This window comes from Vibrio syngnathi (assembly GCF_002119525.1).
In the GTDB taxonomy this organism is placed as follows: domain Bacteria; phylum Pseudomonadota; class Gammaproteobacteria; order Enterobacterales; family Vibrionaceae; genus Vibrio; species Vibrio syngnathi.
Window position 1 is genome coordinate 1,441,788 of record NZ_CP017916.1, and the last position, 461,373, is coordinate 1,903,160.

Below are 461,373 nucleotides of genomic sequence, written 5' to 3' on the forward strand. Positions count from 1 at the left end.
ATGAGAAAAATACTACTCGGATCGACTCGTATTTAGAATTTTAATCTACATATGTGTCGGTTGTCTTGAAGGTTGCTAAGCGTATAGGGAGAGTGCTATCAATAAACGATGTGTTGGCTCGATGGGGTGGGGAAGAGTTCGTTTTACTGCTTACTGGTACCCAATATCCAGACGAACAATTGAAATCAGCTTAGTACGCAATACAGCTTAAATGAACCTAAGCGAATAGGAGTGTTATCAACTCCTATTCGCTTAGTTTTTATGTTATTTGTTAAGAGTCTTACTTAGCGATACCTTCTAACATTTCAACCAGTTCGCCTTCTGTGGCTGGTTCGCGAGCGAGCTCAATGACTGCTGAAGCGCCACCTTTTAACATATAAGCTTGAGTTCCACAGTGGTCATAATGGAACCACTTACCATCGACACACACATCGGTATAACATCTTGGGTCTTGTTTGAGTTCCATAGTAATTTCCCTATTAACATTTGCCTAACGTTTTTAATGCTAGTTGGTCACAACTTGGTGCGATTTGATCTGAATCAATTTAATATGTAATTGATGATTTGATTATTAAATAGGAGATGTGCGTCTTGAACTGTCGAAGCCGATAAAGAGACCGCCTCTGACGATTAAAGCGTTCAAAGGTCATGATTCCAATTCGCAGCTCTGCTTCTTTTGCTTGCCACGTGACGCTTTTCTACATACGCTAACCACTCTCTTAATCCCTATACAAATGTGATTGTGTTGGAAAATGACTAATATCTTTATCGTTGTAATTGTTCTAGTTGTGTTCTTTTACTTTATTCAAAACTATCTAGTAAAAAATGATGACACCAAAGATCATGCTTATCAGAAGAAAGGCTCGTTAATGTCGGCGCAACAAGCGACATTCTATAACGCGCTTAAATCTGCTGTGGGTAACCATGGGGAAGTATTTGCTAAAGTGAGCATGTCTAACGTTGTTATCCCTGCTAAGGCAAATAATAAAAAGAATTGGTTTATCGCGAACAACAAAATATCACGTAGTTATTTTGACTTTGTAGTGTGCGACCCTCGAACGTTAGAGCCACGCGTAATCATCGAATTGGACAATGGGAAAGAGCTTAATAAAGGAAAGGTTGATCGCGAGAAGCTATTGATGCACGTTTGTAAATCGGCAGGCCTTCCACTTATTGGCGCTTCAATTAAGCACAGTTATCAAGTGAGCCGTTTGAAGAGGTTACTGGCAGCACACATTGATTTGATCGAGCCATCTAAAGAAGTTCGATTCTGTAAGAAATGTAGCAGCCCTATGATCATCAAACTGGCAAGCCATGGCGACTATAAAGGCCGACGCTTCTTCACATGTAGCCGTCAACCTAACTGTACTTATACCGAGAACTACAATGTCGTGTTCGACATGGACGATGATTCTAACTAATATCGCGCGCCAAAGTGCTCAGTAAAGGGATAAAAGACACGAAGCATGCTGATGTCTGTAATCATCGAAGTTGAACTTAAATGTGACCTACTTCAAGCCATTGATCTACTTTGTGTTTAAATTTTATTCTGATTGATGTTTTTAAAAGCAAACGAACAGTTTTGTGCAAATTTATCCTTGCACGCATCCAAATCACTCGCTATTATCCATCTCGTTCTGAAGCATTAGCCGCTTAATGAAATGGTTAGTTAAGTTTCACAGCATTGCCCGCTTAGCTCAGTTGGTTAGAGTACTTGCATGACATGCAAGGTGTCACTGGTTCGAGTCCAGTAGCGGGCACCAAATTCAAAAAGAAAGCCCACCTAGTGTGGGCTTTTTTGTGCCTGTAATTCCTTGTTTTATCAGAATCTTAGCTATTTCTTGGTCCCAAGAGATCCCATGATGTGTTGTAAAATCCACCGTTTAAAGTAATCTCTGAAGTAGTCTTTTAAGATCTAAGCAATTTCGAGGTTACTTCAGGGGGTTACGATGGCGAAAAAGGTACAGCCTTTAACGGCTACTCAAATCAAACAAGCAAAGCCTAAAGAGAAAGAATATAATTTGGGTGACGGTGATGGATTATCATTGAAGATTAAGCCTATAGGAACAAAACTATGGCGTTTTTCTTATTATCACCCTATCTCACGAAAGCGCTTGAACCTAGCCTTAGGTAAGTACCCTGATATCTCCCTAGCCAAAGCAAGAACTAAAGCGATTGAGGCAAGAGAGCTTCTTGCAGACGGTATTGATCCTAAAGAGCATCGTGATAATACGCTTAGAACAAAGCAGCTCGAGCTATCAAACACATTGCAAGCAGTATTTGATGACTGGATTGAAGTTAAGAAAACAAGCGTCAAAGAGCAAACGGCTAAGAAATTAAAGCAACGTATTGAGAAGTACCTCTTACCTGACCTAGGTAAGTTTCCTCTTGGTGATATAACAGCCCCTCAAGCGATCAAAACAATTAAACCCATTGCGAACCAAGGTAAATTAGAAACAGTAGGGCGCTTGTGTCGCAACCTCAATGAGATAATGACCTTTGCAGTAAATACTGGTGTGATTGAGCACAACAAGCTCGCAGGCATTGGTAAAGCCTTTGAAACAGCTAAGGTGACCAATCAAGCTTCGTTAACTCCTGATGAACTTCCTGAACTCCTCAAAACAATCAACTACGCGTCAATTAAACCTATCACTCGCTGCTTGCTAGAATGGCAACTTCACACCATGACAAGACCTGCTGAAACGGCCGGGGCACGTTGGGATGAAATTGATAGAGAAAATATGCTTTGGATCATTCCTGCTGAACGAATGAAAAAGGGAAGAGTACACACTGTTCCTTTAACAAAACAAACTTTAGACCTATTAGAAACGATTGATTTCATTACAGGGGATAGTGAATTCCTTTTCCCGGCAGACAAAAGTAACAACAATCACATCAACAAAGAGACTGCAAATAAAGCATTAGTAAGAATGGGCATGAAGGGCAGGCAAACTTCTCACGGTTTACGCGCATTAGCCAGTACCACTCTAAATGAACAGAATTTTGATCCAGACATTATTGAAGCTGCACTTTCTCATGTAGATAGAGATAAGGTAAGAAGCGCATACAACCGTACTGATTACCTTGAACGTCGTAAAGTTCTCATGGCGTGGTGGAGTGATCACATTGAAGAAGCTGCAAAGGGAAGCTTGTCGATGAGTGGTAAGAAGAGCCTTAAGGTTGTGGGTTAACAGGTGTATGTAATTTGAACTCAGTAAATTTATGTTACGGCGTCACAAGTTGCCTTTACTGAATTTAGAGGCTGGGTATAGGTATAGGTATAGGGTAAGGCTTTTCTATGGTGCATATAACCTAAATAATTTCAGACATATGTCATTTAAGTGAAATCCATTCACTTGTAAGGTATCAATATGTCAAACGTAACCGCTCGTTTAATTCGTCTCAATGAAGTACTAGTTATGACTGGCTTATCAAGGTCGGGAATGTATCGCTCTATAGAAAAACAGCAGTTTCCATCACAGGTGCCTATTGGTGACAGAGCTGTCGCTTGGGGAGAAAGTGAGGTTCAAGACTGGATTCTTGATAGGATAGTTAGTCGTTGATTCGTGATGTGATGGAGAGTGAATAACTCTCCATTTTGGACCTGAATGTTGGCTGTGTATTTAAAGTTATTATTAATCAATGGTTTATTTTGTTTAATGGGTTGTGGTGTTGAGCAATAACCACCACTTTAACCACCATATGGTAGCTTTGTGTCTCATAGCTTTTCAAACTCATTTCTAATGAGTATTTCTATGGTTTCGTTGATCTTCAGCCCTTTATGTTCAGCTAAGCTATCAAGTTTTTGCTTAGTTTTCTCTGTCATGCTAATGCTGTAGGCTTTCTTTCCCTCTTTCTTGTCTTTGTCTCGGAATTTTTTTTGACTCCAGGCCCGTTTCATCCCCCCAATGATTAGCGCCTTTCGATCTGGTCTATCGTGTAACATATCAAATAAGGCGATGGCGGTATTTTTAAGGTCATGATCATTGGTTGGAATCCAAACTTCTTGAACTAGTTGGTGATCAAACTTTTCGATGTATGACCATGCCCAAACGAACTGTTCGGCGTTGTTTTTACTAAACCAGTTAACAATGCGTCTATCATCAAGAATAATCTTCCATTCAGTTAATAGTGCTTCAATTATTCTCTTTTGCTCAAGAAGACTTAACTCAGAATGATGAAAACTCTCAACGATATCCTTTCGTCTATCATGAAGGTTATTGCTCGTGTTTCTGAAGGATTGTGCACATAACTGTCCGTAACGAGGCTTTGTTTCTAGGTCTAAATCAATGATATCTAGGTTTAAGCCAAACCCTACACCTGTGTCGGAGCCTGCTTTAGGTCTATTACGTCTTCTACGTTTACCACTTTTAGACTTTAAGTAGCACCAAACCCAGTTACAAAGACGCTCATCTGACTTATCTAGCCACAAAAAACCTTCGCTATTTAGCTGATCCTTTTGGAACTCAGCCTGCATTTGTTTTATCTGGCTATAACTGATGTTCCCTATTGTCTTCTGATATGAAATTTCCTGGTTCAGAGACTTTAAGCATTCTTGTACGGTTTCGAAGCTCTCTACCGTTTTAAAATTTGAACCTTTAATCGCATTACTCAAGTAGTTGATATAGAAATTGCATTCACGGGTTGAGTGAGCCGTTAACGGTTCTATAGGTGCATAAAAAGCCATAGTTGATATGTGACGTTATTTATATTAATGGTCCTCAATGTATAGCATTTTTATTATTACTGTGTAGTGTTTTTCGTAATTTATTGGTTGTTTATGGTGATTTATTAGTGTTTTAATAGTGAGATTTTAGTTGTTTTTAAGTGAATTAATTGTATATATTTTCATTGATTTTCAAATTTGAATCCTTGTAGTAACTGGAATTGAACAGGAAAAATGTACATAAAAATGGATAACTTGAGAGTGAATTTCATACTTTGTGCGACAGATGGGGTGTTGTCAGAACTGGTTTGTGACCTAGTAACAAGCCAATTTTAAGTGACGGTATGGTTAGTATATGTAGGTAAAGGAACCACCTCGGAGGGTTATACCTACCTTAAGTAGGTTAGGTTATAAGGTAAAAAAATATGTGAGAAGAGAATCCTGTAGATGAACAACACAGGAATCAATCTCATGAAGAAATCTACCTACCAAGGACTACCAACATTAGGCTCATCCTATGAGCTTAATAACGATTACTTAGAAGTTATCCGTGTGCCAATGGACAATGCTATGGATGAGTACCCGAGGGTTTTTGCTGTTAGGTTTGACCTTCGTCAACCCAAAGGTGATTTGATTGACTGTCTTAGCCGTGATGAAATCTTGGGTAATGATGCTTTAGGCATTCAACGTACAGATTTAGCTACTCGATTTGTTCAGTCGTTCAAGGCCAAAATTAAGGCGCATGAACGAAGGTGTCACCGAAAAGGGGTAAGAGTTTATCCTTGTACCGTTAGGTTCGTGTGGGTTAGAGAGCGTGATAAATCGGAACATGACCACTATCACTTTGTCTTATTCTTGAATGAAGATCGTTTTGGGAGGCTGGGCAATACTACAAGACTAGGCTCTCTAGCATGGACTATCACTAGTGCTTGGGCCAGTGCACTGAATTGTGATGTTGGCACTATCCGCCGTCTTGTACACTTCCCTGACAATGCTTGTTATCTCCTAGATCGAAAGAGCAATGATATTATTAAAGAATTTAAAGACTTATTTCATAGGCTCAGCTATTTTGCCAAGTATGCCACGAAGCATTATGATGAAGGTCATCGCTGTATAGGCCGAAGTAACCGTTAGATGTAACTAAGGTCTTTAGAATGCGAAAAAGGGGGGAGTGAATCCCCTTAACCTTTGTGACGATGTTTTAAGTCCCATACACGCCACTGACTGGCTTGAATGTGCACACGAGCGTCACGCTTAAGCTGAGTCAATGTGAAGGTGCTTGAGAACATGTCATCGTCTAGACAGTGGCTACAGAACTGATGGCAGTTTTCATTTAGCAGGGAATAGCCTGTTTGTACGCCTAACATGCTTTCTGCTATTTGAGCACAAGACTCACTCCCAACGGCACTACCTTGTACATTGCAACTGATATAAATGGAAATGGCTGTAGTGTCTGCTAGAAACTGACGAATCGATACGGCTTCGATAAGACCTTTCCTATTGCGATGGATGATATGCCCATCTCCCACGTAGACACCTGAATGTTCAGCAGAACCAAATGCGAGATCGCAATACACAATGCTGCCTCTTTCTGGAGCCTGAGTTGTATGAAAGAGATTGTCTGCAAGACTTCTCCCTAATTGAGTTAGCCCTAGGGCTCCTAGTATTTTTAGTGGATTCATTATGAGCCTGCAATAAAAAAGCCCTGAGTTCTGATCTCAGGGCTTATGGTATGAACGTGGTTTTTTATTGAATGTTGGTGTTGAAGAGTTCTTCTGTTAATTCTTAATCCAATATCGAATGACTTACTTAATATTGCGGTTTCAATAACCTCTGAGCTCAATGTTTATAAGGGATCGTCGCTCCCGCCCCCTCACGAAATGTTCATTCTTAAAGTTCAAGAGAAACAAAATCTTGATCGACTTCATCTTGAGTGATGCCGATATAGCGAAGCGTCACGCCTCCAGATGTGTGACGAAGCATTTTCATGACACGGCCTATATCCTTTGTGGATTGGTAAAGGAAAGTAGCCTTGCGTCTTTCTCATCGAGTGAGTACCTAAAGCGATATTCAGCTCTTGGCCTACTTGCTGAAATGCCATTGACACAGCGCGTCGCGAGATTGGCTGGGGGGGGGTGTTTTTCAGTTGTTGGCATCTGTGGGATTGAAACAAGTAGATGTGGTCGGGATGTTGCTCTCTTAATCTAGCAATGTGCTGCTGCGCTTTGGTATTGAGTTGAATGTTGGCTATTTTGCCCGTTTTACTTTCACGAATAATGAGTCGGTCCTGATGAATGTCTTCAAATCTAATCGACAACAAATCAGAAATTCGCAGTGCTAAGTTTAATCCGATATGCCACGCATCGGTCATTTGTGGATGACAACGAATACTCAATAGATGACCAACCATACGTATCGTGTCATCGTCTTCGATTGCTTGGACCTCAGCCATAGTCTGCTTCCTTTTTTGTCTGTAGTCAGGTGTTTTGGGAAGCACAGAGCCGACGATATTAAAGAACCCTTACTGTATAAGGGATGGAAGCTTCCCGTTTTAACAATATGGGAAGCAGGCTCGTTTTGGCTCTGTGCTGGTGGTTATGTTGAATGTTTGTGATATGAAGTGGAGCGGGACGGGTAGTGGATAGGGTTGCTACGAGTGATGATTAACTGTACTCAACCTGAACTTGGTCGTAGGCGTTCATTTCTACATAAGCTAGAAAGTTACACTCCCACATTTCATATAGCTCGGTTGTTTCTTGCAGGTACATACCAAGCCATCCGCTGAAACGAGCGAAAGCGACGTTGTTAGCAAAATCAAAAGCCAAGTCAGGAACGAGCTCTGGTGTACCGGTTTCCACATAAACAAGGTCAGTGATTTCAATAAGCGCGATATGGCTATCTTTGACATCCACCGTAATAGAGACAGGGTGAAAGCCGCCGTCTTTTGGGTGGTAGCTTGAATCTTGAAAACGGATGGTCATTTTTCCTCGGTAATTAACATCATCAATAGAGCGTTTGATTAGGTCTTTCAATTGATGTGAAGGTTTGGCACGCTTGCATGCGAATAGAGCCAGATTGGCAGCTTGATTCATAGGGACCTCTTTGAAGTAAGTTAGGATTAACGAACGGATGTGATGTTGATTGAGATAGCAGGTTGCGTGATGAGAGTGTGAGTGATGGTTTTAAGCCAACTAGCAAGTAAGGCTTGTACTTCTGGCCGTTGTAAGTTGCACTGCTTAATCTCTGGGTGATAGAACCAACACCTCGCGAAGTTGAAATACAGCGATAACTCTTTTTGTGGCTTACCAGTAACCATCACATCAAAGGTGGCAATAAAGCGAAGTTGCCAAGGTGTTTTGCTTGATGTTCGCTCCAATTGAATTTCGATTGGCTGAAAGCGACTATTGATATCTTTAGAGCGTATGTTTAACGCTACCCGCTCGACTGTATTCGGGATGACGTTTTCAGACATAAGTGCTTCAAGAAAACAATGCATGGGACTAACGAGTTCATCATTTAGCCCTGAGATAAAAAACTTATTCATACCCACCCCTTTTCTGCAAATGACACACAATTCTCACCCACAACGATGTGGTCCAATACTCGGATATCCACCAGCTTTAGTGCATCCACTAGCCTCCGCGTAATGCGTCTATCAGCCTGAGAGGGCTCGGCAATACCTGAAGGGTGGTTGTGAGCAAAAACCACCGCAGCAGCATTGTGGTTTAGTGCAGCCTTGAGTACTTCACGTGGATAGATTGAGGCCGCATCAATGGTGCCAAAGAACAGTTCTTCAAAACTGATCAACTGATGTTGGTTATCAAGAAACATCACAGCAAATACTTCGCGGTCGTGAGCCCCTAACTTGAGCTTTAAGTACTTTTTAACATTGGTGGGGTTAGTGAAGGTGCCTTCTCGTTTGTATTTTGCAGCCAGTGCTTCGGCTGCACGTTCTAGCAGTTCATTCAACTCTGAGGTTTTAAATGGGTAGTCGTGTTGGTTGTTAGAGTTACGCATAAGAGCTCCTTGGATCATCTGTTTGATTATGCGTACTGATGAAATATATCTGAGAACATTTTGAATTGGAGTGTGAAGGAGGAGTATTTCCAGAGACAGGTAAAAAATAACTCTCTTGCCGTTGTTATGTAGCAACCGCAATAAAGCGACGAATGAACAATTAACACAATCAGCTGGTGCAAAGGATGTATCGGCTTTGTAGTCTCTGGAGAGTAAAAAAATGAACAAAGAAATTTATGTAGAAGCAGCCACCGCAGAGAAGCGAAGAGGACGACTCTCTGCTGGGGTAGGGCTGGTTGTATTCGATGACTATGAAAGAATAACGGATGAAGACTGGTTGTTCCTTGATAGCATCGTAGACCGTAATTACGCAGAGTTATCAGCACTTGCTTTTGGGCTAGAGTGTGCTTGTGATGGCGATACTATTTATTCAAGCAGTGACTATTGCGTTGATGGTTTTAATGACTGGCTTGATGGTTGGAAACGTCGAAATTGGCGTAAAGCCAATAAAAAGCCGATAGCTCATCAAGACCTTTGGGAGTTAGTGGATAAACGAAGTAAAGATAAGCAAGTTGAGGTGAGAAAAGTCGCTGCTTGCTCCGCAGGAAAAAATGCCGCTTATAGATACGCTCTCGCAGTGGTGAATGGCCAGTTATAACGATAATGAATCACTTGTTGGCTCAGCCAACAAGTGATTGCTTTTGTGTGGTCATCGGATCTTAATGCCTTGGGACGTGTTTGATGATTGGAAATTAGTTGGTTCACTTAATCTGCAAAATTCAATAGGTAAATAGTTGGAGATAAAAACGGTATTTTTCTACGTGTCAGTCAATCCCATGGGAACACACAGCATAGGAGGATGTCCCATGAGATTTCTAAAACTAAAAGAAGTAATGCAAAAGACCGCACTTAGCCGTTCAGCTATTTACCGTAAGATGAATGATGATGAGTTTCCCAAATCCATTGGCTTAGGGGATAGGGCCGTGGCCTGGGTGGAAGGTGAAGTCGATGAGTGGATGGAAGAGTGTTTACAACAACGATGAATTTTGAATTACAGGAAGGCCCTAAGAGTAAATAACAATCTAAAAATATTCTCTCCAATCACCTCGCCGATTTTTATAGTCCTGATTACTAAGATGTAACTGTCTTAATCAACCAGGAGCTATACCATGACGGAATCTAAGAAACCTTTAACGCAAACTGATGTTCGCCGCATACAGTCAACCACGGCGAAAGCCAACGGAGGCAAAACTCCTAAAGGCAGCTTTGCAGCCAAAGCCCAGAGTGTCGTAGATAAGCGTTCTAAATAACTAATTTTGGCATAGGGTCGGTTTACGGCCCTATGAAGGAGTTTATATGCGAAGAATGAGCAAAGATAAGGATATCAATAAGTTTGTACTTTCATTAGTGAAATTGAGCTGCTGGACAGCTGTCCGTGGTACCAAACATATTGCATTGTTATCACCTTTAGGTAAACGTATAACCATACCTTCCACTCCCAGTGACCGACGGGCTTACATTAACTTCAAGAAAGACATTCTAAGGATAATCAGCAATGAAGCTGCTTCACAAAAAACGAGCTAAGCCGTATCCCACTATTCAGTGCTTACTGCGAGAAGTCGCTATTGCATTTGATGTAAAAACAGCTAGTGACGAAGATGACAGCAGGCGTGCTGCGAAGCAACTTGATGATAGCTGCAAAGTAGAAGAATTGAGCATCGACAAGTATCACGCGATATTGTCGTTGAACATTCTGAACCCAATAAGACAAACCTTTGATGACGAGATTTCAGCGAGAGTTGAAAACTTTTTGTCTAACTTACTCAAACGTTATGCTGATTGGATGAAAAACTATCCATTGGATTCTCTTTCTGTTGAGCAGGCGAATGAACTGTTTGAGCGCACCCAGTTTTTTGAAAACCTTGTGCTGAGCTGCTTTTTGAATGAAGAGGAAGCTCTCTGTCTGCCAGATGACATGGAGCTAACCTTATTTAATCCGGATATGCTTCCATTACTTCAAAGCTGTTTCGATGACAAGGATATGAAGGACCGCTTACGAATGTGGTGGAATGGAACTGAACTACCTTCTTTTCGTTTTGTGATGGGGATGGATAGTGCAGCTGATCACGCTTTATCGGACGAATCATGGAGAATGATAAAGTGGGGTATCATTAGCTCGCGTTTTGTTCGCTATATACAATCATGTTCGACGTTTACTAACGTATCACTTTCACATGCAAAAACCTTTCTGCATGCTAACAAGAATGACAGTACAAACCATCATGAGTTCTGTGAACAGGTCAGTTCATTGAAACAGTGGTACGAGGCAGTCAGTTATACATCAAAGTCTGTGTCTCACAAGAACGAGTTTGAAAAGCGGTTAGCAAATTTGGAGCGGGCGATAGAAGGGCTTCCTAGCGAGATAGAGGCTGATCATTATCTACTTTGGTACAAAGCTAGGCATTCGATTTGGTCTGGGGAGCTAACCGAAGCGAACGAGTACTATCAGCAAGCGTTTACAGCGGCTTTGTATCGGGAGCATTCAAAAGCAGTGCTAGGAGAGATCATCAAAGAGTCATTGTTGGTCGCCGCTCACCAAGCTAGGCCAGATTTAGTTTTTCTCAAGAGATTAAAAACGGCACAAATTTACTTTTTCAATGAGCTGATGCCAGCAAGGTACCTGGAAGAAGGTTCAGGAAAATACCAGGTTCTAGCTAACAACGAAGTGGAGGCTTATCGCACTGAATTTAAGCGCTATTTCCCTGATGAACATTGTTACCCAGGAATTAAATGGTCGGTATACAAGCAAAAAGTCGGTTATGTTCTAGAAGATATCGACTCTTACGATCACGCTGACTCTAAGCGAAAGAAAATTGAAATTGGTCTGGAAGGGGGAGCTAAGCGAAAGACGACACCACTTATCTATGCTTGTTTAAATAACGACGTTGAGAAAGTTGAAGAGCTGCTTAATTCAGGTGCAAGCGTTAATGCTCTTTCGGAAGTGGGCGAGTCCCCGCTATTGATTGCTTTAGCGAATATTGATTTTAGTGAGCCGACGTCTCTACTTGACGACTCAATTTTCAATCTTGTCTCAGAGTATGCGCACAGTGAGAAAACTCTAAATACAGTCTCTACACGAAAAATGAGCTTTCCTTTGTTTGCCGCGGTTGAGAGTGGTCGTCCAGACGTAGTGAAAAAGCTGCTATCGATGAACAAGGAAATCACTATCGATCTGAAGGGGAGCATTGAATATCAAACGCCGCTGTATGCATGTTTGGGTATGCTGGCAATGACCAAGAATCCTAAGCAGTTTAGGGAAAAACTTATGGCGGTGCCAAGTGAAGAGGCAGTGAACCAACTTAGGCCCTTATTCGTAGGGATGAATTCACCATTCAACGCAGAATTAAGTTCTCATTTGAGCGCTCAACAGCTGGACCCCAAGTTTCTTGCTGTGATGGACGCTATATTTGAATATGTTCAGGCACGGTTTCCCAAGACTTCATCTGTGCGTCACATTGCTAGAATCCTATTAAATGCTGGTGCGAATCCAAACGTTGAAGTTGTTAAAAATGGCATGCGTTACACGCCATTAATGTTGGCTTCAGAACTTAATGAGCTAAAACTGTTCAAAAAAATGATTGAACACGGTGGAGATTGAAAAAAAACGTATACGGCACCGGTTGGCACATCTTTCTCTAAAAGAGCTATTGATTGTTTAGATATCGCGGAACACTTCGAGGCAGGTGATGTGAAACGGTATATAGAAAACAACCTAACTGGAAATCAGGTGGGTTAAGAGGGCGTAGACTATTTGTAGAAGGCATTATAGATACAATTAGAGCAGTTTGTTTTGTAATGAATGTGATTAGATCGTTTAGCTGATTGATTTAAATGCGAATATCTGGTGTAACTGTTCACGAAAATCGTGTTGCTCTGACGTTATGGCGGCTTCCAAGGTCTGAGTAATGCCCAGTCGCTCTGGAAGCTGCCGTTAATTTATTGTGTTCGAGAACTGATTAACTTAATTTTTAAACCCGAGAGTAGTTACTCGAGAACATTTATACGGTGACTATCAATGATTCATAACTTTGGATGGGGAGTGATACAGCATTTTCATTTTCTAAGCATTTAACGACACCGTCGACATCCACATCATTGAATATTGCTTTATTGGTGCTAGATATATCAATAACAAGGTGCCCGTTGTCATTTTCTGTTTTGCCTTTAAACAGCAGTATTCGTTCCAGAGATATGTCGTTCAATCTTTCTTGATTACCAACTAACTCCAGTATATCGCAGTAGCCGTTAAACTTAGGAAATAAGACGATAGATCCGAACACGTATTCGTCAAAGTGGTTACTATGACTGGCTTTTTCAACTCTTCTATTGCTACGAAGACGGTGTCTTAATTCATTGGGAGAGCTGCTTGGACTGTCTTGGCTCTTTTCTTCTGACATCAAATCAATACGAGATTTAAACCCAGCAATTATCATTTCGTCTTCAGTAGACTTAGGCTGACGAACTTCCCAGTTTTTGACATAACTCTTTTTCATTAATTGATTACGATATTGATGAGTTTTATACGATATATTTTTGCAACTATATGAAGAAAATGAATCGGTTAGGAAGTGACCGTATTCAGCAGAAGCGATAAATTGTGAAAATAGCCCCTCAGCTGAGGTGCTGAGTTCAATTTGATGTTCCTCATTTCCTAAATCTATATCGTCTAGAAGCTCATCTTGTAGAACGGGTACGAAAACCTGATTGGTAAGAAAAATGTTTTTTATATCAAAAGATAAGTCCTGCTTAATCCAAGACTGAGAGCGGGGTGATAGCGTAAATTGTTGTTTTGACCAATTTAATACATCATCTTCGTTTGGCATCATTCGTACTATATCTTTGAAAAACAAAAGCCCCGTAGAGTGCCAATGTTCAACTCGAACTATAGTGTTTGTTTCTAACTCGTCCCAAAATAGACTAGGTGTTGAAGATGTACAGATATCTTCAGAAACAGGCAACCCGCAAAAGTGAGATGATGTACGATTTTTCTTCTTGATGGGGATAAAATCGAGTAGAGATAAGTAATTATTATGGTAGTTGGCTTCTGGGTGAATGTTTGAAGTTAAGAGAAAAAGCTTCATTGAGTAAGAAGGCGTTTGTAGGTTTCGTTTGTATTCTCTAACCTTTTCGAGTGCTTTTAATGGGGTTTGATAAACTTCGCTATTAAACTTTAGACGATCAGAAGAATTCGATAACTGGCAATTCAAGGCGTCATAATGTTTGAGGGCATTGTTGAGCATAAAACTATTGTTAGCCAAGTGCTGACGGTATTTTTCTTTCCATAGCTCTGCAGTAAAACCACATTTATTAATAGCTATGAGTGCGAGTTCTACCTTATGCAGCGATGTTATCACTTGCTCTTCGACTTCCTCATAGAAGGACTTGTTGTGCTCAAATGCAAGCTCTTTGTTTTTATCTTCGTCGAACACTAGCTTGTTGTTGGATATTGAGAGAGAAGGGCAGTCAAAGCAATTAAAGCCAACTGTTATCTTTGTTTGTAATTTCTCTGCCGAAGTTTCGTCGGTCTGATAATTATCGAATGCTAATTGAATATTTTTTGTTGTAGAAGAAGATAGCTCGGCTCCATATATGGATAAGTGATTCTTAGGTTTCTGGTGCCAATATTTTAGCTTACTCAAGCTATCGGTTAACGCTTGAATCCCTTCGTTCAACTCTACGTAATGGTGTACGGACTCTTCCCATTTCAAGGTCAGGCTTTGTTTAAATTCGTATTCTGCTAGCTTCGAGTTGAGTTGAAGACTTTGTTCTTCTAAGTGCTCTTGTGTTTTACTGATGTCGATAGATTTTTGCGCCAGCATAATGGCAATGATTGCTCCTGCCGCTGTAATTGGAAGCCCAAGTAGGAGGTTCCACAGTCCAGTTATACTGGATAACTTCTCCTCTATTGTTGCAGTCGAATAGGAACTACTAATATAAAGAGTAAATAAAACAGCTATCACTGAAACCAAAAAGAACAGTGAAAAACCTCGGATCAGATTGTTGGTTATCTTTCTATTACTAGCCATAGCTCTACTTTTCCAATTCCAAGATATCTATTTATTGTTTGACCTGTCTTAGAAAGAAAGTGTAATGATATAAATTGCGGCGCATTTCACTAAATGCTAGTTATGGCTTGAGCATTGGCCGTCAGGAGGGTGATTCAAAAAGTACTAACCACTATTAGGAGTATTTCCTAAAGATGTGTTTTCGATGATGCTGCAAAAAATGATCATGTTGGGGGAAGCACCAACGAAGCGTCATAGTGGGTGAAATATTCAGTTTTTCGACGTCATTTGATGTTAATTGTGGTGATAACATAATCAGACCATCACGATCAAAAGATATGTAGCCTTTATCAAAAGCAGTATCTAAGTTTGGGGTAAGCAATAATCCATTTGTCATATCTATCGCTTCGGATACGGAGCAGTCACGCCAAGGTTTGATGTGGGATGCAACAAGAAAATCCGTGTTATCGAATCCTGTGACCGAACAACTTTTCCAATGATGAATGAGCCGAGATCGAAATAATCCTTGCCCGATACGCGCTTGAATGGTTATCTCTCTATCTTTTTCTGACAAAGTATCGAGCTGAGCCTGCATCATTTCTAAATCTGTTATTACGTTATTTGGAGCGATAGGAGTGACCCATTTTAACTCTTCTAGAGCTTCTGCCACCTGATCTTTTAATACCCACGTGAAGTGACCATTGATATTTGTTTCATCAGCCGCTGTACAAATGGTATATGTCCAAATAGGTACTCCATTTTTTTGTTGTTCAGGTGTGTGCTGGAGGACAAGGCTTAGCTCATGAGCAAAGCTGCCGTACTGCTCATTACCCGTCATGTAATTTTCGTACCCTGCAGCTTTAGCTAATTGAATAGCTGTTATTTTTCTGTCTTCGGCTCGATAGTTTGCCTTCAGCATTTTAATACCGTTCTGTATTTTTTTTGAGGAGCTTGTAGAAAGCTCCTTAAGCGCTTGTGCAATTTTTGTTGAGTTGTGTGTCATGGTCGACCTCTTTGTTTTATTCGTTATCGATATCATGGTCAATGAACCCCCCTAAATTGGATGATTTATCAACATGGCCTGTAGAGTCATTTGAGATACTCATTGGGGTCTATATAGAGGTTAGTATGCTTGTCCTCATTAGCTTAGAAAATGACAGGTTTTATGACATCAGCGAGGGCGACCGGGAGAAGGGTGAGTGAGTTAGCGTGTTCTTATTGAAAGTGATACCAAAAAGTCGGGTTCTAATTGCTAGCACAGATAGGTGATGTTCCATCTAGAACATCACCTATCTTATCGGGCTGTCTCGAACGAACCTTGATTTATATAGGTAGACTTTCGTCAAAGTGAGCAGTCAATTGATAGGCTTCTGGTTGTTCTTTTAGCAGCTTTTGGTCTTGTATGACGCCCATGCGTCGCAAGTAATAACTGACTAAAGCTCCACGAGTTACTATTTCCATCTTCTTGTTTTTCATAGCGTAGTCGTCAGCAACAACAACTTGTTGTTGCTCAGACAAGTAAGGATTAGGTGTAATCGTCAACTTAACTTGATGGTTCCAGTTGTCATCATGTTCTCGCATTTTTGGTGACTTATCCATTAAGTCAGGTTCGTTCCTAAAGCGACTTAACACGAAATCTCGAAATCCATTTTTCTCTTCACAATATGCTCTTACATGCCACCTGATCCCATCATAGACTAAACTGTGAGGTGCAATAATTCGACCTCGAACCTCAGGTGTAGAGAGTGATACATAGTCAATATCGACGCGAAGGTTAGCCCTTGCTGCCGCGATTAACCCTCGAACAATGCTTGGTGATATAGCCCTTTCAGGGACGTTCAATACGGTCGATTGAGCTTCCCCCCAATTAAAGAACTCAAAGGTCTCTTCTTGGTTATATTGCTGATGAAGCATAAGTAGATACTCATGAGCAGTGCCTTGAGTAAACAAAGGCTTAAAGTTGTCTGCTGGCCTATAGCCTTTAATTGTCCTATCCAGTATCAATTGACCTTGCTCAGTTAAGCTAATGTACTTGTTGATATCTCTAGAAGCTTGTTGTCTCCCTATGTGAAAAGCATCACATAGGTGATTTGTCGTCAGTCGACCCTCCCAAAGAGCAATTATCTCAATTAGTCGAAATCGTACTTTTTGGTCCCATTTGATATCTGCTTGACTCATGTTCGTGCTCATAAATGTTACATGTTGATGTATACAGTATATACATGTAGCAAAAAAGTACATATATTTATTGTGGATACTAGTTGAGTTACTTTCTGGGAATAATGTTAAATGACCCGCTCAACTCGTTTGATTATTACGACGCAGAATAAATATTTTGCGATAGTGGGTAACGCGAAAATACAGAGTAAGGTTATTTGTATGTCACAACAGAAAAACACCCTCTTAAAGGTCATTGTGAATAAATCACATTTTGAAGATAGACTCGTTGAAGTTAAGTCAGATGGCCACACACTATTTACCGGTGAGAACGGGGATGGGAAGTCAACCACACTAAGCCTTTACGGTGCTTTCTATGGCGCAGAGCCAAGTAAGCTTGTTGATAGAGATGCGGGGAAACTTCCTTTCGTTAAGTATTATTTGCCTCAAAGTAAGTCATTCATTGCTTATGAGTATTTAAAAAAGGGCCAGTCTAAGGTTGCCTTTATATACAAGAACGGATCAAATGGTATTGCTTACCGTTTTGCGGATATATCTGCGGAAGAGTTATTATCGAAACAAAACATTAGTGCACTCGACCATGATTATGGAAGTACTAGAGACTGGTTGTCGCAGCACATTAAAAAGCAAGTGCATGTGAGTCAACCAATCACGACGACCCAGGACTACCGATGTATCATTCAAAATAACCGTTCTCAACTTGGTAAGCGACGAAACTCAAACGGACAATTACTCACCATCGCGCAACGCTACTCGTTGTGTGATCCTGAACATTCTATGTTGCACATTGATGTTCTTGTGTCGACGATGATGCGTAACAACAACATGCTCGAAAACTTCCGCCGTATGATCACAGATGCTTTTATTGCTCCTAAAGTGTCACTTTCAAAATCTCCATATAACAAAGCGGATATCGATCACCTAGACGCCTTGAAAGCCATCCGTGAACTAGAAAAACACCAAAAGACGTTTGATAACGCACTAATGCTAAGTCAGCGTATGGATGATTTATACACTGAAGCCGCAAATGTCCTCAACCAGATGTTGAGTAAGTGCGACTCTGAAATTCAACGTAGAGCTGAAATCTCTGAACAGTTAGATGTGGCACAAAAGCGGCTAAGAGAGTTCACAGAAAAAGCAGAGATTCGTCGTTTAGAGCTTAATGAATCATTGAATGACATTAGGAGAAACCTTCAATCAATTGATCGTGACCTTACGTCTATTCACCAGAAGCGCGAACGATTTGAGATAAAAGAGTGTATTCAAAAAGTGATCTCTGAGCGTGACCAATCTGAAGTAATCCGAGCTCAACATCGTCAAGCGCTCGATCATTTGAAGATTCTTCGTAAAGGCTTTGAATCAGAAGAAAAGCAATTGGAATCTGAACTTCAAAAACTAGACAACCAGCATTTAAAAATGGCGAACGAAATTTACAGAAAGGTTGATTTACACAAAGAAGAATTTCGAAAATTTCAAGATGATACGAAAGCAGTTGTGAAGCAGGCTGAATCTGAACATCTAAAAAATATTACAGAGATCAACAAGAAGTACCGTAACTTAAGTTTAGAGGCTGCAGCTAACTTAAGCGATGCAAGGATTGGCGTTGAGCGTGCTGGTAATATAACTCTAGAACAAAAGAATGAGCTAGAGTCGTACCAACGAAAAATCAACTCAATTAGAGATGACATAAATGAAGAACATCAAAATCTCAATGTTGCCAACGACAAGGTTATTTCGCTTACTAAAATTCATGAAAGCCTACTTAATGACATTGATACGGCAGTAAAAACGAAAGCTAGTTATCAAGCAAAGATCAATAAGATTCAAGAGCTCTTGAATCCTGCGTCAAATACTTTTGCAGCGTTTTTGAATAATGAAGTTGCAGATTGGAAGTCGACCGTGGGTAAAACGATCAATCCAGCTCTGCTATCTAACACTAAGCTGTCTCCACAGTTGGGCGATAATTACCAATATAATCAACATTTGATCCACGGTATTGAACTTGATTTGTCTAGTGTCAATTCTGAATTTTCTCGAGAAGAGGAGCAGTTAATTGATGATTTACAAACCCTAGAAGCAAAAATCGCAAGTACTACGAAAACAGAAAAAGAGCATATACGGCAAGCTCGAGAAGCCTATAGCGAACTTTCAGGTTTTAAACAAATGGTGTTGGTGGCAAACGACGTTATTAACAAACACAATGAGAACGTTAAGCGATTTCAACTTCAGCTCGATAATAATAAACAAGTGTTTGCAGAAGAAGCACGAGACCGAGTTGTGGAAGCAAAGAAGTTCGTAAATGAATGTGAACTTAGAGTGAGTCAAACCTCAACTGCGCACGACGACAATATTGCTAACGTAACTAACACGTACAACAATACTATTTTGCAAATCGAATCAGATGCAACACTGAAAGAGTCTGAGATAGAAGCTGCGATAGACGGCCTTGAAGAAAGCGCTAAAAAAGACAAGAAGGTAACGAACCAACGTAAGTCTCATCTGAAGGCTGTTCATGCTGATAAGTTAAAGTCTGATGGTATTGACCCTGCGGTTATTTCAGAGGCTAGAGAAGTTGTTGCTCAACTAGAATACCGCATTGATTGTATTGATAAATCACATGACCTTATTTCGGAGTACAACACTTGGTTAGCTAAGGATTGGAGTCGTGTAGACACGCTTACTCGTGAAGAGAAAGACCTTAACGATCGTGAGCAAGAGGCTGTTCGCCTAATTGGAGGCCACACTAAGAAGAAAGCTGAAGACGAAACAAAACATAACGTTGTGATCACTCAATTGAATAAAGAAAAGAATTGCTGCAATACTAACATTGACGAATTGGAGAAAGCGGCAACTCGACTGAAAGACATCATTTTGCAAGAGTATGTCACTAAAGATGCCTCATTAGAGCTAGTGAGTGTTGAAGTTGTGATTAGCCAGTCTAGTGATTTAGTCAAACAAATTAGCTCAAATCGCGATGCAATCATTAAAAGTGTAGACAAGGTTACAGAGGTTTTGAGTGAACTTGGCACAACGAATGATATTTCACAATTCTGGGAAGAGGTAAAGCGAAAGCGTAAACAAGAATTAGCTCAGAACTCACCGGAAAAGGCTTTTGGTAGTGATTTTAAAGTAGCATTGTTGCCGTCACTCGACCAATTAATCAACGTTGTGATACCTGAAAAGCAATCCATTATCCTTGAAGCTATTCGTTCTGTATCGATGAAGTACTCTAATTTTTATCTCACACTTGAAGACACGAACAAGAAAATTCGCGCAGTATCAAATTTGCTTGGTCGGTCGGTAGGAACGTCAAATCCATTTCCTGCTATTGAGGAAGTGCAACTTGGTGTTGTAAGTAAAATCGAGAAATTCGAGAGCTGGGATTCATTGGGAACATTTAACAACGAATGGGAAAAATGGGCTGAAGCTACAACAGCAACCGTCCCAAGTGATGCGTTTATTAAAACTTTTGAGTCTGCATACCGCTCATTATCACTCCTGAAGCTTAACACGAGCTTAAGTTCACTAGTTGATCTCGAAATCCGTATGACCGAGAACGGTACGCAACGAACTATACGTAACGATTCTGATTTGGCTGGAGTAAGTAGTGAGGGGATTTCGAAACTAGCTGTTATCGTCGTTTTTTGCGGGATGGTCCGCTATTTATGTCCAGACCCGCAGACCATAATCCACTGGCCTGTCGATGAACTAGGAAAAATTTCGCTTTCCAATACTCGCCTTCTGTTCAATATGATGTCGGATAAAGGCATAACGCTTATCACCGCAGAACCTAACTACCGTAGGGAAATGCTGAAGTATTACGTTAACAAACTTCATATTGACCGACGTTATGGGGTAATGACTTATGTAGACGTTCGTAAAAATCGGGATTCAAGTCGACTGTTCTCGGTAGTTAACACCCAATCAGAGAAGGAGGCTTGATATGTCTGGCTTTGAAAGAACCGTTGAACTACTTATGCAAGAGGAAGTAATTTGTAATACGGCTTACAGTGCTGAATTTGCATTCTTGACCGACAACATCAAGCGAAGTGAGGTCGATCAGTATCTACGCCAAATAGGGCGCTCATTGGAAAAAACAAGTGATAACCTTGGTTATCTAATGGTCTTTTCGAACTTAGATGACAGCGCCAAGAAACGACGTGTCACCGCTCAGTTTAAGAAAATTGAGAGTGAACTATCAACACTTGTGGATTGGTTGTGCTTTGCACGTAACATTGATGAAAACTCTAATCCAATCAGTGCTGGAGAAAGAATAACCGAGTCAGAGCTACTTGCTGCAATTGAAGCGTCTAGACCTCTAGCTGAACAGCTTACTTCCATCGCGAATAAGCTTGGCCGATCTATAAAATCTCGAGAGGTCAAAAGGAAGCTGACCTCGGTTCTTAATTACCTTACTGACACGGGTTATTTTGTTCAGTTAAACACTACAGGCTCGGTGTACGAGGCGACTGCAAAATGGTCATTTTTGTACGATGTACTTGAATTTTATAATCAAAGACACGCAATTGACACTAGCGAACAAAGCAAGGTAACTCTTGAAGAATCTCAACAACAGTTAGAGCTCTAAGTATGAATCGACAACATGAATCGAAACGTGCACTTTCAGCGCTCAGCAATCACTGGGAAGCTATTGATTCGGCATGTTATGAGAGTGGGGGAATCATCCCTAACACTGAAGAGGGGGAAGTTGTATCTAAGGCACTCCTTTCCTCAAAACTTGCTTATCTCACTGATGATGATGTGGGTGTTCAGATTCACTCATCGGTCAAAAAGGTACTGAACCGAGCGACTTCTAGCATCCGATTTAGAGAAAAACATGGTGAGTTCTCTGGCTTTATAGAGTCCATTGATTTTGCAATTGGTCATTATAGGTCGACGAAGCATAACGACGTGATGCATGAAGAGGCGTTTGACGAAGTGCGTGATATTGTCGTAGAAATGATGGACGCACTAACCGAAGCGACACAGATGTTCCACCATGTAGTTAATAATGAATTCTCGACAGTTTATGATGTTGACAGCAAGATCCAACAGATCACTCGATGCAAGAACGAAGTAATCCGGCTGAATGACATTCTCGAGAAACTCTCGGTTAAACATTTACGTGAATGGGTAGTAACCGATCTGCGCCTTGAAGGCCTGATCATGAAGCGCTTAAAGGCAAGTGTCGATGAAGCCTTGAACGATATTGGTGTTTCTAACCGTAAATTGGTGGAAATGCTTCTTAAAATCCAACGAAATGAAGATCGAAAAAAGAAAAATCGAATTATCGACGTCTCAAAAATTCTCCTCGGTGATAATGGTGCATTCTCAAATCCGCTTATCGATCCTGACGACTTACCAGACAATTTATGGGTAGGTGGGGCCTTGGAGATTGGTGGGTACCCATCGATTTACACCAACTTTGACTGCGAAGAACTAAATGACATTGTTCAGTCTGTCGCTAGTCAATCTCAAAATAATACGCCCGAACCGGTTATAGAGAAATCGAACGCGACTGAAGACAGTCGGGGGGTAACTAAGTCAATTGAGATTGATGAGATTGATGAGACTCTTGAAGATTTGTTCTCAGCTCTTGGAGTTGGTGCTATCAAAGACGTGGTGACATCATCTGTAGATATTCGAGAACGTCTAGAACTAGATATTCCTGTTGATGAGTGGTTAATGCTTATCGCAACCTACATTAGTGCACAGGGGAAAGTCTCTATGCCGCAATATCATGTTGAATATGATTCCCATGTCTCCATGCCGCTTGACGGTAACTTGCAAGTGACAGACATTAAGTTTGTAAGGAAGTAGCATGAACATCAAAGTCGTTATGCTCGCTAAAAAAATCGTAACCTTACGATTAAAAATGTTTCCTGTCTCTAAAGCGTCTGATCAGCTCGTGAGCGAAACTGGCATCGTGCATTATAGAGCCAAAGGTCAGTACATGATTACGCAAGATGAACTCTCTGAGATAGAGCGCTATTATGATGAATATTTGGGTGGTTCATTACGATTGTTTACCCAAGAATCTAACCGGATTGATGCCTCGAAAGTATCCAGTGATGAGAAATCTGCAAAAGGAGGCGTCTTCGAGGCACTTCTTTCCATCGTACCGCTTTGTGAACTTCATTTAACTTCGGGCGTTATTTCTAAAGATATCAAAGCTATCATTTCCGTCCCTTTTGAAAGTCTTATTATTGATAAGATCGACAAGTTGGTGGTGATCGAAAACTCAGAACTTCTAGTTCAAAGCAGTAGATTGATGCAAACACTACCTAATGAGTGGCAAACAGGTACTCTATTGGTTTATCGGGGACATGGGGAAAGTCAGAAGCAAATTAAATCATTACTAGAAAGTCTTCGCTCTAAAACTCAGGTCGGGTTCTACTTCGACTATGACTTGTCAGGAATGAAGCTCATCAACACATTGATGAGGTATGTGGATTGCCAAGCGAGTATCATTACCCCGCGTTTCACTAACGAACAACTTAAACGCTTAACGAGTAAAATTAATTATGCCAAGCAGTACATTGAAGGTACACAACTGTTAACTAAGACATACGACTCCGATGTGGATTTTGAGAAAGTCATCCATCAAACAACCCAAAACTTGTTGAATAGTGAGCTTTCGGTGACGCAAGAAAGCTTAGTCGCACATGATATAGAATTAGTAAGTAATCCACTAAATTGGAATGAAACAGGCTGATATTAAAACTGATTAACCAGCAAGCTGTGGTATGAAGGTTATATAGTCAACTGACATAATGGCGTTAGTTCGAAACTTTTCTTTTTTTTACTCAGATCAGCACTAGTTTTTAAGTTCTGTCGGGGTACATTTCTTTAATCTGCATGTTGAAAAATCTTCAGAAGATCAATCGTAAAACAGTCCATATCTATTGTAATGACAAGCTTGATTCATGGCTGTTAGCTAACTCTATGAATTAACTAACAGTCTCAAAAGTAGTAAGATGCTAACTTAGTTGCATTTAAGATTGACCAGCATTGGCGAGAAAGGAACTTTTGAGTGGAAAAAAGTAATTTTGAGTTTTTAAAGCATCATGACGAATTACTGTTTCGGTTAGCAAACCGTGCAGAGCAATGTTTTGTTCCTGATCCAAATACCACACTGGTTAAGATACGCCAACTGGGTGAAGCATTAGCGCAAAACGTCGCTGCGCGCATAGGTGTCCAATACGGCAAAGATGAAAGTGGGCGGGATATCAGACAAGTCGACCTCTTACGTAATCTTGAGTATAAGTTGACCCTAGACCAGCGTATCAATGACTCTTTCCACACTATTAGAAAGCTTGGAAACACGGCCAATCATGACTTCACTTCATCGAGTCACCGTGATGCACTAAAAGCATTAGTATTAGGACACGCCCTTAGTGCCTGGTATCACACCCTATTTGGTGGGGCTCATGCCAAAGGTTTTAAACCACAACCCTTTATAAAACCTGAAGACCCATCTGATCATGTACGTAAGTTAGAAGAAAAACTACAAGCGTTAGAAGTTACCCAGCAGCGAACCTCAGAGCGTCTGAAAGTTGCTGAACAGCTCAAACAAGTTGAAGCAGAAAAAACCGCAGCCTTGAAAAGCCGAGCCGAGCAAATGCAGGCAGAAAGCCAGCTTTGGGAGGAAGTGGCGACTGAGCATGAGGATACGTTAACTCAATATCGTAAGAAGATGGACGAGGCCAATCTAATTTATCTGGCTGAATTCAACCAACAAGACAAACAAGCTCAAGCCAAAGTTATTGAGCTTGTTGAAAAGTCGCGTCTTGAATTAAATGAACAAGAGACGCGCGTGCTTATCGATGAACAACTTAATGATGCACAATGGACAACAGATACGGTTAACTTAAGATATTCAAAAGGGGCAAGGCCTGTAGCTAACGAAAACCGTGCTATTGCTGAATGGCCAACTTCATCTGGGCCTGCGGACTATGTGTTGTTCTCAGGTCTAACGCCTGTTGCTGTGGTGGAAGCTAAAAAGAGCGCTAAGAACGTATATGGTGCAATTGATCAAGCTAAGCGTTATGCAAAAGGGCTAACAGAGAAAGGTGGGATCACCATTGAAACGACTTACGGAGAGTTTCAAGTTCCGATTGTTTTTGCTACTAATGGCCGCCCCTATTTAGAACAGTTAGAACAAGAAAGTGGTATCTGGTTTTTAGATGTACGTGACAGCACCAACCGACGTCGTGCCCTAAAAGGTTGGTACACACCGCAAGAAATCAAAACGTACTTAAGACAAACACCACAACAGGCTAACAAAGACCTGATGGATATGAGTTTTGATTTTAAATTGAAGCTGCGTGATTATCAGGTTGATGCGATTAAATCTGTTGAAAAGACCATTAGGGAGGGGCGAGACCGGGCATTAATTGCTATGGCAACAGGTACGGGTAAAACAAAAACTTGTATAGCATTGTCGTATCGGTTACTTGCTAAAGAGCGTTTTCGCCGTATTTTATTTTTGGTTGATAGATCGGCTCTAGGAGAGCAAGCAACTTCTGATTTTAAAACGGTTCAAATGCAAGAAATGCTGACATTTGATGACGACTTCTCTGTGCTAGGTATGGAAATGGATAAACTTCCTATAGCCAAACCCGAAGACGATACCAAGGTGCATGTTGCGACCGTACAAGGCTTAGTTAAACGTATTTTGTACCCGAACGATGGTGATACCAAGCCGGGGGTTGGCCAATACGACTGCATTGTGGTTGATGAATGCCACCGTGGCTACCTGCTTGACAGAATATTAAGCGATACCGAATTAGAGTTTCGTGATCAAAAGGATTACCAATCTAAGTACCGTGCCGTTCTAGAATACTTTGACGCTTTCAAAATAGGTTTAACCGCGACACCAGCGCTGCACACAGTAGATATTTTTGGTGAACCTATTTTCAGTTACAGTTATACCGAAGCTGTACTAGATGGCTATTTGAACGATCACCTCCCACCTGTTCGTATTCATACTAAGCTAGCAGAACAGGGCATTCATTACGAAGTGAATGACGAAGTTCAAGCTTACAATGTTGAAGACAACACGGTAGAGAAGTACAACACGCCGGATGAGCTCGATTTCGACGTATCTCAGTTTAACCGTAAGGTCATTAGCCCAAGCTTTACCAAACAAGTAACTAAGTGGTTGATTGAAAGTGATGCCATTAGCCCTTATTCAGAAGCAAAAACCTTAATCTTTTGTGTTACCGACAAACATGCCGATCAGGTAGTCGAGGCATTAAAAGAAGCGTGTGAACATTATCATGGTGAAGTGGAAGATGATGCCATTCAAAAGATCACTGGAGCCAGTGATAAACCACTAGAAAAAATCCGCCTGTTTAAAAATGATCGCCTGCCCAACATCGCCGTCACGGTTGATTTATTAACAACAGGTATCGATGTACCAAGAATTTGCAATCTGGTCTTCCTCCGCCGAGTGAATAGTCGAATTCTATTTGAACAGATGCTTGGCCGTGCAACCCGCTTGTGTGATGAAATTGGTAAAGGGCCATTTAAAATCTACGACGCCGTAGATATCTATACCCAGTTAGAAGACGTCAATAGCATGAAGCCCGTCGTCACTAACGTGAACGTGACCTTTACTGAACTTGAAAATGAGATGGCGCAAGTGGATGAAGATGACCTACAAACGCTCGCCAAAAATCAATTCATCGCTAAGCTGCAAGTGAAACGTCGCCACTTAACCGACAACCAGCGTGAGAACTTTGAAACTATTGTTGGTCAATCGCCAGAAGATTTTATTCAAGATTTGAAAAAACGACCGTTAAATGAAGTGGCGCAATGGTTTACCAATCACCCAGGTTTAGGTGAGTTACTCGATGCCAAAGTCACAGGCGGAGGAAGCCGTCCACCAGTCATTATTTCAGAGCATGATGATGAAGTGACAGGCATTACTACAGGTTACGGCGATGGCCAAAAACCTGCCGATTATCTGCAAGCATTCACCGACTTTGTTAAAGCGAATAGCAACCGATTGATTGCTATTCAAACAGTCGTGCAAAAACCTTGGGAATTAACAAGAAAAAGCTTAAAAGAATTGGCGCTAGAGCTTGAAAAGAACCGCTTTAGAGAACAAGATCTGCAAGTTGCGTGGAACGAAGTGAAAAACGAAGAAATTGCCGCCAGAATCATTGGCTTTATTCGTCAAGCCGCATTGGGCGAAGCTCTCATTCCATTTGACCAGCGTGTCGATAAAGCATTAGCGACCATGTTAGCTAGCCAGCAATGGAAGACACCACAAAAGCAGTGGTTAGAGCTTATTGCCAAGCAAATGAAGGCCACCACCATTGTTGACTTGCCCGCATTAGACCAAGGCATTTTTAAACAGCAACAAGGTGGTATTAAACGCGCCAACAAACTCTTTGAACAGCCTATAGAGGATGTTCTACTCCAATTTAACAAAGCACTGTGGCTAGCCCCTCAATCGGAAGCGCCGCAGCAAGCAAAAACAGCGTAACGCTGTGAAACCCAGAAAGGTATTGTATTAATGAGCACTCAAGATCTCGTCGCCAAACTTTGGAATTTATGTAACTTACTGCGTGACGACGGCGTGACCTATCACGAATACCTTAATGAGTTAACCTATCTGGTTTTCTTAAAAATGGTCGATGAAACAGGCCAAGATGAACTGCTACCAGAAGGTTATCGTTGGGAAAATTTAGAAAAGTATAATTCAGCCACTCGTTTAGAAGAGTACCAACAACTACTTCTTCATTTGGGCTCAAATGGTTCACTGATCACCAAAGCAATTTTTAAAAGTGCCAATACCGTTATTCGTAAACCTGCCACACTAAACAAACTGGTTGTTGAGATTGATAAGCTTGATTGGTACAGCGCGAAAACCGAAGGTTTAGGCGACATGTACGAAGGCTTGTTAGAAATCAACGCAGGTGAGAAAAAATCCGGTGCAGGGCAATACTTCACACCACGAGTGCTTATCGATGTGATGATTGAGCTAATGAAGCCAAACCTAGATGATGTAATTGTTGACCCAACTGCAGGTACCGGCGGCTTCTTAATCAGTGCGCACAACTACCTAAAAGAGAACAATGATATTGACGGGTTAGATACTCTGCCATATGACAAATATCAACACGACACTTTTTTCGGTATGGAATTGGTGCCAGATACGCGACGCCTCGCCATGATGAATCTGATGTTGCATGACCTAGCTGTCGATGATGAAAACTCAGGTATTCTATTTGGTGATACTTTATCTAATGAAGGTAAAGCTCTACCACCAGCCAGCCTAATTTTAGCTAACCCACCATTTGGTACTAAACAAGGTGGTGGCGTACCAACTCGCGATGATTTGGTTCATTACACCAGTAACAAGCAGCTCGCGTTCTTACACTTGATGTACCACAAAATGCTTAAACCGGGTGGTCGTGCAGCAGTGGTATTGCCAGACAACGTTTTGTTTGAAGGCTCTGTCGGGCAAACCATCCGTAAAGATTTGATGGAGAAGTGTAATCTACACACCATTCTGCGTTTGCCAACTGGTATCTTCTACGCCGCAGGGGTAAAAACTAATGTGTTGTTCTTCTCTAAATCTGAAGATGTAAAACAAGATAAAGCTCAAACCAAGAATGTATGGGTGTATGACCTACGCTCTAACATGCCTAAATTTGGCAAACGTACCGTACTGACCAAAAAGCACTTTGAAGAGTTTTACCAAGCGGTAGGCAGCGATTTAACTCAGGTAGATGAGGAAGCTCGCAAAGCGTTTATCAGTAGCCATAAAGACGACGCGGATGGTTGCCGCTTACGTTGTTTTAGCCGTGACGAGATAAAAACTAAAGATGAATCACTTGATCTAAGTTGGATTCGTGATGAAAACAATGAAGACGCTTCAAAGCTGCCTGCGCCAGATGTGCTGATTAATGAAGCACTGGTTGAAATGGCAGGGGCAATGGAAGAGCTAAAAGCGATTTTGGTGGATTTGGATTCAGCGGAAAGAGACGAGGTGACTCTGTGAGTGACTTACCGAAGGGGTGGGCTGACACTACTATTTCAGATATAACTGATTACGTACAACGAGGGAAAGGTCCCAAGTACGCTGAAAAAAACTCGTTTCCAGTTGTGAATCAGAAGGCTGTTAGATGGTTTGGTCTTCAGGAAGAACATTTGAAATATGTTCGAGAAGATACTTGGGATAAGTACACTCCTGAAAGATTTATTCAGGTCGGTGATATTCTGTGGAACTCTACAGGCACTGGTACCATTGGCAGAGCTTGTCTTTTAGATGAAGCTGAAGCAAATAAAGCAAAAGTTGTTGATAGTCACGTGACTATTGTACGACCTAATACCCACATTGAACCTCGCTATTTGTTTGCCTGGATACGTTCACCAAAGGTTCAGCATGGTATCTCGTCTCTTTCTACTGGCACAACGAATCAAGTTGAGTTAAGTAAGTCTAGAGTACTTGAAACAAAAATACCTCTTGCCCCGCTAAACGAACAAATCCGAATTGCCAACAAGTTAGATTCTATTCTTGCTAAGGTCGATAAGGCCCAAGCTCGTTTAGACAAGATTCCTGCAATTCTAAAACGTTTCCGTCAATCGGTATTGGCAGGCGCAACGTCTGGGGAGTTGACGAAAGCGTGGCGGGAAAGTAAAGACTTACATTGGGAGGTTACTTCGTTTGGTAAACTTATCAAAAACGGCCCGCAAAATGGAATTTACAAACCATCAAAGCTCTACGGAAGTGGAACTAAAATTATTCGTATTGACGGTTTCTATGATGGAAAATTGTCACCATGGGAATCGATTAAATCTGTGCAGTTAGAAAACGACGAGCTAGCTAAATGGAAACTAAAAGTTGATGATATTTTGATTAATCGAGTAAATAGTATTGAGTATTTAGGGAAATGTGGTCACGTAGATTCTTTGCCTGAGGATGCGGTATTTGAGAGTAATATTATGAGAGTTGAGCTAGACAAGTCGCTTGCCAACCCTCTATTCATTAAACATTTCTTATCTAGCCCAATAGGTCTCATGCGATTAAGGGCGAATGCGAAACATGCAGTAAATCAAGCGAGTATTAATCAAACTGACGTAAAATCGGTAGAGATTCATTTACCAAACATAGAAGAGCAAAAGTTAATAGTGGAACTAGTTGAAGCTTTTTTAGATAAGGCCAATAAAGTAGAGAAGCAGTACCTAGACGCGAAAGCTCGTTTAGATCGTCTAACACAATCGATATTAGCCAAAGCCTTCCGAGGTGAGTTGGTGCCGCAAGATCCAACCGATGAACCGGCAGAACAACTGCTAGAGCGTATATTGAAAGAACGTGAGCAGGTCGCACCTAAAAAGACGACTCGAAAACGTACAACAAAAGCTAAAACGGCAGAGAAAGGATAATACAAGCAATGAATCAATCACTCTCGTTAATTAACATCGAAGCCAACAACTTTAAGTCGTTGGTGGATTTTTCACTGCCGTTTAGTAAGTTTAATTGTCTTGTAGGTTTAAACGGCTCGGGTAAATCGACGGTATTGCAGTTTATTGATTTCCTATCACAGCAAGTGAGTGGTGACATTGATGAGTGGTTGGATAGCCGTCAATGGAGTGCTAAAGATCTTAATTCAACGCTTACTAAGCAATCCAATATTACTTTTACAGTAGAACTTTCTTACTCGGGTAAACCCGTTATTTGGGAAGGCAGTTTCAACCGCAAAGAGTTGTATTGTACGACTGAGAAAATAACTTGGAGTGGTAAAACACTGCTTAATGTTGCTGATGGTAAGTTCTCATTACCAACAGAGGATCTTCAAGCACCTATAACCTTTGATTATCAAGGTTCGATACTGTCTCAACTAAGAAAAAATCAGCTACCGTTTGAATTAGAAGAGTTTAAAAACTTCTTCAAAGAGTTGAATGCATTAGACATGCTTTCCCCAGATATGTTGCGTGACCAACACATCAGCGGTAAGACCCTAGGCGCTGGCGGTAAGATGCTCTCAAGCTTTATCAGCAACATGACCAAAGATGAGAAATCGAACTTAGTCTCCACTCTTAAAGGTTTGTATCCAAATTTAGTCAAAGTGGATGCAACGGTTCAAAAATCAGCAGGTACAGTAAGGCTTGAGATAGAAGAAAAGTTCGGAAAGAAGACCATAAAAACAGAAGCAAGACACATTAACGATGGCTTGCTTCGCTTTATGGCTATTTTTGCTCAGTTAACCAAAAAGCAAAGTGCGTTACTACTTGATGAGATTGAAAACGGAGTGAACCCAGAGCTGATCGAAAAGCTGGTGGACAGCTTAGTGGCGGCAAACACCCAAGTCATTGTTACCACTCATAGCCCAATGATTCTTAACTACATGGAAGATGATGTCGCTAAAACAGGCGTTGTTTATCTGTATAAGAATAAAACAGGTGCAACCCAAGCGATTCGACTGTTTGACATCCCCTCTATGCAACGCAAGTTGAAGTTTATGGGACCAGGCGAAGCTTACGAAGACACCATGCTTGAGAATCTAGCCTCTGAAATTACCACATTAGAAAACGCAATTGTCCAAGATACTGACAGCTAATAGGAGCATAAAGCATGTATTTAGTTGTTAGTGGTGAAGGCGAAACCGACATCGGAAAAAGCAATGAGGCGATAGGTCCACTCAGTAAACTGATTGATAAGTATATTGAGCCGTATTCTGGATTCTCACTGTTAGAAGCAGGAATGCTAGACGTTGTTCATGAGACTCGAATTACAGAAATCTCACGTGATAGAAAAATAATCAAGCCTTTATCAAGGCGCGGTAAAAAGACTCAGCACGAAACTCGTGAGTTTTACAGTGCTGCCCGTGCTCTAGCCTATGTAGCACAGAGCGCGGATGTTCAGCCAAGCCTAGCGGTTTTGTTCCACGATTCAGACAGCAATAAATGGCCTGATTACAATACTAAACGTCTTTCAATGGAACACGGCTTTGAAGCTCAAGAGTTTGAAAATGGCGTGCCTTTTGTCGCTCAGCCTAAGTCAGAAGCTTGGTTACTCTGTGCACTGAAAAACGGCTATCAGAACTGCGCTGCATTTGAAGGGCGTTCTGGTAATGATGATTCGCCAAACTCGTTAAAGAAAGAGTTAGAAGCCTTTTTGGAAGAGCCTGCTACTCGTGTAAAGCTTAACGAGCTCGTAGACAACGGGCGCATAGACCTAGCTCAAGTCACCGATATGAAATCGATGACCGATTTCCAAGAGTCGATGAAAGAAGTACTAGGGCGCATGTTAGGTAGGCGAATCGAATAGAAACTTTCATCATTAAATAATAAGAACAAAAATGAGATTAAATAGGCTTAAGTTAGTTGGTCGATACAAATCGATTGTTGGTACAGAAGAAGAACCTTTCATTTACACCTTTAAACCTAATAGCGATGGCTATTCGCCTATATGCTTAGTTGGCTTAAACGGTTCCGGAAAATCAAACTTCATTGAACTAATCGCTGATATCTTTGGCTACGCCGATAGGTACTTTAACCCGCAGTACGAATGTGCCGAAGACCTCACCTATGATTTTGAAATTGATTATCAAACTGTTGTAGATGGACATGATTTTTTCATCAAAATCAAAAGCATCAGTTCCAAAGCGAAAATGTACTCCTATCAAGATATTGAGTACATAGATTTTCTTTCATTTGGCAATGTTCAAGAAGGTCGCTTTCAGGCGATGGTGGCGACAGAAAATATCGATAATGAACATGAACGATTTCTTCCTGATAATGTACTTGCTTATTCATCCGGTAATAACCAAGGATTAAGTTCGGTTTTTGCTAAAGCTCAACTTAGTTTCTATAACGTTGTTAGAAAGCAGGGCGTATTTCACCGAGAATATGCAAAAAGATTTGATAACTTGATGGCTCTTGAAGAAGGGCTTAATGAGAAGCAAATTGTTGAGTTACGTGAGTACATAAGTAACAGTTTTGACCGTTATCAAAACTTGTTTAAACCACCAGTGCTATTTGAAGGTGAAGTTGATATAGATTTTCCCCTTGCATCAATTAAAGCTGATCTCCCTATTGGAAAGTTCACAGATCATGCTGCTAATCAGTTGTTCTTCATATCACTAATGGTCAACGAACGTGCCGAATTTAAGCAATTCTTGAATGATTACACGAGTATCGCAGCATTGGAGTCATTTGAGATTGATTTGCGACTGTCGGAGTACCGAGATTTAGATTTCATTAAAGCTGAAGTTATACGACTGCAGCAACTTAGCTGTGATAGTTCGAAGTTCAATGATGATACTCTCAACGGTGTTCTGAAGTTTGAAGTTAACCAAGACTTTTTCGAGAGAATAGAAACCCTGTATCTTGAGCGTTCAATGTTTCTAGATAACTTGATGTTTATCAACCAAATGGTGGCTAAGCGGTGGAGCAGAGACGAAAAACGAACATTGAAAACGAGTTGCTACGAGCGAAATGTGCCTAATATTACAGGTGGTTTAGCGCCAATTCGTTTCGTTAATACAAAGGTTAGGTTAATTAATCCAAATACTGTGACGCTCTATGACCGGCTCAGTGATGGCGAGCATCAGCTCATTCAAATTATCGGTTCCTTAATACTATTCGGTGACCAACAATCCTTGTTTATCCTTGATGAACCAGAAAGTCATTTCAATCCTGAGTGGCGTATCGAGTTTGTCGATATCATTAACAAGTACGTTGGCTTATCAAAGTTAGAGCTAATCATCTCAACACATTCTCCGTTTGTCCTTTCTGCATGTAAATCTGAGCGCGTGCTGCACTTTCAGAAAAATCCTGACGGACGTGTGGCTATTCAATCTCTGGGGAATGTTGAAACTTACGGGGCTTCCTTTGATTCTTTGCTCGCGTCTGTATTTGATTTGGATGTGTTAATTTCTAAGAAACCGCTGTCTGAGCTTAGAGCTGCTTTACGAGCCTATGATGAAGGGTTAATGGACGAGCTGGAAACGCTAAAGTGGCTTGAGTCATATGGTGATTCATTTGAAGTGAACTTCAGGAGAAATCAGCTGAAGCATAAGTTAGCTGACAACGACAGAGGTGATGACTAATGCTTTGGCCTGTAGTTAAACCACCTCAGTCATCATTGTATTGGTTAGATGAAGTACATAAAGGCTTTTATCGCCGGATGTTTCAGGGAAATAACTTCACTAGCTGCTTTCCAGTTACTTTCAATGGTGTGCTTACTGGAAGTGTAGAGACACAAAAGCGATTTTCTGATGTATTCGATGAATATCAAGGCTTATCAGCGGAGTTACAACAAGAATTTGAGCGCTTGTTTTTAAATCAAATTCAGTGTTTGTCATTTATGGGGAATACTCGTCATGTCGTAATTGGCCCTGCAGAGCAACTGACTGAGATATGGAGCAAATCCAAATTACTTGGAGGTTATCTGTATAACACTACTTTAGGTCTTGCTTGCTATAAGACTGCGGCTGGTGATCGAAATCATGGCATGGATGAACATTATGCAAGCTACAAAGAACTAAATGGCCTTGTCTGCTGTTTTTGTGGTACCGAAGAGATGATGGAAGAGCGCAATGTAGAACCGGAAGAAGGTGCGATCAGCGATGATGAGAAGCAGTGGAGAGCATCTTACGACCACTATCTACCCAAAAAACACTATCCATTTTTAGCGGTAGACTTCAATAATCTTGTTCCTTGCTGTCAAAAGTGTAATGAAAAAGCAAAAGGTGAGCTTGATGTTCTTCATTGTGACGATGTTAGAACGTTAGCGCTTGATGCATATACCGACCAAGTTCCAGTTTTACTTCAGGCTTCTTATGACTGCATTGAAGGTACCTACAAGATGGTCGTCGATATTGAAGATACAGACGATCTACTTGCAGAAAAAGCTGACACATGGAATAGAACCTTTCAAGTTTTACCTCGAGTCAACAGGCGTTTGAATAACTTTAACAGGTCTTGGTTAGGACCGTTGTTGAATCGTGTTGGGGATGTACATCAGGCAAAAGCTGCATTAAATGATGAGGTTATTCGCTGTAGTCAAGACAAGAAAGATGAAAGAGAAGCCTATTTTAAAGCTCTTTGTTTTCAGGTGATAGCAAGTAAGCCTGATAGTGATATTTCATCGTATGTCGATGCGATCCGTCAATCCTATGCTAGGAGACGTATTTAAATGGCAATATTTTGCGGTGACGATAATTCTTCTTATTTAATTGAAAGTGCGTCCAAATTTAAAGATCTGTGTCTTATTCAAGGACAATCACTTTTTACGGATCAAGCAGTATGGAATTCAGCGGCGTGCAATGAACTTATTCAGTTTTTTGTTGAAAATTTAGAAGAAGGTGAGGGCAACTTCTTAGCAAAGCTAGAAACCCAACTGGATAATGCTTCACCTGAAGCAAAGCTATTGGCGGCAGAGATGCTGTGGTTGATGTTTTTATGTCCTAGTAGTGCCGGACCTGCTTCTAAGCGAACCAGTATTGAACGTGTTTTTTCCTGGAGCTGCTTTGAGTTTAAAGATGGAGTAAGGGACAAATATTTGTCTGATGAGGCATTGACAGGAATAGGTAATACTGGAGCTGCATATCAAACGGGCCGATGGCGAGAACTGGTATATTTTATTCGGTTGCTAGAAAAACTTTTCGAGTTGGATAAAAGTGAAAGAACAACTTTGCTAGCGAGTCGTACAGCATTTTCAAACTGGTTAAACGAAATCCCCGGGAATGATAAACGACAATTCCGCCACATGATTTTATATCTGTTTTACCCTGAAGAGCAGGAGCGAATTTTCGGTGGTGGACATAGGCAATCATTGCTTGAGACGTTTTTGAATATTACGCCATCTCAGTATAGAAGAATGTCACCTCTTGATATCGATAATCGATTGTTAGATATACGAACTCAGTTTGAAAAAGAGTATGGGACAAAAGAGCTTGATTACTACGTTGAGCCATTAAGCTCAAGGTGGGGTCAAGAAAGCTCTGAAGAGCCTAATGAGATAAAAGAACCTGGACAGGGGTATAAAGTGAAAATTAACGACGTAAACCAAACGCTAAATACAATTCTGTACGGACCTCCGGGCACAGGTAAAACCTACAATACGATCAATAAAGCTTTAGAGATTGTTGACCCTGAATTTTACCATCAAAATAACGATGATCGAGCTGCCATCAAGAAGCGATTCGATGAGCTATTAAACAGTAACCGCATTGGCTTTGTTACTTTTCACCAAAGTTTTAGTTACGAAGATTTTGTTGAAGGCCTGAAAGCGACGACTGAAAATAATCAGGTTAACTACGAAATTGAAGACGGTATCTTCAAGCGCTTATGTGAATCTGCTCGTGCGAAACCGACGATAAAAGCAGATCAAGACCATGTTGATATTAGTGGCCGTAACATCTGGAAGATGTCGTTAGGTGATATCGCTGGTGATGATGCCTTTATCTATCAGCAATGTATCGATAATAGCTGTGTTCTGTTGGGTTATGGCTATGATATCGACTTCTCCCATGCCAATGACCGTAAACAAGTCGCTCAAACCTATCGCAGTAATGGGGTAGAAATTGAGAACGAGAGCTATGACTATCAAGTCACATCGGTCAATAAATTTAAGAATGAGATGAGCATTGGTGATTTGATTGTCGTCTCGGACGGGAATCGTAAGTTTCGTGCTATTGCAGAAATTACCAGTGATTACTACTTTGACAACTCTTCGGTTGATGATGTTAGTTATTCTCAAGCAAGGAAAGTAACATGGCATAGAGTATACGAACCGTCACTACCAGTTGATGAATTATTCAAGAAAAACCTGTCTCAAATGACTTTGTATCGATTGTATGACACGACCATTGATACAGAAAAACTTCGAGCTATATTACAAGGTGGTGGTGATTCAGATAACGTTGCACCTGGCCGCACGGTAGGTAAGTATCAGATTGAATCAATTTCTGATGAGCTGATTACTATTAGAAAGCCTAATGGTTCTGAGCTTCCAATGCCCAAATCGATTGTTGACGAGCTTTGTGATTTGGTTCGTTCTGGTGATGTTTCTGTTGACGATATTAAGCATAAAAGGGTGTTTGATAAAGTAAACACCTTGATGGAGAAGTTCCTAGTAAATGGCTACCCTAATGTTCTCGGGCCGTTAGTGGAAGGAATAGTTAGCAAGGGAATATCCTTATCAAATCAAGCCTCTTCAGACAAGAGGGTGCTGATTATTGATGAAATCAACCGAGGTAACATTTCCAACATATTCGGTGAGTTAATCACTTTGATTGAGCCAAGCAAGAGGGCGGGTGGTAAAGAAGCGCTATCGGTTAAGTTGCCATATTCAAAAGAGGCTTTTTCAGTTCCTGACAACTTACACATCATTGGCACGATGAACACGGCTGATAAGTCGTTGGCTCAGCTAGACATTGCGCTGCGTCGCCGTTTTCAGTTTGAAGAAATGATGACGAACTATGAACTGCTTGCAACTATCCCACTATTCGATGGTATTGATATTAAGCAGATGGTTGAAACCATCAACAAACGAATAGAGTTACTGTACGACCGTGAACACACAATAGGACATAGCTTCTTTTTATCGTTAGTTGAAGAGCCGTCGATTGAAAAACTGTCAAAAATTATGGAGCTGGAAATTCTTCCTCTTCTAGAAGAGTATTTCTTTGAGGATTGGGAACGGGTAGCGATGGTGTTGGGAGATCACCTTAAAGCGGATCAGAGCTTACGTTTTGTAATTGAACAATTTGACGTGAATGAAGTCGCTCAGTTAATGGGTGATGATTGGGATCAAACGGGTATACAGCCTTATGTTAGAAACGATCAAGCTTTTAACGCTGCCGCTGCATATATTGGTATCTATTCTTAATGTTTAGTAGGAATCATGACTCTGTGATTGCTGTCCGTGAGTTCGGCTTGTTACTCAATGGTGGTGATAAGTCGAGTATTGATTGCCAGTCAATACCGAGTAAAGCGTTTGAGTGGTTGTTGGTCAATGGACAGAGTAATAGTCAAGAGTCAGTCGATCTCATCAAGGTCAAAAAGCAAGGTCGTTCAATTGCTCTGCAAGTTATCAATTATGTTGGGGTATTAGAAACGCCTTGCGGCACCCGGATTGAAATTCTTCCTAAAATATCAGAGAAGGAAGATAACCAAACAGCCACGAAAGTACTCCTCAAGATGCTTTCAACGGTCCATAAACTTAACATGCATAGGTTTGAAAACTCTTCGCTACAAACGTTAAAAAGACCATTGTTTGAAATATTGATTGGTTATTTTTTGAAAGATGTTTCGGATGTCATTAAGAAAGGGATTCGAAGCCAGTACACAAGAGTTCAAGATCGTAAACCTTACTTAAAAGGTCAGTTACAAACATCAAAGCAAATAAACCAACGACCGGGTTGCTTAAATAGCTTTCACATTGCTTACGATGAATTTTCTCCAGACAGAGCAGAAAATAGATTGATACGCTCTGCACTGAGTCAGGTGATGAAGTGGTCAAAAAATAGTGACAACTTACGCTTAGGAAGTGAATTACAATTCGCTCTTGATGATATTCCGCACTCAGGAAACCATGCATTAGATTTTCGTCAATGGTCCAATGAACGATCTTTAATTCATTATCGAACTGTGAAGCCTTGGTGCGAGTTGATTTTAAGTTACCAATCACCAGTATCCCTTTCTGGGCAACATAATGGAATTTCGATGCTTTTCCCTATGGAGAATCTCTTTGAGCGCTATGTAGCGATTAAACTAGGGAAATCATTGCCACATTCTCTTGGGTTGAAAACCCAAGCGAGTAGTTGCTCGTTAGTCACACATACGCCCCGTTCAGGAAAATCTCAAGAGTGGTTTAGGCTCAAGCCTGATATTGTTGTTAGCGAGAAAAGCTCGCATGATCCGCTTTATGTAGCCGATACCAAGTGGAAGCGAATTAACGAGAAGCAAGCAACGGCTAAGCAGAAGTATGGGGTTAGCCAGTCTGACATGTATCAAATGTTCGCCTATGGTCAAAATTATTTAGGTGGCTCAGGCGTGATCTATCTTATCTACCCTGCATATGAGCACTTTAATGAATCTCTACCGCCATTTAGATTTGATGAGAACCTGTCGGTAAGGGTAATCCCTTATGATCTCATTAACGATGAGTGTGAGCTGTTGGGTGTTGAGTTGCCGCTAGAGTTTTCAGCGCCTAAGCTTTCGAGCTAAATTACGTATATCGTTATTTACTCGATTAGACTGAAGTACTAAATCAAGAGCATCGAGCTCTCTACCGTTGTCAAAGATCAACTTTGCGTTTCCGATTCGAATGGCTGCACCAGCTTCATTGCTGACTTTTTGCCTTACAAGAGTTTCAATGGCATCTGCGCGTGAAATCCTTCCAGTAGTGAAATTTTGGAAAAGCTCATAGTTGGATACAAAAGCGGCCTTGCCAACGGATTTTAATTTTTTGTCTAGTTCGATGTCGTCCATGTGATGCTCCATATTTTATGCGATTAAGCTTTGATAGAATTATAGTCGGTTTCTAGTAACCATCAGGATATAGCAGGATGCAAAACCCTGATTCTTTCTGATAGAACAGCTCCTTTGAAATCAGTGTTTTCTGAAGTAACACCAGAAGTAACATATTAAAAATCGATGTTGATTATTTTTTATGTTAATCAAAAGGATAGGTTAGATAGTCGAGTCCAGTAGCGACCACATTATACGAAAGAGCCCACCTAGTGTGGGCTTTTTTGTGTCTGTCGCCTTTCAGCCAAAACAACCGCTTTAGCTGAAATACTCGATAGAGCTCTAACCTCGAATGATCATTTGCTCACGCTCAGGGCCTACTGATACCATCACAATTGGCACACCCATCAACTCTTCGATACGCGTAACGTAATCTTGTGCTGCTTGAGGAAGGCTCTCAAATGTGCGGCAGCCCGTGATGTCTTCATCCCAACCTGCCATATCTTCATATACCGGCTTTAGTTCAGCCGTTTGTGGCCAAATCGGGTTTTCAGTGTGCTCACCAGAGTAAGCGGTACAGATCTTAAGTTCAGATAAACCAGACAGGCAATCAATCTTAGTCAGTGCGATTTCAGTCGCGGCTTGTAGGTCAACGCCGTTGCGAGTTGCTACCGCATCAAAGTAGCCCATATCACGTGGGCGACCCGTTGTTGCGCCATATTCGTTAGAGCTTTCGCGGAAGCTGTCTTGCTCTTCCATTGCAGTCACTAGCGTACCAGTACCAACAGATGAGCTGAACGATTTAGCAACAGCAATAACGCGCTCAGGGCGAAGGGCAGGTAGACCACTACCGATACCCGCGTAAGCTGCGGTTACATTAGAAGACGTCGTCCAAGGGTATTCACCGTAGACAAGGTCACGACCTGCGCCTAGCTGAGCTTCAAACAGTAGGTTCGCGTCTTGCGATTGCAGTGCTTTTAGCGGCTCAGTCACGTTGCAAATGAATGGGCGCCAAGCTTTAGTCACTTCAAGGAGCCACTCTGTCATTTCAGAAGCAGTCTGAGTGAAGTCACATTGTGGGTATAGCGCTTTAAGTTGAGGCATCTTCCAATCAAGCAGGAATTGAATGCGCTGCTGTAAAATCTCAGGTTGATTCAGCCAACCGACAAGAATGCCTTTCTTCATTACACGGTCACCGTACGCTGGTGCAATACCTTGACGTGTTGAGCCATAAGCACCATCGCCTAAACGCTCTTCTTCAAGCGTGTCTTCAAGCGCGTGTAAAGGTAGACACAACGTTGCACGGTCTGAAATCGCCATTTTCACTGTGATGCCAGCCGCTTGTACTTCTGCAATCTCTTGAGTTAGCGCAGCAGGGCTGATCACCATGCCAGGGCCAAGAACTGCCGTACAATCAGGATTAAAAATACCACTCGGTAGTTGGTGCAGTTTGAATGTACCGAAGTCGTTTACTACGGTATGACCGGCATTGTTTCCGCCTTGAAAGCGAATGCTAGCAGAAGCTTGGTCTGCTAAAAAATCAACGATACGGCCTTTGCCTTCGTCGCCCCAGTTTGCGCCTACAACAACAATAGATGGCATAATTTTTCTCCTGACTGATTGAGAAATCATGTTATGCCTACAATGTGGATAAGAGAAATTAATTATCTTTATTATCTTGATAAGGATTCCATATATCCTTAAAGTCTTAACCCATAAGCGAGATTCCCTATCACGTTCGTTCCTCACTGTAGGGAATGACGATAATTGGTAGAGAAACTGTAAAACAACCGTCATTCCAGAACCGAGGAACGAGGTATCTGGAATCTCAAGTCACAAGCGAGATTCCTTATTACGTTCGTCCCTCACTGTAGGGAATGACGATAATTGGTAGAGAAACTGTAAAACAACCGTCATTCCAGAACCGAGGAACGAGGTATCTGGAATCTCAAGTCACAAGCGAGATTCCTTATTACGTTCGTCCCTCACTTTAGGGAATGACGATAATTGGTAGAGAAACTGTAAAACAACCGTCATTCCAGAACCGAGGAACGAGGTATCTGGAATCTCAAGTCACAAGCGAGATTCCTTATTACGTTCGTCCCTCACTTTAGGGAATGACGATAATTGGTAGAGAAACTGTAAAACAACCGTCATTCCAGAACCGAGGAACGAGGTATCTGGAATCCCAAGTCACAAGTGAGATTCCTTATTACGTTCGTCCCTCACTTTAGGGAATGACGGGTGGGGTAGCCCCTCACTGTAAGGAACGATGTGAGTAACACTAGAGAGAGAAAATGATGCTCGATATTAATTTGTTGAAGACGTTTGTGACGCTAGCGGAATATAAGCATTTTGGGAAAGCGGCCAATGCACTGCACATGACACAACCCAATGTGAGTTTGCACCTAAAACAACTGGAACAACAAACACGCATAAAGTTGATAGAGAGAAGCCCTTTTCAATTGACTCAAGCGGGTGAACGGCTATTGGAAACAAGCCAAAGAACGCTACTCGAACTGCAGATTTGTCAGGCTGATCTCAATGCGATTAACGACCTCAAAATAGGTACATTAACTATTGCCGTGAGTGACATCATTTCCCGGTTTTTGTTGATTCGCCCATTCCAGAAGTTTAAAGCACAGTATCCGGGTATCGACCTTACGCTATTGAATACCACGTCATCTCAGGCATCGAGTTTAGTTAAAAATGCTCAAGCGGATATTGGTTTTGTTATCGCAAAAGAACAGCACAACGAGTCGTTGTATTTCACAAAGCTGCAAGAGCTTTCTTGGTGCGCGTTAGGCGATGGGTTTGATATTCAAGGCTCTGATAGTTTGCCAAAAAGTGATCTCACGGATGTTGATACCGAGCTCACATTGATTCTACTTGGCCATGATACGAGAACCCGTGATTTCATTGATGAAGGTTTACCAAGCCTTAATTTACCCAATCACAGAGTAATGGAAGTAGGGAGTGTCGACGCTCAAATCGACTGGGCAGAAGCGGGATTTGGCGTTGCCATCATTCCTGAATTTGCGATATCCACCAAGCAGCATCTGAATTCAAAAATTACACCATTGACGAATTTCTCTAGCACGAGCCTTGGTTATATCGTGAGGCAGAATCAAGTCTTGTCTAAAGCGACCAAGCAGTTATTAGGTTGGGTGAATGATGAGATTACCCAGTTGCAAAACCAATAACTCCATCTGATCTACCTAAGCCCACCTCGTGTGGGCTTTTTTGTGTCTGCAAAGCGCAACTGTTTCTCCACCCAATAGGCTATCGAGCTAATTAGAGCTCCCCATCTTACTCCCCCAAATCAGAACCTTAAAATTCATCGTTGACAATGTTTGATAATCAAACTAAATTTCACTTATTGGCTTGATGGTCAAACTACTTGTTGGTCAAAGTAGTTTTTGAGCAAGATCGATCAGTAACGACTCCTAACATTGAACACACGAGCTAAGGACGCCATTTTGAGTTTTCCAACACGTCACCAACACAACTTTTCTTCACATAACAGCCAAGGTGAAAAGCGTACTTTCTACGTTCTCTTGTTAACTATCATCACCATGGTTGTCGAGATCGTTGCCGGTACTATTTACGGCTCTATGGCGTTACTTGCTGATGGTTGGCATATGGGGACGCATGCTGCGGCGTTTGGCATCACCTTATTTGCATACCGATATGCGAAGAAACATGCCGAGAGCGAACGTTTCTCTTTTGGTACTGGCAAAGTCAGCGTGCTAGGGGGCTATACCAGCGCGATTGCGTTGGGGATTGTGGCATTGTTGATGCTGGTGGAATCGGTACATCGCTTGTTTAACCCACAAGCAATTCAGTTCAATGAAGCGATCATCGTTGCTTGTATTGGTTTAACCGTGAATGTAGTGAGTATGTTTTTACTCGGCGATCACCATCATGATCACGGACACGAGCATGGTCATGATCATAGTAAGAACCATGGCCATTCGCACGGTCATTCACATAGTCATGATCACGACAGCGACCATGGTCATAAACATGTTGAGCATCACGGACACCATCATGATCACAATCTACGCGCAGCCTACATGCATGTGTTGGCGGATACTTTGACGTCTCTGCTTGCGATTGTTGCGCTGCTATTTGGTAAGTTTTACGGTTGGAACTGGTTAGATGCAGCAATGGGAATGGTTGGCGCATTCGTGATTGCCAAGTGGACGATGAACCTTATGAAACAAACCAGCCCAATCCTGCTGGATGAGAATATCGACCAAGATTATCGTGACTCAGTGACCGAAACCTTAACGCCTTATGCGTCGGTAACCGATTTCCATATGTGGAAGGTGAGTGGACATCACTATTCAGCAGCGATTACTCTTGAATCAAACAGTGACAAAACCGTCTCTGAATATAAACAAATGCTCGCCAAGTTTGATAAGATTAATCATCTTACTCTTGAAGTGCATTCAAACGACCATGCGAAATATAGAACAGCTTAACCAAATACTGACTGAGTTCTACGATAAAATGTCTTCGTGGGAGCAGTCTGTTGTCAAAGAGACAGGTTATTCCCTTGCTCAAGTACACACCATTGAAGTGCTCGGTATGCATGGCGCGTTAAGAATGAAAGAGCTCGCTGAAAAGTTGGGTATCACCACGGGTACGCTTACCGTTCAAATCGAAAAGTTGGTTAAAGCTGAATTGATTGAGCGGCATGAACACCCAACAGATCGTCGTGCGATTGTGGTTGCTTTGACTGATGAAGGGCAGAAGATACACGTTCACCACAACCAGCTTCACTTGAATTTGGTTAATGGACTAACACAAGACATCGAAGAAGATGAGAAAGCGGTGTTATTGAAGTGCCTAACCAAGATGGTGAAAGCGTTTTAGTCAGCCTTGAGTTCGCATTCTAACTCTTTAGCTGCAAAGCGATTGACTAGAAAATCAAAAAATGGACCTGACTCGAATTGAGTGGGTCCATTTTTTCGCCGTTTACGCTCTACTGTACAATCATCAATAGACGGATTCACTGTTTAAAAACTACAAGTCAAAATCTCCAATATTACTCTTCGTTCTTGAACCTCTGATGAGCCAAAAAAATGTCATTCACAACCGTTAGTTCAATAATTGCTCAAAGTGTTTTAATTCAAAGCTTTAATAGCAAGGCGTTCAGCTATTTATACTCCGTCAAATACCTGTCTCTCAGTTTTATAATTCAACTAATGTGTATGTAACAAAAGTGTGTTATTGATTGATTCGTCGTTAATGGGAATGAGCCTTCTCTGTTTAAATGTATTGATAATGTCACTACTGGCGGGCAGGGCCGCTGCAAAAACTCAACCTCATTAATGATAAAAAAATCATAACAATAACTCGATCGCACTAGCCGTATATCCATGCTTTGATGCGATCAATTAGATACTCATAGTTAATTTAGTAAAGACGAGCCACGTATATGAATATAAAGAAAAAGCTCTATTCGTTGGGGATGTTCTCCATCTTCGGCATGATTTCATTGTTGTTTACCACATCGCAATTTGCAGACACCACAGCTCAAATGAGCGAAGCCAAACAAATCACCAAAGAACTTGAAGTGCGACTACTTAATCTTCGCCGTAACGAGAAAGATTTCTTGCTGCGTAGTGATATGAAATACCTCGACAAGTTTGACGTAAACTACAACAAATTCTTAGCGTCTGAATCTGAGCTTAATGCTGTGCTGAATGATTTGGGTTTGGCCAACAGTACGCATTTGCGTGAAGATATCGAAACGTACCACACAAGCTTTGTTAACCTTGTTAAAGCCAACCAAGTGTATGGACTAGCACGAGACAAAGGCTTGCTTGGAGAATTTCATGCTGTACTCGATAACATAAGTGCTTCAGCAAGCGCTGAACAAAAAATCGAACTGTATTTCTTCAATGATCTGATTGAAAAGGGCGAGTTCGACCCAAGTGTACTGTCTATTACTTCTAATACAGGAAGCTCAGCTGCTTTGATAGACGCAGCTCGTCAAGTAGTGGATCAGAAACGAGTGATAGGGTTAAAGCACAACGAAGGTCTGCTTGGGCAAGCTCGTTCGGGTTCTCATGCTATCGAAACTCAATTTAAAGAATTCTCAGCGGTATTGGACCAAGAAACCCAACAAGAGATGGACAAGCTATCGCTGATCAACAACACCCTTTGCGTCACACTGTTAGTGGCGATCATTCTATTCAGCTGGTTAATCGTGCGTTCAATCATCGGTAAGATTGAATCTCTACTTACTGTGATCCGTAATATTGTCGACTCGAACGACGTGTCTATTCGTGCGACGGAGAATGGCAAAGACGAACTCGGTACGCTAGGCGAATACTTCAATCAACTGCTAGACCAACTTGAAGGGTTGATTGCGACGTCTCAATCTAAGTCACATCAGTTGACACAAAGTACGTCGAGCATGCATGACGAGCTGGAATCGGTCATCAAACAGTTCGAAGTTCAGGCAAACCACACCTCAACAATGACAACTTCAGTGCAAGAGATGGTACTGACTATTGGGGAGATATCAGAAAGTACATCGGTTGCCGCTGAAGGTGTTCATCAAGCGAAAATGAATGCCGATAAAGGTCGTGAAGTGGTGGTCGATACCATCAATAACATTACCCAGTTGTCTGAACGCCTTTCAAGTAGCCAAGATTCGATTAGTTCTTTGAATCACCATGTCGATCAAATTGGTAGTGCCGTTAACATTATCCAAGGTATTGCGGAACAAACTAACTTATTGGCACTGAACGCAGCCATCGAAGCCGCTCGTGCTGGTGAGCAAGGTCGTGGCTTCGCAGTTGTTGCGGATGAAGTCCGAGCTCTTGCAAGCAGAACGCATCAATCGACCACTGAAATCACCAGTGTAGTAACTGCAATCCAGAGCCAAATGAATGCTTCTATGACAGAGATTGGCGAGTGTAACCAACAAGGCCAGCTGACACTTAAAGATTCAGAAGAGCTGGATGCAAGCTTGCAACTGATCTTGAGTGATATGGAAAGCATTCAGGGCAACTCAGAACGCATTGCTTCAGCGATTGAGGAGCAGGGTGCTGTGATGGCGCAAGTGAGTGACTCGATCACTGAGTTGAATACTATCTCGAATGATAACAACGCTTCGGCGCAGCATTGCTTAGTTGAAGTCGATAAAGTAGCCGAGCAAGCGAACGATATGGATCAAGCGGTAGCGCAGTTCAAGACGTCGTAAGATCAAAGAGCGGCTATAAACCAAAGCCGTGAATTATGTCAAACCAAAGACGTGAGTTCTTAGAAACCAAAGGCGTGAATTATTCGCGCCTTTTTTATGCCTGAAGGGTAGGCAAGTGCCTGAATCGATAGAAATAAGAATAAGGCATTACAAAATAGACTTAAGTATCTGTGGAATAAAACTAAAATAATGACAAACTATCGAAGAAACGTTAAATCTTACGGAAGAGGAACAGCATGCACTACGACGTATTCAATGGAGACGCAGACGGTATTATCGCCTTGTTACAACTGCGATTAAGTGAACCGAGAGAGAGCGTACTCGTGACCGGTGTAAAGCGTGATATTAAGTTAGTTTCTCAAGTTGCCAGTCAAATCATAGAGCCTGGCACACCAAATGAGGTCTCTTCCGTTACTGTTCTTGATGTGTCGATGGAGAAAAACCTGCCAGCATTGCGCTCACTGTTAGATGCCAATATCGATGTGTTTTATTGCGATCACCATCGAACAGGGGACGTACCAATCTCTGATCATTTAGAGACTCTGATTGATACAGCGCCAGAGAGCTGCACGAGTTTACTGATTAACCAGAAGCTGAAAGGTGCACACGTAGCCTGGGCAATCGCGGCGGCCTTTGGTGACAATTTAAAAACAGTGGCCGCACAGCTAGCAGATGAAAATGGATTCGAGCAATCACAAATTGAGTTCTTAGAAGAGCTAGGTACCTTGGTTAATTACAACGGCTACGGTACATCACTGAGCGATTTGCACTTCACGCCAGTTGAGCTCTACCAAACCCTTTATCAATATCCGAATCCGTTTGATCTTTTGGATGACACAGACTCGGTGTTTTATCGATTACGAGCGGCTTACCAAAATGACCGCCAGCAACTATCAAACCTTGCCCCTATTTATGAAAGTGCAGTAACACGTGTGTTTGAACTGCCTGGTGAGACTTGGGCAAGGCGTATCAGCGGTGTATTTGGCAATGAGATCGTGAATCAAGATCCAAACCGAGCACAAGCAGTATTAACGAAAAACCAAGATGGCGAATCTTATACAGTTAGTCTAAGAGCACCACTATCTAATAGAACGGGCGCAGACGAAATTTGCTCAAGCTTTGTAACTGGCGGAGGGAGGAAAGCAGCGGCTGGTATTAATCAACTTAGTGAGCTTGATAGAGGGAATTTCATTTCACTGTTGGACGCTTATTATTCGCCGAGTGTTGAGCGCTAACGAAAATAGTAGCCAGAGTGAATAGGGGAAAGAGAGGTCATTTGGCCTCTCTTTTTTGTCTCTCAAGTTATCTAAACCAGGCTTTCAACCCCCTATTTATCGTCAAAGTCGGCACTGCACATGACATAAGATAAAAATAAGAGTGATTATCAATTGTATTAATTATGAAGAAGTAGCACTATACTTATATTGAATTTTCCGCACTCTAAATATCCCAATAATGAATCTTGCCCAAGTTGACCTAAACCTACTCGTCATTCTTAAACACCTTCTTGAAGAGAAGCACGTATCAAACACTGCGTTGGCGCTGGATATGAGCCAACCGACGGTGAGTCGTTCGCTACAAAAACTACGAACGGTATTCAACGATGATTTATTGGTACGCGCAGCCTATGGTTATGAGTTAACCCCGAAAGCAGAAGTCATTAAGCAAGATCTCAACTCCGTTCTCGCACGTTTAGAGAAACTGGTTCACGGAGACGTATTTGAACCGCAGACGAGCAATAGTACCGTTCGGTTCTTTGGCTTGGTTCCACAAGTGTCGCATTTGTTACCAAAAGTCGTCACGCAGATCCGCAAGCAAGCGCCGAACATGACTATTGATATAGATTCAATCCCTAAACGTCACTTTGAACCTTTGCTATCGGGAGATGCTCACTTTGTACTGTCGACGCATGAGCCGTTAAGCTCAGAACAAAATCTGTATCGAATGTTCGTGATCAGCCGCGATTATCGGTTATTAATGAGCAAAGACCACCCGTTAGCAGATAAAGAGATCACCGTTGATGATTTATTGAATAGCCAACTCGGCCAGATCTCACTGCAAGGGGATAAAAAGCTCTCGATTGAAAGTCGTTTCAAAGATTTGGGCTTGATCGATAAGCAGCGTCAGTTATCAATACCTATCCAACTGTCTAACTTTAACGTCGCACCAGATATGGCTGAAGCGACCGATATCATCTTTCACCTACCAACTCCTTTCGCTCAACAAGCAGCAAAACAGAGAAACCTTGTTTGTAAACGCGTACCCAAAGCGATCAGGAGCCCATCAGAAGATGTGTATCTCTACTGGCATAAACGTTTCCACAATGACCCTATGTGTCGTTGGATTCGTGAACTATTTAAAGAGACATACTCCTAAACCATCTGGCAGATGAATGCTATTTGTCTAATGCTAATGAAATGAATATAGGTTAAATCCTTTATTTGAAAAATGAATAATCATAATAAATTTTCAACATGAAACTTTCGTTGATTGGAGTGGTGACTGGTTGTTTAATGCAAACCATTATCATTACTAATTACATATAAGAATAAATATCATGTCTGAGAAATCTCTTCTGATTCGCAAGTCTCTTTTGGTTCGCAAACACCTTATAGTTCGCAAGCCTCTTTTGATTCGTAAACCCCTTTCGATCGCAGTAGCTGTTATTTGTACCTCACTTTCGGCTAACGTGTTAGCGCAAGAAAAACCGCAAGCTACAGATGAACAAATGGTTGTTACGGCAACTCGTACTGAAATGGCTCTAAAGCAAGCGCCAGCGTCAATGTCGGTTATCACAGCTCAAGACATCGAAGATAGCCCTGGTATCACCTTGGCAGATATCGTTGCTGAATCAACGAGTGTGGAATCTGATTTTGATAGCACACGCGCTGGCCGTCAGATGATCTCTATTCGTGGTATGGATTCAGACTACACGCTTATCATGGTTAACGGCCGCCGTTTAAGTTCAGCAAGTGCCATCATCCGTGGTAACGATTTCGATCTTTCCACTATTCCTGCTGAATCAATCGAACGCGTTGAAATCATCCGCGGCCCAATGTCTGCACTTTATGGTTCAGATGGCATGGGTGGCACAATCAACATCATCACCAAAGCTCCGGAAAATGACTGGAGCTCAACGATTAATATGGACACTTCATCTCCATTAGACGGAGATGGTGGGGAAGAATATTCAGTTGGTTTTACCACGTCCGGTGCATTGATTGATGATGAATTGTTTGCACGTTTCTCGTTAAATCAAACCTCGCGTGACGCATGGCAGCCGTATACAGGTAATGGTCGAGAGAACATTACCGCTCTTGAAGAGCGCGACACCTTAAGTTTGCTAGCCAACCTGGCGTGGAATGTTACAGACAACCAAACGATTGATTTAGATCTTGGCTATAGTGACGATAAACGTGATGGTTTAGCCGAACACGCTACAGGTTCTAACCTAGTCGATAGTAAGGTGGTACGTAACAGTCAAGCGATTACACACAGCGGCTTTTGGAGCTGGGGTGATACACAAGTTCGTTACTCTCGTGAAAACGTGACAGATAATGATGCAGCTGATCTAGGTAACAATTACAGTAGTGATGTAGAAGAGCTAACTCAAATAGTAGAAGCATCAGCGACGACTTATCTTGGTGAGAGTCACACCGTAACTTTTGGTATGGACTACCAGTTGAGCGAATTAACCAACAAAGAAAACTTGATCAACGGTACATCAGAAGCGTACCAAGGTGCCTTGTTTGTTCAAGACCAGTGGCTGATGACTGAACAACTCACCGCAACCATTGGTGGACGTTTAGATAAGCACGAATGGTACGGTGAAGAATTCAGTCCGCGTGTGTACTTGGTTCACCAAACGACCAATGATCTCATCATCAAAGGTGGTGTGGGTAAGGCTTTCAAAGCACCTTCGTTGACTCAAAACCAAGCCGACTACACAGTTAATAGCTGCAAGGGAGCGTGCGATTTATATGGCAACGAAAACCTGAAGCCTGAAACGAGCTTGAACTATGAAATTGCAGCAATATACAACCAACCACGTTGGAATGTTGAAGGTGCCTTGTTCCGCAACGAAATCAACGATCTTATTGATCGCGATGAAACCTACTGCGAGAACGGCGGAGTGTTTGAATCGGGTAAAGGGTGCGCGGACAGTTCTAGCTCTACTGGCTATGTGAAAGGCAAGCGTACTTATACCAATGTATCTGAGGCGGTGGTTCAAGGTGCTGAACTTACGGGTCAATTCCAGATTACCGATGAGTGGGGCGTGTCTGGTAACTACACCTTCTTAGACACAGAAGATAAGTCAACGGGTGAAGAACTGCTTGAGCGTTACAAGCATTCAGGTTTAGTTAAACTGAACTGGAGCCCGACTTTCGACTTAAATACGTTCATTAGTGCGCGCTACCGTGGCGAGCGTAATATCGAAAGCGACTTAAAGCAAGACGCATACACAACACTGAGCATCGGTACTGTGTATAACGTTAATGACTCTGTTCGACTACGCGCTGGTATTACTAACTTGACTGATGAAGCTGTATCTCAAGAGCTAGAGAGCATGGGTTATGTTGAAGAGCCACGTACTTACTACGTAGGTATGACAGCGGACTTCTAATCAATCTCTGTTTGATTCGTTAGAAAGATACATATAAAAACGAAGAATCCACATTGGCTAGGTACTCTATAAAGAGAACGGCGAGTGTGGGTTCTTTTTTGTGTGCTTGTATCGGTTTAATTCGTTTGGAATTGGTTTACCTAGATTTTTACACAAGTGACCAAAGCATTACCTGATTTGCTATCCCAAGGCAGCAGCTTGTCATAATCGTGCTCAAAAATATGAACCTCGAAGTAGGGCTTCAATATCTCGATCAATTCCTTAAACGAGAATGCCACCATCGGATGTTCGTCATTCCATATCTGAGTTTCACCGGCAGTCGTTTTTTCGATGCTTAGCTTTAACGTTTGCTTGCTACCTTCGCCGGAGTAATACCAACCTGAGCGAAAGGTAAAGTCATCGTGTTCTTGGTTTGCAGTATGTCGAACAAACAAGTCATTGCTGATCTTCTCTTTATCAACCACGTTGAAGCAGAAGACACCTTCGGGTTTCAAAGCTCGGTGCACGCTTGCAATGCACTCTTTTAGCCTCTCAATACCGTCGTTGTAATGGATTGAATACAAAAAACAGGTGATCAAGTCGAGTGGCTCCGAGACTTCAAAGTTACTCATGTTCTGAACCGAAAAATTTGCTTCAGGACAACGAACTTGAGCGATATCAAGCATTGGCGCGTTGAGATCGAGTCCATTGCTTTGGTAACCAAAATCGATAAAGTGATGAACGTGTGGACCAGTGCCACAAGCTAAGTCGAGGTGAGTCTTTCCACCATTTCCGAAAATTTGATGTAGCCTACGTACGCAGTTACTTTGCGCTTGATAGTCAATATCAACACACATTAAATCGTAGTAACCGGATAGGTCGGTATAAAGTGCGTTGGAAGAAATAGTAGCTGACATATTGGCGGACATAAGTGCCTACAGCATGAGCTGAAAAAATTGGGGTGGCGCATCATATACCGAAATGTCGAAATCGCAATCAAATTTTCGGTCAATGAAAGCGTTTATTTTCTAACTTATGATGATTTTAAATGGCACTGGTTAAAGGAACATTTAAGTTTCCAACAACATCAGTATGCATTTCATCGCTATTCACTTTGCTCTGACTACTCATTCGTTAACTGAAACAGGTATTGCTCTCTCGGTGTAGCGACCACATTGGGGTTGTAGAAGACTTTTATGACGAGACTAGATAGCAAAAACATGCTATCTAAGTAAGTTAAGTATGACATTTATAATTTCATGATTAACCGCTAGTTTTACTGGTTCGAACCGAATTTTTGAAAAGGAATTAATTCAATAAATTAGGTCGATAATTAAAGCCAAATCACTCAAGCTAAACAAGCACACTGAACAAGGAGAGTTGAGACAATGACATCAGCATTAAATGCACAGGATTCAATGGAAAATGGAACAACATTGGAAACCAGTACTTCAATAGAAATTAGGCTTGATGATTTATCGGGTGGGGAAGTCATTGTGCTACTTGAAGAGCACCTTGCCGATATGTACGCAACTTCGCCAGCCGAAAGCGTTCATGCATTAGATCTGGATGGGCTCAAGTCGCCAGAGATTACCTTTTTCAGCGCTTGGAAAGACAGCCAACTGCTTGGGTGTGTCGCCATTAAAGAGCTTGATACACAACACGCTGAACTCAAATCGATGAGAACCTCGCAGTTTGCAAGAAAGTCCGGTGTCGCAAGCAAGCTATTGCAACACGTTTTGGATACGGCGACCGCTCGCCAGTATCGACGCATTAGCCTAGAAACAGGATCGGAAGACTACTTTAAGCCAGCGCGTAATTTGTATCAAAAATTTGGCTTCGGTTACTGTGAACCTTTTGCTGATTATGTGTTAGATCCTCACAGTCAGTTCATGAGTGTTGAGTTACGTTAAGAGGCTAACCTTTGATGCCGACTTATTTTTCAGGTTTTACTCTTGGGCTTTCGCTTATCCTCGCGATCGGATCTCAAAATGCATTTGTTTTAAAGCAAGGGCTTAAGAACCAACACGTATTGGCAGTTTGCGCTGTGTGTGCTATTTCTGATGCCTTACTCATTAGTTTTGGTGTGACAGGCTTTGGTGCAATCGTTAAGCAGTTCCCACAAATTGAACAGTTCGCCCGTTATGGTGGGGCTACCTTTTTAGGTGTTTACTCATTTTTGAGTTTTCGCTCAGCATTTACCGAAAACCATGCATTAGAAGCCAGTGCAGAAAACAAAGACTCGTTAACCAAAGCGATTGCAATGTGTTTGGCGTTCACTTGGCTTAATCCGCATGTGTATTTGGATACTGTGGTATTGCTGGGTTCTATTTCAACTCAATATCAACCTAATCAAATGTTGTTTGGCGCTGGTGCCGTATCGGCGTCGTTTGTGTTCTTCTTTTCGCTTGGATATGGCGCACGCTTCTTGGCTCCAATGTTTAAGAACCCGAGAGCGTGGAAGGTATTGGAATTTGTCGTTGGGGTCATTATGGCTTCTATTGCAATATCTTTGATCGTTTAGCTCCAAGATATTCCGAAAACAGTAAATAAAACTCACACTATTAATCGATAGCGTGAGTTTTTTGTATTTTTGGGGAAGGTATAACTGGTGTGTCCAAGCGCTACTCTGAACGTTGGTTGTTGTTTAACCTTTTGATTATAAGTGATTTTTATTGGTTTTTATAATCAAAAATATTATGGGTTTACTTCGTTTTTTAGTTGGCTACTTTATTAAATCTCATAAATAAGACACAGTTAAATACTTTAATTATTTGCTTGATGAATGAATATTGTCGTGTTAATTTTCCTATCGCCCCGCAAATGAACAGTGTTTTATTGTTTGTTAGGAGTCGCTTGAATAATTTATATTGAACAGTATCGCAACCGTTGGAATAGTGTCGGAAACCTATTAATAGTTGATGAACGGTGCTGTAAGACAAACTAAAAAAGGGTATTTTCATGCTTAAATCATCATTTCTATTGGGTCTAGTCGGCTTGGTTTCACTCCCTACATTCGCTGCTGATATTGAAGGTGGTCCATACATTGGTGCTGGCCTTGGTGTATATCAAGATTCAGACACTGACGGTGGCGCTGATTTAGATGCTGAAAGCATGGGGTACAGCCTTTACGGTGGTTATCAATTTAACCGCATTGTTGGTATTGAGCTTGGTTACACGGATTACGCTGACTATGAACTATTGGGCAAAAAGAAGCTTTCACCAACGGCTCTTTCTGTTGCTGCAAACGTAGGTTACACATTTGATAATTCAATTCGTCCGTTTGTAACAGCAGGTTTGAGCTATGTTGATCTGAACTCTAGTAACGGCGCTTACTATGGCGACGATTCGGGTACAGGCTTCCATTTTGGTATTGGTGTTGAATACACGCCTGTAGAAAACCTAACACTTCGTCTGATCTCGCAAGCAGATGCTGTGAATATTGAAACTTACACCTACAGTTTCAATGGCAACAAACTCCGTACAAGTAGCAGAGATGTAGCGTTTAGCACAGTAACATTGGGCGCTTCTTACAATTTCTAATGACCTCTGCAAAATAGCTTACCGCTAGTATTCGTGGACACCTAAAAACCGCTCTAACTTTGAGCGGTTTTTTTATGTCAAAAATAACGATTGGTCAGATTCTGAACTAGGTTGGCACAAAACCTGAAATTAGTTGCTTTTCACAAGCTTATAAAAGGGAATTGTGAGAACTATTTTGGTAGTTGATAGGTATTTTGGTAAATTAGAAGTATTACAGACTTCCAGTGAGCAGCAATGAAGATTCTTCACACGTCAGATTGGCACCTTGGCCAAAACTTCTACAATAAAAGCCGTAAGAATGAACATGAACAGTTCTTACAATGGTTACTTGAGCAAGTTACAGAGCACGACATCGACGCGATCATTGTTGCTGGCGACATTTTCGATACCAGCACACCGCCGAGTTACGCTCGTGAGATGTATAACAAGTTCGTGGTCGATTCGAACAAGATCGGCTGCCAATTGGTGTTATTAGGTGGAAATCACGATTCCGTTTCTGTATTAAAAGAGACACAACAGCTGCTCAAATACATGGGCGCAGACGTAATTCCTAATACCAATGAAGATCATGCGACTCAGGTTGTCGAACTAAAAGGCAAGAACGGCGATGTAGAAGCGCTGGTTTGTGCCATTCCTTTTATTCGCCCTCGCGATGTATTGACTAGTCAGGCGGGTGTCACTGGCGTTGAGCGTCAGAAGCAGCTTGGCGATGCAATCAAACAGCACTACCAAAGTGTTTATGATGCCGCTGTAGAAAAACGTGCGACGTTTGAAAACAGTGAGCACATGCCGATTATCGCTACGGGTCATTTAACGGCGATGGGCGTTCAACAATCGGATTCGGTACGCGACATCTATGTTGGTAACCTTGATGGTTTTGCCGCTGATGGCTTCCCAGACGCAGATTATATTGCACTTGGTCATATCCACCGCCCACAAGTGGTAGCAAAGCGTGAATACATTCGTTACTGCGGCTCACCAATTCCATTAAGCTTTGATGAACTTAAATCTCAAAAGCAGGTATGTGTGGTTGAGTTTATTGAGGGCGAGCGCACCATTTCTCAATTGCCAGTTCCAACGTTCCAACCCCTAGCTGAAATCAAAGGCGACTTGAGCGAGATCGAATCTCAACTGAATCAATATATAGGCTTAGATAGCGACCAAAGCGTGTGGTTATCGATAGAAGTGCAAGCGCAAGATTACTTGTCGGATCTTCAAGAACGTATGCGCGCACTAACCGAAGGTTTGAATGTGGAAGTGCTTCAATTGCGCCGCGCAAGAGAACGCCGTAACCAAGCTTTAGAGCAAGAGTCGGCAGAAACACTGTCAGAATTGAGCCCGATGGACGTGTTTACGAAGCGTATTGCCTTAGAAGAATTTGAAACCGATTCTGAAAAAGCGCGTTTAGAGCGCATGACGGTGAAGTTTAAACAAGTGATGGTTGAAGTGTCTGAGAGCGCTCAAGCGCCAAACAAAGTAGAAGAGTAACCAGTATGAAGATTTTAAGCCTAGAATTTGAAAACCTGAACTCTTTGAAAGGACGTTGGAAGCTCGATTTTACCCAATCACCGTTTGCGGAAAATGGCTTGTTTGCGATTACTGGCCCAACAGGGGCGGGTAAAACCACCATTCTTGACGCGATTTGTTTGGCATTGTTCCACCGCACGCCGCGTTTGAAAAGTATCGCCAAAGGCAACAACGAATTAATGACGCGTGGCACGGGTGAGTGTTTTGCTGAACTGGAGTTTGAAGTACAGGGCAAAACGTATCGCTCTAACTTCCACCAAAAGCGAGCTCGTGGAAAACACGATGGCGCATTACAAACACCAACGTGCGAATTTGCGGATGCGGACACCGACAAAGTCTTAGAGACCATGCTGACCAAGAAGACCAAGTTAGTGGAGCAGGTAACCGGTCTCGATTTCTCACGCTTCACTAAATCGATTATGTTGTCTCAGGGTGAGTTTGCGGCGTTCTTAAATGCCAATGCTAACGACCGTGCCGAGCTACTTGAAGAGCTGACGGGTACAGAAGTCTATAGCCTGATCTCTGAGCGCATCTACGATCATTTCAAGTCGAGTGAAGAGTCGCTTAATCACCTTAAAGCGAAAGCAGAAGGTGTGAGCTTACTGTCTGAAGAGCAAATCAAAGAGCTAACCGCAGAACGAGAAACGCTAGAAGCCGAGCAGAAGCGTTTAGCCGAGCAATTAAAAGAGTGGCAAGCGCATCTAAGCTGGTGGAAAGACGTGACCAAAGCTGAGCAAACTATTGCGGCCAGTGAGCACGACCTTAAAAGCACTCAAGATGAACTAGACCGTAACCAACCTTCACTAGAGCGTTTGGCAAACAGTGAGCCGGCTGAAAAGCTGCGCCCAATGCACAAAGATTTAAAGCGTTGCGAACAAGAGGTAAACACCACTCAAGCTAACCTAGATAACAGCACCAAGTTACTTGAAGCTCGTGATGCAGAAAAGAAAGACGCGCAAACTCAACTGACTCAAAGCAGTGACGCTGTTCAGAAGATAAAAACCGAACAACAAGATCAAGAGAAGATCATTGAACAGGTTCGTCCTCTAGATAACCAAATTGCCGTACTCAAAGATAAGCAAACGGCGGCCGTTAATGCAGCGAATAAGCTAAACGAGCAACACACGCAGCAGCGTAATCAACAGGTCGATTTAGTTCAAAAAACTGATGCACTGAAGCAACAATATCAACTCAGCACTGAGTACTTAAATACGCATCAAGCTGACCAACATCTGGAAAAATACTTAGGTCAATGGCAAGCAAAGGTAGAGCAAGTTCGTACCCTTGAGCGTCAGCATTCAGAACAACTAAATTCAGCGAAGCAAGCTTTGTCTGCGGTTGATGCACAGCAAACGATCATCAAATCTGCGCAAGAAGCTAAAGTCACGCAAGATAAAACTTTAGCTGAATTGGTTGTGCTAGAGAGTAGTGCAAAGCAACAGTGGGAAGCCTTGCAAGGCAATACCAGTGAGCAAGTGTTGAATGCGCAAAAAGATCTGTTGGAGTTTTGGAATCGCAATACGCACTCATTACTTGAGATCAATCGTGGTTTCCTAAATGCCCAACAACAACTGCACGCAAAAACACAGGCTCATCAAACGAACACTCAGAAAGTCGACAAGCTTTCGAAAGAGCGTGAAGTGTTGGTGGATCGATATAAAGAGAGAGAGACGTCTCTTGAACGATTAACGCGTTTGATTGATCAAGAAGGCGAATTGGCAAAATACCGAGCAGCTTTAGAATCGGGATCTGAGTGCCCATTGTGTGGTTCAACTGACCATTCGATTGAACAGTCGCAAGACATTGCAAATTTGGTTGCTCAAAAAGAGCGTGAAAAGCATGAGTTAGCGATCATCAAGAAAGACGGTCAAGAGCATCGTCAACAGCTAGATTCTCTTGCCCCTATGGTTGCGGCGCTTAACGATGACATTCGACGTGCGCAAGCGGATATTCAGCAGGCTCAACTGAACTGGCAAGGTGTAATCGGCAAGCTTCAACAGAGCTTATCGGATTTCGTTGGCACGGCTCCTGAATTGGCGCTGCTAACGATTAATGATTTAGGTAATGAAGCTACAGTCGCGACCTTTGCTCAGCAGTGTGAAGTTCAACTAAGTCAGAGCTCACAGCAACTCAAAGCGTTGGCTGATGCTAAAGCGCATTACGCCGAAGCTGAGAAACAACGCTTGTCTGTAAGTGTTATGGCTGACAAGGCGCAGTCTAACCTTGAACTGGCCGAGCAACGCTTAGCGGATCTGAATAAGCAAAACCACAACACAAATGAACAAGTGGCTCAGATAGCTCAAGCGAAAGAACAGCAATGGAACGCTTTGAAAGAGAGCATTGTTCAAACGGCTATCGAAGCACCTGAACTTGAGCATATTGATGATTGGTTTACTGCGAAATCGCAAGCATCAAGCACATGGCAGCAAACTAAACAGCAACAGGCCGATATTGAGAAGCAACTGATTACTCAAAGTGCCGAACTGAAAACCTTAGATGACAAGCTAAGTAGCGCAGAGAAAGAGCTCGCGACACTGACGCAACAGAGTGAGTCTTTAGTGTCAGAACTCACTCGTGTAACGGCTGAAAGAACAGAGTTGTTTGGTGACAAAGACATTCAAGCCACCAGCAATGCGATGAAGCAAAAAGTCACTGAAGCGGTAAATGCATTTGATGCCGCGCAGTTAGTGCTTAACCGTTGCGAGCTGGAACATCGAACTGAGCAAACCAAACACATTAGCTTCTCTGAAGCGTTGACCAGTAAGCAGTCAAGTTACACACAAGCGATAAATGCTTGGCTAGAAGCGCTGAAAATTAGCCCATTTGAAGATGAGGCTAATTTTGAAGCAGCGTTGTTAGACGAAGAAGTTAGAACTCAACTTCAAAGCCTGAAGAAGTCTTTAGATGAAGCGATTGTCAGTGCGAATACAAGGTTGAACACAGCTAAAGCGGCGCAAGTGGAGCTACAAAACCACGAAAATGCTAAAGCATGGCAAGAGCAAGACCAACAGCAAGTTGAACAAGCGACCACTGAGTGTCAAAACGCACAACAAAGCCATGCGACCAAGATCGGCGCGATTTCTGCCAATCTAGAAACGGATAGTCAGAATCGTAGTAATCAGCAAGATCTGTTCAAGCAGATCGACGAGCAGCAGGTCGAGTTTGATGATATTTCACGTCTGAACTCACTTATCGGCTCTAAGAACGGCGACAAGTTCCGTAAGTTTGCCCAAGGTCTAACACTAGAGAATTTGGTGTACCTTGCGAACAAGCAGCTGCAGCGTTTGCATGGTCGTTATGAGCTAAAACGTAAAGCCGATGATGGCTTAGAACTGCAAGTGCTCGACACATGGCAGGGCGATGTGATGCGTGACACTAAGACTTTGTCGGGCGGCGAAAGCTTCTTGGTGAGTTTGGCGTTGGCATTAGCGCTTTCTGATCTTGTGAGCTACAAAACCAGTATTGATTCTCTGTTTCTAGATGAGGGTTTCGGAACGCTCGATAGTGACACATTGGACATTGCCCTAAACGCGCTCGATAACCTGAATGCGTCTGGCAAGATGATTGGTGTCATTAGTCACGTTGAAGCGCTGAAAGAGCGAGTACCCGTTCAGCTTAAAGTAACAAAACACTCTGGCTTAGGTGTGAGTGAGATGGAGAAGCAGTATAAGGTTGTGACTTAGATTTAGCTGTATTCATAAATAATAATGATCGTCATTCCCTAAAGCGAGGAACGAGCGTAATAGGGAATCTAGCTTTGTCATTGATACAGCAGATCCGCTATTCAGTCGTTCCTCCTTTTCGAGGATGACGGAGTCGCGGTCGTCATCAATCATTTTTCGTACTCGCTAACACATGGAACTAACATAATAATTATCGTCATTCACTAAAGCGAGGGACGAGCGTAATAGGGAATCTAGCTTTGTTCGTGATACAGCAGATCCCCGACTCAGTCGCTCCTCCTTCTCGAGGATGACGGAGTCGGGAGCTGTCATCAATCATGTCTCGTACTCCCTAACACATGGAACTAACATAATAATTATCGTCATTCACTAAAGCGAGGGAGGAGCGTAATAGGGAATCTAGCTTTGTCATTGATACAGCAGATCCGCTATTCAGTCGTTCCTCCTTCTCGAGGATGACGGAGTCGGGAGCTGTCATCAATCATGTCTCGTACTCCCTAACACATGGAACGAACATAATAATTATCGTCATTCACTAAAGCGAGGGACGAGCGTAATAGGGAATCTAGCTTTGTTCGTGATACAGCAGATCCCCGACTCAGTCGTTCCTCCTTCTCGAGGATGACGGAGTCGGGAGCTGTCATCAATCATTTCTCGTACTCGCTAACACATGGGACGAACATAATAATTATCGTCATTCACTAAAGCGAGGGACGAGCGTAATAGGGAATCTAGCTTTGTTCGTGATACAGCAGATCCCCGATTCAGTCGTTCCTCCTTCTCGAGGATGACGGAGTCGGGAGCTGTCATCAATCATTTCTCGTACTCGCTAACACATGGGACGAACATAATAATTATCGTCATTCAATAAAGCGAGGGAGGAGCGTAATAGGGAATCTAGCTTTGTCATTGATACAGCAGATCCGCTATTCAGTCGTTCCTCCTTTTCGAGGATGACGGAGTCGCGGTCGTCATCAATCATTTTTCGTACTCGCTAACACATGGAACTAACATAATAATGATCGTCATTCCCTAAAGTGAGGAACGAGCGTAATAGGGAATCTCTAGTAAACGCAGGAAGTGGACTCATCGAAAAGGAAACGGACATGCACAAGAAACCCCATTTACCAACTAAGACATGTCCTATTTGCCAAAAGCCTTTCTCATGGCGTAAAAAGTGGCAGCGCTGTTGGGATGACGTGATCTACTGTTCTGAACGTTGTCGTCGTCATAAGCCAACTTTGGCGTAATTTCTGTTCGTTTTTAGAACACGTTAATAGTTTCGTCATTCATTTCTTAAGTTAATATTTCTATCTGTAAGACAACTAATGTATAAAGGCGGCATGAAGATACCTAAAAGAATACAGCCCTTAGTTGACGATGGTTTAGTCGACGAGGTGACAAGCCAATTAATGAGTGGCAAAGAAGCGTCAGTGTACATAGTACGCTGCGGCGATACGATCCGTTGTGCCAAGGTATATAAGGAAATTAGCCAACGCAGCTTCAAAAAAGCGACCGCGTATCGTGAAGGCCGAAAAGTCCGAAACAGCCGCCGTGCTAGAGCCATGGAAAAAGGCTCTGGATTTGGTCGAGAACAGCAAGAGAAAGTGTGGCAAAACGCTGAAGTTGATGCCTTATATAAACTAGCTGAAGCGGGCGTTCGTGTGCCTGTGCCTTATGGCTGTTTTGATGGCGTGTTGCTCATGGAACTGGTCACTGACGATGATGGTTATGTTGCGCCACGTTTGAACGATGTCGTGATGTCAGCAGAGCAAGCAATCGAAGATCACGCCGTAATGATGACTTACGTGGTTAAAATGCTTTGCGTTGGTTTGATCCATGGTGACTTGTCTGAGTTCAACGTATTGGTGGATGAGTACGGCCCAGTAATTATCGATTTACCGCAAGCGGTTGATGCTTCGGCGAACAACAACGCTGAGTGGATGTTGGCTCGTGATATCAATAACATCCGTGATTATTATGCTCAGTTTGCCCCTGAATTGGCAAAAACCGAGTATGCCAAGGAAATGTGGGCTTTATACGAGAAAGGCGACTTGAAGCCAGATAGTAAGCTGACGGGCGAGTTTACGGAAACGGACGATTTGGCTGATATCGAAGCCATTATGCAAGAGATAGATGCTGCGCGAGTTGAAGAACAACACCGACGTGAACGTGTTAAAGAAGAAAAAGATGGTGTCGATGATAGCAAGTTCAATTGGGCTGAGTAATCGTGATGATCAGTTTTGATCTTTAGTTAAATGTCAGTCAAAACGCCTTAATAAACTAAGGCGTTCTTTCAAAAAAACAACCCGATAGAGCTTCAACTCTGTTGGGTTTTTTATTTCCTGAAACAGGTATTAACTACCAACTAAGTTGCTCACCATCATAAGCGTAGAAGTCCCCACTGTTATCCGGTGTCGCAGTGCGAATGATATCGACTAATTGATGGGCGACATAGCTAGACTCAAACAACTTACCCTCAGGGACATTGGTCTGAAAAGGCTTCGACAGAGCTGTGTTTGTTGTGCCTGGGTGTAGAGCCAACACGGTGCCTTTCTTAAGGGTACGCTGCCATTCAATCGACATGGTTTTAATGAACATGTTGAGGGCTGCTTTCGATGAGCGATAGCTATACCAGCCGCCTAAGCGGTTATCTGAAATGCTACCGACTTTGGCTGACACTACAGCAAACTTTGGATTGTCACTGGCTTTAAGAATTGGCGTGAAGTGTTTTGCCAGCAATAAACTGGGTAGGGTATTCACAGAGATGTTTTTCAGGAAAAATTCAGGGTCAATGGACGACAAGTTCTTCTCTGGACCAAGTTCAGGTGTATGAAGCATACCCACGCAGTTTATCAACCAATCAAGTTGGTCAAACTCAGAACTCAAGCGCTTGATATCCGCTTCGTCGGTGGCGTCGACTTTGTGCCAGTTTAAGCGGCTGTTTTCTAGTTCAGGTTGTTGAGAGTGGTAAGTTGCGTCGACATGTACATCCAGAAAATCAAACCGAGAGAGCTCAGATAATAGGTGTTTAACCACAGCGAAACCAATACCGCCACTTCCACCGACCACCAATATATGTAATCTGAGTTGCTCCACCATTATAAGTTCTCCAAGTTTGTGATTCGTTGTTCAGCGGTATCGAGAATCGCTTGTTGATCTTGCTCGGCCATATTGTCCCAAGAGCGATATAACATGCCCATGCGTGGGTTACGGTTTAACGCATCGCGGTGTTGGTTCATGAAGCGCCAATACAAGCTGTTGTATGGACAAGAACTATCGCCACTGCGTTCTTTAATTTGGTAATGACAGCCTTTGCAGTAGTCGCTCATGCGATTAATGTAAGAACCGCTGGCAGAGTATGGTTTGGTTCCGACGATCCCGCCATCCGCAAACAGTGCCATACCTCGCGTATTTGGCATTTCGACCCACTCAATCGCGTCGACGTAAATACCAAGGTACCAACTATCGACTTGGTCGGGGTCTATGCCCGTAATTAAGCAGAAGTTGCCGGTGATCATTAATCTTTGGATGTGATGCGCGTAAGCAAACTCAAGGGACTGGTCAATCGCGTGCTTCATGCAATTCATTTTGGTTTGTCCGTCCCAAAAGTAATGAGGCAGCTTATTGGTTGCTGAATAATGGTTTTTATTGGCGTACGCAGGCATGTTTGCCCAATAGACGGCGCGTATGTACTCTCTCCAACCTAGAATTTGGCGCACGAACCCTTCGACTTGAGCAATATCGATAGTTGGTTTTTCGTGAGAACTGGATGCTTGATAGGTCGACAGTGCAGCATCAATCACTTCGTTAGGGTTCAGCAGTTTACTGTTCAACGAAAAGGAGAGACGGCTATGATACAAGCTCCATTTAGAGTCGTGCTCTGTAGTCATCGCATCTTGAAACTGCCCAAATAACGGTAAGCAAACTTGGCAGAAGTGCGCGAGTAAAGACAAGCTTTGTGCGCGGTTAACTGGCCATAATAATTGGTCGCCAACTTCACCAATGGTTTTAACTTGATGACGTTCGATGCGTTCTAAAATCGCGGAAATGTCGTTGGCAAACATCAGAGGTTGAGGCAGGCTTTCAATGTCTTGTTTCTTGAGTTTCTTTCGATTGCTCGCATCGTAATTCCATTTGCCGCCAACTGGCTTTCCGTCTTCTAGCAAAATGTCGAAGCGCTTTCTCATTCGGCGATAGAAGTGTTCCATCATGATGTGTTTGTCTTTAGGAAACTGGGTTTCAATCTCGTCAAACGGAAAAAGGAAGTGTTCCGTATCACAACAACCTTTGGTCGTATTAGTGAGCTTTAGCTTGTTCATCTGCTCTAAAAGGCGATATTCATCTGGCCTTTGATATTCGAATTTCTGTGCGCCGAATTCGTGTACGTAGTGTTGCAACAGAGCATCGAGATTTTCAAATTGAGTCGTGTCATCCAGAGTGAGGTGGAGTACCTGATGACCTTGTTGTTTGAGCTCGTCGGCAAAGTAGTCCATCGCAGAGAAAAAAGCAGCCACCTTTTGGATGTGCGATGCAACGTAGTCAGTCTCCTGCTTAAGTTCGGCAATGATATAAATGACGTCGTCATCAACTTGTTGAAACCAAGAGTGCTGGATATTGAGTTGGTCGCCTAAGATAAGGCGCACGGTTTTAAAGTTCATAACACATCCTGATTGTTGGTTAAGACAGGTTCTTTGCTTCTAACAGCCCACTTGTTGATTAACGCATGGTCTGGATCGTACATATCCGTTTGAATAGCCAAGTCTAAATAGTGCGATTTGTTAATTATTAGACGCTTACGAGTTGATAAGCTGACAAGATCACAAATGATTGTTTTAAAAAGGTAATGACTGAACTAAGCGTAAAGAAGGGGGGGATCGGGGGGCAAGCCAACCAATAATACCGATAGAGGTTGGCAATACAGGACGTTTTAAAATTTCGAACTGCAGTAGCTAATCCATTGGAACAATTAGAATATCGACAGGAGATGTGTCGATGATCTGTTTCGAATGGGAAATGATTTTATGCCAAAAGTCATGGTGATGGCCACATAGCAATAGGTCGACGCCGTTTACTTCGATGGTGTTTTTGAGCTTATCGTTCAAATCCCCCGTTCCTACGAATATGTGCTTGATTGGGTGTTTAGCGTAGGCCTCAAACTCTTTCAAATGTTTAACGGAATCTTCATTGATCGGTAAGTCACCTTCATTCCCCTGAATATCGACGAGTTCTGGGTAAATCTCTCCATGCGTGCCGTCGATATAAACAAATGAAATGCCAGCCTCCAGTTTGTCTGCGAAGAAGGTCGCTCGATCAATCAGAATCTTAGTGTCGTCAGACATTTCAACTGCGACCAGAATATGTCGGTATTCCATAATTAAAGCCTCGTGTTATCAATTATATAACAAGCATAGTTTCTGTTAGCACAAATGATATCGAAGATGTCTCATATTACGAAAAATCATCATTCAATGATCTTCTAAGCACTATCGTATTTATATCGCTTTGATTGATAAGAAATTTACAAAAGGTTGTTATAGTAGAGTGCGTTCGATACTCACAAGAGTCGCTATGGATATGCTCAGTAGTGGCTTTGCTTCGAACGACAGACTAACACGCCATAACGAAGAGGCATCAATGACAGCACTACTAACCATTCCCACTCGAACATTAGGTTTCGACTACGATATTGAGATCCGAGATTGGTCTCAAAAGCTGGTCGGCTTTCATGTGTTTGAAGATGGTAGACGACCGCTTGATGGGGGGATTGGGCTGAGCCTCAACCTTGTTGAACAGTTTGATGTTAATGGTCGTTGGTTAGATTCGTTGCCGGCGCGTTATCGTGAAATTACTGACGACTTTCCAGAGTACCAATACCAGATGCTGTGGCTTGCAGCGAACACCTATGAAGCCGCGCAATTGCTTGAATTAAGGCCTGTTATTTTGGCTTTGATCTGCATGAAACACAGTGTCGATAACAAAAAAGCATTGCAACTGAGTCGTTTAGGGCAAAAGAAGATCTTAGCTAAACTCGGCTTAGACAGTAGTAAAGCAACGCTCAAGTTTATCGACAAGTTAGAGCTTCATTACAACGTTGGTGATGAGCTTGACCACATTGTTCGCATTCTCGAGCCATTGCAAAGACGTGTACTTAAATTTAAGCATTACTCAAAAGTTGGGTACACAGCGCTGCGTTTGGACCAAGTTCATCCATTTCTAACTGGCAGTCGATTAGGGATTGCCATGGTTGAAGAGGGCAGGCTCAATGCCCCTTCAAAGATGGCGATGTTCCAAGACGCGATACTATTGGGGCAAGATTTGGAGATGGATGATCCACTGCGTGCTATCACAAGTCAAAACTCCTTTGCGATGTTCGAACAACTTCACGATCGATGGACAGAGCAACGTCAACTGCGCCGTTTAGAGGGTAACCGCCCAATGGATAAAGACATTCCTTACCCGGTTCCTTTGCTAGGTAACGACAATATTCATCCGCTTACTGATTACTACGACCTTGAAAAAGAAGGCATGGAGCAAAAACACTGCATTGGTGTTTATCACAATCGAATCATGAGCGACCGCTATGTGGTATTTCGCATGTTCAAACCTCAGCGTTTAACCATAGGTTTACGTCGTGTCCCGAGCAAAGCGTTTCCGTTTGAGATTGACCAAATTTGCGGAAAACGAAATGCACCGCCATCCGAGTCGGCTCGCCAAGTCATCCATGACTGGTTAGAAGCGAGTAAGCAAAACTATCCTAAGCAATAGCCATGAAGTAGAAGGAATAGCTGGATGTTTCAACAAGGCGATTTATGTCCGCATTGTGGTTTGATTATTGTCATGCCAACAGATTTGCAAGCCGAATGCTTAGGGTGTGGCGAAGAAATCAATCAAGACCCTGCAGACGATTACGACGAAGAAGAGTAACTTTACCTACACTGATATAAACCAAGGCTAGGATGGCCAAATTACTCCCTTTCAAAGGACGGAAACATGCAGAAAGTAATCTTTAGAAATTGCGATGAAAGTTCGCCATATTGGAGTGAATTAGAGCGCTTGCTTCAAAGTGAATGGTCTGATTTCCAGTTTAGGGATACCTATAAAGAAAATGTACAACTCCCTCCAGTAATAGTAGTACTGCGAGATAATGTGGTCATTGGTGGATTGGCGTATTCCCACTTTCAGGAACCTCATCAAGTTCGGGATGTGGTGTGGATCAACGCAGTGTTTGTTGACCCTCTATGGCGTGGGCAAGGCATTGCGAGTGAATTGATTAATCGTGGTGTAAAACAGGCTTCTTCTACAGTACAAACTCAACTGTACGTGTACACCAATGTAATGGAACTCTACCAAGGGTTAGGTTGGTCAGTCGTCGATATCGACTCAGAAGCAAACCATAAAGTGATGAGTATAGATCTTATTCGATAAGCTCAGAGCAAAGCCGACTATTAGGTTATCTACCTATCGAGTATTGAACCTATCTCTTTATCAACAAGTTTAATCCTGTTAAATTTTCGTTTGAAAAAGTGCCCATATCGCCTTTTAATCAAACAACTCGCTGTTGATTAAAACGATCAAGACGATTTATTGCAGCAGTTGTTGAGCACAAAGCCTATATTGACTAGAATGACGCACTTTTTTTATTTACGTACATACAGGTAATGAACATGAGCGATACTAATTCAAGACCAGCTTTACCAGATCATCTTGCAGGTAACCCACGCAGCCCACACCACGTTGCTGAGTGTTTCGAATACCCAATCGGCATTCGTCTAAATGGTAAAGAGCGTACTGATGTTGAAGAATACTGCATCAGCGAAGGTTGGGTTAAGATCCCTTCTCCAAAAGCGCTAGATCGCTTTGGTCAGCCAATGCTTATTACTCTAAAAGGCTCTGTAGAAGCTTTTTACATCGAAGAATAATCGCTTTGTGTGACGCGCTAATGCTTCGTGTAGTTAGCAAATGTTTTGCCTAATTAGCAAACATAAAGTCACTAAGAGTTATTACTTGAAAGGGTCTAGAGAAATCTAGGCCCTTTTTGTTTGCATTAATGCTGGCGAACTTGTTTAACCAATAACCACCTCCATAACTTCACAAAGCTTATTAAACTTGTCGACGTCTACTATGCATACGTAGGAATAATGCGCTTACTGCTGGTTGATTTATGTTCGCTCGCTCGTTTTGGGTTGATTCACATTCGAAATTACTGCTGATAAATTAACCCATCAAAAACAAAAACATGAAGCGTAGTCTAATTAAATTAAACTAAAGTGCTGTATTTAAGGTTATTTTTTGTTAATGGCTATCTCTATCACAGAAAATAATCCTGAAGCACATACAATTCCCAGGCTTTCGAATGAGCGCTACACTTTTTTCGTTCGAGCATTTTATTTCTATCGCCCAATACACATGAGGTTCCTATGTTTGGAATATTCAAACCTATGGCGCATATCGATCGCTTATCTACCGATAAGATCGATAGCACCTACACACGATTACGATGGCAGCTTTTTCTCGGTATCTTTGTTGGTTATGCGGGGTACTATTTAGTCCGCAAAAACTTCAGTTTGGCGATGCCATACCTGATTGAACAAGGGTACAGTCGAGGAGAGCTAGGGATTGCTTTAGCTGCAGTATCCATCGCTTACGGTTTATCTAAGTTTTTAATGGGCAGTGTTTCTGATCGCTCTAATCCTCGTTATTTTCTCAGTGGCGGCTTGTTAATGTCGGCATTGGTCATGTTCTGCTTCGGATTCATGCCATGGGCGACAGGCAGCATCACTGCGATGTTTATTCTGCTGTTCTTGAATGGTTGGTTTCAGGGCATGGGCTGGCCAGCTTGTGGGCGAACCATGGTTCACTGGTGGTCACGCAAAGAACGTGGCGAGATCGTATCGGTATGGAACGTTGCTCACAACGTGGGCGGCGGCTTGATTGGCCCGATGTTCTTATTGGGACTGTGGGCTTTTAACGATGATTGGCGAACCGCTTTTTATGTTCCTGCATTTTTTGCCACTCTCGTTGCTATCTTCGTTTGGTTTACGGTAAGAGACACGCCTCAATCTTGTGGACTACCACCGATTGAAGAACACAAAGACGATTACCCAGACGACTACGATACGTCTCACGAGAAAGAAATGACGGCGAAAGAGATCTTCTTTAAGTACGTTTTCTCTAACAAGTTACTGTGGTCAATCGCGATTGCTAACGCGTTTGTATACCTTATCCGCTATGGCGTACTCGATTGGGCTCCAGTTTACTTAAAAGAAGCAAAAGACTTCTCAGTAGATAAATCTTCTTGGGCCTATTTCCTGTATGAGTGGGCAGGTATTCCTGGGACGTTATTGTGTGGTTGGATTTCAGATAAATTGTTCAAAGGTCGACGCGCTCCAGCAGGGATCCTGTTTATGGTTCTCGTAACTGTTGCAGTATTGGTGTACTGGCTAAATCCGGCAGGTAACCCAACGGTTGATATGCTGGCACTTATCGCGATTGGTTTCCTTATCTATGGACCAGTAATGCTAATTGGCTTGTATGCACTTGAACTTGCACCTAAGAAAGCGGCGGGAACAGCAGCTGGCTTAACCGGTTTGTTTGGTTACCTAGGCGGGGCAGTTGCTGCCAATGCCGTGCTTGGTTTCATGGTTGACCATTACGGCTGGGATGGCGGCTTCATGATTTTGGTCGGAGCTTGTGTTGCTTCAATAATTTGTCTGCTTTACGCCTTCCTCGGTGAGCGCGCACACCATAAACAAAAAGATCTCGAACGAGAGAAAGAAGCTCTAACTCAGTAGTTTATTAGCTGAACCACACCATACTAATAACAACAGAGGCAGGTATATCCTGCTTCTGTTTTATCAAGGGAAACAATAATGAAAACAACGTAACTGTCTCTGACTTTATTAGCACTTAGCTTATCTGCAAATGCGTTCGCTGACCCTTTAGTGATTGCACATCGCGGTGCTTCTGGTTATTTACCCGAGCATACATTACCGGCTAAAGCACTCGCTTACGCAATGAAACCTGACTACATCGAACAAGATGTCGTGATGACAAAAGATGACCAATTGGTGGTACTGCATGATCACTATTTAGATCGCGTCACTGATGTTGCTGACCGATTTCCAGACCGTGCACGAGCAGATGGCCGCTATTACGCGATTGATTTTACGCTTGCCGAGATCAAATCATTAAAAGTGACTGAAGGCTTTAACCTAGATGACCAAGGTAATCGAGTGGCTGGGTTCCCAGCACGCTTCTCTATGTGGCAGTCTGATTTTCGTGTTGCCACATTTGCAGAAGAAATTGAATTGATCCAAGGTCTAAACAAGACGCTCGGTTATGACGTGGGCATCTATCCTGAAATTAAAGCACCTTGGTTCCATCGTCACGAAGGCAAAGACATCTCTAAAGCTGTGCTTGCCACCTTGCAACAATATGGGTATCTATCGAAAGACGACAAGGTGTACTTGCAGTGTTTCGACGCCAATGAACTTCAACGCATCAATGATGAACTTATGCCAGCGATGGAAATGGATCTTAAGCTCGTTCAGTTGGTGGCTTATACAGATTGGAATGAAACCATGACTTACAAGGGCGATAAAGCGACGCCGTACAGCTATGACTGGATGTTTGAGAAGGGCGGAATGGCAAAAGTCGCTAGCTATGCTGATGGCATTGGTCCTTGGAAACCTATGCTGGTGGACGATGCATCAACCAAAGATAACATCATTATTAAACCATTGATGAAGTCAGCAAAAGACGCGGGCTTAGATGTTCACCCGTACACGTTCCGTGCTGACCCAGGAAGAATCCCAGCTTATGCTGATAACTTTGATGGCATGTTGGACGTTTTCTACAACCAAGTCAAAGTCGATGGTGTGTTTACCGACTTCCCGGACAAAGCGGTCGACTTCTTGAACCGTTAATTTCCTTCTCAGTTACGAGGTACTAGTAACGAGATACGAAGAGCTAAAAGCACAGCCTAAAGGCGCTTTTAGCTCTTTTTACTTTTTGGCTCTTCTTGTACTGGCCTCGAAATCCTACCCATACTCTTCTTTCTCAGCCCACATTTTGATATTCACTCGGTTTACAGCAATAACCTGACTTGATAGGTTACTCCCAATGCAGCCAGATGCTTAATCTATAAGTATTTATCGGCTCAACCTAATATTGAATTTGGAAAGATCATGGAAGAAAGAAGCCAAGCTTATCTTGATAGCTACCTCAACACATTGCCAGCAGACGTTGCCTCGCAATACACCTCCTTTAGTGCTGATTATTACTGCGCCGACGAGTACAACGCCAACCTCTGCGCGCAGTTGATTTTAAAAGGTGAAAAACAGGCGTCCTGCGGCCTTGAACACTGGTATACCCATGAAGGCGAGACGAGACCCATCGTTGGTCACTTGCAAGTCGTCACCGATTGGGATGGTGAGCCCGTCTGTATTGTTGAGATCACGTCGGTGTCGTCGTGCAAATACAACGAAGTGAGTGCGGAGTTTGCTGCTGCAGAAGGCGAGGGGGACAAAACACTAGAATGGTGGAGAAAAGCACACTGGAACTTCTTCTCACGTGAATGTGAAGAACTCAAGATATCACCAAGTGAAGACATGTTACTTATGTTGGAGCGTTTCAAAGTGGTTTATCAGAAGCCCCAGTGAGTGCCATGTTGATTCGTAAGGCTTGGCACTTTAGCCTCCATTTGACTAACGCCAGAAGATTAACAATCACAAGGAGAGTGATGTGAAAATAGCGATATTGGATGACTACCAGAACGTCGTTAAAGACCTCGATTGCTTCAACAAACTCGAACAACACGATGTGACTGTATTTACCGAGACTTACTCAGAGCAAGAGCTCGTCGCTAAGTTGGTCCCGTTTGAAGCCATTGTGCTCATTCGTGAAAGAACCGAGATCACCGAATCTTTGTTATCGCAGCTCCCAAACATCAAGCTGATTAGCCAGACGGGCAAAGTGAGTAATCATATTAACGTTCAAATGTGTGAGCGTTTTGGCGTGAAAGTATTAGAAGGGCGCGGTTCACCTGTCGCACCCTCTGAATTATGCTGGGCGTTGATTATGGCTGCATCGCGCCACATTCCGACTTATGCTTCAAACCTTAAACAGAACCAGTGGCAGGATTCTGGCTCGTTAGGGTTAGGTCGAACTTTGAAGGGCTTGAAGCTAGGTATTTGGGGCTACGGAAAAATCGGAAAATGCATTGCACAATATGCCAAAGCATTTGGGATGTCTGTGGTAGTGTGGGGAAGCCAAGCTTCACGCGATCAAGCACAAGCAGATGGCTTCGGAGCTGCAATAACTAAACAAGACTTCTTTCGAGAGGTTGATGTGCTTTCTTTGCATTTGCGTTTGAATGATGTCACTAGAGGATGTGTTACGGCACACGACCTGAGCTTGATGAAGCCGGACTCACTGTTTGTGAACATCAGCCGTGCCGAGTTAGTTGAACCTATGGCCTTGTATCATGAACTACGCGAGATGCCGACCAAAACAGCTGCTATTGATGTGTTCGATTGTGAGCCAGTAACAACAGACGCCGAACCTCTATTATCCTTACCTAACGTCACGGCAACTCCACATTTGGGCTATGTTGAACAAAATAGCTACGAACTCTACTTCGATATCGCTTTCGACAACATTCTGTCCTATCAAAGAGATGGCAGTTAATGCCGCGATAGTTTTTAAAGGTGCGATGGCTAACGCAGGAGGCAAGATGACAAAGCTAATCGAATTAACAAAAGTAGTCTTATTCGACTGGGGCAATACGCTGATGGTCGATTTCCCAGACGCACAAGGGAAGATGTGTGACTGGGAAACCGTACAAGAAGTGAGTGGTGCTCGCGCATTACTGGCTGAACTCTCCCAAAATCACCAAATCTATGTTGCCACCAATGCTGGTGATTCTAGTGAAGACGACATCATTCGAGCCTTTGAGCGTGTTGGCCTTTCTCAATATATATTGGGTTACTTTTGTAAGGCGAGCATTGGTTTTTCTAAGTTCGATTCGGGCTTTTATCCTGCCATCATTACCAAACTCGGTGTTGCACCACAAGATATCACCATGGTAGGTGACACCTTAGACAAAGATATTTACCCAGCACTTGAAGCGGGTTTGAAAGCGGTGTGGTTGAACACAGAAGGCACTGCTCTTAAGTCAGGGCAACCGAATATCGTACAAGTTCAAAGCCTAAGCGAATTGTTGGAGAAGAGCCATGGATGATCATTCAGAGATCTGGTGCCAGTATTACCAAAAGGCACTAAGCAAACCTCATTTAAAGAGGACTGAGTTCGCAATTAAACTGAATGAGTCAGGCTTAAATGTTGCGATCGATTGTGGATGTGGAACAGGTAGTGATATCGCCTTTTTAGAACAGCAAGCGTATCAGGTGTACGGCTTCGACGTTAATCCTGATGCCATTGCACTATGTCGGGATCGTTTTGGTCGCAAATCTTTGGTCGAGATATCTGAAAGTGGATTTGAACACTATGATTACCCGAAATCTGGTGTAGTGATTGCTAATTCGAGTCTGTTTTTTGCTGAGCCAACCTGTTTTGACGAGGTTTGGCACAATATTGAAAACTGTCTTGAAGTGGGTGGCGTATTTGCGGGTGATTTCATGGGCGTTGATGACAGTTGGGCTCGTGGCTATCGAACCCCAACAACACCGTTAACGAAAGCCAAAGTACTCGGCTTGTTCAACGATTTCGAGATAGTTCGATTCCATGAGCGAGACGAACAAGCACTCACGTCGTTGGGTAGGATGAAGCATTGGCACACTTACTCGGTCGTTGCGATTAAGCGTCGTTAAATGGTCAGTAACTAAAACTTGTTTGGATGCTTGTCCTTTTTGACGCAAGCCTCTCATCTCTTTGCTGTTTAATCTTCTAAGCTAACTTTAGTTTCCACTATGAGGGCTAGATTATGAGCATCGAACGTCACGGAATATCGGTTGGAATTGAACGTGTTAGTGGTGAAATCATTGTTGTGTTTAAAGCGAAAGGCAAACTCACACATGATGACTATCAAGCCATGATGCCAATTCTAAATACCACGCTAGAAGAACTCGATTCATCGAAACTCAAGATGCTGGTTGACATCTCCACCTTAACGGGTTGGGAGTTACGTGCTGCTTGGGATGATTTCAAACTTGGATTAGAGCTCAATTCGAAGATAGACAAAATCGCGATTTATGGTGATAAAAGCTGGCAAGAATTCGCTTCAAAAGTAGGGAACTGGTTTGTGTCTGGTGAGATAAAATCATTCGAAGACCATGACTCTGCGCTTAAGTGGCTAGTCGATTGAGACTATTCGCGGGCAGCTAGAGAGCAGTTCGTAAACATCGCCAATGACAGTTGATGAGCATTGTCTCGAACGCTGTCATTTTTCGTTTTGGTTATGATATTTCCTATTCGATTCAATAGAGTATATTCATTGCAGCGTGTAACATACGCAGGCTTTGTTTGGTCGCGACTAATGGTGTGGCTAGATTCAGTAATAACGAGAATTAAAACAGAATAAGGTCTAACGACATGCATAAGGTAATTGATAAGCTGGCTTGGATATTCATTAAAGACGGCAAGTTGTTGATGGTGAGATCAAAAGGCAAAGAACTGTTCTACCTACCGGGTGGTAAGCGTGAAGCTGGCGAAAGTGACGAACAAGCACTGGTTCGCGAAATCAAAGAAGAGATCTCGGTCGATTTAGTGTCAGACTCCATCAAATACGTTGAGACCTTTACAGGCCAAGCTGATGGCAAAGCAGAAGGCGTATCGGTACAATTGACGTGTTATCTTGCTGATTATACGGGCGAACTGTCTCCAGATGCTGAAATCGAAGAGCTTAAATTTGTGGATGGCAACGACAGAGCGGTATGTTCATTGGCGGCACTGGTTGCGCTTGATTGGTTAGAAGCGAACCAGTATTTGGCTTAAGGTTTTAGCATCTATCAGCTGTATTAGTGCATATTAGCTAATGCTGAAAATTGATCTTCAAAAGATCATCGCTTACGAATAGCTTGAAGGGCGGCTGTCTTTCATCAACAGGTCGAGTTTCCTTTGAGCTTTCTTCGTGTCTTGTAAATCCACCACCTCAATCATTTCACACTCATCTCGTACCATCTCATTAATTAGGCTGGGATAGTGGCGGCAATCTTCAGGTCGGTCTAAGTAAATGCTGCACGTATATTTCGCCTGGGCATTTTTATCTTTTGTTGGAACAACTTCTAGGAAAGGGCAACGACTTAAACGTTCGCCAGATTTAGGATCAAACCAGATCTCACTACCGCGAACATATTCAAAGATGTCTGGGTTGAACAGCTCCCACAAATCAATCTCTTCTTGAGTCGCGGCAAGGTCACCATCTCCATATTTGATACAGCATTTTCCGCATTGATTACAATTTTTCATTAGTGACTTCATTGGTTGGTGAGCTTTTATCATTTTACCACTGATAGGCGTGGCACGTTGACTTTGTTGTTCATGGTTAAACTGCTTCGGGAAAGAAGCCTAAAATAGAAGTACTTAATATTGCTTTAACTACCTAACACTACTCCAAACAAGGCTGTAAACAGTGATACAATTTGCGCCTAGCAAGTTATTAAAACAAAGGCATAAAAATGAGAACCATATACACCACCGAAGGCGACATTAACGCAAAGAAACAGAAAGACGCTTACCCAAAGTTGGCGCTATGTGATCACTGCGTTCGAGACTATGTGGTGATTGCTCAAGGCGAACGTACCTACAAGCCATGCGCAAAATGTGGTGCAGACAATTAATGCGCCTCGATAAATACCTTTGTAAAAGCACAGACCTCACTAAGCCAGAAGCGATTGAACGAATTCATAATGGCGAGGTGAACGTAAACAGTGAGACTGTTACCGATGAATCGACTCAGGTTCATGAAAGCAACAACATATTGTTAAGTGGCACGCCTCTTCAGTTACGGGAATTTCGTTACCTCTTAATGCACAAGCCTGCGGGTACAATCTGTTCAAATATCGACGAAGTTTATCCTTCTCTGTTCAACTACATCGAGATAGACAAAGCATCAGAACTGCACATCGCAGGACGCTTAGATGCAGACACAACAGGCTTAGTCTTGATTACCGATGATGGGCGATGGTCATTCAACATCACGCTACCTACTAAGTCATGTAAGAAGGTGTATCGCGTGACATTGTCACGAGATATCAAAGATGATGTCGCTGGCAAGTTCAAAGCGGGCGTTAAATTGCAGGGCGAACAAAATCTGACGCGTCCGGCAGAACTCGAAGTAATTACCAGTAAAGAAGTGCTGTTGACCATTACAGAAGGTAAGTTTCATCAAGTGAAACGAATGTTTGCTGCGGTAGGGAATCGAGTTGTTGGCCTACACCGTGAACAGATTGGTGATGTTCGTTTAGATGTTGAAGCAGGCCAGTGGCGTTATTTAACCAAAGCCGAAGTCGACTCATTTCAGCAAGGCTCTGAATAAACGCCGTAACTACTTAAAGCGTTAAGCGTGTCAGCACCAGAACATCAACACTATAAGGATGTAGGATGGAAAACCTCAAAGTCTCAGAGATTAAGTCTTTCGTACCCGCGAAAGACTTCGATTTATCTAAGCGTTTTTACCAGTCAATCGGCTTCGAAGTGATGTCTGAATTTCACGATATCGCCTATCTGCGTCACGGCAGTTGTGCCTTCCTTCTGCAAAACTTTTATGAACCTGCGCACTGTCACAATTACATGATGCACTTGCTGGTTGAAGACGTAAAAAGTTGGTATCAACACATCCAAAACTCTAATGTAGTGTCGGAATTTGAAGTTACCGTTTCCGAGGTTGTTGAGCAGCCTTGGGGAATGCTTGAGTTTTGTATCACTGACCCAAGTGGTGTGTTGTGGCGTGTGGCCGAAAACATTAGACCGCGCTAATTCATCCAACTTGCATTGATAGTATGTCTAGGTTCACGGTGATTTTCTTAACCAGTTGCTAGAGTGACATTTCAATGAGCATGGAGGTTCTATAATGGGTACTGTAATCGGTTTGGTGATTCTAGTTGCGATAGATTGGTATCTTGTTCGTAAAACAGGGCTTCATATTCATAAATGGATCTCTAAAAAGTACGCCGCGTATCTGTCGGAGAAGGGGAACAAAAAATAGCCTTTCTTATTAAGTCATCGGTATAAAAAGCGTTATCGGCTATTCATTTACACACATTGCAGAGATTGGAGGATTCATGAAAGGTAAAGGAAAGTGCCTATGTGGCTCGGTTAAGTTGGAAGTAGAGTACGCCAGTAATGAATTGGGGGCTTGTCATTGTAATATGTGTAGAAATTGGTCTGGCGGTCCGATGTTAGTCATTGATTGCTCTGATTCCGTCAAAATATCAGGTGAATCAAATGTAGTGAGATATAAGTCGTCCGATTGGGCTGAGAGGGGGTTCTGCAGTAAATGTGGTACCCATTTGTTTTACTTTTTGGTGCCAAATAATCAGTATCATCTTCCTGTCGGTTTATTGATGTCTGGGGATGACTACAAATTAACTCATCAAATATTCATTGATGAAAAGCCCGAATACTACGAATTTAAAAATGAAACGCAAAATATGACTGGTGCAGAAGTATTTGCCCACTTTGAAAGTGGAGAGTAGCACTTAGTTTTTATTAGCTTAAGACTAATTCACACCGCTCGGCATTTTTTAGTTTCGGTCGAGTTTTGTGTTTGCGGTGTAATGGTTTCGGTTAGGTGGTGCTCACGCCTAACATCCCAGCATCAACCCCCAATTTGAAGTGCCTCGGAACTCGATTATGTGAACTCCTAATAACTGAATAGTTACTCTAATATACAATGAGTTTTCTAATGGCTCTTAGGGGGCGGAAATGGCAGATATGGCAATATCAAGCTACCTTGGCTGGTTGCTACTTCTTATCGGTTGTTATCCTTTCTTGCTTGTTGGTGTCAGTATGTTTTTCTATGATGCAGAGCGTAAACAAGCATTAAGGTGGTTGAATCGAGTTACTTTCCTATTGGCTGCATTCCTTCTTTACATGCATATGCAGACAGAAGTCATCTATGGTCGGGAACTGCTCGAAGCTTGGTATCGTAATAATCCAGAAGATAGACCTCAGTAGAAAGCTCATAACAAGTGCTTATCAGCATATACGTACGGTTTTTTTGACTGGTTAAAAGAGTTACTTAATGTTGGTTATTACTTAGGTTACCATTTAGCTCAGTATTGATTCCATATACAAAATTTTTGGACGAAGGTTATGAGAAAAATAGTATTAAACATTGTCTTACTATCGGTGTTTGTTGCGTCTTTATTTCTAACAATTTCATCAGCAATAGACATTTCAAAAGAAGTGACAGTAAAGCTCCATGAGTTTGATTGGAGTGGTGTCTCCGGTGTAATGGACATGGTCATGGTTATTTTAACTTTCGTCTTACTGGTTGGACTGAAACAAGGTTCGAAGTCTATTGAGGAATCGACCCGAAGTCGTAATGCCGAGTTGTTGAATTGGGCAATGGAAGAGATGTCAGCATTAAAACCTGCGATTAGGTTGGTGACTGACGCTCACAAAAGAGATCCTTATAGTCAGGTAACGAGTGAAATTAGTGTGGATTATTTATCGACATGGAGTAAAGAAGAATTACAAGCCGCTCAAGCCGTAAGTGTCGCGTTGCAGAGAATGGGGTACTTTGCTACTCATGATTTGGTATCAAAAAAACACTTTCTGAATCTTTGGGGCCCGTTATATCTATCATGTTGGTATTCACTCGAAGGCTGGGTCAAACATAAGCGACTTCAACTTGATGAACCCTTTGATATCGCTGATGGTGCTTACTCGAGATTGTACTTTGAAAAATACGCTATGTACTGTGAAGAAAAGTTACCGGCTTTGTTATTGAATAATACCAGGAAGCAGTTTGGCTTAGAGCCTTTAGTTCAACCGAAAGCCCATATCAAGTTGGGCATAAAATTGAAAGCAAGGCTCACAGAAAAGGTTGATATCTAACTATTCACCTCACAATACTTTTTGGAATCAAAGGGGCTTGTTAACGCGAACAACCCATAAATGCCAAGAGTGTAATGGCTGTTCGTATATTGAAGAATGTTTCTTCAAAGGGAGATATATGTGTAATGGAGAGAATAAGGGAATAACGAAAGTATTAATTGCGGGGGCTAGTGGATACATTGGCCGTCACGTTACATTATTATTCGAAAAAAGTGGCTTTGAAGTTTTCACATATGGCAGGGACAAAATCGTCACGCCTCTTTCCGTTGCTTCGCCCCTAGATAGGGACGATTTTGAAGACTACTTTGATGTGGTTGTGAATTGCGCGCGTCCACATTGGTCACAATTCTCAGCACATGAAATTGCCGATGTGGAGCAAAGGTTGCTCTCTGAGTTAGATCGACTTGCCGCTAAAGGTGCAACAAAGATACATACATCAGGTGTTTGGCTCTTTGGTAATGCCTCTAGCGCTGATTTGAGTCAATTTAGGCTGAAACCCTTGGAAGCCGTTAGATTAGATGTAGAAACAATACATAGCGCTACTAGAAATAGGTGGCACATCGTTTACTGTCCTAGTTTGGTTTATGGCGGTGAGGATTGTCAGCTAAAACGAATTGTAGAATCTTTCGCTAGCCAAACGATTCAAGTAGGTATGCCGTCTAAAGGCTATAACCAATATGTTCATGTCTACGACATTGCGAAGTTCTATTTACTTTTGGCGCAAGGACGAACCTTAGAAAAGCAGCATTTTATTGCAGAGACTCAAGGCTATAGCCCTGTAGAGTTTGCACAACTCTTACTGGCTGCGAAAGCTGTAACAAAAGTAAGTAAGATCAGTTGGGAAGAGTTTGAGTCAGCAAATGGTTCGATAGCCGCTAGTATCGAACAACTTAACCTCAAACTACCAATTAGTTATTCCTTTGAAGCGACTGAGTCTATTAGTGAATATATTGGAAATCACATATAGTTGAGTTTAGTCTTTTTCGGCGTCTTAGCTTCAGTTAGTCGGCAGCGTCACGTCAATTTCTTTAGCAACCGGCGTGAAGTTAATTCTAACGATCCGCAGGAATAGGTCTTTTTTTAGAACTTGAACTCGAGGTCAACGTTATCTTTGAGTTAGGTTTATGTCATTGAACGACAAGCGTGCGTCACACCTTTATATGGCGTGATGATTAGTTCAAACATGGAGTGAAAATATGAAGTCAGATTTTTCTAAATTAGCGACAACCGATTACGGGAACATATTAAGTAACGACCATTTTATTAACTTTAGCATTCGTCCTCTTTGGCAGAATATACCGCGAATTTGTGGGGAAGCGTTTACTGTTCAGTTAACGTCTGGTGATAATTTAATGCTTCATTCGGCAATATACGAAGCACCCAAAGGGTCCATTCTTGTAGTGGATGGAGTTGATTGCGAATATGCAGTAGCTGGCGGAAATGTATGTGCAGTCGCTAAGAGTCGTGGCATCAAAGGCTTTATTATTGATGGTGTCATTCGAGATTTGAGTGAAATTTCAGATATGAAGTTTCCAGTTTTTGCGAAAGGTGTTCATCCAGTACCGGGAAAGAAGGAAATTTATTCTGAATTGGGTGCTCCAATCACTTGCGGGGGAGCAAAGGTCTCTACGGGAGATATCATTGTTGCTGATGTAGAGGGTATTGTCGTTATTCCTAAATCAAGAAAAGATGAGGTGTTCTTAAAGGCTTCAAAGAAAGCAAACGACGAAGCTTCACTAACACTTGCTGAGTGGGAAATAAACCATAGGGCTAAAATAGCCCAAGCAATAACTTCTGCGAAACAAAATTCAGAAAGTTCTTTAAGCTGATTCGTGATACGCGGCATTTTTGCCGATTAACAAGCGTTAGACAATAACGAATCAATTCAAACATGGAGAAGAGAGTGAGCGTAAGGACTGCGACGAAAGAAGACTCAAGTGTTTTGTTAGAGTTTATTGAACAAAAAGCCGACTTTGACCGAAGTATGAAAGGGTTTAGCGGTGAAATCTCGACAACTATAGAGAAAATCGAACACACACTATTTGGTGATTACGCATTTGCCCATGCGTTAATATTGGAACGGAATAGTGAGCCATTTGGCTTCGCACTGTATCACTATCGATATTCATCCTTCAGTGGAGAGCCGTCAATCTGGCTTGACGACCTATTGGTTACAGGAAATCAAAGATCAAAAGGGTATGGTCGTGAGCTTATGCTGGCTTTAAAGTCACAAGCGGAGTCATCATTCGCCTCTCACATCTCATGGACGGCAAGTCCGCACAATAAGAAAGCGCATGAGTTCTATAAAAGGTTAGGTGCAGAGGTTGAGCGAATGGATGGTCAAAGGCCTTATTTCCGTTGGACAATGTACGATTCGTAAATGAATCAAAAGGGAACTATGACAATAACGACGTTGGTTGATGACTCTCGACTGGATAACAGGAAAGATTTAGCCGTTGAGCGCGGACTATCACTGTATATTGAAACTGAATCGCTAAAGATCTTGTTTGATATGGGCAGTGGCGATACGTTTTGTCAAAACGCACCATTACCGGGTGTTTAGGTCGCGATGAATAAACAAAAACTAAAGAACCTCATTCAACAAGTTCCTGGGCTAATCGAAACAGCCAACGTATGTCGTGAGGTGGGCTTGCCAAACTTCTATATTGCAGGCGGTGCTATCACTCAAATCATCTGGAATGATATCGAAAACAAACCGCTTCTAGACCAAGTCAAAGACTTCGATGTTGTCTATTTCAATAGTACCTCAGCTATCACCGAAGATGAGTTCAAAAACCGCATTCGTTCGCGGTTAAGTCATTGTGTCGACGTGGACGTTAAGAACCAAGCGACCATTCATGAGCGTTACGCTAAGAAGTTCGGTTGCTTCATTCAACCATACGATCGTGTTGAACAAGGTATCGAGTCTTGGCTTTCTGCGTTTGCTATCGGGTTTACTCTGGATGATTCAGACGATATAAAGTTGTTTGCCCCATACGGTGTAGAGGACGCGTTTGATATGCTGATTCAACCGAATAAGCGAGCAATGACAGAAGTAAACTACAACAAAATGACCGCTGGTTATAAGGCCCGATGGAAACAAGTAAAAGTGCTCCCTTGGGGTTGATTGATAGAGTATTCAGGAGTTTTAAGTGAGTCAGGAAGTAAGAGTAGGTGTCGCTGCGGTTATTCTACGTGAAGGACGAGTACTACTTGGAGAGCGAATTGGTTCTCATGGGGCTCATACGTGGGCAACGCCGGGCGGACACCTTGAATGGGGTGAGAGCATTGAAGAGTGTGCCAAACGCGAAACACTCGAAGAGACTGGCTTAGTTGTTAGTGCATTTGAGAAGCTGACTTTTACCAATGATATTTTTGAAAAAGAGAACAAGCACTATATAACGCTGTTTGTTGTTGCTTCTGACACTAGCGGCGAACCGCAGGTGACAGAACATGATAAATGTAAGCAATGGAAATGGTTTAAGCTAGATGAGTTACCTGAGCCACTGTTTCTTCCTCTGACGAATCTGTTGAGCGATCCGGTCATCCTTGGGAAGCTAGCGCAGTAAAACAGATTCTCCTCATATCTTTAATTGAATGACTAAAGGATCAATGATGACGTTACGAGTAGTTCCCGAGCTTTATTGTTTCGATATTAGTGTGAGTAAATCCTTCTTTGTCGATGTGTTAGGATTTGATGTGAAATACGAGAGCCCAGATGAAGAGTTTGTTTATCTAACGCTTGATGGTGTTGATGTGATGCTTGAAGGGATTGCGGGCAAAAGTCGAAAATGGCTTTCAGGTGATCTGGAGTTACCTTTAGGGCGTGGCATTAATTTTCAATGGGATGTTATCGACATCGCACCTCTATATCAGAGAGTTAACGAAAGCGCCGCTGATTCTATTTACTTAGCGTTAGAGTCAAAGTCTTATCAATGTGGGGATTCGATCGCGACTCAGAAGCAGTTCATCGTTCAAACCCCAGATGGTTATCTCTTTAGGTTCTGCCAAGATATTCGTTAACGCATGAATTTTATTGGTCATTTATTTATTGCGAGATAAGCTGCTAATTCTGGGATCGGGTGTCAACGACATTTAAACTCGATATCGAGCCCTTGGATGAGGCATCCGGCCAATATCAAAACAATCCTTGGAGTATTTAGAAATGTTGTTTTCTAGTCTGTCTAAACCATTGGGTCATGGCTCCGAGTTATGTTCTGAGCTACTCAATTTCTTAACCGAGCATAAGAGTGACTTCGAAGAAAAGTTAATCCCAGATCTGTCATACATCGATGATATGGCACATGTGGTGAACGGTATTAAAATCAAAGACGTTCTACACATCAATACGAATCTATACCGACTTCAATATTCGTTTGATTGGGAGCTGTTTCTAGGTTGTTCGGATAGGAACGAAACCGGCGTAGAGAATGGAAGTGTTCTATTTACGCTTGAGGATGATAACGTTCTTAATATCAACTTCCCAAACTACGGTTCTCGAGATACGAGCGATGAGTTTTAGTCGGTTTAGCTTAGGGTTATAGAAAAGGAAGAACAATGATAACTATCGACAGGCTTGAAGAATCACATGTGGCTCTAGTTCAGGCCATCCAACTCGCCGATGAACAGGTCAAGTTCGCTGGCACAGCTGCGGAGTTTTTATTAGACGGCAGTGAAACGACGCACTTGCACGTGATTAAGTCTAATAACGAAGTTGTTGGTTTCTTTAAGCTGGATATCGCTTACGCAGATTCTTATGAGTTTTGCCCTGAAGGAAGCATTGGGCTAAGAGCTTTTGTGCTTGATAAAAACCAGCAAGGTAAAGGTTTAGGAACAGGCTCGGTGAAGGCTTTGTTTCCGTATTTAAAAGCGAATTACTTAGCGTATGAGTCGATTTACTTAACCGTAAATTGCAAAAATCGCGCAGCATTCAACTGTTATAAGAAAGGCGGCTTCGAAGATACCAATGAACAGTATCTAGGTGGCGCAGCAGGCCCGCAATTTATCATGCGCGGTCAAATCGCTTAGTTACATAAAACAATTTTCCCGCAGCTAAAACCCCAACAAGGTATGTTATGAAACAGAATATTGTCCACATTGCACTCGTGGTAAAAGACTACGATGAAGCGCTTGATTTCTATGTAAACAAGCTTAAATTTGACCTCATCGAAGACACGTATCTACCAGAAGAAGACAAGCGCTGGGTTGTTGTTTCTCCACCAAATTCAACTGGTGTGAGCCTGTTACTTGCTAGAGCTTCCAAGCCAGAGCAACTTGATTTCATCGGTAACCAAGCTGGTGGACGCGTATTCCTATTCTTAAACACCGATGATTTCTGGCGTGATTACGAGCGCATGACGTCTTTGGGCATTAACTTTGTCCGAGAGCCTAAAGAGCAAGCCTACGGTACCGTTGCTGTGTTTGAAGACCTTTACGGTAACTTGTGGGATCTGCTCCAGTTAAACCCTGAACACCCTATGGCTAATAGGTAGGTAAGCTAAGGCTCATTCGTGTGTTGCTCAGCTCAATTAAAGGAGGCTCATCGTGGAAGAAATCAAAGGCATTCTGCAATTCATGGTCGAAATTGAAAAATTAAAGGATGTTCACCGACAAACAAAACCGGTTGGATTGGATCGATATGAAAACTCGGCCGAACACAGCTGGCACGTCTGTTTAAGCGCACTTATGCTGAAAGACTATGCCAATGAAGCAATCGATATTACGCGAGTGATGAAGATGCTGCTGATTCATGACCTTGGGGAAATTGATGCAGGCGATACCATCATTTACGCCAGCGAAACCGAAGAAAACAAGCTCAAAGAGAGAAGCTGCGTCGAGCGCTTGCTGAAATCACTGCCGAGCCATTCAAGAAGCGAGTATTTGGAATTATGGCTTGAATTCGAAGCGGGTGAGTCACCGGAAGCCAGGTTTGGTAAGGCGATCGATAGAGTGCCGCCTTTGCTTCATAATATCCATGGTGGGGGCCACAGTTGGAAGAAGCACAACATATCCAAAGACAAAGTACTGACCTTCAATGGCGAGCGTATTTCTAAAGGCAGTCGAGCTCTATGGCAAGAGTTAGAGGTGCAACTTGAAGGTGCTGCGGAGCAAGGATTGCTCAAGTAGCCCCCTTCCTGTGAGGAAGCTTGAACTCATAGTGATAATAAGACGGATTAGAAAGGTGAACCTTTCGGCAAACTGAGAATAGAAACGCGTCTATACTGAGGCTAACAACGTCACTGATTTTAGTAGCGGCGCTATGAATGTAAGTTTGATTCGGTTAAATATCAGAGGTGACGATGAAAAAATCACTACCACTATGCGCCATTTTACTCTCGGCATCATTTTCAGCTGCGGCTTCTGATGGTTTGATTAAATACCAAAGTAATTACTCAGTGAAAGAGACCGCTGACCGTTTTGAAGACATCGCCAAAAGCAAAGGGTTGACGTTGTTTGCGAGAATCGACCATCAGAAAAATGCGAGTAAGGTCGATCTTGAATTGAGACCAACGGAAGTCATCATCTTTGGTAACCCAAAAGTAGGGACACCATTAATGCAATGCGCTCAAGATGTCGCGATAGATTTACCGCAGAAGGTGTTAGTCACTGAGGATTCTAATAAAGAAGTATGGCTATCTTACAACGATCCTAATTACTTGGTAGAGCGTCACGCAATCAATGGCTGTGACGAAGTGGTTAAGAAGATCTCGGGTGTACTAAGCAAGCTTTCAGAAGCGACAGTGGCGAAAGCTGAATAACCGAGCCAATAAGCACTCATTTAGACCATTAATGGGTGCGACTTGACGATGATATAGCTTCCTAATCAACGTTTGGCTGCATTGACAACTAAGCAACAATATATAAAAGTAGTGTTATGAAACTGAATTTAGCGTCATCTAACCAACGAATTATCATTATTCCATAGGAATGGTGGGATTGTTGATGCGCTTTGTTTATCGAACCCACCCGTAAGGTGGGTTTTTTGTCGCTGTCTTATGGGTTTTATCTGAATAGAGGAAGTCATATGAAAAAGATCGCGGTTTTTGGCAAGCCTGGGAGCGAAAAGTCCACAATCAGCAAAGCGTTAGCACTAGCTACAGGGATAGAGCTTCACCAGTTGGACTCTATTGTTTATAAGGCCAACGGAGAGTTTGTTGAGCGTGAAGTGTTCGACCTAGCACACGACAACATAATCAATTCTGAAAGCTGGATCATCGATGGTTTTGGCCCTCTAAGCTCATTCAACACACGTTTAGAAGCCGCAGATACTTTGGTTTATATCGACCTTCCTTATCCAATTAACTACTGGTTTGTTACCAAGCGAATGCTCAAAGGGTTGTTCGTTAAACCTGAAGGTTGGCCTGATGGAAGCTCAGTGATAAAAGGCACGATACAAAGTTATAAGACACTAAAACTATGCCCGAAATTTTGGAATGACGACTTTAGAGCGCAGTTAGAATTACGCGCAAAAGAGAAAGAGGTTCATATCATCAGAAGCGTGAGTGAATTGAATAACTTTGTCCGCCAACACGTCACTTAGCAGGTGAGAGCTTACCTTTCTTTGAAACGCTTTAATTTGCTCATAACTTCATGAAAATATTTAGATTTAATTCAACATGTGGCATATTTGCCATGTGTTTAATTTGTGCTTTGAGTTAAGGCTATAGATATTATGTATGGAAGTGAGAAGACGAGAGCGTTCTGCTGTAACTGTAAGGAACTTACACTGCATAGGTACACGATGTTCAGTAGCCAAGTGCAAAAGGCACCACAAGCTGAAGATAAAGAACCGAGCTTACTCCAACGAATTTTATCGGAGTTTCTATCTTTTGGTGTAACAGGTTCGGGTGCGACAGGTGATTACAAATGTACCCAATGTGGAACATATCTGAATACACCAGACAACCTAGACTGAGTTTGTGAGTTTGGCTTAGGCAAATAAAAACGGGAAGACCTCAATGATCTTCCCGTTAGGTATTACTTAACTCATCGTGCTATTGGCAGTTTGAGTGAGAAGCCTTATGCACAACACTTCTTGTATTTCTTACCGCTACCGCAAGAACATGGGTCGTTACGGTTAGGTGTCTTTTCGAACGTCATTGTTTTTGGCTTGTTTAGCAACGTGTCGAACTCAAGCGTGTTTTCTTCTTTAGTTGCATCAACAGATACAGTAACAAAGATAGAATGCTCAGCCGCGATTGCTTCAACTTCTGCTTTACGAGCTTCAGTTTGAACCATTACCGCAACTGGTGACTCTTCAGTACCCACTTTAACATCGCGGTTTACATTGTAGCCAGCAAGAACGTGGTTCTGTCTTGTTTCGATACGGCCTTTGAAAAATAGTTTCGACATTGGGTACTCACAAAATTTGGGATGACGCTATTCCTATGCTAGGTAGCGTTATAGAGCGGGGGATTATACGCATATATTCCAATTGATAAAGCAGTGATGTGAGCAAAGTCTATTTGGTTTTTACCAAACAATGATTGAGTAGTCAGGAACTTGTTTGGTTTTTGGCTTAAACGTAATGATTTAGGGATGAGAGATGAGACCGAAAGACGTGGTATTAGGTTTTTGGGATGCAATGCGCAGTAATGATTTTGCCAAGGCAAGCGAATGGCTAGCCGCAGATTTTGAAGGCTATTGGCCTCAGTCATCTGAATTGACGGTAGGGCGCGACAACTTCACGGCAATTAACGCTGAATACCCAGCCAATGGTGTTTGGGAATTCACCCTCAATTCGATTGTCTGTGAAGGAGATTCCGTAGTAACGGACGTTTCGGTTACAGACAGTGTATTGAAAGCTCGGGTGATCACCTTTCACACGGTTGTTGATGGTTTAATTCAAAAGCAAACTGAGTTTTGGCCAGACCCATTCGAAGCGCCGGCGTGGCGATCGCAGTGGGTTGAGGTTGTATCGAGCAATTAGTTTGTATCGATACGATCAGTTTGTAACGAGTAATCAGGTTATATCGAACAATCAGGTGCATCGAAAAATCAGGTTATAACAAACAAGTGGCATTAGGAGGTTTCATTGAGCAAGGTTGTGATTGTAACAGGCGGAAGCCGAGGTATTGGCGCAGCGACGTCTAAATTATTGGCCAGTAAAGGCTATGCTGTATGCGTTAACTTCATACACAATGAGTCACGAGCTGAAGAGCTAGTGAACGAGATTCGCGAGCAGGGCGGAACCGCGATAAGCGTGCGTGCGGATGTTTCTGTTGAATCGGATGTGAAATCTTTGTTTGAGATTGCTCGTAACAAGCTAGGCCCAGTGACTCATTTGGTCAATAATGCCGGGATCTTGTTTACCCAGTCACCATTAGTTGACATCGAATTGGATCGCTTTGAAAAGGTGATGAAATCGAACGTATCAAGCTGCTTCTTGTGCAGTAAAGCCTTTATCAAACAAGCTGATGGTGCAGGTTCTATTGTGAATGTATCGTCTGCGGCTTCTAGAACAGGTGCGCCGTTTGAATATGTGGATTACGCAGCATCGAAAGGTGCGATGGATTCACTCACCAAAGGCTTATCGCTTGAATTGGCTTCACGCAATATCCGAGTGAATGGCGTAAGGCCAGGCTGTATTTATACTGAGATGCACGCAGATGGCGGAGAGCCTGATCGCGTAGACAGACTAGCTTCGCAGTTACCATTACAACGAGGTGGCACGCCAGAAGAGGTGGCGAACTCTATCGCGTGGTTACTGTCAGACGAAGCTTCTTATGTAACGGGATCATTCATTGATATTGCTGGCGGTCGATAGGGCACGTTGGCCTTTACACTAAGATAAACCAGTTAAAACCATAAACACGCGACAAAAGTACCTAACTAAAAGAACGAAACTAAGAGTACAAACATGAAAAACTATTTTGAAAGTCCGTTTGTCGGAAAGTCACTCAAAGAACAAGTGACCAACCCAAACATCATCGTGGGCGAGCACAGCTATTACTCGGGTTACTACCATAACCACAGCTTTGATGACTGTGCACGTTACCTATTACCGGATAGAACCGACATCGATAAGCTGATCATCGGTAGCTATTGCTCGATTGGATCTGGCGCTGTGTTTATGATGGCGGGCAACCAAGGCCACCAAAATCAGTGGGTGAGTACCTTCCCGTTCTTCTACCAAGACGACGAGAAGTTTGAAGATGCGATAGACGGCTTCGAACGCTCTGGTGATACCGTGATTGGTAACGATGTGTGGATTGGCACAGAAGCCATGATCATGAGTGGTGTTAAGGTCGGTGATGGAGCCATCATCGCAAGTCGAGCGGTTGTGACTAAAGACGTCGCGCCATACTCGATTGTGGGTTCAAACCCAGCGCGTCACATCCGTTATCGTTTCAATGAGACTGAAATCGCTCAGTTGCTAGAAATGAAATGGTGGGAGTGGAGCGAAGAACAAGTCAAAGGCGCAATGTCGTTGATGTGCTCTTCAGATATCGATGGGCTTTATCAATATTGGAAAGCGTTGTCTAAGCTTTAGTTTGTAGTTTGTAGTTTGTAGTTTGTAGTTTGTAGTTTGTAGATTACAGATTACAGATTACAGATTACAGGCAATTCGTGAAGAGTGAAAAATCAGTTTTAAGTTAACAAATTACTCAATAACTTTACTGTAAAAGCATCAATGTGATTTGGATAAATGATTGATTATATGCATGTTGCATAGTATGGCGTGTCGCATTAGCGTGGTGGATGAATTGGAGGGGTATTATGATTAGTTGCAACGATTACGATTATATTGAGATTGTGTGTATGCACCGATACCCAATCAAATTAACGCTGAAGTCTGGCGATCGGATTGAATGTGTCGGATTAGATACTCAACGCAATGATAGCCGTGAAGAGTGCATTAAGGTCAGTATTCAAGGTGTGGAACAACTTGTCGTACTCACTGATCTTGCCACACTAGAAGTCTGTGTCGACAACCCTCATTTTCAGCAAATTTCATTCAAAACGTCATAGGCTTTCAAATGAATAACACCATAGAGCAATGCTATTGCACCGCGTGCCGAGAAGACACACAACACGTCGTTGTGTTGGTCAGAAAGACGAGTGCATTTGCAGACAAACCTAACCAAAAGCGAAGCGAGTTTTGGGCAGGCATGATAAAAGGTTGGTTCCTTGGCCCATTTATCGCGTCGATGGATGAGTTTTCTCGTCACCTTATCTGTGAAAAGTGTGGCCACAAAGAGATACAAGATTAGTCGTGTTATTTTACAAAACATTGGATTCAATACAGTTAAAACGTCGATTGGCTTAGGAATAAAACGAATGAAAGTAGAAACGATTGAAGCCGTAAAGGCGTACGGGTTTTCAGTAAGAACCACTAATACCGATGAGATTGACCCAGAAAAAGCGAAGATAGGCCAATTATGGCAAGGTTTTTTCGATCAAGCTTTTCCTAAGCTGACACCAGATTCAAAAGTGTATGGTGTCTACACCAATTACCAATCGGATTTTACTGGTGAGTTTGATGTTATTGCATGTACCAATGCACTTACCGATAACAATTTAGATGACCTAGTCGAAACCGAAATTGAAGCAGGTAAGTACCTAACGTTTTCTGCTGAAGGTGAACTTCCTCAAGCGGTCATCGATTTATGGGGCGAAGTGTGGGCGTACTTCAACGCAGCAGATTGCCCACATGTTCGAACTTACACGACAGACTTTGAATTTTACAAAGGCGAAACGGCAGTCGAGATTTCGATAGCGATTCAGTGATCAGTTTAAAATAAACAAAAGGCTTAACTTAGACTCTAACATCCGGTTAAAGGACTGCAGTATCCAGTTAAGAGACAGTAGTTACCGGTAAAGAGACAGCTAAGCCTTTGAATATCTGTTATTACAAATAAGATACAGTGTCACGTAATTACCTTAATACCCACGCCTTATCTAACCCTGAATTTCCCTAGCTCACCCAAAATTCCCTTAAGTCACCCAAAAACACAATCTTGCTTGGTTTCATTCCACAAAGGGTATTGCTTCATGACTTGAGTGTAGAGCTTACTTTCCAAGTGCGCTCTTAACCAACGTCCTACGTTTTGATATTCAGATTGCACAAACCACTTCTTCTCGACTCTTACGAACTGGCTAACAAACGGCATCACGGCAAAATCGGCTAAGCTTGGGGTTTCTCCAAAAAAGTAGGGCTGATCGGTGAGTAGCGCTTCTAACTGACGAATGAACGCTTCGCAGGCTTGTCGACGTTGTTCCGTATCGATGTTTCGGTAACGAACAGACGCACGATACTTTTCTAAGTGACCAATAAACTCATCATCGTTAACTTTAATGAGCTGGTGGACTTGTTGGCCAAGTGTTGGGTTACTTGAACGCAGAAGATCTTGAGGATCGTTTTGTTGAAGCGCCCAGTTCATCACATCTAAGCTCTGTTCGATGATTTGACCATCAGGCAATACCAATACTGGAACAGTGCCTTTTGGCGAACTGGCCAATAGTTCGCTAGGCTTATCTTTGGTAACAATTTCTCGAAGTAACACTTTCTGCTGTGATAGTGCGATGCCCATCCTTCCTCGCATAGCGTAAGGGCAGCGTCTTAAAGAATAAAGGATAGGTAAATCGAATTCGTTTGGCATTATTGAGGTCATTTAGTTTGGAAAGTGTTGTTAGGTGGTAAAGAGATCGTGTTGTAGGTAGAATACGCGCCTTAAAAATTATAAGTAAGTGAGCGACTTCAAAAATGAGCAGAAAGATTGAGTTATTAGCCCCAGGTGGCGATGTAGAGGCGATTAAAGCAGCTATCGTAGCGGGTGCTAATGCGGTTTATTGCGGTTTAGACACCTTCAACGCTCGTAACAGAGCCTCTAACCTTTCGTTAGATGAGTTGAATGGTGTGATTCGCCTTGCTCATGAATATGGTTGTGAAGTGTTTCTGACTCTTAACGTTGTGCTGCTGGAGCATGAAATTAAGAGCATCACTAAACTGTTGAACCAGCTTGTGAACACTAAGCTTGATGGCATCATCGTCCAAGATCTTGGTTTGTTCGATTTGGTGAAAAAGCATTTCCCATCGTTAGATGTTCACGCATCGACTCAGTTAACGACACACAACGAAGGCCAGATTAAGTTCTTGTCTAAAATTGGCGCAACACGCGTTAACTTGTCTCGTGAATTGAATCTGCCAGAAATCAAAATGCTGACGGAAGTAGCACACGACCACGATGTATTGACTGAAGTGTTTGTACATGGCGCTTTGTGTATCGCATTCTCTGGCCAATGTTACTCAAGCTCAGTAAGTGTGGGTAACTCAGGTAACCGTGGCCGTTGTAGCCAAGCATGTCGTGATGAATACGAAATCACTGATGCAGGAAACAAGTTTCCACTGAACCTGAAAGATAATTCAGCGTACTACGACCTACCTGAATTGGTTGATGCGAAAGTCGACTCATTGAAAGTTGAAGGCCGTATCAAAGGCGCACATTACGTATACACAGTGGTTGATACGTGGCGCAAACAGATTGATAGCTTTGTAGAAAGTGGTTTGTTGATCGAAGACGATTCAAACCTGCACAAAGTATTCAACCGTGATTTCACCAACTCTTTCCTTAAGGGCAACCTAACGAAAGACATGTTCATTGATAATCCTCGTGACAACAGCATGAACTACGCCGTTGATAAAGCGACGAAAGAGAACAATGAAATCTCAGTGGTACAAATTCAAGAAGTGACCAGCGATCTTTATGAAGCGAAAAATGCCCTAGGCAGTGAAATGCGCGACAAGATCGAGTTCCTTGATATTCGTAAAACCCCCGTGTCATTGTCGTTTAACGCTAAGGTGGGTCAACCATTTACGGTGACAGTGAACACACCAAAAGAAAACTTTACGGTTCAATCTCAATCATTATTGGCAACAGCTAAAGAGACTGCGATTACTCAGGCGTTACTTGAGAAGCGTTTCAAATCAGTGAAGAGTGCTGTTCATACGCTTGAAAACTGTAACTACGACAACTTAGATGAAGGTCTGATTCTTCCTTTGAAAGAAGTGTCGGTCTTAAAAGACGAAATCGATTTCATCTTAAACGGTTCTGTGAAAGTGATTAAGCACGTTGAAGTGCCAGCACTGCCTCAGCAACCAAAGGTTAACGAGAAGCCAACCATGTCGATGCTTATCGCTGATGTGGAAGACTTGCACCTGTGTGACGTAACTGACGCGGATGTTTACTTCAAACTGCCGGAAAGCTTCAAGAAGCGTTGTAACAAGTACATCGACATCTTGGCAGCCAACCCACGTTTGATTCCTTGGTTCCCTGCAGTATTAATCGGCAAAGATTACGACGAAGCGGTTCGTATTCTTGAAGAGATCAAGCCAGCTCGCATCGTGACCAACAACACGGGTATTGCTTACAAAGCTTACGAGATGGGTATCGAGTGGGTTGCAGGCCCTTTCATGAACACCACGAACTCTCACGCACTGGTTACGCTGAAAGAAGAGCTGAACTGTGCTGGTGCTTTCATTTCGAACGAGATCAACAAAGGTCAGATTCGTCATATTCGCCGCCCAGAGAACTTCAAACTGTTCTACAGCATCTACCACCCAATCTTGATGATGACCAGCCGCCAGTGTTTCTTCCAAAGAACCGTGGGTTGTAACAAGCCAAGCATTGAAGCGGGTTGTATGTTGAAGTGTGAGAAAGCGACCACGATTACTAACGTGAAAGGCATCTCTTTTGCGGTAGATAAACAAAAGGGTGGCTACCCAAGCATTTACAACCACGAGCAGTTCTTAAACCATGACGCTGTAACGGATTTCTCTGGTCTGTTCGACGAATTTTTCATCGACCTAACTAACATCGGTGCGGGTTCGAAAGAAGTACAAGACAAAGCTGAGCTAATCAAGCATTTCCAAGGTTTGATTAACGGTGTTGATGGTTCACAACAGAACCTAGAGCAAATGGTTGAAGTTCGTACTAACGCTCAATACGTGCAAGGTTTATAGGGTTTAAGGTCTATAGGGTTCAAGATTTGCAGTCTGCAAAGTCTGCAAGCTTCTAGGTTTATAGACCTCAAGGTTTAAAGTAATACGAACCAATAAATAGAAAAAAAGAGGCCACTCAATTGAGTGGCCTCTTTATGTTTAGGTCTCTTTTATGCTTAGGCCTTTTAAGAAGCATAAACGAGATCGGAATTTAGTTGACGTATGACGTTTATTCCGTCACGGCTTCTTGTTTGAAGCATGGGCTTTTCAACGTGTTCATCTTTTCAATTTCGTTGGTTAAGCGCAGCGAGAGCAGGGCTTTTTGGTTTGAAGCAAAATCAAACATCACGATAGTCGCGGTGCCTATGGTCGTCAGTTTCTGTTGAGCCTTACTGACAATCGCGTATTCCATGGTGAATCGGTCGTCTTGAATGTCTGTAACACGAGAACCAATCATCAGCGTGTCTGGATAAGTGACCGGGCGGAAATATTTACAATAAGTGTCGCCAAGAACAGGGCCAACTTTGGTAATCGCCATCTCTTCCATCAGCTCGACGTGCTTGAAAAAGTCTAAGCGAGCGGTTTCGAAATAGCGAAAATATACGGCGTTATTAACGTGATTGAGTGCGTCCATTTCTCCCCAAGCGACAGGGATTTCTGTTACTACCGGGTAGTCAGATAATAGTGCTTCCATGCGAACTCTCTTATTGTTATTTACTTACCCTTCATCGGGATAAGTTGTTATTGGAATAAAAACCCTACCGTTAAATTAACAAAACTGCAACACGTGTGATTTAAGTTTTTGAAGCTTGAAACCACACAATGTCAGGGACTTAGTCTGTCGTGAACCAATGACTCGAACGCTTTTGCTCTGTAACTTAACTACTGAGGTGTTTGAATTGCAGTTCAACCAATCGTTGGTACAGTTCACAGCTATTGATGAGCGACTGGTGGTCTCCGATGTCTACTAGCTGTCCTTTATCGAGTACTGCAATTTGGTCGGCGTGTTTAATTGTTGATAAACGGTGCGCGATAATGATGGTTGTTCTGCCACGCATTAATTCTTCCAAAGCTTGTTGAACATGATGTTCACTTTCGCTGTCTAGCGCACTGGTTGCTTCATCCAATAATAGAATATTCGGGTCTTTTAAGATGGCTCGTGCGATGGCAATACGCTGACGCTGACCGCCAGACAATCTCACGCCACGTTCACCAAGAAAGCTGTGATAGCCTTCAGGTAGGTTTTGAATGAACTCGTGTGCGTGCGCTTTTTTCGCCGCTTCGATAACTTGCTCGTCCGTTGCTTCTGGGTTTCCGTATCGGATGTTATGGAACACATCGTTACTGAACAGGGCGGGTTGCTGAGGTACAAGCGCCATCTGCTTTCTTAATTCATTCGGATCAAACTGATTCAGTTCAACACCGCCTAACGTTACTTTGCCCAATTGTGGGTCGTAGAAACGTTGTAGCAGTTCAAATAGGGTGGTTTTACCTGCGCCAGACGGGCCAACCAGTGCCAATACTCTGCCTTCATGGGCAGTAAGCGTGAGGTTGCTTGTTGCGGGCTGGTCGGGTCTTGATGGGTAACAGAAGGTCACATCATCAAAAGCGACTTCTGGCGTTACGTTAGCAAGCGAGGTTGGGTTCGTAACTGGCGCAACAATATGGCTTTCAACTTGTAGAATTTCAATTAATCGTTCTGTCGCACCTGCCGCACGTTGCAATTCACCCATCACTTCAGAAATCGTACCTAATGACGAAGCGACCATAATGGCATAGAAGACAAACGCCGCTAAGTCACCCGCAGACATAGTGCCGTTGATGACATCGCTGCCGCCAACCCAAAGCATGCCTGCAATCGCACTGAACACGATAACAATCACACCAGAGATAAGAATCGCGCGTTGTTTTACGCGCTGGCGACCAATCTCATAAGCCTTTTCCACTTCAACAGCGAATGACGCTTTCTCTTGCGCTTCTCGGCTGTAACTTTGAACTGTCTTGATGTGTTCAATCGCTTCGCCCGCATAAGAACCAACATCAGACATGGAATCTTGGCTTTGGCGAGATAAGGCTCTTACACGTCGACCGTATACCAAAATAGGAATCAGGATAAATGGCACCGAGGCCAATACAATCAATGTCAGCTTAATATTGGTCGCAAACAGCATGATGATCGCACCAATACACATCAACGCGCTGCGCATCGCCATCGAGAACGACGAACCTATGATGCTTTGAAGCAGAGTGGTATCCGTGGTGATTCGCGACATGATGTCGCCACTGCCATTGGTTTCGAAGTAACTCGGGTGCAGCGTCACGACATGATTGAAAACCGACAAACGAATATCCGCACTCACGCGCTCTCCAACAGAAGAAACCAAATAGAAGCGGAAGAAAGTACCAATCGAGATCAACACGACTACGACCATGATGAACTGAATTGCGCTGCCTAAATCTGAGAGTGATTGTTGGCTAAAACCTTGGTCGATAAGAAGGCGAATACCGTGTCCGACTGAAAGGGTTAAGCTCGCCGTGAAGATCAACGCGATCAAAGCAGCAATCACACGGCCTTTATAGGGCTGAATAAATTTGCTGAGCTCGAACAGAATACTGAGGCTTTTTTTCTCAGGTTTGGGTTCTGGCGCTTTTTGAGTCGATCGCTGAGTCTGTCGCTGGTTCGAGTCGAGCGTAGAAGAGACATCGTTTTGCATATGACTGCCTTAATGTGTTGTCGCTTTAAGAATAGAAGACTTGTTGTATGTACTTGTAACGAATTAAGTGCTAGTCGTTCGTAAACGTTTGTTGCTTACAAGAGAAACCATTAAAGCACGCATCGCTGACTGATGCTTCTTAGGATACTCAATTTTCGGACTTTGATGCCTAGCAAGTGAGGAAGTCGACACTGTTGACAAGGAACATTAAGCATTTAATGAGGCTTAAAAACACAGATAACATGAACTGTTTAACTTTGATTTTTATGCAGGCAGGCATGAGCCAATAGCGAATGGGTTCCACTGGTTTTTAGATCGAATACTGATTTTATAATTTGAAGATAAACGTTTGCTTTGATGTCGATATCAAGATTATCAGTAACTTGTGGTTTTTAGTTGTAAGACCAGTTATAGCGACTGTTTTTTGTTCAACTCTCGTTACAAAAATTCAACAAAATAGTTTTTTATACATTTTTCTTGCATAAAACCTCGAATTGAATAGAATAACCAACAAATGACAATTAATGCAGTATTGTGGCATGAATATTCAAGTAAAGAGCATCAACAAATCATACGGTAATACCCAAGTTCTTCATGACATCAGCTTTGACTGTGAAAGTGGCGAAACCTTGGTATTGCTTGGCCCAAGCGGCGCGGGCAAGAGTTCATTACTGCGTGTATTGAACCTGTTAGAAATCGCGGACAACGGCGAATTGGACATTGCGAACGAGCAATTCGATTTTTCAAGCCAGATCCAAGAAAAGCAGGGGCTTAAACTTCGTCGTAAAGTTGGCATGGTGTTCCAACAATACAACTTGTGGCCACATATGACGGTGATGGAAAACTTAATTGAAGCTCCCACCAAAGTCGCGGGTTTAGATAAGCAAGAAGCGATTAAGCAAGCTCAAGAAGTACTAAAGACACTTCAACTTGCCGACAAAGCAGACGCTTGGCCACTTCAACTGTCTGGTGGTCAACAACAGCGTGTTGCGATTGCACGTGCGCTGATGATGAAACCGGATGTGTTGTTGTTTGATGAACCAACAGCGGCGCTTGATCCTGAGATCACCAACCAAGTTGTGAGCATTATTAAAGAATTAAGCGTAACGGGCATTACTCAAGTGGTTGTGACGCACGAAGTTGATTTCGCGAAGAAGATTGCTAGCCACGTTCTGTATCTAGAGAAAGGGTACATCGTTGAACACGGCACCAGCGATTCATTCGTTAATCCGCAGACACCTGAGTTTGCCGAGTATTTGACTCACTAGATTAGCTTACTCATCAAAAGTAGGCTCATTAAGACCAAGTTAAGTCACTAGATTAGTGGGTCATTAAACCTGAGTTAACGCATTGGATTCACATAACCCACAAGATTCAGCTAATTTACTTGATTCGGCTAATCACAACACAATTTAGTCAAACATAGATTCAGTTAAAACAAATCAAATTATAAAAATGGCCACAGGTCAAAATCACACAGATTCGGAGTAACAAAATGAAAAAGATTCTACTAGCTTCACTTATCGGCCTTTCTTCTGCAGGCATGGCTGTTAATGCATCGGCACAAGACGAAATCAAATTCGCAATGGAAGCAACTTACGCACCATTCGAATACATGGACGAGAACAACCAAATCCAAGGTTTTGACGTAGACCTAGCAAACGCACTTTGTGAAGAGATGAAAGCAACGTGTACTTTCCACAACCAAGCATTCGATAGCTTGATCCCTGCACTTAAATTCAAACGTTACGATGCCGCTATCTCGGCAATGGACATCACAGAAGCGCGTCTTAAACAAGTGAACTTCTCTAACGCTTACTACGACAACTCAGCAGCATTCATCTCTATTGAAGGTAAAGTTGCAGACCAAGCAGCACTAGAAGGTAAGCGTGTTGGTGTTCAAAACGGTTCAACTCACCAAAGCTTCCTACTTGAGCAAATGGCTGGCGTAACAGCGGTTCCTTACTCAAGCTACCAAGATGCATTCATCGACATGAAAAACGGTCGTATTGATTCTGTATTCGGTGACACAGCCGTTGTAGCAGAATGGTTCAAGAAAGAAGACAACCTAACGTACGTTGGCGACCAAGTAACGAACCAAGAGTACTTCGGTAACGGCTTTGGCATCGCAGTAAACAAGAGCAACCAAGAACTTGTAGATCAGCTTAACGTTGCACTTGCAGCAGTGAAAGCGAACGGCGAATACGACAAGATCTTCAACAAGTACTTCGGTAAGTAATTTATGGAATTAACGGGTTACTCTTTAGGGCTCGTCGAAGCAAGCTGGATGACTGTTCAGCTTGCATTCGTAAGCCTATTGGTTGGATTGGTTCTAGCAGTTTTGTTTGCAAGTGGCGAGATGTCTCGTCGTATTGCAATCAAATGGCCAACGACTGCATTTGTGACGATTGTTCGTGGTTTACCAGAAATTCTGGTCGTGCTGTTTATCTATTTTGGTTCGACACAAGTTCTGTTCATGATCACTGGCGACTTCATAGAAGTGAGCCCGTTCTTATCTGGTGTTGTTGCACTGTCACTTATCTTTGCTTCTTACGCTTCGCAAACCATCCGTGGTGCTTTGAAAGCAGTAAGCAAAGGGCAGAGAGAAGCAGCAAGCGCGCTTGGTATCTCTCAATCGCGTTCATTCTTTCGTATAGTTTTACCTCAAGCGGTAAGACACGCGCTACCAGGGTTAACCAACCAATGGTTAGTGTTACTAAAAGACACTGCATTAGTATCGCTGATTGGCGTAACGGATTTGTTGAAACAAGCACAACTGACATCCGCTGCAACGCACGAAGCATTTACTTGGTACGCGACAGCAGCAGCAATCTACTTGGTCATCACTTTAATCACACAAAGATTGGTAAAAGTGATTGATGGTAAGTTTTCTATTCAAGGTTTGGGTAACAAAGGGGCAATGGCATGAATCAACAATACCTCTCTCAAATGCTTGAAGGCTTAGTGACCAGTCTTCAACTCACAGGCGCTTCATTGCTTGTTGGTTGTATCTTGTCGTTGCTGATGACGGTAACGCTAATCCTAAGAGTACCGGCGATTCACTGGTTCACTCGTGGCGTCATCACGCTGTTTACCGGCACACCATTGTTGGTTCAGATCTTCTTGGTGTATTACGGCCCGGGTCAATTCGATTGGATTCGTGATAGCTTCCTATGGACTTGGTTAAGACAACCTTGGTTCTGTGCAATGTTAGCACTCGCATTGAACACCGCGGCATACAGCACGCTACTGTTCAGAGGTGCATTTAACGCGATTCCAGCAGGGCAGTGGGAAGCATGTCGCGCATTAGGCATGGACAAAATTGCGACGCTTAAAGTGTTACTGCCATACGCACTACGTCGCGCGGTTCCAGCTTACTCGAACGAAGTGATTCTAGTTTTCAAAGGTACGTCACTGGCAAGCACCATCACCATCATGGACTTGATGGGCTACGCTCAGCGTATTAACGGCCAAACCTACGACACGCTCACCGTGTTCGGCATTGCTGGTGCATTTTACTTAGCAGTAAACGGCGTATTAACGCTAATCTTCCGTCAGGTAGAGAAGAAAGCCCTCGCATTCGAAGCCGCGTAAGCTAGCCACTCACAAGCTTAACTAACGTATAAAGCCTGCCATTTATGTTCGCATAAAAGGCAGGCTTTTTTGTGTTTTGCGGCATGCTCATGGGAACTGTGTTTATATCCAGCAGGAGGGATTTTTGCGCAATTCATACTATATGGAAATATTCTGCATTTTGTCATTCAATGAGCCTATCTATGTTTTAAGTCACTGAAATACTGTGATTAGTCGTGATAGATTACCGCGCATATGAGACTAGATAGAATAATTCTGTATTTAAATGCAGAATTTTTCTGTTTAAGAACTGTTGAACTAAGCCGCTTCGCGGAGGACTTTCCTCTCACTTATCCGATAGACCAAACTTATGATGTATCCATAGATTAAGGAATACATCATGAGCCCATTAAGACAACAACTTATCGATGAAATGGCGGTTCGCCGTTTTTCTCCGAAAACCCATGCTAGCTATTTACGTTGGGTTAAAGATCTATCTACTACTTACGATCTATCTCCCGATTTACTTACCGATCAACAGATTAGTGCGTATTTGCGCACGCTCATTAAAGAGCGGAACTTAAGTAGCAGTACTTGTGCTCAAGCGTTGAATGCCATCTTGTTCTTTTATCGTGCCGTTTTGAATAGGGAATTTGAAGAGCGACTGGTTCCCCCGATTAAACGTGCCAGTAAAATACCGGAGCTGCTTAATCGCGAGGAAGTAAGAAGTATCATTAGTCATTGTCGAAGTCTTAAATATCAGACCGCACTTGAAATGTGTTACGGGTGTGGCCTACGTGTCAGTGAGGTCGTCGGCTTGTACGTGAAAGACATCGATGGTGCGGCGAAACGACTGCACATTCATTGTGGTAAAGGTAAAAAAGATCGCTTTGTTCCACTGGGTGATAGCCAACTGAATCATCTTCGAAATTACTGGCGTCATTATCACCCAACCGTAGTGCTGTTTCCCAGCCTAGAGCCCGAAAAGCCATTGGGTATTAGCTCTTTGCAGAAGTGCTTCAAAGCAGCAAAAGTTGAGGCAAACGTCAGAAAATTAGGAGGAATACACGCCTTGAGGCACGCTTATGCGACTCATCAGCTCGAATCGGGCATGCCTTTGAATGTTCTGCAGCGTTACCTCGGACATTCGAATATCAAAACGACATTGAGGTACACCCATTGGATAGGTCATCACAACGAAAGCTCGGACGGAAGTAAGTTCGACTTAGTTGCTCAACTATGGGAGGAGAGCGAATGAACGCATTATCTCCTTACCAAGCCGTATTAACACAAGGCTTAGAAGAGCTTGATAAAAGCAAAGTCACACCGAGACAGTGGCAAGTGCTTAACCATTTAAGAGACTGCCGAACGGAGCGTATGGGCAGTTACGACTGGCGTTGTCAGCAATGTGGCCATGAAACTCGTTGGTACTGTTCTTGTCGAGATCGTCATTGCCCCAATTGCCAAGAGCAGATGAGACAGCAATGGCTAACAAAGCGAAGCCAAGATATTTTACCTGTGGCCTACCATCATATGGTTTTTACCTTACCTCACGAGTTCAATGCTCTGGTTAAAGCGCATCCTAAGGTGGTTTATCAATGCTTGTTTCATTCAGTGTGGGCAACATTATGCGCGTTTGCTAATGAGCGGCATCACCTTGTCGGTCAACTTGGAGCATTAATGGTTCTTCATACTTGGGGAAGAAATCTGAGTCAACATACTCATATTCATTGCCTACTACCGAGTGGGGTGCTTACAAAAGATCGGCAATGGCAACCGACAAGAAAAGAGAGTTACCTGCTCCCGGTTAAAGCCTTATCCGTTCGCTTTAAGAAAGAGATGTTATGTCGAGTAAGCGAGTTAATAGCAACGCACAGTAATTTATTAGAGGAAGCCGCTAGTAAGAGATGGGTTGTGTACAGTAAACCTGTACTCCACGAGCCTACAGCGGTAGTGGGTTATCTATCTCGGTATTGCAATCGTATCGGGTTAAATCCCAACCAATTAAGTTATAACGTGGATGGCCGTATCACGATGAGTTACAAAGACTACCGAACCAATGGGACGCAAAGAATGTGTTGTAATGCGGGTGAGTTACTTCGACGCTTACTTTTACATGTGTTGCCTAAAGGGCTAATGCGAATACGCTACTATGGCTTTCTAGCTAATGCTGTGCGGGTAAAAGCGATAGCGGAAATTAGGCAAAGCTTACGAAAGCGACCCGCAGAGAAATCGGAAGTGCTGAAAGAGAAAGCTTGTTGTCCGAACTGCCATAGCAACAGCATGGTACTCGTGTGCATCAATATTAGACCTAGGATAGTTGTTTCAGAGCACCGACTGACCTAGTTGTCTGATTGTAATGAATAAAATTATCGTTGTGTTATGGCGAGAGAGGGGCATTGTTCGCTTTTAAAAAGATTATGCAACGGGTATAGTCGCAGTAGATAAATTGGTGGCTAGAAGTGAAAAATGGACGGCTGACGGGGTACCGGTCTTAATGATAATAGTGGAACGTAAGTCAGTCCTAAAAAGCAAATTCCATAGATAGAAGCGGCCAAGTCCAACAGGTATTTATCCATTGTGCTACGACAACGGATAAATACTTAAGTGTTAGCCCTCAAGGAGTATTCATGAGCACATGGAAGTTATCCATTAAGCCTGATAGTGAATCAGGATTTAATCCATTCAATTTATGTAAAGAGAAATCACTTCTTGGTGTTGGCTGGTCAGGTGCATACAAGAGTGAGCAAGCATCATCCCTATCAGAAGCAAAAAAACTCGTTAAGGATCACTTTGATAATTGGCCATATGCTTTAAAGAAATTACTTGAAGAAGTAAAAAATGGTGATCATGTCTGGTTACATCAGCAGGGAAGTTATTATCTGTGTAGAGCCAAAGACGAAATTGTTTTTGGCAATGAGATAGATGAAAAGTTTGTTGATTACGATTTAGGTCATGCAAGAAAAGCTGACTGGGTCGAAGTTCCCGAAATATTTGTTTCTGGAGTAGTCCAGCGTGGAACAATAGCTCCAAAAATGATTCAGCGAATTTATATAAGTGAAAATGAAAAAAAGTGCCATGACGTTATTTTTGAAAAGCTAATAATAAACAATAATTGGCTTCCTGACATTGATGAATCATTATTAACCCAAAAGCTAGGTTTAATGGATAAGCAAGACTTGTTCTCAATTATGACTCCAGATGAAATTGAAGATATGGTTTCGTCATACCTGCAAGATGAAGGTTGGATTCTAGTCAAGTCGACTTGCTTTAGAAGTAAGCCAATGTTCGAATTCTCTATGGTAAATAAGAAATCTAAAGTCTGTTATGTTCAAGTGAAATCGGGTAAGTATCCGGATCCGTTGCCTCCTACTAATTACGAACAATTTACGTCATTAAATAAAACAATTATTCTATTTTCTACTAATCCGAGTGCTTACCCTGGAGAATGTGTAAAAGACGTAATTTGTTTGTCTCAGGAAAAAATGTTTACTTGGTTACTTGCAAATACTTGGTCAATGACCGAACCATTAAAATTAAAGCTTTGGATGAACCTTTGTGAAAAGGGCTAACAAGGCACTTAAACGGAACTAAAACAGTTGGTTAGGTTCCGCTTCGCTACACATTATAACCAACAATTTTAGTCCGCTTAGTGCGGCGTTAGCTTTTCAGAGGAATTAAATGAGTTCGATAGATATTCAATTCTGGTCAATGATCGGTACGTGGGTTGCAAGTGTTGGTACAGTTTCTGCTGTGATCACATCTTTGTGGTTTGCTTATAATCAGAACAAAATTAAACTACGCATTACAGTTCGACATATGCAATTAGTAAGCCGAACCGAGGAAAACGCCCCAGATCACTGTGTGATTAAAATTGTTAATCTGAGTAATAAGCCAGCTAAGATTGAAAGCATAGGATGGAGAGCTGGCTTTTGGAAAAACAAGGTTAGTTTCATTCAAATGTTCAAGCTACCTGGTTTTGACGATTTACCAAAAGTTTTAGCTGAGGGAGAGGACGCAACATTTGCAGTCCCGTTTCGCTATAAAGGAAATGACGAAGACTGGATTGTTCGTTTTCCTAAATCAGTTACTGAAACTTCTAAGTTTAATCTTTACTCATTGAAACTGTGGGTTCATACGACACAAGGGCAGACCTTTGCAGTAAAACCAGATAAAGGTCTAGTTGAACAGTTAAAAAAATCACTACAAAGCTAACAAACAATTTAAGAGTGATTCAGCACGCTTGGCATTTTTGGTTTGAGTCGAGTTCAGTGATTATGGTGGTCAAACTGAGTGTCGTGGTTGCGTGCTTCACACCTTAATTGGGCGTTAGAACTCTCGCGGAGATAAGTGTTGTCTAATTTAAAACTATTCATTTTGGTTTGTATTATTTTACCAATACTAGGGTTTGGTTACTGCACTAATCACATCTCTAGAATGGAAGATGAAACATTAATTATTGCTGAGATGATTACTGATAAATGTAATAAGAATAAAATTTGCCCACAGAGTATTGAAGGCTGGGAGAAGTTAAGTGAAAATCGCTATAGAAAAGATGGTTTTAATTTTAACCCTAGCTTCCCACCAGGCAGTGAAAGTGATTTTAGATTATTTTATCATTTTGCACCTGATTGGGATTTCTTTGTCTATGGTGGAGTTGGAAAGGAAATTACATCAGAAAAACAAGGCTATATAGAGTTCTAACAAGGCGTTTAAACGGAACAAAAACAGTGGGTTACGTTTCGCTTCGCTACACATTATAACCCACAATTTTTGTCCGCTTAACGCGGCGTTAAATTTATTGGAGTTCAACATTGGATGTATAATTTGTTTGTGACAGCTGAAGATGGAGCCTGGGAGCGGAATCATTATCAATACGATCGAAGTCGATTTCTTGAATACACAAACCAAAATCTATCTGAAGCACTTAAAAATCTTAATGAATCAAATATTGATTTACTAAAAAGCTATCCATGCCTCTTTGCCTACGAAGGGGCGAGAAGCGACGTTTACATTGGATACTTAACGTCGATCAAAGAGCGAAATAGAACAGTATTAATTGAATTTCAAATTTCTCAAGATATTGAACCTATACCATTCGCCCAAATTGAGCCAATTGCAGATCTTCTAGATATACGCGGTTGGGAAATGAATCGAACTCATTGGGCGGTAAAAGATGAGGATCTTTTCGCAAGATTAAAAAATCAAGGTATCCCTTTAAACAATGTTCAAGACATTTCTAAATCGGGTAAACCTACAGCGGAAAAGTCACAGTCTCCTACAATTACAAAGCTACAGGGTTTTATAAAAAAAGTGTTGTCTTATCAACATGAAAAAGATCGTGAGATTTTCTATCGCGGTCATTCGAGTAAAGATCAATACAAACTTGAGCCATCACTGTTCAGGAAAGACAAAGAGGGTAACTATCTATATCGTGATGTAGAACACATTATTTTCCGAGAGCTTTTGGTATCAAACTCAGCTGATTTTTCGTCAGATATCTACACCTTAGATCGACTAGTTAGAATGCAGCATTATTCGTTACCGACAAGGTTGTTAGATATAACATCTAACCCTCTGATTGCACTGTATTTCGCATGTAAAGGATCCTCTGAAGAGTCTGGTGAAGTTATAATATTTTCCGTTAAAAGGGAGAGCGTAAAGTATTTTGACTCTGATGTTGCTAGTTGTATATCTAATCTTTCAAGGCTACCCAAGTCTGAGAAGGATAAGATTGATTTCAATTTGGATATTGAAGACTTTAATGAGCAGAAATCGGTTAGAAGGCTCTTACACTTTATAAAAGAAGAAAAGCCATTTTTTGAACCAATTATAGATCCAAAAGATATGAGAAAAGTCATTTGTGTAAAAGGGAAAAAGAGCAATGACAGAATAACCTCTCAATCAGGAGCTTTTTTATTGTTCGGTCACGAAGTGATATTTGACGAAAAAGGTACAGAAGAAATTGAAGTATTAAGGATTACAATAACTAACAAAACTGTACTATTGAAGGAGCTGGATCTACTAAATATTAATGAAAGTACAGTATTCCCATACATTGAAAACTCAGCCCGCTACGTCGCTGATAAATATAAATTTAACAAGGCGTTTAAGAGTGATTCGTAACGCGTGGCATTTTTACTTTGCATTAATTCCTGTGTTTAAGGTGCAATGCAGAGGCTTCGGTATTGCGTTACTCACACCTTAACGCGGCGTTATATTGTTTTTTAATTTAGGGGTAATAATTGAAATTACATCATCATAAACTGCTTAAACTCATATTAGCCAATCGAGAGGCTAGTTTAGAGGATTTAAGCAAAGCTATTGACGTAAAACATAATGATTACAAAGATTATTTTCCTTTAGCTTGTCTTGTAGTTAGTGGTTACATTAGTTGTGATCTGCGTAATTCATCAGGTAAGCCATATGACGAAAAATTACTTGCCTCTATATTTTATTCAAAAGTATCTGGCGAGGAACAGGTTAACAATTATCATAATAGCAGTGGCCGTAAAGGTTATGGAAGTAAGTTATTTACAATGACAGCAAAAACTCAATTGTATTTTGATGAGCTTCGAGCGAAGCGAGTTGAAAGGATGTTTACGGCACTAATTAGTATCATCGTTGGTGTTTCATCAGCATTAATTACATTGGCTATTAAGAGTAATATTTGAGCTGTGAGTAATCAATATAACGAATAAGGATTAAGGTGTTGCGCAGCCAACACTAAATACCGAATGTTGAACAAGCCCGAAGCCACTTTACTAAGTAAATTGTGTAATTGAGTTTGAAGGGCATATCGCCTTGATTCTTTTCTTAAGACGAGTGAGGCCAAGATAAGGTTGCGATAGCAATTTTATCAACTAGTTAGCTATTTTTCGTTTCTTTCTTCGTCACATCTCTTCTGTTTTCTCTAATGCCATTATTCTTATTATCGATGCCTTTCAGCTAAGTGGGTGGGCTCGTTCCGAAACACGGCGTGTATTGGTCTTACTTTTTTATAGCTAAAGGTTGCTGTGTCGTCGGTGACGATACTAGCGTCATGTCCCCCGTTGATTGAGTATTCTTACTCAATAATGTGCACCACCACACGCTTCGACGTCTATACGTACGAGTTGCATATTTGCTATTGTAGTCAGTAGTTTATAGCGAGTTACTGACTTCTGAAGTATAACTTTACCATCTGGGTCTACGGCATGAAGACTAAAGTCGTTTTTAGTTAGAGCGATGCCTTTAAGTATCGTTCTAATAACAAATTTAAGTCGACTGTGTAGTGGTAGCGTTGTCAGCTACTTAATTGGGTGAAAGGGGATGTGACCAATGGAAGAATTGATAGCCCAATATACAGGTGCAAACGAAGATGAAAGGTTAACTCGGCAATATATTGCTCAGTTAGAGTTTGATACTACGATACATAAACTCACACCTTATTTACTTAAAGGGAAATCAGTATGTGAGTTAGGAGCAGCAACGGGGCGCTATTCCTTACATTTTGCGAAATTAGGTTGTGATGTTACAGCAGTAGAACTTGTGCCTGACCAAGTGAAGATTTTAAATACTAAAGCAAAATCTGAAGGTATTGAGTTGAAAGTGTTTGAGGGTAATGCTTGTGATGTGTCATTTATCGAAAGTAGTTCTCAAGACGTTTGTGTAATTCTTGGGCCTTTGTACCACCTAAAAACTCTGCATGAAAGAGAGCTTGCGGTTAATGAAGCACTAAGGATTTTAAAGCCAAATGGTGTACTAGCCATAGCTTATATTTCACGTTTCTTTGTCGCTGGTATGTTTGCCCAACAATTTCCAGAACTAGTCACTCCGGAGGTGCTTTTAGAGTTAAATAACCATGGCACGGTTTCAAACTCTAAAGCCGATAGTTTTTTCAAGGTCGGGTATTTCGCAACGCCTAGTGAAATTGAAAATCTTGTAAACAAAAATGGGTTTAATGTAATTGGACACGCAGCAACAGATGGATTTGGACGTTACATATCTAACGGTGTTAATAACTTTGCGCCATCTCAATATCAGACATGGTTAGATTATCATTTGGCAACTTGCGACGAAGCAAGCCTTTTGGGATCAAGTAATCATGGTTTAGTGATCGCTAGAAAAGCCAGTTCACAAAGCAGTTAAGTCGGATTCATAAGCGTGTGCCGATTCCGTTTCGCTTCATTATGGCACACGTACACTCACCGTTTATTGGGACGTTAGCTGTTCTATAGGTCTCAGAGGGAATATGTTTAAATTCGTAAGGTTGATAGTGCTATCAAATTTATTAGCACTACTTATAGTGGTTACTTTCGAGTATTTCACAGGCTATTTGAAACTATCATTTTCAAGTGATTATGCGTTCTATTCAATGCTAATCCTTCTTGCTTTGGGTTCGCTTTTGTCTTTTTCCGGTCATAAGGTCGGATATAGTGACCCTAGTAACATGGCTGGCGTTTCTGCTAGTTCGCTAATTGAAAACGAGTCTCCTAAATCAACCATTGTGACAAAATTAGAGAGTACGTCTGTTGGGAACAGCTTATTGATCGCTAGTTTGTTTCCACTACTTTATTGCCTGCTATCGTAGCCATCACCTAACAAATTGTTCGACTGTTTGGTCACGTAAACTCTTAGAGGGAACACCAGCGATTCGATGAGTCAGATTCATGATCAATATGGATTATTGGGCACTATGGTTTTACTTCACGATGAAAAAGGAATTTTCGATGTTTAAAATTGAGACAAAGCGGCTGATTATTAGGGATATGAACCCTAGCGATGAAAGAGCCTTCGTGGCGATGTCTCAAGACGCTAAATATCAGCGTTTTTATGATGAAAGTGACTGTGACCCTGGTAAATATAAAGAGTTAACCAACTTGTTTATAGCTCAGGCTTCTGAAGAACCAAGGAAATCATATCAACTCGCTGTTGAAGACAAGAGCACTGGCCAGTTCATTGGCACTGTTTGTTTGCGTCTAGAAGATAATCAACAAGCTTCAATGGGATGTGCGTTTTCAAGATTATCTCAAGGTAATAAGTTAAGCCATGAAGCGGCTCTCGCTTTGGCTGGTTTTGGTTTTTCAACATTGGGCGTACACCGCATTTATGCAGAGACAATCAGTAAGAATTTACCTGCCATTAAGCTCTGTAAGTCTTTAGGTATGCGCCAAGAAGCACATTTTAGAGAGCATCGTTTTTTCAAAGGGCGGTGGTGGGATACCGTCGTTCTGGCTGTCCTGCGAACCGAATGGGTCAAGGCATTGCCAAGTGGTTAATGTAGAATCGATGTGTTTTACAAACAAGGCTCCGATTCAGAACGAGGTTATTCTGCTTTGATACTGTGATACTTTGGTTCGGTAGTATCAAGGTGATGCTACTTGGTTTGGGGGAGTCTGCCTTCATTACTTGCCTCGATTATTTAAAAAGGCCGCAGTAAGATAACGGTTGGCTAGGTAATTGGTTGTTCGTTGTCTATAGGAGTTATAACTGTGTTTTATAGTAAGGAATACAACAAGGGGTTGCTGCTGATCCTTGTTTCGATAAGTGCTTTCATTGTCGTTACGTCTGATAATAACTCCGGAACATTCATCGCTCACGCCATCAACGGGTTAATTGCTTTGCTCTTTTTCTCCATGACAATTGAGGTCAAAGGCAATGTATTGAGCTGGTACTTCGGCTTTGGTTTTTGGCGTAAGAATGTTGAAGTGTCAGACATAACGGAGACATCGTTTTATCAAAGCAAGTGGTATCAAGGTATTGGCATCCGCATGTTGAGCGATGGTTGGTTGTATAATGCATCGGTAGGTTCAGCGCTGAAGTTAAGTTTAAGCAATGGAAAGCATGTTTACATTGGTTGTAAGGATGCTGACGGTTTAAAGGCGGCCTTAAAAGCTGCTAACGAACAGATAACTCAAAAGTGATTTACGAGGCTTGGCACTTTTCGTTTAAAGTTGGACTAATGTTTAAGGTCGTATGGTTTAAGTTAGCGGCACTTTAATATCGCAACAAGTCAATCGGAGGTTCGATGGACAAAGCAATCAAAATACATTTCGACGAGTACCCCGATGATGTTCGAGTTCGGCTCGAAGAGTTACGAGCGTTAATTTTTGAACTTTCCTCTGATTTGGAGTTAGGTGAAGTCGAAGAGTCTCTGAAATGGGGCGAGCCGAGTTACAGCGTTAAGACGGGCAGCCCAATCCGAATTGACTGGAAATTGAAATCACCAAACAACTATTACTTGTTCTTTAACTGTCAAACAAAGCTAATCGACACATTCAGAGAATTGCACGATGGCACGCTGACATTTCAGGGTAATAGGGCAATCGTCTTGAACCTAACTGAACCACTTCCCAAGGCACCGATTAAGCAGTGCTTAGAGCTAGCCTTAACTTATCAACAACGAAAACATCTACCGCTTCTTGGCGCGTAATTCTTACGTGCTGTCACGTGCTTAACTGAATGTGATTAGAATTTGAAAAGTACGCCTGCCACTGATTTACAAGGCTTGGCACTTCTCGTTTAATGTAGGTTAGTGTTTAACGTCTTACGGTTTAGGTTAGTGGCGTTGCTCGGACCGTAAAGTGGTATGTGGACAGGGAAAGTTATGAATCAACAAGAAGCCTTTATAGGATTTGCGGTCTATGGGGTTATCAGTAGTTTAATCGGATTTTTTACGTTTTTTATTATCAAAGATGCAAAGTACAAACAAACATTGTGGACTTTGGAGTCTGTTATGTTTGGTATCTTCGCGATTGGTTTTATCTATTGTTCAGGTGGTAATGGGCCAGAATTGTTGGTCTGGATTCCGCTTGTTACTTTAATGTCTATTTACAATGTCCACTCTTTGAAATTTTGTGGTTCTTGTGGAAAAACTAACGTAAGAAAAAGCGGATTATCATCCATAAAATCATGTAGTGAATGTGGTAATACTTTATAGTGAAGCAACGACATAACAAGACGTTAGTGTCATCTTGAGTTTCAGCTTAAAAAGGAAGTTGTATGAATTTAGATAAAGCTAAAAAACGCATCGCAAAGCAGGTCAAAAAAGGCGACAACGGATACCCAAAAATCACGTTAGCGTATTACGGAGCAACCAAAGATCTCGCTACGGAAGTTGCGGTTCAATTTATGTTGGGTGAGAGCGATGGTGTTCAAGAAGAGCGTTTCTCTTGCGAAACAGAAATTCGAGATAATGAGCTAATCCAAACAACGTTACTCAAGATAATCGAGCGCGCAAATGTTAACTCAGTGATTGAAGTTGAAGGCGTGACGGTTCTTTAGTTATGAATATCTAGCTTTGATTCTGAGTCTCTGTTTTAAGGCAATTCTTATTTCTGTTAGCTTGATTAGTAAATCGGTAAAGGTAAGTTGTGATTGAATTTAAAACGGTCGGGCTTTTTGTACTTACGGCGGTCGCCGAGATTGTAGGGTGTTATCTACCTTATCTTTGGTTGAGAGAAGACAAGAGCATTTGGTTATTGATTCCTGCTGCGATAAGCCTGGCGTTATTTGCTTGGTTATTGACGCTTCATCCTACCGCGACAGGGCGTGTTTATGCGGCCTATGGCGGTGTGTATATTTCTGTTGCCCTGATATGGCTGTGGCTTGTTGATGGCGAAAAGCCAACAACGTGGGATCTGGTTGGTGGCTCAGTTGCACTACTCGGTATGGCGATTATTATGTTTGGCCCTCGAAACGCGTAGTGCATGCATTGAGATGACAGGAAGAGATTAAACCATGAAAAAGGTTGATTGGCACAAGAATCAGATTGATGACAGTACCGTCATAACGGACAGCTACAAAACGACTCAGAACGTGCGTCGATATTTTAAGTCCAAGCTTGGTGAGCAGTTTAAATTCGACCGTGATTTTATGCAGTGGATGAATAATGCGACAGGGTTGACTATGGGTGATGCCTTGCAAGAGTGGGCGAAGCGTAATCAAGTCGATAGTTAAGCTTTACGAGAATACAGTAAAATACCTACCCACAAAAATACCGCCGATAATATCGGCGGTATTTTTTATTGAGCTTATCGTTCATGTTCTTAGGGCAATTGCCCTAGTTGATTGAAGCTAAATCGACTGTGTCAATCTCACCTTTTTGCTCATTAGCTACTTTCCAATCTCCACCTAAGGCTTTATACACCGCAATCGTGGTGTTGGCGGTTTGCAGTTTGGCAGCCACTTGGCGATCTTGCATCGCTTTTTGTTGTCTTTGTGCGTCTAACACCGACAAGTAATCGACTAGGCCGGCTTTATAGAGTGACTTTGCTTTGCTCACTGCATTATCGACGGCGAGGGTGGCTTCATCGATGCGCTTTTGGTTTTCTTGGCTACGGCCATAGGCAAACAAGCTTGAATCGACTTCCGCAAAGGCGCTATCAACTGAGTGTTGATAATTAAGCGCTGCAGAACGGAACCTTGCTTCGTTCATTTCCACCATGGCTTCGCCTCGGCCACCATCGAATACATTCCAACTTATGCCTGCAGATGCCGCCCAACCGAATGAGTCGCTACTGAACAGATCATCAAAACTTCCGGCTGTCACTCCTGGCGTACCCGTTAGGAAGAATTTTGGATAGCGATTGGCAATGCTTGCACCAAGTTCTTCGTTAATGGCTGCCATTTCGCGTTCTGCAATTCGGATATCTGGGCGTCGTTCTAATAATTCAGAAGGTAAGCCTGTCGGAATTACATCGTTCATTCGCGAAAGGGTGAATTCACCGACTAAACGTTGGTTTACGCTCGTGAGTGATTCGCCTAACAACACCGCCATACGTTGTTTGTGAACTTGCTCTGCTATTTCAAGTTGAGGAACAATAGATTCAGTCGCCGCAAGCATGGCTTTGGCTTGAGCAAGATCTAACTCCGAGCCGTAGCCGCTGCGAACAACTTTGGTGACCAGTTCTAAAGTCTGCTTTTGGTCGGCAATGTTCTCTAGTGCGATCGCTTTTCGCTCTTGAGCGCCGCGATATTGCAGGTAGTTGTGAATGACATCGGCAGTGATCAAGGTATTCAAACCCGATTGGAATATCTCGGCTTGTTCCACTCGAATGGTCGCGGCGTTGGATTGCTTATCGATACGTCCAAACAAGTCCATTTCCCATGCGATGCTTGCACCTAAGAATCCGCCATCATGTTGCGCTTCCAGCAAAGACATCCCCGTAGCCGATTCAACCGCATCAGAGGCGCCAAATACCGGGCCGAGTAGGGAGTCGTTCTCACTTAACTGGTAGTTGTAATAACCGCCTCCGACATTGATGGTCGGGACTTTGAATGACTCCACAACGCTTTTATATGAGTTAGCCATGCTGATGCGTTCGGCGGCCAGTTTAAGTGGGATGTTCTGGCTTTGAACATCGGCCACTAATTGATTGAGCGTTGGATCATTGAACTGCATCCACCAATGATTGTGCTGTTCATTTTGGCTCACGCCGTCTTGGTTTACATCACCTTGGCTATATAAGAAGGTCTCAGCCATGGTCGTTTGTGGTTCTTCGTAATCGGGGCCAACCGCACAACCTGTCAGCAACAACGCGAGGGCAATAGGAGCCACTTTAAACTTCGTTAATGGATACATGTTTATTGCTCCTTGTTGAATGAGGTTGGAGTGCCGCTGTTTGTAGATTGAGGTGTTGCATCGAGCACGATCACAGCGTCTTTGATGGCTTCTGCTACCGTCTTCTTTTCTTCGGTTCGATAGAAAAGCTTGTACAGCACAGGCATTATGAACAAAGACAATACCGTTGCTGCAGCCAAGCCACCGATAATGGTTGCCGCCATCTGGTCAAACAGTAGGTCACTGAGCAGCGGGATCATGCCTAGTGCTGTGGTGAGTGCGCCCATTGAGATAGCCATAGTACGGTTAACGGTTGCTTCTTTGATGGCATCAGATAGTGAGCGACCATTTTTACGTTCAAGTTCAATTTGGTCCATCAATACAATACCGTTCTTGATGATCATACCGGTCAAGGTTACCGCGCCAATCAGCGCCATGAAGCCGAACGGTTTATCCAGCAGTAACAAGCTGAATGTTGCACCCGTCGCCGCAAGCGGTAGGGTGGTGAAGATGATCACTGGTTGTTTGAAGCCGTTAAACATCGCAACCAGGATAATTACCATTAACAACATCGCTTTAGGTAGCTGCTTAAGAATATCGCTGACGGCTTTGTGCTCGTCGTAATATTCGCCACCCCATTCCAAGTGGTAACCGTGTGGAAGGTGGATGGATTCAATTTGCGCTTTAACGGCATTTCTTACTGCTGCTGGTGTGGTGTAACGACCAACGCCAGCTTGTGCAGTGATGGTTTTTACTCGGTCACGACGCCAGATCATGGTCTCTTCACTGGTAAGCTCAAATCCATCGATGACTTGACCAAGTGGAACGCTGTGGATGCCCAACAAAGAGCGAACCGGCAAAGTTTCTAGCGATTGAATAGAGCTTTCTGTACCACGCAGTTGAATCGTCACCAGTTCGTCGTTTAAGTTCATACGACCCAGCGGCATGCCTTCTGACGCACGTTTCATCGCGAATGCAATGTCTGCGCGGTTAATACCTGCAAGGCGCATCTTGTCTTGGTTGATGACAGGTTCTAACACTTTGCTCTTTTGACGCCAGTCGTCACGAACGTACTTGGTGTCTGGGTGTTGAGCGAATATAGCTTTCGCTTGCTCTGCTAATCCATGAAGCACCTCGACATCTGGGCCGGAGAAGCGCGCTTCAACACTGAATTTATCCGCCGTCGCCAATTTTAAGCTTATAAAGCGAGGATCGGCATTTGGAAACTCCTCCATTAACCATTTATCACCACGTGCAATCAACGGGCTGAGTGAAAGGAAATCGGTCGCGTTAATCAATATCTGACCGTAAGCCGGGTCAAACGGTTCTGGCTCTATAGTCACTGAGAAGCGAGGAGCACCTGCGCCAACATAGGTTGAAATACTGTCGACTTCCGGCTGTTCTAACAACCATTGCTCGATGCGCTTCATATCCTCTGAGGTTTGTTCAACCTTGGCACCATTTGGAAGCCAGTAATCCAAGAACAGAATAGGTCTGTCGGCTTGTGGAATAAAGTTAACGGCAATGTTCGGGATAGCCAGTGCCGTCACTAAAATCAGCGGAATAAGCCCCGTCAGTGCTTTGAGTGGGTTGTCTACTGTCCAGTTTACGCTTTTACGGTATAAGCTCACTTTGGTGTCGTCAGCTTGCTTAGTTGGCTTGATAAAGAACCAACACATCAAGGCTGTGAACGTCATCGCGACTAGCCAAGACAGCAACAGTGAAGAGGCGATGATAAGGAATACTGAACTAGCGAACTCAGCGGCATCTGTTTTTGAAAAGATAACAGGGCTCGCACCCATGATAGCGATAACTGTTGCGCCAAAGAGTGGTGTTGCTGTCTCTTTAACAGAGTCAATTGCGGCTTTGGTGCGGTCGATGCCTTTGTTGATTTTCACGATCATCATATCGGTGATGACAATGGCGTTATCCACCAGCATGCCGAGGGCAAGAATGAAGGTACCTAGCGAAACTCGGTGTAAATCAATTGAAGTCATGTTCATGTAGGTAAGGGTCAGCAAGATAGTCAGCAGTAAGCTTGAGCCGACAATAGTTGCGCTTTTTAGCCCCATGAATATAGACAGGACGATGAATACAATCGCGACACTCTCTAGCAAGTTGCTTACGAAGTTGTCGATCGATTTTTGAACTTCTTCCGGCTGGTTAGCAACTGTCGCAATATCAACACCTAACGGCAGGGTTGCTTGAAAATCGCTGACGATTTGATTGATTTCATCACCAAGTGATACCACGTTTACGCCGGTGACTGGGCTCATCGCTAATGTGACTGCAGGTACGCCGTTGTAGCGGTTCTCTGTCATCATTGGCTCTTGGTAGCCCATTGTGACGTCTGCAATATCGCCTAAGCGGATTAAGCTGGTTCCTAATTCACTCACGCCGCCTTTGATCATCAGGTTTTTGATGTCGTCTAATGAACCAAACTCACTCGACTGTTGAACTCGGATTCGTTCAGTTCCTGCTGAAAACTTACCGGCATCGAAGGCCATGTTTTGCGTATTCAGCTGCGACCAAACTTGTGTGATAGATAGGCCGTATTGCGCTAACCTTTCATCTGGGATGTCGATATGAACAACGCGTGGCTGAACGCCGTGTAATTCGATCTTCTTAATACCATCGACGGTTTTAATTCGACGTTGCAACTCTTCTGCGTAACGTCTTAGTTCAGCAGGGGATGCATCTTTACTGTGGATAGAGAAAAGCATGCCGTAGACTTCAGAAAACTCATCTTGTACGACACTGATCTGTGCAGTCGAAGGCAGTAACAGCTTCATGTCAGATACTTTGCGGCGCAATAAGTCCCACTCTTGAGGAAGTGCCTTTGAATTAAGAGATTCTTTGAGATCGACAAACACCATCGACATGCCAGGCCGAGACAGTGAACGAAGTCGGTTTAATGATCCCATCTCCTGCAGTTTAGTTTCGACGGTATCCGTAACTTGCTGTTCCACTTCTTCAGCGGAAGCGCCGGGATAGAGTGTTACTACGACGGCCGTTTTGATGGTAAAGCTTGGATCTTCGAGCTTGCCAAGATCAAAGTAAGAAAATAGGCCTGCGATGACACTCAATGCAGTGAAAAACAGGATGAAGGTACGTTGTTTGATGGCTAAATCAGCTAGATTCATCATGATTTACCTACAGACTCTTAACTTGAATATCGGAGAAGTGTTGGCCTTCCATGACGTACTGAGCACCACTCACCACGACGAAATCGCCATCGTTGAGCGTTGATTCAACACATACGGTATTTTGGGACATCGAAACCACGTCCACAGTCACGCCATGAGCTTGTTCGTTCTTAACCGTGAACACTTGCTCGATGCCAGATTGATTCACCAACGCTGAATACGGTAAACAGAAATTACTGCTAGCGTCGCCAAGTTGAGTTGTCAGTGTGACGGCTTTTCCTGGCAATACTGACATATTGGTTGTCTCTACATGGTAAGTAACCGCGTAGGTTTGTTTAATAGGGTGAGGTGACGTTGCAATTTCAGCGGTGTACCCAATCAATTTTTCCTCTGAGCCATACCAATTGATAACAGCGGTTTGATTCGGCTTGAATTCATGAATCAAGTTTTCTGGGACTTGGATTTTAACTTCGAGCTGATCAGGATTGTGAATAGTGAAAGCCGAAATGCCCGGCAGGACTTGTTCAAACTGATCGAAGTTCGATGCCGCAACCACACCATCAAAGGGGGCGAGTAGTTGGGTATAACGAATCGAATCTTTCGCATGGCGTATGTTCTGTTCCACGACTTTAACCGCCGCTTCACTTCTTTCGTAACCGCTGATTGCACGATCCAGATTAACATCGGCAATCGCGTTGTCAGCAATGGCTTGTTTCACTCGAGCAAGTTCAGCCTTAGCTAGCTTGTGTGCGGATTTTGCTTCAAGAGAGCGAGCTTGTAACTCTTCCAACGCGACTTGGTAATCATGAGGGTCTAACTGCGCAAGTGGTTGGCCTTTCTTTACTGACTCACCAACCGAGACCATCATTGTTTGAATCGTGCCAGGCACACGAAATGCGACGCCAGCCGTTTGTGATGATTGCAATTTACCGGTGAAGGATTTTTCAACCTGATGAGAAAGAGGCTCAAGTTGGATCACTTGAATCGGTCGTGTTTGTTTTTGAGGCGCTGTCGCCTCTGAGGTATTACAACCAAACAGGGCGGTTAGGCTTAGTGCGATGACTGTATATTTGAAAATAGGCGTCTGTTGAAATATCGACGAACGCTGAAAAATAGATGAATGTTGAGATATAGGCTTCATGGATTACTCCTGTCAATTTATGGAGTAATTCTATCTTTCAGTCTTGTTTAGATAATCTAGTCTACACGCGAAACACTGTCACATTACTCGTTACAATAGCTATAGTTTTGGAAGTTCTTGTAATAAAAAATCAATCAAAAGCTGCGCGGAATGGCTTAACGCTTTCCGCTGAGGGTAGAGCAGCCATGCTTCTTCTCTTTGAAGATTCTCGTCGGGGAATAGGTTAATCAAGGTGCCGTCTTTGAGTTGTTGTCTTACCAAGAGTTCTGGTAACAACGCGATGCCTCTATGTCGAATTACGCCGCCTTTCACGAAGCCAATGCTGTCGCTGACGACCGAAGGTTCAACTTTGATGGTGTGATCTTTGATCTCCCATTGTTTATCGATGTCGCTACTTGGCCACCTGAAGCAAACAAATGGGTAATTGGTGAGCTCTCTTAGGTTTGAGGGCTTACCTTGTTTCTCTAGAAACTCAGGGCTTGCGACAAAAATACGTTGCAGAACCATCACTTTACGAGCAACCACGTTAGCGTCGCTCAACGTACCACCATGCATCGCGAGGTCTAACCCTTGACGGTACATGTCGACAAAGCCGTTGCTAATGTTGCGAATATCGAGCTCAACCTTAGGGTACATATCTTGGAATTTAAACAGAGTCGACTGCATGATGTCGCTGGTTTCAGGTAATAGACCAATCTTAATTTGCCCGTGTGCAACTTCTGAAAGGTTGGAAGCGACATAATTCGCTTTGTCGAGCGCACTTAATGCATTGAGGAGTTCTTTGTAATACAACTCGCCAGATTTGGTTAAGGATAGGCTTCGTGTGGTTCTAAAGAACAGTTGAATGCCGAGAGACTTCTCAAGGTCATTAATTCTACGGCTAACGTTAGCTCGGGGAAGGTCAAGTGCATTGGCGGCGGCAGTAAAACTACCCAGCTCGACGACAGTGGTAAATAACTTAAGATCTACGATTTTCATAATGATAGGTTCGAATATGAGGTTGAGTGTCTAACCGATATCGTATATCAAACTGCACATTAAATCGAAAACAACAAACCATGATTAAGTATTTATTAGCGCTGTATCAGAAGTTTTAACGTAATGTTCAAATGGCAGTGTGCTCCACCATTCAAGAACGACCTTACTTATGCTTACATTTTGCTAAAACCAGAGAATAACCAACTTTTGAAGACATGCATGAGCGACGGTTGCATAGAAAGTAAAACACCGTAGTACAGAGTTATGGAAAAGGAACAGAGTGCGCCTAGTTTAATAGTGTTTTTAATCAACAGGTTGCTGTGAACTGTTTTTGTTCAGGTAAATCAGGCGAGTGAATAAATATTGCCTTAAAAAACAATAAATAATACTTAGCTAAGTCGTGAGCATATAGCGTGTAAATTTGAGTCGTTCTCCTAATAGATCCAATCAATAAGTATGGCGTTTATTTAAAAATTTTCATGATGTAATATCTTCGCGAATAAAATGTTTGAGACTACTTATGTATAATTTATCTATGAAAATGAAGATGCTTTTGTCCGCGATTGTACCTGCGATATTGGTTGCGATTGTGACTCTAGTGATTGTTGTTAACTCCCAACTATCGGCACTTGAATACGAAGTACAAGATTACCAAACTGTTCTAACTGATGAGCGTAAGAACAATATTGAGATGCAGCTACTATTGCTCAATCTGTAGTTGAAGATGTAGTACGACGTTTTGGTACAGGGCAAGAAGCACAAGAAGCCGTTAGATTTGCTTTAAAAGAAGCACGTTTTTCTAATGGCAGCGGCTACTTCTTTGTATTCGACGAAAATGACCACTACATTGTTCACAGCCTAAAGCCACAACTTGAAGGTAAGAATGGCGGTGGTTTAAAAGATCCTAATGGTATCAAAATCACGGTTCGCCTACATGAACAGGCAACTAGAGGTGGTGGTTTCATCGAATACATTTATGACAAGCCAGGATCGTCTGTCCCTCAACCTAAAATTGCGTACGCTGCGCCTATTTCCGGAACAGGTTGGTTCTTAGGAACGGGTCTTTATATTGATGATATTGCTAAGGCTACAGAGGTTTACCGTCAAGAAGCCAGTGAGCGTATGGAACAGCAAATAGCAACAATTGTCATTACGGCACTTGGGTTAGTTGCCCTAACTTGTCTTATCATGTCTTATGTCGCATCACGCATGATTGCCCCAATCAAAGATATGCTAAATACCTTTATCGACATTGCGAATGGTGAAGGTGATCTTACCCATAGAATTAATGTGTCGGGTACAGATGAAATTGGTCAATTAGGTAAAGCGTTTAACCAGTTTGTCGGCAAGCTTCACAATATTATTACTGAGGTTTCGAAAGCTACAAATAATGTTACGACGGCCACTGATCAAATAAGTAGCCAGACGGTTCATCTAAGTAATCAACTTCAAGAGCACAACCACGAGACAGAACAGGTGGTGACAGCGGTTACAGAGATGAGTAGTACAGCAAACGAAGTGGCACAAAGTGCTCATCAAGTGGCTAGCGCAACGAATGAAGCTAACAATGACGCTCATAATGCACAAAACCTTGTGCAAAAGTCGACGCAATCTATTGGCTCTTTAGAACAGAATGTCGTAACCACGAGTCAACACATGAATTCACTTCACGACCAGTCTAAAAAGATAGACGGTGTGTTACAGGTGATTGGCGAGATTGCAGAACAAACTAACTTACTAGCGCTAAACGCCGCAATCGAAGCTGCACGAGCAGGTGAGCAAGGTCGAGGTTTTGCTGTAGTAGCTGATGAAGTACGTAACCTTGCAAGTAGAACTCAAGGTAGTACGTTAGAGATTAAGACCATGCTTGATGAACTTCATAAGTTGGTTGAACAAGCAGTATCTTCGATGGGTGAAAGTAGCAATACATGTCAGGACGTTGTAACTTCATCAAATGATATTTCTGCTGGTTTAAATAATGTTAGTACCGCTGTAGCCTCAATCAATGCAATGACCGACCATATAGCAACTGCGGCAACAGAGCAGAGCTCAGTAACGGAAGAGATAAACCGTAACTTGGTGACTATACGTGACATTGTTAGTTCACTGCTGATATCGAGTGAAACATCAAGTACCGCTGTGGATGAACTTAAACAGGCTGGTGGGCAACTAAGCCAACTTGTTGGTCAATTTAAGCTTTAGATACTAAATAAGCATAAACACTCCAGTATAAATTAAGAGTGGCGACCGATTGTTAAGCAATTTGGTCGCCACTTTCTATCCTATAAGCTAGAACCTAAAACCAAGAACTAAATATCCTAAAGTAGTCTATAAAAATAACAGCCTTCACTTCACCGCGAACACATCCCACCTATTGCCCACGTCCATCGACCATTACTATGATTGTTTTAGAAATGATGGCGAGATCAGCAGCAATCCAAGACTTAACAGAACATAGACTTAATGCGTAACTGTGGTCAAAACCGACTTTACGACGTACATCATCAATACAGGTATCATAGCCTTGGTTCACTTGTGCAAGCCCCGTAATACCGGGCATTACGCCGTAGGTACGGTCAGCAAAGTAAGGGATTTCGTTCTCTAATTTGGTGTAAAAAGTAGGGCGTTCAGGGCGTGGGCCAATTAGAGACATTTCACCTTTCAATACATTGATCAGTTGTGGCAGTTCATCAAGTCGGGTTTTTCTTAAAAAGCGGCCAACGGGTGTGATGCGTGGGTCATTCGCTGTAGCCCAAACAGCACCAGAACGCGTTTCTGCATCTTCGTACATACTACGGAATTTCATGATCTCAAAGATTTCCATTTTCTCCGGTGTCGATTTACCAACACGCAGTTGACGGTAGAAAATCGGGCCACGAGAAGTGAGTGCAATCGCCATCGCAATCAGTGGAAATACGGGCGCTAGGAAAATCAAAGCAATCAGTGAGCTCACGAAATCGAAAGTACGTTTAGCACGTGAGATTTTGTATTGGTATAGGTTTTGGGTAGATAGCTGTTCAATGTTCATCATAATAAGTCCTTAATGATTCGCTCGTGTCCAAGGTGAGTTTTCTAGTCCGATTAGGTAACGAATGCCACCAATGAAGTTGGCATAGTGTCCAACTATCAAATAAGAGATTAATGAAATAGGTTTGTTTACGAGACGTTTTGGCAAGATGCAGCCAAGTACGCCAATGGTATAAACGGCAACTTGAGCCCATAACAGCGCTTCAAATACCAAGTAGTTGTTAAGTAAGATTGAGCACACCAAGCACACAATCATTAAATATGGAGTGAGTAGACGAAGTCCTTTTCCTGAGAAGAACGCAAACGCGATGCCTTTGAACTTCGGGCTAAACAAGCCAAACAATCGAATCGCTTGTTGCATGTTACCCGCTGAAATACGAAGTCTTCTTTTGAAATCTGTTTCTAAATTTGATTCTTCTAGTTCCAGTGCGACCATTTGTGTTTCGTATTCTGCAATGTAACCTTGTTTAACGATTTGCATCGGTAGAATGAAATCATCATTGATGGTGTTGAGTGGCAGTAGTTCAAATAGGTGTGTTCTGAACAAGTAGAAAGCGCCATGAGAACCTAGGCTCGAACCTAATGAAGCCTCTGACTCTTTAACCGCGGTTTGATACTGCCAATAGGTGTTTTCACCTTCGTTACCGGTTGGGCAAAGTTGGTACGTTGCGTTTACCACACCAACCTTGTCACTTTCAAAATGAGCAGCTGCAATAAGCAGTGCGTCCAATGAAATCAGGGCTGATACATCACTTAGCGCCGTGATGTCGCTATTTATGTTCGTCACTTCTTCATTGATAACCGCGACTTTACCGCGGTTTAATTGATGGTCATGTATCTCAAAATAAACATCACTGCACATCGCTTCTTGGATTGTCATTTGAGCAATTTCGACCGTGTCATCAGTACAACCATCACAAGCGATAATGACCTGCAGTTTCTTTTTTGGGTAATCGAGTGAGGCAAGGTTACGAATTTTATCTGCGATCCACTGTTCTTCGTTAAATGCAGGAACAAGAACGGTGATGCTCGGTAATGTGCAATCTTGTTGTTCATCTTTGTAACAACGATGGCTTTCTTCAATTTGACGCGATGGCTGGCTTTTCGCGTACCAGCGTAGTAGTAAAGGATAGGCAGCGTGATGATAGACAATCAACGCACCTGAAAACAGACAAAGTCCCGCTAGTAACCAGTCGATCATGCGTATGCTCCTTCTGAGATGTCGTTGTAAGACGAAACCATTTTGATGATATCGAAGTTGTCGAGAACGTAACGACGAGGTGATAAAAAGCGTTCATTTTGTTTTTCTAATAGCGCACTGGCTAATCCGGCAATGCTGCCACTTTTGACGAGGGAACTGCTGATGGGACATAAGGTTTCGTCAACCGCACCGACATTCATCGCGACGGTTGGAATGTTACATGCTTGGGCTTCGAGTGTAGAAAGAGGAAGCCCTTCGTGGCGTGAAGGTAGGCAGAAGGTATCCAGCGCTCCGTAAAAGGTGGTCATGTCATCCACTAAGCCAAGAAAGATCACACGTTCGCTGAGATTCAAGCGGTCAGTGAGTTGTTCTAGTTGATTGCGTTTTGAACCATCACCAGCCAGTGCGACAACGGTGTTTGATGGCAGTAGAGCAAGTGCCTTAATCAGCTGGTCTTGACCTTTCACGTGCTCTAATCGCCCCGCACAACCAATGATGTATTTGTCGGTTGGTAGGTTGTGCTTTGCTCTCGCGTCTGCTTTTGACATCGGTTTAAATTTCTCACAATCTACGCCGTTTTTAATCGTGATGATATTGCTGTATGAAAAGGCAGAGCGAAGTTGGTTGTAAACACGGGTTGCATCAGCCACTAACGTTGGTTGAGCCGCTTTCAATGCAAGGGCTTGTAAGCGACGACGTTTGTTATTTTTCAAATGCCAAGCATCATGCTCGGTATGAATTCGATTAGGAACCCCAGTTACACGGGCAGCGTAACCCGCGTAGAGCAGTGGGCCAATATGGTGGGTATGAACCACATCGGGTCTAATCCCATTAAATGCTTTAATCAATTTGATGATGATATTGAATTGTACGCCTGGCGCTTTATCCAAAAAGACGATTTGATTTTGGTACTGCTTCAATTTTGGCCAGTTGTTTATAGAGTCTTGTTTTGTTCCTTCTAAACTGACAATCAACACTTGGTCTGTTGGTTTAGCAAGGCGCAGCAAATCTAACGTTAGGGTTTCTAATCCGCCGGGAGCGAGGTGCTGAACAACGTGTATGATCTTTTTACCATGCTTCGTTAAATGCGTATTCATAATTTGGACCCTGCCTTTATAATTCTTGTTTCGCCTTTCTGACATTTTTCTTGAAGTAACTTCTTTAAAACGTTTGACTACAAAGGAGATTGCAGGAGTTGTGCCAATTAAATAATTGTTATATTCCAATGATTTATGACTAATTGTTCTAGGGCGGTTTTCATTTCTCAAAATGGGAATCAAAACAGAATTCGAATGAATGGCTGTTTGAATCGTGGTGTTAAATCAGAGGAAAGGTCTGGGGAAACCTCAAGCGGCGTTAGAACTTGGATCTTTAGACAAAAAAAACGCCAAACAAGTGCTGGCGTTGAGTGTTTTGAAGTCTCGAAGCTAAGAAGTTTGTAAGCTAGGAAGCTAGCGAGTTAAAAATGGCTTTGAAGTTACTAGCTCATTTTAGGGATCACCGTAATCACTGGGACGCCTAAGATCTCTTCGATTTCGTCTTTACGCTTGATTGAAGAGTCAAACAGCTCGAACAATACCGCCAGACCAATGCCCAATCCGATGCCCGCAACAAATCCAGCCAGAATAAAGATAAAAGTCGGCATGTTAGATTTCATGCTAGGCGTGAAAGGCAAATCGATAATCTTCACACGTTTGTTTTGCTCGAATACACCAAGCGAACCCGTTAGCTGAGCCATTTCATAGCGCTCTGTCAGTTCATCGTATAGTTGACGCTTGATTTCAACTTGACGTTTAAGGCGGTACATCTCTTTGGCATTTTCACCGAAGTTATTCGCCTTGTGTTCTAATTCGAAAATCATAGTGCGAAGGCTTTTGGTCTCTTCAGTTAAAGACTCAAAGCGAGCACGAACCAGTTGCAGGCTGTGTAATTGAGTGACCAGAAGAGGTTGGGTATCAGAAAGTTTGTTCAGTGTCGTGCTACTTGCGATGTCCCAAAGCTGGTCGCTGTTCATCGTTGGCTGGGTTACCTCGAGCAAACTCTTACGTTCATTCTCTAGTCTGTCTAACTCACGCACTTTAGCTTGCACAGCACTGTGCTTGTCCGTGTATTTTGCTTGTAACAAGGTTAGGTCGCTTCGAATGTCGATGATCTGGTCTTCTAATTTACCAATCACAGGGTTGGTTCGTGATAGTTGTTGGTCGATTGACCCTAAGCTTTTTTCAACACCGGATAACTCAGCTTCTTTTTCCGCCAGTGTTTGTTTGAGTGAAGCTAAGCGATTCAAGCTTTGGCTTTGTACCTCAGGTGTCGATTGCACGTTTTCATTTATGTACAAGGCTAATGCTTCTTCCGCTTTTTCGAGTTCGATACGACGCTTGTCTATGTGAATTTTCAAGAAATTACTGGAGTCTTCAATCGACGAACGTTCCGGCGCTAACAATTGTTCAATGAAATGTTCACTTACTGAGCGCAGCGTCGCTTCCATTTCATTTGGTGTGTTGGAGGTTAAGCTTATCTTTAGAAAATCTTTTCCAAGCTGAGTCACCGATAAACGCTGAGACAGGTCTGTAATGATCTCTTGTTTCTTAATTTCAGGCATATCTGGCGTGGTTAGTTGCAGTTCATCAGCGACTGAGTAAAGTACATGTCGACTGTGAAGCAGTGTTCTCAATGCGTTAAGTCGGTCTTTGAGCATGGTCGAAACGGCGATGTCTTCCAAGAATGGATTCATCTTGGCCGTTTCTTGAATCAACATACTGGTATGCGCGTCATATTTAGTTGGAGCCAACTTACTCACACCAAAGCCTACAAATGGCAAAATAAGCATTGGTAGAACGATAACGTAGCGTTGGCGCCACATGGCATTGATGATGGCCAATAACCGCAATTTCAGATTATTCATAATAGCTCCAACATCCAATGTACGAAGTTACCACGGTTCTGCCAACTCTCTTGTTCGACGACAGAGATAGGTGAATTGCTCAGTTGGCGCGCATGGTCAAGCGCCCAAATCATTTGATTTGCACTGCCTACAGTCGTTACGTGCTCTTGGTATGGAACTAAAGCAGGGAATGGCGTTGTGATAATTGGCGTGCCGGCCGCAAGGTATTCCATTAGTTTAAGTGGGCTGCAAGCTCGGATCTGCTCGTTATCAACAAACGGCAATAAGCTCACATCCCAGTGTTGAGAATAGCTCGGTAATGTGTGGTGTGGACGTGGACCTAGGTAGTGTACGTTACTCAACTTAGGCAGCATGAGCGTATCAAGCTCGTTTGGGCCAATGAAAACAAAATCCCATTCCGGCATTGCATTCGCAACATGATCAATCATTTCATAATCAAGCCACTTAGAAAGGCTGCCATAAAAACCAGCAATAGGGCGGTGGTTACTTGGTAAATCTTTTGCTCTTGGTGCTGGTGTTGAAAATAGGTTTACATCGACACCATGTGGTAGCAAGTGTGCTTTATGCTTTGGAAACTTATCCATCAACTTTTTGCTGGCCGCGAATATAAGAGTCGCTTTGTCGATCAACTCCAATTCGTGTTGCGCTACCGTGTCATGATCAACACCTGCCAAGGCACTGAAATCGTCGCCGCAGTAATAAACCACAGATGACTCACCTAAGTGTCCGCACAAATCAACAGCGGTCGGAAGTGAAGTCCACAGGATAGGCGAATTAAGATTAAGTCCAGCAATAACCGGTTTTAGTTGGTGTAACATCATTTGCTGAGCCAACTTTCTAGAAAACTTAGAAGCAGGCGCAGGAATGGTCTTCAAGTTCACGATGGTAATGTTGTCGTGTCCCTCAGAGTCGAGCATGTTTTGAGTCACGGCTTTGGTTTTGCCAAACAATTTGTTGAACGCTCGGGTTGCATCTTTAGCGGACAGCTTAGGTTGTCTTAGACCAATAGAGTTGACCCATAAGACTTTGTGCTGCTTAGCAAGATGACGAACTAAATGTTGAGTCGATGAAGGTAGGCCGCCAAAGTCTTCACCAAATACGATTAAATCACGCATGGTCACCTCCATGAGTCTCTAACGAATCGAATACATCGGATTCAGTCACTTCAACGGATTTAATATGACCGACAACTCGAGCTGGGTTACCGCCTGCGATTGCAAAAGCAGGGATGTTCTTTGTTACCACGCTACCTGCGGCTATTACGGCACCTTCGCCGATAGTCACGCCGCCTTTAACGGTCACATTGGTGCCTAGCCACACATCTTGTTCAAGAATGATGTTGCCAATTTGCTGAGGATCATCGCCTTCACCTTGAGCGCGACGCTTTGCATCTAGCGGGTGACCAGAATATCCAAACAGAAATGCACCGCCAGCGATACGTACGTTGTCAGAGATAACGACTCTACCTCCAACTGCGATAGTCGACTGCCAACCGATGTCGACATTATTACCAATTGACAGTAGTGGGTGTTCCAAGCCTTCTAATGGCTGTGTGCAACCTGAAAACGTGGTGTGGCCAGAGATGCGGCAGTTATCGCCAATTGAGATTTGTACCGGACCGCTGACGAAAGGGAGGCCACCATATAAATACAGGCGTTTGCCACATTGAGCGACACGACCTTTGAACGCTGGCGTCCAGTAGAAGAATCGCGTAAAACCAGCAACCAAATTCACCACAAGCTTGTGTGCTTGGTATAGGCAACGATTAAGTAGTTGGGGGGTAGGTAGCTCTGCGCTTCTGATGTTTTTCAAAATGATAAACACATTTCTAATTCGAGAATTAGGATGAAATTTAAGCCAATGTTTGAATTGATGAATAGTTACTGACGTCATAATGAAAATCCTCTTTTTTGTTATATAGAAGTACTTTCATATATTGTGCCATTTAATAAATTCTTTATTTTCAATTGGTTACAAAGTGTCTTTTAGCTTTTCTCATTTTGACAGGCAGTATGAGATACGTTCGCAACCGCGACAATCAATGCGGAGAGGATATAGATAGGCCAGTTGAAGCCTTGTGTTAGGAAGGTGCCCGAGACGATGGTGCCAATCAGTCCAGCATATACGGCGTAAGCTGCGGCATTCAGATTTGGGTCGATTGCGTTAGTCGTCTCTGAAAGCTGTTTGAGTGTCGAGCGTATTGTTTTGATTAGTGAACCAATCAATATCAGAAAGATAATCAACCCTAGAAATCCAGTTTCAGCAAGCACGCCAAACCAAGTACTGTGAACCGCATGGTTTAATCCATCCCAGTGCGAACTATAAAAGAAGTAGTTAGAAAAGAAATTGTCTAGGCCGACCCCGGTTAAAGGGTTATCCAATGCCATTTTGAACGCGGCTTCCCATGCGTAAATCCGACCCATTGCTGATTCATCGACCCCTTGCTCAGCAGCGCCGCCTGATGCTCTGTCTGAAATCCCAGCAACAAAGTAAAGGCCAATCGCACCGATAGCGCCCAAAGTAATCAACAGTGATTTTGAACGGATTACCTTGAACGCAAAAATCCCGACCACAGCTAGCGCACCAAGTAATCCACCACGGCTTTGGGTTGCAACGATAGCGGCAAGTAATAATACAGCGACACCAATACTCAATACACGTTTGAGAGCATGAATGCCATGGGTGGTTGTCTGACTGAGCGCAAACGCAAGTGGAAACAAGAGAACCAGTGCTAAATCATTAGGGTCTCCTAACATTGAGCCAAAATCACGGCCAATAGTGACACGTGATCCTTCTACTAATCCGATACCATTGATTGAGTTATTGATGGCAATAAGTGCGACTAATGAACCAGCCATCATGATGATTGTCGATGTCTTTGCTAAATTTTCGACGCTGTTGACCAGCCACACAATAGCGAGTGTCATCACCATTATTTTCCAATACACGCCTTTGAATTCAGCTATCGCTATTGGACGGTTAGACGCAAAGATCAGACCGATAAAGACGAGAGTCCAAAATATGGCGAGCCAGCTCAATGTAGGGTGCCAGAATATTTTAAGCTCTTTGCTGATGAAGGCGTGCCAGAGTAAAGCGGAAAGCGCGCCAAGCGAGAGTAACAGAGGTATTTTTAACGAATAGAGCTGGGGGATCGCTTCGTGGATTCGAAAAAATGAAAAGACGACGAACAGTATCACCATCCAAAAGGTCTTATTAATGACAAACATTCCAGCCAAAGGAACAAGGGCTAGCGCAACAATAACTGCTGGATGTGGCACAAAGTACCAGACAATTCCAAGCCCGACACACAAGGCGCTGATCGTGATGATGACTGGCAATCTATTTGCTTGAGGGGTGATCATTGTCATCTCTATTGCTGAGTAAACTATTCATGGCAGCTCGCTATCGTTATATATTTGAAAGTCGCATTGACGCCTGATGTTAAAGATTGCAAAGCGAGTGCCAGCTATGATTTTTGTTTAACGCTTTGATTTGTTGATGGATTGTTAAGTGAGGAATTAGCATTGAGGTGAGTTTTTCATTTTGAGAATCAGTATAAGACTGACTAGAACGGCTAAGTTATCCAGCTAAAATAACCAGTTAAGTACTAAGACGAGTATTAACGGACGAGTTGATAGATTTCCAATAACTGCGGGACAACGGCTTGTGGCGAGTATTGGTTTTTGACGGTTTCTATCGCGTTATTCTTGAGGGAGTCACGTTGTTCGTGAGTCAATGACATCCATGAGGATAAATGCTGTTCTAGAACTAACGCGGTTTCTGAATCAGATTCTGAATTGGCGAGGTAGCCATTAACTTGATGCTCGATGAGTTGAGGCAAGTTACCAACGGAGGTGGCGAGAACGGGAATGCCGCGAATCATGGCTTCTAATGCTGCCATCGGCAAGCCTTCGAAACGGGAAGGGATGATTAATAGATCGATTTGGCTCCAAACGTCATCCATATTGGTTTGATGCCCATGAAAGGTAACATTATCAGGCTGCGATTTAACTAAGACGTCCATTTCTGGCCCGTCCCCAAATAGCTCAAACTGGACCTCAGGAAACTGTTTAGCTAATGCGACAAATCTATCCGGTGCTTTTTCGTGGCTTAATCGGCCCACAAAACCAACATGGAATGGGGCTGATGAAGGGGAGTTTGTTAACCTGGTTGGGACTTTAACAAAGTTATTCAATTGATGGGTTTTACTCGGTACTTTTGCTTTAATCTTCTCACTGACCACAAGCGACTGATCAGAAAGAAAGCTGCTGTAACGATCGAGCCAGTCATAAAGCCATACTTTGCCAGTTGGGGTTTCACCTGCATGATAAGTAGTGATTTGTTTGGTATTGCTTAAACGAGGTGAGAGTTTTATGAGCTTGCTGACCAAACTGGCTTTGTAGCCATGAGCATGGATAAGCCTTGGCTGATAATGTTGAACTGCACGCTTAAGCTGTGTCGCGCTATTACTGCTTGAATCCGCACAGCCAGAGGCTAAATCGGAGAGGTAACTATAAGGGATGTTCAGCGTATTCAACTTGTCAACGATGATCGCTTCAGGATTAAACTTAGTCAAAAGAACAATTCTAACGGCTTCTGAATACTGAGCGCTTTCAGATATCAGGCCTTGTGCTAATTCTAAAACATGCGTCTCTATACCTCCGAAGGTTTGGCTGTCGATTAACAGCCAAATCTCGTGAAGGTTTATGTTGAGTACACCTTGGCTAGGCTTGATTGTACTCATCTTCCGATTCCCAAGCCTGTTTCTTACGATAAACGGTAGAAGGGCTAAGCTCTAACAACACAGCAGCGTTTAACACATTCCCATCGCAATGATTGATGGCGTGTTGAATGGCTTCGCGCTCTATTTGCCACATTGGACGAATAGCACCTTCGCTTGTTGTAAATGTGGGCGTCATCGGGTCGTTGTTAGAGGGAACAACTGACGATGACTCCAACTCTTCAGGGGTAATAGGTGGCAACTTAGCTTCTGGTGGTTCAACAACAGCAGGTTGGGGCGCCGCTACTCTAATTGGTGTCACTGATTTCGAGGTTGGTGCTGCCTCTATTTTATTAATCGGAGGCGGTAACATGTCTTTGGTCACGCTCGTTTCATTGTTCAACACCACGATGTTACGGATGATGTTTTGCAACTGACGCACGTTGCCTGGCCACACATAACGTTTAAATAGATTCTGCGTTTCTTTGTCTATGGATTTGAACTTCTTCTTGTCTTGCTTCGCATACAGCTTCAAAAAGTGATTAGCTAAAGTCACAATGTCACTTCCTCGTTCACGAAGCGGTGGCATCTCGATAGGCACAACGTGAACACGATAGTAAAGGTCTTCTCTAAAGCGTCCTTCTTCGACCTCAACCAGTGGGTCGCGGTTGGTTGCACAGATAATTCTGACATCCACTTTAATCTCGCGGTTGCCACCGAGTGGGGTAAACGTACCGGTTTGTAAAAATCGTAGGAGCTTCTTCTGCATCTCCAGTTCCATTTCACAAAGCTCATCGAGAAATAGGGTACCGCCGTGTGCTTGCATCGCTGCACCTTTACGGTCGGCAGTTGCTCCGGTAAATGCACCTTTAACGTGACCAAAGATTTCACTCTCCATTAGGTCTCGAGGGATAGCACCACAGTTAATAGCAACGAAGGGCTTGCCGTTACGCTGGCTCTCCTGATGAATAGCTTCCGCACACACTTCTTTACCCGTACCACTTTCGCCGTTAATAAACACGCTAGCAGTGGTTGGTGCTACCGAATCTATGATCTTGTAAACCGCCTGCATAGGTAGGCAAGAGCCGATGAAATTATGAAAACGGTCACGATCGAACTTGCTTTGCATGTCATCAACGAGGTTCTCTAGCTTAGCTCGTTTCAAATGCAAGCGGACAGAGGTCTTAAGTCGATCGGCTTGAATTGGCTTTTCCAAGAAGTCTTCCGCACCGCGCTGGATGAGGTCTACAGCAATATTAACTGAGCCATGTGCTGTCGCGATAATGACGGCGGTTGGTATTTCACTTTCGCTAATCCAATCTAGTACTTCTTCACCTGGCATGTCGGGCAGCTTAAGATCGAGAATAACAAGCTGTGGTGAGTGCCTTTCAATGAAGATCTTAGCTTCCGCGCCGGTTTCGACGTGGAAAATATCGTAGGGCTCGTCTTTTACGTACTGCTTGTAGAGTACGGCGAGTGATGTGGAGTCTTCAACTAACAATACCTTAGGGCGCATTGTGTATTCCTTTTGAAACTTTATCCTAACCAATCAATAACATAGTGATATGTATCCATCAATACGAGTTTTGTGTAATTGTTATCTACCGCATGCAATCTCTTAACAAACTATAGGTGTACTTCTCGCGTTGTTGGTCACGACGGAGTGCATGTTAATGGTTACTATATTGATAACCACTATATTGATAACGACTATGTTGAGTTTTTATCTTATGCCTATGATGAACATCCAAAGTTAACTGAAGCCTGCCTCTTTTCTTTCTAGTAAGGCTTTGATTGAGCGCTCTGCGAGTTCTAATAATTCGTCAACTTGTCGAAATGCCGCATCATGATTCTGTTCTAAACATTGCTTCTCTAAGGCGCGAGCTAACTCACCCAAAGGGCGATTACCTAATGAGAGTGCGGTGCTGCCGAGAGTGTGGACCTCGAACTCTAGTGTTTGAGCGTCGTTCTGAATGGCAACCTCTTTTATGGCGACCAAGCGTGTTTGTGATTCTTCGACATAATGGTCGATCAAGATCGGGATAATGTCCGCACTGGTATCTCGAATCATTTGCTCTAGAACGCTTTCATCAACAAGCTCGCTAACTTCTTGTGAGTTTGGATCTGCGGGTGTGTCTGACGTTACAGTGGTATTCATCAAACTAAGTCCTTTTGTTGAGCGTACTAATAAGTTCTAGTCATTTTCTAGAATAATTTCAACTGCTTGCCGTATAAACAGAGCAATTAATTACCATCTCGTTCATATTGCTACTGGGTTTGTGACAAACCTAACGGACTGATTTAATTCTGTTTTTACTTATTAAATATAAACTTAGGTGCCTATAAAGTGTAAGGTGCGGATAGAGAACAGAAGAAAACGAGGCCGATACAAATAAAAAGACCACTGCAGTGAATTAACAACAGTGGTCTTGGAGGGGGTTAAGTAGAGTAGGCTACTCTAAATAACGAAAAATAGTACTACGAAGCTTTATCAATCTTTGGCTTTGGGTCAGCTTCTACTTCTTCCTCGCTACTTTCAGAGAAGATGTCAGCAACAGCGCTTCTCTCTAATTCGCCCTTCAGATTTCCATCTTCGTCGACAACTGGAAGGGAGTAGTCACAAGACATAGTGTCTGGAAGTACTTCTTCAATGACCGCATCAGGTAAAACAGCAGGAACCTCTTCGTAAATCTCATCGCTGAAGTCATGAACAGAGGCATCTTCAACCGCGTCTTGTAAGCTCTCTTGAGTCACCAAGCCTTGATAGCCTTCATCCGTTACGTGATAAGCGTAATCATTTTTCAGCATCTTCATTTGTGCCAGAGCACCTTCAATCGTTTCTGAAGTGATTCGATACAGAGGAGGCTGCATAACGGTTTCAACCGTCAACGCACGAGCACGGTTTACATCTTTAACGAACGCCTCGACATAGTCATCGGCAGGATTAAGCAAAATCTCATGTGGCGTACCTTGTTGTACCAACTCGCCATCTTTCAAAATTGCGATTCGATCGCCGAGACGGAGTGCTTCATCCAAATCGTGGGTGATGAAAACAATCGTCTTATGAAGCTTCTCTTGCAGTTCAATGAGCTGATCTTGCATTTCACTTCGAATCAAAGGATCGAGTGCCGAAAAGGCTTCGTCCATTAATAAGATTTCAGCGTTAGTACACAGTGCTCGCGAAAGCCCAACACGTTGTTGTTGACCGCCAGAAAGCTGGGCAGGGTACTGCTTGCCGTAACCTTTCAACCCCACCGTTTCTAACCATTCATTGGCTTTCGCTAAACGGTCTTCTTTTTTGATGCCTTGTACTTCCAACCCGTACGCAACGTTTTCAACCACGGTGCGATGAGGCATTAAGCCAAAGCGTTGGAATACCATCGACATTTTATGACGGCGGAACTCTTCTAATTGCTTGGTGTTGAGGCTCATTACATCAATGCCTTCAACCATGATTTTACCCTGCGTTGGGTCAATTAAACGGTTGAAGTGGCGAATTAGAGTCGATTTACCTGAACCAGAAAGCCCCATGATAACGAAGATTTCTCCGCGGTTAATCTCGAGGTTAATCTCTTTTAAACCAACGGTATGACCTGTATCGGCAAGGATTTCATCTTTATGTTCACCGTTATGGACTCGGTTCATTACAGACATTGGTTTCGGTCCAAACACTTTGTATAGGCCACTAATCTCAATCAATGGTTTAGTCATGCTTGAATCCTCCTAAATGCGCATTAGTTCTTCTTGCGTACGCCTGTGAAGCTCGGTCAAAAAGGATTGCTAGGGCAACAATGGCGAAACCATTCATCAAGCCTAATGTGAAGTATTGGTTGGTGATGGATTTAAGAACCGGTTGTCCTAGGCCTTTCACACCAATCATGGATGCGATAACAACCATAGACAGTGCCATCATGATGGTTTGGTTGATACCCGCCATGATCGTTGGCATCGCTAGAGGGAGTTGAACGCCCCATAAACGTTGTTTTTTGCTCGCACCAAAAGCGGTAGCTGCTTCAAGAACTTCTTTGTCGACCAAGCGTATGCCTAGGTTGGTTAAACGAATCACGGGTGGGATAGCGTAGATAACCACGGCGATCAGCCCTGGAATTTTACCGATGCCGAGTAACATCACCACTGGGATCAAGTAAACGAATGCCGGCATGGTTTGCATAATATCAAGCATCGGCGTAACGATTGACTGAGCTCGATTTGAACGAGCCATCGCAATACCAATCGGAATGCCTAAGAATATCGAAACCAAGGTACAAACAGTGATGATACTGAGCGTCCGCATGGTGTCTTCCCACATTCCAAAGTAACCAATAAGGAGCAGAGAAACGACACAACCTAACGCCAGTTTCCAAGAACGACTTGCAGCATAGACAAGGCTAGTACAAACGGCGAGGACTATAATCCAAGGGGTTGAGATAAGAAGTTTTTCAAACCAAACAAGGAATGAAAGAAGAGGGTCAAATAGAGATTCAATCATTTCACCGTATTCACGAGAGAATTCACGGTATGCGCCATCTAGCGTCTTTTTTATGGTTCGTAAATCAGCGCGTTCCATCTCTGGAAAGCTTGATAACCAATTGGTGTCAGCCATTTTATATCCTTATAGTTCGGAGCCACTTGTTCATGCGATGAGGTATCGCCTATGAAAAGGGCTCCGAATCATGAATAACATCAAGTATAGCGACGTTATTTCCGTATTATTGAAGCGTAATTGCTTGTTATTAAACCAAGCTCTTACAGCTCTGCTTCAACTTTCTTAGCCACTTCTTGAGAAACCCATGGGTGCCATATTTCCGGGAACTCACTCAAGAAATGGATACTCACTTCTTCACCATCCGCTTGGTTGTCTTCCATCCAAGCAAGAAGTGAGTTCATTTTGTCGTTAGTGAAACCACGTTTAGTGAAGTAGTCGTAAGCCTCTGGTGCTCTCGATGCGAAGTCTTCTGTAGTGACGGTGTGCACTGGTGAAGGCGGGTACATGGTCGCTTTAGGTGAATCACAGTCTTCTTTAGTGGTACAAGTTAGGAACTCTTGTTCATTAACACCACTGCCAAAGTCAACTTTAACCATGTCGTATTTACCTAGAACGGCCGTTGGCGCCCAGTAGTAACCAAACCAAGCTTCTTCGCGCTCGTAAGCTTTTGCGATAGAGCCAGATAAGCCGGCACTCGAGCCCGGATCAACAATCGTGAAACCGCTGTCTTCGAGCTCAAGAGCGTTAAACAAGTTTCCGGCGCTGATCTGACAGTTCCAGCCCGCTGGGCAACTGTAGAATGCTGATGCATCTGGGTCTTCAGGGTGCTTAAACAAGCTAGCGTTTTTACGTACACCTTCGATGGTTGCGATCTCTGGGTATTGTTTAACTAAGTAAGCTGGAACCCAAAAGCCTTCTTCACCGCCATTCACAAGTGCTTTACCTGCGTAGCGAAGACGTTTTTCTTGGACACCCTTATCCAATGCATCTTTTAAGCTGTTGCTCCAAAGTTCAGGTGCTACATCAGGCTGGCCTTTTTCAATCATGGATGTGCCTGTTGGCATGGTGTCGCCAGGGATAAGTTCGGCATCACAGCCGTAACCATGTTCTAGGATGAATTGGTCAATATTGGCGATCAATGTTGCAGAGTTCCAGTTCATATCTGCGATTGTTACGCTGCCACATTCTCCAGCGTTAGCATTACCGCTGGCTGCTGCTACTAACAAAAATACGGAGCTTAACTTGTATTTCATATTGAGTTTCCTTTCTCTTTAATAATACAACTAAGGTAACCAAGGTAAATTGATTATCTAAATTGCTCGATGGTGATCCTTTCCGTGTATTTGAACCATTTGAGCAGAAGGAGGGATGGGGGAAGTTTGAATAGATAAACGTGCAAAGTAAGTGAAGTGTGATTTGCCAATTCATCCACTGCGTTTCAACAGCCATCGGATAACTTTGTCAAACTATTACAAATTCGTCAAAAACCACCTCTATTTATAATCTTAGGGAATAATCGTACGAATTCCATCTTTGATGCGATTTACATGGCACTTTAACCGTCTGTGTCACATTACCGCTAAAGTTAGGCATGGGGCTGTTGATTTCTGAAGGGATTTAAAGGTGGTAAGACCATGGTTGGCGTGTGTGAAATGCGTTGAATTGTTTTTAAAATCTTATTTTCAATAATAATTTCGCCAAAAACACCAAATTTGGTTTTGGGGTATTTAGAGCTGTCGCTGCATGAAATTTAATAGGTATGTGGCTGTCATGGTATCAATGACAGCTATACAGTTGCGTAAGAAACCTATAGTTGTACAAGAAAACTATCGTTGTACAAAAAAGCTATCTTGGCACAGAAAAGTTACATCGGCAGATTTAAAAACTCATTTTGATACAGCTTATTTGCCAAGCTATCGCGAAGTTTAGTGGGAAGGAATTTCATTCGATTGATTTGTCTTACCAACTCTTGTGCAAAGCTAGGTGTTTGTTTCATGTTCATCACACTGCCCATTAGATTAATACTCTGTGCATCAAGCAGCTTTTTCGCTTGTTCTAGGTGGTGACTTGACGTTTCACCATAGGCGACAACCATCAATGTGCTGTCACAGGCACTCGCAACAGACTGCGCAGGAATGTTGCCTTTGTTTATGTTGAGAAGCGGTGAGGTATCAATGATGACTCGATCGTATTTCTCTAGCCATTTATTCACCACTTTTTGTAACGTTGTCGGATCTTTATAAGCAAGCTGTGTTGATGCAATTTGAGGTGCTGGGACACCGATAAACGTACGATGAGACTCAACATGTTCAATTAACTGTCCCTGTTGATTGTCTTCCAACATGTTCAAATCTTTGAAAGCTGGGTTATATAAATTAAGGTCAACATAAAGTGTTGAATGACCGGCAAGAAGAAAGCGCTCGGCTAATGCAGTGGCAATGGACGTTACCCCGTCACCTGAATGACAAGCGGTCACACAAATCGATTTCTGTCCGTTTAGTTCAGAAGCCAAATACAGTTGCTCAACTTCGGCATGGGTCGCTGAAATAGTCATTATAAAGCTCCTATTAAAACAATCGTGGTAGTTAGACGAAGTATGTCTTCTAGACCTACTCGAGCCTTTTCCATAAAGCTTTCACGTCGATCTGGGATGTAAATTGTGTCGCCTGCACGAAGTACAGGTAGATTGTAAATATTGGCCGTTTTGCTGAACTCAACAAGGTCGAAGGTACGAGCTTGACCTTGGCAGCAAGACATATTGACAATGGTAATCTTCTCTACAAAAGCATTTTCAGTCGGGCCAGATGCCTCAGCCAAAATGTCTAAAATGGTCATGTTGTCGTTGAATACATAACGACCTGGATTGTTGATCGCGCCAAGAACACGAACTGTTTCTTCTTTGGGTGTATCCAACCAGTTCTTCCCTTTCTCTGGGATGTAAATGGTGTCACCGGTGGTTACGTTTGGCAGTAATGATTCATCACCCGTTTCAAAGTACAGCGATAGATTGAGTTTGCTTACTTTAGAGTAGGTTTTATCGCGGTGCGTTACACGCACGTTGTGTATATCGGCGTCCTTAGTAGGCCCGTCAGCTGCAGACAAAATGTCAAGAAAGTGCATGTCTTTGGTGAAGCGATAACGACCGGGAGCATTAACTTGTCCAAAAATGTAAATCGAAGCATCAGAACTTTGGCGAACCCACTGTGACTTATTGTCTGAAGGGTCTTGTGGTAAGTCGTGAACGCGAACGATAGAGCCTGCACGAATTTGCGGCATCAAATCTCGTGGTGCGCCATTTCTGATGAAATCATCAAGATTAAACACAACTAGCTTTCTACCGGTCACAACTTCAATTTTTGATGTATCAGCGCGTAGCGTAGGGCCGCCGACGTGAGCTAATAATCCCATGAAGTTCATTTCATCTGACCATTCAATACGGCCAGGTCGATTCACTTCACCAATAACGTTAACCGCTCTGTCTGGCGCGATCTTCAACCAAGACTTCTCGTTCATGTCAGTTTTCTCTGGAACGAAAATAGCGTCACCGGCTTTAATGCTTGGAGGATTAGAGTTAGGTAGGCCTTCTGTGTAAGCCGCTAAATCGAACTTAAGCACTTGACCATCTGCTTTGATCACACGTATTTGTCGTGACTCAGCAAATCGAGTCGGACCGCCAGCATTGGCAAGGATATCCATGAAGGTAGCGTCTCTTTTTCCTTCAAAAGCACCGGGAGCGGCTACTTCACCCATAACGTAAACCATGTTTGCGCCGGACTTGATCTCTTCTTCTTGCTTAGGCACGAAAATGGTCGCACCCGGGCGTAAGATTGGAAGCAGGCTTTCGTCACCAGAATCTAAATAACGTTTAAGATTGAACAGCGTCGGTGTGTTATTTGAAATCACACGAATTTGCTCAACACTGGCATAGCGAGTTACGCCGCCCGAACGCATTAGTACGTCGACAAGGTCGGTGTTCTCTTTATAAGTGAATGACCCCGGTGCATTTACCTCGCCAAATACTTTAATGGAATTACGAGAATCTGCACTGTCGCCAGAGTTAGCCAGCTTTGCGGCGTCAAACTCTTGCTCGATGTTACCGACTAGTGGAGAAGCAGGAACAAAAAGCGAATCCAATGATTGCAGAGTAGGTAGCGTTGATTCGTCACCTGAATCAAGGAAACGTTTGTAGTTAAACTCTTTCTTATCGGCGCCTCGCTTAAGAATCAATTTGTCCAGTTGCGCGCCTGGGCGTAATCCACCCGCTGCGTAAAGCGCCATTTGGATGCTAGAACCCAATGCCAGTGTGTATTCGCCAGGCTGTTCTACATAACCCTGAACGTAAATAATGATTTGTTGTTCTTTGACGTACACCGAAGCGTTAGAAAGATCTTTATAAGCGGTTGCCAACGACTCTAAAACAACTGTATTAAGTTGCTCACTATCATAACCGGCCACAAATACGGCGCCCACTTCAGGAAGGGTAATGCGGCCACGTTTATCGACTTGGAATCCTGTGTTTAACGTGCTTTCTCCGGGGACGTTAACTTGGATAAGATCACCGACCTGAACTGCGTCTGAAAACTCTTCGCTCGCATTCACGACATTCGTAAAGCTTAGCGATAGGGTGATGATAAAAGCGATCAATAATTTCATAATCCACCTCCCATTTTCTCGGCATTTTTAGGGGAGATAACTTCGATGCTGACTCGACGGTTAGTTAATCGCGTACCGTCCGATTCACCTTCAAAAAGAGGAACGGTTTCACCAACAGATACCGCTTTGATTCGTTGAGCACCTAAGCCAAAAATAGTTAGGTAGCGTTCGACTTGTTTCGCTCGTCCAAGTGCTAACTTATCGTTGTATTCTTCGGCACCCGTTGCATCAGCGTGGCCGGTAACAACAAGGTCTAGAGATTTATGTTCTTTTAGTAGTGTGGTCGCCTCGGCAAGTCGCCCCATGTACTTTGGGTTAACTTCGGTAGAGTTCTCTGCAAATTGGTTGTCAACATTAAGCAGGTCATACAACTGTTCGATAACCGACAATTGCATTCTAAATTGGTTTTCATTTTTTGGTGGTTCACAGCGGGCTTGTGAGGTCACATAGTCCAGTTGGACTTCAAGTTCATTTAAGCGTTTTCTTTGAATGACTAGGTCGTTGGCTGCATCTAGAAGCAAGCCACCTTGCAGTTCACGAGCGATACGATTTTGCTTCTCTATCGCTTGCACAACAGCAGCGGGGAAGCACCAACGTGCGCCTTCTTGAATCAAGGCATCAAGATGTAATTTAGCCAGTTGCCAATCAAAACGTAGTCCGTGTTCAGGACCAAGAGGTTCGTCTGGCATGACAGGAGAAAAGTCGGAATTTTGATAGTTGATAGAATCATAACTTTCAGCCAAACCCCCTGAGCCTTGTTCAGGATAGCTAGTACAGCCACCCAGAACGAGAGCGGACAGAGAAAGGGCTATGTAGTTTTTCAGTATTTTCATGCCAACGTCCTATGTTTTTACTTTTTATTATTATGTTTTGTTACTTCTAGCTTAGTGGATCTTCATGAATTTGTAGGATTTTTTGAATTTACTGGGATAGCGTGACCTATGCGTAACAGGTTCATAATTTCAAGAGGCTGGCCAGTCACATTTTCAAGTCGCATGTTGCGTTCACGCTCAGTTAAACGTTTAAACATGTAAACAATCGCGCCAACACCAGATGAATCTAAAAACTCAACTTGGCTAAAATCAACTTCGATTTCAGGATGGCTATCGTTGGAAATTACATCATCAATGTCGGTCTGAGCATCTCGACTGCCTGCTGCATCAAGATCACCGAAGATAGAAAGCGTCAGTGTCGTTGTATTTAAATCAATCTTACGTAGTTCCATAGCGATATCTCCTTTTGAGTATGTTTGAACAATTGCACTGAATGTGCCAACTTTTATATTGTTATTTTTCAGCGACTTATATTTACCACTAATTCCCATCTCAAATTGAGAAAAGGCGTTTCTCAATTTGAGAACTAAAAATGGGTGAACATTTGAGACTCATAAGTCATTAGTTATGTGAATGAAAATGAAAGCTAAATAAGGTTGGCGTGTCGATCGCATCTTCTATGAAAGGTTGTCTAACAGCGTGTTAGAACACTTAGGATTAAAGGAATTTGTTGACCACAACAGTTATCAATACGGAGCAGGTGATGAGATTAACTAAATTGGCGATAGCAACTCTATGGGCGTGTTCGCTTTCTTCTCATTCATCCTATTTACCTCCCGACCATTTGGTACTGGCCAATACATACCAACAAGGCATTGATGTTTCTGAATACTGGAAAAGTGAAAAGCTTGATGGGATTCGTGCTCTTTGGGACGGACAACACCTTTATACTCGAAACGGAAATCGCATTTACTCACCGAAGTGGTTTACAAAAAAATTGCCAAAGGTGCACCTTGAAGGGGAGTTGTGGGCAGGTAGAGGTAAGTTCCATCTAGTCCAATCGACTGTTCTCGACCATACGCCCAGTGACGTAGCGTGGCGCCAAATAGATTTCATGTTGTTTGATATGCCAGAGGCTACTGGCAATTATCAAAAGCGCTATTACAACATATTACATTGGGTAAGCGTGATTGGAGAACGTCATGTCAGCTACATCGAACATGTACCGATTCAAAATGAAGAAGCTCTGTTTTATCAATTAGACAATGTCGATGAACGTAATGGCGAAGGTTTGATGCTCAGAAAAATTACCAGTCGTTATCAAGCAGGTCGAAGTAATGACCTGTTAAAACTGAAAAGGCATCACGATGCCGAAGCCACAGTTATTGGCTACAAAGGCGGGACAGGTAAGTATAAAGGGATGATGGGTTCGATTTTGGTTCACACGGAAGAGGGTGTGGAATTTTATATTGGAAGCGGGTTCAGTGATAAAATGAGACTCGCACCGCCTGAGATCGGCAGCCGTATTACCTTTCGCTACAATGGCTTTACTCAAAATGGAAAACCCAAGTTTGCGCGCTTTGTTCGAGAAAAGAGTGAGTATTAAGGCATACTAATTTGTCTGCGAAAACAAACGATCGCACCCTAAATTTTACACCCATAAACTAAAAGAGCTCTGAAAATCAGAGCTCTTTTTAGTATTCAATATCTGGGATATCGGTTGAGTGAGTTAGAACTCAGCGAGAGCTAAATTCTAACTGCACATCGTCGTCTTGTTTGTGCATCCAGTGTAGACGCATACCTAGCATAATAGCTGCTGACGTTAGACCGACAATGAACCCAACCCAGAAGCCGTGCGCGCCCATAGGCTCAACAATCCAATTTTTCATTCCTAAAATGTAGCCAATAGGCAGACCAAGCAACCAGTAAGCAACGAAAGTAATGTTGAAGATCGAACGCATGTCTTTGTATCCACGCAAAGCCCCTGCAGCGATAACTTGGATTGCGTCAGTACATTGATAAACTGCAGCGAACAATAGTAATTGCATTGCAACAGTAATTACCGCCGTATTCTCTGTGTACAGTAACGAAACTTGCTCTCTGAACAATACAGTTAATGCCGCTGTCATAAAGGCGGTTACCAAGCCGACGATGATACCCACGTGTGTTGCAATTTTCGCACCTTCAGTGTTGTTTTCACCAAGCTTATGGCCAACACGAATACTCACGGCGGCACCAATACTCATTGGTATCATAAATATCAGTGACGAGAAGTTAATTGCAACCTGGTGTGCGGCGACAACCAAAGACCCAAGAGGGGCAACCAACAAAGAAACAACAGCGAATAGCGTTACCTCAAAGAAGATAGCAGCAGCAACTGGAAAGCCAAGTTTAAACAAACGAATTTGTGCTTTGAGCTGAGGCTTGTGGAACGTACCGAAGATATTGATTCTAGCCAAACGCTTTGATGTTAAAACGTAAGCGAACAGCAGAGCAAACATCACCCAATATACGATAGCCGTTGCAACGCCACAGCCAACGCCACCCAGAGCGGGAGCGCCAAGTTTTCCGTATACGAACATCCAGTTAAGCGGGATGTTTAATAGCAAGCCAATAAAACCAATCACCATTGCAGGCTTAGTTAAAGACATACCATCAGTAAAACTTCTCAATGTTTGGAACAGCAAAAACGCAGGCACAGCAAACATCACCGCGTTCATATAGCCGATGGTCTTTTCCGCCATAAGTTGCTCAATGTCCATCCACTCCAATATCAGCTGCGTTTGGAAAAGCACGCCAATGATAGGTAACGAGATGACGAGAGCCAAAAATACACCTTGCTGAATCTCAAATGGAATTTTTACTTGGCGGCCTGAACCATTCAGTTGTGCAACAACAGGAACCAACGCCATCAAAAGACCCACACCAAATAGTATTGATGGTAGCCAGATACTTGCAGCAATCGACACCGCCGCCATATCAATAGCACTTACGCCACCGGCCATAACAGTATCGACAAACCCCATTCCAGTTTGTGCCACAGATGCGATCAATACTGGGGTCGCAAGTTTGATTAGATTCGAGGATTCTTCTTTGTAACGATGCACAAACAACTCCAAATAAGAGGGAAAATTAGAATAATAGTGTAGGAAAGGACATTCTGAAGGAATCAGAGACAATGATCTTAAGCTTCCACTGGACGAATCATAAAGAAATGTCACAATAACTGCTATGAAAAACTGTTACTAAAGGAATCTTATGTTTACAGGTATCGTTCAAGGCATGGCAACACTGGTTGCTATGAACAAAAAAGAGTCGTTTCAAACTCATACCATTGAGCTAAGCGATGAAATGATTGAAGGATTAGCCATTGGTGCTTCAGTAGCTCATAACGGTTGTTGCTTAACGGTAACGGAAATTTCGGGCAATCAGATTGCTTTTGATTTAATGCAAGCGACATTGCGATTGACGAACTTAGGCCAACTGAATGTTGGTGACAAAGTGAATGTTGAGCGTGCAGCAAAGTTTGGTGACGAAATTGGCGGGCATAGTATGTCTGGTCACATTACGTTGATGGCGAACCTAGTGGACGTAGTTAAGACAGAAAACAATCGCACGCTTTGGTTCGAGCTACCGCAAGAGTCAATGAAGTATGTGTTAAGCAAGGGTTACATTGGCGTCGATGGTTGTTCATTGACGATTGGTGAAGTGGAAGAGAACCGTTTCTCTGTTCACCTTATCCCTGAAACGCTAAATCGTACTTTGTTTGGTGGCCGTGAAGTGGGTGACCAAGTCAACATTGAATTTGATCCGCAAACGCAGGCGATTGTTGATACTGTTGAACGTGTATTAGCAAACCAGAAGTCGTAGTGACGGTTTATCAATAGCATTTGCCCCCAGAGCGACACTAAGTAAAAGCCGAAAATATTAAAAAGATCACATCAGGTGCTCTTTTTTGCGTTTTGGCTTGGTCTATGAATAGCTTTCATTTTGTCTCAACAAGCAAAGGCAACACTTAGAAAACTTGTTCATCGTCTGCATCAATTGACAGATGGATTCTATCTCTCAATTCATCTACCTGCATGTCGAGATGAATGGCGTTGCAACATGCTGGACAATCGTCATAAAAATCTTGGCTCCCATTAGAAGCATCAAGTGTTATGCTGATTGCATGCCCACAATGGGGGCAGGAAACATGTTTTTCTGTGTATTTATGCATCGCGAACTCTCCTCACTGTAACTTGTACCAATCGTAGTAGCTTATATAGAAGCGATATCTAACGTTGCAACTTATATCGATCGTAGTAGCTAGCTGTGATTGGTATTAAACGGCCTGTATCTTCTGAATACACGCCTCAGTTTGTGCTAAATATTCGCCGCCAAATTGATTGCAGTGGTTAAGAAGATGGTACAAGTTGTAAATGTCTTTCCGATCAGTATAGCCAACGTCGAGGGGATTGACGCTCTGGTAACCTTCATAAAACTCTTTCGGAAAACCTGCAAACAATTCGGTCAACGCTAAGTCACATTCATGATCGCCCCAATAACATGCGGGGTCGTAACAGATTGGCCCAAAGGCTGAGTTAGCAACATTACCGTTCCAAAGGTCGCCATGAAGCAAAGAAGGGCGAGGGTTGTGGCCAGCTAGACGCATATTAACTACATCAACAATGTCATCGATATCACCGAATTCGATGCCTTTTTCTTTTAACAATTGAAGTTGGAAGCCAATGCGTTGCTCAGAGAAAAAGCGCCCCCATTTCTTGTGCCAAGGGTTGGGTTGAAGGGTGCTACCAATATAATTGTCTTGGTCACAACCAAACTCTTTCTGTTCACCCCATTGATGTAATTGGGCAAGTTGAACGCCAAAGTCATAGCTATTATTGCTTGTTTCAAGCGGCTTAGTTGGCAAGTAATTTAGAATAATGAATGAGCATTCTTTGGTTTTGCCAATCAGTACCAACTCAGGCACATAAACGGTGGAGGTTTCTCTTAACAAGCGCAAGTTCTCAGCTTCGATTTCAAACTTAGGTAAAAATTCTCGCTGATTCACTTTTACAAAGTAGCGTTCATTACCATCGCTGATCATATAGCAATCGTTAATGTCACCACCAGAAACCTTGTTACGTTCAGTAATCTGAAAGTTAAATAGAAGAGTATCTGAAAGTTGTTGAGAAATGGCCTGCCACATAGGAAATCCTCAAAGACTGAAAGTTAAAAAGATTGAAGGTTATGAATACTGTTTGTTTATTAGCAATAGTTTAGGATAAATCTGAGCAATTTATAGACGTACTCGTCAATGTTCTTATCTCTTCTGCACCGTATGTAGAATCAATTGGCTGATTTGTGAACTCGAACTGATTCAAGCCCTTTGAAATACAAACAGAAATCAAGAACAACGTAGTGAAATAGTTTGGAACTAATCTCACGGCATGATGATTTTCATACAATAGAATCGCAGAAATAGGTTGAGATTATTTTTCACTATATTTTAGGTGTGTTTGGTGAAGTTAGGGTGTTTTGATTGAAATTTAAGCTTAAATGCTAACTCGGATCACTTTAATACAGTTTTTAGTAATAAAGAGATGACAAACAGACTCATATACATAGTATTAGGTAGGTACATATTAATCTGCTCTTGAGCTTAAACGGAGATTTATTGTGGTTGTAGAAACCGATGGCTATTTAGCTTTAATCGAACACTTATCATTTAACTTGAATGTCTTTACTAATACTAATGGCGATACAGGCAATGAAAGTGTAGAAGACATCATCACTGACATGATATCCACGAACATCATGGCTATTTTCGAGCAAAACCCAGAGTTACATTCGAGCGTTAGATTTCAACTTTTGAAAGAAGCGGATTCAGTGGTAGCTGATTTAGGTGAAGTGTTAGCTGGTGTATGGGCAAAGAAAGCGACTAACGAACAAATAGTATTCCTAGATGAATACATCGCATTAGTGAAAAATCTGTTTGATAGTGCTGTCGCTAAATACGACTAACTATTTATTTGTACATTTGCCTTAGTAAACAGTGATAGGCGTTTAAATCGCTATAAACGCCTAAAGTGCCAAAACTTAGAAGCCCAGTAAGGGTTATCCAACCTCGATATAATGACACCTTTCGATGTAGAAGCATGTAGGAATTGATTGTTTCCTAAATATACACCGACGTGTCGTACCGTCATCGAAGTCTTGAAAAATACCAAATCACCGCTTGTTGCCTCCCCGTAATCTACTTCTTGTCCCTTCTTACTTTGATCTTTTGTGGTTCTTGGTAGAGCTTGCTGGGTCGCTTTCTGCACGGCGATTTGAACAAATGCGGAGCAATCAACGCCTCGAAATGATGTCCCACCAAAATGGTATGGCACACCTTTCCACTGCTCATACACTCTCATATACGCATTGGTCGTCGATTGCTCGGACTTTGACAGCGGTTTCTGTGCAGTTTGACGAAGCTGAGAAGGCGATGGAGACGCGCTACAAGCGACCAATGTCGTAAAAGTTATTGTAACCAAAGCCATTTTTATGATTTTCATATGTAACTCTTCTGACAAAAAACTGAAATATAAACGTCATCAAGGACTTCTAGTATACGGACTAAGTTAAGGATATCTCTTTTCGCAGTCAAACTGGATTTCATATGCCCGACACAAATTTATCAATAAAACCCTCACGTTATACATTCTCGCTCATTCAAACCGTCACTGCTGTATTTATTTCCATTCTTTTGCTCGTTATCTTTTTATCTATGGTCAGTATCCGAGGCGTCGATCGGGTCGGGGGACATTTTGAAGCACTGTCAGAACAAGCATTACCTCTCGCATTACATAACGCTGAATTAACACAAAGCGTGTTGGAGCAGGTAAAACTTCTTACTTATAGCACCCAGTCTACCGATCTCAATACGCTTAACTCGACTCGCAGCGCAATCGACGAGTTAGTCGCCGAAAGTAACCAAACGTTAGAGGAACTCCTTTTTTTATCCCAATCTTTTGCTGACGTAATTTCTGTTGAACAAAAACAAAATCTAACTGAGAACATGGTGACCTTACAATTGATGGCTAGCCAAGTGTTGTCGTCTCAAATTGAAATTCAGAATAAGCAAAACCTCATAGATAGCCAAGTCACCGCGTTTCGTTATGGCGTGAGTTCTATTGGTCCAGAAATGAATCGCATCAGCTCTTTCCTCGTTCAGAACAATCCTGAAGCGTACGATGCGGCAAACCGATTCACAGCGAGTGCTTCTGCAATGGCGAATACTTTCTTAATGCTAATGATGCAATCGGACTTAGAAAAAGCAGAAGACGAATACAGAGAGCTTAGAAATCGAATCGCAGGCATTAACCTAGCGTATGACGACTTTTCTGAATGGCACCCTGACATTGTAGAGTTCGCAAGCTTAACGGCGCCTTATGAGATGGTTCAAGCTGGCTTCGCTGACAACGGCGTATTAAGACAAATCCTGCAAAAGCTAAAACTTGTCGAGCAACAAGAAGCCGACTTAGATAAAGTCATTCATCTGGCTAACACAGTGATAGGTACCTTAAATCAACTGTCGAACACCGCTTCCATTTTGATTGATGAAAGCGAGTTTGTGGTCAATCAGACAATAGCAACGATAGACAAAGTACTATTTATAAGTGGATTAGTGATAACGGCCATCATTTCTATTTCATGGTTCGTATTGCGTCGCTGGGTGAACAAAGGACTCAGAAACATTACTCACCAAATGAGCTTACTCGCGGAACACGATTTTTCAACACAAAGTCAATTAGTTGGCCCATTGGAATTGCAAGTTATCGCATCAAAACTTAATTGTGTTGTCGACTCAACCGCTGATTCGGTGCGTTTGGTAACACGAAACTGTGAAACGCTTTATCAAACAGCGGAAGTAAGCCACGACGCTGCAGAGCAAACTAACTCAAGCTTACACGAGCAAAATGAATCACTACAGAACATGATTACCACCATTACAGAGCTTGAAGCATCGATTGGTGAAATTGCTCGTATCTCTAACGCCTCGAATGATGACGCCCAACTTGCTGAAAATGAGTCAGTGACAGGGAGCCAAGTTATTGGACTTAACCAACAGCGACTGCATGCACTAGAACACTCTCTAAGCATGAATGAAGAATCGATGGCCGACTTAGACGGACGTGTTAAACAGATTCGCGAAATGGTCGACATGATCAGTGGCATTGCTGACAACACTAACTTACTCGCATTGAATGCAGCAATAGAAGCCGCTCGAGCAGGAGATCAAGGCCGAGGCTTTGCAGTGGTTGCCGATGAAGTCAGAAAACTAGCCAGCGATACTTCTCAGCAAACCACTAATATTCGAGATATGATGAATGAATTGGTGGCTGCAGCTGATCGCTCACGGGCGTCTGTAACGGAATCGAGAAATGAAATGGCGAATGCTCTGGAAACCAGTGGCGATGTAAAACAAGCCTTTGAGAAAATCGAATTCGCGGTTACCCAGATCAAAGGACGTGTTGAGCAAATCATGGTGGCTACCGAGCAACAAGCTCGTGCGACAGTCGACGTAACGCATTCAATCACCCGAGTATCTGAACAAGGTGAAAATACGAAGTTACAACTTGAATCCATGATTGAAAGTTCAGAGCAAGTCGGTGAGATAGCAGGGCACCAACAAGCTATGCTTCACAAGTACATCCTGAAATAAATGATCGTGTTTGAGTAAATGAGTGGGCTGAGTTAAGCCGGACAGCACAAGGGTTGAAGCACTAGCTACGCCTAAACTCCTATTGATACAAAAACGCCCTTAAGTTTTCACAAGAATCTAAGGGCGTTTTTGGGGAATTAAGTAAGTTCGATCTCAATACAAGCTTGAAACTCAGGTGTATTAGAACCTAGTCTTTCGTTGCAGGGAATCGTGCAAATGGCTGACGTAGCATCAGATCTAACCGTTGTTCTTTACCATCTTGTATCTCTGGCACGCCGATATGAACGTTATCATGACCAAGCTTGGGTTGAGCGCGGTAAGTCTTAAACCAAACATCCCACACCGATAAAAAGAAGCCAAAGTTTGAGTGTGTTTCTTTCACGATGACCGAGTGATGAACGCGGTGCATGTCTGGTGTCACAATCACTTTTCTCAATCGCTTATCAATCCACAGTGGCAGACGCGCATTGCTGTGGTTAAACATCGCACTGGCATTAAGAACAATTTCAAAGATAACGACCGCGATGACAGGTACACCAAGCACGATCACCAAACTCACTTTAATCAGCATTGAAAGGATCATTTCAATTGGATGAAAACGAGTTCCGGTTGTGACATCAATATCGAGATCCGCATGATGAACTCGGTGTAATTTCCATAGCCATGAAACACGATGAAACACCAAGTGTTGCAGGTAAATAGCGCAATCTAACAGTAAAACACAGATCAGAATGGTGAGTTCTTTCGGAAGTGACAGGGTATTGAACAGACCCCATTGGTGTTCTTGTGCGATAACCGCCGCTTGAAATGCTGCGATTGGAATTAGAGTGGCTAATAGAAAGCTGTTCAAAGCAACCAACGCAAAGTTGTTACCCCAGCGAAACCATTTGCTTTGAGTCAGTGTTTTCCGGGGAAATCGGTACTCCCAAAGCGCACACAATCCAAAAACGACAATAAAACAAACAAGGCGAAGCAGGGATGGGTCTTGCATGGGGATTCCTTCTATCATTCTAAGGACACTGTAAGTACAATCGTGCCACTTTTCTAGATCTATCGTTATTGTCCATGAGAATCCACGCTTTTCACCGTTTATATCAACATCGTTTGTCCATTGCTACCAAACCGTTTAACGCGCGCGGGTGTAAAGTGGTTCGATGTGAGTTCTGTAAAATCAAACAAGACAGCTGTATCTGTGCACATCAACCAGACGTAAATACGAACGTCGCGACTATGTTGATCTTGTCAGACAACGAAATATTAAAACCAAGTAACACTGGTCGATTGATTCTCGATACAGTAAAAGACAGTTACGCTTACCTATGGCATCGCACAGAGCCAAATCAAGAAATGTTGGATGTCTTAAAAGATGACAACTATCAAGCTGTTGTAGTGTTCCCCGAAGACTATACAGATGACAAATCGCGCGTGGTTCAAAACCTGCCACAAATGCGTGACCCAAACAAAACACTATTGCTGATCTTTATTGATGGTAGCTGGCGCGAGGCTCGTCGAATTTTTCGTCGCTCAGAATATCTGCAAGATTTACCTGTGTTATCGATTGAGCCTGAGTCAGTTTCTCAATACATGATGCGAAAGTCAGACAACGAACAACATCTTTCGACAGCCGAAGTGGCGAGCTTGGTTTTGAAACAGGCTGGTGAAGAGCAGGGTGCCAAGACTTTACAACTATGGTTTGAGACATTTCGGGAAAGTTACATGTTAAGTAAGACACGTTATAAGTCGGATCCAACCAAACCAAGCCTGAATGCTTTCATAGATCATACTAAAAGTGAGACGTCACTCTAACCTTTAACCGCTTTGTGCTGACTTGTTGTTCAAACAAACTCAAACACGGGATAAGTTTGTCATCTATCACGGTTTGTAGGGGGAGTGTTATGGATAATGCTCTTTAGTTGTTTATTTACAAAAATTTATTTGCCCGAATTTAGGGAAAAATTGGAGAGATTTCATGTATTACGGCTTCGATGTTGGCGGCACAAAGATTGAGTTTGGTGCGTTCAATGAAAAACTTGAGCGAGTAGCGACAGAACGCGTACCAACGCCCACTGAAGATTATCAACTGCTACTTGATACAATTGCCGGTTTGGTAAAGAAGTACGACAACGAATTTTCTTGCGAAGGCAAAATTGGTCTTGGGCTTCCTGGAATGGAAGATGCTGACGACGGCACAATGTTGGTTGTTAACGTACCAGCTTCAACAGGGAAACCACTACGCAAAGACTTAGAAGCACTGATTGGTCGTAGCGTGAAAATTGAAAATGATGCGAACTGTTTTGCGCTTTCAGAAGCGTGGGATGATGAGCTTAAAGATGAACCATCAGTAGCAGGCCTAATTTTAGGTACTGGCTTTGGTGGCGGTTTAGTTTACGAAGGCAAAGTATTCTCTGGCCGTAATCACGTTGCAGGTGAGTTAGGCCATATGCGTCTTCCTCTTGATGCTTGGTTCCACCTTGGCGACAACGCACCTCTGTTAGGTTGTGGTTGTGGCAAGAAAGGTTGTTTAGACAGCTATTTATCAGGTCGTGGCTTCGAACTGATTTACGAGCACTACTTCGGTGAGAAGAAGAAAGCGATTGAGATCATCCAGGCTTACAATGAAGGTGAAGCACAAGCCGCTGAACACGTAGACCGTTTCATGGAACTACTGGCTATATGTTTTGCGAACCTGTTTACGGGTCTTGACCCACATGTAGTTGCTCTGGGTGGTGGTCTTTCAAACTTCGAACTTATCTACGAAGAAATGCCAAAGCGTATTCCTAAATATCTGTTGTCTGTAGCGAAATGTCCGAAGATCATCAAAGCGAAACACGGTGATTCAGGCGGTGTTCGTGGCGCTGCATTCCTTAACATTAAGTAATCGTTACTTACGTTAAGATAGTTAAGGTTAGATAGTCAAAAGCATAAATAAAAATGCCGCAATCTCGAAAGAGGTTGCGGCATTTTTTATTGTTCGGTGTTTTCGTTTCTTTAGCTCTTAACTTCTTAGCTTTTAACTCTTAACTCTAAAGTGAAAACGAAAAGCTAGAAGCTACAGATCGAGAAAAATAAGCCAGAGGGCTTACTTCTTCTTTTTACCAACACCAAGGTTGTCTTTTTGCTTCAACGTAAGCTTAGTAAAGCCAAGCTTGCGGAAATAGTTATCTTGGTAGTTACGAACCGCTTTAGTATCAGAAATAAACTCAAGCTGTTGCTCAGTTTTTAGGTACTCAGTGATGTCGATACCTTCGGCTGCAGCGACAGCTTCTTGGATCGTGCGGTGTTCTTGTTTTGAAAACAGTAACTCTTTGTCTTCGTCTTTGTAAGTGTACAGAATGGTACGAGCCATGGTGCTCTCCAATAGAATTATTACTTTGCGCGCACTCTACATAAAAACAGTACGTGGCTCAAGGTTATGATAAAAAATCTTAAGATTATCGTTCTAAACGTTTGGCGTCATTTAAGCTTTTGTCTTTAAGGAAACGAACAGGTTGTTTTTCACGAAACAAACACAAAAGAAAGCCCCTCAACATCGAAAGCTCGATAGAAGGGGCTTCATCTATGTCTTGGCGAAGATCTTCCAAAGCAATTAAAAAGCAGCTAAGTTAATTAAAGATCTGGTAAGTCAATTTAGGTCTCATTGAACCTTAAATTAAACACGCCCTTGAAGAGGAATGATCGTCACTGTTTCGCCGACTTTCACGGTATCAACCGCTGGCGAGATTTCGATTAAGCAGTTCGCTTCGCTCATTGAACGTAGAATACCTGAACCTTGCTTACCGGTTGTTTTTACTTCAAGCACGCCTGATTCGTTCATTGAGAACACACCACGGCTGAACTCAGTACGACCTTGACGAGAACGTAATTGCTCAGTTGCTATCGCGTTCGCTTTCACTGGTGTCCAGTTAGTTTGACCTTGTAGCTTGCGGATTGCAGGTTCTACAAAGTTAATGAACGACACCATCACGGCTACTGGGTTGCCCGGTAAACCGAAGAAAGGTTTGTCTTCAATTTTTCCGTAAGCAAGAGGGCGACCTGGACGCATGTTGATACGCCAGAAGTTAATCTCGCCCAGCTTATCTAACGCGAGTTTGATGTAGTCAGCATCACCAACAGACACGCCACCAGACGTCAGAACCATATCAGTTTCTAAAGAAGCAGAATGCAGTACATCCATCATCTTTTGTTCGTCATCTTCAATGATGCCGTAATCGACGATGTCACAGCCGAGCTTTTGAAGCATGCCAATAATCGTAAAACGGTTCGAGTCGTAGATAGAGTTTGGTTTTTGCTCGCTACCCGGCGCCTGAACTTCATCGCCCGTAGAGAACACGCCCACTTTAACTTTACGCAGAACAGGGCAGGTGCCAAAACCTAACGACGCCATCATGCCCATTTCAGGTGCTTCAATGCGGGTGCCTCGTGTAAAGACGGGTTGGCCGATCTCTAAATCTTCACCTGCCATACGGACATTTTGTCCAACAGAAATTTTAGCATCAGGGAAGCGAACTTTGGCGCCATCTTGCACGGCTTGCTCACGCATCACAACAACATCAACGCCATCTGGCATTGGTGCACCCGTCATGATCTTAACAGCTTCACCTTGTTGAACGGTTTTGTCGTAGCTGTGACCAGCCATAACTTCAGCAACAATGTTGTAGCTATCCAATTCAAGATCTTCACTACGAATCGCGTAGCCATCCATTGCAGAATTAGTATTCTGTGGGACGTTGATTGGCGAGATCACATCTTCAGCCAACACACGACCGTAGCCTTGCAGTAATTCAACACTCTCTGTGAGATCAAGCGCGTCAATGCTATCAACAATCTTTTGTTGGCCCTGAGTTACGGTTAAACCTGCAGGAGAGAACGAATCACAACACACGGCAGGCGTGTTGTCTTTTGACTCTGAACACGACGCTGTTTTGTTTCTTGTCGATGAAGAGGCGAATGAGTGAGCATATTTGATAATAAAATCACGAATCGCTTCTAAGTCATTGATCGCCATTTGAGGCAGGTCAGATTCAACGTGGCTATCAGCAGCAATAGCAATGATGTTGTCATCGTTTTGGTACAACCAAGGTTTACCCACTTCATCACGGTGAAGCTCGATTTTAGGGAAAGCAATGTTCTTACAGCCTTCAACCAAAATTAGATCAAGTGTGTTGGTATCAAAGCGAGTCAACAGGTAATCAAAATCGGCTTCCGCTTCTGGAGTCTCAGTCATCATCACGTGACGGTTTCGAGAAGCTATCAGCATTTGATTTGCGCCCGCTTTGCGTAAACGGTAGCTGTCTTTACCCGGCTTATCGACATCGAAATCGTGGTGGGCGTGCTTAAGAACACCGACTTTTAAACCCGCATTAGTCAGCAGAGGCAGCAACGCTTCAAGTACGGTTGTTTTGCCTGTGCCACTGTAAGCAGCAAACCCCAATAGAGGAAGGTTAGGGCGTTGTTTAGAATCTTTCATTATTGAAGCGTTCCGAATTGGGTGAGTTCTTCTGGCGTGTTTAGATTCACAAAGCAGTTAGGAGAATCGCTAAAATCAACGTATTCGGTGACACACTCTTTGTATAGCAAGATAATTTTACGATCACCACGTTCCAAAAACGCTTCTAACTTTGGTAGAACACGTTTGTGGAATAGGGTGAATACTGGTTGCTTAAATTCGCCATCATGCGCGACAAGAATGTCGCTGTCTTCTTTTACTGCTGCACAAAAACGCTCAACAAGGTCGTCACTGATTTGAGGGCTGTCGCAAGGAACAAAGCCTACCCAATCTGTGGTCGCGTTTTTAAGGCCAGCGTGAATCCCACCCAAAGGGCCTGGGTAGTCAGGGAAAGAATCGGACACAACCGGTGCAAATGCTTGGTAACTGTCTAAGTTACGGTTGGCATTGATGCTAATGCTGACATCTTGTTGAGACAGCTTGTTTATAACGTATTGAATAAGCGGAGAACCGTTGAGCTCAACGAGTCCTTTATCTTTTCCGCCCATACGGCTGGCTTGTCCGCCAGCCAAAATAACCCAACTAGTTTGCGTTGGAAGCAGCATAAATATTCTCTTGTGCTTTATCTTTCTGAATAACTTGCAGAAGCGGCGATTCGGTCAAAGTATTGTCTTTGATCCACCATTGCTTCTTACATAAGTCGGTTAACGCGTTAGTTTGGTGACTAGTAATGACTAAACTTGCGCCTCTCTGAAGAAGATCTTCGGCCATAATCACCAATCTTTCAATAGATTCTTTGTCTAAAGAAGCACTTGGTTCATCCATAAGTAAAATTGAAGGCTTAAGAATCCAAGCTCGTGCCATTGCAACGCGTTGGCGCTCACCACCAGACAACACAGAAATGTGCTCATCTGCCAGGGTTTCTAAACCTACCATTCTCAACGCATTAATTATTTGAGCTCGCTTATCTTTTTGACTCTCTTTATTAAAGCGAATGCCATAAGCGACATTTTGGTACACCGAACCATCAAAAAGATAAGGGGTTTGATGCAGATAAATGATGTCTTTGAATTTGAGCCTAGGGAATAGGCTCTGCTGCCAGTTTTGTGTCGGAGACTGAATGCGGCCAGAACTTGGCTGAATCAATCCAGATAATATTTTAAGTAGAGTCGTTTTACCCACGCCATTATCCCCTTTGAGGTAAATGGCATCGTTAGGGCCGATTGACAATTCAGGGATATGGAACAAAACACGCTCTTTGTAGCGCATTGAAATCTGCTGCGTTGTTATTTTTATACTCATGACAGCGTTCCTAAGTTCTCAAGTAGCCTTTTCCTCTCACACTGGAAAGGAAAAAGTTAAGGGCTAATGCCAATGCTAATAAAACCATACCAAGTGCCACACCTTGAGCGAATGCGCCTTTGTGGCTTTCCATTGCGATAGCTGTTGGGATATTTCTTGTCATCCCCATAATGTTGCCACCAACCATCATTGAACAACCAACCTCAGTGACGATACGAGAAAAGGCAGCGATAGTTGCAGCTAAAAGAGGGAAGCGCGTTTCCCAAATTAAGGTACATGCCACACGTGTTGTTGATACGCCAAGCGTGCGCGCCGTTTCAACCGCTCGGCGGTCACTGGCCTGCAGAGCACCGTGCATCATCGCAACTAGGATAGGAAAACAGATCAGCATCTGACCTAAAATCATCGCCTTTTGGGTAAACAGCAATTGCCAATCACCGAGCGGGCCGGAACGAGAAAGCATCATGTACATCAACAAACCAATAACCACAGTCGGTATCGCTTGTAGGGTGTTGATCACCGATAACAATGCCCATTTCCCGGGGAACTCAGTATAAGCCAATAAGAAAGCCAAAAGGATTGCAGGAACAATCACTAATGAGATGGCGGACAAAGATACGCTGAAGGATACCGCGACGATTTGCCACAATTCGTGGTCAAAACTCACGAGTAGGTTCATTGCATCAATCGTTGTTTGCCATAGGGTCATGATGTATCTCGTTTAAAGCGACAATAAGTCTTAAAAAGTAATGCTGATATTTGGGTAATAGCTGACACTGGATTAATGATACGGGGTGAGTCAGCTATTCATTGTTTTCGAGTTCACTATTCACCCTGTAAGAATAGTGCAATGACGACTACTCTGCGCTAGCAACAAACAGTTGTTTACCGTGAAGTTTAAAGTCGTTAATCAGCTTCTGACCTTTAGGGTTAACCAGCCAATCACTGAATACTTTCGCTGCTTGGTAGTTGATGCTTGGGTAGCGTTCTGGGTTAACAAGAATCACTTGGTAAGGGTTAAATAGGTTTTTGTCGCCTTGGAACAACACTTTAAGGTCAAGTTTGTTTTGGTAAGCCAACCAAGTACCACGGTCTGTCATGGTGTAGCCTTGCATTTCAGACGCCATATTCAGAGTTGGGCCCATTCCTTGACCAACGCTGCGATAGCCGCCGAAGTTTGGCTCCATATTAGTTTGCGCCCAAATACCCATCTCTTTCTTATGAGTACCAGAGTCGTCCCCACGAGAAACAAACGTCACGTTGTTGTTCGCGATTGCTTTAAACACATCAGCCACTGCTTTTTGAGATTCAATCTTCGCAGGATCGCTTTGTGGGCCAACGATAACAAAATCGTTGTACATCAGCTTACGAGGTAAAACGCCGTAACCCTTTTCAACGAAATTCGCTTCTGCCTTTGGTGCATGGGTCATAACCAAATCAACATCGCCGTTTTCACCCATGCGAAGTGATTTACCTGTACCTGCTGCGAGAACATCGACCTTAATACCAGAGTCTTTTTCGAACTCAGGTAACAAGTAGTCCAGTAAGCCTGAGTGGTAGGTACTTGTGGTTGTTGCCAATTTGATATGAGTGATGTCTTCTGCGCTACTAGCCGTGTAACTGACGATAGATAGAGCTGCAATAGTTAGAGGAATTGCTTTCATTATTACTATGTCCATTTTGTTATAAATGAATGACATGCCTCCATTTTTAAAGGGCTCGAAGAAGGGCATGTGCATAAGACGCTAATTGCTGTAATTAGGAATCTACACCTTATAAGCAATCTTAATGCCAATAAATAGTGCATCAGATTTCATTAAATTGCTGTTATTTCAAACGAAACTGCGTCATTTACCCCGTTAAAATAAATCAAAACATGAGCTAGGACAAAATGTCGCACATTGCCCCTGTCGTACAAAAGGTTAATTGGTACACTCTGTCCCAACTTTCCCCAGCGGCTAATCATTATGTCTTTACCTAGTTCACCTGCATCGAACCTAAACCCCAGCACATTGACTCAATATCAAGCATTTTCCGTCTTGGTCGTGGACGATGAAGTTGGGATGCAGGCTATTCTAAAGAAAGCTCTGGGTAAGTTCTTTGGCAAGGTATCGAGTGCCGGATCCGTTGAAGAAGCAGAAATACTGCGTTCGAGCGAGCACTTTGATCTGATCGTTCTTGATATCAACCTGCCAGGACGTTCTGGTATTGAGTGGGAAGAAGCGTTTAACGACAACGACAAACGTGCCGATGTTATTTTCATGACTGGCTATGCCGATCTAGAGATGACCATATCCGCGCTTAAGCTTGGCGCTTCAGATTTCATTCTTAAGCCGTTCAACTTAGAACAGATGATACAAGCTGTTCTACGTTGTATGGATAAGCGACTTGATCAAAGAATGCAATACGCGTTGAAGCGTGATGTTAGCCGTCATATCAAGACGGAGTTGATTGGTAATTCAGACAAAACTAAGCAGCTTAAATTGCTGATCAGTCAATTCGCACCGTCTCGAGCATCAGTGCTTATAGAAGGTGAGTCGGGTACAGGTAAAGAGTTAGTTGCTCGTGGTGTACATGAAGCCAGCAAAAGAACAGGGCCATTCGTGCCAATCAACTGTGGCGCAATTGCGCCTGAACTTCTAGAAAGTGAGCTATTCGGGCATACCTCTGGCGCATTTACCGGCGCTAAGAAAAACCGTGAAGGTCTATTCAGAGTCGCAAGTGGCGGTACCTTGTTCCTCGATGAAATCGGTGAAATGCCACTGCCAATGCAAGCAGCGCTGTTGCGTGTGTTAGAGCAACGCACTATTCGTCCTGTCGGTAGCGAGAAAGAAATTGCTGTTGACGTACGAGTAGTGGCAGCGACTAACCGAAACCTTCAAGAAGAGGTCGAAAAAGGGCACTTCCGTCGCGATCTGTTCTACCGACTCAATGTGCTTAAAATCGATGTTGTGCCATTAAGAGAACGTCCATCGGATCTGATTGAGCTAGTTCCATATTTCACTCGTTTGTTATCTACTGAGCTGGGTGTGCCCATCCCAAACTGGGCGCATGAAGATATTTTGGCGATGAATGAATACGAATGGCCAGGCAATATCCGTGAACTAAAGAACTTAGTTGAAAGATGCATTCTTTTAGACAAGCCACCAGCGCACTATTGGCGCGAAATTAATGGCGATCCTGCGCCCACCTGCATTTCAGTGACGGTGTCACATGGTGCGGAAATACCAAACTTGAATAACGTAGACGCTGCTGAGGGTTACCCAAACACTTGGACACTCAAGGAAGTAGAAAAATCTCACATCGAACAACTGGTGAGTTTCCATGATGGTAACAAATCTGCAGCAGCGAGAGATCTCGGTGTGGCGCGTAAAACACTAGAGCGTAAGTACAAAGATTGGAACACAGAAGGCTCTGAATATGCCGATTAGACGTCATTGGTGGACTAAGTGGGCGTTCCGGTTCAAAACCATGGTGCGTTATCGTCTGTTATTTTTGACGTCAGCGCCGATCATCTTAACGTTATGTGCTCTGGTTGCGATCACTTTGTATTGGTCGGTTCATTATACGTGGCAGGGGGCATTGATCGATGTTGATGAGCGTTTGGATGTTGCCGACAACAGTATCCATCTCATTCAAAACCAACAGGCCTACAACGTTCAAGCATTTGCTGAGTCTTATAACTTCCGACTAAAGCTCACGAGTGATATTCCTCAAAAAGAGCTCACTCGTTGGGTCTCTGAAAACAAATCTCGCTATGAACTCGATTTTTTGCGTTGGCGAAGCGTTGAGAGTATGAAAAAAAAGCTTGAATACCTCAACCTAACACACAAAGAGTCATTCTTTAGTGTATTGAGCAAAAATGAACTCAACGATCTAGACCAAAACCTAGCAAGGCAAGCCGAAGTTCCAATGCTCAATAGCCAAAACGTTGAAACTCGGGGTTTGGTTAGCCGCACCGTTGTGTCGATTCGAGATGAGAATGACCAAGTAATTGGCTTTCTAGACGGTGGTATCCTACTCAACAACAGTACTCAGTTAGTTGATCAGATCAGCAACTTGATCTATCCGCAACGTGATGGTTTTAACCGCCGTATTGGTACGGTTACCGTATTCCTTGATGATCTGCGCGTTAGCACTAATGTGCCATTAAGCAGTGAAGAAAGTGCGGGGCGCGCAATAGGCACTCGCGTTTCGCATGAGGTTCACTCAAAAGTGTTAAACGAGGGCAAAGAGTGGTTGGATCGTGCTTACGTTTACGACGCTTGGTACATCACCGCGTATCAACCAATTCATGACCAATTCGATAACGTCATCGGCATGCTTTATACCGGCTATCTAATCTGGCCACTCGTAGAGACGTATCTGACTAACCTTGGTGAAATCAGCATCACCATCATATTACTGCTGTTAGCTTCAGGTTTGATCGTACACCGTGGTGCACGCGATCTTTTCAACCCAATTGAACGAATCCATAAAGTTGTAAAGCTCGTCCAAATGGGGCAAGACAAGCGAATCGGAACGTTGGGTTTGGATGATCAACACGAACTTACGTTGCTTGCGAAACAGTTCGACAAAATGTTAGATCTGCTCCACGAGCGTAATCAAGAGATTCAACAAGCGGCGTCTGAACTCGAATGTAAGGTTCACTCTCGTACCGCCAGTTTGAAAGAGAAAACTGAAGAACTCGAACTGCACATCCAGCTTCTCAACCAAGCTAGAGATAAGCTGGTAGTCAACGAAAAATTAGCCGCGTTAGGTGAGTTAACCGCAGGTATTGCTCATGAAATCAATAACCCGACAGCCGTAATTCTTGGCAACGTTGAACTAATGAAGTTTGAACTCGGCGATGAAATGAGCCGTGTAGACGAAGAAGTCCACGCCATTATGGAGCAGATTGACCGAATCCGAAATATCACACGAAGCTTGCTTCAATACAGTCGACACGGCGGTGTACAAGACGAAATTACGTGGCAACATATCAATCCAATAGTGGATGAAAGTATTACGCTCGTAAAAACAGGCGCGAAAAAGAAAGGCATTGTCTACGTATCACAACTGCATGCTAAAACGTCTGTCGAAGTTAACCGCAACCAATTGCTGCAAATTCTAGTGAACCTGCAAATGAACGCGATTCACGCGATGGACGGACAGGGCACATTGACTATCTCAAGTGAAGACTGGGTTGAAAATGGTGTGTCTCATGGTGCGATCGTTCATGTTGAAGATGAGGGCTGTGGTATTAAGGAAGAACAACTGAAACGTATTTTCTCGCCTTTCTATACCACCAAAAGAGACGGCACAGGCTTAGGTTTGTCCGTTTCTCAAAGTATTTTGAGCCAAACGGGTGGCGAAATACGAGTTGAATCCGAAGTAGGTAAAGGAAGTCGCTTTAGTATCTATCTTCAGCAAAAAGCCACACCGCAGTTGTTGGTGTCTAACCTTTAATCAAAGTTTGAACCACAAAGACATAAAAAAACACCTCCGCACTTAAGGTAAGTTCGGAGGTGTTTTTATTTATGGCTAATCATTTGAAATGAATACAAGCCATTTCAAACGATTACGAGCGCCCAAAACATGAAAAGCGTTAAGCCTAATGCGCTGCCACTGAAATCTTCGGTGGGTTGATGTTGTGCTTCTTAAACTCTTTCATCACACGCAGGGTAATGTCGGTTTCAAACAATTTCTCATACGCGGTGTCCACCACATAAGCCTTACACGTCAACTGTATCGCTAGGTAGTTGTCGGTAATCGTCTGTTTAACCAGAACCGTTACAGGCTTTGGTAAGTGTATGTAACGACTTGAAGACGCGGCTTCTTGAATCAGGTCGCGGGCTAGGGTGATGTCTTCATTCATACCGACGTAAAACGGAATCACCACTTGCATGTCCAATGCGCCATAGTTACCACTGGTGGTCACTTCATTTAAGAACTTGTTATTCGGGATCGTAATGATGTCGTCATTTAGGGTTCTCATTCGAACAGAACGTAAACCAATGGTAATGATGTCACCATAGTTACCTTCAAACGTGACGCGGTCACCAACTTGAAAGGGTCTGTCAATCATCACAGTGATGCCAGCGATAAACGATGCTGCCAAGTCTTTAAGCGCAAAGCCGACCGACACGGCGAGGGTACCACCAATCAAAGCTAAGATTTGGTCGTTGATTCTAAAGCTCATCATGAACACGATAAGACCGGTGCTGACGTAGATAAAGAACTGAGTAAACGATTGCAGCTTTTGTAGCAGCATTCGATATTGCACGAACTGACTACCAAAACTGGTCACCAACGAATTGATGAACTTGAGCAACAACCACATTGCGGCAATAACGATCATGGAGAAGAACACGCCGCTCCATCGCACCAAGCTCGCTATCTTAGATATGTTTTCTACGTTAGCTAACTCTTCCGTCGCAAAGGTCGGGAAACTGACAGCACTTGCCAAGCCAACAAATAGTAGGATAAATAACTTCTTCATTTTACTTCACCAGTAGATGTTGACGATCAAGAACGTTAGTAATGTGGCGGAACCAGTGCTCGGAAATTCGAGCCTTTTCTTCATGCCAACCAATATAACCACGGCTTTCAAAGTAACGCAGAATCCCCGTTATCTCTGCCGTGCTCAGCTGTGTACATTCAGACAACACTTCTGGAGAAGCGATTTCCAGTTGCACAATAGAACGCAGTACAGCCAACATAGGTTTCGGCATATTCTCCAGTTCCTGCGCTTCAGGAACGTGGAACAAACGTACCACGGCTTGATCTGTCTCTTTATTGCGGTTCAAAGAGAGCCTAAAGAAACGCAGCGCAACGGTAGGGTTGCCATCAGAGTAGTGCCACAAGATTCGATAGAAGCCTTGGCGTGCACGATCTTCCTCGCTCATGTCATCTTGGTCCCATTGCTTAGGGACAACTAAGCCATCAAAAGACAACGGCTTCTCAAGCTCTGTATTGATACGGCTATTTAGAAGTTCACCCACTTGTTTCTCTGTCCAACGCGGAAGGAAGCACACCAAATCAAACAGCAGACGCTCGCCACGCGCTCGATCAACAAATCGCCAGCTTGATTTGGCAATCGATATCACGACACGGTGATTCTTTTTAGAACGACGCAGAAGGTTGGTCAGACGAATCAAATCAGACAGGCCACCGACCATTGGTTTCACCAGTCGTTGTGCGTTGTCTATCGCAATCAAGTAAGTGGTATTGCTCTTACGCAGGTGCGCTAAGATCTGAATCTCAGTCGCTTCTTCTTCCAAGCCGATGCTCACGGCTAAATGCGCTAAGAGCTCTTGATAACCCGCGTAAGGGCAACTTACATATACGGGCTCAGCGTTAGATACTTTGTGCAGCAAGGTATAAAGCAGCGTTGTCGCGCCCACACCACGCTCGCCTGAAACAATACAGATAGCTGGGCTGTCTGACATCAAATATCGAGACAATTGCTTAACCTCGTCACCGGCATAGTCAATCAACGTACTGTCTATATTACCCGGCAGAATGTATTCATACGTTTGATCCCCTTTGATTCGAACCAAGTTTTGCTGATTCTTATCAAGGTCAGACTGCTTAGCCACTTCGATTCTAAACAGATACGCTAAAGCTTGACTAAATAGCGTGTAGTTAGACAGCAAGGCCATGATGCGGTGTTGGAAGTTGTAAACGCTCAGCCACACGATACCAATGGCCGTCGCCAGTATATTAAGTAACAAGGTATCTTTACGGTTTACCGCCCAATTCACCCATACCGGACGATCAGAAATGTGTTGAAGTGTATCAAAGACCTTCGCTCTCCATAACCTGAGCACTGACACCGTAACCAATACAAACCAGAAAAACAGGGCGCTATATATCCAACTATAAATCGTGCCTTTACCTAGCGTAATGCTCGATATCTGTAGAATCACCCCCGCAACAATGAAGCTCCACACATAACGGCGAATAGTTGATAGGCGCAGCGCGATCACTTCTTGATTGGATGTACGACCTAAACGGTAGGCAAATTCCAAAATAAAGCTGATGGCAATCGAACCACCGAGAATCCACCATGTGAATATTTCGAGGAAAATCAGGTGTTGCAAGCTAGGGATGTTTGAAAGCACTCTCAATGAAAGCGTGATGGCAATTAGCCAAGCAATCGCACGTTCAGCGCGGCTGATGTACCAAATGACACGAACCAAGAAAGGAGGGGTCGTTTTCGCTTCAAGAAAGTTAATTCGAAACAACTCAATTAAGCGAGTGCTGTTAGCAAGCCACCACACTAAACCGAAATAGATGAATAACACTTTTAACGACGCACCAATCACAGGTACGGGCGAAATAAAGATATCGTTAACTAACGCCTTGAAGCTTCGGATTTGGAAGTATGCAAGATACTCAATATTGAGCTTAGTTAATTCCCACTCTTGCTTGAACTGGGTGACACCATAAGGGCCAAAGCCGGTTAAGCGTTCTTTGTTCGCAGAGTTCGTCTGTTCTAGAAGATGCTGTTTACTGACGTTTAAGTTATTCAATGTGACGTAGCTAGTTTGAACGGCAAACCATTGATCAGCGTCGTTGTTATCTCTATAAGCTTTTATCTGTTGCTCGAAGGTTTTGATTTCCAATTTCTGAACACGCAGAACTTCGGCAAGCAAAATATTAACTTGGCGTTTGTCCGATTGTTCCATGAAAAGGGGATCGGGTAGAGAATCAATACGCTTATCCAGATCAATCGCTATATTGGATACCTGCGGTTGAGATTGTAAGTCATATTCCAAGTTGGCATGACTAGGCCAAGAGAGAATGGTCAAAGTGAGGATTAACAAGCGCGATAGTGAACGCATAAAAGTCTCTTAGAATTATGAGGTTAGGATTACTATAGTTAGATAATCTGACTTTGTGAAATCCAACCCTGTATCGGGGGCGAGTACTTTATTCCTGTTTCAACCGATTTTTTCATGAAATTGTCAGGGATTAGGCTAGTCTTGGCTATGTCTGTTGCTGCTTTGATCGGGTTGGTTTTACTGTAACTGATTAGCATACGATATATTCAATGGTCGGCATGATTTGGGACGTTATATCTCTCCCATTTTAGGGCGCTGTTTGATATTTTGTTTTCCCTGAAAATCAGCGGCTTTTCGTCGATAAATAGAAAATCAAAAGTGTGAGTCAGCTCAAACTATGATTTGGTTGGGTTATCACTACTTAATCGCGGGTAATTGCAATCAAGACTTGCAGTTAAAGCCCCGAAGAAGTAACGTTGCGGCGTTTTTCACATTAAAAAGGTAACGGCATTGATCTCCACAGCAAATATCACCCAACAATTCGGCGCTAAGCCACTTTTCGAAAATATTTCAGTTAAGTTCGGCGAAGGCAACCGCTACGGTTTAATCGGCGCGAATGGCTGTGGTAAATCGACGTTCATGAAGATCCTATCGGGTGAACTTGAGCCAAGTGCTGGTAACGTAAGCTACGATCCAAACGAGCGCGTTGCAAAGCTAAACCAAGACCAATTTGCTTACGAAGAATTCACGGTAATCGACACGGTTATCATGGGTCACAAAGAGCTTTGGGCTATAAAACAAGAACGTGACCGTATTTACTCGCTTCCAGAAATGAGCGAAGAAGATGGCATGAAAGTGGCTGACCTTGAAGTTCAGTTCGCTGAAATGGACGGCTACATGGCAGAAGCTAAAGCCGGTGAGCTTCTTCTTGCGGTAGGTATTGAAGAATCAATGCATTTCGGTCTGATGAGCGAAGTCGCACCAGGTTGGAAACTTCGTGTTCTATTGTCTCAAGTACTGTTTGCAGACCCGCATATCATGCTTCTTGACGAACCAACGAACAACCTGGATATGGACACTATTAAGTGGTTGGAAGATACGCTAAACCAACGTAACTGCACAATGATCATCATTTCGCACGACCGTCACTTCCTAAACTCTGTTTGTACACACATGGCTGACCTTGATTACGGCGAACTTCGTCTATTCCCTGGTAACTACGATGAGTACATGACGGCTGCGACTCAAGCTCGTGAACGTCTACTGTCTGACAACGCTAAGAAGAAAGCACAAATTGCTGAACTTCAAACGTTCGTATCTCGCTTCTCTGCTAACGCATCTAAAGCGAAGCAAGCAACGTCTCGTGCTAAGCAGATCGATAAGATCCAACTAGACGAAGTTAAAGCATCTAGCCGTCAAAACCCATTCATCCGTTTTGAACAGTCTAAAGAGCTATTCCGTAACGCACTTGTGGTTGAAAACCTATCTCAAGGTTTTGAAGAAGACCTATACAACAAGTTCGACGGTATTTTCGAAGTAGGTGAGCGTGTTGCTATCATCGGTGAAAACGGTGTAGGTAAAACAACACTACTTAACACACTAGCTGGCGCTCTTGAGCCACGCACTGGTGAGTACAAGTGGTCTGAAAACTCAAACATCGGTTACTACGCTCAAGATCACGCTCACGATTTCGAAACAGACATGAACCTGTTTGACTGGATGAGCCAATGGCGCCAAGAAGGCGAAGACGAGCAGGTTGTTCGTGGTTTCCTAGGTCGTATGTTGTTTGGTCAAGACGACATTAAGAAATCTGTAAAGGTTATCTCTGGTGGTGAGCAAGGTCGTATGCTTCTTGGTAAGATCATGATGCATAAACCAAACATCCTGCTAATGGATGAGCCAACAAACCACATGGATATGGAATCTATCGAAGCGCTTAACTTGGCTCTTGAGAACTACAAAGGCACATTGTTCTTCGTATCTCACGACCGTGTATTCGTAGACTCGCTTGCAACTCGTATCCTTGAAATCAAAGATGGCAAGATCAACGATTTCCGCGGTACTTACGCAGAATTATTGAAAGCACGCGGCTAAGCTTTAAGTTAGCCTTAGCTTTCAACTCAATACGTTGGAAACTAAGCCAAAAGCCAAAAGCTATAAACTGAAAATTAAAAACGCCGTCATACTGAAAAGCATGACGGCGTTTTTGTATCTAACTAAGTTTCTATGTATCTATCCTTGACGAATCACTAACTCTTTACATCAGAACTTTACAATTAGAAGCGGTTAGTGAATCACCAATCAAACTTACGCTTTTTTTCCGACTGCTGATTATTCACCTTTCACATCAAAATCAATCTTCTCTGCGCCAGTGAACACTTGGAAACGCAGGCCTTTAGCGCGGGCAATAGTCGTGATACCAAATTTCTGAGCCAAATCTAAGCCCATTTGCGTTACGCCAGAACGTGATAGCAGAACTGGGATACCCATCTGTGCGACCTTGATAACCATTTCTGACGTCAAACGACCTGTTGTATAGAAGATCTTATCATCACCTGACTCTTTGTTAAGCCACATCTCACCAGCCAATGTATCAACGGCATTGTGTCGGCCAACATCTTCAACAAACGATAGAACTTTGTCGTCTTTACAAACCGCGCAACCATGGACTGCGCCAGCTTTCTTGTAGGTATCGTTGTAATGAGTCAATGCTTCAAGCGCAGTGTAGATTTCAGATTGCTTAATCTTGTTTTGAGGCACTTGGTAATCTTCCAACTGCTTCATTACGTTGCCATACATGGTTCCCTGACCGCAGCCCGAGGTCACTGTCTTCTTCTTAAGCGCTTGCTCAAGTTGGCTCGTGTCTTCTTTGGTGATGACTGCAGCAGAACTGGTTTCCCAATCGATGATGATAGATTCAACCGCTTCTGGATCTGAAAGGAAGCTTTGGTTCTTCAAATAACCCAAGACTAAAGATTCAGGGCGCGAGCCGAGTGTCATCAGGGTTACGATCTCTTTCCAGTTCAACATAACGGTAAGAGGGCGTTCGCAAGCGATCTGTTTAGTTAGTTTCTCACCATATTCGTCGAACACTTCAACTTCGATTGTCTGAAGTGGGTTTTCGCTGGTCTTTATTATGTTTGGTTTTACCACAGTCACATCCTACTTAATGAGATAGCGATTTTAAGAGATAAGAAGTTAACAAGAGGGTCTAACGCCGTTCTTGTTCATCGATTCTTTAGCTCATGCTTAAAGCAAATCTCATTCCAAAATAACGGGTATTCAGGAAAACATGAAGCATTTGATTAAAATAGCGCAAAATATGGGAGTTCACCGAGTGGAGTTGTCTGAAATAACCAGTATCGACTAACGTTATAGTGACAACTTGATAACGAACGCTATAGATACGCTCTCGCAGTTAATCCGTATTGGCGTGTTTATTGCTTTATGGGGTGTATATGATTGCGCACAGTACAAAATGTCCTAAGTGCATTCAGGCCGAAGAAAATCAATTGGGTGAAGTATGTCTGAGATAAAAGAATTCAAAGAACAATATGAAAAAACAGAAGCAGCTTGGCCAATCGGTGTCCAAAGAATAGAAAAAGAGATCAAAACAGGTATCTGGGTAACGACGCAATGGGAATTGACCGGGTTTGAACTGTCGCCAGAAGACGATGCCCAAGACGTTTGTTTACTCCAATTACATAAAGACGAGCGTACAGACTATCGATTCAACCTAAGCTCTCAGCAACCTAAGCTTTTCTTAGTAATGGATAATGTCGATTCTGATGTTAAGCCCGTCATTCAGTTACTTACTGCCTCACAAACCGTTGCAGGGCAATACATGGACGGTGACAACCAAGTGCTTTCCTACGACATTCCATTACCAGTACAAGCTTGGATGGAAGCGTTCATCGGTCGTCATGGCGAGTTATTAGAAACAAGACGTAAGAAACGCAAAGGCGCGGGAAGATCAAATGGCAACTAACTTCTTTAGTCGTTGGTCTCAACGAAAGCTTGATGAATCCACTGACGAACCTTGGGAAGTAGAGCAAACACTGGAAGCAACAGCACTCACTCCCTCTGATTCTTCATCTTCTGAGATTTCACCTGCTGATCTTTCGTCTGAAATGGAATCAGCAACGCCTCAGTCTTTAGAGAGTGAAACTTTAGAAACCAATGAAGAAGTTCACGCTGCTGACACTCAAGGTTCCGTACCAGAAGCCACTGAAGATTTGTCTGTAGCTCAATTATTGGTTTCAGAAGCATCAGAAAGCGTAAAAAAAGCGGCATTGCGTAAATTATTCCTCTCAGAAGAATTCAACGTTCGTGATGGTTTAGATGATTACGACGACGATTACAGTAATTTGAAGTCTCTTTCTGAAGGGGTTGCGGAAACCTTACGAGATTGGGTTAAAGATAAGACGGAAGAAGAAACCACACCAGAAGAAGAGCAAGTCATTGATAATAAAGATGAGGGTGACGTTTTAGAAGGTACTGAAAGCGATCTTGAGGTATCTGATAATGAATTTGAAACGTCAGAAAGTGCCGAAATAACCGAACAAGAAAGAGATCTGTATAAAAACACAGTATCAGATGATAACGCTACAATGTCAGACGAGGCTGACCTGAAAGAGATGGGACAAAATATACCACACAAAGAATAGGTACATTTTGACTAAATACTCAATGAACCGCTTGAGACAAAATGTCCCAAGCGGTTTTTTTATACGCACAATAAACGCTATAAAGAATTAAATTATTGATATATAAGGCTTATTGAATTGGCATGGCATTTGCTAAATAACGTTTATTATCAACTTTTTTGTAGATAGACGAATTCATAGTCTGACGAGCGGGATACTGGCTAAAGGGTTAGTTGTTAACGGATTACTCAGCAAGTTCTCTATCGCTTACTACAATGAAGGTTGAACAGATTATCCATGTCCAAAGATGGAACTGAGCAATGCTTAAACAATTATTAGAACAAGCAACTTCAAATAACGCTAAAGCAAGACTGTATGCATTTGAAAATACAGTTGAGTTAACAAATCTGATTCCACCTACTGTTAGCTACGAAAGCGGCGGTAATACTCTTATTATTGGTCCAACTGCGATCATCGAAAGTGCTGCGGCTCAATTACCTCAATTGACGAGCTTAACCTTATTGTCGACAGACGGCGAAAAGGGCAAAAACCCAGAACTGTACTTCGCGAATTCGGTTCAAGTATCCGGTTTCCTTGGCACGTTTGAAGTTGTGATTGAGAGTAAAGGCACATCAAGCAACTTGGCGAAAATCGCGATTAATCACGATTGTTTCGATGTTGTTCTAGACCTATGTCTGAATAGCTGCATGACAGAAGAAGTGCCTGTACCGGGTTATTACCCAGTGGGCCGAGGCTATCCAAAACTGGCCGAAGCACTGGAAGAGATTCCAACGCTAATGGGTACATTTGATAAGCCTAAGTTCTTCCGTTTAGACACTGACCTTTGTGCGCACAGTTCTCGTGGCGTAAAAGGGTGTGAACGCTGTGTTGACGCTTGTCCTGCTGGCGCACTATCAAGTGAAGGCTCAGACAAAACAGGTCACAAGATCGAGATTAACCCTTATCTATGTCAAGGCGTAGGAACTTGTGCAACAAGCTGTCCTACAGAAGCGATTACCTATGCGCTTCCAAGCCCTGACGATACTCAAAAGTTCATTGAACGTACGCTAGCTAACTATGAACATGCGGGCGGTCTGGATCCAATCGTACTTATCTGTAGCTCTCGTCATGAGACTTACAATGTAATGGCGCTAAAAGCACTACCAGATAACGTTATTCCAATCGTGGTTGAAGAACTGCCTTCTATTGGTATTGATACTTGGTTTGCAGCGCTAGTGAATGGCGCAACTCAGGTTCTGTTTGCTGCTTCTCGTTTTATGCCAGAGACGATCATTCGTGTTCTGAATAACGAAGTAGGGATTGCTCAAGAGCTACTAGACCAAATCGGTGTTCCAAAAGAAACCATCGATATCCTGTATTTAGAATCTCTACGTGAAGGGCCTCCAACACTGTGCGTTGATTCTTTCGACCTTGCACTTGGCGATCTTCAAGGCAATAAACGTCAACGTCTGTTCACAGCACTCGATGCGATGTCTTCGTCTCGTATCCCAGTTGAAAACATTGTTGAACTTCCTTCGAATGCACCATACGGCACGGTTTCGTGTGAAAGCAAAGATTGTACTTTGTGTATGAGTTGTGTGGCGGTGTGTCCTACACGTGCTCTTCATACCGATGGCGCCTCTCCATCCCTTAAGTTTGTCGAACAAGACTGTATTCAATGTGGTCTGTGTGAAAAGGCATGTCCTGAGAATGTTCTTACTCTGACTCCTCGTATGAATTGGGTGAAAGAGGAACGTCAGAACGCTGTTGTGATTCATGAAGAGAAAGCCGCGGAATGTTTACGTTGTCATAAACCATTCGCACCGCAGTCTATGATTGACATGTTACAAAATAAGTTACGCGGTCACTCTCATTTCTCAGATGAGACAGCAATTAATCGTATTGCGATGTGTGAAGACTGCCGTGTGGTAGACATGTTCGATTCAATGGCTCAAGACCCATTGAAACAATTGAAATACTAGGAGTTGGCCTTGGATACTAATTTGGATCAGGCACAAGAGCCTGAGCTCGCAAAAGAATTAAAGCAAGAACAGACACTAAGAACTGAAATCTATCTGGTTCTTTCTGCATTGTTTCGTAGCGCACCTTCTGAAGAGGTGATCGACTTTCTCAAGACGCTAGACATTGAAGCGTCTGAGAGTGCGATGCAAAAGGCTTGGATTGCGATTCAACAAGCCGCAACCGAATCAAACCGCGAAGCACTAGAAGATGAGTATCAAAATCTTTTCATTGGCATTGGCCGCGGAGAGATTGTTCCATTTGGCTCTTGGCATAGAACTGGCGCCATGATGGAAAAACCATTAGCAGAGATTCGTCATGACCTAGAGCTTTTAGGCATTGAACGTGATGATCAAGTGAAAGAACCAGAAGATCATATTGCTGCATTGTGTGAAGTAATGGCGATGCTAACCGGCGAAGAAGAAGCGCTTCAACAAGCCGTTTTCAATAAGCATCTTGGCCCTTGGTTTAACTCTTTTACACGTCAGCTTGAAAGTGCAGAAAGTGCGAACTTCTACAAATCGGCAGCTCAGCTGTGTGAAGCATTCTTAACGTTGGAGCAAGTTTGTTTCAGCGTGAACACAAAAAGCAGTAAACACAAATTAAAGATTGATGTGAAAAACGTCACTGATTACGAGTAATCGAGCAGTACGCGATTATATCGATAGAGGGGCATTAAGCCTCCAAAAAGATCTACCGTAAGGTAAGGAAGCAATGATGAAAGATAATAAAGAGATAAACACAAGCCGTAGAGACTTACTCAAAGGTTTAACGACTGCAGCCGTCGCTGGAGCCGTTGTCGCTGGAACAACCAAAGTGGCAACTGCTTCAGAAACGGTTGAAATGCCTGAAAAAGACGTGAAGAAGACGGGCTATCGTGAAACGCAACATATTCGCGATTACTACGACACACTTTAGGAGATAACGGATGAAACTTGTCAAACGCTCCGATAGTGTGAGCAAAGAAACCAATCAACTAGGTGTGTCTCGTCGCGCCTTCATGAAAAACACTTCACTTGCTGCTGGTGGCGCGGTTGTAGGCGCAAGTCTATTCGCTCCGGGCATGATGAAGAAAGCACAAGCTAAATCAGTCGATCCAGAAGCGAAAACAGAAGTGAAACGTACTATCTGTTCTCACTGTTCTGTGGGTTGTGGTATCTACGCTGAAGTTCAAAACGGTGTTTGGACAGGTCAAGAGCCTGCTTTCGATCACCCATTTAATGCTGGTGGACACTGCGCGAAAGGTGCTGCACTGCGTGAGCACGGCCACGGTGAACGTCGTCTTAAGTACCCAATGAAATTGGAAGGCGGTAAGTGGAAGAAACTTTCTTGGGAACAAGCGATTGAAGAGATCGGTAACAAAGCGCTAGAACTTCGTAAAGAGTCTGGTCCTGATTCCGTTTACTTCCTAGGTAGTGCGAAACACAGTAACGAGCAAGCTTACGCATTCCGTAAGATGGCGTCGCTTTGGGGCACCAATAACGTTGACCACCAAGCGCGTATTTGTCACTCAACCACAGTAGCCGGTGTTGCAAACACTTGGGGTTACGGTGCGATGACCAACTCGTTCAATGACATGCACAACTGTAAGTCGATGCTGTTCATTGGTTCAAACCCTGCAGAAGCTCACCCGGTTGCGATGCAACACATCCTAATCGCGAAAGAGAAGAACAACTGTAAGATCGTTGTTGCGGATCCTCGTCGTACGCGTACTGCTGCGAAATCTGATCACTATGTTTCTCTGCGCCCGGGGTCAGATGTTGCGTTTATCTGGGGTCTGTTATGGCATGTCTTTGCTAACAAGTGGGAAGACCAAGAATTCATCCGCCAACGGGTATTCGGCATGGACGAGATCCGTGAAGAAGTTGCGAAGTGGAACCCAGCAGAAGTTGAGCGTGTAACAGGCGTTAGCGAAGAAGACGTTTACCACACAGCAAAACTGCTTTCAGAAAACCGTCCGGGTTGTATCGTTTGGTGTATGGGTGGTACTCAACATACTACGGGTAACAACAACACACGTGCTTACTGTGTCCTTGAGCTTGCGCTAGGTAACATCGGTAAATCAGGTGGCGGTGCAAATATTTTCCGTGGTCACGATAACGTACAAGGCGCAACTGACCTTGGCGTACTATCAGACACGTTGCCGGGTTACTACGGCTTGTCTGAAGGTTCGTGGCGCCATTGGTCTAAAGTTTGGGATATCGACTTTGACTGGGTTAAAGGACGTTTCGACGACAACGCATACGGTGGTCAAAAACCAATGAACAGTGCAGGTATTCCTGTCTCTCGTTGGGTTGATGGCGTGCTTGAAGACAAAGACAAGATTCGTCAACGCGAAAACATCCGCGCCATGTTGTACTGGGGTCACGCGGTGAACTCTCAGACTCGTGGTCCAGAGATGAAGAAGGCGATGCAGAAGCTGGATATGATGGTTATCGTTGACCCATACCCAACAGTCGCGGCAGTAATGAACGATCGTACTGATGGCGTTTACTTGCTTCCAGCAACCACTCAATTTGAAACCTACGGCAGTGTAACGGCATCAAACCGTTCTCTACAGTGGCGTGACAAGGTTGTTGATCCTCTGTTCGAATCAAAGCCTGACCATGAAATCATGTACCTTCTTTCTAAGAAGCTTGGTTTCTCTGATCAGCTGTTCAAAAACATCCGTGTTGAGAACAACCAACCATTGATTGAAGACATCACTCGTGAATTCAACAAAGGTATGTGGACGATCGGTTACACAGGTCAAAGCCCAGAGCGTTTGAAAGAACACCAACAAAATTGGCACACGTTCCACAAAACAACGCTTGCTGCAGAAGGTGGCCCAGCAAATGGCGAGACTTACGGTCTGCCTTGGCCATGTTGGGGCAACCCAGAAATGAAACACCCAGGTACGCATATCCTTTACGATACGTCTAAACCTGTTGCAGAGGGTGGCGGTAACTTCCGTACGCGTTTCGGTGTGGAATTTGAAGGTCAAAACCTATTGGCTGAAGACAGCTACTCGAAAGGCAGCGAAATCAAAGATGGTTACCCAGAGTTCAGTGACAAACTGCTGAAGCAACTGGGTTGGTGGGACGACCTAACAGCAGAAGAAAAAGCCTCTGCTGAAGGTAAAAACTGGAAGACTGACGTTTCTGGTGGCATCCAACGTGTTGCTATCAAGCATGGTTGTATTCCGTTTGGTAATGCGAAAGCGCGTGCGATTGTTTGGACATTCCCAGACCGAGTTCCACTGCACCGTGAACCACTTTACACACCACGTCGCGACTTAGTTGCTGACTACCCAACGTGGGATGACAAGGAAGCAATCTTCCGTGTTCCTACGCTGTACAAATCCATTCAAGACCAAGACAAGTCTGGTGAGTACCCGATTATTCTGACTTCTGGTCGTCTGGTTGAGTACGAAGGAGGTGGTGAAGAAACCCGTTCAAACCCATGGCTAGCCGAACTTCAACAAGAGATGTTCGTTGAAGTGAACCCGAAAGACGCGAACGACCTTGGCTTCAAAGATGGTGATGACGTTTGGGTTGAAGGTGCAGAGAAAGGCCGAATCAAGGTGAAAGCGATGGTCACTCGTCGTGTTAAACCGGGTTTAGCGTTCTTGCCGTTCCACTTCGGTGGTAAGTTCGAAGGCGAAGATCTGCGTTCTAAGTACCCAGAAGGCACTGATCCTTACGTTATTGGTGAAGCAGCCAATACAGCAACCACATATGGTTACGACCCTGTCACGTTGATGCAGGAAACGAAAGTAACCCTTTGTAATATTCGTAAAGCGTAAGGAGTCTTAAAATGGCTAGAATGAAATTTCTTTGTGACACCAAACGTTGTATCGAATGTAACGGTTGTGTCACTGCATGTAAGAACGAAAATGATGATGCTCTGGAATGGGGTATTCAACGTCGCCGCGTTGTAACACTGAACGATGGTGAACCGGGTGAAAACTCTATCTCAGTAGCGTGTATGCACTGTACTGATGCACCTTGTATGGCAGTTTGCCCAGCAGACTGTTTTGAACATACAGAAGACGGCATCGTACTTCACAATAAAGATCTATGTATCGGTTGTGGTTACTGCTTGTTTGCTTGTCCGTTTGGCGCACCTCAATTCCCTAAACAGGAAGCCTTTGGTGAGCGCGGTAAGATGGACAAATGTACCTTCTGTGCTGGCGGCCCTGAAACAGAGCCAGGTTCTGTGGAAGAGCGTCAGAAGTACGGTGCGAACCGTATTGCGGAAGGCAAGTTACCAATGTGTGCTTCGCTTTGTTCGACAAAAGCGCTGCTTGCAGGTGATGCTGAGCAAGTCTCTGATATCTTCCGTCAGCGTGTTGTAGAACGCGGTGCGAAGGGTGCTGGCTGGACAGACGGCAACGACCTTTCTTACGATGCGATGAAGAGCTAGGTAGGAGAGACATATGCTTACAATGTTTAAGCGTCTCTTCCTTGTTGTGCTGCCGATGTTGGCAGCACTAACAATGCTGTCTCCTATGAGCCATGCATCAGAGACTAACGCTTCACAAACTCAATCGAGTAGTGCAGAAAGAGAAATCACACAACTTGCTGGCGCTGATTTTTGGCGACAAGTAAGAAACGGTGAAGAAGGTTACACCACATCTCAGTCTGCTGAGCACGGTGTGTTGATCAGTGCACCAGGCCAAACGTGGTACATATTGAAAGAGAAGTGGATGTCACCAGCGGGTGCTGTCGCTATCTTTGGCAGTATTGCTTTCGTTACCTTAATGTACGTTGTAATTGGCCCCTTAATGCTGAGTGCGCCAAGAACGGGTCGTAAGATCAAACGTTGGTCACGACTGGACCGCGCCTTGCACTGGAGTATGGCGTTTACCTTCTTAACACTGGCTTTCAGTGGTTTGATGTTGGTTTACGGCAAGCACTTTTTGAAGCCGTACATTCCAACTGACCTTTGGGGCTTTATCGTTCTATTGGCGAAGCAATACCACAACTACATCGGCCCGATTTTCTATGTGCTGTTGATGGCTGTACTTATCAAGTGGTGGCGCAAGTCGATCTTCAAAATGGTCGATATCCAGTGGTTCATAAAACTGGGTGGTATGGTCGGGAAACATAAAGGTTCTCATCCATCTGCAGAGTTTTCGAACGCAGGTGAGAAAGCGCTATTCTGGCTATTGATTGTTATGGGTAGTGTCGCTGCGATCAGTGGCTTGGTTTTGGACTTCCCAATCTTCGGTCAAACCCGTCGTGATATGGAGCTTTCGAACTTAGTTCACATGCTTGCTGCTCTGATCCTTATCTGTGGTTTTGTGTTCCACATCTATATTGGCTTGTTCGGTATGGAAGGCGCACTAGAAGGCATGGTAACCGGTGAAGTCGATGAAACTTGGGCTAAAGAGCACCATGACCTTTGGTACAAAGAAGTGATGGAACAAGAAAAAAACAGCGTTGAACAAAGCGCTAACGTAGCAACAGAGAAAACGGAAGGGGTGAATAAGAATGAACAAACCTCATAAGGGTATTTGGGTTGCTTACATCCTAAGCTGCTTTACCCCATTTACTTGTCTTCTGTCTGGTGTGATTGCCATCGTCTACGCGGGCTATCGATTAGATAAAGGCGAAGACGGCGAAGTAGTGGATACCCATTACTATGGCTTGATTCGCTCATTCTTCTTGAACTTAACGTTCTTTGTCGTGCTTATCGTCACGGTAGCGACCTCTAATGGCGTGTTGATCGGTGTGAACGATTACTGGTATCAAAACCATATTATCGATGACATCGCTTACTATATTCCATATGTGGGCATGTTGTTTGGTGGTGTTGCGATTGTGGTTTGGTTTATTCGTATGTATCAAGGTATGCAGCGTTTAAGTCAAAACCTACCGCAAAATCCGACAACAGGACCAAACCTGTAGTGAGTATCAGACGAACTAGATAACAACTTATCTAGAGGCGATTTACTCAAAACAACCATCGTATAGAAAGCCCAGTGATTCGAGTCACTGGGTTTTTTTTGTCTCCCAGAACAAGAAGCTAGTTAACTGAGAAGAAGATTTTTGGTGAATTCTTCAGAATGTTTGGGGTAGTTCTAAAACCGAACCAAGCTTGATATTGACCGCTCCAATATGGTGCAACTCCCTCAATTGGTGCAATTAATTTTAAATATCCCATCACCTAAAATATCCAAAAAAGTGCACTGGTAATTTAAGCCTCATAAAATCAAAGATTTAAATTAAAAGCTTGTTGCACGAAAATTACGTGAGCGTGTTGGAACGCATCTTGCGTTTACTGTTGAGTCTTTAATTAATTACGGCATCAATTCGCACGGTTCTAGTGCAATTGAGACAAAGCTAAGGGAGAGAGCTTTAATGAGTCAAACGGTTACCCAAGTTCATAGCGCAGTACAGAGCTTGACGCAGAGTTCAGATACTCTGTTTTTATTATTAGGCGCCATCATGGTCTTCTTAATGCATGCTGGTTTTGCTTTTTTAGAAGTCGGTACAGTAAGGAAGAAAAACCAAGTGAACGCGCTGGTTAAGATCCTCTCGGACTTTGGTGTCTCCGCGATAGCTTATTTCTTTATCGGTTACTGGGTGGCTTACGGTGCGCATTTCTTTGCAGATGCAGAAACCTTATCGCAAGGTAATGGTTACGAGCTGGTGAAGTTTTTCTTCTTGATGACGTTTGCAGCCGCCATTCCTGCGATTGTTTCTGGTGGTATTGCAGAACGCGCCCGTTTCTACCCAATCTTGATTGCGACACTATTTACCGTTGGTTTCATCTACCCGTTTTTTGAAGGCATCATTTGGAATGGTAACTTTGGCTTCCAAGCATGGCTAGAAGGCAAGTTTGGTTACGGATTCCATGACTTCGCAGGCTCTGTAGTAGTTCACGGCGTTGGCGGTTGGATTGCTTTGGTCGCGGTTTACTTCTTAGGTATGCGTAAAGGCCGTATTCGTGCAGGTAAACACACTAACTTCGCACCATCTAACATCCCATTCTTAGCACTAGGTTCTTGGATCTTATGTGTGGGTTGGTTTGGCTTTAACGTGATGTCAGCTCAAGCAATCAACGGCATCAGTGGCTTGGTTGCAATGAACTCATTAATGGCGATGGTCGGCGGCATTCTAGCGGCTTTAGTCGCAGGCAAAAATGACCCAGGCTTCATCCATAACGGTCCTTTGGCTGGCTTAGTCGCAATTTGTGCCGGTTCTGACTTAATGCACCCATTAGGCGCTTTGGTGACTGGCGGCGTGGCAGGCGCTTTGTTCGTTTACCTATTTACCTACATGCAAAACAAAACACAGATTGATGATGTACTGGGTGTATGGCCTCTACACGGCGTGTGCGGTGCTTGGGGTGGCATTGCAGCAGGTATCTTTGGTCAACAAGCATTCTGGGGGTTAGGGGGCGTGAGTTTTACCGCTCAGGTGATTGGGACACTAGCGGGCATTACGGTAGCTTTAATCGGTGCATTGGTTGTCTACGGTGTGTTGAGCAAGGTAACGGGTCTAAGGCTAAGTGAAGAAGACGAGTTTAATGGCGCGGATCTTTCAATCCATAAGATCTCGTCTATCAACGAAGACTAACGTTGTTCGCCTTGATGAGTTCAAGCTATATCACTTAGACATCAGTGAAACAAAACTAAGCGGCTTCGGTCGCTTTTTTTGTTTCTGTGAAAAGCGAAACAGAGGGTTTAAGTAAGATCGGCAACCATTATCAAGCGAGTTATGTCACAAATAGCCAATGAATTCAGTTGGCTAAGACTATGGTCTAATCCCTAAAACTATTGTTGGAATTTGAACAGTGCTAAGCTGTTACCAAGTGACATATTGAAAAGGACGTTATATGCATTTCCCATATCGAAATATCGTAATTCTTACTGGCGCCGGCATCTCTGCGGAGTCGGGGATACAAACATTCCGAGCACAAGACGGATTATGGGAAAACCATAAAATCGAAGATGTAGCAACACCTGAAGGTTTTGCAAAAGATCCTGATCTTGTACAAGCGTTTTACAACAAGCGTCGTCATGGATTACAGAGTGAAAGTATCTTTCCAAATTCAGCACACAAGGCGCTCGGTGAGCTTGAAGACAAACTTGATGGCAAAGTGACAATCATCACTCAGAACATCGACAACCTGCACGAGAGAGGGGGTAGCAACAACATTATCCACATGCATGGTGAGCTTCTTAAGGCTCGTTGTAGCGAATCAAACCAAGTTCTAGAGCACAAAGACGACATCCATACCGGTGAATTGTGCCACTGCTGTCAAATTCCAGCGCAAATGCGACCTCATATTGTGTGGTTTGGCGAGATGCCTTTGAGAATGGGTGACATCTATTCAGCACTCGAAGAAGCAGATCTCTTTATCTCTATCGGAACTTCAGGGGTAGTCTATCCTGCTGCAGGATTTGTACATGATGCGAAGATGCACGGTGCGCATACCATCGAGATAAATCTCGAACCGAGTGCGGTTGAGAGTGAGTTTGAAGAGAAGCGTTACGGCAAGGCGAGTATCGAGGTACCTAAGCTAGTCGGTGAGCTGTTATGCTCAGAGAAGGGGTCTCTAACCGCCTGAACCCAATGCCAATAAGCTTATTGATCCGTTTAAGCTTGGAACTTTAAATACCGTGACAATTAGCGATCAACATTCAACATTCAACAATGGCAAACTAACGTTACTTAAGGAAAGGTCTAGTCGTATGTTTGCCTTTGTGTCTCTATATTCGGGCAAGACATGCACCAAGAGTTTTGAACAGGCCGTTGAGCTTTTTTCATTTTGTACATCGCCTTATCGGATTCAACCAATGCCTGTTTAAAATTATCTCGGTTGGTCACTTCGATACCGTAAGAAAAATTGATGTTCTCTCCATGCAGTAGGTTAGTCACTTGGTTGACAAACTCGCCACCACGACCGAGTTGAGCTGTTGCAACAAACTCATCGCCACCCACTCTAAACACCATTTCATCTTCCAAAGCAGTTTGCCTCAGAGCCTGAGAGAACCGAACAATCATTAAGTCTCCAACGTTGTGGCCTTTAAGGTCATTTGCCTCTTTTAGCCCATCTAAGTCGAAGTAAATGAGATCAAACTCAGCAAGTTTGATTGCGTCGAATTTCTTGCGGTTATACAAGCCAGTAAGCTCGTCCTGTTTACCTTGGTCTTTGATTTTGCTCGTTAATTCAGTAATACCAAAAGCGATCAATAGAAAGGCTATTTGTAGCAGTCCATCTTCCAAGAAGGTATCTATTAGTTCGTTTTGGTCGGCCCATTCATCAAGATACTTAAGCTCGGTTGATACGTCATAAAAAAGGTTAAAAATGAGCAATAGAGCGCCGTAGCGAAGGGCTTTGTGGGGACGAATTGAATGACGTGCAACATAATAGATGTACATAGTGATCACGAGGGTATTTGTTTCGAAAAACAAATCATAGTTTGAGTCAATATGAATAAATGAGCTCAAGCCAAGCATCAAAAATGACGCCAAAAGCATAAAAGTCACAACTAACAGGATAGGGTTTGCTCGCATATGTAATCGCACTTCGTATTGTTTGCTTTATCCTATATAAATCCTGAATAAAAATAAAGCGGCTTACGCCGCTTTATTTAACTTATTAGCAACAACTAAGTTATTGCTAATAAGCAATTCAGTTGCTAGTAAACAAGTTAGTTGTCTACTTTAAGTTTTTGGAAGTACTCGTCATAAATAACGCTCGCTTCACCTACTTCATCTTGCCAAACGCCGTTATCCATCACGGATTGCGGTGGGAAAACGTTCTTATCTTCAGCAAACTCTTTAGGAAGAAGAGGGTAAGCTGTTTTAACTGGCGTAGGGTAACCGATCTCTAGAGCAATCTTAGCGGCATTTTCAGGACGAAGAAGGAAGTCGATCATCTTGTGTGCCGCTTCAGTGTTCTTAGCACCTGCTGGAATCGCTAGACTGTCCATCCAGAAAATAGTCCCTTTCTCAGGCCAGATGATGTCAATCGTTGCACCTTCTTGGCGTGCCATGTAAGCAGAACCATTCCAAAGCATACCAAGAGACACTTCACCCGCTAGGTAAGGGTTTGCTGGGAAATCTGAGTTAAATACCAATACGTTTGGCATTAGTTTACGAAGTTCTTCGTAGGCTTCTTTGATTTCTTCAGGGTTAGTCGTGTTTGGAGAGTAACCCAGTTTAGATAGAGCTATATGGAAAACCTCACGAGAGTCATCCATCATCATCAGTTGACCTTCCCACTGTGTATCCCACAGATCGCCCCAGTTTTTAACTGAAGACTTGTCTAGCATATCTGAGTTGATACCAATACCCGTTGCGCCCCAGATGTATGGGATCGAGTAGTTGTTGCTTGGGTCAAATGGCTTATCTAAGTAATTTGGATCCAAATCTGCAAAGTGGCTTAGCTTAGTTTTATCAAGCTCTTGAAGCATGCCTTCTTTACGCATCTTAGAAACGAAGTAAGTAGAAGGAACGACCAAGTCGTAACCCGTACCTTGAGTTTTTAACTTAGCGTACATGCTTTCGTTAGACTCATAAGTCGAGTAGTAGACTTTAATGCCTGTCTCTTCTGTGAAGTCTTCTAGTACTTCATTTGGAATATATTCAGACCAGTTGTAAAAATACAGTTCTTGGTCAGCTGCGAAAGAGGGTGTAGAAAGTAAAGTAGCAGCACACAATGCGCCGGTATACAGTGTTTTTTTCATTACTGTTCCGTTCATTTGTTTGATTTGGAGCTGGGTATTGAACCCAAAGTAAATGGATTTCTAAAAATCGCGCTATATTATAGCAGTGATATAACAAAATAGGCAGCCTAAGCTGCCTATTCATTGATATTCTTATTTTTTACTTATTGATGATCTAACTAGTTTTGTTAAGTAAACCAGTTACTTATTGGCCTCTGTTGACCGGAGCAATAAGATAACGAACTCGCTTACTGACCGGCTTTAAGCTTCATGAAGTAATCTTCGTACTTCACTGTCTTGTCGCCAACCGCGGCTTGCCATTCAACACGGTCAAGGTCTTCTTGCGACGGGAACAGAGCAGGGCTGTCTTTGAACTTCTCGTTTGACGCTTTAACGGCTGTTAGGTAACCAGTGTCACGAGAGATTTGCTCAGCGATTTCTGGGTGAAGTAGGAAGTCGATCATCTTATGAGCTGCTTCTACGTTTACTGCGCCAGAACTGATAGAAAAGTTATCAACCCAACCGATGCCGCCTTCTTTAGGGAAAACCAGTTTAATCGGCAGACCTTCATTTTGCGCAGCAGCAGCTGAGCCGTTCCAAAGCATACCAAGACCGACTTCACCAGACATGTATGGCGCGCCAGGGTTATCTGAGTTAAATACAAGAACGTTCGGCATTAGTTTTTTTAGCTCAGCGTACGCTTCGTCGATCTCTTTTTCGTTAGTTGTGTTACCAGAGTAACCTAACTTGCGCAGTGCGATGTGGAACACTTCTCGCGTGTCGTCCATCATCATAAGTTGACCGTCAAGCTCTGGCTTCCATAAATCAGCCCAGCTTTGGAAATCTTCTGGATCGTACATGTCTGTGTTAACAGCAAGACCTGTGATCGCCACTACGTGTGGAATAGAGTAGTCGTTGTTCGGGTCATATGGCTTATCTAGGTAGTTTGTATCTAGATTCTTGAAATTGTTCAGCTTGGTTTTGTCGATCTTTTGAAGCATGCCTTCGTCGCGCATTTTAGACACGAAGTAGGTCGATGGAACCACAAGGTCGTAACCTTTGTTGTGTGTTTTCAATTTGGCATACAAAGTCTCATTAGACTCGTAAGTCGAGTAAATCACTTTGATGCCCGTTTCATCCGTGAACTGTTCTAAGATCTCACTGTTGATGTAAGGTCCCCAGTTCATGAATACCAATTCTTTGTCATCTTTTGCAAACGATGGTGCAGATAACATTGAAAGCGCACATGCACTACCAGCTAATAGAGTAGCCCATTTTTTCATTGACGTTAGCTCCAAACTAAACGTTGCCTAAAGGCAGTAGATAGAAAAACAGAATGGCAATTTACCATTCTGTTTATGAATAACACTTTTGTTAAACTTGAATCTTATCAAGTCCGTCTCAGTAAAGAGTAGGAGACTTACTTGATTTTCTCTCTCGCTAACAACTGAGAAATAATCACCAGTATTAACGACACCACTAACATCACTGTTGCTAGGGCGTTGACCTCTGGAGATATACCGACTTTAACCATCGAGTAAATCTTCAGTGGCAAGATTTCGTAAGTTGGACCTGTTACGAAAGAGCTGATGATCACATCGTCCAAAGACAGAGTGAAGCTCAATAACCACCCCGCAGCAACCGCTGGCTTAGCAAGAGGCAGGATGATCTGTTTTAGAATCGTCCACTCACTTGCACCTAAGTCTTTTGCTGCTTCTAGCATCTTCACATCAAAGCCATTCAAGCGACTGTAAACCGTTACCACAACGAACGGTAAACAGAAAGTAATGTGCGCTGCAAGTAGGGTAAAGAACCCAAGTTGCACACCCATAACCAAGAATAGCGCAAGAAGCGAAATCGCCATTACGATATCTGGTGACATCATCACGATGAACAACATGCCATTGACGATGCCTTTACCTTTAAATTGGTAACGGAATAGGGCAACGGCTGTCAGGCTCCCGACAATCGTTGCGGCAGTCGCTGAGAACACCGCTACGTTGATCGAATGCCACGCAGCCTGCATTAGGCTGTCGTTGTTAATCAGTGCGTCATACCACTTGGTGGTAAAACCACCCCATTTCATGCCGAATTTATTGGCATTAAATGAGTTTGCAATCAATACGATAATAGGTAGGTATAGAAAAGCGTATACCAGCGCCATAAAGCTGAACTTAACTGTGCGACCCATTAGTCTAGCTCCACTTTCTTATTCAATAACTTGCCTGCACGGTAGTAGGCATAAAGCATCACAGCCATTGCCACGGTCAGTGCAATACTCGTCGCAGCGCCAAACGGCCAGTCCCGAGCATTAAGTACTTGGCTCTTAATCACGTTACCAATCAGCAGGTTCTTTGCTCCGCCTAATAGGTCAGAGATGTAGAACATACCTAACGCGGGCAATAACACTAATAAACAACCGCCGACAATACCTGGCATAGTCAGTGGTAACACGACTTTCAATAGCGTTTGCAGTTTGTTCGCACCTAAATCTTTAGCCGCTTCTAGGTACGTATCGTCCAGTTTTTCAATCGCTGAATACAGCGGCAGAATCATGAATGGAAGTAGGATATACACCAAACCAATCATTACTGCGGTTTCTGAGTACATGATGCGTAGCGGCTTATCAATAATATCTAACGCTAACAAACCTTTGTTCAGAACCCCTTGAGTACCCAAAACCACTTTTAATCCGTAAGTACGAATCAAAGAATTTGTCCAGAATGGTACAATCACTAGGAACAGCATAATTGGACGCCACTTCGCAGGCATTTTTGCCACGATATAGGCGAACGGGTAACCAATAATTAAACAAAGCAGGGTAGCAACGATTGCCATATAGAAAGAGTGCATCAGCACTTTAAAATACAGCGGATCAGCCAAACGCACATAGTTATCGAGAGTAAAAGTCATCTCAATCAAGTTAGCTTCATCACGAGTTAAGAAACTAGTACCGATGATCATGATGTTTGGAATCATCACGAACAGCACTAACCAACCTGTGATTAAAGCAACAATTGCGTTTTGTAAATTAAACTTCTTGCTCATCTTCTAATACCACTTCCCAGCTCTCAACCCAAGTTACTGCAACTTTTTGGCCCAGTGAGTGATCAACATCAGGGTCATCTTCGTTGAAGAATTCACTAACCATGACACGCATACCCGACTCAAGTTCTACGACTGAATCTAGTGTCATGCCTTTATAGGTTCGCTCGACAATGTGGCCAACAATACCGCGTTGCTCAGACTCTTTAATTTCTTCGATACGAAGATCTTCAGGGCGAAGCAATACTTGCAGTTTTTGACCCGGTGTTACGTCTTTATCGTGATAGATAATGGACTCTTCACCTTCGATTGTCGCAACAATGCGTTTTTCATCTTGACGAGATTTCGCTGTCGCTTCGAATACGTTAATTTCACCAATGAAACGAGCAACAAATAAGTTCTTAGGCTCTTCGTAAATTTCTCTTGGTGTTCCATCTTGTTCAATCACACCATCACGCATAACAATAATACGATCAGACATAGACAATGCTTCTTCCTGGTCATGCGTTACAAAAATGAACGTGATACCAAGTTGGCGTTGCAGTTGTTTAAGTTCGATTTGCATCTGTTTACGTAGTTTGTAATCAAGAGCAGATAGAGACTCATCCAACAAGAGAACTTTAGGCTTATTAACGACAGCACGAGCGATTGCGATACGTTGCTGTTGGCCACCAGATAGCTGGTGTGGCTTTCGTTGTGCCATTTGTTCTAAGCGCACCATTTTCAAAGCATCCATTACACGAGGTTCAATCTCACTGCTTGGAACTTTCTGCATGCGTAAGCCAAATGCCACATTGTCGAAAACGGTCATATGCGGGAATAGGGCATAGCTTTGGAAAACAGTGTTTACATGCCTTTGTTCAGCAGGAACTTGGGTTACGTTCTGTCCAGCTAATAGTATTTCGCCACTATCCGCCGTTTCAAAACCCGCAATCATTCTTAGCACGGTTGTTTTACCACAACCTGATGGGCCTAAAATCGTGAGAAACTCACCATGATTTACGTTTAAATCCAGATTGCCGATGACTTCCTTACCATCGAAACTTTTACTGATGCCAGTTAGCTGTACTACTGGCTTACCTACTGATTTTTTAGCGTTCAACGTCTGTTTTTCTCCACCTTGGTTCTATTTGAGACCTGTTGCTATACACCTCTAAGGCGCGCATCATAATCACCAAAAACGTGAATTCAAAGCATTTTTTATCTTTCGAAGACAAAAAAATTCGTAGGTAAAAGTAAACATCCTTTACCATACTGTTATTTGTTGGGTTTACACCCTAATAAGTGTCTAATTATTAACCATTAAGACGTAAAAGCAAGCCTTGTTACAGATTCATATTTTAGTTTGCATCCGACATATGGGTATAATGAAGGTAATTTTTTATCAATAAGTTAGGTGCCTTCGTTTAGTTGGCGCACCTAGGTATCAATATGAACAACGACATCGAAAAAGATTTTAATTTGGGCGGTAGTATCGACCGTGCACTTTCCGGCGATTATGAGCTCAAAGCAACGGCTGTATTCCAAGAGGCTTGGAAACATACGATAAGTCACTTTCTTTCGTTTTCCCCTGCGATTGTTGCGCTGATGTTCGTACAATTGGCTATCTTTTATATCGCACTAAAACTGCAACTTGGTGACCCTGCAGTGATCTTAGATGCGGTAATCGACCCTGAGGCCTTTACACCCCAGATCGTTGAATCGATTTTCATTGCGAATTTTAGCTATGAAGTCGTCAGTGCACCTATCTATGCCGGCATCTGTTTAATGGCAATGAGCCATGCTGCAGGTCTTCAAACTAAAGTGCGCCACATAGGCAAAGGTTTGCAATTTACGATCCCCGTTATTCTAGTGACTTTGTTCAGCCTAATGCTTCAAGGTATTGCAGGGATGATTCTGCCATTTCTGTCTATCTACTTCTCACTCGCGTTCAGTAATTCAATTCTGCTGATTTGTGATAAGAAAGTACCACCAATGCAATCGCTGCTGCTTTCTCTGAGAGCAGTAAATAAGAAGATCTTCGTGGTCGCGTCTATCTACCTAATCGTCATGCTGATGTTCATCGTAGCGGCGATGATGTACGGCATTGGTTTGATCTTCGTTCTTCCATTCTTCTTCCACGTGAAAGGGATTGTTTACCGTGAAATGTTTGGCATCAAACTGAAGGTGATTGCATCAGACCGCCCGATGAGCGATGACGATAATAACGACGGAAGCAATGGCGGCGACAGTAACAGTAACGATCGTAACAAAAACAAGAATCCTCAGGTGTTTGATGCGTAATAACAACAAAGGCAGCGCGAGTAAATCTCTTGCGCTCAAAGTTACGGCACTGGCACTCGTGGGCTCTATCTCACTGATTGGCCCATACCTTTACCAAGAAGAAGAGTGCCGACGCTCGGCAGACCAAAGTTCAAATGCATCAAGTGAATTTGGTGATTTGACCGTAGCTTCAGATCGACCAAATTTTGCAGCTATCGAAGATGTGGACAAGAAAAAAGAGACCTTCTTTTCTTACCTCCGTCCTAGCATCAACATCGAGAACAAGCGAATTACCAAAGAGCGTGCGTTTTTAACCAAGATCTCTGAGTCAGGCATTACAAATATTGATTCAGAAGACGTGTCGTATGCGAAAAGGCTAGGGAAGTTATACAGCTTGCCAGTGCCATCTTCAGGATTAGACCAAGCTTGGCTTACGGAAATGCTTAGTCGCGTAAACGTACTGCCAGAGGCGCTGGTACTGACACAGGCTGCTAATGAATCAGCTTGGGGGACATCACGTTTCGCCACCAAAGCAAACAACTATTTCGGACATTGGTGTTACAGCAAAGGTTGTGGCCTTGTTCCGCTACAACGTAACGAAGGCAGCTCGCATGAAGTGGCTACATTCTCTTCAAGCCAAGAATCAGTTCATCGTTACTTCATGAACCTTAATCGTAACCGTGCCTATGCAGATTTAAGAGCCATTCGTGCGCAACTGGCAGCAAATGGTTATGATCTGTTAACCAAAGAAACGGCGACCGAATTGACCAATGGCTTGTTAAAATATTCTGAGCGAGGTTCAGACTATGTGACTGATTTACAAGCTATGATCCGTCACAACAAGGTATACTGGAAAAAGTAACTCATTTGGATATCCGTTTGATTGACTTCTTTAGTCAGTTTGACACCAAGCAATATCACAAAAGAGCAGCTCATTGGCTGCTCTTTCTATTTATAAACGCTCAACTTCAACAAGATTATAATAATGAAAAAGACAGCAATCGCTTTATTAGCCACTTTAAGTTTTGGGGTTTCTCTTCCAGCTTCGGCGCAAGAATACATGTTCACGTATTCTAAACTCTATACTCAGCTGAAAAACAACACCAAAGAAGGGCACGATGATGTCAAAGTTGCGGTGTTCTTTGTTGACCAACAAGCACAGAAAACCTGTCACATCAGCAAAGCTTGGATGGAAAAAGAAGAGCACTATGAAGAGCTAAAAGTGTCTGCTGCGAATGAGCTCCTTCTACCTGTAGATCAAAACCTACGTTCAGCAAACCCTCTTATCTTTGTACAAACCCAAGAACAAGAATGTGCATATTCGCTCGTTGTAATGACTCAAAAGCCTTTAGCTGGAACTGTTGAAGTTACACAGCTAGAAAGCCTGTTACCGCAGATGCAAGCGATGCTAGAAGACGTCAGCGGCATGTTCTCTAGTTGGTTCACTCCTGATATCCAAGGGTTAACGTTGGAGTTCAATGACAAGCTTGAAGGCAACATTGCTCTATCTAACGGTAAACAGATCCCAATTAAAGAAGGGCGTGCTAAATTCACCTTAGAAGAGTTGAATGGAAGTGACAGCATCACTTTTCCAGAGCCAACGGTTCGCGTATTACCGTACATTCCCGCGCAATAAGTCTAGCTAGAAGCACTCCCTACGCTTTGAGGGAGTAATTCTTAAGCAGTCTGATCTTTTAGAGAAGGCTGCTTTTCTTTGTCTACTATACAAACCTCGAATTTGTTAAGACGCGTTTATCTAACCGTTTAGAGAGCTTAAAGCTCAAAAGAAGCGGAATCTTTCCAATACTCAGCTTGTTAATCCTGCCGTTACTATTTCAACATCAAATAAAAATCCGTATAATCCACGCCCTAAAACAGTCCCACTAGCAATCTACAGTCGGTAATACGACGGTGTGAGAGTCGCAATGAACCAAAACGAAAATAAAAAAGAAACACTTGAATTCAACAAGCTTCAGAAACGTCTGAGACGAAATGTTGGAAATGCCATCGTTGACTACAACATGATCGAAGAGAATGACGTAGTAATGGCGTGCATTAGTGGCGGTAAAGATTCATTTGCGATGCTAGATATTTTGCTACGTTTACGTGAAGCTGCACCTATCAAATTCGATGTTGTTGCCGTAAACCTAGACCAAAAACAACCTGGTTTTCCTGAGCACATTCTTCCTGAATACTTCGAAACTCTGAACATTCCTTACTACATCGTAGATAAAGATACGTACTCCGTAGTCAAAGAGAAAGTGCCAGAGGGTAAAACAACTTGTGGTCTATGTTCTCGTCTTCGTCGTGGTACTTTGTACTCGTTTGCAGAGAAAATTGGGGCGACTAAGATTGCTCTTGGCCACCACCTAGACGATATTGTAGAGACGATGTTCCTGAACATGTTCCACGGTGCACGCTTGAAAGCAATGCCGCCAAAATTGCGCTCTGATGATGGCCGTAACGTTGTTATTCGTCCACTGACTTATTGTCGTGAAACGGACTTAATCCAATACGCAGAGCACCTAGAGTTCCCAATCATTCCTTGTAACCTGTGTGGCTCTCAAGAGAACCTACAGCGCCAGAACATTAAAGCGATGTTGATTGATTGGGATAAGAAGACGCCAGGTCGTGTTGAGAAGATCTTCAAGTCAATTCAGAACGTAAGTCCAAGCCAACTGGCTGACCGAGAACTGTTTGATTTCGTAAACCTTCCACTAGACCGTAGTGAAGATCGCAAGGCCTACGAATTCGAAGAAGCTGAAATTTCCTCATCAAATATTGATGAATCAATGTTCATCGACGTGACTAACGTATAACGAGATATTCGCGATTCTGTATTTGGAATGGCGGAAGATCTAAATAAGAACGCCTCAAGCAGTGCTTGAGGCGTTCTTTTATGATTTTAAATCAGCTATAGGGTATTAACCTATAGACAAATTGGGATCAAGTGGACTTACGTAACCCGACGGTTTAAGAGCAAGTACGTCACAGTTAATCTTGTCGATTACATGTTCCGCAGTATTACCAATAAACACAGCAGACAATCCAGTACGGCCGGTTGTACCAAGAATCACCATAGCAGCGTTGTTTTCAGACGCGACACGAGGAATAACATCTTCTGGCAAGCCTTGCTCAACAACAGTTTGCTCTTCACTCATACCGTGTTTCTGGCGCAACGCTTTCATCGCTGTTAAGTGATGACCACGAACCGCGTCAGTGTAAGAGGTTGGGTCAAACTCTGGTAGCTCGATTGTGATATTAGCAGGTGTCACCGGATAAGCGTTTACCAATAGCGGCTCAGCATCTAAACGACCTGTGATTTCAAGTAACCTGTCGACCATCGTATCATTGAGCTCTAAGTGAGCTTCGGTTTCAGAGCCTACATGAACTGAAGCGTAAATCTTCGCGTGTTCTGGCCAGAAATCATTTTTAACCAATAGCACTGGGCTAGGGCATTTTCTCAATAAGTGCCAGTCGGTAGGAGTAAAGATGACAGATTCTAAGGTATCGTGCTTACGCGTACCTTTGATTAGGATGTCATGCTCGCCACTGTAAACCTCTGCAATGATCGCTTCATACGGGCGGTTATGCCAAACCACTTGCACGTTAAATTCAATGGAATCATCAAGGTAAGGAGCCGCCACTTTATTCATCCAAATTTCACGTTGATGAATTACGCCTTTACGCATTGCGTCTCTTTCATCGACAGAGAGCATAGACGTCATGTCATACGAGAAATCGTAGATCGATAAAAAGAAAGTGATGTGGCTTGTTGATGTGCTTTTCTTGGCAAGTTGGATAGCACGAACTAGAGCAGGTTGCTCATCGTGATTAATGTCTGCGACAACTAAAATTTTGTTATAGATACTCATAACTAAGCCTACTTTTCAGACCGAACATATAAATAATGTAGCGTAGTTATGGAGAGAATAAGAGAAATATAAGAGGTTTTAAGAGAGAAACATGATGTAGCTCATTATTGAACTACATCATTGATATCTAGACTATTCTTTTGAAACGCCAGCAAGTTCCATCAACGCATCGTGATCTTCGATAGTGATATATTTACCTTTAACGCTCAAGATATCTGCTTTTTGGAAGCGACCTAAAAGACGGCTAATTGTTTCAACAGTCAAACCAAGGTAGTTACCAATATCGCCACGAGTCATCGTTAGGCGAAACTCACGTGGGCTGAAGCCACGTTGAGAGAAACGAGTAGAAAGGTTGTAAAGGAATGCAGCAAGACGCTCTTCCGCGTTCTTCTTAGAAAGAAGCAGAATCATTTCTTGGTCACCTTTAATCTCATTACTCATCAGACGCATAATTTGCTGACGCAATTTAGGCATTTTTCCTGATAGGTCGTCGAGAATTTCGTATGGAATTTCACATACCATAGAAGTTTCTAACGCTTGTGCGAAACTAGGGTGCATGTCACCAGTAATCGCATCGAAGCCAACAAGATCGCCCGCTAGATGGAATGCAGTAATCTGCTCATCACCTTGCTCGGTAATAGTGTAGCTCTTGATCGTTCCAGAGCGAATAGCGTATAGAGATTTAAGCTCGTCACCGGCTTTAAATAACTCTTGGCCTTTTTGGATAGGCTTTTTTCTCTCAATGATCTGATCAAGTTGATCGAGTTCAGATTCATTCAAAGTAAACGGAATACAGAGCTGGCTAATACTACAATCCTGGCAATGGATCGCACAGCCGCCAGACTGAACACGTTTCGTCACAGGCTTTTCAGAAATCATAACAATCTTTCACTATTTGATATACGTCAATATTTTAGCATTCCTTAATCCTAAAGGGTAGTAAAAAAACCGGATTAAAGACGCCACTATACGGTATAAATAATAAGCTGTAGCGCCATATAACCGGTATACAAGCCGTAAATGAGGATTAAAATTGCACCAAACTGGCGAAATAAGTCAGCTTGTTGCAGTTTTATGAGGAAATTTGCACCCATTCCAACCGTGAGCATCGCAGGAAGGGTTCCTAAACCGAAAGCAAGCATGATACCCGCTCCGTTATACCAACTTCCTGATACGGCTGCCCAAGTCAACATAGAATAAACAAGGCCACATGGTAACCAGCCCCAAATGAAACCAAATGGTAGAGCGTGGCTAGGGTGCTTTAAGGGTAGAAATGATTTACCTAAAGGAGAGATGTAGCGCCATAGCTTCTGTCCAACCTTTTCAAAGAACAACAAGCCGAACCACCACTTACCGATATACAAACCCAAGACGATCATAAAGCCAGCAGCAAATAACCGCAGCCAACCTAGCAAAGCATTGAGATCGCTCAACTGACCTATCGATGAGATTGCACCACCAATAACACCGCCAATCACGGCGTAGCTTAGTAAGCGTCCTAGGTTATAAAGCAGGGGAATGACAGGGGAAGGTTTACTGTTGCCAATTGAAAGCAGCGATGCAATGCCACCACACATTCCCATGCAGTGACCTGCGCCAATCAACCCAACAACAAAGGCTCCGATCCAATCAGGCGTCATCGTTCTTTTTGTCTAAGTTAGTTTGGTTTTCTACGTTAGCTTGCTCGGTCTTAACCGGTTTACTCTCAGAATGATGATGAGCATTAGTGTCTTCATCAAACAGAATATTGTGGCCTTGACGCTCAAGGTCTTCAAACTGTTCGCTCTTAACGGCCCATAGAAAGATACCGACAGCGATGCACACAAGTACGATCGCAATTGGAATAAGTATGTATAAACTTTCCATTATTTACCTTGCTCTTTTAAAAGCCTTAACGAGTTAGACACAACAATAATAGAGCTAGCAGACATGCCAACAACAGCAATGTATGGAGCAACCAAACCAGCAACGGCCAATGGAAGAATAAGTAAGTTATACCCCAACGACCACGCTAAGTTTTCACGGATTATCTTACGCGTTTTAAGCGCCAATGTACGAGATTTAAGTAATCTATCGAGTTTATCACCCAATAACACCATATCCGCTGAGGCTTTTGCCACGTCGGTACCGCCACCCATCGCAACCGAAAGGTGTGCACCTGCAAGAATAGGCGCATCGTTAATACCGTCACCAACCATCATGGTGATATCACTTGCGTCTCTAGAGTTCAGATACGCCAGTTTGTCTTCCGGCTTTGCGTTAGCAACAATGTCAGTAATGCCGATCTCTTCAGCAACAGGTTTCGCGTTAATTAAAGAATCGCCAGTCAGCAGCGTGGTTTTGATTCCCGCTTCTTTGAATTGCTTAATGAACTCGATACTTTCTTTACGAATAGGGTCTTCATAAGTGAATGTTGCGATATGTCGACCAGACATCGACAAGTAAATACCATTGCTTTCGGACGGCTGAGCTTCACCTAGAATGAACTCACTACTACCAATCGCCACTTCTTGCCCATTCCACTCGCCTGTAATGCCCGAACCAATCACGTTGTTCACCGACTCGACTTCGATATCATCTGAAGTATGAGTTTTGAACGCTTTCGCAATAGGGTGGTTAGCATGTTGCTCTAGGCTCGCCGCTACTTTCAAACAGGTGTATTTATCAAGTTCGGCGAAGGTTTCGACTTGGCTGATACGAATATCACCCTCGGTCAATGTACCTGTTTTATCTATGATCAAGTGATTCACTTTACACAAGGTTTCAAACACATGGCCTTTGCGCAGCAAGATGCCGAAGTTACCCATACGAGAGGTTGAACACGTAATCGCGGTTGGCGTTGCAAGCGAGAGAGCACAAGGGCAGGTCGCCACTAATACTGAAAGCATGATCCAGAAAGCATCTTCTGGTCTAGTTTGATGCCAGTAGAACCAAGTACCAAATGAGATAATTAAGATAACTGCGACAAAGTATCGAGCCACCACATCGGCGATTTCAGCGATGCGTGGTTTTGATAGCTGCGCTTCATCTTGTAGACGAACGATATTGGAAATCACTGAATCCGCTTTTGAGGTCATCACTTCCAATTCAAACGATTCATCACCATTCAATGTACCAGCAAAGACGGTATCGCCTTCATTCTTAACCACATGAATCGATTCGCCAGTCAGCATCGATTCATCAATATGAACTCTACCAGACAGTACTTTACCATCCGCAGGGATATGTTCACCGGGTAGAACCCGAATCTGATCGCCGACTTTCAATGTTTTAACTGGGACTTGTTCACCGTCTAATGTTGTCGCCATAGCTGGAACCAGCTTAAGCAGGTTACCACTCGCGGCGGCTGCTTTACGACGAGCGCGCATTTCAAGGAAACGCCCCAGTAATAGGAAGAAGGTGAACATCGAGATAGATTCAAAGAACACTTCGCCTTTTTCGGTTACCGTCGCCACCAAACTTGCAACGTAGGCAAACAACAAAGCTATCGACACGGGTACATCCATACCCAATGTTCGGCCTTTGATACTACGCCAGGCGTTAATATAGAAAGGTAATGCAGAGTAGAGCAGAACCGGTGTTGCAAAGATTAAGCTCACCCAACGGAAGTAGCTTTTGAATTCGGGCTCTAGGTTACCAAAGACTTCAAGATAAAGCGCCACAGCCAGCATCATGACCTGCATGGTTGCTAGCCCAGCTACACCAAGACGATAAAGGTAGTTCTTCATCGAACGATGATAAGCGGCTTCTTGTTGATCAGCCTCGAATGGTGCAGCTTTGTAGCCCAACCTATGAATCGCGGATAGCAATTCGCTCAGTTTGACCTGAGTGTTGTCCCAACTGAGCAGAGCACGGTTGGTCGTGGTATTAACACGAATACTCACAACGCCAAGCTTTGAAGAAACTTGCTTCTCAATAAGCCAGGCACAAGCCGCACAAGAGACGCCTTCTAGTGACAATGTCACCTCAGAGGTGTTTTCAGAGTTACGAACGAACTCAAGTTGAACATCTTCATTGTCATAATGGCTAAGAGCCAGAAGTTGCTCTGGCACCAAGTCGGCTTTTTCAGCCGGGGCAGTACGGTATTGGTAATAAGAGACCAAACCGCTATCTATGATTGTCTGGGCTACGGTTTCGCAACCCGGACAACACATCGGACGAACCGATCCTAAAATTTCCACTTTAAAATCCGTTTCCGCTGGTACATCTTCACCGCAGTGATAACAGGATTCACACATAAGCTTTAGTTCGTTAGTTGAGTAGGAGTATCAATAGGGAAGTTCATGCGACCTTGCACTAACCATTCAGAATCATGCGGAGAAAGCTCAATAAACCATGGTCCTTGCATTTCGTGATCCAAAGTCATGGTGTAGTTGCCTTTCGCATCTGCTGTCAGTAGTTGAGTGAAATCGCGGTCAGGCAGCGTTCTGTGAACAAACATTGCGTTAATCGCAGGGAAATGATCAAGTTTACCTTTCTCAAGAGTAATGATAACGGAGTTACCTTTCTCATTAACTGAAGCTGAAAGGCCGAGTTCCTTTGCAATATTTACTTTTGAAATGTCGACATTAATGCCTTTTCCTTTTTTATAGTAATCCTCAGTCACTAAGTCTACAGAGTTCTGTGTGAACACAATAACCGTCATGATGGTCCAAATAACTACTGTCGCTGGCAACGCGATTAAGAACCACGGCCAAAACTGTTTATACCAAGGCTTTACCATAAAAAAGATCTCAAAAAAGAATAAAAAGAAGGGGTTATAAAATAAAGGAAAGACAGCCTCTTAGAAAGAGGCTGTTATTGAAATGTTACTTATTATCTGAGTTGCTTAAGCTCCACACGTATGATGAAACCAGTTGTACTTTATCCTCGCCTAGAATGTCTTTCCAAGCAGGCATAACGCCAGAGCGTCCGTACATTACTGTTTCCGTCACAGCAGCGCGAGAATCGCCAAACAACCAATCGCGGTCGGTCAGGTCAGGTGCACCTACAGCAGGGTTACCTTTACCGTCTGTACCGTGACATGCAGCACATACAACAAAGCGTGCTTTACCTGCTTCAGCTTCACGAGCATTCACACTACGTCCAGAAAGGCTAAGCGTGTAGCTAACCACTTCTTTAACGCCTTGCTCACCAAGTGCATCTTTCCAGCCAGGCATTTGGCCAACACGACCATGCATGATTGTTGTCACGATAGCTTGTGGTTCACCACCATATAGCCACGCGTCATCAGTTAGGTTAGGAAAACCTTTTTGACCACGAGCATCAGAGCCGTGACACTGAGAACAGTTTTGCAAGAATAAACGTTGGCCCACTTTAATTGCGTCAGCATCTGATGCAATGTCAGGGACAGAACGTAAACCATTTTCGTCGTGAGCTAGCTTTTTGAATGCTTCACCAAAGTAGGTGTTTGCGTCATCAAGCTCTTTCGCGTACTCGTCTAACTGTTTGTTCGCTTGAGCTGCAGCAATTGAAGAACGAGACTCTTCAATACTACGAACTTCTTGGTTTGAACTTGTCCAACCTAGTAGACCTTTAAAGTTGCCAAGGCCTGGGTAAAGAGCAAGGTAAACCGCTGCAAACACAATCGTACTGATGAAAAGGTATGTCCACCATTTTGGTAGTGGGTTGTTAAGCTCACGAATACCATCGTATTCATGGCCCATATCATGACCTTCTTCTACGCCAGTTCGATCTTTAAAACACCAACGAAGCAAGACAGCACAACCAATTAGGGTACCAATCGTAATCGCACTAACCCAGATACTCCAGAATGTACTCATTACTTTGTCACTCCTTGATTTTTAGAACTTGTTGCCGGCTCGTCGTCTGCAAACACTAGGTTCGCATCTTCGTCGAAACGTGATTTACGATTCTTGCCGTATGCCCACCAAACGATGCCGATGAAGCAAGCAAAAACAGTAACGGTCCAAACACTTTGAAATGTAATAACGTCCATAATTATTCCTTATTTCATTGCGTGGCCAAGCGATTGAAGGTAAGCGATGATTGCATCCATCTCTGTTTTTCCTTCAACATCTTGTTTAGCGTTAGCAATTTGTTCGTCTGTGTAAGGAACACCAAACTGATTACGGAAGAGTTCAAGCTTCTGTTGAGTCAATTTGCCATCAAGTACATTTTCAGCAAGCCATGGGAAACCAGGCATGTTTGATTCAGGAACAAGTTCACGAGGGTCGATAAGGTGAACACGGTGCCACTCATCAGAGTAACGATCACCAACACGCGCTAGATCAGGACCAGTACGCTTAGAACCCCATAGGAATGGGTGTTCCCAAACGCTTTCGCCAGCTACAGAGTAGTGACCGTAACGTTCAGTTTCAGAGCGGAAAGGACGAATCATTTGGCTGTGACATACGTTACAACCTTCGCGGATATAAATATCACGACCTTCCATTTCCAGAGCAGAGTAAACGCGTAGGTTTTCTACAGGTTCAGTCGTCTGCTTTTGGAAAATAAGAGGGGTAATTTCTACTAAAGCACCAAAACTGATAGCAATAACGATCAAGATCGCCAGTAGGCCAACGTTCTTCTCTACCAACTCATGGCGATTATTTGAATTTGAGCTCATTCTAAATCTCCTTAAGCCGGTTGAGGGATAGCTTTAAGGCTATCTTTAGGTGCAGAAACAGTTTTGTACGTGTTGTATGCCATTAAGAACATACCAGATAGGAAGATGAAGCCCCCTAAGAAACGTACAAAGTAGAACGGGTAAGATGCTTCTACAGATTCAACGAAGCTGTAAGTTAATGTACCGTCAGAGTTAACCGCACGCCACATCAGGCCTTGCATCACACCAGAGATCCACATTGCAACAATGTAGAAAACCGTACCAATCGTTGCTAACCAGAAGTGAACATTGATTAGAGATACAGAGTACATACGCTCTTGACCAAATAGTTTAGGAACTAAGTGGTAAACCGAACCGATAGAAACCATCGCAACCCAACCTAGCGCACCAGAGTGAACGTGACCGATAGTCCAGTCCGTGTAGTGAGACAGTGCGTTAACCGTTTTGATTGCCATCATTGGGCCTTCGAAAGTCGACATGCCGTAGAATGATAGAGAAACGATTAGGAAACGTAGGATAGGGTCGTAGCGTAGCTTATGCCACGCACCAGATAGAGTCATAATACCGTTGATCATGCCACCCCAAGATGGAGCAAACAGAACCAAAGACATAACCATACCTAGAGACTGAGTCCAGTCTGGAAGTGCTGTGTAGTGTAGGTGGTGAGGACCAGCCCAAATATACAGAGACACAAGAGCCCAGAAGTGAACAATCGACAAACGGTAAGAGTAAACAGGGCGACCAGCTTGTTTAGGAACGAAGTAATACATCATACCTAGGAAACCAGCTGTCAATAGGAAGCCTACCGCATTGTGTCCGTACCACCATTGCACCATTGCATCGATCGCACCGGAATAAATCGAGTACGATTTAAACGCAGATACAGGAACAGCCAGGCTGTTAACGATGTGCAACACGGCAACCGTGATGATGAAGGCTCCGAAGAACCAGTTAGCTACATAAATGTGCGATGTCTTACGCTTAATCATGGTTCCGAAGAACACGACCGCATAAGCTACCCACACAAGAGTAATAGCAATATCGATTGGCCATTCAAGTTCTGCGTATTCTTTACCAGAGGTTAAACCCAACGGTAAAGTAATTGCAGCGGACAGGATAATCGCTTGCCAACCCCAAAAGGTAAAGGCTACGAGAGGGCCACCAAAGAGACGCGTCTGACAGGTACGTTGCACAACATAATATGATGTTGCAAACAGCGCACTTGTACCGAACGCAAAAATAACCGCATTAGTATGCAGGGGACGTAAACGACTGTACGTCAGCCACGGCGTATCAAAGTTTAGCTGTGGCCAAACTAATTGAGCGGCAATCAAAACACCAACGCCCATACCGACAATACCCCACAAAATTGTAACGAGGGTAAATTGACGGACGACCGTATAGTTGTAGTTTTGTTCAAGCTGCTTTTCTTGGCTCATTTGCATGCTTCCAATTTCTTATTTACTACACTTTACTTCCAACACGACTCACGTCGTAATGCCACCCAAATTAGAAAAGGAAATTCAGCCTATTCAGAGCTTTATTTCCACTTGCTGATTTTAAAAAAAAGTGGCATTTTCAACGCGACACTATACTTGAATTAACAAATCAATGACAGAGTAGTAACCTTACGCTTGGTCTGGAATTGGATTTTTATTTAAAAACTTTGAACTTTGTAACAAGGAGTAAAGATTATAATGGCGGCACAAAAGCTAACAAAAGGCAGGCTTGTTCAAATTATCGTCATGTTGGTTATTTTAATAGCGGCATTTACTTGGAGAACAGTAACATACGATAATCACGAAACAGTAAGCTGTATAATTTCAAAACCGTGTGAATTTGGTATTGATAATCATAATGTTTTAATTTCGGGCGATAGATCAGGGTATTCAATCGAAACATCTAAAACTGGCAAATTTATCATTAGCTACAATGAGAGTGGAATTCTAGAAGAAAAAGGGCCATCGAATTGGCTGTTACAAACTAATGATAAGACCTCCTCAATAACAGTTACATTTCCACAACAGATAGCCACATTTTCTGTAAACCTTTCTAAGGAATAACACAGTAACAAGTTAGTCTCGCCTCAATTCTTTTGATAGAAATATGTACTAAGTCAGTGAAATAGATTGTATAAAAGTGTTATAAAGAGAGCATTAATAAAATCTTCCGAGATCTATGAAATTTCTATCAAAAGTCTCTTATTCCCTAGACGCTAAAATCGCAGTAGATGAGCTGCTCAGTGGGGTGGCAAACCCTGTCGATATTGCCTGTCTTATCTGCTACTGCACCGAAGAGTACTCCACACTTGCTGTGCAGAGATATTTCGTAGATGCGCTCCCGAATACACCAATACATGGCTGCACCACTTGTCACGGTATTATGACCGAAACAGGGTTCCATTCAGGCCCTGTGATTGGGATACTCATCATCTATGATTCCGGGATCAATGCCTACGGTACCGGCATCTGTCACTTTGGCGATTCCATAGAACGTAGTACGTTCAGCGCCATCGATAAAGCATTAAAGAACGCCAACCGAGAAGGTGAAATACCCGATCTTATCTTGCTCCATTCCACCCCAGGTAATGAAGAGAAGGTGATGGCGGCTATCGATAACAAATTTGGCACAGAGGTGCCGATTATTGGTGGAAGCGCAGCAGACAATCAAGTGTCTGGAAATTGGAGTATCTTTACCGAAGAAGCTCTTGCTATTAATGGCGTCTCTTTAACGGTGTTTTTTGCGTCACAATCCATCTATTCATCTTTTAGCGCCGGTCATACACCCACCCAGTATTCAGGCACCGTCACCAAAGTAAGAAATCGAATATTGTTAGAGATCGACCATAGGCCTGCGACCACCGTTTATAATGAATGGACTGATTTTCATTTAGGTGGCAGTGATGATGGGTATATTTTTGAAAAGTCGACAGTTTATCCATTAGGCCGAAAGGTCGGCTCTTCTTACGACTACCCATATTTCAAGTTATCGCATTCGATCAGAGAAACTGAGTGTAACGGTATCGAGTTGTTCACTGATATCAATGAAGGTGACACCATCTATTTGATGCAAGGCTCTAAGCAACAACTTATCAGCCGTGCCGCTAACATCATTCATTCGTCTTACTATAATGATATGGATCTTGAAGAAAAATTAGGGGCGATCAACATATTCTGTGCAGGACCAATGCTGCACCTAAAACAAGATATGGATGAGGTTTGTGACCAAATCAATCACGCACTTGGTGGGCTTCCATACATATGTCCATTTACGTTTGGTGAGCAAGGCAGACTCTCTGGTGGTGAGAATGCGCACGGAAATTTGATGGTATCGTCTGCAACGTTTTATAGGCTGAAAAAGTAATGGATACTGAAGACCAGGAAGCGCTGCAAGAAGCTCGTATTGAACTCCAAAAACTAAAGGTCCGTGAACGTAAATTAGCTGAAGAGAATAGGGTGATCCTATCGACTATCTCTGCGATCAGTAAGGCGAGTAACATATCTGAAATATTTTCTAGTCTCGAATTCGCACTCAAAAAATACATAAAGTTTGATGATTTTATTGTGGTATCAAGAGTAGGGAATGAAGGTAGTTTCAAAACCCTGTTAACCAATAACAAAGTATTCGAACAAATGAATTGGACAGATTGTGGCAAGCTATCGCGAGTCATTAATGGAGAATGTGCCATTCTTTTTGAACCCAAATCTCTGGGTGAATTCAGCACTTTGCATCCCATTATCCTAGACCAAATTAACTCCGTACTGATTACTGGTATTGATAGCGGGCTAACACAATCCGTTATCATCTTTATCCATTCCAATACCAAACACTTTAGTATTGAAACCAAAGCCACTCTAAACCGATTTCGACCGCTGATTGAGCGTGCTGTTTTCGATATTGAAAACAAAGAAAAACTTGAAGCGACAGTCCGAGAACGTACAGCAGAACTCGTAGCAGCAAGAAAAGACGCAGAAAGAGCCAACAAAGCCAAATCTGAATTCTTAGCAATGATGAGTCATGAGTTAAGAACGCCGCTAAACGCCACCATAGGCTTAATCGACACGCTAAAGTCCACACCGCTGAATGATGAACAACAGTCTATATTGTTAAATATGAGTACATCATCTGAACTCCTATTGGCGATCATCAGTGATGTATTGGACTTTTCAAAGATTGAATCTGGATGCTTCTCGTTGGCTCCTCAATGGAGCAACGCAAGAGACACTGTAACTTTTGTTTTATCTGAACAAAAGAAGATAGCAGACGATAAAGGGTTGTCGTTAACCCTAACTAGCGACATTCCAGAAGGTGAACTACATTACATCGACCCAAGTCGCTTAGCACAGATCCTTTTTAATCTCATTGGTAACGCAATAAAGTTCACTGAACACGGGCATGTACATGTTTCTATTACATACCAGCACAGTTCATTCCGTATTAGCGTAGAAGACACCGGAATTGGCATCAGCTCACAGCAACTTTCGTCATTATTCAGTCCGTTCGTGCAAGCCGATAGCACAATCACACGTAGGTTTGGTGGCACTGGCTTAGGTTTAGCAATAACAAAACGACTAGTAGAACTGATGCGCGGGCGTATATCGGTCGAGAGTGAGCCAGGAAAAGGTTCGAAATTTGAAGTGCGGTTACCAGTTCTAACGAGAGTTACGAACAATCAAGAGCATGCTGCAGAAGATAAATACTCGCAAGTTCCAAGAACCCGTTATTCAGTGTTAGTTGTTGAAGACAACCCAACAAATCAGATGGTGATTCAATTGATCCTTGCGCGGCAAGGCCACGAAGTTTTCATCGCAAGCAACGGTGAAGAAGCGATTGGCTTTGTAGAAAGAGGTAATGATCCGATAGACATTATCTTGATGGATGTGTCGATGCCAGTTATGGACGGAATAACCACAACCAAATATATGAGAGACGCAAACATCAAAACACCAATCGTCGCGCTAACGGCACACACATCAGTAGAAGATAAAGTTTCTTGTTTAGATGTCGGTATGAATGATTTCATTACCAAACCTGTAAGAACCAAAGAGATCATTGAAGCAATTGATAGATTAATGCTTGAAGTCTAATAAACGTATTCTTAATCGAAGATTAGGAAATATGTTTATTAGGTATTTTATGGTAAATAGACTTACTGTTAAATAGAATGTCAGTTTGGTAGTCAAACAAGAGGCAGGGCATCACACAAAGATACCTGCCTTATAAACACTAAACCCCGATTTAACATAATATACATAATACGCAGTGTGATTGTTAGAGCAATTTAGTAATGTCCGGTTTGAGCCATTTTAAAATGTCCTCCTAAGCTTACCTATATTGGTCTGCTTAGGAGTTATCCGGATGCTTATTACTATGAGTGAAAAAGATATTTATCGATTTAAGGTTCTGACTGACGTACGTGAAAAACGACTACGCCAAGTTGACGCTGCTGTCATTTTGAATCTATCTGCGCGTCATATCCGGCGTTTGGTGAACCAACTTGTCTCTCTTGGCGCGCAAAGTCTTACACACGCAGCGCGTGGCCGCCCAAGTAATCGACGCCACTCAGAACATTTCAGAATTGAAATACTGAAGCTTATTCGTGAGCATTACTCTGACTTCTCACCAACGTTCGCTCTGGAAAAACTGACTGAACTGCACAATCTATCAGTCTCTAAAGAAACACTCCGTCAATGGATGATCGCCGACGGACTGTGGCTTCCACATGCAAAACGAAAACCTCGAGTATATCAGCCACGTTACCGTCGTGATTGCTTGGGTGAACTTATCCAAATTGACGGCTCCCATCACGACTGGTTTGAAGGTCGCAGCGACAAATGCTGCCTATTGGTGTTCATTGACGATGCGACTGGCCGCTTGATGAACCTAAGATTCAGCGAGACGGAATCCGCGTTTGACTACATGTTAGCGACGCGTGAATACCTCGATGCGCACGGTAAACCCATCGCATTTTACAGCGACAAACACTCCATATTTCGAGTGAATCAGGAGAAACACAAACAAGTTGGCCAAACCCAATACGGGCGCGTGCTGAAAGAGCTGGCGATAGAACTCATTTGTGCCAACAGCTCCCAAGCCAAAGGCCGTGTTGAGCGAGCCAATCTCACGTTGCAAGACCGGCTGGTTAAAGAGATGCGCTTACAAGGCATCAACACCATCGAGCAAGCCAACGTCTGGCTTCCCTACTTCGTCGCCGATTTTAATCATCGCTTTGCTAAGCCTGCTCAATCCCCGAAAAACATGACTTGCTGCCGAGAGATAGTCGATACGCCGAATCTTAATGCCCCTTCGGCACGATGCCGCCGAATGGTGACCAATTTAGCCTCTGTCCATAAGGATACAGGTTTAGTGATACATTGGGATTGGGGGATTTTTTCTTTTTCGCCATGCTTGGAGCCTCTTCGATGTAGGCCATCAGCCTATCAGAGGTAGCACAACCGCTTTACTGTTTGCTCAGCAAAAACCGACGTAAATCTCGCTCCGCGCGCATCACAAACAAGATGTACACTTTGTCACCTTTTTGCTTGTAGAAAACCCGACATGGATTCACTACGACTTCGCGATAATTCAGGTGCTCGAGCTCTGGAGGCAGACGCCCAGACTCGGGAAAGTCGCTGAGGCGTTCAATTTTGTCGAAAATGTTTTGAACCAGCTGTTTGGCCGCGACTAGGTTTTCAAGGGCAATGTATTCCGCGATATCGTTGAGATCCGATAGCGCGGGTTCACTCCAAATCACTTCAGCCATTTTGACATCTTGTCTTTGGCTTCGTCATGACTCAGCGCCTTGCCTTCAGAAATGGCGCGCTCACCGCGTGCGATCCCTTCGAGGATAGCCAAGCGGTTTTGCATAAACTGATAGTCATCGACGTCAACCAAATACGCAGAAGGTTTGCCATGCTCGGTGATCAACACGGGCTCTTTGGTGTCGTGTAGGTCGGCAAGGATTTTGGTCGCTTGACGCTTAAGGGAAGTAACGAGCTCGACTTTCATGAGGATGCCTCCAATAGAAGATTAAAAGTGATACAATTGTATCACTTTTAATCTTACAAGTTTAGTGCAGCATAAGGTAAAGCGTTTAGAGAAATGCCTAAATAAGTTGTCAAATTACCGCGCTAAATCTATCCGAACATCGCAAAATCTAAAGCTGGCACTCTTTATTACTTAATAGTAGGACACATCAACTCTATTGTTTTTCGACACTTGGGTAAGATAAATACGCCCAACCGTTTTTCTATCCGTATAATAATTACCTGATAGACTCAAGCTACGCTCATTTTCTAAAACATCAAATAAGGTTGAGCCATCATAAGGCGTACGACCAACTATCCGAGAGGTTGAACGATAAACGTAATATAACTTCTTTTGGCCTTGTTCCATGGTTGGAGTGCATTCTAACGTAACTGACTTTACATCCTTCCCATGCATATCAATTTCAGTCAGAAGAAGCCCTTGCCTAATAACCGCACGAACATCAATTTCTAAACCAGTTTCAGTCATAACGCAACCAACCCACTCACCATTGAGGTCGGGGTATAAGCTGCCATTGAACCACTTCAATAGTCCCCAAATTTTTCTAGCACAAAAAGGGATTAAGAGAATGAAAATTACAAAAGTAGATACAAAAGAAGATATTGTGATTATTTTATAAAGATCCCAACTAGGAAAAATATATTGCTTAATCAATGTATATACGCCAACACTTAGCAATGTTGACATTATGATCAACACCTTTAGCAAGGTGCTAACTTGTATGATTTTAAACACGTTTTTCTCTATTATTTAATCGTATAATCGCATAGTTTATTTTTACCACTACTTTTAGCGTCAAGTAATGCTACATAAGCTTCTTTCAGCGAAGAGCCCACCCCAGCAGAAAACGTAAATGTGTTGGAAGGCAATCCTTGTATCCTTTCAAATAATCTAGCGCTGTCGAAGCAATTACCTGACTTACCAACCACTCCATCAGCCGCACAAAAAACAATCTCAAAGCCATTCTCGATTAGCAATTGAGCAATCTGATCAGCAGCGTTTACTAATGACGCGCTCACTTGATAAAGGTTTTCCTCATCATTGTTGAGGTAGAATGATGTAATTTTCCGCCCTACATCATCCCCGTCAATCGTTATATATTTCATAAAATCGCCTTAAATCAAAAATTTGGACTTATTATAACAATACAGTATCAACAGAGAAATGATTTACGGCATCATCAGAAGCTATTCATCTTGTTGTAGGTTACAACTCAACAACACCGCCTTAAAGACGATGACGAAACCTAACCTTAGACTGAAAATACCAAGTGTTAGGAATCTGTCTTAAATGCGATTATTGGTGCGGAAGCTCATTTGAAGCTTGTTCATAATTGTCACAATACTTGAGAGCTCTATCGACAAACTTGATGCTTCCTTTGGTGCCGCGATCAGTCCAATAATGCCCTTCTAGCGCATAGGCAGGCATACCGTGGACTTCCAGTGAAAATGAACCATGATGTATTTCGCTTCTAGTCCCTTGAAGCTCAATCTTAGGTTCATTTCTATAAACACCAACAAATTTGAACAATTCTCCATCTTCTTGAGGCTCAATGCTATGAGCAATAAGAACAGATTTAGATTCTTCCGTCATTAAACGTAAACTTAAAGATGTCAATGTTTGTCTAACAACGGCGTAACCATAGATTGTCGGAATTGTTTCATTGGTAACAGGATTCACCCAGTTACTTTGCATTTCAACTTTCCACGTTCCCCTCAAGTCTGGTCTCTTCACGTACCAACCGTTGATCAGCTTCCATGACCACATGTACTTATTAAACAAAGCTACAAAGGCTGATATGGAGCCGACTACTATTCCAAAAGGTTTCAAGAATTCTATACTCAAAACGGGCATACCTTGGAACCACAAGGCAACTAACCATACAGCAATAGTTAAGCCAATAAACGATGAGATATGTAATCTAGTCAGCATTATTCGTATCCAATATAGTCCCAGGCATCACTTAAAAATTGATGGGCGCTAGAACGTGTCCACTGTTGCGGTCCTCTAAACAAATATTTCAACTCACTAACCTCACCCCATTCCGAACACTTGTCATCGGAACGAGTATCATTAAAAAGGTTGGCTAAAACTGCTCTAACCATAGGTTTATATTGAGTGTGTTCGAAAGCTGAATTTGGAGCATTAAACACCAAGCATTCAATCAAAAAACTAGGTGCTTCTTTAGCCGACTTAATACCATTTTTCGACATTTCATTTGATAGAGTCTTGAGGACTCTAACAACTCTTTTATATCTTCTATTCGTAACAGTATTTTTTTGAACTCCGTTGTCATAATGTTGTTCGGGCCAATTAATAACACTAGGTGGGCTTAAATCATCAGGGATCATCTCAACCCCAGAAAGGTGACGATTAACAGCTGTATATCTACGATGTTCAAAAAAAGCAGCAACATCAGATTCCACACGATAACTATTTTCTTTTATGTCAAAAGACTTGCTGCCTCGGGAAATTGATGTTCTGCCAAAGTGCGCGATTAAGGCTTCTTCAAGCTCATTTTTGAATGATGAATATTCATAGCTTGCAGGAACAAAGCTTTTCGCAAGTTCAACTTTCACATTATCATCGGTGTAATTTGGAAAGTACGAATCGTAACAAACAACCCCAACATCAACATCGCTATCTTGTTTTACGTTAACCCGATTACGATATGAACCTTGAGTAAAGACCTTGATGTTTCTATTTTTAAGTTTTTCACTAGCTTGGATAGCTTTACGAATTTGTCGTTCAGCGTTTTCCGCTCTGGTTTGCTCAGTCTGACTTGGGCCTTTTGCCCAAGTTGAGAAAACCGATTCCCAATCTCTACTCATTAATACCAAACCTCAAATGATAATTCCTAATCAATGATACATGGGCAAAATACCTTAAGTTCAATGGGGTTATGTAAAAAGAGAGCCAATTAGAAAGTTTGTAGTTGCACTACGCAGATTTACTTAAAAAAAGGCTACTTCCTACGAAAGCAGCCTATTCTAGTTTCAATTATCGGCGTTTCTTATAGCGTTTTCGTGTGGTGTTCGCCCGAACCACTCGCCCATTTTTGAGCGTGTAGCCCTTCTTAAGTTGGCCGTTTGGTCGGCGGCCTTTGCACTTGTGTCCTTTCATTCGGTATCTCCAGTTTTCGTATCCGTTGCTCTTGGTCTTGCTGCACTCGCTTTATCCAATTGATGTCTGTTTTTAAAGCCGCAATCGTGCCAAGGCTTGAGACTCCACCTGTAATAAGAGCGATGATTAACGCATCGAGATACGCCATCACTTCGTTTTCCATCGAGAAGCGTAGTATTCAAGTAGGTATCGCACCATGGCACGCATGCCTAGCATATCGACCACAACGGCGCCAACTACAAACCAATAAGGGCTAGGGATGTTCTGCAGCGCATTGAAGCCTTGTTCGACATACGGCGCGTAATTAGGAATGAAAGACAAGATGAGCGGCACGAAGACGACTAACAAGATAAATTCATCCTTAAATCCCCTATCTCGAATGCTGATTTCATCAAGGCTGCTGGCCTGCTCTTCGCCATTTTGCAATCGACGCACCCTCGCATGATGCTTGTCATTGTCGAGTTCATCTTTACGCTTTAACGCCTCAACTTTGTTTTGATTAAGCAGTTTCCCTATCCACCACCTTGTTGTGTTCGGCTAAAGGCATACTGATTGTGTAAATATAAAGCGATACGGCTAAAATCAAATCATGTTGCTTCTGTATTGATGTTTATATCGATAATAATACCAATTAAAGTAAAAATGTGATCTAATTAAGGCCGTCGAACTCTTACAGAAAATCGTCATGGATAGCCTTAATAATACTGATTTTAAAAAGCTAGCAAGCCAACAAAAAACCATTCAAATGAAGGTTCGCTTGCTAGCACTAGCCCACTTCAAAGAAGGTCACTCGCGCACTCAAATTGCCAAATACCTTAAAGTCAGTCGAACTAGTGTAAACAAATGGGTTCAAGTATTTCTTGCAGAAGGATTGGAAGGGCTTCAAGAAAAACCTCGCACAGGCAGACCTGCATACCTCAATGCAGAACAACGAAAACAACTCAGTGCATTCATTAAGAAAGAAGCAGAGTCCCCTTCAGGCGGGCGCCTTGTCGGGAGCGATATACATGACTACATCGTGAAAAACTTTGATAAATACTACCACCCTAATTCTATCTATTATCTCCTCGACCACATGGGCTTCTCTTGGATAACTTCTCGCTCCAAACACCCTAAACAATCACAGCAAATCCAAGACGATTTTAAAAAAATTCAAAATAGAAACGATCCTTAAGATCCCCGGCCATATCGGGCTAGAGAGTGTTGATGTCTGGTTTCAAGATGAAGCTAGGTTTGGTCAGCAGAACACAACGACACGTCTTTGGGCGACTCGTGGAACGAGGCCTCGCGTGGTAAAACAACAGCAATTTGAATACGCTTATTTGTTTGGTTCGGTATGCCCTGAAAGAGGAATTGGCGAAGCCATAGTGGTTCCTTGGGTTAACAAGGACATAATGACAAATCACTTAGAGCAGATATCTAAGGCTACAGAAAAAGGACGTCATGCTGTCGTTATAATGGATGGTGCAGGCTGGCATACCGATGATATTGCGAGAGAATTTAATAACGTCAGTACTATTAAGCTTCCTCCCTACTCGCCAGAGCTTAACCCTATAGAGCAAGTTTGGAGTTGGTTGCGACAACATTATCTAGCGAATCAAAGTTTCACGGATTATAACGACATTGTTTCCAAGGTTTGTCGCGCTTGGAATGAATTTCTTGAGTGCAAAGATCGTGTCACAAAAATGAGCAGAAGGGATTGGATAAACCTGATCAGTTAATTTTCCGGATTGGTATAAGTTCATAAAATCAGATGGTTACACAAAACCATTGTTAGTTTAAAAGCTCTACATTTGGTAAGGTATTCAAGGAATCAATAACTTATTATATAAAGGCTTAATATGAAAATCGGTATGGTTGCCCTATCACTATTCACCGCTTTTGGCATGAGTTCATACGCGCTTGCTAATGAAAATGACACAGCAGCTAAAGATCTTGGTCATTTTTATGCAGGTGTTGATGTCGGATTTTACAATGAAACCGAATTAGAATACCGCGGTAGCAAAATTGAAGATTCTTCTGATCTAGCTGACTTGAGTTATAACTTAGTTGGCGGTTATGAGTTCAATACACACGATGTAGTAAAGCTGGGATTAGAAGCGGAGTACCGAAAAATTGGCAAAGTTAACTTTGCTCAAATGATGGATATTGAAGGCCAAGCCTTCTTCGTGAATGTTAAACCCAAATTCATCGTTAAAGGTGACGTCTTGGATTTGTATGTCTCCCTGTTAGCAGGCGTTGGATCTATTGATACGGAAATCAAAGCCTTTGGACTCTCAGATTCTAAATCTGAGGCCGCTTACCAAATCGGTGGAGAATTTGGCGCAATAATTACCGATAACATCGACGTTCATATCGGTTACCGCTCTGCACATATTGAAATAGAATCCATCGATGTTTCATCCAAAACAGCATACATTGGTGCAAGATACCATTTCTAAAGTTCCTTCAATGGCTAGACCAATTTATTGCGGTCAACTAGCCTAACATTGCAAATAGTCCGATCTCTTTGAGGTCGGATTTGCCACTATTGGTTCACTTAACTTCCTTTACATTGCCTCCAAATATAGGCATATTCCTCCACCAATATAAAGTTACGTTGCAACTTATTAGAAAAACCAGCGCTACTGCAAGATAAATCACTCAAACAGGCTGCTATTTCGTGTTTAAATTTTGATCTATCAATCAGTTATATGATTAAACTTGGTGACTAAGCAAGCAAACACTATGCATTCACGCTTACATTATGAATTATAGTGTTAACATCAGACAATGTTGTAAACCAGGTGTTTGATATGTTGCCTAAACTTTATAAGTTCAGATCTCTTCACGATAGAAACATACAATCGATATCCGAGTGTTCGTTGTGGTTTGATTCCGCGAAGACCTTTAATAACCCTTTTGAATCTCATCACCTGTTCAACAAAGAACTTCAGAATGACTTCAAGGTTATGTGCTTCTCTCAATCGAATGACCATCCCATACTTTGGTCTCAGTATGGTGATAACTTTAAAGGTATGTGTATTGAGTATGATCTTAACTGTTATCACGGTGAGGCAGATCTCAATTGCTTTGAAGTTCAGTATGCTGACAACCCAAGCATGCTTAGTACTCCTTCGCTAGTTGACTTAAAAGCATCGAGATTAGCCGCGAGCTTACTTGGAATCAAACATTCAAACTGGCGTTACGAAAAAGAATATCGCTGGGTACTGCCCAATGAAGAGATTATTGGCAACAAGCTGTATCTGAATAAAGAGTGTATAAGCTCTGTGATTCTCTCAGAACACGCTCCTGCCGATAGAAAACTAAAGGTACTGATGACTTGCCAACACCTCGGCATCCCCGTTAAACACGCTGTCGCTAAACAAGATTCGTGTACATTTGGCACGTTCTGTTAAATAGATATCAGTAAAATGAACGCCCTACGAGACATATTTGCTTATATAAGGTGACAGTGCAACAAACTGGCATCTAACTCAGTTCACCGTAATTCACTCGTTTTCATTGGCATTTTAAGCAATCATATTAATACCATTTAGTTATAGTGCATTAGTTTGGTCAATTTGTGATATGAAGTCGGATGTATTTCTCTGGGAAACTGTATTTGAACTGTTTCTTGGTTGGTAAGTGCTGTTTCGCCTGTCTACAAGCTTTACTATCGCCGGATGTTCTCACTCTCTTGATTTTTGTATAACCTTTGGAGTGCTTCATTTCAATCATCAGGTCACAATAACCATCGATTTCAACATTGCTCTTTTTTAGGCCTTTCATGACCGTCGCTTTGATTTTTTTGGCTACGGGATTAACCAATGCATCGTCGGGAAATACGACTAGGGATAAAAAAAACAACAAAAGGATTAGATATCTCATACTGTTCTCCTTTATTGGAACTGAGAACAGTATGACGATGGTTAAGGCAAGCGAAGAACTAACTTAGTATGAAAATTGACAAGATAAGACGTAATTCTTGACCATTACGCCTTCTTTGAGCCTTTAGATTTGAAGCCGTTATGTGGGAATACATTACGAATACGTTGTTGCACGTTCTTAGGTACATCCTTTGTGAACTTGAGATTATAACCAGAGCGCTTTGCGTACACTTTTAATTCACCTTTAAAAGTGTTGTTGTGGCCAATCTCTTGAAGGTTGTGCTTAAAGCTCGGTGGAAGATGACCTTTAACTTGTTCGATCGCCCCATCGTTAAATTTGATTTTCAATACCGGCCTATCAACCGCGACTAACCAAAAAACCAACGCTGCACCGATTAAGATTACATACATCATAATGTCACCACTACTGTTGATGATTATTTATCGTCAGAAAGGAGCTTGCTTAAATCTTCTTTAAGATTGGTTACTGTCTTGCTGGCCTGTTCACTGCGAGATGCTTCGCTCACCAAATACTCAATAGCATCTGATAGCGTACAACCTAGCTCGTTCGCTCGCTGGGATAGCTTTTCCCATACACGATAATCAAGGTCGATTGATTTCTTCTTGGTGTGAACTTGTTCAGCATTAAAGTGACGCTTTCGCTTAGCTCGGATCGCTTGCTTAAGCTTGTTATCGAGCTCAGGAGACATGTTGTCAGATATCCACTCAAGAACACCTGTTGGTTGGTGTTCAAGCTTCAATAAGGCTTGTACAGCAACGTCAGCTTCACTTGAATCAATATGGCAGGTGATCGACTCGCCTTCTTTCCATTTTTTGACCAGATAGTTCCATTTCCAACCACATTCCAAGTTTTCAAGTTGCTGATATTTCATGTCTAATCTCGAGAGTTAATCCTAGTGACAGCGTAACCCAAAATAGGCTATTTAACAATTGTTGTCTTGAAAGAATAGACCAAGATCATACTTATATTAGCTTAGTGATTAGTAACTACAACATAGAGCTACAAGCGAGATCGGTTTTTCTATATACTCCCTACCTCATTATCATAATCAGAAACTTAAATGACTCTAGTAGATTGGCGACATGTTACGCCTCAGTACGACGAATATAGCGCTCAATTAGAGCAATTCCCTGACATCTCGCCTTTCCCATTTTCAGACATTCAACATAGATTCAACGATGCGCTAACCCGCTTTGTCCGCTTGTCCAATCTTTCGCGTGTTTTACTTGTCAACGCTCCGGACAATTCGATCTATCGTCAAATGATTGTTGAATCTTTAGTAACTGCTCTAGATGATCACACGTTACCAGTAATAAAAACTGAGTCTTTAAATGCTGTCTCTCTGTTTGACCAAGTTCAATCAAAAGACGGCCAAGTCGTTGCGACAATGCCTGGCTTACTGGCTAGAGCGAACAATGGTTATCTGATTGTTTCAGCCAACTTGATTCTAGCAAACCCGGGAAGCTGGTTACTGCTTAAATCTGCACTTCTTGGTGAGGCCGTAGAGCCCATCAGTAGCAACCCTGAACACTTAAACCAATCTCCATCTTTACCGCTTACCTACAATATTAAGTTGATTGTGGTTGGAGACCGAGCTCAACTCGGCGATCTTGATTACCTAGACAGTGATATTCAAACCGGTTTCTGCCTATTCAGTGAAATTGAACAAGACATAAAGCTAACAGAAGAGACGTTGACTCAATATCTTGGTTACCTTAAATGGCTCCAACAACGTTATGAACTGCCAAACATCACGCAACAAGCTGTGACAGGCATTCTTACTGCTGGAGCAAGAGAAACTGAAGACCAAAGCTATATACCGTTATGCCCGATTTGGCACAATGCGTTATTGAACGAAGCTTTGATTGAAGCCGACCATGGTGAGATTGATGGTCACCATATTCAGCAAGCACAACAACACAAATACAACCGCGAATCGTACTTACCTGAACGTGCTCTTGATGATATTCGAGATGGCCAAGTTATTATCGAAACCGAGGGTGAACAAGTTGGACAAGTTAATGGTCTGACGGTTATCGATGTACCAGGACACCCTGTATCGTATGGTGAACCAGCCCGAATTTCATGTGTTATCCACTTTGGTGATGGTGATATTGCCGACGTTGAGCGCAAAGCGGAACTCGGTGGTAACCTTCACGCCAAAGGTATGATGATCATGCAAGCGTTTGTAAGCAGCGCATTAAACCTTGAAGATCCGTTGCCCTATGCTGCTTCTGTTGTGTTTGAGCAATCATACTGCGAAGTTGACGGCGACAGTGCTTCTCTTGCTGAGCTTTGCTCTTTGGTCAGCGCTTTGTCGGAATACCCTATCAATCAACAAATAGCGGTAACTGGTGCTGTCGACCAATTCGGTCGTGTACAAGCAGTTGGTGGGCTAAACGAGAAAATCGAAGGCTTCTATCATGTGTGTAAACACAACGGATTAACAGGCGAGCAAGGTGTGATCCTTCCAAGATCTAACTTACGACATCTTGCTCTGAAGCCTGACCTAATTGAAAGCATCAAAAACAAAGAATTCCATATTTGGTCTGTCTCTAATGTAGATGAAGCTATTCCTCTTATTATGAACGCACCATTTAGAGACGATGAACAAGAAAGCGTTCTGAGCAAAATTGCGGAACGTATTGAAAACTTTGAAAGACATGAGCACCCTATTGGAATTGTTGGACGCATTAAAAACTGGTTTGTCTAGTACTGATCGGACTTGTTTAGCGTACACCTGTTCACTAATATGCACCTATCAAAAATTGGAGTAATTGATAATGCAAAACAAACGTGATTCTTACACTCGCGAAGATCTTCTAGCATCAAGCCAAGGCGAACTATGGCCTGAAGGTCCTCAACTACCAGCACCGAACATGTTGATGATGGATCGCATCACTAAAATGTCTGAGACTGAAGGTGATTTCGGTAAAGGTTTGATTCTTGCTGAACTGGATATTACTCCTGACCTATGGTTCTTCGACTGTCACTTCCCTGGTGACCCAGTAATGCCTGGTTGTCTAGGACTTGATGCAATGTGGCAGCTTGTTGGCTTCTACCTTGGTTGGGTTGGCGGCAAAGGTAAAGGCCGTGCTTTAGGTGTAGGCGAAGTGAAATTCACTGGTCAAATCCTACCTACAGCGAAAAAAGTGACTTACGAAATCCACATGAAGCGTGTTGTTAACCGTCGCCTAGTTATGGGCCTTGCAGATGGTCGCGTACTTGTTGATGGCAAAGAGATTTATGTTGCTAAAGATTTGAAAGTTGGCCTTTTCCAAGATACGTCAGCATTCTAATCCAACTGTTTAATTAGAATAACGTAGTTAGATTTTAATAAAGCAGCCAATGGCTGCTTTATTTTTACTCCAATATATTTAGTTATAGTGCACTAGGGTGTACTGGTTAAACAAACTTTCTTATCCCGAAACTGTACTGTATTAGTCCACCAGCAACTGTGTATTCCGCTATCACTATCAGCTTAAGCACTAGCTCTATACGCCATTACATTTATTTTATCTAAATTATGTGCCCACTCAGAAACTAACAAGGCTCCAACTCCTGTACCCAGCAATGGAGCCTTGATCTTTGAATATGTTCCGCCCTATCTATTTATAGAGACCTGATTGCTTATCACCTTTGGCGTCACGCCAACCACCTAACCAATAAGACCGAGAATCCATTTGGCTATATGGGCAAGCTTCTTGTGACCTACCGTTTATACCAGCTTTGTAGCCTTGAGATTGTGCTCGTTCTAGTCGATCACGCTTTTGTCTCTTCATAGTGCAGTCCTCATACGGGTGTTCTATTTACTAACATACAATGATTACAACTTTGCGGAGTTTTTGTGACTCCAACTTTAAGAGTCGACCAGTTTTTCACTTTTCTCAAGGCGAAAAAAAAGCCCGAATTCAGAATTGTGAACTCGGGCTCAAGAGATGAAATTATTTAAATTTTCTACGGAACCCTAATAAGCCGAGTACAGTCAAAGCGAACCAACCTAAGCTACCGCCTTTACGATCGACCTTTGCTGTATCAGTACTACGAGCTTGGATATCGCTCTTACCTTTACCTTGGATAGGAATCAATTTAACCGCAACAACCTTTTCAACCGCATTAGACGCAGCACCGCCACAGTATGAGTTGTGAGACGTTGTATCGTATGGTTTAGGTGTGCCGCCAACAACACATTTGATAGCAGTCGCAGAGATAACACCCGCATCGTTGATGCCTGAAGCATCAATGATTCGGAACTTGTTGTTCTCTCCAGAAACGTTGCCATCGTTCGTTAGATCATCTAGAAACCAAGCTTTGTTCTGAAACAGATCAATTCTTGATGGGTCAGTACCCGTTGCTTGATATGGATAAATAAAGCCACGGTGTCTACGCTCACTGCCATCAACTTCACGCGTTGTTTCTGCGTCAACTTGACCAACAATTTCATTGAAGTTGTTAACTGCTCTAGCTTCACCACTCGAACCAGCAAAGAAGATACCACCCGTTAGGTATGTCGCTGTTGGAGTCGCAACTGAAGCATCAGTAACAACGAACATCTTACTGCCTGCGCTACCATTTTCAGGCACTCGACCATTACGCTTAGAGTTACCAATAACAAACAAGTTTTTGTTGATATCGGTCGCTACAGAGTTACTGTATTTGTAATCATTAGACGAGTTAGAGTTGACCTTAGCCCCCTCAATTGATTTGGTCGTCCAAGTATTCGCGCTGTCAGCTAAGTCCAGAGATTTACTGATGAATACAGATGCATTCATATCTTGCAGATCGCCGCTACCATCAACAGTATTGTAGCCTACGCCATAAAACTTAGTATCCGATTCGGCAATTGAACGCATGCTACCTTGAGCATAGTAATCACCTTGTCTAGCAGTTCCACCACGAGTCCAATCGATTTGCTTGGTATTCGTACCATCCCAAATAGCAGCTTTTGAACTAAATACAGGATCCGGCGTTGACGTCGCCGTAATGGTTTCACTAGTAGACACACTACCTACATTGTAAACAGTACCGTTACTCGCCGTGATAGCTTTCCATGCTCGAGTCTCAGAAGATCCTGCAGGCTTGGCTGTCGTTGTAAATATTGCATTGTTACGGATAGTTCCCTCAGACTTAACACCAAGTGGGTTGGCATCTTTGTCTAAAGAGTTAATCACTGTATTGCGAGTATCGAGTATTGCCCCGCCTTCTATAAATGCCTTTGCATTTACATAACTCAGGTTATTTCTTTCCTTAACCCAAGTATCTTCCCAGCGAGTTTTCGCCCAGCTTTCACATGTGGAATATCTTAGTTCACGGTTACAATAGTTTTTGAAGTCATCGAACTCTTGTAAATATTGGAAGACAGCGTCCATAGCGAAAGGAACTTCTTCACGGTAACTAATAGCTTCAAGTGAATTACGTGTTTCACCTGCTAGCTTAAAGCTATCACAAGCGACACCACCAATAGTACCGGTGGTAAAACAACTTTCAGTTCCGGTAACCGCCGCTGGTTGAATCGCGACACCAAACGTTTCAGAAGCTCCGACAATTGAGCTAGGAGTCTCGACTTCAACTATCTTGTACAGTGCAGCATTCGCGTTAGTTGCAGCCAAAACTATGGCTGCAACTGTTGTTAATTTAAATTTATTACAAGTCATGATTACTTCTTAACTTTCCTGTTGTAGTGCCTCGAGCTCTTCCCAGCGCTCAAAAGCAACTTCAAGCTCCTGCTCTACTGCAGATAGCTTATCTAATACTGGTTGTGTCTGCTCTACAGGTTTTGAAAAGAAGCTAGGATCGTTGACTTCTTCCTGAAGAGTTTCAATTTGAGTTTCCAATTCTTCCAAACGCAAAGGTAGCGCTTCTAGTTCTCGTTGTAGCTTATACGATAACTTCTTAGCTTTAGCCTTAACTGGCGCAGTTTTGAGAGTTTCCTCAACTACTTTCTCTGGCTTTGATGGCTTTTCAACCTGTCGGTACTCTAAAGCTTGTTTTCTTTGTTGCTGAGCATCGTGGTAACCACCAACAAATTCTTCAACAACGCCGTTGCCTTCAAAGATCCAACTTGTCATAACCGTGTTATCAACAAACTGTCGATCGTGGCTCACTAAAAGAAGCGTACCCTGATAGTTGGCAAGCAAATCTTCTAAAAGTTCCAAAGTTTCGATATCTAGATCGTTGGTTGGCTCATCGAGAATCAATAAGTTATTAGATTTAAGGAAAATACGAGCTAATAACAGACGGTTCTTCTCACCACCAGACAATGCCTTCACAGGAGTGCGAGCACGTTTAGGAGAGAACAAGAAATCTTGTAGGTAGCTCAGTGCATGGCGCTCACGGCCGCCTACTGTCACTTCTTGCTTACCATCCGCCAGATTATCAATTACTGACTTCTCAGGGTCTAGGATTTCGCGGTATTGGTCGAAGTAAGCCACTTCGAGTTTAGTACCACAATGCAGACGGCCTGAATCAGGCTTAAGCTGATCAAGAAGCAGCTTAAGTACGGTACTCTTACCACAGCCATTAGGGCCGATCAGAGCAATACGATCACCACGCATAATGTTGAAGCTGAAATCTTTAACAATCTCTTTGCCTTCAAAGCCAAAGTTAAGATTCTCTGCTTCGAATACAATCTTGCCTGAACGTTGACCATCATCGATCTGAATAACCGCTTTACCCTGCACTTCACGACGATTGATGCGCTCTTCACGCAACTTCTTAAGTGCACGTACACGGCCTTCGTTACGCGTTCGACGAGCTTTAATACCCTGACGAATCCACACTTCTTCTTGAGCAAGCTTTTTATCGAATTCAGCGTTCTGCATCTCTTCGACACGTAACGCTTCTTCTTTCTCTAGCAAGTAGTTTTCGTAATCGCCAGGGAACGAGCTCAGCTTGCCGCGATCAAGATCAACAATGCGAGTTGCCATCGATTTGATGAAAGCACGGTCATGCGAGATAAAGATGATTGAACCACGGAAGTCTTTCAGGAAACCTTCTAACCATTCGATTGTCGCAACATCTAGGTGGTTAGTCGGTTCGTCGAGTAGAAGCACGTCTGGGTCACATACAAGCGCACGAGCAAGCGCCGCTTTACGTTGCCAACCACCAGACAAATCCGTCAGTTTTGTTTCAGCAGTGAGTTTAAGCGCCGCCATTACGTTACTTACGCGATCTTCGAAACGCCATGCGTTGGCATGATCCAACTGCTCTTGCACACGAGTAAGACGATTTAAGTTCTTTTCGCTAGGGTCAGTACCAATGAGATCCAAAAGATCATGGTAGATCTTCAACTGTTCGCCGATTTCCGCTAGGCCACCAGCAACGTAATCATAAACGGTGCCTTCTTCATTACGCGGTGGATCTTGCTCAAGGCGAGACACAACCACATCTTGTGTGATTTGCATCTTACCGTCGTCCATGATGATGTTCCCTGAAAGGATTTTCATCAACGTAGACTTACCCGCGCCATTGCGCCCTACTAAACACACACGTTCGTTTTCTTGCAGTGCAAAGTCCGCACGATCTAATAACGGGTGATCGCCAAACGCTAATTGCCCGTTATGAATTGTAAGTAATGCCATTCTTTTTTAACCAATCATTAAGTTCTAACAAGCCAAATGGCCAGTTAAGCTCTGAGCTTTGAGAAAAGTCAGAGCTTTCAAATTTGAGCACCGGAATAGTGACCCCGTAACGGGAAAAGAGCTCATCATCAAATGCAATGTCAACAACGTTGACGTGATGGCTAATGTTTAACTGTTCCGTGAGTTTGAATGCCATCTCACATAGATGGCACCCTTCTGTACTGTAGAGAGTCAGCACGCTATATCCTTATACAATCTCTTAATTACTTATGCGTAATCAACCAGCAGTTATGAATGTGCTTGTTACGAGAGAAGTCCAATGGAAGCGTTTTAGCTGAGATGTTCTGAGCTTTGAGACCTAACTCTTCTAGGCCTTCTACATCCATTTTGAAGTGACGCTTGTTGTTAGAGAACACAATCGTGCCTTCTTCACGAAGAAGACGCTTAAGGTTTTCCATCAATTGAATGTGATCACGCTGAACATCAAAAGATTGATCCATACGCTTAGAGTTTGAGAACGTTGGGGGATCAATGAAGATCAGGTCGTAAGAACCCTGCTCTTTAACCAACCACTGTAAGCAGTCAGCTTGAACAAACTGATGTTGACGACCAACACGGCCGTTAAGCTCCATGTTCTGTTTTGCCCACTCAAGGTAGGTATTAGACATGTCAACGGTTGTTGTAGAGCGTGCGCCACCCACAGCAGCATGAACAGATGCACTGCCTGTGTAAGCAAATAAGTTAAGGAAATCTTTACCTGCAGCCATTTCGCCGATACGACGACGAGTGATCTTATGATCTAAGAACAAGCCCGTATCTAAGTAGTCATGAAGATTAACAATCAGCTTAACGCCGTATTCGTTCACTTCTAGGTTAGAGGAGTCTTGAGCCATTTTTTGATATTGAGATCGGCCTTTCTGCTTCTGACGAACCTTAAGAACCACGTTGTTTGCTTCAACGCCAGTGACTTGAATAGAAGCACGGATGATATCGGTTAAGCGACGTTTTGCTTTCTCTTCCGGTACATCTTTAGGTGCTGCGTACTCTTGAATCACTAGGTGACCTGGGTATACGTCAATCGCTACATTGTATTCTGGTAAGTCCGCATCGTAGATACGGTAACAATCTAATTGCTCTTTCTTAGCCCACTTGCCAATTTTACCGATGTTCTTTTTAAGACGGTTTGCGAAGTCTGGAGCAATAAGTTGCTCTTGTTCACCCGTTGGACGCTCTGACATCGGACGGTCTGAAATTGAGTAGTTCTTTTGGTGACACGGTAACGCACCATTGTTCAATTTGAACTGTTTGTCTGCACGCATACGTAAGCAGCTAAGCAGTTCGTCAGAACTAGAGAAGATAGACGCGTTACAACCGCCAAATTCCGCTTTAAGTTGTGCACCGAATGCTGTGTAAAGTGCAATAAGACCTGGCTCTGTACCAAGACGCTCACCATAAGGTGGGTTAGAAACAATCACACCGTCAGCAAACTCTGTAGGACGCTTAAGCTTTGCAGCATCGCCTACTTCGAATTCAATCAGCTCTTCAACACCAGCACGACGAGCATTGTCACGCGCTGTTTTGATCATGCGCTCGTCATTGTCGTAGCCATAGAACTTACACTCTACTTTCTTAACGCCACGACGACCTTGAACGTTCGCTTCAGCTTTCACTTCAGCCCACAGTTCTGGTTCAAAATCTTCTAGTGATTCAAAACACCACTTCTGGCGTTTAACACCTGGAGCCATGTTCGCAGCCATCATTGCCGCTTCGATCACTAACGTACCTGAACCACACATTGGGTCTAGGAAAGGCTTAGTTGCGTCCCAGCCACTACGAAGAAGAATCGCAGCAGCAAGGGTTTCACGCAATGGTGCTCGGCCTGATTCTGGACGGTAACCACGTTGGTGAAGACCGCTACCCACCATATCAACACCAAGAATCGCTTTATCACGATGTAGACGAACGTGAATACGAATATCTGGATTTTCTTTGCTGATAGACGGACGAGGCAAAGACTTTTTCTCAAAGCTATCAACAACGGCATCTTTTACTTTCATCGCACCGTATTGGCTATTACGGATTTCGTTGTTTGTACCGTTAAAGTCAACAACAAAACGCTTAGAGCTATGGAATTGATTTACCCAGTTAACCGCGGTGGTTGATAGGTACAAATCCATGTCGTCCATACAAGTGAATTCAGAAAGGACACGTACAAATCTAGAAGCCAAACGACTCCATAAACAACAACGATAAATTTGCTCATTGGTCGCTTTGAATTTAACACCTGCTTGAACAGGTTTTGCATTTGTAATCCCTAGTTGGGTTAGTTCTTCAACTAATAAATTCTCAAGGCCGTTTGAGGTAACCGCTAGATATTGATTCATAGTGTTCTTTTATTGATAAAAATTAGCTCGATTATACCTGAATTTGTTATTAGAGCATCACACTAAACTTGTCTTTTCATTGAATCTTTCGACTAACTGGCTAGCAAACACACAGTCATGAAGCGATCGCTTACCCACATCCCCTTAGAACATAAGACTTATCGAATCAGCACAATTTATGACCAAACATCGACCAATGCGGCGGTGTGAATTTATATTCAACTTAAAACTGGTATATACCAGAGTCAATTTAAGACTGAAAGTTAGCTACAAAAGCGCGAAAACAGGGAATAAAAGGAGGTAATTTACACTTCTGGCGATGAAAATAGGCAGAAATTAAGATGAAAAAACAGTCACAAGTTCACTAATTAAATAGTTAAGCGGTAAAGTATTTATCTGAGTGAGGGTTTTTAGGCACAAAAAAATCGGCTATTGAGCCGATTCTAAGGAAGGTTTGATAGGTTTATGCGTTGCAATGCGTGTTAGAAATGATGAACTAAACTGGGGAATTAACCGACCATTGCAATATGTGTATGATGAAAATGAAGAATAGAGTTCGCGTCTACCATCCTATCGTGCATCACCTTAATCGAGTCTCCAAAGCGTAACCCTTTTGACGGTGTGAGCAGAAACTCTTCTAAGTCGACAAATGCACATAGGCTCGCACACTCTCCCACCTCTAATACAATGAAGTAACCTAGGCTGTGCTCGTTATTCATTTGTACGATATCCCCTTCTTGAGGAGATTCGTGGCCAGCGCCTTGTGAATCGAAGAACCAGCTTTTAGGCTGTACAGGCTTGTGGAAGCGCTTTGCTGCCACGCAATATAGTGCGAGTTCAGCTTGGCGAGGCTCAGACAATTCTAAGCCAGAAATTTGTTCTTTGAAGGTTTGGTATGAAGATGCGTCATCAACGGTGAATTCATTATCTCTAAACGCGCAGTCCACCAGCTTATTGCGGACCAGATTCGTTTTGAAAATCATATCCTCTCCGAGGTTTAGCATTAATGAACATTGCTGCTCATCGTAATACCAACTCCATGTATCGCTAGGTTTAAGCATCATTTCGTCTCACACTGTTGAACCATTCCATTAGGTAAAACGCAAAATTACCTTCAATTACAGTAATTTTACTGAGCAATAGGCAAAAAAAAAGAGGAAATGAATTCCTCTTTCTTATCGCTTCTCTCTACAACTCAGTGAGTTACAGTGTCTCTTTTAGTAAGACGATGCCAAATTATAACTTTCCTAAGATAACCAGATCTTTTTGATAACTCTGTTTATATAAGCTCTGAGGTTATAAGCACTGGGTTTATAAAAGCTCTGGTTTTCGGGGGCTATAAATTTTTAACGATGTCGCCTACAAGACCTGGGCCTTTGTAGATGAAACCAGAGTAAACTTGTACAAGCTTCGCGCCTGCCATCATTTTCTCTTTTGCAGCAACATACGAATCAACACCACCTACCCCGATGATCGGCAATGCGTCACCAAGTTCTTCGTGAAGTTTACGAACCACTTCCGTACTGCGAGATTGAACTGGACGCCCGCTTAGGCCACCCGCTTCATCGCAATGCTTCATGCCTTCAACGATTGAACGATCCAATGTTGTGTTTGTTGCGATCACACCATCGATCTTATTTTTGATCAATGATTCACAAATTTGGCTAATTTCGTCATCACTTAGATCCGGAGCAATCTTAAGAGCAAGAGGAACATATTTACCATGCTTCGCTTCTAATTCAGATTGCTTGGTTTTTAGCTCAGACAACAGATCATCAAGTGCTTCGCCGTATTGTAGCGAACGAAGTCCTGGAGTATTTGGTGAAGAGATATTTACCGCAATGTAACCCGCGTATTGGTAAACCTTCTCCATACAGATAATGTAATCTTCTGCGCCCTTTTCAATTGGCGTGTCTTTGTTCTTACCAATATTGATACCTAAGATGCCGTCATAGTTAGACTTCTTAACATTCTCAATTAGGTTATCTACGCCTAGGTTGTTAAAGCCCATGCGATTGATAATACCTTCAGCTTCAACAAGACGGAACAGACGTGGTTTGTCATTACCTGCTTGTGGACGAGGAGTCACCGTTCCTACTTCTACGAAACCAAAACCCATTGCGCCAAATGCATCAATACATTCGCCGTTTTTATCTAGGCCGGCAGCTAGGCCAACTGGGTTTTTAAAAGTAAGACCCATGCACTCTACAGGTCGATTAGGTAATTGTTGGCGATACAAAAGATCAATAGGTGTGCCAGTGAAGCGTTTGAAATTTTGAATTGCAAGATCATGAGCCTTTTCGGCATCAAGTTGAAAAAAGCCAGTTCTGGCTAGACGGTAGAGCATTGTGCCTCCGATAGAAAAAAGCCCCGTGTAAACGGGGCGATATTATTTACTTATTTACCCAACTATTCAATCTATTACTGTCTGTAAGGGTAAGATAATCGAGTTTGTTAGCGAATGAGGTTTATTATTAAGCAAACGTTATCGTTTCAGCAGTCAGTTTACTCATTTCTAGTCTCTAGTCTCTAGTCTCTAGTCTCTAGTCTCTAGTCTCTAGCATATTACAGCCATCCGCTCTTTTAACAACAAACAAGGTGTCCGTCGAAGTGGGTCCGTCAAAAATCGTTAGACCTATTGATGCCACTTTATAGAAACGAAAAAGGCAGACCTTATGGCCTGCCCTTGTGTCTTTCGTTTTATCTAATCACTAATCTGTCGACATGCAGTTTAGATTCAATAACATCAATTCACGCAGTGCTACTGAGAACTTGGCAAACTCATGAACCGAACCCACTTTGAATTCGTTCAAGATACTTTCCCAACGATGTAGAGAAACAGAGTTACTTTCCATCCAATCATCAAGCGCTTTAATCACATCGATGTCTGAAGCACAACCGCAGTTAAGCACTTGCCCAGTTAGCTGACGTTGCTGCCAATCCAGATCTTCTCTAAATGCTGCACGAGCCAGCGCTTGCCAGTTGTTATCTACAGCTTGACCATTGATTTGCTTCAAGAACCAGTGCAGAGATAAACGATCACCAAGATTGAAGTAAAGCTTAGACGCTTGTTGTACTGTTTTACCCGTCTCACGAGCCACTGTGGATATATCCAGTGCTGAGTACAAGCTAGACAAACGCGCAACTGAATTAGCCAACTCAGCGTTTACGCCTTGGTCAATCCATAACTGTGCCATTGCGTTATGCTCTTCTACTTCAGAAGCCACTAGATTTTCATCCAGTTTCTCTGTGATAGTAAGAACATCACCTTGGTAAAGTTCAATCAATGCTTTCACTGACTGTTTACCGGTACGGTTTCTTAGCAACCAACGAGCCAAACGACGAAGTGTACGGCGAACATGGTAGATCAATTCATATTGAGCTTCAGAGCTTGAAACATTGTCCAGTTCACGAATGCTCTTCAGAACATGGCCAAGACCGTAGATTTCACGTGATGCTGCGTAAGCATTGGCAATATCAACAATATTTGCGCCCGTCTCTTCTTGCAGACGAGTAACGAAGTTACAACCCATCTCGTTAACCATTTGGTTAGCCAGTGCCGTCGCAATGATTTCAGAACGTAGTGGATGATTGTCCATGTGCTGAGAGTAGTTACGACGTAACGCAGTTGGGAAGTACTGCATAAGCTGTTGAGCATGGAATTCATCATTAGCGATATCATCACTAACAAGATCTTCTTTAAGCACCATTTTTCCGTAAGCGACAAGTACAGAAAGCTCAGGTCTTGTTAGGCCTTGGCCCTGCTTTTCACGCTCAAGCAGTGTTTCGTCATCAGGGATGTATTCCAAACCACGATCCAAGTACCCTGCTTTTTCCATTGTATGAATAAAGCGGATTTGCTCTTTTACTAAGCCAACACCTTGATGCTCAGTAACCGAAATAGACTCAGCTTGGCAATATGCATCGTCTAGTACGATTTCGCCCACTTCATCTTCCATCGATTCAAGCACTTGGTTACGTTGTTTAACGGTTAGATCACCATTAGACACCAAACCATTCAAGAAGATCTTAATGTTTACTTCATTATCTGAACAGTCAACACCACCAACGTTATCAACGAAATCAGTATTAACGCGGCCACCCGTTAGCGCGTATTCAATACGACCCAGTTGAGTCATGCCCAAGTTACCGCCTTCACCAACAACCTTAGCTTTTAGGTCACGGCCATCGATACGAAGCACGTCATTTGCACGGTCACCAACATCTGTATGAGTCTCGTTTGAAGACTTAACGTAAGTACCGATACCGCCATTCCAAAGAAGATCAACCTGCATAGACAAGATCGCTTTGATCAAGTCATTCGGTGCCATTGATGCTTTCTTAGTACCCAGCATTTTCTGAATTTCAGGCGTCAAAGAGATAGACTTCGCTCGACGAGAGAAGATGCCACCACCTTGAGAAATAAGGTCTTTATTGTAATCTTCCCAGCTTGAGCGAGGCAGATTAAACAAGCGCTCACGCTCTACCCAGCTTGATGCTGACTCTGGATTCGGATCGATGAAGATATGCATGTGGTTAAACGCGGCTTGCATACGAATATGCTTAGACAACAGCATGCCGTTACCAAACACATCGCCCGCCATATCACCGACACCGATAGCGGTGAAGTCCGTTGTTTGACAGTTGATGCCCATTTCACGGAAGTGACGTTTAACAGATTCCCAACCACCTTTCGCCGTGATACCCATGGCTTTATGGTCGTAACCGTTAGAACCACCAGAGGCAAACGCATCGCCTAACCAGAAGTTGTATTCAGCAGATACTGAGTTTGCGAGATCTGAGAACGTTGCGGTACCTTTATCGGCAGCAACAACCAAGTACGGATCATCTTCATCGTGACGAACAACACTCTTAGGTGGGATAACCTCACCTTCAATGATGTTGTCTGATACGTCTAGTAGTGCACGGATGAAGCGCTTGTAACAACGTTGACCTTCAGCGAAGATCTCGTCTCGGCCAGACATAGTGTGCTGACGCTTACAAACGAAACCACCTTTTGCACCAACCGGTACAATGACTGTGTTCTTAACTTGCTGTGCTTTAACTAGGCCTAGAATCTCAGTACGGAAATCCTCTTGACGGTCTGACCAACGTAAACCACCACGAGCGACTTTACCGCCACGTAGATGCACACCTTCAATGTCTGGTGCGTAAACGAAAATCTCAAACGCAGGAACCGGCGCTGGGATATCTGGGATCTCGCTTGGTCTCATTTTCAGAGCCAACCAAGGTTTAGATTGTTTGTTGTCGTCTAACTGATAGTAGTTAGTACGAAGCGTTGCTGTGATCATTTCCATGTAACGACGAATGATACGATCATCATCCAAGCTTTCTACATGATCCAACTGTTCAGTGATCTTCTTAATAAGATCTTGTTGGCCTTTCGCGCTGCCTTTCAATTTAGGGTCAAAACGCTTGCCGAATAAACTCACTAACCCTTTCGCTAGATCTGGGTAATGAGACAATGTGTCTTCAATGTATTGTTGGCTGAATGGGAAACCCACTTGACGCATGTAACGCGCATACGCACGTAAGATTGAGATTTCACGACCAGAAAGACCCGCACCCAATACCAAGCGGTTGAAACCATCGCTGTCTAACTCACCCTCCCAAATTGCCGCAAAGGCTTGTTGGAAAAGATCGCGAGCTTCACGAAGATCAATCGTCTTATCACTCTTATGCAGCATCGAGAAATCAAGGATCCAATAAGTCACCCCGTTGGTTTTACGCACTTCATAAGGTGATTCACCAATAACGCGCAAGCCAAAGTTTTCAAGCATTGGCATCACATCAGACAGGTGGATTGGCTCATCACTGTGGTAGAACAGCTTCAAACGAACGGCTTTAGAGTCGGTAGCCTCTTCTTGAGGACGGTAGAAAAGCATGCCAAGTTTGTTGTCTTCACTTAGTGCTTCTAGACGCTCAATGTCTGCAACAGCAGAACCAGGCATCATGTCTTCTTTGTACGAACGTGGGAATGCACGCATGTACTCTTTCGATAACGGAAGACCTTTGCTCTCACCGAAGTTAGCAACGATTGATTCAGATAGGCGGTCATCCCACGTAGACGATACTTCCATTAAATTTTGCTCAATTGTTTTCACGTCCACATCCATGTTGTTGTTATCAACACGAACAATATAGTGCGTTCTTGCTAGCGGGCTTTCAGAGAAGTATGTTGTGAATTCCACTTCCTGCTCACAACCAAAGTACTGCTTCAAGATGCGTTGTGTTTGACGGCGAAGCTCGGTGTTGTAACGATCTTTGGTTACGTAAACCATGCAACTAAAGAAACGGCCAAACGGGTCTTTGCGTACAAACAAGCGCAGAAGATCGCGATCTTGCATTTGTACGACACCGGTACCGACTTCTAGTAGCTCTTCTTCTCGAGCTTGAAGCAGTTCATCACGCGGATAGTTTTCTAGAATATTGTGCAGTGCTTTGTAAGAGTATGAACCCTCACGGTAACCACTCGCATCTAAGATACGCTCTACTTTCTCGCGAACAAGAGGAATGCTTTCAACGGTTTGGTTATAAACGGCAGAAGTGTAAAGACCAGTAAAGCGGTGCTCACCAATGACCTTACCGTTCTTATCAAATTTCTTAATACCGATGTAATCGTTGTAAGCTGGGCGGTGAATGCGTGAAGCCGTGTTGCCCTTGGTTACGATAAGTACATACGGTTTTTTTGCTTCAAGACGTGCCGAATCCGAAAACTCAGACAGCTTAACGTTACGCACACGATCTGAATTCGCAAACAAACCAAGACCTTGCTCCTTGGTCGGTTGTAGTTCTGTGTCGCCATTTACAGAAACAAGGTCATATTCCTTGTAGCCCATAAACGTAAAGTTGTGCTCGCCTAACCAACGAAGAAACGCCAACGTCTCATCAAAGCGTTGGCCGTCTACAGGAATGCTCTCTTTTTGCTTTTCAACTTGATTCGTTACTTGCTCAAGTTTTTCAACCATCTTCAGCCAATCGTTCACGACTAAACCAGTATCGGTAAAGATATCCAGTAGTTCCGTTTTGAGCGCTGTCATTTCAGCTTTGCTGCTAAGACGGTCTACTTCGATATGGAAAAGCGATTGGAATGCACCTTCGTTATTGCTAACGCCGACAACACTGCCCTTATCAGAGCGAGAGATTTGTGTTGGATTGTGAAGCATAAGGTGAGAAGAAAGGTCTAGGCGAGTCAGCGCCATTTTTACAGAGTCTACAAGGAATGGGCTATCTGGTACGACTATCTCAACGATAGTGTGAGTAGATTGCCAACCTTGACGACTTACTGTCGGGTTAAAAACACGAACAGAGATTTGGTCAGCTTTCTTTTCATTGATGTGATGCCATAAGCTAACTACAGCACCGTATAAATCGGATTCGTTTCTCTGAGTTAAATCGTCGTGAGAAACATTACTAAACAAGTGTTGAGCAAGTTGAGTTACGAGAGGTCGATGAGCAAGGTCAAGTTTGTCTTGAATCAGTTTGTACACTTTTTCAAGTAAAACTGGAACCACAGTTTCACGTGCGGTCATAGTCACACTCCACAATTAGAATTTTATTTTATTATTAGGGGGCTTACTTAAGCTAGCGTTTGAATGAAGCCTTAAAGGCCAGTTCTACTAACGAGTTAAGCAAAGGTAATGCATTCATTTATTGTAAAAGCATTATTGATAAATAGTTAATTGTTTTGGAGGTGGTAAGAGGTGAAATGTTTGATTATGTGATTAAGATTCCCTTTAACTCACTAGGTACACCAAGCTTTACAGAGCTTCTAACTTAATAAACTTATTTTTTTGGTCAGTTGTTAACCTAAACTGTCCTCTAACCCCTATTTGTGTAAGAAATGGCCTGAAGCGAGTTGCAGGTAACTGTAAGCGCAACCCTGTCGTTGTTATCACTTGAACTTTACTTGCGGCGCCCGAGTAGCTAGCCAAAAACTGCTGATATGAGATGTTAAGTTGGAAAATATAGCGATTCATACGATACCTGTATAAATATACAGTGCCGGTATTTTTTGGCACAAAACGATGTCTGAAAGTGAAACTGAGCTTGAAACTGCTCTAGCTTATCGAAAATTCGATAAACCAGAAACAAAAAAATCAGTGGCAGATATTCTCTACCACTGATGACTTTTCGTTACTAGTAAACGGTTTATTAACAAACAGTCACTAGCATACAGTTTACCTGAATGAGCGGCTGACTTAAGCCTCTAGTGCTTTTGCCACTTTCTCGAATAGGTCATTCGCTAGGTTGTCCATGTTCTTCAGAGTCTCAAGTTCTTTCTTGATCAGAGCTTGACGCTCATCGTCGTATTTACGGAACTTAAGCAGCGGGTCAATCAAACGTGAAGCCACTTGCGGGTTGCTGCTGTTCAGCTCACGTAGGATCTCGCCTGCAAACGCATATCCTTGACCTGATTTATCGTGGAATTGAACCGGGTTCATGTTTAAGAACGAACCAACCAAGTTACGAGTACGGTTCGGATTCTTCAAGCTGAACGCTTGGTGCGACATAGACGCTTTGATCACTTCAAGCGCATTAGAGCTTGGGTTTGTTCCTTGAAGAGTAAACCACTTATCCATAACAAGGCCATCATGTTTCCACTTGTCACTGTAATCTGCCATCAAGGTTTCACGACATGGTAGTTGCGCACTGTTTGCCGCGCCCATTGCTGCCATCGTATCTGTCATGTTATTCGCTTGCTGGTACATAGCAACAACCAAGTCATTACCCTTTTCAGTATGAGCTAAGTAGCTTAGACAAACTTTACGTAGAGTACGCTTACCAATCGAATCGTGATCGATCGTGTATTCTGTTAGTGCATGGCTGTGATAAACCGCCGCTAACTCGTCTTCAAGTTCTGCAGCTAGTGTTACTTTCATTGAGTTAAGAACAGATGCGACCGCATCAATATCAACACGCTCATACCAACCCGACACTTCGTTATGGCTTGGCAGTGAAAGCATTTCTGCAATAAACGCAGGCTCTAGTGATTCACTAAGCAGTACCCCGCGGAATGCATCAATAACAGAAGCAGAAAGTTCAAACGCTTGGCCTTGTTGAACCTTCTCAACATTACTGCGGATATATTTAGCGAGTAGCATTTGACCCGCATCCCAACGAGAAAACTCATTACGAGCATTAACCATCAGGAAGATCAGCTCTTCGTCTGAATAGTTGTATTCAAGTTTCACTGGCGCAGAAAATTCACGCAATAGCGATGGGATCGGTTGCTCTGAAACGTTTTCAAACACGAACGTTTGTACCGCTTCTTTCACATCAAGTACGTTGCGAACTGGCTTTCCGTTACATTGTAACTCAATAACTTCGCCAGCAGCGGTGTATAACTCGATATCAAAAGGAATATGCAGAGCTTGCTTTTCCGTTTGCTCATGAGTTGGAGCCGTTACTTGGCGAGTTGTTAACGTGTACTCTTTTTTATCTGCGTCGTAGTGACTTTCAACAGACAACGTCGGCGTACCAGACTGGCTGTACCATAAACGGAACTGAGACAGGTCAACGCCCGATGCATCTTCCATTGCAGCAACGAAATCTTCGCAAGTTGCCGCGGTACCATCGTGACGTTCAAAGTAAAGCTTCATGCCTTTTTGGAAGCCGTCTTCACCCAACAATGTGTGGATCATTCGGATCACTTCGCTGCCCTTTTCGTACACAGTCAATGTGTAGAAGTTATTCATTTCTATCACTTTTTCTGGACGAATTGGGTGAGACATTGGACTTGCATCTTCTGCGAATTGTGGACCGCGAATAATACGGACATTGTTGATTCGGTTTACTGCGCGAGAACCAAGATCAGATGAGAACTCTTGGTCACGGAATACGGTTAAGCCTTCTTTCAAGCTTAGTTGGAACCAATCACGACATGTCACTCGGTTACCGGTCCAGTTATGGAAATACTCATGACCGATTACGGCTTCGATACCTAGGTAGTCTGTATCTGTTGCTGTTTGGTCGTTCGCTAAAACAAACTTAGAGTTGAATACGTTTAGGCCTTTGTTTTCCATCGCACCCATGTTGAAGAAATCAACGGCTACGATCATGTAGATGTCTAAATCGTACTCAAGATTAAAACGCTCTTCGTCCCACTTCATTGAGTTAATCAAAGACACCATCGCGTGATTTGCTCTGTCTAGATTGCCTTTGTCGACAAAAATTTCCAGGTCAACTTTGCGACCCGATTGCGTAGTGTAAGCATCACGCAGTACGTCAAAGTCACCGGCAACTAAAGCAAATAGGTATGCTGGTTTTGGATGTGGGTCTTGCCATTTCACCCAGTGACGACCGTTTTCAGCTTCGCCTTCATCTACACGGTTACCGTTACTTAATAAGAATGGGTTTTCGGCTTTGTCTGCGATCACGGTTGTGGTGAATTTCGCCAACACATCTGGGCGATCCATGTAGTAAGTAATACGACGGAAACCTTCAGCTTCACACTGAGTACAGAACGCACCACCCGACTTATACAAACCTTCAAGAGCGCTGTTCCCTTCAGGGTTTACTTCCGTCACGATCGTGAGTGTGAAATATTTCGGTAGCCCGCTCAGTGTCAGTTGAGATTCAGATTGCTCGAATTGCGTCCACTCTTGACCCTCAATTAAAACAGAAACCAACGTCAAACCTTCACCATCAAGTACTAAGGTCGAACTATCTTTCTCTTGCTTAACACTAGACACCGCCGTAATGATGGACGCTGAATCGTACAAATCGAAAGTAAGATCGATTTGAGAAATAGTGTGAGATGGTGATTGATAATCTTTACGATACTTGGCTTGAGGTGTATGTGCCATGACGGGTTCCTTTTGATCGTTATACGTAATTGTATTTTAACTGTATATATCTAAAGGTTGAGGGCCAAGAACACAAGGGGAATATTGAAAAAAGGAGGCATTGTAGTAAAACGCCTCCATGTTTTGCTATTTTATCAACCAAATCAGAAAGGAACGGCTAATAAATGAACTGTGAGCCATATTATCAACAAGCCTGACTTTGCGCATCCAACTCGTCATTATCGAATACGATTGAGTACTGCAAACATGTCGCCTTCTTCACCTTGAAGCGTCAAGACGTCGCTGTTTAATGTATAACGAGTGCCGTGCTCGCCATTTTCATACAGAAGTACCAATTGATCGCCTTCTGTGTAATACACCCCACGACGAACAACTTCACTCCCCACCTCATCGGACACTCTGAACATAAATACAAAGTCAGGTTGAAGCACTAAATCCATTTTTTGAATGTTACTTGCCCGCAGGTCGCTACCTGAAAGTTCGGCACTCGACCATATTCCAGCCAAGGCATTGGGCAAGGCTTTAGTAAACATAACACCGTTTAGGTTCAACATATTATGGTTACTGCTATAGGCGTAAACTTGAGGTTCAGAGGTGTTTAAACCCAAAATAATGGTATCTTCGTTGGCGTTATACAAGCCTTCCCAATGGTCGACACTGTAATCTTTCTTTTGAATATCGATGGAGAACGAGTAGTTTGAATCAAGGGTTAGCTTTATCGCTCTAAAATTTTCAGTACCTTGTTCAGGATCTGGGTTCATCAAATACCAATCACCAAGCAGCAGAGGAAGGTCAAAATGAGATAGATTGCTGTCACTTTTTGATTGCTGATCGCTTGAAGCGACCTCACTCCCAAAAGCAACAAAACTTAAACAAGATAAAAATAGTAGAATCCATTTCATACACGCCCCCTCGTTTTCTTTAAGCTTAGGCACGTAATGAATAGAAAGCGAAAAAATTTGATCTAAGTCACTAAATTTTAAGCGCGAAGTAACCAAATTGTAAATACGAAGTAACTGGGTGCATGATCGCTCACAAAATCGCCCTTTAAAAATGAGTGATTAAGAGTATACCCAAGCATAAATAGACGAGAAATGACCTCTATTTTTGTCAAATCGCAGATACAAAAAAAAGCGAGCCTAAGCTCGCTTTTAAAAACCGACACCTTTAACAAGGCACGTTAGCGTCTATTTCTTTATCATATCCAGCATGATAGCGACAGACTCATCAAGATAAGCATCTGGGGCTTCGTAGTCTTTAGGAATATCATCCAACGTTTTAAATGCCTCTAACTTAGCGGCTTTTTGACGTTGATTGATACGCTCTAAACGAAGCACATCCCCATCATCGCTCTCTTGCTGACGTACCTTTTCGTTCAAAGAAAGGTCGTTATCATCTTTATCAGCCTTATATTTTTCAATATCTTGCGCGATAAAGCCAAACTCCATGTCTGTTGCAATACGAGCTTGGTGTTGAGCGGTTAAAGCAGCCACTTGCTCACCGTTACGCTGTAACACTGAGTAGTTGGCTTTATCAATGCTATCCCAAGGCAGAGCATTATCTTCAACACTTTCTCCTGTATCTGCTGGATCAATTGCCGTTGGGTAAGCAATATCAGGCACTACACCTTTGTTTTGCGTACTTCCACCATTGATTCGGTAGAATTTCTGGATGGTGTATTGAACGTAGCCTAACTCTTTATCGAACAAATCATAAATATGATTCAAAGAGCGGTGTTGTTGCACCGTTCCTTTACCGAAAGAGTTTTCACCAAGGATGATTGCACGACCATAATCTTGCATCGCTGCCGCAAAGATCTCAGATGCTGAAGCACTGTAGCGATTTACCAATACCGTTAATGGACCTTGGTAACTAATTTCGCCGTCAGTATCACTGTTCACTTTTACACGACCGTAGCTATCACGAACTTGAACAACGGGTCCCTCTTTGATAAACAAACCAGAGAGTTCAGTTGCTTCAGTGAGTGCACCACCACCGTTGTTTCGCAGATCAACAATAATACCTTCAACACCCTGCTCTTTAAGCTCGGTGATCAGTTTATCGGTATCTTTAGATAGACCAACATAGAAACTTGGTACTTCGAGTACACCAATCTTCTTGCCATCTTTCTCGATAACTTCTGATTTAACAGCGCGGTCTTCTAAACGAATCTTATCGCGTACAATTGTGACAACGTGACTTTTTGCATCTTTACCATCTGGCAAGATCTGTAGTTTAACTTTAGTCCCTTTCGGTCCTTTAATTAATTGCACTACATCATCTAAACGCCAGCCAATAACATCAACAATCTCTTCGCCATCTTGACCAACACCAACAATACGATCGCCATCACTCAATTGTTTGCTATTTGACGCAGGGCCACCAGCAACGAGAGAACGAATAACGGTGTAGTCGTCTGTCATTTGAAGTACAGCACCAATGCCTTCTAGAGATAGATTCATCTCCGACTGGAATTGCTCTGCATTTCTTGGAGAAAGGTAACTGGTATGAGGGTCAACTTCTCGCGCGAATGCGTTCATGTAGATCTGGAAAGCATCTTCATTATGCGATTGCGTAATACGCTTCATCGCATTGTTGTAACGCTTTTCCAAAACTTCTTGAATCTCTGGCCACTCTTTACCTGTAAGTTTTAGATTCAACGCATCATATTTAACGCGTTTTCTCCAAAGCTCATTTACTTCAGCGATATCTTTTGGCCATTCCGCTTCGCTACGATTGAGCTCAATACTTTCATCAGTATCAAACTTAATCTCTGTATCTAGTAAAGACAGCGCATATTGGAAACGTTCAAAACGCTTCTGCATGGACAAATTATAAACATCGAATGCAATTTGGTTATTACCGGCTTTCAACTGATCATCAATTTGTTTAGATGAAGTAGCGAAAGAATCAATATCAGCTTGAGTGAAGATATTACGGTTATAATCCAGCATCTCTAAGTAACGATTAAAGATAGCTTGAGAGAAATCATCGTTGAGATTGAAGTGTTTATAGTGGGAACGAGTAAATCGAGAAGTAACACGCTTACTAGCGGTTTCGTGTTGAACCTCAGGAGCGAGTAAAGGTAAATCGTCCTGATTTAATTTGGCTTCAAGAGCCTGAGCTGAAGCTGCTAGCAAAAAGCTAGCAGCAATCAGTGTCAATTTTGAACGGCATTTCATGCGTAGGAGTATCTCCTTTAAGCGCGCAAGTGCTCCGCTTTAACAACCATTTGTAGGCCGTTTGCTAACTGAACACGCACATCTTCCTTATTGATTTCAACAATGGTCGCAGCCATGTTTCCTGTACCCATGTTCACATTTACTTCTTTGCCAGTGATAAATTCATCGGCGTTCAAAGCACGTGTTTCTACAGGCTTTTCTACTTTCGGTGCTTTAGGCGCTTGACGACGAGGCTGTTGAGCTTTCTTCGCTTTAGCTTTCGCTTTGCCTTCGTCACGAGCTTTCTGTGCTTGTTCTTTACGACGAGCCTGAACTTTCGCTTTGCTTTCTGCAAGTGTCGCTTTAGCGTGTTCAACGTGCTCTTCTTCTAATGTGCCACAAACGTTACCGTCTAGGTCAACACGTTCTGCACCAGCTTTTACGCCGTGCAGGTAACGCCATGATGATGTGTACTGTCTTAACGCTGCACGAAGCTGAGTCTTACTTACTTTTTCGTCTTCATTTAGACGTTCAGCAAGATCTTGAAAAATACCAATTTTAAGTGGTTTCGCTTCACCTTCTAGAGTAAAGCATTTAGGGAAACATTCAGCAACATATGCGATAACTTCTTTGCTGTTTTTTAACTTTTCAGTGTTTTCCATGTGGGTTCCTGGTTTTTGCGGTTTTCCGCGAGCATTAAGAAAATATTTTTACGTATTATAGAGAGATGCTTGGGAAAAACCACAGTAAGAGAATAATTTATGCCTTGTTCGCGTGCGAATTAAGCAGCTTTTCCACTTCTGCCATGAAAAATGTTAGTCCGTCCTCGTCAATTTGAGAAAAACGGCCAACATTTGGGCTATCGATATCAAGAACGCCCGCTATTTTTCCACCAATCGAAAATGGTATAACGATTTCTGAGTTACTTGCAGCGTCACAAGCGATGTGTCCTTCGAATTCATGAACATCATAAATGCGCTGAACTGTATTCGTCGCGACCGCCGTTCCACATACACCACGACCTACCGGAATTCGAACACAAGCTGGTTGACCTTGGAATGGGCCAAGCACAAGTTCGTCTTTTTCCTTAGCTTGGTCTTGCTTCATTAAATAGAAACCGGCCCAGTTCAACTCATCCAACTCCATGAATAATAATGAGCTGATATTAGCTAGATTAGCAGTTAGATCGGGTTCTGATTCAATTAATGCAACGGCTTGTTTGGTTAAGCGTTGGTAATGTTCTATTTTCATATTAACTTCCAATTAAATTGAGACTTCCATTATCAAGAGAACGCAGTAAAATGCGGCCATCAAACTAAATAGGACTTATTCTCATTACAATGACCAATTCAGAAGACACTATTAGCCGTTCTTGGTTAATAACTCAAGTAAAAAAACACAAGTCCAAATTACTGTTTGCTAACATTATTGCCATTTTTGCAACTCTCATTAGTGTCCCTATCCCGTTGCTCATGCCACTAATGGTTGATGAAGTATTACTTGATAAGCCGGCTTCTGGCTTAGAAATGATGAACCACCTACTTCCATCATCGTTGCAAACACCTACGGGCTATATAACACTGACTTTGCTGTTAGTCATTATCATGCGTACTGTTAGCCAAGCATTAAACATTCTTCAAGGACGTCAGTTTACTCTCGTGTCCAAAACCATTACCTATCAAATGCGCAGCAAGATGATAGATAAGCTTGGCCGCATTAGTATTAGACAATACGAGACCAAAGGCAGCGGCGGTATTAATGCTCACTTGATAACAGACATAGAGACAATAGATAAGTTCATTGGTTCGACTCTATCTAAGTTCCTAATTAGTTTCTTAACCGTATTCGGCACCGCTATCGTATTGTTGTGGTTAGAGTGGCGTTTAGGACTGTTCATTTTACTGGTCAATCCTGTTGTGATTTATTTCTCCCGTAAACTAGGCAGCAGGGTCAAACACCTTAAAAAGTACGAGAACCAATCTTTCGAGCGCTTTCAGAACCGTTTGGTGGAAACCTTAGACGGTATTTATCAACTGCGTGCAGCAAATAAAGAGCGCATCTTTCTCGATGAACTTAAGGCTCAAGCAAACCAAGTAAGAATCGATGCAGACAAATACGCTTGGCAATCGGAAGCAGCTGGCCGAGTTTCGTTTCTGCTGTTCCTATTAGGTTTCGAGCTCTTCCGTGCCGTCGCTATGCTAATGGTGTTATTCAGTGACTTAACCATTGGTCAGATTTTCGCAGTCTTTGGCTACTTATGGTTTATGTTAGGCCCGGTACAAGAGTTATTAGGGATTCAGTTCTCTTGGTATAGCGCAAAAGCAGCACTGCAACGCATCAACGATCTTCTTCAGTTAGAAGAAGAGAAGCGCCCTATCAGTAAAGTGAACCCATTTAATGAAGATCAAGAAGTGACAGTCGACATTGAAGACGTTACATTCTCTTACACATTAGAAAACACTGTTTTAAATAGGCTATCGCTGCACATTCCTGCAGGTAAGAAAGTCGCTTTAGTGGGTGCGAGTGGTGGTGGTAAATCTACGTTGATCCAGTTACTGATTGGTGTTTATCAAGCGGACTCGGGGTCCATTCGTTATAACGGCGAAACAACCGACGACATCAGTTTCGATGTAATACGCAGTCAAATTGCCGTTGTTTTACAACAACCTATACTTTTTAACGATACATTAAGGCATAATCTGACCCTTGGTGCTGAATACGATGAAATGTCGTTGTGGCGGGCACTTGAAGTCTCTCAAATGCAAGATGTCATCAAGCAACTGAGTAATGGTTTAGATACTCAAATTGGTAGGAATGGCGTTCGACTGTCTGGCGGGCAACGACAACGCTTAGCGATAGCCCGAATGGTGCTGAGCAATCCGAAGTTTGTTATTCTTGATGAAGCGACATCAGCGCTCGATACAGCAACAGAGTCAGCACTGCATAAAGCGCTGAGCGAGTTTTTGAAAGATCGCACAACTTTAATAGTGGCTCATCGATTATCAGCGGTGAAACAGGCCGATCTAATCTATGTTTTAGAAGATGGGCAAGTTACACAGACGGGAACACATGGTGAATTGGTTGAACAACAAGGATTATATCAAACACTCTATGGCAGTGTGCAATCGCACGCCTGACGTTTATTGTTCTAGAGATTTAAATCAGTGTTGTTCTAGGCATTTAAATCAGCTTAAAAGTCTGATTAGTGTTTCAACTTGGGAGGTCGCGTGACCTCCCCATCCGTAACCAACTCTTTATCGACTCAGCATTCGTTGCCAACTAAGTCTTCGTTAACAACTAAGTCTTCGTTAACAACTAAGTCTCCGTTAACAACTAAGTCTCCGTTAAGAACCGAGCACCAGTGCGATAGCAGCTCTGTACGCCTGTGTCAGGGCTGCGAACTCCCCGTTGATAAAATGGACATCCCTTTGGGGAAATCCGCTTACTGCCCAAGATGCGGTACTCAGCTTTATAGAGGCGGTACCCCTAGCCTGTCTGGAAACCTAGCAATTGCGATTACCTGCTTATTGCTGTTTATCCCCTCACACTTTTTTGAATTCATCAGTATTCGCCTGATTGGTGTCATGATACCTGCGACATTACCCTCTGGCGTATTTACTTTAATGGGTGAAGGCTTCCCTCTACTTGGCTTGTTGATCTTATTCTGCAGTTCGATCGCCCCGTTACTTGTTTGTACCTCGGTACTCATCACCCATTTATCCTTGCGCTTTAAGATTTTCACACCATTTCGTTATGCATTAGCTATCATTCAGACACTTAAGCACTGGATGATGTTGGATGTATTTCTGGTGAGCGTGGCAATCTCGTGCTTCAAATTACAAGATTACTCAGATATTTTCGTCGGCCCTGGCTTAGTTGGTCTGATTCTACTGCAGCTTTTCAGTGTGTTACTGGTAAGTCGGATCAGTGTGCGTCGCTACTGGGAAGCTTGGGCTCAAGAGTCTCACTACTCTTTTGATAAAAGTAAGAACGTACACTGTCATAACTGTCACCTGTCTCAGCCTGACGGACACACTTGCGTGCGTTGTCACCATGACTTATATCATCGCAAACCCTACTCTGTACAAAAGACATGGGCTCTACTTTTTGCCGCCTCAGTGGCTATCGTGCCGGCCAACGTCATTCCAATTTCTATCGTGATAACAAACGGACAAAGATTAGAAGACACCATCATCTCCGGTGTCGCTTCGCTAATTAATAGCGACATGTATGGCATCGCAGCAATCATTTTTATTGCCAGTATCGTCGTGCCTGTCGCGAAAATACTTGGTCTAACGTATATCTTAATTTGTATCAAAATGAAGCGTGCGGTTTACCATAGACAACGTATGACCATCTATTTCATTGTGAAATGGGTGGGAAAGTGGTCGGTAATGGATCTGTTCGTTATTTCGATCATGATGACCTTGGTCGACCGTGGACAAATTTTAAACTTTACACCAGGTTATGGTGCAGTCGCTTTTGGCGTCGTGGTTGTTCTCACGATGCTAGCGGCGGAAAGCTTAGATCCTAGGCTAATTTGGGATAACTACACCTCTAAAGATGAGTCAGTGAATGAACAACGATAACCAATCACAAACGTCATATTCACCAGAAGTCAGGAAAAACAAAGGTATTTCCCCTTTGTGGATCCTGCCGATACTAACCGTCGCATTAGCGGGTTGGTTGGTCATGAAATCGATACACGATGCAGGACAACGTGTGCAGATATATTTCTCAGATGCCGCAGGTTTAGTCGCAGGTCGAACAACCATTCGCTACCAAGGCTTAGAGGTGGGTATGGTGCGCGACATTACCTTGTCCAAAGATTTATCGAGCATCTATGTCGATGCTGACATCTACCCAGAAGCGCAAAAGCTACTCTCAAAAGGCACACGTTTCTGGCTTGTAAAACCAACGGCAAGTTTATCTGGTATCTCAGGGTTAGATGCGCTTGTTTCAGGTAACTATATTGCTATCCACCCTAGCGAAACCAAGCAAGAACCAGAAACCGTTTTCCAAGCCTTAGAATCATCCCCTTCTGACTTATTGGCTTCGGAAGGCCTGAATATATCACTGACGACCAAAGATCTGGGTGGTGTGTCTGTAGGCTCTCAAATCGTTTATCGTAAAATTCCAATTGGTGAAGTTTACAACTATCAGCTAAACGACAACGCAAAATCCGTGACGATTCAAGCGGCGATTAAAGATGAATACAGCCACATCATTACCGACCAAAGCCGTTTTTGGAATGTCAGTGGCTTAGGTGCCAGTATCGGATTTTCTGGTGTCGACGTACGCTTAGAAAGCCTCAGTGCTCTGCTTGGCGGTTCAATTGCGGTCGACTCTCCGGGAGAAGGTCAGCCAGTAGAAATGAACACCAAGTTCAAGCTCTACCCAGATTTGAAAACCGCCGGTCGTGGTATCTCTATCAAAATCGCCGTGCCAGACGACAACAAGATCAGCGCAACGGGCTCTCCTATCATGTATCGAGGCATTGAAATCGGTCAGATCACTGATTTATCTTTAAGCGAAGGGCGTGAAAACGTCATCGCATCTGCAGCTATTCAACCGGCATTCAGTGACTTTTTAAATAGCGGCAGTCAATTCGTTTTAGAAGAAGCTGAACTGTCACTCACTGGTATGAAAAACATTGCCAACTTAGTGACAGGTAACTTTTTAACCTTGGTTCCAGGTGAAGGTGAAAAAGCGCGTCGATTTACTGCGATTCGTAAAAATGAGTTCAGTCAGGAACAAGAAAAATCCGTTGCGATTCGCTTAACGTCGAACAATTCATTCGGGTTGGATGTCGGTACCCAGCTACTCTATAAAGGCATTGCTGTTGGCTCTATCATCCAAGTGGGTTTAGTCGATGGTGTGGGCACTGGCTCAGACAAACACGAAGTGTTTATGGATGCGCTTATCGATAACGAGTATGCTCACCTAATCAAAAGCCACAACCGTTTCTTTGTAACTGGCAGTGCAACCGCAGAGCTGACCGAGTCTGGCTTGAGTGTGACAGTTCCACCTGCAAAACAGCTTCTTACTGGCTCAATTAGCTTTGTGAGTGAAGGTCAATCTAAAGCACGAACGGACTACCAGCTTTTCCAAAGTAAGTCGTTAGCCGAAATCGCTAAGTTTAATCAATCTGGCTCAAAGACACTGTCGTTGTTTGCGAGCGAGCTACCTTCAATTTCTAAAGGAAGCCCACTACTCTACCGCAACCTACAAGTGGGTAGTATTTCTGATTTTCAGCTTGCCGACGGTGGCGTGAGAATCAAAGTCACGATTGAAAACCGTTACACGCACTTACTCAATAAACATACTGTTTTCTGGAACCGTTCTGGCGTTGAGATTGATGCGTCTTTATCGGGTATCAGTATTAAAGCGGCACCCGTTAAAACGCTAATTCAGGGTGGTATTGCTTTTGACTCTCTTCCGGGAATAGACAACAAACTCGGTGATGTGTGGAAGCTTTATAAAGATTCGAAATCCGCTCGAAAATTTGGTCGCGCAATAACGATCACCTCTTCTGGCGATCAAGAAGTCAGCAAAGGCATGGCGATCAAATATCAAGGCGTCACCGTCGGTGAGGTTACCTTGGTGATTCCTAACTTCAATAAAGGCGGTATTGAAATTACTGCGCGTATTTTACCTGAGTACGTAGACAAGATTGCCGTGGCGAACAGTCACTTCTGGTTAGCAGAACCTGAGATTGGCCTTAACGGCATCAAAAACGTCTCTGCGCTTATCTCTAAGCACATCAACGTAGATCCGGGCAATGGTGACAGAAATACGAAATTTAAGCTGAGCAAAGGACCTGTGCAGCCTGAAGGGAAGATATTCCAGCTACAAAGCGAAACGCGAGGCTCGGTATCTGAAGGCACACCTATCCTATTCCGTGAGCTAGAAATCGGCAGTGTTATCGATGTTCAGCTAGGCGAATTTGCTGACCGCATCATCTCTACGATTCAAATAGAACCTGACTACGCGTATCTGATCCGCGCAAACACTGTGTTCTGGAACGTGTCGGGTGTCGATGTTTCTATCGGCCTTTCTGGTGCAAACATCAAAGCAGGAACGGTAGACAGTTTATTGAGAGGCGGAATTACCTTCTCAACGCCACCGACGAGTGAACTTCAGCCTGTGGCAAGCGAAGATCAGTCTTTCTACCTATACCCTCAAGCAGAAGATGAGTGGAAGTCATGGAGAACCGCGATTCCTCGCCCATAGAGTGAATCCTCAGAAGCTCCATGCAAATTAATACAGCTTAACGAAGATTAATTCTTCATCAAAATGCAGCCATTCGGCTGCATTTTTGTTGTTTGCCGTAAATATGGTTTAGGACGACCTCATTTTGCTTTAAACTCCCCGCATTAATGCAATAATTCGAGATACTCTTTTGCACGCTAACGTATATATTCCTGAAGAATTCCTAACGCACATCGAAGCGATCATGCCTAGTCACCTAGATATGGCTTCTTTTGTTGCCTCATGCCAAAAACCACTGCGTAAAAGTATTCGAGTCAACACACTGAAAATCAGTGTGGAAGACTTCCTAGTAAGAGCAAAAGAGAAAGGCTGGGAACTGGAACCTGTACCTTGGTGCGAAACAGGGTTTTGGATTACAGCTGATGAAAGTGAAGCGCCTCTAGGTAATACGGCAGAACACATGTCTGGTCTTTTCTACATCCAAGAAGCCAGTTCTATGATGCCACCTTCGGCTCTTTTCCAAGGCGAAGCTGATTACCAAGCCGTGCTAGATACTGCTGCTGCACCCGGATCTAAAACAACGCAAATCGCTGCGCTAATGAATAATCGCGGCGTGTTGGTTGCCAATGAATACGCTGCAAGCCGTGTGAAAGTACTTCACGCCAACATCGAACGTTGTGGCGTTCGTAATGCCGCACTCAGTAACTTCGATGGTCGAGTTTTCGGTGGTTGGTTGCCAGAACAGTTTGATGCTGTCTTACTGGATGCACCCTGCTCTGGCGAAGGTACCATTCGTAAAGACGCTGATGCGATGAAGAACTGGACGTATCAATCTGTAGTCGATATTGCTGACACGCAAAAAGACCTGATTGAAAGTGCATTCCATGCTCTTAAACCTAATGGTGTTTTGGTTTACTCAACATGTACGTTAAGCACTGAAGAGAACCAACAAGTGTGCCATCACCTAAAAGAAACCTTTGGTGATGCGGTTGAGTTTGAATCTCTTGAATCACTGTTCGACAACGCAAAAGCAACGACTACTGAAGAAGGCTTTCTTCACATCTTCCCTCAGGTGTATGACTCTGAAGGTTTCTTTGTTGCACGTATCCGTAAACTAGCGTCTGTGACTCCACCAGAAGTTAAAAAACGCATGGGTAAATTCCCATTTGAAAAAGCGTCAAAGAAAGCTCAGCAAGAAGTCGCTGAACAACTGCTTAGTGCTCTCGATATCGAACTACCAAGTGATACTCAAGTTTGGATCCGAGATAAAGACGTTTGGCTATTCCCTGAGGCGCTTGAGCCTATGATCGGTGCATTCCGTTTCTCTCGTATGGGCATCAAGATCGCTGAAACCCATAAAAAAGGTTACCGATGGCAACACCAAGTCGCGACAACGCTCGCGACAGGTAATGAAGCTAACATTGTAGACCTCATCATCGAAGATGCTCGAGAATGGTTCATGGGCCGAGACGTTCGCCCAGAAGGCTTGTCAGGCAAAGGCGAAGTGCTAGTAAAATACAACGGCGCAATCATCGGCCTTGGTAAATGGGTAGGTAACCGAGTGAAGAATGGCTTACCAAGAGAGCTAGTACGCGACAAAAACCTTTTCTAGTCGTTCGATTAAGCTCTCACTGTACTGAGAAAAACAAAAAGCCCAAACAACGTTCATTGTTTGGGCTTTTTCTATTCTTGTCGGCTAGCTCATTTCAAGGGAAGCACTGAAAAATCAACACTTAATTATACAAATATCAATTCAAGTCGCTATTTCCGATAACAAAAATCGCTTATTAGGGAATTTAAACTAGACTTCAGTCTAACAGTCAAATAATTAAAACGATTAGCGTAGGCTCTTCGGAGCCCTTTCCCCTAAGCCCAAACAGGAAAGTTTGGGCTTTTTTTTTGACCAAGAGAACCGCTTATTTAACTAAGCTTAATACCTTCTTTGTCGATAGTGATCTTGCCAGATTTGTACAAGCCACCAATCGTCTTCTTGAACGTACCTTTACTGGTTCTGAACGCAGAGAAAATAGCTTCGGGAGAAGACTTATCATTTAAAGGCAAGTAACCGCCTTTCTTCTCAAGCAGATCAAGAACCTTAGTGCTTAGGTCATCCATTTTAGCGACACCAATTTTCTGAAGAGACAAATCAATCTTACCGTCTTCTTCACGAACGTTTTTGATGTAACCTTTTAGCGTTTTACCGATGAACAGTTTACCGATGATGTCTGATGGGAAAATCATACCCCAGTGTTCACCGTTCACAATTGCTTTGTAACCCAATTGGCTGCGCTCAGCGATAATGAGATCAACTTGCTCATTTTGCTTATAAGTCGCAGGCGTGTTGTCTAACCATTTGTTGAACTTCGTTGTACCAACAATACGGCTCGATGCTTTATCGATATACACATATACTAAAATTGACTGGCCTTCGTTTAAACGACCACGCTGTTCACTGAAAGGAACAAGTAGGTCTTTACCTTTCACGCCCCAGCTCATGAATGCACCAGTACTATTTACGCCTTCAACTGTCATCAAGCCAAACTGCCCTACTTGAGCGATTGGTTTTTCAGTGGTTGCAGCGATCTGGTTGTCAGAATCAATGTATAAGAAAACATCTAACTTTTGACCAATTTCAACACCTTCAGGAGTAAATCGTTTCGGCAGCAACACGGTTCCATAGTCGCTCGCGTCAAGGAATACACCGAAGTCTGCTTGTTTTACTACTTCTAAGTTGTTTATTTGACCAATATTAATCATCAAGATTGTCTCTACTTTAAATTTGGCGGAGATTATACGTGATCTCTGATATGCTTTCGCTAGTTTCATTCATATTTTTATATTCTAGGAGACATCGTTGATCACCGTTGATAAACAAGATGCGATAACACTTAAAATTAACCATGCGATGGCGAAGACCAAAAAGCTAGACATGGACGTTTATCTATTTATTCCCGGTGAACTCGGACTGACTCCTGAAGTACTTTCTGAAAGTGCCTTTTTCTACAGTTCAATTACTCAAAAGCGCGCTTACTACAGTGATAAGACACTATTACCATTGGTACACAGCCGCTTAGCAAAACGTGGCCGCTTATCAACGACACAGTATCGTGTGAGTTTGAGTTTGTTCGCCTATCAATACGTGATTGCTTTAGATAAAGCCGTTAGCAGTTTGAATAAGACAGATAGTGACGACGTAACGGCTGATGACGTCGATGAAGTTATTGAACTGGCTTTAGATATCTTGAAGAAGCTTCGTCGTAGTATTCCTTATGAAGAAAACCTAAAGCGCTATTATGCCAATATTGATAATTACCTTTCTTGGTACACGGAGCAAAAGTTCTTATCTTTGGTATCACATATGCCACGTGGCAGTGAATACTCGACGATAAAAGAGCGACTCTTAACGCTTTGTGAAAAAGAGACTGCCCACCGAAAACTTAATCGCTATAACTCAGCCAAGGTACGAGAAGACGTAACGCGTTTGAGCAACAAGATGCGACTGCTGCGACGTTTGATAGAACACCCTATCGTCCTCAAAGAAAAGACGACATCAATGGGTAAGAACGTAAAGAGAGCCGTTAAAGGTATCGCCACAGGCTTAGTCATGGTGGTCGTGACCACAACCGTTATATTGGCTCGCGACTTCCTCGGAGAGATCACCGCATCTTTCATCGTATCGATGTCATTTATCTATGCGTTACGCGAAATATTCAAAGATGACTTGAGAGATATCCTTTGGCGCTGGCTTCGTAAAGGCAAACCTAAATGGAAACGCCGCTACTTTGATCCAACAACCAATAAATCTGTCGGCCATAAGCTTGAATGGTTGGACTACGCGAATTTTTCTAAGTTAGCAGACCGTATTCAATCAATACGTAAGAAACGTGTTGTTCAACGTGAAGAGCAAATTTTGCACTATCGTTCGCATACAGAGATGTCGACATCGACCTTTATGAGTGGTTACGAAGAGACTCGTGAAACGGTATCGATCAGCCTCAGAGCGCTAACACGCTTGATGGACAAGGGTTCAAATAACGTATATCGCATGAATGAAGGGCAAGTAAGCCGAGAATCAGTAGAAAAACGCCACCTGCTCAACCTGATCATTAAAGAGAACAATCACGACGATGAACCTACCTATTACCGCTGGAAAATCGTCATGAATCGTTCAAAGATCGTTGATATCGAGCAAATCACTCAAGAATCTTAGCGTTAGAACGGTATGTGGATGCTCAATTTACATGCCGCTCGTTCACTTTTCGCTCCCTTCATGCTACTCCGCGAACTTTTTAACTACTTTCTCGAAGGTACTTTCTTAATAGAAAGCGTTAACGTGAACTCCGCCATTGGCTCGGCGCCATGCAAAGACGGACAAGTCGCGATAATCGTCACTGGTTGATTCACACGCTCGCCAGTAGACATGGTTTCTGCCAACATAGTGTTGATCAGCTCACCATCGTTACAAGTGAAGTGTACGTCACCTTCTGGACGCTTCAAGAAATTACCTGTCACCTCTTTAAATGCCAAAGAAATCTTTTCGCCCTGCTGCTGAGATTTACTCATAGCAAGGAAACCACCTGCTACGTCAGCTCCCACAGCTAACACACCAAAATACATGCTGTTGAGGTGGTTCTTAGTTCGCCTTTTGAGAGGAATTTTCACTTCAACATGTTGATTATCCAGCGCGAGCAGTTTTGGTCGGCATAACCAGATCAGAGGCACTTTGAAAAAACCGAACATGCTCAAGTAGAAATTTGCTTTTTGTAGAGGGGTCAGCATTCTAATTACCTAGTTAAATAAGTCATCAGACCAGTTAATCGATTTGCGATGTGTATGTCAAAAAAATGTTACAAAAAAGAGATATCATCGCATAATGATATCTCCCTTTTTCTCTAAGCTTTAGTGACTTAGATAAACTCAAACAGCAAGTTGATTTATCTAAACAATAAGCTGGTTTATGCAGTGATGACTGTTTCTACACCTTCGAGATCCGCAATGAACCCTTGTAAGCGCGGGTAGTCCATCAGGCCTTGAGTCACAAGCAGGACGGGCTTCTTCGCGTTCAGTGTTGCTTTAACAATCATACTCAACAAGGTAATAACCGCCTCGTTTTGAGGATCAAAAGCGTGTTGCTGAGCTTCATTGTGCTTGTCTACACCTAAAGTGAAAGACGCTAAGCTATCAACGTTTACCACAACACCATCAAAGTAATGCAGTAATCTTTCGCTTAGTAGCACTGCAGACGGCACATCGCACGAGAACAGAACTTTCAAGCCATTCAGACCACGCGGTAAGCCTTGCTCTGCAAGCAAATCAATAATCTTAGCGGCATCGCTTAATGCTCGTACATACGGTACAACCACTTCAACGTTAATACCCTGCTCTCGCAGCGCTTTAATAACCTGACACTCTAAAGCGAAAGCCTTGCTGTACTCGGCTGTCGCATAACGCGCAACCCCACGAACACCTAGTGCCGGGTTTATCTCTTCGGCTTCACAGCTACCACCAAGTAGCGAACGGAAGCCATAGCTATCAGCACTACTTAACGCAATACGAACAGTGGCGTGGTTTGGCTGAACGGCTGCTTGAATGGCAATAACCAAGGTCGAAACAAAATGCTCATCGACTGTTTTATCGCCAATGATCGCATCTAAAGAGGTTTTTTCGATATCAGTCAGTGTTTCTAAATGACTTTCAATACTTGGATGATAGAAGACACGATCCATGACCAATTCAGATAATGAAACGTATAAGTGGTTGGAATTATTATTATCGTTGTAAGAAGGCAGCACATCACCTAAGACAAGTTCTGGGTGCAAAGTGCTTTGATTTTCTTGAGTCATTGCTGCTCCAGCATTTTTATGTTGTGTTCAAACGAAAATACCGATAGCTGCCTGTTAATACAAGTGAAAATCCCCCATTTGACGTTGGCCTGCTTATAAAAATGAGAATATTAGCAATAACAGAGATAACTTTGACTTAAGAGAGTTTATTCCTCTGTTCAATTCCGTTATCTTAACCACTTCGCAATAGAATAAAAAAGCTATCACATGCCATTAAAAACTGATGAGTTGAGAACCCAAGCTCTGGGTCCTATGCCAACTCCTGCCGAACTAGGCAATGCACACCCTATTACTGACGACGTTGCTGAGCGCATTAAGAATTCTCGCCGCCAAATCGAAGATATCCTAACGGGTCGTGATAATCGCCTATTAGTTATCGTTGGTCCTTGCTCTGTTCACGATACAGATGCGGCACTTGATTACGCTGAACGTCTAAGTCAGATTCAAGATCAATACAAAGATGAACTATTCGTTGTCATGAGAACCTACTTCGAGAAACCTCGTACGGTTGTAGGTTGGAAGGGTTTAATTACCGATCCTAACCTTGATGGTTCATACGCACTTGAAACAGGCTTGAATAAAGCACGTAAGCTATTGCTAGACATCAACAAGCTTGGTCTAGCTACCGCGACTGAATTCCTTGATATGATCACCGGTCAGTACATTGCAGACCTTATCACTTGGGGCGCAATTGGCGCTCGCACGACTGAGTCTCAGATTCACCGTGAAATGGCTTCTGCACTGTCTTGCCCAGTTGGCTTCAAAAACGCGACTAACGGCAACATCAAAATTGCCATTGATGCGATTCGTGCTGCGCATGCTTCACACTACTTCTACTCACCAGATAAAAACGGCCGTATGACGGTTTACCGTACTTCTGGTAACCCTTACGGTCACGTAATTCTACGTGGCGGCGATAAAGGCCCTAACTTCGATGCTGAATCTGTGGATAACGCATGTAAGCAACTGGCTGAATTCGACCTGCCTCAACGTTTGGTTGTAGACTTTAGCCACGCTAACTGTCAAAAACAGCACCGTAAGCAGCTAGAAGTAGCACAAGACATTTGCGAGCAAATCAAATCTAACAAGAATCAAATTGCAGGCATTATGGCGGAAAGCTTCATTGTTGAAGGTAACCAGCCAATGACAGATATCAACAACCTAGAATACGGCAAGTCTATTACTGACCCATGCCTAAGCTGGGAAGATACTGCAACAATGCTCGATATGCTTGCAACAGCAATTAAAGATAGAAACTTAGCTTAAGGAAACAACACAATGCCATCATTTGACATTATCTCTGAAGTAGAAGCAGTAGAACTGCGTAACGCGGTAGACAACGCAAACCGTGAACTATCGACTCGTTTCGATTTTCGTGGCGTTGAAGCAAGCTTTGATTACAAAGATGAATCAGTAAAATTGACTGCTCAAGACGATTTTCAACTGAAGCAAATGCGCGATATCCTTCGTAGCAACCTAACAAAACGTAATGTTGATCCTAACGCGATGGAAGCGAAAGCAGCAGACCAAACAGGTCGCACTTGGCACCAAACGGTTATCTTTAAGCAAGGTATCGAAACGGATGTTGCTAAGAAAATCGTTAAGCTAATCAAAGACAACAAAGTTAAAGTTCAAGCGTCTATCCAAGGCGACAAAGTTCGTGTAACTGGTAAGAAACGTGATGATCTACAAGCTGTTATGGCTCTAGTTCGTAGCGGTGAACTTGGTCAACCTTTCCAGTTTGACAACTTCCGCGACTAATTTTTGAGTTTGAGCGACCGATTATTTGGGTTGCTCCACCATCAACACAATGTCGTGTTTTAAATAGCAAAATGCCACTTCGTTTTACGAAGTGGCATTTTATTTATCTGGTCAGTTTTATTCGTATACCGCGAGGGCATTTGAACAAAGCTAGTAGATCGAGCCTTAACTAAGCACTTTTGCAGCAGACAGTTTTAGGTCTTTACCAACCAATAGATTAAACTCTACGCTTGCTGGTGGAATAAACACACACACTCGTAATTTCTCTGCTCTGGCTTGCTCAAGTTTGGTTGATAGCTCTCCGCTATTAACATAGCTCTCTCTTTCTGCATCTCGACGACATAAGTCTATAAATTCGAATGGACAATCGATTGGTGAAAGTACTAGCTCTGCCTCTTGCATCAGACGTAAAGCCTTCATAGAAAGTAGCTCAACATCTTCTTCAAATTCGATCCAAGTGACCTGCCCTTCACTATCAACTTGCTCAGTCAACGACTGTTGATAATACGATTCAAGTTGATCCCTATCCGTCACTTGATTAATAAAACTGGACGACAAAAAGCGCTCCCAGAATTTTCGGCGTTCATCAACAGTAGGAAAGGACTCTTTAATTGAATTGCGTTTTGATGCACCGAAGTCCGCTATCAAACCTATGTTCTGTGGCAATACAGTTTCGAGTTTTTCTCTAATATTTCTCACCAAAACAGGTGATGCACCCCCACTTGAGATCGCAATTTGGATTCGTCCGCGATTTATCATTGAGGGTGTGATGAAATCACAATAGGGTAAGTCATCGACCACATTGACAAGAATACCCATTTTCTTTGCATCATTATGTACTTGATGATTTAAGTTTGGGTTGTCGGTCGTTGCCCACACTTGTAAGTAGTTTTTCGAGATAAGCTGTGACGAGTAAAAATTTTGAACCCAACGAAGTTTGTCTTCATCGGCTAACTGTTTTAAGTAAGGTGCGACCTTAGGAGAAACCAAAGTTACATTAGCTCCCGCTCGTAGCAAACTGTCGACTTTTCGGCAAGCAACCTCGCCCCCACCAACCACTAGAATCGGCTTATTCTCTACATCCAAAAACATTGGGAAATAACGCATGTTCTTCCTTGAGGTGACTTCAATAACTATTCAGCCATGCTACCAAATTTGGAGCATATTCATAACTATCCAAGTGTAATAAAAATATTTATTGACCAAATTTCAATCTTTTTTAAGGTTAATCCGCCAGTAATGCGACTCTCATTCAGAATATTTACCTAGTCTGCCATCAATGTAAAAACCTAAATCTCGTTGCACCAACAGTGTGAACCGTTGCACTATTTACATTCAGTTAACATTTGTTCATTCTAATTGTGTTCGGATTTGTGATTTCATTCAAAATTCTTTTTAAATTATACATTTGTGAAACTACGGATCCTTTCCTAACCTTATAAACAGTTGTTTAAATCGCACACGGTTTCATTTGCAAAATGCAACTCGCTTAATTTGAGCAACAAGGTCATAGACAACGCAACACACAAGAGACACTCAAACGAGTATGAGTATCAGGTGTCACCTGGTTAACAAGGAAGGATACAAATGACAAATAAACTAACACTTCTTGCTTCAGTAGTAGCTGCATCAACTGCGATGATGGCAACATCAGCATCAGCGGCAGAAAGCACTCTGGACAAAGTCACATCTCAAGGTTTTCTAACTTGTGGTGTAAGTACCGGTCTTCCAGGGTTCTCTAACCCTAACTCAAAAGGTGAATGGGAAGGAATTGATGTTGAGTATTGTCAAGCTCTTGCAGCGGCTGTACTCGGTGACAAGACTAAAGTTAAGTATGTACCGCTAACAGCAAAAGAGCGTTTTACCGCGCTTCAATCTGGTGAAATAGACGTACTATCTCGTAACACAACATGGACGCTACATCGTGACACTGCTCTAGGTTTGAACTTCGTAGGCGTTAACTACTACGATGGTCAAGGCTTCATGGTTAAGAAAGAACTCGGTCTTACAAGTGCTCAAGAACTTGATGGCGCTTCAGTATGTGTTCAATCAGGTACAACGACTGAGCTTAACCTAGCCGATTACTTCCGTAACAGTGGCATGTCTTACAAGCCAGTGGTATTTGATACGGCAGCACAAACATCAAAAGGCTTCGACGCGGGTCGTTGTGATGTGCTAACGACTGACCAATCTGGTCTATACGCACTTCGCCTAAACTTAGCTGATCCTAAATCTGCACAGGTACTTCCTGAAATCATCTCTAAAGAGCCACTAGGCCCTGTTGTTCGTCAAGATGATGACAAGTGGTTCAACGTAGCTAAATGGACGCTTTCAGCAATGATTAACGCGGAAGAGTACGGCATCTCTTCTAAGAATGCTGATGAAATGCTTAAGTCAAAAGATCCAAACATCAAACGTATTCTTGGTGTTGACGGTCCTAAAGGTAAAGGCCTAGGTATTCGTGATGATTGGGGTTACCAAGTCATTAAACAAGTTGGTAACTACGGTGAGAGTTTTGAACGTACTGTAGGTACAGGTTCACCACTACAGATCTCTCGTGGCGTAAACGCACTATGGAATGCGGGCGGCTTTATGTACGCTCCACCAATCCGTTAATAAATTAACAAGCATCAATTAGGGCGGACTTTTCCGCCCTATTTATTAAATGGATTTGAGGTTATAGCAGTATGAAACCTAATGAAACTATTTCTCCAACTCAAGTAAAACCACAGCCCAAAAGTGCCAACCTTTTTTACAACCCCACTTTTCGCTCAGTTGTTTTCCAAATTCTCGCCGTCGCGGCGCTTTGTGCTTTCTTTTACACGATTGTAAATAATGCACTCACTAACTTAGATTCCCGTGGTATCGCCACTGGTTTTGATTTTCTATCCCAAGAAGCTGGTTTTGGTATCGGCTTAACATTGATTGAATACGACGAAACATTCTCATACGGTCGTACATTCTTTATCGGTCTTCTCAATACCGCTTTAGTTTCAGTATTAGGCATCATGTTAGCCACAGTACTGGGCTTTAGTATGGGTATCGCTAGACTATCTTCAAACTGGCTAGTTAGCCGATTTGCAGCCGTCTACATTGAGATATTCCGAAATATCCCTCTTCTGTTGCAAATCTTCTTCTGGTATTTTGCCGTTCTACAAGCTTTGCCTTCTGCCCGTCAAAGCATGAGCCTTGGCGAAGCCATTTTCTTGAATGTGCGTGGTTTGTATTTTCCTGCCCCGGTATTGGAACAAGGCAGTAGCATTGTCATCGCATCATTGATTATTGGTGTCATCGCTACTTTTATTATCAACATCTGGGCGAATAACAAACAAAAGCTAACCGGTCAACAAACACCAATGTTGCGAATTGCTGCGGCACTGGTTGTGGGCTTACCATTAGTCACTTACTTTGTTATGGGCATGCCTATCTCTGCGGAGTACCCTGTTTTGAAGGGGTTTAACTTCAAAGGTGGTATCAGCATCATTCCTGAACTGGCAGCATTGATGCTCGCTTTAAGTATCTACACAGCCGCATTCATCGCCGAGATTGTGCGTTCAGGTATCAACGCGGTAAACCATGGGCAAACAGAGGCTGCTATGTCTCTAGGGCTCCCGCGAACAAGAACTCTTAAGTTGGTGATTATTCCGCAAGCATTAAGAATTATTATCCCACCACTAACCAGTCAGTATTTAAACCTGACCAAAAACTCATCACTTGCGATGGCCATTGGTTACCCCGATCTTGTGTCTGTATTTGCAGGAACAACATTGAACCAAACTGGACAAGCTATCGAAGTAATCGCGATGACAATGGGCGTCTACCTGACTCTAAGCCTTTTGACATCCGCTCTAATGAACATTTACAACCGCAAAGTAGCGTTGGTGGAGAGATAAGATGAGTACACATCAATTTCAACCTGATCTTCCGCCTCCAGCGAATACTGTTGGACCTGTCGGTTGGTTAAGAAAAAATCTATTTAATGGACCAATTAACAGTGTCGTCACTGTGGTGCTTGCTTACTTTGCTTTCACTTTATTATGGGCAATAGCTGACTGGGCATTCTTGAGCGCTGATTGGATAGGAACAACACGTGATGCCTGTACTAGCGAAGGCGCTTGTTGGGTTTTCATTAGCGTCCGTTGGGACCAATTCATGTACGGCTTCTACCCAGAAGCGGAACTGTGGCGTCCTCGCTTTTTCTACGCAACATTAGCTATTTTTGTTGCTTTGTTAGCTTACGAAAAAACACCTAAGCGTACGTGGATTTGGTTATTTTTTGTAAACATCTACCCGTTTATCATTGCAGGCTTACTATACGGTGGTGTATTGGGTCTAGAGGTTGTTGATACCCATAAATGGGGCGGCCTGCTGGTTACACTGATCATCGCACTTGTTGGTATTGTAGTATCACTCCCTATTGGTGTTGCACTTGCACTTGGGCGTCGTTCAGAGATGCCTATTATCCGCAGTATGTGTACCGTTTACATCGAGATTTGGCGTGGCGTACCGCTGATTACGGTTTTATTCATGGCTTCGGTAATGCTTCCCCTCTTTTTATCTGAAGGAATGGAAACCGATAAACTGATCAGAGCGCTTGTCGGGGTAGTACTGTTTAGTGCTGCTTATATGGCGGAAGTAATCCGTGGTGGTTTGCAAGCAATACCAAAAGGTCAATACGAAGCCGCTGACGCTCTAGGATTAAGCTACTGGAAAAAAACAGGGCTTATCATTCTGCCTCAAGCTCTTAAAATCACGATTCCTTCAATTGTGAATACCTTTATTGGTTTGTTCAAAGATACCAGTCTAGTTTTGATTATCGGTATGTTTGATGTACTAGGGATTGGCCAAGCCGCGAATACCGACCCTGAGTGGCTTGGGTATTCAACAGAAAGTTATGTATTTGTCGCGTTAGTGTTCTGGGTGTTTTGTTTTGGCATGTCGAGATACTCGATTTGGCTAGAAAACAAACTTCACACCGGTCACAAACGATAATTAACAAGATCAAGGACGTATTATGACGCAGCAAACAGAAAACAACTCTCAAGGTCTTATGATCGAGTTAAAAGACATGAACAAGTGGTACGGTGAGTTCCACGTTCTTAAAAACATCAATTTGGAAGTTAGAAAAGGCGAGAAAATTGTAATTTGTGGCCCTTCTGGTTCAGGTAAATCCACAATGATTCGCTGTATCAACCGATTAGAAGAGCACCAAAAAGGTCATATCTTCGTTTCAGGTAATGAACTGACAGAAGATCTGAAGAACATTGAAGCCGTGCGCAGAGATGTTGGTATGTGTTTCCAACACTTCAACCTATTCCCTCACCTAACGGTATTGGAAAACTGTACTCTGGCCCCAATTTGGGTCAAAAAGATGCCAAAAGAGGAAGCTGAAGCCATCGCGATGAAATTCCTCGAGCGTGTAAAAATCCCTGAGCAAGCGGATAAATTCCCAGGACAGCTTTCAGGTGGCCAGCAACAGCGTGTAGCTATCGCTCGTTCTTTGTGTATGAACCCGCAAGTTATGCTATTTGATGAACCAACATCGGCACTTGACCCAGAAATGGTTCGTGAAGTATTGGACGTAATGGTCGAATTGGCCGAAGAAGGCATGACAATGTTGTGTGTAACGCACGAGATGGGTTTTGCTAAAGAAGTTGCCGACCGCGTTATCTTTATGGATGCAGGTGAAATCATAGAAGAGAACAACCCTGTCGACTTCTTTGAAAACCCACAATCGGACAGAACGCAGAACTTCTTGAGCCAAATCTTGCACCATTAATGTGTTATGATGCATAAACTATAGAGGCGACTTAGGTCGCCTCTTTATTTTTCAAGGTTATAGATAGTTTTTCAAAGGTTATAAATCATTAGCCAATAACTATAAAAGTTTGAACATTGAGTGTTAGCGACACTTTATACGTCATTAGAAACACTTTGTTACACCTTCAGAAACACTTAACCGACTATTTTGATTATTATTTTAGGTCTACAAGAGGAATGAAAGACTTGATTTTTCGAACTTTCAGCCCCATAAATGTACTAATAACTATTGAAGTCACCTTACGAGGAAGATTATGAACAGCCCTATGTTTTCACGCACAGCATCTCAAGAAAGTGCTCTGCAAACCAATAAAGTGTTGCGTAACACCTACGCACTACTGTCTATGACACTACTTTGGTCTGCTGTAGTAGCAGGCGTATCTATGGCGATGAACCTTCCTCGCCCTGGTCTTATCATTATGCTAGTTGGTTTCTACGGCCTTCTATTCCTAACAGAAAAGAACCGTGACAACAGCATGGGTCTAGTCTTCACATTCCTATTTACAGGTTTCTTAGGCTACACCATCGGTCCAATCTTAAACATGTACGTTGGCGCAGGCATGGGTGATGTCATCCTGACTGCACTTGGCGGTACTGCACTGGCATTTATGGCTGCATCTGCTTACGCCCTAACAACTAAACGTGACCTTTCATTCCTTAACGGTATGCTAATGGCTGGTTTCGTTGTTCTGCTAGTCGGCATGGTTGCAAACATCTTCCTACAAATGCCACTACTATCACTGGCAATGAGCGGTATGTTTATCCTATTCTCGACTGGTGTAATCTTGCTAACAACGCAAAGCATCATTCGTGGTGGTGAAACGAACTACATCTCTGCAACGATTAGCTTGTATGTTTCTATCTACAACATCTTCATCAGCCTACTAAGCATCTTAGGCATCATGGGCAGCGACGACTAATCGCTCCTATCATTGAAGAATATCTAGCCCAAGAGCTCATCTCTTGGGCTTTTTTGTATCTATCCATACCAGAACTCTTTAGATAGCTGCAATATTTCTTGAGATCGTTATAAATCTATTGAGAAAAGTAAACTTGGTCATGTACCCTATCCAGATAGTTAATTGGACTCTGGATTAAACATGTTTGAATATAACGGCAAGCAAATCGAAACCGACGCTCAAGGTTATCTGTTGGATTACACTCAATGGGAAGAAGGTATGATTAAAATTCTTGCTCAAGATGAGGAAATTGAACTTACTGATGCACACTTAGAAGTCGTACATTTTGTAAGGAGCTTTTACGAAGAATTCAAGACCTCTCCAGCCGTTCGCATGCTCGTAAAAGCGATGGAAAAAGCGCACGGCCCTGAAAAAGGTAACAGCAAGTACCTGTTCAAATTATTCAAGAAAGGCCCCGCAAAACAAGCAACCAAACTCGCCGGTTTACCTAAACCAGCAAAATGCTTGTAGAACTAAAATAGCGCTAGGTTGATCTCAACGTAAAAAGTTAAATACTGTAGTGTCCTACAGTATTTTAAACTCCCCTACACGTACCTCCTGCCGCTCATGATCTTTAACTTGATGCATGACGACATTGTCTACTGTTGCGCTCGGTGGTCCAAGATTAAGCCAAGCGTGTAACTTCTCAAGTTTCAGCACCTCTCCGACCGCTAACACTTCAACTCGACCATCATTTAGGTTCTTTGCATAGCCGGAAATGCCCAAATCCAGCGCCTGCCTACTGGTGTGATAACGAAATCCAACACACTGAACTACGCCTGACACGACAAAAATATACTGCAGAGTTTCCATAACGTTGCCTCATAAATTATATGGATGATATAGTTGCGATTCTATTCATTCACCATTTATTGGTGGGCTTACTTCGAGTATTACAATTATGAAAGAAATCCCGTTTCGTTGGATTGACAAATATCTCATTCACCTAAAAATCCAAGAAAAGTTCTATCTACTATTCTTATTACCTCTTATCGCCCTGGTTATACTGACTCTAGTTTTAGATAGCGCCGCGGACTCTTTACTTGCCCACCTTTACCAGGATGAATTGCACCTGATGAAAGGGCTGATTGAAGCTGGACAACTCACTAAAGATCAGGTGTCTCAACTCATTAGTAATTCTGAAACCATCTCTTTAGGATATGGTGCAGGATCAGTTTCTGTAATGGATGGAGCCTTCAGTTTAGTCGCAAGCCATGAACAAAACCTTTGGTCAGCTCTTTCTACTACTCAGATTTCGATTATTGCAGTAACTCTAACGCTTATCGCTCTGGGTGTTTACTACATCATGACTTTCATCGGCGGTGCTATGTTCTCAATGAACAAAGCACTCAGCACACTTGCGAGTGGTGATTTAACTTGTCGTATGAACTACTTTTTAGTTCGCGATGAGTTCAGTGAAATTGCTATTACTATCGATAAGGTAGCGGAGCGTGAACAGAACATGGTTCTCTCAATCCAAGAGTCTGTTGCACTCATGCAGCAGATCAGTTCGGATTTAAACCAATCAACGCAACAGAGTTCAAATATCTCTAGTAATCAACAAGAGCATTTGAATAGCCTCGCGAGCGCAACTGAACAAATGGCAGCAACGATTCGTGAAGTCGCTACCCTTGCCCATGACTCGAGCACTCAAACGATGGACGCTCGCGGTGTCGCGCAAAGTGGTCAAGTTAAGGTTTCTAATACTTTGGAATCGATCTCTAGCTTATCTCAAGAGATCCAGTCGGCTTCGCAAGCAGTAGAAGAACTTGATGCTAATGCAGCGCAGATCGATGAAGTAGTCGCAACCATCAATGGTATCTCTGAACAAACTAACCTGTTAGCACTAAACGCTGCGATTGAAGCTGCTCGAGCTGGAGAGCAAGGCCGTGGTTTTGCAGTTGTTGCCGATGAAGTTCGCGCCCTTGCCGGACGAACTCAACAAGCGACAGTTGAAATTCAGAGCATGATAGAATCATTACAACGTAACAGCCAGTCGTTAACAAAACTGATGGAAGTGACAGTAAACAATGCCAATGAAGGCCAAACACTGATGTCGGAAGTGAACGTTGAGATCGGTTCTTTAGCTGAGAAAAACCAGTCTATTTCTGATAGTAGTACGCAAATTGCTACTGCTGCAGAAGAGCAAGGTGTCGTTGCGGATAATATTGCACAAAGTGTTGAAGAGATTCGTCATCAATCAGACGGCATCTGCGAGATGATCAGTAAGAGCAACTCTAACGTTGACCAACTTCGTAAGCAGAGCGATACAATGGAAGGTTTGCTGATAGGTCTTAAGGCTTAATACTGACATCTAATCACCACCTAATGATTGTTCAATACAAGGGCTGCTTTTGCAGCCCTTTCTTATTTGCTTTTCCCTTGTACTTCCCCGACAATACCCCTCCTTCAAATTCAACAAACAGAGTAAATTATGACTCCTTCAATTCATCTAGCTAAGGGCCGTGACAAATCACTACGCCGCAAACACCCATGGGTATTTTCACGCGGTATCGATAAAGTCGAAGGCGAGCCACAATCAGGTGAAACTGTAGACGTATACGCTCAAAATGGTCAGTGGCTCGCAAAAGCGGCTTACTCGCCGGAATCTCAAATTCGAGCTCGTGTTTGGACATTTGAAAAAAAAGAAATTAACAAAGCGTTCTTCGTAAAACGAATTCAAGACGCGCAATCACTGCGTGAAGACATCATTGAGCGTGATGGTTTAACTGGCTACCGTCTTACCGCTGCAGAGTCTGATGGACTGCCAGGTATCACTATCGACAAATATCAAGACTTCTTAGTTTGCCAACTACTAAGTGCGGGCGCTGAATTCAATAAGAGCGTATTGGTTGAAGCTTTAATCGAATGCTTCCCAGACTGTAATATTTACGAGCGTTCTGACGTAGCGGTCCGTAAAAAAGAAGGCCTAGAACAAGTTGTTGGCGTACTTCACGGTGAAGAGCCACCTAAGTCAGTGGTTATTGAAGAGAACGGCGTCAAAATCAGCGTAAACATCATGGAAGGTCACAAAACTGGCTTCTACATGGACCAACGTGACAGCCGCAAAGAATCGATGAAGTATGTTAAAGGCAAAGATGTCCTTAACTGTTTCTCTTACACTGGCGGTTTCGGCCTATACGCCCTAAAAGGTGATGCTAAGCGTGTAATCAACGCAGACGTTTCGCAGTTGGCTCTTGATACAGCTAAATTCAACGCTGAACTCAATGAATTTGATATCTCGAAAAAACGTGCGGTATTCTTAAACGCTGATGTATTCAAACTGCTTCGTGAATACCGAGACCAAGGCACTAAGTTTGACGTTGTGATCATGGACCCACCAAAGTTCGTTTCAAGCAAAAACAACCTAACGTCAGGCGCAAACGGCTACAAAGACGTGAACATGCTTGCAATGCAAATCCTAAACCCTGGTGGCACTCTACTCACCTACTCTTGCTCTGGCTTGATGGGCACTGATTTATTCCAAAAAATCATCGCTGACGCAGCTCTAGATGCTGGAAGAACCGTTAAATTTGTCGAGCGCTTCGAGCAAGCAGCCGATCACCTTACAGACACCGCATACCCAGAAGGCTTCTACCTAAAAGGTTTTGCCTGTAAAGTGTTGTAACCGTAGCGTGTTGCAACCTCAATGTAAGGTCTTCTTAAGCACGATGACTTTACTAAATTAAGATATAAAAAAAGGGCCTTTCGGCCCTTTTTGTTTAGTTGTCGTAGATTTTCAATATATCGTTTAATAGTCCACTCACATCTGAGATGGAACCGTTTGAGATATAACTATCAAATTGTTCAGCGCTATCTTGCAATATGATCTCCTGAGTTTTTCCACCATCTGTCACAGTCAACTTAAGATCTGCCGTTGACATATTGTCACCACCTTCGAGAGAAATACCAATCTTACTGCTTTGAAGTAGGCTATTAATGCTGTCAGAAGAGTCTGTATGAAGTAGATCGGAAATATCTATTTTATCAGCACCCTTAGTAAAGTCTGTAATTGTGTCTTTCTCACCATTACGGACACCAGAACCTTGATCGACAAACTTGAAGATATCATCATCACTACCGCCGGTTAAAATATCGTTACCAATACCACCGATAAGAATATCATCGCCAGCTCCGCCTTTAAGTGTATCGTGACCCGTGCCGCCTCGAAGGCCATCGGTACCTTCACCGCCGTCAATGACGTCATCGCCTGACCCGCCAAATATAACGTCTGAGCCACCTTCTCCGTAGATATAGTCACTACCGCCGCCACCATGAGCAACATCCAAGTTTGCTGTACTGTTATTAGTAGCAGCAATCTCACTATCTTCACCTTGGTTAGGGTTAAGTATTACGTTCGAATCGCGACCTTGAGTGAAAACATCTTTAATATAAGTGTTTATCGCATCTTGGTTAGACGCTTGCCCAGTATTTTGGTCCAAGACAGCATGACTATCACCAAGATAAATCACATCATCGCCCTGGCCAGTCCAAACAGCATCGCCAGCATCACCAACATTGATTGAAACACCTTTATTGATATCAACATTGTCTACAATCTTGTTGTAACCTGCTTGTCCATTGGTTACTGCAGGTGATCCTATCCAACTCAAATTATCATGAAGAACTTTAACAGAATCGATCATCTTGCCTGTAGACGACACATCTACGCTGCCTTTTGAACCCATAACATCAAATGAAATATGACTGCTACTTGTATCACCATCACCATCTTTCAATGTGTAATCGAAGTCTACGGTTTCAGGTCTAGCTTGTGGTTTGCCACCAAATTTGTACGAACCCGTATCCATATCGATACTCAAAGTGTACTTGCCATCGACCGTAACTTTTAACTCGTTTGTTGATTCATTTTTGGTAAAGCTGATCTTAGAGTTCTGCCCGATAGAACGAATAGTTGTGCCATCAAAATTGAACGTGACTCCATCAATAACTAACTGGCTAACATAACCACCATCAGCGCCAAAGCCACCATCTTGAGTTAAATGGCCGGACACTGTTTTAATGATAGATTGAGTAAGCACATCAGATAATCCATTTGCATCTTTAATAATAATTGCATCAGTATCTGCTCCTGACGAACTTCCTTTCGTGCCATCATAAGACACTCTATCAATTTGTCCGGAGTCGTTTAGGCTACCACTACTATTGATACCTATAGATTGGGATGTAATACCGTTAGATATAAGGTGATTAGCCCATTTTGTTTCTTCATTATCACTAATTGTTGCATCGTCGTGCCCATCTTGAGGCTTACCATCTGAGATGAAATAGCTGACATTATTTGCATTGTCTAGTTGCAAGTGTTCATCATGGTCCCAAGATTGACGAGCTTTTTTAACCGCATCATCATAATCGGTACCACCACCTGCAGTCAGTCTATTAACTAAATATTTAGCCTCAGATACTGTCATCCAAGCGCGACCATTAAACTCTAAACGAGTCGATCTACTATTGAAATCTATTAACTGGACTCTTACATCACCCATATCATGATACTGATCGAGCATCTTAGATACAGCAGCCTTCATAATAGCAAGTTTACCGTTAGAACTATTACTCATAGAACCCGATGTATCAAGAATCAGCTGAACGTTAGTATTTGACTTAGTTTCAGGCGAAACAGAGATGTCTATATTTTTCGCAACAGGTTGATCATCTTCTATCGAGACCGATATCTGCCCACCAGTGCTTGTCAGACCCGACGTGTCTTTAGCTATTACAGGAATCTGAAGAACTAGACTATCTTCACCGTTAACGTTCGTATGATCAACTGGCCCTTTTAAATGAATCTCGTAATGTCCGTCACTAGTCAACGTCGCTTCAATCACATTCTGTCCATTAGCCGAACCAACCAGCGTGTGACCACCGTTCGATACATTCCAAGTAACAAGGCTACCACTTGATGTAAGAGGCTGACCTGTAGATGTTGTAATGTTAATTGTGCTTGTTTCACTAAATACTGTGTCATGCAAGTTATTATTAGCGTCGGTAATAACTAGGTCACCCTGAATCGAATAAGCATCCGTTGAATCTGTAGGTAAACCGTTATTATCAGGGATACCATTCATTAAACCTTCTTCAGACAGGCTTACCGACTGATTCCTAACAATAGGAGCAACTTCATTATCTAGTATTGAGCCAGTACCTGTATCACCGCCAATACTGATCGTGTAATTTTCGGTATTTTCTACAAGAACATCATCTAATGTAGGAACAATGACCTTAAAGTTAGATACATGTTTAGGCACTATAATAAATTGTTTATCAGCACTCAGTTTAACGCCATCCGTAAACGAAATGTCTGCTTTTTTAACATCACTACTATTTGGGAAGTTAAATGAATATTTAACTTCTATATCAGAAGAACCTGTAAGTGCAACGCTGTACTCCAACACACCACCTTCTTTAACAGCAAGAGCATCGGACACACTTATTGCGGGTTTATCAGAAGCATCTTCATTTATAGAGCCCGTAGCTGATACACCATGCTGACCGTGATTAATGATTACATCTTTACTAGCATCAGTTGAAGATTGGAAAGGTATCTCACTCAACTTAATCCCAAAGTCTTCTGATGTTTCGAAACGGTTATCATTTACTGTATCTACATTAACTTTGAAATCCGTAACTCTCGCAGGAAGCGTGAATGTGCCATCCACTTCATTTACCGAAATAGTCTTAATCACTCCGCCAGAAACATAAGTGACTGTAACCCCAGCAAACGGTTTACTAATGTCCGCGGCTAAATCCTCAAGGTTTGCTTTGCCAACGCCATTAGAAAATTCAAACTCGACTTTCATCTCAATCGAGGCTTCAGACACCTTCGATAGTTGCCCATCAAATACGGCCGTGTTTCCTTCATCAACAGCATTAGCATTCGTCAATGTAAGCGTAGGGTTATCTGTATGATCTAACTTGATTGTACCCTGACCTTTCAGATCAGAATTAGCTTCATCAATACTTGACGTTCCGCCGACCTGAGATTTTGTATCTACAATGTGTAGTCCAAAACGTTCAGTCCATTCAAATTTATCGTCTTGCACGGTTTGAACTGTTACACGAAGCTCAGTTCTTCCTGCCGGAATTTCTACATAACCGTTAACGACGTTAGCAACTTGGAATACACCGTTAGCATCTTTGTATTCGTAAGTTAGGCTATTGGTATCAATATCATCAAATTCGGTATCGTAACCATTCGTTGTCGCTTCAAATTTAACATACTGTTTTTCAGACGAAGCTTCATTTAATGTCACTTTAAAGGATGCTTTATCACCTTCATTCACAGGCACAGCATCGTGTACTTTGATTGTTACGTCGTTGTCTTTGATTGAACTAACAGCCCTATTTGAACCATTTAGACCAGGCTTCGCTTGTTCGAAGACCGAGCCTGTGTCCAAATTTGAAATTGTAACAGCTAACTCTTCTTGTGTTTCTTTCAAAGGATCATTAATCGTCTGCACTTTGAAGCTGGTGCTGTTGCCCGTCACCGTTACGCTGCTTGGTAAGAGACTGGTGTCCGCGCCGCCTGCCGCTGCGCCACTCCAGTTCAGAGCCACGTCCACCGATTGACCCGCTGGTACGTCGACCACGTTGCCGGCCTTGTCCACTAACGTGATGGTGTACGTCAGTTCGCCACCTTCCGTCACGCTCGCTTGGTCTACGCTGATTTGCGCAAACACCGTGTCTTTCGGATTTGGATCCGTTGGGTCTGTTGTGGTTTCGTCAGTGATGGTGCTGTTCGCTTGACCGGCATTACCGGCGGCTGCCGCCACTTGCTCAAAGCTGTTGTCGGTGTCGGTCACGCCCGTCACTTGAACGTTCAGCGCTTCGCTGCCTTCATTCAACGCATCGTCGGTTGTCTGCACTTTAAAGTTGGCGCTGTGGTTGCCGCCCGTTACCGTTACGCTGCTTGGTAAGAGACTGGTGTCCGCGCCGCCTGCCGCTGCGCCACTCCAGTTCAGAGCCACGTCCACCGATTGACCCGCTGGCACGTCAACCACGTTGCCGGCCTTGTCCACTAACGTGATGGTGTACGTCAGTTCGCCACCTTCCGTCACGCTCGCTTGGTCTACGCTGATTTGCGCAAACACCGTGTCTTTCGGATTTGGATCCGTTGGGTCTGTTGTGGTTTCGTCAGTGATGGTGCTGTTCGCTTGACCGGCATTACCGGCGGCTGCCGCCACTTGCTCAAAGCTGTTGTCGGTGTCGGTCACGCCCGTCACTTGAACGTTCAGCGCTTCGCTGCCTTCATTCAACGCATCGTCGGTTGTCTGCACTTTAAAGTTGGCGCTGTGGTTGCCGCCCGTTACCGTTACGCTGCTTGGTAAGAGACTGGTGTCCGCGCCGCCTGCCGCTGCGCCACTCCAGTTCAGAGCCACGTCCACCGATTGACCCGCTGGCACGTCGACCACGTTGCCGGCCTTGTCCACTAACGTGATGGTGTACGTCAGTTCGCCACCTTCCGTCACGCTCGCTTGGTCTACGCTGATTTGCGCAAACACCGTGTCTTTCGGATTTGGATCCGTTGGGTCTGTTGTGGTTTCGTCAGTGATGGTGCTGTTCGCTTGACCCGCATTACCGGCGGCTGCCGCCACTTGCTCAAAGCTGTTGTCGGTGTCGGTCACGCCCGTCACTTGAACGTTCAGCGCTTCGCTGCCTTCATTCAACGCATCGTCGGTTGTCTGCACTTTAAAGTTGGCGCTGTGGTTGCCGCCCGTTACCGTTACGCTGCTTGGTAAGAGACTGGTGTCCGCGCCGCCTGCCGCTGCGCCACTCCAGTTCAGAGCCACGTCCACCGATTGACCCGCTGGTACGTCGACCACGTTGCCGGCCTTGTCCACTAACGTGATGGTGTACGTCAGTTCGCCACCTTCCGTCACGCTCGCTTGGTCTACGCTGATTTGCGCAAACACCGTGTCTTTCGGATTTGGATCCGTTGGGTCTGTTGTGGTTTCGTCAGTGATGGTGCTGTTCGCTTGACCGGCATTACCGGCGGCTGCCGCCACTTGCTCAAAGCTGTTGTCGGTGTCGGTCACGCCCGTCACTTGAACGTTCAGCGCTTCGCTGCCTTCATTCAACGCATCGTCGGTTGTCTGCACTTTAAAGTTGGCGCTGTGGTTGCCGCCCGTTACCGTTACGCTGCTTGGTAAGAGACTGGTGTCCGCGCCGCCTGCCGCTGCGCCACTCCAGTTCAGAGCCACGTCCACCGATTGACCCGCTGGTACGTCAACCACGTTGCCGGCCTTGTCCACTAACGTGATGGTGTACGTCAGTTCGCCACCTTCCGTCACGCTCGCTTGGTCTACGCTGATTTGCGCAAACACCGTGTCTTTCGGATTTGGATCCGTTGGGTCTGTTGTGGTTTCGTCAGTGATGGTGCTGTTCGCTTGACCCGCATTACCGGCGGCTGCCGCCACTTGCTCAAAGCTGTTGTCGGTGTCGGTCACGCCCGTCACTTGAACGTTCAGCGCTTCGCTGCCTTCATTCAACGCATCGTCGGTTGTCTGCACTTTAAAGTTGGCGCTGTGGTTGCCGCCCGTTACCGTTACGCTGCTTGGTAAGAGACTGGTGTCCGCGCCGCCTGCCGCTGCGCCACTCCAGTTCAGAGCCACGTCCACCGATTGACCCGCTGGTACGTCGACCACGTTGCCGGCCTTGTCCACTAACGTGATGGTGTACGTCAGTTCGCCACCTTCCGTCACGCTCGCTTGGTCTACGCTGATTTGCGCAAACACCGTGTCTTTCGGATTTGGATCCGTTGGGTCTGTTGTGGTTTCGTCAGTGATGGTGCTGTTCGCTTGACCGGCATTACCGGCGGCTGCCGCCACTTGCTCAAAGCTGTTGTCGGTGTCGGTCACGCCCGTCACTTGAACGTTCAGCGCTTCGCTGCCTTCATTCAACGCATCGTCGGTTGTCTGCACTTTAAAGTTGGCGCTGTGGTTGCCGCCCGTTACCGTTACGCTGCTTGGTAAGAGACTGGTGTCCGCGCCGCCTGCCGCTGCGCCACTCCAGTTCAGAGCCACGTCCACCGATTGACCCGCTGGTACGTCAACCACGTTGCCGGCCTTGTCCACTAACGTGATGGTGTACGTCAGTTCGCCACCTTCCGTCACGCTCGCTTGGTCTACGCTGATTTGCGCAAACACCGTGTCTTTCGGATTTGGATCCGTTGGGTCTGTTGTGGTTTCGTCAGTGATGGTGCTGTTCGCTTGACCCGCATTACCGGCGGCTGCCGCCACTTGCTCAAAGCTGTTGTCGGTGTCGGTCACGCCCGTCACTTGAACGTTCAGCGCTTCGCTGCCTTCATTCAACGCATCGTCGGTTGTCTGCACTTTAAAGTTGGCGCTGTGGTTGCCGCCCGTTACCGTTACGCTGCTTGGTAAGAGACTGGTGTCCGCGCCGCCTGCCGCTGCGCCACTCCAGTTCAGAGCCACGTCCACCGATTGACCCGCTGGCACGTCGACCACGTTGCCGGCCTTGTCCACTAACGTGATGGTGTACGTCAGTTCGCCACCTTCCGTCACGCTCGCTTGGTCTACGCTGATTTGCGCAAACACCGTGTCTTTCGGATTTGGATCCGTTGGGTCTGTTGTGGTTTCGTCAGTGATGGTGCTGTTCGCTTGACCCGCATTACCGGCGGCTGCCGCCACTTGCTCAAAGCTGTTGTCGGTGTCGGTCACGCCCGTCACTTGAACGTTCAGCGCTTCGCTGCCTTCATTCAACGCATCGTCGGTTGTCTGCACTTTAAAGTTGGCGCTGTGGTTGCCGCCCGTTACCGTTACGCTGCTTGGTAAGAGACTGGTGTCCGCGCCGCCTGCCGCTGCGCCACTCCAGTTCAGAGCCACGTCCACCGATTGACCCGCTGGCACGTCGACCACGTTGCCGGCCTTGTCCACTAACGTGATGGTGTACGTCAGTTCGCCACCTTCCGTCACGCTCGCTTGGTCTACGCTGATTTGCGCAAACACCGTGTCTTTCGGATTTGGATCCGTTGGGTCTGTTGTGGTTTCGTCAGTGATGGTGCTGTTCGCTTGACCCGCATTACCGGCGGCTGCCGCCACTTGCTCAAAGCTGTTGTCGGTGTCGGTCACGCCCGTCACTTGAACGTTCAGCGCTTCGCTGCCTTCATTCAACGCATCGTCGGTTGTCTGCACTTTAAAGTTGGCGCTGTGGTTGCCGCCCGTTACCGTTACGCTGCTTGGTAAGAAACTGGTGTCCGCGCCGCCTGCCGCTGCGCCACTCCAGTTCAGAGCCACGTCCACCGATTGACCCGCTGGTACGTCAACCACGTTGCCGGCCTTGTCCACTAACGTGATGGTGTACGTCAGTTCGCCACCTTCCGTCACGCTCGCTTGGTCTACGCTGATTTGCGCAAACACCGTGTCTTTCGGATTTGGATCCGTTGGGTCTGTTGTGGTTTCGTCAGTGATGGTGCTGTTCGCTTGACCCGCATTACCGGCGGCTGCCGCCACTTGCTCAAAGCTGTTGTCGGTGTCGGTCACGCCCGTCACTTGAACGTTCAGCGCTTCGCTGCCTTCATTCAACGCATCGTCGGTTGTCTGCACTTTAAAGTTGGCGCTGTGGTTGCCGCCCGTTACCGTTACGCTGCTTGGTAAGAGACTGGTGTCCGCGCCGCCTGCCGCTGCGCCACTCCAGTTCAGAGCCACGTCCACCGATTGACCCGCTGGCACGTCGACCACGTTGCCGGCCTTGTCCACTAACGTGATGGTGTACGTCAGTTCGCCACCTTCCGTCACGCTCGCTTGGTCTACGCTGATTTGCGCAAACACCGTGTCTTTCGGATTTGGATCCGTTGGGTCTGTTGTGGTTTCGTCAGTGATGGTGCTGTTCGCTTGACCGGCATTACCGGCGGCTGCCGCCACTTGCTCAAAGCTGTTGTCGGTGTCGGTCACGCCCGTCACTTGAACGTTCAGCGCTTCGCTGCCTTCATTCAACGCATCGTCGGTTGTCTGCACTTTAAAGTTGGCGCTGTGGTTGCCGCCCGTTACCGTTACGCTGCTTGGTAAGAGACTGGTGTCCGCGCCGCCTGCCGCTGCGCCACTCCAGTTCAGAGCCACGTCCACCGATTGACCCGCTGGCACGTCGACCACGTTGCCGGCCTTGTCCACTAACGTGATGGTGTACGTCAGTTCGCCACCTTCCGTCACGCTCGCTTGGTCTACGCTGATTTGCGCAAACACCGTGTCTTTCGGATTTGGATCCGTTGGGTCTGTTGTGGTTTCGTCAGTGATGGTGCTGTTCGCTTGACCCGCATTACCGGCGGCTGCCGCCACTTGCTCAAAGCTGTTGTCGGTGTCGGTCACGCCCGTCACTTGAACGTTCAGCGCTTCGCTGCCTTCATTCAACGCATCGTCGGTTGTCTGCACTTTAAAGTTGGCGCTGTGGTTGCCGCCCGTTACCGTTACGCTGCTTGGTAAGAGACTGGTGTCCGCGCCGCCTGCCGCTGCGCCACTCCAGTTCAGAGCCACGTCCACCGATTGACCCGCTGGCACGTCGACCACGTTGCCGGCCTTGTCCACTAACGTGATGGTGTACGTCAGTTCGCCACCTTCCGTCACGCTCGCTTGGTCTACGCTGATTTGCGCAAACACCGTGTCTTTCGGATTTGGATCCGTTGGGTCTGTTGTGGTTTCGTCAGTGATGGTGCTGTTCGCTTGACCGGCATTACCGGCGGCTGCCGCCACTTGCTCAAAGCTGTTGTCGGTGTCGGTCACGCCCGTCACTTGAACGTTCAGCGCTTCGCTGCCTTCATTCAACGCATCGTCGGTTGTCTGCACTTTAAAGTTGGCGCTGTGGTTGCCGCCCGTTACCGTTACGCTGCTTGGTAAGAGACTGGTGTCCGCGCCGCCTGCCGCTGCGCCACTCCAGTTCAGAGCCACGTCCACCGATTGACCCGCTGGCACGTCGACCACGTTGCCGGCCTTGTCCACTAACGTGATGGTGTACGTCAGTTCGCCACCTTCCGTCACGCTCGCTTGGTCTACGCTGATTTGCGCAAACACCGTGTCTTTCGGATTTGGATCCGTTGGGTCTGTTGTGGTTTCGTCAGTGATGGTGCTGTTCGCTTGACCGGCATTACCGGCGGCTGCCGCCACTTGCTCAAAGCTGTTGTCGGTGTCGGTCACGCCCGTCACTTGAACGTTCAGCGCTTCGCTGCCTTCATTCAACGCATCGTCGGTTGTCTGCACTTTAAAGTTGGCGCTGTGGTTGCCGCCCGTTACCGTTACGCTGCTTGGTAAGAGACTGGTGTCCGCGCCGCCTGCCGCTGCGCCACTCCAGTTCAGAGCCACGTCCACCGATTGACCCGCTGGCACGTCGACCACGTTGCCGGCCTTGTCCACTAACGTGATGGTGTACGTCAGTTCGCCACCTTCCGTCACGCTCGCTTGGTCTACGCTGATTTGCGCAAACACCGTGTCTTTCGGATTTGGATCCGTTGGGTCTGTTGTGGTTTCGTCAGTGATGGTGCTGTTCGCTTGACCGGCATTACCGGCGGCTGCCGCCACTTGCTCAAAGCTGTTGTCGGTGTCGGTCACGCCCGTCACTTGAACGTTCAGCGCTTCGCTGCCTTCATTCAACGCATCGTCGGTTGTCTGCACTTTAAAGTTGGCGCTGTGGTTGCCGCCCGTTACCGTTACGCTGCTTGGTAAGAGACTGGTGTCCGCGCCGCCTGCCGCTGCGCCACTCCAGTTCAGAGCCACGTCCACCGATTGACCCGCTGGCACGTCGACCACGTTGCCGGCCTTGTCCACTAACGTGATGGTGTACGTCAGTTCGCCACCTTCCGTCACGCTCGCTTGGTCTACGCTGATTTGCGCAAACACCGTGTCTTTCGGATTTGGATCCGTTGGGTCTGTTGTGGTTTCGTCAGTGATGGTGCTGTTCGCTTGACCGGCATTACCGGCGGCTGCCGCCACTTGCTCAAAGCTGTTGTCGGTGTCGGTCACGCCCGTCACTTGAACGTTCAGCGCTTCGCTGCCTTCATTCAACGCATCGTCGGTTGTCTGCACTTTAAAGTTGGCGCTGTGGTTGCCGCCCGTTACCGTTACGCTGCTTGGTAAGAGACTGGTGTCCGCGCCGCCTGCCGCTGCGCCACTCCAGTTCAGAGCCACGTCCACCGATTGACCCGCTGGCACGTCGACCACGTTGCCGGCCTTGTCCACTAACGTGATGGTGTACGTCAGTTCGCCACCTTCCGTCACGCTCGCTTGGTCTACGCTGATTTGCGCAAACACCGTGTCTTTCGGATTTGGATCCGTTGGGTCTGTTGTGGTTTCGTCAGTGATGGTGCTGTTCGCTTGACCCGCATTACCGGCGGCTGCCGCCACTTGCTCAAAGCTGTTGTCGGTGTCGGTCACGCCCGTCACTTGAACGTTCAGCGCTTCGCTGCCTTCATTCAACGCATCGTCGGTTGTCTGCACTTTAAAGTTGGCGCTGTGGTTGCCGCCCGTTACCGTTACGCTGCTTGGTAAGAGACTGGTGTCCGCGCCGCCTGCCGCTGCGCCACTCCAGTTCAGAGCCACGTCCACCGATTGACCCGCTGGCACGTCGACCACGTTGCCGGCCTTGTCCACTAACGTGATGGTGTACGTCAGTTCGCCACCTTCCGTCACGCTCGCTTGGTCTACGCTGATTTGCGCAAACACCGTGTCTTTCGGATTTGGATCCGTTGGGTCTGTTGTGGTTTCGTCAGTGATGGTGCTGTTCGCTTGACCGGCATTACCGGCGGCTGCCGCCACTTGCTCAAAGCTGTTGTCGGTGTCGGTCACGCCCGTCACTTGAACGTTCAGCGCTTCGCTGCCTTCATTCAACGCATCGTCGGTTGTCTGCACTTTAAAGTTGGCGCTGTGGTTGCCGCCCGTTACCGTTACGCTGCTTGGTAAGAGACTGGTGTCCGCGCCGCCTGCCGCTGCGCCACTCCAGTTCAGAGCCACGTCCACCGATTGACCCGCTGGCACGTCGACCACGTTGCCGGCCTTGTCCACTAACGTGATGGTGTACGTCAGTTCGCCACCTTCCGTCACGCTCGCTTGGTCTACGCTGATTTGCGCAAACACCGTGTCTTTCGGATTTGGATCCGTTGGGTCTGTTGTGGTTTCGTCAGTGATGGTGCTGTTCGCTTGACCGGCATTACCGGCGGCTGCCGCCACTTGCTCAAAGCTGTTGTCGGTGTCGGTCACGCCCGTCACTTGAACGTTCAGCGCTTCGCTGCCTTCATTCAACGCATCGTCGGTTGTCTGCACTTTAAAGTTGGCGCTGTGGTTGCCGCCCGTTACCGTTACGCTGCTTGGTAAGAGACTGGTGTCCGCGCCGCCTGCCGCTGCGCCACTCCAGTTCAGAGCCACGTCCACCGATTGACCCGCTGGCACGTCGACCACGTTGCCGGCCTTGTCCACTAACGTGATGGTGTACGTCAGTTCGCCACCTTCCGTCACGCTCGCTTGGTCTACGCTGATTTGCGCAAACACCGTGTCTTTCGGATTTGGATCCGTTGGGTCTGTTGTGGTTTCGTCAGTGATGGTGCTGTTCGCTTGACCGGCATTACCGGCGGCTGCCGCCACTTGCTCAAAGCTGTTGTCGGTGTCGGTCACGCCCGTCACTTGAACGTTCAGCGCTTCGCTGCCTTCATTCAACGCATCGTCGGTTGTCTGCACTTTAAAGTTGGCGCTGTGGTTGCCGCCCGTTACCGTTACGCTGCTTGGTAAGAGACTGGTGTCCGCGCCGCCTGCCGCTGCGCCACTCCAGTTCAGAGCCACGTCCACCGATTGACCCGCTGGCACGTCGACCACGTTGCCGGCCTTGTCCACTAACGTGATGGTGTACGTCAGTTCGCCACCTTCCGTCACGCTCGCTTGGTCTACGCTGATTTGCGCAAACACCGTGTCTTTCGGATTTGGATCCGTTGGGTCTGTTGTGGTTTCGTCAGTGATGGTGCTGTTCGCTTGACCCGCATTACCGGCGGCTGCCGCCACTTGCTCAAAGCTGTTGTCGGTGTCGGTCACGCCCGTCACTTGAACGTTCAGCGCTTCGCTGCCTTCATTCAACGCATCGTCGGTTGTCTGCACTTTAAAGTTGGCGCTGTGGTTGCCGCCCGTTACCGTTACGCTGCTTGGTAAGAGACTGGTGTCCGCGCCGCCTGCCGCTGCGCCACTCCAGTTCAGAGCCACGTCCACCGATTGACCCGCTGGCACGTCGACCACGTTGCCGGCCTTGTCCACTAACGTGATGGTGTACGTCAGTTCGCCACCTTCCGTCACGCTCGCTTGGTCTACGCTGATTTGCGCAAACACCGTGTCTTTCGGATTTGGATCCGTTGGGTCTGTTGTGGTTTCGTCAGTGATGGTGCTGTTCGCTTGACCCGCATTACCGGCGGCTGCCGCCACTTGCTCAAAGCTGTTGTCGGTGTCGGTCACGCCCGTCACTTGAACGTTCAGCGCTTCGCTGCCTTCATTCAACGCATCGTCGGTTGTCTGCACTTTAAAGTTGGCGCTGTGGTTGCCGCCCGTTACCGTTACGCTGCTTGGTAAGAAACTGGTGTCCGCGCCGCCTGCCGCTGCGCCACTCCAGTTCAGAGCCACGTCCACCGATTGACCCGCTGGTACGTCAACCACGTTGCCGGCCTTGTCCACTAACGTGATGGTGTACGTCAGTTCGCCACCTTCCGTCACGCTCGCTTGGTCTACGCTGATTTGCGCAAACACCGTGTCTTTCGGATTTGGATCCGTTGGGTCTGTTGTGGTTTCGTCAGTGATGGTGCTGTTCGCTTGACCCGCATTACCGGCGGCTGCCGCCACTTGCTCAAAGCTGTTGTCGGTGTCGGTCACGCCCGTCACTTGAACGTTCAGCGCTTCGCTGCCTTCATTCAACGCATCGTCGGTTGTCTGCACTTTAAAGTTGGCGCTGTGGTTGCCGCCCGTTACCGTTACGCTGCTTGGTAAGAGACTGGTGTCCGCGCCGCCTGCCGCTGCGCCACTCCAGTTCAGAGCCACGTCCACCGATTGACCCGCTGGCACGTCGACCACGTTGCCGGCCTTGTCCACTAACGTGATGGTGTACGTCAGTTCGCCACCTTCCGTCACGCTCGCTTGGTCTACGCTGATTTGCGCAAACACCGTGTCTTTCGGATTTGGATCCGTTGGGTCTGTTGTGGTTTCGTCAGTGATGGTGCTGTTCGCTTGACCGGCATTACCGGCGGCTGCCGCCACTTGCTCAAAGCTGTTGTCGGTGTCGGTCACGCCCGTCACTTGAACGTTCAGCGCTTCGCTGCCTTCATTCAACGCATCGTCGGTTGTCTGCACTTTAAAGTTGGCGCTGTGGTTGCCGCCCGTTACCGTTACGCTGCTTGGTAAGAGACTGGTGTCCGCGCCGCCTGCCGCTGCGCCACTCCAGTTCAGAGCCACGTCCACCGATTGACCCGCTGGCACGTCGACCACGTTGCCGGCCTTGTCCACTAACGTGATGGTGTACGTCAGTTCGCCACCTTCCGTCACGCTCGCTTGGTCTACGCTGATTTGCGCAAACACCGTGTCTTTCGGATTTGGATCCGTTGGGTCTGTTGTGGTTTCGTCAGTGATGGTGCTGTTCGCTTGACCCGCATTACCGGCGGCTGCCGCCACTTGCTCAAAGCTGTTGTCGGTGTCGGTCACGCCCGTCACTTGAACGTTCAGCGCTTCGCTGCCTTCATTCAACGCATCGTCGGTTGTCTGCACTTTAAAGTTGGCGCTGTGGTTGCCGCCCGTTACCGTTACGCTGCTTGGTAAGAGACTGGTGTCCGCGCCGCCTGCCGCTGCGCCACTCCAGTTCAGAGCCACGTCCACCGATTGACCCGCTGGCACGTCGACCACGTTGCCGGCCTTGTCCACTAACGTGATGGTGTACGTCAGTTCGCCACCTTCCGTCACGCTCGCTTGGTCTACGCTGATTTGCGCAAACACCGTGTCTTTCGGATTTGGATCCGTTGGGTCTGTTGTGGTTTCGTCAGTGATGGTGCTGTTCGCTTGACCCGCATTACCGGCGGCTGCCGCCACTTGCTCAAAGCTGTTGTCGGTGTCGGTCACGCCCGTCACTTGAACGTTCAGCGCTTCGCTGCCTTCATTCAACGCATCGTCGGTTGTCTGCACTTTAAAGTTGGCGCTGTGGTTGCCGCCCGTTACCGTTACGCTGCTTGGTAAGAGACTGGTGTCCGCGCCGCCTGCCGCTGCGCCACTCCAGTTCAGAGCCACGTCCACCGATTGACCCGCTGGCACGTCGACCACGTTGCCGGCCTTGTCCACTAACGTGATGGTGTACGTCAGTTCGCCACCTTCCGTCACGCTCGCTTGGTCTACGCTGATTTGCGCAAACACCGTGTCTTTCGGATTTGGATCCGTTGGGTCTGTTGTGGTTTCGTCAGTGATGGTGCTGTTCGCTTGACCGGCATTACCGGCGGCTGCCGCCACTTGCTCAAAGCTGTTGTCGGTGTCGGTCACGCCCGTCACTTGAACGTTCAGCGCTTCGCTGCCTTCATTCAACGCATCGTCGGTTGTCTGCACTTTAAAGTTGGCGCTGTGGTTGCCGCCCGTTACCGTTACGCTGCTTGGTAAGAGACTGGTGTCCGCGCCGCCTGCCGCTGCGCCACTCCAGTTCAGAGCCACGTCCACCGATTGACCCGCTGGCACGTCGACCACGTTGCCGGCCTTGTCCACTAACGTGATGGTGTACGTCAGTTCGCCACCTTCCGTCACGCTCGCTTGGTCTACGCTGATTTGCGCAAACACCGTGTCTTTCGGATTTGGATCCGTTGGGTCTGTTGTGGTTTCGTCAGTGATGGTGCTGTTCGCTTGACCCGCATTACCGGCGGCTGCCGCCACTTGCTCAAAGCTGTTGTCGGTGTCGGTCACGCCCGTCACTTGAACGTTCAGCGCTTCGCTGCCTTCATTCAACGCATCGTCGGTTGTCTGCACTTTAAAGTTGGCGCTGTGGTTGCCGCCCGTTACCGTTACGCTGCTTGGTAAGAGACTGGTGTCCGCGCCGCCTGCCGCTGCGCCACTCCAGTTCAGAGCCACGTCCACCGATTGACCCGCTGGCACGTCGACCACGTTGCCGGCCTTGTCCACTAACGTGATGGTGTACGTCAGTTCGCCACCTTCCGTCACGCTCGCTTGGTCTACGCTGATTTGCGCAAACACCGTGTCTTTCGGATTTGGATCCGTTGGGTCTGTTGTGGTTTCGTCAGTGATGGTGCTGTTCGCTTGACCCGCATTACCGGCGGCTGCCGCCACTTGCTCAAAGCTGTTGTCGGTGTCGGTCACGCCCGTCACTTGAACGTTCAGCGCTTCGCTGCCTTCATTCAACGCATCGTCGGTTGTCTGCACTTTAAAGTTGGCGCTGTGGTTGCCGCCCGTTACCGTTACGCTGCTTGGTAAGAGACTGGTGTCCGCGCCGCCTGCCGCTGCGCCACTCCAGTTCAGAGCCACGTCCACCGATTGACCCGCTGGCACGTCGACCACGTTGCCGGCCTTGTCCACTAACGTGATGGTGTACGTCAGTTCGCCACCTTCCGTCACGCTCGCTTGGTCTACGCTGATTTGCGCAAACACCGTGTCTTTCGGATTTGGATCCGTTGGGTCTGTTGTGGTTTCGTCAGTGATGGTGCTGTTCGCTTGACCGGCATTACCGGCGGCTGCCGCCACTTGCTCAAAGCTGTTGTCGGTGTCGGTCACGCCCGTCACTTGAACGTTCAGCGCTTCGCTGCCTTCATTCAACGCATCGTCGGTTGTCTGCACTTTAAAGTTGGCGCTGTGGTTGCCGCCCGTTACCGTTACGCTGCTTGGTAAGAGACTGGTGTCCGCGCCGCCTGCCGCTGCGCCACTCCAGTTCAGAGCCACGTCCACCGATTGACCCGCTGGCACGTCGACCACGTTGCCGGCCTTGTCCACTAACGTGATGGTGTACGTCAGTTCGCCACCTTCCGTCACGCTCGCTTGGTCTACGCTGATTTGCGCAAACACCGTGTCTTTCGGATTTGGATCCGTTGGGTCTGTTGTGGTTTCGTCAGTGATGGTGCTGTTCGCTTGACCGGCATTACCGGCGGCTGCCGCCACTTGCTCAAAGCTGTTGTCGGTGTCGGTCACGCCCGTCACTTGAACGTTCAGCGCTTCGCTGCCTTCATTCAACGCATCGTCGGTTGTCTGCACTTTAAAGTTGGCGCTGTGGTTGCCGCCCGTTACCGTTACGCTGCTTGGTAAGAGACTGGTGTCCGCGCCGCCTGCCGCTGCGCCACTCCAGTTCAGAGCCACGTCCACCGATTGACCCGCTGGCACGTCGACCACGTTGCCGGCCTTGTCCACTAACGTGATGGTGTACGTCAGTTCGCCACCTTCCGTCACGCTCGCTTGGTCTACGCTGATTTGCGCAAACACCGTGTCTTTCGGATTTGGATCCGTTGGGTCTGTTGTGGTTTCGTCAGTGATGGTGCTGTTCGCTTGACCCGCATTACCGGCGGCTGCCGCCACTTGCTCAAAGCTGTTGTCGGTGTCGGTCACGCCCGTCACTTGAACGTTCAGCGCTTCGCTGCCTTCATTCAACGCATCGTCGGTTGTCTGCACTTTAAAGTTGGCGCTGTGGTTGCCGCCCGTTACCGTTACGCTGCTTGGTAAGAGACTGGTGTCCGCGCCGCCTGCCGCTGCGCCACTCCAGTTCAGAGCCACGTCCACCGATTGACCCGCTGGCACGTCGACCACGTTGCCGGCCTTGTCCACTAACGTGATGGTGTACGTCAGTTCGCCACCTTCCGTCACGCTCGCTTGGTCTACGCTGATTTGCGCAAACACCGTGTCTTTCGGATTTGGATCCGTTGGGTCTGTTGTGGTTTCGTCAGTGATGGTGCTGTTCGCTTGACCGGCATTACCGGCGGCTGCCGCCACTTGCTCAAAGCTGTTGTCGGTGTCGGTCACGCCCGTCACTTGAACGTTCAGCGCTTCGCTGCCTTCATTCAACGCATCGTCGGTTGTCTGCACTTTAAAGTTGGCGCTGTGGTTGCCGCCCGTTACCGTTACGCTGCTTGGTAAGAGACTGGTGTCCGCGCCGCCTGCCGCTGCGCCACTCCAGTTCAGAGCCACGTCCACCGATTGACCCGCTGGCACGTCGACCACGTTGCCGGCCTTGTCCACTAACGTGATGGTGTACGTCAGTTCGCCACCTTCCGTCACGCTCGCTTGGTCTACGCTGATTTGCGCAAACACCGTGTCTTTCGGATTTGGATCCGTTGGGTCTGTTGTGGTTTCGTCAGTGATGGTGCTGTTCGCTTGACCCGCATTACCGGCGGCTGCCGCCACTTGCTCAAAGCTGTTGTCGGTGTCGGTCACGCCCGTCACTTGAACGTTCAGCGCTTCGCTGCCTTCATTCAACGCATCGTCGGTTGTCTGCACTTTAAAGTTGGCGCTGTGGTTGCCGCCCGTTACCGTTACGCTGCTTGGTAAGAGACTGGTGTCCGCGCCGCCTGCCGCTGCGCCACTCCAGTTCAGAGCCACGTCCACCGATTGACCCGCTGGCACGTCGACCACGTTGCCGGCCTTGTCCACTAACGTGATGGTGTACGTCAGTTCGCCACCTTCCGTCACGCTCGCTTGGTCTACGCTGATTTGCGCAAACACCGTGTCTTTCGGATTTGGATCCGTTGGGTCTGTTGTGGTTTCGTCAGTGATGGTGCTGTTCGCTTGACCCGCATTACCGGCGGCTGCCGCCACTTGCTCAAAGCTGTTGTCGGTGTCGGTCACGCCCGTCACTTGAACGTTCAGCGCTTCGCTGCCTTCATTCAACGCATCGTCGGTTGTCTGCACTTTAAAGTTGGCGCTGTGGTTGCCGCCCGTTACCGTTACGCTGCTTGGTAAGAGACTGGTGTCCGCGCCGCCTGCCGCTGCGCCACTCCAGTTCAGAGCCACGTCCACCGATTGACCCGCTGGTACGTCAACCACGTTGCCGGCCTTGTCCACTAACGTGATGGTGTACGTCAGTTCGCCACCTTCCGTCACGCTCGCTTGGTCTACGCTGATTTGCGCAAACACCGTGTCTTTCGGATTTGGATCCGTTGGGTCTGTTGTGGTTTCGTCAGTGATGGTGCTGTTCGCTTGACCCGCATTACCGGCGGCTGCCGCCACTTGCTCAAAGCTGTTGTCGGTGTCGGTCACGCCCGTCACTTGAACGTTCAGCGCTTCGCTGCCTTCATTCAACGCATCGTCGGTTGTCTGCACTTTAAAGTTGGCGCTGTGGTTGCCGCCCGTTACCGTTACGCTGCTTGGTAAGAGACTGGTGTCCGCGCCGCCTGCCGCTGCGCCACTCCAGTTCAGAGCCACGTCCACCGATTGACCCGCTGGCACGTCGACCACGTTGCCGGCCTTGTCCACTAACGTGATGGTGTACGTCAGTTCGCCACCTTCCGTCACGCTCGCTTGGTCTACGCTGATTTGCGCAAACACCGTGTCTTTCGGATTTGGATCCGTTGGGTCTGTTGTGGTTTCGTCAGTGATGGTGCTGTTCGCTTGACCCGCATTACCGGCGGCTGCCGCCACTTGCTCAAAGCTGTTGTCGGTGTCGGTCACGCCCGTCACTTGAACGTTCAGCGCTTCGCTGCCTTCATTCAACGCATCGTCGGTTGTCTGCACTTTAAAGTTGGCGCTGTGGTTGCCGCCCGTTACCGTTACGCTGCTTGGTAAGAGACTGGTGTCCGCGCCGCCTGCCGCTGCGCCACTCCAGTTCAGAGCCACGTCCACCGATTGACCCGCTGGTACGTCAACCACGTTGCCGGCCTTGTCCACTAACGTGATGGTGTACGTCAGTTCGCCACCTTCCGTCACGCTCGCTTGGTCTACGCTGATTTGCGCAAACACCGTGTCTTTCGGATTTGGATCCGTTGGGTCTGTTGTGGTTTCGTCAGTGATGGTGCTGTTCGCTTGACCCGCATTACCGGCGGCTGCCGCCACTTGCTCAAAGCTGTTGTCGGTGTCGGTCACGCCCGTCACTTGAACGTTCAGCGCTTCGCTGCCTTCATTCAACGCATCGTCGGTTGTCTGCACTTTAAAGTTGGCGCTGTGGTTGCCGCCCGTTACCGTTACGCTGCTTGGTAAGAGACTGGTGTCCGCGCCGCCTGCCGCTGCGCCACTCCAGTTCAGAGCCACGTCCACCGATTGACCCGCTGGTACGTCAACCACGTTGCCGGCCTTGTCCACTAACGTGATGGTGTACGTCAGTTCGCCACCTTCCGTCACGCTCGCTTGGTCTACGCTGATTTGCGCAAACACCGTGTCTTTCGGATTTGGATCCGTTGGGTCTGTTGTGGTTTCGTCAGTGATAGTTCCGGTACCAAAATCGGATATATTTAAAGTATTGTTAGCATCCCCAACAGTACCACTCACATTGACATTTAATTTGAAGTTTTCGGCCCCTTCTAGGTAGGGGTCGTCTTGAGTTGCTACGACTACGGTAATGCCAACTGCGTTGCCTGGGATGCTCAACGTCTTACCATTTTCAACGGTGGTGCTCACCGCTTGACCTTCCACCGTGTAGCTTACGTTCAGCATTACTTTGCCGCTCGTGGCTACAAAGTCGGCGATCTCAGCGCTGTCGCTCACGTCCAAATCGAACTTGTACGTCAGGTCGGCGTCGACCGCATTCGACAGACTTACGGCAAAACTTGCGCTTTGACCTTCAACCACTAGTGCTGCATCACCAACAGTTAGTGTAGGTTTATCGTTGTCTGCAGGTTTACCTGGGTCAACAGGGCCTGTACCGTCATCTTTGATGGTTAGCTCACCCGTACCTGAGCCTGTCACGCCGGTTGCACCCGTCACTTTCAAGCTCAGCTTCTCATCACCTTCGTACGTGCCGTCGTCTTTGGTCGCTACTTCAACAACCAGCTTAGTTTCACCCGCTTTTACTGTGTAAGAGCCGTCAGCGTTCGGTGTCACTACGTTACCCGCCGCATCTTTCACCACGATGCTGGTGATGTCGTCCGCTGTTGCTGTGCCGTACAGGGTCTCTAGCGTTACGCTCACGTCGACCGATGATGCTTTGCTTAAGCTCACATCGAAACTTGCGGTTGAGCCTTCGTTAATCAATTTACTGTCTTCGATGCTCACCGACGGGCGGTCATCTGGATTCACTGGGGAAGTAGGATCGGTTGGGTCTACAGGCCCAGTGCCATCATCTTTGATGGTTAGCTCACCCGTACCTGAGCCTGTCACGCCGGTTGCACCCGTCACTTTCAAGCTCAGCTTCTCATCACCTTCGTACGTGCCGTCGTCTTTGGTCGCCACTTCAACGGTTAACTTCGTTTCACCCGCTTTTACTGTGTAAGAGCCGTCAGCGTTCGGTGTCACTACGTTACCCGCCGCATCTTTCACCACGATGCTGGTGATATCGTCGGCTGTCGCAGTGCCGTACAGGGTCTCTAGCGTTACGCTCACGTCGACTGACGCAGCTTTACTTAAGCTAACATCGAAACTCGCGGTTGAGCCTTCGTTAATCACTTTGCTGTCTTCGATGCTCACCGATGGGCGATCATCTGGGTTCACTGGTGGGTTCGTTGGGTCAACAGGGCCTGTACCGTCATCTTTGATGGTTAGCTCACCCGTACCTGAGCCTGTCACGCCCGTCGCACCCGTCACTTTCAGGCTCAGTTTCTCATCACCTTCGTACGTGCCGTCTTCTTTGGTCTCGACTTCAACGATTAACTTAGTTTCACCCGCTTTGACGGTGTAAGAGCCGTCGGCGTTCGCCGTCACTACGTTACCCGCGGCATCTTTCACAACAATGCTTGTGATGTCGTCCGCTGTTGCCGTTCCGTATAACGCCTCTAGCGTAACGCTAACATCGCCTGACGCAGCTTTACTTAGACTTACGTCGAAAATTGCTGTTGAGCCTTCATTAATAATTTGGCTGTCTTCGATACTTACGGTTGGCTCAACTTCTATTGAACGGAACAGATCAAGCAAACTCAAGCTTTGAGTTCGGGACAAACCCAAGCCTTCGAAACCAGTTGTTACAAATTCGGTAACTGGGATGGTTTCGTCACCATCACGCTCAATGGTTCCACTGCTCACTAAGCTCGAACCACTTACACCAGCAGCAGTTGCGAACTCTTCGCCTAACTCTGTAGGATCTTGCCCTTCTTCTAAAGCGGCAAAAATATTTTCAATGTCTTGGTCAAGATCGACTTCATCGCCATCTTTTCCTTGTGGCGTAAAGCGCTTAACTGAAATCTGAGATTCAGAATTTGCATTTTGGGATTCTAAAACGACATCCCCAGCTTGTAATGGCTGGCCGTCTTCTAGGACCTTGATTGTGCCATCTATCGAAATAACAATGCGTTGACCTAATGCTAATGCACCGCTCGCATTCAATACTGTCATGTCCATATAAATCCCTAAGCTCATTTTCTGTTCGCGACGTCAAAATAGTGACATCAATTCTATAATCTAGTGACAATATAACATCTAATGTCATATAATTCCTAGCTATGAATTGCATGTTTAATAACTTACAATGTAAACGAATGATAACGGTCACTGAGTGATAATTAAGATGACGAAAACTTGCATATAAGTTATTGTCTTAGGGAAAGATAACCCAAACACTCAAATCAAATTTAAGTACTCAAAATCGACTTAAATTGTACGGCGATCGGTTAACAACTTTACAACCATTTACGAATGCTCACCGGGCATTCGTTATTTTTTTGGCGGTTCATCTAAATTTGATATATTCAAGCTTAAAAGCGACAAACTTAGGTGATACTCCATTTTTGGGAGATTGAAATTGAACTGGATTAAAACGACTACATTAGGGTTGGCTATTGCACTCAGTTTACCGGCTAGCGCACAAACCTTAGAGCAAGCCGTCGCGTTTACTTTAGAAAGTAACCCTGAAATCAAAGCGGCATATAACCAGTACGTTAGTCAACGTTACCTTAACGATGCTTCTGGTGGAGCTTACCGCCCGAGTATAGATTTAGACGGTGGCATTGGTTACGAATATACGGATTTGGCTACGAATTCGAGCTCAACAGATCTAACGCGTAAAGAAGCAGCAATTACGTTGACACAACTCATTTGGGATGGCGCGAATACTTCTAACGACATTGATCGTACCGCTGCTGATGCAGAGTCTGTCCGTTATCAATTACTATCTAGCGCTCAAGATATTGCACTGCAAGTCACCAAAGTTTATCTTGATTCCGTTAAAGCTTATGAAGTGCTTACACTTTCTGAAAACAATCTCGCGACGCACAAAAATATCTATATAGATATCAAGAAACGAGTTGATTCAGGCATTGGGTCTACAGCAGACATGTCTCAGGTGGAAGCTCGTATTGCAAAAGCTCATGGTAATTTGCTGGCAGCTCAAAATAATTTATTTGATGCCCATACTCAATTCAAACGCCTTGTTGGCCAAGCCCCACTAGGCTTGGTATATCCACGTGCTGACGCAGGCTCTATTCCTTATACGATCGACGGTGCTTTGGCAAAAGCCTTTAACCAACACCCGGTTATCAAAATTGCACAAGCTGACGTAGATTCAGCGAAGTTCCAATACAAGCAGTCGAAGAGTACCAACTACCCAACTGTTTCTTTTGAAGCAGCTCAAAGGTGGCGCGATGATGCAGGTGGTACGAAAGGCAACAGCGATGAATTTTCTGCGATGTTCCGCTTAAAGTACAATCTCTATAACGGTGGAGCCGATCAAGACCGTGCCGAAAGTGCCGCTTATCAACTCAACAAAGCAAAAGACCTACGTGAGAGTACTTACCGCAATGTAGAAGAAAGCTTACGCCTTTCATGGAGCGCTCTTGACTTAACCGTTCAGCAGAAAGATTTCTTGTCGGATCACGTAGACTCGGCTTCTGACACCGTTATCTCTTATGAAAAACAATACCGAATTGGTAAGCGTACCCTTCTCGATCTACTTAACACTGAAAATGAACTCTTCGAAGCACGTAAGGGATTTTTAGACGCTAAGTACGATGTACAGTACGCAAAGTATAGAGTCATGAATGCGACAGGTAATCTATTAACAGGGTTACGTGTAGAGACTCCACAAGAATGGAATGAAAAGGTAGAATATTAATGAAGCTTCTCAAAACTATACTCCCACTATGCTTCGTGGTTGCTTCTGCCAACATCATGGCTGAAACAAATGATGAGTTCACTTATCGTGCTCTTCCTAGCACCACACAAAGTTATGATCTCGAAGATGATGATAATGATGGTGTTATCAACGCTCGCGATTTATGTATAGATACACAAATAGGCGCTGAAATAGATAATGATGGCTGTGGCTCGTATTTCGAGTCTAGTGAACAAAAAGAACTTCATATTTTGTTTGCTAATGACTCTGCAGAAATCAAACCTGTATTCCTGGGCCAAATCCGTCAAATGGCTGCGTTTCTAAAACGTTACGAGAATACAAGTATCCAACTTCAAGGCTATGCCAGTAAAGTGGGTAATGCTGAACACAACCTGAAACTGTCAGAAAAGCGAGCGGACAATGTAAGGCGTGCACTTATCAGCAATGGAATTCCACCGTCTAGAGCCTATACCGTAGGTTACGGTGATGTCGGCTTCCGTGATAATGACACCGAAACGAATCATGCACTGAACAGAAAAGTTGTAGCTTCTGTTGTCGGATTTAAAGGCAACATTAAAGAAGAGTGGCATATATTTACTAAAATCGGTAAATAGATTCTACCGCACTCAAACCATACTGAAACGTTTGGTAAGCGTTTCAGTATCCTTATAATTCCTTGATCGCCATATACCTACCCCTTGTATAATGTTAATCTTGTCTTGTTATCAACATAGAGAAATTATTCATGAGCAAACTAACCGCTGATACTCAAGCAAATCTAGAACTTTTCGTTTCTGAAACACAAGAAACTAAACTGGTATGGGGCCTTCGCAACGAAGAAGGTTGGCTAGCATGTGACTCAAGTGAATTCGAAAACAGTGAAGTGATGCCGTTCTGGTCTTCAAAAGAGGACGCTCAGACTCACAACGTTGAAGAGTGGGCAGACTTCGAAGTATTAGAAATCCCACTAGATATCTTTGTAGAAGATTGGTTACTGACCCTAGCTGAAGATGGCGTTCTTGTTGGTACTAACTGGAATGCAACATTGGAAGGCAAAGAACTTGAGCCTTCTGATCTAGCGAAATTATACATCTAGCTTCCAAGATCGGTCGTACAATAGCGTACGACCGGTTACCCATGATAAGCCATTGAGAATTAGAGATTTACCTCACATAAAAAACCATCAACTCGCCAAAAAAATTGAAGCAATATCAAACTAACAATAGAATACCGTTCTTTATCTGATTGATATTATCTCGTGATTCACTCCATTTTCATTGCCTTTCTGCTTTTCATCAACCTTTATTCCTTTAGCCAAGCATCAACAGCGGATCATGAATCTTCTCCAACAATTAGCACCTCGGTAATAGATCCCCACACAACTCCAAATGCTGATTGGAACGCACTCTATCTGTCGACTCTAACTCATTCCCCTTCGCGCGCATTGAACATGCTGCAAACACGCTACACTAGCTCAACAACCTACGGAGATAAGCTCTACCTATCGGCACTGCTATATCAATACATGAGCCAGCGCGATCAACCGTTTTATGGAATAGCTTCAAACGACAGTGACTACCAAGCAATAGAACAAGCGTTTATTAATGCCCTAGTAAATGATGGACAAGGTCAGTACAAAGAAGCTCAGCAAGGCTTTTTGTCCATATTAGTAAAAATGCAATCAATCAACGATGTTACAGGTAGAGCATTATTAAAATACCAATTATGTCGTTCTCTCAATGAGCAAGCTAAATATCATCAAGCGAACTATTATTGTTCTGCACTTCAGTCGGATTTACATGACATTGCTGACCCTGTATTACCAAAATTTGGCACTTATCGAGTGATTGCTAACAATCACCATTTCCGCAGCGACTATCAAGCCGCACTAGATACTTACCTATCACTGATAAGCGTGTTCCCACAAGGACACGATATTTCGGGGGTCTATAACGATGTGGGTAATTTGCTCAAAGAGTTAAAGCAATATGATAAATCGGCAGAGTACCTCATAGAAGCACTCGCTCTGAGATCGGATGCTTCTGATTTGATGAAAGCACAAGTTCATCATAGCCTTGCAGATCTTTACCTTAATCAAGGACAAAGTGACCTAGCAATTAATCACTTTCAAAAAGCAAAAGCACTGTTGACTACATCATCTCATAGCTACGGTATTGCGCTAACAACTCTTGGTTTAGGAAAAGCATACACGCAGACGAAGAACTATGATTTGGCGAGAGACTACTTAGTAGAGTCTCTATCGGCTTCAAGCAAGCTAAACAACGATGTCATTCGAATCAACGCTTTCTTGGCAATCAGCGATATGTTCGAAGACCAAAAACTTAAAACGGAAGCGCTCAATTACGCACAACAAGCTTTGGAGCTATCCGAACGAGTCACAAGACACAAATACACAGCTCAAGCACTACTTCAACTTTCTGATATTTATCAAACTCTCAGCGATTACAAGCAAGCTTTCTATTTCTATCAGCGATACTCATTAATACAGTTCGAAACCCGAGATATAGATAACAGATTGGCTTTTGAAGCACTAGATCTAGCTCATGCTAGGTACGAAAAAGAACTAGAGAGTTCTTTCCTGAGACATCAAGCAAATTTAGACCGACTTCAAATCGAAAAGATGGAACATCAAAGGATGGTGTATAACATCATTGTTATTCTATTGCTGTGTGCGGCTAGCTTTATGATCTTCACAAACAAAGCCATTCGTGCGAAAGCAGCAATCGATGCCATGACAAAGGCGTATAGTCGCACCGAGATAATACGAAGAGTCAAGCGTATCAAAGCCTGTAAAGGAACAGAAAAACAACATGTTCTCGTTTTACTCGATCTAGATAAATTCAAGAAAATTAATGACCAATATGGCCACCCTACTGGTGATCGAGCACTCGTCCATATCAGTGAGCAAATTAGAAAGCACTTAATGAGTGATGAATTGTTTGGCCGCTTAGGCGGTGAAGAGTTTCTTATCATGCTGACCGACACTAAACCTTCTGAAGTACAAGAGCGTGTAGAGGAGTTACATTATGCCATTTCGAGTGCAGTCTTCTTATCAGAAAACAAAAAGCCACTTAATGTAACCGCGAGCTTTGCTTATTTAGCAACCTCAAACGCATTAAGTGACTTTGATGACTTGTATTCAGTGCTTGACCAGGCGCTGTATCAAGCAAAGAGCAACGGCCGAAACTGCATCATTGATGCTTATAACGAACCTATTGACTCATGAGGTTATTTATTCTCACCCTGCTTGCGAACCAATTCAGCCATAATACCTTCGCGATCACCTAGGTAATCGCTAAGGCCTATTTTGCGTAGTTCACACGCTGGACAATCGCCACAACCGCTGCCGATGATGCCATTGTAACAAGTCAGTGTTTTATTGCGAACAAGCTCAAGTGCTGAGTACTGGTCGGCCAACGCCCATGTTTCAGCTTTGTTGAGCCACATTAACGGTGTTTTAATATCAAGCGGCTTGTCCATACCTTGTACAAGCGCAGAGTTCATCGCTTTCACAAAGTCATTACGACAATCAGGGTAGCCTGAGAAATCAGTTTCACACACGCCCGTGATTACGGTATTTGCACCGATTTGGTAAGCGTAAATACCCGCCAAAGTTAAGAACAGAATATTACGACCGGGAACAAAAGAGTTTGGTAGTCCATTCTCTTGTAGCTCATGAGACACAGGAATATCGTCACGAGTCAGAGAGCTGATAGCCAGTTCATTCAACAGAGTCACATCCATCACTTTGTGCGCTTTCACACCAAGCTCTTTTGACAATGACTCTGCCACTTCAATCTCGAGTCTATGGCGCTGACCATAGTCAAACGTAATCGCATGAACTTCATCATACTCTTTTAAAGCTTGAACAAGACACGTTGTTGAGTCTTGACCACCACTGAATACTACGACTGCTTTTTTCATCTTAAATCCTTACGAGAATCTTCTACTAGCGACTTATCTAGGCCAGTAAACAAATGCAACCTATGCGATGCTCAAATATTTGTGAGTTTGAATAGATAAACGCCAGTTACGTTCAATACAGGTATCAATACACAGTTGCGTTGCACGTTCTTTTTGGCTAATAGGTTGAAGTGCAATGACTGTATTTTCAGGAACATCGGCTCTAGCAATAAGAGCATCTAGTTGCTCGATATCTTTACCTGTACCAACAGGGTGCTTGATTTCATTCGCACGAACGAGTGCGCTATCAAGGATATCCAATTTGGCTTTCATTGCGACTTTTGGTGACACCGTAACCCAAGTACCCAGTGTGGCTTTTACTTCCGATGTTCCGCTGGTCTCAATCTGACAGCGACAACCGTGCTGCTCAAATGCTTCAGTAAGAGGGACAAGATCATAGATGCACGGCTCACCACCGGTAATCACAATGTGCTTAGCGGTGTAACCTTGCTTGATGTATTCATTCACGATTCCTTGCGCATCAATTGCAGACCAAGTCGGTGAATCCTCTGTCTTAACCATAATATCACCAAGGCTCGTTTCATCTTCCGGCAACGCTTCCCAAGTCTGTTTGGTATCACACCAAGAACAGCCTACAGGGCAAATTTGCAGTCGAACAAAAACAGCAGGAACGCCGGTAAATACGCCCTCGCCCTGGATGGTTTCAAACATTTCATTAATCTTGTACAACTTACCCTCAGCTCAATCATTTGATGAAATTAATCAACCGCAGACCTTAAAGCACTTGCCCCTTTTGGTCAAACAAATGAGTACTGATAAATGAGTTGATCAAAGCCCTAGCCTGAACTTTCAAGTTCCCTTATCCTTTCGCCCATTAGATTTCGTTAGCTTTTAATTTTTTAGTAAGGAACAACATGTACAAACTGATTGCTCTTGATATGGATGGCACACTGCTCAACAGTGATAAAGTAATTTCTCAAGAGAACAAAGACGCGATTGCCAAAGCACGCGCTGCAGGTGTGAAAGTGGTTCTGGCTTCTGGTCGTCCTTTGGAAGGCATGCAGAGTAAGTTAGACGAGCTTTCAATCAACGGCGAAGATGACTTTGTGCTCTTCTACAACGGCTCTATGGTTCAAAACGTCTCTACAAAAGAACTCATTCATAGTGAGATCAGCAATGGTAAAGCCGCGAAAGAGATCGCAACCCTCGCTGTACAGCTTGGTGGTTATGTTCATGCATTCAGCAAGATTCATGGCTTAATCACGCCTGAAAACAATGAGTACACAGCTATTGAAGCGCGTATTAATGGCTTAGAGATTACCGAGTTCGACTTTTCTCAACTAGAAGATGACCACGAAATCATCAAAACTATGATTGTCGCAGAACCAAGCAAGCTGACTGAAATCATCAGCAAGTTGCCACAAGAGCTTAAGACTCAATTTACTATCGTGCAAAGTGCACCATTCTTCTTAGAGTTCCTAAACCCAAATTCAAACAAGGGTGTCGGTATTGAGGCGATAGCAAAGCACTTGGGTATTACAGCAGAAGAAGTAATCTGCATGGGTGACGCTGAAAACGATCATCATATGCTTGAATACGCTGGCCTTGGCATTGCAATGGAAAACGCAATGGAAGAAACCAAGAAACTGGCGGATCACATCACAGCGAGCAACGACGACCATGGTGTAGCGGTCGCGATTGAGAAGTTTATCTTCAACTCGTAAACGCTGAACAGGTTCTAATGAGAATTACTTTTTGCTTGTTGCAGAAATGACAAAGGCTGTGCACTGCACAGCCTTTTTTGATTTTATATTAGTCGGTTCGCCTACTCTCTTTTCCATGGCAGACGAAACGCCACTACACCAAATAGAATCAAGATTGGGAAACGTAAGGTCTCAACGATAAATGAAGCGATGCCACTGAATGAGACGAAACTTCCTGCCCAGCTAATCAGCAGATTCCCCGCTAACAACATCGCCATCACTCCAAATACAATCTTGAATGAGAACTGGCCGACCAAAGGCTTCGAATCCGTTAACGTTACTAAGCATGCAATCGTCATCAAAATTGCTACCCAGAAAGAGAATGTTGGCAGTGGCCATATCACCGTGAGAACAATCGACAGTAAGCACAATGCCCACCAGACACCTTTAGAGCTTAATAAGGCACTAATATCAACATCAGGTTTCGCATCTAATCTCACGATGTGCCAAGTCGTTAACGCGCCCAATACGCCTCCCATTAAGACATCACTAAAGAACGCACTGCCTGAATAAGACGTAAATAGCATAATCCACAGTAGGCCCGCGAGCACTATCAAAATCGATTTTTGCTCCAAGAGGCGCTTTAGTTTCCAAAAGACTAACAAGGTTAAACTCACCCACAAGCCAGCCAATAAACTTGGAAAGCTATACCCACTGCTCATCACTAGCTTCAATGTTGGCAAGTAAGCATGCGGACGTGGAAAACCAAACCCTTGGTGGGCGATTAAAGTGAGCAATGTCACCGAGATCAAAGTGAAGCCAAACTTCAACGCGAAGTTACGGCCAAAATGCCAAGCAATTAGCGGCAATATCACGATGAAAACCCATGGCTTCGCTAACGAGTCAGTTAAAAGTACAGTATTCGCAAACACGCTTGGCATCTTATCGAACGCGTTTTGAAGCGACACAATCCAATTTAATTCAACTTGATGGACTTTCGGTGCCGCGCCCACCAGCTCAGTCACATACGTCACAGGTTGATCTGTCGCGGATAAAAAGAATTCGTTAATCTCAGACCATTGCTCTGGGTAACGGTATTGGTTGGCTTGCAACTCCGTAGGTGGCAATAACATCGCGCGACTGACTTCCACACCATAATGAGGAGCAAACCAGATTGGTAGCTCAAAGCCACCTAACTCATTTCGAGCTTTGTAACTGATCACTTCAGAGTCAGAGACACAATCATACACAACGGCACTGTCGGTATATCCCAACACATCACCGACCGTCACGGACAAGCCCGCCTCTTCCCAAGTTTCTCGTTGCGCCGCGACCGATGGCGGCTCACCAGAAACCACAGTGCCTCCCGGTAGAGACAATTGCCCCGTGATCAATTCATCAACCAATACGATTTGGTTATCGGCACGTACTACACACAAGGCGCCCGCGATATGATCGGGCAAAGTGTTGCTTGCCCAAGCGGAAGTAGTACTCAAAAGAGATAATATGAAAACTAATAAATGTCGAATAGCCAACGAGTTTACCTAAAAATAAGAGAAAAAGTTAAAGACTGCTCTAGTGTAATCAAACACGCACAAAATCGCTGTCTACGTTTTGTGCAAAGCCTTCCTCATCCATTGAATGTGAGGTGTGAACCCCATTTTTTGGTAGAAGTCCTTGGCAGGTGAATTAAAGTCCCAAACCTCTACAAAGACTTGTTCAACCCCATAATCATCAAAAGTCGCTTCAACTTTGCTAAACAACTTTTCAGCAATCGATTCTTTTCGATAATCAGGCAAGACAAACAGTTCATCGACACTCCCCATCGGCACCGGTTTACTCACCGTTGAGATAAGCTCACAAAAATGTCCGGAGATAAAGCCAACAATGAGCTCACCTTTTAATGCCACATAAACTAAGCATTCAGGATCATCCAAGTAACGTGCAATGCTTTTTTCCTGCTCAATCTCTTCTGCCGTTTTAAAGTGCTCTGGGCTAGCAAGGTGGTGGTGATGGTGGAGATCGAACATTAACTCGTTAAGTTGTTCCAAATCCGTGTGCTTTGCAGCCCTTAAGATGACATTCATGACTATTGCGCTTCTCAAACCAAATTAATATCTAAACTGAGTCTAGTTTACTTGGCGTGAGTATCTATACAAGTTATTGAATTAATTCATTGTTTGAAGTGCGTATTTTAGATGCAAAAACGGCCACATTACGTGGCCATTCTGTTTGAATGATTTTCAATTAAACTAATATCTAGGCTTTAGCTTTAGTTGTAGCTTCAGCTTTATGCGCCGTTGTCCTCTTTCTCTTCTTTGAGATCAGCAAGCTGTTGTTCTAGTTCAATAAGCTTAATTTCAGCCTCTACTTCAGCAACTCGCTTTTCTGCATCGGTGCGATTGTCTTGCGCCAGACCATCAGCAGTGACTTGGGTTCGTTGTGCGCTTCTTGCATCATCCGTATCTTTCATTGAACCAGCAACACCACCGGTCACACCACCCAATGCAGCACCCTTCGCGGCTAAGCTCGCATCTCCAGTTAGAGCGCCTGCTGTCGCTCCTAATAAAGCACCACCCACAGCACCACGATTACGTGCAGCATTCTCATTTTCGTTATCCATTGCTGGTGATGCGCAACCAGAAAGAGTCACAATCAGTGTCGCTAAAAGAAAAGGTTTAGTGAATTTCATAGGAGTCTCGCTTAGTTCTTCGTTTGGAGTAGAGCCATCTTAAGCAGAACCGTTAATGAGATAAATAAAGCCACGTTTAGACGATACATCATGTTCAGTTATGTATTATTCAGCCTTCACATAATTACTTAATAATATATATCTTTAAGCTCGCTTTAGCCTGACAAACAAAAAAGGCGACCAATAAGGTCGCCTCAATCTAGCTTTCTCAATAATTTTTGTATTTCACATGTCGCTCTTAGCCTTTGGACCAAAAGTTTTGCATATTTTCTGCGCTAGGTGGTGGCCTAACACCGCAATCTCGATAATGATTTTTATCGCCGATCCCCAGTATCTTGCCATTTTCGTCATCAATCATAGCGGCTACTTTGACACCGTCTCCCACATGACGAGTCAACACGACAATTTCACCGGCTCTTTCAGACCTTACCGCGCCTAAGATTTGATATTCGTAGCGACCTTTCCTTGAATTAACGATCATCTTCGAGTTAATCGGGTCGGCTTCATACCCCACGCCCATATCAAAAACTGCTTGATAGAGATCGACGCCAGTCTTGGACACACATTTAAATATCTTGGGATGACTCAATGGCTCTAACAACGCTCTACTCGCTTCATCCTTTGAAATACTGGCACTAGCAGCACCACTGACCAGTAAAGCAATCAACAAAAAGTAAGCTCGCATAAAAAGACCTCAATATGTGGGGTTCATAATGAGGTCATCGTAAACGCAATGGATAAGCGGATGAATAAAGTAGAGTTTAGGTAAACCATCACGCTGGGTTATGTATAAATCAACAAGCCGAAGGTGAGATTACCTAAACTGCGACGTCTATTTGCCGAGCTTTTCAGCAATTTCAGTTAAGCTGGTAGGGTCGTCAATCGTCGAAGGCACCACATATTGTTCGCCTTCTGCGATCTGTCGGATAGTTCTGCGTAAGATCTTACCTGAACGTGTCTTGGGTAGTCTCTCAACAACCAAGGCTTGCTTAAAACAGGCTACCGCGCCAATCTCATTGCGAACCTTGCCAACCAACTCCGCTTGTAACTCAATGCCATCGACTTTTACGCCATCTTTCAGCACAACTAAACCAAGAGGTAGCTGCCCTTTTAAGTCATCGTGAATACCGACTACCGCGCATTCTGCAATGGCTGGGTGACCACCCACGATCTCTTCCATTTCACCCGTCGACAGACGGTGTCCCGCTACGTTTATCACATCGTCGATACGACCCATGATAAATAGATACCCATCTTCATCAAGATAGCCACCGTCCCCAGAAACATAATAGCCCGGGAACTGACTCAAATAGCCGGATTCAAACCGATCATGATTGCGCCATACCGTGGGTAAACAACCAGGCGGCAATGGTCGTTTAAGTGCCACAAACCCTTGTTGATTCGTTTGTGCGATTTCACCCAATTCATTGAGGATCTCCACTTGGTAACCGGGTACTGGCTTGGTTGAAGAACCCGCTTTTACAGGCAAAGATTCAAGCCCTGTTGGATTGGCAGAAATAGCCCAACCCGTTTCGGTTTGCCACCAGTGGTCGATAACCGGTTTATTGGTATGAGATTCGACCCAATCCAATGTTGGCGGGTCCAAGCGCTCGCCAGCCATGAAAATCGACTTGAGCGATGATAAGTCATACTTGGTGAGCAACTCGCCTTCAGGATCTTCTTTCTTGATTGCTCTAAACGCGGTTGGCGCAGAAAACAATACATCGACGTTGTACTCTTCACACACACGCCAGAATGCGCCGGGATCTGGTGTTCTTACTGGCTTGCCTTCAAACAAAATGGTCGTACAGCCATGAATCAATGGCGCATACACAATATAGGAATGCCCCACTACCCAGCCGACATCAGAAGCTGCCCAAAACACACCATCTTGCGGCATATCGTAGATAGTGCTCATCGAGTATTTCATCGCTACCGCATGACCACCATTGTCACGTACCACGCCTTTCGGCTTACCCGTCGTTCCTGATGTATACAAGATATATAGTGGGTCAGTTGCTAGAACAGGCACACACACGTGAGGCAAAGCATCCTCAACCGCTTGTTGCCAAAGTACATCGCGTTCATTGTTCAATTCGGCTAGAGACTGCTCTCTTTGGAATACCACCACTTTCTCAGGCTTCCAGCGGCTGTCCATGATCGCCCTGTCGACCATTGGCTTGTATGGCAGAACCTTGTTTATCTCGACACCGCAGGAGGCAGTAATCAACACTTTTGGTTCAGCATCTTCGATCCGAACTGCTAATTCATGAGGGGCAAAGCCACCAAACACCACCGAATGCACCGCGCCTAGTCGAGCACAAGCCAGCATTGCCATTGCCGCTTCAGGAATCATTGGCATGTAGATCACCACACGATCGCCTTTAGTAACGCCTTGCGTGGCTAACATGCCTGCGACTTTAGCCACTTGGTCACGCAATTGATTGTAAGTGTATGAGGATTGATTTCCTGTAACTGGAGAATCGTAAATCAGCGCGGTATTGCCACCACGGCCATTTTCACAATGGTAATCAAGCGCGAGCCAGCAGGTGTTCATCACCCCATCAGGAAACCAACGCTCAATACCGTTATCGTCCGTTTGTAAAATTGTTTTCGGTGGTTCAAACCAATCTATCGCTTGTGCTTGTGTTTCCCAGAACGAATTTGGGTCTTCCCTCGCCCATTGATACTCGGTGATATAATCGGTTTTTCTGTTTATTCGATTCGTAGCAGACATAGTGCCTCCTCCATGATTTATCCATTAGTCCAAGCGCCTAGCTTTTGGCAGTAGCACTTGATTGCACTCTTTTCTCAGCGTTGTGTTCGTGAACATTTAACCGTTCACGACAATCGCTTTACTTAGGAAAAGGCACTCGAATGGCACCTTCCATGATCACTCGGGCACTACGACTCATAATCGCCCGTTCTATTTTCCAACCGCTTTCCGTCTGAATAGCTTTAGCACCCACTTTTAAGGTTCCTGATGGATGACCAAAGGTAACAAAATCTCGGGAACCCTCACCGACTGCCAAGTTCACTAACGTACCTGGCACACTCGCCGCTGAAGCAATGGCGACTGCAGCCGTACCCATCATAGCGTGATGCAGTTGTCCCATAGACAAAGCACGCACCAGAAGGTCAGTATCTTCGGCAGCAACCGATTTACCACTGGAGGCTTGGTACGCTTGAGGCTTAGCAACAAACGCGACTTTAGGTGTGTGTTGGCGTGATTCAGCTTGTTCTAAAGAATCAATAAGACCCATCGCTACTGCACCATGTGCTCGTATGGATTCAAATAGAGCCAAGGCTTTGGTATCACTATTGATATCTGATTGAAGTTCAGTGCCTTGGTAACCAACCGATTCAGCATCAACAAAAATGGTGGGTATCCCAGCATTAATGTATGTCGCTTTGATGCAACCCAGATCGGGAACATCTAAAAAATCGACAATATTCCCTGTTGGGAACATAGAGCCGCTCGCATCGGCGGGGTCTAGGAAATCAACTTGGATCTCAGCGGCGGGGAAAGTCACACCGTCGAGTTCAAAATCACCTAACTCTTGAACTTCGCCACCAGCGATAGGTACATGAACAATAATGGTTTTCTCTATATTCACTTGCCATACTCGCACCTCGACCACACCGTTTTCTGGAATACGATTCGAGTCGACTAGGCCACTATGAATAGCAAATGGGCCTACGGCAGCAGACAGATTGCCGCAGTTACCGCTCCAATCAACGAACGGCTTGTCTATTGCTACTTGGCCGAATAGGTAATCAACATCGTGATCGGCTTTACTGCTTTTCGAAACAATAACGGTTTTACTGGTACTGGATGTTGCACCACCCATGCCGTCGGTTTGTTTGCCATAAGGATCTGGACTACCAATCACGCGCAGAAGTAATGCGTCTCGAGCTTCTCCGGCAACTTGCGCAGCTTCAGGTAAGTCACTTAAGTTGAAGAAAACGCCTTTGCTTGTTCCGCCCCGCATGTAGGTAGCAGGTACTTTAATCTGTTTGATGTTCATAACTAGCTCCTACTGTGCAAGAAAGTCTTTGGCGAAACGTTGCAACACGCCACCAGCGCTATAAACATTCACTTCGTCTGCGGTGTCTAGTCGGCAGGTCACGGGAACATCAAGCTTTTTACCGTTTTTACGAGTGATGACTAGAGCCAAATCAGAACCTGCTTCAATGTCGCCGTACACGTCGTAAAGCTCGGTGCCATCCAACTCTAAGGTATTGCGATTCGTTCCTACTTTGAACTGCAGAGGTAATACACCCATGCCAACTAAGTTGGTTCTGTGAATTCTTTCAAATCCTTCAGCCACAATCACTTCAACACCCGCTAAACGCACACCTTTAGCAGCCCAGTCACGTGATGAACCTTGTCCATAATCCGCACCCGCCACGACAATCAAAGGCTGTTTACGGTTCATGTAGGTTTCTATCGCTTCCCACATTCGAGTAACTTGACCTTCAGGTTCAACTCTTGCTAATGAACCTTGCACGACTTCTCCAGCGTCCTTCACCATTTCGTTAAACAGCTTAGGGTTGGCGAATGTTGCTCGTTGCGCGGTTAAGTGATCGCCTCGATGGGTCGCGTAAGAGTTAAAGTCCTCTTCCGGCACTTCCATTTTGGTGAGGTATTCCCCCGCTGCGCTCGAAGCGAGAATCGCATTTGAAGGGGATAAGTGATCGGTAGTGATATTGTCACCCAGAATCACTAAAGGTCTCATACCAGATAGGCTTCGTTCTCCCGCAAGAGCACCTTCCCAATAAGGTGGTCTGCGAATATAGGTACTTTGAGGTCGCCAGTCATAAAGCGGTTCAGTCGTCACCTGTTCCTCGTCTGGCTGGAACATTTTCACGTAGATTTGTTGGAATTGCTGAGGCTTAACATGCTCACCGACAACGGCATCGATCTCGGCATCACTCGGCCATAAATCACTTAAGTAGATTGGCTTACCATTGTTGTCGGTGCCTAAGCTGTCTTTCTCGATATCAAATCGAATCGTGCCAGCCAAGGCGTAAGCAACCACCAATGGCGGTGAGGCTAAAAACGCTTGTTTTGCATAGGGATGGATTCGACCATCAAAGTTTCGATTCCCTGACAACACAGCGGTTGAGTACAGGTCGCGGTCGATGATCTCTTGTTGGATAGCAGGATCCAACGCCCCACTCATTCCGTTACAGGTAGTACACGCATAACCCACGATACCGAAGCCTAATTGTTCCAGCTCAGTTAGCAAACCTGCCGACTCAAGATAGAGCTTGGCAACTTTAGAGCCCGGCGCAAATGACGTTTTCACCCACGGCTTACGAACTAATCCAAGCTGATTGGCTTTCTTTGCCACCAATGCGGCGGCGACTACGTTTCTTGGGTTGCTGGTGTTGGTACAAGAAGTAATTGCCGCAATGATTACGGCACCATCGGGCATCTGTTCATCGCTGAACTGCTTAGCATGCTGCTCTTTACAAGATGCTTGGCTAATGCCTTGTTCAGCCAGCTCTCTGGTTGGCAAACGACGATGTGGGTTAGACGGCCCTGCAAGATTACGCTCAACCTTCGACAAATCAAACTCAAGTACGCGCTCATATTGAGCAGAGTCGAGATCGTCAGCCCATAGCCCGGTTTGCTTGGCGTAGCGTTCGACTAGTTCAACCTGCTCAGGCTCACGGCCCGTAAGCTTCAAGTATTGAATGGTCTGTTCATCGATGTAGAACATACCCGCAGTCGCACCGTACTCTGGCGTCATGTTAGATATTGTTGCGCGATCACCAATGGTCAGTGCACGAGCCCCTTCACCGAAGAATTCCAAATAACTTGAGACCACTCTCTCATTGCGAAGGAACTCAGTAATCGCAAGCACAATATCCGTTGCAGTTATCCCTTCTTGTCGTTGGCCCGTCAGTTTAACGCCTACAATATCAGGCAATCGCATCATCGACGGACGACCGAGCATCACAGTTTCAGCTTCCAAGCCGCCCACACCAATCGCAATAACGCCCAGAGCATCAACGTGCGGTGTATGGCTATCGGTACCAACACAGGTATCAGGGAAAGCGATGCCTTCTTTAGATTGAATAACCGGAGACATTTTCTCCAAGTTAATCTGGTGCATGATCCCGTTACCAGCAGGGATCACACTCACGTTTTTAAACGCGGTTTTACACCATTCAATAAAATGAAAACGGTCTTCGTTTCTGCGCTCTTCAATCGCGCGGTTTTTATCAAAGGCTTGGTTATCAAAACCTGCGTGTTCCACTGCTAAAGAGTGGTCAACAATCAGCTGGGTTTCGACAACGGGGTTAACCTTGGCAGGGTCTCCGCCTTGGTCGGCAATCGCGTCTCTCAAGCCAGCTAAATCAACCAAGGCTGTTTGACCAAGAATGTCATGACACACCACACGCGCAGGATACCAAGGGAAATCAAGGTCACTCTTGCGTTCAATGATCTGTTTTAAGCTGTCTTCAAGGGTTTCAGGATCACAGCGTCTTACTAATTGCTCTGCCAATACTCTCGACGTATAAGGCAAGGTTTTATAACTGCCCGGAGATATCGCTTCTACCGCTTCGCAAGCATCGTAATACTCTAAATGAGTTCCGGGTAAAAGTTTTCGGTACTGATTTTTGTCAAGGTACTGAGCTTGTTCAAGTTTCACATCAGACATACATCCACCATTATCTGTTAAATTCTATTCGTTGGTTCTTGAGGCCTTGTCGTATGAAGACGGAAGTCACCTCAAGACATAAGTCGGCTCGTTATAGAGGGCTAACGTAGATGAATAGGTAACCAGTCTTGATGCTCTGGCCCGGTGTAGTCTGCACTTGGACGAATGATGCGATTGTTTTCTCTCTGTTCGAACACATGCGCCGTCCAACCTGTAAGGCGGCTCATCACAAAGATCGGAGTAAACAATTTGGTTGGGATGTCCATGAAGTGATATGCCGATGCATGGAAGAAGTCAGCATTACAGAACAAGCCTTTCTCGCGCTTCATAACCGCTTCAACACGTTCTGAAACGGCGTAAAGCTGTTTATCACCGACCTCTTGAGCTAGCTCTTTTGACCAACGCTTGATTAGAGCATTTCGTGGGTCGCTTTCACGATAAATGGCATGACCGAAGCCCATGATTTTGTCTTTGTTAGCAAGCATCTGCATGATGTTAGTTTCTGCTTCATCAGCGGATTTCCAATCTTGGATCATTTCCATTGCCGCTTCATTCGCGCCACCATGCAGCGGGCCTCTTAGTGTGCCAATTGCTGCTGTAACGCACGAATGAATATCTGATAAAGTTGATGCGCAAACTCGAGCCGCAAAAGTAGATGCGTTGAACTCATGCTCTGCGTAAAGCGTTAGCGAACAGTGCATTACCTGCTTATGCAGTTCACTCGGCGCTTTATCTGTTAGCATTTTCAAGAAGTAGCCACCCAGACATGCTTCGCTTTGATCTTCAGTATCAATGCGCACGCCATCGTGGCTAAAGCGATACCAATAACAAATAATCGCAGGGAAAAGCGCAAGCATTCGTTCGGTCGCGAACAGTTGCTCAGAGAAGTCAGACTCTTGCTCTAGATTACCTAACATTGAACAACCCGTTCTCATCACATCCATTGGATGAGCGTCTGCAGGAATAAGCTCTAGTGCTGCTTTCAAAGGTTGAGGTAAACCGCGCAGACCAACCAACAATGTTTTGTAATCGTCTAGCTCTTTTTCAGTGGGTAAGTGACCTCTTAATAACAGGTGAGCCACTTCTTCAAACTGAGCATGATTAGCAAGGTCAGTAATATCATAACCACGATAAGTCAAACCCGTTCCTGATTGGCCTACTGTACATAGCGCGGTGGTTCCCGCACTTTGACCACGTAGCCCTGCACCACCAATCGCGGGAGTACCGGTTGGTTTTGCGCTTTCATTCTTGTCTACGTTATTGTTCGCCTTTGACGCATTGTCGACAGTTGCTTTATCACTCAAAGATACAGACATGTTGAACTCCTTTTCTTTGTTAGCCGCCTGCACTCTTTGGTGCTGCCTGTTTATATGTCCGATGATCTTTATCATCGGTACTGGATATGGCGACTGACCATTTCACGTTATTGGATTAAGTTGATTTTTGATTAATTGAAACTGGTTTACCCTTCGCTTGAAAACAACTGATCAAGCTTGTTCTCGTAGTCGTGGTAATTCAGGTGTTCGTAAAGCTCTTTACGGGTTTGCATTGAATCCAACAGAGCTTCTTGATTGCCTTCAACTAACAAGTGTTTGTAAACATTCTCCGCCGCTTTGTTCATCGCACGGAACGCACTCAATGGATAAAGCACCATGTCGACACTTGATTGGGCCAACTCGTGACAGTTATAGAGCGGCGTTTGGCCAAACTCAGTGATGTTCGCGAGAATAGGTACATGCTTGCCCGTTGCTGATTTCAGCGCTGCCGAGAACTTCACGTATTGATCGAGTTGATTCATCGCCTCAGGGAAAATCATGTCAGCGCCCGCTTCAACACATGCAATCGCTCGTTCAATCGCACTGTCTATTCCTTCAACCGCCAATGCATCCGTACGAGCCATAATCACAAAGCTTTCGTCGGTTCTGGCATCGGTTGCAGCCTTAACTCTATCGACCATCTCTTGCTGACTAACAATCGCTTTGTTTGGTCGATGACCACAGCGTTTCTGAGCGACTTGGTCTTCCATATGGATTGCTGCTGCGCCCGCCTTTTCCATCGCGCGAATCGTACGTGCGATATTGAACGCGCCACCGAAACCCGTGTCGATATCCACCAGCAAGGGCAAATCACACGCATTGGTAATACGTTCAACATCCACCAACACATCGTTCAATGTAGTGATACCCAAATCAGGCAAACCGTAAGACGCATTGGCGATGCCTCCGCCAGACAAATAGATCGCTTGATGCCCCAAGTTCTTTGCCATCATCGCGCAATACGGATTCACCGTACCGACGATCTGCAATGGGTCGTTGTCTTGCACAGCTTGTCGGAACTTAGCTCCTGCTGATAACTTCATAATGACGCTCCCTGTTAATTGTTAATTTCTAATCTTTATGACTACTGATGTTTAGCTCTCGCCAGCGAAGAACCGCTGGCAAATACCAGTCGCCAGTTAATCAAGATCTTTGGATTGAATTTGTTGTTCTATAAGCAATCGGCTTCCCGAGATGTGTCGTCGCATTAGCATTTCTGCTAGCTCTTCATCGCGATTACCAATCGCTTGTAGGATGTATTTGTGTTCATCGAGCGCCTCTTTTGGTCGAGACTGAGCCCTAGGCGATTGATAGCGGTACATGCGTAATAGGTGATAAAGCTCATCACACAGCAGCGAAATGAGCTTGCTGTTACGACTCGCTTTGATAATGCGGTAATGGAAATCGAAATCACCATGTTGGTGGAAGTAAGAAGAACCCTCGACTTCATCGATATGTTGGGAATGTGTCGACAATAATCCTTCAAGCCCGATAAGCTCTTCTTGTGTGATGTGTCGCGCTGCTAAGCGAGCCGCCATGCCTTCCAATGCCTCTCGCACCGCGTAAAGCTCTAGCAGTTTGTCTGCCGAAAAAGTAATAACTCGAGCGCCGACATGTGGAATACGTTCTATCAGGCCAAGTCCTTCAACACGCATTATCGCTTCACGTAATGGACCTCGGCTTACCTCAAAGCGTTTAGCCAGTTCAGGCTCCGAGATCTTACTACCAGGGCCTAATTCGCCGCTAACAATCGCCTCAACAAGATACTCAGTGAGGTTTTCTGATTTAGTGTTCTCTTTATCGCTCACACGTGTCTTCGTGTTTGCACTCAAGCTGAGATCTTTTATCGCAGTATTCATATTCACGCTGCTCACTTCTGATTGTTGAGCCTTAATTGTCAACAATTTCATAACATGAACATAAATTACACGATCAAATTGTCGACAATCAAGTAGATTGTCGACAATTTAGACTAAGGTAGTATTTCCCATAGACGATGAAAACTTACTCGAAATGGCAATAAAAACAACCTAACCACCTGTTACTTAATAACTTACAAAGAAACACAGCGACTAAATTCTTACCTACCCTAAAATTACTCGAAGCCAATGTGTCGACAACTTGTAACCACACTTGTCAAACGCAGAGCACTTTGTATCTATCTACCTGCTCACCGATAAACAGCTACAAAAAAGGCGCACTGATGTGCGCCTTTCATTCATCGAACTCGTTCTAACAAGCCAACCTTTTAGTCAAGCAATCTGACGAGTGACTTCAAGGTATTTATTGATATCGACAAAATCAATCTGTTCCGGTTTGAGATACTCTTTTGCATAACGAACATGCGTACCACTGGTTAAGAACAATCTAAACAGTTCGATATCGAGATGCTCGTCCAATGCCATCTTATACATGATATCGACAGCAACACTGATTGGCTTCGCCTTCTTATAAGGCCTATCCGCAGCGGTTAATGCCTCAAAAATATCGGAGATCACCAGAATACGTTCTGGGATTGAAAGGTCGTCGCCAGTCAACTTACGCGGATACCCCGTGCCTTTGAGTGTTTCATGGTGCGTCGAAGCATAGCGAGGCACACGGCTTAGCTCTTTCGGGAATGGCAGGTTCTCAAGCATCTTAATCGTGCCAAGTATATGCTCATTTATTTTGAACCTGTCTTCAGCAGTTAACGTGCCACGTACAATGCTTAAATTATAAACTTCACCTAAATTGTATAAGTACTCAGGAACGTCCATTTTGATTTTGTATTGCGGGTCAAACTCTAACGGCCTATCTCTTTTCACTATATGTTCAGGCTTATCGCTTAACAGCGGCTCTGTCGCTGGCAAGCTTGAACTCGATTCTCGATTCAAGGCTTCTATCGGCGATAGACCAAGTTGATCATCAAAGTTACGCATCCAAGTCGTCCCAGCTATCGAACGAATACGAGCAACTTTGTCGTCACTCATGAACTCACCACCAACGTTCGATGTCGCGATAAAGGCAAAGTCATCTTGTAGCTGCTGCTTGGTTGCCGCAAGCTCATCGGCTATCAGTTGCGTTGATAGCGTACCTTCAAGTTTTTTTCTCAAAGCAGTGATTTCCGCATCACGCCAAAGTACTTCAAATCGTGTTCTCACCTCGTGAATTCGATTGTAGTTGGCCTCAAGCTTCGTACCTTTATCGACAATGTGTTCCGGTGTCGTGATCTTGCCACAATCATGAAGCCAAGCCGCAATTCGAAACTCACGACGCTCGTTATCATTTTCAAATTTAAAGTTTTTTAAGTAATCAGATTGTGATTTTTCAGCCGCCTCAGCCAACATCAAACCCAGTTCTGGTACACGATTACAATGCCCTGCGGTATAAGCTGACTTATCATCGATCGCTTGAGCAATAAGTTTAATGAACGACTCAACAAAGGCTTCTTGGGTTAGCTCATGCTGCTTGAGTTCCATCGCCATGTCTTTTACCGCCACAGATAGCTCCCATACTTCTTTAATTCGAGTCTCAACAAGCTCGACACTGTCATAATCACGCATCTTGATCTTATGAGTCTCCTCCTCTAATTGACGAATAGGACGCACTATCGGTGCACCAAAAACCCAAGCAATAGGCAAGGTCAAACTCATCAGTAACATCGTTACGCCAACAGAGGTTGCTAGACGTTTATTGACTGTACTAAAGATTTCAGTTTCTGGAATCAATACCGCAAAATACTCAGAGTAGTGTTCGCCCGTATCGACTTTCTTTAAATAGAGATGCTTGATCTCGCCATTCAACTCTACCCTTACCATACTACCTTCAACCGTTGCTTCCTTAGTCAAATCATAAAGTTCAGTATAAGGAACCGTCGTATTCGTATTAAAGCCGGTATCATGCAGCCACTTTTTCGCTAAGGCATCAAGTTGTTCACCACTTAACTTGCTGATAGCTTGATCAATGATTGGGAGCAATTGTTTATGCTTGCTCTGCAGCACCAAATGGAATTGGTTTGAGTAGTTCTGGTCTAGATCTTCTAGAGTCCCATTTACACTAAGGCCTGGCTGGAAAAACCTATCTAATGCAAACGAGAGTACGGGTTCAGCGTCTAAGAAAGCAAAGTTCTCTCCACTTTCAATTGAATTAAATGCGGACTCTAGGTTTTCAAACTCAACTAAATCAATGTTCGGAAAGTCCTTTCTCAACTTAGGAATAATTGACCATCCAGATAAAATCGCAACTTTTTGCCCCTCAAGCTCGGCATAATTAGTGACAACCTTCGCGCCGACCCTTGTCACGATAGAAAATGGCAATTCGTAAATTGGAGTCGTGTATAGTCCATCTATGCCATTATTTTTATAATTTTGAACCGATTGCAGGCCATCAATACTTCCTTCTTGAAACTTACTGACAAGCTCGCCCCAAGAGAAACCATTAACAAATTCAAACCTGATCCCTGTCATCTCACCAATCATTTTAAGAAGGTCTATCGCATAGCCGTTTGGTTTCCCCGCTACAGAAAAGTCCATCGGCCCCCAATCATTTTGATTAGAAACTAGCAGTGGAGGGGTATCGTTAACCCAGGCTTTTTGCTCAGACGAAAGTACCAATTTTGATACATCAAACTCCGATTCCTGATTATTAACCTTGAGGTTAGACGCAATAATATTACCCGATTTCGAATATAAGAAGGACTCAACCTTACTATCTTCTGCCAACCCAAGCGCCGTACCTGATAGTTTGTTAGCCAAAGAAGACAACACAATATCAATACCAATCACATGTTGAACTTTAGATTCGATTTTCGACTCAAACGCTAAAGAATAAGTTTGCCCGGTAATTTGTAAATGCTGGAAAAGATATGGCTGAGTTTTTTCGACCGATTGAACATTGGCAGAAACATACCAAGGCCTTGTCGTTGGAAGGTAGTTGCTCTGCTCCGTAGTTGAATTTCTTAGCGCAAACTCTTGGTCAAAATATTTCGTTGTACGGACGCGATCCTGCCCTACATTATGAATTTCAACCACAACCCAACGGTCAGTTTGTTGGGCACCTATTTTCTCTCTAATGACAGGGGCAGATTCTAGATTGATAATTTGGAAGAAGTTTTCATTGGATGAACCAATATAAATACTATAAAAGAGAGGGTTATCTTTAATGGCTTCAGAAAGAATACTACGCGACTCTTCTTTCGATATTTTGTTACTTATAGATCGTTTCACTGAAGCAAGTAAACGCGCTGTGTTGGCTGCGTCGGAGTCAACCGCGCCGATATAGTTACTCAGCTCTTGGGACACCATCGTCAACTTTGATAGGGTATTCTCAGTCGCCATTTTTTTACTAAAGTAATATTGCAGTGAAACAGCAACAACAGCGGTGAGAAATGTCGCAAGCAAAAACATTCCTCCAACGGTAAATCGTAACGAAATTTTTTTGTCTATCATTATTCTATCCTTGAATAACCACTAGCTCAGAAATGTAACGTGCCAGCTATAATCATATTATTAGAGTAGCACTGCACACCTAGCAACATATTATTCTATATATTAAAGAGCGCCTCTCCATATCACTCTTTGTGTCGCAATAAGTACCCTCTTTAATGATACACAGTAGTATAAAGCGACCAGCAGTCAAAAAAATTGTTCACATAAACTCAAGAAAAACCTAGTTATTATTGCTGGAAGAGTCCTACAGCCACGCCTCCGTGAACTTTATGCACTTTATTCACCCAATGTTTTTTATTCTCAATATCACCGCATTACAGACAATTCATTAACACACCGTTAACTTTAGCTTCATCTACTAAGCAATACCCTACTCATCTGTTTAGTAGCTGGAAATAAAACATAAGTTTCTCTCCATTGAAGAGATCCCCTACATAAGGAACGTGAACCATGTTCAAGGCACTGAAACCTACTCTTGCGGCTTCTATTATCGCAGCAACCTTTTCTTTCAACACTTTTGCTGCTGACGTAGAAAAAATCCACTTCCTAATCCCTGGCGGCGCTGGTGGCGGTTGGGATATGACAGCTCGTGGTACGGGTGATGTATTGGTGAAATCAGACATCGTAGAAAATGTCTCTTTCCAAAACTTGTCTGGTGGCGGCGGCGGTAAAGCCATTGCACACCTAATCGAAACAGCTCAACGCCAAGAAGACACGTTGATGGTGAACTCAACGCCTATCGTTGTTCGCTCACTAACGGGGATCTTTCCTCAATCTTTCCGTGACCTAACTCCTGTAGCAGCAACCATTGCCGATTACGGTGCAATCGTGGCGTCTGCGGATTCTAAGTACAACACTTGGGAAGACGTCGTTAAAGAGTTCGAAACCAACCCACGTAAAGTGAAAATCGCAGGTGGCTCAGCTCGTGGCAGCATGGATCACCTTGTGGTAGCAGCGGCGTTCAAAGGTGAAGGTTTTGATGCTAAAAAAGTACGTTACATTGCCTACGATGCTGGCGGCAAAGCAATGGCGGCGCTACTGTCTGGCGAAACACAGCTTCTTTCTACTGGCCTTGGTGAAGTGCTAGAGATGTCTAAATCTGGCCAAGTTAAAGTATTGGCAGTAACGGCACCAAAGCGTCTTGACGCTGCACCTAACATCCCAACACTGACTGAGTACGGCAACGAAACCGTATTTGCTAACTGGCGTGGTTTCTTTGCAGCACCTGGCACAAGCCAAGCGAAGATCGACGAATGGAATGTAGCGCTTGGCAAAATGTACAAAACCGATGAGTGGCAAGTGGTTCGTGACCGTAACGGTTGGATCGACAACTACAAAGCTGACAAAGATTTTTACGCCTTCCTAGAAGATCAAGAAAAACAGATGGGCGACCTAATGCGTGAGCTTGGTTTCTTGAAATAACCAACAACCATAGAGGGCATATGTGCCCTCTTACTCTTTCCTTGTTTCGCCGTGCATGAGTTAACTTCAAACTCCTTTGTTTATTCGTAGACGTATTACTAACGCTTGCCGATTTGTTGTAAACGCAAGTGGCTGATAAACCAGTACCGTAATTCGCTTACCTTTGGTTAGTGATCCCAGACATTTCATTGACTCGCTCATGTACGGCTTTTTATTTTTATACCACCCCAAATGGAGTTGGATATGTCGGACTTACCAACCAAATTTCTGAGTAAGGAATCTTTGCTTTCGAAGGATCGCATCGGAGCCATGCTCTTTATGCTTGCGTGTTTATGCTATGGCTACCAAACCACGCTGATTCCTTTGTTCCCCGGTGACGAGTACGAACCCTTCACAGCAAGAACCTTACCTATCCTGCTAACGTTCATCGGCATTGGCCTCTCGTTGATCCTGCTTATAACCGGACAGCCGGATAAAAAAGTCACATGCGACACTACGCCGCTGAACTGGAAACTGCTGATTGGCTTCTTGGTGTTAATGGCTCTGTACGGTGTTGGGCTGACTTATCTCGGCTTTGTTTTAGCGACCAGTTTCTTCCTACTTGCAGGCTTTTATCTACTGGGTGAGCGTCGCAAAGCTGTTTTATTTGGCGCGTCGTTTCCTTTCGTTATCGCGTTCTTTCTTTTATTAACTCAAGGCTTAGATATCTACCTAGAGCCTGGTTTAATCTTCACTCTTTGGTAGGGACAACATTATGTTAGACGGAATTTTACAAGGACTTTCTACCGCTGTGATGCCAATGAACATCATGATGGTAATTGTTGGCTGTTTTGTTGGTACCTTTATTGGGATGCTACCGGGACTCGGTCCAATTTCAGCAATCGCGCTGATGATCCCTATTACATACGGCCTAGACCCTTCTTCTGGCCTAATCTTGATGGCAGGTGTGTACTACGGGGCGGTATTTGGCGGTTCAACGTCATCAATATTAATCAACGCTCCGGGTTGCTCTTCAACGGTAGTAACCGCATTCGATGGCTACCCGATGGCACAAAAAGGCCAAGCTGGTAAAGCACTCGCACTCGCGGCTTACTCTTCTTTCACTGGCGGCACACTTTCGGCAATTATGCTTTTGATTGCGGCTCCGGCTCTAGCGAGTGTGTCATTGAGTTTCCAGTCTTCAGATTACTTTGCATTGATGTTGTTAGGTCTATCGGCTGTAGCGGCATTTGCAGGCCCAGGTCAGGTAATCAAGGCGTGGATGATGACCATTCTTGGTTTGATGCTATCGACCGTGGGTATCGACAAAGGCGTTGGTGTTGAGCGTTTCACGTTTGGCCTAACAGACCTAATGGACGGTTTCAGCTTCCTATTGTTGGCGATGGCAACGTTCGCTCTGGGTGAAACCTTGATGGGTATTCTGAAGCCAGAGCACGACACCAGCGCAGAAGAAACGAAAAAAATGTCAGACATAGGCAGCATGAAAGTCACCAAAGAAGAGTTTAAAGAAGTCGCGCCTGTTTCGATTCGCTCTTCTATTCTCGGTTTCTTTACAGGTGTTTTACCGGGCGCAGGCGCAACGATCGCAGCGTTCTTAAGCTACGGCATGGAACGTAGCCTTGCACCGAAAGACAAACAGAAAGAGTTTGGTAAAGGCAGTATTCGTGGTCTTGTTGCTCCTGAATCAGCAAATAACGCAGCTTCAAGTGGTTCATTCGTTCCGCTACTGACGCTTGGTATTCCCGGCTCTGGTACTACCGCAATCATGCTTGGTGCCCTAATCGCTTACGGTATTCAGCCGGGCCCTCGTTTGTTCGTTGAACACCCAGATGTATTTTGGTCGGTAATTATCTCTATGTACTTTGGTAACATCGTACTGGTTATCTTGAATCTGCCGTTGATCCCATATATCTCTAAACTGCTCGCGGTACCAAGAACGGTATTACTGCCGATGATTATCTTCTTCTCAATCACAGGCGTGTACTTGGTGTCTTTCAATACGATGGATGTCTTTGTAATGCTCATTGTTGCTATGGTTGCGATTGCGCTGAGGTTAGCTAACTTCCCTCTCGCACCGTTACTGCTTGGCTTCATATTAGGTGGATTAATGGAAGAAAACTTAAGACGTGCACTGATGATCAGTGATGGCGAGTTGAGCTTCCTATGGGAAAGACCAATCACGATGACGTTCACTATTCTGGCTGCGTTGGTGCTCTCAAGCCCGATTCTAGTTAAGCTGTTCAAGAGCTTTAGAGCAAAGGCGGTAGAAGTGTAAAATTCTACCAAATCAACTAAACCTCAACGAAAGGAGCCATTGGCTCCTTTTTTTATCTAGTCAATTTGAACACGCAGTTAAAGATGGTAGCAAACTCACAAACTCGTACTTTCAAGATGCACAGCTCTGATATTCTTAACAAATTCAAGTAAGGTAAACGATCATTTAACGCGTTGGACTCAAAACTATGGATTGGTTGATTCTATTCTTATCGGGAGTGATTGGCGGAGTACTTAACTCAATTGCGGGTGGCGGTAGCTTCATCACCTTCCCTGCTCTTTTGTTCGCTGGAGTTCCACCAATTGCAGCCAACGCGACCAATACCTTTGCTTCATGCGCTGGTTACATCAGTGGTGCCTACGCTCTACGCCACGAAATCCAATCAGGTACTAAGCAACTCAAGCTGACCATTGGTTTGTGTGTAATTGGTGGTGGCATCGGAGCATTTCTACTACTGCACACACCAGAAGCTCTGTTCACTCAATCCGTGCCTTGGCTACTGCTTTTTGCTGCTTTGCTATTCACGTTTGGTGGCACACTCAACAAATGGATCAAAAAAGTAACCGCTAAACATAAGCACGCCACCAGCGCAGGGGTATTCTTGTCCGCTTTGTTGCTTTTGGTCGTGTGTATCTATGGTGGTTACTTTAACGCAGGTTTGGGAATAGTAACGTTGAGTTACTTAGCTCTGGCTGGTTACACCAACATTAACGTCATGAATGGTATCAAACTGCTGGTTTCTGCGTGTGCATCGTTAGCGGCAATAGTGTTCTTTGTTGTGAATGGTTCGATAGATTGGTCGTCAGGCATGGCTGTTTTGTTTGGGACATTGGTTGGTGGTTACTATTCAGCAAAAATCTCTCGCCGCATTCCTCAACAATATGTTCGTACCACAGTGATCATTGCGAGCTTTTTGATCACCGCTTACTTTTTCTATGCTAACTAGACGTTCGGTTCAATAAGGCTTTCAACATGAGAGACCGACCGAAAAGACTCCACGATCTCAATACCTATTCCGCTATTTTATTGCTTATAAAACAGCCAAGCCAAAATATGTGAGGCGAGTCTTTCAATTAGCAAATTTGATAACAATTTAGACTATTTTTTAGCCTTTATTTTGCCAAAGGTGGGATAATTCTCCTGTCGAAAGTGAGACTTCATTAGGAGGCGTTATGAACATTAAACTCGGTCATGTCATGTCATCAAGTCGACTCATTTGCTTTGTCGCTTTTCTTGCTGCCACATTTGCGTGGATCCTAAAAATGCCCGCTCTGTTTTCTGTGTCGGCGCTATTCTTACTGATCAGCGCCATTGTCTATGTCGTTGACCTTTGGAAGAATCAAAGAAAGAACCGCGAAGCTTAAGGCTCAAGAACAATAAGCTTTAGACGGATTTAATAGTTATACGCATTAAAAAAGGAGCACTTAGGCTCCTTTGTGTTTTTCGCTTGTCCAATTAGGCGCATTAATTATCTACGCCTTATCTAAAGACGGCTCTTACTAACGAAGCCTTCTTATTAACGACGAAAATTACGACCGTTACCGCCGCGGCGCTCTTTAAATGCAGACGCTGCTTTAGCTTGTGATGCTAGAATCGATTCAACCGTCAATTCCATTGGCTCACGAGGCTCTAACCCGTGACGGAATGTACGTGAACGCGGAGGCATCTGGTATTCGATATCTGAAGCTTTAGGCATGCGCTTGAAACGGTAAAGGTAGAAGTTTTCTACTTTCTCACGAGCCCATTCAGTCTTCTTCAGATATTTAACAGCACTTGCCACCGTTGGCTTAGTGTTAAAGCAGTTCATGCGCATTGCTGCATCCAAAATTTCCCAACCATAATGATCCACTAATTCAGTGATCATAGTATCTAGCTTTAAGCCGTGCAGTGGGTTGTTTTGTTGCAGTTCGATTCTTTCTTCTTCAGTCATATCTTTACCTTTTCCAAGGCAACTAAAGGCCTTGAATATACTCTAGAACACTGTCATCACTGACCGCTTCTAGCTCAATCACTTGGGCATTACATCCATTGCCCTTATCTATGCCTTTATGATGGCATAAAGCATGCTTGTGATCCTATTTATCTTTGAATTTAATTTCGAATTGGTCACTTAACGTCCGGAATATCATTACCAGCACCCTGCCAGTTCAACTACGCATACGCTATCAAGTTCAATCTGAGTTTAAGCAAATAGCCAGAGTTCGAGTTAACAAAAATGATAGTAATACTTCGAAGTAACTGATTAAAACAGTGAACCAACAAAAAAGGATGCCACTGAGGCATCCTTTTATTTTCTAGTTTACAGCTGAAAGAACAAACGCGTTCTTTACTGAATCTAACTAACGATTATACGTCGTAAGTAGTAGAAGCAGTGTCGCCGCCTGTACCAGTCCAGTTTGTGTGGAAGAATTCACCACGTGGACGGTCAGTACGCTCATAAGTGTGAGCACCGAAGTAGTCACGTTGAGCTTGTAGAAGGTTCGCTGGAAGACGAGCTGTAGTGTAGCCGTCTAGGAACGTTAGTGCAGAAGTCATACATGGCATTGGGATGCCTGATTCCATAGACTTAGCTGCAACTTTACGCCAAGCGCCCATGCAGTTGTCTAGGATGCCTTTGAAGTATGCATCTGAACCTAGGAATGCGATCTCTGGGTTCGCTTCATAAGCATCACGAATGTTGCCTAGGAATGCAGAACGGATGATACAACCGCCACGCCACATAAGTGCAACGTTACCGTAGTTTAGATCCCAGCCGTTTTCGTTCGACGCTTCACGCATTAGCATGAAACCTTGAGCGTAAGAGATGATCTTAGAAGCAAGTAGAGCCTGACGGATTGCATCAACCCACTCTTGCTTGTCGCCTTCAACTGGAGCAACAGTCTTGCCGAATAGTTTTTCAGCTTCAACACGTTGGTCTTTAAGTGCAGATAGGCAACGAGAGAATACAGACTCAGTGATTAGAGTCAATGGGATACCCATGTCTAGTGCGTTGATACCTGTCCATTTACCTGTACCTTTTTGGCCAGCAGTGTCTAGGATCTTCTCAACTAGCGCTTCACCGTCTTCATCTTTGTAGCCAAGGATGTCAGCAGTGATTTCGACTAGGTAGCTGTCTAACTCAGTTTTGTTCCAGTCAGCAAATACAGCCTGCATTTCGTCGTGGTTCATACCTAGGCCATCTTTCATGAACTGGTATGCTTCAGTGATAAGCTGCATGTCACCGTATTCGATGCCATTGTGAACCATCTTAACGAAGTGACCAGCACCGTCGTTACCAACCCAATCACAACAAGGCTCACCTGCGTCAGTTTTCGCAGAGATACCTTGGAAGATAGGCTTAACCGCTTCCCAAGCTTCAGGAGAACCGCCTGGCATGATAGAAGGACCGAAACGAGCGCCTTCTTCACCACCAGAAACCCCCGTACCGATGAAGTGGATGCCTTTCTCACGAAGAGCAGCAACACGACGGTTAGTGTCCGGGAAGTTAGTGTTACCACCATCAATGATGATGTCGCCTTTGTCTAGAAGTGGTACAAGCTTGTCGATGAACGTATCTACAACGTCACCAGCACGAACCATAAGCATCACTTTACGTGGCGCTTCTAGCTTCTCAACTAGCTCTTCTAGAGAGTAAGCACCAACAATGTTAGTACCTTTAGCTGGGCCTTCTAGGAACTCGTCTACTTTCGCAGCAGTACGGTTGTGGGCCACAACTTTGAAGCCGTGGTCGTTCATGTTTAGGATAAGGTTCTGACCCATTACTGCTAGGCCAATTACACCGATATCACCTTTCATTATTTATATCTCCTTGCGGCTATTCGCACTTATGCGATAGCACTTGCTGCATTTGAATCTAGGAACCACTCTGTTTCGCCAGTTTTAGACTGGATTTTCGCTGCCGGGTAAGGCAGTTCTGAAGCAGGAGTTGTATGAATTTCTTTAACGATCTCGACTTTACCTGCGCCAAGCACTAGGTAGCTGATTCGTTTTGCTGCTTCTAAAACTTTCGCTGTTTTAGAAACACGGATCTGCCCCGACTCTGGGTGAGAAGCTAATACAGATAGGTTCTCATCTTGGTAGTCAGTTGCACCCGGGAATAGTGAAGCTGTGTGGCCGTCTGCGCCAACACCTAGCAGAATCCAATCAAAAACTGGCGTGCCGTTTTCAGTTGGAATCACATCTGCCATTTCTTTCGCGAAACGCTCTGCTTCTGCTTTAGGCTCATCTTCACCACGGATGCGGTGGATGTTCTCTGCCGGAAAGTTTACTTGAGAAAATTCTCTTAGTTTTGAAAACAATAGCGCGTTCGCTTCACCGAAGTTGCTTTCAGCGTCGTCTGGTGCCACGCAACGTTCGTCGCCCCACCAGAAGTGAAGGTTATTCCATTGAATGACTTCTGCGTATGGTGCTTGAGCTAAAAGCTTAAAAAGCATTTTTGGCGTGCTACCACCCGACAGTGAAATGTGAACAGGCTTGCCCTGCTCGCTGTAAGCTTTCATTTCGTTTGCTAGGTTTTCAACGACTAATTCAGGCGTTGCAAAGATCTTGTGATTGATCATAGTTCGCAGTAATCCGTGTCTGTTAAGTTTTTGCATGGGAAACGCCATGCGCGGCCATCACGCTGCAGAAGTTCATTCGCTTCTTGCGGGCCCCAAGTACCACAAGCATAGCCAAACAGTGCTTGAGGATCTTGCTTGAAGTCTAAGATTGGTTGAACGTATTTCCAACATGCTTCTACTGCATCGGTACGCGCAAACAGAGTCGCATCACCGTTCAGTGCATCAAGAAGAAGACGCTCATAAGCCGTTAGCATTTGAGTTTCAGGCAAGTCAGAGTAAGAGAAGTTCATTTTCACTTCTTTTGCTTTGAAACCTGCACCTGGCTCTTTCAAACCAAAGCTCATCTGAATACCTTCATCCGGTTGGATACGGATAATCAGCTTGTTCTCTGGTGCATCTTGACCAAACACTGGGTGTGGCGTGTTCTTAAAGTGAATCACGATTTCAGTTACGCGCGTTGGTAAACGTTTACCTGTACGTACGTAGAAAGGAACCCCATTCCAACGCCAGTTGTTGATATGAGCTTTCAAGCCGATGTACGTTTCAGTACGAGAGTCATCTGCGACACCATGCTCTTCACGGTAACCAGGCAGGTGCTGACCACGAACGTCTGATGCTGTGTATTGACCTAGAACCAAATCTTTACGCAGGTCGTCTTCTTCCAGTGGTTTCAGACACTGAAGTACTTTAACCACTTCGTCACGAATAGAATCCGCATTGATTTGTGCAGGCGGTTCCATGCCAACCATTGCTAATACTTGTAGCAAGTGATTTTGGAACATGTCACGAACTGCACCAGAACCGTCGTAGTATCCGCCACGCTCTTCAACGCCAAGGAACTCAGCACCTGTGATTTCAACGTATTCAATAAAGTTACGGTTCCACAGTGGTTCAAACATCGCGTTTGAGAAACGAAGCACTAGAAGGTTTTGTACCGTTTCTTTACCAAGGTAATGGTCGATACGGTAGATCTGGTGTTCTTGGAAGTGATGATGGATCTCTTCATCCAGCGCTTGGGCTGATGCTAGATCGTAACCAAATGGCTTCTCAATAATCAGACGACGCCAGCCGTTCTTTTCATCGTTCAGGCCATGTGCAGCAAGGTTTGCTGGAATCACACCGTAAAGGCTTGGCGGGGTTGCCAAGTAGAACAATGTGTTATGGTTTTCGAATTGGTAGTCTTGCTCAAGCTTATCCAGACGTTGTGCTAGACGAGCGTAATCGTCTACATCTGAAGTGTTGATCGCTTGGTAATGCAGATGTTCAATAAATGCATTCAGCGTCTCTGGCTCAGTTTTTTCCATTTCCTGAAGAGACTTCTTCAGCTTCTCACGGTAAGACTCGTCGCTGTACTCAGTACGGCTCACTCCAAGAATCGCAAAGGATTCTGGAAGTTGATTGCTAGCATACAGGTGGTACAAAGCAGGAATTAACTTGCGGTAAGTTAGATCTCCCGACGCACCAAAAATAACGATGCTGCTGTTTTCAGGTATTACCATCATCTTTCCTATAAAAACAAGGTTTTTAGTATTCGCCAAAGGTATCAGCGACATACGAAAATAGATAATAGGTCTTGGCTATTACATCAATAGCGAGTGCCTATTACACTTGAGAATGCGTTTGGTAAACGAGAGTGAAAGCTATCACCTCTATTCGGGACAGTATTGTCTATGAGTATTTGATTTACATCAACCACTGTGAAAGCAATCGATTAAATATTGACTGATTTCGAACAAATTATAATCGATAAGTCAGCTGTTCTATCTGGAAGAAGAAGCAAATCGGCATTCTCAAACATTGTAGTCAAGAAAGTATGGTATCTGGTCGGTGGAGTGAGCAATAAGAAAGGGAGAAAAAACCAAAACCAGCTTACTCAACTGGCTTTATATTTATTTGATAGCATCGCGTTTATCTTTGTGACTTGTTGTCGCTAAATCTATCTTCTAGCTTTGTTGTAGCAGCGTTCTGGGCGACCTACTGACCCGTAATTTAAGTCAGCCACTAACTCGCCAGTCGTGATTAGAAATTCCAAATAGCGTCGAGCGGTGGTTCGGCTAGCTCCAATACGTTCACCGGCTTCATCTGCGGTAATATCAGCAATGTCGGCTTGTTGAAAAATGGCTCTAATTTTGTCCAGCGTTACGCCATCAATTCCTTTGGGTAATGTTGACACTTTTCCTGAGTCCGCTTTCGCGTTGGCTTGCAGCATCTTGTCGACCAAACCTTGGTTCAAATCAGACACACTTTCAAACTCTTGCTGTTGAGATTGATACTTTTTCAGCGCCGCTTCTAAGCGAGGAAACATCACAGGTTTCAGCAAATAGTCCACGACTCCACCACGCATCGCTTGTTGCAGTGTGTCGACATCTCGAGCGGCGGTAATCAGAATCACATCGCAGCCCTGATTACTGCCGCGAACGTGGTTCAAAATATCGAGCCCACATCCATCCGGCAGATACACATCCAATAAAACCAAGTCAGGCTTTAATATGTCTAATTGCATGAGTGCTTCAGACTGTGTGGTGGCAATTCCGACCACGTCAAAGCCACCCATCTGTTCTAAATAACGATGGTGTAGCTCTGCAATCGCAATATCATCTTCAATGACCATGACTCTCGTGATGGCGTTCATTTATGTTCTTCCTTTAACCATGCTTTTTCCGTCACGATGATCTTCACGAGATCGCTTCGTGCTTAATTATTATTGTTCTTCTTTCGGTAGATACACCGTCATACGTGACCCAAAATCAGGGTTATCAACCATTTCTAGTTGCCCTTGATAACGATCGGCAAGTTGCTTTATCAGATACAATCCAACACCGCGATTTTGCTTCGCTTTGCTCGATACGCCTTTTTCCGTGAGGGCATTCGTCGCGAGGTGCTTTGGCAACCCGCACCCTTTATCTTCTACTTCAATGATGATTTCATTACCAAAGTCACTGATTGAAACTTCAATAGCTCGACGCATTGGAGCAATTTGCCCCTCTTGCTTAATCGCCGTCATAGTGGCATCAAAGGCATTATCAATCAGGTTACCAAGAATGGTGACAACGTCATCCGCGTTCAGCCAGCTAGGCAGCGCTTCCAGTCTTGAGCCTTCTTCGACTTTAAGCTCTAAACCAATTTCTCTTGCACGCTCCGTTTTCCCGAGGAGCATACCTGCGATGAGCGGGTCTTTAACAGTTTCACGCAAGAACTCGATCAGACTTTGGTAGTGCGCCGTTTCTTGACCAATCAATTGTTGAACAGAGTCCAGCTCGCCCATTTGAATCAAACCACTGATGGTATTGAGCTTATTTTGATGTTCATGGGTTTGCGAACGAAGTAAGTCTGCGTACTCTTTTGTTTGAGAAAGTTGATCGGTTAAATCGTTGATTTCATCTCGCAATCGGAAACTGGATACCGCACCAACCACTTCACCCGCCACGATAATTGGGCTCCGGTTAGCAACAATTCGCTTATTGTTCAGGTACAGCTCAACATCGTGGTCGGTGTCACCAGTGGATAACAGTTGCTCCAAGTCACTGCCGGCCAATACATCAGAAAGGCGCTGTTGGTTGAGTGCAGACTCCCTATCAATAGACAAGATATCGCAGGCACTCTTATTAATAGAACGCAAAATACCGTGCTTATCGATACTTAAAATGCCCTCTTTCACGGTACTCATGGTGACATCAAGCTCTACGTATAAGCGGCCAATTTCTTCTGGCTCAAAACCCAAAATAGCGCGTTGAAAACGACGAGACACATAGCTTGATATCACCGCATTGACGGCAACCACCAGCAAGGCCATCACAATCAAAAAGGCTAAGTAAGGTTCAATTCGATCTTGTAACGAATCTAAGAGGTAACCAACCGACACCACACCAATCACATTACCATCTTGATCTTTGACGGCAGATTTACCACGGACGGAGAAGCCAAGCGACCCTTTGGCCGTCGACACATAAGACTCCCCCAACACCAAAGCCTTTTGGTTGTCACCACCACGCATTGGTTTACCGAGCCTGTCATCATAAGGGTGAATCAGGCGAATACCTTTGTCATCTCCCACAACGACAAACGCCGCGCCAATGAGCTGGGCAAGGTTTCGAAATTTAACTTGAGTTTCTTCTGACAAAGTGTAGGCAACGCCGTTAAGATCTATCGCTCCATTTTCTCGAATAATACTGGTGACAAGTGGCGATTCAGATAGAAATTCAGCAACACCTAACGCTTTCAAACCCATCTCTTGCTCTTGAGATTGTTTGATGTAATAAAAACCAGCCGCTGAAAGTATCAAAAGTTCAACAAGGCCAGTGACCGTCATGATAATCAGTAACCTTTTTCGGAAACTGATACTGCTCCATTTCATATTCCACCGTCCCTAGTGTTAGACGATCAATGTTAACACCAAGTTAATAAGATGACCTTTATAGGTGAGTAAATTTGTGACTGTTACTCAACTAAATAATTGAGCAAATTGTCAATTGATAATCCTTGACGAGACTTAGCCCCTCTCAATCGTTCGCTTTTAGAACGAATTAGCTTAAAAACCAAAATAAGCGAATAAATATTGAGCTAGATCACTAAGCTTTTAGGTGTTTTTTAGGTTGTTCAAAATAAATACAATTATAATAGTTGCATATGAAGAAGTTTATTGTTGCCAAGCCAGAAGTCATGATTTTGAGACCGCGCTTTAAATCAAAATATTGATTAACAAAAAAGCAACAACCCTTCATTCACTGGACGTATCTATAACTAAAAGTTGCACGCTCGTCGTTACGATTGTTGAACAAACAGGTTACCTACCTAACCTCATTCACACATCTCTATTTACGCGACAGGCCAGTAGACAACTCAGAGGTGACTGATAAATCAGCGCCCAATAATAAAACATTGATGAGCAGGAAGTGGAGATCAGTGGCAACGTCCGATAGAAACAGGATAAAAAACATAACGTACAAACATTGTTGAAAAGGAAACCAGGCAATGAAACGCGATAACTTTGGAATTTGTCTTACTAAGACTATGCTGTTCAAACACTTACAATCGACTTTTACTCATGTAAGAGCCTATGAGAAAGACGGAACCTCTCCTCTTGATCTCAAGGTATTGTTAGCGTTCCCGCAAATGTCAGGTAGAGATTTATTACAAACAATGCAAGGATCAAGACAATTAGTGTGGCGCGCCGATCACCATTGTCCTAGCTTTAAATAAGCCACTTCATTTTGTAAGAACACTTCTATACTGAACTTAAAGAGCACGCTTTGTCGTGCTCTTTTCGTTTCAGTGATCTTTGTAGCCCACATCACGTACTTTATTACATTAACTTAACGAGTTATGAGGGTTTCTAATCATGTGAGACAATCATCTCAAGACAAATGACTATCACCCTGTTAGCATTAGAGCTAATACTCTAAATGGTATTTAATGCAGATGACCAAACCAAAACTCCGACACCTTGCGCTCGCCAGTATGCTTCTCGGCACATTTGCTTCGCCAGTTTTCTCTGCCCCGCTCACTTTTTCTGAAGCGTGGCAAATATTGCAAGAGAACAACAACTCACTTGCGGCTCAACAAGCCAACGTTGAACGTTATAAACACCTTCAGAATTCAACCAGCAGCCTTAATCTACCTTCGATCACCTTGGGGGCTAACTACACGCACCTTGATAGTGATGTGACGATTAATGGTGAACAGTTCAAAAATAGCTTAAGTGGCGTGCCAAATTTAGGTGCAGTTGGAGGTATTCTTCAACCCATATTAAGTGGGCTTGGTGGTGTTACCTCAACCATCACCGAACAAGACATCTTCAGCTCTTCCATCCGTGCTATTTGGCCTATCTTTACTGGCGGACGTATTACTGCTGCGCAAACTGCTGCCGAAGGTAAAAGTGAAGAAGCGCAAAGCCAACTGTTGATGGAGAAACAAGCGCGCTACGAAGACTTAAGTAAGTATTACTTCTCGGTGATCTTAGCGGAAGACGTTGCAAAAACACGTCAAGCCGTTGAAGCTGGCTTAACTCAGCATCGTGATTTCGCCATCAAGCTTGAACAACAAGGGCAAATCGCACGAGTAGAACGCCTGCAGGCGGATGCTTCTTTAGATAAAGCCGTTGTTGAACGCACCAAAGCGCAGAACGACCTTAAGATTGCTCAGTTAGCGCTGACTCAGATCCTTGGCCAGAGCCAAAGTGTCGAGCCTTCAGAACAACTGTTTATCAATAAGAACTTGCCTCATATGGACGTGTTCATTGACCAAACTCTCATGACCTACCCTGGCCTTAAGATTCTTGATGCAAAAGAGAAACAAGCAAGCAGCTTAATCAAGGCTGAGAAAGGTAAATACTACCCAGAGGTATACCTTTACGGTGACTACAGCCTGTACGAAGATGACTCGCTAGCCAGCGAAATGAAACCCGATTGGTTAGTGGGTATTGGTGTGAATGTGCCGCTACTAGACACGTCAGGTCGTTCCGACAAAGTCGCAGCCGCTCATAGCGCCGTGTCTCAAGTCCAGTTCCTTAAGTCGCAAGCCAAGCAAGACTTAACCGTTTTGGTACAAAAGACCTATCTTGAAGCGAACCAAGCCATTGAAGAAGTTCAAGGCCTCAACTCAAGCCTGTCTTTAGCTCAAGAAAACCTTTCACTTCGTAAAAAAGCCTTCACTCAAGGGTTATCAAATTCGTTAGAAGTGGTTGATGCTGAGCTTTATCTTGCAAGCATTAAAACCCAGCAATCTGCTGCGCGATTCAAATATCTAATCTCTCTGAATAAACTATTAGCGCTAACTAGCGAAATGAATGCTTACTCGAGTTACTTAACCTCCTCTGTTCCGTCTGATTTCAACTCAAAAACAGACACCGCTAGCCAGTCAAAAGGATAATTCATGAAACCTATTAAGCCACTTATTCTCTCTCTGGTTGGCATCGGCATTATTGGCTGGGTTGGGTACAGTTTTTACCAAGCTTATCAACCTCAGCCTGTAAAGCTTCAAGGTCAAATCGATGCCCAGCAATACAGCATCTCATCGAAAGTGCCAGGCAGAGTTGATGAAATATTCGTGCGTAAAGGTGATTCGGTTGAAAAAGGCGAATTGATCTTTTCTCTTCTTAGCCCTGAGATTGATGCGAAGCTAGAACAAGCAAAGGCAGGTCAAAAAGCCGCTGGCGCATTAGCACAACAAGCAGAGAATGGTGCGCGCACTCAACAGATCCAAGCGGCTAAAGACCAATGGTTGAAAGCAAAAGCCGCAGCCGATCTCATGGACAAAACTTACCAACGTGTAAACAACCTTTACAACGATGGTGTGGTTGCCGAGCAAAAGCGTGATGAAGCCAAAACTCAGTGGCAAGCGGCGAAGTACACCGAAAGTGCTGCGTTCCAGATGTATCAATTAGCGCAAGAAGGTGCTCGTGACGAAACTAAAGTGGCAGCCGCTCAAAAAGCGGTAATGGCAGCGGGTGCGGTAGCGGAAGTTGAAGCTTACGCAAAAGACACCCAAATCCACAGCTGGTTTAATGGCGAAGTATCTCAGGTTCTGTTGAGCAGCGGTGAGCTCGCACCACAAGGCTTCCCTGTCGTGACTGTTATCGACACCAAGGATGCTTGGGCTGTACTCAATGTGCGTGAAGATATGCTTAAGCATTTCGAGAAAGGCAGCCAGTTTGAAGCGTACCTACCGGCTCTGGATAAATCATTAACTTTCCAAGTCACACACATTGCCGTAATGGGTGATTTCGCGACTTGGCGTTCAACAGACGCAGCACAAGGCTTTGACTTACGTACTTTTGAAGTAGAAGCGCACCCTGTTGATACCAACGAAACACTGCGTATGGGCATGAGCCTAGTGGTTGAGCTTTAGGTGACGTATGTCTGCTAACTTTCGATCTATCGGCTCGCAATCTAGAGACTCGCAATCCCCTGAGCATCATAGAGCGAAGAATACCTTGCTTAGGCAGTGGGCGATTGTCCGCAAAGACAAATGGTTGTTGTCTTGCCTAACTTGGATTCCTTTGCTTCTTGCTGCCAGTATCTGGCTGATTTTTTCGCAAGGGATCGCTCGTGACTTACCGGTTGCCGTTGTCGACCTTGAGCACAGTCAAATCTCGCAACAGTTCACTCGTCTTGTTGATGCATCACCAACGCTGCAAGTCACTCAGAAATACAGCTCGGCGAGTGATGCGGCGAAAGCGATGATCGAACGAGATATCTATGGTTACGTTGTGATACCAAGGCACTTCGACCGAGACCTTCTACTCGGTTTGAACCCGCAAGTGTCTGTGTTCTATAACAGCCAATTTATCTTGATCGGTAAGCTGGTGAACTCTGCATTGCTACAAGCTCAAGGTACGTTTAACGCGCAACTTGAAGTGGTTAAACAGCTGTCACACGGTGATACCACAGTCCAGTCAGCATTAGCCCAAGCAGTAACAGTGCAAAGCCAGATCACGCCATTGTTCAACAAGAACACCAGCTATGCTCAGTTCTTGGTGTCTGCGGTTATTCCTGCGCTATGGCAGATCATGATTGTGGTGGGCACGATATTGATTTTAACGGCGAACGTTAGGGCTCGTGGCCTTCATGCTTGGTTATCCAACGCCCCTATAAAGTCACTAACATCAACATTAACGCCCTACCTTGTCTTGTTTTTGATGTTTGGTATCGCGTTTAGCTTTTGGTTCTATGTGCTCTTAGACTGGCCGTTTAACGGAAGCTTTATGGCATTGACTATTGCCCAACTGCTTACCGTTATCAGTTGTATCATCATGGGTTGTTTGTTTTTCTTCTTAACACTTGATCCAGCAAGGGCGATGAGTTTCGCTGGCGCGTTTACGGCACCAAGTTTTGCGTTCATGGGTATTACCTTTCCAGTAACCGACATGAACACGGCAGCGCAAATTTGGAGAAGCTTGTTACCAGTCAGCCACTACATCGAAGTACAAACAGCACAATCAAGTTATGGCGCGAGTGCGGCACAGTCGCTTATCAGCCTCTCCTCAATGTTGTGGTATGCGATTCCTGCTTTGGTGGTGATGTTGTTGATTAAGAAACACTTGGCGCAATCGGATCTGTCTGCACAAGCGGCTCTAACAGCCCAAGCAGCTCGATCTGCAAACGCAACATCGTCAGTACAAGTAACACAGCAAGAGAAACCAGAACAATCAGCAACACAAGGAGTAAAATGATGAGCTTTACTCAATTGCTCAAACAAGAACTCTTGGCGGTACTGCGCAACCCTGTCGTGCTCCTTACGGTATTCGGCGGCGTTGTCTTCTATTCATTCTTGTATCCATTACCTTACGCGAACCAAATTCCTCAACAGCTCAAAGCCTCGGTTGTGAACTTGGATAAGAGCCAAAGCAGCTACCAATTAGAACGAATGGTCGATGCCACCTCTCAAATCGAGTTAGTACGTCGAGACTCCACCATCGCCGATGCTAAACAAGCCGTACTTAATCAAGAGATTGGCGGATTCCTAGTCATTCCAGAAGACTTCTATAAAGACTTGCTGCTCGGTAAAAGCCCGACGCTTTCTTACGCTGGCGATGCTTCTTACTTCTTAGTTTACGGAACCATTGTTGAAGGGCTCGCTAAGGCAGGTGGCACGTTAGCTGCGCAAGTTAAGGTAAGCCACTTGTTAGTAGAAGGAGTACCTTTAGAATCGGCAGCCAAAGGCTACAGCGCGTTTAGCTTAAACCTAAAACCAACGTTTAATAGCCGCATGGGATACATCGATTACGTAGTTCCAGCCGTTTTTGTGCTGATCCTGCAACAAACCTTAGCCATGGCTTCAGGTTTAGTTAGTGCAACCCAAAACGCGCAATCAACGTTTGGCTATTGGAGTCAAACCTCTCCAGCGAAATTGATTCTTGCTCGTTGTTGTACCTTAGTCGGCATATATTACTTGTTGTCGATGTATTACTTCGGCGCGAGCTTTTCGATGTATGGAATAAATCTGCTCGCCTCAACCACACAGATCTTGACCTTGCTGCTGCCCTTCTTATTGGCCAGTTGTTTGATCGGGATTTTTATCGGTGAGTTGGTGCCAAGAAGAGAATTAGTCACGGTTGTGGTGTTAATCAGTTCAATGCCGCTTATCTTCTCTTCAGGTTTTATTTGGCCAGTTGAGATGATGCCTGAATGGTTAGTACTGCTGTCACAGTTATTCCCGAGTACACCAGCAATCCAAGGTTTCTTAGCGCTTAATCAGATGGGTGCATCTTGGCAAGAAGTAGCCCCTCAATGGACGCTGTTGTGGGGACAAGTTCTACTATGGGGATCGTTACTCGCACTTAAGCTTTACCACAAATCGAGTAAACGTATCATCGGAGCTGTATAACTCTAGTATTTAAACGCCAGAGCTAAAATCTATCATTGCTAAATAATACCAATCACAGTAAATAAGTGCTTAGGAATAGCGCGGGAAAAAGGCTTGAGAGCAAGGCTGCTCTTTTCGACAAGAAGTTTTGATCAGTAGTTATTCTACAATCAAAGATTCTAACGCCGTTATCGAGTATTTTAACCCGCTAGGGTGAACCGTTATTTACTACGATTGGTATCATGCTTAGATGGCGTGTCATCTCGCTATTTAGCAAAACAACATTCAATGTCTTCGAGACAGATACGCTATTGGGTTCAAGTCTTTGCCATCCATGGTGCTGGTTCATTTCTAACAACTAAACACGCTGTTACTGCTCAGGCAAAGCGAAAAGCATTAAATTTAATGCAGACAAATAATTGGTCTCTCACGCGCAGTATTAAACCTCTCGTTTCCCTTTCAATACTCTCCTGACTTTTAATCCCCTCCTCGCTTTTAATCCTCTTTCTCGCTTCTAATCCTCTTTCTCGCTTCTAATCCTCTTCCTCATTTTCAAAAACGAAACTTTAGCTTACTGGCTTTAAGCTGATATCGCGTTGACGACCAAGCTTGAGAAGCGCATGCTTTTATTTCGAGCAGAACCTATTTGGCCGTGAAGTCCACCCCATCATTGGTTCTGTGCAACGTACCCGATTGAACGGCAGGTCACATGAATAAAATTGTAATGTTAGTAATGGGGCTGCTTTTTACCAGTCGATTGTTCGCCAGTATTGTGCCGCACGTTAGTCAACTTGAGCATGATGCACCTATTCTACTTCGCTCTGCATTGATCGTGGGTGTTTCGGCTTATGCCGTCTGGACAGGGTTCAAATACTTCAAAAAGAACAAAGCTTCTAGTTCAGACCAACTCTAGGCGGGGCTGACATGAACTGACTCTTTGCCGACGAACATAACTTTCCGCACTGCATAATTTGGCTTTCGAGGAAATAAAGATTACGTCTGCTTTTCACCCACTGAGCGCGAATTTCAAGCTCCTGACCAATGGCGATTGGATAGTGAAAGCGAGAAGTTAAACTCACCGTCATCGCATTGATATTGTTATGGAACAAGCAATACAACATCGCGCTGTCGTGTAACGCGGTAACAATGCCCCCCTGCATAATACCGTCGTAGCCCTCAGCTTTATCTGTTGGTACAATCTTGGCTACAGATTCATACTTAGCAATAGATTCATACTTACTTAAAGTTTCATGCTTAACTGGCGTTTCATGCTTAGTTAAAGCTTCATACTTAGCTAAGTTCTCGTTATCGCCAACAGCTTCAAAGCAAATCGGGCTATCTGAAAAAAAGCCTTGGCTGCATACTTGGCAGCGGCGATGGTTGTGAGGAATGAAAACCTTCATACTTATCCTTATTCCTTTGTACCCTTAGATTCCTAGAGATTGATATGGCTCGACCAAAAAAACATCGTCAGTTATGTACCCGTGCGGCTTACTCATGTTTTAAGCCTAATGGTGTTCCTATGGACGAGCTTCATAAAGAAGAATTGCTATTAGAAGAGTTAGAAGCCTTACGCTTGGCTGATCAAGAAGGATTGAGCCAGCTTGAAGCCGCCGAGCAGATGCAGGTGTCTCGCCAAACGTTCGGCAACATCATTAAGCGAGCACGTACCAAAGTAGCCAAGTGCATCGTCAACGGCCATGCGTTGGTGATTCAAGGCAGTTAATTCACGTGTTAGCCAGAAGTTATTTAACTCTTGATGCTTAACTTGATGGCTCAGTAATCTGATACAACTTTCGGCTTTGCCCTTCACACACATCCTTGCAATTGCATTCGCGCTCAATGTCTAACTGTGCGAGCCCTCCACAACTGCCTTTGATTGGCTTGCGCGAAAAAATCACGCCTATCGCCATCAGTGTAACGACTCCGACAAACCCCAATAGCGTCAACAAAAAGGTCATTTACTGAACCCTCGAATAGCGCCTAGCTGATTAGGCTGTGCCATTAAAATCGAAGCTTGTTTTTTGTGCACTTTCTCGCCGCACGTTTTATTGCTACACCCACTATTTCGGGACTCGCGACCATAATCGAGGTCGGTTACTTCTTGTAGATTGCTGAAATCCAGAGTGGTAACTTCCGCCTTTGCTTTAGATGCAAAAACGCGAACATCATGATTGAACAAGTGCGACAGCATTTTCTTCCCGATGTGACGAACCACAACAGCTTTCACATCATAAGATTTAACGACGGACATCCATTGCTTCTTCTTATTGCACGGGCTGTCTGACTCAACCAAAGGAATAAGATGCTTTATTTGTTGTTGCTCATCGACAATCGCGATCTGTGGAGAACGGGCAAAATGGTTGCCGACATGAAGGTCACGACAAGGTATTGCGTATAACATGGTAACTTCCTGTTATTGATGATCAGGAATTCAGAATACGCCCCATTACTGGCATATGCCAATAACTATCGTATGAGAAATAAGATTTACAGAATGGATACTTAAGTTAAGAAGTAAATGCTCAAACGATTAGCACTTTGTGTACTTCGTATTTGTCACAAAGCCACATCAACATTCTCACCAATTTAGTCTGAGTATTATTAGTTGGCTTTTGACTGATCGGGCCCTAGCACACCACCTAAACCCAAAATCATAAAAAATACAGTCGTTTTTAACCCGATCTATAAGTTGCGACTGTTTTCCAACTATTTTGCAACAAAACAGAACGACAGTTTTATCAATTGAGAAGCCTACCGGAATTAAATGCAACAAGCTTTATATGCCTAAACAAATCGTTACGTTAAGTCTGTTCATGAAATTTTCAACTCCCATCCTTGGCTAAATCAGACTCAAAGGTTAATAAATGAAACCATACATTCCGAGCGTCACGCTCAGTGTTTTGTTACTTTCTCCGGGATTCTCGAGCGCAGAAAATGTACCTGATTCACATGAATTGCATAATTTTTCAATTCGTTCACAGAGCTCCGGGATTGCCCCACCACCAGAAGAACTCGGTGTCTATGTCGTCAATTCAGGCCCTGGCCTTGATACTGGATGTACATTTTCTTCCGGTGGCCCTCTTATAATATCTTTACCCGTTCCCTTAGTCGTAAGCCCTAAAGCATTAATCAGTGATGGTAGAATTGACCCGAGTAAACTCGCCACCATCCAGCAAAAAGGAGTTATTGGCTCTAGTGCAAGAATCAGCATGCCAGTATTCGACATAGACTCCAATGCAAACGTTACTAACACTGCACCGGAAATTGACATCGTATCATTTAACGGTAAATCGTTAGGTACACTGCAAGGCGCAGATAACCGTTGAACAGATACCAACCTCCAAGTTGATATCGGAGATATCAAGTTTGGTCAAAATAATGAAATTCGTGTCGACATTGATACTGGTAATACTGGAAACAAATGGTGTATGTCTGTCGATTGGGTTTCAATAGAATTCGACATTGCTATCCCAGTTGTCCTTGCGCATGGTATTGCTGCACAATCTGACACGTGGGATGACGCTACCGCTCCTGGAGTGTTATCAGCACTCGATGATTATGGGGTTCGTTACACTCGCTTTTCTGCTGAAAAAAATGGCACAACAGCGACTAACGCAAACATCTTGAACAAAAAAATCCAGGGTTTTCTTGATGAGTTGAAATCCGATAAAGTCCACGTTATTGCGCACAGTAAAGGAGGACTTGATACACAAAACCTCAAAGCGCTCAGCCCTTCCTTTGAAATTAAGTCTCTTTCTACGTTTTCCACTCCTCACCTTGGTAGCGTTGCGGCAGATTTATCTGTGATAAAAATGGATCACTATGCCAACATCTACAGCAACATCGGCACGGATCCCAACAATTACGCGGGCAAGTACATGCGACTACCTGACATCCCTTTCGCTGGTCCTAAAATGCCCGGCATACGTGACCTAACCACAAATACCGCGTCAAACGCAATACAAATGCGTACACGGGGCAATATTCGAAATACCTTTTCTATTGGTGCAGATGCTGATCTCAACCAAGACGGTGTTATACAAAAAGACCCTGATATCGTAGGACTTTTCCCATGGGGATCTCGCTGGGCGGGTGTCACCGCTTGGCAAACTCTCAGAAATTTTAGCTCTGCTACCTATCTCGATACCAAAACGCAATGGATGACATGCCAGGTGTTTATGGTTCACACGCTCATCCAATTACGTCTGTAAGTTACCAAGCTATTCAAACGACACCTCAAGACAATGACGTTGTCGTCACCTTAACAAGTGCTAACCCAAGTTATGCCAAAGCGTTAGGTAACGTATTAGCTAACCACTCAACAATGAAAACAGGCCAAAACGTTGAACATTTTCTACAACAAATTATTTCAATGCGCTAAGGAGTGGCCACTATGAAATTCATCAAACAATTAGTGTTGGTGTTCAGTCTTTTCTGTACCCTCATCACACCGGTGATCGCGAGCAACGCAATACCTGTTGGGATGAGTACAAGCACGACACTATCTCAGCCTGTGACTAGTAACGATAACGAAATAACAATGTTGTTCACTATTGATAAAGCTGACGCATTAAAAACAGAAATCATCGTACCGATTGATAATGCGACTGTTTATTTAGTCAGACCAAACGGACAAATCGCGACATCATCCAATGACGTTCAAGCGAACATCCTCTCAGGTGACACGCAAAATCCGCCACTGCCGGGTAGCTATGTGTTTTTACCTGAAGTAGCCGCCCCTGAATCTGGCGAATGGAAGATCATCGTTGATTTTCCAAACCCCAGTTACAACACGGTAATTATTGCGCAGATTGCTATCCAATCCCCTATTGCGTTTGGCATGGCGATAGCCGCTAACCAATTTGTGCTCGGTGAGCCAGTTCCTGTCTCAGCGTTGCTGACAAACAAAGGTTCTCCCCTTTCAGGAGCCCAAACTCATGCAGTAATCACGGATGAAAATAGAATAGAAACACATCTCAAATTAAAGGATGACGGTGCGGATTTCGATACTCTGGCTAAAGATGGCGTCTATAGCAATATTTTCCAACCAACAACCGAAGGGGAATATCAAATTGATGGCGTGACCTCTGTTCAAGACAACGGGATGACCATCGTTCGTCAAGCAAGCAAAAAGATTCATGTCTTTCCTGCTGATATCGAATTTGCCAGCCACTCACTCGCGCCTTTGTTCTCCTCTGAAGGTTGCTTGATCGCTATCGAACAACGTTTGGAACTTGATGTAAAATCAGCGGGTGATTTTGCTATTCATGGTTATCTCACCGACGGAATTAATGAACTTAACACTAGTAAGCGTATGCAGCTCAAACCCGCAAAGCAGATAATCACTCTACAGTACTCAACAGAAGATATTTTTGAATCTTTTGATTCAGCATCTACATTGACTTCCAATCCGACTATCATCTACACAATCACACATGATGACATAAGAATTTCAGCGCCTAGAATTAAGTTCAAAGAAACGATTGAATTAGCGTCGTTTGAACGTTGTCGAGAGCCTATTGAAATCACGGGAGCCCTACTGACTACGCCCAACATGTCTCAAGATGGAACATACATAGATTCATTAACATTTGAATTTCCTGTGCATGTCACACTTAACGGAACCTACACTGGTTCTGTCAATATCGTTGGAGCAAAAGGCGAATATCTTGAGTTGGTGAGCTTCCAAGAGCCACTGGTTTCCGGCGAAAACACCATCAGATTTAACGTTCTAGGTGGAACGTTTAAGCAAGCTAATGGGCCATATGAACTTAATGCACTGTTAATTTATAGCGGCGTCGATTCCTACCGACAAGGCGTACTCGGACAGACACCAACATACCAAGCGTCTGACTTTAGCCCGCCAGTAAATGTTACGTTGCCATCAAATTTATTAGGCCTCGAAAGACAGAACTGGCAAGCTATTCCGGCTTCAGAGATCATTGAGCATCGTGTCGGAGGTTACCTGAGAGCAGGAGCCGCAATCCCTTACGACTACGAAACGTTAGCAAGTTTTGATTTAAGTTCAGTTCGCGGACAAATTAAGCAGGCAACGCTGATTGTTAATTTCGGAGAATCAAGCCTCCAGTACCCATTCAATAATGTAGGTGCATATGTCGTAAATCGAACTTGGTCTCCAAGCACATTAAGTTACGACACATTCTGTGAATCTTTTATAGTATGCCCAGCGTGGAGTAATCGATTAACAACATTCAACAACGTAAAAGCGGGACAATCTTTAGATTTCACAAGTTCCAAACTATTAGAGGTGTTAAATGAGAAGAGAGAGTCAGGGCTAAATAAACTTGATATAGTACTTACCTCTTCTCCTTATGAAAGAAGTTTTTTCATCGGTGTTAAGCAAGTGTCATTGTTCATCGAATACTGAACAAACCCTAACTAAAACACAATATACGCAAAGCCTGAAGTCGCCTCACCTTCGGGCTTTTTCATGATCTCTAAACAAAAAAGTTTCGATAGTCTACCTGCTTTTAGCATCTTTTCTGGCTTAGTCTCAGATCTCAAAACATCATTTAGCACCCGTTTAAATAACAACTGACTCTGGCATGAACAAGCGCATTCAGTATTATTGATTTACAAAAGAGGATTGAAACCGCTAAGACAAACCAGCGTGAAGCGATATAATGCGCCTCAACAAAGAACTACAAAGTAGCCACACATGCCTAAAGATCCCGGTTTCACCACAGAATACACCCTCGACAAAACGTTTTTTGCAGAGTGTTATGATCAAACTAGCCTTCCGACTCAATTTCCAAAAGCCTATTTGAAAGGAATATTGTTTCTTGTTTTTGGTGTGGTTCTACTGGAGTTTGAACTATTACCTAACGGTTACGTTGGTTGGTTCTTTATTGTTTTGAGTGTGATTGAAGCGTTCAGTGTATATTGCAAGAGAACCTGGTGGTTATGGCGACAAAAAATCAGCTCAGGTGCTGGTAGCAAAGTGGTCTTTACAGGGGATACTGATGGTGTGAGTTATAAAAACCGCAAAACCACCAATACTATTGCTTGGCGTGACATCGACCAACTTGAACAGACCAATCTCGGCCTTATCCTTCATATTGGAAAACAGCGTCAATATGTGAGTAAATCTTGTTTAAGCGATGAAGCCATTGCCTTCATGATTGAACAACACGAAGTTTCATAAACTTCGTAAGCTTCGTAAGCTTCGTAAGCTTCGCAAAAAAATATCATCTATAAATGCCTGCTGACTTAGCAGGCATTTTTCTATCATCTAAATGCGCCCAGCGTTTAGGGAATCAAGCTCTACTTGCAAGCCATCCTTCCAACACCGAAAATCATCAAACTATCGACCCAAGAAACTTTAGAGTTCGGTCAACAATAAGTCTCAGTCAGTACTTTCTTTTCAGTGGTACTGATTTATTGAAAATGGTCGAAAAACACATATTCATATAAGTAAGGCGTCGCACTCGTGAAGCCTTACCTTTGTCCATCCATTGCACTGAGTCAGTGCCACCTCGTTTCCGCGCCTAAGCCATAGAGTTAATCGCTTGGCTCAACATTTATAAACCAGTCTTGGTTGCGCCAGCATTGTGAGATGCCCTAGGTCTCATTGTCGTAAATTCGGTTTTTGACATCCCGAAATTTCCTTTATTTTCAAAGCCATTTTGTTATATTCATGTGAAACATTACTAATATAAGAAATGGCTTAAATGATAAAGCAAAGTTGTACTTTTTTAACGTCACTGTCGCTGCTGCTATCAGCTAACACTTTTGCATACGATCTTGAGATAGAAGCTTTTGAAGGCGAAGAACTCACACTTTTAAAGAACGCAGAAACGTCTAGCGACAACGAATTGCTAATGCAGGCTGCTAACCTTTTAATTGAAGATTCAATGTATGAAGAGAACTTACAACGCGGATATCAGTACATGAATCAAGTCGCGGAATCTGGCGAGGTAAAAGCGATGATTACCTTGGCAGATAATTATTACTACGAAGAGCAATACGAAAAAGCACTGGCTTGGTACCATCAAGCTGAAACCAGCAAAGACCCTTATGTGCTCTACTCATTAGGCGTAATGTATTTTGATGGTGAAGGTACACCTGTCGACCTGAAGAAAGGCAACGACTATTACCTAGCTTCTGCAAAAGCGGGTTATTCTGACGCTATGTATCAACTCGCGTTTTCATACGATGAAGGTCAAGGCGTCGCTCAAGACTTCTCCAAATCTGCGTATTGGTTTGAGCAATCTGCAAACTTAGGCGACGCAAGTGCCATGTACAACTTGGGTATTTCTTACCTAAATGGACAAGGTGTTGAAAAGAGTTGCTCTAAAGCGATGCAATTATTTAGCAACGCCATTGAAGAAGATGAACATACACTTTCTTATGTGAAGATGGGTGATATTTACTCTTCTACTCGATACAAAAAACCGTGTGGTTTCAAAACGACAGACGCAAAAAAAGCATTAGAGTATTACACTCGCGCCGCAATGCAGGGCAACGATTATGGTCAATATTCCGTTGGTTACGCCTACCGTAATGGTCACGGTACATGGAGCGATTTTGTTAAAGCGCTAGCATGGTTTGAAGTCGCACAGGAATACGGAAACTCGGATGCAGAGAAAGAGATAATCGACGTGAAACAGTACATGTCGAAAGAAAACATTGCCGCAGCTGCGCAGCTTAAAGACTCTTTAATCGAAGATATCTGGTAAGGATAGTAACGACTCTAATTGTCATGGACTAGAACACTTCTATCCAATTACCCGTTAGAGATCGGTTTATTGTAACAGCCTCAAAACTAAGGCCTCACACACACGAGGCCTTAGTTTTATCTATCGAAAGGTTGTCCCCCGACTCCACCAACTTAGCCGCTTTCATCAACTTTTCATTAAACTGCTTTGGTTGCTCTAGCATATGGACATAGCCTGAACCTTCAACGTAGCTAGTAATCAATGGCCTTGACAGAGATTAGTAGGATGAAAACTTTGAAAAGGTACTGCATAACGTGCCGACACATCATAGCGTCCAGACAAATGCTGAGTGACTAAATACTGACGTTGCTCCTCATTATAAAAGTGTTGTGTTGCTTCTAGTTCAATAGCATCTCCATCCCCAGCACAAATGAAATAGTCGTCGTCCATATCTCGAAATGCTATTGGGGTTTCATCTACCAATCCATATCTATCGGTCATCTTTCTTGACCTCCAAATATCTTTAAATGTACCTAGCTCAAAGCGTTTTAAATTTCGCCATTGTACGAACATATAAGTGTCTTGCGAGGGAATCGATGGAATGTCATTCATTGCCTCGTTCGGGCTTTTACAAGTATCAAACAAAACCACAGCATTGTTCTCAACTCTAAATGGTAATCTATCTTCATCTTGTATATAAGAATCCACGTTCCTTTTGAACCAAGAATCACCCTCTGGGCTGAGATAGAAAGAAGGAGACTTTAGGTAAGACCCAAATTCGTCAGTTTTACTTGCGTCAACAATTTCATAAACAGGATTATCATGAAGTGAGTCATAGCTCGCACTATAATCGAACTCAATTTTAAACAAAAAATCTTCCATCTCGGGTTTAGTAAGAGACGTGAAAGCCTTATCGACGGAGGCTTTAAGTTTTTCAATAGATTTAGGATGAGTGAGGTAAATAGGAATGAGTCCGTGTCCAGTAATGTCTAATTTACTCGGTGCTATCGTGGTGTTGGGAGGCGGAACACTGCCTATCCCTGTAAAGTTAAGCAAGTTAATCACAAGGTCTGAGGCGGATAAAATATAATCACTGTCTGGGCTAAGGGTTGGAGAAGCGGGGGCGATGTGAACGACGCGAATGTTATCGGCACTGTAACCGTATTGAGATGTAACATGCTTGTACGATTCGTTTACCCACAAGTTCCCTTGTGAATGCGCGATGTAAATGAGCTTTTTTCCTTTCCACGTAAGAGAGTCATTTAAAAGATGATGCTGCATTCTAGTTTGGCTGGTTTCGGGGGCATCAACAAGTGAGGCTAGTTCTTTTAAAAATGTCGTGATGGTTGCATTGATGGTTTGGTTTGTGAAGTCGAGAACAAACCCAGCAAACCAAGTAAAAGTGGCGCTGATTTTTTGGATGATAGCGCTTTTTTGCCGACCGCTCACAATGTCCCAAAAGGCCTCCCACCGGTCGAATTGTTTCTGCTCTAACTCGTAAGTTCTTTGGTCAAAGGTTTCAGCAAAATCAGCTAGTACGTTAAGGCCACTTCCGTCAATATAAGAATCGTTGTAGAAAAGCTGGTAATCGACAGACTCACCGTTGTATTGGTTGATATCTATAGTGGATTCTATTTTAAATCTCCCTTGTTCGGCTTGCTTTTTGGTTGTTGCAACACCGTTAAAAAAACCGATGGTGTAACCTTCAATTTTGCATGAGTTGGCGATTGCATTGAATGGCAGTGAAGCCGCAATCATGAGTAATATTGTTGGCTTATTCACAGTACTGTGCCTCTGCTTTTAGAGAGGTACTTACGGAACCATCTAATAGGTGGTTATAAGCCAAGTAAGTCATAGTGCGGGCTTTTGTATTGTAAGTGAGTACATCAACGGTTCTTCCTGTATTTATATTGTCATCAACATCAATACCAACAAATTTCTTACAAGCGAGAATTTTGTTATATTTATGGCTAATCGCTAGTGCCTTTTTTATATTGGCGTTATTCTTTTCACTCCAGTCGTGATAAAGACTTTCTTGTGCCTGCCGAGCTTCTTGTTTTAAGGATTTTCGGACTGGCTCGGTCACTTCTAGCGCATCAATAAACGCCTCAATGTCGTCGCGGATACCGTCTTTGTTTGCATCCGCACCAGTAAGAGAGTCACTACGGTCAAGCATGGGTTCAAAACGCTCATATAGCAGCCTAAACTGATCATCAATTGTCTCTTGTGCCTTTAATTCCGCAACTAGCTCAGGTGTTTTCTCGATGTGAGATATGACACTCGGTTGTTCCACTACAGCAGCGTTTGGCTCATTCGATTCTTTGCACCCCACAATTAACATCACTGCTAACGTGTAGACTAACCCATTTTTCATTTTTGTTTCCCCTAGTATTTCAAATAGTTACCAGAGAATACGGACAAATTAACTCACTGAATAATAAAGAGTTTGCATAGGGACATAACAAACAAAAATAGAAAGTTAGATGTTGTTACCCTCCGCCTTTTCTGTGTTTCAAAAGAGGGTAAAAATATCAATTAGGGGGGAGGTTTGAACGGGTGACTAGCTTATTCACAGTATTTCTCCTCAGCAGGAAGGAGTGTACTTACAGATCCATCTTGTAAATGATTATAAGCTAAGTACGCCATAGTACGGGCTTTGGTGTTGTAGGTGAGAGATGTGATTGTGTTGGAGGTGTTTATCCTGTCATCCACATCAATACCAACAAATTCCTTACAAGCAATGACTTTGCCGTATTTATCTGAAATATATAGAGCTTTTTTGATATTAGCGTCGGTCTTTTGTGAAAAATCGTGATAGAGGTTTTCTTGTGTGTAATGGGCATTTTGCTTTAAGGCTTTTCGGACTGGCTCGGTCACTTCTAACGCATCGATAAATGCCTCAATGTCGTCGCGGATACCATCATTGTTTGCATCAGTACCAGTAAGAGAATCGCTGCGGTCGAGCATGGGTTCAAAACGCTCATATAGCAGCCTAAACTGGTCATCGATTGTCGGTTGTGCCTTTAACTCTGCGGTTAGTTCAGGTGTTTTCTCTATGTTTGATATGACAATCGGTTGTTCCACTCCATTTTCAATTGCCTTATTAGATCCTTTACATCCTACAATTAACATCACCGATAAAGTGCAAACTAACAAATTTTTCATTTTTGTTTCCCTAGTATTTCAAATAGATACCAGAGAATACGGACAAATTAACTCACTGAATAATAAAGAGTTTGCATAGGGGTATAACAAACAAAAATAGGAAATTAGATGTTGTTACCCTCCGCCTTTTCTGTGTTTCAAAAGAGGGTTAAAATATCAATTAAGGGGGAGATTTGAACGGGGTGACTAGCTTATTCACAGTACTGTGCCTCTGCTTTTAGAGAGGTACTTACGGAACCATCTAATAGGTGGCTATAAGCAAGGTAGGCCATGGTGCGTGCTTTGGTGTTGTAGGTGAGAGCTCTAGTGGTTTTTCCTGTATTTGTTCTATCTCTGACTGGAATGCCAACAAACTTCTTACAGGCGATAACTTTGTTATATTTATTACCCATCGCCATTGCCTTGTCGATATTGGCTTTAGTCTTTTTCGAGAAGTCGTGGTACAGGTTTTCTTGTGAGTAGCGAGCGTTTTGTTTTAAGGATTTTCGGACTGGCTCGGTCACTTCTAGCGCATTAATAAACGCCTCAATGTCGTCGCGGATACCATCGTTGTTTGCATCCGTACCAGTAAGAGAGTCACTGCGGTCAAGCATGGGTTCAAAACGCTCATAAAGCAGCCTAAGTTGATCATCAATTGTCTCTTGTGCCTTTAATTCCGCAACTAGCTCAGGTGTTTTATCTATGTGAGAGATGACACTCGGTTGTTCCACTACAGCAGCGTTTGGCTCATTCGATTCTTTGCACCCCACGATTATCATCACGGCTAATGCGCAGACTAACCCATTTTTCATTTCTGTATCCCCTAGTATTTCAAATAGTTACCAGAGAATACGGACAAATTAACTCACTGAATAATAAAGAGTTTGCATAGGGGTATAACAAACAAAAATAGGAAATTAGATGTTGTTACCCTCCGCCTTTTCTGTGTTTCAAAAGAGGGTTAAAATATCAATTAAGGGGGAGGTTTGAACGGGTGACTAGCTTATTCACAGAATTTTGCCTCCGCAGCAAGGAGCGTACTTACGGAACCATTTAATAGGTGATTGTAAGCCAAGTAAGTCATAGTGCGGGCTTTGGTATTGTAAGTGAGCGCATCAACGGTTCTTCCTGTATTGGTTATATCTCTTACAGGAATACCAACAAACTCTTTACAAGCGAGTACTTTGTCGTATTTGTATGAAATGTCGAGTGCTTTTCTGATGTTCGCATCGGTCTTTGCATTCCAGTCGTGATAAAGACTTTCTTGTGCCTGCCGAGCCTCTTGTTTTAAGGCTTTTCGGACTGGCTCGGTCACTTCTAACGCATCGATAAACGCCTCAATGTCATCGCGGATACCATCATTGTTTGCATCCGTACCAGTAAGAGAGTCGCTGCGGTCAAGCATGGGTTCAAAACGCTCATATAGAAGCCTAAGTTGATCATCAATTGTTTCTTGTGCCTTTAATTCCGCGACTAGCTCAGGTGTTTTCTCTATGTGAGAGATGACACTCGGTTGTTCCACTACAGCAGCGTTTGGCTCATTCGATTCTTTGCACCCCACAATTAACATCACTGCTAACGTGTAGACTAACCCATTTTTCATTTCTGTACCCCCTAGCATTTCAAATAGTTACCAGAGAATACGGACAAATTAACTCACTGAATAATAAAGAGTTTGCATAGGGGCATAACAAACAAAAATAGGAAGTTAGATGTTCTTACCCTCCGCCATTTCTGTGCTTCAAAAAAGGGGGGAAATATCAATTAAGGGGGAGATCTGAACGGGGTGACTAGCTTATTCACAGTACTGTGCCTCTGCTTTTAGAGAGGTACTTACGGAACCATCTAATAGGTGGCTATAAGCAAGGTAGGCCATGGTGCGTGCTTTGGTGTTGTAGGTGAGAGCTCTAGTGGTTTTTCCTGTATTTGTTCTATCTCTGACTGGAATGCCAACAAACTTCTTACAGGCGATAACTTTGTTATATTTATTACCCATCGCCATTGCCTTGTCGATATTGGCTTTAGTCTTTTTCGAGAAGTCGTGGTACAGGTTTTCTTGTGAGTAGCGAGCGTTTTGTTTTAAGGATTTTCGGACTGGCTCGGTCACTTCTAGCGCATTAATAAACGCCTCAATGTCGTCGCGGATACCATCGTTGTTTGCATCCGTACCAGTAAGAGAGTCACTGCGGTCAAGCATGGGTTCAAAACGCTCATAAAGCAGCCTAAGTTGATCATCAATTGTCTCTTGTGCCTTTAATTCCGCAACTAGCTCAGGTGTTTTATCTATGTGAGAGATGACACTCGGTTGTTCCACTACAGCAGCGTTTGGCTCATTCGATTCTTTGCACCCCACGATTATCATCACGGCTAATGCGCAGACTAACCCATTTTTCATTTCTGTATCCCCTAGTATTTCAAATAGTTACCAGAGAATACGGACAAATTAACTCACTGAATAATAAAGAGTTTGCATAGGGACATAACAAACAAAAATAGAAAGTTAGATGTTGTTACCCTCCGCCTTTTCTGTGTTTCAAAAAAGGGGGAAAATATCAATTAAGGGGGAGATTTGAACGGGGGGTTGGCAGTATATTATCACGAGCTTCTGGCCAAGCTATTTCGCTCGCTAAACAACACATAAAAAAGGCCTCGCACACGCGAGGCCTTAGTTTTATCTACAGAGCAGCTTATTCGCAACCCATTATTCAATTAACCAATCAACCGCTCTAAACCAACTGAATCACTCTCAGTCCATGCGGGTAATGAAGGTTTGTTCGTCATCGACAAAAGCCACATAGTCGCCGTGATAAATAAACACCCGACCTCGCCCTTCCACTATGCACGCAAGCTGTGGGTTCAAATCTTCGTCAAGATTTTCACTTTGATACGTTCCGGTATCAGTGATCACACCGCGGAGTTTAGGTAAAAATCCATAGCTGCGCTTGGCTTGATCAATCAGGCTCAATTCGCTGGCGGTCGAGAAGTAAGATGGGATTGGGCCTGCATCTTCGATAAACATAGTTTTCAGTTCATCAAAAGCTGTAATCACCAGCCAGTCGATGCCGTTAACGTGATGGATAAACATTGTCTATAAATACCTAGATTCTCGATAATTCTGATGCGGGGATTCTATCACTATCAGAGGCGATTTGCGGCAGAACCCTATTTTCTTTTATCTTCCTGTTTTTAAGAGAATGCATAGCTGATCTTCATCGCGAGTTGGACGTATAGGCTCCTTAAAAGGAAGGAAAACTATGGCCAACGTCTACGTCAGCATCGGAAGCAACATTAACCGCGAACACCACGTCACAGAATCTCTCAAAGCATTGAATGACCGCTTTGCACCGTTGCACATTTCTAATTTCTACGATTGCGAGCCTGTCGGCTTCGAGGGGGACAACTTCCTAAACCTTGTCGTTGGGTTTGAATGTGACCTCCCTGTCGATGAACTGGTTCAGGTTCTACATCAAATCGAAGCAGAGAATGATCGCAAGCGTCAAACCAAAACCTATGCTTCACGCACAATGGATATAGACATCCTTCTTTATGGTAATCAAGTGGGCGTTATCGATGGCGTAGAGCTGCCTAGAGGCGAAATCACCGAGTACGCATTTGTACTCAGGCCGTTAGTCGATGTTGCCGCGCAAGAACGCCACCCCACTCTAGACATCTCATTTCAGCAGCTCTGGGAAAACTTCGATCAGTTGAGCCAGAAAACCGAACCCATCCCGTTCGAGCTCAGTTTCACTTAGCCCGTACATGACTGAAAAAAGAACGACTGCAACAAGAACAACTGCGAAAGGAACGACTGAACTCTTAATCGCCTGAACTTCACTGATCTTTTCTTAAAACAAGCACGTAACTGACTTCACTTTCTAAGGAATGGACACTGTTATGAATCACAACGCCATTATTACCATTACAAACCTGAGACTAAGAACCTTCATCGGCTTCAACGAAGAAGAAAAGTCTAAGCAGCAAGACATCGTTATCAATGCAGAGATCCACTACCCCGCTAACAACCTTTGTCTCTCAGATGATGTGGACAACGCGCTTAACTACAAAAACATCTGCAAGAAGATCATTCAACATGTCGAATCCGGAAGGTTTCTGCTTTTGGAAAAGCTAACCAGTGACGTTCTCGGCATTTGTATCGATCATCCATGGGTAAAATACGCTCAAGTGAGAATCGACAAGCCTCATGCGCTACGTTTTGCTGACTCTGTTTCGCTCACTCTGAGCTATGAAGCAGACAACGACAATAATTCATAAGGAGTGCGTCATGCTGAACACAGAAGCCGAAAAAGTAAGAGAAGCTTTGCTCGCAAGAGGACTTGAAACTCCAATGACACCGAGCGAAATGAATCCCAACCAGAAGTACAACCGCATCAAAGGACTGCTGACGGAAGTGGTCAGTACGCTTGGGCTGGATTTAACCGATGACAGCCTTGCTGAAACACCTCATCGCATTGCAAAGATGTACGTCCATGAGATATTTTCAGGGCTCGATTACGATAACTTCCCGAAAATCAGTGTTATAGAAAACAAAATGTCGGTTGATGAAATGGTCAAGGTATCGGATATCGATTTAACGTCGACGTGCGAACACCACTTCATTACCATCGATGGCTTAGCGGAAGTGGCTTATATACCTGAAAACAGGATTCTTGGGCTGTCTAAAATAAACCGTATCGTTCGATTCTTTGCTCAGCGTCCTCAGGTACAAGAACGCCTTACTCAGCAAATCCTAGTCGCGATACAGACTCTAGTAGAGACAGAAAACGTGGCCGTGACGATTAAAGCCACGCACTATTGCGTTAAATCCAGAGGCGTCATGGATGCAAACTCTGAAACCTCAACGACCGCTCTCGGTGGTATTTTCAAAACTAACCCTCAAACCAGAGCTGAGTTTCTACGATGAGTGAAACGATACTAATAACCGGCGTGGGAAAGCGACTCGGTTTCGCACTGGCGCAGCAACTTTTAGCGGATGGATACGAAGTGGTTGGCACTTACCGCAGCGACTATCCTCAACTGCAACTGTTGCGCGACAGTGGAGCCGATTTGCAGCAAGTCGACTTTTATCAACAAAGCAGCTTAGAGGGCTTTCTTGATTATGTTGGTCAAGAATATAAGACACTCAGAGCCGTCATACACAACGCTTCGGACTGGAAATCTGAGAGCAAGAAAGATCCCAGTGAAAATGCATCACACATCATGCACCAGATGATGACGATTCACGCTACCGTGCCTTATCTGTTCAATTTAACACTCAAAGACCAACTGATATCTGGCGATCAAACTTCAGACATCATCCACATCAGTGACTACGTTGCAGAAAAAGGCAGTAAAAAACACATTGCTTACGCGGCCAGTAAAGCGGCGCTCAACAACCTAACGCTATCGTTTTCAGCGATGCTGGCTCCCAAGGTCAAAGTAAATACCCTCTCTCCAGCCATGATTAAGTTTAATGAGCATGACGATGAGGCATACAAGACCAAAGCGCTGCAGAAAGCTCTGATTCCCACAGAAGCGGGCTTTGAGGAAATAATAGATGGCATCAAGTTTGTGTTGGCCAGTCACTACATGACAGGAAGAACTTTGCACCTTGATGGCGGCAGACATTTGAAGTAATGCGCTTACATTGTCTGCTACCTAAAACTGCTGCTATATAGCGAATGCGGTTAACTAGAAACCGTTATAAGCTAGAAACTGCTATGACCTAGAAACTAGTATAAGACTGAGGAAGGCGAGTCTCTTCATCCCAGCCTAACAACTCAATATTGATCAATGACTTGCGCTTCTCATTACACAGTGAAGCGATATTGATAATAGGAAGCTGGCTACGAAACTGCGCAGTGAGGATGACCTTTTTATTTTCACTCAGGCAGTCTCGGCATTGCACCACAATCGCTTCAGTATTTAGCTGGTGTGCTTTCTCGATAATCTGAATATCAGCGTTCTCTTGATAGCACTCTATCAGCCAAGATACGGCAGCTTCTTCTGAGCTAGTGAGCACGATGACATCTTTTGTTGCCATAAGCTCGTGGAGTTCAAGCTCTTTTAGTTCAGTTTCCATAAATACTCTCATTCAGCAGCAAATACATTAAAGTCGGTTGCCCAGTTTAGCCTGTGCCAAATGGTAGCCTCTGTCTATCATCTCTTGTGAACGATAAAACTCTAAGGTGCCACAGGCATTACGTGGGATCTCAAGCGTAATGTCGGCGGGGTAAGCGGCCAATTTTTGGCGAGCAATGGTCGATTGCATCGCATCAAACGCTTGGTTAGCAATGTCGTAGGCAGCAAAATTGAAGCTCATTTTACTTTTTACACCGCTACCTAGATTATCGATAAAGTGAACAACCTTCTCATGCAGATTGCTCTCTTTTGTTGGTAGCGAAACCGGTATCACTTCCTGTTGAAGCATCTCAGGTTCACCACCTAAGTTCACAGCCAGCGTAAAGTCTGTCTTATCACTAAAGGTAGGCGCAATCGGTACGGGGTTGAGCACTCCTCCATCAATCAGCACTTCACCATTGATGACGTGAGGTGTGAAGAACAGTGGCAAAGAGATAGAAGCGCGAATAGCATCAAACAGAGAACCTGATTGCAACCAAACCTCTTTTTCATCAGCGACATTGGCGGCAACTGCGGTATAAGGGATAGGCAGATCTTCAATTGAAATCTCGCCGATCAATCCACGCAGAGTGTCGATGATCTTGTCCCCTTTGAAGATACCACTCGATTGCCATGAAAAGTCCAACATCATCGCCATATCCGATTGGTCGATACTGGTGACCCACTCTTCAAATTCATCCAACTTACCCGCCGCATAGACACCACCGATAAGTGCGCCAATTGAACAACCAGAGATGGATTTTATCTGATAGCCATGCTCAATTAACCAACGGATGATTCCAACGTGAACCAAGCCTCTTGCGCCACCACTGCCAAGTACCAACGAGATCGTTTTTTCCATCGTACTCATCCTTTAATTCATTAGCTCTTCAAAGCTTTGGGCAAAAATTATATCACTTCGTGTCAGTGTAAGCTGTGTAATGCTTTGAAAACTGCACCACCTGCGTGCCTAAATGTGTCACGGATTGAGATCGGGCAGCTTAAGTTGATTGCTGAAACTCATAGACTTTAGACTACCGCACTAAACTAAAAGTGAGTCATTCCAGCAAGCCTAAGCGCGACTAGGAATCTGCTTTCCGTTAGCGCTTGATACAAAAAAGTCGCCCACTTGAAAGCGAGCGACCTCTTATTATTCATTGTGTTTTTGAGCTCATTCTGTAAGTGAGAACAAAGAATTACAACACGCGTAAGCACTCTTCTGGCGACAAGCTCAAGAGCGTATTGGCGAAGTTGATCTTCTCATCGCGCCATCTCAATGCTGCCTCTCGACCTTCTTGTGCGTGTCTGTCGGCCTCAAAATAGCTTTTTCTTGGAAGTCCGTCTGCTGGCGTCATCACCATAGACTGTTCATTCAAGCGAAGCGTAAATAAGAATTGACCACGTTGTCCGGTTTGCGCTGCTGGGTGATGCAATGTGGTATCACAGCAATAGCGCCTATCACGCAGTGCGCGGCATGTGTACTCAAAAGCATCTTGAGCACCACGTCCAGGGAACGCGGTATAAACACTGATGCCATCACGTTGCAAAGACTGATCACCCGCCGCGAGTTGCACCGCATGTTGGATCATCCTAAAGCCCAGAACCACGCCACCAATGCTGTTCAATCCACTGTATTGAATTGCGCCTTCTAAGCTCAGATGAAGTTTGTCTTCCCCTTCATAGAGAAAGAGATCAGGCGATGCCCAATCGCTCTTTGGAATAAGCAGTTGAGTAATATCCGAGTGTTCCATGTTGGTCTCCGCAACAATGAGTGTGTTTGAGCCCACAAGGTAACGTAATGAGAATTATTATCAATAGTTTTTAACCAAAAACGTTACCCCAGAAAGCACTCATCGATGGACGTTATCTGATGCTTTAACGCCAAGCATTTCTTGTTAGATATTCGTTTATTACCCATAAATTCATCGCCTACCAATAAACAGACACATGCTATCTACAGGGTCTAATACTAGTCGTCCGACTCTACGACTAATGTCTAACTGCCTGAGACTGTTTGTTTTTTTTGGTTTGGTATAAGGTACTAACAACTAAATGTTAATGAGTTTTTAATTATAAGTTGACGCATTGTTTGCGCTTCTGCGTGAGTCAATAACGTTTGTTGGAATAACACGCCTTAGAGTGTGAACGAAAGGAATCAAAATGAGCAGCACTTTAGAGTCGGTACATATACGAACAGATAAGCCTCAAACCAATGAGGATGAACTCACTTATGAACAACAACACAAACCAAGCTCGGAATTTGATTCCCGCGAACAGTATTTAGAGCACGAATTGCAAATCATGGCGCCTAAACGCTGGCGTCCCAATTTGCCTTTTAAAGATTATCGATTCGAAATAGAAGATACCATCCCAGCGATGGCGGCGACCATTGGTAAAATAGTTATGGTGGGCGCGATTGCAGCCACCTTTGCTGGAGCGCTCGGCTTAAACGAAGGCTTCATCTTAGAAAACGTTCGTTATGAACTGCTCATCGCCTCGGTTTTCATTATTCTTTTCTCTGGTTTTTTATTGCCGACCGCTAACCTCGCAGGTACACACGGCCCACTCATCCCTTTAATTCCGATTGTCGTAGCAGCAGGCGGACACCCAATGGCCTTTGGGTTGCTGATTGGCGCTTTTGGCTTAATCTTAGCCATCAGTAAAGGTGGCAGCATGTTGGCTAACCTCTCCAGTAAAGGCGTTTGTGGTGGTTTACTGCTCTACCTTGGCTTTGTTGGCACCGCTTCTCAAGTTAAAAAGCTGTTCGCTTGGGCTGAGGGGATCGGTATGAGCCACATCGCTTTTGTCGTGATCTTTTGCACCATTATTTTATACGCGTTATTGGAACATTTCCGTAAGCGTTGGCTAGCCGTCCCTCTTAGCTGCTTGCTGGGTGGTACGTTAGCGTTTGCCATGGGGGCACCGTTCTCTTTTCAAACCGAGCCAGGTTTACCCAACATGAACCCTATGTATTGGTGGGGAGAAGATACAGGCTGGATGCTAGGCCTGCCGACGATTGAACACTTCATGGTGGTATTGCCGTTTGCTATTTTAGCTGTGGCGATGTGGTCGCCAGATTTCTTAGGGCATCAAGTATTCCAAAAGATCAGCTATCCAGAACGTACCGAGAAAGTACACATGAACATTGACGACACCATGACCACGGCGTCTATTCGTCAAACGTTCGGTTCTCTGCTCGGTGGTACTAACTTTACGTCTTCATGGGGTACTTACATCGTACCGGCGGCAATTGCTAAACGCCCTATTCCTGCGGGCGCGTTGCTCACGGCTCTGTTCTGTATCATCGCCGCTGTGTGGGGCTACCCGATGGATCTCGCTATCTGGCAACCTGTACTGTGTGTAGCACTTATTGTTGGGGTATTTGTTCCATTGCTAGAAGCTGGAATGGAAATGACACGTGAAGGTAAAACCACGCAGTCGGCCGCGATTGTTGTGTTTTCTTCAGCGCTGGTTAACCCTGCATTTGGTTGGGCTCTCACCATGCTGCTGGATAACTTAGGCTTAGTCGGTTGTAAAGAACGTAGCAGTGAACTGAGTAGAATGAGCCGCTGGGTGTTGCCAGGCATTATGTTTATTGTGCTAAGTGGTGTGATGGCGTTGGTTGGCCTTCTACCAGGGATACCAGCGATTATCCCGAGTTTTCGTTAAGCTCGATTAATATTTAGTTTGGGTCGGAACACAAAAAGGCCTCGCACACGCGAGGCCTTAGTTTTATCTATCGAACGGTTACAGCTAATCTTTATCAACGGCAACGCCCTACAACCCTGACTTCAACGCATTCATCAACGCTTTCATCAACGTAGTGTTAAACGGTTCTAGCATCAAAAACCTCCCCCTCTAGCTCCCCCTCAAATCAAGTTGTCCGATCTCTTTAGATATACGTTCGAGGGGGAGAACATTCTTTGGCGCTGAACATATAACAGCGCTTGTCACGATCGATATTCAGCTACTCCCACTCTCCCATTAGCTTTTACCTATACCAACTAGAGATTAGAGATGTAAATGACCAATCTGACACTTACAAAAAATGTAAGTTGTCATCAAACCTTAAGCATTAGAGTAAAAACTCAGCTTAGATAGTTCAAGTTTAAATGTTAGCGTAATGTTACAAGTAAAAACCAAAGGTACGTGACATGCAGCACGTAAAACTCTTAAACCGCAGCACCTTCGCAGGGCTCGCAGCAACATTAGTTGGGAATGGCATTGGGCGATTTGCTTACATAGCTTTGATGCCTGTGCTCATTCAAGGTGGGTGGTTCTCAAGCGAAGACGCCTCCATACTCGGTGCTGCCACACTGATTGGCTATATTTTCGGAGCTCCTGCTTCGAGCTTTTTACAGAGATATTATTCAACAGGCACACTCATACGTGCCTCTCTGTTATTAAGTAGCTTTAGTTATCTTGGTTGTGCCTTAAAGTCTGCCCCCTTTGAATGGTTTTTAACACTTAGAACTATTGCTGGTGTATCCGGTGCGATACTCATGGTACTCGCTCCACCCGTGATCACCAGCCTTCACCCGCAAGAAATGAAAGCAAGAATCAGTGGCGTCGTGTTTTCAGGCATTGGCCTTGGTGCCATGATTTCAGGAACAATCATACCTTTGCTTATCTACCAAAGTGTTGAAAGTGCATGGTTAGGTATGGGAGCGATCGCTTTCCTCGCAACTGTCCTGACGTGGAACACATGGGCTCTTGAAGCTAAACCAAACCATTGCGATAAAAGTCCATCGACGTTCGATGCCTTATCTAAGAATAAGCGCATTAGTATTAGCTGCGTACTTTTAGCCTATAGCTTTAGCGCCATCGGTTATTTACCCCACACTCTCTTTTGGGTCGACTATATTGTTCGAGAGCTAAAAATGAGTTTTGCGAGCGGTGGTTTTTATTGGGCTGTTTTTGGTATAGGAGCAGCGATTGGACCAATAGTGACTGGTATATTAGGTGATAAGTTTGGACTTAAAAAAGCACTATTAGCCGCGTTTATTTGTAAAGCTTCCGGGGTTGCTCTTCCGCTATTAAGCACCAGTGAAACAGCACTTTTTGCTTCATCTTTGTTGGTCGGTATGTTTACGCCTGGTACCGTAACACTGGTATCAACCTACACCTTAGAAATCGTCGGGACTCAGCTCCATACGAGATCTTGGGGAGCAATGACAATGGCTTTTGCTATATCGCAAGGAATAGTCGGCTTCGTTATGGCTCACTACGCCCCTCAACTCACCAGTTATAACCTCTTATTTATGATCAGCGCGAGTGCACTGATTTTGTCGATACTCTGCATCGCATTTACATCAACCAAACAGCAGACATTAAACACTGCTCAAATAAGTTCTTAGCAAAGGAATCGCTCATGAAACTGTATTTAAACGACACCTCTCCATTCTCCAGAGCAGTGCTGGCAACGGCCTATATGTGTGATGCTCCAATGGTTCTTGAATGGGTCGACCCGTGGCAAACACCCAGCACATTGGTCGCCATTAATCCATTTAGCACCATTCCAGTTCTAGAAACCAGTGATGGGGTTGCACTGACCGAGAGTTTAGCGATCTGTGAGTTCCTCATGCAAGCATACCCAACAGAAAAACTAACAGTGACCAAGGCTAGCGACACTCAACGTATGTCGTTATTGGGAGTGAGTAAAACGTTGATGGAAGTGGCCTTTCGGTGCGCAGCACTGAGCCGCTTCGAAGCTGAGCAAAACGTGCTAACGATTAGGGGAAAGGAAGGTATTAAAAGAAGCGTTAAAGCACTTATCGGGCAGTTGAATAACAATGATGATTTGCTTGAACCTGACTTCTCAACATTGTACCTGCACGTCGCATTAGATTACGTATTATTCAGGCATGCGAATTTGCTTTCAGCAGAAGAGCGCGACATCCTCACTACTGCCTTACATAATTCGCCTTTCAAAGACACATTGGCAAAACTTAGCCTAGAGTCGCTTTCAAAAAAGCTTAACTATTGCGAATACAAAAATTCTTAATCACTTTGAACAGTGTTGTGTTGAACGAGTCTAACAAGGCCTCGCACACGCGAAGCCTTAGTTTTACTGAGTTTCAACGAACAAGCAGCGAAGAAATTTACGTTCGTAAAACCAAATCAACTAGAGAGCCATTCATCCAATACTTTGATGAATTTAGGGTTAATGAGATAACCGATAGAGGCATGCGGGTTGCTTTTTCCGTTGCGAATATTGAGGTTATAGATTGGGTGGATGTCTTTCATTCCGCCGGGTATCAGACCCAGTTTGAGCATATCCTTAAAGTCATTTCTAATTTTGCTGTCATGAGAGATAAAATCATCTTCTGCCGATATGTTTACCCATTGCTGAATGTTTAACGGGTACTTCTTCTCATCTTTCAAGCGACTCCCCTTTAGCCTATCTTTGACGTTTTCATCTCCTAACGGTGACCCAAGCGTTAGCAATAAGTTGACCTTCTTATCCGCACCATAGTCATGCCTATACTCTCCGTAATGAGACAACTTCCATAACACGTCATAGCTGATCATCGACCCAAGGCTGTGCGATACAATCATCACATCATCCTGATTATCAAGCGCTTCCTTCAGTTCAACCATTAACCTGTGCCTAACATCGCTGCCAAAATAGGTATCTTCATACCAATAATGCGCCATATCCGGCGCGACCTTCGTTATAAGTGTCTCAGCCACACCCAGCTTTCCAAATAGCGATGAAAAGGTATCTGCTAGCGCCTCTTTTAGAAAACCAATTTTAGACACCTTGTTATACGTTGTTTTATTGAACTGGCTTGTCTTGTACTTTTTGAGTTCAGACAGCGCTTGTTGTCGACTTGCAGGGTCTTCCGTTGGTTTCTCTAACAATGTGTTCGATAGTTCACCGTAATAGACAAACCATTTATCGACATCTTTAAAAGCTTGTAATGAACTTGAGTATCCACAATCTCGCTGCAAGCCATGTTCTATAGCCTCGTACCTGAGTGCTTGAAGGGGAGCTTTATCGGGCTTTTGAGCGCGACCATGAATGAATATTATTTTCTTAGCCATAGCAGGACGTCCTAAACACATAGTTAAAATTATTATCAGTAGAAAGCACCACTAGATTCGGTCAGCCGTTACTAATAACAGTGGTGCTAACTACGTATCTAGGAGTGGTTGATAGACCATTTATATAACTATGAGGCACAAGTTTAAGGACCATAAACGTGTGAACGACGCGATCATTACTCGCACATTGGGAATGAAATTAGCTAGCAAAACCTCCAACTAACAAAAAGACCCCGCATACGCGAGGCCTTAGCTCTATTTATCTAACAGTTACAACTGCCCTACCTCACTGACTTCACTGCTTTCATCAACGTTGTGTTGAACTGCTCAGGTTGTTCTAGCATTGGGAAGTGACCTGAGTCTTCAATGTAGTAAATGCTGTAATCCTTGATGTGTTTATATCGAACAATTTCATCCTGATTTGACGGCTGTTCAGGATTATAAACAACTCCTAGGTTAAAATGCAGAAACGCAAATTAAGAAGTAAGGCGGAGAATGTCACGCAAAAAATTTATGGAATCCTACGGTGCAACGAACCGAAATGCGCGGTATGGGTGGGCTTTTGTTAATCACGAAAAAAAAGTAGTTTATTTTGGTGCGTGGGACGTCAATACAAACCGAGAAAGATCTTTGATTTTTTCTATGGACTGGGAGTTCAACAACGACGGACGTAGAGTTAATGCGTTTGGCGAAGCTCTCGAGTACATCAAGTTGGTTGAAAACGAAGGATATTCATTAAGAACATTTCCAATAATCTGGGATGAAGATAACGACAGTTATGTTGATACAGGCAGTGCCAAGATAAAAGAGTACATAGAAGAAGTCTCTGAGATGTCTCTTGAGGTAATTGGCAGCAATTACTATGCGATTGGAAAGCATAACGTAAAGTATTCAAAAATGCCCTCACCCAACGTAGCACAAGACGTCAACATAATATTCGGTACTACGATCAATAAGACAGAACGTGAAAGTCTAGTTCTCTCGCGTATTGGGCAGGGGCGATTTAGACAAAACGTTATCAGCTCATGGGGGAATGGTGAGTGCTGTGCGCTAACGCTTACAAGCGTACGCGAGATTTTAATTGCATCTCACATAGTGCCTTGGTCCAAATGTGAAAGTGATGAACAGAGACTTGATGGCGCAAATGGCATACTGCTTTGTGCTCATATCGATAAACTTTTTGACGCTCACTTGTTGACCTTCATTAAAAAAGGTTCAAAGTACATATCCCAATTATCACCCAAACTAAATATTTCCTTACTGAAAGGTTTAGGTATTCAAAGCGGAGAAGAACTTTGCGCTGAAGAACTAAGCGAAGTTCATCGTGATCGATTTGAAAAGTATTTAGAAGCACATAACAACGAGTTCAACTTCAAAATTTCGCAAACAAATTAAACTAACGCGACTCGACTACTTAACGTCTCAATACTCCAAAGGGATTCAACTAAACTTGTCGATGAGAACTTCGTAAAGAACAAAAAGGCCCCGCAATCGCGAGGTCTTAGTTTTTCTATCGAACAGTTACAAACTGCCCTCTTTCACTGACTTCACCGCTTTCATCAACGTTGCATTGATTAGTTCTAGTAGAACAAAGCCTCCCCCTCTAGATCCCCCTCAAATGAAGTAAAACGATCTCTTTAGATTAACGTTCGAGGGGGAGAACATTCTTTTTCGCTGGACATATAGCAGCACATGCAGCGACCGGTATTCAGTTCCTCCCTTTTCCCATAACCAAACAAGAGATTGGAGATGTAAACCAAGGGGAGGCTAGGAGGGGATTATCAGCCTATTCTTACGTGCATCTGCCCTAGTCGTTTCGGGAGCTGTACAGCACGTAAAAAGTCTTCACTCACTTGGTTTTGCCAAAGCCTGCTGTCTAAGCTCCAACCGTGAATGAAGATCAGCGCCGTTTCCCCACTCCCACTTTTGCCATACCAATTTGCTCACACTCAGAATAATTACAATGCAGCAATCGACCTCTCAAATATAATATATAAAACAATCATCATATCAATAGCTTTGATATCATAAAGATACATCCATTATACTTTAATTAGGAACAAATCGATGAGCCTCAAAGTTCTTTTAGACGATCAAATAGATAAACTATACGAAGACAACCCAGAGCTAAAATCTGTTAAAAAAAACCAATTCGAAGTTGCTGTTGCCTCATTTGCAAATGTTAAGTCCCTTGGCGGCCTAGAACATGACGATTTAATTGATGGAATTATGGGAGAAGGAGGCGACGAAGGAATTGACCATTGTTACGTTTTCTGCAATGGAATATTAGTGGGCAGTGAGGAACACCCCATAAACAAAGAGAGTAATATTAAAGTAAAATTTTTTCAAACCAAAAAAGAGAATAGCTTCTCCACTGATGGATTTAGGAAGACTAAAGAAGGTATCGAAGAAATTTTTAACCTCGATTTAGGCTTAGCAAAGTTAAGTAAAATTGGAGCGAATAAAGATATACTAGATAAAGCTGAGCTAATAAGAGCCATTTTTAGAAAAGCGAGTAAAGAAAGGGCTCAATTTTCGTGTGAGGTCTATTACGTCACTGCAGCACCGGAGAAGAAAATCTCTGAGAAAATAAAGCACCTTCAAGAAGAAATGAAGGACAACATATTAAAAATTCCATTTGAATTTTTTAACTGGGGAGCACAAGATTTACTCGACTTGACCGAAAGCTATGATGAAACAATTGAAGTATCTTTTATATCTCAACCATTAGAGATTAAAGAAAGAGCAATACCAACTAGCGGATATTCTGGATTTGTTTTGGGTAATGAAATTATAGAGTGTCTACTACACGAGAATGGAGATTTCAAAACACACCTAACCGAAGGAAATGTAAGATATTTTTTAGGTGAAGATGGTAAAATAAACCAATCAATTATTGAAACAATAAATGATGACAAAAAATCAGAAGTATTCTGGGCCATGAACAATGGACTAACCATAATTGCTGATGAAATATCTCCCCTTGGTAGCAACCAGTATGCAATTCTAAACCCACAAATAGTAAACGGATGTCAAACAGTACATTGTTTGTACCATGTTTACAAAGAGTCAGGTACTTTACCATCATCACTAAAGGTCTTTATCAAGTTAGTAAACGCGGAGAACCTTGATGTTCAAACAGATATTATAAGTGCGACCAACTCACAAAACCCTGTAAAGGCAGCAAGTCTCAAAGCCAATGATGATATTCAGCGAAATTTAGAATCCCACCTTAAAAAGTCTCATATATACTATGAACGACGCGAGAACTTCTATAAGCGACAAGGTTATACTGGTAATAAAGTAATTGGTTTACTAAAAATGGCCCAAATAATTCACTCTGTAGTGAACAAAGAATCCGTCATCGCCGCTAACGATACAACAACGCTTTTTGATAGCCCATCTAAATATAATTTACTTTTCAGTAATGAAGCTGACTTTGATATTTATACATTTTCAATCACACTATACCAAAAAATATGGACGCTTAAGAATTCAGATCTAAGAAACAATGAATATGATAGTGAAACAAAGGAAATAATTTCAAAAGGCGGTTTTACACTATTACACATCATGAGTTCAATGATATTAACCGAAGCGCGCTACTCTAATGGAAGTTCTTCAATCAAACCTAATATGATACAGCCGTTTTCAATCAGTACACCTGCTAGAAAAAATGAATTTGTGAAAAGGAAGAAAGATGCACTTAAAAAAATCGAAGATGATGAATACCTAAAATCTGCATACGAGTCAGCGAAGGATATACTATTGACGTGTGCTATTGACTATGAAAAGAGAACGGAAAAATTGAAATCATCTCTTTTCAAATATAGAAATTTCGATAAAGAATATCTAATACCAGAAATTGAGGGGAAGTTTGATTAATATCCTCTCGAAATTAAAACGGGACCTAATCAACGACTAATATGTAATTCGCGATTAATTCAAACTATACATTTCTAAAAAAGGCCTCGCAATGCGAGGCCTTTGGTTTTCTATCTATCAGAAGAGATTAGTCGCGAAGTGCTGCGCCGAATTTCTCTGAGATTGAAGCTACGATAGCATCTACTGAACCAGCGATATCTGCATCTTCAAGTGTGCGCTCTACAGACTGTAGGCTAAGTGCGATTGCTAGGCTCTTCTTACCTTCTTCAACGCCTTGACCAACGTATACGTCGAACAGTTTAGCGCCTGTTAGGAATTCACCACCAGCTGCGATACACGCTTCTACGATGTCGCCAGAAGCAACTGCTTCGTCAACAACTACTGCGATATCACGACGGTTTGCAGGGAACTTAGATACCGCTACTGCTTCTGGAAGCACGCGAGTGTTGATAGCTGCCCATTCGATTTCGAATACGATAGTACGGCCGTTAAGACCAAACTTACGCTCTAGTTCTGGGTGAACAGTACCAATGATACCCACTTCTTTGCCGTTAGCCATAATCGTAGCCGATTGACCTGGGTGAAGTGCTGGGTTGCGCTCTTTTGCTTCAGAAGAAAGAGATTTGAAGCTGTATGCGATTTCGTTTGCAGAAAGCTCAAGAACGGCTTCTAGGTCACCTTTAAGATCGAAGAAATCTACAGTGTTAGTTGCAATGTCCCAGTGCTCTTCGCCACGAGTACCAGAGATAACGCCCGCAAGCATCATTTCTTGGCGCATGCCGTTTTCAGCCGTTGCTTCAGGGATGAAACGTAGGCCTGATTCGAATAGACGAACGCGAGACTGTTGACGCTTCTGGTTGTGAACCACTGTGTTTAGAAGACCTTGGATTAGGCCAAGACGCATTGCTGACATATCCGCAGAGATTGGGAATGGCAGGATTAGCGGCTCAACACCCGGTACAACCAATTTTTGCTGTTCTGGTTCTACGAAGCTGTATGTGATTGCTTCGTGGTAGCCACGGTCTACAAGAAGGTCACGAACGCGCTTAAGCGGTTGGTTAGCTTCTTTGTGGTCATTCATTTTAAGTGCCGCTTTAGGCGCTTGGTTTGGAATGTTATCGTAACCGTAGATACGACCTACTTCTTCAATTAGGTCTTGCTCGATTGCGATATCAAAACGCCAAGATGGAGACGTTGCCGTCCAACCAGCTTCTGTGCTTTCTGTATTTTCAACAACAGTAACGCCACAACCTAGGCGAGTAAGAATTTCCACTACGTCTGTAGATGGGATTTCGTGACCTAGTAGGCTGTCTAGCTTAGCGCGACGTAGAGCAACTACGTTTGCTTTAGGAAGATCAGCTTCAGATTCGCTGCCGTTTACTGGCGCAACTTCACCACCACAGATTTCAACTAGAAGCTGTGTTGCACGCTCCATTGCTGCTGCTTGAAGCGTTGAATCAACACCACGTTCGAAACGTAGAGAAGAATCTGTGTGAAGGCCGTAAGCACGTGCGCGACCACGGATGTGATCCGGTGCGAAGAACGCCGCTTCAAGAAGTACGTCTGTCGTTTCAGTCGTAACACCTGAATCTTGACCGCCAAAGATACCTGCGATTGCTAGTGCTTTGTTTTGGTCTGCGATAACAAGTGTGTTGCTGTTTAGTTCAGCTTCGTTGCCATCTAGAAGTGTTAGCTTTTCGCCCTGCTCTGCTAGACGAACCACGATACCGCCTTCGATCTTAGCAAGATCAAATGCGTGCATTGGTTGGCCTTGCTCTAGCATCACGTAGTTTGTGATGTCTACAACTGGGTCGATTGAACGAATACCACAACGGCGCAGTTTTTCTTGCATCCAGATTGGAGATTCCGCTTTCACGTTTACGTTCTTAACCACACGGCCAAGGTAACGTGGACAAGCATCAGTTGCTTTGATTTCAACAGATACTGTGTCTTCAATGCTTGTTGCAACAGCTTCAACTGTTGGCTCTGTAACGTCTGCGCGGTTTAGTACGCCAACTTCACGAGCAAGGCCACGGATGCTGAAGCAGTCTGCGCGGTTTGCTGTTAGGTCTACGTCGATAGTTACGTCGTTAAGCTCAAGAAGCTCACGAACGTCCATACCTAGCGCTGTGCCTTCTGGCAGCTCAAGGATGCCGTCAGACTCTACGTCGATACCTAGCTCAGAGAAAGAACAAAGCATGCCGTGCGATGGAACGCCACGTAGTTTTGCTTTCTTGATTTTGAAGTCACCAGGAAGTACTGCGCCAACTGTTGCTACTGCTACAGTTAGGCCAAGACGACAGTTAGATGCACCACAAACGATGTCTAAAAGTTCTTTATTACCTTCTGCATCAACAGCGCCGATATCAATTTTAGTTACTTGTAGTTTGTCTGCGTCTGGGTGCTGACCGCACTCAACCACTTTACCTACTTTAACGCCGGTGAATTCACCAGCAACAGGTTCTACATCGTCAACTTCCAAACCAGCCATAGTGATTTGGTGAGCTAGCTCTTCGCTGTTAATTGCAGGTTTAACCCACTCGCGTAGCCAAGATTCACTGAATTTCATAGTTTTGACTGCCCCGGATTACTTGAATTGTTTAAGGAAACGAAGGTCGTTCTCGAAGAACGCACGAAGGTCATTTACGCCGTAACGAAGCATCGTTAGACGCTCTACACCCATACCGAATGCAAAACCAGAGTATTTCTCAGGGTCGATGCCAACAGAGCGAAGTACGTTAGGGTGAACCATGCCACAACCTAGAACTTCTAGCCATTTGCCATCTTTACGTTTCACGTCAACTTCAGCTGAAGGCTCTGTGAACGGGAAGAATGAAGGACGGAAACGCACTTCAACTTCTTCTTCAAAGAAGTTACAAAGGAAATCGTTAAGAATGCCTTTAAGTTGTGCAAAGTTTACGTTCTCATCAACTAACATACCTTCCACTTGGTGGAACATTGGCGTGTGAGTTTGATCGTAGTCGTTACGGTAAACACGACCCGGAGCAATGAAGCGGAATGGCGGTTTGCCGTTTTCCATCGTACGGATTTGAACACCAGAAGTGTGCGTACGTAGCATTAGATCAGGGTTGAAGAAGAAAGTATCGTGATCAGTACGAGCTGGGTGATCGTCTGCGATGTTTAGTGCATCAAAGTTGTGGAATGCATCTTCGATCTCAGGGCCAGACTCAGTGCTAAAGCCAAGCTCACCAAAGAACTGTTCGATACGTTCAACTGTACGAGTCACTGGGTGAAGACCACCGTTCTCAATGCGACGACCTGGTAGGCTCACATCGATAGTTTCTTCAGCTAGTTTCGCTTCAAGCTCTGCACGTTGAAGTGCGTCTTTACGAGCTGCGATCGCTTGTTGAACAGCACCTTTCGCTTTGTTGATCTCTTGACCAGCAGTGCGACGCTCTTCAGGTGGAAGTTTACCTAGGCTTTGTAGTTGAAGAGTGAGTTCACCCTTCTTACCTAAATACTGAACTCGCACTTCATCAAGTGCGACTAACGAATCTGCTGTATCAATAGCAGTCGTTGCATTAGCAATGATCTCTTCTAGATGTTGCATCATTTCCTCATCTACCAGTTGGTAGTGTCCGTATCGGATGATTAGTTTTTTTAGATAGCTACACATAGTAATCAAACACGCTAACAATGCCAAATTGAATCGTTAAAAGAGCAAGTTATTGACTAAAAACACGGCAAATTTAACAGGATATTAATGAGGAGTAAGAAGAAGTGGAACAATTACTGGTTCCACTGCTTAATTTGGAAATGACCTGAACGCTAAATCTGAATCGAACAAACGCTGTTCTTCCCCGCGTTTTTCGCTAAATAGACGGACTCATCGGCGGCTTTAATCAAATCATTCATTGAGCCGAATTCTTCGGTTATTTCAGCGACACCGACACTAATACTGCCAATCCAAACTTGATTACTGGTTTCAACCTCTAATTCAGACACTTGCTGTCGAGCGGTTTCCGCGATGTACATCCCACCTTTAAGGTCAGTATCTGGGCAGATTACCAAGAACTCATCGCCACCTAACCGGCAAACAATATCATCATTACGGAACGTGTTTTTCAGTTCACGCGAGAGGGTTTTTAGCACCAAGTCGCCTGCATCATGACCGCTAGTGTCATTAATGCGCTTGAAGTGGTCGGCATCAATCATAATGCACACCAAAGGCATGCCCAGTTCTTTGGAGTCTTGCCAATGCAGCGCTAACTGTTTAAAAGCACTACGACGGTTATGCAAATTAGTGAGAGAGTCGGTTAATGACAGCTCTTCAAGTCTCTTGTTCGCTCTTTTTAATTCTGCGGTGCGTTCCTCAACTTTATCTTCGAGTAACTGGTTGAAGCGTAACAACTGCTTATTGCGTTCAGAGACTTGCTCAAATAAGCCTTTAAGAGCCGCCAACAAAGGCACAGTCGAAGAGTCTTGCTGCTTTTCTTCCGCTTCAAAGGCTTGCAGAGGTGTCGCGCCCTCTTCTATGGCGGTCATTTGTCGCGCCATGTTTTGGTCGATGCCGAGGATGTGGTAAGCAAGCCAATGAATGAGGAAGTCCAGTAGCTGACGTGCGGACACCTGATCTTCTTCCAAGATGAAAGCTTGCATGCTGTAGATATCTTGCATAAATACACGATGAACTTTGATGTGTTCTTCGATGTGAGAGCGATATAAATTACGAGCTCTCATCAAAGATTCTTCTTCTTTAAAGTGAAACTCGGCATAGCTCGTGAGATCGAGTAAAGCGATGCTAATATCTTCGATTGAGATAGTGTTTTCAGACAGTAAATTGCCATAGTGGTTGATAAAACCGACGAGGTATTGATGTTGTTCATCTACGACACCAATGCCTGTTTCGAAGTATCTATTCCAAGTAAATGAATTCATAAATCCCTTAACGCCCAAATCACACTTGTTTACCGGCAGTTACCAGTAGTCAAAAGCATGCATATGTAGAGGTTATATATACATGTAAAATATAACCATACTACCTGTAGGCCTACCTGATTGCTTGCTCCTTTTATAGAAAGATGACTTCGATCTCTACAAATATAAATTAACACTGGGTTTGGGGCGTTCAATTCAACAAGAACACCCCAATAAACCAACATTAACTTAACTTATTGAAAATACTAAAAGTAATATTCCAACGCCACCTCTATAAAATCGTCTTTGCGGGCGAAGAACAACAAGTCTTCTGGGGTTTCGTTCTCAAACAACCAAGCGTTGAGTCGCCACTTGAGGTTGTTGTTGATGCGGCTTGATGCTTCCAACTTAGCACTGTAGATATCGCTGTTATCTAAGTCTTGAGTGATGCCTGTAAGCACTTCGGTGCCGTCTTCATCGTTCAAGGCGAAACGAGCACCCAGGAAGACATCGTTTTGACCGATGGTTTGGGCGTTGTTGCCTCGGCTGTCATACAGGTATTCAGCAATGAAGCCGATGTCCCAATACGATTCAAGCGCCCCAACCCAGGTGTATTCAAAGCCTGTCGCGACGCCTGTGTGATTGTCGTAACTGTCGCGATAAATGCTTTCCAGCTTCCACAACCAATCGCCAATAATACCTTGTACATCGAGTCCGAAGTGCTGCATTTGCGCGTAATACGGCTTGAGTTCATTGCCCTCTACACGGTAATAAGGGTCGCGATTTGTGCCGCCTAAGTAGCTTAAACCGACATCCCAATCACCGTACATTTGGCTATAGCGCAGCGCTACATCAACGTGCTTTTCTTCTCTCGAAGATTCGTAAAGCGCATCGTCCGATACAGGCACTGTCGACCTTAATCGACCGTCTTCCCCTGCAAAGGTACGCTCGCGAAAATACGGCAGTAACATGGCATCAATGGTTCCCCAGTCTTTTATCGAGGTGAAGTGCACCATTGGCTGACCTAACTTCGATTCACCATCGACCGATTCAATGGCATCGGTTTGGTTTACCACATCGACCAAGTGCGCCGATTCAGTGACACCCCAGAACACCTTGCCGACACCGGCTCGCAGTTCGTAGTCATCCCAATACGTTAGGTACAGAGCTTCACGAACGTCGCCATGGGTGCGCTCATCATCTTCGCTGTCTAGGCGATAAAACGGGGTGAAGGTAAAGCTGCCGTTGCCCTCCTCTTGCTCCCAGTAAAACTCTGGTTGCAACACCAGTGAGCTTTGTCCTTTATCTTGCCCTTGCAAACCGTCACTAAAGAACTGCCTGTGTTCAAGGTTAACTTGCCCTGCTAGCTCCGGGGTGACCGGTTCTGCGAACTCAGAGCTAAAACCAGCTGCCACACATGGCAACGACACTTGCATTAGCCCAACTGTCGCAGCCAAGGTTAAAGATAACTGCGTTCCTGTTAACACAATCCTTTTCATATTCTTGCCTTACTTTGCACGTTTAAGTGTGTTTTTTTGGAAGTCCTTGTCCTTAAGACCGGTCTGGAACGCTAAATCTGTCGTGGTTAATACGGTGCTTTTACCTGTTTGGTGGTTTTGCATCGACATAGTGTGCGCGCGCCAGTATTGGTTTAGGTATTGTTTGTAATCTTGGAACGAGAGGGTTTTCAACAACGCGCCTTTGCGGTCGTAAAATTCAACCTGAACTGGGCGGTAATATTGCTGGTCTAACCATACCTTTTGCATGGTGTAGCCAGAGTTCTTATCGGTAGGAACTTGCTCTAAAACAAAGGTATCGACACCTTCGATTTTGGCGTCTTCAATGTAGTTAAAGGTGTACTTTTCTAACTCAAACGAGCTCAAGTCTTCATACGCAAATTCACTGCCCATAAACGGGCCAGATTTGTTGCGTGAAGAGATGCGTTTTACACGTTTCAATGCAGGCAGATACAACCATTGGTCATCGGATTTGGTAATGTGTGAATGGTTGAGGAAAGCCGTGCCTTTTACGTCGCGTGGCTCATCAAAAATAGTCAGCCCTTTATCACCATCGTCATCGACTTCTAACGACTTCAATCGCATTAGACGCGAGCTACTTTCGCCTTGTTTGTTGCGAAGTAGCATTTCCATGGTTGCAACAGAATCGCCCCACCCGACATCGACTGCTTTACGTTGCTCGGCAATTTCTAAGCCTTTTGCTGGGTCTGCTAACACTGGGAAGGCTAATAGCGCGCCAATAGTCATCAATGACGTTATGAGTGTTTTCTTTGTAATAAAGTGTTTAAAGCTTTTCATAATGATCTCCTTGAGTCAGCCCACCGCAGTAGGCTGACGATTCCTTATTTGGTTGATGTAGTCAGTTCGGCGGTTGGATTAGCCAGCGACTTGGTGTCAGGCTTTGGTTCGTGTTGAGGTTTATCTGCATAGTGAGTCTGTTTGTCGAAGATCATCAGTAAGCTAGGTAGCAAAATGAAGTCGACCACCAACGCAATGAAAATCACAATCGCACTGAGTAAGCCCATATCGGAATTGAGTCTGAAGCTCGACATCGCCAGTACAGAGAAACCAGCTACAAGCACGACCGTGGTGATCCACAATGCGCGACCGACGGTGTGGAAAGCGTATCGAACCGCTTCTTCTGCTGATTTCCCTTCCATTCTGGCGCGTTGGTATTTACTTAAGAAATGCACCGCATCATCGACAACAATACCCAACGTGAGCGTGACTACGACTGACAAACCCAAGTTGATTTCACCCGAAATAAGCGCCCACAAGCCAAAGCCGATAATCGCCGGGGCAATGTTTGGCACTAGGCTGATCACGCCCAAGCGAACCGAGCGCAATGCGAAGATCATCAAGCCCGAGATAAGCACTAATGTGATAGGCAGAGTTGATAGCATGCTCGCCATGTTGGTTTCGCCAATGTGTGCAAACATCAATGACGGGCTCGACGCCACCACTTCATATTGCGGCGCATTAGCGGCAAACCATGAGTAAATGCGTTCTTCGAGTTCAACCAATTCCACACTGCCTAGGTTGTCCACCGTCAGCACCATTTTGATCGATGATTTATCGACATTGATCTGGTTGTTCAAGTCCAAACCGTACGGCAATGACATCTCGTAAAGCAGTAAGTATTGCGCGGCTAACTCTCGGTTAAGTGGCAGTTGGTAGTAGCTATCGTCATCGCCATGCATGTTCTTATTCAAACGCATGTAAACATCGGAAAGCGTGGCCACATGGTCGGTTTCTGGTTGTACGCGTAGCCAATCGGTAAAGTCACCAATAGCTTGCAAGAACACAGGATCAGCTATCGCTTGAGACTCGTTGGTTTTCACCGCGATACTGATAGTCGTCATGCCACTTACAGTCTCTTCCATGAAATCGGCTGCTTGTCTGAATTCGCTTGAGGTATCGAAATACTTCACCGATTCATCATTCACTTTGTTCAATGGAATTAACGCGGCTGCGCCAACAATCACTAAGGTAGAAATCGGCAGCAGTGCTTTGCGGTTAGCCACCACAAAATCGCCCAGTTTATCCATAAAGGTTACTTTGCTTTCCGCGACTTCATTTGTTGGCAGAGTTTTCACTGGCAAGAGTTTTAACAGCGCAGGAAGCATAGTCACAGAAAGGAAACACGCGATGATCACGCCCAATGCCGACAAGTTACCGAAGTCTCGTAATACGGGAGAATCCGACATGTTCATCATCAAGAAACCAATCGCGGTGGTCACCGAAGTAATCAAAATCGGCATCGCGTTCAGCTTAATACTGTATTGAATGGCTTGTGCTTTCTCCATCCCGCGCTGCATAGCTTGTCTCATGGTCACAATCACGTGAACACAATCGGCAACAGCAAGGGTTAACACTAAGGTAGGTACGTTGACGGTTGCTGTGCTGAGGAACATCCCTGCCCAGCCAGACAAACCCATGGTGGCGACAATCGAAGAGATAATCACAACTAAGGTCGCTACCACGCTAAAGAACGAGCGCAGCATAAAGGTGAGGAACACCAACACCACCAACAGCATTAACGGCACGAGTGTTGAGCTGTCTTCTTGAGCCGACATCATAAACGCGTTGTTCATGGCAATGATGCCTGCCTTGTGGAATTCGACATTCGGGTAATCGGCTTGGTACTTGGCGATCATAGTATTGATAGCCGCGATCACTTCTTGCACTTCCGCGGTTTTATCTACTTCAGGTAATTGCACGGTGACGTTAACAATGGTCACATCACCAGAGGCTGATACTAATGCGTTTTTAAGCAGTGGCTCGTTGAGGGCGATCTGTTTCACTTTGGCGATTCGCTCGGGCGTGTGCTCGTATTCTTCGTACAGCAAATCTTCCACTAACAAGTCATCTTCAATGGCTTCGGTGTGCTGATAATTGGCCAGCGAATCGACACGGCTTGAGTACGGGATCTGCCACGCATCAACCGTGAGGGTTTGAATTAAGGTGAGGGTTTCTGGGGTGAAGACATTGCCATCTTCAGGTGCGACAACAATCGCAAGGTTGTCGGTTTTTGCAAAGGTGGTTTGAATTTCGTCGAACGCCATCAACTGTTTGTTGGTGCCTTCGAAGAATATGTTGTAGTCCCCTCTAAAGTAGAGGTTCTTTGCCCCTAATGCAGAGAGAATGATGATTGAAAAAACCACCAGCAGAACGATAAACGAACGCTTGGTCGGTATTGAGTGCCAACTGTTATTTAGATCCCCGTTTACGCTATCAACGTTACGGTTATCTCGATTTTGGTGATCGAAAGCAGGCTTCTGGCTGTCATGTTCCATCACAGTCTCCATTTGTGACGATTCGTCATAGTTGTGTCTTAAAAAGCCAGCCGGAGCTGACAAAAGACACAATTCTTAGTCATATACTCAAGAAAACCAAAACCACACTAGGCAAACTTAAGTTTATGACGAATCGTCACTAATGGTTATTAATAAACCCACATGAGTGGGCTTAATAGAAGCTTATCGGCCTACCGATTCTAAGTAAGCGACTTCTTCACTGAACAGTTCTTGTTCTACACGGCGCCAGGTTTTGCGGTAATCCCAATCGCTAGAAAGAGGCTGCCAGTTGAGGCCGTCCAAAAGCATGTTCGCGTTGTGTAATACTGAATATGGGTCTTGTAACCGCTTGATACAATGACTGTTTGATGCATTCTGTGACAAGGCATTTGAACCAAATGCGATTGACCAGTTTGCAAACACGATGGCATCGGAACCCACACCTGAAGAGAACTTTAGGTCACCGGCTTCTACTGCTCGGTTTACCATTGAATCGGCTTGTTCGATCACCAACTCTTCCAGTTCGTTCATCTCGGTGACACGTGCACTAGACGCTTTCTCTAGTACCCACGGGCTTTTCGCCATGATCGCGCAAGTTGATAGTACCGGCTCCATGCGAGCATAGATTCGGTAAGCAACGTGCAGTGCGACGATCTTTTCACGTGTGTTGCCTTCAAACTCTCCGGAGCGAGCGAACATCAACGCCTCGGTCTTTAAAGAATGAATACATAACGCTAAAACCACGTCTTCTTTACTGCAAAAGTGATTATATATCGTACCTTTAGAATAAGAGCTCGCCGCCGTCAGCTTATCCATCGTGAGGTTTCCGAACCCTTGTTCTCGAACCAGATCTTTTGCTAACAACATCAATTCTACTTCTCGGTCGGCTATGGATTGCTGCTTCTTAGACAGCACGCCTTTGCAACCAAAGATACTTTGTTTATCGCCTTTACAACCAAAGCCAAACATAATTTTTCAGTCCGTATTTGAGCTTAGCCATTACCTAAGCTTAACCAGTATTAAAAACGCTCCTGTTCAATATATTAACACGAATAGTAAATTCATGTAGTTAACCATTTCGTGACGCTTCGTCATTTCTGACTTATCGTCATAATAGCGCAAATATTGATCATATCAAGGCGTTTCATAAATTAAATTCACTTTATGAATAGATGAGAAAACCATCAATAATCACATCGCTTTACTAACTGGCATAGCATCACTAACCAACATAAGATCAATAACCGACACAACCTCACTAACCAACACAGAAAGAAGCGCCTTAGTTTGGCGAGACCAATACAAGCCCATTACGCTGTCTTCATCTAAATAGAGCATGATGGTTTAGGATAGTCAGCTATTCGAGCCGAATGGAGGGGACGTAAACCACGAGAATGAGTGAGTTCAGGTTCACTTTTTGGTGCAGACCTCTCCTTATGGTTAATATTTGGCTTACTAATGCCGTTTTCGACTAAGTTGCTATAAATTAAGTAAGGGGTGACTTACAATAGTGACAACGACTTACCTTTTTTGAGAACACGATATTGAGCGCCAAATATTCTTATTTAGCTTGGCAAGTGAATACTTCTAGCCCAGCAGAAAAGCTCGTTTTATTGATGCTTGCAGACGGTGCTGACGAATTCGGCTACACCAATGTGTGCCTACAAACAGCAGGTCAACTTTGTGCTCTCTCTACGTTTGGTTTAGCCGACTGTCTTAAGTGTTTAGTCGACCAAGGTTTTCTCGATAAGATAAAAGTAGATTATCGAGATCAAAAAGAGATTCACGTTTTCAAAATGCTCATTGAGCAAGAGCAAGCTACGGCGCACGTTGAGGTTCAACCGACCAACAGTATTCCGGTCTACTCTACGGCACCTGCACCTGCACCTGCACCTGCACCTGCACCTGCACCTGCACCTGCACCTGCACCCAAGTTTCAGCCTGCTCCGGCACCGATGCAACACATGCAACATGCCCCTCGCCCACAAGGCCGAGGCTCAATGAACAGCAACACCGTCTCTACTCATGATCTCAACGAAGAAGAGATACCATCATGGGCAGAACGCGCGTTTAAATTCTCCGGTTTGACCGGTGACCATAGTTTAGTATGGAAGAAATTTGTCCTCTGGTATAAAGCCAAAGCCAATGAATTAATGCCATTATCTCGGATTGAATCCAAGCTGCAGTACTGGCTAGTTAACGAGAAGCAAAATGAAAGACAACAACAGCAGAAGACCTCTCAATATTCAGGAAATGCAGGACAAGCTCAAGGAAATGGGTATAGACAAAAGCTTAGCCCATCTGAACGCTTCAGGCAGCAGCTCATTCAAAAAGGCAAAAAGCCAACCTTCTGAGCCAGCATCACCTGTTGTTTCTGACTCTACAGGCTCAGTCTTACCTGAAGTGATTGAAGCACAGAGCACTGAAGTCGCGACACCCAATGCTGCGAGCACGGGTTCGTCTCAACAAGTGCCTGTTGTTGACCAAGATCCCGCTGAATTGGAGCTCACGGATTGGTGTATCCATGTGTTCGGTTCTTTCTTGAGCGTGTACGAAACTCAATGGGAATACCAATACGGTAGTGAGCCAAGCGGAAAGTTTCTTGAGTTTGCGCACTCTGTAGACTCAGACGGCCTTAATCGTGTGCTAATGCACTGTCATGAGCGTATTCAACTAGGTAACAGCTGGCCGCCACAAATGGGTGAGCTTTGGATCCTGAAGGATTCACTAACAGAAGAAGAGCTGCTTGATAGCCGCATTCGCGTGTTATCACGCACTGCCGTTAACAACATTGAAAAATGGCTTATCCAAAACAAACTATACGACTTGAAGCGCACCGCTGAAAACAAGTTGGATGGCCTGTTTAAGAAGTACTATTTGGAAGCGAAGCGTTTAGATGAGAAAGGCATGCTAGAAACTGAATTACCGCAGTTCCTTCTTGCTGCTAACTCGGTAAAGAACCTGAACGATTTAAAACGTGAAGAGTACGAAAGCCAACACGGCAAAGCGATTAACCCGAGAATTCAAAAGATTCTAAACAGTAAAAAGTAACTGTTCGCGCTACTGCTATGGTCTATGGTCTATGGTCTATGGTCTATGGTCTATGGTCTATGGTCTATGGTCTATGGTCTATGGTCTATGGTCAGAAAATACCGTCAAGATTACCCGGTCAATAGATACAAAAATGCCAGCTATCAAGCTGGCATTTTTTATGAGTTTTACTAACCCATCAAACAATTATCCGACCGCTATTTACGATCGCCTTACTGATTAATTACAGTAGGTGGATAGTTGCGTTTAGAGAGAAAACGCCTGAGTCGTCATCTTTCATGTTGAAGTTTTGGTAGCTAGCGCCTACAGATAGTGGACCAAAGATGAAGTATTCTGCGCCTACACCGTACATGATATCAACTTCGTCTTGCTTGAAGCCGTTCGCTTTAAGCTCGTAAGAGTGAAGACCACCCTTCGCGTAAACGTGAAGAGGACCAAAATCGATGCTTGGTTTGATTGCTAGGTAAGTTGTGCTTGCGTCTAGTTTAGTCAGTGTTTGGTTGCCGTATTTAACACTGTCGAAAGAACCTAGATCCCAGTAACCCGCTTCAACACCAATAAATGGAAGGATGCCCGTACCCACGTGGATACCCATTGCTGTCTCTTCTTTATTACCTAATGAGTTTTGACCACCCATTGCGCCGCCGTACAACCAAGAATCAGCCATCGCTGTTGAAGATGCACCTAGCAGTGCTAGAGCCAATAACGTTTTTTTCATATTCGACCTTTTTCGTCCTGTTGGCAGGCCTTGTGTGGTAATAAATTGCCACCAAGTCGCCCTGTATGTAATAACTATTCAATTAGTAATGCAATATGCAAGATTTATACCCAAACCTTGCCATTGCGTCTAGCTTTATTCGTTTAGCAAGCATCAATCGCGTTTTTAACACGCTTATCTGATACTGGGTAAGGTGTGCCGAGTTGCTGTGCGAAGAAGCTTACACGAAGCTCTTCTATCATCCAACGCACCTCTTTTACATTTTCTGGAACCGCGATCCCTTTTGGGATTTTATTCAGCAGCTCTTTGTAATTATTCATTACTGACTCAACTTTGATCATATGAAGACGATCTTTGTTCGGGTCAATCGGCAGTTTCTCCATTCGACGCTCTATCGCTTTCATATAGCGTAGAATATCCGGCAAGCGTTTCCACCCGCATTCTGTGGCAAAGCCCTTAAAAATCAAACCTTCTATTTGAGCTTTAATGTCTGAAAGCGCAAATGCCATGGAAAGATCCACACGCCCTTTGAGCTTCTTGCTGATGCTGAATGCCGTGGTTAAGATGGTTTCAACCTGTTGAGCGATCTCAACAACTGTGTCATCCAACTCTGCACGTACGTGTTCTTTCAGAGCTTCAAACTGCTCTGGCTCCCAAACTATGCCGCCCTTCTGCTCAATCAGCTTATCAATACCACAAGCGATACAGTCATCGATAAGATCGAGCACCTGTCCGTATGGGTTGAAGTACAAACCAAGCTTAGATTTGTTCGGTAAATTCGAGTGCAAGTATTTGATCGGCGATGGTACGTTCAACAGAATTAAACGACGCTGACCCGATTTCATTGCAGTGATCTGCTCTTGCTCAGTTTCGAACAATTTGATTTCTACGCTGTCTTTGGTGTCCACCAGTGCTGGGAAGGCTTTAACATCATAGCCACCACGTTTCTGTTGGTAGACTTTTGGTAACTCACCAAAGCTCCACGTATGCAGGTTTTGCTGTTCAATGTCATCGTCTGCCACTTTAGAAAGTGTTTCTTGAACCTTGTCTTTCAGGCTCTCTTTCAACTCATGCAGGTCTTTCTGCTCTTTCAGTTTGCGCTTGCGATGATCCACAGCACGGAATGTTACCTTTAAGTGCTCTGGAATCTGGTCTAACTTCCAGTCATCACGTACCACTTCCACACCGGTCATGCGGCGTAGTTCTTTCTCAAGAGAATCCAACAACGGAGCTTCTAGTGGTGTTACACGAGCCAAGAATGCATCAGCGTAGTTTGGTGCAGGCACAAAGTTACGGCGTAGCGTTTTTGGTAACGACTTAATCAGGCTAATCACCAGTTCCTGACGTAGGCCTGGGATCTGCCAATCAAAACCGTTCTGGTCGATTTGGTTCAAGATAGGCAGCGGAATGTGTACCGTTACACCATCGTTGTCATCGCCCGGCTCAAATTGGTAGCTCAGCTTCAACTTGATTCCATTTTGATGCCAGAAGTTCGGGTAATCCAAATCAGTAACGTGGCTTGCATCACCTCGGAACAGCATCGACTTTTCAAAGTTAAGCAGTTCCGGTGTTTTCTGGCTGGTCTTCTTCCACCATGTATCGAAGTGACGGCCTGAAACCGCTTCTTCACCAACACGTTGGTCATAGAAATCGAACAGTTCATCATCGTCAATCAAGATGTCACGACGACGAGACTTATGCTCAAGCTCTTCAACTTCTTGCAGTAGCTTACGGTTTTGTTTGAAGAAAGCGTGTTTGGTTTCCCACTCACCTTCGACCAATGCGCTGCGTACAAACAACTCACGGCTGACGGTTGCGTCAATCGCACCGTAGTTGACTAAGCGTTTTGGAATGATTGGGATACCGTAAAGCATCACTTTTTCGTGAGCCATTACTGCCGCTTGCTTCTTCGACCAATGTGGTTCGCTGTAGCTGCGCTTAATCAGGTGTTTCGCTAGTGGTTCAATCCATTCCGGCTGAATTTTGGCGATAACACGACCCCAAAGTTTTGAGGTTTCCACCAGCTCAGCAGACATGATCCACTTAGGCTGTTTCTTAAAGAGGCCAGACGCAGGGAAGATATGGAAGCGCGCATTACGAGCACCTTGATATTCATTCTTCTCTTGGTCTTTCATACCGATGTGTGAAAGCAGACCTGAGAGCAGTGACATGTGAATGCCATCGTAGCTGCCCGGCTCTGTATTCAGCTTGGTATCTAATTCACGCATCGCTTGGTGAATTTGGAAGTACACATCTTGCCATTCACGGATACGTAAATAGTTTAAATAATCTTGCTTACACTGTTTGCGGAACTGGTTACTCGACAGCTCTTTCTGTTGCTGCTTAACGTAATCCCAAAGGTTCACAAACGTGATGAAGTCCGACTCTTTATCGAAGAAGCGCTTGTGCTTATCGTCAGATGATTGTTGCTTGTCTGATGGGCGCTCACGCGGATCTTGAATCGACAACGCAGACGCAATCACCATCACTTCATGTAAACAGCGGTTACTTGGGGCTTCAATCACCATACGCGCTAAACGTGGATCGATCGGCAGCTTCGCTAGCTTACGACCAATCGCGGTTAGCTTCTTCTTATCGTCGCCTTGATTCTTGTTTTTGTTCGCAGCCGGTTCAGCGGTTGCGATTGCACCTAGCTCTTCAAGTAGCCTTACACCATCTTGAATGTTGCGCTTATCGGGCGCTTCAACAAATGGGAATGCTTGAATATCGCCTAGGCCTAACGCTGTCATCTGAAGGATAACCGATGCTAGGTTAGTACGAAGGATCTCTGGGTCAGTAAACTCTGGGCGTGATTCAAAATCTTCCTCAGAGTAAAGACGAATACAGATACCTTCAGCAACACGACCACAACGACCTTTACGCTGATTTGCGCTTGCTTGAGACACTGGCTCAATCGGTAGGCGTTGTACTTTAGTACGGTAGCTGTAACGGCTAATACGCGCCGTACCCGGGTCGATAACATACTTAATACCCGGAACGGTTAACGAGGTTTCTGCCACGTTGGTCGCGAGAACAATGCGTCGACCAGTATGAGACTGGAAGATACGGTTCTGCTCACCCGCCGATAGACGCGCGTACAGCGGAACAATCTCAGTATCACGCAGGTTACGTTTACTTAAAGAATCGGCAGTATCACGAATTTCACGTTCACCGTTCATGAAGATCAAGATATCGCCTTGGCCTTCATCACACAGCTCATCAACGGCTTCAAATATGCCTTCGATTTGATCGCGGTCTGAATCACTGTCATCACCACCTAGTGGGCGGTAACGCGTATCAACTGGGTAAGTACGACCTGATACTTCAATGATGGGTGCATTGTTAAAGTGCTTCGAGAAACGCTCAGGATCGATGGTCGCCGACGTGATAATCACTTTCAAGTCAGGACGCTTTGGCAGAAGCTCTCTTAAGTAACCCATGATGAAGTCGATATTCAGGCTACGTTCGTGCGCTTCATCGATAATGATGGTGTCGTACTGGCTTAAGAAACGGTCGTGCTGAATTTCCGCCAGTAGAATACCGTCGGTCATCAATTTGATTTGGGTGTTTTCAGAAATTTGGTCGTTAAAACGAACCTTGTAACCAACGAACTCACCTAACTGAGTTTCCATCTCTTCTGCAATACGGTTGGCAACCGAACGCGCCGCAAGACGACGAGGCTGAGTGTGACCAATTAGGCCAAAACGACCTCGGCCAAGCTCAGAACAGATCTTTGGTAACTGAGTGGTTTTACCCGAACCTGTTTCACCCGCCACGATAACCACTTGGTTTTCAGCAATGGCTTTCGCAATATCATCGCGCTTTTGGCTAACAGGGAGAATCTCTGGGTATTCGATGGTGGGTTTCTGCGCAGCACGCTGAGTTGCCGTCATCATCGACTTGGCAATATCTAACGCAATCTCATCGAAGACAGCGTGTTTAGATTGTTCGTTCTTGATTTTACTCGCGCCAGTAATTCGCTGACTCAAACGGAAGCGGTCGCGCATCATACATTCGTGGAGCGCTTTACGAAGAGATACTGGGCTATTTTGAGATGGTTTTGTCTTTGTCGCTGACTGTTCAGCTTTTTTTGCATTTGCTTGTTCAGCATTTAATTGTTCAGCAGGCTTGTTCGATGCAGCTTTGTTTGGTTTCGCTTGGTTCTGTGAAGAACTTGGCTGTGCTGTATTCTTGTTGTTGTCTGCTTTTTCCGGAGACGAAGTCAAAGCGTGTCCTATTCTTGTACTTATTAAACTCGCGCGATTATATCACAAGTGAGCTAGGCTATAGAACGGAAAGCCACCCTAGCCTGTTGTTTTAATTATTCAGGCACAGTGTTTAAACATGTACAACATTAGTCAGATACACCGCAACGTATAAACAAAAAGAGATTGGTTCTACCCAATCTCTTTTACTTTCCTTCGAACAATTTACGTTAAGTGGAATGTTTACCCAAGATGAACAGTTACCGACTCAGTCGCTAGACAGCTTCCCCCAATGTAGATGTCAATGTCACCAACCTCATACATAAAACACTCTTGAGAACCATAGAACTTTAGGTCGTCCGCTGAAATCGTCAGCCTAATCGTTTTACGTTCATTCCCTTTTAAAAAGCATTTTGTAAATGCTTTTAGCTCTCGTTGAGGGCGAGTCGTCGAAGATACCTTACGTGAGATATAGCATTGAACGATTTCTTGCCCTGCCCTTTCAGATACATTCTCTACCTCAACTTCAACAATCAGGTTCTCATCCTCAGCAATTTCAGATGTCACAGCCGTCAACTTACCATATTCAAACTGAGAGTAACTCAAGCCAAAACCGAATGGGTAAAGCGGTGTATCTTGCTCATTTTTGTATGGCATGTACTCTTGATAAGCTCTCATTTTGCCAATCGGCTTGCGGCCATAATACATCGGTATTTGACCCGTCGTTCTTGGCACCGTCATGGTCAACTTACCACTCGGATTGCTGCGACCAAACAGTAAGTTACCGACTGCGTTGCCTGTCTCTGTACCGCTTTGCCATGCATAAACCAACGACTGGGCGTATTGCTCAACCTTAGGAGACGGTACAGGTCTACCAGTACACTGCACCACAATCAGAGGTTTACCCGTTTTACCAATTGCCTCAATCAACTCTTCTTGACCCGGTGGCAGCACAAGCTCAGCGATATTGCGAGCTTCTCCAGTTCGGCGATGACTTTCACCGACACAGAGTACAACTACATCGCCGCGATGCGCACACTCCATCATGTCATCACTAAATGCGCTTGAATCAGTAATTATGGTGTTCTCTGGCGCAGCTGCTTGGATGCCATCGGCTATCGTTGCTACGTCGTCCGCATTGCCATCTAAACACCAAGAACCAAGGTGCTGCCTTTGTGAATGAGCATGAGGACCAATCACAGCAATGGTTAAACCTTGTGAGTCCAACGGTAGCAAATCACCATCATTTTTAAGCAGCACCATGCTCTCTTCAGCGAGAGCTAACGCTTTGTGCTTATGTTCCTCTAACCCGAGTACGCTTTTATGCAGTTCAGGGTCGATGTATGGTCGTTCAAACAGACCAGCGCGAAACTTGGTTAACAATACACGATAAACGGCTTCATCTAGGTTTTCTTGCAAGCTTGGATTGCTCATCACCAGTTCTTCAAGGGTATCTTCGTATGCTTCGTGCGTCATCGCCATATCAACACCCGCATCCAACGCCTTTAACGCCGCTGCCGATGGGTCTTTCGCAACTTGGAAGTATTCCAGATCGGAAATAGAGCCCCAATCACTGACGACCATGCCATCAAACTTCTGCTCGCCTTTGAGCCAGTCTCGAATTAATAGGCGAGATCCGGTTACCGGTGTACCACCAAGGTCGTTAAATCCAGACATCATGGTTGCAACGCCAGCTTTCACAGCTGCGGCAAACGGAGGCAAATGCACATTGTGTAAGGTGTTATCGCTCAATTCCGTGGTGTCGTAGTCGCGACCACCCTCTGACGCTCCGTAACCAACAAAATGTTTGGCGCACGCCACCAGCTTATTGGGTTGTGAAGGGTCGTCACCTTGGAAACCTTTCACTACTGATTTAGCAAACTGACTGGTTAAGTACGGATCTTCACCTGAACTCTCAATCACTCTGCCCCAACGAGGGTCTCGAACAATGTCGAGCATCGGCGCAAAAGTCCAGTTAATGCCTAGCGATGCCGCTTCTGCAGCAATGCACTCATAAGCTTCTTCAACCAACTTGGGGTTCCAAGAACATGCCTGAGCCAGAGGAATGGGTAGCACCGTCTTTTGGCCGTAAATCACATCACGAGCGAATATTATGGGAATACCAAGGCGGCTTTTTTCCATCGCCACCTTTTGGATCTCATTGAGCTGATGCGGATCAACCGATTCACCCGGAGCATTGCCTGCCCACGCCGTGTCAGCAAGGATGCGCGAGCCATACGCACCCTGCTCCACTTTCATCAAATACTCTTGCTTATTGTCGTCATAATCTAGCATTGGAGATTGGCAAAGCTGACCCACTTTCTCGACAAGCGTCATCTGAGACAGTAAGTCTTGCGCTCTGGTTTGGTAACTCGCAGAGCTGTCTTTGTACAAGGCCATCAATTAAATCTCTTTCATTTTATAGCGTGGGAAGGCTTCTTTTAGAAACTCGGTCATCTCTTGGTATAATGCGTCATTACCAGACTGTTTCGCTAAGCGTCGCAGTTGATCGGCAGCCGTTGGCACATATCGAGAATCAAGCTGCACGTAGATTTCAATAAAGGCCATTAACTGCTCTTCGTTTAATTGCTTAATGATCAATGCAGGCTTCTCCAATGACTGATAGTAAGCGTCTGGTTTAGGACCAAGCGTTGCGCTTCGCCAAGTCTCTATCACTTGTTGGTAGCCACCTAAATACTCATCTTCAATTCTGAGTTCGAGTTTGTTCATCCCTTTTAACGCTGTTACCAGCTCACCTTTTTTGTATTGCTGCTCTGCGTATGCAAAGTAGTTTTCCGATAGTGAGTAAGCTCTCAGCCAAGCGGAGCCATAGGCAATAAAGATAACCGAGGCCAACGCTAACAATTTATATCCTGTCGATACTTTCATTACTTAACCCCTACGCCAGTAAATGCCTTGATGAAGTTCTTCTGTAGGCAGAAAAAGACAATCACAACAGGTACTGCAATCATGGTAGTCATCGCCCACAATTGTTCTAAGTTGGTACCCGGTACTTCGGTTTTAAAGTTATAGAGTGCGAGTTGAAGTGTCATGAGTGATTCGTCGCGCACATAAAGCAGTGGCCCCATAAAGTCGTTCCATGCACCCATGAAGGTCAGAATACCGACCGTTGCCAGAGCTGGTCGCATCATAGGCAGAATGATTTTGAAGAAGATACGCATCTCACTCGCACCGTCAATACGTGCCGCTTCCAAGTAAGCATTGTCTATCTGCTTCATGAACTGCACCATCAAGAAGATGTTATACGCACTGATTGCCCCCGGAATGATCAGCACGCGATAGGTGTTAATCCAATTCCACTCGTACATCATCATGTAGGTTGGGATGGTGAACAGAATCGCCGGAATCATCATCGAACCAAGAATCACTTTTAACCAAAACTCGCGGCCAGGTAAGTTAGTTTTGACAATCGAATACGCAACCATCGATGAGAACAGCGTGTTCAGTACCGTGACAGTGACCGAAATAAAGATTGTGTTGAAGAACACTCTACCCAAGTTCACCGAATCAAACACCTTGATGTAACCCGCGAACGACCACTCTTTTGGTAAACTGTTCGGGCTGTGCATGATCTCTGGCCCGGTCTTAAATGAGTTGATCACCATGTAAAAAAATGGATACAACACAATAAGAGCGGCAATCAAAAGTGTGCCATAAATCAGTAGGTTTTTTTTTCTTATCAACATTCATGATTAATCTTCCTTACTGGTAATTTTTAACTGCATCATCGTCAGCAGGTAAATTACGCAAGCTAGCATCAAGCCAATGGTTGAAGCTTCACCCATCTTCATCTGCTCAAAACCGGTTTGGTAGAGGTAAAGTACAGGGGTGAGTGCCGATTGATAAGGCCCTCCGTTTAGGTCGAAGTTCATGAACACTTCGATAAACATCTGCAAGCCGTTGATAATATTCATTGTCATCACAAACACGATTTGCGGCATGATCATCGGCAAAGTGATTTTCTTGGTCTTACGCCACCACGATGCACCATCAATATCAGCGGCTTCAAACAAAGATTTGTCTATACTTGCGATGCCACCGAGGAAAATGATCATCTGAACACCAAACCACTTCCAGGCGCTGAATACCGCAATGATCGGCATTGGTAACCACTCTTCAAATTTCCAGAACACAGGCTCTGAAAGAAGGCTGGCACCAACCATGGTGTTTTGAATAGGGCCCGAAGGACTCGATACGAAATCAAAAATAATCATCGCAACAGTAATCGAGGTCACCACAGGTATAAACATGATTGTCCTAAACATACTCGACAAGAATTTGATCTCGTTAAGTAATAAGGCTAAACCCAGTCCAATCACAAAGCTCAATGAGACAAAGATGACTTGATTAAACACCACATTGAACAACGACTTCCAGAACAAGAAGTCCGTCACCACTGTAATCCAGTTGGTTAAACCGATGAACTTAGTGTTCTCTGGCATCAAGATGTTTACGCTTAGAAAGCTACTCTCGAACGACAAGAAGAACGGGTAAATCAAAAAGACCGCGAAGTACACAATCCATGGTGCAAGGAACAGGTAGCCGGTTATGAGGTTATCTTTTTTCATAGTTTCACTTAGACCTATCACACTATTCGTTAATGAGTTTTTCAGCTTGCTTCGCCGCCGCTTCAACCGCTTTCTCGGCAGAAACATCCTGCTTCACTACCGCCTTTGAGTACTGCTCTAGAATGACTCCTGCCATATCCGATGACAGCGCGAAAGGTTCGTTCAGTTTGGCGTTTGGCAGTTGTTCAACAAAAGGTTTCGCTTCAGGCGTGTTGTAGTAAGGTCTGTCTTTTAGAGAAATCAATGTAGGAAGTTGACCCAACGCCTTATTCGCTTTGTGGTTGACCTCATCTTCCATCATCATCTCCAAAAATGCCCAAGATAACCGCTCTTTCTCTACGCTGTCTTTGAAGATCATTAAAGCTCGACCGTCTAAGGTTGAATACGAAGTGTCGCCTTTGTTGAGTGTTGGGATTTTAGCTAGACCTACATCTTCTCCGACAACCATCGGCTTACCCGCAGCTTCCGTTAGATTGGCTTTCCAACCAAAGCCAAACTGAGGCCACATGCCTATGGTGCGGGAGAAAAAGTTCTTCTCCATTGTAAGAGGTGCGAACTGTTGCGCTTTAGCCATAGTTTCCAAGAACAGGGCTAAATTAGCTTCTTCTCTATCAAAAATAGGATTAGTGCCAAAACGATTAAGCAGGCCGTATTGGCCATCGTTGAAGTTGTAGTACATCTGAGCCAACATGCTCCAATACCAACTTCCCCACGATAGCGCTTCGTTCCAAAAAACCGTGCCATACACGGGGCTGCCGTCGGCTCGTGGAGGTAGTTGGCTAATTTTTTCTGCCGCGTATAAGAATTCATCCCATGTTTGAGGTGGATTGTTTGGGTCTAAGCCCGCTTCGATGAACAACTCTTTGTTGTAGAGCATCAATGTCGTTGTTGCATTCCAAGGGATGTAGTAGTTTCTACCGTAGTTTTTTTGCATAAAAACTGGGTCAATCCTATCAACCATTTCATTGAACCCATCAAACTGCTCCAAATAAGCTAGCTTGCCCATCTTTGCGTATTTCGCAGGTTGATAGCCAAAGACTCCAGCATAGAGATTCGGCACATCACCTGCTGCCATACGGGTCTCTAAATTTTCATCATTTGAAACAACAACATCTACGTTTGGGTATCTTTTTTTGAACTCAGGAACTAACTCAGAACGGACAAAGTCCATGTAATTACCTACTGGGGTCATGACTTCGATACGGGTATTATCTGCGAGTGTGATCTGCGAACTTAATGCGAACACACATCCAATCAACCACTTTTTCATAACTATCCTACAGAGTTTCACGTAAAATTAAGGAGGTTGGCAAAATCGTTAATGCTTGTAATTTTTCGGTTTTATCATCGAGAGCATTGATCAATGTTGATGCTGCTAGCTCCCCCATTCCCTCTTTTTCATGAGTAACGGTAGATAAACTTGGAATCATTAACTCTGCCATTCTTATATTGTCAAAGCCGACAAGTTTCATTTCGTTGGGAATATCTATTTCATAACGCTTAGCTGCGCGAAGTATGCCAATCGCCATTTCATCATTGGCAGCAAATACGGCATCAGGCCTACGTCCCTGTTCAAATATGTCTTTCATCTGTTTGTAAGCAGTCTTTTCGGTAAAGTCGCTTTTTATCAAATGATGATTTTTGACAGGTAGATTGAAATACCCCAAAGCGGAAATATAGCCGTCTAATCGCTTTTTGCTATCGTATGAGTCGTCGGGTCCAGTGAAGAAGTAGATGTCCTTGCAGCCCTTGAGCACCAACTCTTTGGTTGCACTGAATGCTCCACCAAAGTTGTCGATAAGGATGTTGTAAATACCAGGGGCATTTAACTCTCGGTCTAGCACCACCATGGGAAAATCCGGGCCTGCGACCGATTTTAGAAACTCGGTATCAAATGAATTGGTTAACACCACTGCGCCATCAACGACTCGATCTCGAATGTACTTGTGAGCCGTAGAGTCTTCATTGCCATACATGCTACAAGCCACGACATCATAGCCACGTTGGTGACATACCTTCTCGATCCCTTTAACAAGTTCGCTGTATATCGGACCAAACCAGTTGTTTAGAAACAGGCCGATTGCATAGCTACGACGCTGCTTCAACTGCTTGGCATTAGTGTTGGCGACATAGTTCATCTCGTTAGCAATATTGAGGACATGCTGGCGCGTTTTTTCACTGACGCGATTGCAGTCATTCATTGCGTACGAAACGGTTGCGATGGAGACATTTGCCTTTTTAGCCACGTCTTTAATGGTCACTTTCATTTCACTTATTTCCTTTAAGAGCCTAGCTCTTCACACCTTGCACTTTTCTCATACTCAGCCTTATGGATTGGGCTCATTGCTGAGCCCAATAAGTTATTAAAGGGAGATATGGAGGGTGTTTTCTTCACTACTCAATCTTTGAAGTAGCCACTCACGTGAGATCTTCGCACCACCAGAGCGATAGCGGTTCTCAGTGAGTTCGAATGGAACCGTTTCGCCGTTTATCGAGATAGATTTCGGTGTATGTGAACCATCTACCATGTCAATAACCAAGGTAACCGGCTTCTCATCAAGCTCGAAATGGATCTTCGTCTGCCCAACTCGTGGTGAGATAACAGGGTCAAGAATGAGGTCGTTCTGCGCGAATCGAACACCAAATACATTAGATATAAGTTGGTTAACGTAAATGCCTGGACCACTTGAGTAGATTCTCCAGCCACCTTTCACTGCAACCTCACCGCTCTTCACTTGGTCAAAGTTGTCGTAAGCCGTTGGGCGGTCATTGAATTTCGCATCTGAACTTGAGAAGTACGCGTTAGACTGACGAAGCTCAGCGTTCGGCACGTGGTCTTGAATACCCACTGGGACAATTTTGTACAGGTTGTCGAATACTGCTTCCGCGTCACCCAACTTACACAGTGCTTCGATGAATCGAATATGTGCGTGGCAGTATTGAAGACCAACTTCACGTCCTAGGTTAGCTGCCAGTTCTGCGCGCTTAAAGTAGCTCTGCTTACCTGCTTTGTACTCGGCCATTTTGTCCATCAAGCGAACACCGTCAGGGTGAACAAGGTTTTGCTTAATGATGTCCATGTGAGTGCTTGCCATTTCTGGATCAAACACTTCTGAAATGATTGAGCGGCTTGCTGGCAATAGTCGGTAGCTGATACCCGTTTTTTGATCCGATGGGTGCAGCAAGTGTTCGATTTGCTTAACACTACCCTCTTCATCGCGATCGAAATGGATAAAACCTGCAATCACGCCATCTTTAATCAAATAGTGGTGGTAATCGCTTTCCATCTTGTCGGCCAGTTCCATCAAAGAAGCAGCGTAGTCTTGATGCACGCTGCCTTGAAGGGCTTGGTACATACCTTTAAGTGCTTGAAGCGTTAGTGGAATTGTCCAACCACTCACCATGTTCTCACGCAGTGATTGATTCGCTGGCTGTAGCGTATCGTCCCAGTCGCCATCACCGTAGCAAGAGAGTGATGTTCCCGGTACAATGTTATCAAGCATATGCTGAACTTGAGTTTTTACGTGGTGCATTAAAGTGAAGCTGCTTTCGCTTTTTACAAAGCCCTCTTCTGCTAGGGTGTACGGCAATTCAACATTCAGAATACTGATGTCGCCCGTAGTATTTAGGTAATCAGCTAGAGCTTTGAGCGGCCACACTACAATGTCACCGTGCGCCTCTTCTTGTTGAATGGTTGCGTATTGGTCGAACATGAACCATTGAGGCCAAGTACCCGTTTCTTGGTACTGGTGGCTGTAGATCTCTTCTAGTACCGCTTTTGCCTTTGCGTATTCCTGCATCGACATAAACAGTTCGAATGGACCTTGAGACACATCGCGCGTACCCCATGCAGCGCCTGAGTATTGCTCCAAGCCGTGTGGCGTTGAGTAGTGAACCAACGCGTTGTGAGTGAACCAGTTCAAACAGGTATTGATACGCTGACTGTTTCCGTTATCTTCGCTGAAATCGACATTGAATCCTTTGGTCAATGATTGAATACCTTTTTGGTATTGATCACTTTCCGCCTCAAACGCCATAAATTGTGCTGTAGTATCTAGCGCATCGGTTTTTCCGCCAATCGCGATGGAACAACGGCTTTCAAGGGAACCGTTAAGTACCAGATACTCCACTGAATCAGAATCCGCTCGCCCGATCGTTTCAGCTGTTACATCTATGCCTGACACTGCAAGGCCATAGCTCAGCTGTGGCATGAATTGTTCAATCAGTTCGTTCTTGCCTGTCATTGTGAACAGGTCGCCACCTCTTACAATATCTACACTGCCTTCACCTTCGTTATTACCGAAAACAAGTTGGTGTGACACTTTGATTGAAAGTGGATCTTCGATGCCATGCTTAGTGATATCCAGCTGAATCATTGGGTTTTGTGCACTAGAGAACGAAACGATCTCTAGGTAGCCACCAAGTAGTTTATAGATCCAACGCGAATAGTTTTGGCCAGTTTCGTAAGCCGAAGGCATGCCCAATACGCGGTAGGTTCCTTCCACTTCAACCCACACTCTTTGCCCTGCATGAGTGAATTGGTTTAACGGGTTTCGGCACACACCCAAGAGTTTGTTAAATGAGGTATTACCAAGCGTCAGCTGTGAGTTGAAAACACCGCTAATGTAGTGGGTCGAGCTCATAATAGATTGCTGGTAATCTTGGTTATTACCCGATGCGATCACATGGCCTGTCATGCGCTCTAGATGCTTCTCTTTTTCAGGCAAGGTCACGTACTTATTGTCGCCATAAAAGAATGAAAGTAGCTCACCGTCTTTGACATCGGCGAACGTCTGAGTATCACCGAAGAGCTCGGCAATCTCTTCCTTGTTCAGCTTTTCACCTTGTAGGTAGGCTCCCTTAGGTTTGTGCACACAAGATAGAGGCTCACGTTCCATCTCTTCAGACAGCGTTAGTTGAGCGTGCTTGGCTGCAATCTCGTCAAGCTCCAGAGGCTCACCTGAATTTGATTTCGGGAAATTAGGAGTGATAACACCGTAGAAAACCACTTCTTTAGACGAGTCTGCTGTAAGCGTGACTTCTTCAGTTTGAAGCGCGATGTAGCCCATCTCGTATTGATATTTTTGGTTTTCAAGTTGAGGTGCGATCAGGGCTACGGCCTCACCTGTCAACTTGAACTCCTTACCAAAGAACTGGAAACCATCGGTGCTGTAGCCAACGACAGTAGAAAGAGAACCCAATTGAATGCGCGGGTTGCCTGAAAATTGAGGTAAGTTTTGGCGGCTACAAACCACATAGCCCATCTCGTTTTCAAAGATTTGATGATCTAGATATTGAGAACAGTACAATTCATTAGTTTTGACCGCGCCTTCATCCGCAAGACCAACGTCCTGACCGTAAATCAAGTCATAAGTCAGTGGCTGTGAAGAGAGGTTCGTAATATTCACATCGTAGAAAAATGCATGGTCAACAGTTTTAATCGAGACAACGGCTTCGAAGTCTTCCGTTGTTGTTACCCATTGTAATGAACCATCGCTTTGCTTAAACGTTTCAATCTTGTTATTAAAAAAAAGCAATGGTGTAACTTTGAATCCACCTTCACTCTTGACACGAAGAAATACATTCGAGATCGCCATTTCTGAGTCAGGCGTATCGAATAAAGACACCATTAAACGACCACTGCGAATCGCGCCTAATACGCCGTCTGCGTTGAACGTAAGGTTCAAACTTTGGCTTCCGACGCTCATGTGTGGTCCAGGTTGAATGTGGTGCATAAAACTTTACTCCAAACTTATTTTGAAACTGTGTAGTGGATATTTTCTTGAGAAGCGTCATCAAAGACGTGGCATTTCTCGACTTGAAGTTGAATATGGCAGTGAGTGCCGACTTCCGGTGTATGTTCTGTGTCTAGTAGCTTGCAAACCATTGGCTTATCAAAGATGTTTATGTGTAAGTAAACTTCCGATCCTAGCTCTTCTTTCGCTTCAACCTTTGCTGGTAGCGTATGGTGATTAGCCTGTTCAGATACAGACAGGTGCTCAGGACGAATACCAAGGTGAACACGTTGTCCTATCCACGCCTTCGCTTTTTCTTGATGGTCCTGCGATAGTTCAATCGTGTGTTCATTAAGTTGAACGCAAACTTTGCCACTTTGCTCTAACAGAGTGCCTTCGAGCATGTTCATTGCTGGTGAACCGATAAACTCCGCGACAAATTTATTTTTCGGATTGTGATAAACATTCATGGGCGAATCAACTTGCATAATACGGCCTTGATTGAGAATGCAAACACGGTCACCCATGGTCATAGCTTCGACCTGATCATGTGTTACGTAGATCATGGTCGCAGGCTTACCTGACTCTTGAAGTTGGTTATGTAGACGAATAATTCGACGGCGCATCGACACACGTAATTTCGCATCTAGGTTAGATAGTGGTTCATCGAATAAAAAAACATCCGGGTTACGGACCATCGCTCGACCCAAAGCTACACGTTGACGCTGTCCTCCGGACATCTGCTTTGGCTTTCTATCCAGTAGGTCAGTAATCTCTAAAAGTTCTGCTGCCCTAATAACCCGCTCTTTAATTTCTGCTTTGGATTTTTTAGCTGTCTCTAACCCAAACGCTAGGTTTTCATAAGCGGTCATGTGCGGGTACAGAGCGTAGTTCTGGAATACCATCGCGATACCACGATCTTTTGGCGGCAAATCATTACACTCGCGATCACCAATCATCAGCTCACCGCCTGTGATGCTCTCCAAACCCGCTACCATTCTCAGCATGGTGGACTTAGCACAACCAGATGGACCAACGAGCACCATGAACTCACCATCTTTGATATCTAAACTCACATCGTGGATAGCATGGAAGCCGTTTTCATAGACTTTATTTACATTTTTTAGCGTTACTTTCGCCATGATTCTGCATTCCTATTTGTAAATGCGCTCACTATTTGGGTCAGACCTTCCTATCTGATATATCCAAACAATAGTGTAAATGGGTTAGAAGTGGGGCTATCAAATTCATGTTTACAGCAAGCGAATGTGTAACCCCACGATGACTAAATCAATCTCTTAGAACTTCCAAACGATGCCGACCTTAGAGAACCAAACCAATTGATCCCCTGTCCATGGTGCAGGATCCGCATGGCGATCTTTAATCTGAATATCCGCTAAGAAAGAAAAGTGTTCATTGATAGGAAGATCCGTGTACAAGGCATACACATCATAATCAAAATGGTCGCGGTTATTAGGATCAGACCCCATATCTAACGTACCTCTTTCATAACGAAGTTCTAAGTAATTTCCGTTATCAAAGTTGAATTGAATTAAGGGTTTAACAGCAAACTCGACGTAGTTAAAATCATTATTCTCTTCAACATAGATAACTTTTGCACCAATGTTGATGCCGTTATCTAAGCGATAAAGATACAAAGGCTCAGATTCAATAAACGACCCACGGCTTCCTGGTCCTTGTCTTTCATCTTTGTAACCAATCTCCGCACTTAAATGTAAAAAGTGACGACCAAAGCTCAAGTCAATCCCAGGTTTTGCCATGTACTTATCGTAGTGCCACTCACCGATCGTTTTTTCGTATGACAACATAAGGTTGTAGGCAACATTGTCATTTTGACGCCAGTAAAAACTCGGGATGATTTCAGAGTAATTACTTTGACCGGTACTTTCACCTCCACGACTGTGATGTATTTCTTTGAATACATACCCCATGCTGAAGGTGTCTGTGACTCGCGTAAAACCATCAGCGTAGATATAGTGCAGAAGCTCCTCGTTTGGTTGGTTTTCATTGTCAATATGTTCGTATTCGATACCTGTTAATGCACGCGTTCGAGGTGGCGCATTACTGCTTTTGGCCGACTCCGTTTCCAGAATAAGCTCTCTGTATTGATGGTCGCTCCACAAGCCGACTTCGGCCTGCTCTGTCACTTCTTCTTTAATTTCGTCCGCACTGACCAAAGACGGAACAGCCATTGCGATAAACGGGATTAGGCTAATGGCCTTGACGATTTTTTTTGCTTTCACTGCTTTTTCAAAATTCACGACGCATTTCCTTTTTATTTATTGTTAGGCTCAAAGGTTTCATACATATCAACAATGGCAGCGTAATAGTTTTTGCTTTCTAGGTACTTACGCACATCTTTGTTGATTGCAGGAGAAAGGAACGCACCAACGAACATCCCTTGATCAAGAGATAGAATTTTTGTTGATGTTTCACCTTTACCGTTGATTGCGTCATACCAACCGTATGGTGTTTCGAGTTGTGGGTAGTAATCAATCACTGTGTTTAACAGACTGACAGCTTCAAATGGGTTCACCATGTAAGAAAGGGCTAGCGCATGAGGCGTACCCGTTTCACCACCTGCAAGGTCTGTGTTATTAAAACGGACTTTAGACTCTGATAACTGTGGGACTCCGAACGCAGCATAACCATCGTCAACAGTTGCGGCTGAAGAAACAAAAGGAATTTGATGCTTTATCGCGTGGTACTTCTGAATCTCAGTCATATCTTCAATCATTGAGAAATCAGGAATCAATGTTCGCTCTTCCAACCAGATCATTGAAAGCATGCCTTGGAAATAAGCGCCATCCCAAGTCAACATAGGCGAATATTTTTTGCCATCGAGGTAGTAGTCTTGCGTATATAACTCCATATCATTGAACGCAGTTTTCGGGACCGTATTTTCTGAGTTTTGAGTAATTAAGTGAGCCCAGACTGGGGCTAATCGACTCTCATTTGCTTTACGATCTATATGATATGATAGTGGCGCTTCTTTCTTCGTTGACCACCCAGAATAGAGCAGACCTCGGCTTTCATCATAGAGTGCTGACCAACCATCTGTTTGGCTCTTAAGAATAGACTCAACCTTAGCAACAACTTCTTTTTCGTCTGATTGCTTTGAGTCAAGATAAGCGCCGGCTACACCCGCAAGAGCAAATGCTAAGTTTGCGTTATCTACGGCGGGAACAATGCCATCTTTGTTTGGTTTCAGTTGCTCTCCCTCAATATCGTAAGGCCAGAAGAACAGACCTTTCCAAGTAGGGGCCCCTGCCAACGCATCCAGTGTTTCATGGATACGTATTAGTGCATCAGCATTGCCGTTTTTATGAGCTTCAACAAGCACATTTAGGTACAGGCCAATCTCTGTTGTGTTGACATAATAGTCGTGTTCAATCTGGCCATTTTTATCGACGAAAATCGTGTCGTATGGAACTTTGGCTTTTTGATCAACACCTACGCCATCAACAAAGAAGTCCAAGTTTCTTTGTAAATGTTGTTCAAACCCTATTGGGTAGAGCTGTGGATTAACGGTAAGTTCGGTGATTGTGACATCAGCGAACGCAGACATGCTAGCCATGAGGGTACAGGTAGCTAAAAGGCTTTTTTTTATCATTTCTCGTATCGACCTTTGTGTTTAAACGTTTCACAACGGATATTCCCATCTGGGTAACATTGTCAGCAATGTGGTCATTTACCTTTTGTGATTATGGGATTACCCGAACAATATTAAATGCTTAAACCTTTAAGCATTTAAGCTAAACATGTGAGAGAGTTATCATGTTTTCTGTAGATAAATAGAGAGCGAGTGAGGCAATATCGCTGTTACGGCAAGGTTACAAATAAAAAGGATACATAAATCGTTTATGCAAAAAGCAGAAAATACATTGATCACACCACTTTTGTGAAAGCCATACAAAACAAGCCAACCCCGTAAACGAAAGTTGGCTTGTATGACGTTAAACTGAACTTTAAACTACAGGTTATCGTTAAAACTCATATTGGAAATAAACCGTGTTGTAGTTACTGCCGCCTTTGATACGCCCGAACTGGGATGCGTTTTCAAAGATTGCAGAACGGTGATGCAATGAGTAACCGAACCATAAATTGTTCAGGTCATTCTTACCCACCAAATCGCCTACGTTTACATCGACCGAAAAGTCGAGATAATTAAGCAAGTGGCTCCCGTTATACCCCTTCTCTTTCATCTCTTTCGCTTCGATGTAAGTCAGCGAATCGATGTAAGACATACCTTCTGCCACACCAACACGCCATTGTGTCGGCCAGTCGAAAGTATAATACGCTTTGATAGCGACAATGTATTCAGTGCTGCTTGACTGAACATCTGAATTCCAGTGATGCGCGATACCCGGTGTTAAGTAGATGTCCAATGGGAAACCGAAGATCTCATCGGTTAACGGGTGGCCATAGAAGAAGGAGGTCAACTGGTTGTTGTATTCGTCTTTCTCCCTGTTGAATTTCATGATGTCGCCAATATTCGATGGCGTCGCCCAGCCGTGTGCAACACGTAAATACGGCGCATTACTCAGCTTAGGTTTTGGCGCTTTGGTTTTATCATTGAAAAAGCCAAAACCAAGGTAAAGTTCGCCTTGATAACGGTCTTCAACAATCGACGAATCGTAGGCGTTGTCATCCAGTCGAGTCACACTGGTTGAGCCCAATAAGTATAAGTTCGAAACCACATGGTAACGCGCTTCTATACCGACATTCAGATCCACACCTGCGCCGATGGCTTCATTGGCTGCTGAGTAATACTCGCTATTGAAGTCAGCACTTTTATAACGCAGTGTCGCGCTCGGGTAAAACTCCCAATCTCCGGTTTCATACTTGGCTTTCGCACGTAAGTTACCATGGAGGTTGAATTCACTGTCGCTCATTAATTCCGTCTCGGCAGACCAAGGACCATCAAGTTGGTAGGTCAGTTGAGCACCGAAGTCCGCCGTATCGCCTTCAATTGCGTTCTGCTCAGAAGCTGGGATATCAATAAAACGCATGCGAGAAATAGCATTAAAAGACCATTTCTCGTCATCTGTTTGATAAAGATAAGCACCCATCTCGGTACCATCAATGAACACATAGTCGTTCTTGAAAAACAGCATCGGTACGAATGAGTTAACCGATTGGTCACCACCAGACGTGTCATAAGGGATGCTTGCAGTACGGAACATTGCAGCGATGCCCCACTCTTGTTCTTCAGCAGCCCACGCATTAGCACTTAGGAAAGCGCTACTTAGTAAAGCCACTCCAGTTGAAGTGAGAGTCGGTAAATATTTGAGCTTCATTCTTATGTAATTACTCTTTGTAATAAATATTGTGTAACTGAATAGACATTTATTAACCATGATGGCTAACTATTTTTAGGTTTGATCGGCATTGACCGTTACAATGTAGAATATTCTCGGTTAAATGAAAGTATTGTGAAAGTCTCCGAATTACAAAACATTATAGATCAGTTACCCAAAGATTCCGATCCAGATATTGTTGTGGGTGAGGCATGGCTGCCCGAGCGTTTGGTGGATACCAACCTAGACGGCGACATGCTATTTCTTGAATTCGATAATGCCCCTGAAGACAATCAAGGGGATGAAGAAGGCCGTGGCTTTGTTGAGCACGAGATTGCTATGATTCGAGAAAAGCTCGAACTGTTGTTAGACGAGCCTTCCGATACCAAGACCAAAGCCGATGCCCTATTGGCAATATTTCTAATGGGCCATGAACTTTCTAGCTCGGAAGTTATCGAAATACTTGAATCGACAGAGCTTGAATCAACAGAATCGGAATCAACAGAGCTTGAATCAGCAGAATCTGAAATGACAAAGCCTGAAGCAACCCAGCATGAAACCACAGAGCCTGAGGTTACAGAGCATAAAACAACAGAATCTGACATAGCTGAACTTGAAGAACTAAAGCTTGAGACCACTCAGCCTGAAACGGACAAGCTCGAAACAAAACAACGCCACGACGACTAGCCACCAACGATTTTAGGTACCGTATTGAAACCCTCTACGACATCATCTCTTCCCCTGTTACTCGCTGGACCCATTTTAAGAAAAACAACTGCTACTGAAGTGGTACTTTGGTTAGCCACCAGCTCGCCCCTCATAGGCAGGGTTGAGCTTTATACGGGTGAATCAAAGCTTACTCGCGAAGCCGTTCTCACTTGTGAAACAGACCTTGTTCGAGAAACAACTCTTCCTAACCAAAAAGATCATTCTCACGTAGAGCCGGAACAACCGTTTTATACCTCATCGCTTGAAGAGCATGATTCGATTCAAATCGGTACACATGCGTGGGTGACGCTCATCCGCTTACAAGGCGAGTTCCCGACGAATACTCTTCTAGAGTATGACGTTCACACAGAGTCAGGCTCATTAAAAGAGCTTACCCCTCACCTTGTTTACAACGGTAAATCTCGCGTTGAGTTTAAGATCTCGACCTCGGCTCATTACATTCTTCATGGCTCTTGCCGTAATCCACATCATCCAAGCAAAGACAGCCTAGTCGCGGCAGATAACAAGATAGCCGATCAAACCGTCGCTGAAAGACCCGATATGCTGATGATGAGCGGTGATCAGATCTACGCCGACCATGTGGCAGGCCCAACACTTGATGCTATTCAGCAAGTGATTCAATTGCTCGGTTTAGTGGGTGAGAGTTTACCGACTGACTCGCAAGTTAACCGAATCAACAGCAGTGACGCCTTATTTGAGAGCGAATATCACTTATATCAACGTGATCAGTACTTGCCACACCACACCACTTCAGAATCCATGCTCGATAAGTTCTTTCCGAATCGTGGTGTGCCGATTTTTAGCTCTACCAATTGTGAAAACCACTTGGTCACGCTGTCTGAATTTATCGCCATGTACCTGTTGGTTTGGTCTCCGACACTGTGGCAATGTGTTAATCGAGAGCGACTCATTGAGAATAATTTCACTCAAGGTGGACGTCAATTAACACCAACTGAACAGCAACAATGGCGTGATGAAAGCGTCATCATGGATGATTTCATTGCTGGCTTACCACAAGTACAACGTCTGTTCGCGCATATCCCTACGTACATGATCTTTGACGATCACGATGTTACTGATGATTGGAATCTTACCGTGGGTTGGGAACATGCCGTAGACCAAAACCAGTTCGCAACTCAAGTCATTGGTAACGGCCTTACGGCTTACTGGATGTGTCAGGGTTGGGGTAACAAACCGGAGAGCTTCGACGAAAAGTTCATCGAGCAAGCAAAACAGCTTTTTGTTGATCAATCGTGCGTTCTTAAACAAACGAACAGTGAAACCGACGATGCCGCGACGACTCAATCTCTTGGCAACATAGAACCAGACAAGCATCAAGCCTTCATAGAGATGCTGAGTCGCTTTGAAGAGTGGCATTACACGATAGATACTTCGCCCAAAGTCATTGTGTTGGATACTCGAACCCGTCGCTGGCGTTCAGAGTCTCGCATGAATAAACCTTCAGGTTTGATGGACTGGGAGGCCTTGATTGAATTTCAACATCAATTGATGCATCAAGATAAAGTCGTCATCGTTTCAGCTGCGCCTATGTTTGGTGTGAAGTTTATTGAAACACTGCAAAAGATGGCGACCACAATTGGCAAGCCATTAGTGATTGACGCTGAAAACTGGATGGCGCATCCGGGCAGTGCTAATACGCTGATCAGTATCTTTACCCATACCAAAACACCGACCAATTTCGTGGTACTTTCTGGTGATGTTCACTACTCCTTTGCTTACGATATCAAGCTTAGGTACCGCCGAAATAGCCCGAACATTTATCAGATTACCTGCAGTGGTATTAAAAATCAGTTCCCAGCTTCGCTGCTTAAATTCTGCGATGTGTGGGATCGCCTGTTATACAGCCCTCGCTCAATTTTGAACTATTTCACGAAACGTAAGCGCTTGAAGATCGAAAAGCGCAGTCCAGACAATCAAACCTTCTATCGCCTTTCAAACCGCAGTGCGATTGGTGAATTAAGATTAGATAGCGACGGTAAACCACAAGCGATTACGACGTTAAGTGGTGATGGAAAAGTGACACGCTTTCCTGAACCTTACTAAACAAGTGTTCCTTATTGCTGACCTCTTCGTAATGTCAGTTTTAAGTAAAGACGCTTGCGATCACACTCAGTAGACCCAATAGTAATAATATTCACTATAACTGGAATGCTTTTATGTTTAACTCACTTACCTCGTTATTTAAACAATTAGTTGACGGCTCTGATTTAGGCAAAACGCCCACTGCCTCACCTAACTTAGCCATCGCCAGCTTGTTATGCGAAGTCGCTGGTGCAGACCACGCGATCAACGAATCAGAGCAACAAGCCAAACTGCACTTACTTCAGCGCTTACTGAACATAAGCGAAGAAGAATCAAGAGCTTTGTTAACACAAGCTGAGCCTCAAGTTGAACAATCTGTTTCTCTGTACGATTTCACTTCTCAACTGCGAGAGCTTTCTCAGCCGGTTCGCATAGACTTAATCAAAGCTATGTGGGAAGTCGCGCATGCGGATGGAGAGATTGACCCACTTGAAGATTCAGTGATCCGCAAAACCGCAGAACTTCTTTATGTTGACCACAAAGACTTCATCAAAAGTAAGTTGAGCGTTTTAGGCGAAGATTAGAGCATGAAATGATTAGTTTGAGCATAAATAAAAAAAGCGACGGGCCAAGAAACCCGTCGCTTTTTTTGAATGGATAGCACTGAAAGCTAGAAGAATAAAACTGAGAGGTTTTAAAAATTCAGCTACAACAATTTCGTTACAACATTGTTAATGTCAGCTTCGCAAGATTATAAGCATCGACATAGCCGGAGTGCTGACGGCCTTCCCACTCGATATTTTTCGCTTCTTGAGCCGCACGATGGCCAATGCGTTTTTCTTTCAATCTATTTTGAATACGATAAAGCGTTGCGATGTTTAAAAACTCGCTAAATGGTGGCTCAATGCCTTTCTCTATGCATTCTTTGTGTAAGATAAGGTCATCACGTCCCCACGCTGCATAGATTTTTTTCGGACCACCAAAGTTTTTAATCATCGACTTGATGACCGATTCTAATGGGCGCCCCTGCTTTTCGATTTTACGAGGTGTAATACCGGTTAACTCGGCACAGAACAGAGATACTTCGTCTTTCTCTGGCTTAACGTAGTATTGTGCTCGCTTGACGATAGTACCAGATGTTAGGTCAATCTCAGCAAGACCAACTTCAATGATCTCCCCTGTTGTTCCCACACCGTCTTCGCTCCAACAGCACATTTCCAAATCGAAACATACCACTCGATTGTGATTCATACGTCGCCTAATTCTCTCGTCAAAAATTTTGTCAAATTGTACATGAGCCTAATACAGAACTCGACCCTAGTTGCATCAAGTGCTCATTTAGCCTGCAATTGTGACTCGATTTCGGCCATCTGACTTGCTTTGATACAACATGCTGTCGGTTTTTTGAAGGAGTTCTTCAATATCCTCTTTACTGCGGATGGTAGCACCGATACTTAGAGTACAACTCAAAAGTTGACCTTTGTGCTCGCAGCAAGAATCACTTACGCTGTGTAAAATACATTCAAGGTAAAACTTCAAAGCTTCACGAGCGGAAATGCTTGATATAATACAAAACTCATCGCCACCGACACGGAACAAGTTGTCCCCTTCTTTTAAGTTCAATGAAATCTGTTTAATCACATGCACAAGCAAGGCATCACCAGCTGGGTGGCCAAATTGATCATTAATCCCTTTAAATTTATCGACATCAAATCCAATCAAGCTAAACGGCTTGTCACCTTGTATCGCTTTATCGAGCACCTTATTAAAGGCTCGTCGATTATAAATCTCTGTGAGGCTGTCATGATTGGCTAGAAAACGGAGTTCTTCCGTTCTTTCATCAATCATTTTATACAGGCGTACTTTTTCTTGGACTTGCAGTTTAACGATATAAGAAAGCAACAGTGAAATAGTCGTGCCCACGAGGGCAATCCCGGCCAACACCAGGTAACCATTAAACGAAATGCATGAGTCTATCTTGAAGTCGACAACCCATTCACGGTTAGTGAGTGTGATTTTCTTGGTGATATGTTGTCCAGTCACACCCTCATAACCTTTCGTTTCGAACAAGACAGGTGCATCTTCGGCTTCAAAACCGACATCACTAACGCGGACATAAACATTCATATCCCCAACCGTCGAAGCCAGCAAGTTCTCAAAATAGTATGTGGTGCGAACCACACCAATTACAACGCCGAGTAAGTTGTCACTCTCTCCCTCAAAGACAGGGTGATACACCAACATGCCACTCTTTTTCGTGTCTTTATCTAGCCCATCTTGTATCAAGCGAACTTTGTCTGAAATATTCGCCTTACGTGTCTGTTTGATATTATCTAGAACGAGATCAAATCGCTCTCTAGAAGAGTAAAAGCCAAGAACTTTGTTGTTTGGTTCTGTATTGGGGAAAATATCGCTAGCAACGAAAGCTGGCTGACCATCCAAAATGTAGCCATAGGTTTTTGCTTGGTTCTTAGGAATGGTATACAGCTTAAAGATTGGGTACTTTTCTTTCATTTTCGCCGTGTGCTCAGCTATCTCGTCTGCGGGCACTTTTTGCATCCACTGCAAGGCAATTAAACTCTTTGAATCATCTATGGTTTGCTTAGCAAAGCGATCAAACTTATCCCAATTTTCAGGGTCATTTGCGTAGAAAAAATTAGCACCAGACCCAATATATGCAACATCATTATCTATAAAGGCTTCCAAGCTCAATGTCTGGTGAGTAGCAAAACTATCCAAATTCATATTCAGCGCACGCTTTTGATTAAGCATGACTAATACAAAGCACAAAACAGTAATCAAAAAACTGACCGAAAATACGACCAACGGGAGAGTTTGTCTCTTCAACCCTATTAGTGGGTCAGTAGTTTGGGGCATGCGGGTTCCAAATAGGCTCTATTGAATGAAAAGTATATAACGGACGGATATAATGCTCCATTCATGTTTAGTCCTAAATGTCACATTAAACGGGCATTTTGTAAATTTTACTGACCCCCATGACCAATAACCAGACAAATCTCGACTAAATTTCAAGCTAACACACTAAAAAGCCACTTGTTTGAAAACATTAAATACACCTCTTAAGCCTTGAATATGCTAGTATCCACCCATATTTATAGCTTGAAAGCGACCGTTTCAGTCTCGTGCTACCGAGTTTCTTTCCAATCTGTATATTCCTTTAAACCGACGAATATACCGTTAAATCAATTTTAAAGAGAAATCACTATGATCGTTGATTTGAACCTAATCCCACAAACGTTTGATATGCTTCACGCAGGCCTAACTGCATCAAGCGTTTTACTACTGCTCATTGCCGTTTCTCGTAAAACCCAAGTGGTTGAGAAAGTCGTAGAAAAACCAGTAGAGAAGATCGTTGAAGTTGAAAAGCAAGTTGAAAAAATTGTCGAAGTAGAGAAAGTGGTTGAAGTTGAAAAAGTAATCGAGAAAGTCGTTGAAGTTGAATCTAAGCTGGCAACAGCACCGACAGATTCTGCAATGCAACTTCTGTCTATCATGCAACAAGAAGCGCGTTTAATCGACTTCCTAAAAGAAGATCTGACTTCGTTCTCTGACGAAGAAGTTGGCGCAGCAGCACGTGTTATTCACACTGGCGGTAAAAAAGTATTAGCGGACTACGTAACGCTTTCTCACATCCGCAGCGAAGATGAAGAAACGCGTATCACTATCGCTGAAGGTTTCAACCCTCAAGAAATTCGCCTAACAGGCAACGTAACGGGCAATGCACCGTTCAATGGCACATTGGTTCACAAAGGTTGGAAAGCAACTGACATGAACCTGCCTAAGCTTGCTGAGAACTACGATGCATCTGTGATTGCACCAGCAGAGGTGGAGCTATAATGGAACATCAAGCGCCGAAGTTCAGTGTTGGTATCGATTTAGGTACAACACACTGCGTTTTGTCTTACATCGACACAACCAATGAAGATGCTCGTGTAGAGGTGATGCAAATCCCTCAGCTAACGGCACCTGGTACAGTAGAAACTCGCAGCCAACTTGGCTCGTTTCTATACCAGCCGCACGAACATGAAATGAACGCGGGTTCTCGCGTTCTGCCTTGGTCTTCTGAGCCTAAAGCACTGGTGGGTGCTATTGCGCGTAACCTTGGTTCTAAAACCCCTATCCGCTTGGTCGCAAGTGCTAAATCTTGGCTATGCCACGGTGGTGTGAACCGTCGTGATGCTTTCCTTCCTGCAGGTAGCCCTGAAGAAGTTGAAAAAGTATCTCCGCTTAAGACAACTGAGTTGTACCTAGAGCACTTGAAAGATGCTTGGAACCACGCTAACCCAGAACACCAACTGGCAGACCAAGATGTAACGATCACCGTTCCAGCTTCGTTTGATCCTGCAGCTCGTGACCTAACAGCTGAAGCTGCGCGTAATGTTGGTTTCACTCACTTAACGCTTCTTGAGGAGCCACAAGCGGCTCTTTACAGCTGGATTGATAACAGCAACGACACATGGCGCGATGAAGTGAACGTTGGCGACATCGTTCTTGTTGTTGATATCGGTGGTGGTACAACCGACCTTTCGTTGGTTGAAGTAACACAAGATGAAGGCAACCTAAGTCTGAACCGTATCGCAGTTGGTGAACATATCCTACTTGGCGGCGACAACATGGACTTAGCGTTAGCTTATCGTCTGAAAATGAAGTTAGCTCAAGAAGGTAAAGAACTGGCTCCTTGGCAGGTTCAAGCGATGACTCACGCGTGTCGTGATGCGAAAGAAGCACTGCTTAACGATGCTGAGCTTCAATCTGTGCCAATCGTTGTTCCAAGCCGTGGCTCTAAGCTACTTGGCGCAACACTGAAAACAGAACTGACTCAGCAAGAAGTACAACAAACATTGGTTGATGGCTTCTTCCCACAAGTCGCTGTAACGGATCACCCAGTACAGAAAACTCGTGGTGCACTGACTCAAATGGGTCTGCCTTACGCTCAAGATGCGGGTATTACTCGTCATATTGCTGCATTCCTTTCTAAGCAAGCCAATGCGCTTTCTGGAAATAGCGAAGCCGCTCAACAAGATTTCAACCCGTTTGCAAACATGCCCGGTATGCCCGGTACAGAAGCGCCAGCAGCAGACTTCATCAAACCAACAGCGGTACTGTTCAATGGTGGTGTTCTAAAATCTAACCTACTTGCTGATCGTCTTTCAGACACGATCAATGAATGGCTAATTAATGCAGACGCAGAATTCGCTAAACAGCTTTCAGGCTTAGACTTAGACCTAGCGGTTGCAAGTGGCGCTTCTTACTACGGCGCAGTACGTCGTGGTCAAGGCGTTCGTATCCGCGGTGGTATCGCTTCTTCTTACTATGTAGGAATTGAAAGCGCGATGCCAGCTATCCCAGGTATGGCTCCTCCAATGGAAGCACTGTGTGTTGCACCATTTGGTATGGAAGAAGGCTCAAGCGTTCAAGTTCCTAGCCAAGAGTTCGGTCTAGTGATTGGTCAGCCAGTACACTTCCAATTCTTCGGTTCAACAACACGTCGTGAAGACCAAGCAGGTACGCACCTTGATCACTGGGCTCCAGAAGATCTTGATGAGCTTCCTGAAATCCAAGTGACACTGCCTGTTTCTGAAGGTCGTCGCGAAGGTGAAGTGGTTCCGGTGACTTTGGCGTCTCGTGTTACTGAATTAGGCACGTTATACCTAGAAGCGATAGCCACTGACAATGGTCAGAAATGGCATGTTGAGTTCGACGTTCGTGAAGACTCGAATAACGACTCAAACGTAGAAGCATAATGAATCAACGGCACCTTAGCGGGTGCCGTTACTTTATCAATGCGATTCCCTAGCCCTGTATTAAAAGCATTCCAAAGACAATAATAAGACCAAGATTATCCATTAACTGGTCATCACTTTGGCAGAATAAGGTTTTGTATGGCATCTCCTCGTTTTTTAGTCGGCATTGACTTAGGCACAACCAATACTGTTGTCGCTTACTGTGAAATCAACGACGACCTACAACATGCTCCCGTTTCTCTTTTCGATATTGACCAACTCATCGGCCCCGGTGAAGTGGTTCGCAAGCCCCTACTTCCATCATTTCGTTATCATCCCGCACAAGGTCAGATCTCTCCTTCCGATCTCACTATGCCTTGGGAACCGAGCTTGGTGGAAGGTGATATTCAAAACGTCATCGTTGGTGAGTGGGCTCGCGAACTGGGCGCAAAAGTTGAAGGCCGCCAAATATCCAGTGCTAAGAGCTGGTTATCTCACCAAGCGGTTGATCGTAACTCCGACATTCTGCCTTGGGCTGGCGCAACTGACGTCGATAAGGTGTCTCCTGTTGTCGCAAGCGCAAGCTACCTGAACCACATCCGTCAAGCATGGAACTACCGTAACCCAAGCAATAAGCTTGAAAACCAAGACGTTGTAGTAACTGTTCCTGCTTCATTCGATGAGACAGCACGTAAGCTGACACTCGAAGCGGCAACACTTGCTGGTTTAGGTAAGATTCTGTTACTCGAAGAGCCTCAAGCTGTGTGTTACGACTGGTACGCCCGTCACCAACAAACCGCTGCAGACGAACTTCAACAAATCCCGCTGATTCTAGTGTGTGATGTTGGTGGTGGTACTACCGATTTAAGTTTGATCGAAGCAAGCTTCAACTCAAATAATGGCGGCGACCAAGAACTCGCACTCGACCGTATCGGCGTCGGCGAACACTTGATGCTAGGGGGGGATAACCTCGATTTGGCTCTTGCCCACCTTGCAGAGCAACGCTTTAATCAAAACAAAAAGTTGAATGCGTCTAGCCTAACCAAACTGATTCAACAAACTCGCGCCGCAAAAGAGAGCCTGCTTTCTGCTAATGCGCCAGACGATGTGAAGATCACCATGCTGGGCAGCGGTTCAAAACTGCTTGGCGGAACCAAGAGTATTGGTTTAACCAAGCAAGAAGTTCATCAGATTGCTCTGGAAGGTTTCTTCCCGCTTTCTGAGTTTACGGAAGTACCCGACAAACGCCGCAGCGCGGTGGTTGAGTTCGGCCTGCCCTACGCTGCTGACCCTGCTGTAAGTAAGCACGTTGCCGAATTCCTGGCGACCCACCAGCAAGTATCTAAAGCCGCATTGGAAAAGTCAGACTCTGTTGAGTTTGATGATACCAAACCTGCAATTCCTGTTGGTGTGCTACTCAATGGTGGTGTGTTCAACAGTGAACTGGTAACAGAGCGAATTACTCAGTTACTTGGCAATTGGAACGGTGCACCAATCACCGTCTTAGATAACCCTCACCCTGACTGGTCTGTAGCCCTTGGTGCTGTAGCTTTTGGTAAAGCACGCCGTGGTGCACAACTGAAAATCGGTGGCGGCGCTGCTCGTTCTTACTTCTTGCATCTACAAGAGAAGAACAAGATGGGCAAAGCGCTTTGTTTGCTTGCCAAAGGGACAGAAGAAGGCCAAGAGATACGCTTGAACAGCCGTCGTTTCTCACTGACTTTAGGCGAACCGGTACGATTTAATCTTCTAACTTCAACCCACGATCAAATTGCTCATGACACCGCTATTCAAAATGGTGTGATGGTCAATGTCGACGCTGACTTGTTCTCCCCTCTTCCACCGTATATTTCAACACTGGAAGGTTCAGGTACTGCAGAGCTCCAAGCCAACCAAAAAGAACGCGTCGAAGTATTGCTCGCGTGTCAATTAACAGAAGTCGGCACACTGAAAATGGAGTGTGTGAGTACAGAAGATGACTCTAAACGTTGGTTGCTCGAGTTTGAAGTCAGAAACAAGCAAGGCGATGAGTCTGATTCCGCTAAACTTCACCCAAGGCTGGATGAATGTAAGGAATTGATTTCTCGTCTGTACAGCGGCAACAAGAAGAGTGCTGAATCGAAAGAGATCAAAACACTATCGAAAGATCTTGAGAAGCGACTCGGTAAGCGTGATGAATGGGACTTCACGACCCTTCGCCACCTGTTTGATACCTTTTCATTAGGTCGTAAACGCCGTCGTCGTTCAGAAGCACACGAGAAGAACTGGCTGCGTTTGGCGGGTTACTCGCTGCGTCCAGGCTTTGGCGATCCGACTGACTCATGGCGTATCGAACAAATTTGGGGCCTTTACCAACAAAACATTCAGTTCCAGAACCACCAAGGTTGGACGGACTGGTGGGTATTCTGGCGTCGTGTTGCGGGTGGCCTGAATCAAGAACAGCAAGAAACCATCTTGGCTGATATCGCGAAGTACCTTCACCCAGGTGCAATGAAGAACCCTAAGACAGCGAAAGATGCGCAAGACAATGGCTATGAAGCCATGGTGAGATTGGCAGCGTCCCTTGAGCAACTCGAGGTGGAAGATAAAGTTCTATTGGCTACATGGTTCTTGAGCAAAGCAATTAACCATAATCAGTTCGAACAGGCTCACTGGTGGGCTCTGGGTCGCTTAGCATCTCGTACACCTTTATATGGAAGCCAACACAGCGTCATTCCAAGAGAGCAAGCAGAACAGTGGTTACCAAAGCTGCTTGACCAGAATTGGCAGAAAGAGCAGATGATTGCCTTCGCGGCGGTGATGATCTGTCGTAAGACGGGTGACCGACAGTTCGATATCTCTGATGACTACCGTGCTCAAGTTCTTGATAAATTAAAGCAAAGCAAGGTACCTGATTCATGGCTAACGCTAGTGAGTGAAGTCACTGAGCTTTCTGAGAGCGAGTCTAAGCGTGTATTTGGTGATGCATTACCAAGCGGCTTAAGCCTGATCAATAGCTAGTATTCAAAACGATTAGCTTTAGTTGTTAATGAGTAAAGGAGCTAACGAGAAAAGAAAAAGCCACTTTCGGTTCGTTGAAAGTGGCTTTTTTATTGGTGGCTTAAGGCTGGTATGTTTAGTCGACTTATCGCTTTTTGGTTAAGAGCCTCAGCCGTGTTGCAGTTCATCATTGTTAATGTTTCGTTCCTGTTGGGTTGATAGGAAAATCCGTATTTTCATAAATGTCAGATAGCTTTTTCGGTTTCTTCTCTTTAGCTCCTTTGTTCGATTGATTATGAGTTTCGCTTAAAAGCCACGCCTCATGCATTTTTGCTGAATCCAAAAACTCTGGATCCTCCATTGCTTCCTTGCGAAGTTTATTTACACGTTCGAGAGTTTCCCAAATCATAATACTTCACCTCCACTAAGGCAGTAATATAAAGATAGCTCATACCCATAAAACTTCAACTAACCCAATGAGATAGCGATCTCACTTTCGAAAAATACCAGGTCTGGGCTAGTGGAAATCCGCATCAGGAAACAACTTCACATGGTGTGTGTTTCACACCGATCTTCGACGATCTTTAAGTACAAAAAAAGCGAGCTCAATGCTCGCTTCTTGTCTATCTATCTGTTGATCAGATAGCCAATACTGGCTCGATTAAATCAAACCAACTTAAGCACGGTTGCCAATTTTAACGGTACCATTTGTTGCAAACCAAAGTGCTTCTGAACGGCGACGACCTAGTAAAATTGGGCCATCATCGTAGAACAAAAAGTTTTTCCAATGCTTCTTGAAAACCGACCATTTGGTTTCAAGTACATTGTATTTTTCGTAGCAAAAATAAACAGTTACGTCATCTTGCCAATCAATGAAGTTAAGGATTTCTTCTGGCATTTCAGGCTCATCGGCTTCCCAATTTGCCATCCAGCTGATCTCTTCATTCCAGTTCGACGCTTTGCTTGGCCAGTCTTGCGAACTGAGTCTTTCTGCATCTGGGCTTTGAGGGCTCACGTTCTCTTTCCAAAACTGTGATGCTCTCGCCTGTGTCATTGGCTTAATCTTTTCCAAATCCTCAGCCGGCAGTGGCATTGACTGATGAGTGAAAATCCATTTTCTTTGGTATTCGTCCAAAGTTGTATATGACATCAAATTTCCTCAAATATCTTCTCAGGCTTATGGATTTACCATGCCTATATGTTCTTTCGATGCAGCGATGACTTCATTTTGTTTATGTTCTCCGCTGGATCTAAATTCATTTTTTCACGCTCATAGCGAGCGTTTATCTTGCCAGTTTGCGTTTACCAGTGCCGTTAACACGTGATCTTCCCATTTACCGTTAATCTGTAGGTAATCTTTGGCAAAGCCTTCTTGAACAAAACCAAGGTGCTCTAATACACCCGCACTACGTTCGTTGTGAGGCATGTAGCCCGCCATTAAGCGGTGCATGTTCTGCACATCAAACATGTAGTCTTTTGCCATGCTCAAGCCTCTTCGCATGTAACCATGACCCTGTGCGCTTTCACTTAAAGAGTAACCTACATTACATGCGTAGAACGGAAAACGAGACAAATTGCTGAACGATATCGTACCTAACATTTCGTTAGAATCAGCATCAATCAGTAAACAGTAATAACCGAGCCCCAATTTATGAAGTTCGTTTAACTTCATCAACCGCTGCACCCAATCCGCTCTGTCAAAGAAAGCATCTTCTCGAGTCGGTTCCCAAGGCTTAAGGTACTCTCTGTTAACCTGAAAGTACTCACTGATCATGCATGCATCATAGATCTCAGCCGTTCGTAAAATCAGGTTTCCATCACGCTTATAAATACGTTCCGGCGTACTCGAATCTTCCATAGTCTTGTTCTTATTCTTTTGTCTCGTTGTTACGTCACTGCCTCACTCTGACCGAATTTAGCAGTCTAATAGCATCAGCTCTTTCTAATACCATAATCGCGAAGTTTGTTCGCTATTGAGGTGTGAGAAACATTTAATCGTTTTGCTAACTTACGGCTTGATGGGAATGACTGATAAAGCTTCTCTAGAATCTGAGATTCATAGTCTTTCATGATCTCGTCAAGAGAGCCGTCTAAGCTTAAGTTCGCCATTCCAGCAGTCATAGTATCAAGTTGTGGTAAATGAAATTGCTCAACGGTTAACGTATCAGAATCTAGCTCAGTCAAGGCGCGAAGTACCATATTGTCTAACTGACGAATATTGCCCGGCCATTGGTAGTTACCTAATTGGTCGATTAGTTCTTGAGTCAACTTTGGTTTTAACATGCCTAGCTGTTGTGCGTATTTCGCAACAAACAATTCCAATAAAGGGGCAACGTCATTAGAACGTTCTCGCAAGGCTGGAATCGATAGAGTCAAAACATTTAGACGATAGAACAAGTCTTCACGGAACGAACCTGAATCGGCTAATTCAGATAAGCGATGGCGTGTTGAAGCGATAATACGAACATCAGCGTGCATCTCTTCTTCTTCGCCAACACGTCGGAATGAACCATCTTGAAGGAAACGAAGCAATTTTATTTGCAGATGCGGGCTCATTTCGCCAATCTCATCTAAAAATACCGTGCCGCCATTGGCTTGTTCGAAAATGCCTTTATGACCTTGTTCATGGTTGAATGAACCCGGAGCATGACCAAATAATTCCGTTTCCGCTACGTCATCAGGCATCGATGCACAGCTTAGAATCAAGAATGGGAAAGACGATCGATTCGAGCGGTTATGACACGATTTCGCCAGCATCTCTTTACCCGTACCTGTGTCCCCTTCAATAAGCAGAGGTTGATCTAACATAGCCAGTTTCTTAGCTTGACTGATCAAGGCTTTGTGACGGTTAGAGACACCGACAAAATGTTCAAAGCCTAGGTTGTTCTGTTCTGGGATCGCATCTGGCGAGTTCATCTCTTGGTTACAAGAACGAATCGTCATTACTGCGCTGGCCAGTACTGCTTCGTTGACATCTCCACCAAGATAAATAGGCAGGATTTCAATAGAGAAATCTAGGCCATCTAGCACCACGACTTCGCGATGACGCGTTACATCACCTTCAATCCAACGAGCAAAATTAAAGCTAGGAACAAACGTCGCTAACGGCTCACCGATAACTTCGTCTTCTTGCTTGTTGAAGAGGTTCAATGCAGCGTGGTTCGCCATATCGACTGAGCCTTTAAGGTCAATCGCGATCACTGGGTCAGGTAGGTTAGCAAGCAGAGCAATTAGCTCAGTGTTATGCCTTTCACTCGGCATAAATTGAATTTTACGTACATCCTTCACACCTGAAATTCGGCGAATTTCAGCCATAAGTTCACTAAAAGCATCAAAATTAATATCCGGGCAATTTAGGTAAATAATACCTTTAACATCAATTTCGATTCCTCTTAAATCAATGCTTTTTGAGGCCAAGATATCGAGCAACTCGCGCGTTAAGCCGAGTCTGTCTTCACACAATACTTCAAGACGCACAAATAGTCCTATTATAGGTGTCAGGATAAGTTGACAGTAGTTTGGATTAAGCTCTAAGTTCAGTCAAGAAGAAGAGTAAACATATGTTTACTCTTCGCTCGCAAATCACTCAACTTCCTTGTGTATATAGACTTTATAGGAAGGTAATTCACTTGATTTCCTACATTTCAATTTTAAGTACTTCGCTTTACTTTAAGGTAATGCGCTTTATTTCAGAAAGGACGGCTTTGCGAAGGTCGGATAGTTTTACTTTTCGCTCATTATGCCAAGGCATAGGACGCAACAACGTCATGGCTTTTAAACCCAGTCTAGCAGTGAGGATACCAACACCTAGCCCTTGCCCTGCCCGAGCTGAAACTTTACCTGCAAGATCCATCGAGACGATATCCATGCTCGCATCGATCGCCAACTCACTCGCGCCTGCCACTGCCATGTTGATTAACACTAACTTGAACAACTTAATGCGAGACCAGTAACCCAATTCAATACCATACACATCAGCAAGCTTGTCTATCATGGTAAAATTACGCCACGCGACCAGTAACATGTCTGCTGCCGCTAATGGGCTCACAGCAACCAAGGCTGCCGATTCGGTCGAGAACTTAGTGACAATTTGAGTCGCCACTTTGTCTTGTTGGGCAACAACGAGTGCATCGTACATATCTAATACTTCAGCATCACTGTGCGCCGGGTTAATGCTATTTCGCCACTTATCATAAGCTGGAGACTCAGCGACAATACCGCTCTGCTTCGCAATGTTTTCACAGAACGCTTTGCCTTTACCGACACTCTGGCTTTGTAATAGCTCTTCACTCTGCTCTTGCACGTTGAAATGCTGTTTCAGTGAGCGTAGCTTCCACAGCTCTTTGCCTATTGCACCTAAACCCAATGAGGCAATCGCAGCAATAAAGCCAGCCCAACCTAACGCCAGCCAGTCGGCTGTTTGAACTGCAGTGATGACAGAGTCAATCGCCTGCCAACCCACCAGACCAGAGAAAGCAACTAACAAGCCAGTTCCAAACCACTTCTTCTTTTTGCTCGGGCGAATCACTTGTTCCAATTGCTGCTCAGCGTCACCATCAAGGTCGGTTTCCACTTGTGGTGCGACGGGCACAAACTTCTCTTGTTCCGTGAATAGCTTTTGAGCCCCCAAGTCTGGGGTAACTTCATTCTTATCCGGCTCATCGAACGAGGTCTTCAAAGGTTCATTAAAGACCTGCTTTGTTTTTAATTCACTCATTTTGATTACCTCAATTACTTCAACTTGTCGCCAATAAGGTACTCTAATACCTTGTCGACTCTTAGGTGCTGACAAGGCTCATCGGAGTGTTGTTCCATTGGCCTAAAGCTTGTGAAATCGAACTGATTAGTTTCCCAATACTGTTTGTTCGGCAGTTTGTGCGGCACCTCACCCGGATACATAGTTCGTGGTACGTTATCCAATGTGACGCCTTGCAATGCAGGAACATTGTTTGAACCCGATGAGATATAACCCGCGCTTGTCGCTTGAATTGACGCGATACTCATGCAACTCATATCAATGTGTTCAAACGCCGCCTGTTGCCAAGCCGGGTGAACCATCTGTTGTAACAGCGATACCAAGTTCGGATGTTGATCCGGTGTCACGTGATCGGCCTTGGTTGCTGCGAACAATATCTTGTCGATCTTAGGCGCAAACAAGCGTCTTAAGATATTGCTTCTACCGTACTTAAAACTCTTCAATAGTTGTTCTAACGCACCACGCATGTCCATGAAAGAGTCATAGCCCGCATTAAGTGGTTGTAAGCAATCCACCAGAACAATTTGTCTGTCAAACGTAGCAAAGTGATTCTTATAGAACGCCTTTACGACCTTCTGTTGATACTCTTCATAACGCGCCTTCAACACTGCATAATTACTGGTTTTTGAGAACTTCCCCTCAGGTTCAATACACGGGAAGAATTGCAGCACAGGCGCACCTTCAAGCTCACCGGGTAATACGAAGCGACCAGGTTGAACCCAATGCAACCCATTACTCTTACAGGTATGCAGATACTGAGTGTAGCTATCAGCAATTGCGACCAGTTTCTTTTCGTCCGCTTCTGCTAGCAAATCAATATCACCACGTATTGCGTTCCACTGTTGCGAGTAAGTTTCTCTGTCACCTTTCAATGCGGCAAACTGAGATTGGCTCCAAGTATCAAAGTCCATATCCAGTAACGGCAAATCAAGCAGCCACTCTCCCGGATAATCAACAATATCTAGATAAAGGGTGCTGTTTTTGCTCAGTAGCTTTTTCGCGCCCTTCGCAGGCTTATATTTGATGGCTAGACGAATCTCACTGACATCGCGCGTCGGCACTGGCCATTCTGGTGGCTGCGCATTCAAAGATTCCATCGCTTCATCATAAGAGAAGCGTGGGATCATCATGTTGTGTTGAGGAATGCGCTTAGCGCCAATAATTCTGCCGTCTCTCGCCGATGCAAGTAGAGGCAGGTTTTTATGGGTAGACGTATGAAGAAGCTGATTAACCAGCGAAGTAATGAAGGCTGTCTTACCCGCACGAGAAAGCCCCGTGACCGCGACTCGAATGTGAGAATCCGTTCCTCTGCTTATAAAGTCACTCATTTCTTGAGTTAGGTGTTTCATTTGAACGACTCCGTGATAGTTAGGCCAGTCGGTTATGATAATAGATAGGCTAGCCTATGTTCTTTCCCTGTTGGGATAGTGTGTATGCTTTTGCTTGAGCTTTTGCTTTTTCTTTTGCTTTTGCTTTTGCTTACGTTGACGAGTATGCAATACCCATTCTTAATGCTAGATGAACAAAAGCCCCTGACTACATTCATAATCAGGGGCTTTAGAATTTTTCTGCGATATCCGACTCTTAATCGTCTTCAATCAACTTGTAGATAACAAACAGTGCAATCTCTGCAATTAGCCAAAGCGCACAAGTAATCGTCACGTATTTATTATCAAAGATGCTGATCCCTTTCAAGATCAGGTCGTAGCCAACAAAAGCACCAATCACCACTGCCAAGATAATCTGTAGGATCTGAATAAAACGAGGCATTCCTCTCTCCTATGTTCTTATATTAAACTATGTGTTTATCACTATATCATTGATAATATGACAAAAGTGCAAATAATGCTGCACTTTTGTCTTTAACTTTCTGTCAAGAATTGCAATTTAAACGCTGAAGCTAGTGCCTGTTACGACTTTTGACTTCGGTGAATTACGCTTTTTCAGCTTCAGCAATTTTCACTTTCCACGTGTCAGGGCCGATCTGGTGTGCGTTTACGCCGTTTGAGTCAACCGCAACCGTTACAGGCATATCTTCAACTTCAAACTCGTAAATCGCTTCCATACCTAGATCTTCAAACGCGACAACACGTGCTTTCTTAATTGCTTTTGCAACAAGATAAGCTGCACCGCCAACCGCCATCAGGTAAACCGATTTATGTTGTTTGATTGATTCAACCGTTGCAGGACCACGTTCAGCTTTACCGATCATACCCATAATGCCGGTTTCTTCTAGCATCATGTCGGTGAACTTATCCATACGAGTAGACGTTGTTGGGCCTGCAGGACCTACCGCTTCATCACGTACTGCATCAACAGGGCCTACGTAGTAAATGAACTTACCTTTCAGGTCGACGCCTTCTGGTAAACCTTCACCACTTTCAAGCATGCCTTGAATACGTTTATGCGCTGCATCACGACCGGTTAAGATCTTACCTGATAGAAGAACCGTCTCGCCAGTCTTCCACTCTTGAACGTCTTCTTTGGTAATTTCATCTAGGTTAACACGGCGTGTATTCGCGCCAGCTTCCCAAGTAATGTCTGGCCACTCTTCTAGCTTAGGTGGCGTCAGCTCTGCAGGGCCGCTGCCATCTAATGTGAAATGTACGTGACGCGTTGCTGCACAGTTCGGGATCAAGCAAACAGGCTTAGATGCGGCGTGCGTTGGTGCTGTTTTGATTTTCACGTCAACCACAGTCGTTAGACCGCCAAGGCCTTGCGCACCAATACCAAGCTTGTTCACACGGTTAAAGATATCTAAACGAAGCTCTTCTTCTGCGTTCTCTGGGCCTTTGTCGATAAGCTCTTGAATATCGATGTGTTCCATCAGAGATTCTTTTGCTAGTACCGCTGCTTTTTCAGCCGTGCCGCCGATGCCTATGCCAAGCATGCCCGGTGGACACCAGCCCGCGCCCATTGTTGGTAGCGTCTTCTCTACCCACTCAGCAATATCATCAGAAGGGTTAAGCATGACCATCTTGGTTTTGTTCTCAGAACCGCCGCCTTTTGCTGCGATTTGAATTTCAACTTTGTTGCCTGGAACCATATTAATGTGAACAACCGCTGGTGTGTTGTCTTTGGTATTAATACGCTTACCTGCAGGGTCCATTAGGACAGATGCACGCAATGGGTTATCTGGATTGTTGTAAGCTTGACGAACGCCTTCATCAACCATCTGTTGTACTGTTTGATCCGTTTCCCACCTAACATCCATACCGATGTTCACGAAACAAGTAACAATACCCGTATCCTGACAAATTGGACGATGGCCTTCAGCAGACATACGCGAGTTGATAAGAATCTGAGCAATCGCATCTTTAGCGGCTTGGCTCTCTTCTTTCTCGTACGCTTTTTCTAGGGCTTGGACAAAGTCTAAAGGGTGATAATAAGAAATGTACTGAAGTGCGTCAGCGACACTGCTGATCACATCTTGCTTACGAATAACCGTCATTGCATGCCTCTTTATTGTTCTGGTTCCATGTGCGTTCTTGGTTCGACTGTTTTGTCTAACCGGACTAGTTGGCTTAGCTTTTTATTATGTTGAGCTGTATTTAGTTGCTTTAGCAATCGCTTGCATAGCTGTAAACTAAACCACTTGGATTACTCCGTTCTAATCAAGAACCCATTTTATTTTCAATTTATGATACTCTTGCTTCCTCTCACACGCCATGCAGTGATCGAACTCTTTGTCACAAATTAAACAAATGAATAACAACGAATTTCGCTCTATCCAAATCAAGCCGCTTGAATATCAATCAACTTTAGCTAAACAGCTGTTTTCTCATATTGAAAGCGTGCCGTGGGCAATGCTATTACGCTCCGCCTCAGAAAGCCACGTTGATAGTCGATACGACATTTTAGTTGCTCAACCCATCGCCACCTTCGAGACAATCGGCGCAAAAACGACCGTTAATGTTAATGAGACGTGCGCTGTTTCAGACTCCGATCCTTTCGAACTACTCGACCAATATCAGCAGCAATTACTGCCCGCTACCAAAGACTACCCTGAGTTGCCATTTGTTGGCGGTGCTTTAGGCTACTTTAGCTACGATTTAGGTCGCAGAGTCGAGGCGCTTCCTTCACTTGCTGAACGTGACATTGAAGCGCCAGACATGGCGGTTGGCTTGTATGAATGGGCCATAGTGGTTGATCACAAGCTTAAGATGGCATGCGTCGTTGGACAAAATATCGAGACGCATTGGAATTGGTTATCAGAGCAGCAAGACAAACCGCAAGCCGAACAGTTCCACCTTACGACACCTTGGCAATCGAACATGAGCGAACAGAGCTATTCTGACAAGTTCAACAGCGTTCAAGAATACTTGTTGTCGGGCGACTGCTATCAGATAAACCTTGCTCAACGTTTTCGTGCCGATTACCAAGGCAGTGAATGGCTCGCTTATGAAAAGTTAGAGCAGTACAACTCAGCTCCATTCTCTGGTTTTATCCGTTTAGCAGGCTGCACCATTCTCAGTATCTCCCCTGAGCGTTTTTTAGAGCTCAATAGTGGCACCATTGAAACCAAGCCGATCAAAGGGACACGTCCTCGTTCTGAAGATTCCATGATTGATGACGCCAATGCTCAAGACCTGTTAACTGCCGAGAAAGATCAGGCAGAAAACCTGATGATTGTCGACCTACTGCGCAATGACATAGGTCGAGTCGCTAAGCCGGGATCGGTTCATGTGCCAAAGCTATTCGATATAGAGAGTTTCCCTGCTGTGCACCACTTAGTGAGCACGATAAGGGCAGAGCTTGATGTCCAATATTCAGCACATGACCTATTAAGGGCTTGCTTTCCCGGGGGGTCGATTACCGGCGCTCCAAAAGTTCGCGCGATGCAGATCATTGAGGAGCTAGAGCCTCATCGTCGCTCGGCGTATTGCGGTAGCATTGGTTATATCAGCCGTAATGGCAGAATGGACACCAGCATTACGATTCGTACGTTAGTGGCAGAAAACAATACGCTTTATGCTTGGGCTGGAGGAGGTGTGGTATTTGATAGTGATTGTGCTTCTGAGTACCAAGAGACTCTTGATAAGCTGAGTAGAATATTGCCTGTACTGGCTGATAGATAAATTTAATCTAGATTTATTAAACCGGGTTATTAAAAACAGCTAAAAATCCAATCTGGAAAGTACTTTAATATTAAAAAAGCTAAGTGGGCAATCACCTACTTAGCTTTTCAATAACACTAGCCTAGAAGGTGTATGTTGTAGCCAAATAGAATGAGCCGAGTGTGTGAACGTTAGATAACTCTTTGTTCTTTTCATCTTTCACTTTGATATCAGCTGCTTCCCAATCAATACCTGCACGTAATGCTAGAGCTGGTGCAGCAGGAATTGCATACTCTACGCCCACCCCCATTTTTATACCAGATACGGTTGATGACTTAGTCGCAAAGTATTTATTATTACCACTGTTTTCAATTTCTGAATTTAAAAAGCTATAACCTAAAAGTGCATAAGGTCGAAGACCAATATCGAACGTATAACCAACATTCGCAGCAACGCTAATTGAACTAAAGTCTGTTGTGAATGCTTTTGAACTGCCTACTTTTGTTGTAGACGTTCCATATTTAGTATATTGGCCTTCGATACCAATAATACGGTTGATCTGATAACCGGCAATGAGTTTATAAGAAGGTGATTCAGTTTCAGTTGTTGTGGTTTTGCGAGTTATGGCCTTACCAAAACCACCATCATCAAGTTCAGTTGAACCAGCTCCTACTCCGATATAGAAACCATTTGGGTCTTTTTGTGCAGCCACTGCAGATAAAGGTGCAATTAGAGCAAGCGTCACTATCATTTTTTTCATATCGAATCCATTTTTATAGTTTTTCAAACCTCCTTAATATAATTAATAAAAGCGACCAATAAAGTAAGTGAACGTATAGCATTGTCAGCTCACTTGTTACATTGACAATATACTCAAGATATTAGAGACAAATAAATAACGTTGCATATTCACTCGCTACAAAGGCAATGATATTTATTAGCCCCACTTATTCAGCATTATCACTAAGTCATTCGCTGTATAGGGTTTACTCAATATATCGTCCATACCAGATTCAATACACAACTCCCGCTCTTCTTTTGTCGTGCCTGCCGTTAATGCAATAACCGGTAAGGTATAACCTGAATTTCGCAGCTTCTTTGTTGCTTCAAAACCATCCATGACCGGCATTCTGCAATCCATGAACACAATATCGTAATCATTGCCTGCGGCTAGCTCGAACCCTTCTATACCGTTACTTGCGATAACAGGTTCAATCTCGTGTTTACGTAGCATTTGTTGGATGATGATTTGGTTCATCTTAATATCATCGACCACCAGCACTCTGAGCAATGACAGGTCGATCTCAGGCTCAAAGCCTTTAGCTACGCTATCACTCTCCGTCAGTGAATCAACCACTTGAAGAGGTACCGAGACGGTAAACTTAGTACCCGAACCGACAACACTGGTCACGCCAATGTTGCCACTCATCAACGCAACCAACTTACGACAAATAGCCAAGCCAAGCCCGGTACCTTCATAGTTTCGGCTGCTTGAGTTGTCGACCTGCGTAAAAGGTTCAAAGAGGGTTTTGTGGGCAGACTTTGCGATACCGACCCCTGTGTCCTCAACAGAAAAAATGAATCGATCATTGAGCCATTTTATTTCAACGCTCACGCGCCCTTGATCTGTGAACTTAATTGCATTGCCGATTAAATTTACAAACAATTGAGTGATGCGCTCTAAGTCACCGTAGAAATGACTGGGTACCCCATCGGCTATATTGACATCAAACTGAAGCTGCTTTTCAATCGCACGATTGGTAAAAATACTGCCAATCGTATTTTTCAAATCATGTAGCGCAAATTTCTTCGGAATAAGCTCCAACATACCCGCATTGATTTTACTGTAATCCAATAAATCATTAATGATGGTTCTAAGAAACTCACCAGATTGACTTAGGTTATTCACTATTTCACGTTGAGAGCTAGTCAGTTCGGTATCGCTGATCAATTCAGCACTGCCCAATAAGCCGTTGAGTGGAGTTCTTAATTCATGATTAATCATCGCTACAAAATCGCGTGTTGCCCTTTCCGACTCTTCTGCTCGCTTACGTGATTCAATATTTCGGTTAATCGCAAGCTGATGGGTTAAGGCACTGCAGATAAGGTCCGTCACTAACAACAGTTGGCTTTGGATGAATTCGTAGTCTTGATCTAGCAACCTAACCTTCACTATTAACGCACCGACTATCACCTTCTCTACTTCAAGAGGTACTGTCAGTAAATCGCCTCGCCATTGAGGCTCCTGAACATTTTGGTCTAATTCACCGACAGTTTCGTCACCGTAGTCATTTGTGAGAAGCTGCGGGATCAGTTTAGGCGGGAGTATCAGGCGACTCGCTTCAATCAAATAACTGTTGGTCACGTTAGTCGTTAACTCTGACAACATAATATCATCGAGATCATTCCTAAGAAACGCGCGCCCGAAATCGATCAACAGGTTGTCGATCTGTTCTTGGAATTCGATCCGTCGAATATTCGCATTGGAACGCTTTTCTAATTGGCGTAGCGCAAGCTCTAGTTGTTGGTTGGCCTCAAACAGTTCGAGACTCTTTTGCTCCAACAAGGCTTCAGCTGCTTTCCGAGCTGCTATTTGACGTTTAAGTTTTTTCTCTTGGGCAGATGCCAGATCCATATCACTTTTCTACTTTGAGATTAAACCTAACCACGCTTTGATCATCATTTTGTGGCGTCATTTCTACCCCAATTGATTCACCGTGGTACTCAGCACACCCTTCTATAAGTCCCAAGCAAACATGAGACATACACCGTGCGCTTTTATAGTCAAAGACAAGTTGCGCTTCGGTCGTGGTGATAAAGCTAAATTTTGGAGGCTCAGCATCTGGGTAGAGCTTCTTCACTTCCACGTGAATGTAACGCTCTACGTGCTGAATAAATTGAAAAGTGTTGTTGCTGTGGGCGAGGCTCGCTTTATTCGGTAATGACGCCAGTAAGTTCTTAAAAACAGACTGTCCAAAAACACGTTGTAAGCTCGCTGCATCAATATCAGTTTTTTTGCTCAGATTGATAATCAACCGAACAAGATCTTGATGGTCGTAACTGCCTACTGATGTGTAGATCCCCTCATCTTCTGACATTTCTAGAACTTCTTCCAAAAGCTCTAACCCAAACTTGTCTTCAACAAGCTCTAAAAATTCGGTGAATATGATTCCTTTCATCTCATACCTTTTCTTCTATTTCTTTTTAGAATGGTCCACTAAGTTATTGTTATCAAATTCTTAAACAGAAAATATATGTTTCATCACCCAATTTATGACATAGGTAACGCTTACTAGCGCATTTTAAGAAAATTCGTGACTAGCCGGCTCTTGTTATGTCCTGTGATCCCCTCTACTAAAGGAGGAATATGACGACAAATGAGAAATTAGTAATCAACACACGGTTATGTCTATACTTAAAATCATAATAATCAATATATTGGCTTTATATGAACAAAGACAACTTCCTTCAACAATTCCAGCTCAACTCTACCGTTGGCTATCACCCAGAATCCATTGAGCGCGTTTCGCACATCAGTGACGACCAATTGCGTAAAGCGGCAGTGGTAGTCGGTTTAGTGGAACGAGAAGATGGTTTACACGTCATTTTTACTAAAAGAGCAGCACATCTTAAACATCACCCTGGCCAAATCAGTTTTCCCGGAGGAAAACACGAACTCTCTGACCCTTCTATGCAATTCACCGCACTTAGAGAACTCCACGAAGAGGTCGGAATTCGATCGAATCAAGTTAAAATTGTTGGGCAATTACCCACTTTAAGTACCATTAGTAAATTTTTAGTTACACCGATTGTTGTAATGGTTGATTCTGACTATAAAGCCATCATCGATGAGAACGAAGTTGCCTCTATTTTTGAGGTGCCAGCCACCTATATTTTGGACCAAGCCAAGTTACACAGCCACACTGTTAACTTTAAACAAATCAAGCATCGTGTTTTTACGATGCCCTTCCAAGAGCACCTAATTTGGGGCGTTACAGCGCAAATCATCCAATCAATGCAACAGCACGTAGTGCAACAAATTACATAGAAACTACGTTTTGTTTAATCCTTGTTAACAAATAACGGCCTTTCCATGGAACAAATTTATTAATCCAATTTCGCGCAAACGTTTCCCCGATATAATTCTGTACTGAATTACCTTTCGCATAAACAAAACTAATGCCAAGCATAAACATAAATCACCTGTGGCACGCTATTTTCGTGATCAAAAATCCATTTTTCGCATATCATGTGACACGCCATTTCATTACATGATTTAGATCTATTTTTTGTAGAAGAAAATTCTGCAGAATTAGCCCCGACTTATTTCCTGTTCCCAAAAAATGAGTAATTTAACATGAACACAACAACTTCTTCGGCAAGTGCCGTTACAGATACAAGCAAGTTTAACTATAAAGATTTTACCTGGTGTCTCTCACTATTCGGTACAGCAGTTGGTGCTGGTGTACTATTCCTTCCAATCAAAGCTGGCGCGGGTGGTTTTTGGCCACTAGTTATCCTAGCTTTAATCGCGGCACCAATGACTTGGTTCGCACACAAATCTCTAGCTCGTTTTGTACTGTCTTCTAAGAACCCTGAAGCAGATATTACAGACACAGTTGAAGAACACTTCGGTAAGACTGGCGCAAACCTTATTACTTTCGCTTACTTTTTCGCTATCTACCCAATCGTTCTTATATACGGTGTTGGTATCACAAACACGGTTGACTCTTTCCTAGTAAACCAAATGGGCATGGAATCTATTCCTCGTCCTCTTCTTTCTGGTGCACTTATCCTTGCTATGACAGCAGGTGTTGTATTCGGTAAAGAGCTGATGCTTAAAGCAACTTCAGCAATGGTTTACCCACTAGTATTCATCCTACTAGCATTGTCTTTCTACCTAGTTCCTGATTGGAACACTTCAATGATGGAAACAAGCCCAGAATGGTCAGCAATGCCTTCTATTATCTGGCTTGCGATTCCAATCATCGTGTTCTCTTTCAACCACAGCCCAATCATTTCACAGTTCTCTAAAGAGCAACGTCGTGTGTACGGTGAAGACGCGGTTAAGAAAACTGACGCGATCACTGGCGGCGCAGCAATGATGCTGATGGGTTTTGTAATGTTCTTCGTATTCTCTGTAGTACTTTCTCTATCTCCAGAGCAACTAGCAACAGCGCAATCTCAAAACATCTCGGTTCTTTCTTACCTAGCTAACGTTCATGAGTCTCCACTTATCTCTTACATGGGCCCTCTAGTGGCGTTCGCAGCAATCACTTCTAGCTACTTCGGTCACTTCCTAGGTGCTCATGAAGGTCTTGTTGGTCTAATCAAGTCTCGCTCTGGTTCTTCAATCAGCACGATTGAGAAAGCATCTCTAGCGTTCATCGTTGTTACAACTTGGATTGTTGCGGTAGTTAACCCAAGCATCCTAGGTATGATTGAAACAATGGGTGCTCCAATGATTGCAGCTATCCTGTTCCTAATGCCTGTATTCGCGATGCAGAAAGTACCAGCAATGGCTAAGTACAAAACTTCAGCACCTGTGCAAATCTTTACAGCTTTATGTGGTCTAGCGGCTATTAGTTCTGTAATCTACGGCGCTCTTTAATCTCAAGCCCTTTTTATAAGATGACATCCATCTTATATGGCGAGATTAAACAAAAAATATAATGATAATAAATGAGCCTCCCTACTCCCCTTGGGAGGCTCTCTTTTTGAGGTAATCGCTATGATTAGTGTATTTGATATCTATAAAATCGGTGTTGGTCCATCGAGCTCACATACAGTTGGACCAATGAAAGCGGGTAAAGAATTTATTGATGACCTACGTTCAATGGGAAAATTGCGCGACATCACTAAAATCACCGTGGACGTATATGGATCACTATCACTGACAGGGAAAGGTCACCACACAGATATCGCAATCATCATGGGTCTTGCTGGCAATACTCCTGAGCGTGTTGATATCGATTCTATTGCAGGCTTCATTGCTCGAGTAGAAGAAACTGAACGTCTACCTGTTGGTATGCACTGTCATACTGTTTCGTTCCCTAAAGATGGCGGAATGAACTTCCACACGAGCAACCTTTCTCTACACGAGAATGGCATGAGCATTCATGCTTGGGTTGATGACGAAGTCGCATACTCAAAAACGTACTACTCAATTGGTGGCGGTTTCATCGTTGACGAAGAGAACTTCGGCAAAGAAGAAGAGAACCCAATTAAAGCACCTTACGAATTCACAACAGCTGAAGAGTTGGTTAATCAGTGTAAAGAAAGTGGTCTTTCTATCAGTACACTGGTTATGAAAAACCAAGCCGCTTTCCACTCAGACGAAGAGTCTCGTACTTACTTCGCTAATATCTGGAAAACGATGCGTGAGTGTATGGATCGCGGTATGAATACTGAAGGTATCTTACCTGGTCCACTACGTGTACCTCGTCGTGCTGCTGCACTTCGCCAACAACTGATCACGTCAGAAAAAACAACTAACGATCCAATGACAGTTGTTGACTGGGTGAACATGTTTGCTTTCGCAGTAAACGAAGAGAACGCAGCTGGCGGTCGTGTAGTAACGGCACCAACAAACGGCGCATGTGGCATCATCCCTGCTGTATTGGCCTACTACGATAAGTTCATTCAAACAGTAACAGAGAAAGACTACATCCGTTACTTCGCAGCTTCTGGCGCGATCGGTGGTCTTTACAAGCGTAACGCTTCTATCTCTGGTGCTGAAGTTGGCTGTCAGGGTGAAGTTGGTGTGGCGTGTTCTATGGCTGCTGCTGGTCTTGCTGAGCTTATGGGTGGTAGCCCAGAGCAAGTATGTATGGCTGCTGAAATCGGCATGGAGCACAACTTAGGTCTAACGTGTGACCCAGTTGCTGGACAAGTACAAGTACCATGTATCGAGCGCAACGGTATTGCTGCAGTTAAAGCAATCAACTCGACTCGTATGGCACTTCGTCGTTCTTCTGCTCCTACTGTTTCTCTAGATAAAGTTATCGAAACTATGCTAGAAACCGGTAAAGACATGAACGCTAAATACCGTGAGACTTCTCAAGGTGGTTTGGCTGTTAAAGTGGTTTGCTAGTTCATATTAGCTAACAAGCCAACCTCTCATTCAATCTGATTGTAATGAGCAGATACTAAAAAGGAACGCCGATGCGTTCCTTTTTTTGTATCTAAATTTCGTAACTGATATCTAAGATGCTCGATTCACACCTTAGACAGTTGACCCAAAAACTAGATCACTTGTGAGATAAGCAAGAAGCAGCCAAACAACAATGAGAAAAGTAACATTGGTTTGCCACCTTCTGCGCTATATCTATCTTCTGCTACTTTAATGAAACGCTGCTTGTGAACCATAACAAGAGGAACGAACACAGCTAGGAACACCAAGATGATGCCTGCGTAGTTTAATACTTGTAGGAACTTGTCAGCAGCAAGCAACGAACCTGCCAAAGGCAAGATAAAGCTAATGCAGTAAGTAACCGCTGTGTTTTGGTTGAACATGTCTTTGTTCTGGTTGAACAACGCCATCGCCACACCAAAGAAAGAGGTCAACAACGCCAAGCCCGTGAAGGTAGACAGAACGTTACCCACCCAAGGAGACTGAGCTTCAAACGCCGCCATCAAGTCAGACACGTTCTTGAAGCTTCTAAATTGCTCTTCACTCAAGTTACCGACCACAGCAAACAACCAGCACAAGTAGCACACTAATGGGATCAGAGAACCTACGATCACCATGTTACGCAACTGTTTGTCTGTCGCTTCGTGGTTGTAAGAAACCAAGGTTGGAATCACAACCATAAAGCCAAAGCTTGTGAATAGGATGGCACTGGTTTTGATGAGGTCAATGTGATCATGACTGGTTACTTGCATCAAGTTATCTTGAGTCATGCTCGGCGCCAAGAACGTCATGGTTGCAAACAGGCTCGCTAGCATCACGAAGAACAACGCACGATTCAGTTTATCAATTACACCAGTACCACTCGCGACTACGGCACCCGCAAGCAAGGTAAACACGATTTGGCTCGTGGTAGCGGTGATCTCAACGCCAAAGTTAGACAGTAACTTACTCAGCAAGTCACCCGCACCCAGAATGTAAGCCATTAATAGGCAAATCAGTAACGCGTAAAGTAGGCCGTTAGTAATCAACTGCCCTTGTTTGCCCAGTGTTTTTCGAGCAATAGAGTTTAACCCTAGACCGCCACCGGCTTTGATGGTCGCTTCTAGAAGTAGTAATGCTGCGTAAGTCGTACCGAAACAGATCAGTACCATAAGCAGTGTGCCGTAAAGCAATCCGAATTGAGCTAATACCATCGGGATCGCAAGCATACCAGCACCGAGAGCGGTACCAGCGATAATTAGGGAGCTACCCATCATTTTAATATTCATTGTTTTTAACTTATTTGTTTAGTTTTTATAGGTGTGAGTCTTTGTACATCGAGCGGATGACAAAGGCATTCAGATAGAAATAAAGTTATAAAACGAATAACAATAGGAGCGATAAGTGGTAAAGAAGCGTGCAGAGACGTGGTCGAACAGGGCGTTCAAAGAAGATCTTGTCTTAAAAGAGGTAAAACGAGCAGTGTGAGTAAGCATTAACTGATGTGGTGAACCTTCCGTAGGTTCAATAATCGGCGATGTAATCTTGAATTTCATGTATGTGTCCAATAATTGAGTCACATTCCATAGTATTTGAAGCAGCGTATCCGTTGCTGCCCTACCTCTATCATAGAGGTCTTTTCATCTTATCGAATGAGCCTCGAAACACAACGCTATAACCACAATTTTTGCTATTAAATTGAACAAAACGGCCATTTGGATATAAATCAACCACCAAGCCACTTAAACCAATCATCATCATTAATAAAAACTCACCACATAAATACACCCACTCCATCAACAACAAAGCTTGTATAAAGAACACCCATACATATATGACAGCCACAAAAAAGGCGCTCTTGTGAGCGCCTTTGAAGCTTTGAAGACTATAACCATAAAAACGATATTGAATACTATCGTATTGAAGGCCATTACTTTAAAAATATAGCTTTGAAATTACAGTCTCGAAACCTTATTCACCGCGGTAGATACAACCCGCTGTGCATGTTTCTTTAATCTCAACCTTGCTCAAAAGTGGCAAGCTTGGTTTTAGTTCGTTCCAGATCCACTTAGCCAATACTTCACTTGTCGGGTTTTCTAAACCTTCAATGTCGTTTAAGTAGTAATGGTCTAAACGGTCGTAAATGGGTTTGAATACAGCTTTAATTTCAGAAAAGTCGATTACCCAACCAGTATGCGGATCAACTTCGCCTTCTACGTACAAACGAACAAGAAAAGAGTGGCCATGCAAACGACCGCACTTATGCCCTTCTGGCACGTGTGGAAGATGGTGGGCTGCTTCAAACATAAACTCTTTGTATAACTCAGATCTCATTGTGTTTCTCAGGCTAAAAAAATGACACGCAATTTTACGTAAAACCAATACACACTACAAGTTCTATCACCACTGTACGGCCTTATTAGCTGCAAGGGGGAGCTTGTTGCTAGCCACTCACTTGAGTCACAATAAAACACATATAAAGATGGCTTGAAAATTACCATACGCTTAACCTTCTCGCCCATTGAGAAACAAACCCGCTACATCACAGAAACATAACCACAACCGGAGTGTGGTCACACAATCGGTTATACCTCATAGGTGGTAGAGCCGCTTACACGTAAAGTATGCATGTCATTATACTTAATAAAAACAAACACCTTATGCGCTCAACAATCACCTTTAAAATCCTAGTAGCCCTCGCCATTGTGTTCACTTTCTTGCTTGCAATATCGACTTACTTTCAATATTCGCAGCAAAAGCAACTTGTAAACTCTGTGTTAAGTGAGCAGCTTCACGATAAGGCAAGCAACTATTTCGATAGCCTTAATATGATGATGCTAACAGGAACCATGGCACAGAAAGAGACCCTTCGTCAGAAAGCGTTAGCGCAAGAAGGCATTGAAAATGTTCGTGTACTGCGCGCTGATGCAGTGAGCAAGTTGTACGGACCTGGCAATGAAAACCAAACGCCTGTCGATGATATTGATAAACGAGCGCTAGCGGGTGAAACCGTTATCGAGCCCTTTTCTGCCGACTGGGGGAAAGGCTTGGTTATTGCTTTGCCAATGAAATCGAGTGAAGATTACCGAGGTACCAATTGTGTGGCCTGTCATATGGCGCCACAAGGTGAAGTATTGGGTGCGATTCGCCTCGAATATAACCTCAGCCACGTCAACTCACTGATCAACACTCAAACCATGGCCGCTATTGGTATTATGGCGGTGATCTCTTTTGCTGGTTTCGTGTTAACCATGGGGCTGGTTCGTAAAATCATCGTTCGCCCTCTTCAACAGACATCTCGCTTTATGACCCAAGTCAGCAGCGATAAAAACCTATCCACTCGGCTGCCCGAACAAAGTAAAGATGAGATTGGAACACTGGCTAACTCTATTAACTCGTTCATGGGCACCGTTTCCGACAGTTTGGAAAAGGTACAAAACACCTCACATAAGTTGAATGCGTCTGCCAATCAACTGACCAGCGTTGCGCACATTACCGAACAAGCAGCCAGTGATCAGCAGAATGAAACGGCTGAAGTACAAAACAATGTTGAAGGGATACAGGCACAGCAAGTCAATGTAGAACAAGCAACTTTAACGGCTTCAGAGCTTATCAATCACACCGCCGATGTGGCGTGTAAGAGTGCCAATCAAGCACATGATGCAAGCAGTGAGATAAAGAACCTAGTTAGCAGTATTGAAGAAGTAAAACACAAGATACAGACACTTAATGAGCAAACAGGAGAGGTATCTTCAATATTGGGGGTTATTCGAGGTATTGCAGACCAAACCAACCTTCTAGCCTTAAATGCGGCGATTGAAGCGGCTCGTGCGGGAGAACAAGGACGGGGCTTTGCGGTAGTAGCAGATGAAGTTCGTGATCTTGCATCACGAACGGCAGAGGCAACTGGCAGTATTGAATCGATTATCCATCAGTTCCAACAAGGTAGCGAAGAGTCGTTAACTTCTGCCGACCGTGTTTGCGAACAAGCGCATCAAAGCTCAACAGATATCGACGCACTGTCCGTTGAAATGAACGGTGTCGTTGAAGAAATGAAACAAGTGTTGGCTCATGCACAAAATATTCAACAACAGACGCAATCCACCACACACGCGACTCAAGATGTTCAACAAAAGGTTGAAACCATCACTTCTCACGCAGACAACACATCACAATCTGCGGCCGAGACTCGTGGAATCAGTAATGATTTAGAAGAGCTGTCTGATCACCTTGAATCTCTTATCAACCAATTCACCTTATCGAACTCAAATAGCAACGAGAAAAGCCAGTCATAAGTCGGTAGAGTTCTCCCTGCTGACATCAACCAAAAAAGCGCTCAAAGATGAGCGCTTTATCTTCATAACAATGTCTAGTTCAGGCTTTAAGATTTTAAGATTTTAAGATTTTAAGAGCACCTTAAACCACGATTAGTGCGTAATGGAAACCGCAGTTAAATCTTTATGCTTGTGGTACATCGCGTGTTTGAATATCAGGTTCGCACTCACAGTATCCATTCCTGCGACTTCTACATAAGCGCCCTTTTTACGGAACTTAAATACGACCTTATCAAGCGCCTCAACCGACGTGTTATCTAGGAAAGACGCATCCGAAATATCGATGGTCACTAAAGAGGTCGCATTGTCATAATCAAATAGATCGATAAACGCATCTGAAGAAGCAAAGAAGACATGGCCTTTTACTCGGTGGGTAGTGTGCATTTCGTTAGTCACGACTTCATCGGATATAAAGACCATCGACTTGCTAGCATGCGCATAAAACAGAGCCGATAACACCACGCCAACCGCAACACCTATTGCGAGATTGTGAGTAAACACCACCACCGCCACGGTTGCTAACATGGTTACATTGGTTGGGAGTGTGTGGTCTTTAAGCTCAACAACAGAGCGCCATGAAAACGTGCCGATTGAAACCATGATCATCACAGACACTAAAGCGGCCATCGGTATCAGCTTCAACCAATCAGAAACAAACACCACCATTAGCAGTAAAACAACCCCGGCGATCAGGCTGGAGAATCTGGTTAAGCCGCCAGATTTGATGTTAATGATCGACTGGCCAATCATCGCACACCCCGCCATACCACCAAATAGTGAAGCCACGATGTTCGCTACGCCCTGCCCTTTGCATTCATTGTTCTTATTACTTTCAGTATCGGTCAGGTCATCCACTATCGTCGCCGTCATCAATGATTCCAATAAGCCAACAAGAGATAGAGCAATAGAATATGGAAGGATGGTTGTGAGCGTATCAAACGTGAATGGAATATTAGGAATCAAGAACACAGGCAGTGAATCCGGAAGCTTTCCCATATCTCCAATCGTTCTGACATCTAAACCAAATAACAAACTGATAATAGTCAGGGCAACAATCGCGACTAATGGAGAAGGTATTGCACGACCAAACTTGGGAAAATAAGGAAGCAGATAAATGATCGCCAAACCCAAGGCGACTAACACGTAAACGCTCGAAGGGACGTTGATCAACTCAGGGAGCTGAGCCATAAATATAAGAATAGCGAGCGCGTTAACAAACCCAGTAATCACCGATTTGGAAACGAAATTCATCAAATTACCAAGCTTGAGGTATCCAGCCGCGATTTGAATGACGCCAGCAAGAAATGAAGCTGCGAGTAGATACTCTAGCCCGTGTTCTCTCACTAAGGTGACCATCAACAGCGCCATTGCGCCCGTTGCCCCAGAGATCATCCCCGGACGACTGCCAACCAAAGCGGTTACAACACAGATACAGAAAGAAGCATAAAGCCCTACTTTAGGATCGACGCCTGCGATAATTGAAAATGCGATGGCTTCAGGGATTAATGCGAGTGCAACCACAATCCCAGATAATGAATCTCCTTTAACGTTTGATAACCAATGTTTTTTTAAATAATTAAGCATGTAATTCTCTTTTACTTGTACAGCCAGTCCTGCCTTGTTCAGACATAATTTGATCGACTGTTTTTCTTGAATGAGGGAACGCTCGAAAAGTGCGGGTGTAGAGAGAATGCAGGGGTTAAGGCGGCGTAATTAACACGTGAATATTAAACTCCTCTAGTGGGTGATTGTTTATTAGATGGACTCACACTTGTGCTTTGTGTTTGTCACTTAAGTATCGGACAAGGTAGCGTAAGTATTGCACTAGGTAACCTAGGTATTACACAGATAGCTCGGGTAACGCACAAGCTTGAATGGCTGCCAATATAAAGTGAGCGCTGCATTAATCACACGTCCAATCTTGCAAACAAAGGTTTCGAATATTAACGCTTCTTAATCCGGCCAAAAACCGCTAGCGGACTCGATTTCAGCCAGCTCTATGTTATAACCAACTTCAGTTCACGTCGTTTCAATCACTCTGCTCACATCGATTTACAAGGTATTGAAGAATACTTAACCATTAGCGCTAGCGCACCTCCCTAGCACTCAAACAAATACCAAACAGAAAGCCAAATCGAACAAAAAACACACCCTAAAAGGTATTTCTGGTCAGTAGACACAATATTTTTTTCACCAAGCAAGAATAAAGGTTGAAGCTGTCGGTATGACAGGTAATATGTTCAATCGATTTAAAAAGTTTATACAACTCAATGTTTCGGCTAATTATTGTGCAAATATATGTTCATTTGCCTCAATGCTAGAGACTTTGAGTTGAATTTGTCCCTCAATGGAGAATGAAATCAACATGACTTACGCGCCTGTAACAGACGTACTTGGCGGCAAGCTAGCGGTAGACAGTGAAGTAACTGTTCGCGGCTGGATCCGTTCACGTCGTGATTCCAAAGCTGGAATCTCTTTCCTTGCCATTTATGACGGCTCTTGTTTCGACCCGATTCAGGCCGTGGTTCCTAATAATCTTAATAATTACGAAGACGAAGTATTAAAGCTAACAACTGGCTGCTCTGTTGAAGTAACGGGTAAGATTGTTGAGTCTCCTGCGAAAGGTCAAGACTTCGAACTAGCAGCAACTGACGTTAAAGTTGTAGGCTGGGTTGAAGACGCTGACACTTACCCAATGGCTAAGACACGTCACTCTATCGAATACCTTCGTGAAGTTGCTCACCTACGCCCACGTACGAACGTGATCGGCGCAGTAGCACGTGTACGTAACTGTTTATCTCAAGCGATTCACCGTTTCTACCACGAGCAAGGTTTCTTCTGGACTTCAGCTCCGCTAATCACGGCATCTGATGCAGAAGGCGCTGGTGAAATGTTCCGCGTATCTACGCTAGACATGGAAAACCTACCTCGCACTGACGAAGGCAAAGTTGATTTCAACGAAGATTTCTTCGGTAAAGAAACTTTCCTAACAGTATCTGGCCAACTTAATGCTGAAGCTTACGCTTGTGCACTAAGCAAGGTTTACACGTTCGGTCCTACGTTCCGTGCTGAAAACTCAAACACAAGCCGCCACCTAGCTGAGTTCTGGATGGTTGAGCCTGAAGTTGCGTTTGCAGACCTTGACGATGTAGCAAAACTGGCTGAAGACATGCTTAAATACGTTTTCGCTGCTGTTCTTGAAGAGCGCCGCGACGACCTTGAGTTCTTCGCTTCTCGCATCGACAAAGAAGCAATCACTCGTCTAGAGCAATTCGTAGACGCTGATTTCGCACAAGTTGACTACACTGACGCAATCCAAATCCTACTAGATTCTGGTAAGAAATTTGAATTCGACGTTGAGTGGGGCATCGACATGTCTTCTGAGCATGAGCGTTACCTAGCTGAAGAGCACTTCAAAGCACCTGTTATCGTTAAGAACTACCCGAAAGACATCAAAGCTTTCTACATGCGCTTAAACGACGACGGCAAAACAGTTGCGGCAATGGACGTACTTGCACCAGGCATCGGTGAAATCATCGGTGGTGCACAACGTGAAGAGCGTCTAGACATTCTAGACGAGCGCATGATTGGTATGGGTATCGACCCTGAGCACATGAGCTGGTACCGCGACCTACGTAAATACGGCACAGTGCCTCACGCTGGCTTCGGTCTTGGCTTTGAGCGTCTAGTGTCTTACGTAACAGGTATGGGCAACGTTCGTGACGTTATCCCGTTCCCACGTACACCACGCTCTGCAAACTTCTAATTCGAAAACCTATTCGATATTAAAAGTTGAGAACAAATAATAACCTCCGCACTTGCGGAGGTTTTTTTATGTCTTAATATTATCTCCATTCCTTTTGTCCCCACAGATTCACCTGCTCACTTTCATGAGTAAACCTCCAATCACTAGCTCAAACATAAATTTACAAATCAAAAGCTTACTGTAATTTAATGTAATGAACGACTGACAAAGCCATACAGTATTGATGCCTTGTATACATTAATCTTCTCACTAACTAATTTGTGAAAATAAATTTTTAGGGACACCAATGAAAACAAGCATTTTATCTGCAGTTCTACTAATCACTTTAACCGGATGTGGTAGCGGAGGCTCATCGACTTCGGCTAAAAAGCCGGCGGTGAAACCAACACAAAAACCAACAGTCTTCATCTCTAAATGTTCGCAACCCTTACAAGGGGATACAGCCTTAACCTTCAAGATTAAAGGTACAATAGCGAGTGTCAATGGCGTTGCATGTAGTGGAAGCCCAAAAGCGTTTGACGATATGATGAAAGCTCATCCGAACACAAAAACGCTGAACTTCATTGATATGGGTGGGTCTATGAATGATGACGCCAACATCCAACTCGCGTACAAGGTGAGAGCAAAGAAGTTAGACACGTACATCAGCTCGATTGGACATGTAGCGTCAGGCGGCACTGACCTTTTCGTTGCGGGTGTAAAAAGGACGGTTGAACCAGGCGCTCGATTAGGCGTGCACTCTTGGGCAGAAGGGTCTTTACAAGGGGCTTCACTGCCTGTCGGCCATAGCCAGCACAAACCCTACATTGATTATTATAAAAAGATGGGATTACCAGATCCGAGCGGCTTCTACTGGTTTACACTGAAAGCAGCACCTGCTAACGGTATGCATTATATGACCCCAGCTGAAGTATCTAAATATGGTTTGGCGTCCGTAATAACGAGTGTTACAAAAGACCAGCGGGCAAATTATACTCCCAATAACGCCTTGTTGAGCAACGGCCTTTTAGACGTGAGCAGTGACACAATAACAGCACTTTCAGTTGAAAACCACGTAAGACGCGCCGTTTATGTACTCGACCATGTCTCCACACTTTTATTTAAGCAGTTCAATGTATCCAATAGAGACGAGCTAATTACTCACATAAAGCTTAACGGAACACTAGATCCCGTTACGAAAACATATGTATTAAAAGCATCACTTCAGAAGCCAACAGCTTTCTATAACCCAAAAACAGATACAATACACTCATTATATAACTCTAGTAGTAAGTACAGTATCCCTGCTAAGCCTTTAATTGAAAGCGGGTTGACGATAGAAAATTATGGCGTTGAAAAGACAAACACATCAGTCAACATCGAATTGAATGTAAAGTCAATAAAAGTAACAGTAGGAGATGAAGATTTTTCTTTCATTAAAGAGCCTTCAAAAAACGACATAAGCCACTGTAAACTTGTCCGCGCCAGCGTCATCAATGTTGGAGTCCCGGTGTCAACTCTTGTCTCCGTGTCCAACTGCTTAGAAAGTCGTCTTCAAGGCGATGTAGTCCAACTTGTAAACTATGAGCGCACTTCAAAGAAACCTATGCAAAGTGGTAGCGCGACTACAGTTACCAAATCTGTAACTAAGACTTCTAACTTTGAACTCAATGCTAAGCAAAGCACGTTAATCACTAAGTAATTTTGCACATTGTAAAAGAAGCCCTACTTAATATTAAGTAGGGCTTCTTTTTATTTATTGCGCTTAAGTTTCATTTAAGCTGTCCAAACTAAATTAGTCAGCCTTACGTACTAAAAAGTGATCAAGCATAATTTTTTCACCTGCACTTTGGAGAGGCTTGAATTCAATGACTAACTGATCGCCTTTCTGTTCAAATGCATTCACTTTCAAAAACAAGTTTTATGTGCTTGAAACAGGTGTGTATAGTAATTGTATTTCATCAAGGATTTTTATTTCACGACGATAGCAGCGATGCCTACGCAAGTCCGTTTCATGTATACAACGAAAAAGCCCCACCAAATCATGGAGGGGCTCTGAAAGATCATTTTCGCGTACTTAGAAACTTAATCGACATCTTGGTCGATAGCGTACTTTATCGCGAGACCGCAGATTGCCATCATAACGAATGGGATTGCGGCAGTGGTGTATTCTGCCCAAGCCATATCAGCGAATGCTTTTGCCAGTAGTACGTGGCCGAGGATTAACAGAAGTGCACACACAATAGCAACGATAATCAACTTAACTTCGTTACCCATAGTCATTTTCAACATAACGGTATCTCCAATATTTGGTCTATCGTTATTGAACCACAACTATCTGGTCAATTAGGCGTACAGTTAAGCCGGAAACAACCCGTACAGTTGCAATCATTGTCTTTTTTATGAGTGACTTAAAGTTTTATTACGGCTAGGCCATTTGCTCGCTTTGAACCAAAATGCTTAAACGCATAAAAAATCAGACAGCTAAGGAATACGATTATTACAGGTGAGTCAGTTGATGCGCGAGTTTGCCAAGTAGGATCAGCGCTTGCTCTTTCTCTGCTGTGAGTTCATAAGAGAAGTTCAATCGAATCGCATTGTCTACTCTGCCCTGTTCACTAAACAGATCGCCTGAAGCGACGCTAATACCCTGAGCAATCGCGAGTTGATGGAATTGTTGGCTATCGAAATGAGGAGAGAACCGTACCCACACGAAGTAACCACCAGCAGGGTCTTCAATCTCGATAGATTGGGGGAAGTATTGCTTGATAGCGCTAATAAACCGCTCTTTTCTGACCAAGAGATTTTTACGCAGTTTGCGAAGGTGATTATCATAGCTTTCATGAGTGAGGAAGTGTGCGACCCCAAGTTGAACTGGTGCACTGCTCGATAAAGTAGAAAGAAGCTGAAGCTTTTGAATGGCATCATTAAAACGCGAACTCACCACCCAACCAACACGATAGCCAGGGCATAAACTCTTAGAGTAAGAGCCGCATAGCAGCACTGAGTCTGTCTTATCAAATGCTTTTAGCGGTTTAGGTTTATGCCCTTCGAAATATAGGTCGCCGTAAACATCATCTTCGATAATATAAGTCTTGTATTGTTCAGCAAGCTCAACCACTCGGCGCTTCGCTTCTCCAGACAAACTTGTTCCAGTCGGATTCTGAAAAGTCGTCATCAACCAGCACGCTTTCACGTCTTGAGTTTTTAGGGCACTTTCAAACTGTTCGATGTTCAATCCATTGATTGGGCAAACATCGACTTCAATAGGATTAAGCCCTAACCTCTCGACAGCTTGCAGAGCACCATAGAAAGCGGGAGATTCAATCACAACGTAGTCACCGGGCTTAGTCACCGTTTGCAGGCTCAAGTTAAGCGCTTCCATCGCACCAGAAGTAATCACGATATCTTGATGGTTAACGGTAATACCTTGCTGCAGGTAACGTTGAGCGATTTGTCTTCTTAGGGACTCACTGCCCGGTGGCAGATTATTGATCACACTAGCACCTGTCATCTTCCTTCCCGCACTGGCGAGGTTTCGAGTCAAGGTAGGCAAAGGAAAAAGATCAGGATCGGGGAATGCTGATCCAAAAGGAATAACCCCCTCTGCCGAACTCGATTTCAAAAAGTCGAATAAGCGATCATTAATGGCTTTCTTTTTGTGTACTAACGGCAGTTCATAATCAACGCCGTCCACACGTGGTGCAACAAAGTAGCCCGACTGAGGCTTAGCGATGATCCACCCTTCGCTTTCTAACAATTGGTAGGCTTGTAAGACAGTACTATTGCTGACGCTGTAATTGCGACAACTCATGCGGACGGAAGGGATCTTTTCTCCTGAACGCCACGTGTTGTTCGCTATCTGAGTTCGAATATCCTTTGCAAGCTCTTCATAACGCGCCATCTAATTGTACTACCTAGAGAAATTCTAATAAGCCTGAGATTTTATCACTAACGTTAACAACTATTGCTGCTATCCATATGATTGAGCCTAATTTCTATAATAGTGTGAATTGGTTCACAGATATCTTTGTATGCTTTGCTAAGTTTGTAACAAAGGCGGGAGCCAAGTTCGTTCTACGTCTCTATAATTTGATGAAATCCAAAAAACATGCGAGATAACAATGAAAAAAATAGAAGCAGACCAGTTAAGTTATAAAGGAGAGTCAAACGGTGTTCATAGTTGGACAACACCGAGTGGCCAGCCATATTACTGGCACCCAGACTGGCTCCATATCGCTGAAGATGCAACAGGCTCACATCCAAAGCAGGAGATCGATGTAGATCAAGACCAAGCACCAACTGAGAAACACGCGGTGTCTGCTATTCTGAAACACCTAAACCAATGGGCATCAGACAAACTAGCATCTCACCCAGACATTGAAACCAACTCAATTGAATCTGAAATCAATCTGAAAAAGTAATTTGATTAGAGGTAAGTAGTCGTCAATCACTCTCGACTTTACTCAAATATATCGACTGAATAGTCTCGTATTTCAACCGGGACTATTCAAGTGCCTTCATAAAAAATGCCGTAATAACATCCATCTACCTAACAATTATCTAACACAAACCAATTTTTTGTATCATTCAACAAAAGCTATCGATAGAATCCCCGACCTTATTCACACTCGCTATACTAGCCATACATACCCACCAACCTCGTGAATCAATACACAAAATACGTATTCGTAAACTTAGGAATAGTTGCGAGACCTTAAGATGAAAATGAACAAAGGCTTATCGATGGATACTTCAAATTACAATCAATCGCTAACGACTCAATTATACGTCATCGCTGGCGTGCTATTTGGCACCTACGGCAGTCGGGTATGCCCGATGCTCGAAAGCTTAACGACGTTAGAAATTTTCACCCAAGTCAGTAGTGTCTTTATCTTATTGTGGCTAGTGCGTCATTATTTGCTATCGCAACACACCTTAGTCAAACAAGGTCGATTTGCACAACTCGATACTATGTTGTTCTTTGCCGCGAGTATTCCTTTCGCGCTCTACTACAACCTAAGCTACGAATTCACGATAGACAGTAACTTGAAAGTTCTGTTTGGTATGAGTCTATTCGGTTTCTTTACCGGAACCATTCTTCAATTGAAAGCGAAGCTTAGCCAAATAGATGCAATGGAGATGACTGGGCAATTTGACTTCCACCTGATAGGTGAAAGAAGTTCACTGGTTAAACAAATGATTGGTTTGGTCATCGTGCTTCTGGTAACACTGACCACCATGCTGACTATGGTGGCTGTCAAAGACATCTTCTGGCTAGAACACAACCCCAGCCGTTTGCTAGATGGTACGGGCAAGACCAGCGTGATTAAAGAGTTCATTTATTTGGCGGTTGTACTAGGTGGATACGCGATAACCATCATGACTCTATGGAGCCAGCTGATCAGACGTATTCTTCTAAGCCAAGAGCACGCATTAAGTAAAGTAACTAATGGTGAGCCAGGCGTTCGCTTACCTATATTCAGCTACAACGAGCTTGGGTCAATAGCATCTATGACCAATACCATGCTTGATAGCCTCGAAAACGCTCAAGACGAAGTAAAAACCACACGTGACGTCGCGATTGTTAGCTTATCTGCACTAGCTGAATCTCGAGACAATGAAACTGGCGCCCATATTTTACGAACTCAAGAATACGTAAAGGTACTCGCACTGGAGCTCAGTAAGTCAGAAGTACATTCAAGTTTGTTAACACCAAACTACATCGAACTTCTCTACAAATCGGCTCCACTGCACGATGTAGGTAAAGTTGGTGTTCCTGACAGTGTGCTGCTAAAACCGGGAAAATTAACCGATGAAGAGTTTGAGATAATGAAAGGTCACCCGGCTATCGGGGCGGAAGCATTATCTATTGCAGAAAAACAGCTAGGAAGTAGCTCTTTCTTAAGGGTTGCGAAAGAGATATCTCTGACTCACCACGAGAAATGGAATGGCAGCGGTTATCCAAATCAGTTGTCTGGTGAAGATATCCCATTATCTGGTCGCTTAATGGCATTAGCGGATGTTTATGACGCGTTAATTTCAAAGAGAGTCTACAAGCCTGCCTTTACCCACGAGCAAGCTAAGCAGATCATCTTGGAAGGTAATGGGACCCATTTTGATCCTCAAGTTGTCGACGCCTTTTTAGCTGTTGAACAAGCGTTTGTTTCGATTGCGGCAACTCATCAAGATAGGCAATAGATTAAAAGTGGCGTTTCTAGCGCCACTTTTATTTAACAAGTTATAGAGTTATCGTTCTAATAACAATTTCGCCATTAAGGTCCAATGTCAATTTTATAACATCCCCCGTTTGAAGTGGAATGCCCAAGTAAGCGACGTAAGAGAACTTCACTGACGTTTGCAGAGATGAATAAATCCCAGCAATGTTTATCGCGTCAGTCAATTCAAAGAATGCACCGCCGGTTTCTTCGGCAATGACTGACAAATCGGCAGTATTCGCCCCACTACCGACCGAAATAGCATTCACAGGAATCGAGTTTTGTAATGCCGCAGCAACAACTCCATCACGGTCCACAAATGAACTGTTTCCATCAGTCATTACGAATATACGTTTGAGCGTGTTGCTTCTAGCTGAAGCTAATGCAACAGAATCATTAATAGCATCCTCTAATTGAGTACCTCCACTCCACCTGTAGTCATCATTTAGAGAAGATACTGAATCGGTACGATCGGCATGTTTTTCATCGTACCGACTAAAATTATTCCATAATGGTGAGAACGCGTTATACATATCTACAGAAAAATGTAAGTTCGCTTTGCTCGTAACGAAGCCAGAATCTGAGTAATTATAGGTGACATTGGCACTGTCACTATCAGTCATTGAGTAGTTTGCCAAAAGTGTGTTATCGATCAACTCTACATTGTGATCAAAAGGTACAACGGCTACCTCATCTGCGTCTGCTTTTTCAGTGATAAATTGATGTGCTGCCGATGCTGTTAACTGAAGCAACGTTACAGGATTACCATCCCCATCAAGAATCGCGACCGGTGGATCAACGCTTTCATCGAATTCATTAGCAAACATAGAGCCACTCGCATCCAATGCGAGAACATTTGAAGTGGACACTGCAAGCTGTTCAGAAGTGTTCAAAGACAAAAAATTAACCGGCAAATTATTAATTTCTAATGAGAAAACATCTTTAGACAACTGAATGACCGCATTATTGGTTACAGAATCTGTTATGGAGAAAACAAACTCACTGCCACCAGCCTTTTGCATCGCACTAATGACATAAGTCGCACTGGAAGGAATAGTCGAAGCCACAACACTTGTATTTGGAGTAGTCCCTGATTGTTGGAAGTTTGCGGCATTCGCTTTCAGCGCCTTATAACCATCTGCTGTCGCTGCAATGACATATCCTTCGGTGTCAGCGCTATCAACAGGAACCTCGATTACAAAAGAGCCACAGCTATCTGTTGTCTTTGTATCACCAACTTGACCACTAGCAGAGTCTTCAATAGCAACGGTCGCATTCGACATTGGTAGGTAACCAGCCGGTACATTGGGGCATTTAGCACTGTAACTTGATATGTTTATATTTCTGTTAAGGGCCCTTGCACTTCTAATCTTTGTAGATTCAGGCACAAGTAACGTACCTGCAAAAGTTGTGGTTTCAGTGATATCACCGGCATCACCAGTATCACCAGTATCACCAGTATCACCGATATCAGTAGTGCTTGACGACTCCGTAGATATCGTCTCACCATCACTCCAACACCCAACGATCAGTGATGCTGATACAAGTAATGTCCCTATCCTCAATTTAAAGCTCATCTTCTACTCCTTGATTAATATACCCATAGCCAAATTCATTGCTTGTCGATTCTTTAGTTAAATACAATTTGTTCAGAAAATCATTTTTGAATCCACATCACATGGCCGGCCACGTCATATATCACCAGTTGCATATCATTTTTGTGACTCATTTAACATTACATGTTCAACAAATTTACAGTGCAATTCCAAGCTCCCCCCCTAGAAAGCGAAACTTAAATTTTTATCTATTTCAGCCGTCCACTCAGAAATATCTGCCATTTATCTAAATTTACTCTCCATTTACTGTTGTACCGAGTCACGTTGAAAGGTATGAAAGAGAGAGTTCAATATTCCCCTTTAATTAAACATTGAGGAAAATTATGTTTGAAAAAGTGTTAGCGGCTCCTGCCGATCCTCGACATACTGAAGAGTTAAAAAAAGAATCTCGTGCACAGAAATCAACCTTGGTGTTGGCATCTACAAAAATGAAGATGGTCAAACGTCTGTACTTAAAACAGTAAAAAAGCAGAAGCTGCACTTATTGAAAACGAAAAAACCAAATATTACCTAACGATTGAAGGTATCGCTGAATACGGGCTAGCCGTTTAGAAACTTCATTTCGGTTCAGGTGCTGAGATCGTAACGTCTCAACGCGCTGAAACAGCATAAGATCCAGGTGGCAGGGGGGCATTTAGCGTAGCGGGTGAATTCATCAAGCGCCAACTGGGTGACGTGAAAATCTGGATCAGTAACCCAACTTGGGCTAACCACAATGCCGTTTTCGCGGCTGCAGGTATCGAGGTATCGAGGTATCGAGGTATCGAGGTATCGAGGTAGCTCAACCATAAGATTGGCTTAAACTGATTCAATAAAAAACCCAACATATAAATATGCTGGGTTTTTTTGGTTTAGAAGAAACACTATCTTAGTAGTTGTACACCACCAAGAGCTACGCCTGGGTTCTTCCCTTTGCTATCCAGATTTTCTACTTCATATACCCACTTAAGTGTTGTTGTATCGGCTGGCAAATCAACACGGTGAATACCGTAGCGCCCTACTTTCGTACCTCTTGGCACACTGACTGAAGAAGAACCGATGGAAGGCAAGCTAGACCACTGATTCCCTGATTTTGCTAACGCGCCATCAACAATGTTGTCACCAATGCTGTATGCCTTCCATACTTCAGTACCATTGGCGAATAACTTAAGCGTACCTTTTGGTAGGTCTTGAGCACCAGTCCAGCCTTTTCCAATAACGGCGGCTCTAAAACGAATCGCTTTCCAGCTTTGTCCGCTTTCAGCTGTAACTGACACTTCAGGCTTTTTGTCTTCACCACCAAGGTAAAGATGACCTTCCCAGTTAATAATATCTGCAGGGCTTTGTGTCCAGCTATGGTTATATTGATCCGTTCTACTGCCATCTCCCCAACCAAATAAACAGTCGCCATTCTTAGTTACGGTACATTGAGGGTACTTAGCACCAGAGTTTGCTTCAGCATAACTGAAAGATATGTTCTGAATACCCGTGTTCAGTGAGTTACGAACAGACCATACTTTTCCGGTTTTACCATCAAAATCAATGCGCCAATATAAAACATCGCTTGCTGGGTCTAGATTTACAGTGTGTGAACCTGAAGCAGCAGAACTAGCACCTGATTGAACTTCTAACCAAGTGCTATTATCTGTACTGGTATACACTTTGTAAGCACTTGACTTAGATACTTTCCAAGTGAAGTTATGGTTACCCTTGAATGGGATCGATTGTCCATTATATGGTCGCGGTGTATGCGCATACTTTAAGCTATCATTAGCAAGCGCCGCCATGTCACCATCAGACAAAGCAAATGAGCGCATCTCGATATTATCAACCAAGATATTACCTGCTTTTTGCTCAGACTCTAGGTTAGCTGTAGCATCTTTGCCTGCATCCATCCAAGGCTTAGAAATGATCAACCCTTGGCTTGTACCCGCAGACAAGCGGCTACCCGCTCCCCAAACACCTGCGTAGCCATCAGCCAACTTCATGTCATCGCTTTCTTCTTTATCACGACTGTAGTTGTTAACTAGCGTAGCTTGCTTTCCATTAACCCAAATAGAAACTTTTTGAGTAGTACGATCAACGCGCACTGCGACAGTATTCCATTGACTGAGGTTAAGTGCCTCTTTGGTTGTAACAGACACCTTTCTAAGGTCACTTCCACCAGCATAAGCAGCAAGTTGACGCGAAATCATGAACCATTCTAATGTTCCTTCTTTCGTTAACTTAAGTTGGAATCCATCAACCCAAATACCCTTACTAACAAGATCAATTGGATGTTCCAGTTTCACATTAGGTTTCACTTTGAGTGACAAAGTAAAATCGTCTTCACCGAAATCGAAATCGTGTCCGTAGTGGAACTTATACTTATAAGATTCCTGAACATCGTTCTCTAGTAAGTTAGATTTTACTGACTCGTAAGCACCTAGTTTTAGTGTTTTCGAATTCGCGTAACCTTGGTTAACCCAAACTTCAGAAATTAACTGTTTACTCGATTCTTTAACTACAGCAACTTGTCCTGCCAACCCTGTTTGAGCGTTCACCATCCATAAGTCATCAATAGGCGGCTGTTCAAAGTCGAAACGCGCATATAAATCAGGCGATGTAACTTTGACATGCACTAATTCGCGATCAAACAGCTTTTTGCCATCTGTAATGACATAATGGAATTCGTCTTCACCGATAAAACCTTTCGGTGCTTTATAGGTGACTTTCCCATTTGTGATACTTAGCTCAGCACCTTGTGCCGAGTATTTATCAACGTTATGGATAGAAATCTTATCACCATTAGCATCGACATCATTTTTCATGACATCTAATGCCGTCGTGCTGTCACGTTTTACACTAAAGTGATCAATTTTAGCTGATGGAGGCAGAGGATAATCCGCAGGTCCAACAAGATTTCTTCTTAGACGGTTATTTTTATAAATATTGAAATTGATATCGTCAACGTGAGCTTCACCACCTTGAATACCATGACCTTCTGCTGAAGTACTGTGGCCAGTACCTAAGTAGTGTGCCGTTTCATGTAATACCACACCATCTGCACCTATCATGTTACCCGGTGAGCGAACAATGCTTCCGAAGTTCACACCTAGAATCCAATTGCCTTTCAGCCACAGCATTCTATGTTTGAGATCCCAACCTCTCGTTTTTCTTTGCTCATCCCACCATTTAATGGCAGCTACTCGAACGGGTTCGTTTTCATGCTGGTAACCCCATGTCTTACACGCGTCATGAGAAGCACTTTTTATACAAGTTTGGTAATGATCGTCTAGGTATCCCCAAGTTTCGATCAAGACGTCATTGACAGAAAAACGTAACAAGGCATCTCGGCTCAACACATAGTCAACCAAGTTAATGTAGTAGTCGACAAGCACCATCGCATCATCCAAGTTGCTGTCCGCTTCTTGAACAAACGCTTGGTAGGACACGTGAACGGCCACTTTTACTTTGTGCAACTGAACTTGCGTTTTGTCTTTAGCAATTAAGTTATCTAAACCAGATGTTGGTGCACTCGGACTTTCATCTATAGTTTTAATTGCTTTTTGCATATTGTCTAAAATGGCAGACTGCGGCGTAACCGAAGCTAAGTTTTGAGCTGTTGCTGTTAGCTTCTTAGCGGATAGTCCGCTTATGATGTCTGCTTTTTCAATTGTCCATACTCTTTGACTACCACGGAACGCTGTCACATAGAGTTTATTTTTACTGGTCAGTGCGGCAATAACTTGAGTATTTTTATCACTGGTGTCTACACCACGATAAACACGAATCGCAGGTGTATTAATAGTACTGGATGGTGCGTTTCCATTAATACGATGATCCCATAGATATACTTTCATATCAGGCTCTCGGATCGAATATCGACGGAGCTCTAAAGTACGCTTTTTACCATTAACCGTAATGGCTACAGAAAGATCGGGCGGGGATGCTTTGGTAGGGTTATAGACCATGGGCTTATGGCCTTCGTTTTTGCTATCTTTGCACCCACCAGCCATGACTACCGCTAGTACCACAAAACATAGACTCAGTATTTTCTTCATTCTATGTGGTTCCTTTATATTGACCAGTATAAACATGCATAAAAATCATTTTAATAGCAATGAATTGCGTTGAACAAAACAGCAGCTACGTACAGTCGTTCCAAATAGAAATACCGAAAAATTGGTTAAATTAAATGTTCTGAGCCGCCTATAAAAAGTCGTTTTAATAAAATCTAGATTTTGAGTTGTATCAACCTTATATGAAAGGTATAAATACTGGAGTTATTATTACCTCCCTCTCAATTGACATGGATGAAGATTATGTTTGAAAAAGTGTTAGCTGCTCCCGCCGATCCTATCCTCGGCCTTACTGAAGAGTTTAAAAAAGACTCTCGTGCAGAGAAAATCAACCTTGGTGTTGGCATCTACAAAAATGAAGATGGTCAAACGCCTGTACTTAAAACAGTAAAGAAAGCAGAAGCTGCACTTCTTGAAAACGAAAAAACCAAATCTTACCTAACGATTGAAGGTACAGCTGAATACGGTCTAGCGGTTCAGAAACTTCTTTTCGGTTCAGACGCTGAGATCGTTACATCTCAACGCGCTAAAACAGCACAAGCTCCAGGCGGTACAGGTGCACTTCGCGTAGCGGGTGAATTCATCAAGCGCCAACTGGGCGACGTAAAAATCTGGATCAGTAACCCAACTTGGGCTAACCACAACGGCGTTTTCGCTGCTGCAGGTATCGAGACAGCTCAATACAGCTACTACAACGCTGAAACAAAAGACAAAGACTTCGCAGGCATGGTTGCTGACCTAGAGAAAGCTTCTGCTGGCGATATCGTTCTTCTTCACGGCTGCTGTCATAACCCAACAGGTATCGACCCAACAACTGAAGAGTGGGAAGTACTGGCTAAGTTAGTTGCTGAGAAGAAACTGCTTCCTCTATTCGATTTTGCTTACCAAGGTTTTGCAAAAGGCGTTGAAGAAGATGCAGCTGGCCTGCGTATTTTTGCTCAATACAACAAAGAAATTCTTGTTGCTAGCTCGTTCTCTAAGAACTTTGGTTTGTACAACGAACGTGTTGGTGCATTCACATTGGTTGCAGAGTCTGTAGACGTAGCAACAACAGCATTCTCTCAAGTTAAGAGCATCATCCGCTCTATCTACTCTAACCCACCAGCGCACGGCAGTGCTGTCGTTACTCACATCCTTGGTGATGCTGATCTACGTGCTGAATGGGAAGCAGAAGTAGCAGAAATGCGCGACCGTATCCAAGAGATGCGCGAGCTGTTTGTAACGACACTTAAATCTGAAGGTGTAGACGCCGACTTCACATTCATCGAGCGCCAAAACGGCATGTTCTCGTTCTCTGGCCTAAGCAAAGAGCAAGTAACTCGCCTGAAAGACGAATTCGCTATCTACATTGTTGGCTCTGGCCGTATCAGCGTAGCAGGCATGACTAAGTCGAACATGGGCCCTCTATGTAAAGGCATCGCTGCGGTTCTTTAATCGAAAGGCGAAACCTGTATCTGTCGAGCGATAGATAGACAGATAAATAGACAAAAGCCAGCGACTAAGCTGGCTTTTTCGTGTCTGTCTTCTTTATATTAGCGGTTAAGACACTTAGCCTTTTCGTTACTAACACTTAGTCTCTGCGTTACTATTACTAGTTAATACTCTAGGAAGAACTCTACACCTAGCTCGTTAGTACGCTCGCTGCGAATCTTACCTTCACCATCTCTGTGTTGATAAGAGCCACCAATCGCAAATTTGTTGGTCACTAAATAGCGTAAACCTAGGTGGTAAACTTCCTCATCAAACAAGTCACCGCGATTCACTTGTACACTGCCGTTCGCTATCCAACGTTTCGCAAAGCCATAGTTGAGTTCGGCTTTTATCCCTTGGATAAACTCCGTGTCTGACGAACGAGTAATGTTCGTTCCGTTATCTTCGACCTCCCCCTTCGTGATACCAAGCAGGTAGTAAGCCACTATATCGAGATCTCGCTTAATGCTGTAACGGTACCCAACACCCGGCATAAGGGTATCCATTCGAGTTGTTGAGTCATCTGGGTGAATGAAACGAGCACTGTAGTCGCCCAACAATAGCCAATCATCCGTCATCGCATAGCTGATACCTAACCCATACGATGATGCATTGTTATTGCTGCCTGCATCTTCATTCAAACTTCCCGAATGAGCGGTGGCGTATACATGGTCATAATCAAGAATATCCACACTGTGAGTCTCGGCCCACGAACTTGAAGAAAACATAAAAACTGCAGATACTAAACTAAGTTTCCACTTCGGCATTCCTATCATCCTTTAACTGTCACCCTATTAATTGAAAGATTAGTCTATCCCTAAGACTTTAAAAAGGTTTTAGCTCACAGATTGATTTGTGACGGCAAAATATTATCAAATGTTGTACCATGAAATCATACAAACCAATGGATGATCATTATGGATGCTGAGTTATTAGAGATTCAAAACTTTCTGGCACAATACCCCCCTTTCACAGAACTCCCTGAGGAGATGTTGGCGAAAGTGACCAGTAGCGTCGAAATTTCTTATTACCGCCAAGATACCCCTATCATTCACTTTGGTGACCAGATTAATGATCTTTACATTGTTCGAAGCGGCGAAGTAGAAGTCTATCGTCGTAAAGGTGAGCTCTATAACCGACTGGATGAGGGACACTTATTTGGCCAAATGGGGCTACTCACCAACAATAAAGTTCGCTTCCCTGTAAAGGCAACAGAAGACACCCTACTCTACTGTATCCCTGAACCTATTTTCCAAGAACTCTACGACAACTATGACTCATTCGCTGACTTTGTCGAAGTAGAAGATAATGCGCGATTGCGTCAGGCTAACTCAGACAGCAACGATGCTAACGATCTAACCACATCAAAGGTAAAGACGCTGCTGACTAGCGAAGCGCCAATGATCGAAAAAACCCGAACCATCCAACAAGCTGCAACCATGATGGCGCAAGATAATGTGTCATCTTTGCTGATCATCGATCCCGACATTGTGGAAGATGATGAAGACGATTCGACGCCCGTCATTGGCATCATTACCGATCGTGATCTGTGTACTCGAGTTTTAGCAGAAGGGCTCGACCCATCGGATGAAGTATCAAGTGTCATGACAGCAGAGGTAATCTCGCTCGATCATAATGCCTATGTATACGAAGCCATGATGACCATGCTTCGATATAACGTCCATCACCTACCTGTGCTAAAAGATAAGAAGCCTATTGGTATTATCGAAGCGACTGATATCGTACGTTACGAATCTCAAAACTCACTGTTGTTGGTAAGTAGTATCTTCCAACAGCAAAGCATCGAAGACCTCAAAGTGCTTTCTGAGCAAGTAAAAGACAGCTTTGTGCGCTTGGTTAACGAAGACGCCAATGCCCACATGGTGGGTACCGCAATGTCGGTAATTGGCCGTAGCTTTAAACAACGAATTATTGAACTAGCCGAAGATAAACTCGGTAAAGCGCCGATCCCTTATTGTTTCCTCGCGCTCGGCTCGATGGGGCGTGATGAGCAGCTGCTCGTTACTGACCAAGACAACGCCATTATTCTTGATGATACCTACGACGAGAAAAAGCACGGTAAGTACTTTGAAGAGCTGTCGACCTTCATTTGTGATGGCTTAGACCAATGTGGCTATGTGTACTGTACCGGTGACATCATGGCCACTAACCCAACTTGGCGTATGACACGTCGACAATGGGAAGAATGCTTCGCTGATTGGATTGATGATCCAAACCCGAAAGCACTACTGAACGCCTCTATCTTCTTTGATTTAGATGGTGTTTATGGCCGCTTAAAATGGGCAGAACAGTTAAATAGTTTTATTGTAAGACGTGCGCGTAAGAACAACCGTTTCTTGGCGTGTCTTGCTCGTAACGCACTCAACCGAACACCACCACTTGGCTTCTTCAAAGATTTCGTAATGGAGAAAGATGGTCGTCATAACAACTCGATCAACCTTAAACGTCGTGGTACCGCACCACTTGCCGATCTAATTCGTGTTCACTCTTTGGCGGTCGCCTCTCGCTCGAAGAACTCGTTTGAACGTTTGGATGACATTATCGACGCAGGTATTCTGCCGAAGGGGCGAGCTCAAGACTTGAAAGATGCAATGGAGTTTATCTCCTTAGTTCGTATTCGCCACCAAGCACACGATGTCGACAACAACATAGAACCGGATAACAACATTGAGCCAGAGAACCTATCTGACTTCGAGCGACGCAACCTAAAGGACGCATTCCAAATATTAAGTAATGCGCAGAACTTCCTTAAGTTCCGTTATCAAGCCAGCAATAAGTTTAAGTAGGGCCTATGAACAAACTATTCAGATCACCCGCGGTCGATTGGCCATTTAAGTTTGCTCAGAAGCTGGAACGAGCGAGAGACGAGCGCTTAAAGCAATTTTATAGCCAGCCTCTTCCTTCTCCTGATACTCCAGTGTCAGAAATAAAGTTCTTGGCGGTAGACTTTGAAACAACCGGTTTAAACCCAAACAAAGATGGCATCATTACCATCGGGCTAGTTCCGTTTACGCTCAATCGAATCTACTTGCGGCAGGCTAGACACTGGACATTAAGGCCAAAACAGAAATTGGAAGAAGATTCAGTGGTCATTCATGGTATCACTCATAACGACATCATTGACGCGCCAGACTTGAGTGAAGTATTAGATGAGATTTTAGAATCAATGGCGGGGCATATCCCAGTCGTTCATTATCGCCGTATCGAGCGTGATTTCTTGGACAACGCACTGAAAGTGAGATTAGGTGAAGGGATTGAGTTTCCAGTCCTCGATACGCTCGAGATCGAATCTCAAATCCAGAACAAACTGGCTGGCGGATTATGGAATAAGCTAAAGGGCAAGAAGCCTGCGTCAGTGAGATTAGGGCAGAGCCGCCGTCGATACCACTTACCCGACTACACGCCGCATCATGCATTAACGGATGCAATTGCGACAGCGGAGCTTCTGCAAGCACAGATTGCGCACCATTTTAGCCCTGATATGCCGGTTAAAGATTTCTGGTTATAGATAAACTAGTCGCTGTTAGTTACTGACTAATAGTGCTCACCTCAGAGCTAAAAACGCTCACATCATCTAGATAGTGAGCGTTTTTTGCGCATGATTATCTTTTAAGCATGAATAGAAAGTCTACTCCGCTGTCGGACCAACTAATCGCATTTCCCAATCTTCGACTTTTCCAGTTTCAAGGCGACGCTCGATAAGTGCTCCCCAAGATTCGACTAAAGGCAGCTCCACCAATTCTTTGAGCTCTTGTTTATCCAAACAACCTGTGAACACCGCTCCCATGATTCGAGTTAACGGCCATTCTGGGTAAGGCCTTTCACATAGAAGGATCTCATCTCCAGCACCGATATCACCCTCTTCCAATACACGGAAATACCAGCCTGTTCGCAGGGTATCTTGTAGCCTTCTTGCCATATCATTTTGATCGAATCGCACGTTCAGCTTCCAGCATGGCATACGTCCTTGCGAGACTTCCAATAATGTTGAACCAATGCGAATCTTATCTTTTAAACAAATGGAAGTTTCAGTCACACCGCTTGAACTTATATTCTCACCAAATGCGCCTGCAGATTGAAAGATTGCTTTGCCACCTAATTCTTCCTGCCAAATTAAGTAGTGCTCGCTTGGGTAGATATGAAGGGCTTTTTGAATACCGCCATGAAAACGAGGGTCAGCTTGCTCATCGTTAATAAAGCCAAGTTCAGTGGCACGCTGACGCTCAGGTAAAACCTGCTTATTAATTGCACTCTGAGCACCGTGTGCATAGGCAACGGTTTTACCAGCCAATACACTATTTACTACGCCTAACTTCTTCATATCTATTCCTTCTCAGCAAGTAAAAAAAGAGGAGCTTTCGCTCCTCTTATTGTAAATTACGCCCTATTTAAGCGTGTTTTTCTTCAAACTCTTTCATGAAGTTGACTAATACTTGCACACCTTCCAAAGACATTGCGTTGTATAGTGATGCTCGCATCCCACCTACCGCTCTGTGGCCTTTTAGTGATTTCAGACCTGCAGCATCAGCTAGCTCTAAGAACTTGCTGTCTAGCTCGGGTTTCGCCAACTGGAAAGGTACGTTCATTCTTGAACGGTTTGCGGTGTGAACATCGTTTTTGTAGAAAGCAGAGCTATCAATTGCATTATAAAGCAACGCCGCTTTCTCTTTGTTCACCAATTCCATCGCTTCAACGCCACCTTGAGCTTTCAGCCACTTGAATACAAGACCAGATAGGTACCAAGCGTACGTTGGCGGTGTGTTGAACATTGAGTCTTTTTCAGCAAGTACTTTGTAGTTAAGAATACTCGGCAATACGTCGTTTGCGAGTTCGAGTAGGTCATCACGTACGATAGCAATGCAGATACCAGCCGGGCCGATATTCTTTTGAGCACCCGCGTAGATAACACCGTACTGAGACACATCGATCTTACGAGACAGAATATTAGATGACATATCCGCGACGATTGGCTTATCCGTTTGAGGAAGCTCACTGATTTCAATGCCATCAATGGTCTCGTTTGGACAGAAATGTACGTACGCCGCTTCTGGGTCGATTTTCCAATCTTTAGCCGGAACAACCGCCGCTTTGCCATCAATTGACGTCTTCGCGTTAAATACATCGATTTCACAATATTTGCTCGCTTCAGCCACGGCGCTTTCAGCCCAGTAACCCGCATCGATGTAAGTCGCTTTCGTCGCGTCACCTAGAAGGTTTAAAGGAACAGCAGCGAATTGAGCACGAGCGCCCCCCTGACAGAAAAGAACTTTGTAGTTGTCTGGGATGTTCAGAAGATCACGTAAATCCTGTTCGGACTCGTCAGCAACTTGAATAAATTCTTTGCTGCGATGGCTGATTTCCATAACGGAAGTGCCTAAACCATTCCAATCAATAAAGTCTGCTTGCGCTTGTTTCATTACCGGTTTAGGCAGTGCAGCTGGGCCAGCACTGAAGTTGAATACGTTATCTAATGTAAGTTCCATGGGGATAATTGCTCCTGCTAAATAATAACTATGCAAGTAATACCATGTTTTACCCAACATAAAAACCACAAAAGAGGTCTTAAGACCTCTTTTGTTTTGTACCGTATAAAATGTTTAAGCTTAACCTGCTAAATCACCCTATCAGTATTCAGCCTTGCTCTGTTTATTGAACAAAAACCGGCATAAGTAGAGCAATTAATGGAATTTCTTGTCCATTTTCGAACACTAGGTTTCCATTTTCTAGGTCAGCGCGGATTTCATAACCACTTTGTGTTTCCTTGATCATTTCCATCACCAGCAATTCATCGATACCTTCACGGATGAACGGGTACTCTTCAACAAGCTCGTTTGAGAAGCTAGAGTGAAGGTTGCCCGTTAATGCAGGTACAATCATCGAAGGATTACTGCTGATGTTCTCTGTCCCTTCCGGTACGCTCACCAACCACTTAGATTCGAATTGCCCTTTACCTAGTTCTAACGACATGTTGTTCATCGAAAGGTCGAAGCCTTTGGCAAACAGGATATCGATAAATGGAATGATCTCTGCAACGTCTTCTTGCGTCATCACTGGATTAGATTGGTAAATCTCGAAGATTTTCTCAAACGACTCGCTATCCAATTTCGACATTTCAAAATCGACGTTTAGGTTGTTCAACTGGCCTTCACTGGTCTCAATGTTTGCGACATCCAGCTTAAGGTTGCTGCGCAGACGCTTAGTGGCTTCATCTAGATGCGATTCAAAATCGTACTTAGAATCTTCAATGGTCATGAAAGGCTGCGTTGAAGAGTCTGAAACCAAGAAGCTATCGATAGTAAAGTTCTGTGTGCCTAGCCAGTAACCTTTCGCTTGTTGGCCTGAACCCACACCTTTTAGGTTTGACAGTGTTACCTCTTCACCGGTTTCAAAGTCAATTTGAACCGAAGGGATAGAAAGCTCGTAATCAACTTGCCCTAAAACAGTCGCGTGGCCAGAAAGATTCGATTTCGTGATAGATACCGAAGTACCATTCTCATCAGAACCTTGATGATTGAACTGGCTTAACTCAAAATTAAAGTCAGTGTTGCCGTTTAGCTCTGTGCTAGTTGTCAGAGTTAGAGGCAAAATATCGGTATTATCAAACGTCGACAGCGCGTTTAAGCTCACTAAGCCATGGCTAACCGCACTGTTAATGACAAACTCACTCGGCAGCCCATCAATCGCGAGTTGTTCTTTCAGGTTGTCATCGGTCACAGTTAGGCGAGTAGTTACGTTAGAAGACAGGTAACCTCTATCGTACTCCACGATCTCAGCTTGAATGCTTGAATTGTTAAGCTTTGCAACGCCATCGGTAATGGCATTTTGTCCAATTTGTCCAACCGCTAGCGGCCAACAAAGTGCCAATGAGATTGCTCCGCCGATTGCGCCAATTTTTCTTAACTGTTCCATGAGTTCTCTTTCTACACGTGTCTGTTTTTTTTAGTCTAACCCATCAGTAGCAAACAAGAAACATTGAGTTAAATCAGCCTATTGCTCGATACTTAGATTGCCTCAATAAATTAACGGCTAGCTCTCATCCTTATTCAGCGGTTCTTGCTAGGCTAGAAGCGTCGCTACTATTAAGGTTGAGCTGTGAATCAATACGCTGTTATCTGTTTGGACAATAATCCGGTTAGCATTGAAAGAATACGCACGGAGCTCGCTCCGCTAGCTTCTGTATTCGATATTTATACTGCCGAGAACATAGAAGACGCACATCACGCATTAGAAGATATCCATGATCACCACCAAACCGTTGCCTTGGTGATCACGCATCATCATTCTAAATTTAATGGTGTGCAATTTCTTATTGAACTTGAGCAGCTGCCCCATAGTAATACCGCAAGAACGATATTAGTCAGCGCATCGTCAGACATTCAATCCATTTTAACCGCTGTGAATGAAGGTCGACTCAATCACTGCCTAACCAAACCGGTTCAAGATCAGGTTCTATTCAAATCAGCGCAAAAAGAGCTGACTTCTTTTGTTATCCAATACGACTCCGAAAACCTGTTATCTTACAGCGATGCGTTGGACCAACAGCGCTTACTCAGAGCACACATTGAACAAAAAATTCACTCTTTTCAATCAGGCTTCATTCACGACTACCACCAGCTTTCTGATAATGCCCTGGCTGAACGTGTCGTCAGTGGTTTACAAGATGTCTTCTCAAAAGATGACAAAACCAAGGCCCTTCGTGATTACTCCCCCGAACATCTGCTCACCGTAGAAGGTGAAGACAATCGCTTTTTGTGGCTGATCATTGAGGGTGAAGCGGCACTCTACAAAAAAGATGAGCTAGGACAGCAACGAGAAGTAGTACGTCACTCAAAAGGTAACATTGTTGGCGGGATGTCATTTGTAACTGGTGAGCCTTCGTTTTCTACTGCAATTACCCTAACCCAGACCCAAGTTATAAAGCTGGATAAAGATAGCTTTGCTCAGGTTATGCATTCAAACAATACCCTGTTACCCCTATTCACCAATCTACTGCTCCGGCACTTTAACCGACGCTTACAAAGAAGCATCACCAATAAGATCAAGCTGCAGCAAACGCTCGAATCACTGGAATCTGCCCACCAGCAATTGATTGAGAAAGAGAAGATGGCGATGCTCGGCCAACTCGTGGCAGGGGTCGCTCATGAGTTAAATAACCCGATTGCAGCCATACTGAGAAGTATTGAAACCTTGTCTGAACATCTCGACCAAATACTCGAAAATTCGTCACTCCCAGAGTCGAATAAAGGGACGGACGTATTAACACATTCAAAATTGGCGAAGCCGCTTTCAACGGCTCAAGAAAGACAGCTCGTAAAGCACCTCACCTCTACTATCGATGATCGTGCGCTAGCCAAAAAAGCCGTGAGACTGAACCTAAGCCAAGACTCTGCGGTTTTAGACACCTTAAAAGACTCCCCTGTCGCAGGCAAAGAGCTGCTTAATGACTTAGAGCATTATCACTATGTTGGAAACTCCATCCGCTCAATTCAAGTTTGCAGTAAACGTATTGCCGATATGGTCAAAAGCCTAAAAAGCTATGCCCGAGAAGATGAAGAGGTTCGCCACTACGCGGATGTTCACGAAGGGCTTGAAGATACCTTGGTGATCTTTGAAAACAGACTCAAACATCACCAACTCGAAAAGCATTACGACACCGAATTACCACCTTTATTGTGTCAGTCACTGTCGCTGCAACAAGTGTGGACGAACCTTATCTCCAATGCGCTAGATGCCCTTTCTGAACGAGGAAAGGTGGCGATCACCACCTCGCAACAGAAACAAGGCGACGACACGTTTCTTGTGGTGCAAATTTCCGATACTGGACACGGCATTGCTAAGGAAGATCTCAATACTATTTTCAATCCGAATTTCACGACCAAAAAAGAAGGCAACTTTGGTTTAGGGATTGGGCTATCCATTTCTCAACAAATCGTTTCGGCTCATCAAGGATTTATTTTGGTGGAGTCTGAGGTAGGCAGCCATACACACATGCAAGTGTGGCTTCCATTCAAACAAGAAGGAGCACCTCATGAATAAGTACCTAATTTTATGTGTCGATGATGAGCCAGAGGTTCTCAACAGTGTCCTTCAAGATTTAGCACCATTTGAAGACCACTTTATTGTTGAAGGAGCCGAGTCGGTCGATGAAGCCAAGCAAGTTATTAAAGAAATGGGACAGGAAGGTATCAAGCTCGCCTTAATCTTGTGTGACCACATCATGCCTGACAAAACGGGCATCGATTTTCTTATCGAACTTAACCAGCACGATTCTACAAAGCCAACACGCAAGCTGCTGCTCACCGGGCAAGCCGGGCTTGAAGATACAGTCACAGCAATTAATAACGCGGCGCTTGATTTTTATATTTCAAAACCTTGGCAAGGCGATCAACTTAGAGACACGATTACTCAACAACTGACAGACTATGTCATTGCTAACGACAAGCAGTTACTAAACTGGACTTCCATCTTAGATACCGAGCGCATACTGACGTCAATGGCAAGCAAGCGAACAAGTTTCGGCGAATAGCAGTTAATACTTGTCGGTAGATAACAGCGAACACTATTGGTACATCACTGTTACCGGCCAATAAAGACGAACCTTGCTGGTGAAGAGTGGTTAGCACGTAGAAGGTGGCGGAAAACGAGTTGCTGCTCAATAATCGCGATTTCCTACCTAAGATGTGAAGTCATTTGCGTACAGCGCGTAAATTAAGTGTGTCTAATCGTTATCAATAACGAGTGAATGGATAATAAATTTTGCCAAATAGCCTTAAAACATGAGATCTCTGTAACAGAGCAGTACTTTACTTGCGTATTTTTTGACTAAATGACAAATGAACAGCATTTTTATGGGTTATTTTTCCGTGAGTTAGATTAAACTGTCTCAATGTTTATGGTTTGCCTGTTTTTTATCAAACCAAAGGGATCAACACTAATAAAGGTTTACGATCGTTATGCGCAAAATTTTACTTACTACCGCTATGCTATTGGCTTCTAGCCAAGCACTAGCTGTCGATGGACAACCAAATGAACAAGCACAAGTAATGAGCAACTTTAGCTACGATTACTTTGACGCACGTATCGGTGCGAGCCCAATTACATTTGGTGGTGCGTTCAGTAAGTCAATCCACCCGAATGCTCACGCAGTAGCGCGTATCGATTCAGAATTTGAAGGCGATTACGACTCTGCTGTCGGTCTTGGTTTCCACGCTCCAATCAACAACTGGGCAGATCTAACGGGTGAAATGCTAGCTCGTATAGTTCAACCATCAGCCAAAAGCTCTCCTGATGTTGGTATGGAATTCAACGTTGGTGTTCGTCAATGGCTTGGCCCACAACTAGAAGTTGGCGGCAAAGGCGGTTACGTTTCTATCGATGATAAAGATGATTGGATTGGTTCTGCTTACGTTCGTTTCCACTCTACAGAACTATTCTCTCTAGGTGCAGAAGTTCGTATCAATGATTTCTACGGTGATCAGTTAATGTTCACGACTCGTTTCAAGCTTTAAGTAAAACGAGAAAGCTCTTAATAAGGGCTTAGCCTTTAAAACGGGCTAGATAGAAACAAAAAAACCGAGGAAATCCCTCGGTTTTTATATATAAACAGTAATCTTATGCATATACAGGCGATATCTTTAGTGACAGCTCTTTAATAATTGCTGCTTGCGTGGCTCTTGTAATAGTTTCCAGTGAATACCATCAATTGCACCCGCAAACTTCCAAAGTAATTTTAGGTCAACATCGTTTCCGTACGCTTCGCGAACCTTATTAAACACTTCAGATGCACCCAACTGCATAAACATTGAAACATCATCCACTCCAGCCTTTTTAACCATGCGTTCTAACGTCAGTTGCATGTTAGGCAAATCCCTTAATCTACGGCTAGCAGATGATTTTTTGAAGCTACGCTGCTGAATTGAATTATCGATTGAAGTACGAATAATACTATCCAATTCAGGATGCTCAGATGTAAAAAGATCCGTGATGTCGTAGTAATTCACGGTTGCTGTCGTCTGCTTTTTTACGTGACGATACTTTTCACAATCAAGCCCCGTCAGCTTTTTATCTAATAACTTCCCACCTCGAATGAATACACAATCTTCACTCAATAAAGCGAACATCGCGTCATTTTGAAAGAGGCCAATACCTCCAAACATAGAGCGTTTTTGATGTTCACCAAATTGATTCACGTAATTAACAAATGCTGTCTCGGTCATATCCGTTGATCCTTAATCAAATTACCCCGATTAGGTTGATCGCCAGACAAGCAGCTTTTTATGCGAAAAATTTTAAATCTATTTAAATATTTAGGTGAATATTATGGTTTCATTTGTCACCTTTGAAATAAATGATACTTCGAAAAGAAAAATAAGTCAGGGCTCAGTTCACATCAATCAGTTGAATATCCGTACTTTTAATGATTTACATCACATTTAACTATCAAATCACGCCAAAAATTTAATTCCTAGTGATACTCCCGTTCAAGTTATCAAAGCTTATGTGGTTCGATGAGTATTGCCTCGCAGCATCGTGGCTTGTAAAATGGTACGACATACATGTTCTTACTCTTAATATGAATCATTTATCATTTTTCTGGCTACCACAAAATAAAGCTCTTCTCCTTAAGGGCCTAGAATCCGAGTTTGCCCAACTTGTTGGACATTCCATCTCAGCGGGAAAAATAACTCTTCCTCCGATTCCTGAGGTTGTACTTAAAATTCAAAAGCTTTGTACTCTTGAACCAACAGGCGTCGCTGAAGTAGCCGAGTGCTTACTTGAAGACCCTGGGCTAACAGCAATCGTGATTCGTGTTGCTAACTCTGTTGTCTTTAACAGACGCAATATCACTTGTGTCGATGTTATGACGGCCGTATCGCGTCTTGGCATATTGAGGGTGCGTGACATTGTCACGGCTCAGGCTATTGAGCAACTTAAACATTCCGTTAATTTGAGTAAAGAGTGTAACGAGCTATTGGTTCAGAGCGCTTCTGTATCAAAAGAACTCGCCGCAACTATGGTGTTAGTCACTAACCTATTTAAAGAGCTATCCCCTACCGAATACCGTTATCTAGAACATGAAAAGTCACTACTTGTTGGGTTGCTCGCAGACATAGGTTTGTTCTGTTTGGTTAGCGAATATCACCTCTACCTAGACAACGGGAACTACTTAGATCACGACATCGCACTGCAAATATTCCAAGGCCAGTGTTCGGCGACAAGTAAGCTAGTTTTACGACGTTGGGGTTTCGACAGCGACTTTATCGATGTTTGCAGTAACACCATTAATAGTCACGAAGAACGCGAAGTGTCTTACCTTGATATTGCGCGAATAGCTAACCACCTACTGATGTTTAGAAACAAGGATGACAACATCGATGAGCACGAAGTAGAACTGAACGTCACAGGAGCGGAAGTGCTTTATAAATTAAGCAACTTGAGCAAACAGGATTTTAATGCAAAGCTAAGTGACGTGATCAATACTAGCGGCTTCTAAGTTACTGTTAAATTGCTAATAAATGTAATATGAAGTCAATGCAATGGGGAAAGCATGTTTACAGGGATGATCTTTATATTTGCGCCACTCGTCGTGGGGTATCTTTTTTCAATATCAAACGCTCAGACGCTAGATTTTATCAACCGCTCTACTTCGCGGTTGATCTACGTGATTCTCGCTTTGATGGGACTAAGCTTAGCTGCCCTCGATAACCTAGGCAGTAACCTGCAGACAATCCTTCTATACACCGCCACCTTCTTTGTCTGCTTAAGCGTTTGTAACCTAATGGCGCTGCCCGCTATTGATAAGTTACTGCCACTCCAGACAGATAGCTGTAACAAGAAACTTCCTCTATCTTCTATGGCGATGGAGTCTGGCAAACTCATCTTAGTGGTCGGTTCCGGCCTTATCGCTGGTTTGGTTCTGCCTATTGGACTTGGTTGGGTTGATACCGCCAGTGAATGGATCCTGTTTGTTTTACTGTTCTTTATTGGCATTCAGCTACGCAATAGCGGACTAACACTTCGTCAGATCTTGCTCAACAAACACGGCATGGTAATCGCAATCGCGATCATCGTCACCTCAATGCTAGGTGGTATCATTGCGGCTTATATCCTTGATATCCCTCTGTTCAAAGCCTTGGCAATGTCTTCTGGGTTTGGCTGGTATTCATTAGCCGGCATCTTGATGGGCGACGCCTTTGGTCCTGTTTATGGCGGCGCTTCATTCATGCTTGAGCTGTTAAGAGAGTTAGTTGCCTTAGTACTGATTCCAGTGCTAATTCGCAGCTACCCATGTACTTCTATTGGCTATGCAGGCGCAACCGCGATGGATTTCACATTACCTGTCATTCAAACCACAGGTGGCGTTCGGTGCGTGCCAGTCGCCATAGTCAGTGGCTTTATCCTCAGCTTGCTTGTCCCGATTTTGATGTTGTTCTTTGTATCTCTTGCTAACTAGATCGCAGGAATAGCGTTTGTTTTAGATTAGAATGCAACTCGAATACCCATGCCCAATACACAGATACAGTTACCGAAATAAAAAGACACTAAGTGTCATTGCTCAACAAATAATGATCACGGTAATCTGTAACGACAACGTTATAAAAAGAATAAACTTACAAAAGGAACCGCTATGAAACGCCTTTGCGTCGCATTACTGCTAGCTTCAACTTCGACTTTCTCTTTTGCAGCAGATTCAATGTCTGAGACAAATCAGTGCCAAGCAAAAAAATATGATGCGTACATCGACGCCTCTTTAGGTTGGTATGCCGATCTTGCGGCATTGACCTCTGAGCAATACCCAGAGCTAACAGAAGTAAGTGAGTGGTTCCTAGAAGGTCGTAAGCACCACTTTGAACTGAATCGTGCTGCGGTAAACTACTATCTAGTAAACGATTCAAGCAAAGTAGCTACCGAGCAATCTGTAGAAGGTTGGTTGCAATTAGAACAACACGACATTAAAACGCTATCAACACGTGATGATGAACTTGGTAAAATCGCGAAAACAACGTTCGACGACCGCCAATCAACGCCTCACGCTCAAAACTACGAGCTACGTTCTGCCTTTGCAGAGCTTCTTAGCCACCCCAAGCAAATCGACACAGCGCTGCAGCGTTACAACCAGTCGATTACCAAACTTGAAGCGATCAAGTGTAAATAACCCTCAATTTACTATGCTTTTATGGGAAGTTGGATTTCATAATTAAGACGGGACATTGTTCCCGTTTTCGTTTAGATTATCCCGCTCGCGTCAATATAAGAAAAATAACTCGCTTGCTATGGTTACGGAACAAAAAACAGCAGATGTTAGCTTCGACAGTCTTCTACGTATCTTTACAGTACCAGAAGGCCCAGACTCAACACTCACTCAAATCGAAGACAAACTTTCACGAAACCTGAATCAATTCTTACGTGAACACATTGTGGCTGAAGAAAAGCCGCTGCGTGAAATTGAGAAAGATTTTTCAAATGCTCATATCCCAGAGCAGCCTGAGTTTGTTTCTGAACATACTGAGCATCTCCTCGATTCTCTCGTGTCTCACTCGGTTCACACGTCTTCGCCAAGTTTCATTGGCCATATGACCTCTGCGTTGCCGTACTTCCTGATGCCGCTTTCTAAAATTATGATAGCGTTGAATCAGAATCTAGTAAAAATCGAGACCTCAAAAGCTTTCACTCCCCTAGAACGTCAAGTTTTGGGCATGTTACATCGCCTGATTTATCAAGATAGCGACCAGTTTTATTCTCGCTGGATGCACAGTGCAAACCACTCTTTAGGTGCGTTTTGTTCTGGTGGTACCATCGCGAACGTTACGGCGCTTTGGGTTGCACGTAACAATGCACTAAAGGCACAAGGTTCGTTCAAAGGCGTAGAAAAAGAAGGCCTGTTTAAAGCCATGAAGCACTATGACTATGAAGGCCTAGCCATCTTAGTCTCTGAACGTGGTCACTACTCTCTGAAAAAAGCTGCGGATGTACTTGGTATTGGTCAAGAAGGTCTAGTGTCTGTTAAGACGGATAACGACAACCGCATTTGTACGGACGATCTAAGACTCAAGATTGAACAGCTCAAACAGAACAAGATCAAACCTTTCGCCGTCATTGGTGTGGCTGGTACAACCGAAACCGGTAATATCGACCCTCTAAGAGACATTGCTGAGGTGTGTGCCGAATCTGATTGTCATTTCCATGTTGATGCTGCTTGGGGCGGTGCGACTCTAATGTCGAACAACCATCGTCACCTACTTGATGGTATTGAATTGGCTGATTCAGTTACGATTGATGCGCATAAACAGCTTTATATCCCTATGGGTGCTGGCATGGTTTTGTTTAAGAAGCCAGATGCGATGACCGCAATCGAACATCATGCTCAATACATCCTTCGTAAAGGCTCAAAAGACTTAGGTAGTCATACGTTAGAAGGCTCTCGTTCAGGCATGGCAATGTTAGTCTACGCCTCAATGCACATCATCAGTCGCCCTGGGTATGAACTGCTGATCGACCAGAGCATCAATAAAGCGCGCTACTTTGCCGACCTGATTAAAGATCAAAACGACTTCGAACTGGTTTCAGAGCCTGAGCTTTGCCTACTGACCTATCGCTATGTGCCTGAATCAGTCAAAGCAGCACTACTCAAGGCTAAAGCACCAGAGCGTGTTGAACTGAATGAGCTACTCAATGAACTGACCAAGTTTATTCAGAAGAAGCAACGTGAAACGGGCAAGTCTTTCGTATCGCGAACGCGCTTAAACCCCGAAATATGGGCGCATCAGCCAATCATCGTTTTCCGTGTAGTATTAGCAAACCCACTGACGGGCAACGATATTCTCTCTTCAGTGCTTGAAGAACAGCGTGAAATCTCTAAACTAGCACCTAACTTGATGAGTAAAATCACCAAATTGGTTAAGCTAATCAACGCCTAGCCATTCAATTTTAGTTGCATCAAATTGAAAATTTCTTTCTTTTTGATGTAACTTAGCTGTCAGTTCATACTCAATTTGCATTCTTTTTGCTCTAATCCTCTTCCAATTCTGTAGTTTTCTAAAATTTTGTTGAGGTTTGTCATATTCTTAAGCATTGATGCCGTGTTTTTGTATTAGTGAATAGTATCTTGGGTTTATACTGACTCTATGGTGCTAGTTAGCTTGATATCTATTTGATGCAGTAGAATTTACAATACCGAATATAAGTTTGGTTTTGTCTTTTCCTATATTTGTTTCAGCCATACCCCCTGGTAAAAGATATTAACTAGCAAGTTGTTCTCTATACCCTTGTGAACACTATGAATACATTAGAAAAAATACAAAAAAACCTGGAAAATTTCAGCAAGTCTGAGCGTAAGGTAGCCGAAGTAATTATGGCTTCCCCTCAAACTGCAATTCATTCTAGCATTGCTACCTTAGCAAAAATGGCTGACGTGAGTGAGCCTACAGTTAACCGCTTCTGTCGTCGTTTAGACACAAAGGGCTTCCCTGACTTTAAACTTCACCTAGCTCAAAGCTTGGCGAACGGTACACCTTACGTGAACCGTAATGTTGAAGAAGATGACGGCCCAGATGCTTACACGCATAAGATTTTTGAATCAACTATGGCTTGTCTAGATGTTGCTAAAAACAGTTTAGACGCGATGCAAGTAAACCGTGCGGTTGACTTACTGACTCAAGCAAAACGCATTTCGTTCTTCGGACTGGGTGCCTCTTCTGCTGTAGCCAAAGATGCTCAAAACAAGTTCATTCGTTTCAATATCCCAATCACTTGCTTCGAAGACATCGTGATGCAACGTATGAGCTGCATTAACTGCAGTGATAACGATGTTATTGTTCTTATCTCTCACACTGGCCGCACTAAAAGCCAAGTAGAGATTGCGAACTTAGCTCGTGAAAACGGCGCGACGGTTATCGCTATCACAGCAAAAGACTCTCCACTAGATAAAGCAAGCTCTCTGTCTATCTCATTGGATGTACCGGAAGACACTGACGTTTACATGCCAATGGCAAGTCGTGTGGTTCAAATGACGGTTATTGATGTGTTAGCGACAGGCTTTACGCTTCGTCGTGGTTCTGGTTTCAGAGAGAACCTAAAGCGCGTTAAAGAGTCACTTCGTGATTCACGTTACGAAAAGTACTCTCAGTTCTAATCTTCTAAGGTACGAACAAAGTGCCTCTGAGATACGAACAAAAAGATAGCCATTAAAAAACGGAGCCTAGTGCTCCGTTTTTGTTTGTCTGTTTTAAATACCTTATACCGCGAACATATCGAAGACCGTCAAATAGTCCAACTATTGCCTTTCTCTACAACACTGTTCTCAGACGCATAAGAGTTAATAATGGTAAAACTCGACTCGGCAGCCTGTTCTGGGGCAAGTTGATTAGCCTGGTTCATTGAGGCTGTATCATGATCCCCCTCTCCACAACTGCACTCCTCGCAAACCTCGCAAACCTCGCAAACCTGCTTCAGAATATGTACAAGCCTCTCTTGATTCAACGGTAAAGGGTTTCCTTTAATCGCCACTGATTTGAGCGCATCGGCAGACACCTCATCAAACTGAGCTTCGCAGACACCAAATTCAAGTAAGCTTGGTAGCTTGAGTGCATCCAACACTTCAGATAACCAAGCAATCACCTCTTCTTCTTTTGCTTCTACGTTACCCGTCACTATCTGAGCGATTCGCTGATAACGCGCCAATATGTCGTTTCTTTGCTGCTCTTTCGCTACTGCTATGTTTTCTAACATCACAAATGGCGCTAAGCGCGCTGTAATCACACTGTGCGGTGCAGATATCTTGCCTCCTAAGGCAGAAGCTAACCCATGAGCGGCACCAAGTTTGGCATTGGTTATTGCCATTCCTCCGAGCATAGAAGCGAAGGCAAGATCAGAACGCGCTTGAGGCTCATCGTAGATACACGCCTGAATGACAGAACCACTTAACTTGCGTAGCCCTTCTTCACAGATCATATCGGTTAACGGATTCGGTTCACCACACACATAGGCTTCCATTAGATGAGTAAAAGCATCCATAGCACCACGCCCCGATAAATACAGATTGGTACCATGAGTTAAAGTAGGGTCGACAATCGCAACATCGGCTAGCATGTCAGGGCTTCGAAGGCTGATTTTGACCTGATCTTGCCCTGATTTCAGCACCGCGTTTTTAGTGACTTCTGCACCTGTACTCGCTGTGGTTGGAATAGCGATAAACGGAAGCGGTTTGGTTTTCAAAGGAACATTACGCCCAACCACTTCGACATAGTCGTATAAATTACCTTGATTAGGTAAAACCGCCGCCAAAGCTTTCCCCATATCAATCGCACTGCCTCCACCCATGGCCACTACCATGTCAGGTTTAAATCGCCGAGCAGACGTGGCAGCCTCTTCAACCATTTTGATATTGGGTTCACCCGAAACGGCTATGTGTTGGTAACGCATACTCTGCGCATCGAGATAGTCAGTGACAATTGAAGTACGCTCTAATGCATTGCCAGTCACCAATAGCACGCTGTAACCGTATTGATTAAAGAGAGACAATGAAGCGGAAAGTGCTCCATCACCAAAGATGATCTTTGTAGATGTCATAAATTGAAACATGGTGCCTCCTGCGCCTATGACCGAACAAAACTGCGAGCTCTTGGTTATTGGAAAATTGATTTGGGGAAACTGGTGTTTTGGAATTTAATTTTTGAAATATGACCTTGGTATTTGCAACACAATCTCTGCATTCTAAATGCGAATACCCTAAAACGTCGTTACATAATGCTGCTTACCGAATATGGTTCCATACCCAGATAAAGGATGCCTCGTTCTATGTTTGTTTTTTTTGACAAGGTGCAACTTGTCGCACTAAAGATGGATTAAAGTCGTAATCTTAGGGGTAATTCACACTCTAATACTGAGGAAGCTTAACGATGACAGTGGCCAGTAAACAATACTCTACCTTTTTATGATTAATATTTGTGCTGATAGGCAAAACCTATCGTATTAAGAGGCAATTCCATCTTTATTTCCCCATGGCATTGAGGCATAGTTGGTTTTAAGAAATTTTGATTGGCATTCATTAAAGAATAGTTAACATAGCTGAGTTAACGAGCCTCATCCCGTATTTAGGAGAAATTAAATGTTTGTAGTTATTTTTGGTCGCCCTGCTTGTCCATTCTGTGTTCGTGCAAAAGAGCATGCTGAAACTCTTAAAGCTAAACGCGATGACTTCAACTACCGTTATGTTGATATCCACGCTGAAGGCATAAGCAAAGCTGACCTAGAAAAGACTGTTGGTAAGCCTGTAGACACAGTGCCACAAATCTTCATCGACCAAGACCACATCGGCGGCTGCACAGAATTTGAAGCATACGCAAAAGAAAATCTAGGTCTTTTCGACTAAGCGGAAATTTCTCATACGAGAATCGATGCTAACGCCTTGAACAGCTAACCAAAAGATGAGTTAGACTGGATGATTGATATAGAGCCCGCTCATCATTGTAGCGGGCTTTTTTGTGACAATTTTTCAAACGGAGTAAGATTAAGGTCAATATCGAATAAAATTGAAAATAGCACTTATAATTTATTTATATTTAGATACAATTCATTCCTCAAACTGATCCTGTGTTTCACGCTAATTATTGAGCAATCACTGTGAATATCGACGTTGTCTTGCTGTTAAAACAAAATCCCATTCTTCTCATCTTTGTTGTGTTATCTATTGGTCTCGCCATTGGTAAAATTCGTTTCGGTAGCCTCCAACTTGGAAATTCAATCGGTGTTCTGATTACTTCTCTTATCATGGGACATCTTGGTTTTTCCTTTAACGCCGACGCTCTCACGATTGGTTTCATGCTCTTCATTTACTGTGTAGGTATTGAAGCTGGCCCCAACTTCTTCGGTATATTCTTCAGAGACGGTAAGCATTACCTCATTCTTAGCCTCGTTGTACTTTCTACTGCCATTGCCCTTACTTATTTTTGCAGCGAATATTTAGGTCTTGGTTTCGGACTTTCCGCCGGCATGATGGCGGGAGCACTAACTGCAACACCAATATTAGTTGGTGCGCAAGATGCACTCAATTCAGGTTTAGCTGAAGTACCAAGAAACATGGACCTGGGTCTGGTTATAGAAAACCTCTCTGTAGGTTACGCGATGGCTTATTTAGTCGGCTTAATCAGTATGATTATGTTTGCCCGCCTTATTCCAAAGCTCCAGAAAGTAAACCTACACGATTCAGCAGAACAAATAGCTCAAGAGCGCGGCTTAGGCACCTCTGGTCAGCGTAAGGTTTACTTACCCATTATCCGAGCTTACCGCGTAGGACCAGAGCTAATTACCTGGACTGATGGCAAGAACCTTCGTGAGCTTGGCATCTATCGCCAAACTGGTTGCTACATCGAGCGGATTCGACGTAATGGTATTCTTGCCCACCCTGATGGCGATGCCATTCTGCAAGAAGGCGATGAAATCGCATTAGTTGGCTTCCCTGACAGCCACGCTCGTCTTGACCCAAGTTTCCGAAACGGCAAAGAAGTTTTTGACCGTAACCTTCTCGACCTACGAATCGTTGAAGAAGAGATCGTCGTTAAAAGTGACAACATCGCGGGTAAGCGTTTATCTGACTTAAACTTATCCGAATACGGCTGTTTCCTTAACCGCGTAGTAAGAGCTCAAATTGAAATGCCGATGGACTTAAACATCGTACTTTCTAAAGGTGATGTACTACAAGTCAGTGGTGAAAAGAGCCGTGTTCACGGCCTTGCTGAAAAAATTGGTTTCATCTCGATTCACAGCCAAATGGCCGATTTGACGGCTTTCTGTAGCTTCTTCATTCTGGGGATTTTGTTTGGTTTGATCACCATGACATTTGGCCAAGTCTCATTTGGTTTAGGTAATGCAGTTGGTCTTCTTCTATCGGGCATCATGCTTGGCTTCTTACGAGCGAACCACCCTACCTTCGGTTACGTTCCTCAAGGAGCGTTGAATATGGTCAAAGATCTCGGTTTGATGTTCTTTATGGTCGGTATCGGCTTGAGCGCCGGTGGTAAGATATTTGAGCATTTGACCCAAGTGGGTCCGCAAGTTATCGGGATAGCACTTATCGTGAGTGTACTGCCGGTATTCTTCGCCTACCTAGTTGGCGCTTACGCACTGAAGATGAACCGAGCTCTTCTTTTTGGAGCCATCATTGGCGCACGAACCTGTGCTCCGGCGATGGACATCGTAAATGACCACGCTCGCTCAACTATCCCTGCTCTGGGTTACGCGGGTACGTACGCGATAGCCAATATATTGATGACCTTAGCAGGTACTTTCATCATCATTATTAGTTAGCGCCTGCTTGCTTAAAAAAACAGCCAAGCTTAGATATTTCAAATGCACTAATTCATCTTTGGGTTAGTGCATTTTTTATTACTTCTCCTCAGCTTTTAACGCATCCAAAGTCTGCTCTTTAAATCTCTTCGCATCTCGTGACTCGTATCCCGCATCTGCTTTTATTTTTCCATGTCTGCTTTTAATCTCTTCCCTCAAACGACAGACAAAAAAATAGGCGCTCAGTGAGCGCCTATTTCGTTTTTATTCGATTGTTTGAATTAGATATCAGCTACATCAAATTCAACAGCTGGGTTAACGTCAGCTTCGTAATCAACGCCTTCAACACCGAAACCGAACAGCTTCAAGAACTCTTCTTTGTACTCAACGTAGTCAGTCAGTTCTTTCAGGTTTTCAGTTGTGATTTGAGGCCATAGGTTACGACAATGCTCTTGAATGTCGTCACGAAGTTCTAGGTCGTCTAGACGTAGACGGTTCACTTCGTCAACTTCTGCTGCGCTACCATCTTCTTTGTATAGACGTTGGCTGAACATACGGAAGATCTGTTCCATACAACCTTCGTGAATACCTTCTTCACGCATCTTCTTGAACACCATAGCGATGTAAAGAGGCATAACAGGAATCGCAGAACTTGCTTGAGTAACAACAGACTTAAGAACAGCAACGTTTGCAGTACCGCCAGTTTGGCCTAGTTTTTCGTTTAGCGCTGATGCTGCACGATCTAGATCCATCTTAGCTTTACCTAGCGCGCCATCCCAGTAGATTGGCCACGTTAGCTCAGTACCGATGTAGCTGTAAGCAACAGTCTTACAACCGTCAGCTAGAACACCCGCTTCAGAAAGTGCGTTGATCCAAAGTTCCCAATCTTCACCGCCCATTACAGTAACAGTGTCTTTGATCTCTTCTTCAGTAGCAGGCTCAACGCTTGCTTCAATGATCGCATCTTTGTTTGTATCTACCGCTGTAGATGTGTACGTTTCGCCGATAGGCTTAAGAGCTGAACGAATTACTTCGCCAGTCTCTGGCATTTTACGCACTGGAGACGCCAGTGAGTACACAACCATATCGATCTGACCTAGATCTTCTTTGATCAGGTCAATTGTTTTCTGTTTTGCTTCGTTAGAGAAAGCATCGCCGTTAAGGCTTTTTGAATACAGGCCTTCTTCTTTAGCTAGCTTGTCGAACGCTGCTGAGTTGTAGAAACCAGCTGTGCCAGTTTTTTTCTCAGTACCGGCTTTCTCGAAGAAAACACCGATAGTAGAAGCGCCGCCACCAAATGCTGCCGCAATACGTGAAGACAAGCCGTAGCCACTTGAAGAGCCAACAACTAGTACACGTTTAGGTGCGTTTGCGATTGGGCCTTGAGCTTTTGTGTAAGCAATTTGTTCTTTTACATTAGCTTCACAACCGACTGGATGTGTTGTAGTACAGATGAATCCGCGAATTCGAGGTTTGATGATCATATTCAACTTCCTTAAAAAATCAGGTTAAGGATAAGAGTTTCGTGCGCAAATGGCATCTAATTTCTGTAAAAATGTGGTGAAAATGCAAGTGGTTGGAGCACTCAACTGATATTTGCTGACTAAGTCGCCATTTGTTAACGCTTCTATTGAGACTTCTACGACAAAAACAAAAAAGGCACCTGATTAGGTGCCTTTTATCATTTCTTTATCTAAGCAACGCTATTTAGCTTAGGTTTTAACTCTTTTCGCGTCAAAGTTTCACTAAAGTCATGACTGAAGTGGTCAACTTGAATCGCTGTGTAGCGTAGTTTATCAGCAGCAACAATTTGGTCGACTTCTTCTTGTGTCAGAACATCAGCAGCAAGTGCTTGAGCCAATTTATCCGCCAGCAAGCCTTTACGAGCCACTTTGCCCTCTTTCACTGCGTTGAAGATCTTACGCTCCAAAGGTTTAATGCTATACATCGCATTGAAAGCATTCTCCATAAGGCCAACACTATCATCTTCCTCTTTGCCAATGTAACAAAGGTGAGTCAGACGTTCACGGTGTGCACCTGGAGTCATCAAACTCTCTGCTAGTTGAACTGTTAGGTTATCACTCGGTTTTTCGAAGTGGTTACCAACAGGGAAAACTAGACCTTTAAGTACTTTACCAACCATCTTGTTCGGGAAGTTACGGTACGCTTCTTGTAACGACTTAGCCGCGTTGTGGAAACAGTGCTGAACTGCGTAGTGTACGTAGTCTAAGTCAGCTTGTTGACGACCTTCGTCTTCATACTTTTTAAGTGCAGCAGATGCCATATATAGGTAACTTAGACCATCACCCAAACGTGCAGAGATAAGCTCTTTACGTTTCAGTTCGCCACCTAGCGTCAGCATTGCGAAATCCGCACTGACTGCAAGCGCACGGCTTAAACGAGTCAGGTCTTGGTAGTAAGGTTTTGTTGGGCCGCTCATGTCGGCTTTAATGAACTTAGAGCCTGTTAGTGCCGCACCAAAAGCACCGAAGGTGTTTTTAGTTGCGTGTGAGATGTGCTTGAACAACAAGCTATCAAAGTCTTTTGCACCTTGCTTCTCGTCTGGGTTCGCTGCCGCTTCCATTTCGCTCAATACGTATGGGTGACAACGTGTCGCACCTTGACCGAAGATCATCAGGTTACGAGTTAGGATGTTCGCACCTTCTACTGTGATAGCTACTGGAATACCTAGGTAAGGTGCAGCCAAGTAGTTCATTGGGCCATCTTGAATTGCACGACCTGAATGGATATCCATTGAGTCATTCAGAATAGTACGAGCCATCTCTGTCATGTGATACTTCGCGATAGCCGTTACGATACCCGGCTTCTCTTTCATATCAAGTGAAGTGGTTGTCAGTGTACGAGTCGCTTCTAATAGATACGTTAAACCACCAATACGGCCTAAGC

Annotated in this window: 391 protein-coding genes, 1 tRNA gene and 8 pseudogenes (1 of these 400 cut by a window edge); 212 read left to right on the forward strand and 188 right to left on the reverse strand. The window is 43.9% G+C overall.

Features of this window, described 5'->3' with window-relative positions:
• Window positions 1–53 precede the first annotated feature (53 nt).
• A complete protein-coding gene (locus K08M4_RS22400; RefSeq protein ID WP_086049298.1) occupies window positions 54–194 on the forward strand; it encodes a diguanylate cyclase domain-containing protein in 141 nt (46 codons plus the stop codon).
• Window positions 195–280: 86 nt separating this feature from the next.
• Here the strand turns inward: K08M4_RS22400 and K08M4_RS06705 are convergent, their stop codons facing one another.
• A complete protein-coding gene (locus K08M4_RS06705) occupies window positions 281–466 on the reverse strand; it encodes a hypothetical protein (protein ID WP_086049299.1) in 186 nt (61 codons plus the stop codon).
• A gap of 286 nt (window positions 467–752) precedes the next feature.
• On the opposite strand from K08M4_RS06705, the gene K08M4_RS06710 reads away from it, so the two are divergent.
• From K08M4_RS06710 to K08M4_RS06725, 4 genes are all read left to right on the forward strand, one after another.
• Complete coding sequence (locus K08M4_RS06710) at window positions 753–1,421, forward strand: DUF2726 domain-containing protein (protein ID WP_086049300.1); 669 nt, start codon at window positions 753–755, stop codon at window positions 1,419–1,421.
• 265 nt (window positions 1,422–1,686) lie between these two features.
• Window positions 1,687–1,763: transfer RNA gene (locus K08M4_RS06715), tRNA-Val, on the forward strand.
• Window positions 1,764–1,949: 186 nt separating this feature from the next.
• Window positions 1,950–3,191, forward strand: coding sequence for an integrase domain-containing protein (locus tag K08M4_RS06720; protein ID WP_086049301.1), 1,242 nt, complete (start codon window positions 1,950–1,952; stop codon window positions 3,189–3,191).
• A gap of 180 nt (window positions 3,192–3,371) precedes the next feature.
• Window positions 3,372–3,563 carry a helix-turn-helix transcriptional regulator gene (locus K08M4_RS06725; RefSeq protein ID WP_086049302.1) on the forward strand — a complete coding sequence of 64 codons (192 nt, stop codon included), beginning with the start codon at window positions 3,372–3,374 and terminating at the stop codon, window positions 3,561–3,563.
• Window positions 3,564–3,718: 155 nt separating this feature from the next.
• Here K08M4_RS06725 and K08M4_RS06730 read toward each other — a convergent pair whose 3' ends face one another.
• Window positions 3,719–4,687 carry a hypothetical protein gene (locus K08M4_RS06730; RefSeq protein ID WP_086049303.1) on the reverse strand — a complete coding sequence of 323 codons (969 nt, stop codon included), beginning with the start codon at window positions 4,685–4,687 and terminating at the stop codon, window positions 3,719–3,721.
• Window positions 4,688–5,137: 450 nt separating this feature from the next.
• Between K08M4_RS06730 and K08M4_RS06735 the strand changes: the two genes are divergently transcribed.
• Window positions 5,138–5,800, forward strand: coding sequence for an inovirus Gp2 family protein (locus tag K08M4_RS06735; RefSeq protein WP_086049304.1), 663 nt, complete (start codon window positions 5,138–5,140; stop codon window positions 5,798–5,800).
• 47 nt (window positions 5,801–5,847) lie between these two features.
• Here the strand turns inward: K08M4_RS06735 and K08M4_RS06740 are convergent, their stop codons facing one another.
• From K08M4_RS06740 to radC, 5 genes are all read right to left on the reverse strand, one after another.
• The gene (locus tag K08M4_RS06740; protein ID WP_086049305.1) at window positions 5,848–6,348 is read right to left on the reverse strand and encodes a lecithin retinol acyltransferase family protein; all 501 of its coding nucleotides are present in this window, start codon (window positions 6,346–6,348) and stop codon (window positions 5,848–5,850) included.
• 242 nt (window positions 6,349–6,590) lie between these two features.
• A complete protein-coding gene (locus K08M4_RS06745; RefSeq protein ID WP_232460227.1) occupies window positions 6,591–7,118 on the reverse strand; it encodes a tyrosine-type recombinase/integrase in 528 nt (175 codons plus the stop codon).
• Between the two features lie 211 nt (window positions 7,119–7,329).
• A complete protein-coding gene (locus K08M4_RS06750; RefSeq protein ID WP_086049306.1) occupies window positions 7,330–7,758 on the reverse strand; it encodes a DUF2787 family protein in 429 nt (142 codons plus the stop codon).
• A gap of 26 nt (window positions 7,759–7,784) precedes the next feature.
• Window positions 7,785–8,210, reverse strand: a complete 426-nt coding sequence (locus tag K08M4_RS06755) for a DUF2787 family protein (RefSeq protein ID WP_086049307.1) — start codon at window positions 8,208–8,210, stop codon at window positions 7,785–7,787.
• Window positions 8,207–8,683, reverse strand: a complete 477-nt coding sequence (gene radC / locus K08M4_RS06760) for a RadC family protein (RefSeq protein WP_086049308.1) — start codon at window positions 8,681–8,683, stop codon at window positions 8,207–8,209. Before radC ends, K08M4_RS06755 begins: the two co-directional genes overlap by 4 nt.
• Before the next feature lie 220 nt (window positions 8,684–8,903).
• Here radC and K08M4_RS06765 point away from each other — a divergent pair, with 220 nt between their 5' ends.
• The 4 genes from K08M4_RS06765 to K08M4_RS06780 all read left to right on the forward strand — a co-directional run bounded on the left by K08M4_RS06765 (window position 8,904) and on the right by K08M4_RS06780 (window position 12,341).
• Window positions 8,904–9,341, forward strand: coding sequence for an RNase H family protein (locus K08M4_RS06765; RefSeq protein ID WP_086049309.1), 438 nt, complete (start codon window positions 8,904–8,906; stop codon window positions 9,339–9,341).
• A gap of 208 nt (window positions 9,342–9,549) precedes the next feature.
• Window positions 9,550–9,726: an AlpA family transcriptional regulator gene (locus tag K08M4_RS06770; RefSeq protein WP_065100342.1), complete on the forward strand. Its 177-nt coding sequence runs from the start codon at window positions 9,550–9,552 to the stop codon at window positions 9,724–9,726.
• Window positions 9,727–9,852: 126 nt separating this feature from the next.
• Window positions 9,853–9,993 (forward strand): hypothetical protein, encoded by a 141-nt coding sequence (locus K08M4_RS21950; RefSeq protein ID WP_132784985.1) that lies wholly within the window; start codon window positions 9,853–9,855, stop codon window positions 9,991–9,993.
• Window positions 9,994–10,238: 245 nt separating this feature from the next.
• Window positions 10,239–12,341 (forward strand): ankyrin repeat domain-containing protein, encoded by a 2,103-nt coding sequence (locus K08M4_RS06780; protein WP_086049310.1) that lies wholly within the window; start codon window positions 10,239–10,241, stop codon window positions 12,339–12,341.
• Between the two features lie 400 nt (window positions 12,342–12,741).
• Here the strand turns inward: K08M4_RS06780 and K08M4_RS06785 are convergent, their stop codons facing one another.
• The 3 genes from K08M4_RS06785 to K08M4_RS06795 form a co-directional block, all read right to left on the reverse strand.
• Complete coding sequence (locus K08M4_RS06785) at window positions 12,742–14,769, reverse strand: hypothetical protein (RefSeq protein ID WP_086049311.1); 2,028 nt, start codon at window positions 14,767–14,769, stop codon at window positions 12,742–12,744.
• 154 nt (window positions 14,770–14,923) lie between these two features.
• Complete coding sequence (locus tag K08M4_RS06790) at window positions 14,924–15,751, reverse strand: HNH endonuclease (RefSeq protein ID WP_086049312.1); 828 nt, start codon at window positions 15,749–15,751, stop codon at window positions 14,924–14,926.
• 320 nt (window positions 15,752–16,071) lie between these two features.
• Window positions 16,072–16,926: a BrxR family helix-turn-helix transcriptional regulator gene (locus K08M4_RS06795; RefSeq protein WP_086049313.1), complete on the reverse strand. Its 855-nt coding sequence runs from the start codon at window positions 16,924–16,926 to the stop codon at window positions 16,072–16,074.
• 201 nt (window positions 16,927–17,127) lie between these two features.
• Between K08M4_RS06795 and K08M4_RS06800 the strand changes: the two genes are divergently transcribed.
• From K08M4_RS06800 to K08M4_RS06860, 13 genes are all read left to right on the forward strand, one after another.
• Window positions 17,128–20,868: an ATP-binding protein gene (locus K08M4_RS06800; protein ID WP_157665733.1), complete on the forward strand. Its 3,741-nt coding sequence runs from the start codon at window positions 17,128–17,130 to the stop codon at window positions 20,866–20,868.
• Between the two features lies 1 nt (window position 20,869).
• A complete protein-coding gene (locus K08M4_RS06805) occupies window positions 20,870–21,514 on the forward strand; it encodes a condensin complex protein MksE (protein ID WP_086049315.1) in 645 nt (214 codons plus the stop codon).
• Between the two features lie 2 nt (window positions 21,515–21,516).
• Window positions 21,517–22,746, forward strand: a complete 1,230-nt coding sequence (locus K08M4_RS06810) for a hypothetical protein (protein WP_086049316.1) — start codon at window positions 21,517–21,519, stop codon at window positions 22,744–22,746.
• A gap of 1 nt (window position 22,747) precedes the next feature.
• Window positions 22,748–23,641 carry a DUF7281 domain-containing protein gene (locus tag K08M4_RS06815; RefSeq protein ID WP_086049317.1) on the forward strand — a complete coding sequence of 298 codons (894 nt, stop codon included), beginning with the start codon at window positions 22,748–22,750 and terminating at the stop codon, window positions 23,639–23,641.
• Window positions 23,642–23,959: 318 nt separating this feature from the next.
• The gene (hsdR, locus tag K08M4_RS06820; RefSeq protein WP_086049318.1) at window positions 23,960–27,421 is read left to right on the forward strand and encodes a type I restriction-modification system endonuclease; all 3,462 of its coding nucleotides are present in this window, start codon (window positions 23,960–23,962) and stop codon (window positions 27,419–27,421) included.
• A 30-nt stretch (window positions 27,422–27,451) separates the two neighbouring features.
• Window positions 27,452–28,942, forward strand: a complete 1,491-nt coding sequence (locus K08M4_RS06825; protein WP_086049319.1) for a class I SAM-dependent DNA methyltransferase — start codon at window positions 27,452–27,454, stop codon at window positions 28,940–28,942.
• Window positions 28,939–30,327 (forward strand): restriction endonuclease subunit S, encoded by a 1,389-nt coding sequence (locus K08M4_RS06830; RefSeq protein ID WP_086049320.1) that lies wholly within the window; start codon window positions 28,939–28,941, stop codon window positions 30,325–30,327. The genes K08M4_RS06825 and K08M4_RS06830 overlap by 4 nt, the downstream gene beginning before the upstream one ends.
• Before the next feature lie 8 nt (window positions 30,328–30,335).
• Window positions 30,336–31,502 carry an AAA family ATPase gene (locus K08M4_RS06835; protein ID WP_086049321.1) on the forward strand — a complete coding sequence of 389 codons (1,167 nt, stop codon included), beginning with the start codon at window positions 30,336–30,338 and terminating at the stop codon, window positions 31,500–31,502.
• 14 nt (window positions 31,503–31,516) lie between these two features.
• On the forward strand, window positions 31,517–32,212 hold the full coding sequence (locus tag K08M4_RS06840) for a hypothetical protein (protein ID WP_086049322.1): 696 nt from the start codon (window positions 31,517–31,519) through the stop codon (window positions 32,210–32,212).
• 31 nt (window positions 32,213–32,243) lie between these two features.
• Window positions 32,244–33,995 (forward strand): AAA family ATPase, encoded by a 1,752-nt coding sequence (locus tag K08M4_RS06845; protein WP_086049323.1) that lies wholly within the window; start codon window positions 32,244–32,246, stop codon window positions 33,993–33,995.
• Complete coding sequence (locus tag K08M4_RS06850) at window positions 33,995–35,083, forward strand: HNH endonuclease family protein (RefSeq protein WP_086049324.1); 1,089 nt, start codon at window positions 33,995–33,997, stop codon at window positions 35,081–35,083. The genes K08M4_RS06845 and K08M4_RS06850 overlap by 1 nt, the downstream gene beginning before the upstream one ends.
• Entirely contained in the window at window positions 35,084–37,780 is a 2,697-nt protein-coding gene (locus K08M4_RS06855) for a DUF8426 domain-containing protein (protein ID WP_086049325.1), read from the forward strand.
• Window positions 37,780–39,120 (forward strand): McrC family protein, encoded by a 1,341-nt coding sequence (locus K08M4_RS06860; protein ID WP_086049326.1) that lies wholly within the window; start codon window positions 37,780–37,782, stop codon window positions 39,118–39,120. The genes K08M4_RS06855 and K08M4_RS06860 overlap by 1 nt, the downstream gene beginning before the upstream one ends.
• Here the strand turns inward: K08M4_RS06860 and K08M4_RS06865 are convergent.
• Window positions 39,097–39,384: a hypothetical protein gene (locus K08M4_RS06865; RefSeq protein WP_086049327.1), complete on the reverse strand. Its 288-nt coding sequence runs from the start codon at window positions 39,382–39,384 to the stop codon at window positions 39,097–39,099. The genes K08M4_RS06860 and K08M4_RS06865 overlap by 24 nt on opposite strands.
• A 321-nt stretch (window positions 39,385–39,705) precedes the next feature.
• Window positions 39,706–40,965, reverse strand: a complete 1,260-nt coding sequence (locus K08M4_RS06870) for an adenylosuccinate synthase (protein WP_086049328.1) — start codon at window positions 40,963–40,965, stop codon at window positions 39,706–39,708.
• Window positions 40,966–41,660: 695 nt separating this feature from the next.
• On the opposite strand from K08M4_RS06870, the gene K08M4_RS06875 reads away from it, so the two are divergent.
• The 7 genes from K08M4_RS06875 to K08M4_RS06905 all read left to right on the forward strand — a co-directional run bounded on the left by K08M4_RS06875 (window position 41,661) and on the right by K08M4_RS06905 (window position 51,209).
• Window positions 41,661–42,566 carry a LysR family transcriptional regulator gene (locus tag K08M4_RS06875; protein WP_086049329.1) on the forward strand — a complete coding sequence of 302 codons (906 nt, stop codon included), beginning with the start codon at window positions 41,661–41,663 and terminating at the stop codon, window positions 42,564–42,566.
• Window positions 42,567–42,842: 276 nt separating this feature from the next.
• The gene (gene dmeF / locus K08M4_RS06880) at window positions 42,843–43,850 is read left to right on the forward strand and encodes a CDF family Co(II)/Ni(II) efflux transporter DmeF (protein WP_086049330.1); all 1,008 of its coding nucleotides are present in this window, start codon (window positions 42,843–42,845) and stop codon (window positions 43,848–43,850) included.
• Entirely contained in the window at window positions 43,828–44,244 is a 417-nt protein-coding gene (locus tag K08M4_RS06885; RefSeq protein ID WP_017070724.1) for a MarR family winged helix-turn-helix transcriptional regulator, read from the forward strand. Before dmeF ends, K08M4_RS06885 begins: the two co-directional genes overlap by 23 nt.
• Before the next feature lie 616 nt (window positions 44,245–44,860).
• A complete protein-coding gene (locus tag K08M4_RS06890) occupies window positions 44,861–46,585 on the forward strand; it encodes a methyl-accepting chemotaxis protein (RefSeq protein ID WP_086050398.1) in 1,725 nt (574 codons plus the stop codon).
• Window positions 46,586–46,821: 236 nt separating this feature from the next.
• Window positions 46,822–47,820: an acetyltransferase gene (locus tag K08M4_RS06895; protein WP_086049331.1), complete on the forward strand. Its 999-nt coding sequence runs from the start codon at window positions 46,822–46,824 to the stop codon at window positions 47,818–47,820.
• A 220-nt stretch (window positions 47,821–48,040) separates the two neighbouring features.
• Window positions 48,041–48,961, forward strand: a complete 921-nt coding sequence (locus K08M4_RS06900; protein ID WP_086049332.1) for a LysR family transcriptional regulator — start codon at window positions 48,041–48,043, stop codon at window positions 48,959–48,961.
• A gap of 181 nt (window positions 48,962–49,142) precedes the next feature.
• Complete coding sequence (locus K08M4_RS06905; RefSeq protein ID WP_435532557.1) at window positions 49,143–51,209, forward strand: TonB-dependent receptor domain-containing protein; 2,067 nt, start codon at window positions 49,143–49,145, stop codon at window positions 51,207–51,209.
• 140 nt (window positions 51,210–51,349) lie between these two features.
• On the opposite strand, the gene K08M4_RS06910 is transcribed toward K08M4_RS06905, so the two are convergent.
• Window positions 51,350–52,105 (reverse strand): class I SAM-dependent DNA methyltransferase, encoded by a 756-nt coding sequence (locus K08M4_RS06910; protein WP_086049333.1) that lies wholly within the window; start codon window positions 52,103–52,105, stop codon window positions 51,350–51,352.
• A 471-nt stretch (window positions 52,106–52,576) separates the two neighbouring features.
• On the opposite strand from K08M4_RS06910, the gene K08M4_RS06915 reads away from it, so the two are divergent.
• The 7 genes from K08M4_RS06915 to K08M4_RS06945 all read left to right on the forward strand — a co-directional run bounded on the left by K08M4_RS06915 (window position 52,577) and on the right by K08M4_RS06945 (window position 62,169).
• A complete protein-coding gene (locus K08M4_RS06915) occupies window positions 52,577–53,101 on the forward strand; it encodes a GNAT family N-acetyltransferase (RefSeq protein WP_232460228.1) in 525 nt (174 codons plus the stop codon).
• A 14-nt stretch (window positions 53,102–53,115) separates the two neighbouring features.
• Window positions 53,116–53,712 carry a LysE/ArgO family amino acid transporter gene (locus tag K08M4_RS06920; protein WP_086049334.1) on the forward strand — a complete coding sequence of 199 codons (597 nt, stop codon included), beginning with the start codon at window positions 53,116–53,118 and terminating at the stop codon, window positions 53,710–53,712.
• A 437-nt stretch (window positions 53,713–54,149) separates the two neighbouring features.
• A complete protein-coding gene (locus tag K08M4_RS06925) occupies window positions 54,150–54,731 on the forward strand; it encodes a porin family protein (RefSeq protein WP_086049335.1) in 582 nt (193 codons plus the stop codon).
• A gap of 234 nt (window positions 54,732–54,965) precedes the next feature.
• A complete protein-coding gene (sbcD, locus tag K08M4_RS06930; RefSeq protein ID WP_086049336.1) occupies window positions 54,966–56,219 on the forward strand; it encodes an exonuclease subunit SbcD in 1,254 nt (417 codons plus the stop codon).
• A gap of 5 nt (window positions 56,220–56,224) precedes the next feature.
• Window positions 56,225–59,941, forward strand: a complete 3,717-nt coding sequence (locus K08M4_RS06935) for an AAA family ATPase (RefSeq protein ID WP_086049337.1) — start codon at window positions 56,225–56,227, stop codon at window positions 59,939–59,941.
• A 1,106-nt stretch (window positions 59,942–61,047) separates the two neighbouring features.
• Window positions 61,048–61,191, forward strand: coding sequence for a DUF2256 domain-containing protein (locus tag K08M4_RS06940; protein WP_017078065.1), 144 nt, complete (start codon window positions 61,048–61,050; stop codon window positions 61,189–61,191).
• A gap of 93 nt (window positions 61,192–61,284) precedes the next feature.
• Window positions 61,285–62,169 (forward strand): PA4780 family RIO1-like protein kinase, encoded by an 885-nt coding sequence (locus K08M4_RS06945; RefSeq protein WP_086050401.1) that lies wholly within the window; start codon window positions 61,285–61,287, stop codon window positions 62,167–62,169.
• Window positions 62,170–62,302: 133 nt separating this feature from the next.
• Here the strand turns inward: K08M4_RS06945 and K08M4_RS06950 are convergent, their stop codons facing one another.
• The 3 genes from K08M4_RS06950 to K08M4_RS06965 all read right to left on the reverse strand — a co-directional run bounded on the left by K08M4_RS06950 (window position 62,303) and on the right by K08M4_RS06965 (window position 65,316).
• Window positions 62,303–63,043 (reverse strand): SDR family oxidoreductase, encoded by a 741-nt coding sequence (locus K08M4_RS06950; protein WP_086049338.1) that lies wholly within the window; start codon window positions 63,041–63,043, stop codon window positions 62,303–62,305.
• Window positions 63,043–64,602: a cryptochrome/photolyase family protein gene (locus tag K08M4_RS06955; RefSeq protein WP_086049339.1), complete on the reverse strand. Its 1,560-nt coding sequence runs from the start codon at window positions 64,600–64,602 to the stop codon at window positions 63,043–63,045. Before K08M4_RS06955 ends, K08M4_RS06950 begins: the two co-directional genes overlap by 1 nt.
• Before the next feature lie 291 nt (window positions 64,603–64,893).
• Window positions 64,894–65,316, reverse strand: a complete 423-nt coding sequence (locus tag K08M4_RS06965) for a universal stress protein (protein WP_086049340.1) — start codon at window positions 65,314–65,316, stop codon at window positions 64,894–64,896.
• Between the two features lie 262 nt (window positions 65,317–65,578).
• On the opposite strand from K08M4_RS06965, the gene K08M4_RS06970 reads away from it, so the two are divergent.
• The 12 genes from K08M4_RS06970 to K08M4_RS07020 all read left to right on the forward strand — a co-directional run bounded on the left by K08M4_RS06970 (window position 65,579) and on the right by K08M4_RS07020 (window position 74,896).
• Entirely contained in the window at window positions 65,579–66,709 is a 1,131-nt protein-coding gene (locus K08M4_RS06970) for a PcfJ domain-containing protein (protein ID WP_086050402.1), read from the forward strand.
• Window positions 66,710–66,733: 24 nt separating this feature from the next.
• Window positions 66,734–66,868 carry a hypothetical protein gene (locus K08M4_RS22405; RefSeq protein WP_009846853.1) on the forward strand — a complete coding sequence of 45 codons (135 nt, stop codon included), beginning with the start codon at window positions 66,734–66,736 and terminating at the stop codon, window positions 66,866–66,868.
• Between the two features lie 66 nt (window positions 66,869–66,934).
• A complete protein-coding gene (locus K08M4_RS06975) occupies window positions 66,935–67,369 on the forward strand; it encodes a GNAT family N-acetyltransferase (protein WP_086049341.1) in 435 nt (144 codons plus the stop codon).
• Window positions 67,370–67,608: 239 nt separating this feature from the next.
• A complete protein-coding gene (locus tag K08M4_RS06980) occupies window positions 67,609–67,863 on the forward strand; it encodes a DUF3297 family protein (protein ID WP_198299316.1) in 255 nt (84 codons plus the stop codon).
• Between the two features lie 498 nt (window positions 67,864–68,361).
• On the forward strand, window positions 68,362–69,735 hold the full coding sequence (gene glpT, locus K08M4_RS06985) for a glycerol-3-phosphate transporter (RefSeq protein WP_017083570.1): 1,374 nt from the start codon (window positions 68,362–68,364) through the stop codon (window positions 69,733–69,735).
• 93 nt (window positions 69,736–69,828) lie between these two features.
• The gene (gene glpQ / locus K08M4_RS06990; protein ID WP_232460238.1) at window positions 69,829–70,869 is read left to right on the forward strand and encodes a glycerophosphodiester phosphodiesterase; all 1,041 of its coding nucleotides are present in this window, start codon (window positions 69,829–69,831) and stop codon (window positions 70,867–70,869) included.
• 261 nt (window positions 70,870–71,130) lie between these two features.
• Entirely contained in the window at window positions 71,131–71,604 is a 474-nt protein-coding gene (locus K08M4_RS06995; protein ID WP_017086294.1) for an ASCH domain-containing protein, read from the forward strand.
• A gap of 82 nt (window positions 71,605–71,686) precedes the next feature.
• Window positions 71,687–72,631 carry a D-2-hydroxyacid dehydrogenase family protein gene (locus K08M4_RS07000; protein ID WP_086049343.1) on the forward strand — a complete coding sequence of 315 codons (945 nt, stop codon included), beginning with the start codon at window positions 71,687–71,689 and terminating at the stop codon, window positions 72,629–72,631.
• Between the two features lie 46 nt (window positions 72,632–72,677).
• Entirely contained in the window at window positions 72,678–73,184 is a 507-nt protein-coding gene (locus K08M4_RS07005) for an HAD family hydrolase (protein WP_086050403.1), read from the forward strand.
• The gene (locus K08M4_RS07010) at window positions 73,177–73,773 is read left to right on the forward strand and encodes a class I SAM-dependent methyltransferase (protein WP_086049344.1); all 597 of its coding nucleotides are present in this window, start codon (window positions 73,177–73,179) and stop codon (window positions 73,771–73,773) included. Before K08M4_RS07005 ends, K08M4_RS07010 begins: the two co-directional genes overlap by 8 nt.
• Window positions 73,774–73,886: 113 nt before the next feature.
• Complete coding sequence (locus tag K08M4_RS07015; RefSeq protein ID WP_086049345.1) at window positions 73,887–74,267, forward strand: SpoIIAA family protein; 381 nt, start codon at window positions 73,887–73,889, stop codon at window positions 74,265–74,267.
• Between the two features lie 227 nt (window positions 74,268–74,494).
• Window positions 74,495–74,896, forward strand: a complete 402-nt coding sequence (locus K08M4_RS07020) for an NUDIX hydrolase (RefSeq protein WP_010441089.1) — start codon at window positions 74,495–74,497, stop codon at window positions 74,894–74,896.
• A 72-nt stretch (window positions 74,897–74,968) separates the two neighbouring features.
• Here K08M4_RS07020 and K08M4_RS07025 read toward each other — a convergent pair whose 3' ends face one another.
• Window positions 74,969–75,370 (reverse strand): YkgJ family cysteine cluster protein, encoded by a 402-nt coding sequence (locus K08M4_RS07025; protein ID WP_086049346.1) that lies wholly within the window; start codon window positions 75,368–75,370, stop codon window positions 74,969–74,971.
• Between the two features lie 209 nt (window positions 75,371–75,579).
• On the opposite strand from K08M4_RS07025, the gene K08M4_RS22085 reads away from it, so the two are divergent.
• The 21 genes and pseudogenes from K08M4_RS22085 (at window position 75,580) to K08M4_RS22090 (ending at window position 86,879) form a co-directional block, all read left to right on the forward strand.
• Window positions 75,580–75,741: a hypothetical protein gene (locus tag K08M4_RS22085; protein WP_086049347.1), complete on the forward strand. Its 162-nt coding sequence runs from the start codon at window positions 75,580–75,582 to the stop codon at window positions 75,739–75,741.
• Window positions 75,714–76,439 (forward strand): pseudouridine synthase, encoded by a 726-nt coding sequence (locus K08M4_RS07035; RefSeq protein WP_086049348.1) that lies wholly within the window; start codon window positions 75,714–75,716, stop codon window positions 76,437–76,439. Before K08M4_RS22085 ends, K08M4_RS07035 begins: the two co-directional genes overlap by 28 nt.
• A 65-nt stretch (window positions 76,440–76,504) precedes the next feature.
• Entirely contained in the window at window positions 76,505–76,879 is a 375-nt protein-coding gene (locus K08M4_RS07040) for a VOC family protein (RefSeq protein ID WP_017059214.1), read from the forward strand.
• Window positions 76,880–76,973: 94 nt separating this feature from the next.
• Complete coding sequence (locus K08M4_RS22410; protein ID WP_086049349.1) at window positions 76,974–77,108, forward strand: hypothetical protein; 135 nt, start codon at window positions 76,974–76,976, stop codon at window positions 77,106–77,108.
• A gap of 76 nt (window positions 77,109–77,184) precedes the next feature.
• Window positions 77,185–77,598 (forward strand): GFA family protein, encoded by a 414-nt coding sequence (locus K08M4_RS07050; RefSeq protein WP_086049350.1) that lies wholly within the window; start codon window positions 77,185–77,187, stop codon window positions 77,596–77,598.
• A gap of 229 nt (window positions 77,599–77,827) precedes the next feature.
• The gene (locus K08M4_RS07055) at window positions 77,828–78,079 is read left to right on the forward strand and encodes a hypothetical protein (RefSeq protein ID WP_086049351.1); all 252 of its coding nucleotides are present in this window, start codon (window positions 77,828–77,830) and stop codon (window positions 78,077–78,079) included.
• A 138-nt stretch (window positions 78,080–78,217) separates the two neighbouring features.
• Window positions 78,218–78,964, forward strand: coding sequence for a hypothetical protein (locus tag K08M4_RS07060; protein WP_086049352.1), 747 nt, complete (start codon window positions 78,218–78,220; stop codon window positions 78,962–78,964).
• A gap of 118 nt (window positions 78,965–79,082) precedes the next feature.
• Window positions 79,083–79,931: an NAD-dependent epimerase/dehydratase family protein gene (locus tag K08M4_RS07065; protein WP_086049353.1), complete on the forward strand. Its 849-nt coding sequence runs from the start codon at window positions 79,083–79,085 to the stop codon at window positions 79,929–79,931.
• A gap of 229 nt (window positions 79,932–80,160) precedes the next feature.
• Window positions 80,161–80,793 carry an RraA family protein gene (locus K08M4_RS07070; protein ID WP_086049354.1) on the forward strand — a complete coding sequence of 211 codons (633 nt, stop codon included), beginning with the start codon at window positions 80,161–80,163 and terminating at the stop codon, window positions 80,791–80,793.
• 62 nt (window positions 80,794–80,855) lie between these two features.
• Window positions 80,856–81,344 (forward strand): GNAT family N-acetyltransferase, encoded by a 489-nt coding sequence (locus tag K08M4_RS07075; protein ID WP_086049355.1) that lies wholly within the window; start codon window positions 80,856–80,858, stop codon window positions 81,342–81,344.
• A gap of 18 nt (window positions 81,345–81,362) precedes the next feature.
• Window positions 81,363–81,524, forward strand: a pseudogene (locus tag K08M4_RS07080) (MBL fold metallo-hydrolase); the annotation flags it as partial.
• 9 nt (window positions 81,525–81,533) lie between these two features.
• Complete coding sequence (locus K08M4_RS07085; protein ID WP_086049356.1) at window positions 81,534–82,091, forward strand: nucleotidyltransferase family protein; 558 nt, start codon at window positions 81,534–81,536, stop codon at window positions 82,089–82,091.
• A 25-nt stretch (window positions 82,092–82,116) separates the two neighbouring features.
• Window positions 82,117–82,533 (forward strand): nucleotide triphosphate diphosphatase NUDT15, encoded by a 417-nt coding sequence (locus K08M4_RS07090; RefSeq protein WP_086049357.1) that lies wholly within the window; start codon window positions 82,117–82,119, stop codon window positions 82,531–82,533.
• Window positions 82,534–82,579: 46 nt separating this feature from the next.
• Window positions 82,580–82,987: a bleomycin resistance protein gene (locus tag K08M4_RS07095; RefSeq protein ID WP_086049358.1), complete on the forward strand. Its 408-nt coding sequence runs from the start codon at window positions 82,580–82,582 to the stop codon at window positions 82,985–82,987.
• 142 nt (window positions 82,988–83,129) lie between these two features.
• Window positions 83,130–83,486 carry a hypothetical protein gene (locus K08M4_RS07100; protein ID WP_086049359.1) on the forward strand — a complete coding sequence of 119 codons (357 nt, stop codon included), beginning with the start codon at window positions 83,130–83,132 and terminating at the stop codon, window positions 83,484–83,486.
• A 35-nt stretch (window positions 83,487–83,521) separates the two neighbouring features.
• Complete coding sequence (locus K08M4_RS07105; protein WP_086049360.1) at window positions 83,522–83,992, forward strand: GNAT family N-acetyltransferase; 471 nt, start codon at window positions 83,522–83,524, stop codon at window positions 83,990–83,992.
• Window positions 83,993–84,039: 47 nt separating this feature from the next.
• The gene (locus K08M4_RS07110; RefSeq protein WP_086049361.1) at window positions 84,040–84,456 is read left to right on the forward strand and encodes a VOC family protein; all 417 of its coding nucleotides are present in this window, start codon (window positions 84,040–84,042) and stop codon (window positions 84,454–84,456) included.
• A 52-nt stretch (window positions 84,457–84,508) separates the two neighbouring features.
• Window positions 84,509–85,090, forward strand: a complete 582-nt coding sequence (locus K08M4_RS07115; RefSeq protein ID WP_086049362.1) for an HD domain-containing protein — start codon at window positions 84,509–84,511, stop codon at window positions 85,088–85,090.
• Between the two features lie 173 nt (window positions 85,091–85,263).
• Window positions 85,264–85,722, forward strand: coding sequence for a DUF302 domain-containing protein (locus K08M4_RS07120; protein WP_086049363.1), 459 nt, complete (start codon window positions 85,264–85,266; stop codon window positions 85,720–85,722).
• Window positions 85,723–85,988: 266 nt separating this feature from the next.
• Window positions 85,989–86,504: a P-loop NTPase family protein gene (locus K08M4_RS07125; protein WP_086049364.1), complete on the forward strand. Its 516-nt coding sequence runs from the start codon at window positions 85,989–85,991 to the stop codon at window positions 86,502–86,504.
• A 132-nt stretch (window positions 86,505–86,636) separates the two neighbouring features.
• Entirely contained in the window at window positions 86,637–86,879 is a 243-nt protein-coding gene (locus tag K08M4_RS22090; protein ID WP_029235167.1) for a hypothetical protein, read from the forward strand.
• Window positions 86,880–86,983: 104 nt separating this feature from the next.
• On the opposite strand, the gene K08M4_RS07130 is transcribed toward K08M4_RS22090, so the two are convergent.
• Complete coding sequence (locus K08M4_RS07130; RefSeq protein ID WP_004733856.1) at window positions 86,984–87,316, reverse strand: PBPRA1643 family SWIM/SEC-C metal-binding motif protein; 333 nt, start codon at window positions 87,314–87,316, stop codon at window positions 86,984–86,986.
• Between the two features lie 193 nt (window positions 87,317–87,509).
• Here K08M4_RS07130 and K08M4_RS07135 point away from each other — a divergent pair, with 193 nt between their 5' ends.
• The 6 genes from K08M4_RS07135 to K08M4_RS07160 all read left to right on the forward strand — a co-directional run bounded on the left by K08M4_RS07135 (window position 87,510) and on the right by K08M4_RS07160 (window position 90,694).
• Window positions 87,510–87,893: a nuclear transport factor 2 family protein gene (locus tag K08M4_RS07135; RefSeq protein WP_086049365.1), complete on the forward strand. Its 384-nt coding sequence runs from the start codon at window positions 87,510–87,512 to the stop codon at window positions 87,891–87,893.
• Window positions 87,894–87,998: 105 nt separating this feature from the next.
• Window positions 87,999–88,730 (forward strand): glucose 1-dehydrogenase, encoded by a 732-nt coding sequence (locus K08M4_RS07140; protein WP_086049366.1) that lies wholly within the window; start codon window positions 87,999–88,001, stop codon window positions 88,728–88,730.
• Between the two features lie 93 nt (window positions 88,731–88,823).
• Window positions 88,824–89,456, forward strand: coding sequence for a type B chloramphenicol O-acetyltransferase (catB, locus tag K08M4_RS07145; RefSeq protein ID WP_086049367.1), 633 nt, complete (start codon window positions 88,824–88,826; stop codon window positions 89,454–89,456).
• A 227-nt stretch (window positions 89,457–89,683) separates the two neighbouring features.
• Window positions 89,684–89,935, forward strand: coding sequence for a Rho-binding antiterminator (locus K08M4_RS07150; RefSeq protein ID WP_086049368.1), 252 nt, complete (start codon window positions 89,684–89,686; stop codon window positions 89,933–89,935).
• Between the two features lie 8 nt (window positions 89,936–89,943).
• Window positions 89,944–90,177: a hypothetical protein gene (locus tag K08M4_RS07155; protein WP_086049369.1), complete on the forward strand. Its 234-nt coding sequence runs from the start codon at window positions 89,944–89,946 to the stop codon at window positions 90,175–90,177.
• Between the two features lie 67 nt (window positions 90,178–90,244).
• Window positions 90,245–90,694: a GyrI-like domain-containing protein gene (locus K08M4_RS07160; RefSeq protein WP_086049370.1), complete on the forward strand. Its 450-nt coding sequence runs from the start codon at window positions 90,245–90,247 to the stop codon at window positions 90,692–90,694.
• 212 nt (window positions 90,695–90,906) lie between these two features.
• Here the strand turns inward: K08M4_RS07160 and K08M4_RS07165 are convergent, their stop codons facing one another.
• A complete protein-coding gene (locus K08M4_RS07165) occupies window positions 90,907–91,497 on the reverse strand; it encodes a glutathione S-transferase (protein ID WP_232460239.1) in 591 nt (196 codons plus the stop codon).
• 173 nt (window positions 91,498–91,670) lie between these two features.
• Between K08M4_RS07165 and K08M4_RS07170 the strand changes: the two genes are divergently transcribed.
• The gene (locus K08M4_RS07170; protein WP_086049372.1) at window positions 91,671–93,926 is read left to right on the forward strand and encodes a peptidase U32 family protein; all 2,256 of its coding nucleotides are present in this window, start codon (window positions 91,671–91,673) and stop codon (window positions 93,924–93,926) included.
• A 208-nt stretch (window positions 93,927–94,134) separates the two neighbouring features.
• Here the strand turns inward: K08M4_RS07170 and K08M4_RS07175 are convergent, their stop codons facing one another.
• Window positions 94,135–94,599 carry an acyl-CoA thioesterase gene (locus K08M4_RS07175; protein WP_009846805.1) on the reverse strand — a complete coding sequence of 155 codons (465 nt, stop codon included), beginning with the start codon at window positions 94,597–94,599 and terminating at the stop codon, window positions 94,135–94,137.
• Between the two features lie 184 nt (window positions 94,600–94,783).
• Window positions 94,784–96,619 (reverse strand): ABC transporter ATP-binding protein/permease, encoded by a 1,836-nt coding sequence (locus K08M4_RS07180; RefSeq protein WP_086049373.1) that lies wholly within the window; start codon window positions 96,617–96,619, stop codon window positions 94,784–94,786.
• A 539-nt stretch (window positions 96,620–97,158) separates the two neighbouring features.
• On the opposite strand from K08M4_RS07180, the gene artP reads away from it, so the two are divergent.
• The 11 genes from artP to K08M4_RS07240 all read left to right on the forward strand — a co-directional run bounded on the left by artP (window position 97,159) and on the right by K08M4_RS07240 (window position 106,866).
• On the forward strand, window positions 97,159–97,887 hold the full coding sequence (gene artP / locus K08M4_RS07185; RefSeq protein WP_086050404.1) for an arginine ABC transporter ATP-binding protein ArtP: 729 nt from the start codon (window positions 97,159–97,161) through the stop codon (window positions 97,885–97,887).
• Window positions 97,888–98,114: 227 nt separating this feature from the next.
• A complete protein-coding gene (locus K08M4_RS07190) occupies window positions 98,115–98,858 on the forward strand; it encodes an arginine ABC transporter substrate-binding protein (protein ID WP_086049374.1) in 744 nt (247 codons plus the stop codon).
• 3 nt (window positions 98,859–98,861) lie between these two features.
• Window positions 98,862–99,548 (forward strand): arginine ABC transporter permease ArtQ, encoded by a 687-nt coding sequence (gene artQ, locus K08M4_RS07195; RefSeq protein WP_017083621.1) that lies wholly within the window; start codon window positions 98,862–98,864, stop codon window positions 99,546–99,548.
• Window positions 99,545–100,213: an arginine ABC transporter permease ArtM gene (gene artM / locus K08M4_RS07200; RefSeq protein WP_086049375.1), complete on the forward strand. Its 669-nt coding sequence runs from the start codon at window positions 99,545–99,547 to the stop codon at window positions 100,211–100,213. Before artQ ends, artM begins: the two co-directional genes overlap by 4 nt.
• Window positions 100,214–100,592: 379 nt before the next feature.
• Entirely contained in the window at window positions 100,593–101,450 is an 858-nt protein-coding gene (locus K08M4_RS07205) for a tyrosine-type recombinase/integrase (RefSeq protein WP_086049376.1), read from the forward strand.
• A complete protein-coding gene (locus K08M4_RS07210) occupies window positions 101,447–102,538 on the forward strand; it encodes an IS91 family transposase (RefSeq protein WP_086049377.1) in 1,092 nt (363 codons plus the stop codon). The genes K08M4_RS07205 and K08M4_RS07210 overlap by 4 nt, the downstream gene beginning before the upstream one ends.
• Window positions 102,539–102,822: 284 nt before the next feature.
• Window positions 102,823–103,764 carry a hypothetical protein gene (locus K08M4_RS07215; protein WP_086049378.1) on the forward strand — a complete coding sequence of 314 codons (942 nt, stop codon included), beginning with the start codon at window positions 102,823–102,825 and terminating at the stop codon, window positions 103,762–103,764.
• 109 nt (window positions 103,765–103,873) lie between these two features.
• Entirely contained in the window at window positions 103,874–104,407 is a 534-nt protein-coding gene (locus K08M4_RS07220) for a hypothetical protein (RefSeq protein WP_060531649.1), read from the forward strand.
• 138 nt (window positions 104,408–104,545) lie between these two features.
• Entirely contained in the window at window positions 104,546–104,896 is a 351-nt protein-coding gene (locus K08M4_RS07225; RefSeq protein WP_157665734.1) for a hypothetical protein, read from the forward strand.
• 114 nt (window positions 104,897–105,010) lie between these two features.
• Complete coding sequence (locus tag K08M4_RS22255; RefSeq protein ID WP_086049380.1) at window positions 105,011–106,318, forward strand: FRG domain-containing protein; 1,308 nt, start codon at window positions 105,011–105,013, stop codon at window positions 106,316–106,318.
• Between the two features lie 119 nt (window positions 106,319–106,437).
• Window positions 106,438–106,866 carry a hypothetical protein gene (locus K08M4_RS07240; protein ID WP_086049382.1) on the forward strand — a complete coding sequence of 143 codons (429 nt, stop codon included), beginning with the start codon at window positions 106,438–106,440 and terminating at the stop codon, window positions 106,864–106,866.
• Window positions 106,867–107,265: 399 nt separating this feature from the next.
• Here K08M4_RS07240 and K08M4_RS21955 read toward each other — a convergent pair.
• Window positions 107,266–107,442 (reverse strand): annotated as a pseudogene (locus K08M4_RS21955) (IS110 family transposase); the annotation flags it as partial.
• A gap of 70 nt (window positions 107,443–107,512) precedes the next feature.
• On the opposite strand from K08M4_RS21955, the gene K08M4_RS07245 reads away from it, so the two are divergent.
• From K08M4_RS07245 to K08M4_RS07285, 9 genes are all read left to right on the forward strand, one after another.
• Complete coding sequence (locus tag K08M4_RS07245) at window positions 107,513–108,322, forward strand: class I SAM-dependent methyltransferase (RefSeq protein WP_086049383.1); 810 nt, start codon at window positions 107,513–107,515, stop codon at window positions 108,320–108,322.
• Window positions 108,323–108,425: 103 nt separating this feature from the next.
• Complete coding sequence (locus K08M4_RS22260) at window positions 108,426–108,764, forward strand: hypothetical protein (RefSeq protein ID WP_086049384.1); 339 nt, start codon at window positions 108,426–108,428, stop codon at window positions 108,762–108,764.
• A 139-nt stretch (window positions 108,765–108,903) separates the two neighbouring features.
• Window positions 108,904–109,452, forward strand: coding sequence for a GNAT family N-acetyltransferase (locus tag K08M4_RS07255; RefSeq protein ID WP_086049385.1), 549 nt, complete (start codon window positions 108,904–108,906; stop codon window positions 109,450–109,452).
• A 192-nt stretch (window positions 109,453–109,644) separates the two neighbouring features.
• Window positions 109,645–110,097 (forward strand): hypothetical protein, encoded by a 453-nt coding sequence (locus K08M4_RS07260; protein WP_086049386.1) that lies wholly within the window; start codon window positions 109,645–109,647, stop codon window positions 110,095–110,097.
• Window positions 110,098–110,201: 104 nt separating this feature from the next.
• Window positions 110,202–110,606 carry a DUF1801 domain-containing protein gene (locus tag K08M4_RS07265; RefSeq protein ID WP_086049387.1) on the forward strand — a complete coding sequence of 135 codons (405 nt, stop codon included), beginning with the start codon at window positions 110,202–110,204 and terminating at the stop codon, window positions 110,604–110,606.
• A gap of 174 nt (window positions 110,607–110,780) precedes the next feature.
• Window positions 110,781–111,113, forward strand: a complete 333-nt coding sequence (locus K08M4_RS07270; protein ID WP_086049388.1) for a hypothetical protein — start codon at window positions 110,781–110,783, stop codon at window positions 111,111–111,113.
• A gap of 62 nt (window positions 111,114–111,175) precedes the next feature.
• On the forward strand, window positions 111,176–111,457 hold the full coding sequence (locus K08M4_RS07275) for a hypothetical protein (protein ID WP_086049389.1): 282 nt from the start codon (window positions 111,176–111,178) through the stop codon (window positions 111,455–111,457).
• 89 nt (window positions 111,458–111,546) lie between these two features.
• On the forward strand, window positions 111,547–111,879 hold the full coding sequence (locus K08M4_RS07280) for a YnfA family protein (protein ID WP_004733816.1): 333 nt from the start codon (window positions 111,547–111,549) through the stop codon (window positions 111,877–111,879).
• Between the two features lie 34 nt (window positions 111,880–111,913).
• On the forward strand, window positions 111,914–112,132 hold the full coding sequence (locus K08M4_RS07285) for a DUF6434 domain-containing protein (protein WP_086049390.1): 219 nt from the start codon (window positions 111,914–111,916) through the stop codon (window positions 112,130–112,132).
• 103 nt (window positions 112,133–112,235) lie between these two features.
• Here K08M4_RS07285 and K08M4_RS07290 read toward each other — a convergent pair whose 3' ends face one another.
• From K08M4_RS07290 to K08M4_RS07305, 4 genes are all read right to left on the reverse strand, one after another.
• Entirely contained in the window at window positions 112,236–113,756 is a 1,521-nt protein-coding gene (locus K08M4_RS07290; RefSeq protein WP_086049391.1) for an efflux transporter outer membrane subunit, read from the reverse strand.
• A 2-nt stretch (window positions 113,757–113,758) separates the two neighbouring features.
• Window positions 113,759–116,878, reverse strand: coding sequence for an efflux RND transporter permease subunit (locus tag K08M4_RS07295; protein ID WP_198299324.1), 3,120 nt, complete (start codon window positions 116,876–116,878; stop codon window positions 113,759–113,761).
• Between the two features lie 10 nt (window positions 116,879–116,888).
• Window positions 116,889–118,022, reverse strand: coding sequence for an efflux RND transporter periplasmic adaptor subunit (locus K08M4_RS07300; RefSeq protein WP_086049393.1), 1,134 nt, complete (start codon window positions 118,020–118,022; stop codon window positions 116,889–116,891).
• Between the two features lie 99 nt (window positions 118,023–118,121).
• Complete coding sequence (locus tag K08M4_RS07305; protein ID WP_086049394.1) at window positions 118,122–119,000, reverse strand: LysR family transcriptional regulator; 879 nt, start codon at window positions 118,998–119,000, stop codon at window positions 118,122–118,124.
• Between the two features lie 520 nt (window positions 119,001–119,520).
• Here K08M4_RS07305 and K08M4_RS22265 point away from each other — a divergent pair.
• From K08M4_RS22265 to K08M4_RS22275, 3 genes and pseudogenes are all read left to right on the forward strand, one after another.
• Window positions 119,521–119,718 carry a hypothetical protein gene (locus K08M4_RS22265; protein ID WP_232460229.1) on the forward strand — a complete coding sequence of 66 codons (198 nt, stop codon included), beginning with the start codon at window positions 119,521–119,523 and terminating at the stop codon, window positions 119,716–119,718.
• Window positions 119,703–120,065 (forward strand): annotated as a pseudogene (locus tag K08M4_RS22270) (cache domain-containing protein); the annotation flags it as partial. The gene K08M4_RS22265 and the pseudogene K08M4_RS22270, both read left to right, overlap by 16 nt.
• Before the next feature lie 57 nt (window positions 120,066–120,122).
• Window positions 120,123–121,202: a methyl-accepting chemotaxis protein gene (locus K08M4_RS22275; protein ID WP_232460230.1), complete on the forward strand. Its 1,080-nt coding sequence runs from the start codon at window positions 120,123–120,125 to the stop codon at window positions 121,200–121,202.
• A 169-nt stretch (window positions 121,203–121,371) separates the two neighbouring features.
• Here K08M4_RS22275 and K08M4_RS07315 read toward each other — a convergent pair whose 3' ends face one another.
• From K08M4_RS07315 to K08M4_RS07395, 17 genes are all read right to left on the reverse strand, one after another.
• A complete protein-coding gene (locus tag K08M4_RS07315) occupies window positions 121,372–122,031 on the reverse strand; it encodes a sugar transferase (RefSeq protein ID WP_086049395.1) in 660 nt (219 codons plus the stop codon).
• Window positions 122,032–122,040: 9 nt separating this feature from the next.
• The gene (locus K08M4_RS07320; RefSeq protein ID WP_086049396.1) at window positions 122,041–123,228 is read right to left on the reverse strand and encodes a glycosyltransferase family 2 protein; all 1,188 of its coding nucleotides are present in this window, start codon (window positions 123,226–123,228) and stop codon (window positions 122,041–122,043) included.
• On the reverse strand, window positions 123,225–124,325 hold the full coding sequence (locus tag K08M4_RS07325) for a glycosyltransferase (protein ID WP_086049397.1): 1,101 nt from the start codon (window positions 124,323–124,325) through the stop codon (window positions 123,225–123,227). Before K08M4_RS07325 ends, K08M4_RS07320 begins: the two co-directional genes overlap by 4 nt.
• A 383-nt stretch (window positions 124,326–124,708) precedes the next feature.
• Window positions 124,709–126,133, reverse strand: a complete 1,425-nt coding sequence (locus tag K08M4_RS07330) for a GumC family protein (protein WP_086049398.1) — start codon at window positions 126,131–126,133, stop codon at window positions 124,709–124,711.
• Window positions 126,130–127,248, reverse strand: a complete 1,119-nt coding sequence (locus K08M4_RS07335; RefSeq protein WP_086049399.1) for a glycosyltransferase — start codon at window positions 127,246–127,248, stop codon at window positions 126,130–126,132. The genes K08M4_RS07330 and K08M4_RS07335 overlap by 4 nt, the downstream gene beginning before the upstream one ends.
• A complete protein-coding gene (locus K08M4_RS07340; protein WP_086049400.1) occupies window positions 127,241–128,026 on the reverse strand; it encodes an acyltransferase in 786 nt (261 codons plus the stop codon). The genes K08M4_RS07335 and K08M4_RS07340 overlap by 8 nt, the downstream gene beginning before the upstream one ends.
• 92 nt (window positions 128,027–128,118) lie before the next feature.
• Window positions 128,119–129,495: an O-antigen ligase family protein gene (locus K08M4_RS07345; protein WP_086049401.1), complete on the reverse strand. Its 1,377-nt coding sequence runs from the start codon at window positions 129,493–129,495 to the stop codon at window positions 128,119–128,121.
• Window positions 129,496–129,752: 257 nt separating this feature from the next.
• Complete coding sequence (locus K08M4_RS07350) at window positions 129,753–130,877, reverse strand: glycosyltransferase family 4 protein (RefSeq protein WP_086049402.1); 1,125 nt, start codon at window positions 130,875–130,877, stop codon at window positions 129,753–129,755.
• Entirely contained in the window at window positions 130,858–132,369 is a 1,512-nt protein-coding gene (locus tag K08M4_RS07355; protein ID WP_086049403.1) for a sigma-54-dependent transcriptional regulator, read from the reverse strand. The genes K08M4_RS07350 and K08M4_RS07355 overlap by 20 nt, the downstream gene beginning before the upstream one ends.
• A 237-nt stretch (window positions 132,370–132,606) precedes the next feature.
• On the reverse strand, window positions 132,607–133,011 hold the full coding sequence (locus tag K08M4_RS07360) for an Hpt domain-containing protein (RefSeq protein ID WP_086049404.1): 405 nt from the start codon (window positions 133,009–133,011) through the stop codon (window positions 132,607–132,609).
• 320 nt (window positions 133,012–133,331) lie between these two features.
• On the reverse strand, window positions 133,332–134,564 hold the full coding sequence (locus K08M4_RS07365) for a quaternary amine ABC transporter ATP-binding protein (protein WP_086049405.1): 1,233 nt from the start codon (window positions 134,562–134,564) through the stop codon (window positions 133,332–133,334).
• Window positions 134,557–135,456: an ABC transporter permease gene (locus K08M4_RS07370; RefSeq protein ID WP_086049406.1), complete on the reverse strand. Its 900-nt coding sequence runs from the start codon at window positions 135,454–135,456 to the stop codon at window positions 134,557–134,559. The genes K08M4_RS07365 and K08M4_RS07370 overlap by 8 nt, the downstream gene beginning before the upstream one ends.
• Before the next feature lie 143 nt (window positions 135,457–135,599).
• The gene (locus tag K08M4_RS07375) at window positions 135,600–136,592 is read right to left on the reverse strand and encodes an ABC transporter substrate-binding protein (RefSeq protein ID WP_086049407.1); all 993 of its coding nucleotides are present in this window, start codon (window positions 136,590–136,592) and stop codon (window positions 135,600–135,602) included.
• A 611-nt stretch (window positions 136,593–137,203) separates the two neighbouring features.
• Window positions 137,204–137,893, reverse strand: a complete 690-nt coding sequence (locus tag K08M4_RS07380; RefSeq protein WP_086049408.1) for a P-loop NTPase family protein — start codon at window positions 137,891–137,893, stop codon at window positions 137,204–137,206.
• Window positions 137,893–139,992, reverse strand: coding sequence for an SLBB domain-containing protein (locus tag K08M4_RS07385; protein ID WP_086049409.1), 2,100 nt, complete (start codon window positions 139,990–139,992; stop codon window positions 137,893–137,895). The genes K08M4_RS07380 and K08M4_RS07385 overlap by 1 nt, the downstream gene beginning before the upstream one ends.
• A complete protein-coding gene (locus tag K08M4_RS07390; RefSeq protein ID WP_086049410.1) occupies window positions 139,989–140,825 on the reverse strand; it encodes an OmpA family protein in 837 nt (278 codons plus the stop codon). Before K08M4_RS07390 ends, K08M4_RS07385 begins: the two co-directional genes overlap by 4 nt.
• Window positions 140,826–140,887: 62 nt before the next feature.
• Window positions 140,888–141,217 carry an STAS domain-containing protein gene (locus tag K08M4_RS07395; RefSeq protein WP_086049411.1) on the reverse strand — a complete coding sequence of 110 codons (330 nt, stop codon included), beginning with the start codon at window positions 141,215–141,217 and terminating at the stop codon, window positions 140,888–140,890.
• 311 nt (window positions 141,218–141,528) lie between these two features.
• On the opposite strand from K08M4_RS07395, the gene K08M4_RS07400 reads away from it, so the two are divergent.
• Window positions 141,529–142,371 (forward strand): DNA ligase, encoded by an 843-nt coding sequence (locus tag K08M4_RS07400; protein ID WP_086049412.1) that lies wholly within the window; start codon window positions 141,529–141,531, stop codon window positions 142,369–142,371.
• A 130-nt stretch (window positions 142,372–142,501) separates the two neighbouring features.
• Here K08M4_RS07400 and K08M4_RS07405 read toward each other — a convergent pair whose 3' ends face one another.
• The gene (locus K08M4_RS07405) at window positions 142,502–143,872 is read right to left on the reverse strand and encodes an MATE family efflux transporter (protein WP_086049413.1); all 1,371 of its coding nucleotides are present in this window, start codon (window positions 143,870–143,872) and stop codon (window positions 142,502–142,504) included.
• Between the two features lie 151 nt (window positions 143,873–144,023).
• Between K08M4_RS07405 and K08M4_RS07410 the strand changes: the two genes are divergently transcribed.
• Window positions 144,024–144,635: a riboflavin synthase subunit alpha gene (locus K08M4_RS07410; protein WP_086049414.1), complete on the forward strand. Its 612-nt coding sequence runs from the start codon at window positions 144,024–144,026 to the stop codon at window positions 144,633–144,635.
• A gap of 145 nt (window positions 144,636–144,780) precedes the next feature.
• Here the strand turns inward: K08M4_RS07410 and K08M4_RS07415 are convergent, their stop codons facing one another.
• Both K08M4_RS07415 and K08M4_RS07420 read right to left on the reverse strand, forming a co-directional pair.
• Complete coding sequence (locus K08M4_RS07415; protein ID WP_012603956.1) at window positions 144,781–144,984, reverse strand: CPXCG motif-containing cysteine-rich protein; 204 nt, start codon at window positions 144,982–144,984, stop codon at window positions 144,781–144,783.
• Between the two features lie 105 nt (window positions 144,985–145,089).
• Complete coding sequence (locus tag K08M4_RS07420; RefSeq protein WP_086049415.1) at window positions 145,090–145,956, reverse strand: fructosamine kinase family protein; 867 nt, start codon at window positions 145,954–145,956, stop codon at window positions 145,090–145,092.
• A 470-nt stretch (window positions 145,957–146,426) separates the two neighbouring features.
• Between K08M4_RS07420 and K08M4_RS07425 the strand changes: the two genes are divergently transcribed.
• Window positions 146,427–146,771 carry a DUF3802 family protein gene (locus K08M4_RS07425; RefSeq protein WP_086049416.1) on the forward strand — a complete coding sequence of 115 codons (345 nt, stop codon included), beginning with the start codon at window positions 146,427–146,429 and terminating at the stop codon, window positions 146,769–146,771.
• A 50-nt stretch (window positions 146,772–146,821) separates the two neighbouring features.
• Here the strand turns inward: K08M4_RS07425 and K08M4_RS07430 are convergent, their stop codons facing one another.
• Window positions 146,822–147,307, reverse strand: coding sequence for a C40 family peptidase (locus K08M4_RS07430; RefSeq protein ID WP_086049417.1), 486 nt, complete (start codon window positions 147,305–147,307; stop codon window positions 146,822–146,824).
• A 104-nt stretch (window positions 147,308–147,411) separates the two neighbouring features.
• On the opposite strand from K08M4_RS07430, the gene K08M4_RS07435 reads away from it, so the two are divergent.
• Window positions 147,412–149,457: a methyl-accepting chemotaxis protein gene (locus K08M4_RS07435; protein WP_086049418.1), complete on the forward strand. Its 2,046-nt coding sequence runs from the start codon at window positions 147,412–147,414 to the stop codon at window positions 149,455–149,457.
• A 187-nt stretch (window positions 149,458–149,644) separates the two neighbouring features.
• Here the strand turns inward: K08M4_RS07435 and K08M4_RS07440 are convergent, their stop codons facing one another.
• The gene (locus tag K08M4_RS07440; protein WP_086049419.1) at window positions 149,645–150,448 is read right to left on the reverse strand and encodes a sterol desaturase family protein; all 804 of its coding nucleotides are present in this window, start codon (window positions 150,446–150,448) and stop codon (window positions 149,645–149,647) included.
• A 68-nt stretch (window positions 150,449–150,516) separates the two neighbouring features.
• Between K08M4_RS07440 and K08M4_RS07445 the strand changes: the two genes are divergently transcribed.
• Together K08M4_RS07445 and nagK are read left to right on the forward strand one after the other, a co-directional pair.
• Window positions 150,517–151,263 carry a tRNA-uridine aminocarboxypropyltransferase gene (locus tag K08M4_RS07445; protein ID WP_086049420.1) on the forward strand — a complete coding sequence of 249 codons (747 nt, stop codon included), beginning with the start codon at window positions 150,517–150,519 and terminating at the stop codon, window positions 151,261–151,263.
• Window positions 151,264–151,426: 163 nt separating this feature from the next.
• Window positions 151,427–152,335, forward strand: coding sequence for an N-acetylglucosamine kinase (gene nagK, locus K08M4_RS07450; protein ID WP_086049421.1), 909 nt, complete (start codon window positions 151,427–151,429; stop codon window positions 152,333–152,335).
• 201 nt (window positions 152,336–152,536) lie between these two features.
• On the opposite strand, the gene K08M4_RS07455 is transcribed toward nagK, so the two are convergent.
• The 6 genes from K08M4_RS07455 to K08M4_RS07480 form a co-directional block, all read right to left on the reverse strand.
• Entirely contained in the window at window positions 152,537–152,803 is a 267-nt protein-coding gene (locus K08M4_RS07455) for a DUF2960 family protein (RefSeq protein WP_004733780.1), read from the reverse strand.
• 303 nt (window positions 152,804–153,106) lie between these two features.
• Window positions 153,107–154,924 (reverse strand): bifunctional molybdopterin-guanine dinucleotide biosynthesis adaptor protein MobB/molybdopterin molybdotransferase MoeA, encoded by a 1,818-nt coding sequence (locus tag K08M4_RS07460; protein ID WP_086049422.1) that lies wholly within the window; start codon window positions 154,922–154,924, stop codon window positions 153,107–153,109.
• Window positions 154,924–155,508, reverse strand: coding sequence for a molybdenum cofactor guanylyltransferase MobA (mobA, locus tag K08M4_RS07465; protein ID WP_086049423.1), 585 nt, complete (start codon window positions 155,506–155,508; stop codon window positions 154,924–154,926). The genes K08M4_RS07460 and mobA overlap by 1 nt, the downstream gene beginning before the upstream one ends.
• Window positions 155,486–156,205 carry an energy-coupling factor ABC transporter ATP-binding protein gene (locus tag K08M4_RS07470; RefSeq protein ID WP_086049424.1) on the reverse strand — a complete coding sequence of 240 codons (720 nt, stop codon included), beginning with the start codon at window positions 156,203–156,205 and terminating at the stop codon, window positions 155,486–155,488. Before K08M4_RS07470 ends, mobA begins: the two co-directional genes overlap by 23 nt.
• A 10-nt stretch (window positions 156,206–156,215) precedes the next feature.
• Complete coding sequence (locus K08M4_RS07475) at window positions 156,216–156,914, reverse strand: ABC transporter permease (RefSeq protein WP_086049425.1); 699 nt, start codon at window positions 156,912–156,914, stop codon at window positions 156,216–156,218.
• 148 nt (window positions 156,915–157,062) lie between these two features.
• Window positions 157,063–157,869 (reverse strand): ABC transporter substrate-binding protein, encoded by an 807-nt coding sequence (locus K08M4_RS07480; RefSeq protein ID WP_086049426.1) that lies wholly within the window; start codon window positions 157,867–157,869, stop codon window positions 157,063–157,065.
• Between the two features lie 303 nt (window positions 157,870–158,172).
• Here K08M4_RS07480 and K08M4_RS07485 point away from each other — a divergent pair, with 303 nt between their 5' ends.
• Both K08M4_RS07485 and K08M4_RS07490 read left to right on the forward strand, forming a co-directional pair.
• The gene (locus tag K08M4_RS07485) at window positions 158,173–159,636 is read left to right on the forward strand and encodes a sigma-54-dependent transcriptional regulator (RefSeq protein ID WP_086049427.1); all 1,464 of its coding nucleotides are present in this window, start codon (window positions 158,173–158,175) and stop codon (window positions 159,634–159,636) included.
• The gene (locus K08M4_RS07490) at window positions 159,626–161,653 is read left to right on the forward strand and encodes a sensor histidine kinase (protein WP_086049428.1); all 2,028 of its coding nucleotides are present in this window, start codon (window positions 159,626–159,628) and stop codon (window positions 161,651–161,653) included. The genes K08M4_RS07485 and K08M4_RS07490 overlap by 11 nt, the downstream gene beginning before the upstream one ends.
• Window positions 161,654–161,798: 145 nt before the next feature.
• Here K08M4_RS07490 and K08M4_RS07495 read toward each other — a convergent pair whose 3' ends face one another.
• Together K08M4_RS07495 and K08M4_RS07500 are read right to left on the reverse strand one after the other, a co-directional pair.
• On the reverse strand, window positions 161,799–162,686 hold the full coding sequence (locus K08M4_RS07495) for a mechanosensitive ion channel family protein (protein WP_009846738.1): 888 nt from the start codon (window positions 162,684–162,686) through the stop codon (window positions 161,799–161,801).
• Between the two features lies 1 nt (window position 162,687).
• On the reverse strand, window positions 162,688–165,033 hold the full coding sequence (locus K08M4_RS07500; RefSeq protein WP_086049429.1) for an ATP-binding protein: 2,346 nt from the start codon (window positions 165,031–165,033) through the stop codon (window positions 162,688–162,690).
• A gap of 450 nt (window positions 165,034–165,483) precedes the next feature.
• Here K08M4_RS07500 and K08M4_RS07505 point away from each other — a divergent pair, with 450 nt between their 5' ends.
• Window positions 165,484–167,067, forward strand: a complete 1,584-nt coding sequence (locus K08M4_RS07505) for an ABC-F family ATPase (RefSeq protein ID WP_017103159.1) — start codon at window positions 165,484–165,486, stop codon at window positions 167,065–167,067.
• Window positions 167,068–167,304: 237 nt separating this feature from the next.
• Here K08M4_RS07505 and fdhD read toward each other — a convergent pair whose 3' ends face one another.
• Complete coding sequence (gene fdhD, locus K08M4_RS07510) at window positions 167,305–168,126, reverse strand: formate dehydrogenase accessory sulfurtransferase FdhD (protein WP_086049430.1); 822 nt, start codon at window positions 168,124–168,126, stop codon at window positions 167,305–167,307.
• Between the two features lie 370 nt (window positions 168,127–168,496).
• On the opposite strand from fdhD, the gene K08M4_RS07515 reads away from it, so the two are divergent.
• From K08M4_RS07515 to cobB, 11 genes are all read left to right on the forward strand, one after another.
• Window positions 168,497–168,961: a DUF3305 domain-containing protein gene (locus K08M4_RS07515; RefSeq protein WP_086049431.1), complete on the forward strand. Its 465-nt coding sequence runs from the start codon at window positions 168,497–168,499 to the stop codon at window positions 168,959–168,961.
• Complete coding sequence (locus K08M4_RS07520) at window positions 168,951–169,640, forward strand: DUF3306 domain-containing protein (protein WP_086049432.1); 690 nt, start codon at window positions 168,951–168,953, stop codon at window positions 169,638–169,640. The genes K08M4_RS07515 and K08M4_RS07520 overlap by 11 nt, the downstream gene beginning before the upstream one ends.
• 299 nt (window positions 169,641–169,939) lie before the next feature.
• Window positions 169,940–171,601, forward strand: coding sequence for a 4Fe-4S binding protein (locus K08M4_RS07525; RefSeq protein WP_086049433.1), 1,662 nt, complete (start codon window positions 169,940–169,942; stop codon window positions 171,599–171,601).
• A 9-nt stretch (window positions 171,602–171,610) separates the two neighbouring features.
• A complete protein-coding gene (locus K08M4_RS07530) occupies window positions 171,611–172,279 on the forward strand; it encodes a TorD/DmsD family molecular chaperone (RefSeq protein WP_435532558.1) in 669 nt (222 codons plus the stop codon).
• 76 nt (window positions 172,280–172,355) lie between these two features.
• Complete coding sequence (locus tag K08M4_RS07535) at window positions 172,356–172,556, forward strand: twin-arginine translocation signal domain-containing protein (RefSeq protein WP_198299325.1); 201 nt, start codon at window positions 172,356–172,358, stop codon at window positions 172,554–172,556.
• Between the two features lie 10 nt (window positions 172,557–172,566).
• The gene (locus K08M4_RS07540) at window positions 172,567–175,422 is read left to right on the forward strand and encodes a formate dehydrogenase subunit alpha (protein WP_086049436.1); all 2,856 of its coding nucleotides are present in this window, start codon (window positions 172,567–172,569) and stop codon (window positions 175,420–175,422) included.
• A gap of 11 nt (window positions 175,423–175,433) precedes the next feature.
• Window positions 175,434–176,042 carry a formate dehydrogenase FDH3 subunit beta gene (gene fdh3B / locus K08M4_RS07545; RefSeq protein WP_010440854.1) on the forward strand — a complete coding sequence of 203 codons (609 nt, stop codon included), beginning with the start codon at window positions 175,434–175,436 and terminating at the stop codon, window positions 176,040–176,042.
• A gap of 13 nt (window positions 176,043–176,055) precedes the next feature.
• Complete coding sequence (locus tag K08M4_RS07550) at window positions 176,056–177,129, forward strand: formate dehydrogenase subunit gamma (protein ID WP_086049437.1); 1,074 nt, start codon at window positions 176,056–176,058, stop codon at window positions 177,127–177,129.
• Window positions 177,113–177,529 (forward strand): hypothetical protein, encoded by a 417-nt coding sequence (locus K08M4_RS07555; protein ID WP_086049438.1) that lies wholly within the window; start codon window positions 177,113–177,115, stop codon window positions 177,527–177,529. The genes K08M4_RS07550 and K08M4_RS07555 overlap by 17 nt, the downstream gene beginning before the upstream one ends.
• Before the next feature lie 453 nt (window positions 177,530–177,982).
• Window positions 177,983–179,203 (forward strand): ammonium transporter, encoded by a 1,221-nt coding sequence (locus K08M4_RS07560; protein ID WP_086049439.1) that lies wholly within the window; start codon window positions 177,983–177,985, stop codon window positions 179,201–179,203.
• A gap of 259 nt (window positions 179,204–179,462) precedes the next feature.
• Window positions 179,463–180,197 (forward strand): Sir2 family NAD+-dependent deacetylase, encoded by a 735-nt coding sequence (cobB, locus tag K08M4_RS07565; protein WP_086049440.1) that lies wholly within the window; start codon window positions 179,463–179,465, stop codon window positions 180,195–180,197.
• Window positions 180,198–180,313: 116 nt separating this feature from the next.
• On the opposite strand, the gene K08M4_RS07570 is transcribed toward cobB, so the two are convergent.
• The 6 genes from K08M4_RS07570 to potA all read right to left on the reverse strand — a co-directional run bounded on the left by K08M4_RS07570 (window position 180,314) and on the right by potA (window position 186,448).
• Window positions 180,314–181,159: a GGDEF domain-containing protein gene (locus K08M4_RS07570; protein ID WP_086049441.1), complete on the reverse strand. Its 846-nt coding sequence runs from the start codon at window positions 181,157–181,159 to the stop codon at window positions 180,314–180,316.
• 125 nt (window positions 181,160–181,284) lie between these two features.
• Window positions 181,285–182,322: an extracellular solute-binding protein gene (locus tag K08M4_RS07575; RefSeq protein ID WP_086049442.1), complete on the reverse strand. Its 1,038-nt coding sequence runs from the start codon at window positions 182,320–182,322 to the stop codon at window positions 181,285–181,287.
• A 227-nt stretch (window positions 182,323–182,549) separates the two neighbouring features.
• A complete protein-coding gene (locus K08M4_RS07580) occupies window positions 182,550–183,584 on the reverse strand; it encodes an extracellular solute-binding protein (protein ID WP_086049443.1) in 1,035 nt (344 codons plus the stop codon).
• 137 nt (window positions 183,585–183,721) lie between these two features.
• Window positions 183,722–184,492 (reverse strand): spermidine/putrescine ABC transporter permease PotC, encoded by a 771-nt coding sequence (potC, locus tag K08M4_RS07585; RefSeq protein ID WP_004733706.1) that lies wholly within the window; start codon window positions 184,490–184,492, stop codon window positions 183,722–183,724.
• The gene (potB, locus tag K08M4_RS07590; RefSeq protein WP_012603924.1) at window positions 184,492–185,349 is read right to left on the reverse strand and encodes a spermidine/putrescine ABC transporter permease PotB; all 858 of its coding nucleotides are present in this window, start codon (window positions 185,347–185,349) and stop codon (window positions 184,492–184,494) included. The genes potC and potB overlap by 1 nt, the downstream gene beginning before the upstream one ends.
• Window positions 185,333–186,448: a spermidine/putrescine ABC transporter ATP-binding protein PotA gene (gene potA / locus K08M4_RS07595; RefSeq protein ID WP_009846720.1), complete on the reverse strand. Its 1,116-nt coding sequence runs from the start codon at window positions 186,446–186,448 to the stop codon at window positions 185,333–185,335. The genes potB and potA overlap by 17 nt, the downstream gene beginning before the upstream one ends.
• 329 nt (window positions 186,449–186,777) lie before the next feature.
• Here potA and K08M4_RS07600 point away from each other — a divergent pair, with 329 nt between their 5' ends.
• The 4 genes from K08M4_RS07600 (at window position 186,778) to ttcA (ending at window position 190,427) form a co-directional block, all read left to right on the forward strand.
• Complete coding sequence (locus K08M4_RS07600) at window positions 186,778–187,629, forward strand: DUF2189 domain-containing protein (RefSeq protein ID WP_086049444.1); 852 nt, start codon at window positions 186,778–186,780, stop codon at window positions 187,627–187,629.
• Window positions 187,622–188,470: a glucosaminidase domain-containing protein gene (locus K08M4_RS07605; RefSeq protein WP_086049445.1), complete on the forward strand. Its 849-nt coding sequence runs from the start codon at window positions 187,622–187,624 to the stop codon at window positions 188,468–188,470. The genes K08M4_RS07600 and K08M4_RS07605 overlap by 8 nt, the downstream gene beginning before the upstream one ends.
• Window positions 188,471–188,593: 123 nt before the next feature.
• Window positions 188,594–189,244 (forward strand): DUF2987 domain-containing protein, encoded by a 651-nt coding sequence (locus K08M4_RS07610; protein WP_086049446.1) that lies wholly within the window; start codon window positions 188,594–188,596, stop codon window positions 189,242–189,244.
• A gap of 289 nt (window positions 189,245–189,533) precedes the next feature.
• On the forward strand, window positions 189,534–190,427 hold the full coding sequence (gene ttcA / locus K08M4_RS07615; protein WP_086049447.1) for a tRNA 2-thiocytidine(32) synthetase TtcA: 894 nt from the start codon (window positions 189,534–189,536) through the stop codon (window positions 190,425–190,427).
• Between the two features lie 105 nt (window positions 190,428–190,532).
• Here ttcA and uspE read toward each other — a convergent pair whose 3' ends face one another.
• The 10 genes from uspE to ccoN all read right to left on the reverse strand — a co-directional run bounded on the left by uspE (window position 190,533) and on the right by ccoN (window position 199,517).
• Complete coding sequence (uspE, locus tag K08M4_RS07620; protein ID WP_017097864.1) at window positions 190,533–191,483, reverse strand: universal stress protein UspE; 951 nt, start codon at window positions 191,481–191,483, stop codon at window positions 190,533–190,535.
• A 132-nt stretch (window positions 191,484–191,615) separates the two neighbouring features.
• A complete protein-coding gene (gene fnr / locus K08M4_RS07625; RefSeq protein WP_009846714.1) occupies window positions 191,616–192,362 on the reverse strand; it encodes a fumarate/nitrate reduction transcriptional regulator Fnr in 747 nt (248 codons plus the stop codon).
• 86 nt (window positions 192,363–192,448) lie between these two features.
• Window positions 192,449–193,123, reverse strand: a complete 675-nt coding sequence (locus K08M4_RS07630) for a sulfite exporter TauE/SafE family protein (protein ID WP_086049448.1) — start codon at window positions 193,121–193,123, stop codon at window positions 192,449–192,451.
• The gene (gene ccoS, locus K08M4_RS07635; RefSeq protein WP_086049449.1) at window positions 193,113–193,349 is read right to left on the reverse strand and encodes a cbb3-type cytochrome oxidase assembly protein CcoS; all 237 of its coding nucleotides are present in this window, start codon (window positions 193,347–193,349) and stop codon (window positions 193,113–193,115) included. The genes K08M4_RS07630 and ccoS overlap by 11 nt, the downstream gene beginning before the upstream one ends.
• Window positions 193,349–195,721, reverse strand: a complete 2,373-nt coding sequence (locus K08M4_RS07640; protein ID WP_086049450.1) for a heavy metal translocating P-type ATPase — start codon at window positions 195,719–195,721, stop codon at window positions 193,349–193,351. Before K08M4_RS07640 ends, ccoS begins: the two co-directional genes overlap by 1 nt.
• A 5-nt stretch (window positions 195,722–195,726) precedes the next feature.
• Entirely contained in the window at window positions 195,727–196,206 is a 480-nt protein-coding gene (locus tag K08M4_RS07645; protein ID WP_009846710.1) for a FixH family protein, read from the reverse strand.
• A gap of 85 nt (window positions 196,207–196,291) precedes the next feature.
• Window positions 196,292–197,266 carry a cytochrome-c oxidase, cbb3-type subunit III gene (gene ccoP / locus K08M4_RS07650; protein WP_086049451.1) on the reverse strand — a complete coding sequence of 325 codons (975 nt, stop codon included), beginning with the start codon at window positions 197,264–197,266 and terminating at the stop codon, window positions 196,292–196,294.
• Complete coding sequence (locus K08M4_RS07655) at window positions 197,266–197,442, reverse strand: cbb3-type cytochrome oxidase subunit 3 (RefSeq protein ID WP_086049452.1); 177 nt, start codon at window positions 197,440–197,442, stop codon at window positions 197,266–197,268. Before K08M4_RS07655 ends, ccoP begins: the two co-directional genes overlap by 1 nt.
• Before the next feature lie 9 nt (window positions 197,443–197,451).
• Window positions 197,452–198,072 (reverse strand): cytochrome-c oxidase, cbb3-type subunit II, encoded by a 621-nt coding sequence (ccoO, locus tag K08M4_RS07660; protein ID WP_004742292.1) that lies wholly within the window; start codon window positions 198,070–198,072, stop codon window positions 197,452–197,454.
• A gap of 11 nt (window positions 198,073–198,083) precedes the next feature.
• On the reverse strand, window positions 198,084–199,517 hold the full coding sequence (ccoN, locus tag K08M4_RS07665; protein ID WP_009846707.1) for a cytochrome-c oxidase, cbb3-type subunit I: 1,434 nt from the start codon (window positions 199,515–199,517) through the stop codon (window positions 198,084–198,086).
• Window positions 199,518–199,769: 252 nt separating this feature from the next.
• On the opposite strand from ccoN, the gene K08M4_RS07670 reads away from it, so the two are divergent.
• The 4 genes and pseudogenes from K08M4_RS07670 to K08M4_RS07685 all read left to right on the forward strand — a co-directional run.
• Window positions 199,770–200,135: a hypothetical protein gene (locus tag K08M4_RS07670; RefSeq protein WP_086049453.1), complete on the forward strand. Its 366-nt coding sequence runs from the start codon at window positions 199,770–199,772 to the stop codon at window positions 200,133–200,135.
• 115 nt (window positions 200,136–200,250) lie between these two features.
• Window positions 200,251–201,435 (forward strand): FIST signal transduction protein, encoded by a 1,185-nt coding sequence (locus K08M4_RS07675; protein WP_086049454.1) that lies wholly within the window; start codon window positions 200,251–200,253, stop codon window positions 201,433–201,435.
• Window positions 201,435–203,159, forward strand: coding sequence for an ATP-binding protein (locus K08M4_RS07680; protein ID WP_086049455.1), 1,725 nt, complete (start codon window positions 201,435–201,437; stop codon window positions 203,157–203,159). Before K08M4_RS07675 ends, K08M4_RS07680 begins: the two co-directional genes overlap by 1 nt.
• A 283-nt stretch (window positions 203,160–203,442) precedes the next feature.
• Window positions 203,443–204,366: pseudogene (locus K08M4_RS07685) on the forward strand (ISNCY family transposase); the annotation flags it as partial.
• A 166-nt stretch (window positions 204,367–204,532) separates the two neighbouring features.
• Here the strand turns inward: K08M4_RS07685 and K08M4_RS07690 are convergent.
• The 8 genes from K08M4_RS07690 to K08M4_RS07725 all read right to left on the reverse strand — a co-directional run bounded on the left by K08M4_RS07690 (window position 204,533) and on the right by K08M4_RS07725 (window position 208,758).
• A complete protein-coding gene (locus K08M4_RS07690; protein ID WP_086049456.1) occupies window positions 204,533–204,835 on the reverse strand; it encodes a type II toxin-antitoxin system RelE/ParE family toxin in 303 nt (100 codons plus the stop codon).
• The gene (locus K08M4_RS07695; protein WP_016787072.1) at window positions 204,823–205,080 is read right to left on the reverse strand and encodes a type II toxin-antitoxin system Phd/YefM family antitoxin; all 258 of its coding nucleotides are present in this window, start codon (window positions 205,078–205,080) and stop codon (window positions 204,823–204,825) included. The genes K08M4_RS07690 and K08M4_RS07695 overlap by 13 nt, the downstream gene beginning before the upstream one ends.
• A gap of 171 nt (window positions 205,081–205,251) precedes the next feature.
• The gene (locus tag K08M4_RS07700) at window positions 205,252–205,806 is read right to left on the reverse strand and encodes a Cap15 family cyclic dinucleotide receptor domain-containing protein (protein WP_232460231.1); all 555 of its coding nucleotides are present in this window, start codon (window positions 205,804–205,806) and stop codon (window positions 205,252–205,254) included.
• Between the two features lie 59 nt (window positions 205,807–205,865).
• Complete coding sequence (locus K08M4_RS07705; RefSeq protein ID WP_086049458.1) at window positions 205,866–206,225, reverse strand: mCpol domain-containing protein; 360 nt, start codon at window positions 206,223–206,225, stop codon at window positions 205,866–205,868.
• 190 nt (window positions 206,226–206,415) lie between these two features.
• Entirely contained in the window at window positions 206,416–207,051 is a 636-nt protein-coding gene (locus K08M4_RS07710) for a Cap15 family cyclic dinucleotide receptor domain-containing protein (RefSeq protein WP_086049459.1), read from the reverse strand.
• A complete protein-coding gene (locus tag K08M4_RS07715; RefSeq protein ID WP_086049460.1) occupies window positions 207,051–207,950 on the reverse strand; it encodes a nucleotidyltransferase domain-containing protein in 900 nt (299 codons plus the stop codon). Before K08M4_RS07715 ends, K08M4_RS07710 begins: the two co-directional genes overlap by 1 nt.
• Before the next feature lie 245 nt (window positions 207,951–208,195).
• Window positions 208,196–208,390 carry a hypothetical protein gene (locus K08M4_RS22465; protein ID WP_086049461.1) on the reverse strand — a complete coding sequence of 65 codons (195 nt, stop codon included), beginning with the start codon at window positions 208,388–208,390 and terminating at the stop codon, window positions 208,196–208,198.
• The gene (locus K08M4_RS07725; RefSeq protein WP_086049462.1) at window positions 208,390–208,758 is read right to left on the reverse strand and encodes a hypothetical protein; all 369 of its coding nucleotides are present in this window, start codon (window positions 208,756–208,758) and stop codon (window positions 208,390–208,392) included. The genes K08M4_RS22465 and K08M4_RS07725 overlap by 1 nt, the downstream gene beginning before the upstream one ends.
• A gap of 169 nt (window positions 208,759–208,927) precedes the next feature.
• On the opposite strand from K08M4_RS07725, the gene K08M4_RS21960 reads away from it, so the two are divergent.
• The 3 genes from K08M4_RS21960 to K08M4_RS07745 all read left to right on the forward strand — a co-directional run bounded on the left by K08M4_RS21960 (window position 208,928) and on the right by K08M4_RS07745 (window position 211,640).
• A protein-coding gene (locus tag K08M4_RS21960; protein WP_157665735.1) for an IS630 family transposase occupies window positions 208,928–209,963 on the forward strand; the annotation gives its coding sequence in 2 pieces (ribosomal slippage) (window positions 208,928–209,386 and window positions 209,388–209,963; 1,035 coding nt in all).
• A 120-nt stretch (window positions 209,964–210,083) separates the two neighbouring features.
• Window positions 210,084–210,683 carry an outer membrane beta-barrel protein gene (locus tag K08M4_RS07740; protein ID WP_086049464.1) on the forward strand — a complete coding sequence of 200 codons (600 nt, stop codon included), beginning with the start codon at window positions 210,084–210,086 and terminating at the stop codon, window positions 210,681–210,683.
• 354 nt (window positions 210,684–211,037) lie between these two features.
• Window positions 211,038–211,640 carry a DUF2971 domain-containing protein gene (locus K08M4_RS07745; RefSeq protein WP_086050405.1) on the forward strand — a complete coding sequence of 201 codons (603 nt, stop codon included), beginning with the start codon at window positions 211,038–211,040 and terminating at the stop codon, window positions 211,638–211,640.
• 160 nt (window positions 211,641–211,800) lie between these two features.
• Here K08M4_RS07745 and K08M4_RS07750 read toward each other — a convergent pair whose 3' ends face one another.
• From K08M4_RS07750 to matP, 3 genes are all read right to left on the reverse strand, one after another.
• Entirely contained in the window at window positions 211,801–212,112 is a 312-nt protein-coding gene (locus tag K08M4_RS07750; protein ID WP_086049465.1) for a hypothetical protein, read from the reverse strand.
• 104 nt (window positions 212,113–212,216) lie between these two features.
• Window positions 212,217–212,525 (reverse strand): DUF3634 family protein, encoded by a 309-nt coding sequence (locus tag K08M4_RS07755; protein WP_012603889.1) that lies wholly within the window; start codon window positions 212,523–212,525, stop codon window positions 212,217–212,219.
• A gap of 23 nt (window positions 212,526–212,548) precedes the next feature.
• Entirely contained in the window at window positions 212,549–213,004 is a 456-nt protein-coding gene (gene matP / locus K08M4_RS07760; protein WP_009846670.1) for a macrodomain Ter protein MatP, read from the reverse strand.
• A gap of 189 nt (window positions 213,005–213,193) precedes the next feature.
• On the opposite strand from matP, the gene K08M4_RS07765 reads away from it, so the two are divergent.
• Window positions 213,194–214,846, forward strand: coding sequence for an AAA family ATPase (locus K08M4_RS07765; protein ID WP_086049466.1), 1,653 nt, complete (start codon window positions 213,194–213,196; stop codon window positions 214,844–214,846).
• A 70-nt stretch (window positions 214,847–214,916) separates the two neighbouring features.
• The gene (gene fabA / locus K08M4_RS07770; protein WP_010440782.1) at window positions 214,917–215,432 is read left to right on the forward strand and encodes a bifunctional 3-hydroxydecanoyl-ACP dehydratase/trans-2-decenoyl-ACP isomerase; all 516 of its coding nucleotides are present in this window, start codon (window positions 214,917–214,919) and stop codon (window positions 215,430–215,432) included.
• A gap of 309 nt (window positions 215,433–215,741) precedes the next feature.
• Here the strand turns inward: fabA and rmf are convergent, their stop codons facing one another.
• From rmf to K08M4_RS07840, 14 genes are all read right to left on the reverse strand, one after another.
• Complete coding sequence (rmf, locus tag K08M4_RS07775) at window positions 215,742–215,915, reverse strand: ribosome modulation factor (RefSeq protein ID WP_009846667.1); 174 nt, start codon at window positions 215,913–215,915, stop codon at window positions 215,742–215,744.
• Window positions 215,916–216,077: 162 nt separating this feature from the next.
• The gene (locus K08M4_RS07780) at window positions 216,078–217,787 is read right to left on the reverse strand and encodes a DUF3466 family protein (RefSeq protein WP_086049467.1); all 1,710 of its coding nucleotides are present in this window, start codon (window positions 217,785–217,787) and stop codon (window positions 216,078–216,080) included.
• 9 nt (window positions 217,788–217,796) lie between these two features.
• Window positions 217,797–219,713: an ABC transporter ATP-binding protein gene (locus K08M4_RS07785; protein ID WP_086049468.1), complete on the reverse strand. Its 1,917-nt coding sequence runs from the start codon at window positions 219,711–219,713 to the stop codon at window positions 217,797–217,799.
• Window positions 219,691–219,951: a glutaredoxin family protein gene (locus K08M4_RS07790; protein ID WP_012603885.1), complete on the reverse strand. Its 261-nt coding sequence runs from the start codon at window positions 219,949–219,951 to the stop codon at window positions 219,691–219,693. The genes K08M4_RS07785 and K08M4_RS07790 overlap by 23 nt, the downstream gene beginning before the upstream one ends.
• Before the next feature lie 25 nt (window positions 219,952–219,976).
• Window positions 219,977–222,097, reverse strand: coding sequence for a bifunctional 23S rRNA (guanine(2069)-N(7))-methyltransferase RlmK/23S rRNA (guanine(2445)-N(2))-methyltransferase RlmL (rlmKL, locus tag K08M4_RS07795; protein WP_086049469.1), 2,121 nt, complete (start codon window positions 222,095–222,097; stop codon window positions 219,977–219,979).
• A gap of 509 nt (window positions 222,098–222,606) precedes the next feature.
• Window positions 222,607–223,161 carry a cell division protein ZapC gene (locus K08M4_RS07800; RefSeq protein WP_086049470.1) on the reverse strand — a complete coding sequence of 185 codons (555 nt, stop codon included), beginning with the start codon at window positions 223,159–223,161 and terminating at the stop codon, window positions 222,607–222,609.
• Between the two features lie 272 nt (window positions 223,162–223,433).
• Complete coding sequence (gene pyrD, locus K08M4_RS07805) at window positions 223,434–224,444, reverse strand: quinone-dependent dihydroorotate dehydrogenase (RefSeq protein WP_086049471.1); 1,011 nt, start codon at window positions 224,442–224,444, stop codon at window positions 223,434–223,436.
• Between the two features lie 364 nt (window positions 224,445–224,808).
• Complete coding sequence (locus K08M4_RS07810) at window positions 224,809–229,650, reverse strand: NAD-glutamate dehydrogenase (RefSeq protein ID WP_086049472.1); 4,842 nt, start codon at window positions 229,648–229,650, stop codon at window positions 224,809–224,811.
• Window positions 229,651–229,878: 228 nt separating this feature from the next.
• Window positions 229,879–230,097 (reverse strand): DUF2835 domain-containing protein, encoded by a 219-nt coding sequence (locus K08M4_RS07815; protein WP_004733645.1) that lies wholly within the window; start codon window positions 230,095–230,097, stop codon window positions 229,879–229,881.
• Between the two features lie 222 nt (window positions 230,098–230,319).
• A complete protein-coding gene (gene pepN / locus K08M4_RS07820) occupies window positions 230,320–232,926 on the reverse strand; it encodes an aminopeptidase N (RefSeq protein WP_086049473.1) in 2,607 nt (868 codons plus the stop codon).
• A 218-nt stretch (window positions 232,927–233,144) separates the two neighbouring features.
• Entirely contained in the window at window positions 233,145–233,828 is a 684-nt protein-coding gene (locus K08M4_RS07825; protein WP_009846656.1) for a hypothetical protein, read from the reverse strand.
• A gap of 285 nt (window positions 233,829–234,113) precedes the next feature.
• Window positions 234,114–236,108 carry a carboxy terminal-processing peptidase gene (gene prc, locus K08M4_RS07830; RefSeq protein WP_086049474.1) on the reverse strand — a complete coding sequence of 665 codons (1,995 nt, stop codon included), beginning with the start codon at window positions 236,106–236,108 and terminating at the stop codon, window positions 234,114–234,116.
• A gap of 17 nt (window positions 236,109–236,125) precedes the next feature.
• On the reverse strand, window positions 236,126–236,749 hold the full coding sequence (proQ, locus tag K08M4_RS07835; protein ID WP_009846654.1) for an RNA chaperone ProQ: 624 nt from the start codon (window positions 236,747–236,749) through the stop codon (window positions 236,126–236,128).
• A 97-nt stretch (window positions 236,750–236,846) separates the two neighbouring features.
• The gene (locus K08M4_RS07840) at window positions 236,847–237,338 is read right to left on the reverse strand and encodes a GAF domain-containing protein (RefSeq protein ID WP_086049475.1); all 492 of its coding nucleotides are present in this window, start codon (window positions 237,336–237,338) and stop codon (window positions 236,847–236,849) included.
• 89 nt (window positions 237,339–237,427) lie between these two features.
• Between K08M4_RS07840 and K08M4_RS07845 the strand changes: the two genes are divergently transcribed.
• The 4 genes from K08M4_RS07845 (at window position 237,428) to rsmF (ending at window position 244,911) form a co-directional block, all read left to right on the forward strand.
• The gene (locus K08M4_RS07845; RefSeq protein WP_086049476.1) at window positions 237,428–239,224 is read left to right on the forward strand and encodes an ABC transporter ATP-binding protein; all 1,797 of its coding nucleotides are present in this window, start codon (window positions 237,428–237,430) and stop codon (window positions 239,222–239,224) included.
• Window positions 239,225–239,302: 78 nt separating this feature from the next.
• Window positions 239,303–240,676 carry a PqiA/YebS family transporter subunit gene (locus K08M4_RS07850; protein WP_086049477.1) on the forward strand — a complete coding sequence of 458 codons (1,374 nt, stop codon included), beginning with the start codon at window positions 239,303–239,305 and terminating at the stop codon, window positions 240,674–240,676.
• Complete coding sequence (locus K08M4_RS07855) at window positions 240,663–243,320, forward strand: MlaD family protein (RefSeq protein WP_086049478.1); 2,658 nt, start codon at window positions 240,663–240,665, stop codon at window positions 243,318–243,320. Before K08M4_RS07850 ends, K08M4_RS07855 begins: the two co-directional genes overlap by 14 nt.
• 169 nt (window positions 243,321–243,489) lie before the next feature.
• Window positions 243,490–244,911 (forward strand): 16S rRNA (cytosine(1407)-C(5))-methyltransferase RsmF, encoded by a 1,422-nt coding sequence (gene rsmF, locus K08M4_RS07860; RefSeq protein ID WP_017086834.1) that lies wholly within the window; start codon window positions 243,490–243,492, stop codon window positions 244,909–244,911.
• A gap of 308 nt (window positions 244,912–245,219) precedes the next feature.
• On the opposite strand, the gene K08M4_RS07865 is transcribed toward rsmF, so the two are convergent.
• Window positions 245,220–246,125 carry a CvfB family protein gene (locus tag K08M4_RS07865; protein ID WP_086049479.1) on the reverse strand — a complete coding sequence of 302 codons (906 nt, stop codon included), beginning with the start codon at window positions 246,123–246,125 and terminating at the stop codon, window positions 245,220–245,222.
• A gap of 28 nt (window positions 246,126–246,153) precedes the next feature.
• On the opposite strand from K08M4_RS07865, the gene K08M4_RS07870 reads away from it, so the two are divergent.
• Entirely contained in the window at window positions 246,154–247,509 is a 1,356-nt protein-coding gene (locus K08M4_RS07870) for a hypothetical protein (protein WP_012603874.1), read from the forward strand.
• 83 nt (window positions 247,510–247,592) lie between these two features.
• Here K08M4_RS07870 and K08M4_RS07875 read toward each other — a convergent pair whose 3' ends face one another.
• Together K08M4_RS07875 and K08M4_RS07880 are read right to left on the reverse strand one after the other, a co-directional pair.
• The gene (locus tag K08M4_RS07875) at window positions 247,593–248,078 is read right to left on the reverse strand and encodes a PaaI family thioesterase (RefSeq protein WP_086049480.1); all 486 of its coding nucleotides are present in this window, start codon (window positions 248,076–248,078) and stop codon (window positions 247,593–247,595) included.
• A 176-nt stretch (window positions 248,079–248,254) separates the two neighbouring features.
• A complete protein-coding gene (locus tag K08M4_RS07880; protein ID WP_086049481.1) occupies window positions 248,255–249,142 on the reverse strand; it encodes a putative PEP-binding protein in 888 nt (295 codons plus the stop codon).
• Between the two features lie 207 nt (window positions 249,143–249,349).
• Here K08M4_RS07880 and K08M4_RS07885 point away from each other — a divergent pair, with 207 nt between their 5' ends.
• Window positions 249,350–250,408: a 3-deoxy-7-phosphoheptulonate synthase gene (locus tag K08M4_RS07885; RefSeq protein ID WP_009846643.1), complete on the forward strand. Its 1,059-nt coding sequence runs from the start codon at window positions 249,350–249,352 to the stop codon at window positions 250,406–250,408.
• Between the two features lie 12 nt (window positions 250,409–250,420).
• A complete protein-coding gene (locus K08M4_RS07890; RefSeq protein WP_004733632.1) occupies window positions 250,421–250,903 on the forward strand; it encodes a YajQ family cyclic di-GMP-binding protein in 483 nt (160 codons plus the stop codon).
• Window positions 250,904–251,068: 165 nt separating this feature from the next.
• Here the strand turns inward: K08M4_RS07890 and K08M4_RS07895 are convergent, their stop codons facing one another.
• The gene (locus K08M4_RS07895) at window positions 251,069–252,010 is read right to left on the reverse strand and encodes a precorrin-2 dehydrogenase/sirohydrochlorin ferrochelatase family protein (protein ID WP_086049482.1); all 942 of its coding nucleotides are present in this window, start codon (window positions 252,008–252,010) and stop codon (window positions 251,069–251,071) included.
• A gap of 480 nt (window positions 252,011–252,490) precedes the next feature.
• On the opposite strand from K08M4_RS07895, the gene K08M4_RS07900 reads away from it, so the two are divergent.
• The 6 genes from K08M4_RS07900 to K08M4_RS07925 all read left to right on the forward strand — a co-directional run bounded on the left by K08M4_RS07900 (window position 252,491) and on the right by K08M4_RS07925 (window position 258,153).
• Window positions 252,491–253,519, forward strand: a complete 1,029-nt coding sequence (locus K08M4_RS07900) for an amino acid ABC transporter substrate-binding protein (RefSeq protein ID WP_004733634.1) — start codon at window positions 252,491–252,493, stop codon at window positions 253,517–253,519.
• 71 nt (window positions 253,520–253,590) lie between these two features.
• Window positions 253,591–254,796, forward strand: a complete 1,206-nt coding sequence (locus K08M4_RS07905) for an amino acid ABC transporter permease (RefSeq protein ID WP_086049483.1) — start codon at window positions 253,591–253,593, stop codon at window positions 254,794–254,796.
• Between the two features lies 1 nt (window position 254,797).
• The gene (locus K08M4_RS07910; protein WP_086049484.1) at window positions 254,798–255,895 is read left to right on the forward strand and encodes an amino acid ABC transporter permease; all 1,098 of its coding nucleotides are present in this window, start codon (window positions 254,798–254,800) and stop codon (window positions 255,893–255,895) included.
• A gap of 22 nt (window positions 255,896–255,917) precedes the next feature.
• Window positions 255,918–256,682, forward strand: coding sequence for an amino acid ABC transporter ATP-binding protein (locus tag K08M4_RS07915; protein WP_004733637.1), 765 nt, complete (start codon window positions 255,918–255,920; stop codon window positions 256,680–256,682).
• A 295-nt stretch (window positions 256,683–256,977) separates the two neighbouring features.
• Window positions 256,978–257,643 (forward strand): Bax inhibitor-1/YccA family protein, encoded by a 666-nt coding sequence (locus K08M4_RS07920; protein ID WP_086049485.1) that lies wholly within the window; start codon window positions 256,978–256,980, stop codon window positions 257,641–257,643.
• A gap of 180 nt (window positions 257,644–257,823) precedes the next feature.
• Window positions 257,824–258,153, forward strand: a complete 330-nt coding sequence (locus tag K08M4_RS07925) for a TusE/DsrC/DsvC family sulfur relay protein (RefSeq protein WP_086049486.1) — start codon at window positions 257,824–257,826, stop codon at window positions 258,151–258,153.
• Between the two features lie 54 nt (window positions 258,154–258,207).
• Here the strand turns inward: K08M4_RS07925 and yccX are convergent, their stop codons facing one another.
• Entirely contained in the window at window positions 258,208–258,495 is a 288-nt protein-coding gene (yccX, locus tag K08M4_RS07930) for an acylphosphatase (RefSeq protein WP_086049487.1), read from the reverse strand.
• Between the two features lie 88 nt (window positions 258,496–258,583).
• On the opposite strand from yccX, the gene K08M4_RS07935 reads away from it, so the two are divergent.
• The gene (locus tag K08M4_RS07935) at window positions 258,584–259,987 is read left to right on the forward strand and encodes a methyl-accepting chemotaxis protein (protein ID WP_086049488.1); all 1,404 of its coding nucleotides are present in this window, start codon (window positions 258,584–258,586) and stop codon (window positions 259,985–259,987) included.
• 129 nt (window positions 259,988–260,116) lie between these two features.
• Window positions 260,117–261,310 (forward strand): class I SAM-dependent methyltransferase, encoded by a 1,194-nt coding sequence (locus K08M4_RS07940; RefSeq protein WP_086049489.1) that lies wholly within the window; start codon window positions 260,117–260,119, stop codon window positions 261,308–261,310.
• 94 nt (window positions 261,311–261,404) lie between these two features.
• Here the strand turns inward: K08M4_RS07940 and K08M4_RS07945 are convergent, their stop codons facing one another.
• Window positions 261,405–283,115 (reverse strand): Calx-beta domain-containing protein, encoded by a 21,711-nt coding sequence (locus K08M4_RS07945; protein ID WP_086049490.1) that lies wholly within the window; start codon window positions 283,113–283,115, stop codon window positions 261,405–261,407.
• Window positions 283,116–283,515: 400 nt separating this feature from the next.
• Between K08M4_RS07945 and K08M4_RS07950 the strand changes: the two genes are divergently transcribed.
• From K08M4_RS07950 to K08M4_RS07965, 4 genes are all read left to right on the forward strand, one after another.
• Complete coding sequence (locus K08M4_RS07950; RefSeq protein WP_086049491.1) at window positions 283,516–284,823, forward strand: TolC family outer membrane protein; 1,308 nt, start codon at window positions 283,516–283,518, stop codon at window positions 284,821–284,823.
• Window positions 284,823–285,437, forward strand: a complete 615-nt coding sequence (locus K08M4_RS07955; protein WP_017098852.1) for an OmpA family protein — start codon at window positions 284,823–284,825, stop codon at window positions 285,435–285,437. Before K08M4_RS07950 ends, K08M4_RS07955 begins: the two co-directional genes overlap by 1 nt.
• Before the next feature lie 131 nt (window positions 285,438–285,568).
• Window positions 285,569–285,919, forward strand: a complete 351-nt coding sequence (locus K08M4_RS07960; protein WP_017062305.1) for a DUF2750 domain-containing protein — start codon at window positions 285,569–285,571, stop codon at window positions 285,917–285,919.
• A gap of 162 nt (window positions 285,920–286,081) precedes the next feature.
• A complete protein-coding gene (locus K08M4_RS07965) occupies window positions 286,082–288,070 on the forward strand; it encodes a tetratricopeptide repeat-containing diguanylate cyclase (RefSeq protein WP_086049492.1) in 1,989 nt (662 codons plus the stop codon).
• A 2-nt stretch (window positions 288,071–288,072) separates the two neighbouring features.
• Here K08M4_RS07965 and queC read toward each other — a convergent pair whose 3' ends face one another.
• Window positions 288,073–288,768: a 7-cyano-7-deazaguanine synthase QueC gene (queC, locus tag K08M4_RS07970; protein ID WP_086049493.1), complete on the reverse strand. Its 696-nt coding sequence runs from the start codon at window positions 288,766–288,768 to the stop codon at window positions 288,073–288,075.
• A gap of 60 nt (window positions 288,769–288,828) precedes the next feature.
• The gene (gene queE, locus K08M4_RS07975; protein ID WP_017077101.1) at window positions 288,829–289,497 is read right to left on the reverse strand and encodes a 7-carboxy-7-deazaguanine synthase QueE; all 669 of its coding nucleotides are present in this window, start codon (window positions 289,495–289,497) and stop codon (window positions 288,829–288,831) included.
• Between the two features lie 185 nt (window positions 289,498–289,682).
• Here queE and K08M4_RS07980 point away from each other — a divergent pair, with 185 nt between their 5' ends.
• On the forward strand, window positions 289,683–290,492 hold the full coding sequence (locus K08M4_RS07980) for a Cof-type HAD-IIB family hydrolase (protein ID WP_086049494.1): 810 nt from the start codon (window positions 289,683–289,685) through the stop codon (window positions 290,490–290,492).
• 101 nt (window positions 290,493–290,593) lie between these two features.
• On the opposite strand, the gene K08M4_RS07985 is transcribed toward K08M4_RS07980, so the two are convergent.
• The 11 genes from K08M4_RS07985 to K08M4_RS08035 all read right to left on the reverse strand — a co-directional run bounded on the left by K08M4_RS07985 (window position 290,594) and on the right by K08M4_RS08035 (window position 306,579).
• Window positions 290,594–292,006, reverse strand: a complete 1,413-nt coding sequence (locus tag K08M4_RS07985) for a bifunctional NUDIX hydrolase/phosphatase PAP2 family protein (RefSeq protein ID WP_086049495.1) — start codon at window positions 292,004–292,006, stop codon at window positions 290,594–290,596.
• 72 nt (window positions 292,007–292,078) lie between these two features.
• On the reverse strand, window positions 292,079–292,558 hold the full coding sequence (locus K08M4_RS07990) for a GNAT family N-acetyltransferase (protein ID WP_017069368.1): 480 nt from the start codon (window positions 292,556–292,558) through the stop codon (window positions 292,079–292,081).
• Window positions 292,559–292,761: 203 nt separating this feature from the next.
• On the reverse strand, window positions 292,762–293,163 hold the full coding sequence (locus K08M4_RS07995; RefSeq protein WP_086049496.1) for a YMGG-like glycine zipper-containing protein: 402 nt from the start codon (window positions 293,161–293,163) through the stop codon (window positions 292,762–292,764).
• Between the two features lie 238 nt (window positions 293,164–293,401).
• Window positions 293,402–293,848 carry a hypothetical protein gene (locus K08M4_RS08000; protein WP_009846621.1) on the reverse strand — a complete coding sequence of 149 codons (447 nt, stop codon included), beginning with the start codon at window positions 293,846–293,848 and terminating at the stop codon, window positions 293,402–293,404.
• A 147-nt stretch (window positions 293,849–293,995) separates the two neighbouring features.
• Window positions 293,996–295,900 (reverse strand): propionyl-CoA synthetase, encoded by a 1,905-nt coding sequence (locus K08M4_RS08005; protein WP_086049497.1) that lies wholly within the window; start codon window positions 295,898–295,900, stop codon window positions 293,996–293,998.
• Window positions 295,901–296,018: 118 nt separating this feature from the next.
• Window positions 296,019–297,191 (reverse strand): 2-methylaconitate cis-trans isomerase PrpF, encoded by a 1,173-nt coding sequence (gene prpF, locus K08M4_RS08010; RefSeq protein ID WP_086049498.1) that lies wholly within the window; start codon window positions 297,189–297,191, stop codon window positions 296,019–296,021.
• 9 nt (window positions 297,192–297,200) lie between these two features.
• On the reverse strand, window positions 297,201–299,837 hold the full coding sequence (gene acnD, locus K08M4_RS08015) for a Fe/S-dependent 2-methylisocitrate dehydratase AcnD (protein WP_086049499.1): 2,637 nt from the start codon (window positions 299,835–299,837) through the stop codon (window positions 297,201–297,203).
• Window positions 299,838–299,938: 101 nt separating this feature from the next.
• Entirely contained in the window at window positions 299,939–301,153 is a 1,215-nt protein-coding gene (gene prpC / locus K08M4_RS08020) for a bifunctional 2-methylcitrate synthase/citrate synthase (protein WP_086049500.1), read from the reverse strand.
• Between the two features lie 146 nt (window positions 301,154–301,299).
• Window positions 301,300–302,196 carry a methylisocitrate lyase gene (gene prpB / locus K08M4_RS08025; RefSeq protein ID WP_086049501.1) on the reverse strand — a complete coding sequence of 299 codons (897 nt, stop codon included), beginning with the start codon at window positions 302,194–302,196 and terminating at the stop codon, window positions 301,300–301,302.
• A 96-nt stretch (window positions 302,197–302,292) separates the two neighbouring features.
• Window positions 302,293–303,012, reverse strand: a complete 720-nt coding sequence (locus K08M4_RS08030) for a GntR family transcriptional regulator (protein ID WP_086050406.1) — start codon at window positions 303,010–303,012, stop codon at window positions 302,293–302,295.
• 393 nt (window positions 303,013–303,405) lie between these two features.
• The gene (locus tag K08M4_RS08035) at window positions 303,406–306,579 is read right to left on the reverse strand and encodes an HD domain-containing phosphohydrolase (protein WP_086049502.1); all 3,174 of its coding nucleotides are present in this window, start codon (window positions 306,577–306,579) and stop codon (window positions 303,406–303,408) included.
• A gap of 450 nt (window positions 306,580–307,029) precedes the next feature.
• Here K08M4_RS08035 and K08M4_RS08045 point away from each other — a divergent pair, with 450 nt between their 5' ends.
• The 5 genes from K08M4_RS08045 (at window position 307,030) to K08M4_RS08065 (ending at window position 311,640) form a co-directional block, all read left to right on the forward strand.
• Window positions 307,030–308,001 (forward strand): tripartite tricarboxylate transporter substrate binding protein, encoded by a 972-nt coding sequence (locus K08M4_RS08045; RefSeq protein ID WP_004733595.1) that lies wholly within the window; start codon window positions 307,030–307,032, stop codon window positions 307,999–308,001.
• Window positions 308,002–308,244: 243 nt separating this feature from the next.
• Window positions 308,245–308,745: a tripartite tricarboxylate transporter TctB family protein gene (locus tag K08M4_RS08050; RefSeq protein ID WP_004733594.1), complete on the forward strand. Its 501-nt coding sequence runs from the start codon at window positions 308,245–308,247 to the stop codon at window positions 308,743–308,745.
• A 10-nt stretch (window positions 308,746–308,755) separates the two neighbouring features.
• On the forward strand, window positions 308,756–310,276 hold the full coding sequence (locus K08M4_RS08055) for a tripartite tricarboxylate transporter permease (RefSeq protein ID WP_086049503.1): 1,521 nt from the start codon (window positions 308,756–308,758) through the stop codon (window positions 310,274–310,276).
• Window positions 310,277–310,463: 187 nt separating this feature from the next.
• Entirely contained in the window at window positions 310,464–311,222 is a 759-nt protein-coding gene (locus K08M4_RS08060) for a sulfite exporter TauE/SafE family protein (protein ID WP_086049504.1), read from the forward strand.
• 226 nt (window positions 311,223–311,448) lie between these two features.
• On the forward strand, window positions 311,449–311,640 hold the full coding sequence (locus tag K08M4_RS08065; RefSeq protein ID WP_004733590.1) for a hypothetical protein: 192 nt from the start codon (window positions 311,449–311,451) through the stop codon (window positions 311,638–311,640).
• A gap of 152 nt (window positions 311,641–311,792) precedes the next feature.
• Here the strand turns inward: K08M4_RS08065 and K08M4_RS08070 are convergent, their stop codons facing one another.
• The 6 genes from K08M4_RS08070 to K08M4_RS08095 form a co-directional block, all read right to left on the reverse strand.
• Window positions 311,793–312,206, reverse strand: a complete 414-nt coding sequence (locus tag K08M4_RS08070) for a VF530 family protein (RefSeq protein ID WP_004733589.1) — start codon at window positions 312,204–312,206, stop codon at window positions 311,793–311,795.
• Window positions 312,207–312,622: 416 nt separating this feature from the next.
• Complete coding sequence (gene gnd / locus K08M4_RS08075) at window positions 312,623–314,071, reverse strand: decarboxylating NADP(+)-dependent phosphogluconate dehydrogenase (protein WP_004733587.1); 1,449 nt, start codon at window positions 314,069–314,071, stop codon at window positions 312,623–312,625.
• Between the two features lie 29 nt (window positions 314,072–314,100).
• Entirely contained in the window at window positions 314,101–314,835 is a 735-nt protein-coding gene (gene pgl / locus K08M4_RS08080) for a 6-phosphogluconolactonase (RefSeq protein ID WP_086049505.1), read from the reverse strand.
• Window positions 314,832–316,334 (reverse strand): glucose-6-phosphate dehydrogenase, encoded by a 1,503-nt coding sequence (zwf, locus tag K08M4_RS08085; RefSeq protein ID WP_198299326.1) that lies wholly within the window; start codon window positions 316,332–316,334, stop codon window positions 314,832–314,834. Before zwf ends, pgl begins: the two co-directional genes overlap by 4 nt.
• A 437-nt stretch (window positions 316,335–316,771) precedes the next feature.
• A complete protein-coding gene (locus K08M4_RS08090; protein WP_086049507.1) occupies window positions 316,772–317,467 on the reverse strand; it encodes a response regulator in 696 nt (231 codons plus the stop codon).
• Between the two features lie 69 nt (window positions 317,468–317,536).
• Window positions 317,537–319,189 (reverse strand): ATP-binding protein, encoded by a 1,653-nt coding sequence (locus K08M4_RS08095; RefSeq protein WP_086049508.1) that lies wholly within the window; start codon window positions 319,187–319,189, stop codon window positions 317,537–317,539.
• A 617-nt stretch (window positions 319,190–319,806) separates the two neighbouring features.
• Here K08M4_RS08095 and K08M4_RS08100 point away from each other — a divergent pair.
• The 7 genes and pseudogenes from K08M4_RS08100 to K08M4_RS08130 all read left to right on the forward strand — a co-directional run bounded on the left by K08M4_RS08100 (window position 319,807) and on the right by K08M4_RS08130 (window position 326,050).
• Window positions 319,807–320,034 carry a hypothetical protein gene (locus K08M4_RS08100; protein ID WP_009846577.1) on the forward strand — a complete coding sequence of 76 codons (228 nt, stop codon included), beginning with the start codon at window positions 319,807–319,809 and terminating at the stop codon, window positions 320,032–320,034.
• Window positions 320,035–320,247: 213 nt separating this feature from the next.
• The gene (locus K08M4_RS08105; RefSeq protein WP_086049509.1) at window positions 320,248–321,702 is read left to right on the forward strand and encodes a TolC family protein; all 1,455 of its coding nucleotides are present in this window, start codon (window positions 320,248–320,250) and stop codon (window positions 321,700–321,702) included.
• Window positions 321,703–321,705: 3 nt separating this feature from the next.
• Window positions 321,706–322,680, forward strand: coding sequence for an HlyD family secretion protein (locus K08M4_RS08110; RefSeq protein WP_086049510.1), 975 nt, complete (start codon window positions 321,706–321,708; stop codon window positions 322,678–322,680).
• A 7-nt stretch (window positions 322,681–322,687) separates the two neighbouring features.
• Complete coding sequence (locus tag K08M4_RS08115; protein ID WP_086049511.1) at window positions 322,688–324,004, forward strand: ABC transporter permease; 1,317 nt, start codon at window positions 322,688–322,690, stop codon at window positions 324,002–324,004.
• On the forward strand, window positions 324,004–325,158 hold the full coding sequence (locus K08M4_RS08120; protein WP_086049512.1) for an ABC transporter permease: 1,155 nt from the start codon (window positions 324,004–324,006) through the stop codon (window positions 325,156–325,158). Before K08M4_RS08115 ends, K08M4_RS08120 begins: the two co-directional genes overlap by 1 nt.
• A 192-nt stretch (window positions 325,159–325,350) precedes the next feature.
• A pseudogene (locus K08M4_RS22470) lies at window positions 325,351–325,608 on the forward strand (hypothetical protein); the annotation flags it as partial.
• Window positions 325,609–325,846: 238 nt separating this feature from the next.
• Complete coding sequence (locus tag K08M4_RS08130; RefSeq protein ID WP_086049513.1) at window positions 325,847–326,050, forward strand: hypothetical protein; 204 nt, start codon at window positions 325,847–325,849, stop codon at window positions 326,048–326,050.
• Here K08M4_RS08130 and K08M4_RS08135 read toward each other — a convergent pair.
• Window positions 326,031–326,540: a PaaI family thioesterase gene (locus K08M4_RS08135; RefSeq protein ID WP_086049514.1), complete on the reverse strand. Its 510-nt coding sequence runs from the start codon at window positions 326,538–326,540 to the stop codon at window positions 326,031–326,033. The genes K08M4_RS08130 and K08M4_RS08135 overlap by 20 nt on opposite strands.
• Window positions 326,541–326,584: 44 nt before the next feature.
• Between K08M4_RS08135 and K08M4_RS08140 the strand changes: the two genes are divergently transcribed.
• Window positions 326,585–326,863, forward strand: a complete 279-nt coding sequence (locus tag K08M4_RS08140) for a DUF134 domain-containing protein (protein WP_017096978.1) — start codon at window positions 326,585–326,587, stop codon at window positions 326,861–326,863.
• A gap of 37 nt (window positions 326,864–326,900) precedes the next feature.
• Here the strand turns inward: K08M4_RS08140 and nqrM are convergent, their stop codons facing one another.
• Both nqrM and K08M4_RS08150 read right to left on the reverse strand, forming a co-directional pair.
• Window positions 326,901–327,098 carry a (Na+)-NQR maturation NqrM gene (gene nqrM, locus K08M4_RS08145; RefSeq protein WP_009846971.1) on the reverse strand — a complete coding sequence of 66 codons (198 nt, stop codon included), beginning with the start codon at window positions 327,096–327,098 and terminating at the stop codon, window positions 326,901–326,903.
• Window positions 327,095–327,541, reverse strand: a complete 447-nt coding sequence (locus K08M4_RS08150) for a NifB/NifX family molybdenum-iron cluster-binding protein (RefSeq protein ID WP_086049515.1) — start codon at window positions 327,539–327,541, stop codon at window positions 327,095–327,097. Before K08M4_RS08150 ends, nqrM begins: the two co-directional genes overlap by 4 nt.
• A 463-nt stretch (window positions 327,542–328,004) precedes the next feature.
• Between K08M4_RS08150 and K08M4_RS22280 the strand changes: the two genes are divergently transcribed.
• The 6 genes from K08M4_RS22280 (at window position 328,005) to K08M4_RS08170 (ending at window position 333,839) form a co-directional block, all read left to right on the forward strand.
• Window positions 328,005–328,466: a hypothetical protein gene (locus tag K08M4_RS22280; protein WP_232460201.1), complete on the forward strand. Its 462-nt coding sequence runs from the start codon at window positions 328,005–328,007 to the stop codon at window positions 328,464–328,466.
• A gap of 102 nt (window positions 328,467–328,568) precedes the next feature.
• Entirely contained in the window at window positions 328,569–329,351 is a 783-nt protein-coding gene (locus K08M4_RS22285; protein WP_232460202.1) for an esterase/lipase family protein, read from the forward strand.
• The gene (locus K08M4_RS22290; protein WP_232460203.1) at window positions 329,306–329,521 is read left to right on the forward strand and encodes a hypothetical protein; all 216 of its coding nucleotides are present in this window, start codon (window positions 329,306–329,308) and stop codon (window positions 329,519–329,521) included. The genes K08M4_RS22285 and K08M4_RS22290 overlap by 46 nt, the downstream gene beginning before the upstream one ends.
• Window positions 329,522–329,533: 12 nt before the next feature.
• Entirely contained in the window at window positions 329,534–331,528 is a 1,995-nt protein-coding gene (locus K08M4_RS08160) for a choice-of-anchor X domain-containing protein (RefSeq protein ID WP_086049516.1), read from the forward strand.
• A 291-nt stretch (window positions 331,529–331,819) separates the two neighbouring features.
• Complete coding sequence (locus K08M4_RS08165) at window positions 331,820–332,305, forward strand: YcxB family protein (RefSeq protein WP_086049517.1); 486 nt, start codon at window positions 331,820–331,822, stop codon at window positions 332,303–332,305.
• Window positions 332,306–332,831: 526 nt separating this feature from the next.
• The gene (locus tag K08M4_RS08170; RefSeq protein WP_086049518.1) at window positions 332,832–333,839 is read left to right on the forward strand and encodes a tetratricopeptide repeat protein; all 1,008 of its coding nucleotides are present in this window, start codon (window positions 332,832–332,834) and stop codon (window positions 333,837–333,839) included.
• 237 nt (window positions 333,840–334,076) lie between these two features.
• Here the strand turns inward: K08M4_RS08170 and K08M4_RS08175 are convergent, their stop codons facing one another.
• The 7 genes from K08M4_RS08175 to K08M4_RS08205 all read right to left on the reverse strand — a co-directional run bounded on the left by K08M4_RS08175 (window position 334,077) and on the right by K08M4_RS08205 (window position 340,047).
• Window positions 334,077–335,576, reverse strand: a complete 1,500-nt coding sequence (locus K08M4_RS08175) for a hypothetical protein (protein ID WP_086050407.1) — start codon at window positions 335,574–335,576, stop codon at window positions 334,077–334,079.
• Window positions 335,577–335,592: 16 nt separating this feature from the next.
• Entirely contained in the window at window positions 335,593–336,192 is a 600-nt protein-coding gene (locus tag K08M4_RS08180) for a chromosome partitioning protein ParA (protein ID WP_086049519.1), read from the reverse strand.
• Window positions 336,193–336,383: 191 nt separating this feature from the next.
• Window positions 336,384–336,983: a putative periplasmic lipoprotein gene (locus tag K08M4_RS08185; protein WP_086049520.1), complete on the reverse strand. Its 600-nt coding sequence runs from the start codon at window positions 336,981–336,983 to the stop codon at window positions 336,384–336,386.
• A 191-nt stretch (window positions 336,984–337,174) separates the two neighbouring features.
• Complete coding sequence (locus K08M4_RS08190; RefSeq protein ID WP_086049521.1) at window positions 337,175–337,774, reverse strand: chromosome partitioning protein ParA; 600 nt, start codon at window positions 337,772–337,774, stop codon at window positions 337,175–337,177.
• A 191-nt stretch (window positions 337,775–337,965) separates the two neighbouring features.
• Window positions 337,966–338,565, reverse strand: a complete 600-nt coding sequence (locus K08M4_RS08195; RefSeq protein ID WP_086049522.1) for a chromosome partitioning protein ParA — start codon at window positions 338,563–338,565, stop codon at window positions 337,966–337,968.
• A 192-nt stretch (window positions 338,566–338,757) separates the two neighbouring features.
• On the reverse strand, window positions 338,758–339,357 hold the full coding sequence (locus K08M4_RS08200; protein WP_086049521.1) for a chromosome partitioning protein ParA: 600 nt from the start codon (window positions 339,355–339,357) through the stop codon (window positions 338,758–338,760).
• A 351-nt stretch (window positions 339,358–339,708) separates the two neighbouring features.
• A complete protein-coding gene (locus K08M4_RS08205; protein ID WP_086049523.1) occupies window positions 339,709–340,047 on the reverse strand; it encodes a cytosolic protein in 339 nt (112 codons plus the stop codon).
• Between the two features lie 169 nt (window positions 340,048–340,216).
• Here K08M4_RS08205 and folK point away from each other — a divergent pair, with 169 nt between their 5' ends.
• The 4 genes from folK to folM all read left to right on the forward strand — a co-directional run bounded on the left by folK (window position 340,217) and on the right by folM (window position 342,596).
• Complete coding sequence (folK, locus tag K08M4_RS08210) at window positions 340,217–340,714, forward strand: 2-amino-4-hydroxy-6-hydroxymethyldihydropteridine diphosphokinase (protein WP_086049524.1); 498 nt, start codon at window positions 340,217–340,219, stop codon at window positions 340,712–340,714.
• Window positions 340,715–340,856: 142 nt separating this feature from the next.
• Window positions 340,857–341,234 (forward strand): dihydroneopterin triphosphate 2'-epimerase, encoded by a 378-nt coding sequence (folX, locus tag K08M4_RS08215; protein WP_017102704.1) that lies wholly within the window; start codon window positions 340,857–340,859, stop codon window positions 341,232–341,234.
• 10 nt (window positions 341,235–341,244) lie between these two features.
• Window positions 341,245–341,883: a GTP cyclohydrolase I FolE gene (folE, locus tag K08M4_RS08220; RefSeq protein ID WP_086049525.1), complete on the forward strand. Its 639-nt coding sequence runs from the start codon at window positions 341,245–341,247 to the stop codon at window positions 341,881–341,883.
• Window positions 341,880–342,596, forward strand: a complete 717-nt coding sequence (folM, locus tag K08M4_RS08225; RefSeq protein WP_086049526.1) for a dihydromonapterin reductase — start codon at window positions 341,880–341,882, stop codon at window positions 342,594–342,596. Before folE ends, folM begins: the two co-directional genes overlap by 4 nt.
• An 88-nt stretch (window positions 342,597–342,684) precedes the next feature.
• On the opposite strand, the gene K08M4_RS08230 is transcribed toward folM, so the two are convergent.
• The 3 genes from K08M4_RS08230 to K08M4_RS08240 form a co-directional block, all read right to left on the reverse strand.
• Window positions 342,685–343,041, reverse strand: coding sequence for a hypothetical protein (locus K08M4_RS08230; RefSeq protein ID WP_198299277.1), 357 nt, complete (start codon window positions 343,039–343,041; stop codon window positions 342,685–342,687).
• Between the two features lie 27 nt (window positions 343,042–343,068).
• On the reverse strand, window positions 343,069–343,941 hold the full coding sequence (locus K08M4_RS08235; protein WP_086049528.1) for a patatin-like phospholipase family protein: 873 nt from the start codon (window positions 343,939–343,941) through the stop codon (window positions 343,069–343,071).
• A 334-nt stretch (window positions 343,942–344,275) separates the two neighbouring features.
• A complete protein-coding gene (locus K08M4_RS08240) occupies window positions 344,276–344,830 on the reverse strand; it encodes a hypothetical protein (protein ID WP_086049529.1) in 555 nt (184 codons plus the stop codon).
• Between the two features lie 409 nt (window positions 344,831–345,239).
• Here K08M4_RS08240 and K08M4_RS08245 point away from each other — a divergent pair, with 409 nt between their 5' ends.
• The 3 genes from K08M4_RS08245 (at window position 345,240) to K08M4_RS08255 (ending at window position 349,083) form a co-directional block, all read left to right on the forward strand.
• The gene (locus tag K08M4_RS08245; protein WP_086049530.1) at window positions 345,240–346,748 is read left to right on the forward strand and encodes a DUF3360 domain-containing protein; all 1,509 of its coding nucleotides are present in this window, start codon (window positions 345,240–345,242) and stop codon (window positions 346,746–346,748) included.
• A gap of 485 nt (window positions 346,749–347,233) precedes the next feature.
• Window positions 347,234–348,436 (forward strand): YbfB/YjiJ family MFS transporter, encoded by a 1,203-nt coding sequence (locus K08M4_RS08250; RefSeq protein ID WP_086049531.1) that lies wholly within the window; start codon window positions 347,234–347,236, stop codon window positions 348,434–348,436.
• A 14-nt stretch (window positions 348,437–348,450) separates the two neighbouring features.
• Entirely contained in the window at window positions 348,451–349,083 is a 633-nt protein-coding gene (locus K08M4_RS08255) for a glutathione S-transferase family protein (protein WP_086049532.1), read from the forward strand.
• Between the two features lie 116 nt (window positions 349,084–349,199).
• Here K08M4_RS08255 and K08M4_RS08260 read toward each other — a convergent pair whose 3' ends face one another.
• Window positions 349,200–350,126: a hypothetical protein gene (locus K08M4_RS08260; RefSeq protein WP_086049533.1), complete on the reverse strand. Its 927-nt coding sequence runs from the start codon at window positions 350,124–350,126 to the stop codon at window positions 349,200–349,202.
• A 281-nt stretch (window positions 350,127–350,407) separates the two neighbouring features.
• Window positions 350,408–350,527, reverse strand: a pseudogene (locus K08M4_RS22095) (alpha/beta fold hydrolase); the annotation flags it as partial.
• Window positions 350,528–350,621: 94 nt separating this feature from the next.
• Here K08M4_RS22095 and K08M4_RS08265 point away from each other — a divergent pair.
• On the forward strand, window positions 350,622–351,521 hold the full coding sequence (locus K08M4_RS08265) for an HNH endonuclease (protein WP_086049534.1): 900 nt from the start codon (window positions 350,622–350,624) through the stop codon (window positions 351,519–351,521).
• 449 nt (window positions 351,522–351,970) lie between these two features.
• Here K08M4_RS08265 and K08M4_RS22535 read toward each other — a convergent pair.
• Window positions 351,971–352,060 (reverse strand): annotated as a pseudogene (locus K08M4_RS22535) (alpha/beta fold hydrolase); the annotation flags it as partial.
• Window positions 352,061–352,193: 133 nt separating this feature from the next.
• Here K08M4_RS22535 and K08M4_RS08270 point away from each other — a divergent pair.
• Window positions 352,194–354,011: an AIPR family protein gene (locus K08M4_RS08270; RefSeq protein ID WP_086049535.1), complete on the forward strand. Its 1,818-nt coding sequence runs from the start codon at window positions 352,194–352,196 to the stop codon at window positions 354,009–354,011.
• 127 nt (window positions 354,012–354,138) lie between these two features.
• On the opposite strand, the gene pheT is transcribed toward K08M4_RS08270, so the two are convergent.
• The 8 genes from pheT to K08M4_RS21965 all read right to left on the reverse strand — a co-directional run bounded on the left by pheT (window position 354,139) and on the right by K08M4_RS21965 (window position 365,040).
• A complete protein-coding gene (gene pheT / locus K08M4_RS08275) occupies window positions 354,139–356,580 on the reverse strand; it encodes a phenylalanine--tRNA ligase subunit beta (RefSeq protein ID WP_086049536.1) in 2,442 nt (813 codons plus the stop codon).
• 18 nt (window positions 356,581–356,598) lie between these two features.
• On the reverse strand, window positions 356,599–357,582 hold the full coding sequence (gene pheS, locus K08M4_RS08280; protein WP_004734764.1) for a phenylalanine--tRNA ligase subunit alpha: 984 nt from the start codon (window positions 357,580–357,582) through the stop codon (window positions 356,599–356,601).
• 218 nt (window positions 357,583–357,800) lie between these two features.
• The gene (locus K08M4_RS08285; RefSeq protein WP_086049537.1) at window positions 357,801–358,910 is read right to left on the reverse strand and encodes a GGDEF domain-containing protein; all 1,110 of its coding nucleotides are present in this window, start codon (window positions 358,908–358,910) and stop codon (window positions 357,801–357,803) included.
• A gap of 245 nt (window positions 358,911–359,155) precedes the next feature.
• Window positions 359,156–360,388: a hypothetical protein gene (locus tag K08M4_RS08290; RefSeq protein WP_086049538.1), complete on the reverse strand. Its 1,233-nt coding sequence runs from the start codon at window positions 360,386–360,388 to the stop codon at window positions 359,156–359,158.
• 9 nt (window positions 360,389–360,397) lie between these two features.
• Complete coding sequence (locus tag K08M4_RS08295) at window positions 360,398–361,153, reverse strand: outer membrane lipoprotein-sorting protein (RefSeq protein ID WP_086050408.1); 756 nt, start codon at window positions 361,151–361,153, stop codon at window positions 360,398–360,400.
• A gap of 95 nt (window positions 361,154–361,248) precedes the next feature.
• Window positions 361,249–363,765 (reverse strand): efflux RND transporter permease subunit, encoded by a 2,517-nt coding sequence (locus K08M4_RS08300; protein ID WP_086049539.1) that lies wholly within the window; start codon window positions 363,763–363,765, stop codon window positions 361,249–361,251.
• 120 nt (window positions 363,766–363,885) lie between these two features.
• Window positions 363,886–364,671, reverse strand: a complete 786-nt coding sequence (locus tag K08M4_RS08305; protein WP_086049540.1) for a TetR/AcrR family transcriptional regulator — start codon at window positions 364,669–364,671, stop codon at window positions 363,886–363,888.
• A 222-nt stretch (window positions 364,672–364,893) separates the two neighbouring features.
• Window positions 364,894–365,040 (reverse strand): hypothetical protein, encoded by a 147-nt coding sequence (locus K08M4_RS21965; RefSeq protein ID WP_157665738.1) that lies wholly within the window; start codon window positions 365,038–365,040, stop codon window positions 364,894–364,896.
• A gap of 206 nt (window positions 365,041–365,246) precedes the next feature.
• Between K08M4_RS21965 and K08M4_RS21970 the strand changes: the two genes are divergently transcribed.
• Together K08M4_RS21970 and K08M4_RS08315 are read left to right on the forward strand one after the other, a co-directional pair.
• Window positions 365,247–366,056, forward strand: coding sequence for a hypothetical protein (locus tag K08M4_RS21970; RefSeq protein ID WP_157665739.1), 810 nt, complete (start codon window positions 365,247–365,249; stop codon window positions 366,054–366,056).
• Entirely contained in the window at window positions 365,977–366,753 is a 777-nt protein-coding gene (locus K08M4_RS08315) for a hypothetical protein (protein WP_086050409.1), read from the forward strand. The genes K08M4_RS21970 and K08M4_RS08315 overlap by 80 nt, the downstream gene beginning before the upstream one ends.
• Window positions 366,754–366,976: 223 nt before the next feature.
• On the opposite strand, the gene K08M4_RS08325 is transcribed toward K08M4_RS08315, so the two are convergent.
• The 13 genes from K08M4_RS08325 to K08M4_RS08385 all read right to left on the reverse strand — a co-directional run bounded on the left by K08M4_RS08325 (window position 366,977) and on the right by K08M4_RS08385 (window position 387,321).
• Window positions 366,977–367,471 carry an outer membrane beta-barrel protein gene (locus K08M4_RS08325; protein WP_086049542.1) on the reverse strand — a complete coding sequence of 165 codons (495 nt, stop codon included), beginning with the start codon at window positions 367,469–367,471 and terminating at the stop codon, window positions 366,977–366,979.
• Between the two features lie 143 nt (window positions 367,472–367,614).
• Window positions 367,615–371,697: an ATP-dependent RNA helicase HrpA gene (gene hrpA, locus K08M4_RS08330; protein WP_086049543.1), complete on the reverse strand. Its 4,083-nt coding sequence runs from the start codon at window positions 371,695–371,697 to the stop codon at window positions 367,615–367,617.
• A 222-nt stretch (window positions 371,698–371,919) separates the two neighbouring features.
• Window positions 371,920–374,076 (reverse strand): glycoside hydrolase family 3 N-terminal domain-containing protein, encoded by a 2,157-nt coding sequence (locus tag K08M4_RS08335; protein ID WP_086049544.1) that lies wholly within the window; start codon window positions 374,074–374,076, stop codon window positions 371,920–371,922.
• A gap of 3 nt (window positions 374,077–374,079) precedes the next feature.
• On the reverse strand, window positions 374,080–374,565 hold the full coding sequence (locus K08M4_RS08340) for a hypothetical protein (RefSeq protein ID WP_086049545.1): 486 nt from the start codon (window positions 374,563–374,565) through the stop codon (window positions 374,080–374,082).
• On the reverse strand, window positions 374,565–375,383 hold the full coding sequence (locus tag K08M4_RS08345) for a carbohydrate ABC transporter permease (RefSeq protein ID WP_086049546.1): 819 nt from the start codon (window positions 375,381–375,383) through the stop codon (window positions 374,565–374,567). Before K08M4_RS08345 ends, K08M4_RS08340 begins: the two co-directional genes overlap by 1 nt.
• 6 nt (window positions 375,384–375,389) lie before the next feature.
• A complete protein-coding gene (locus K08M4_RS08350; protein ID WP_017077891.1) occupies window positions 375,390–376,265 on the reverse strand; it encodes a carbohydrate ABC transporter permease in 876 nt (291 codons plus the stop codon).
• 22 nt (window positions 376,266–376,287) lie between these two features.
• Entirely contained in the window at window positions 376,288–377,535 is a 1,248-nt protein-coding gene (locus tag K08M4_RS08355; protein WP_086049547.1) for an extracellular solute-binding protein, read from the reverse strand.
• Between the two features lie 7 nt (window positions 377,536–377,542).
• A complete protein-coding gene (locus K08M4_RS08360; RefSeq protein WP_086049548.1) occupies window positions 377,543–378,532 on the reverse strand; it encodes a LacI family DNA-binding transcriptional regulator in 990 nt (329 codons plus the stop codon).
• A 96-nt stretch (window positions 378,533–378,628) separates the two neighbouring features.
• Window positions 378,629–382,000 carry a GH36-type glycosyl hydrolase domain-containing protein gene (locus K08M4_RS08365; RefSeq protein ID WP_086049549.1) on the reverse strand — a complete coding sequence of 1,124 codons (3,372 nt, stop codon included), beginning with the start codon at window positions 381,998–382,000 and terminating at the stop codon, window positions 378,629–378,631.
• 17 nt (window positions 382,001–382,017) lie between these two features.
• Window positions 382,018–383,142, reverse strand: coding sequence for an ABC transporter ATP-binding protein (locus K08M4_RS08370; RefSeq protein ID WP_086049550.1), 1,125 nt, complete (start codon window positions 383,140–383,142; stop codon window positions 382,018–382,020).
• Between the two features lie 156 nt (window positions 383,143–383,298).
• Window positions 383,299–384,282: a hypothetical protein gene (locus K08M4_RS08375; RefSeq protein WP_086049551.1), complete on the reverse strand. Its 984-nt coding sequence runs from the start codon at window positions 384,280–384,282 to the stop codon at window positions 383,299–383,301.
• A 14-nt stretch (window positions 384,283–384,296) separates the two neighbouring features.
• Complete coding sequence (locus tag K08M4_RS08380; RefSeq protein ID WP_086049552.1) at window positions 384,297–385,598, reverse strand: hypothetical protein; 1,302 nt, start codon at window positions 385,596–385,598, stop codon at window positions 384,297–384,299.
• Between the two features lie 409 nt (window positions 385,599–386,007).
• A complete protein-coding gene (locus K08M4_RS08385; protein WP_086049553.1) occupies window positions 386,008–387,321 on the reverse strand; it encodes a MipA/OmpV family protein in 1,314 nt (437 codons plus the stop codon).
• Between the two features lie 81 nt (window positions 387,322–387,402).
• Between K08M4_RS08385 and K08M4_RS08390 the strand changes: the two genes are divergently transcribed.
• The 3 genes from K08M4_RS08390 (at window position 387,403) to K08M4_RS08400 (ending at window position 390,677) form a co-directional block, all read left to right on the forward strand.
• Complete coding sequence (locus K08M4_RS08390; RefSeq protein WP_086049554.1) at window positions 387,403–388,008, forward strand: VC1380 family protein; 606 nt, start codon at window positions 387,403–387,405, stop codon at window positions 388,006–388,008.
• Window positions 388,009–388,032: 24 nt separating this feature from the next.
• Entirely contained in the window at window positions 388,033–390,114 is a 2,082-nt protein-coding gene (locus K08M4_RS08395; RefSeq protein WP_086049555.1) for a metallophosphoesterase family protein, read from the forward strand.
• Between the two features lie 113 nt (window positions 390,115–390,227).
• Complete coding sequence (locus tag K08M4_RS08400; RefSeq protein WP_086049556.1) at window positions 390,228–390,677, forward strand: tellurite resistance TerB family protein; 450 nt, start codon at window positions 390,228–390,230, stop codon at window positions 390,675–390,677.
• Window positions 390,678–390,813: 136 nt separating this feature from the next.
• Here the strand turns inward: K08M4_RS08400 and K08M4_RS08405 are convergent, their stop codons facing one another.
• Both K08M4_RS08405 and K08M4_RS08410 read right to left on the reverse strand, forming a co-directional pair.
• The gene (locus tag K08M4_RS08405) at window positions 390,814–391,344 is read right to left on the reverse strand and encodes a 3'-5' exonuclease (RefSeq protein WP_065678715.1); all 531 of its coding nucleotides are present in this window, start codon (window positions 391,342–391,344) and stop codon (window positions 390,814–390,816) included.
• A gap of 87 nt (window positions 391,345–391,431) precedes the next feature.
• On the reverse strand, window positions 391,432–392,970 hold the full coding sequence (locus tag K08M4_RS08410; RefSeq protein WP_086049557.1) for a sensor domain-containing diguanylate cyclase: 1,539 nt from the start codon (window positions 392,968–392,970) through the stop codon (window positions 391,432–391,434).
• 348 nt (window positions 392,971–393,318) lie between these two features.
• On the opposite strand from K08M4_RS08410, the gene K08M4_RS08415 reads away from it, so the two are divergent.
• From K08M4_RS08415 to K08M4_RS08425, 3 genes are all read left to right on the forward strand, one after another.
• Complete coding sequence (locus tag K08M4_RS08415) at window positions 393,319–393,951, forward strand: DUF2760 domain-containing protein (RefSeq protein ID WP_086049558.1); 633 nt, start codon at window positions 393,319–393,321, stop codon at window positions 393,949–393,951.
• The gene (locus tag K08M4_RS08420; protein ID WP_157665740.1) at window positions 393,951–395,858 is read left to right on the forward strand and encodes an Hsp70 family protein; all 1,908 of its coding nucleotides are present in this window, start codon (window positions 393,951–393,953) and stop codon (window positions 395,856–395,858) included. The genes K08M4_RS08415 and K08M4_RS08420 overlap by 1 nt, the downstream gene beginning before the upstream one ends.
• A 138-nt stretch (window positions 395,859–395,996) precedes the next feature.
• A complete protein-coding gene (locus K08M4_RS08425) occupies window positions 395,997–398,837 on the forward strand; it encodes an Hsp70 family protein (protein WP_086049560.1) in 2,841 nt (946 codons plus the stop codon).
• A 172-nt stretch (window positions 398,838–399,009) separates the two neighbouring features.
• On the opposite strand, the gene K08M4_RS08430 is transcribed toward K08M4_RS08425, so the two are convergent.
• From K08M4_RS08430 to K08M4_RS08465, 8 genes are all read right to left on the reverse strand, one after another.
• Complete coding sequence (locus tag K08M4_RS08430; protein WP_086049561.1) at window positions 399,010–399,225, reverse strand: hypothetical protein; 216 nt, start codon at window positions 399,223–399,225, stop codon at window positions 399,010–399,012.
• Window positions 399,226–399,492: 267 nt separating this feature from the next.
• Complete coding sequence (locus K08M4_RS08435; protein ID WP_004734736.1) at window positions 399,493–399,966, reverse strand: DUF2947 domain-containing protein; 474 nt, start codon at window positions 399,964–399,966, stop codon at window positions 399,493–399,495.
• A 120-nt stretch (window positions 399,967–400,086) separates the two neighbouring features.
• On the reverse strand, window positions 400,087–400,674 hold the full coding sequence (gene rimJ / locus K08M4_RS08440) for a ribosomal protein S5-alanine N-acetyltransferase (protein ID WP_086049562.1): 588 nt from the start codon (window positions 400,672–400,674) through the stop codon (window positions 400,087–400,089).
• A 74-nt stretch (window positions 400,675–400,748) separates the two neighbouring features.
• Window positions 400,749–402,293 (reverse strand): transcriptional regulator TyrR, encoded by a 1,545-nt coding sequence (gene tyrR / locus K08M4_RS08445; protein WP_086049563.1) that lies wholly within the window; start codon window positions 402,291–402,293, stop codon window positions 400,749–400,751.
• A gap of 187 nt (window positions 402,294–402,480) precedes the next feature.
• The gene (locus K08M4_RS08450; protein WP_086049564.1) at window positions 402,481–403,533 is read right to left on the reverse strand and encodes a YcjF family protein; all 1,053 of its coding nucleotides are present in this window, start codon (window positions 403,531–403,533) and stop codon (window positions 402,481–402,483) included.
• A 14-nt stretch (window positions 403,534–403,547) separates the two neighbouring features.
• On the reverse strand, window positions 403,548–404,921 hold the full coding sequence (locus K08M4_RS08455) for a YcjX family GTP-binding protein (RefSeq protein WP_086049565.1): 1,374 nt from the start codon (window positions 404,919–404,921) through the stop codon (window positions 403,548–403,550).
• Window positions 404,922–405,156: 235 nt separating this feature from the next.
• Window positions 405,157–405,342, reverse strand: coding sequence for a hypothetical protein (locus K08M4_RS08460; RefSeq protein WP_004734731.1), 186 nt, complete (start codon window positions 405,340–405,342; stop codon window positions 405,157–405,159).
• A 163-nt stretch (window positions 405,343–405,505) separates the two neighbouring features.
• A complete protein-coding gene (locus K08M4_RS08465; protein ID WP_086049566.1) occupies window positions 405,506–407,023 on the reverse strand; it encodes a fumarate hydratase in 1,518 nt (505 codons plus the stop codon).
• A 253-nt stretch (window positions 407,024–407,276) separates the two neighbouring features.
• On the opposite strand from K08M4_RS08465, the gene pabB reads away from it, so the two are divergent.
• Complete coding sequence (gene pabB, locus K08M4_RS08470; protein ID WP_086049567.1) at window positions 407,277–408,650, forward strand: aminodeoxychorismate synthase component I; 1,374 nt, start codon at window positions 407,277–407,279, stop codon at window positions 408,648–408,650.
• 121 nt (window positions 408,651–408,771) lie between these two features.
• Here the strand turns inward: pabB and K08M4_RS08475 are convergent, their stop codons facing one another.
• The 3 genes from K08M4_RS08475 to K08M4_RS08485 form a co-directional block, all read right to left on the reverse strand.
• Window positions 408,772–409,389 carry a porin family protein gene (locus K08M4_RS08475; RefSeq protein WP_009847031.1) on the reverse strand — a complete coding sequence of 206 codons (618 nt, stop codon included), beginning with the start codon at window positions 409,387–409,389 and terminating at the stop codon, window positions 408,772–408,774.
• 177 nt (window positions 409,390–409,566) lie between these two features.
• The gene (locus K08M4_RS08480; RefSeq protein ID WP_086049568.1) at window positions 409,567–411,264 is read right to left on the reverse strand and encodes an ATP-binding protein; all 1,698 of its coding nucleotides are present in this window, start codon (window positions 411,262–411,264) and stop codon (window positions 409,567–409,569) included.
• 1 nt (window position 411,265) lies between these two features.
• Window positions 411,266–411,808, reverse strand: coding sequence for a heme NO-binding domain-containing protein (locus tag K08M4_RS08485; RefSeq protein ID WP_086049569.1), 543 nt, complete (start codon window positions 411,806–411,808; stop codon window positions 411,266–411,268).
• 269 nt (window positions 411,809–412,077) lie between these two features.
• On the opposite strand from K08M4_RS08485, the gene K08M4_RS08490 reads away from it, so the two are divergent.
• The 3 genes from K08M4_RS08490 (at window position 412,078) to K08M4_RS08500 (ending at window position 415,722) form a co-directional block, all read left to right on the forward strand.
• Complete coding sequence (locus tag K08M4_RS08490; RefSeq protein ID WP_086049570.1) at window positions 412,078–412,677, forward strand: CoA pyrophosphatase; 600 nt, start codon at window positions 412,078–412,080, stop codon at window positions 412,675–412,677.
• 309 nt (window positions 412,678–412,986) lie between these two features.
• Window positions 412,987–414,240 carry an aromatic amino acid transport family protein gene (locus K08M4_RS08495; protein WP_086049571.1) on the forward strand — a complete coding sequence of 418 codons (1,254 nt, stop codon included), beginning with the start codon at window positions 412,987–412,989 and terminating at the stop codon, window positions 414,238–414,240.
• A 120-nt stretch (window positions 414,241–414,360) separates the two neighbouring features.
• Window positions 414,361–415,722 (forward strand): L-serine ammonia-lyase, encoded by a 1,362-nt coding sequence (locus K08M4_RS08500; RefSeq protein WP_086049572.1) that lies wholly within the window; start codon window positions 414,361–414,363, stop codon window positions 415,720–415,722.
• Window positions 415,723–415,874: 152 nt separating this feature from the next.
• On the opposite strand, the gene K08M4_RS08505 is transcribed toward K08M4_RS08500, so the two are convergent.
• Both K08M4_RS08505 and queD read right to left on the reverse strand, forming a co-directional pair.
• Window positions 415,875–417,017, reverse strand: coding sequence for an amino acid permease (locus tag K08M4_RS08505; RefSeq protein WP_086049573.1), 1,143 nt, complete (start codon window positions 417,015–417,017; stop codon window positions 415,875–415,877).
• A 694-nt stretch (window positions 417,018–417,711) separates the two neighbouring features.
• Window positions 417,712–418,074 carry a 6-carboxytetrahydropterin synthase QueD gene (gene queD, locus K08M4_RS08510; protein ID WP_086049574.1) on the reverse strand — a complete coding sequence of 121 codons (363 nt, stop codon included), beginning with the start codon at window positions 418,072–418,074 and terminating at the stop codon, window positions 417,712–417,714.
• Window positions 418,075–418,400: 326 nt separating this feature from the next.
• Between queD and K08M4_RS08515 the strand changes: the two genes are divergently transcribed.
• Window positions 418,401–420,035, forward strand: coding sequence for a methyl-accepting chemotaxis protein (locus K08M4_RS08515; RefSeq protein ID WP_086050410.1), 1,635 nt, complete (start codon window positions 418,401–418,403; stop codon window positions 420,033–420,035).
• A 132-nt stretch (window positions 420,036–420,167) separates the two neighbouring features.
• Here the strand turns inward: K08M4_RS08515 and K08M4_RS08520 are convergent, their stop codons facing one another.
• Entirely contained in the window at window positions 420,168–421,658 is a 1,491-nt protein-coding gene (locus K08M4_RS08520; RefSeq protein ID WP_086049575.1) for a SulP family inorganic anion transporter, read from the reverse strand.
• 781 nt (window positions 421,659–422,439) lie between these two features.
• On the opposite strand from K08M4_RS08520, the gene asnS reads away from it, so the two are divergent.
• Window positions 422,440–423,840: an asparagine--tRNA ligase gene (gene asnS / locus K08M4_RS08525; RefSeq protein ID WP_004734710.1), complete on the forward strand. Its 1,401-nt coding sequence runs from the start codon at window positions 422,440–422,442 to the stop codon at window positions 423,838–423,840.
• A 286-nt stretch (window positions 423,841–424,126) separates the two neighbouring features.
• Window positions 424,127–425,521: a COG3904 family protein gene (locus tag K08M4_RS08530; RefSeq protein WP_086049576.1), complete on the forward strand. Its 1,395-nt coding sequence runs from the start codon at window positions 424,127–424,129 to the stop codon at window positions 425,519–425,521.
• Between the two features lie 383 nt (window positions 425,522–425,904).
• On the opposite strand, the gene K08M4_RS08535 is transcribed toward K08M4_RS08530, so the two are convergent.
• Both K08M4_RS08535 and K08M4_RS08540 read right to left on the reverse strand, forming a co-directional pair.
• Complete coding sequence (locus tag K08M4_RS08535; protein ID WP_004734707.1) at window positions 425,905–426,111, reverse strand: hypothetical protein; 207 nt, start codon at window positions 426,109–426,111, stop codon at window positions 425,905–425,907.
• Window positions 426,112–426,319: 208 nt separating this feature from the next.
• Window positions 426,320–427,723 carry an aminotransferase-like domain-containing protein gene (locus K08M4_RS08540; protein ID WP_086049577.1) on the reverse strand — a complete coding sequence of 468 codons (1,404 nt, stop codon included), beginning with the start codon at window positions 427,721–427,723 and terminating at the stop codon, window positions 426,320–426,322.
• A gap of 220 nt (window positions 427,724–427,943) precedes the next feature.
• On the opposite strand from K08M4_RS08540, the gene K08M4_RS08545 reads away from it, so the two are divergent.
• Together K08M4_RS08545 and K08M4_RS08550 are read left to right on the forward strand one after the other, a co-directional pair.
• The gene (locus K08M4_RS08545) at window positions 427,944–428,243 is read left to right on the forward strand and encodes a hypothetical protein (RefSeq protein ID WP_009847048.1); all 300 of its coding nucleotides are present in this window, start codon (window positions 427,944–427,946) and stop codon (window positions 428,241–428,243) included.
• A 298-nt stretch (window positions 428,244–428,541) separates the two neighbouring features.
• A complete protein-coding gene (locus K08M4_RS08550) occupies window positions 428,542–430,020 on the forward strand; it encodes an HD-GYP domain-containing protein (RefSeq protein ID WP_086049578.1) in 1,479 nt (492 codons plus the stop codon).
• Window positions 430,021–430,060: 40 nt separating this feature from the next.
• On the opposite strand, the gene K08M4_RS08555 is transcribed toward K08M4_RS08550, so the two are convergent.
• On the reverse strand, window positions 430,061–431,614 hold the full coding sequence (locus K08M4_RS08555; protein WP_086049579.1) for a vWA domain-containing protein: 1,554 nt from the start codon (window positions 431,612–431,614) through the stop codon (window positions 430,061–430,063).
• Between the two features lie 362 nt (window positions 431,615–431,976).
• On the opposite strand from K08M4_RS08555, the pseudogene K08M4_RS08560 reads away from it, so the two are divergent.
• Window positions 431,977–432,409: pseudogene (locus K08M4_RS08560) on the forward strand (aminotransferase class I/II-fold pyridoxal phosphate-dependent enzyme); the annotation flags it as partial.
• Between the two features lie 107 nt (window positions 432,410–432,516).
• Here K08M4_RS08560 and K08M4_RS08565 read toward each other — a convergent pair.
• Complete coding sequence (locus K08M4_RS08565) at window positions 432,517–435,675, reverse strand: Ig-like domain-containing protein (RefSeq protein WP_086049580.1); 3,159 nt, start codon at window positions 435,673–435,675, stop codon at window positions 432,517–432,519.
• 261 nt (window positions 435,676–435,936) lie between these two features.
• On the opposite strand from K08M4_RS08565, the gene K08M4_RS08570 reads away from it, so the two are divergent.
• Window positions 435,937–437,127: an amino acid aminotransferase gene (locus K08M4_RS08570; protein ID WP_086049581.1), complete on the forward strand. Its 1,191-nt coding sequence runs from the start codon at window positions 435,937–435,939 to the stop codon at window positions 437,125–437,127.
• A 161-nt stretch (window positions 437,128–437,288) separates the two neighbouring features.
• Here K08M4_RS08570 and K08M4_RS08575 read toward each other — a convergent pair whose 3' ends face one another.
• A complete protein-coding gene (locus K08M4_RS08575; RefSeq protein ID WP_086049582.1) occupies window positions 437,289–437,930 on the reverse strand; it encodes an outer membrane beta-barrel protein in 642 nt (213 codons plus the stop codon).
• Window positions 437,931–438,080: 150 nt separating this feature from the next.
• Here K08M4_RS08575 and K08M4_RS08580 point away from each other — a divergent pair, with 150 nt between their 5' ends.
• Both K08M4_RS08580 and K08M4_RS08585 read left to right on the forward strand, forming a co-directional pair.
• On the forward strand, window positions 438,081–439,970 hold the full coding sequence (locus K08M4_RS08580) for a DUF294 nucleotidyltransferase-like domain-containing protein (RefSeq protein WP_009847053.1): 1,890 nt from the start codon (window positions 438,081–438,083) through the stop codon (window positions 439,968–439,970).
• A 5-nt stretch (window positions 439,971–439,975) separates the two neighbouring features.
• Window positions 439,976–440,692 carry a 3'-5' exonuclease gene (locus tag K08M4_RS08585; protein WP_086049583.1) on the forward strand — a complete coding sequence of 239 codons (717 nt, stop codon included), beginning with the start codon at window positions 439,976–439,978 and terminating at the stop codon, window positions 440,690–440,692.
• 120 nt (window positions 440,693–440,812) lie between these two features.
• Here the strand turns inward: K08M4_RS08585 and K08M4_RS08590 are convergent, their stop codons facing one another.
• The 3 genes from K08M4_RS08590 to K08M4_RS08600 all read right to left on the reverse strand — a co-directional run bounded on the left by K08M4_RS08590 (window position 440,813) and on the right by K08M4_RS08600 (window position 444,093).
• A complete protein-coding gene (locus K08M4_RS08590; RefSeq protein WP_086049584.1) occupies window positions 440,813–441,505 on the reverse strand; it encodes an MOSC domain-containing protein in 693 nt (230 codons plus the stop codon).
• A 67-nt stretch (window positions 441,506–441,572) separates the two neighbouring features.
• Window positions 441,573–442,667: a 3-phosphoserine/phosphohydroxythreonine transaminase gene (gene serC, locus K08M4_RS08595; protein WP_086049585.1), complete on the reverse strand. Its 1,095-nt coding sequence runs from the start codon at window positions 442,665–442,667 to the stop codon at window positions 441,573–441,575.
• Window positions 442,668–442,830: 163 nt separating this feature from the next.
• Window positions 442,831–444,093, reverse strand: a complete 1,263-nt coding sequence (locus tag K08M4_RS08600) for a DUF945 family protein (RefSeq protein ID WP_086049586.1) — start codon at window positions 444,091–444,093, stop codon at window positions 442,831–442,833.
• 183 nt (window positions 444,094–444,276) lie between these two features.
• Between K08M4_RS08600 and K08M4_RS08605 the strand changes: the two genes are divergently transcribed.
• From K08M4_RS08605 to K08M4_RS08615, 3 genes are all read left to right on the forward strand, one after another.
• A complete protein-coding gene (locus K08M4_RS08605) occupies window positions 444,277–446,220 on the forward strand; it encodes an ATP-binding protein (protein WP_086049587.1) in 1,944 nt (647 codons plus the stop codon).
• The gene (locus tag K08M4_RS08610; RefSeq protein ID WP_086049588.1) at window positions 446,213–446,710 is read left to right on the forward strand and encodes a response regulator; all 498 of its coding nucleotides are present in this window, start codon (window positions 446,213–446,215) and stop codon (window positions 446,708–446,710) included. Before K08M4_RS08605 ends, K08M4_RS08610 begins: the two co-directional genes overlap by 8 nt.
• Before the next feature lie 427 nt (window positions 446,711–447,137).
• On the forward strand, window positions 447,138–447,692 hold the full coding sequence (locus tag K08M4_RS08615) for a hypothetical protein (RefSeq protein WP_086049589.1): 555 nt from the start codon (window positions 447,138–447,140) through the stop codon (window positions 447,690–447,692).
• A 126-nt stretch (window positions 447,693–447,818) separates the two neighbouring features.
• Here the strand turns inward: K08M4_RS08615 and K08M4_RS08620 are convergent, their stop codons facing one another.
• Window positions 447,819–448,400, reverse strand: a complete 582-nt coding sequence (locus K08M4_RS08620; protein ID WP_086049590.1) for a TfoX/Sxy family DNA transformation protein — start codon at window positions 448,398–448,400, stop codon at window positions 447,819–447,821.
• 356 nt (window positions 448,401–448,756) lie between these two features.
• Here K08M4_RS08620 and K08M4_RS08630 point away from each other — a divergent pair, with 356 nt between their 5' ends.
• The 5 genes from K08M4_RS08630 (at window position 448,757) to K08M4_RS08650 (ending at window position 454,315) form a co-directional block, all read left to right on the forward strand.
• Window positions 448,757–449,677, forward strand: coding sequence for an HDOD domain-containing protein (locus K08M4_RS08630; protein WP_086049591.1), 921 nt, complete (start codon window positions 448,757–448,759; stop codon window positions 449,675–449,677).
• Between the two features lie 54 nt (window positions 449,678–449,731).
• Window positions 449,732–450,637 carry a LysO family transporter gene (locus K08M4_RS08635; RefSeq protein WP_086049592.1) on the forward strand — a complete coding sequence of 302 codons (906 nt, stop codon included), beginning with the start codon at window positions 449,732–449,734 and terminating at the stop codon, window positions 450,635–450,637.
• A 174-nt stretch (window positions 450,638–450,811) separates the two neighbouring features.
• Window positions 450,812–451,339, forward strand: a complete 528-nt coding sequence (locus K08M4_RS08640) for a hypothetical protein (protein ID WP_086049593.1) — start codon at window positions 450,812–450,814, stop codon at window positions 451,337–451,339.
• Window positions 451,340–451,457: 118 nt separating this feature from the next.
• The gene (panP, locus tag K08M4_RS08645; protein ID WP_086049594.1) at window positions 451,458–453,101 is read left to right on the forward strand and encodes a pyridoxal-dependent aspartate 1-decarboxylase PanP; all 1,644 of its coding nucleotides are present in this window, start codon (window positions 451,458–451,460) and stop codon (window positions 453,099–453,101) included.
• A gap of 359 nt (window positions 453,102–453,460) precedes the next feature.
• Window positions 453,461–454,315 carry a MurR/RpiR family transcriptional regulator gene (locus K08M4_RS08650; protein WP_004734686.1) on the forward strand — a complete coding sequence of 285 codons (855 nt, stop codon included), beginning with the start codon at window positions 453,461–453,463 and terminating at the stop codon, window positions 454,313–454,315.
• 128 nt (window positions 454,316–454,443) lie between these two features.
• Here the strand turns inward: K08M4_RS08650 and K08M4_RS08655 are convergent, their stop codons facing one another.
• Window positions 454,444–455,763: an iron-containing alcohol dehydrogenase gene (locus tag K08M4_RS08655; RefSeq protein ID WP_086049595.1), complete on the reverse strand. Its 1,320-nt coding sequence runs from the start codon at window positions 455,761–455,763 to the stop codon at window positions 454,444–454,446.
• A 526-nt stretch (window positions 455,764–456,289) separates the two neighbouring features.
• On the opposite strand from K08M4_RS08655, the gene K08M4_RS08660 reads away from it, so the two are divergent.
• Both K08M4_RS08660 and K08M4_RS08665 read left to right on the forward strand, forming a co-directional pair.
• Window positions 456,290–456,553, forward strand: coding sequence for a GrxA family glutaredoxin (locus tag K08M4_RS08660; protein ID WP_009847069.1), 264 nt, complete (start codon window positions 456,290–456,292; stop codon window positions 456,551–456,553).
• 251 nt (window positions 456,554–456,804) lie between these two features.
• Window positions 456,805–458,487, forward strand: a complete 1,683-nt coding sequence (locus K08M4_RS08665; protein ID WP_012604238.1) for an aspartate:alanine antiporter — start codon at window positions 456,805–456,807, stop codon at window positions 458,485–458,487.
• Window positions 458,488–458,747: 260 nt separating this feature from the next.
• Here K08M4_RS08665 and fabV read toward each other — a convergent pair whose 3' ends face one another.
• Together fabV and K08M4_RS08675 are read right to left on the reverse strand one after the other, a co-directional pair.
• On the reverse strand, window positions 458,748–459,950 hold the full coding sequence (gene fabV / locus K08M4_RS08670) for an enoyl-ACP reductase FabV (protein WP_029223635.1): 1,203 nt from the start codon (window positions 459,948–459,950) through the stop codon (window positions 458,748–458,750).
• Window positions 459,951–460,159: 209 nt separating this feature from the next.
• Window positions 460,160–461,373, reverse strand: partial view of an acyl-CoA dehydrogenase gene (locus tag K08M4_RS08675; RefSeq protein ID WP_086049596.1) — the 3' portion only. Its footprint extends 1,069 nt past the window's final position; 1,214 of the gene's 2,283 nt are visible here — the last part of the coding sequence; its start codon lies off the right edge, out of view — the gene reads right to left on this strand; the stop codon is at window positions 460,160–460,162.

Bases quoted from the DNA above. Each gene is read 5' to 3' on its own strand.
- K08M4_RS06735 (WP_086049304.1), top strand. From the start codon at position 5,138: ATGAAGAAATCTACCTACCAAGGACTACCAACATTAGGCTCATCCTAT.
- K08M4_RS07515 (WP_086049431.1), top strand. From the start codon at position 168,497: ATGTCTGAGATAAAAGAATTCAAAGAACAATATGAAAAAACAGAAGCA.
- K08M4_RS08295 (WP_086050408.1), bottom strand. From the start codon at position 361,153: ATGACTATTGGCGCGCTATTAGCCTTCCCAGTGTTAGCAGACCCAGCA.
- nqrM (WP_009846971.1), bottom strand. From the start codon at position 327,098: ATGACCTTTTTGTTGACGCTATTGGGGTTTGTCGGAGTCGTTACACTG.
- fnr (WP_009846714.1), bottom strand. From the start codon at position 192,362: ATGATTTCTGAAAAGCCTGTGACGAAACGTGTTCAGTCTGGCGGCTGT.
- K08M4_RS08565 (WP_086049580.1), bottom strand. From the start codon at position 435,675: ATGAAGAAAATACTGAGTCTATGTTTTGTGGTACTAGCGGTAGTCATG.
- K08M4_RS06865 (WP_086049327.1), bottom strand. From the start codon at position 39,384: ATGGACGACATCGAACTAGACAAAAAATTAAAATCCGTTGGCAAGGCC.
- K08M4_RS07340 (WP_086049400.1), bottom strand. From the start codon at position 128,026: ATGACGTCAGTAACTATTCATCAATTCAAACATTGGCTTAAATTTCAT.
- K08M4_RS07695 (WP_016787072.1), bottom strand. From the start codon at position 205,080: ATGAAAGTCGAGCTCGTTACTTCCCTTAAGCGTCAAGCGACCAAAATC.
- K08M4_RS06850 (WP_086049324.1), top strand. From the start codon at position 33,995: ATGCTTTGGCCTGTAGTTAAACCACCTCAGTCATCATTGTATTGGTTA.
- proQ (WP_009846654.1), bottom strand. From the start codon at position 236,749: ATGGAAAACACTGAAAAGTTAAAAAACAGCAAAGAAGTTATCGCATAT.
- K08M4_RS08005 (WP_086049497.1), bottom strand. From the start codon at position 295,900: ATGTCTGCTACGAATCGAATAAACAGAAAAACCGATTATATCACCGAG.
- K08M4_RS08545 (WP_009847048.1), top strand. From the start codon at position 427,944: ATGAAAAAAATAGAAGCAGACCAGTTAAGTTATAAAGGAGAGTCAAAC.
- pyrD (WP_086049471.1), bottom strand. From the start codon at position 224,444: ATGCTCTACCGTCTAGCCAGAACTGGCTTTTTTCAACTTGATGCCGAA.
- K08M4_RS07935 (WP_086049488.1), top strand. From the start codon at position 258,584: ATGAAAGAAATCCCGTTTCGTTGGATTGACAAATATCTCATTCACCTA.
- K08M4_RS07865 (WP_086049479.1), bottom strand. From the start codon at position 246,125: ATGAAACTAGCGAAAGCATATCAGAGATCACGTATAATCTCCGCCAAA.
- K08M4_RS06965 (WP_086049340.1), bottom strand. From the start codon at position 65,316: ATGGAATACCGACATATTCTGGTCGCAGTTGAAATGTCTGACGACACT.
- K08M4_RS07020 (WP_010441089.1), top strand. From the start codon at position 74,495: ATGCATAAGGTAATTGATAAGCTGGCTTGGATATTCATTAAAGACGGC.
- K08M4_RS07095 (WP_086049358.1), top strand. From the start codon at position 82,580: ATGACGTTACGAGTAGTTCCCGAGCTTTATTGTTTCGATATTAGTGTG.
- K08M4_RS07470 (WP_086049424.1), bottom strand. From the start codon at position 156,205: ATGAGTATAAAAATAACAACGCAGCAGATTTCAATGCGCTACAAAGAG.
- K08M4_RS08160 (WP_086049516.1), top strand. From the start codon at position 329,534: ATGAAATTCATCAAACAATTAGTGTTGGTGTTCAGTCTTTTCTGTACC.
- artQ (WP_017083621.1), top strand. From the start codon at position 98,862: ATGGAATTAACGGGTTACTCTTTAGGGCTCGTCGAAGCAAGCTGGATG.
- K08M4_RS07540 (WP_086049436.1), top strand. From the start codon at position 172,567: ATGAAACTTGTCAAACGCTCCGATAGTGTGAGCAAAGAAACCAATCAA.
- K08M4_RS06970 (WP_086050402.1), top strand. From the start codon at position 65,579: ATGACAGCACTACTAACCATTCCCACTCGAACATTAGGTTTCGACTAC.
- K08M4_RS07520 (WP_086049432.1), top strand. From the start codon at position 168,951: ATGGCAACTAACTTCTTTAGTCGTTGGTCTCAACGAAAGCTTGATGAA.
- K08M4_RS07890 (WP_004733632.1), top strand. From the start codon at position 250,421: ATGCCATCATTTGACATTATCTCTGAAGTAGAAGCAGTAGAACTGCGT.
- K08M4_RS06885 (WP_017070724.1), top strand. From the start codon at position 43,828: ATGCGAAATATAGAACAGCTTAACCAAATACTGACTGAGTTCTACGAT.
- rmf (WP_009846667.1), bottom strand. From the start codon at position 215,915: ATGAAGAGACAAAAGCGTGATCGACTAGAACGAGCACAATCTCAAGGC.
- K08M4_RS08355 (WP_086049547.1), bottom strand. From the start codon at position 377,535: ATGAAAAAGTGGTTGATTGGATGTGTGTTCGCATTAAGTTCGCAGATC.
- K08M4_RS06730 (WP_086049303.1), bottom strand. From the start codon at position 4,687: ATGGCTTTTTATGCACCTATAGAACCGTTAACGGCTCACTCAACCCGT.
- K08M4_RS07645 (WP_009846710.1), bottom strand. From the start codon at position 196,206: ATGGTAAAGCCTTGGTATAAACAGTTTTGGCCGTGGTTCTTAATCGCG.
- K08M4_RS08265 (WP_086049534.1), top strand. From the start codon at position 350,622: ATGTCACGCAAAAAATTTATGGAATCCTACGGTGCAACGAACCGAAAT.
- mobA (WP_086049423.1), bottom strand. From the start codon at position 155,508: ATGCTGCTTCCAACGCAAACTAGTTGGGTTATTTTGGCTGGCGGACAA.
- K08M4_RS06910 (WP_086049333.1), bottom strand. From the start codon at position 52,105: ATGTCAGCTACTATTTCTTCCAACGCACTTTATACCGACCTATCCGGT.
- K08M4_RS08630 (WP_086049591.1), top strand. From the start codon at position 448,757: ATGAATCATTTATCATTTTTCTGGCTACCACAAAATAAAGCTCTTCTC.
- K08M4_RS06950 (WP_086049338.1), bottom strand. From the start codon at position 63,043: ATGGTGGAGCAACTCAGATTACATATATTGGTGGTCGGTGGAAGTGGC.
- K08M4_RS22290 (WP_232460203.1), top strand. From the start codon at position 329,306: ATGCCAGGTGTTTATGGTTCACACGCTCATCCAATTACGTCTGTAAGT.
- K08M4_RS06750 (WP_086049306.1), bottom strand. From the start codon at position 7,758: ATGAATCAAGCTGCCAATCTGGCTCTATTCGCATGCAAGCGTGCCAAA.
- K08M4_RS08345 (WP_086049546.1), bottom strand. From the start codon at position 375,383: ATGTTGATAAGAAAAAAAAACCTACTGATTTATGGCACACTTTTGATT.
- K08M4_RS07575 (WP_086049442.1), bottom strand. From the start codon at position 182,322: ATGAAAAAAACACTGTATACCGGCGCATTGTGTGCTGCTACTTTACTT.
- K08M4_RS07150 (WP_086049368.1), top strand. From the start codon at position 89,684: ATGATTAGTTGCAACGATTACGATTATATTGAGATTGTGTGTATGCAC.
- K08M4_RS07490 (WP_086049428.1), top strand. From the start codon at position 159,626: ATGCCGATTAGACGTCATTGGTGGACTAAGTGGGCGTTCCGGTTCAAA.
- K08M4_RS07050 (WP_086049350.1), top strand. From the start codon at position 77,185: ATGAAAGGTAAAGGAAAGTGCCTATGTGGCTCGGTTAAGTTGGAAGTA.
- K08M4_RS08530 (WP_086049576.1), top strand. From the start codon at position 424,127: ATGAAAACAAGCATTTTATCTGCAGTTCTACTAATCACTTTAACCGGA.
- K08M4_RS08110 (WP_086049510.1), top strand. From the start codon at position 321,706: ATGAAACCTATTAAGCCACTTATTCTCTCTCTGGTTGGCATCGGCATT.
- K08M4_RS08290 (WP_086049538.1), bottom strand. From the start codon at position 360,388: ATGAAAAGGATTGTGTTAACAGGAACGCAGTTATCTTTAACCTTGGCT.
- K08M4_RS07825 (WP_009846656.1), bottom strand. From the start codon at position 233,828: ATGAAATGGATTCTACTATTTTTATCTTGTTTAAGTTTTGTTGCTTTT.
- K08M4_RS06855 (WP_086049325.1), top strand. From the start codon at position 35,084: ATGGCAATATTTTGCGGTGACGATAATTCTTCTTATTTAATTGAAAGT.
- K08M4_RS08460 (WP_004734731.1), bottom strand. From the start codon at position 405,342: ATGCCTCGTTTTATTCAGATCCTACAGATTATCTTGGCAGTGGTGATT.
- K08M4_RS08515 (WP_086050410.1), top strand. From the start codon at position 418,401: ATGCGCTCAACAATCACCTTTAAAATCCTAGTAGCCCTCGCCATTGTG.
- K08M4_RS07175 (WP_009846805.1), bottom strand. From the start codon at position 94,599: ATGGAAGCACTATTATCTGACTACCCGGTAGTAACAGAAATCCCTGTC.
- K08M4_RS07995 (WP_086049496.1), bottom strand. From the start codon at position 293,163: ATGAAATTCACTAAACCTTTTCTTTTAGCGACACTGATTGTGACTCTT.
- K08M4_RS07740 (WP_086049464.1), top strand. From the start codon at position 210,084: ATGAAAATCGGTATGGTTGCCCTATCACTATTCACCGCTTTTGGCATG.
- K08M4_RS07555 (WP_086049438.1), top strand. From the start codon at position 177,113: ATGAACAAACCTCATAAGGGTATTTGGGTTGCTTACATCCTAAGCTGC.
- K08M4_RS08190 (WP_086049521.1), bottom strand. From the start codon at position 337,774: ATGAAAAATGGGTTAGTCTGCGCATTAGCCGTGATGATAATCGTGGGG.
- potB (WP_012603924.1), bottom strand. From the start codon at position 185,349: ATGAGCAAGAAGTTTAATTTACAAAACGCAATTGTTGCTTTAATCACA.
- K08M4_RS08200 (WP_086049521.1), bottom strand. From the start codon at position 339,357: ATGAAAAATGGGTTAGTCTGCGCATTAGCCGTGATGATAATCGTGGGG.
- K08M4_RS08240 (WP_086049529.1), bottom strand. From the start codon at position 344,830: ATGGAACACTCGGATATTACTCAACTGCTTATTCCAAAGAGCGATTGG.
- K08M4_RS07980 (WP_086049494.1), top strand. From the start codon at position 289,683: ATGTACAAACTGATTGCTCTTGATATGGATGGCACACTGCTCAACAGT.
- K08M4_RS07710 (WP_086049459.1), bottom strand. From the start codon at position 207,051: ATGCTGACTAGATTACATATCTCATCGTTTATTGGCTTAACTATTGCT.
- K08M4_RS08600 (WP_086049586.1), bottom strand. From the start codon at position 444,093: ATGGAACAGTTAAGAAAAATTGGCGCAATCGGCGGAGCAATCTCATTG.
- K08M4_RS07390 (WP_086049410.1), bottom strand. From the start codon at position 140,825: ATGAAAATACTGAAAAACTACATAGCCCTTTCTCTGTCCGCTCTCGTT.
- K08M4_RS07670 (WP_086049453.1), top strand. From the start codon at position 199,770: ATGGCGGCACAAAAGCTAACAAAAGGCAGGCTTGTTCAAATTATCGTC.
- pepN (WP_086049473.1), bottom strand. From the start codon at position 232,926: ATGGCACATACACCTCAAGCCAAGTATCGTAAAGATTATCAATCACCA.
- K08M4_RS08175 (WP_086050407.1), bottom strand. From the start codon at position 335,576: ATGATTGCGGCTTCACTGCCATTCAATGCAATCGCCAACTCATGCAAA.
- pabB (WP_086049567.1), top strand. From the start codon at position 407,277: ATGAATAACAACGAATTTCGCTCTATCCAAATCAAGCCGCTTGAATAT.
- K08M4_RS08095 (WP_086049508.1), bottom strand. From the start codon at position 319,189: ATGAAATGGAGCAGTATCAGTTTCCGAAAAAGGTTACTGATTATCATG.
- K08M4_RS07800 (WP_086049470.1), bottom strand. From the start codon at position 223,161: ATGATGCTTAAACCTAGCGATACATGGAGTTGGTATTACGATGAGCAG.
- K08M4_RS08420 (WP_157665740.1), top strand. From the start codon at position 393,951: ATGGAACATCAAGCGCCGAAGTTCAGTGTTGGTATCGATTTAGGTACA.
- K08M4_RS08045 (WP_004733595.1), top strand. From the start codon at position 307,030: ATGTTCAAGGCACTGAAACCTACTCTTGCGGCTTCTATTATCGCAGCA.
- ccoS (WP_086049449.1), bottom strand. From the start codon at position 193,349: ATGGAAAGTTTATACATACTTATTCCAATTGCGATCGTACTTGTGTGC.
- K08M4_RS06770 (WP_065100342.1), top strand. From the start codon at position 9,550: ATGAGATTTCTAAAACTAAAAGAAGTAATGCAAAAGACCGCACTTAGC.
- K08M4_RS08415 (WP_086049558.1), top strand. From the start codon at position 393,319: ATGATCGTTGATTTGAACCTAATCCCACAAACGTTTGATATGCTTCAC.
- rlmKL (WP_086049469.1), bottom strand. From the start codon at position 222,097: ATGAATCAATATCTAGCGGTTACCTCAAACGGCCTTGAGAATTTATTA.
- K08M4_RS07750 (WP_086049465.1), bottom strand. From the start codon at position 212,112: ATGAGATATCTAATCCTTTTGTTGTTTTTTTTATCCCTAGTCGTATTT.
- K08M4_RS06815 (WP_086049317.1), top strand. From the start codon at position 22,748: ATGAACATCAAAGTCGTTATGCTCGCTAAAAAAATCGTAACCTTACGA.
- K08M4_RS07580 (WP_086049443.1), bottom strand. From the start codon at position 183,584: ATGAAAAAATGGGCTACTCTATTAGCTGGTAGTGCATGTGCGCTTTCA.
- K08M4_RS06935 (WP_086049337.1), top strand. From the start codon at position 56,225: ATGAAGATTTTAAGCCTAGAATTTGAAAACCTGAACTCTTTGAAAGGA.
- K08M4_RS08475 (WP_009847031.1), bottom strand. From the start codon at position 409,389: ATGAAAAAAATGATAGTGACGCTTGCTCTAATTGCACCTTTATCTGCA.
- K08M4_RS07895 (WP_086049482.1), bottom strand. From the start codon at position 252,010: ATGCGTTATTTCCCAATGTTTTTGGATGTAGAGAATAAGCCGATTCTA.
- K08M4_RS08245 (WP_086049530.1), top strand. From the start codon at position 345,240: ATGAGCAGCACTTTAGAGTCGGTACATATACGAACAGATAAGCCTCAA.
- K08M4_RS08035 (WP_086049502.1), bottom strand. From the start codon at position 306,579: ATGATAGACAAAAAAATTTCGTTACGATTTACCGTTGGAGGAATGTTT.
- K08M4_RS07410 (WP_086049414.1), top strand. From the start codon at position 144,024: ATGTTTACAGGTATCGTTCAAGGCATGGCAACACTGGTTGCTATGAAC.
- K08M4_RS06840 (WP_086049322.1), top strand. From the start codon at position 31,517: ATGTATTTAGTTGTTAGTGGTGAAGGCGAAACCGACATCGGAAAAAGC.
- K08M4_RS08105 (WP_086049509.1), top strand. From the start codon at position 320,248: ATGCAGATGACCAAACCAAAACTCCGACACCTTGCGCTCGCCAGTATG.
- K08M4_RS07535 (WP_198299325.1), top strand. From the start codon at position 172,356: ATGAAAGATAATAAAGAGATAAACACAAGCCGTAGAGACTTACTCAAA.
- K08M4_RS08000 (WP_009846621.1), bottom strand. From the start codon at position 293,848: ATGCGAGCTTACTTTTTGTTGATTGCTTTACTGGTCAGTGGTGCTGCT.
- K08M4_RS07715 (WP_086049460.1), bottom strand. From the start codon at position 207,950: ATGAGTAGAGATTGGGAATCGGTTTTCTCAACTTGGGCAAAAGGCCCA.
- K08M4_RS07560 (WP_086049439.1), top strand. From the start codon at position 177,983: ATGAGTCAAACGGTTACCCAAGTTCATAGCGCAGTACAGAGCTTGACG.
- K08M4_RS07130 (WP_004733856.1), bottom strand. From the start codon at position 87,316: ATGTCGAAACTATTTTTCAAAGGCCGTATCGAAACAAGACAGAACCAC.
- K08M4_RS08235 (WP_086049528.1), bottom strand. From the start codon at position 343,941: ATGGAAAAAACGATCTCGTTGGTACTTGGCAGTGGTGGCGCAAGAGGC.
- K08M4_RS06810 (WP_086049316.1), top strand. From the start codon at position 21,517: ATGAATCGACAACATGAATCGAAACGTGCACTTTCAGCGCTCAGCAAT.
- K08M4_RS08100 (WP_009846577.1), top strand. From the start codon at position 319,807: ATGAAACGCGATAACTTTGGAATTTGTCTTACTAAGACTATGCTGTTC.
- K08M4_RS07785 (WP_086049468.1), bottom strand. From the start codon at position 219,713: ATGGCATTACTTACAATTCATAACGGGCAATTAGCGTTTGGCGATCAC.
- asnS (WP_004734710.1), top strand. From the start codon at position 422,440: ATGACTTACGCGCCTGTAACAGACGTACTTGGCGGCAAGCTAGCGGTA.
- K08M4_RS07885 (WP_009846643.1), top strand. From the start codon at position 249,350: ATGCCATTAAAAACTGATGAGTTGAGAACCCAAGCTCTGGGTCCTATG.
- queD (WP_086049574.1), bottom strand. From the start codon at position 418,074: ATGAGATCTGAGTTATACAAAGAGTTTATGTTTGAAGCAGCCCACCAT.
- K08M4_RS07630 (WP_086049448.1), bottom strand. From the start codon at position 193,123: ATGACGCCTGATTGGATCGGAGCCTTTGTTGTTGGGTTGATTGGCGCA.
- K08M4_RS07415 (WP_012603956.1), bottom strand. From the start codon at position 144,984: ATGCATAAATACACAGAAAAACATGTTTCCTGCCCCCATTGTGGGCAT.
- K08M4_RS06890 (WP_086050398.1), top strand. From the start codon at position 44,861: ATGATTTCATTGTTGTTTACCACATCGCAATTTGCAGACACCACAGCT.
- K08M4_RS07495 (WP_009846738.1), bottom strand. From the start codon at position 162,686: ATGAAGAAGTTATTTATCCTACTATTTGTTGGCTTGGCAAGTGCTGTC.
- K08M4_RS22260 (WP_086049384.1), top strand. From the start codon at position 108,426: ATGTTTAAATTCGTAAGGTTGATAGTGCTATCAAATTTATTAGCACTA.
- K08M4_RS07300 (WP_086049393.1), bottom strand. From the start codon at position 118,022: ATGAAGCCTATATCTCAACATTCATCTATTTTTCAGCGTTCGTCGATA.
- K08M4_RS07675 (WP_086049454.1), top strand. From the start codon at position 200,251: ATGAAATTTCTATCAAAAGTCTCTTATTCCCTAGACGCTAAAATCGCA.
- K08M4_RS06725 (WP_086049302.1), top strand. From the start codon at position 3,372: ATGTCAAACGTAACCGCTCGTTTAATTCGTCTCAATGAAGTACTAGTT.
- K08M4_RS06710 (WP_086049300.1), top strand. From the start codon at position 753: ATGACTAATATCTTTATCGTTGTAATTGTTCTAGTTGTGTTCTTTTAC.
- K08M4_RS07005 (WP_086050403.1), top strand. From the start codon at position 72,678: ATGACAAAGCTAATCGAATTAACAAAAGTAGTCTTATTCGACTGGGGC.
- K08M4_RS07305 (WP_086049394.1), bottom strand. From the start codon at position 119,000: ATGAAAATCGTAGATCTTAAGTTATTTACCACTGTCGTCGAGCTGGGT.
- K08M4_RS07085 (WP_086049356.1), top strand. From the start codon at position 81,534: ATGAATAAACAAAAACTAAAGAACCTCATTCAACAAGTTCCTGGGCTA.
- K08M4_RS08150 (WP_086049515.1), bottom strand. From the start codon at position 327,541: ATGTTATACGCAATACCTTGTCGTGACCTTCATGTCGGCAACCATTTT.
- K08M4_RS07025 (WP_086049346.1), bottom strand. From the start codon at position 75,370: ATGAAAAATTGTAATCAATGCGGAAAATGCTGTATCAAATATGGAGAT.
- K08M4_RS06845 (WP_086049323.1), top strand. From the start codon at position 32,244: ATGAGATTAAATAGGCTTAAGTTAGTTGGTCGATACAAATCGATTGTT.
- K08M4_RS08650 (WP_004734686.1), top strand. From the start codon at position 453,461: ATGAATACATTAGAAAAAATACAAAAAAACCTGGAAAATTTCAGCAAG.
- prpB (WP_086049501.1), bottom strand. From the start codon at position 302,196: ATGAAGTTATCAGCAGGAGCTAAGTTCCGACAAGCTGTGCAAGACAAC.
- K08M4_RS07040 (WP_017059214.1), top strand. From the start codon at position 76,505: ATGGAAAACCTCAAAGTCTCAGAGATTAAGTCTTTCGTACCCGCGAAA.
- K08M4_RS08590 (WP_086049584.1), bottom strand. From the start codon at position 441,505: ATGAAGAAGTTAGGCGTAGTAAATAGTGTATTGGCTGGTAAAACCGTT.
- fabV (WP_029223635.1), bottom strand. From the start codon at position 459,950: ATGATCATCAAACCTCGAATTCGCGGATTCATCTGTACTACAACACAT.
- K08M4_RS08260 (WP_086049533.1), bottom strand. From the start codon at position 350,126: ATGGCTAAGAAAATAATATTCATTCATGGTCGCGCTCAAAAGCCCGAT.
- K08M4_RS08365 (WP_086049549.1), bottom strand. From the start codon at position 382,000: ATGCACCACATTCAACCTGGACCACACATGAGCGTCGGAAGCCAAAGT.
- K08M4_RS07220 (WP_060531649.1), top strand. From the start codon at position 103,874: ATGAGTTCGATAGATATTCAATTCTGGTCAATGATCGGTACGTGGGTT.
- K08M4_RS07765 (WP_086049466.1), top strand. From the start codon at position 213,194: ATGACTCTAGTAGATTGGCGACATGTTACGCCTCAGTACGACGAATAT.
- K08M4_RS07375 (WP_086049407.1), bottom strand. From the start codon at position 136,592: ATGAAATACAAGTTAAGCTCCGTATTTTTGTTAGTAGCAGCAGCCAGC.
- K08M4_RS07295 (WP_198299324.1), bottom strand. From the start codon at position 116,878: ATGAATCTAGCTGATTTAGCCATCAAACAACGTACCTTCATCCTGTTT.
- K08M4_RS07320 (WP_086049396.1), bottom strand. From the start codon at position 123,228: ATGATCGACTGGTTACTAGCGGGACTTTGTCTGTTTTCAGGTGCGTTG.
- K08M4_RS08205 (WP_086049523.1), bottom strand. From the start codon at position 340,047: ATGTTTATCCATCACGTTAACGGCATCGACTGGCTGGTGATTACAGCT.
- K08M4_RS08385 (WP_086049553.1), bottom strand. From the start codon at position 387,321: ATGAAGCTCAAATATTTACCGACTCTCACTTCAACTGGAGTGGCTTTA.
- uspE (WP_017097864.1), bottom strand. From the start codon at position 191,483: ATGAGTATCTATAACAAAATTTTAGTTGTCGCAGACATTAATCACGAT.
- K08M4_RS22265 (WP_232460229.1), top strand. From the start codon at position 119,521: ATGTATAATTTATCTATGAAAATGAAGATGCTTTTGTCCGCGATTGTA.
- K08M4_RS07070 (WP_086049354.1), top strand. From the start codon at position 80,161: ATGAAGTCAGATTTTTCTAAATTAGCGACAACCGATTACGGGAACATA.
- folX (WP_017102704.1), top strand. From the start codon at position 340,857: ATGAATCACAACGCCATTATTACCATTACAAACCTGAGACTAAGAACC.
- pheS (WP_004734764.1), bottom strand. From the start codon at position 357,582: ATGCAACATCTAGAAGAGATCATTGCTAATGCAACGACTGCTATTGAT.
- K08M4_RS22405 (WP_009846853.1), top strand. From the start codon at position 66,734: ATGTTTCAACAAGGCGATTTATGTCCGCATTGTGGTTTGATTATTGTC.
- K08M4_RS08615 (WP_086049589.1), top strand. From the start codon at position 447,138: ATGCGCAAAATTTTACTTACTACCGCTATGCTATTGGCTTCTAGCCAA.
- K08M4_RS07165 (WP_232460239.1), bottom strand. From the start codon at position 91,497: ATGGGCATCGCACTATCACAGCAGAAAGTGTTACTTCGAGAAATTGTT.
- K08M4_RS06900 (WP_086049332.1), top strand. From the start codon at position 48,041: ATGAATCTTGCCCAAGTTGACCTAAACCTACTCGTCATTCTTAAACAC.
- K08M4_RS06745 (WP_232460227.1), bottom strand. From the start codon at position 7,118: ATGGCTGAGGTCCAAGCAATCGAAGACGATGACACGATACGTATGGTT.
- prpF (WP_086049498.1), bottom strand. From the start codon at position 297,191: ATGAACATCAAACAGATTAAAGTACCTGCTACCTACATGCGGGGCGGA.
- K08M4_RS07135 (WP_086049365.1), top strand. From the start codon at position 87,510: ATGAGACCGAAAGACGTGGTATTAGGTTTTTGGGATGCAATGCGCAGT.
- K08M4_RS06980 (WP_198299316.1), top strand. From the start codon at position 67,609: ATGAGCGATACTAATTCAAGACCAGCTTTACCAGATCATCTTGCAGGT.
- K08M4_RS08030 (WP_086050406.1), bottom strand. From the start codon at position 303,012: ATGAATACTGCGATAAAAGATCTCAGCTTGAGTGCAAACACGAAGACA.
- K08M4_RS08335 (WP_086049544.1), bottom strand. From the start codon at position 374,076: ATGGCCTTGTACAAAGACAGCTCTGCGAGTTACCAAACCAGAGCGCAA.
- K08M4_RS06945 (WP_086050401.1), top strand. From the start codon at position 61,285: ATGAAGATACCTAAAAGAATACAGCCCTTAGTTGACGATGGTTTAGTC.
- K08M4_RS07395 (WP_086049411.1), bottom strand. From the start codon at position 141,217: ATGGAACTACGTAAGATTGATTTAAATACAACGACACTGACGCTTTCT.
- K08M4_RS08480 (WP_086049568.1), bottom strand. From the start codon at position 411,264: ATGGATCTGGCATCTGCCCAAGAGAAAAAACTTAAACGTCAAATAGCA.
- K08M4_RS08400 (WP_086049556.1), top strand. From the start codon at position 390,228: ATGTTTAACTCACTTACCTCGTTATTTAAACAATTAGTTGACGGCTCT.
- K08M4_RS07420 (WP_086049415.1), bottom strand. From the start codon at position 145,956: ATGTGGCAGGCCATTTCTCAACAACTTTCAGATACTCTTCTATTTAAC.
- K08M4_RS07990 (WP_017069368.1), bottom strand. From the start codon at position 292,558: ATGAATGTCATCTTAAGGGCTGCAAAGCACACGGATTTGGAACAACTT.
- K08M4_RS07075 (WP_086049355.1), top strand. From the start codon at position 80,856: ATGGAGAAGAGAGTGAGCGTAAGGACTGCGACGAAAGAAGACTCAAGT.
- K08M4_RS07435 (WP_086049418.1), top strand. From the start codon at position 147,412: ATGCCCGACACAAATTTATCAATAAAACCCTCACGTTATACATTCTCG.
- K08M4_RS08550 (WP_086049578.1), top strand. From the start codon at position 428,542: ATGAAAATGAACAAAGGCTTATCGATGGATACTTCAAATTACAATCAA.
- K08M4_RS07915 (WP_004733637.1), top strand. From the start codon at position 255,918: ATGACGCAGCAAACAGAAAACAACTCTCAAGGTCTTATGATCGAGTTA.
- K08M4_RS07120 (WP_086049363.1), top strand. From the start codon at position 85,264: ATGAAAAAATCACTACCACTATGCGCCATTTTACTCTCGGCATCATTT.
- potC (WP_004733706.1), bottom strand. From the start codon at position 184,492: ATGGGTCGCACAGTTAAGTTCAGCTTTATGGCGCTGGTATACGCTTTT.
- K08M4_RS06785 (WP_086049311.1), bottom strand. From the start codon at position 14,769: ATGGCTAGTAATAGAAAGATAACCAACAATCTGATCCGAGGTTTTTCA.
- K08M4_RS07210 (WP_086049377.1), top strand. From the start codon at position 101,447: ATGAACGCATTATCTCCTTACCAAGCCGTATTAACACAAGGCTTAGAA.
- K08M4_RS07015 (WP_086049345.1), top strand. From the start codon at position 73,887: ATGAGCATCGAACGTCACGGAATATCGGTTGGAATTGAACGTGTTAGT.
- K08M4_RS07060 (WP_086049352.1), top strand. From the start codon at position 78,218: ATGAGAAAAATAGTATTAAACATTGTCTTACTATCGGTGTTTGTTGCG.
- pgl (WP_086049505.1), bottom strand. From the start codon at position 314,835: ATGATCAATCACAAGATCTTTGCAACGCCTGAATTAGTCGTTGAAAAC.
- K08M4_RS08140 (WP_017096978.1), top strand. From the start codon at position 326,585: ATGGCTCGACCAAAAAAACATCGTCAGTTATGTACCCGTGCGGCTTAC.
- K08M4_RS07600 (WP_086049444.1), top strand. From the start codon at position 186,778: ATGAACAACGACATCGAAAAAGATTTTAATTTGGGCGGTAGTATCGAC.
- K08M4_RS06975 (WP_086049341.1), top strand. From the start codon at position 66,935: ATGCAGAAAGTAATCTTTAGAAATTGCGATGAAAGTTCGCCATATTGG.
- K08M4_RS08610 (WP_086049588.1), top strand. From the start codon at position 446,213: ATGAATAAGTACCTAATTTTATGTGTCGATGATGAGCCAGAGGTTCTC.
- K08M4_RS08340 (WP_086049545.1), bottom strand. From the start codon at position 374,565: ATGAAAGTATCGACAGGATATAAATTGTTAGCGTTGGCCTCGGTTATC.
- K08M4_RS06925 (WP_086049335.1), top strand. From the start codon at position 54,150: ATGCTTAAATCATCATTTCTATTGGGTCTAGTCGGCTTGGTTTCACTC.
- glpT (WP_017083570.1), top strand. From the start codon at position 68,362: ATGTTTGGAATATTCAAACCTATGGCGCATATCGATCGCTTATCTACC.
- K08M4_RS07920 (WP_086049485.1), top strand. From the start codon at position 256,978: ATGAACAGCCCTATGTTTTCACGCACAGCATCTCAAGAAAGTGCTCTG.
- K08M4_RS08405 (WP_065678715.1), bottom strand. From the start codon at position 391,344: ATGAATCACAATCGAGTGGTATGTTTCGATTTGGAAATGTGCTGTTGG.
- pheT (WP_086049536.1), bottom strand. From the start codon at position 356,580: ATGAAATTCAGTGAATCTTGGCTACGCGAGTGGGTTAAACCTGCAATT.
- K08M4_RS07690 (WP_086049456.1), bottom strand. From the start codon at position 204,835: ATGGCTGAAGTGATTTGGAGTGAACCCGCGCTATCGGATCTCAACGAT.
- K08M4_RS08120 (WP_086049512.1), top strand. From the start codon at position 324,004: ATGAGCTTTACTCAATTGCTCAAACAAGAACTCTTGGCGGTACTGCGC.
- K08M4_RS07385 (WP_086049409.1), bottom strand. From the start codon at position 139,992: ATGAAATTATTGATCGCTTTTATCATCACCCTATCGCTAAGCTTTACG.
- K08M4_RS07925 (WP_086049486.1), top strand. From the start codon at position 257,824: ATGTTTGAATATAACGGCAAGCAAATCGAAACCGACGCTCAAGGTTAT.
- K08M4_RS07440 (WP_086049419.1), bottom strand. From the start codon at position 150,448: ATGCAAGACCCATCCCTGCTTCGCCTTGTTTGTTTTATTGTCGTTTTT.
- sbcD (WP_086049336.1), top strand. From the start codon at position 54,966: ATGAAGATTCTTCACACGTCAGATTGGCACCTTGGCCAAAACTTCTAC.
- K08M4_RS07525 (WP_086049433.1), top strand. From the start codon at position 169,940: ATGCTTAAACAATTATTAGAACAAGCAACTTCAAATAACGCTAAAGCA.
- K08M4_RS08170 (WP_086049518.1), top strand. From the start codon at position 332,832: ATGATAAAGCAAAGTTGTACTTTTTTAACGTCACTGTCGCTGCTGCTA.
- K08M4_RS08350 (WP_017077891.1), bottom strand. From the start codon at position 376,265: ATGAAAAAAGATAACCTCATAACCGGCTACCTGTTCCTTGCACCATGG.
- K08M4_RS07100 (WP_086049359.1), top strand. From the start codon at position 83,130: ATGTTGTTTTCTAGTCTGTCTAAACCATTGGGTCATGGCTCCGAGTTA.
- K08M4_RS06705 (WP_086049299.1), bottom strand. From the start codon at position 466: ATGGAACTCAAACAAGACCCAAGATGTTATACCGATGTGTGTGTCGAT.
- K08M4_RS08065 (WP_004733590.1), top strand. From the start codon at position 311,449: ATGAACATTAAACTCGGTCATGTCATGTCATCAAGTCGACTCATTTGC.
- K08M4_RS08315 (WP_086050409.1), top strand. From the start codon at position 365,977: ATGGGTATAGACAAAAGCTTAGCCCATCTGAACGCTTCAGGCAGCAGC.
- K08M4_RS06825 (WP_086049319.1), top strand. From the start codon at position 27,452: ATGAGCACTCAAGATCTCGTCGCCAAACTTTGGAATTTATGTAACTTA.
- radC (WP_086049308.1), bottom strand. From the start codon at position 8,683: ATGCGTAACTCTAACAACCAACACGACTACCCATTTAAAACCTCAGAG.
- K08M4_RS08115 (WP_086049511.1), top strand. From the start codon at position 322,688: ATGTCTGCTAACTTTCGATCTATCGGCTCGCAATCTAGAGACTCGCAA.
- K08M4_RS07745 (WP_086050405.1), top strand. From the start codon at position 211,038: ATGTTGCCTAAACTTTATAAGTTCAGATCTCTTCACGATAGAAACATA.
- artP (WP_086050404.1), top strand. From the start codon at position 97,159: ATGAATATTCAAGTAAAGAGCATCAACAAATCATACGGTAATACCCAA.
- K08M4_RS07245 (WP_086049383.1), top strand. From the start codon at position 107,513: ATGGAAGAATTGATAGCCCAATATACAGGTGCAAACGAAGATGAAAGG.
- K08M4_RS22285 (WP_232460202.1), top strand. From the start codon at position 328,569: ATGTCTGTCGATTGGGTTTCAATAGAATTCGACATTGCTATCCCAGTT.
- K08M4_RS07270 (WP_086049388.1), top strand. From the start codon at position 110,781: ATGAATCAACAAGAAGCCTTTATAGGATTTGCGGTCTATGGGGTTATC.
- K08M4_RS06800 (WP_157665733.1), top strand. From the start codon at position 17,128: ATGTCACAACAGAAAAACACCCTCTTAAAGGTCATTGTGAATAAATCA.
- K08M4_RS07855 (WP_086049478.1), top strand. From the start codon at position 240,663: ATGAACAACGATAACCAATCACAAACGTCATATTCACCAGAAGTCAGG.
- K08M4_RS08435 (WP_004734736.1), bottom strand. From the start codon at position 399,966: ATGTCATATACAACTTTGGACGAATACCAAAGAAAATGGATTTTCACT.
- gnd (WP_004733587.1), bottom strand. From the start codon at position 314,071: ATGAAAGGTGATATCGGTGTAATTGGCCTAGCAGTAATGGGTCAGAAC.
- K08M4_RS08230 (WP_198299277.1), bottom strand. From the start codon at position 343,041: ATGGAAACTGAACTAAAAGAGCTTGAACTCCACGAGCTTATGGCAACA.
- K08M4_RS07840 (WP_086049475.1), bottom strand. From the start codon at position 237,338: ATGAAAATAGAACATTACCAACGCTTAACCAAACAAGCCGTTGCATTA.
- artM (WP_086049375.1), top strand. From the start codon at position 99,545: ATGAATCAACAATACCTCTCTCAAATGCTTGAAGGCTTAGTGACCAGT.
- zwf (WP_198299326.1), bottom strand. From the start codon at position 316,334: ATGGTAATACCTGAAAACAGCAGCATCGTTATTTTTGGTGCGTCGGGA.
- K08M4_RS07110 (WP_086049361.1), top strand. From the start codon at position 84,040: ATGAAACAGAATATTGTCCACATTGCACTCGTGGTAAAAGACTACGAT.
- K08M4_RS07880 (WP_086049481.1), bottom strand. From the start codon at position 249,142: ATGACTCAAGAAAATCAAAGCACTTTGCACCCAGAACTTGTCTTAGGT.
- K08M4_RS07265 (WP_086049387.1), top strand. From the start codon at position 110,202: ATGGACAAAGCAATCAAAATACATTTCGACGAGTACCCCGATGATGTT.
- catB (WP_086049367.1), top strand. From the start codon at position 88,824: ATGAAAAACTATTTTGAAAGTCCGTTTGTCGGAAAGTCACTCAAAGAA.
- K08M4_RS07905 (WP_086049483.1), top strand. From the start codon at position 253,591: ATGAAACCTAATGAAACTATTTCTCCAACTCAAGTAAAACCACAGCCC.
- K08M4_RS07215 (WP_086049378.1), top strand. From the start codon at position 102,823: ATGAGCACATGGAAGTTATCCATTAAGCCTGATAGTGAATCAGGATTT.
- acnD (WP_086049499.1), bottom strand. From the start codon at position 299,837: ATGTCTGATGTGAAACTTGAACAAGCTCAGTACCTTGACAAAAATCAG.
- matP (WP_009846670.1), bottom strand. From the start codon at position 213,004: ATGAAATATCAGCAACTTGAAAACTTGGAATGTGGTTGGAAATGGAAC.
- K08M4_RS08580 (WP_009847053.1), top strand. From the start codon at position 438,081: ATGGATGCTGAGTTATTAGAGATTCAAAACTTTCTGGCACAATACCCC.
- K08M4_RS07055 (WP_086049351.1), top strand. From the start codon at position 77,828: ATGGCAGATATGGCAATATCAAGCTACCTTGGCTGGTTGCTACTTCTT.
- K08M4_RS07035 (WP_086049348.1), top strand. From the start codon at position 75,714: ATGCGCAAAATGTGGTGCAGACAATTAATGCGCCTCGATAAATACCTT.
- K08M4_RS22465 (WP_086049461.1), bottom strand. From the start codon at position 208,390: ATGGCGTATCTCGATGCGTTAATCATCGCTCTTATTACAGGTGGAGTC.
- K08M4_RS07500 (WP_086049429.1), bottom strand. From the start codon at position 165,033: ATGCGTTCACTATCGCGCTTGTTAATCCTCACTTTGACCATTCTCTCT.
- K08M4_RS21950 (WP_132784985.1), top strand. From the start codon at position 9,853: ATGACGGAATCTAAGAAACCTTTAACGCAAACTGATGTTCGCCGCATA.
- K08M4_RS08585 (WP_086049583.1), top strand. From the start codon at position 439,976: ATGAACAAACTATTCAGATCACCCGCGGTCGATTGGCCATTTAAGTTT.
- K08M4_RS08620 (WP_086049590.1), bottom strand. From the start codon at position 448,400: ATGACCGAGACAGCATTTGTTAATTACGTGAATCAATTTGGTGAACAT.
- K08M4_RS06860 (WP_086049326.1), top strand. From the start codon at position 37,780: ATGTTTAGTAGGAATCATGACTCTGTGATTGCTGTCCGTGAGTTCGGC.
- K08M4_RS07365 (WP_086049405.1), bottom strand. From the start codon at position 134,564: ATGACTAAACCATTGATTGAGATTAGTGGCCTATACAAAGTGTTTGGA.
- ttcA (WP_086049447.1), top strand. From the start codon at position 189,534: ATGAACCAAAACGAAAATAAAAAAGAAACACTTGAATTCAACAAGCTT.
- K08M4_RS07350 (WP_086049402.1), bottom strand. From the start codon at position 130,877: ATGAGTACAATCAAGCCTAGCCAAGGTGTACTCAACATAAACCTTCAC.
- K08M4_RS07910 (WP_086049484.1), top strand. From the start codon at position 254,798: ATGAGTACACATCAATTTCAACCTGATCTTCCGCCTCCAGCGAATACT.
- K08M4_RS08575 (WP_086049582.1), bottom strand. From the start codon at position 437,930: ATGCCGAAGTGGAAACTTAGTTTAGTATCTGCAGTTTTTATGTTTTCT.
- serC (WP_086049585.1), bottom strand. From the start codon at position 442,667: ATGGAACTTACATTAGATAACGTATTCAACTTCAGTGCTGGCCCAGCT.
- yccX (WP_086049487.1), bottom strand. From the start codon at position 258,495: ATGGAAACTCTGCAGTATATTTTTGTCGTGTCAGGCGTAGTTCAGTGT.
- K08M4_RS08325 (WP_086049542.1), bottom strand. From the start codon at position 367,471: ATGAAAAAAACGTTATTGGCTCTAGCACTGCTAGGTGCATCTTCAACA.
- nagK (WP_086049421.1), top strand. From the start codon at position 151,427: ATGTATTACGGCTTCGATGTTGGCGGCACAAAGATTGAGTTTGGTGCG.
- K08M4_RS06870 (WP_086049328.1), bottom strand. From the start codon at position 40,965: ATGCCATCTATTGTTGTTGTAGGCGCAAACTGGGGCGACGAAGGCAAA.
- K08M4_RS08185 (WP_086049520.1), bottom strand. From the start codon at position 336,983: ATGAAAAATTTGTTAGTTTGCACTTTATCGGTGATGTTAATTGTAGGA.
- K08M4_RS07680 (WP_086049455.1), top strand. From the start codon at position 201,435: ATGGATACTGAAGACCAGGAAGCGCTGCAAGAAGCTCGTATTGAACTC.
- K08M4_RS07400 (WP_086049412.1), top strand. From the start codon at position 141,529: ATGAGATTAACTAAATTGGCGATAGCAACTCTATGGGCGTGTTCGCTT.
- K08M4_RS08285 (WP_086049537.1), bottom strand. From the start codon at position 358,910: ATGAATTCATTTACTTGGAATAGATACTTCGAAACAGGCATTGGTGTC.
- folE (WP_086049525.1), top strand. From the start codon at position 341,245: ATGCTGAACACAGAAGCCGAAAAAGTAAGAGAAGCTTTGCTCGCAAGA.
- K08M4_RS08135 (WP_086049514.1), bottom strand. From the start codon at position 326,540: ATGAAGGTTTTCATTCCTCACAACCATCGCCGCTGCCAAGTATGCAGC.
- queC (WP_086049493.1), bottom strand. From the start codon at position 288,768: ATGAAAAAAGCAGTCGTAGTATTCAGTGGTGGTCAAGACTCAACAACG.
- K08M4_RS22410 (WP_086049349.1), top strand. From the start codon at position 76,974: ATGGGTACTGTAATCGGTTTGGTGATTCTAGTTGCGATAGATTGGTAT.
- K08M4_RS07255 (WP_086049385.1), top strand. From the start codon at position 108,904: ATGTTTAAAATTGAGACAAAGCGGCTGATTATTAGGGATATGAACCCT.
- ccoO (WP_004742292.1), bottom strand. From the start codon at position 198,072: ATGAGCTCAAATTCAAATAATCGCCATGAGTTGGTAGAGAAGAACGTT.
- K08M4_RS08050 (WP_004733594.1), top strand. From the start codon at position 308,245: ATGTCGGACTTACCAACCAAATTTCTGAGTAAGGAATCTTTGCTTTCG.
- K08M4_RS08570 (WP_086049581.1), top strand. From the start codon at position 435,937: ATGTTTGAAAAAGTGTTAGCTGCTCCCGCCGATCCTATCCTCGGCCTT.
- K08M4_RS06905 (WP_435532557.1), top strand. From the start codon at position 49,143: ATGTCTGAGAAATCTCTTCTGATTCGCAAGTCTCTTTTGGTTCGCAAA.
- K08M4_RS07810 (WP_086049472.1), bottom strand. From the start codon at position 229,650: ATGACCGCACGTGAAACTGTGGTTCCAGTTTTACTTGAAAAAGTGTAC.
- K08M4_RS08495 (WP_086049571.1), top strand. From the start codon at position 412,987: ATGAACACAACAACTTCTTCGGCAAGTGCCGTTACAGATACAAGCAAG.
- K08M4_RS08165 (WP_086049517.1), top strand. From the start codon at position 331,820: ATGCCTAAAGATCCCGGTTTCACCACAGAATACACCCTCGACAAAACG.
- K08M4_RS06795 (WP_086049313.1), bottom strand. From the start codon at position 16,926: ATGAGTCAAGCAGATATCAAATGGGACCAAAAAGTACGATTTCGACTA.
- K08M4_RS22085 (WP_086049347.1), top strand. From the start codon at position 75,580: ATGAGAACCATATACACCACCGAAGGCGACATTAACGCAAAGAAACAG.
- K08M4_RS07475 (WP_086049425.1), bottom strand. From the start codon at position 156,914: ATGACCCTATGGCAAACAACGATTGATGCAATGAACCTACTCGTGAGT.
- K08M4_RS07370 (WP_086049406.1), bottom strand. From the start codon at position 135,456: ATGGCTGACACCAATTGGTTATCAAGCTTTCCAGAGATGGAACGCGCT.
- K08M4_RS06920 (WP_086049334.1), top strand. From the start codon at position 53,116: ATGCCGACTTATTTTTCAGGTTTTACTCTTGGGCTTTCGCTTATCCTC.
- K08M4_RS06720 (WP_086049301.1), top strand. From the start codon at position 1,950: ATGGCGAAAAAGGTACAGCCTTTAACGGCTACTCAAATCAAACAAGCA.
- K08M4_RS07430 (WP_086049417.1), bottom strand. From the start codon at position 147,307: ATGAAAATCATAAAAATGGCTTTGGTTACAATAACTTTTACGACATTG.
- K08M4_RS08370 (WP_086049550.1), bottom strand. From the start codon at position 383,142: ATGGCGAAAGTAACGCTAAAAAATGTAAATAAAGTCTATGAAAACGGC.
- K08M4_RS08465 (WP_086049566.1), bottom strand. From the start codon at position 407,023: ATGACGGTTATTCGTAAGCAAGATGTGATCAGCAGTGTCGCTGACGCA.
- K08M4_RS07655 (WP_086049452.1), bottom strand. From the start codon at position 197,442: ATGGACGTTATTACATTTCAAAGTGTTTGGACCGTTACTGTTTTTGCT.
- K08M4_RS07065 (WP_086049353.1), top strand. From the start codon at position 79,083: ATGTGTAATGGAGAGAATAAGGGAATAACGAAAGTATTAATTGCGGGG.
- K08M4_RS06780 (WP_086049310.1), top strand. From the start codon at position 10,239: ATGAAGCTGCTTCACAAAAAACGAGCTAAGCCGTATCCCACTATTCAG.
- K08M4_RS07335 (WP_086049399.1), bottom strand. From the start codon at position 127,248: ATGCGTGATTTAATCGTATTTGGTGAAGACTTTGGCGGCCTACCTTCA.
- K08M4_RS22275 (WP_232460230.1), top strand. From the start codon at position 120,123: ATGGAACAGCAAATAGCAACAATTGTCATTACGGCACTTGGGTTAGTT.
- K08M4_RS08520 (WP_086049575.1), bottom strand. From the start codon at position 421,658: ATGCTTAATTATTTAAAAAAACATTGGTTATCAAACGTTAAAGGAGAT.
- K08M4_RS07290 (WP_086049391.1), bottom strand. From the start codon at position 113,756: ATGTATCCATTAACGAAGTTTAAAGTGGCTCCTATTGCCCTCGCGTTG.
- K08M4_RS08660 (WP_009847069.1), top strand. From the start codon at position 456,290: ATGTTTGTAGTTATTTTTGGTCGCCCTGCTTGTCCATTCTGTGTTCGT.
- K08M4_RS08250 (WP_086049531.1), top strand. From the start codon at position 347,234: ATGCAGCACGTAAAACTCTTAAACCGCAGCACCTTCGCAGGGCTCGCA.
- K08M4_RS08060 (WP_086049504.1), top strand. From the start codon at position 310,464: ATGGATTGGTTGATTCTATTCTTATCGGGAGTGATTGGCGGAGTACTT.
- K08M4_RS07275 (WP_086049389.1), top strand. From the start codon at position 111,176: ATGAATTTAGATAAAGCTAAAAAACGCATCGCAAAGCAGGTCAAAAAA.
- K08M4_RS08380 (WP_086049552.1), bottom strand. From the start codon at position 385,598: ATGGCTAGCATGTCTGCGTTCGCTGATGTCACAATCACCGAACTTACC.
- K08M4_RS08195 (WP_086049522.1), bottom strand. From the start codon at position 338,565: ATGAAAAATGGGTTAGTCTACACGTTAGCAGTGATGTTAATTGTGGGG.
- K08M4_RS06875 (WP_086049329.1), top strand. From the start codon at position 41,661: ATGATGCTCGATATTAATTTGTTGAAGACGTTTGTGACGCTAGCGGAA.
- K08M4_RS06805 (WP_086049315.1), top strand. From the start codon at position 20,870: ATGTCTGGCTTTGAAAGAACCGTTGAACTACTTATGCAAGAGGAAGTA.
- K08M4_RS07105 (WP_086049360.1), top strand. From the start codon at position 83,522: ATGATAACTATCGACAGGCTTGAAGAATCACATGTGGCTCTAGTTCAG.
- K08M4_RS21965 (WP_157665738.1), bottom strand. From the start codon at position 365,040: ATGCTCTATTTAGATGAAGACAGCGTAATGGGCTTGTATTGGTCTCGC.
- folK (WP_086049524.1), top strand. From the start codon at position 340,217: ATGGCCAACGTCTACGTCAGCATCGGAAGCAACATTAACCGCGAACAC.
- K08M4_RS07325 (WP_086049397.1), bottom strand. From the start codon at position 124,325: ATGAATACGCATTTAACGAAGCATGGTAAAAAGATCATACACGTTGTT.
- K08M4_RS07460 (WP_086049422.1), bottom strand. From the start codon at position 154,924: ATGAAAGATTCTAAACAACGCCCTAACCTTCCTCTATTGGGGTTTGCT.
- K08M4_RS07900 (WP_004733634.1), top strand. From the start codon at position 252,491: ATGACAAATAAACTAACACTTCTTGCTTCAGTAGTAGCTGCATCAACT.
- K08M4_RS08635 (WP_086049592.1), top strand. From the start codon at position 449,732: ATGTTTACAGGGATGATCTTTATATTTGCGCCACTCGTCGTGGGGTAT.
- K08M4_RS07355 (WP_086049403.1), bottom strand. From the start codon at position 132,369: ATGCGCCCTAAGGTATTGTTAGTTGAAGACTCCACATCACTCGCCGTA.
- K08M4_RS07705 (WP_086049458.1), bottom strand. From the start codon at position 206,225: ATGAAATATATAACGATTGACGGGGATGATGTAGGGCGGAAAATTACA.
- K08M4_RS06895 (WP_086049331.1), top strand. From the start codon at position 46,822: ATGCACTACGACGTATTCAATGGAGACGCAGACGGTATTATCGCCTTG.
- K08M4_RS07125 (WP_086049364.1), top strand. From the start codon at position 85,989: ATGAAAAAGATCGCGGTTTTTGGCAAGCCTGGGAGCGAAAAGTCCACA.
- prc (WP_086049474.1), bottom strand. From the start codon at position 236,108: ATGAAATGCCGTTCAAAATTGACACTGATTGCTGCTAGCTTTTTGCTA.
- K08M4_RS07170 (WP_086049372.1), top strand. From the start codon at position 91,671: ATGAGCAGAAAGATTGAGTTATTAGCCCCAGGTGGCGATGTAGAGGCG.
- ccoP (WP_086049451.1), bottom strand. From the start codon at position 197,266: ATGAGTACATTCTGGAGTATCTGGGTTAGTGCGATTACGATTGGTACC.
- panP (WP_086049594.1), top strand. From the start codon at position 451,458: ATGGTTACGGAACAAAAAACAGCAGATGTTAGCTTCGACAGTCTTCTA.
- K08M4_RS07205 (WP_086049376.1), top strand. From the start codon at position 100,593: ATGAGCCCATTAAGACAACAACTTATCGATGAAATGGCGGTTCGCCGT.
- K08M4_RS07780 (WP_086049467.1), bottom strand. From the start codon at position 217,787: ATGACTTGTAATAAATTTAAATTAACAACAGTTGCAGCCATAGTTTTG.
- K08M4_RS08425 (WP_086049560.1), top strand. From the start codon at position 395,997: ATGGCATCTCCTCGTTTTTTAGTCGGCATTGACTTAGGCACAACCAAT.
- K08M4_RS08640 (WP_086049593.1), top strand. From the start codon at position 450,812: ATGAAACGCCTTTGCGTCGCATTACTGCTAGCTTCAACTTCGACTTTC.
- K08M4_RS08450 (WP_086049564.1), bottom strand. From the start codon at position 403,533: ATGAGTGAATTAAAAACAAAGCAGGTCTTTAATGAACCTTTGAAGACC.
- K08M4_RS08455 (WP_086049565.1), bottom strand. From the start codon at position 404,921: ATGAAACACCTAACTCAAGAAATGAGTGACTTTATAAGCAGAGGAACG.
- K08M4_RS07700 (WP_232460231.1), bottom strand. From the start codon at position 205,806: ATGTCAACATTGCTAAGTGTTGGCGTATATACATTGATTAAGCAATAT.
- K08M4_RS07285 (WP_086049390.1), top strand. From the start codon at position 111,914: ATGAAAAAGGTTGATTGGCACAAGAATCAGATTGATGACAGTACCGTC.
- K08M4_RS07755 (WP_012603889.1), bottom strand. From the start codon at position 212,525: ATGATGTATGTAATCTTAATCGGTGCAGCGTTGGTTTTTTGGTTAGTC.
- K08M4_RS07485 (WP_086049427.1), top strand. From the start codon at position 158,173: ATGTCTTTACCTAGTTCACCTGCATCGAACCTAAACCCCAGCACATTG.
- K08M4_RS07330 (WP_086049398.1), bottom strand. From the start codon at position 126,133: ATGAATAATCTGAAATTGCGGTTATTGGCCATCATCAATGCCATGTGG.
- rimJ (WP_086049562.1), bottom strand. From the start codon at position 400,674: ATGGAAGATTCGAGTACGCCGGAACGTATTTATAAGCGTGATGGAAAC.
- K08M4_RS08130 (WP_086049513.1), top strand. From the start codon at position 325,847: ATGAATAAAATTGTAATGTTAGTAATGGGGCTGCTTTTTACCAGTCGA.
- K08M4_RS07940 (WP_086049489.1), top strand. From the start codon at position 260,117: ATGACTCCTTCAATTCATCTAGCTAAGGGCCGTGACAAATCACTACGC.
- K08M4_RS06755 (WP_086049307.1), bottom strand. From the start codon at position 8,210: ATGAATAAGTTTTTTATCTCAGGGCTAAATGATGAACTCGTTAGTCCC.
- K08M4_RS06940 (WP_017078065.1), top strand. From the start codon at position 61,048: ATGCACAAGAAACCCCATTTACCAACTAAGACATGTCCTATTTGCCAA.
- K08M4_RS07955 (WP_017098852.1), top strand. From the start codon at position 284,823: ATGAAGCTTCTCAAAACTATACTCCCACTATGCTTCGTGGTTGCTTCT.
- fabA (WP_010440782.1), top strand. From the start codon at position 214,917: ATGCAAAACAAACGTGATTCTTACACTCGCGAAGATCTTCTAGCATCA.
- K08M4_RS06790 (WP_086049312.1), bottom strand. From the start codon at position 15,751: ATGACACACAACTCAACAAAAATTGCACAAGCGCTTAAGGAGCTTTCT.
- K08M4_RS07605 (WP_086049445.1), top strand. From the start codon at position 187,622: ATGCGTAATAACAACAAAGGCAGCGCGAGTAAATCTCTTGCGCTCAAA.
- K08M4_RS08090 (WP_086049507.1), bottom strand. From the start codon at position 317,467: ATGAACGCCATCACGAGAGTCATGGTCATTGAAGATGATATTGCGATT.
- K08M4_RS07360 (WP_086049404.1), bottom strand. From the start codon at position 133,011: ATGAATACCACTGTAACGTCAGACACACCCGCAGATCCAAACTCACAA.
- K08M4_RS07455 (WP_004733780.1), bottom strand. From the start codon at position 152,803: ATGGCTCGTACCATTCTGTACACTTACAAAGACGAAGACAAAGAGTTA.
- K08M4_RS22090 (WP_029235167.1), top strand. From the start codon at position 86,637: ATGTATGGAAGTGAGAAGACGAGAGCGTTCTGCTGTAACTGTAAGGAA.
- K08M4_RS07315 (WP_086049395.1), bottom strand. From the start codon at position 122,031: ATGATGAACATTGAACAGCTATCTACCCAAAACCTATACCAATACAAA.
- folM (WP_086049526.1), top strand. From the start codon at position 341,880: ATGAGTGAAACGATACTAATAACCGGCGTGGGAAAGCGACTCGGTTTC.
- K08M4_RS08485 (WP_086049569.1), bottom strand. From the start codon at position 411,808: ATGAAAGGAATCATATTCACCGAATTTTTAGAGCTTGTTGAAGACAAG.
- K08M4_RS08180 (WP_086049519.1), bottom strand. From the start codon at position 336,192: ATGAAAAATGGGTTAGTCTACACGTTAGCAGTGATGTTAATTGTGGGG.
- K08M4_RS06740 (WP_086049305.1), bottom strand. From the start codon at position 6,348: ATGAATCCACTAAAAATACTAGGAGCCCTAGGGCTAACTCAATTAGGG.
- K08M4_RS07380 (WP_086049408.1), bottom strand. From the start codon at position 137,893: ATGACTATTTCAGCGACCCATGCCGAAGTTGAGCAACTGTATTTGGCT.
- ccoN (WP_009846707.1), bottom strand. From the start codon at position 199,517: ATGCAAATGAGCCAAGAAAAGCAGCTTGAACAAAACTACAACTATACG.
- K08M4_RS06835 (WP_086049321.1), top strand. From the start codon at position 30,336: ATGAATCAATCACTCTCGTTAATTAACATCGAAGCCAACAACTTTAAG.
- K08M4_RS08270 (WP_086049535.1), top strand. From the start codon at position 352,194: ATGAGCCTCAAAGTTCTTTTAGACGATCAAATAGATAAACTATACGAA.
- K08M4_RS07610 (WP_086049446.1), top strand. From the start codon at position 188,594: ATGAAAAAGACAGCAATCGCTTTATTAGCCACTTTAAGTTTTGGGGTT.
- K08M4_RS08055 (WP_086049503.1), top strand. From the start codon at position 308,756: ATGTTAGACGGAATTTTACAAGGACTTTCTACCGCTGTGATGCCAATG.
- K08M4_RS08555 (WP_086049579.1), bottom strand. From the start codon at position 431,614: ATGAGCTTTAAATTGAGGATAGGGACATTACTTGTATCAGCATCACTG.
- K08M4_RS07190 (WP_086049374.1), top strand. From the start codon at position 98,115: ATGAAAAAGATTCTACTAGCTTCACTTATCGGCCTTTCTTCTGCAGGC.
- K08M4_RS07875 (WP_086049480.1), bottom strand. From the start codon at position 248,078: ATGCTGACCCCTCTACAAAAAGCAAATTTCTACTTGAGCATGTTCGGT.
- K08M4_RS07160 (WP_086049370.1), top strand. From the start codon at position 90,245: ATGAAAGTAGAAACGATTGAAGCCGTAAAGGCGTACGGGTTTTCAGTA.
- K08M4_RS08305 (WP_086049540.1), bottom strand. From the start codon at position 364,671: ATGTTTGGCTTTGGTTGTAAAGGCGATAAACAAAGTATCTTTGGTTGC.
- K08M4_RS07960 (WP_017062305.1), top strand. From the start codon at position 285,569: ATGAGCAAACTAACCGCTGATACTCAAGCAAATCTAGAACTTTTCGTT.
- K08M4_RS07180 (WP_086049373.1), bottom strand. From the start codon at position 96,619: ATGCAAAACGATGTCTCTTCTACGCTCGACTCGAACCAGCGACAGACT.
- K08M4_RS07345 (WP_086049401.1), bottom strand. From the start codon at position 129,495: ATGATCACCCCTCAAGCAAATAGATTGCCAGTCATCATCACGATCAGC.
- K08M4_RS07480 (WP_086049426.1), bottom strand. From the start codon at position 157,869: ATGAAAGCAATTCCTCTAACTATTGCAGCTCTATCTATCGTCAGTTAC.
- K08M4_RS07010 (WP_086049344.1), top strand. From the start codon at position 73,177: ATGGATGATCATTCAGAGATCTGGTGCCAGTATTACCAAAAGGCACTA.
- K08M4_RS08505 (WP_086049573.1), bottom strand. From the start codon at position 417,017: ATGATGGGTAGCTCCCTAATTATCGCTGGTACCGCTCTCGGTGCTGGT.
- K08M4_RS07640 (WP_086049450.1), bottom strand. From the start codon at position 195,721: ATGTGTGAATCCTGTTATCACTGCGGTGAAGATGTACCAGCGGAAACG.
- K08M4_RS08500 (WP_086049572.1), top strand. From the start codon at position 414,361: ATGATTAGTGTATTTGATATCTATAAAATCGGTGTTGGTCCATCGAGC.
- cobB (WP_086049440.1), top strand. From the start codon at position 179,463: ATGCATTTCCCATATCGAAATATCGTAATTCTTACTGGCGCCGGCATC.
- K08M4_RS22255 (WP_086049380.1), top strand. From the start codon at position 105,011: ATGTATAATTTGTTTGTGACAGCTGAAGATGGAGCCTGGGAGCGGAAT.
- K08M4_RS07155 (WP_086049369.1), top strand. From the start codon at position 89,944: ATGAATAACACCATAGAGCAATGCTATTGCACCGCGTGCCGAGAAGAC.
- fdh3B (WP_010440854.1), top strand. From the start codon at position 175,434: ATGGCTAGAATGAAATTTCTTTGTGACACCAAACGTTGTATCGAATGT.
- K08M4_RS08255 (WP_086049532.1), top strand. From the start codon at position 348,451: ATGAAACTGTATTTAAACGACACCTCTCCATTCTCCAGAGCAGTGCTG.
- K08M4_RS06955 (WP_086049339.1), bottom strand. From the start codon at position 64,602: ATGAACTTTAAAACCGTGCGCCTTATCTTAGGCGACCAACTCAATATC.
- K08M4_RS08430 (WP_086049561.1), bottom strand. From the start codon at position 399,225: ATGATTTGGGAAACTCTCGAACGTGTAAATAAACTTCGCAAGGAAGCA.
- K08M4_RS07550 (WP_086049437.1), top strand. From the start codon at position 176,056: ATGCTTACAATGTTTAAGCGTCTCTTCCTTGTTGTGCTGCCGATGTTG.
- prpC (WP_086049500.1), bottom strand. From the start codon at position 301,153: ATGTCTGTATCTTTGAGTGATAAAGCAACTGTCGACAATGCGTCAAAG.
- K08M4_RS08540 (WP_086049577.1), bottom strand. From the start codon at position 427,723: ATGGCGCGTTATGAAGAGCTTGCAAAGGATATTCGAACTCAGATAGCG.
- K08M4_RS08655 (WP_086049595.1), bottom strand. From the start codon at position 455,763: ATGTTTCAATTTATGACATCTACAAAGATCATCTTTGGTGATGGAGCA.
- K08M4_RS08490 (WP_086049570.1), top strand. From the start codon at position 412,078: ATGAACAAAGACAACTTCCTTCAACAATTCCAGCTCAACTCTACCGTT.
- K08M4_RS07815 (WP_004733645.1), bottom strand. From the start codon at position 230,097: ATGAATCGCTATATTTTCCAACTTAACATCTCATATCAGCAGTTTTTG.
- K08M4_RS06915 (WP_232460228.1), top strand. From the start codon at position 52,577: ATGACATCAGCATTAAATGCACAGGATTCAATGGAAAATGGAACAACA.
- K08M4_RS07845 (WP_086049476.1), top strand. From the start codon at position 237,428: ATGACCAATTCAGAAGACACTATTAGCCGTTCTTGGTTAATAACTCAA.
- K08M4_RS08410 (WP_086049557.1), bottom strand. From the start codon at position 392,970: ATGCCCCAAACTACTGACCCACTAATAGGGTTGAAGAGACAAACTCTC.
- K08M4_RS08535 (WP_004734707.1), bottom strand. From the start codon at position 426,111: ATGTTGAAAATGACTATGGGTAACGAAGTTAAGTTGATTATCGTTGCT.
- K08M4_RS08070 (WP_004733589.1), bottom strand. From the start codon at position 312,206: ATGACTGAAGAAGAAAGAATCGAACTGCAACAAAACAACCCACTGCAC.
- K08M4_RS06765 (WP_086049309.1), top strand. From the start codon at position 8,904: ATGAACAAAGAAATTTATGTAGAAGCAGCCACCGCAGAGAAGCGAAGA.
- K08M4_RS22280 (WP_232460201.1), top strand. From the start codon at position 328,005: ATGAAACCATACATTCCGAGCGTCACGCTCAGTGTTTTGTTACTTTCT.
- K08M4_RS06995 (WP_017086294.1), top strand. From the start codon at position 71,131: ATGGAAGAAAGAAGCCAAGCTTATCTTGATAGCTACCTCAACACATTG.
- K08M4_RS07945 (WP_086049490.1), bottom strand. From the start codon at position 283,115: ATGGACATGACAGTATTGAATGCGAGCGGTGCATTAGCATTAGGTCAA.
- K08M4_RS08360 (WP_086049548.1), bottom strand. From the start codon at position 378,532: ATGAAAGTGACCATTAAAGACGTGGCTAAAAAGGCAAATGTCTCCATC.